This window comes from Pseudomonas sp. TMW22091 (assembly GCF_022496705.1).
Lineage (GTDB): Bacteria > Pseudomonadota > Gammaproteobacteria > Pseudomonadales > Pseudomonadaceae > Aquipseudomonas > Aquipseudomonas saxonica.
In genome coordinates this window covers 56788-413356 of the sequence record NZ_SCFI01000005.1, presented here as the reverse complement: position 1 = coordinate 413356, position 356569 = coordinate 56788, and the positions used below count along the sequence as shown (strand labels likewise).

289 protein-coding genes, 2 tRNA genes, 1 pseudogene and 1 riboswitch (1 of these 293 cut by a window edge) are annotated in these 356569 nt (G+C 57.4%); of the genes and pseudogenes, 155 read left to right on the top strand and 137 right to left on the bottom strand.

The window, feature by feature from the left end; genetic code table 11:
* Window positions 1-269: 269 nt before the first annotated feature.
* The gene (locus tag EQV93_RS12830; protein ID WP_122785250.1) at window positions 270-533 is read right to left on the bottom strand and encodes a DUF3077 domain-containing protein; all 264 of its coding nucleotides are present in this window, start codon (window positions 531-533) and stop codon (window positions 270-272) included.
* Between the two features lie 456 nt (window positions 534-989).
* Between EQV93_RS12830 and EQV93_RS12825 the strand changes: the two genes are divergently transcribed.
* Both EQV93_RS12825 and EQV93_RS12820 read left to right on the top strand, forming a co-directional pair.
* Window positions 990-1241, top strand: a complete 252-nt coding sequence (locus EQV93_RS12825; RefSeq protein WP_240891690.1) for a hypothetical protein — start codon at window positions 990-992, stop codon at window positions 1239-1241.
* Between the two features lie 3 nt (window positions 1242-1244).
* A complete protein-coding gene (locus tag EQV93_RS12820; RefSeq protein WP_240891689.1) occupies window positions 1245-1493 on the top strand; it encodes a colicin E3-like toxin immunity protein in 249 nt (82 codons plus the stop codon).
* A gap of 182 nt (window positions 1494-1675) precedes the next feature.
* On the opposite strand, the gene EQV93_RS12815 is transcribed toward EQV93_RS12820, so the two are convergent.
* The 4 genes from EQV93_RS12815 to EQV93_RS12800 all read right to left on the bottom strand — a co-directional run bounded on the left by EQV93_RS12815 (window position 1676) and on the right by EQV93_RS12800 (window position 6929).
* The gene (locus EQV93_RS12815) at window positions 1676-1996 is read right to left on the bottom strand and encodes a hypothetical protein (protein ID WP_240891688.1); all 321 of its coding nucleotides are present in this window, start codon (window positions 1994-1996) and stop codon (window positions 1676-1678) included.
* Window positions 1997-2446: 450 nt separating this feature from the next.
* The gene (gene gshA, locus EQV93_RS12810) at window positions 2447-4030 is read right to left on the bottom strand and encodes a glutamate--cysteine ligase (protein ID WP_240891687.1); all 1584 of its coding nucleotides are present in this window, start codon (window positions 4028-4030) and stop codon (window positions 2447-2449) included.
* A gap of 194 nt (window positions 4031-4224) precedes the next feature.
* Window positions 4225-4608, bottom strand: a complete 384-nt coding sequence (locus tag EQV93_RS12805; protein ID WP_122785246.1) for a PaaI family thioesterase — start codon at window positions 4606-4608, stop codon at window positions 4225-4227.
* Window positions 4608-6929: a Tex family protein gene (locus EQV93_RS12800; protein WP_122785245.1), complete on the bottom strand. Its 2322-nt coding sequence runs from the start codon at window positions 6927-6929 to the stop codon at window positions 4608-4610. Before EQV93_RS12800 ends, EQV93_RS12805 begins: the two co-directional genes overlap by 1 nt.
* Window positions 6930-7289: 360 nt before the next feature.
* On the opposite strand from EQV93_RS12800, the gene ompR reads away from it, so the two are divergent.
* Both ompR and EQV93_RS12790 read left to right on the top strand, forming a co-directional pair.
* Entirely contained in the window at window positions 7290-8030 is a 741-nt protein-coding gene (gene ompR, locus EQV93_RS12795; protein ID WP_122785244.1) for an osmolarity response regulator transcription factor OmpR, read from the top strand.
* Between the two features lie 106 nt (window positions 8031-8136).
* Window positions 8137-9450 carry an ATP-binding protein gene (locus EQV93_RS12790; RefSeq protein WP_122785243.1) on the top strand — a complete coding sequence of 438 codons (1314 nt, stop codon included), beginning with the start codon at window positions 8137-8139 and terminating at the stop codon, window positions 9448-9450.
* Window positions 9451-9610: 160 nt separating this feature from the next.
* On the opposite strand, the gene rimK is transcribed toward EQV93_RS12790, so the two are convergent.
* Together rimK and rimB are read right to left on the bottom strand one after the other, a co-directional pair.
* Window positions 9611-10516, bottom strand: a complete 906-nt coding sequence (gene rimK, locus EQV93_RS12785) for a 30S ribosomal protein S6--L-glutamate ligase (RefSeq protein ID WP_048364596.1) — start codon at window positions 10514-10516, stop codon at window positions 9611-9613.
* Window positions 10513-10995 (bottom strand): retropepsin-like aspartic endopeptidase RimB, encoded by a 483-nt coding sequence (gene rimB, locus EQV93_RS12780; protein WP_122785242.1) that lies wholly within the window; start codon window positions 10993-10995, stop codon window positions 10513-10515. Before rimB ends, rimK begins: the two co-directional genes overlap by 4 nt.
* A gap of 238 nt (window positions 10996-11233) precedes the next feature.
* Here rimB and EQV93_RS12775 point away from each other — a divergent pair, with 238 nt between their 5' ends.
* From EQV93_RS12775 to EQV93_RS12765, 3 genes are all read left to right on the top strand, one after another.
* A complete protein-coding gene (locus EQV93_RS12775) occupies window positions 11234-11641 on the top strand; it encodes an RNA-binding S4 domain-containing protein (protein WP_122785241.1) in 408 nt (135 codons plus the stop codon).
* A gap of 146 nt (window positions 11642-11787) precedes the next feature.
* Window positions 11788-12690 carry an Hsp33 family molecular chaperone HslO gene (gene hslO / locus EQV93_RS12770; RefSeq protein WP_122785240.1) on the top strand — a complete coding sequence of 301 codons (903 nt, stop codon included), beginning with the start codon at window positions 11788-11790 and terminating at the stop codon, window positions 12688-12690.
* A 179-nt stretch (window positions 12691-12869) separates the two neighbouring features.
* Window positions 12870-14411: a phosphoenolpyruvate carboxykinase gene (locus EQV93_RS12765; protein WP_122785238.1), complete on the top strand. Its 1542-nt coding sequence runs from the start codon at window positions 12870-12872 to the stop codon at window positions 14409-14411.
* A gap of 66 nt (window positions 14412-14477) precedes the next feature.
* On the opposite strand, the gene EQV93_RS12760 is transcribed toward EQV93_RS12765, so the two are convergent.
* The gene (locus EQV93_RS12760) at window positions 14478-14828 is read right to left on the bottom strand and encodes a DUF1493 family protein (protein WP_146384921.1); all 351 of its coding nucleotides are present in this window, start codon (window positions 14826-14828) and stop codon (window positions 14478-14480) included.
* Between the two features lie 201 nt (window positions 14829-15029).
* Here EQV93_RS12760 and EQV93_RS12755 point away from each other — a divergent pair, with 201 nt between their 5' ends.
* From EQV93_RS12755 to EQV93_RS12685, 15 genes and pseudogenes are all read left to right on the top strand, one after another.
* Window positions 15030-15299, top strand: coding sequence for a type II toxin-antitoxin system Phd/YefM family antitoxin (locus EQV93_RS12755; protein ID WP_199751012.1), 270 nt, complete (start codon window positions 15030-15032; stop codon window positions 15297-15299).
* Window positions 15268-15606, top strand: coding sequence for a type II toxin-antitoxin system RelE family toxin (locus EQV93_RS12750; protein WP_146384920.1), 339 nt, complete (start codon window positions 15268-15270; stop codon window positions 15604-15606). The genes EQV93_RS12755 and EQV93_RS12750 overlap by 32 nt, the downstream gene beginning before the upstream one ends.
* Before the next feature lie 114 nt (window positions 15607-15720).
* Window positions 15721-17655 (top strand): RecQ family ATP-dependent DNA helicase, encoded by a 1935-nt coding sequence (locus tag EQV93_RS12745; protein ID WP_240891686.1) that lies wholly within the window; start codon window positions 15721-15723, stop codon window positions 17653-17655.
* A gap of 220 nt (window positions 17656-17875) precedes the next feature.
* A complete protein-coding gene (gene hutC, locus EQV93_RS12740) occupies window positions 17876-18607 on the top strand; it encodes a histidine utilization repressor (protein WP_122785393.1) in 732 nt (243 codons plus the stop codon).
* Window positions 18608-18950: 343 nt separating this feature from the next.
* Window positions 18951-20648, top strand: a complete 1698-nt coding sequence (hutU, locus tag EQV93_RS12735) for a urocanate hydratase (protein ID WP_240891685.1) — start codon at window positions 18951-18953, stop codon at window positions 20646-20648.
* A 42-nt stretch (window positions 20649-20690) separates the two neighbouring features.
* A complete protein-coding gene (gene hutH, locus EQV93_RS12730) occupies window positions 20691-22223 on the top strand; it encodes a histidine ammonia-lyase (protein WP_442968884.1) in 1533 nt (510 codons plus the stop codon).
* A gap of 36 nt (window positions 22224-22259) precedes the next feature.
* Window positions 22260-23459, top strand: a complete 1200-nt coding sequence (hutI, locus tag EQV93_RS12725; protein ID WP_240891683.1) for an imidazolonepropionase — start codon at window positions 22260-22262, stop codon at window positions 23457-23459.
* Window positions 23460-23468: 9 nt separating this feature from the next.
* Window positions 23469-23547: pseudogene (locus EQV93_RS22460) on the top strand (N-formylglutamate deformylase); the annotation flags it as partial.
* Between the two features lie 353 nt (window positions 23548-23900).
* Window positions 23901-24872: a prolyl aminopeptidase gene (gene pip, locus EQV93_RS12715; protein WP_146384910.1), complete on the top strand. Its 972-nt coding sequence runs from the start codon at window positions 23901-23903 to the stop codon at window positions 24870-24872.
* Window positions 24869-25306 carry a D-aminoacyl-tRNA deacylase gene (dtd, locus tag EQV93_RS12710; RefSeq protein WP_240891682.1) on the top strand — a complete coding sequence of 146 codons (438 nt, stop codon included), beginning with the start codon at window positions 24869-24871 and terminating at the stop codon, window positions 25304-25306. Before pip ends, dtd begins: the two co-directional genes overlap by 4 nt.
* Before the next feature lie 229 nt (window positions 25307-25535).
* Window positions 25536-27260, top strand: coding sequence for a glucan biosynthesis protein G (locus EQV93_RS12705; protein ID WP_122785229.1), 1725 nt, complete (start codon window positions 25536-25538; stop codon window positions 27258-27260).
* The gene (mdoH, locus tag EQV93_RS12700) at window positions 27253-29805 is read left to right on the top strand and encodes a glucans biosynthesis glucosyltransferase MdoH (RefSeq protein ID WP_240891681.1); all 2553 of its coding nucleotides are present in this window, start codon (window positions 27253-27255) and stop codon (window positions 29803-29805) included. Before EQV93_RS12705 ends, mdoH begins: the two co-directional genes overlap by 8 nt.
* 344 nt (window positions 29806-30149) lie before the next feature.
* On the top strand, window positions 30150-30947 hold the full coding sequence (locus EQV93_RS12695) for a transporter substrate-binding domain-containing protein (protein WP_122785227.1): 798 nt from the start codon (window positions 30150-30152) through the stop codon (window positions 30945-30947).
* Window positions 30948-31093: 146 nt separating this feature from the next.
* The gene (locus EQV93_RS12690; protein ID WP_405585342.1) at window positions 31094-32053 is read left to right on the top strand and encodes an amino acid ABC transporter permease; all 960 of its coding nucleotides are present in this window, start codon (window positions 31094-31096) and stop codon (window positions 32051-32053) included.
* Window positions 32046-32780 (top strand): amino acid ABC transporter ATP-binding protein, encoded by a 735-nt coding sequence (locus EQV93_RS12685; RefSeq protein ID WP_240891680.1) that lies wholly within the window; start codon window positions 32046-32048, stop codon window positions 32778-32780. Before EQV93_RS12690 ends, EQV93_RS12685 begins: the two co-directional genes overlap by 8 nt.
* 156 nt (window positions 32781-32936) lie before the next feature.
* Here EQV93_RS12685 and EQV93_RS12680 read toward each other — a convergent pair whose 3' ends face one another.
* The 10 genes from EQV93_RS12680 to ubiE all read right to left on the bottom strand — a co-directional run bounded on the left by EQV93_RS12680 (window position 32937) and on the right by ubiE (window position 40692).
* Window positions 32937-34496, bottom strand: a complete 1560-nt coding sequence (locus EQV93_RS12680) for a methyl-accepting chemotaxis protein (protein WP_122785224.1) — start codon at window positions 34494-34496, stop codon at window positions 32937-32939.
* A 162-nt stretch (window positions 34497-34658) separates the two neighbouring features.
* Window positions 34659-35369, bottom strand: coding sequence for a 16S rRNA (uracil(1498)-N(3))-methyltransferase (locus EQV93_RS12675; RefSeq protein WP_240891679.1), 711 nt, complete (start codon window positions 35367-35369; stop codon window positions 34659-34661).
* A complete protein-coding gene (gene tatC / locus EQV93_RS12670) occupies window positions 35366-36166 on the bottom strand; it encodes a twin-arginine translocase subunit TatC (RefSeq protein WP_146384899.1) in 801 nt (266 codons plus the stop codon). The genes EQV93_RS12675 and tatC overlap by 4 nt, the downstream gene beginning before the upstream one ends.
* 4 nt (window positions 36167-36170) lie before the next feature.
* Window positions 36171-36578, bottom strand: a complete 408-nt coding sequence (gene tatB / locus EQV93_RS12665) for a Sec-independent protein translocase protein TatB (protein ID WP_240891678.1) — start codon at window positions 36576-36578, stop codon at window positions 36171-36173.
* A 10-nt stretch (window positions 36579-36588) separates the two neighbouring features.
* Entirely contained in the window at window positions 36589-36867 is a 279-nt protein-coding gene (locus tag EQV93_RS12660; RefSeq protein ID WP_019825245.1) for a twin-arginine translocase TatA/TatE family subunit, read from the bottom strand.
* A 24-nt stretch (window positions 36868-36891) separates the two neighbouring features.
* Window positions 36892-37224, bottom strand: coding sequence for a phosphoribosyl-ATP diphosphatase (locus EQV93_RS12655; protein ID WP_122785220.1), 333 nt, complete (start codon window positions 37222-37224; stop codon window positions 36892-36894).
* Window positions 37217-37618 (bottom strand): phosphoribosyl-AMP cyclohydrolase, encoded by a 402-nt coding sequence (gene hisI, locus EQV93_RS12650; RefSeq protein ID WP_122785219.1) that lies wholly within the window; start codon window positions 37616-37618, stop codon window positions 37217-37219. The genes EQV93_RS12655 and hisI overlap by 8 nt, the downstream gene beginning before the upstream one ends.
* Window positions 37619-37697: 79 nt before the next feature.
* The gene (gene ubiB, locus EQV93_RS12645) at window positions 37698-39302 is read right to left on the bottom strand and encodes a ubiquinone biosynthesis regulatory protein kinase UbiB (protein WP_240891677.1); all 1605 of its coding nucleotides are present in this window, start codon (window positions 39300-39302) and stop codon (window positions 37698-37700) included.
* The gene (locus EQV93_RS12640) at window positions 39299-39922 is read right to left on the bottom strand and encodes a ubiquinone biosynthesis accessory factor UbiJ (RefSeq protein WP_146384895.1); all 624 of its coding nucleotides are present in this window, start codon (window positions 39920-39922) and stop codon (window positions 39299-39301) included. The genes ubiB and EQV93_RS12640 overlap by 4 nt, the downstream gene beginning before the upstream one ends.
* A complete protein-coding gene (gene ubiE / locus EQV93_RS12635) occupies window positions 39922-40692 on the bottom strand; it encodes a bifunctional demethylmenaquinone methyltransferase/2-methoxy-6-polyprenyl-1,4-benzoquinol methylase UbiE (RefSeq protein ID WP_122785216.1) in 771 nt (256 codons plus the stop codon). Before ubiE ends, EQV93_RS12640 begins: the two co-directional genes overlap by 1 nt.
* Before the next feature lie 143 nt (window positions 40693-40835).
* Between ubiE and EQV93_RS12630 the strand changes: the two genes are divergently transcribed.
* From EQV93_RS12630 to EQV93_RS12615, 4 genes are all read left to right on the top strand, one after another.
* Window positions 40836-41111 (top strand): polyhydroxyalkanoic acid system family protein, encoded by a 276-nt coding sequence (locus EQV93_RS12630; RefSeq protein ID WP_122785215.1) that lies wholly within the window; start codon window positions 40836-40838, stop codon window positions 41109-41111.
* Between the two features lie 284 nt (window positions 41112-41395).
* On the top strand, window positions 41396-41713 hold the full coding sequence (locus tag EQV93_RS12625; protein WP_122785214.1) for a hypothetical protein: 318 nt from the start codon (window positions 41396-41398) through the stop codon (window positions 41711-41713).
* 157 nt (window positions 41714-41870) lie between these two features.
* Window positions 41871-42197 carry a hypothetical protein gene (locus EQV93_RS12620; RefSeq protein ID WP_122785213.1) on the top strand — a complete coding sequence of 109 codons (327 nt, stop codon included), beginning with the start codon at window positions 41871-41873 and terminating at the stop codon, window positions 42195-42197.
* 223 nt (window positions 42198-42420) lie between these two features.
* Window positions 42421-43161 (top strand): phasin family protein, encoded by a 741-nt coding sequence (locus EQV93_RS12615; RefSeq protein ID WP_240891676.1) that lies wholly within the window; start codon window positions 42421-42423, stop codon window positions 43159-43161.
* Window positions 43162-43210: 49 nt separating this feature from the next.
* Here the strand turns inward: EQV93_RS12615 and EQV93_RS12610 are convergent, their stop codons facing one another.
* From EQV93_RS12610 to EQV93_RS12585, 6 genes are all read right to left on the bottom strand, one after another.
* Window positions 43211-43588 (bottom strand): gamma-butyrobetaine hydroxylase-like domain-containing protein, encoded by a 378-nt coding sequence (locus tag EQV93_RS12610; RefSeq protein WP_122785211.1) that lies wholly within the window; start codon window positions 43586-43588, stop codon window positions 43211-43213.
* Between the two features lie 180 nt (window positions 43589-43768).
* Window positions 43769-45103 carry an ATP-dependent protease ATPase subunit HslU gene (gene hslU / locus EQV93_RS12605; protein ID WP_122785210.1) on the bottom strand — a complete coding sequence of 445 codons (1335 nt, stop codon included), beginning with the start codon at window positions 45101-45103 and terminating at the stop codon, window positions 43769-43771.
* 68 nt (window positions 45104-45171) lie between these two features.
* A complete protein-coding gene (gene hslV, locus EQV93_RS12600) occupies window positions 45172-45702 on the bottom strand; it encodes an ATP-dependent protease subunit HslV (RefSeq protein WP_122785209.1) in 531 nt (176 codons plus the stop codon).
* 186 nt (window positions 45703-45888) lie between these two features.
* Window positions 45889-46581: an SPOR domain-containing protein gene (locus EQV93_RS12595; protein WP_122785208.1), complete on the bottom strand. Its 693-nt coding sequence runs from the start codon at window positions 46579-46581 to the stop codon at window positions 45889-45891.
* A 1-nt stretch (window position 46582) separates the two neighbouring features.
* A complete protein-coding gene (gene argS, locus EQV93_RS12590; RefSeq protein WP_122785207.1) occupies window positions 46583-48319 on the bottom strand; it encodes an arginine--tRNA ligase in 1737 nt (578 codons plus the stop codon).
* 227 nt (window positions 48320-48546) lie between these two features.
* Entirely contained in the window at window positions 48547-50766 is a 2220-nt protein-coding gene (locus tag EQV93_RS12585) for a primosomal protein N' (RefSeq protein WP_146384891.1), read from the bottom strand.
* Window positions 50767-50985: 219 nt separating this feature from the next.
* Here EQV93_RS12585 and rpmE point away from each other — a divergent pair, with 219 nt between their 5' ends.
* The 10 genes from rpmE to EQV93_RS12535 all read left to right on the top strand — a co-directional run bounded on the left by rpmE (window position 50986) and on the right by EQV93_RS12535 (window position 61957).
* Complete coding sequence (gene rpmE, locus EQV93_RS12580; protein ID WP_019825265.1) at window positions 50986-51237, top strand: 50S ribosomal protein L31; 252 nt, start codon at window positions 50986-50988, stop codon at window positions 51235-51237.
* 5 nt (window positions 51238-51242) lie between these two features.
* Complete coding sequence (locus EQV93_RS12575; protein WP_240891675.1) at window positions 51243-52070, top strand: thermonuclease family protein; 828 nt, start codon at window positions 51243-51245, stop codon at window positions 52068-52070.
* 180 nt (window positions 52071-52250) lie between these two features.
* A complete protein-coding gene (locus EQV93_RS12570) occupies window positions 52251-53519 on the top strand; it encodes a malic enzyme-like NAD(P)-binding protein (protein ID WP_122785204.1) in 1269 nt (422 codons plus the stop codon).
* A gap of 193 nt (window positions 53520-53712) precedes the next feature.
* Window positions 53713-55779 carry a type VI secretion system tip protein TssI/VgrG gene (tssI, locus tag EQV93_RS12565; RefSeq protein ID WP_240891674.1) on the top strand — a complete coding sequence of 689 codons (2067 nt, stop codon included), beginning with the start codon at window positions 53713-53715 and terminating at the stop codon, window positions 55777-55779.
* On the top strand, window positions 55776-56630 hold the full coding sequence (locus EQV93_RS12560) for a DUF4123 domain-containing protein (RefSeq protein ID WP_240891673.1): 855 nt from the start codon (window positions 55776-55778) through the stop codon (window positions 56628-56630). Before tssI ends, EQV93_RS12560 begins: the two co-directional genes overlap by 4 nt.
* A complete protein-coding gene (locus tag EQV93_RS12555; RefSeq protein WP_240891672.1) occupies window positions 56627-57400 on the top strand; it encodes a hypothetical protein in 774 nt (257 codons plus the stop codon). Before EQV93_RS12560 ends, EQV93_RS12555 begins: the two co-directional genes overlap by 4 nt.
* A gap of 5 nt (window positions 57401-57405) precedes the next feature.
* Window positions 57406-58188 carry a hypothetical protein gene (locus EQV93_RS12550; protein ID WP_240891671.1) on the top strand — a complete coding sequence of 261 codons (783 nt, stop codon included), beginning with the start codon at window positions 57406-57408 and terminating at the stop codon, window positions 58186-58188.
* Window positions 58189-58193: 5 nt separating this feature from the next.
* A complete protein-coding gene (locus EQV93_RS12545) occupies window positions 58194-58976 on the top strand; it encodes a hypothetical protein (protein WP_240891670.1) in 783 nt (260 codons plus the stop codon).
* Window positions 58977-58981: 5 nt separating this feature from the next.
* Window positions 58982-59764 carry a hypothetical protein gene (locus EQV93_RS12540; RefSeq protein ID WP_240891669.1) on the top strand — a complete coding sequence of 261 codons (783 nt, stop codon included), beginning with the start codon at window positions 58982-58984 and terminating at the stop codon, window positions 59762-59764.
* Between the two features lie 12 nt (window positions 59765-59776).
* Complete coding sequence (locus EQV93_RS12535; RefSeq protein WP_240891668.1) at window positions 59777-61957, top strand: lipase family protein; 2181 nt, start codon at window positions 59777-59779, stop codon at window positions 61955-61957.
* A 47-nt stretch (window positions 61958-62004) separates the two neighbouring features.
* Here the strand turns inward: EQV93_RS12535 and EQV93_RS12530 are convergent, their stop codons facing one another.
* Window positions 62005-64428 carry a penicillin-binding protein 1A gene (locus EQV93_RS12530; RefSeq protein WP_442968885.1) on the bottom strand — a complete coding sequence of 808 codons (2424 nt, stop codon included), beginning with the start codon at window positions 64426-64428 and terminating at the stop codon, window positions 62005-62007.
* Between the two features lie 206 nt (window positions 64429-64634).
* Here EQV93_RS12530 and pilM point away from each other — a divergent pair, with 206 nt between their 5' ends.
* The 24 genes from pilM to gspM all read left to right on the top strand — a co-directional run bounded on the left by pilM (window position 64635) and on the right by gspM (window position 91584).
* Entirely contained in the window at window positions 64635-65579 is a 945-nt protein-coding gene (gene pilM, locus EQV93_RS12525) for a type IV pilus assembly protein PilM (protein WP_240891666.1), read from the top strand.
* A complete protein-coding gene (locus tag EQV93_RS12520; protein ID WP_122785195.1) occupies window positions 65579-66148 on the top strand; it encodes a PilN domain-containing protein in 570 nt (189 codons plus the stop codon). The genes pilM and EQV93_RS12520 overlap by 1 nt, the downstream gene beginning before the upstream one ends.
* Entirely contained in the window at window positions 66148-66768 is a 621-nt protein-coding gene (locus EQV93_RS12515) for a type 4a pilus biogenesis protein PilO (RefSeq protein ID WP_146384877.1), read from the top strand. The genes EQV93_RS12520 and EQV93_RS12515 overlap by 1 nt, the downstream gene beginning before the upstream one ends.
* Window positions 66765-67292 carry a pilus assembly protein PilP gene (locus tag EQV93_RS12510; protein ID WP_240891665.1) on the top strand — a complete coding sequence of 176 codons (528 nt, stop codon included), beginning with the start codon at window positions 66765-66767 and terminating at the stop codon, window positions 67290-67292. Before EQV93_RS12515 ends, EQV93_RS12510 begins: the two co-directional genes overlap by 4 nt.
* A gap of 12 nt (window positions 67293-67304) precedes the next feature.
* Complete coding sequence (locus tag EQV93_RS12505) at window positions 67305-68678, top strand: type IV pilus secretin PilQ (RefSeq protein ID WP_272492619.1); 1374 nt, start codon at window positions 67305-67307, stop codon at window positions 68676-68678.
* A 4-nt stretch (window positions 68679-68682) separates the two neighbouring features.
* Window positions 68683-69201, top strand: coding sequence for a shikimate kinase AroK (gene aroK, locus EQV93_RS12500; protein WP_122785191.1), 519 nt, complete (start codon window positions 68683-68685; stop codon window positions 69199-69201).
* 142 nt (window positions 69202-69343) lie between these two features.
* Window positions 69344-70444: a 3-dehydroquinate synthase gene (gene aroB / locus EQV93_RS12495; RefSeq protein ID WP_122785190.1), complete on the top strand. Its 1101-nt coding sequence runs from the start codon at window positions 69344-69346 to the stop codon at window positions 70442-70444.
* Window positions 70445-70454: 10 nt separating this feature from the next.
* Window positions 70455-72008 carry an AAA family ATPase gene (locus tag EQV93_RS12490; protein ID WP_240891664.1) on the top strand — a complete coding sequence of 518 codons (1554 nt, stop codon included), beginning with the start codon at window positions 70455-70457 and terminating at the stop codon, window positions 72006-72008.
* Window positions 72009-72339: 331 nt separating this feature from the next.
* Window positions 72340-76788, top strand: a complete 4449-nt coding sequence (gene gltB / locus EQV93_RS12485; protein ID WP_122785188.1) for a glutamate synthase large subunit — start codon at window positions 72340-72342, stop codon at window positions 76786-76788.
* Between the two features lie 122 nt (window positions 76789-76910).
* The gene (locus tag EQV93_RS12480; protein ID WP_122785187.1) at window positions 76911-78329 is read left to right on the top strand and encodes an FAD-dependent oxidoreductase; all 1419 of its coding nucleotides are present in this window, start codon (window positions 76911-76913) and stop codon (window positions 78327-78329) included.
* A 262-nt stretch (window positions 78330-78591) separates the two neighbouring features.
* A complete protein-coding gene (hemE, locus tag EQV93_RS12475) occupies window positions 78592-79662 on the top strand; it encodes a uroporphyrinogen decarboxylase (protein WP_122785186.1) in 1071 nt (356 codons plus the stop codon).
* Between the two features lie 556 nt (window positions 79663-80218).
* Complete coding sequence (locus tag EQV93_RS12470) at window positions 80219-81568, top strand: lytic polysaccharide monooxygenase (RefSeq protein ID WP_240891663.1); 1350 nt, start codon at window positions 80219-80221, stop codon at window positions 81566-81568.
* Window positions 81569-81652: 84 nt separating this feature from the next.
* On the top strand, window positions 81653-82144 hold the full coding sequence (locus EQV93_RS12465) for a cytochrome b (RefSeq protein WP_240891662.1): 492 nt from the start codon (window positions 81653-81655) through the stop codon (window positions 82142-82144).
* Window positions 82145-82195: 51 nt separating this feature from the next.
* Complete coding sequence (locus EQV93_RS12460) at window positions 82196-82729, top strand: type II secretion system protein N (protein WP_240891661.1); 534 nt, start codon at window positions 82196-82198, stop codon at window positions 82727-82729.
* Window positions 82730-82738: 9 nt separating this feature from the next.
* Window positions 82739-84664 (top strand): type II secretion system secretin GspD, encoded by a 1926-nt coding sequence (gene gspD / locus EQV93_RS12455; protein ID WP_240891660.1) that lies wholly within the window; start codon window positions 82739-82741, stop codon window positions 84662-84664.
* Window positions 84661-86133 carry a type II secretion system ATPase GspE gene (gene gspE, locus EQV93_RS12450; protein WP_158636740.1) on the top strand — a complete coding sequence of 491 codons (1473 nt, stop codon included), beginning with the start codon at window positions 84661-84663 and terminating at the stop codon, window positions 86131-86133. Before gspD ends, gspE begins: the two co-directional genes overlap by 4 nt.
* Before the next feature lie 2 nt (window positions 86134-86135).
* Window positions 86136-87347 carry a type II secretion system inner membrane protein GspF gene (gene gspF / locus EQV93_RS12445; RefSeq protein WP_146384864.1) on the top strand — a complete coding sequence of 404 codons (1212 nt, stop codon included), beginning with the start codon at window positions 86136-86138 and terminating at the stop codon, window positions 87345-87347.
* A gap of 3 nt (window positions 87348-87350) precedes the next feature.
* Window positions 87351-87788: a type II secretion system major pseudopilin GspG gene (gene gspG, locus EQV93_RS12440; RefSeq protein WP_122785182.1), complete on the top strand. Its 438-nt coding sequence runs from the start codon at window positions 87351-87353 to the stop codon at window positions 87786-87788.
* A gap of 6 nt (window positions 87789-87794) precedes the next feature.
* Window positions 87795-88283 carry a type II secretion system minor pseudopilin GspH gene (gspH, locus tag EQV93_RS12435; protein ID WP_122785181.1) on the top strand — a complete coding sequence of 163 codons (489 nt, stop codon included), beginning with the start codon at window positions 87795-87797 and terminating at the stop codon, window positions 88281-88283.
* Complete coding sequence (gene gspI / locus EQV93_RS12430; RefSeq protein ID WP_122785180.1) at window positions 88273-88641, top strand: type II secretion system minor pseudopilin GspI; 369 nt, start codon at window positions 88273-88275, stop codon at window positions 88639-88641. The genes gspH and gspI overlap by 11 nt, the downstream gene beginning before the upstream one ends.
* Window positions 88634-89194 carry a type II secretion system minor pseudopilin GspJ gene (gspJ, locus tag EQV93_RS12425; protein ID WP_240891659.1) on the top strand — a complete coding sequence of 187 codons (561 nt, stop codon included), beginning with the start codon at window positions 88634-88636 and terminating at the stop codon, window positions 89192-89194. The genes gspI and gspJ overlap by 8 nt, the downstream gene beginning before the upstream one ends.
* Complete coding sequence (locus EQV93_RS12420) at window positions 89194-90054, top strand: type II secretion system protein GspK (protein ID WP_240891658.1); 861 nt, start codon at window positions 89194-89196, stop codon at window positions 90052-90054. Before gspJ ends, EQV93_RS12420 begins: the two co-directional genes overlap by 1 nt.
* Entirely contained in the window at window positions 90047-91138 is a 1092-nt protein-coding gene (gene gspL, locus EQV93_RS12415; protein WP_240891657.1) for a type II secretion system protein GspL, read from the top strand. Before EQV93_RS12420 ends, gspL begins: the two co-directional genes overlap by 8 nt.
* A complete protein-coding gene (gspM, locus tag EQV93_RS12410) occupies window positions 91135-91584 on the top strand; it encodes a type II secretion system protein GspM (protein WP_240891656.1) in 450 nt (149 codons plus the stop codon). The genes gspL and gspM overlap by 4 nt, the downstream gene beginning before the upstream one ends.
* A 9-nt stretch (window positions 91585-91593) precedes the next feature.
* On the opposite strand, the gene EQV93_RS12405 is transcribed toward gspM, so the two are convergent.
* On the bottom strand, window positions 91594-92841 hold the full coding sequence (locus tag EQV93_RS12405; RefSeq protein WP_411736501.1) for an MFS transporter: 1248 nt from the start codon (window positions 92839-92841) through the stop codon (window positions 91594-91596).
* Between the two features lie 154 nt (window positions 92842-92995).
* On the opposite strand from EQV93_RS12405, the gene EQV93_RS12400 reads away from it, so the two are divergent.
* Complete coding sequence (locus EQV93_RS12400) at window positions 92996-93898, top strand: LysR family transcriptional regulator (protein WP_240891655.1); 903 nt, start codon at window positions 92996-92998, stop codon at window positions 93896-93898.
* Window positions 93899-94269: 371 nt separating this feature from the next.
* On the opposite strand, the gene EQV93_RS12395 is transcribed toward EQV93_RS12400, so the two are convergent.
* Window positions 94270-94452 carry a DUF6124 family protein gene (locus tag EQV93_RS12395; RefSeq protein WP_122770841.1) on the bottom strand — a complete coding sequence of 61 codons (183 nt, stop codon included), beginning with the start codon at window positions 94450-94452 and terminating at the stop codon, window positions 94270-94272.
* Window positions 94453-94866: 414 nt separating this feature from the next.
* Between EQV93_RS12395 and EQV93_RS12390 the strand changes: the two genes are divergently transcribed.
* Window positions 94867-95250 (top strand): type II toxin-antitoxin system PemK/MazF family toxin, encoded by a 384-nt coding sequence (locus tag EQV93_RS12390; protein WP_240891654.1) that lies wholly within the window; start codon window positions 94867-94869, stop codon window positions 95248-95250.
* A 218-nt stretch (window positions 95251-95468) separates the two neighbouring features.
* Here EQV93_RS12390 and EQV93_RS12385 read toward each other — a convergent pair whose 3' ends face one another.
* From EQV93_RS12385 to EQV93_RS12285, 21 genes are all read right to left on the bottom strand, one after another.
* On the bottom strand, window positions 95469-95915 hold the full coding sequence (locus tag EQV93_RS12385; RefSeq protein WP_122785171.1) for an excinuclease: 447 nt from the start codon (window positions 95913-95915) through the stop codon (window positions 95469-95471).
* Between the two features lie 53 nt (window positions 95916-95968).
* A complete protein-coding gene (locus EQV93_RS12380; RefSeq protein ID WP_240891653.1) occupies window positions 95969-97195 on the bottom strand; it encodes a beta-ketoacyl-ACP synthase in 1227 nt (408 codons plus the stop codon).
* Complete coding sequence (gene fabG, locus EQV93_RS12375; RefSeq protein WP_240891652.1) at window positions 97195-97923, bottom strand: 3-oxoacyl-ACP reductase FabG; 729 nt, start codon at window positions 97921-97923, stop codon at window positions 97195-97197. The genes EQV93_RS12380 and fabG overlap by 1 nt, the downstream gene beginning before the upstream one ends.
* Window positions 97916-98383, bottom strand: a complete 468-nt coding sequence (locus tag EQV93_RS12370) for an ApeP family dehydratase (RefSeq protein ID WP_146384848.1) — start codon at window positions 98381-98383, stop codon at window positions 97916-97918. Before EQV93_RS12370 ends, fabG begins: the two co-directional genes overlap by 8 nt.
* Window positions 98380-99567, bottom strand: a complete 1188-nt coding sequence (locus tag EQV93_RS12365; RefSeq protein WP_240891651.1) for a beta-ketoacyl-[acyl-carrier-protein] synthase family protein — start codon at window positions 99565-99567, stop codon at window positions 98380-98382. The genes EQV93_RS12370 and EQV93_RS12365 overlap by 4 nt, the downstream gene beginning before the upstream one ends.
* Window positions 99564-100025 carry a DUF3261 domain-containing protein gene (locus EQV93_RS12360; RefSeq protein WP_122785389.1) on the bottom strand — a complete coding sequence of 154 codons (462 nt, stop codon included), beginning with the start codon at window positions 100023-100025 and terminating at the stop codon, window positions 99564-99566. Before EQV93_RS12360 ends, EQV93_RS12365 begins: the two co-directional genes overlap by 4 nt.
* A 125-nt stretch (window positions 100026-100150) precedes the next feature.
* A complete protein-coding gene (locus EQV93_RS12355) occupies window positions 100151-100879 on the bottom strand; it encodes a class I SAM-dependent methyltransferase (RefSeq protein WP_122785166.1) in 729 nt (242 codons plus the stop codon).
* Entirely contained in the window at window positions 100876-102123 is a 1248-nt protein-coding gene (locus tag EQV93_RS12350; protein ID WP_240891650.1) for an NAD(P)/FAD-dependent oxidoreductase, read from the bottom strand. Before EQV93_RS12350 ends, EQV93_RS12355 begins: the two co-directional genes overlap by 4 nt.
* Window positions 102111-103274 carry a sodium:proton antiporter gene (locus EQV93_RS12345; RefSeq protein ID WP_240891649.1) on the bottom strand — a complete coding sequence of 388 codons (1164 nt, stop codon included), beginning with the start codon at window positions 103272-103274 and terminating at the stop codon, window positions 102111-102113. The genes EQV93_RS12350 and EQV93_RS12345 overlap by 13 nt, the downstream gene beginning before the upstream one ends.
* Window positions 103268-105583, bottom strand: a complete 2316-nt coding sequence (locus EQV93_RS12340) for an MMPL family transporter (RefSeq protein ID WP_240891648.1) — start codon at window positions 105581-105583, stop codon at window positions 103268-103270. The genes EQV93_RS12345 and EQV93_RS12340 overlap by 7 nt, the downstream gene beginning before the upstream one ends.
* A complete protein-coding gene (locus EQV93_RS12335) occupies window positions 105573-106268 on the bottom strand; it encodes an outer membrane lipoprotein carrier protein LolA (RefSeq protein ID WP_240891647.1) in 696 nt (231 codons plus the stop codon). The genes EQV93_RS12340 and EQV93_RS12335 overlap by 11 nt, the downstream gene beginning before the upstream one ends.
* Window positions 106265-106690, bottom strand: a complete 426-nt coding sequence (locus EQV93_RS12330) for an acyl-CoA thioesterase (RefSeq protein WP_122785162.1) — start codon at window positions 106688-106690, stop codon at window positions 106265-106267. The genes EQV93_RS12335 and EQV93_RS12330 overlap by 4 nt, the downstream gene beginning before the upstream one ends.
* On the bottom strand, window positions 106683-108227 hold the full coding sequence (locus EQV93_RS12325) for an HAL/PAL/TAL family ammonia-lyase (protein WP_146424731.1): 1545 nt from the start codon (window positions 108225-108227) through the stop codon (window positions 106683-106685). The genes EQV93_RS12330 and EQV93_RS12325 overlap by 8 nt, the downstream gene beginning before the upstream one ends.
* Window positions 108208-109146, bottom strand: a complete 939-nt coding sequence (locus EQV93_RS12320; RefSeq protein WP_122785160.1) for an LpxL/LpxP family acyltransferase — start codon at window positions 109144-109146, stop codon at window positions 108208-108210. The genes EQV93_RS12325 and EQV93_RS12320 overlap by 20 nt, the downstream gene beginning before the upstream one ends.
* Window positions 109143-109877, bottom strand: a complete 735-nt coding sequence (locus EQV93_RS12315; protein ID WP_240891646.1) for a glycosyltransferase family 2 protein — start codon at window positions 109875-109877, stop codon at window positions 109143-109145. Before EQV93_RS12315 ends, EQV93_RS12320 begins: the two co-directional genes overlap by 4 nt.
* A gap of 179 nt (window positions 109878-110056) precedes the next feature.
* Complete coding sequence (locus tag EQV93_RS12310; RefSeq protein WP_240891645.1) at window positions 110057-111727, bottom strand: AMP-binding protein; 1671 nt, start codon at window positions 111725-111727, stop codon at window positions 110057-110059.
* The gene (locus tag EQV93_RS12305) at window positions 111724-112269 is read right to left on the bottom strand and encodes a hypothetical protein (RefSeq protein WP_122785157.1); all 546 of its coding nucleotides are present in this window, start codon (window positions 112267-112269) and stop codon (window positions 111724-111726) included. The genes EQV93_RS12310 and EQV93_RS12305 overlap by 4 nt, the downstream gene beginning before the upstream one ends.
* Window positions 112266-112520: an acyl carrier protein gene (locus EQV93_RS12300; RefSeq protein WP_122785156.1), complete on the bottom strand. Its 255-nt coding sequence runs from the start codon at window positions 112518-112520 to the stop codon at window positions 112266-112268. Before EQV93_RS12300 ends, EQV93_RS12305 begins: the two co-directional genes overlap by 4 nt.
* A 9-nt stretch (window positions 112521-112529) precedes the next feature.
* The gene (locus EQV93_RS12295; protein ID WP_122785155.1) at window positions 112530-112790 is read right to left on the bottom strand and encodes a phosphopantetheine-binding protein; all 261 of its coding nucleotides are present in this window, start codon (window positions 112788-112790) and stop codon (window positions 112530-112532) included.
* The gene (locus EQV93_RS12290) at window positions 112750-113616 is read right to left on the bottom strand and encodes a lysophospholipid acyltransferase family protein (RefSeq protein WP_272492617.1); all 867 of its coding nucleotides are present in this window, start codon (window positions 113614-113616) and stop codon (window positions 112750-112752) included. The genes EQV93_RS12295 and EQV93_RS12290 overlap by 41 nt, the downstream gene beginning before the upstream one ends.
* A complete protein-coding gene (locus EQV93_RS12285) occupies window positions 113549-114271 on the bottom strand; it encodes a beta-ketoacyl synthase chain length factor (RefSeq protein ID WP_122785154.1) in 723 nt (240 codons plus the stop codon). Before EQV93_RS12285 ends, EQV93_RS12290 begins: the two co-directional genes overlap by 68 nt.
* 329 nt (window positions 114272-114600) lie before the next feature.
* On the opposite strand from EQV93_RS12285, the gene EQV93_RS12280 reads away from it, so the two are divergent.
* On the top strand, window positions 114601-115374 hold the full coding sequence (locus EQV93_RS12280) for a ParA family protein (protein WP_122785153.1): 774 nt from the start codon (window positions 114601-114603) through the stop codon (window positions 115372-115374).
* Here EQV93_RS12280 and trxC read toward each other — a convergent pair.
* Entirely contained in the window at window positions 115371-115811 is a 441-nt protein-coding gene (trxC, locus tag EQV93_RS12275; RefSeq protein ID WP_122785152.1) for a thioredoxin TrxC, read from the bottom strand. The two genes, EQV93_RS12280 and trxC, sit on opposite strands and share 4 nt — an antisense overlap.
* A 231-nt stretch (window positions 115812-116042) precedes the next feature.
* On the opposite strand from trxC, the gene EQV93_RS12270 reads away from it, so the two are divergent.
* Window positions 116043-116444 (top strand): helix-turn-helix domain-containing protein, encoded by a 402-nt coding sequence (locus EQV93_RS12270; protein ID WP_240891644.1) that lies wholly within the window; start codon window positions 116043-116045, stop codon window positions 116442-116444.
* On the opposite strand, the gene EQV93_RS12265 is transcribed toward EQV93_RS12270, so the two are convergent.
* Entirely contained in the window at window positions 116437-116703 is a 267-nt protein-coding gene (locus EQV93_RS12265; protein ID WP_122785150.1) for a DUF3077 domain-containing protein, read from the bottom strand. The two genes, EQV93_RS12270 and EQV93_RS12265, sit on opposite strands and share 8 nt — an antisense overlap.
* Window positions 116704-117711: 1008 nt before the next feature.
* On the opposite strand from EQV93_RS12265, the gene EQV93_RS12260 reads away from it, so the two are divergent.
* Entirely contained in the window at window positions 117712-118149 is a 438-nt protein-coding gene (locus EQV93_RS12260) for a hypothetical protein (RefSeq protein ID WP_240891643.1), read from the top strand.
* Between the two features lie 222 nt (window positions 118150-118371).
* Here EQV93_RS12260 and EQV93_RS12255 read toward each other — a convergent pair whose 3' ends face one another.
* The 4 genes from EQV93_RS12255 to EQV93_RS12240 form a co-directional block, all read right to left on the bottom strand.
* On the bottom strand, window positions 118372-119118 hold the full coding sequence (locus tag EQV93_RS12255; RefSeq protein WP_240891642.1) for a hypothetical protein: 747 nt from the start codon (window positions 119116-119118) through the stop codon (window positions 118372-118374).
* Window positions 119119-119356: 238 nt separating this feature from the next.
* Entirely contained in the window at window positions 119357-120820 is a 1464-nt protein-coding gene (selO, locus tag EQV93_RS12250; protein ID WP_122785147.1) for a protein adenylyltransferase SelO, read from the bottom strand.
* A 166-nt stretch (window positions 120821-120986) separates the two neighbouring features.
* Window positions 120987-124319, bottom strand: a complete 3333-nt coding sequence (gene mscK / locus EQV93_RS12245; protein WP_146384829.1) for a mechanosensitive channel MscK — start codon at window positions 124317-124319, stop codon at window positions 120987-120989.
* A gap of 35 nt (window positions 124320-124354) precedes the next feature.
* The gene (locus EQV93_RS12240; protein WP_122785145.1) at window positions 124355-126097 is read right to left on the bottom strand and encodes a potassium/proton antiporter; all 1743 of its coding nucleotides are present in this window, start codon (window positions 126095-126097) and stop codon (window positions 124355-124357) included.
* A gap of 291 nt (window positions 126098-126388) precedes the next feature.
* Here EQV93_RS12240 and EQV93_RS12235 point away from each other — a divergent pair, with 291 nt between their 5' ends.
* Window positions 126389-126970, top strand: coding sequence for a hypothetical protein (locus EQV93_RS12235; RefSeq protein WP_122785144.1), 582 nt, complete (start codon window positions 126389-126391; stop codon window positions 126968-126970).
* A gap of 71 nt (window positions 126971-127041) precedes the next feature.
* Here the strand turns inward: EQV93_RS12235 and putA are convergent, their stop codons facing one another.
* A complete protein-coding gene (gene putA, locus EQV93_RS12230) occupies window positions 127042-130986 on the bottom strand; it encodes a trifunctional transcriptional regulator/proline dehydrogenase/L-glutamate gamma-semialdehyde dehydrogenase (protein WP_240891641.1) in 3945 nt (1314 codons plus the stop codon).
* Window positions 130987-131434: 448 nt separating this feature from the next.
* On the opposite strand from putA, the gene putP reads away from it, so the two are divergent.
* From putP to EQV93_RS12215, 3 genes are all read left to right on the top strand, one after another.
* Window positions 131435-132922: a sodium/proline symporter PutP gene (putP, locus tag EQV93_RS12225; RefSeq protein ID WP_146384827.1), complete on the top strand. Its 1488-nt coding sequence runs from the start codon at window positions 131435-131437 to the stop codon at window positions 132920-132922.
* A 229-nt stretch (window positions 132923-133151) separates the two neighbouring features.
* Complete coding sequence (locus EQV93_RS12220) at window positions 133152-133493, top strand: hypothetical protein (RefSeq protein ID WP_122785141.1); 342 nt, start codon at window positions 133152-133154, stop codon at window positions 133491-133493.
* 89 nt (window positions 133494-133582) lie between these two features.
* The gene (locus EQV93_RS12215) at window positions 133583-134419 is read left to right on the top strand and encodes a 23S rRNA (adenine(2030)-N(6))-methyltransferase RlmJ (RefSeq protein ID WP_122785140.1); all 837 of its coding nucleotides are present in this window, start codon (window positions 133583-133585) and stop codon (window positions 134417-134419) included.
* 160 nt (window positions 134420-134579) lie between these two features.
* Here EQV93_RS12215 and msrA read toward each other — a convergent pair whose 3' ends face one another.
* The 4 genes from msrA to aceE form a co-directional block, all read right to left on the bottom strand.
* The gene (msrA, locus tag EQV93_RS12210) at window positions 134580-135230 is read right to left on the bottom strand and encodes a peptide-methionine (S)-S-oxide reductase MsrA (RefSeq protein ID WP_122785139.1); all 651 of its coding nucleotides are present in this window, start codon (window positions 135228-135230) and stop codon (window positions 134580-134582) included.
* A 70-nt stretch (window positions 135231-135300) separates the two neighbouring features.
* Window positions 135301-137982, bottom strand: coding sequence for a sensor domain-containing phosphodiesterase (locus EQV93_RS12205; RefSeq protein WP_122785138.1), 2682 nt, complete (start codon window positions 137980-137982; stop codon window positions 135301-135303).
* Window positions 137983-138375: 393 nt separating this feature from the next.
* Window positions 138376-140013 (bottom strand): dihydrolipoyllysine-residue acetyltransferase, encoded by a 1638-nt coding sequence (gene aceF / locus EQV93_RS12200; RefSeq protein WP_240891640.1) that lies wholly within the window; start codon window positions 140011-140013, stop codon window positions 138376-138378.
* Between the two features lie 11 nt (window positions 140014-140024).
* Window positions 140025-142670, bottom strand: coding sequence for a pyruvate dehydrogenase (acetyl-transferring), homodimeric type (aceE, locus tag EQV93_RS12195; RefSeq protein WP_146384824.1), 2646 nt, complete (start codon window positions 142668-142670; stop codon window positions 140025-140027).
* Between the two features lie 385 nt (window positions 142671-143055).
* Between aceE and glnE the strand changes: the two genes are divergently transcribed.
* From glnE to EQV93_RS12150, 9 genes are all read left to right on the top strand, one after another.
* Window positions 143056-145998 (top strand): bifunctional [glutamate--ammonia ligase]-adenylyl-L-tyrosine phosphorylase/[glutamate--ammonia-ligase] adenylyltransferase, encoded by a 2943-nt coding sequence (gene glnE, locus EQV93_RS12190; RefSeq protein WP_122785135.1) that lies wholly within the window; start codon window positions 143056-143058, stop codon window positions 145996-145998.
* A gap of 122 nt (window positions 145999-146120) precedes the next feature.
* Complete coding sequence (locus EQV93_RS12185; RefSeq protein ID WP_122785134.1) at window positions 146121-147044, top strand: branched-chain amino acid transaminase; 924 nt, start codon at window positions 146121-146123, stop codon at window positions 147042-147044.
* Window positions 147045-147102: 58 nt separating this feature from the next.
* The gene (waaF, locus tag EQV93_RS12180) at window positions 147103-148137 is read left to right on the top strand and encodes a lipopolysaccharide heptosyltransferase II (RefSeq protein ID WP_240891639.1); all 1035 of its coding nucleotides are present in this window, start codon (window positions 147103-147105) and stop codon (window positions 148135-148137) included.
* The gene (gene waaC, locus EQV93_RS12175) at window positions 148138-149199 is read left to right on the top strand and encodes a lipopolysaccharide heptosyltransferase I (RefSeq protein ID WP_122785132.1); all 1062 of its coding nucleotides are present in this window, start codon (window positions 148138-148140) and stop codon (window positions 149197-149199) included.
* Entirely contained in the window at window positions 149199-150320 is a 1122-nt protein-coding gene (locus EQV93_RS12170) for a glycosyltransferase family 4 protein (protein ID WP_240891638.1), read from the top strand. Before waaC ends, EQV93_RS12170 begins: the two co-directional genes overlap by 1 nt.
* Window positions 150320-151126: a lipopolysaccharide core heptose(I) kinase RfaP gene (rfaP, locus tag EQV93_RS12165; protein WP_122785130.1), complete on the top strand. Its 807-nt coding sequence runs from the start codon at window positions 150320-150322 to the stop codon at window positions 151124-151126. Before EQV93_RS12170 ends, rfaP begins: the two co-directional genes overlap by 1 nt.
* The gene (locus tag EQV93_RS12160) at window positions 151126-151860 is read left to right on the top strand and encodes a lipopolysaccharide kinase InaA family protein (protein WP_122785129.1); all 735 of its coding nucleotides are present in this window, start codon (window positions 151126-151128) and stop codon (window positions 151858-151860) included. The genes rfaP and EQV93_RS12160 overlap by 1 nt, the downstream gene beginning before the upstream one ends.
* Window positions 151857-152609, top strand: a complete 753-nt coding sequence (locus EQV93_RS12155) for a lipopolysaccharide kinase InaA family protein (RefSeq protein ID WP_240891637.1) — start codon at window positions 151857-151859, stop codon at window positions 152607-152609. The genes EQV93_RS12160 and EQV93_RS12155 overlap by 4 nt, the downstream gene beginning before the upstream one ends.
* A complete protein-coding gene (locus EQV93_RS12150; protein ID WP_240891636.1) occupies window positions 152609-154051 on the top strand; it encodes a lipopolysaccharide kinase InaA family protein in 1443 nt (480 codons plus the stop codon). Before EQV93_RS12155 ends, EQV93_RS12150 begins: the two co-directional genes overlap by 1 nt.
* 63 nt (window positions 154052-154114) lie before the next feature.
* Here the strand turns inward: EQV93_RS12150 and EQV93_RS12145 are convergent, their stop codons facing one another.
* Both EQV93_RS12145 and EQV93_RS12140 read right to left on the bottom strand, forming a co-directional pair.
* Window positions 154115-156217 carry a TonB-dependent receptor family protein gene (locus tag EQV93_RS12145; RefSeq protein WP_240891635.1) on the bottom strand — a complete coding sequence of 701 codons (2103 nt, stop codon included), beginning with the start codon at window positions 156215-156217 and terminating at the stop codon, window positions 154115-154117.
* Between the two features lie 166 nt (window positions 156218-156383).
* Window positions 156384-160691 (bottom strand): membrane-targeted effector domain-containing toxin, encoded by a 4308-nt coding sequence (locus EQV93_RS12140; RefSeq protein WP_240891634.1) that lies wholly within the window; start codon window positions 160689-160691, stop codon window positions 156384-156386.
* 301 nt (window positions 160692-160992) lie between these two features.
* Here EQV93_RS12140 and EQV93_RS12135 point away from each other — a divergent pair, with 301 nt between their 5' ends.
* From EQV93_RS12135 to EQV93_RS12110, 6 genes are all read left to right on the top strand, one after another.
* Complete coding sequence (locus EQV93_RS12135; protein WP_122785124.1) at window positions 160993-162750, top strand: carbamoyltransferase family protein; 1758 nt, start codon at window positions 160993-160995, stop codon at window positions 162748-162750.
* A complete protein-coding gene (locus tag EQV93_RS12130) occupies window positions 162734-163864 on the top strand; it encodes a glycosyltransferase (RefSeq protein ID WP_240891633.1) in 1131 nt (376 codons plus the stop codon). Before EQV93_RS12135 ends, EQV93_RS12130 begins: the two co-directional genes overlap by 17 nt.
* Entirely contained in the window at window positions 163864-164760 is an 897-nt protein-coding gene (locus EQV93_RS12125) for a GNAT family N-acetyltransferase (RefSeq protein WP_122785122.1), read from the top strand. The genes EQV93_RS12130 and EQV93_RS12125 overlap by 1 nt, the downstream gene beginning before the upstream one ends.
* A gap of 72 nt (window positions 164761-164832) precedes the next feature.
* On the top strand, window positions 164833-166269 hold the full coding sequence (locus tag EQV93_RS12120; RefSeq protein ID WP_240891632.1) for a PIG-L deacetylase family protein: 1437 nt from the start codon (window positions 164833-164835) through the stop codon (window positions 166267-166269).
* Window positions 166270-166271: 2 nt separating this feature from the next.
* Window positions 166272-167423, top strand: coding sequence for a glycosyltransferase (locus EQV93_RS12115; RefSeq protein ID WP_146384805.1), 1152 nt, complete (start codon window positions 166272-166274; stop codon window positions 167421-167423).
* Window positions 167420-168304 carry a glycosyltransferase gene (locus tag EQV93_RS12110; RefSeq protein ID WP_122785119.1) on the top strand — a complete coding sequence of 295 codons (885 nt, stop codon included), beginning with the start codon at window positions 167420-167422 and terminating at the stop codon, window positions 168302-168304. The genes EQV93_RS12115 and EQV93_RS12110 overlap by 4 nt, the downstream gene beginning before the upstream one ends.
* Window positions 168305-168348: 44 nt before the next feature.
* Here EQV93_RS12110 and EQV93_RS12105 read toward each other — a convergent pair whose 3' ends face one another.
* Both EQV93_RS12105 and EQV93_RS12100 read right to left on the bottom strand, forming a co-directional pair.
* Entirely contained in the window at window positions 168349-169557 is a 1209-nt protein-coding gene (locus EQV93_RS12105) for an acyltransferase family protein (RefSeq protein ID WP_442968883.1), read from the bottom strand.
* Window positions 169554-171422: a bifunctional O-antigen ligase/aminoglycoside phosphotransferase family protein gene (locus tag EQV93_RS12100; protein ID WP_146385074.1), complete on the bottom strand. Its 1869-nt coding sequence runs from the start codon at window positions 171420-171422 to the stop codon at window positions 169554-169556. Before EQV93_RS12100 ends, EQV93_RS12105 begins: the two co-directional genes overlap by 4 nt.
* Before the next feature lie 156 nt (window positions 171423-171578).
* On the opposite strand from EQV93_RS12100, the gene msbA reads away from it, so the two are divergent.
* A complete protein-coding gene (msbA, locus tag EQV93_RS12095) occupies window positions 171579-173387 on the top strand; it encodes a lipid A export permease/ATP-binding protein MsbA (RefSeq protein WP_122785116.1) in 1809 nt (602 codons plus the stop codon).
* 165 nt (window positions 173388-173552) lie between these two features.
* Window positions 173553-174974, top strand: a complete 1422-nt coding sequence (gene hldE / locus EQV93_RS12090) for a bifunctional D-glycero-beta-D-manno-heptose-7-phosphate kinase/D-glycero-beta-D-manno-heptose 1-phosphate adenylyltransferase HldE (RefSeq protein ID WP_122785115.1) — start codon at window positions 173553-173555, stop codon at window positions 174972-174974.
* Between the two features lie 284 nt (window positions 174975-175258).
* On the opposite strand, the gene EQV93_RS12085 is transcribed toward hldE, so the two are convergent.
* From EQV93_RS12085 to EQV93_RS12070, 4 genes are all read right to left on the bottom strand, one after another.
* Window positions 175259-176281: a metal ABC transporter ATPase gene (locus EQV93_RS12085; protein ID WP_240891631.1), complete on the bottom strand. Its 1023-nt coding sequence runs from the start codon at window positions 176279-176281 to the stop codon at window positions 175259-175261.
* A gap of 41 nt (window positions 176282-176322) precedes the next feature.
* Entirely contained in the window at window positions 176323-177135 is an 813-nt protein-coding gene (locus EQV93_RS12080; RefSeq protein ID WP_146424680.1) for an aldo/keto reductase, read from the bottom strand.
* Entirely contained in the window at window positions 177132-178307 is a 1176-nt protein-coding gene (locus EQV93_RS12075; protein WP_240891630.1) for an NAD(P)/FAD-dependent oxidoreductase, read from the bottom strand. The genes EQV93_RS12080 and EQV93_RS12075 overlap by 4 nt, the downstream gene beginning before the upstream one ends.
* An 87-nt stretch (window positions 178308-178394) precedes the next feature.
* Complete coding sequence (locus tag EQV93_RS12070; protein ID WP_095004291.1) at window positions 178395-178727, bottom strand: DMT family transporter; 333 nt, start codon at window positions 178725-178727, stop codon at window positions 178395-178397.
* A gap of 166 nt (window positions 178728-178893) precedes the next feature.
* Between EQV93_RS12070 and waaA the strand changes: the two genes are divergently transcribed.
* Entirely contained in the window at window positions 178894-180171 is a 1278-nt protein-coding gene (gene waaA / locus EQV93_RS12065) for a lipid IV(A) 3-deoxy-D-manno-octulosonic acid transferase (RefSeq protein WP_240891629.1), read from the top strand.
* A gap of 19 nt (window positions 180172-180190) precedes the next feature.
* Here the strand turns inward: waaA and EQV93_RS12060 are convergent, their stop codons facing one another.
* Both EQV93_RS12060 and EQV93_RS12055 read right to left on the bottom strand, forming a co-directional pair.
* The gene (locus EQV93_RS12060) at window positions 180191-184876 is read right to left on the bottom strand and encodes a dermonecrotic toxin domain-containing protein (protein WP_240891628.1); all 4686 of its coding nucleotides are present in this window, start codon (window positions 184874-184876) and stop codon (window positions 180191-180193) included.
* 125 nt (window positions 184877-185001) lie between these two features.
* Window positions 185002-186438: a TolC family outer membrane protein gene (locus EQV93_RS12055; RefSeq protein WP_122785109.1), complete on the bottom strand. Its 1437-nt coding sequence runs from the start codon at window positions 186436-186438 to the stop codon at window positions 185002-185004.
* Window positions 186439-186640: 202 nt separating this feature from the next.
* Window positions 186641-186746, top strand: a riboswitch (TPP riboswitch).
* A 154-nt stretch (window positions 186747-186900) separates the two neighbouring features.
* Here EQV93_RS12055 and thiC point away from each other — a divergent pair.
* Together thiC and cytX are read left to right on the top strand one after the other, a co-directional pair.
* The gene (thiC, locus tag EQV93_RS12050) at window positions 186901-188790 is read left to right on the top strand and encodes a phosphomethylpyrimidine synthase ThiC (RefSeq protein ID WP_122785108.1); all 1890 of its coding nucleotides are present in this window, start codon (window positions 186901-186903) and stop codon (window positions 188788-188790) included.
* 187 nt (window positions 188791-188977) lie between these two features.
* Window positions 188978-190240 (top strand): putative hydroxymethylpyrimidine transporter CytX, encoded by a 1263-nt coding sequence (gene cytX, locus EQV93_RS12045; RefSeq protein ID WP_240891627.1) that lies wholly within the window; start codon window positions 188978-188980, stop codon window positions 190238-190240.
* A 118-nt stretch (window positions 190241-190358) separates the two neighbouring features.
* On the opposite strand, the gene EQV93_RS12040 is transcribed toward cytX, so the two are convergent.
* Complete coding sequence (locus EQV93_RS12040; RefSeq protein WP_240891626.1) at window positions 190359-191096, bottom strand: RsiV family protein; 738 nt, start codon at window positions 191094-191096, stop codon at window positions 190359-190361.
* A gap of 222 nt (window positions 191097-191318) precedes the next feature.
* Here EQV93_RS12040 and EQV93_RS12035 point away from each other — a divergent pair, with 222 nt between their 5' ends.
* From EQV93_RS12035 to EQV93_RS11995, 9 genes are all read left to right on the top strand, one after another.
* Complete coding sequence (locus EQV93_RS12035) at window positions 191319-191936, top strand: NUDIX domain-containing protein (protein ID WP_122785105.1); 618 nt, start codon at window positions 191319-191321, stop codon at window positions 191934-191936.
* Window positions 191927-192379, top strand: coding sequence for a DUF1249 domain-containing protein (locus EQV93_RS12030; RefSeq protein WP_122785104.1), 453 nt, complete (start codon window positions 191927-191929; stop codon window positions 192377-192379). The genes EQV93_RS12035 and EQV93_RS12030 overlap by 10 nt, the downstream gene beginning before the upstream one ends.
* Before the next feature lie 53 nt (window positions 192380-192432).
* On the top strand, window positions 192433-193248 hold the full coding sequence (gene cpdA / locus EQV93_RS12025) for a 3',5'-cyclic-AMP phosphodiesterase (protein ID WP_146384792.1): 816 nt from the start codon (window positions 192433-192435) through the stop codon (window positions 193246-193248).
* Window positions 193249-193343: 95 nt separating this feature from the next.
* On the top strand, window positions 193344-193952 hold the full coding sequence (locus EQV93_RS12020; protein WP_122785102.1) for a YqiA/YcfP family alpha/beta fold hydrolase: 609 nt from the start codon (window positions 193344-193346) through the stop codon (window positions 193950-193952).
* 51 nt (window positions 193953-194003) lie between these two features.
* Complete coding sequence (gene parE, locus EQV93_RS12015) at window positions 194004-195908, top strand: DNA topoisomerase IV subunit B (protein ID WP_122785101.1); 1905 nt, start codon at window positions 194004-194006, stop codon at window positions 195906-195908.
* A complete protein-coding gene (locus EQV93_RS12010) occupies window positions 195908-196888 on the top strand; it encodes an esterase-like activity of phytase family protein (RefSeq protein WP_146424660.1) in 981 nt (326 codons plus the stop codon). Before parE ends, EQV93_RS12010 begins: the two co-directional genes overlap by 1 nt.
* On the top strand, window positions 196885-197406 hold the full coding sequence (locus EQV93_RS12005) for a retropepsin-like aspartic protease family protein (protein ID WP_146424658.1): 522 nt from the start codon (window positions 196885-196887) through the stop codon (window positions 197404-197406). Before EQV93_RS12010 ends, EQV93_RS12005 begins: the two co-directional genes overlap by 4 nt.
* Before the next feature lie 11 nt (window positions 197407-197417).
* Complete coding sequence (gene parC, locus EQV93_RS12000; protein ID WP_122785098.1) at window positions 197418-199682, top strand: DNA topoisomerase IV subunit A; 2265 nt, start codon at window positions 197418-197420, stop codon at window positions 199680-199682.
* Window positions 199683-199852: 170 nt separating this feature from the next.
* Window positions 199853-200560: a PqiC family protein gene (locus EQV93_RS11995; RefSeq protein WP_122785097.1), complete on the top strand. Its 708-nt coding sequence runs from the start codon at window positions 199853-199855 to the stop codon at window positions 200558-200560.
* 309 nt (window positions 200561-200869) lie between these two features.
* Here the strand turns inward: EQV93_RS11995 and EQV93_RS11990 are convergent, their stop codons facing one another.
* On the bottom strand, window positions 200870-202402 hold the full coding sequence (locus tag EQV93_RS11990) for an AhpA/YtjB family protein (RefSeq protein ID WP_240891625.1): 1533 nt from the start codon (window positions 202400-202402) through the stop codon (window positions 200870-200872).
* A 132-nt stretch (window positions 202403-202534) separates the two neighbouring features.
* Here EQV93_RS11990 and serB point away from each other — a divergent pair, with 132 nt between their 5' ends.
* Window positions 202535-203749 (top strand): phosphoserine phosphatase SerB, encoded by a 1215-nt coding sequence (serB, locus tag EQV93_RS11985; RefSeq protein ID WP_240891624.1) that lies wholly within the window; start codon window positions 202535-202537, stop codon window positions 203747-203749.
* A gap of 160 nt (window positions 203750-203909) precedes the next feature.
* Here the strand turns inward: serB and asd are convergent, their stop codons facing one another.
* Genes asd through EQV93_RS11970 form a run of 3 tightly spaced genes read right to left on the bottom strand, consistent with a single transcriptional unit; the run spans window position 203910 to window position 207194 of the window.
* Window positions 203910-204776 carry an archaetidylserine decarboxylase gene (gene asd, locus EQV93_RS11980; protein ID WP_122785094.1) on the bottom strand — a complete coding sequence of 289 codons (867 nt, stop codon included), beginning with the start codon at window positions 204774-204776 and terminating at the stop codon, window positions 203910-203912.
* A gap of 9 nt (window positions 204777-204785) precedes the next feature.
* A complete protein-coding gene (gene rhdA / locus EQV93_RS11975; protein WP_122785093.1) occupies window positions 204786-205613 on the bottom strand; it encodes a thiosulfate sulfurtransferase in 828 nt (275 codons plus the stop codon).
* Between the two features lie 42 nt (window positions 205614-205655).
* Window positions 205656-207194: an HDOD domain-containing protein gene (locus EQV93_RS11970; protein ID WP_240891623.1), complete on the bottom strand. Its 1539-nt coding sequence runs from the start codon at window positions 207192-207194 to the stop codon at window positions 205656-205658.
* Window positions 207195-207357: 163 nt separating this feature from the next.
* Between EQV93_RS11970 and motA the strand changes: the two genes are divergently transcribed.
* Window positions 207358-208209: a flagellar motor stator protein MotA gene (gene motA / locus EQV93_RS11965; RefSeq protein WP_122785091.1), complete on the top strand. Its 852-nt coding sequence runs from the start codon at window positions 207358-207360 to the stop codon at window positions 208207-208209.
* Window positions 208210-208212: 3 nt separating this feature from the next.
* Window positions 208213-209238 carry a flagellar motor protein MotB gene (gene motB, locus EQV93_RS11960; protein ID WP_122785090.1) on the top strand — a complete coding sequence of 342 codons (1026 nt, stop codon included), beginning with the start codon at window positions 208213-208215 and terminating at the stop codon, window positions 209236-209238.
* 208 nt (window positions 209239-209446) lie between these two features.
* Here the strand turns inward: motB and rsgA are convergent, their stop codons facing one another.
* A complete protein-coding gene (gene rsgA, locus EQV93_RS11955; protein ID WP_122785089.1) occupies window positions 209447-210478 on the bottom strand; it encodes a small ribosomal subunit biogenesis GTPase RsgA in 1032 nt (343 codons plus the stop codon).
* A gap of 106 nt (window positions 210479-210584) precedes the next feature.
* Between rsgA and orn the strand changes: the two genes are divergently transcribed.
* Both orn and EQV93_RS11945 read left to right on the top strand, forming a co-directional pair.
* The gene (gene orn, locus EQV93_RS11950; RefSeq protein WP_146424652.1) at window positions 210585-211127 is read left to right on the top strand and encodes an oligoribonuclease; all 543 of its coding nucleotides are present in this window, start codon (window positions 210585-210587) and stop codon (window positions 211125-211127) included.
* Window positions 211128-211206: 79 nt separating this feature from the next.
* Window positions 211207-211818 (top strand): trimeric intracellular cation channel family protein, encoded by a 612-nt coding sequence (locus EQV93_RS11945; protein WP_122785087.1) that lies wholly within the window; start codon window positions 211207-211209, stop codon window positions 211816-211818.
* Window positions 211819-211888: 70 nt separating this feature from the next.
* Here EQV93_RS11945 and queG read toward each other — a convergent pair whose 3' ends face one another.
* Complete coding sequence (gene queG / locus EQV93_RS11940; protein WP_122785086.1) at window positions 211889-212992, bottom strand: tRNA epoxyqueuosine(34) reductase QueG; 1104 nt, start codon at window positions 212990-212992, stop codon at window positions 211889-211891.
* A gap of 62 nt (window positions 212993-213054) precedes the next feature.
* Between queG and EQV93_RS11935 the strand changes: the two genes are divergently transcribed.
* From EQV93_RS11935 to EQV93_RS11880, 12 genes are all read left to right on the top strand, one after another.
* Complete coding sequence (locus tag EQV93_RS11935; protein ID WP_240891622.1) at window positions 213055-213915, top strand: NAD(P)H-hydrate dehydratase; 861 nt, start codon at window positions 213055-213057, stop codon at window positions 213913-213915.
* Window positions 213903-214373 (top strand): tRNA (adenosine(37)-N6)-threonylcarbamoyltransferase complex ATPase subunit type 1 TsaE, encoded by a 471-nt coding sequence (gene tsaE, locus EQV93_RS11930; RefSeq protein ID WP_122785084.1) that lies wholly within the window; start codon window positions 213903-213905, stop codon window positions 214371-214373. Before EQV93_RS11935 ends, tsaE begins: the two co-directional genes overlap by 13 nt.
* 2 nt (window positions 214374-214375) lie before the next feature.
* Window positions 214376-215797, top strand: a complete 1422-nt coding sequence (locus tag EQV93_RS11925; protein ID WP_208727509.1) for an N-acetylmuramoyl-L-alanine amidase — start codon at window positions 214376-214378, stop codon at window positions 215795-215797.
* Entirely contained in the window at window positions 215797-217710 is a 1914-nt protein-coding gene (mutL, locus tag EQV93_RS11920; protein WP_146384776.1) for a DNA mismatch repair endonuclease MutL, read from the top strand. Before EQV93_RS11925 ends, mutL begins: the two co-directional genes overlap by 1 nt.
* Window positions 217710-218690, top strand: a complete 981-nt coding sequence (gene miaA / locus EQV93_RS11915) for a tRNA (adenosine(37)-N6)-dimethylallyltransferase MiaA (protein WP_122785081.1) — start codon at window positions 217710-217712, stop codon at window positions 218688-218690. Before mutL ends, miaA begins: the two co-directional genes overlap by 1 nt.
* A 90-nt stretch (window positions 218691-218780) precedes the next feature.
* Window positions 218781-219041 carry an RNA chaperone Hfq gene (gene hfq, locus EQV93_RS11910; RefSeq protein WP_122785080.1) on the top strand — a complete coding sequence of 87 codons (261 nt, stop codon included), beginning with the start codon at window positions 218781-218783 and terminating at the stop codon, window positions 219039-219041.
* Window positions 219042-219062: 21 nt separating this feature from the next.
* Entirely contained in the window at window positions 219063-220394 is a 1332-nt protein-coding gene (hflX, locus tag EQV93_RS11905) for a ribosome rescue GTPase HflX (RefSeq protein ID WP_122785079.1), read from the top strand.
* A 66-nt stretch (window positions 220395-220460) separates the two neighbouring features.
* Window positions 220461-221642 (top strand): FtsH protease activity modulator HflK, encoded by a 1182-nt coding sequence (hflK, locus tag EQV93_RS11900; RefSeq protein ID WP_122785078.1) that lies wholly within the window; start codon window positions 220461-220463, stop codon window positions 221640-221642.
* Complete coding sequence (hflC, locus tag EQV93_RS11895) at window positions 221642-222520, top strand: protease modulator HflC (protein WP_122785077.1); 879 nt, start codon at window positions 221642-221644, stop codon at window positions 222518-222520. The genes hflK and hflC overlap by 1 nt, the downstream gene beginning before the upstream one ends.
* A gap of 325 nt (window positions 222521-222845) precedes the next feature.
* Entirely contained in the window at window positions 222846-224033 is a 1188-nt protein-coding gene (locus EQV93_RS11890; protein ID WP_122785076.1) for an ATP phosphoribosyltransferase regulatory subunit, read from the top strand.
* 54 nt (window positions 224034-224087) lie between these two features.
* Complete coding sequence (locus tag EQV93_RS11885) at window positions 224088-225383, top strand: adenylosuccinate synthase (RefSeq protein WP_122785075.1); 1296 nt, start codon at window positions 224088-224090, stop codon at window positions 225381-225383.
* Between the two features lie 135 nt (window positions 225384-225518).
* On the top strand, window positions 225519-227453 hold the full coding sequence (locus EQV93_RS11880; RefSeq protein ID WP_240891621.1) for a methyl-accepting chemotaxis protein: 1935 nt from the start codon (window positions 225519-225521) through the stop codon (window positions 227451-227453).
* 128 nt (window positions 227454-227581) lie between these two features.
* On the opposite strand, the gene EQV93_RS11875 is transcribed toward EQV93_RS11880, so the two are convergent.
* The 8 genes from EQV93_RS11875 to EQV93_RS11840 all read right to left on the bottom strand — a co-directional run bounded on the left by EQV93_RS11875 (window position 227582) and on the right by EQV93_RS11840 (window position 236328).
* On the bottom strand, window positions 227582-229135 hold the full coding sequence (locus EQV93_RS11875; protein WP_122785073.1) for an ABC transporter permease: 1554 nt from the start codon (window positions 229133-229135) through the stop codon (window positions 227582-227584).
* Window positions 229135-230160 (bottom strand): iron ABC transporter substrate-binding protein, encoded by a 1026-nt coding sequence (locus EQV93_RS11870; RefSeq protein WP_122785072.1) that lies wholly within the window; start codon window positions 230158-230160, stop codon window positions 229135-229137. Before EQV93_RS11870 ends, EQV93_RS11875 begins: the two co-directional genes overlap by 1 nt.
* A 121-nt stretch (window positions 230161-230281) precedes the next feature.
* The gene (locus EQV93_RS11865; RefSeq protein WP_146384767.1) at window positions 230282-231391 is read right to left on the bottom strand and encodes a cytochrome-c peroxidase; all 1110 of its coding nucleotides are present in this window, start codon (window positions 231389-231391) and stop codon (window positions 230282-230284) included.
* Window positions 231388-234165, bottom strand: coding sequence for a TonB-dependent receptor (locus tag EQV93_RS11860; RefSeq protein WP_122785070.1), 2778 nt, complete (start codon window positions 234163-234165; stop codon window positions 231388-231390). The genes EQV93_RS11865 and EQV93_RS11860 overlap by 4 nt, the downstream gene beginning before the upstream one ends.
* A 143-nt stretch (window positions 234166-234308) precedes the next feature.
* On the bottom strand, window positions 234309-235283 hold the full coding sequence (locus EQV93_RS11855) for a FecR family protein (RefSeq protein WP_146424638.1): 975 nt from the start codon (window positions 235281-235283) through the stop codon (window positions 234309-234311).
* The gene (locus EQV93_RS11850; protein ID WP_122785068.1) at window positions 235276-235782 is read right to left on the bottom strand and encodes a sigma-70 family RNA polymerase sigma factor; all 507 of its coding nucleotides are present in this window, start codon (window positions 235780-235782) and stop codon (window positions 235276-235278) included. Before EQV93_RS11850 ends, EQV93_RS11855 begins: the two co-directional genes overlap by 8 nt.
* 207 nt (window positions 235783-235989) lie before the next feature.
* A tRNA-Leu gene (locus EQV93_RS11845) sits at window positions 235990-236076 on the bottom strand.
* A 165-nt stretch (window positions 236077-236241) separates the two neighbouring features.
* Window positions 236242-236328, bottom strand: a tRNA-Leu gene (locus tag EQV93_RS11840).
* Window positions 236329-236552: 224 nt separating this feature from the next.
* On the opposite strand from EQV93_RS11840, the gene rnr reads away from it, so the two are divergent.
* The 7 genes from rnr (at window position 236553) to dnaB (ending at window position 243893) form a co-directional block, all read left to right on the top strand.
* On the top strand, window positions 236553-239222 hold the full coding sequence (gene rnr / locus EQV93_RS11835; RefSeq protein WP_122785067.1) for a ribonuclease R: 2670 nt from the start codon (window positions 236553-236555) through the stop codon (window positions 239220-239222).
* Window positions 239219-239986: a 23S rRNA (guanosine(2251)-2'-O)-methyltransferase RlmB gene (gene rlmB, locus EQV93_RS11830; protein ID WP_122785066.1), complete on the top strand. Its 768-nt coding sequence runs from the start codon at window positions 239219-239221 to the stop codon at window positions 239984-239986. The genes rnr and rlmB overlap by 4 nt, the downstream gene beginning before the upstream one ends.
* 297 nt (window positions 239987-240283) lie before the next feature.
* Entirely contained in the window at window positions 240284-240709 is a 426-nt protein-coding gene (rpsF, locus tag EQV93_RS11825; RefSeq protein ID WP_003439045.1) for a 30S ribosomal protein S6, read from the top strand.
* Window positions 240710-240737: 28 nt separating this feature from the next.
* Window positions 240738-240968 (top strand): 30S ribosomal protein S18, encoded by a 231-nt coding sequence (gene rpsR, locus EQV93_RS11820; protein WP_003171373.1) that lies wholly within the window; start codon window positions 240738-240740, stop codon window positions 240966-240968.
* A 36-nt stretch (window positions 240969-241004) separates the two neighbouring features.
* On the top strand, window positions 241005-241901 hold the full coding sequence (locus tag EQV93_RS11815) for a hypothetical protein (protein ID WP_122785065.1): 897 nt from the start codon (window positions 241005-241007) through the stop codon (window positions 241899-241901).
* Window positions 241902-241920: 19 nt separating this feature from the next.
* Window positions 241921-242367 (top strand): 50S ribosomal protein L9, encoded by a 447-nt coding sequence (gene rplI, locus EQV93_RS11810; protein WP_003439047.1) that lies wholly within the window; start codon window positions 241921-241923, stop codon window positions 242365-242367.
* Between the two features lie 131 nt (window positions 242368-242498).
* Window positions 242499-243893 (top strand): replicative DNA helicase, encoded by a 1395-nt coding sequence (dnaB, locus tag EQV93_RS11805; protein WP_016783319.1) that lies wholly within the window; start codon window positions 242499-242501, stop codon window positions 243891-243893.
* Here dnaB and EQV93_RS11800 read toward each other — a convergent pair.
* A complete protein-coding gene (locus EQV93_RS11800) occupies window positions 243890-248035 on the bottom strand; it encodes a dermonecrotic toxin domain-containing protein (protein ID WP_240891620.1) in 4146 nt (1381 codons plus the stop codon). The genes dnaB and EQV93_RS11800 overlap by 4 nt on opposite strands.
* A gap of 233 nt (window positions 248036-248268) precedes the next feature.
* Here EQV93_RS11800 and EQV93_RS11795 point away from each other — a divergent pair, with 233 nt between their 5' ends.
* Window positions 248269-250575 carry a YgiQ family radical SAM protein gene (locus tag EQV93_RS11795; RefSeq protein ID WP_122785063.1) on the top strand — a complete coding sequence of 769 codons (2307 nt, stop codon included), beginning with the start codon at window positions 248269-248271 and terminating at the stop codon, window positions 250573-250575.
* A gap of 361 nt (window positions 250576-250936) precedes the next feature.
* On the opposite strand, the gene EQV93_RS11790 is transcribed toward EQV93_RS11795, so the two are convergent.
* The gene (locus EQV93_RS11790; RefSeq protein ID WP_122785062.1) at window positions 250937-251143 is read right to left on the bottom strand and encodes a hypothetical protein; all 207 of its coding nucleotides are present in this window, start codon (window positions 251141-251143) and stop codon (window positions 250937-250939) included.
* 331 nt (window positions 251144-251474) lie between these two features.
* Here EQV93_RS11790 and azu point away from each other — a divergent pair, with 331 nt between their 5' ends.
* A complete protein-coding gene (gene azu, locus EQV93_RS11785; RefSeq protein ID WP_122785061.1) occupies window positions 251475-251921 on the top strand; it encodes an azurin in 447 nt (148 codons plus the stop codon).
* Window positions 251922-251985: 64 nt separating this feature from the next.
* On the opposite strand, the gene EQV93_RS11780 is transcribed toward azu, so the two are convergent.
* From EQV93_RS11780 to EQV93_RS11765, 4 genes are all read right to left on the bottom strand, one after another.
* Window positions 251986-253008 carry a DUF1338 domain-containing protein gene (locus EQV93_RS11780; protein ID WP_240891619.1) on the bottom strand — a complete coding sequence of 341 codons (1023 nt, stop codon included), beginning with the start codon at window positions 253006-253008 and terminating at the stop codon, window positions 251986-251988.
* A 235-nt stretch (window positions 253009-253243) separates the two neighbouring features.
* Window positions 253244-254071 (bottom strand): ammonia-dependent NAD(+) synthetase, encoded by an 828-nt coding sequence (gene nadE, locus EQV93_RS11775; protein WP_122785058.1) that lies wholly within the window; start codon window positions 254069-254071, stop codon window positions 253244-253246.
* A 3-nt stretch (window positions 254072-254074) separates the two neighbouring features.
* Complete coding sequence (gene pncB, locus EQV93_RS11770) at window positions 254075-255289, bottom strand: nicotinate phosphoribosyltransferase (protein WP_122785057.1); 1215 nt, start codon at window positions 255287-255289, stop codon at window positions 254075-254077.
* A 105-nt stretch (window positions 255290-255394) separates the two neighbouring features.
* Entirely contained in the window at window positions 255395-256297 is a 903-nt protein-coding gene (locus EQV93_RS11765) for a LysR substrate-binding domain-containing protein (protein ID WP_122785056.1), read from the bottom strand.
* Between the two features lie 140 nt (window positions 256298-256437).
* Between EQV93_RS11765 and amaB the strand changes: the two genes are divergently transcribed.
* The 9 genes from amaB to EQV93_RS11720 all read left to right on the top strand — a co-directional run bounded on the left by amaB (window position 256438) and on the right by EQV93_RS11720 (window position 267334).
* Window positions 256438-257928 (top strand): L-piperidine-6-carboxylate dehydrogenase, encoded by a 1491-nt coding sequence (gene amaB / locus EQV93_RS11760; protein WP_122785055.1) that lies wholly within the window; start codon window positions 256438-256440, stop codon window positions 257926-257928.
* A 221-nt stretch (window positions 257929-258149) separates the two neighbouring features.
* Window positions 258150-259433 carry an L-pipecolate oxidase gene (gene amaA, locus EQV93_RS11755; RefSeq protein ID WP_240891618.1) on the top strand — a complete coding sequence of 428 codons (1284 nt, stop codon included), beginning with the start codon at window positions 258150-258152 and terminating at the stop codon, window positions 259431-259433.
* Window positions 259434-259773: 340 nt separating this feature from the next.
* Window positions 259774-260910, top strand: coding sequence for a branched-chain amino acid ABC transporter substrate-binding protein (locus EQV93_RS11750; protein ID WP_122785053.1), 1137 nt, complete (start codon window positions 259774-259776; stop codon window positions 260908-260910).
* Between the two features lie 169 nt (window positions 260911-261079).
* Window positions 261080-261994, top strand: coding sequence for an ABC transporter permease subunit (locus tag EQV93_RS11745; protein WP_122785052.1), 915 nt, complete (start codon window positions 261080-261082; stop codon window positions 261992-261994).
* A 2-nt stretch (window positions 261995-261996) separates the two neighbouring features.
* On the top strand, window positions 261997-263280 hold the full coding sequence (gene livM, locus EQV93_RS11740) for a high-affinity branched-chain amino acid ABC transporter permease LivM (protein WP_122785051.1): 1284 nt from the start codon (window positions 261997-261999) through the stop codon (window positions 263278-263280).
* On the top strand, window positions 263277-264170 hold the full coding sequence (locus EQV93_RS11735) for an ABC transporter ATP-binding protein (protein ID WP_122785050.1): 894 nt from the start codon (window positions 263277-263279) through the stop codon (window positions 264168-264170). Before livM ends, EQV93_RS11735 begins: the two co-directional genes overlap by 4 nt.
* Window positions 264167-264883, top strand: a complete 717-nt coding sequence (locus tag EQV93_RS11730) for an ABC transporter ATP-binding protein (protein ID WP_146384751.1) — start codon at window positions 264167-264169, stop codon at window positions 264881-264883. The genes EQV93_RS11735 and EQV93_RS11730 overlap by 4 nt, the downstream gene beginning before the upstream one ends.
* 708 nt (window positions 264884-265591) lie before the next feature.
* Entirely contained in the window at window positions 265592-266359 is a 768-nt protein-coding gene (locus EQV93_RS11725; protein WP_122785386.1) for an SDR family oxidoreductase, read from the top strand.
* A gap of 69 nt (window positions 266360-266428) precedes the next feature.
* The gene (locus tag EQV93_RS11720; protein WP_122785048.1) at window positions 266429-267334 is read left to right on the top strand and encodes a cation diffusion facilitator family transporter; all 906 of its coding nucleotides are present in this window, start codon (window positions 266429-266431) and stop codon (window positions 267332-267334) included.
* Window positions 267335-267458: 124 nt separating this feature from the next.
* Here EQV93_RS11720 and EQV93_RS11715 read toward each other — a convergent pair whose 3' ends face one another.
* From EQV93_RS11715 to EQV93_RS11690, 6 genes are all read right to left on the bottom strand, one after another.
* Window positions 267459-268592 (bottom strand): AGE family epimerase/isomerase, encoded by a 1134-nt coding sequence (locus EQV93_RS11715; RefSeq protein ID WP_240891617.1) that lies wholly within the window; start codon window positions 268590-268592, stop codon window positions 267459-267461.
* A 163-nt stretch (window positions 268593-268755) separates the two neighbouring features.
* Complete coding sequence (gene ureG, locus EQV93_RS11710; protein WP_122785046.1) at window positions 268756-269364, bottom strand: urease accessory protein UreG; 609 nt, start codon at window positions 269362-269364, stop codon at window positions 268756-268758.
* A gap of 9 nt (window positions 269365-269373) precedes the next feature.
* The gene (locus EQV93_RS11705) at window positions 269374-270048 is read right to left on the bottom strand and encodes an urease accessory protein UreF (protein WP_240891616.1); all 675 of its coding nucleotides are present in this window, start codon (window positions 270046-270048) and stop codon (window positions 269374-269376) included.
* On the bottom strand, window positions 270045-270545 hold the full coding sequence (ureE, locus tag EQV93_RS11700) for an urease accessory protein UreE (protein ID WP_122785044.1): 501 nt from the start codon (window positions 270543-270545) through the stop codon (window positions 270045-270047). The genes EQV93_RS11705 and ureE overlap by 4 nt, the downstream gene beginning before the upstream one ends.
* A gap of 162 nt (window positions 270546-270707) precedes the next feature.
* A complete protein-coding gene (locus EQV93_RS11695) occupies window positions 270708-271340 on the bottom strand; it encodes a TetR family transcriptional regulator (protein ID WP_122785043.1) in 633 nt (210 codons plus the stop codon).
* A 106-nt stretch (window positions 271341-271446) separates the two neighbouring features.
* On the bottom strand, window positions 271447-271719 hold the full coding sequence (locus EQV93_RS11690; protein WP_122785042.1) for a hypothetical protein: 273 nt from the start codon (window positions 271717-271719) through the stop codon (window positions 271447-271449).
* A gap of 255 nt (window positions 271720-271974) precedes the next feature.
* Here EQV93_RS11690 and EQV93_RS11685 point away from each other — a divergent pair, with 255 nt between their 5' ends.
* Window positions 271975-274041, top strand: coding sequence for an AsmA family protein (locus tag EQV93_RS11685; protein ID WP_240891615.1), 2067 nt, complete (start codon window positions 271975-271977; stop codon window positions 274039-274041).
* Between the two features lie 185 nt (window positions 274042-274226).
* Here EQV93_RS11685 and EQV93_RS11680 read toward each other — a convergent pair whose 3' ends face one another.
* On the bottom strand, window positions 274227-274757 hold the full coding sequence (locus tag EQV93_RS11680; protein ID WP_122785040.1) for a ferritin-like domain-containing protein: 531 nt from the start codon (window positions 274755-274757) through the stop codon (window positions 274227-274229).
* Between the two features lie 169 nt (window positions 274758-274926).
* On the opposite strand from EQV93_RS11680, the gene EQV93_RS11675 reads away from it, so the two are divergent.
* Window positions 274927-275208 carry a PsiF family protein gene (locus EQV93_RS11675; RefSeq protein WP_122785039.1) on the top strand — a complete coding sequence of 94 codons (282 nt, stop codon included), beginning with the start codon at window positions 274927-274929 and terminating at the stop codon, window positions 275206-275208.
* Between the two features lie 107 nt (window positions 275209-275315).
* On the top strand, window positions 275316-276326 hold the full coding sequence (locus tag EQV93_RS11670) for an AI-2E family transporter (RefSeq protein WP_122785038.1): 1011 nt from the start codon (window positions 275316-275318) through the stop codon (window positions 276324-276326).
* A 185-nt stretch (window positions 276327-276511) separates the two neighbouring features.
* On the opposite strand, the gene EQV93_RS11665 is transcribed toward EQV93_RS11670, so the two are convergent.
* On the bottom strand, window positions 276512-277777 hold the full coding sequence (locus EQV93_RS11665; protein ID WP_122785385.1) for an Hsp70 family protein: 1266 nt from the start codon (window positions 277775-277777) through the stop codon (window positions 276512-276514).
* A 278-nt stretch (window positions 277778-278055) separates the two neighbouring features.
* Here EQV93_RS11665 and cbpA point away from each other — a divergent pair, with 278 nt between their 5' ends.
* Window positions 278056-278967, top strand: a complete 912-nt coding sequence (gene cbpA, locus EQV93_RS11660) for a curved DNA-binding protein (RefSeq protein WP_122785037.1) — start codon at window positions 278056-278058, stop codon at window positions 278965-278967.
* A gap of 2 nt (window positions 278968-278969) precedes the next feature.
* Window positions 278970-279287 carry a chaperone modulator CbpM gene (locus tag EQV93_RS11655; RefSeq protein ID WP_122785036.1) on the top strand — a complete coding sequence of 106 codons (318 nt, stop codon included), beginning with the start codon at window positions 278970-278972 and terminating at the stop codon, window positions 279285-279287.
* A gap of 76 nt (window positions 279288-279363) precedes the next feature.
* Here EQV93_RS11655 and EQV93_RS11650 read toward each other — a convergent pair whose 3' ends face one another.
* On the bottom strand, window positions 279364-280497 hold the full coding sequence (locus EQV93_RS11650; protein ID WP_240891614.1) for a sensor histidine kinase: 1134 nt from the start codon (window positions 280495-280497) through the stop codon (window positions 279364-279366).
* A gap of 178 nt (window positions 280498-280675) precedes the next feature.
* Here EQV93_RS11650 and EQV93_RS11645 point away from each other — a divergent pair, with 178 nt between their 5' ends.
* Window positions 280676-285892, top strand: a complete 5217-nt coding sequence (locus tag EQV93_RS11645) for an NEL-type E3 ubiquitin ligase domain-containing protein (RefSeq protein ID WP_240891613.1) — start codon at window positions 280676-280678, stop codon at window positions 285890-285892.
* A 133-nt stretch (window positions 285893-286025) separates the two neighbouring features.
* The gene (locus EQV93_RS11640) at window positions 286026-291251 is read left to right on the top strand and encodes an NEL-type E3 ubiquitin ligase domain-containing protein (protein ID WP_240891612.1); all 5226 of its coding nucleotides are present in this window, start codon (window positions 286026-286028) and stop codon (window positions 291249-291251) included.
* 25 nt (window positions 291252-291276) lie between these two features.
* Here EQV93_RS11640 and ureC read toward each other — a convergent pair whose 3' ends face one another.
* From ureC to urtA, 11 genes are all read right to left on the bottom strand, one after another.
* Entirely contained in the window at window positions 291277-292977 is a 1701-nt protein-coding gene (gene ureC / locus EQV93_RS11635) for an urease subunit alpha (protein WP_240891611.1), read from the bottom strand.
* A 140-nt stretch (window positions 292978-293117) separates the two neighbouring features.
* Window positions 293118-293426: an urease subunit beta gene (locus tag EQV93_RS11630; protein ID WP_122785031.1), complete on the bottom strand. Its 309-nt coding sequence runs from the start codon at window positions 293424-293426 to the stop codon at window positions 293118-293120.
* Window positions 293423-293956 (bottom strand): GNAT family N-acetyltransferase, encoded by a 534-nt coding sequence (locus EQV93_RS11625; protein WP_122785030.1) that lies wholly within the window; start codon window positions 293954-293956, stop codon window positions 293423-293425. The genes EQV93_RS11630 and EQV93_RS11625 overlap by 4 nt, the downstream gene beginning before the upstream one ends.
* Window positions 293953-294486: a GNAT family N-acetyltransferase gene (locus EQV93_RS11620; protein WP_122785029.1), complete on the bottom strand. Its 534-nt coding sequence runs from the start codon at window positions 294484-294486 to the stop codon at window positions 293953-293955. Before EQV93_RS11620 ends, EQV93_RS11625 begins: the two co-directional genes overlap by 4 nt.
* 9 nt (window positions 294487-294495) lie before the next feature.
* On the bottom strand, window positions 294496-294798 hold the full coding sequence (gene ureA / locus EQV93_RS11615; protein ID WP_240891610.1) for an urease subunit gamma: 303 nt from the start codon (window positions 294796-294798) through the stop codon (window positions 294496-294498).
* A 167-nt stretch (window positions 294799-294965) separates the two neighbouring features.
* Window positions 294966-295805, bottom strand: a complete 840-nt coding sequence (locus tag EQV93_RS11610) for an urease accessory protein UreD (RefSeq protein ID WP_240891609.1) — start codon at window positions 295803-295805, stop codon at window positions 294966-294968.
* Window positions 295806-295838: 33 nt separating this feature from the next.
* The gene (gene urtE, locus EQV93_RS11605; RefSeq protein WP_240891608.1) at window positions 295839-296537 is read right to left on the bottom strand and encodes an urea ABC transporter ATP-binding subunit UrtE; all 699 of its coding nucleotides are present in this window, start codon (window positions 296535-296537) and stop codon (window positions 295839-295841) included.
* A 35-nt stretch (window positions 296538-296572) separates the two neighbouring features.
* Entirely contained in the window at window positions 296573-297418 is an 846-nt protein-coding gene (urtD, locus tag EQV93_RS11600; RefSeq protein ID WP_240891607.1) for an urea ABC transporter ATP-binding protein UrtD, read from the bottom strand.
* Entirely contained in the window at window positions 297415-298494 is a 1080-nt protein-coding gene (gene urtC, locus EQV93_RS11595; RefSeq protein WP_240891606.1) for an urea ABC transporter permease subunit UrtC, read from the bottom strand. Before urtC ends, urtD begins: the two co-directional genes overlap by 4 nt.
* Complete coding sequence (gene urtB, locus EQV93_RS11590; protein WP_240891605.1) at window positions 298494-299996, bottom strand: urea ABC transporter permease subunit UrtB; 1503 nt, start codon at window positions 299994-299996, stop codon at window positions 298494-298496. The genes urtC and urtB overlap by 1 nt, the downstream gene beginning before the upstream one ends.
* Window positions 299997-300138: 142 nt before the next feature.
* Window positions 300139-301404, bottom strand: a complete 1266-nt coding sequence (gene urtA, locus EQV93_RS11585; RefSeq protein ID WP_122785023.1) for an urea ABC transporter substrate-binding protein — start codon at window positions 301402-301404, stop codon at window positions 300139-300141.
* A gap of 290 nt (window positions 301405-301694) precedes the next feature.
* On the opposite strand from urtA, the gene EQV93_RS11580 reads away from it, so the two are divergent.
* Together EQV93_RS11580 and EQV93_RS11575 are read left to right on the top strand one after the other, a co-directional pair.
* Window positions 301695-305111, top strand: coding sequence for a DUF4329 domain-containing protein (locus EQV93_RS11580; protein WP_240891604.1), 3417 nt, complete (start codon window positions 301695-301697; stop codon window positions 305109-305111).
* Window positions 305112-305465: 354 nt separating this feature from the next.
* Complete coding sequence (locus EQV93_RS11575) at window positions 305466-306407, top strand: hypothetical protein (RefSeq protein WP_240891603.1); 942 nt, start codon at window positions 305466-305468, stop codon at window positions 306405-306407.
* A gap of 124 nt (window positions 306408-306531) precedes the next feature.
* Here EQV93_RS11575 and EQV93_RS11570 read toward each other — a convergent pair whose 3' ends face one another.
* The 12 genes from EQV93_RS11570 to cbiE form a co-directional block, all read right to left on the bottom strand.
* Window positions 306532-307542 (bottom strand): FecCD family ABC transporter permease, encoded by a 1011-nt coding sequence (locus EQV93_RS11570; RefSeq protein ID WP_240891602.1) that lies wholly within the window; start codon window positions 307540-307542, stop codon window positions 306532-306534.
* Entirely contained in the window at window positions 307539-308489 is a 951-nt protein-coding gene (locus EQV93_RS11565) for an ABC transporter substrate-binding protein (RefSeq protein ID WP_146384734.1), read from the bottom strand. The genes EQV93_RS11570 and EQV93_RS11565 overlap by 4 nt, the downstream gene beginning before the upstream one ends.
* Entirely contained in the window at window positions 308486-309274 is a 789-nt protein-coding gene (locus EQV93_RS11560) for an ABC transporter ATP-binding protein (protein WP_240891601.1), read from the bottom strand. Before EQV93_RS11560 ends, EQV93_RS11565 begins: the two co-directional genes overlap by 4 nt.
* Before the next feature lie 146 nt (window positions 309275-309420).
* Window positions 309421-311538 carry a TonB-dependent receptor gene (locus EQV93_RS11555; protein ID WP_240891600.1) on the bottom strand — a complete coding sequence of 706 codons (2118 nt, stop codon included), beginning with the start codon at window positions 311536-311538 and terminating at the stop codon, window positions 309421-309423.
* 163 nt (window positions 311539-311701) lie between these two features.
* Window positions 311702-313078 (bottom strand): PepSY-associated TM helix domain-containing protein, encoded by a 1377-nt coding sequence (locus tag EQV93_RS11550; RefSeq protein ID WP_122785016.1) that lies wholly within the window; start codon window positions 313076-313078, stop codon window positions 311702-311704.
* Between the two features lie 218 nt (window positions 313079-313296).
* A complete protein-coding gene (locus EQV93_RS11545; protein WP_240891599.1) occupies window positions 313297-315375 on the bottom strand; it encodes a TonB-dependent copper receptor in 2079 nt (692 codons plus the stop codon).
* Between the two features lie 88 nt (window positions 315376-315463).
* Window positions 315464-315874, bottom strand: coding sequence for a DUF2946 domain-containing protein (locus EQV93_RS11540; protein ID WP_240891598.1), 411 nt, complete (start codon window positions 315872-315874; stop codon window positions 315464-315466).
* Between the two features lie 20 nt (window positions 315875-315894).
* Entirely contained in the window at window positions 315895-316389 is a 495-nt protein-coding gene (locus EQV93_RS11535; RefSeq protein ID WP_122785014.1) for a copper chaperone PCu(A)C, read from the bottom strand.
* 49 nt (window positions 316390-316438) lie between these two features.
* Window positions 316439-316840 carry a DUF2946 domain-containing protein gene (locus EQV93_RS11530; protein WP_146426532.1) on the bottom strand — a complete coding sequence of 134 codons (402 nt, stop codon included), beginning with the start codon at window positions 316838-316840 and terminating at the stop codon, window positions 316439-316441.
* Window positions 316841-316962: 122 nt separating this feature from the next.
* Window positions 316963-317682, bottom strand: coding sequence for a cobalt-precorrin-6A reductase (locus EQV93_RS11525; RefSeq protein ID WP_146384723.1), 720 nt, complete (start codon window positions 317680-317682; stop codon window positions 316963-316965).
* Window positions 317679-318776: a cobalt-precorrin-5B (C(1))-methyltransferase gene (locus EQV93_RS11520; protein ID WP_146426533.1), complete on the bottom strand. Its 1098-nt coding sequence runs from the start codon at window positions 318774-318776 to the stop codon at window positions 317679-317681. Before EQV93_RS11520 ends, EQV93_RS11525 begins: the two co-directional genes overlap by 4 nt.
* On the bottom strand, window positions 318769-319980 hold the full coding sequence (cbiE, locus tag EQV93_RS11515) for a precorrin-6y C5,15-methyltransferase (decarboxylating) subunit CbiE (protein WP_240891597.1): 1212 nt from the start codon (window positions 319978-319980) through the stop codon (window positions 318769-318771). The genes EQV93_RS11520 and cbiE overlap by 8 nt, the downstream gene beginning before the upstream one ends.
* Window positions 319981-320283: 303 nt before the next feature.
* Here cbiE and cobG point away from each other — a divergent pair, with 303 nt between their 5' ends.
* From cobG to EQV93_RS11480, 7 genes are all read left to right on the top strand, one after another.
* Window positions 320284-321624, top strand: a complete 1341-nt coding sequence (cobG, locus tag EQV93_RS11510; protein WP_336247125.1) for a precorrin-3B synthase — start codon at window positions 320284-320286, stop codon at window positions 321622-321624.
* Window positions 321617-322243 (top strand): precorrin-8X methylmutase, encoded by a 627-nt coding sequence (locus EQV93_RS11505; RefSeq protein ID WP_122785008.1) that lies wholly within the window; start codon window positions 321617-321619, stop codon window positions 322241-322243. Before cobG ends, EQV93_RS11505 begins: the two co-directional genes overlap by 8 nt.
* Window positions 322240-322974 carry a precorrin-2 C(20)-methyltransferase gene (locus tag EQV93_RS11500; RefSeq protein ID WP_411172336.1) on the top strand — a complete coding sequence of 245 codons (735 nt, stop codon included), beginning with the start codon at window positions 322240-322242 and terminating at the stop codon, window positions 322972-322974. Before EQV93_RS11505 ends, EQV93_RS11500 begins: the two co-directional genes overlap by 4 nt.
* Window positions 322971-324647: a precorrin-3B C(17)-methyltransferase gene (cobJ, locus tag EQV93_RS11495; RefSeq protein ID WP_240891596.1), complete on the top strand. Its 1677-nt coding sequence runs from the start codon at window positions 322971-322973 to the stop codon at window positions 324645-324647. Before EQV93_RS11500 ends, cobJ begins: the two co-directional genes overlap by 4 nt.
* Window positions 324648-325038: 391 nt before the next feature.
* Complete coding sequence (locus tag EQV93_RS11490; RefSeq protein WP_240891595.1) at window positions 325039-325833, top strand: hypothetical protein; 795 nt, start codon at window positions 325039-325041, stop codon at window positions 325831-325833.
* 24 nt (window positions 325834-325857) lie between these two features.
* On the top strand, window positions 325858-326589 hold the full coding sequence (locus EQV93_RS11485; protein ID WP_240891594.1) for a hypothetical protein: 732 nt from the start codon (window positions 325858-325860) through the stop codon (window positions 326587-326589).
* 26 nt (window positions 326590-326615) lie between these two features.
* Window positions 326616-327227 carry a hypothetical protein gene (locus EQV93_RS11480; RefSeq protein ID WP_240891593.1) on the top strand — a complete coding sequence of 204 codons (612 nt, stop codon included), beginning with the start codon at window positions 326616-326618 and terminating at the stop codon, window positions 327225-327227.
* Window positions 327228-327322: 95 nt separating this feature from the next.
* Here EQV93_RS11480 and EQV93_RS11475 read toward each other — a convergent pair whose 3' ends face one another.
* From EQV93_RS11475 to EQV93_RS11415, 13 genes are all read right to left on the bottom strand, one after another.
* Complete coding sequence (locus tag EQV93_RS11475; protein ID WP_122785003.1) at window positions 327323-327919, bottom strand: MarC family protein; 597 nt, start codon at window positions 327917-327919, stop codon at window positions 327323-327325.
* A 77-nt stretch (window positions 327920-327996) separates the two neighbouring features.
* The gene (locus EQV93_RS11470) at window positions 327997-330783 is read right to left on the bottom strand and encodes a hybrid sensor histidine kinase/response regulator (protein ID WP_240891592.1); all 2787 of its coding nucleotides are present in this window, start codon (window positions 330781-330783) and stop codon (window positions 327997-327999) included.
* Window positions 330784-330882: 99 nt separating this feature from the next.
* A complete protein-coding gene (gene purD, locus EQV93_RS11465; RefSeq protein ID WP_122785001.1) occupies window positions 330883-332181 on the bottom strand; it encodes a phosphoribosylamine--glycine ligase in 1299 nt (432 codons plus the stop codon).
* 189 nt (window positions 332182-332370) lie between these two features.
* Window positions 332371-333978: a bifunctional phosphoribosylaminoimidazolecarboxamide formyltransferase/IMP cyclohydrolase gene (gene purH / locus EQV93_RS11460; RefSeq protein ID WP_146426540.1), complete on the bottom strand. Its 1608-nt coding sequence runs from the start codon at window positions 333976-333978 to the stop codon at window positions 332371-332373.
* An 81-nt stretch (window positions 333979-334059) separates the two neighbouring features.
* Window positions 334060-334380, bottom strand: coding sequence for a DNA-binding transcriptional regulator Fis (fis, locus tag EQV93_RS11455; protein WP_003439210.1), 321 nt, complete (start codon window positions 334378-334380; stop codon window positions 334060-334062).
* Window positions 334377-335390, bottom strand: a complete 1014-nt coding sequence (gene dusB / locus EQV93_RS11450; RefSeq protein ID WP_122784999.1) for a tRNA dihydrouridine synthase DusB — start codon at window positions 335388-335390, stop codon at window positions 334377-334379. The genes fis and dusB overlap by 4 nt, the downstream gene beginning before the upstream one ends.
* A gap of 216 nt (window positions 335391-335606) precedes the next feature.
* Window positions 335607-336839 carry a DUF3426 domain-containing protein gene (locus EQV93_RS11445; RefSeq protein WP_240891591.1) on the bottom strand — a complete coding sequence of 411 codons (1233 nt, stop codon included), beginning with the start codon at window positions 336837-336839 and terminating at the stop codon, window positions 335607-335609.
* A gap of 30 nt (window positions 336840-336869) precedes the next feature.
* Window positions 336870-337748, bottom strand: coding sequence for a 50S ribosomal protein L11 methyltransferase (gene prmA / locus EQV93_RS11440; protein WP_122784997.1), 879 nt, complete (start codon window positions 337746-337748; stop codon window positions 336870-336872).
* Between the two features lie 280 nt (window positions 337749-338028).
* Window positions 338029-339387: an acetyl-CoA carboxylase biotin carboxylase subunit gene (gene accC, locus EQV93_RS11435; protein WP_122784996.1), complete on the bottom strand. Its 1359-nt coding sequence runs from the start codon at window positions 339385-339387 to the stop codon at window positions 338029-338031.
* Window positions 339388-339404: 17 nt separating this feature from the next.
* Window positions 339405-339866 carry an acetyl-CoA carboxylase biotin carboxyl carrier protein gene (gene accB, locus EQV93_RS11430; protein ID WP_122784995.1) on the bottom strand — a complete coding sequence of 154 codons (462 nt, stop codon included), beginning with the start codon at window positions 339864-339866 and terminating at the stop codon, window positions 339405-339407.
* A 25-nt stretch (window positions 339867-339891) separates the two neighbouring features.
* Window positions 339892-340347, bottom strand: a complete 456-nt coding sequence (aroQ, locus tag EQV93_RS11425; RefSeq protein ID WP_048360251.1) for a type II 3-dehydroquinate dehydratase — start codon at window positions 340345-340347, stop codon at window positions 339892-339894.
* Window positions 340348-340477: 130 nt separating this feature from the next.
* Entirely contained in the window at window positions 340478-342256 is a 1779-nt protein-coding gene (locus tag EQV93_RS11420) for a protein-disulfide reductase DsbD (RefSeq protein WP_240891590.1), read from the bottom strand.
* A gap of 97 nt (window positions 342257-342353) precedes the next feature.
* On the bottom strand, window positions 342354-342881 hold the full coding sequence (locus EQV93_RS11415) for a hypothetical protein (RefSeq protein WP_146426544.1): 528 nt from the start codon (window positions 342879-342881) through the stop codon (window positions 342354-342356).
* Window positions 342882-343154: 273 nt separating this feature from the next.
* On the opposite strand from EQV93_RS11415, the gene EQV93_RS11410 reads away from it, so the two are divergent.
* From EQV93_RS11410 to speA, 4 genes are all read left to right on the top strand, one after another.
* On the top strand, window positions 343155-344222 hold the full coding sequence (locus tag EQV93_RS11410; protein WP_122784992.1) for a DUF2333 family protein: 1068 nt from the start codon (window positions 343155-343157) through the stop codon (window positions 344220-344222).
* Window positions 344223-344225: 3 nt separating this feature from the next.
* Window positions 344226-344768 (top strand): NUDIX hydrolase, encoded by a 543-nt coding sequence (locus tag EQV93_RS11405; protein ID WP_240891589.1) that lies wholly within the window; start codon window positions 344226-344228, stop codon window positions 344766-344768.
* Window positions 344769-345066: 298 nt separating this feature from the next.
* On the top strand, window positions 345067-345438 hold the full coding sequence (locus tag EQV93_RS11400; protein WP_122784989.1) for a translation initiation factor Sui1: 372 nt from the start codon (window positions 345067-345069) through the stop codon (window positions 345436-345438).
* Between the two features lie 213 nt (window positions 345439-345651).
* Window positions 345652-347565, top strand: a complete 1914-nt coding sequence (speA, locus tag EQV93_RS11395; protein WP_122784988.1) for an arginine decarboxylase — start codon at window positions 345652-345654, stop codon at window positions 347563-347565.
* Between the two features lie 54 nt (window positions 347566-347619).
* Here speA and EQV93_RS11390 read toward each other — a convergent pair whose 3' ends face one another.
* Window positions 347620-348963 carry an MATE family efflux transporter gene (locus EQV93_RS11390; protein ID WP_122784987.1) on the bottom strand — a complete coding sequence of 448 codons (1344 nt, stop codon included), beginning with the start codon at window positions 348961-348963 and terminating at the stop codon, window positions 347620-347622.
* Window positions 348964-349354: 391 nt separating this feature from the next.
* Here EQV93_RS11390 and EQV93_RS11385 point away from each other — a divergent pair, with 391 nt between their 5' ends.
* Window positions 349355-354232, top strand: coding sequence for an alpha-2-macroglobulin family protein (locus EQV93_RS11385; RefSeq protein ID WP_240891588.1), 4878 nt, complete (start codon window positions 349355-349357; stop codon window positions 354230-354232).
* A gap of 166 nt (window positions 354233-354398) precedes the next feature.
* Here the strand turns inward: EQV93_RS11385 and EQV93_RS11380 are convergent, their stop codons facing one another.
* Entirely contained in the window at window positions 354399-354692 is a 294-nt protein-coding gene (locus EQV93_RS11380) for a hypothetical protein (RefSeq protein ID WP_122784985.1), read from the bottom strand.
* A gap of 119 nt (window positions 354693-354811) precedes the next feature.
* Between EQV93_RS11380 and pbpC the strand changes: the two genes are divergently transcribed.
* Window positions 354812-356569, top strand: partial view of a peptidoglycan glycosyltransferase PbpC gene (gene pbpC / locus EQV93_RS11375; protein WP_240891693.1) — the 5' portion only. 552 nt of this gene lie beyond the right edge of the window; 1758 of the gene's 2310 nt are visible here — the first part of the coding sequence; its start codon is at window positions 354812-354814; its stop codon lies off the right edge, out of view.

The window sequence follows — 356569 nt, the reverse complement described above, 5'->3', positions numbered from 1 at the left end:
TCCATGGCGGACACCTCTTTCCAGGACACATCACACCTCCTAAGGGTCAATGTGTCCTATTAAAAGTGTTCGCGATGTCTCCGAACATTGTGTTCGCTATGTCCCCGGTCCATACAGGGAGAGGGTTGGGGTGAGGGTCTTCAGCGCGAGCTATCAAAATTCCAGTAAACACACATCATCACAAGTCAAAAACAGATGTTCGCAACACCTCAGATCAGCTCCCTCTCCCTCTGGGAGAGGGTTGGGGTGAGGGTCATCAGCGCCAGCCATCAAAACTCCCGCAAGCACACATCATCAATGACGGCCTTGCCCATGTCGCACAAATAGTGCGAAGCCCAGGCATGCCGCTCGCTGTCTTTGCCGCGCGCGGCATCAAGAGCGAGCTTCTTGGCGCAATACAACAGCGCAGACACCTGCTCCAGCGCCTGACGCAAAGGCACATTGGGGTTAACGCGAAAGAGGTCGATATTGTCTTCGCCGCAAGGGCCAAAGGTCACGGCGCCGAGGGTGGTGATGGGGGGCGGTTTCATCATCAAGCGTGCTCCTAAAAGGATTAAGAGCTGCCACATTTGTGTTTAGGCAAAGGTGACAGCTGTACGCAGGCTGGAAACCGGGATAATTGAGCAAACCCGGCAGATCCGAAGATCTCCCGCGCACAGCCGTCATAACGCGAAGGCTAATGCATATAAAACGCCAACTATCTGAGTAATAGATGGCGCCAAGGTGCTCAATTGTTCTTCAGGTTTCCAGGCCCGGTCACTGTTTTTTTCAGCGACGGTGCACAGTACGCCCGCCCCTAAAATTCAGAAGTCGTCCATTGCCGCTATTCGCGTAGGAGGCTGCGCTTTTGTGTGCGCGTATCCCCATTCGCGCCTAATACAAATCACTCAACAAAAAATCCAGTGGCCTACAAAGACTCCGGACTCAGCTGATTTCGGCAAGATTTTTATGCCGATAACGTGCGGCGCTCTCCCCCAGGAAAGCGTCACATGGCCAGTCAGAAAGGAGTCACTCAAACACGTCGGCATTCAGGGGGCGACGCGGGGCAGGGTTATTGGTACTACGACGACATGACCCCCGCTGAGCTCAAAGAACGCGAAGTCCTGATAACCCAGTACGAGGCCATGCAGGCGCGACAAGAAGCTTACATGGAGCCCCGCCTAGCGGATTTCGCGGCGCACAAACGCCTTGATGCCGAGCGCCGGGGTTGTGTCTTCGCCAAGAAAATATCTTTGAGGTGAGTGATGGGATTAACAGTCGAGCTTTCGTGGTATGACAAAAAAACGGAATTTATTGTTGAAGATGAAACGTCTGAAGATTTTGGTAACGATTGCACTATCGTTGAGGCGCTAAACCTATCAATTAAAAAAAATGTCAATAACGGTTGCTTTGATGTGGGGCTTGAATGGCTCACAACGTTACAGCCCTTGTTTGTGCACCGCATAGACTTAAATGAATTCGACTACCAAGTTTCGTTTAACTATAAACGTTAGCGCTCAAGGCTGGGCACGGTCAACTGTAGGAGCGAGCACGCTCGCTCTTACAAATGTGTAAGTCCATGCGCTACGTCCTTCCAGCAAACGTTGGAGCTGTCGCAGAGAGCAGCAGGGGTGTTTTGAATCGCAGCGACCCCATCCATAAAGGGATGGATATTTGTTATTTAAAATAATGATCGTTAAATTCTAATGTCAGCCAGAAAGGTTTTTATTTTTTCATATTCTTCTAGCGTTACTTCGTAGGTCACCACTATTTTTTGGCCTGGGAGTGGCTTGGGTGCTAAGAATTTATGCGCGAAATTCCATAGTTGGATTAACAAAAACAAAGCACCCAAATAAGCAAAAAGATAGAAGCTGAAAACAAATATGAGTTGTGAGCTTTCTCTGAAATTTAAGAGCGATGAGGCATATATCAATGCGTTGGTGCAGGCTATAAATAAAAGAAGGGTAATCCATAGTAGTAAGTTGTGCATGCCGCCCTTTAAGCGTGTCTTGTTCATGTTATAAATACCTGAGCGTTGTGAATATTTTAGTTGGTGAGCGAGCGTGTGGAACTTGGCTCTACAGCCGTGTAATAGGCTCGCCCATTGGTCTGTGTCAGGCTATGTAATTTATAGGATGATGTTTTGTTGGTGGAGATAATGTTCGTAGGAAGATTCTGAAAGAATGCTACGCATTCTCCTGGACGTAAGTCTGCCCGGAGAATGGCATAAGCCTATAGTTATAGGATTCAACGAGGCGTTTAAAACGCACTGGATCACGTTCTTTGGAACGTCGCTATGTCTTCTATGTAAGGCGTGAGAGTCAACATTGTTATGTCACGGGAGCGCGCAGGCTTATCAATTAACGGCGCAAGAAAACTTCAATCGCCCGGAAGGTCTTCCAACTGAAGCTTTAGAGCAACTGAGAGCGAATCAGACGCTGGTAAAAACCAGCGCCTGACACACACCTCAGTTACTGATTGCCAAAATACTCGCCTGATACGAGGCCACAAACTGGTCGAAATCGCCCTGTTCGATTTGCTCGGTTTCGATTTGTTCTTGCAGTGACGTGCACGCCTTTTCTTCGAACGCCGCCTGCTCTTCTGCACTCAACGGCTCACTGCGAAAGTATTCGGCATGGGCCAGGCTTTGACGCATCGAGAACTGGGCGAAGCTTTCTTTATGCTCGGTCATGCTCGCCAATACCTTGGCGGACGGTGTCAGGGACACATCCTTGACCTTGGCCAATTGCTCGTCCAACGCTTTGCTATGGGCATCGCCGCCGTGGCTCTGGTCAAGCAAGGCCGCCAGTGGCGCAATCTGCTCCAGCAGTTCTGCTGCCCATTCCTTCATGTCGACCGCCTGGCCGTCACGTTGCAGTTGCAGGCCCGGACGGCGACCTTCTTTGACCACGCTCGCGAAGTTGGAGGTGCAACTGCTGCACTCAGCGTTATCAAACTGCGGGCTGTCATTGAATGCGCAGTACAGCAGAAACGCATCCAGAAAACGCGATTCGTGCAGATCGATGCCTACGGGCAGGAACGGGTTGATGTCCAGCAGGCGCACTTCTACGTACTGCACACCACGGGCCACCAACGCCTGAACCGGCCGCTCACCCGTGTAGGTCACGCGCTTGGGCCGTATGTTGGAGTAGTACTCGTTTTCGATTTGCAGAATGTTGGTGTTCAGTTGCACCCACTCGCCATCTTTATGCGTACCGATTTCGACGTAGGGCGGGTAGGGCGTTGCCACCGCCTTGCGCAGGCTGTCGGTGTAGCTGTCGAGGTTGTTGTAGCACGGCGTCAGTCCGGCCTGAGCATTGCTCTGGTAACCCAGGTCGCTCATGCGCAGGCTGGTGGCGTACGGCAGGTACAGCGTGTCGGCGTCAAATTGTTCCAGCTGGTGCGCACGGCCGCGCAAGAAGCCGGCGTCCAGCGCAGGCGAGGCGCCAAACAGGTACATCAACAGCCAGCTGTGACGGCGGAAGTTACGAATCAAGGCGATGTAGGCATCCGACTGATAGTCGCGGTCGGTGCCGACAAATCCTTCGGCCTCTTTAAGCACCGGCCACAGCGCTTCAGGCAGGCTGAAGTTGTAGTGAATGCCGGCAATGCACTGCATGGTTTTGCCGTAACGCAGGGCCAGGCCCTTGCGGTACACGTACTTGAGCTGGCCGATATTGGACGTGCCGTAGTAGGCAATCGGAATATCTTCTTCGGCCGGCAATGGGCACGGCATCGAAGGGCTCCACAGGAACTCGTTGCCGAGCTTGCTGTAGGCAAAACGGTGAATCTTGTCGAGGCTGGCCAGCGTCTCTGCCGGGTCAGGCAGGGCCGGGGTGATGAACTCCAGCAGCGACTCGGAATAGTCGGTGGTGATTTGGTCGTTGGTCAGGGCCGAGCCCAGTGCTTCAGGGTGTGGCGTTTGCGCCAAGCGGGCGTCGCCCGTTACGCGCAGGCATTCGCGCTCGATTCCGTGCAGGCACTGCTCAAGTAAAGAGAGGTTGGCGCGCTCACCGAGCAGAGCCAGGCGGCGGTTGAGAAGTTGGCTCAAGTTGGATTCCTTCACGCGTCAGTCGCCCCAATATGGGGGTGGTCAGGACGGTCTACAAGGGTGAAGTTGAAACTGGCGTGGTCGCCTGGTTTATGTCGGCAACGCTCAGTTCCGTTCCTGTTTCGGCTCGCGGCGCTCCAAGCGCATTTCGGCACTCTACAAGTGCCGAAATTAACTCAAATGGCAGGTGGCCGCTACAGCACTGCGAACGTGCCTTGCGCTTTTGCGACAAGTTTGTCGCCTTGCAGCACATCGGCTTCGACGACCAGCGTACGCCGGCCGGGGTGTATGACGGTGGCGATGCACACGACTTCGCCTTCAGACACCGCCCGGATGTAGTTGATCTTGCACTCAAGGGTCACGCTCTGCTGGTCAAAGCCATGGGCGCTGGAACAAGCCAGCCCCATGCTGATATCGACCAGACTGAACAACGCACCGCCATGCAGTTTGCCACCCCGGTTGCGCAGCTGTGGCTCAAGGCTCAGCGCCACGTGCGCGACACCGTCTTGCACAGACTGCACGCGGCAACCGATCAATTCGCTGAACGCGCTTTGGGTCATACCGTCCGGGAGGGCCATTAGCGTTTCTTCAGCTGTTTGGCGTTGGCAAACAACGAGGCCATCGCGTTATTGGCCGGGGCTGCAGCCACGGTTTCTTTACGCGGCGCGCTGTTTTGCTGACGCGGTGCAGAACCTGGGCGAGCACCCCGCGCGCCGTCGATTTTCTCGCCGGGCGTGTCGCTCATGCGCATCGACAGGCCAACGCGTTTGCGCGGGATGTCGACTTCCATCACTTTGACCTTGACCACGTCACCGGCTTTCACGGCTTCACGCGGGTCTTTGATGAATTTCTCGGACAAGGCCGAGATATGCACCAAACCATCCTGATGCACGCCAATATCGACGAAGGCACCGAAGTTGGTCACGTTGGTCACTACACCTTCCAGAATCATGCCCAGTTGCAGGTCTTTGAGGTCTTCGACGCCTTCCTGGAACTCGGCAGTCTTGAACTCTGGACGCGGGTCGCGACCTGGTTTTTCCAACTCCTGGAGGATGTCAGTGACGGTCGGCAGGCCGAAGGTTTCGTCGGTGAAGGTCTTGGGATCAAGGCGCTTGAGGAAGCTCGCGTCGCCAATCAGCGAGCGAATGTCGCGACCGGTGTCCGAGGCAATGCGTTTAACCAGCGGGTAGGCTTCAGGGTGAACCGCCGAGGCGTCCAACGGGTTGTCGCCATTCATGACGCGCAGGAAGCCGGCAGCCTGTTCGAAGGTCTTTTCGCCCAGACGGCTGACTTTTTTCAGCGCCGCACGGGTTTTGAAGGCACCGTTCTCATCGCGATGGCTAACGATATTTTGCGCCAGCGTGGCATTGAGGCCAGAAATACGGGCCAGCAAGGCCACCGAAGCAGTGTTCACGTCTACGCCCACGGCGTTTACGCAGTCTTCGACCACCGCATCCAGACCACGTGCCAGCTTGAGTTGGGACACGTCGTGTTGGTATTGGCCGACACCGATGGATTTAGGGTCGATTTTCACCAGCTCTGCGAGCGGGTCTTGCAGGCGACGGGCAATCGATACGGCGCCGCGAATCGATACGTCCAGATCCGGGAATTCCTTGGCCGCCAGTTCCGAAGCCGAATACACCGAGGCGCCCGCTTCGGACACCATGACTTTGGTGACTTTCAGGGCCGGGTATTTCTTCATCAGGTCGATCACCAGCTTGTCACTTTCGCGACTGGCGGTGCCGTTACCGATGGCGATCAGGTCAACCGAGTGCTTGGCGCACAGGGCCGCCATGATCGAAATGGTCTGGTCCCATTTGTTGTGCGGTACGTGCGGGTACACGGTTGCGTGTTCGAGCATCTTGCCGGTGGCGTCTACCACGGCGATCTTGCAGCCGGTACGCAGGCCCGGATCGAGGCCCAGGGTGGCGCGCGGGCCAGCAGGTGCGGCCAGCAGCAGGTCGTGCAGGTTGTGAGCGAAGACGTTGATGGCTTCGGTTTCAGCCCCATCGCGCAGCTCACCCAGCAGGTCGGTTTCGAGGTGGGTATAGAGCTTGACCTTCCAGGTCCAGCGCACCACTTCGCCCAGCCATTTGTCTGCGGGCCGGTTTTGATTTTCCAGGCCGAAGCGTTGGGCAATCATCATTTCGCCTGGGTGCATCGTGCCGGGCAGTTCTTCACCGACTTTGAGCGATGAGCTGAGAATGCCTTCATTGCGACCGCGGAAAATAGCCAGCGCGCGGTGCGAAGGCATGCTTTTGAGCGGCTCGTCGTGTTCGAAGTAGTCGCGGAACTTGGCGCCTTCTTCTTCTTTACCGGCGATGACGCGAGCACTGAGCACGGCTTCTTGCTTGAGGAAGCTGCGCAATTTGTCCAGCAGGCTGGCGTCCTCGGCGAAGCGCTCCATCAGGATGTATTTGGCACCATCGAGGGCAGCCTTGACGTCTGCCACGCCTTTTTCGGCATCGACAAAACGGGCCGCTTCGGTTTCCGGGTTCAGGGTCGGATCGTTGAACAGGCCATCGGCCAACTCGCCCAGGCCTGCTTCCAGGGCAATCTGGCCCTTGGTGCGACGCTTCTGCTTGTACGGCAAGTACAAGTCTTCGAGGCGTGTTTTGGTCTCGGCAAGTTTGATGTCGCGGGCAAGCTCGGGGGTCAGCTTGCCTTGTTCTTCGATGCTGGCAAGAATGCTGATGCGCCGTTCATCGAGTTCTCGCAGGTAGCGCAGGCGTTCTTCCAGATGACGTAACTGGGTGTCATCCAGGCTGCCGGTCACTTCCTTACGGTAGCGGGAGATGAAGGGTACGGTGGAGCCTTCATCCAGAAGAGCGACGGCCGCTTCGACCTGCTGCGGGCGCACGCCAAGTTCTTCGGCGATGCGGCTGTTGATGCTGTCCATAAAACCACCTGACAAATTGTGAAGCAGGCTCGCAGGCCCGGGCTTGAAGGCTTGCGAGGCTGGTTGAACGGCTTGAAGAGCGCCGCTACCTGGGCCAAAAGGGCAGCCTGTTGACCCGCGAAATCAGCACATTACGCCCGTACTTGAAAAAATAATGTCGGACGCAATCTTTGGAGAATCCAGGGTTGCCAGAGACAAAAGGCGGCGCATTATAACCAGCGTTCCCGGATTCAGGGCACTGCGCACTGTAGTCATACAGAGAGGCATACTGTTAGCAGAGGAAAAATCTGCTAACAATGCACACCATGCGTACGGCAGCAGCTAAGCCATAATGCGCGCCGAGATCACAGGAGCTACTAAATGAGCAGCATTGCACAGCCAGCTGAAGGCGAAAAAATTCTCATCGTTGATGACGATCCGGGGCTCAACAGCCTGCTGGAGCGTTTCTTCACCAGCAAAGGCTACCGCGCCCGCGCTGTGCCAAATACTGAGCAGATGGACCGTTTGCTGGCGCGTGAGGTCTTCAACCTGATCGTTCTGGACCTGATGCTGCCCGGTGAAGACGGGCTCACTGCCTGCCGCCGCTTGCGTGCCGCAAACAATCAGATCCCGATCATCATGCTGACGGCCAAAGGCGATGAGCTGAGCCGTATCAAAGGTCTGGAGCTGGGTGCGGACGACTATCTGGCCAAGCCTTTCAACCCCGATGAACTGATGGCGCGCGTCAAGGCTGTATTGCGTCGTCAGGCAGCGCCGGTCCCTGGCGCGCCGGGCAGCGAAGATGAAAGCGTAACCTTCGGCGATTACGAGTTGTCTTTGGCCACCCGCGAACTCAAGCGTGGCGATGAAGTGCATATGCTCACAACCGGTGAGTTTGCCGTGCTTAAAGCATTGGTCATGCATGCCCGCGAGCCGTTGACGCGCGACAAGCTGATGAACCTGGCCCGAGGTCGTGAGTGGGATGCGCTGGAGCGTTCAATCGACGTTCAAATCTCCCGCCTGCGCCGCATGATTGAACCTGACCCGTCCAAACCCCGCTATATCCAGACGGTCTGGGGTGTAGGTTATGTGTTTGTGCCGGATGGCAACGCAACCAAATAATCAATCATTTGTAGGAGCGAGCCTGGCAGAAATCTGAGTACTGCCAAGGCTCGCGATTTCAAACTGTGCGAGTCTTGGAACTCACTCCTGCAAAGTGTAAAGACGTATGAAAACCCCGCTGTGGTTCCCCCAAAGTTTTTTCTCCCGCACCCTCTGGCTGGTACTGATCGTCGTCCTGTTCTCCAAGGCGCTGACACTGGTTTATCTGTTGATGAACGAAGACATGCTGGTGGATCGTCAATACAGCCACGGGGTGGCTTTGACTCTGCGCGCCTACTGGGCGGCCGATGAGGAAAACCGCAGCAAAATTGCCGATGCTGCCGGGCTGATTCGTGTGGTCGGTGGCGGTGTGCCTGAAGGCGAGCAGCATTGGCCCTACAGTGAAATCTATGAGCGGCAGATGCAGGCAGAGCTGGGGGGCGATACTGAAGTTCGTTTGCGCATGCATGCCCCGCCAGCGCTGTGGGTGCGCGCCCCAAGTCTGGGCGACGGTTGGTTGAAAGTGCCGTTGTACCCGCACCCGTTACGCGGTCAGAAAATATGGAGTGTGTTGGGGTGGTTCCTGGCCATTGGTTTGCTGTCGACCGCTTCAGCCTGGATTTTCGTCAGTCAACTCAATCAGCCCCTCAAACGTCTGGTATATGCCGCCCGTCAACTTGGGCAGGGACGCAGTGTGCGATTACCGATCAGTGATACGCCGAGTGAAATGACCGAGGTGTACAGCGCGTTCAACCAGATGGCCGAAGACGTCGAACAGGCAGGGCGTGAGCGGGAGCTGATGTTGGCAGGCGTGTCTCATGACTTGCGCACACCGCTTACGCGCTTGCGCCTGTCGTTGGAGCTGATGGGTAATCACAGTGACCTGACTGACGATATGGTGCGCGATATTGAGGACATGGACGCCATCCTTGATCAGTTCCTGGCGTTTATTCGAGACGGGCGCGATGAGCCGGTGGAAGAAGTTGACCTGGGTGAATTGATCCGCGAAGTGGTGGCCCCCTATAACCAGAACGAAGAGCAAGTGCGTCTGCGCTTGCAGCCCATCCAGCCGTTTGCGTTGCGCCGGGTATCGATGAAGCGCTTGCTCAACAACTTGATCGGCAATGCGCTGCACCATGCGGGCGGCGACGTAGAAGTTGCAGCTTATGTCTCGGGCGACAACAGCGCGCCGTATGTGGTGTTAAGTGTGATGGACCGTGGGCCGGGCATAGACCCGTCCGAGCTTGAAGATATCTTCAACCCGTTTATTCGCGGTGATCGTGCGCGGGGCGGCAAAGGTACGGGCTTGGGCCTGGCGATCGTCAAGCGAATCGCCTCCATGCACGGCGGCAATGTTGAACTGCGCAACCGTGCCGGTGGTGGCCTTGAAGCCCGGGTGCGCTTGCCGCTGGGGCTGATGTTGCCAAGAGGGGCGGTTTAACGCTGGGAAGCCCCGTAGCAGCTGCCGTAGGAACAAGGCTGCGTTCGTCGACGAAGTCGACGTAAAACCAGAGTGCACAGTTTATCTATAAGACCGTACCTTCAGGTTTTACGACGGCTTTGCCGCCGGACGCTGCCTTCGGCAGCTGCTACAGGGACGATTAGCCTTTGCCTTTGGTGCGGGTCATATTCGGGCCGCTGTTTTTTTCCAGATGCTCAATGATGATTCCGGCCACATTCTTGCCCGTGGTGGTTTCAATACCTTCCAGCCCCGGCGATGAGTTGACCTCCAGCACCAAGGGGCCGTGGTTGGAGCGCAAGATGTCCACACCCGCCACGCTCAACCCCATGACCTTGGCTGCACGAATGGCCGTCATGCGCTCTTCCGGGGTGATCTTGATCAGGCTGGCGCTGCCCCCGCGGTGCAGGTTGGAACGAAACTCTCCCGGTTTGGCCTGACGCTTCATGGCTGCAATGACCTTGTCACCCACCACGAAGCAGCGAATGTCGGCGCCACCGGCTTCCTTGATGTATTCCTGCACCATGATGTTTTGTTTGAGGCCCATGAAGGCTTCAATGACCGACTCGGCTGCTGTCGCGGTTTCGCACAGCACAACGCCGATGCCTTGTGTGCCTTCCAGTACCTTGATCACCAGCGGTGCGCCGTTGACCATTTCGATCAGGTCGGGAATATCGTCTGGCGAGTGAGCAAAGCCGGTGACCGGCAAACCCAGCCCGCGTCGCGACAACAGTTGCAGCGAGCGCAGTTTGTCCCGCGAGCGGGCAATGGCCACCGACTCGTTGAGCGGGAAAACACCCATCATTTCAAACTGGCGCAGTACCGCGCAGCCATAGAACGTTACGGATGCGCCAATACGCGGGATAACGGCGTCGAAGCCTTCCAGCGGCTTGCCGCGGTAATGGATCTGCGGCTTATGACTGGCAATGTTCATATAGGCCCGCAGGGTATCGATCACTACCATTTCATGGCCTCGTTCAGTACCGGCTTCAACCAGACGACGAGTGGAATACAGACGCGGGTTACGCGACAGCACAGCGATCTTCATGCAACACCTGTGGCAGAGGTAGTAGTGACCGGGAATACCGGCTTGTCTTGTACATATTTAAGCGCCGGGTTGACGACGAGTGTGCCATCAATCAGTGCTTTGGAGCCTAGCAGCAGGCGGTAACGCATGGACTTGCGGCAGGCGAGGGTGAACTCGACGGGCCACACCCGATCGCCCAGCGCCAGGCCGGTGCGGATCACATAGCGAACCTGTGTATGACCGTTTGAGCTTTTAATGGTTTTAATCGCCACCAAAGGGGCTTCGCAACGGCGATGGCGCAGTTGCACCAGCGTGCCCAAATGGGCATTGAAACGTACCCACTCGACACCGTCGCGCACAAAGGGCTCGATTTCGGTGGCATGCAGGCTGGAGGTACTGGCACCGGTGTCGATTTTCGCCCGCAGGCCAACGACTCCCAGATCGGGAAGCGCCACCCACTCGCGCAGACCGACAACGGTCAGATGATCAAAAGTCTTCAATAGTAGTAACCGGCGATTAACGTATACAGGCCGCAGGAGAACCCTGAGGCAACGCTTAAAGAGCGTAGGGCGGTATTCACGCAGAATATTGAGCAAATGGCGAACGTTATCTGCGCGCTGCAGTGTGCTGCCTGAATATGTCAGTTTGAGCAGGCAGGCATTCTATAGAAGAGTCATGTTTATGGACTCTTCGAAAACGGTAGTACAGTTCTGATTATTTAAATGAAGAGGGGTTCAAATGGCGCAAAAACCTGAAGAGGACGACAAGGTTCGTCTAGACAAATGGCTATGGGCAGCCCGCTTCTTCAAGACCCGCGCCCTGGCCAAATCTGCGATTGAAAGCGGCAAGGTTCACTGCCGCGGTGAGCGTTGTAAACCGAGCAAAGAGCCACGCCTAGGCGACGAATTGCAGATTCGGATCGGTCTGGAAGAACGCACGGTAGAGGTTAAAGCTCTGAGTGTGGTGCGTCGTGGTGCCCCTGAAGCCCAAGCCCTGTATGCCGAAACCGAGCACAGTATTGCCAAGCGCGAAAACGCGGCGGCCCTTCGTAAATCAGGCGCGATGGGCATTATCAGCGATGGCAAGCCGACCAAAAAGCAGCGCCGTCAGTTGCATCAGTTTCATGAGTCTGGTGGTGATGATTAAACCGGTTTGGGAGGCAGGCCAAACGTTTTCGTGTGAACCGTATGTCGATTGCCAGCGCGTCATGCCTTGTAACTGCCTGTGTGTGATGCCATATAAATCCATTAGACTCGAACCCGTTTAGTCACCTTTTTTAGAACCTAATTCCTATGTCCATGTCTCCGAAAACCGATTTCACCCAGCGTTTCATCTTCGACAACAGCGATACCCGCGGTGAACTGGCTTCGCTGGATCACAGTTATGCGGAAGTGCTGGCCAAGCACGCTTACCCAGAGCCGGTGCAGCAACTGCTGGGTGAGCTGATGGCTGCCGCTGCGTTGCTGGTGGGCAGCCTGAAGTTTGATGGCCTGATGAGCCTGCAAGCCCGTTCAGAGGGCCCGGTGCCTTTGTTGATGATTGAATGTACCAGCGATCGCGAAATTCGCGGACTGGCCCGTTTCAATGCTGAGCAGATTACGCCTGACGCCACGCTGGCTGACCTGATGCCTAACGGTGTGTTGGCCATCACTATTGATCCGGCGGTTGGCAAGCGCTACCAGGGTATTGTCGATCTGGACGGTAAAACCCTGTCCGATTGCTTCACCAATTATTTCGTGATGTCTCACCAGGTGCCGACCCGTTTTTGGCTCGCCGCTAATGGTAAACGCGCCCGTGGCATGTTGTTGCAGCAACTGCCTGCCGAAGTGATCAAGGACGAAGACGACCGCGCTGAAAGCTGGCAGCGCCTGAACATACTGGGCGATACCCTCAAGGTTGAGGAGCTGCTGGGCCTGGACAACGAAAGCATTTTGGTTCGCCTGTTCCACGAAGAAGAACTGCGCGTATTCGCCGACGAACGTATCGAGTTCAAATGCAGTTGCTCTCGCGAGCGCTCGGGTAATGCGCTGACAAGTCTGGGCCGTGACGATGCGCTCAATCTGGTTGTCGAACACGATGGTCACATCGAAATCGACTGCCAGTTCTGCAACGAGCGGTATTTGTTTGATGCCGCCGACGTTGACCAACTGTTCGCTGGCGCCGGTGTTGAGTCACCCTCCGATACTCATCACTAAAACGTTTCAGCCAAGGTAAAACTCCTGTCAAACCCCGTTCGCACGCGGTTCTGACAGGTGGGCCCTACTATTTTTGGGCTTTTCTGGCATAATCCGCCCCACTTTTTTCGCGGTAGTAGTGCAAACTTTTCTACTACAAAACGTTTGGCGCAATCGGCCAATGGCCGACGGGGAACCTCATGACGCAAGCTAATAAAGCCGTGTACACCGATCTGAGCATCGACGATCTGGTCAAAGAAGCGCTGAACCGTGGTGAAGGCGAGCTTGCCGACAATGGCGCACTGGTTGTTGAAACGGGCCACCGTACCGGTCGTTCACCTGCTGACCGCTTCATCGTTGAAGAGCCGACCACTCAGGCCGCAATCGCCTGGGGCCCGATCAACCGCAAGTTCCCGGCCGACAAGTTTGATGCCCTGTGGGACCGCGTCGAGGCGTTCAACAACGCGCAAGAGCATTTCGTTTCCCATGTACATGTAGGTGCTTCCGAAGACCACTACCTGGCCGTGAAAATGACCACTCAGACTGCCTGGCAGAATCTGTTCGGTCGTTGCTTGTTCATCAACCCGGCCCAGTACAACCCGGCCGGTCGCGAAGAGTGGCAAGTGCTCAATGTGGCCAACTTTGAGTGCGTGCCTGAGCGTGATGGCACTAACTCTGACGGTTGCGTGATCATCAACTTCGCCCAGAAAAAAGTGCTGATCGCTGGCATGCGTTACGCCGGTGAAATGAAAAAAGCCATGTTCTCGGTACAGAACTTTCTGTTGCCTGCGGCTGACGTACTGCCGATGCACTGCGCTGCCAACATCGGCGAAGAAGGCGACGTGACCCTGTTCTTCGGTCTGTCCGGCACCGGTAAAACCACCCTGTCCGCTGATGAAAGCCGTTACCTGATTGGTGATGACGAACACGGTTGGGGCGAAGGTGTGGTGTTCAACATTGAAGGGGGTTGCTATGCCAAGTGCATCGACCTCTCCGAGAAGAACGAGCCGGTTATCTGGAAAGCCATCAAGCACGGCGCTGTGCTGGAAAACGTGGTTCTCGACGACGCCAAACACCCTGACTATGCCGATGTCAGCCTGACCCAGAACAGCCGTGCGGCGTACCCGCTGGAGCACGTTGCCAAGCGTTCCGAGAAGAACCTGGGCGGCGAGCCTAACGCGGTGATCTTCCTGACCTGCGACCTGACGGGCGTACTGCCACCTGTGTCGATCCTCAGCGAAGAACAAGCCGCTTACCACTTCCTGTCGGGTTACACCGCGTTGGTGGGTTCGACTGAAATGGGTTCGGGCAGCGGCATCAAGTCGACGTTCTCTACCTGCTTCGGCGCGCCATTCTTCCCGCGTCCGGCGGGCGAATACGCTGAGCTGCTGATCAAGCGTATCCGTGGTTTCGGCTCCAAGGTTTATCTGGTTAACACCGGCTGGACTGGCGGTGGCTACGGCGTGGGCAAGCGTTTCAACATCCCGACCACCCGTGCGGTGATTGCAGCGATCCAGAGCGGCGCGCTGATTGGCGCAGAAACCGAGCACCTGGACATCATCAACCTGGACGTGCCGAAGGCCGTGCCGGGTGTTGAGACCGTATTGCTCAACCCACGCAACACGTGGGAAGACAAAGCGGCCTACGACGAAGCGGCCAAAGCCTTGGCTGGCCTGTTTGTCGAGAACTTCAAGAAGTTCGACGTCAGCGACGCGATCAAGGCTGCTGGCCCTAAGGCTTAAACCTTAGGCCAATGGGTTGATCCATAAAGAAGCCGCCTGAAAAGGCGGCTTTTTTGTGCCTGCGATTCACTCTTCAAGTGCCTGGGTATCCCAAGTCCCAGCGTTGATGGCTTGATACAACATGCCAATGGTGAGCGGCACTTTACCCTCACGACCTTTGGCTTTGCGCTTGAGGTGCGGGTCGTTTCCCGCAGGCTGGAAATAGCGATACGCATCGTAATCCGCCAGCTCCAGGCCAAAGTGCTGTTCCAGCGTTTCCATCAGGTGCTGGGCATCGCTGCCGTTGCAGCCCAGGTCCAGGTTGATGGCTGTTTGCAGGCTGACGGTCTTGTGCTCAGGTAGACCGATTTCCTCATGCAGCACCTGCATGAGTTCGCGCAAGGTGAGGGTGTCAGGCAAGTTGGCGGCGAGTTTCATCAGGTTGTATTCCTGTCCATGTGTGGATGGTCAATGAGCTATAGATGATGGGTGTTTCAAATAGCGCCTTTAAAGGTGCTTTTAAGGGTGCTATTTTAACTGTCTGTTGACCCCTTTAGCGTGTACTGGTTCGCGTCTGTCGCCAAAACCTACACGCCTGACAGATCGGTCACCCCTTAGATAAAGGCATGAGGCCCTACCATGACATTCGCCATGCTCGCTAAAGTTGCAGCGTCGGTAACAGATTTAAAGAAAGACCCTATGGGAACCTATCGCGAAAGCGGCGGCGATCCGATGGTCATTCTCAACCGTAACGAACCCGCTTTTTATATCCTTTCTCCGGAGCGCTATGAATTGATGCTCGAAATAATTGATGACGTTGAACTGGCAAGGCTAGTCAATGAAAGGCGAGGCAACCCTACTGTCAAGGTCGACATAGATGAGCTTATCGCCGCCGCCGAAAAAAACTGAAGGGGATGCAGAGGGTATCAATACCTATTCCCTAGAGTTTGTCATTGAAGCAAAAAAGGAACTGACAAAGCTGGATAAGGCACTCCAAGTCCAGCTGTTGAAAAAACTCAAGTCGCGTCTTTCATCGCCGCGAGTACCCTCAGCCAAGCTGCGCAACATGCCTGACTGTTACAAGATCAAACTGCGAGCCAGCGGGGTGAGGCTGGTGTATGAAGTCGTTGATCAGCGCCTGGTCGTTCTGGTGTTGGGAGTCGGCAGGCGTGAAGATTGCGCCGTCTACCTGTTAGCCAGCAAGCGCCTTCAATAACCTTCCCCTCGGCCCTGTATCATCCCCCCTCACTATGCCCCGACCTTTTCTCGATCTGTTGCAAACCCCTGTGTTAGCACCCGGCGTTTTGTAGCAATCAACGGAGTGACAGCGATGTACAACACCCTGGAACAGGTTTTCGGCTTTACCCAATTTCGTGCCGGGCAAGAGGCCGTTGTCAGTGCCGTGCTGGCCGGGCGTTCGGCGGCGGCGATTTTTCCGACAGGTTCGGGCAAATCGTTGTGCTACCAGTTATCCGCCCTGATGTTGCCGCACCTGACGCTGGTGGTGTCGCCCCTGTTGGCGCTGATGCAGGATCAGCTGGCGTTTTTGCAGCGCCACGGCATTGCTGCGGCGAGTATCGATTCGGCGCAAAGCCGTGAAGATGCCAGTGCGGTCATGGCCAAGGCCAAAGCCGGCGAGTTGAAGATCTTGATGATTTCGGTCGAGCGGCTGAAGAACGAACGCTTCCGTAACTTTTTACAACAAGTGCCCATTTCATTGCTGGTGGTGGATGAAGCGCACTGTATTTCCGAGTGGGGCCATAATTTTCGCCCGGACTACCTCAAGCTTCCCGACTACCAGCGTCAGTTCAATATTCCGCAAGCGTTACTGCTGACCGCCACCGCAACCCCTAATGTCATTGCAGACATGCAGACCAAGTTCGCCATAGACGAAGCCGATGTCATTACCACCGGGTTCTATCGCGCCAACCTTAATCTGTGGGTCGAACCGGTTACCGGCGCGGCCAAGCGCGCGCGTCTGGTGCAGTGGATGGGTGAGCGCCGCGGTCAGCCGAGTATCGTGTACGTGACCCTGCAAAAAACCGCCGAGCAGATCGCCGAACACCTCAGCCAGCACGGTATCAGCGCGAACGCCTACCATGCCGGCATGCCCCACGATCAGCGTGAAAACATTCAACGCCAGTTTATGGAGGGGCGATTGAACTGCATCGTCGCCACTATCGCGTTCGGGATGGGCATCGATAAAAGTGATATTCGCAACGTGGTGCATTTCGACTTGCCCAAGTCGATTGAAAACTACAGTCAGGAAATCGGCCGCGCCGGGCGCGATGGTCAACCTTCGGATTGTCTGGTACTGGCCAACCGTGACAGCCTTAACGTGCTGGAAAATTTTGTGTACGGCGACACACCCGAGCTGCAAGGGATCCGCTACGTGCTTGACGAGTTGAGTGCGGCAATCCCCGAAGGGCAGTGGGAGTTCATGCTGCTGCCGCTTTCGGACAAGAGCAATATCCGTCAGCTACCGCTTAAAACCTTGTTGGTACAACTGGAACTGCGCGGGCTGATTGCCCCACGTTATGCCTACTTCGCTGAATACCGCTTCAAGTTTTTGATTGAGCCCGAGGCGTTGCTGGCTCGTTTTGAGGGTGAGCGTCAGCAGTTTGTGTCGGCCATCATCCAGACCTCCACACGCGCCCGTACCTGGGCCACGGTGAATTTCGACACGCTGTATAACCAGCATCAGGCCGACCGCAATCGAGTGGTCAAGGCGCTGGATTATTTCCAGGAGAAGGGCTGGATCGAGCTGGAAAGCAAGCAGATGACCGAGGTGTATAGCCTGCTGGTGTCGCAGTTTGATGCCGAGGCGCTGAGCCTGGAGCTTCATCAGTATTTCACCGCACATGAGCGCGGCGAGATTGTGCGAATTCACGCCATGCTGGCGCTGTTTTCCAGTGAAACGTGCCTCAGTTATCGACTGGCGCAGTACTTTGGCGACGAGCAGGCGCCGCAACAGTGTGGTCATTGCTCGGTGTGCGCCGGGGAGGTGGCGCAGTTGCCTGAGCCGCCACCGTTAACGCCGCTTGTGGATAAAAACTTCGAATCCCTGTGTGGCGCTTTTATCCACAGGCATCAGGAATACACGGCAAGTTATCCCCCGGCGGAACGCTTGACCCGGTTTCTATGCGGGATCAGCGTACCGATGTTCACCAAAATGAAAGCGCGTGCCATTGCGGGCTTCGCCTCACTGGAAAACTATCCCTATGCCGATGTTCGGCGGTGGGTCGAACAACACTCCAGGGGCTAATCCAACAACTCTCGCCGCACGCTTTTTTCATCGGCATTGGCCTCAACGTGCGTCAGGCGGCCATCGGTATTCACTGCGATTCGCACAAAGAAGACAGACATCGGCAGCTCCTTGCTTGTAATTTGTATATACATATACGCACGTTTGCCTGCCCGCTAAACTCCGGCAAGCTGCGTCCCTTATGTCTCAACAAGGATTGCCTGTGTCGACCTCGCCCGACATGCCACTGCTGGCTGCCCACATGGGCGATAGCCCTGCGCCCCTTTACGCCCGTGTAAAGCAGATGATCACTCAGCAGATCCAGAGTGGAAATTGGCCACCCCATTACCGTGTGCCCTCCGAAAGCGAGCTGGTCAGCCAGCTGGGTTTCAGCCGCATGACCATTAACCGGGCGCTGCGCGAAATGACCGCCGACGGTTTGCTGGTGCGCATGCAGGGCGTGGGCACCTTTGTGGCCGAGCCCAAAACCCAGTCCGCATTGTTTGAAGTGCACAACATCGCCGATGAAATTGCTGCACGTGGGCACCAGCACACCTGCAAGGTCATCAGCCTGGCTGAAGAAACTGCAGGCTCGCAGCGTGCTGCTGTGCTCGACATGCGCGAAGGGCAGAAAGTGTTTCATTCGCTGATCGTGCATTACGAAAACGGTATTGCTGTGCAAATCGAGGACCGTTTCGTCAACGCCCAAGTCGCGCCGGAGTACCTCAAGCAAGACTTCACCGTGCAAACCCCCTATGCCTATTTGTCTCAAGTCGCCCCCCTGACGGAAGGCGAGCATGTGGTCGAAGCCATTCTGGCTGACCCTGAAGAATGTGCATTGCTGCACATCGAGCCGGGGGAGCCCTGCTTGCTGATTCGTCGTCGTACCTGGTCAGGTCGTCAGCCGGTCACCGCCGCCCGCTTGATTCACCCCGGTTCTCGTCATCGTCTCGAAGGGCGCTTTAGCAAATAGGAGGAGGGCACACGAGCCGCTACAAGCGCGATGCCCTTCAAAATAGGCAGTCGCTGCCAAGGATTAGCGCCCTCCTGCACGCCCCAACGTGTTACCGAGTGCCCCAGAACACTACCAATCGCCCTCCAGTAACACCCGTTGTCTATGCCTCTCGCTTGCACCCGATCAATTTCAAGACGCTGATCCGCCTTTATTCAGGGGGCTTCACGCCCGGTCTGAATAATTTGTTGGAGCGTTCGCTGGCGTTGGTCATGTACTTGCATATGCTTGTATGTACAAGTTCATGACGGCGCGTTGAGACCTTTCCCGTTCAGCGCTTCTGCCTACCGCTGAGGAGTGACCTGTGACTTCAACGACCCCACAAGCGCCAGCCGATTTCACTCGTCGCCGTGAAGGTGAAATACGCGCCGCCCGCGGTACTCGGCTCACGGCCAAAAGCTGGATGACCGAAGCCCCGCTGCGCATGCTGATGAACAACCTCGACCCGCAGGTGGCAGAGAACCCTGCAGAATTGGTGGTGTATGGCGGTATTGGCCGGGCCGCACGTAATTGGGAGTGCTACGACAAAATCGTCGAAAGCCTGACTAACCTCAACGATGACGAGACGTTGCTGGTGCAGTCGGGCAAGCCGGTTGGCGTATTCAAAACCCATAGCAATGCGCCACGGGTCTTGATCGCCAACTCCAATCTGGTGCCGCATTGGGCCACGTGGGAGCACTTCAACGAACTCGACGCCAAAGGCCTGGCCATGTACGGCCAGATGACGGCGGGTAGCTGGATCTACATCGGCAGTCAGGGGATTGTGCAGGGCACGTACGAAACCTTCGTTGAGGCCGGTCGCCAGCATTACAACGGTAGCCTCCAAGGCAAGTGGGTGCTGACCGCTGGTTTAGGCGGCATGGGCGGTGCTCAGCCATTGGCGGCCTCCTTGGCTGGGGCCTGCTCTCTGACTATTGAGTGCCAGCAGAGTCGCATCGATTTTCGCCTGGCCACGCGTTATGTCGATGAGCAAGCCAGCGATCTGGATGACGCTCTGGCCCGTATCGCCCACTACACCGGCGACGGAAAAGCTATTTCTATTGCCCTGTGCGGTAACGCCGCAGAGTTGTTACCCGAAATGGTTCGCCGTGGCGTGCGCCCGGACATGGTTACCGACCAGACCAGCGCTCACGACCCGCTCAATGGTTACCTGCCCAAAGGCTGGACGTGGGAGCAGTACCGCGCCCGTGCCGTGACCGATCCGGCTGGGGTGGTCAAAGCCGCCAAAGCGTCGATGGGCGAACACGTCCAAGCCATGCTGGCTTTTCAGAAGGCCGGTATTGCGACCTTCGACTACGGCAACAATATTCGCCAGATGGCCAAAGACGTAGGCGTCGAAAAGGCCTTCGACTTCCCCGGGTTTGTGCCGGCCTATATCCGGCCCTTGTTCTGCCGGGGTGTCGGTCCTTTCCGTTGGGTGGCGTTGTCGGGTGATGCTCAAGACATCTACAACACCGACGCCAAGGTTAAAGAACTGATTCCTGACGATGCGCATCTGCACAATTGGCTGGACATGGCCCGCGAGCGCATCAGCTTCCAGGGTTTGCCGGCGCGTATCTGCTGGGTCGGGTTGGGTCAGCGGGCGAAGCTGGGGCTGGCCTTCAATGAAATGGTGCGCAGCGGCGAGTTGAAAGCGCCGATCGTGATTGGTCGCGACCATCTGGACTCCGGTTCGGTGGCCAGCCCCAACCGTGAGACTGAATCGATGCAAGACGGCTCCGATGCGGTGTCCGACTGGCCGTTGCTGAACGCCTTGCTCAATACCGCCAGCGGAGCAACCTGGGTGTCCTTGCACCACGGCGGCGGTGTAGGCATGGGGTTCTCGCAGCATTCCGGCATGGTCATCGTGTGCGATGGGACGGATGAGGCAGCACAACGTATTGCCCGCGTACTGCACAACGACCCGGCCACGGGGGTCATGCGCCACGCCGATGCGGGTTATGAGATGGCCATCGACTGCGCTAACGCACAGGGTTTGAACCTGCCGATGATTAACGGCTGATAACGCGTTGAAATTTCGTCCATGCACGCCAAGGAGTTCACCGTGTTTGAGTTAAACCTGATCCCCGGCCAACTGAGCCTTGCCCAACTGCGTGATATTTATCAGCGGCCCGTGATCCTGCGTCTTGACGACAGCGCCAGTGCGCCGATTGAGGCCAGTGTGGCGTGCGTTGAGCACATCCTTGCCGAGAACCGCACCACTTACGGTATCAACACCGGTTTTGGTTTATTGGCTTCAACCAAAATCGCCAGCCAAGACCTGGAAAACCTTCAGCGCTCACTGGTGCTTTCCCACGCGGCGGGTGTTGGCGAGCCCATCAGCGACGATTTGGTGCGCCTGATTATGGTGCTCAAGGTCAACAGCCTCAGCCGAGGCTTTTCAGGGATTCGTCGCCAGGTGATCGACGCCTTGATCGCCCTGATCAATGCCCAGGTCTACCCGCATATCCCGCTAAAAGGTTCGGTCGGTGCCTCGGGTGATCTGGCGCCGTTGGCGCATATGTCGCTGGTGCTGCTGGGCGAGGGCAAAGCGCGCTACAAGGGGCAGTGGCTGGACGCAGTCAGCGCCCTGAAACAAGCGGGTCTTGGGCCTCTGACGCTGGCCGCCAAAGAAGGGTTGGCCTTGCTCAATGGCACTCAGGTGTCCACCGCTTATGCCTTGCGCGGCCTGTTTGAAGGCGAAGACCTGTTTGCGGCCGCCATGACCTGCGGCAGCCTGACGGTTGAAGCCGTGCTGGGTTCGCGCTCACCGTTTGACTCGCGCATTCACGCCGCACGTGGCCAACGCGGGCAAATGGATGCGGCGGCTATTTACCGGGATTTGTTGGGCGAGAGCAGCGAGGTGTCCTTATCCCACAAAAATTGCGACAAGGTGCAAGACCCGTACTCCCTGCGCTGCCAGCCACAAGTGATGGGGGCGTGTCTGGCCCAACTGCGCCATGGCGCCGAAGTGCTGGGTATTGAAGCCAACGCCGTGTCAGATAACCCGCTGGTGTTCGCCGAGCAGGACGATGTGATCTCCGGCGGTAACTTCCACGCTGAACCCGTCGCCATGGCAGCTGACAATATGGCGCTGGCGATTGCCGAGATCGGAGCGCTGAGCGAGCGCCGCATCTCGTTGATGATGGACAAACACATGTCTCAATTGCCGCCGTTTCTGGTGGCCAATGGCGGCGTTAACTCCGGGTTTATGATTGCTCAGGTGACCGCGGCCGCGCTGGCCAGCGAGAACAAGGCGCTGGCGCATCCGCACAGCGTTGACAGCATTCCGACGTCGGCCAATCAGGAAGACCACGTCTCTATGGCGCCGTCTGCGGGCAAGCGCTTGTGGGAAATGGCTGAAAACGTACGCGGCGTATTGGCTATTGAATGGTTGGCAGCGTGTCAGGGACTGGATCTGCGCGTCGGCCTGAAAACCTCACCCAAGCTCGAAATTGCCCGCACCACCTTGCGCAGCAAAGTCGCGCACTACGACAAAGATCGTTTTTTCGCGCCGGATATCGAGCGTGCTCTGCAACTGCTGGCCACGCGCTGTCTGAACGATCTACTGCCGGTTGGCATTTTGCCTAGTCTGTAGCGTTAAAGGCTGGCGTCTCAAACAAGGAAGGCTTGAATGAAAACCCTTTGGCAGCACTGCAATGTCGCAACCATGGCCGATGGCACTTACTCGATTATCGAGGATGCGGCCATCGTGACGTACGAGGGGTTTATTGAGTGGATCGGCCCACGTGTGCACGTGCCGGAGGCCGAATACGCACAGACCCACGGGCTGGAAGGTGCTTGGGTGACGCCGGGGCTGATTGACTGCCACACCCACGCGGTATTTGGCGGCAACCGCAGTGACGAATTCGAGCAGCGTCTGCAAGGGAAGAGTTATGCCGACATTGCCGCCGCCGGTGGTGGTATTGCCAGCACCGTACGGGCCACCCGTGCAGCCAGCGAAGATGAGTTATTTGACAGTGCCCGTCAGCGCTTGAACGGTTTACTGCGCGATGGCGTGACCTGTGTCGAAATCAAATCCGGTTATGGTTTGTGCCTTGAGAGTGAGCGCAAAATGTTGCGCGTAATTCGTCGTTTAGGTGCGCAATTGCCGATCATCGTTCGCAGCACCTGCCTGGCGGCCCATGCGTTACCCCCGGAGTACAGAGGTCGCGCGGATGATTACATCGAGCACATCTGCACTGAAATGTTGCCTGCACTGGCGGCCGAAGGGCTGGTGGACGCGGTGGATGCGTTCTGCGAGCACCTGGCGTTTTCCCCTGCGCAGGTCGAACGCGTGTTCAAAGCGGCCCGGCAACTGGGCTTGCCGGTCAAACTGCATGCGGAGCAGTTGTCGTCGTTGCACGGATCCAGTTTGGCGGCGCGGTATAGCGCATTGTCGGCCGATCATTTGGAGTTTATGACCGAAGAAGACGCCATCGCCATGGCCCGCTCGGGCACCGTGGCGGTGCTGTTGCCGGGCGCTTTCTACTTTCTACGTGAAACCCGGCAGCCGCCGATCGAAGCCTTACGCAAGCACGGGGTGAAAATCGCCATCGCCAGTGACCTCAATCCGGGTACATCGCCTGCGTTGTCGTTACGCCTGATGCTGAACATGGCCTGCACCCTGTTTCACATGACGCCAGAAGAAGCTTTGGCGGGCGTCACCCAACATGCCGCCACGGCGCTAGGCATGGGCGAGACTCACGGCTCGCTGGAACCGGGCAAGGCGGCTGATTTCGTCGCCTGGAACATTGATCGCCCGGCCGACCTGGCCTATTGGCTGGGCGGTGAGTTGGACAAACGCGTTGTGCGCAATGGTATTGAGCAGTAGGAGAAGCGTGTGGACAAGGTTCTGACGTTTACGAGGCCGTGTGCCCTTGCTGATCAGCATGCCCCACGCTGGCTTGAAGTTGACGCCTGAGGCGTACAGCCAGGCTCAAGCAATTGCTGGCGCGGATGGTTGAGTGGGGTGCCAAGGTCAAAAGCCCCTCACCCTAACCCTCTCCCAGAGGGAGAGGGGACTGAACGGTGGTGGATGCTAGTTTTGTACCTATCAGCTCCACTTTCCTGAAGAAGGAGAGGGGACTGAATAGTGGAGGATTCAAATCTTGCATAAATCAGCCCCCTCTCCCTCTGGGAGAGGGTTGGGGTGAGGGCCGGCCTGTGAACCCGATCCAAAGCCCGTGCCCCCGACTAAGCGAATGCTCATTCCGACAATCGGGTTTATGATGCCAGACGGCAACATTTTCCAGCCTTCCCCATGGAGTGCGTAATGCAGACCTTGTTCCCGCAGATCAAACCTTACGCCCGGCATGAACTGGCTGTTGACGGGCCGCATGTGCTGTACGTTGACGAAAGCGGTACCCCCGATGGCTTGCCGGTTGTGTTTATCCACGGCGGGCCGGGGTCGGGCTGCGATGCCAATAGCCGCTGTTATTTCGATCCGGGCGTGTATCGCATCATTACCTTCGATCAGCGCGGGTGCGGACGCTCAACACCCCATGCCAGCCTCGATCGCAACACCACCTGGGACCTTGTCGCCGACATGGAGCGGATTCGTCTGTTCCTGAACATCGAAAAGTGGGTGTTGTTTGGCGGGTCTTGGGGTTCCACCTTGGCGCTGGCCTATGCACAAAGCCATGCGGAACGCGTTCATGGCCTGATTCTGCGCGGGATTTTTCTGGCCCGGCCGCAAGAAATCGAATGGTTTTATCAAGCGGGCGCCAGCCGGATTTTCCCGGATTATTGGCAAGATTACATTGCGCCTATCCCCGAAGACGAACGCCATGATTTGCTGACCGCCTTTCACAAACGCCTCACCGGCAACGACCAGATTGCCCAGATGCACACGGCTAAAGCTTGGTCGAGCTGGGAAGGGCGTGCCGCGACCTTGCGCCCCAATCCGCAAGTGGTTGAACGCTTCTGTGATCCGCATCGGGCGCTGTCCATCGCTCGCATCGAATGCCATTACTTTGTGAACAACGCCTTTCTGGAGCCCAATCAACTGTTGCGCGACATGCACAAGATTGCCCATCTTCCGGGTGTGATCGTACATGGCCGTTACGACATGATCTGCCCGCTGGACAACGCCTGGGCGCTGCATCAGGCGTGGCCGGGCAGCGAACTGCAAGTGATTCGCGAGGCCGGGCACGTGGCTTCAGAACCGGGCATTACCGATGCGTTGGTGCGCGCCACCGAGCAAATGGCCAGCAGCCTGCTCAACTTGCAGCCGGACGAAGCATGAAGGGATTATTGCAACGTGTTTCGGGTGCACGGGTAGAAGTCGCAGGAGAGGTTGTCGGGTCTATTGATCAGGGTTTGCTGGTGCTGGTTGCCGTCGAACCCGGTGACACACAAGCCAATGCCGACAAGCTGTTGCACAAGCTGCTCAATTATCGTGTGTTCAGTGATGCAGACGGCAAGATGAACCTTTCTTTAAGTGATGTTGCCGGAGGGCTGCTACTGGTATCGCAGTTTACGTTGGCGGCCGACACCCAAAGTGGCTTGCGGCCGAGCTTCTCAACGGCAGCCCCACCTGCACTGGCCGAAACGTTATTCAATCATCTGCTCAGTGAGGCCAAACGGCTTCATCCAGCGGTCGCATCAGGACGATTTGGGGCCGATATGCAGGTGCATTTGGTCAACGATGGGCCTGTTACATTTCTGTTACAAACTTAAAACGTTAAAAAACCCCGTTTTAACGTGAAAACAGTCGTTTTTCACGTGAAATACTTGCTGACAGTAGATGCGTTGTCACGCGGGCTGCTAGATAATCCCACGTTACATAGAGACTAATCCGACGCCCTAAAGGAATTATTTATTCCCTGAGGAGTCGGAACAGTGCTCGCCAACCCGGCTGTAGATCGCTGGCCGTTGGTTTCATCATCTGTTTTCGGCGAGGTTGCTCGTGATTGTTAGACCATTAAATGCACCAAAAATGTCTGCCAAGCGGTTACGCAACGCACTGGTGACGGGCTCAGCGCTTTTCTGCTTGCTCGGTGCGGGTCAACTGTGGGCCTTCAGTCTGGATGACGTGGCGGCTGAGGCGAAAAGCCTCGCTGAACAGAAGTACCAAGCACCGCGCAGCAATTTGCCCAAAGAATTCCGCGACATGAAGTTCGCGGACTACCAAAAAATTCAATTCAACCGAGAAAAGGCCCAATGGGCGGGCGATAAAACCCCGTTCAAACTGTCCTTCTATCACCAGGGCATGCACTTCGACACGCCGGTGAAAATCAATGAAGTGACCGCCACCAAGGTTGAAGAGATCAAGTACGACGCCAGTCGTTTCGATTTCGGCGACGTCAAATTTGACCCTAAAGCCACTGAAAACCTGGGCTGGGCGGGTTTCCGCGTGCTGTATCCGATCAACAAGGCGGATAAGCAGGACGAAATCATGACCATGCTCGGCGCGAGTTACTTCCGCGTTGTGGGCAAAGGTCAAACCTATGGCCTGTCGGCCCGTGGCATGGCAATCGACACCGCATTGCCGTCGGGTGAAGAGTTTCCGCGTTTTACCGAGTTCTGGATCGAGAAGCCAAAGCCGGAAGACAAGCATCTGGTGATTTTCGCTCTGCTGGACTCGCCTCGTGCGACCGGCGCTTACCGCTTTACCCTGCGCCCTGGCGTGGACACCGTGGTGGACGTGAAGGCGCAAATGTTCCTGCGTGACAAAGTGGGCACCCTGGGCATCGCTCCGTTGACCAGCATGTACCTGTTCGGCGCCAACCAGCCGTCCAAAGTCCTCAACTACCGTCGCGAACTGCACGATTCGTCGGGTCTGGCCATTCATGCCGGCAACGGCGAGTGGATCTGGCGCCCGCTGAACAACCCGAAACACTTGTCGGTCAGCAACTTTGCCGTCGAAAACCCGCGTGGTTTCGGCTTGCTGCAACGTGACCGTGACTTCAGCAATTACGAAGACCTTGATGACCGCTACGACAAGCGTCCAAGCGCGTGGATCGAGCCTCAAGGTGATTGGGGTAAAGGCTCTGTTGATCTGGTAGAAATCCCTACCGCTGACGAAACCAACGACAACATCGTTGCCTTCTGGAGCCCGGACACCCTGCCTGAGCCGCTCAAGCCTTTCGACTTCGCCTATCGCCTGCACTGGACGCTGGACGAAGCCGCTCTGCACCCGACTGACAGCTCTTGGGTCAAACAAACCCTGCGCTCTACCGGTGACGTCAAGCAATCCAACTTGATCCGCCAGCCGGATGGCAGCGTGGCTTACCTGATCGACTTTGAAGGCCCTTCGCTGAGCAAACTGCCTGAAGACGCTGCGGTACGCAGTCAAGTCAGTGTGGGTGACAACGCTGAACTGGTTGAAAACAACGTGCGTTACAACCCTGAAACCAAGGGCTGGCGCTTGACCCTGCGGTTGAAAATCAAAGACCCGAGCAAGGCCACGGAAATGCGTGCTGCGTTGGTTCAGGATGTCGAGCAGGCCCCTGCGGCCAAGCCGGCAGCCCCTGTCACCAAGGCTGAGAAAGCCGCAGCCAAGGCCCATGACAAGCATGCCAAGGACGCCAAAACCCCTGCGGCCGACGCAGCCCCTGCCACCCCGGAACCGGTGAAGACTGAAAAAGTCCTGACCGAGACCTGGAGCTACCAGTTGCCTGCCGATGAGTAATGTTCAAGCACGGCCAGACTCGCTTGCTGAGTACCTGGCACACTTGCCACTGAGCGAGGAGCAGCGCGCCGAACTGGCCGACTGCACCTCGTTCGATGAGCTGCATGCGCGTTTGTCGGCGCATACCGACGTGGAAACTGCCGAGGCCGCACAGGCCTCGGTGGGTTCGCGCCTTAAACTGACCTCGGCGGCTGAATTCGAAGAAGCAGAAATGCTAGTACTCGATGCCGGCGGCCGAGTGATGCTCAAGGCTACGCCTCCGATAAAACGCACCAAAGTGGTGCCCGAGCCGTGGCGTACCAATATTTTGGTACGCGGTTGGCGGCGGCTGACCGGGCGTAGCAATCCGCCCAAGCCGGCCATTGACGAGCGCGTTCTGCCCAAGGCTCGCTGGCGTACGGTGGGTTCAATCCGCCGTTATATCCTGCTGATCTTGATGCTGGGTCAAACCATCGTGGCCGGTTGGTACATGAAAGGCATCATGCCGTATCAAGGCTGGGCCTTCGTGGATCTGGACGAAGTGCTCCACCAGCCGTTGATGCAGACTGCGGTGCAAGTGCTGCCTTATGCCTTGCAGACCAGCATTTTGATCCTCTTCGGGATTCTCTTCTGCTGGGTGTCGGCGGGTTTCTGGACGGCCCTGATGGGCTTCCTTGAGTTGCTGACAGGGCACGACAAATACCGCATTTCTGGCGCCAGCGCTGGCAATGAGCCGATTCCTGAGCAGGCACGTACCGCGCTGGTCATGCCGATCTGTAATGAAGACGTGACCCGGGTTTTCGCCGGTTTACGGGCAACCTACGAATCGGTCGCGGCCTCGGGTGATCTGGATCGCTTCGACTTCTTCGTCCTCAGTGACAGTAACGACCCGGACATTTGTGTCGCCGAGCAACAGGCGTGGCTGGATGTTTGCCGCGAAACGGAAGGCTTCGGCCGGATCTTCTATCGCCGTCGTCGCCGTCGTGTGAAGCGTAAAAGTGGCAACCTGGACGACTTCTGCCGTCGCTGGGGCGGCGACTACAAGTACATGGTGGTGCTCGACGCGGACAGCGTGATGAGCGGTGAATGCTTGACCAGCCTGGTGCGCTTGATGGAAGCCACGCCAGATGCCGGCATCATTCAGACCGCACCACGTGCGTCGGGCATGGACACCTTGTATGCACGCATGCAGCAGTTTGCGACGCGGGTATACGGGCCGCTCTTTACCGCCGGTCTGCACTTTTGGCAGCTGGGTGAATCCCACTATTGGGGTCACAATGCCATTATCCGAATGAAGCCGTTTATCGAGCACTGCGCCTTGGCGCCGTTGCCAGGTAAAGGGGCTTTTGCGGGCGCGATCCTGTCCCACGACTTTGTTGAAGCAGCGCTGATGCGCCGTGCCGGTTGGGGTGTATGGATTGCCTATGACCTGCCGGGCAGCTACGAAGAATTGCCGCCAAACCTGCTGGACGAACTCAAGCGTGACCGCCGTTGGTGCCACGGTAACTTGATGAACTTCCGCCTGTTCCTGGTTAAAGGCATGCACCCGGTGCACCGTGCGGTATTCCTGACGGGCGTGATGTCGTACCTGTCAGCACCGTTATGGTTCTTCTTCCTGTTGCTGTCGACGGCCTTGTTGGCGGTCAACACGCTGATGGAACCGCAGTACTTTATGGAGCCGCGTCAGCTGTATCCGCTGTGGCCACAATGGCACCCGGAAAAAGCAGTTGCGCTGTTTTCGACCACTATCGTCCTGTTGTTCCTGCCCAAACTGCTCAGCATCATTTTGATCTGGGCCAAGGGCGCCAAGGAGTTTGGTGGCAAGTTCAAAGTCACGCTGTCGATGCTGCTTGAGATGCTCTTCTCGGTACTGCTGGCACCGGTGCGCATGATCTTCCACACCCGTTTTGTACTGGCCGCGTTCCTCGGCTGGGCAGCGACCTGGAACTCACCGCAACGTGACGACGACTCAACGCCGTGGAGCGAAGCGGTACGTCGGCATGGCCCGCAGACCCTGTTGGGTGCCGCGTGGGCTGCCTTGGTGCTGTGGTTGAACCCAAGCTTCCTGTGGTGGTTGGTGCCGATTGTCGGTTCGTTGATGCTGTCGATCCCGGTGTCTGTGATCTCCAGCCGGGTCAAGCTGGGCCTGAAGGCGCGTGACGAGAAACTGTTCCTGATTCCTGAGGAATACGCTCCGCCGCGTGAACTGTCGGCGACTGCTGAATACACCCACGAGAACCGCTACCACGCGTTGCTCGACGGTTTTGTTCGGGCCGTGGTTGACCCGCAACAGAACGCATTGGCCTGCGCTTTGGCGACCTCGCGTCACCGTGAAGCCGAGCCGATTGAGTGGCTGCGCACCGAGCGTGTTCGCCACGCGCTTAAGGTCGGCCCGACTGGGCTCAGCAACAACGAGCGCATGGCGTTGCTCAGCGACCCCGTAGCCTTGGCGCGTCTGCACGCGTTGGTGTGGAACGAAGCGCATGAAGGCTGGCTCAGTGCCTGGCGTGAGTCGGTGAATGGCGACGCTCACGCGCCTTTATTGCCGTTGCAACCCGCGGCTTGAGTGAAATTTCGCCCGCTCTGACCGGAGCGGGCGAAACACGCTCATTTTCGTAGCAGTGGCCGCAGGCGACGTCCGATGGCAAAGCCGTCGCAAAATCAGAGAGTGCGGTGTGTCAGTCAAATCGAGCGATGAGTCTTTACGATCGCTTCGCAATCGGACGCAGCCTTCGGCAGCTGCTACGGTGCTCCCCCCTACATCCCCCCGCTTGTCGCGCTTTTATCGCTCAAAACTCGTCTCGTTACCCTTCTGTGGGGTAGGATCCGTCTCCGAATAGGTGAGTGCCCGGTTTTGTGGCTTTTTGCCCAGGCCAACACCTTTAATTGAGTCGTGTGAGGGGAGTGAGGATGAAGGCGTTTCTATCGAAACTGTTGGTCGGGGTCACGGCTGTATTGGCGTTCAGTGCGGCCCATGCAGGCGCTATTGATGACGCCGTTAAACGCGGCACGCTCAAGGTGGGTATGGACCCGACTTACATGCCGTTCGAGATGACCAACAAACGCGGTCAGATCATTGGTTTCGAAGTCGACCTTCTCAAAGCCATGGCCAAGTCCATGGGCGTCAAGCTGGAACTGGTGTCCACCGGCTATGACGGCATCATCCCGGCGTTGATGACCAACAAGTTCGACATGATCGGCAGCGGCATGACCCTGACGCAGGAGCGTAACTTGCGCCTGAACTTCAGCGAACCCTTCATCGTTGTGGGTCAAACCCTGTTGGTGCGCAAGGAACTGGCTGACAAGATCAAGTCCTACAAAGACCTCAACGACCCGCAATACCGCCTGACCTCGAAAATCGGTACCACAGGCGAAATGGTTGCCCGCAAGCTGATGTCCAAAGCCCAGTACCACGGCTACGACAACGAGCCTGAAGGTGTGCTGGACGTGGTTAATGGCAAGGCCGATGCCTTTGTCTACGACGCGCCTTACAACGTAGTCGCCGTGAACAAGTTCGGTAATGACAAGCTGGTGTTTCTCGACAAGCCTTTCACCTACGAACCTTTGGCCTTTGGTCTGAAGAAAGGCGATTACGACAGCATCAACTTCATCAACAACTTCCTGCACCAGATTCACGAAGACGGCACCTACGATCGCATCCATGACAAGTGGTTCAAAGACACCACTTGGCTCAAAGACATGGAATAAGCGTGGTTCCCTGTAGCTGCCGCCGCAGGCTGCGATAAGGCCCGAACGGGCTTCAAGATTTCAGGGCTGCTCTGCAGCCATCGCAGCCTTCGGCAGCGCCTACAAAAAAAGCTGACCGCGCTGCCCTCTACGGAAATAGTTAAGTGATCAAACAGAAAAAAGCCCAATGGCCTTGGCACGTATTGACGGTGCTGGTGCTCATCGGCCTGGCCGGTGCGCTGTATTACGCCACCTCGCTGATGTCCTATGAATGGCGCTGGAACCGTGTTCCGCAATACTTCGCCTATCAGGCAGAAGAAGCCCAACGGGCTGCTGAAACCTCCACTGTTATCGAGTTGGTGCGCAAAGGCGATACCGCCGAAGTCGTGCTGCGCGGCGACGATGGAAAAGAACAACGGCTCACCGTTGCCGACAACAGCCTGCAACTGGCCGAAGGCGACGACGTAGAAGAAGGTGAGGTGGTCGGCGTGACCCGGCACTGGGCGGCCGGGCCGTTATTGTTGGGGTTGTGGACGACCGTCTGGTTGTCGCTGGTCTCAGGTGTATTGGGTTTGATTATCGGGCTGGCCACTGGGCTGTGCCGGCTGTCGAACAACCCGACCCTGCGTGACTTGTCGACGTTGTATGTCGAACTGGTACGCGGCACGCCGCTGCTGGTACAGATTTTTATCTTCTATTTCTTTATCGGCACGGTGCTCAACCTGTCCCGCGAATTTGCCGGGATTGCAGCCCTATCGCTGTTTACCGGGGCCTACGTGGCCGAGATTGTGCGTTCGGGCGTGCAGTCCATCGCCCGAGGGCAAAATGAAGCGGCGCGCTCGCTGGGGCTTAATGCCAGCCAGTCGATGCGTTACGTGGTGTTGCCGCAAGCCTTCAAGCGCGTGCTGCCGCCACTGGCCGGGCAATTTATCAGCCTGGTCAAAGACACCTCGCTGGTGTCAGTGATTGCCATTACCGAGCTGCTCAAAAGCGGTCGTGAAGTCATCACCACTTCGTTTTCGCCGTTCGAAATTCTGTTCTGCGTGGCGGGCCTGTACCTGTTGATTAACCTGCCGCTGTCGCATTTGGCCAGCCGGCTTGAGCGGAGGCTCGCGCAAAGTGATTGAAGTTCGCGAACTGGTAAAAATCTACGATACCCGCGGGCATATCGTTCGTGCGGTGGACAACGTCACGACCTCGGTCGCCAAAGGTGAAGTGCTGGTGGTGATCGGTCCGTCCGGCTCCGGTAAGTCGACCTTTCTGCGTTGCCTGAACGGGCTCGAGGAGTTTGACTCGGGTTCGGTCAGCATCGACGGCCTGGACCTGGCCAACCCGAAAACCGACGTCAACGCCTATCGACGTGAAGTCGGCATGGTGTTTCAGCATTTCAACCTGTTCCCGCACATGACCGTGCTGGAAAACCTCTGCCTGGCGCAAAAAGTCGTACGCAAGCGCGGCAAGGCCGAGCGTGAGGCCAAAGCCCGCGAGCTGCTGGAAAAGGTGGGTATCGGGCAAAAGGCCAATGAGTTCCCGTCACGGCTTTCGGGTGGGCAGCAGCAACGTGTGGCCATTGCCCGTGCGTTGGCAATGGATCCCAAAGTGATGTTGTTCGACGAGCCGACCTCGGCGCTGGACCCGGAAATGGTCGGCGAAGTGCTGGACGTGATGAAAACCCTGGCCCGCGAAGGCATGACCATGGTTTGTGTGACCCATGAAATGGGTTTTGCCCGAGAAGTGGCGAACCGCGTGTTGTTCTTTGACCACGGTAAATTGCTGGAAGATTCATCGCCGGAAGCGTTTTTCAACTCGCCCAAAGACCTGCGTGCTCAGGCGTTTTTGCGGCAGGTGCTTTAAAAACCCCTCACCCTAACCCTCTCCCAAAGGGAGAGGGGACTGCTTGAACTGTCTTTGCCTTTAGCCCCCTCTCCCTCCGGGAGAGGGGGGTCTGATCTGCTTTTGCTTTTAGCTCCCTCTCCCTCCGGGAGAGGGCTGGGGTGAGGGTCAGCTTTTTTAAACTTTAAACCGTCCCACCAACGTTTGCAGATGCGAGCCCAACCGCGCCAGCTCAACACTCGACGCGGCAGTCTCTTCACTCGCCGCGGCGGTCTGTTCCGACACATCTCGCACATTCAATACACTGCGGTTGATCTCTTCAGCCACGGCGCTTTGCTGTTCGGCGGCGGCAGCAATCTGCTGGTTCATCGCTTGAATGGCCGACACGGTACGGTTGATATTGCCCAACGACTCACCCGCACGGCGAGTCAATTCAACGCTGCTGTCCGTTAGTGTGCGGCTGTTATCCATGCTGCTGGATACTTGCAACGTACCGCTTTGCAACCCGGCAATCAGCTCTTCGATTTCTTCCGTGGATTTTTGTGTGCGCTGGGCAAGGCTGCGCACTTCGTCAGCGACCACTGCAAAACCACGACCTGCCTCACCCGCGCGCGCCGCTTCAATGGCCGCGTTGAGCGCCAGCAGGTTGGTTTGCTGGGCCACAGATTTGATCACATCGAGCACGCTGCCAATTTTGTCACTTTCGCGCTTGAGGTGGCCCATGGCCTCTGTCGAGTGACCCACTTCGATGGCCAGTTTTTCAATCTGAGCTATGGCTTCGCCCACCACCTTGTCGCCTTCGCGTGCCTGTTGATCAGCCGCCAAAGCCGCTTCCGAGGCTTCTTCAGCATTGCGCGCCACTTCTTGTACCGTCGCTGTCATCTCATGCATGGCGGTAGCGACCTGATCGGTTTCCACTTTCTGACTGTTGACCCCGGCACTGGTTTGCTCGGTCACGGCCGAAAGCTCTTCGGCCGCGCTGGCAATCTGAGTCACACCATCACTGATGCCTTCAACCAACGCCCGCAGCCCCTCGGTCATGCCTTGAACCGCTTGCTGTAGCTGCCCCAGTTCGTCGAGCCGGTCTGTCGGGGGCGCCTGGGTCAGATCACCGGCCGCCACGCGCTTGACGATCTTGAGGGTGTGTTGCAGCGGGATAACGATCTGCCGTGTGATGGCCCATGCGGCCAAGATGCCCACTACCAAAGCCAGCACTGTGCAAATGGTCAGCAGACGTTTGGCCTGGTTACTGTCTTGGTCGCGCTTGGCGGCTTGCAGTGTCGAGAGCTTTTCGCTCAACTCGATCAGCTTGGTGCCTTGCTGGTGCATGCGCTCAATAGCCTGTTCGCCATCTTGAGCAAGTCTGGACAACGCCTGTCGATAGTCGGTGACGGCTGCCAACTGTTGTTGCACCAGCGCGATGTCATCTGGGGCAACAAGTTGCATGCGCGACTTCTCGAGCGCGGCGTCCAGTGCATTCAATTGTTCATGGACGGCCTTGAGGTTCTGGTCGGTAGCGCGCAGCTCATAGTCGAGGCGGGCAATGCGCAAATCTTTGGTCAAGCCAATGATCTTTGACAGGTTGGCCAGCTTGTCACCCCGGTCAATCACTGAGACCAGTCCATTCCAGCCCGTGGCAGCTATCAGCAAGGTCAAAACAAGCACGAGGCCAAAGCTGACACTGAGTTTGCGGTTGACGCTGATATTGCCAAGAAGTTGAACCAGCCGACGGTACATGATGACGCTCCTTTGATTGACTCGACGCACTCGACGACAAGCCGTCCATTGCCTACAAAAGGCATCGGCTTGTTATGGAAGAACTGTAGGCAGTTGGATTTAAAGTGTGACGAGCATCACCCGTAACCGCTGCCGCAGGCTGCGATTACGGGAGAGGGGGGGTCAGAACAACCGGGCGAGCAGGGCGGTGACGGCGGTTTCGACCCGTAGAATGCGCGGGCCCAATTGCACTGGTTGCAGACCGGCCTTGGCCAGCAAGTCGATTTCGTAAGGGATCCAGCCGCCTTCCGGGCCAATGGCCAAGGTCACGGGCTGTTCCAGGCCCCGTGGGCACGCCGGGTAATCACCCGGATGGCCAACCAGACCCAGCGTACCCTCGACCAGCGCGGGCAGACGGTCTTCGACGAAGGGCTTGAAGCGTTTTTCGATGACGATCTTGGGCAGTACGCTGTCCCGGGACTGTTCCAGGCCCAGAATCAATTGTTCGCGAATGGCTTCGGGCTCCAGGAACGGCGTTTGCCAGAAGCTCTTTTCAACCCGGTAGCTGTTGACCAGCACCACGTGAGGGACGCCCATTGAAGCAATGGTTTGCAGTACCCGGCGCAGCATCTTCGGGCGTGGCAAGGCCAGTATCAAGGTCAGCGGCAGCTTTTCGGGCGGTGGCTGGTCAAGGCTGAGGATTTTCAGCTCGGCCTCTTTGGCCTCCAGCCTCAGCAACTGCGCATTGCCCATCAAACCGCCAATACGCCCGACTCGCAGGCTGTCGCCTACCTCGGCGCGGTGAACGTCCTGCATGTGCGTCAAACGGCGGTCGCGCAGGATGACGCGGTCGTCTGCAATGAAATCAGCCTCTTCGAGGAGCAGCAGGTTCACGCTTGCGGTGCTGGCGGTTGGGCGTTGTTATCGCGCTCGGACTGTTCGTCCGGGTGGTCGCCACGTGTGTTCTTGCTGACCAGGCTGCCAAACAGAATGCCGATCTCAAAGAGCATCCACATCGGAACCGCCAGCAGGGTCTGCGAGAAAATATCCGGCGGAGTCAGAATCATCCCGACTACAAAGCAGCCAATGATCACGTACGGGCGGATTTTGCGCAGGTATTTGACGTCGACAATGCCGATCCACACCAGCAGCACCACTGCCACGGGGATTTCAAAGGCCACACCAAAGGCAAAAAACAGGGTCATGACGAAATCAAGGTAGCTGCTGATGTCGGTCATCATGGCCACGCCCTCGGGGGTTGCGGCGGCGAAAAACTTGAACACCAGCGGGAACACCAGAAAGTAGGCGAAGGCCATGCCGGCGTAGAACAGAAAGATGCTGGAAACCAGCAGCGGCACGGCAATGCGCTTTTCATGCTTATACAGACCGGGCGCGATAAAGCCCCAGATCTGATGCAGGATCACCGGGATCGCAATAAACAGCGACACCATCATGGTCAGCTTGAGGGGCGTCAGGAAGGGCGAGGCCACGTCGGTGGCGATCATTGTGGCACCCACCGGCAGGTATTCACGCAGTGGCGTGGAAACCAGCGTGTAGATCTGCTGAGTGAAGGCGAACAAGCCGACGAAAATGATGAAAATCGCGGCAATGCAACGCAACAGACGGGTGCGCAGCTCAGTCAGGTGCGAGACCAGCGGCATTGGCTGGTCGTGTTCAGGCTTATCGCTCATGCGCTTAAGGGGCTCGCGGTGGCAGGGTTGGGTCGTGGGGCGCTGCCGGTTGAGGCGCTGTGTCGGATGGCGTCTTGTCCAGGCTGATCGGCGCATGGCTGGCCGTTTCGACAGGCGATGGCGACTCGGGTGTCTGGCTGGGCGTAAGCGGCTTAACGGCGTCCTGAAGAGGAGCCAATATCTTCTTGGCTTCCTCTTCCATCGACAGGATGTGTTCGTTGTGCAGCTGGCGACGAATTTCATCGGCGCCGATTTCACGCTCCACTTCTTGTTTGATCGCATTGAAACTGCGCTTCAAACGACCGATCCACAGGCCCGCCGTGCGTGCGGCACCTGGCAGGCGCTCGGGGCCAAGTACCAGCAAGGCTACCAGGCCAACGAGCAGCAGTTCACTGAAGCTGATACCAAACATTAGGGTCTGCTCACACGTCTTTGCGGGTCGGCTCTTCGACTTTTTGCGCCTGCACGTCAATGGTGTGCGGCTCGTTCAGCGTCGAAGTGGTGTGGGGTTGTGGCGCGGCAGTGGGCTGTGCAGGCGGAACCACGGGCTCAGCAGGCTTTTCGTCGTCGTTCATGGCTTTGCGAAAGCCCTTGATCGACTCACCCACATCAGTGCCGAGGTTTTTCAGTTTTTTGGTGCCGAAGACCAGTACCACGACTACCAGAATGACGATCCAGTGTTTCCAGTCAAAAATACCCATGATCTTTTCCTCTCCAAAACAAGGTTAGGCAGATGGCCGCGAGGCTTTTTCCACGTGGCCGGAAGTGCCGATACGACGCTCAAGTTCATCCAGTACAGCCTGAGGGTGCAGGCCCAGTTGGGCGAGCATGATCATGCTGTGGAACCATAGATCGGCAGTTTCGTAGATAACGTCGCTGTAATCGCCGCTGATGGCAGCATCTTTGGCGGCGATGATGGTTTCAACCGACTCTTCGCCGACTTTTTCCAGAATCTTGTTCAAGCCCTTGTGGTACAGGCTGGCGACATACGAGCTTTCTGGCGTGGCACCTTTGCGTGCTTCGAGCACTTGGGCTACTCGGCTCAGGGTGTCATTCATGGGAGTGTCCTGCGTGATAAATGGCATGCGGGTCTTTAAGCACCGGGTCGACGGTCTTCCATTCGGCGTTTTCGTACACCCGATAGAAGCAGCTCTGACGTCCGGTATGGCAGGCGATGTCGCCGATTTGCTCGACCATCAGGATGATCACATCAGCGTCACAGTCCAGGCGCATTTCATGCAGCTTTTGTACGTGACCTGATTCTTCACCCTTGCGCCACAGTTTGCCACGTGAACGTGACCAGTAAATGGCACGGTTTTCAGCAGCGGTCAGGCTCAGCGCTTCGCGGTTCATCCAGGCCATCATCAAGACGCGCCCGGTTTTGTGATCCTGGGCAATCGCCGGCACCAGGCCGTCGCTGTCCCATTTGATTTCGTCCAGCCACTCTTTCATGTTCGACTCCGACAACCGACCTTGACCCTCTGGTCAAGGCTCGGTGAATTCACAGTTTGCCAGCCTCGCCCGGAGCTGGCTATCGGCGCACGATCAGATACAAGCCGACTGCCAGCATGATCCCCGCAGGCCAGTAGCCCAAGGTGTGGAGCGGGCCAACACTGGCCAGTAACGCACCTGCGGCCAAGTGCCCGGCGCCGAGCAGGCGCAGGAACCAGCTGTCCCTCGGCTCGCTGATCACCAGCTTCTGATTTTTGGCATGGGGCTGCGACATACGCTCCAGCAAATCACGGGTCATGTCGGCCAAGTGCGGTATCTGCTCGACCTGGCTGTGCAGGTTGCGCAACAAGGTTTTGGGGCTGACGCGTTCACGCATCCAGCGTTCGAGGAACGGTTGGGCGGTGCTCCACAGGTCCAGATCCGGGTACAGCTGGCGGCCCAGCCCTTCGATGTTCAGCAAGGTTTTTTGCAGCAATACCAACTGCGGCTGGACTTCCATATTGAAGCGTCGCGCCGTCTGGAACAGGCGCATCAGCACTTGCCCAAAGGAAATCTCTTTCAGCGGTTTCTCGAAAATGGGTTCGCATACGGTACGGATCGCCGCTTCAAACTCATTGAGCTTGGTGTGTGCCGGCACCCATCCCGAATCAATGTGCAGTTGCGCCACTCGGCGGTAATCGCGTTTGAAGAAAGCAAACAGATTGCGCGCCAGATAATCCTGGTCTTCGGGGGTAAGGCTGCCGACGATGCCGCAGTCGATGGCGATGTACTGCGGGCTCCATGGGCTGACGGTGCTGACAAAGATGTTGCCGGGGTGCATGTCGGCATGGAAGAAACTGTCGCGGAACACTTGGGTAAAGAAAATCTCGACCCCGCGCTCGGCCAGCAGCTTCATGTCGGTGCGCTGATCGGCAAGGGTGGCCAGATCGGTGACCTGAACCCCGTAGATGCGCTCCATCACCAGCACTTTGGGGCGGCACCAGTCCCAGTAAATCTGCGGCACATACAGCAGCGGCGAACCTTCGAAATTACGCTTGAGCTGGCTGGCGTTGGCCGCTTCGCGCAACAGGTCAAGTTCATCGTAGATGGTCTTCTCGTAATCGCTGACTACGTCGACCGGGTGCAGGAGGCGGGCGTCTGCACTCAAGCGTTCGGCAATTTTGGCCAGAATAAACAGCCAGGCCAGATCTGAACCGATGATCGGTTTAAGACCGGGGCGTACGACCTTGACCACGACTTCTTCGCCAGTCTTGAGCTTGGCCGCGTGCACTTGTGCCACGGACGCGGATGCCAGCGGCTCAATGTCGAAACGGCTGAACACGTCGCTGATTTTGGCGCCGAGTTGTTCTTCGATCAGTTTGACCGCGACCTGCGGGTCGAACGGTGGCACGCGGTCTTGCAACAGCATCAACTCATCGGCAATGTCTTGTGGGAGCAAATCGCGACGAGTGGAGAGAATTTGCCCGAACTTGATAAAGATGGGGCCCAAATCCTGTAAGGCCAGACGCAACGCAGCGCCGCGGCTCAGCTCAAACTTTTTACGTGGGAACCAGCGCCACGGCAGCGCATAGCGCAGCGACAGCAACCACCACGGCAAGGGCAAGGCGAACAGCAGGTCATCCAGGCGGTAGCGAATGACAACGCGCTGGATACGAAACAAACGGCGTATGGCAAGCAACTTCATGCGTTATCGCTGGTATTGAGGGACCGGCAGAGGCGCTCGAAGCGGGCCTCAAGACGATCCAGGTCGAGTTTGAGTTGGTCGAGCTCATCAAAGCGCGCTTGCGCCTCACGTTCTCCGACCAAAGTGCGAGCTTCTTCACTCAGGTATTCAGCGAGATTCTGATTGAGGCTGGCAAAACCTTGCTGATACCAATGGGCGCGGCTGCGCACATGGCCACCGACCAAGGCAGTAGCAACGGGGCCGATCCAGCGCGAGAGTTCGTATTCCCAGTCCAACTCAAGATCTTGCAGAACCGCCGCCAGTGCCATCAACACATGGCTGTCGCCTTCAAGCTCGACTTCGGGGCTGTGCAAAATACGGGTTTTGTCTTTGCTCAAGACTAAACGCAGCAAGCTGGATACAGGGGCGCGCAAGGTGCAATCTGCATCGGCTGCCCAGTGGGTAGCCAACAGCAGGCCTTCATCGCTAGGCAGAATGAACAGGTGCAGTGCGGGGCTTGCGCACTCCACTGCAATCACCTTGCCGGTCAACGGCTGCAAGCGAGCCAGCGCGGTACTGTCCAATCGCAAGACACGATTGATGCCGGTTTCGACGCTGGCGAGAAGGCCCCTGAGCAACATCAGGGTTTAATACCGCGATGCAGTGCAACAATGCCGGACGTCATGTTGTGATAAGTCACACGGTCAAAACCGGCTTCGACCATCATCGACTTGAGTGTCTCTTGATTCGGGTGCATGCGGATCGACTCGGCCAGATAGCGATAGCTTTCCGGGTCATTGAGGATCAGCTTGCCGACCATTGGCATGAAGGCGAATGAGTAGGCGTCATAGACCTTGGACATCAGCGGGTTGGTCGGCTTGGAGAACTCGAGCACCAACAAACGGCCGCCTGGCTTGAGTACGCGCAACATGGAGCGCAGCGCGTCTTCTTTGTGGGTCACGTTACGCAGGCCGAAAGCGATGGTCACGCAATCGAAATAGTTGTCCGGAAACGGCAGCTTTTCAGCGTCAGCCTGAACGAACTCGATATTGCCCGCCACGCCTTTATCCAGCAGGCGGTCACGGCCAACCTTGAGCATGGAAGCGTTAATGTCGGCCAGCACCACTTGGCCGGTCGGGCCAACAAGGTGCGAGAACTTGCGCGCCAGATCGCCGGTGCCGCCCGCGATGTCCAGCACCTTGTTGCCCGGACGAACGCCAGACAACTCGATAGTGAAACGCTTCCACAGGCGGTGCATGCCACCTGACAGAACGTCGTTCATCAGGTCATATTTACCGGCCACGGAGTGGAAAACCTCGGCGACTTTTTCCGCTTTCTGGCTTTCTGGAACGTTTTTGAAGCCGAAGTGTGTGGTGGGTTCGGCATCGCTGCCTTTGCGCTGATCAGTCATATCGCTGTCACCAAAAGAGAATGCTGGCCATTCTAATCCTGCTTGCCGGCTTTGTCTTGGCCGGGCTCGCTGGCGTGTCATTGCGAGCCGCGCTGGGCGGGCAATGTCCGTATAGTGGCAGGCTTTTCTAGCAGGAGTGAGCAATGGCCCGCATCAACGTTGAACGTGCCCATAACCTTGGCCTTGAAGCCGCCCGCGAAAAAGCCCAGCCGTTGGTTGAAAAGCTGGCGGGGCAATACGGTCTGACCCCGACCTGGCAGGGCGATACTGTAAAACTTAAGCGCTCCGGCGTTAACGGCACGCTGGAAATCGGCGAAAAAACAGTCAAGGTCGATGTAGAGCTGGGCATGCTGATGTCCGCGATGAGCGGCATGATTCAGTCAGAAATTGAACGTTCATTGGACAAAGCGCTGGCTTGAGCCTGGCACCTGCCCGGCGGTCAACCTGCGACGTGTCGAAGGGCGATGTCAACGTTATGGCATCGCCTTCAATGCAGTTTGAGAGTCGCTTGGGAGTTTTGATCGGTAGGAAAGAGCGGGTGATGAAGTAAACTTATTTAAATCGTCAGGTGTGAAACAGCCAAGAGACTTTATCTAGCGCAGTTGTTGGTTTTTTTTAGTGCGTGTTGGCGAAGTTGGCAATTTTCAATGAGTGACTAATATGGGTATCGAAGGAACACAATAACCCAATTAGGAATTCAAAAATGTCGCTGTATTTAAACGCTGTTGTTCATAACCCAAAAAACATGTCCGCAACAGAAATCGCTGCAAAAGTTGAAGGTGTGCTTGAAGAGTTCGTGTCTTCGCGAGATTTGAAATGGGCACCTGTTGTTGAATTGAAGTCAGGTATTAGCTACGTGGTTCAAACTGAAGCTGGGGATATGACCGGTTTTGTCAGCATCAATGGCTTCCGCGTCGTCTTTCTGATGGCGGGTGCAGCCGCAGAGGATGACGCCTGGACTGCAGAAGGCGATGCCATTGAACTGATGGAGCGGGCATTCCCCAACTCTGTTGAAGTCTGAGTGCTCGACACAAGTCATGTCCAATCGTGATGTGGCGGCTGTTAGCGAAATGATCAACGGCTAACGGCTTATTGAAACGTCAATTAAAGTGGCGCCTTTTTATAAGGCCCACTTTTTATTGTGCGTGTTTGACTGTTTATTCTTTAGGGAGCGGAGAATGTCTCATTATATATTTACCGTTGCACGCACTTCTGACATTGGTCACGCCGTTGCACGGGAAAAAGCCGAGCGTGTTCTTCAATTATTTATCGCTGCGCACGCCGCACTTATGTACCGAGAAGAAGTAAAGGCAGAGGGGGTCGTGGAGTATTTAATTCATGACGCCGAGGGGGCCGAATTCGGCAAGGTTCTGGTCTATATGAACAGCGTTATATTTATGACCTACGGGCCATTGGCGGAAGCTGAAGCCTGGAGCTCTGAAAGTGAGATCACTGACTTGATGGACGGTGAGTTCGAAAATGGCAAGGTGAGTGCTTCTGCCTGAATTGTGCACTTCGCAGCGACCCTGTTTGGCCATTTGCGCGTTTGGTGGCGTCATCTTTTCTGATGTGTGCGGTGTTTTTTTGGCTCTTCACCGATAAACAGAGTTTCAAGCTTGAATCGCAGGCATTTTGCGTCTAAGCCTGATTGAGGTGAACACCGTGTTCATCTTGGTGAGTTGCTGCATTGGCTGATCGACGTCACCACTGGGCATAAAGGGGAACACGATGACTGCTAAAAAACCGACTGCGCAACAAAGCCCTTCATGGGTAGGTAAAGTTGAAAAGTATTCCCGAAAAATCTGGCTGGCGGGTTTGGGGGTCTATTCGAAAATCGATACAGACGGTAGCAGCCTGTTCGACAGTCTGGTCAAAGAGGGTGAAAAAGCAGAGAAGCTGACAAAGGCAGGCGAGCCTAAAACGGCAAAGTCATCAACACGCTCTAAAGTGGACGACGTTAAAGAGTTGGCATTGGGTAAGTGGAGCGAGTTGGAAGAGGCATTCGACAAGCGTCTGAACAGTGCCATTTCACGTTTGGGTGTACCCAGTAGCGAGGAAGTGAAAGCGCTGCACGCCAAGGTTGAGACGCTCACCCAGCATCTTGAAAAACTCACTGCCGCCGCGGCAAAAGTAGCGGCGAGCAAATCCCCTGCCGCGAGCAAGCCGGTACCTGTCAAGGCGGCTGCCAAACCTGCGGTCGCCAAGCCGGCGAGCCGTGCCACCGCCCCGGCTAAACCTGCTGCTGCAAAGTCTGCTGCTGCCAAGCCTGCGGTTAAGCCTGCCGCCAAGCCTGCCGCCAAGCCTGCGGTTAAACCGGCTGCCAAGGCACCTTCAGCCCCTGCCAAACCTGCCGCCAAACCCGCTGCTGCCAAAGTGGCTACGAAAAAGCCTGCTACTCGCAAAAAAACCACCCAACCCACCGCCACCCCGGCAGCGGCCACGCCGCCACTTGAAAAAACCTCAAGCTGACGAGCCCTGGCAGACCTGGCTGTGCCCGACGGCCCTTGGTAGCGGGTGCTTAGAGCATCAACTTCACAACGGAGACAGCTGGGTCTCGCGTTTTACCGGCTTTTTTCAGCTCTTCAAGGTAGTCCGCCCACAAAGCATCCTGGCGTTTACCCAGTTCATAAAGGTAGTCCCAGGTAAACAAGCCGCTGTCGTGGCCGTCATCGAAGGTGAGCTTTAGCGCGTATTGGCCCGCAGGTTCGACCTTGCTCAAGCCGACATCGATTTTGCCGTATTGCAGGATCGGCTTGCCGTGACCCTGCACTTCGGCAGAAGGCGAATGCACTCGCAAAAACTCGGCAGGCAAGGTGTAAACCTCGTCTGGCCCATAGGTGAGCGAGAGGGTTTTTGAGACTTTATGCAGTTTGATAGCTGTAGGAAGCTTGGTCATTGCCTTGGGTCCGTCAGAGTTAATGTGCCTTAAGCCCAGGCACAAACACAGTAGCCGCTGACGCAGGTCGCGATCGCCAATCGTATCGGCGCAGGATCCAGGGATCACTGAAGGCTTTTTAGCCTTATCGCAGCCCTCGCAGCGGCTACAAGTGCTGTGTACACCCTTGCGGGTAGAGGTTTACAAGATGTAGCGCGAGAGGTCTTCGTTCTCGGCCAATTCACCCAAGTGGCTGTTCACATACTCGGCATCGATGCGAATCGGTTCCTCTTGATGAGCGCTGGCGATATCACCGGCACTGAAAGACACCTCTTCAAGCAGCCGCTCAAGCAGCGTGTGCAGGCGGCGAGCACCGATGTTTTCGGTTTTCTCGTTAACCTGCCAGGCAATTTCTGCCAAGCGCTTGATGCCTTCTGGCATGAACTCGATGTTCAAACCTTCGGTCTTCAGTAGCTCGCGGTATTGCTCAGTCAAAGAAGCATGCGGCTCGCTGAGAATGCGCTCGAAGTCTTCAGGCGACAAAGCCTTGAGTTCAACGCGGATTGGCAGGCGGCCTTGCAGTTCGGGCACCAGATCGCTTGGTTTGCTCAGGTGGAAGGCACCCGATGCGATGAACAGGATGTGGTCGGTTTTGACCATGCCCAGCTTGGTGTTGACGGTGCAGCCCTCGATCAGCGGCAGCAGGTCGCGCTGCACACCTTCGCGAGATACATCGGCACCGCCGACATTGCCACGCTTGGCCACTTTGTCGATTTCATCGATAAACACAATGCCGTGTTGCTCTACGGCTTCCAGAGCTTTGGCTTTGAGTTCTTCATCGTTAACCAGGCGGCTGGCTTCTTCGTCACGCACCATTTTCAGGGCTTCTTTGACTTTCAGCTTGCGGTTTTTGCGCTTGCCTTTGCCCATGTTGGCAAACAGGTTCTGCAACTGGTTGGTCATTTCTTCCATGCCAGGCGGCGCAGAAATATCGACACCGGCGACGTCAGCCACTTCGATTTCGATTTCTTTGTCGTCCAGTTGACCTTCACGCAGGCGTTTGCGGAACAGTTGGCGCGTGTTGGAGTCCTGCGGCACTGCGGCTTCTTCGCCAAAGGTGCGAGGCGGTGGCAAGAGGGCATCGAGGATGCGCTCTTCGGCCGCTTCTTCAGCACGGTGGCGAACCTTGACGATTTCCTGTTCACGCAGCAGTTTGATGGCGGCATCTGCCAGATCACGAATGATCGACTCAACGTCGCGGCCGACATAACCGACTTCGGTGAACTTGGTGGCTTCCACTTTGATGAACGGTGCGTTGGCCAGCTTGGCCAGACGACGTGCGATCTCGGTTTTACCTACACCGGTCGGGCCGATCATCAGAATGTTTTTCGGTGTCACTTCAACGCGCAGTTCTTCGGGCAGTTGCATCCGGCGCCAGCGGTTACGCAGGGCGATGGCAACGGCGCGTTTGGCGTCGTCCTGGCCGATGATATGGCGATTGAGTTCGTGGACAATTTCGCGGGGAGTCATGGACATGGTAATTGGCGTTCCTCTAGCTAAAGTAAGGGTCACAAACGGGCAGGCATGCTGTCCCGGCAGGCGTCTTAATTAGCGAGGTCCTGCTCCTCGATAGTGATGTTGTGGTTAGTGAATACGCAGATGTCGCCAGCGATACCGAGTGCGGTTTCTGCGATTTCGCGGGCCGAAAGGTCGGTTTTCATCAGCAGGGCGCGGGCTGCAGCTTGGGCGAATGCACCGCCAGACCCCATTGCGATCAAGCCGTCTTCAGGCTCAACCACGTCACCGTTGCCGGTGATGATCAACGAAGCGTCTTTGTTGGCAACCGCCAACATGGCCTCCAGGCGGCTCAGCGAGCGGTCGGTACGCCATTCTTTGGCTAACTCGACAGCGGCACGAACCAGATGGCCTTGATGTTTCTCAAGCTGGCCTTCAAAGCGTTCGAACAAGGTAAATGCATCGGCGGTGGCACCGGCAAAACCGGCGATAACCTGACCGTGATAGAGGCGACGAACTTTTTTCGCGTTGCCTTTCATCACGGTATTGCCAAGGGAAACCTGGCCGTCGCCAGCCATGACGACTTTGCCGTGACGGCGTACTGAAACGATGGTGGTCAAGGGAGAGTCTCCACGCAGCGGGGCGAAAATGCCTGATGGAAATACATATGGGGGTTGTAGTCGGTTTTTCAACCGTGGGGAGGGAATGTCGATGAGTGGAGCAAGGCGGGGAGGGGATAAGCATCGCGAGCAAGCTCGCTTCTACAGCATCCATGCATCTCTGTAGAGGCGAGCTTGTGAGCGTTTTTAGCGGCGCTGTTGCAACAGCAAATTATTGAACCCGCTGCCGGCCAATTGCTTTTGAGCAACGGTCAGCTGGTCGCGGTTGGTGAACGGCCCGACCAGCACGCGGTACCAGGTTTCATCCTTGACCGTGCCGGCCTCAACGGTGGCGGTTTGCCCCAACAAGATGATTTGCGCACGTACCCGTTCAGCATCGGCCTGTTTGCGGAACGAGCCCGCTTGCAGGAAGAACTTGGTGACGGGTGCCGCTTTTATCACAGGCGGCGCCGGTGGTGGCGTGACGCCACTTAGCGCTGCCTGGGCGCGAGCCGTGTCGATTTTCGCGGCCTCTGCAGGCGTGACCGGTACCACGGGCGCCGCTTGTGGCGTTGGCGGGGTTTTTTCCGGCACGGCATCAGGTGGCACGATCACTTCTGACTCGGGCAGCAACGTGTAGAAGTCGTACTTGGGCTTGGCCGGCTGGGTCGGGCTAGGTGCCGTTTTATTGGCGTGCTCGACCTGTGAGGCTTTTTGCTGCTCTTGCTTGACCCGTTTTACGTCGTCGCCCTTGCCGGGTTCGAGTTTCATCAAGAACACAATAAAGGCGCCCACCGTGAGGCCAATAGCCATCCACAGCCAACCCGGAATGGGCTGTTTGGCGGGCGCCTGGTACCGACTGGCGCCTCGCTTGGGTGCAGGCTTCTTTTTAGCGGCCAACTTACATGCGCTCCAGAGTTTCCAGACCCAGCAATTCCAGGCCTTGCTTGAGGGTGCGGCCCGACAAGGCAGCCAAACGCAGGCGGCTTTGCTTCTGTGCTTCGTCTTCTGCGCTCAGGATCGGGCAGTTCTCGTAGAAACTGGAGAACAGGCCGGCCACTTCGTACAGGTACGTGCACAGCGTGTGCGGGGTGCCTTTTTCGGCGACGTGATTCAGTACTTCGCTGAACTGAGCCAATTTGGCCGCCAGTTCTTGTTCCTGTGGTGCCTGAAGAATGATGTGGCCTTCAACTTCATCGAAGTTCTTGCCCAGCTTACGGAACACGCCCGCAACACGGGTGTAGGCATACAGCAAGTAAGGTGCGGTATTGCCTTCAAAGTTCAACATCAGGTCGAAGTTGAAGCTGTAATCGCTGGTGCGGTGCTTGGACAAGTCGGCGTATTTCACCGCGCCAATACCCACCACTTTGGCAATGGCACGCAGTTCTTCTTCGGCCAGCTCCGGGTTTTTCTCTTTTACCAGCGCGTAAGCACGTTCTTTGGCTTCGTTGAGCAGGTCAATCAGTTTGACCGTGCCGCCGTCGCGGGTTTTGAACGGGCGGCCATCCGCGCCGTTCATGGTGCCGAAGCCCATGTGTTCCATTTCCATCGGGTGGGTAATGAAACCGGCTTTACGGGCGACGGCGAACACTTGCTGGAAGTGCAGGGCCTGACGCTGGTCGACAAAGTACAGGGCGCGATCGGCCTTCAGTACGCCGCTGCGGTAGCGAATGGCCGCAAGGTCGGTGGTGGCATACAGATAGCCGCCGTCCGCCTTGACGATGATCACCGGCAGGGGCTCGCCTTCAGCGTTTTTGAATTCGTCGAGGAACACGCACTGGGCGCCATTGCTCTCGACCAACATGCCTTTGGCCTTGAGGTCGTTGACAACGTTGATCAGGTCGTCGTTGTAGGCGCTTTCGCCCATCACATCGGCCATGGTCAATTTGACGTTCAACTGCTCGTAGATTTTCTGGCAGTGCGACAGCGAAATGTCTTTGAACTTGGTCCACAGCGCCAGGCACTCCGGATCGCCGGCTTGCAGCTTGACCACTAGGCTGCGGGCACGGTCGGCAAACTCGGGCGACTCGTCGAAGCGTTTTTTAGCGGCGCGGTAGAAGTTTTCGAGGTCAGACAGCTCGTCGCTGGTGATCGGGTTTTCTTCCAGATAGGCCATCAACATGCCGAACTGGGTGCCCCAGTCGCCAACGTGGTTTTGGCGAATTACATCGTCACCGAGAAATTCCAGTACCCGTGCCACGCCATCGCCAATGATGGTCGAGCGCAAGTGGCCCACGTGCATTTCTTTGGCCAGGTTAGGCGCGGACATGTCGACCACGGTGCGCATGGCGGGTGTCGACTTGCGCACGCCGATTTTCTCGTCGGCCAGTGCCGCATCGAGGCGCGAAGCCAGGGCTTGGGTGTTCTGGAAGAAGTTCAGGAAGCCCGGACCGGCGATCTCGGTCTTGCTGATCTGCTCATCGGCCGGCAGGGCGGCGATGATTTTTTCAGCCAGGTCGCGCGGCTTCATGCCGGCAGGCTTGGCCAGCATCATGGCAATGTTGCTGGCGAAGTCGCCGTGGGTTTTGTCACGGGCGTTTTCCACCTGAATCGCTGGCGTCAGGCCTTCAGGCAACACACCTTCTGTGACGAGTTGATCCAGGGCTTTTTGAATAAGCTGGCGAATGGTGTCTTTCATGGTCTTCTCTTTCAACCGCAAGCGCGGTAGCGCTTTAGTGCGCAGGTGGAAAAACTGGGCATTATCCGTTGCCGGGTCGGCCTTGCCAACCTTAGCAGCCGGGCTTTGTTAAATCTGTAGCCGCTGCCGCAGGCTGCGATGGGGCGCGTATCAAACCTGCTTTTGAATAAAAGCGAAGGTCCAGCGGCCCTTATCGCAGCCTTCGGCAGCGGCTACATGGACGCGTGTCAATAAAGATCGACCGGGTCCACGTCCAGCGACCAGCGTACTTGTCGACCGCTGGGCATTTGCTCCAGCACCAGCAGCCACTGGTTCAGCAGTCGATGCAGCGGTGCCCGGGCATTGGCCTGAAGCAACAGTTGGGCACGGTAGCGTCCGGCGCGGCGCTCCATCGGCGCTGGTACGGGGCCGAGCAGCTCGATACCGCTCAAGTTTAGCTCGCCCAGCAAACGCTCGGCCTCGCTGCACGCCTCGTCCAGAAAACCTTCAGCTTGCCCCGGCTTGTGAGCCTCGGCGCGCAACAGTGCCAGATGAGCAAAGGGCGGCAAGCCTGCGGCCCGACGCTCGCTCAAGGCTTGTTCGGCAAAGGCGAAGTAGCCTTGCTCCGTCAGCTGAATCAGCAGCGGATGGTCGGCCAGATGGGTCTGGATGATCACCTTGCCCGGCTCTTCGGCGCGCCCCGCACGGCCCGCGACTTGAACGATAAGCTGGGCCATGCGCTCGCTGGCGCGAAAGTCGCCCGAGAACAAACCGCCGTCGGCGTCCAGAATCGACACCAGCGTTACCCGGGGGAAGTGATGACCTTTGGCGAGCATTTGCGTGCCGATCAAAATGCACGGCTGGCCTTTTTGAATGGTGGCAAACAGCTGGTTCATCGCGTCTTTGCGCGAGGTGCTGTCGCGATCGACCCGGAGCACGGGGTAGTCAGGGAATAAAATCCCTAACCGTTCTTCCGCCCGCTCGGTGCCGGCACCTACCGGTCGCAAGTCAACTTTACCGCACTGCGGGCAGTTGCGCGGCACGCGTTCGACGTAGCCGCAGTGATGGCAGCGAAGCTCGCCCGAGCGCTGATGAACCGTCATGCGTGCATCGCAGCGTTGGCACTCCGACATCCAGCCGCAGTCATGGCACAACAAGGTCGGGGCAAAGCCGCGGCGGTTGAGAAACACCAGTACTTGCTGGCCCGCCGCCAGGGTTTGGCCGATGGCTTGTTGCATCGGGCCGGAAATACCGCTGTCCAGCGGGCGGCTTTTGACATCCAGCCGAAGGAAGCGTGGCTGCTTGGCACCGCCCGCCCGTTCATTCAAGCGCAGCAGGCCATAGCGGCCCGTGTAGGCGTTATGCAAACTTTCAAGTGAAGGGGTCGCGGAGCCGAGCACAATCGGTATGTTTTCTTGTCGGGCGCGCACCAGTGCCAGGTCGCGAGCGTGATAGCGCAAACCTTCCTGCTGCTTATACGAGCCGTCGTGCTCTTCGTCGATGATGATCAGGCCCGGGTTTTTCATCGGAGTGAACAGCGCCGAACGTGTGCCAATAATAATGTCGGCCTCGCCATCACGAGCGGCCAGCCAACTTTCCAGCCGCTCACGATCGTTGACCGCCGAATGCACCAGCGCGATGCGTGCATTAAAGCGTTGCTCGAAGCGGGCCAGGGTTTGCGGGCCGAGGTTGATCTCCGGGATCAATACCAGCGCTTGTTTGCCAGCCTGCAGCGTTTCGCGAATCAGCTGCAAATACACCTCGGTTTTGCCGCTGCCCGTGACGCCCGCCAATAAAAAGGCATGGAAGTGATCGAATCCTGCACGAATAGCCTCGTAGGCGGCCCGCTGTTCGGGGTTGAGCGGCAGCTCGGGCTGGGCCAGCCAGTGCTCATGGCGTTCACTTGGCGCATGGCGGCGTACCTCGACGGTCACCAGCCCCTTGGCCAGCAACAGGTCGAGGCTGTCTTTGCTCAGCATCAATTTGCTCAGCAGTTGATGCGCCACCCCATGGGGGTGTTGCGCCAGCGTGGCCAGAGCTTCTCGCTGACGCGGCGCGCGGGCCACACGCGGGTCGTCAAGCTGCGCGCCGGGGGCGATTTGCCAAAAGCGTTCCTGACGGGTCTCAGCCAGTTCGCCCTGGCGCAGTAAAACCGGCAGCGCCCAGCTCAGGGTGTCGCCCAGGCTGTGCTGGTAATACTGCGAGGTCCATAAGCACAGCTTAAATAAAGAAGCTGGCAGCGGTGGCGTCGCGTCAAGCAGGGCGATGGCGGGCTTGAGCTTGTCGGCTGGCACGTCGCTGTGATCAACCACTTCGACTAAAATGCCGATCATTTCGCGCCGCCCGAACGGCACCCGCAAGCGCATCCCGGGCTGCAATTGCTCACGTCGAACGCCCGCAGGCGCCCGGTAATCGAACAGGCGGCGCAGGGGGGAAGGCAGGGCAAGGCGCAATATGGCGTCGGGCACGCGGGGCTCTCAAGTGATGAACGGCAAAGATGGCCCGGAGCCTAGCAGACAACGGGGGCAGGGACTAAAACCCATGTCAGGCAAATACGAAAGAAATCAGGTGGAGCATGCTTGGCCGCTTGCGTCAATGCAAAGGTCTGGTATTATCGGCGCCCTAAATTTACGTGCGGTATTCAACAATGGTGTTGAGTGGCGGCACGCTAGCCTGAGGAATACCCCATGAAAGCCGATATCCATCCAGCGTACGAAACAATCCTGGTAACTTGCAGCTGCGGCAACAAGTTCGAAACTCGTTCGAACCTGTGCAAACCACTGGGCACTGACGTATGCAACGAGTGCCACCCGTTCTACACCGGTAAGCAAAAAACTCTGGACATTGGCGGTCGTGTTGATCGCTTCAAGACTCGTTTTGGTGCTTTCGGCGCTAAAGCAGCCGCTCCAGCAGCAGAAGCAGAAAAAGCAGCCGAGTAAGGCTGATGACCTTGGGCAGCCTTTCGAGTCTGGCCGGGTTATTGAAAAAGGCGTCCCTTGCGGGCGCCTTTTTTGTGCCCGCGATTTGGCTTTCGGTGGTGCAGGCGCAAGCGCTGTGCCCCGCACCTCAGCCGGTGTCGTACGCGCAGGTAGAGCGCGTGGTCGATGGCGACACCCTGCGCCTCAAGGATGGTCGCAGCGTGCGCATGATCGGCCTCAATGCACCCGAAACCGGCAAAAAGGGCCAGAGTGCCGAACCTTTTGCCGACGCCGCCCGCAAGCGTCTGCAAAGCTTGGTGGCGCTCAGTGACGGGCGCGTAGGGCTGTTGCCCGGCAAGCAGGCCAAGGACCGTTACGGGCGAACACTGGCCCATGTCTTTGGTGCCGACGGCAGTAATCTGGAGGCGCAGTTGTTGGCGGATGGCCTGGCCTATCAAGTCGCAATAGCACCCAATGTCGAGTTGCTGGATTGTCAGCAAGCCGCCGAACGCCGCGCCCGGACGAACGGTGTCGGGCTATGGCGGCAATCGCCGGTTGTCTCAGCCCAGAACATTAACCGCTCAGGTTTTGCCGTGGTCGGGGGTAAGGTCAGTAAGGTGCAACGCAATCGCGGCGGGCTTTGGATTGATCTGCAAGGCGGATTGGTCGCGCACATTGCACCCAATGACCTGGGTAATTTCGATCAGAAAACCTTCGGTAAGCTACAAGGCGCTCAGGTCGAGGTGCGTGGCTGGGTGCTGGATCGTTCGCGCCGCGGCGGATTGAAAACCGGACAAGCGCGCTGGATGTTGCCATTGACTCATCCGGGGATGCTCAAGATCATTTCCAAATAAAATTGTAGACAATTTTAAAGCGTAATTGTGGACACTACAGCCCTTGCGCAGCGCGGGTCTTGGTCCAAAGTAGTAGGGCAAAGCGCTTGACACTGCTGACCGGTCAGTCTTGTCGGGACTTTGCGACACGCGTATGCTCGGCGATCCGTCTGTCCAACAGCAAAAAAGCGGAACGCCCTTATGTCTGATTTGAAAACCGCTGCTCTCGAATACCATGCCCAGCCCCGCCCAGGGAAACTGAGTGTCGAGCTCACCAAGCCTACCGCTACTGCCCGCGATCTCGCGTTGGCCTATAGCCCGGGTGTAGCCGAACCAGTGCGTGAAATCGCCCGCGACCCTGAACTTGCCTACAAATACACTGGCAAGGGCAACCTGGTCGCCGTTATCTCTGATGGCACCGCCATTCTGGGTCTGGGTAACCTCGGCCCGTTGGCTTCCAAGCCTGTAATGGAAGGCAAGGGCGTCCTGTTCAAGCGCTTTGCCGGTATCGACGTATTCGACATTGAAGTTGACGCCGAAAGCCCGCAAGCCTTTATCGACACCGTTAAACGCATCTCCATCACCTTCGGCGGCATTAACCTCGAAGACATCAAGGCACCTGAGTGCTTTGAGATCGAGCGTGCACTGATCGAACAGTGCGACATCCCGGTGTTCCACGATGACCAGCACGGTACCGCCATCGTAACGGCAGCCGGCATGATCAACGCGCTGGAAATCGCTGGCAAAACCCTGTCCGACGCCAAAATCGTCTGCCTGGGTGCTGGCGCTGCGGCCATCTCCTGCATGAAGTTGCTGGTGAGCATGGGCGCCACGATCGAAAACATCTACATGATCGACCGTACCGGCGTGATCCATTCCGGCCGTGACGACCTGAACCAGTACAAGGCGGTCTTTGCTCACGCCACTGAAAAACGCACCCTGGCTGACGCCATGGACGGCGCAGACGTGTTTGTTGGCCTGTCGGGTCCAAACCTGCTGAGCGCTGAAGACCTGCTGCGCATGGCGCCTAACCCGATCGTGTTCGCTTGCTCGAACCCTGATCCGGAAATCTCGCCAGAGCTGGCTCACGCCACCCGTAGCGATGTGATCATGGCCACTGGCCGTTCGGACTACCCGAACCAGGTCAACAACGTACTGGGCTTCCCGTTCATCTTCCGTGGTGCACTGGATGTTCGCGCCAAGCGCATCAACGAAGAAATGAAAATTGCAGCGGCCAACGCACTGCGTGAACTGGCCAAACTGCCGGTACCACAAGAAGTGTGTGACGCCTACGGCGGCATCAAACTGGAATTCGGTCGTGAGTACATCATCCCGAAACCGATGGACGTGCGCTTGATCACCCTGATCTCGGATGCGGTAGCCAAAGCGGCCATCGAAACCGGCGTTGCGACCCTGCCGTACCCGAAAAACTACCCGCTCAAAAGCGTGGATGACGTGTTCAACGGCTAACCCCGTCTAGCGTCAAACCAAAGCCCCGGCACTGAAAAGTGTCGGGGCTTTTTGGTTTTTGCTCCCAGTTAGCCGCTGCTTAAATAAATCGCAGAACCGAACTAGCAACTTCTTTTAAAGTTTCAGAATCCCCCTACAACGTGACTACCGGTCTGTCCGTTAGTGTTCCTCCTTTATCGAGGGGGAATTCAGGATGTCAGCATTAGCCCGCCAGCACCGTTTCAGTTTGACAATCCCAGGCTCCCCGCATGAGCTTCGGGTATTAGCCTTTAAAGGCCATGAGGCCATCAGCAGGCCTTATTGCTTCGAGCTTGAACTGGTGAGCGAGCACCCGACTTTGGACGTCGAGATCTTGATGCACCACACCGCCTTTCTGGCGTTCGATGAGCGTCTCAACGGCATTCACGGGCAGATCCACAGCGTTAAACGCTACAGCCCTGATGCCCGGCTGACCCGCTACGACCTGACCCTGGTGCCCAGCCTGGCCTACCTGGAGCACCGCACCAATCACCGGATTTTCCAGAACCTCACTGTTCAGCAAATCATCGAACAGTTGTTAAGCGAGCACGGCATTCTCAGCGATACCTATACCTTCGCTGCCTTCTCCCCTTCACGCCCGCGCGAGTACTGCGTGCAGTACGGCGAGTCCGATTTGTATTTTCTTCAGCGTTTGTGTTTTGAAGAGGGTTTTCACTATTACTTCAAGCATTCGCCTGACGGCCACCTCTTGGTATTTGGCGATAAGCAGCAGGCGTTTACCCCGTTAAAAGAGGTCACGCCTTTCATCCATAACAACGGGATGGTGGCGGCAGGGCCGTCGATCAATCACTTTGCAGCGGGCGTGAGCAAGTGCATCAAGCGCACCGTACAGCGTGATTACGACTTCCAGACAGCCAGTCGCACACTCGAGGCTGACAGCAGTGGCCCACTCAATGGGCCCCCCTTTGAAAGCTACACCTACCCCGGTGGCTTTAAGGACAAGGCCCGGGGCGAGCATCTATGCCAGATCGCCCTTGAGCAGCACCAAACCGGTTACTACCGGGGCAGAGGCAGCAGCGATCAGCCGATCTTGAGCAGTGGGCACTTTTTGCAGATGAGTGAATACCCGCGCGTGGACTGGAACTGCCGCTGGCTGCTGACCCGGGTTCAGCATGAGGGCAGGCAGCCGCAGGTTCTGGAAGAGCAGAGCCGGGTTTCTCCGCCCAGCGAGCCGGGTGAATGGACGCAGGGCTATCGCAATACCTTTGAGGTGATTCCCGCGGACGTCACCTTCCGGTCGCAGGAAATTTACCCCAAGCCGCGCATAGGCACCCAAACGGCGCGCGTGACTGGGCCAGCGGGCGAAGAGATTCACTGCGATGAGTTCGGCAGGGTTCGGGTGAAATTTCACTGGGATCGCAGCGGCATTGAAAACGAGCAAAGCAGTTGCTGGGTGCGGGTGTCATCCAGTTGGGCGGGGGAATACTACGGGGTCGTGACGACCCCTCGAGTGGGCATGGAAGTACTGGTGAATCACATCGAAGGTGATCCAGATTTTCCGGTTATTTCGGCGTGCCTGGCCAATAGCATCAACCCGGTCCCGCTTGATCTGCCCGCCGAACAAAGCCAAAGCGTCTTTCGCAGCCGCAGCACCCCCGGCGGCCGGGGCCGCAACGAACTGCGCATCGATGACCGTCAAGGGCAAGAGCTGATCTATGTGCACGCCCAGCGCGATATGAAACAGCACATCAAGCACGACAGCCGGTTACACATCGAGGGTCAACAACAGGTCACGGTGGTCGGCGACAGCGTGACCGTGCTCCAGGCCGAGGATCACCTCACCATCACATGCGACCGCAGAGAGCACATCAAGGGCAGCGATCACCTGCAGGTCGCGGGCAGCAGCCATACCCGTGTAGGCAACGTAATGACAGTCGAGGCCGGGCAGCACGTGCATCTTCAGGCAGGCGCCCAGTTTGTGCTCGACGCCGGGGCCAATATCACCTTGATGGCGGGCGGTCAGCATCTCGTCATCGGCCCCAGCGGTATTTTTAGCAGCAGCCCCATCCAAGAAGGCGGCAAGCCAGTGCGGGGTGTACCTGCCATGCCCTTGTTGCCCGGCCAATTCGCCCATGACTTGCCCCCGCAGGCCCTGCCGCTGCACATCGCCCCCTCGCAACTGTCCCTGATGACGGCATCACATGCCCTTGGTGCCGATATTTGCCCGTTATGCGAGGCCTGTCGAAACGGCCTGTGTGTGCCTGAAGGAGCTGCGCAATGAAATTGCCGTCACCCGTTCAATGGATAGAAGTACAGCGTAAGCGGGGTCATGAACTGTGCTTGATGCTGGACACGTTCGATCAGAAACCGGTGCTTAAGGCGCTCTTGAATGGCCGCGCCCATGACCGTTACAGCAGCCTCTATAGCCAGACGCCTATCGCTGAACTGGCCAGCATCGGGCCTTTTCTGATTGTGCTCGACAGCGGCGACACCCAACCCCTCACCGAACTGTTAAACAGCCCTGAACGTCACTGGGGCTGGCTGGTGAGCATCGCCGCGCAGGATTTTGCCGCACTGGTACAGCATTGGCGCGAGCGCATCCTGGTGGGTCAGCGGCCTGATCAAGGCATCTATCGCTTTCACGACAACCGGGTACTGGGCAGGGCACTGCCGTTTTTGTCGCCAGAGGCGCTGCCGGCGTATATGGGGCCAGCCATTAGCCTGTGTTACTGGCAGGGCGAACACTGGCTCAGCGCCGATAACCCGACCCCGGGTCAGCACCCTTTGCCTGAGCAACCGCAATGGTTACAAGTGCCTTTGCCGCCCGAGCAACGGGCGCGCATACGAGAAACCAACGCCCATCGTTTTTTGCTGGCCCATCATCAGGTTGCCTACCTGCAATTGGCCGAGCATCGGGACCCTTTCGCCTGGCTACGCCAGCAGCGGGAAAAGGCCGAAGGCTGGGGATGGCATGCGCCCCGCCAGCTGGAATTGTTATTGGCCAGCAGCTTGAGCACCCCTGAATTCGAAATGCCCGTGCAATGGCATCCGCGTCCTTATGAAGAACCCAGTGAGCACTTTAAACGGGTGTACCAGGACGCGAAGTTATTACAAGGCAAAGGCGCAGCATGAAGCGCTGGTTAGTGGCTTGTGCAGGGATAGCAGGTATTGGGGCGGCAGCCTATGGGTACTTTAAAGAGCCCAACACCTTTACCTTCACCGTCGATATGCCGCCGGGGTTTAAATATAAGGCAGCGGTGTACTACGTGCCTGCGCCCGGCGAGACGTGCGAGGTGGCAACCAAGGATAATTTAGCCCCCGTTTTTAATTATTGGTGGCGCGAAGATTATAAACCTGACTCGGTAATAGAAATTCGCAGGACCCGCAAAGGGTGTCCGTTGGTTGTTTACAATATAAAGTTGGATATATTTGCGGTCTATGGAAAGGCGAGAGGCGATTTTAGTTCTACAACGGCTCAGGTAGTGATTAAAGAAGGGCTGGATCAGATAGATGTAGAAAGTTTTAGTGATGCTGGAGAAAGTGTATTTTTTGGGGAGTGCTCATGGAGTTTTAGAACCTCCGGAAAGACGCACGTGCTCCGAAAATTGCTCGACTGCAAGGATGTCAATATTGGGCGTCCTGCAACGCGTGGCAGGCCTGTGGCGGGTTACTTGCCTGAGCAGCTTCCGGGAAAGACTATTAAAATGAAAATAACAGTTGATAGAGAAGAGAAACCTTCTGTTGTCGAAAAGTGGGTAAAATTTCCCAGGGGGTGGAAGCGCTGTATGGGTAAAGGCATTGAAGATCCTTATGGATTTTGCAATGGGAATGATAAAGACTTCAGAAGTTTTGTTTTGCATGATGGAACGCCGTGCACTATTTATCCCGGTTGTACGGAGTGAGTGCAGTGGCCAAGTATAAAATTATCGCACTCAGTATTTTCGTTGTTTTGATTGGGCTTTTCAGTGCTTATTGGTATTTCAAGGAGCCCAACACCTTTACCTTCACGGTCGATATGCCGCCGGGGTTTAAATATTCGGCAGCGGTGTATTACGTGCCTGCGCCGGGTGAGACGTGCGAGGTGGCAACGAAGGATAATTTAGCGCCCACATTCAACTACAGGTGGTGGAAGTCTTATGAGCCAGACGCGGTTATAGAAATTCGTCGAACCCGTAAAGGCTGCCCGTTGGTGGTGTACAACATCAAGTTGGAGATTTATGCGGTTTATGGGCCTACATGGGCAGATTTCGGCTCGACTACTGCACAGGTCGTTATCAAGGAAGGATTGGATAAAATTGATATAGAAAGTTTCAGTGATGCCGGAGAAAGTACTTTTTTTGGGGAGTGTGATTGGAGATTTAGAACCTCCGGAAAAACCCGCGTGCTCCGAAAATTAGTCGACTGCAAGGATGTCAATGTCGAACGTCCTGCAACGCGTGGTAGGCCGGTGGCTGGGTATTTACCAGCTCAATTACCGGGAAAGACGGTGCGGTTGAAACTTGATTTGGCCAATAAAGAGCGTCCCTCAATAGGTGATACATGGGTTGAGTTTCCTAACGGTTGGAAGCGCTGCATGGGTAATGGATTTGAAGATCAATACGCATTTTGTAATGGCAATCAAGAAGATTTTAGTCATTTCATAATGCCTGATGGTAAACAGTGCACTATTTATCCGGGATGTACGGAGTGAGTGCCGTGGCCAAGTATAAAATTATCGCACTCAGTGTGTTCGTTGTTTTGATTGGGCTTTTCAGTGCCTATTGGTATTTCAAGGAGCCCAACACCTTTACCTTCACGGTCGATATGCATCCGGGGTTTAAATATTCGGCAGCGGTGTATTACGTGCCTGCGCCGGGTGAGACGTGCGAGGTGGCAACGAAGGATAATTTAGCGCCCACATTCAACTACCGGTGGTGGAAGTCTTATGAGCCAGACGCGGTTATAGAAATTCGTCGAACCCGTAAAGGCTGCCCTCTAGTGGTATATAACATCAGGTTGGATATCTATGCGGTATACGGCAATACATGGCGAGATTTTGGTACGACTACCGCACAAGTCGTTATTAAGGAAGGCTTGGATGAAGTAGATATTGAGAAATTTGATAAGGCAGGAGAAAGTGTATTTTTTGGTGAGTGTTCATGGAGTTTTAGAACCTCCGGAAAGACACGGGTGCTCCGAAAATTGCTCGACTGCAAGGATGTCAATATCGGGCGCCCTGCAGCGCGTGGCAGGCCGGTGGCGGGGTATTTACCTGATCAATTACCGGGAAAGACGGTGAGGTTAAAACTTGATCTGGCCAAAAAAGAGCGCCCCTATATGGGGGATAAATGGGTTGAGTTTCCTAATGGTTGGAAGCGTTGCATGGGAAAAGGGTTTGAAGATCAATACGCATTTTGTCGTGGTAACACACAGGATTTTAGTCATTTCATAATGGCTGACGGCAAACAGTGCACTATCTATCCGGGATGTACGGAGTGAGTGCCGTGGCCAAGTATAAAATTATCGCACCCAGTGTGTTCGTTGTTTTGATTGGGCTTTTCAGTGCCTATTGGTATTTCAAGGAGCCCAACACCTTTACCTTCACGGTCGATATGCCGCCGGGGTTTAAATATAAGGCAACGGTGTACTACGTGCCTGCGCCCGGCGAGACGTGCAGGGTCGCAACGAAGGATAATTTAGCACTCGTTTTTAATTATTGGTGGCGCGAAGATTATAATCCTGACTCGGTAATAGAAATTCGCAGGGCTCGCAAAGGATGTCCTTTGGTTGTTTACAATATCAAGCTTGAGATATTTGCGGCTTATGGCAGAGCGCGCGCAGATGTAGGTTCTGATGGGGCGCAAGTAGTTATTAAAGAGAAGATGGAAGATTCTGATGTAGGGTCTTTTAATACAGAAGGGGAAAGTTCTTTTTATGGCGAGTGTGGATGGATGTTTAAGACGTCAGGAGAGAAGAGGCGAATTGTTAAGCTTTTGAGGTGTAATGATGTAAATGTTGGCAAGGTTACAACGGGTGAGGGGCCTGTGGCGGGATATACATTAGATCAACTGCCGGGAAAAACAATAAAGATGAAGATATCAATACTTGACAAAGAAACGCCTGCTGTGGGTGATACATGGGTTGAGTTTTCTGGCGGTTGGAAGCGTTGTATGGGCGATAGCTTTGAAGATCAATATGCTTTCTGTAATGGCGACTATAAGCGATTTAGCAATTTTCTAATGCCTGACGGCAAACAATGCACCATCTATCCGGGTTGTACTGAGTAGGAGGGTTTTAGAATGATGGCTTTAGAAGAGGGTGTAGCTTTAAATGGGAGGATGCTCTCATGTCCTTTACAAACAAAAGAGTCGAGCTTTCAGTTGGTCGACGAATTTGGCTTTGGTAAGCCTTATGCAGGATTGGCTTATGCAGTAGTAGATTCGGAAGGCCTGAACTATAACGGGTTTTTAGATTCTTCCGGCATCGGTCGGGTCAGTAATCACTTTGCGGGTCCTATAGCCTTAATCTTGGATGAGTCATACGGTGGGATGGATAGGGCCTACAAGTTACTTCGGGAAAGGACTGACTACCCTTTAAAAATAACAGCACTTCAAGTCAGAGCAGAACAAACCCGTTACGTCAATGAAGATGGCAGCTGCCCCCGGGAACTGCCCACATCTCAGTTTTCAGACGCCGACTTTTGCCAAGTCGAAGTCCGCGACTTGGTCGAGCATGTGTCACATTTGCCGCCCGCGGTTGAGCGTCATTACCCGCCCAGTACGGGTGCCCGTCGATTGATGGGGGAGCACGGCCTGCGAGGCGTTTGCATCGCGGGTAATCGGCACACGGTTCTTCAAGTTCGGCCACTGCGGGCGTTGCGACCGATGCTTTCGACGGACCCGCAATTCTGTGCGCTGAACCTGTATCAGTTGTCGCTGATGTCGACGCTGAGTTATTGCTCGTTTGGTCAGGCCCCAGACAAACATCCCATACAGGTACCGGTTGTCTCTTTTGCCGAAGAGCCGAGTTCGGGCAACTGGTTTGCCGATTCGCTAGCCAAATTCAAGGAAGTATGGAAAGTCGATGCTGGCCAAACTCAGGCCTATTATCCGTTGTTTGAGGACGTGGCCTATTCCAGACGTTTTGAAGTTGTGCCCTTTGATCCTGGGTTATACCCCAAAAATAAACCGCAACGAGGCCCCGATCAGGAAAGTCCCATCAAAATCCATTTTCTGGATGATCGCGGCGATACAGTCGACACCGATACCCAAGCGTTTGCGACGCATAGCGATGAAATCATTTTGATCGTGATACGCGGCACCAGTGAGATCTGGCGCGATGGACTTCGAGACCTCGATGCGTTTCAGGTTCCCTTTGAGGAAGGTGTAGGGACAGTACATCGCGGGTTTTATGAGGCCGCCAAGCAGGCCTATGATTTCGCATTTAAGTACCTCGACAAATTCTACGCAGGCCAAAAGCTGATGATCTGCGGCCATAGCCTCGGCGGTGCCATCGCCCTGATTCTTTCGGAAATGCTTCGGCGCAGACGAAACTTTAATTACGACATCCTCCTCTACACCTACGGCGCCCCCCGCGCGGGGGATTCAACCTTTGTCGAAGCCGCCAAACCTCTCGTCCATCACCGTATGGTCAATCACAACGACCCGGTGCCCAGTGTGCCCGCGCCGTGGATGAAGTTTAAGCCTTCAGAATTTGATTACGGTGCTGCGATTCGCTTTAAGAATGTGCCCGCGGAGTTCATTGCGTATGTCGCCGGCATGATCAATATGGACGCCGATCCCTACGCCCACCACGGGAAGGTGCAGCATTTCATGCGGGTGAATTTTGGCGGAAATGAGGTTTCCCACATTCTCTGGATGCCTGGCTGCGACACATTGGCCGAGCACGCCGCCTGTTCAATGGCCCTTGATCAGTATGAAGGGCTGCCTGTTCGCGATGGTTTGGGGCGCCAGTTGCTGGATGCAGGTGATCATTCGATGGTGAGCAGCTACGTGCCTAATTGCTGGGCCACGCTACGCCGCTGGCAAGAAGCACAAGAGGGCGCTCGGCCACGGGTGACCAATCGTGAGGTGGAGTGGGTGCGGTTGATGCTGTCACGCGTCGAGGAGCAACTTAAACAGCGGGTCGGCCATCTCAAAGAGGCCAATGACCCCTTTCCGCGGATCACCCGGGCCACCGTTCAAGCCATGACTCGAGAGCTGTCAAAAATACAAATGACCGCCAAGCGCCTGTCTTCGTTGACCTACAGCGTGGTCTCGGCTCAAGACGTATACGGCACCCACGCGGCGCACCCAGAGCGTCTGGCGCAAGCACTCAAGCGTTGGCTGGGCCACGCCGACAACACTCGCACGGTGCAACTGGCCATGGCCCCCTTGGGCATGTCGATGGCCGAGTTTGATATGTCCATGGGGTTTGCCCGCAATACTGGGCCGTATTACGGCGATATTCTCGATCTTTAAGCGGGGCAAGCCGCACGCGCTTCAACGTGCGACTTGCTGCTCTGGGGTCAAAAGAGGTCGATAGGTGCCCCGTCATCAGCGGGCAACGGGCTGCCCGGTGCCGGGTTATTGCCCAGTTCGCTATTGGTCGGCGGCGTGTCTTCGCTTTTGAACAACTCAAAGTAGGCGCCCGGTGTACCCGGTGAGGCGATACGGCCGCTGGTTGGGTCAATGCGCAGGCTGAGGATGCCTTCAGGCTCAGCTTGGGTGTGCGCCGGCTTGTCTTTGAGGGCGCCCCCCATGTAGGTCATCCAGATCGGCAGGGCGACCGTACCGCCATATTCGCGGCGGCCCAGGCTTTCAGGCTGGTCGAAGCCGGTCCATACGGTGGTCACGTAGTCGGCGTTGTAGCCGGAGAACCAGGCGTCCTTGGATTCGTTGGTGGTACCGGTTTTACCCGCCAGGTCTGTGCGGCCTAGGGCCAATGCGCGGCGACCGGTGCCCAGCTTGATGACGTCTTGCAGCATGCTGGTCAGGATGTACGTGGTACGCCCGTCAACGATGCGTTCGGCAACGGCCTGGGTTTCGGTGGTCGGCAAGCCCGGTGCAGCGTTGATGGTGTCGATGGTCAGCGCTGCAGCTTCTGACGGCACATCTTTGCTGTCATGTTTAGGCACGCTGGGCGGGTTGGCGACAAACAGCGTCTCACCGTTGCGGCTTTCGATCTTGTCCACAAGGTACGGTGTGATTTTGTACCCGCCGTTGGCGAAGGTGCTCCAGCCGGTGGCGATTTCCATCGGCGTCAGCGTAGCTGTACCCAGCGCCAGCGACAGGTTGCGCGGCAAGTCTTGTTTGTTGAAACCGAACTTGCTGATGTAGTCGATGGTGCGGTCGACGCCCAGGCTCTGTAGCAAGCGGATCGACACCAGGTTACGCGACTTGTACAACGCCTCGCGCACACGGATAGGGCCCAGGAAGGTGTTGGTGTCGTTCTTCGGGCGCCAGACCTTGTCGAGGTATTCGTCGACAAACACGATGGGGGCGTCGTTGACCAGCGTGGCGGCGGTGTAGCCGTTGTCCAGCGCTGCGCTGTAGATAAACGGTTTGAAGCTTGAGCCGGGTTGGCGCTTGGCCTGCATCGCCCGGTTGTAGTTGCTTTGCTCAAACGCGAAACCACCGACCAGCGCACGAATGGCACCGTTGTTCGGATCAAGCGAGACCAACGCGCCTTGTACGTTCGGTACCTGGCTGAATTTCAAGCTGCCATCGGCTTGCGGTTGCACGCGGATCAGATCGCCCACTTGTGCCACATCGGAAGGCTGCTTGGGCATCGGGCCCATGCTGTTGGTGTTGAGGAACTTGCGTGCCCATTTCATGGTGTTCCATGACACACGGCCTTCGCCGTTACGGGTCAGCACGTGCAGGCCGTCTTTATCGACCTGGGTGACGATGGCCGGTTCCAGACCGCTGATGGGGCGCTGCTTGGCGAGTTCTTGAGTCCACACCGCCAGGGTTTTACCGGGGAAGCGGGATTCCGGGCCGCGGTAGCCATGACGCTGATCGTAGGTCATCAGCCCTTCGTGAACCGAGGTGTTGGCCAGCTCTTGCAGGTTGCTCGGCACGGTGGTGGTCACACGGTAGCCTTCGGTGTAAGCCTCGCTGCCATAGCGGCCGACCATCTCTGCGCGGGCCATTTCGGCGATGTACGGCGCGCTGACTTCCGGGGTTGGCACGTGATAACTGGCGTCGACCGGCTCTGCGATAGCTGCTTCATAGCTGGCCTGATCGATTTTGCCCAATTTGTACATGCGACCCAGAATCCAGTCGCGACGTTCTTTGCTGCGCACCGGGTTGGCCAGTGGGTTAAAGCGCGACGGGGCTTTGGGCAGGCCGGCAATCATGGCCATCTGCGCCAGGCTCAGGTCGCGGATCGACTTGCCGTAGTAAACCTGTGCGGCCGCTTCGATGCCGTAAGCCCGGTTGCCCAGGTAAATTTTGTTCACGTACAGCTCAAGGATTTCGTCCTTGGTCAGTTCGCGTTCAATTTCCAGGGCCAACAGAATTTCATTGGTTTTGCGGGAAAAGCTGCGCTCACTCGACAGGAAGTAGTTCTTCGCCACCTGCATCGTGATGGTGCTGCCCCCTGATTGAATGTGTCCGCTTTTTACCAGTTGGGTAGCGGCACGCATCAGGCTGCTCGGGTCGACCCCGTAGTGATTGGCGAAATTGTCATCTTCTGCCGAGAGCAGGGCATTGATGAAATTGGGCGGAATGTCGGCGAACTTGATGGGAGAGCGGCGCATTTCGCCAAACTCTGCGATTAATTTGCCGTCGCTGGTGTAGACCCGCAAAGGAATCTGCAACTGGATGCTTCTCAACGACTCTACGGACGGCAAGCCAGGACTAAGATAGAGAAACGCGCCGCTCAATACGAGCAACAGCCCGCAGAACACAGCAACGAAAGACCACCCGAAAAACTTCAGCAGACGAATCAAGGCTTTTGGATTTCCAGATTAAGAAATGGGTTTGCACGTCAGGGCAGTGCGCAGGTGCGACGGGTCGACAATGCGGAAAAAAACGCCCGGCATTATAAGCATTTTTCGCTCATAGGCGTCATGGACCGCATGTCAGAACGGGTTTTGAACGGATCTCAATTTTTACCCTCCGTAAGTCACGGAATGCATTAGGGAAAATAACAGTGCCAGGATTTTTGACCACTCGCCGCCACCGTTGTGTCGGCATTGATATCAGTGCCCACGCTGTCAATATTGTCGAATTAAGCCGTTTGAACACCAGATTCACGCTTCATGGCTATGCCATTGAACCCTTGCCCAGACAGTTGGCAGAGGATCAGACCCGCGCTCATCCGAAAAGTGTCGCTCAGGTACTGCTTCGGGTGTTGGGTGAGCAGGCAATGCTCGCTCGCGATGCGGTGGTGGCGGTTGCCGACGGCCAGTTGATCTGTAAAAACCTGGAGCTGGATGCAGGCCTTGCTGGTGATGAACTCGAGCTTAGCGTGCGCTTGGAGGCCGAACAGCACGTGCCTTATGCGCTGGAGAGCGCCGCACTGGATTTCGAGGTTCAAGGCGTTTCACCCTTGAACCCGCAGCTGATGAGCGTACTTGTGGTGGCGTGCCGCATGGAAACATTGGACTGGTATCAAGCAGTGTTGAGCCATGCGGGGCTCAAGGCCAAAGTTATTGAGGTGCAGTCCCATGCTCAAGTGCGAGGAATTGACGCCATGATGCCTTCGTCAGGTGCCGTGGCCGTGGTCGATTTCGCCACGCCTGCCACGCGGTTAAGCATTCTGCACCAAGGTAGGGTGATGGAGTCGCTTGAACTTCACTTCGGCGATGGCCAACAGGATCAGGACACTTTCAAAACCACCGCCCTGCAGCACATCAGGCACGGCCTTGAACAGGTAGCTGCCAGCCCGAGGGCCGAGTGGGTCATTTTGGCCGGTGCGGCTGCGGGCCAGCCGGGGTTGAGTGAGTGGCTCCAGGCGAAACTGGGTATGCCGACTCAACCGGCCAATCCGTTTGTGCACATGGACATTAATCCGTCACTTGTCCCTCAAGCCTTGTGCAGTCATGCCCCAATGTTGTTGACTGCCTGCGGCCTGGCCTTGAGGGGATTTGATTGATGGCGAGAATCAACTTGTTGCCCTGGCGGGCAATGATGCGTGAACAGCGTTACAGGCGTTTTTTGATGGTGTTGCTGGCGCTGGCTGTGCTCGTGGTAGCCGGGCTTCTTGCGCTTGACCAGCTCATCGACCGTGCCGTTGAGCGGCAATTGATGCGCAATGACTTGATCAGAAGTGCCACCGTGCAGCTGGACGGGCGAGCCGAGCAAATTGACCAGTTAAAAGTGCGCCGTGAGCAATTGCTTGAACGCATGCAAACGATCGAGACGCTGCAGGGCAGTCGCTCTGACAACGGGATCATTCTGGAGCAGTTGGCCCGCAGCTTGCCGCAAGGCGTGTATTTCACCGACGTGAAAATGAGCGATAGCATCATCGTGATAACCGGCACTGCCCAGTCTCCCAGTCTCGTGGCCGAGCTGATGCGCAATCTGGATGCCTCCCATTGGTTAGAGGCTCCAGTGCTGATTGATGTGAAAGCAGAAGCTGCCCCGGCTGGCGGGCAGGAGCGTTGGTTTCAGATGACCGTCGCTCAGACCCGCCATCCTGTTCCTGTGGGTGGGCACCTCTGATGGCGTCGCATTGGCTGGATCGTCTGCGCAGTGTTGAGTTACAGGACCTTGGGTTGAGGAATGCGGGAGTCTGGTCACCCAGGCATAAGGTGCTGGTGGCAATGGCCTGGGTGAGTGTGTTGCTGGGGCTTGGGTATTGGTTGCTGCTGGCGGGCTCGATGGCCCGGCTTGAACTGCAGCGCGAGGCTGAAGTGGCCATGAAAACAGAATTCGAGGCCAAGGCGAGGAGGTTGCCGGCCCTCGGGTCATACCGGTTGCACGTGCAGGCATTGGAAGAAGCCTATCAAGCGCTCATGACCCTATTGCCCCGACAAGCAGAAGTGCCCGGGCTGCTGGATGACCTGTCGCGCATGGGGCTGGCCAGCGGCCTGGTGATCGAACAGATTCAGTGGTCCCCGCCGGTGCGGCATAAGCTTTACATCGAGCAGCCGTTGCAACTGTCTCTGGTCGGGCGTTATCACGATGTTGGCCTGTTTCTGAGCACCCTTTCGAGCCTGCCACGCATTGTCACCTCACATGATTTTGCGTTGGTGCCTCTCAATTCCTCGGGCGATGGTCGGTTGCGCATGACCTTGCTTGCCAAAACCTACCATGCTCACACCTCGGGGCTGACCCCGTGAACCGGGCCGCCCGGCTGTGTGCGATGGGCTTGTGCGCAGGGCTTGCCGGGTGCGACAACCCACAGAGCACAGCGCAATTACAGGCATTTTTACAGGTAACCCAGCTTCACGAAGAGCCTGCCAGTGCTTCGGTTCCACCGCTCGTGCGCCCGCCTGTATTCGTCTATGGCGCGGCGAACCTGCGCAGTCCGTTTCAAGTGTTGCATGAGGGTGCCGCCGGGAGCTGGCAAGCAAGCCTGGTTGAAGATGGAGTGGATGACCGTCGTGCCAGGGCATTTCTGGAGGGCTTTGACCTAGAACAGTTTGAGCTGGTTGGCACGTTGTCCAACGACAGGGAAAGCAACGCCTTGCTGCGCGCCAAGGGGGTTGTACACCGCCTGAAGGTGGGCGATTACCTGGGGCGCAATAACGGTCAAATTGCCTGGATCGACAAGGCACACGTTGAAGTGTTTGAAGTGATTTCGGATGGTCAGGGCGGTTGGCTGGAAAGGTCCCTGACGATCCCTCTAAAACAGCAGTCTTAACGGAAGTACACCATGAAAAGGATTTTCCCGGTCTGTGGACTGGCGCTATGGAGTGCGCTGAATTCACAGCAGTTACTGGCGTTTGCGCCATTCAGTCCCGTTGCGCCCCCACCTATTGAAGCAGCGAAACCCTTGTACACCGGGGAGCCCATATCGCTTAACTTCCAGGACATTGAAGTGCGCACGGTGCTTCAGTTGCTGGCCGACTTCACCGAATTCAATCTGGTTGTCAGCGACACCGTGCAAGGCAACATGACTCTCAATTTGCAGCAAGTGCCATGGGATCAGGCCCTGGATGTGGTGCTCAAAAGCAAGGGTCTGGGCAAGCGCAAGGAGGGCAATGTATTGCTGGTTGCACCCTTTGACGAAATTGCCGCCCGCGAGGGGCAGGGCCATGAGATGTACGATCAACTGGCCGATCGGGTTCCGTTGCGTAGAGAGCTGGTGCAGGTCAATCATGCCAAGGCGGGCGACATCGCCAAATTATTCCAGTCGGTCACCGCTCACCCGGCAGGCGTCGAGGGGCGCGGTTCGATCACGGTGGATGAACGCACCAATCACATCATCGCGCTCCAGTCAGCCGAGCAACTGGAGGAGTTACGCCGCATCGTGGCGCAACTGGATGTGCCGATGCGCCAGGTGATGATTGAGGCCCGGATTGTTGAGGCGGGCGTGGACTTTGAGCGCAACCTCGGGGTGCGTTGGGGAGGCGCAGTCAATAAAGGCGGTAAATGGAGCGCTGGCGGCATGGGCGCACCGTCTTCTTCAACGGGGGAGGCGGGCCAGGTGAGCGCCCCGTTTGTCGATATGGGGGTCAAGGGCCAGGCCGCGGGGGTGGGGATCGCCTTTATCACCAACAATGTGTTGCTGGACCTTGAGCTGAGCGCCATGGAAAAAACCGGCAATGGCGAAATCATCTCTCAACCCAAAGTCGTCACTTCAGACAAGGAAACCGCCAAAATCCTCAAGGGCACTGAAATCCCGTACCAAGAGACCAGTGGCAGCGGCGCCACCTCGGTGTCGTTCAAGGAAGCCTCGCTGTCACTGCAGGTCACGCCGCAAATCACACCGGACAACAGCGTCATCATGGACGTCATCGTCACCAAGGACGAACCCGACTACCTCAACATGATCAACGATGTGCCGCCGATCAAAAAAAATGAGGTCAAGGCCAAGGTGTTGGTTAAAGATGGCGAAACCATTGTGATTGGGGGCGTTTTCTCAAATTCTCAAAGCAAAGTGGTAGATAAAGTGCCATTTTTGGGCGATGTGCCGTATGTTGGCCGGCTTTTCCGAAAAGATGCTGTGCTCGAAAAAAAATCCGAACTGCTGGTGTTCCTGACTCCGCGTATCATGAACAACCAGGCGATTGCTGTGAGCCATTGATTCTGTGCGAAATTTAATCCTTGTTGGGCCAATGGGGGCTGGAAAAAGCACCATCGGACGTTTACTTGCTAAAGAGTTGCACTTGCCATTCAAAGATTCCGATAAGGAAATTGAAGTGCGCACCGGTGCCAACATCCCGTGGATCTTTGATAAAGAAGGCGAGCCGGGGTTTCGTGAGCGTGAAACGGCAATGATTGCCGAGTTGTGCGAGGCTGATGGCGTGGTGCTTGCTACCGGTGGGGGCGCGGTCATGCGCCCGGAAAACCGGCAGGCGCTTCGTGCAGGCGGACGGGTAGTGTATTTGCATGCTTCCATCGAGCAGCAGGTGGCCCGAACCGCGCGCGACCGCAACAGGCCGTTATTGCGCAACGCCAACCCCGAGAAAATCCTGCGCGACTTGCTGGCCATTCGTGATCCGCTCTATCGGGAAATCGCCGACATCATCGTTGAAACCGACGAGCGGCCACCGCGCATGGTGGTGCTGGATATTCTCGAACGTCTGGCGCAACTGGCGCCGCGTTAACTCAGTCGCGGCTTCGCTTTACAAGCCATTAAAGTGCGATACGAAATGCGCTATTCTCGGCGCCGACCCTGCCTGTTCGCAGGGTCCCATCATTTGATAATTGCGAAACAGGGCGCCGGGCTCTGTTTCAACGCGGGGATTCATGCAGACACTGACGGTTGATCTAGGCGAGCGCAGCTACCCGATTCATATTGGCGAAGGTTTGTTGGATCAGCCGCAGTTGCTGGCCCCGCACATTGTCGGTCGCCAAGTGGCCATTGTGACCAATGAAACGGTCGCGCCTCTTTACCTTGAGCGTCTGACCCGCAGCCTTGCGTCGTATTCTGTGGTGCCGATTATCTTGCCCGACGGCGAAGCCTTCAAAAATTGGGAAACCCTGCAACTGATCTTCGATGGCCTGCTGACGGCACGTCATGACCGGCGCACCACGGTGATCGCTCTGGGCGGCGGTGTGGTGGGCGACATGGCCGGGTTTGCGGCCGCTTGCTACCAGCGTGGCGTCAACTTTATTCAGGTGCCGACCACCTTGCTTTCGCAAGTCGATTCGTCAGTGGGCGGCAAAACCGGCATCAATCACCCGTTGGGTAAAAACATGGTGGGTGCTTTCTATCAGCCCCAGCTGGTGCTGATCGATACCCAAACGCTGAACACGCTAGCGCCTCGCGAACTGTCTGCAGGCCTGGCTGAAGTCATCAAGTATGGGCTGATCTGCGACGCACCGTTCCTGACCTGGCTTGAAGACAACATGGACGCGCTGCGTGGGCTTGATCAGGTTGCACTGACGGCAGCCATTCATCGTTCCTGCGCGGCCAAGGCCGAAGTCGTCGGCGCTGATGAACGTGAGTCTGGCGTGCGCGCTACGCTTAACTTGGGCCACACCTTTGGTCATGCCATTGAAACCCACATGGGCTACGGCGTGTGGTTGCATGGCGAAGCCGTCGCTGCGGGCACGGTGATGGCGCTTGAAATGTCTTGCCGTTTGGGCTGGATCAGCGCACAAGAGCGTGATCGAGGCATTCGGCTGTTCCAGCGGGCCGGTTTGCCGGTCGTGCCGCCTGCTGAAATGAGCGTGTCCGACTTTATGCAACACATGGCAGTAGATAAGAAAGTGATCGACGGTCGTATGCGACTGGTTCTGCTGCGGCACATGGGCGAAGCCATTGTGACTGACGATTATCCACAAGAAGTTCTACAGGCCACGCTGGGTGCGGATTACCGTGCGCTGGCTCAGCTTAAAGGTTAATAAAATCCCGATGACAAGTTTGCATGCCGACGAGGCGTTTCTCGGTCACTTCCAGCTCAACCACGACCCCTTTGCGCCACGGGTGCCGGGTTTCAAGTTTTTCCCGGCCCAGCGCAAGCCCGTGCTTGGGCAGCTGCATCACCTGGCCCGCTACAGCCAGCTGCTGTTGGTGGTGACTGGCCCAGAGGGCAGCGGCAAGACCTTGCTGCGTCAGGCGCTGGTCGCCAGCACCAATAAACAGTCTGTGCAAAGTGTCGTCGTCTCGGCGCGGGGCGGGATGGATGCAGCGGGTATCTTGCGTCAGGTCGCGCAAACCCTGAATGCCGCCAGCGCTGATGTCGGGGCGATTCTGGCGCAAGTGGTGCAGTTGGCGCTGACCGGGCAGGAAGTCTACTTGCTGGTCGATGATGCCGAGCAGCTTGACGAATCCGCTCTGGAAGCCCTGTTGGCGCTGGCTGCCGGTGCTCCGGAAGGCCGTCCGCATGTGTTCCTGTTTGGCGAGCCGTCGATGATTGACGGGCTTGAGCACCTGAGCGCGGAGGAAGAACGCTTCCACGTGATCGAGTTGCAGCCTTACACCGAGGAAGAAACCCGCGAATATCTGGCCCAGCGCCTTGAAGGGGCGGGTCGCGGGATCGAACTCTTTAGCGCCCAGCAGATCTCAGATATACACGAGAGCTCCGAGGGTTGGCCTGGCATCATCAATCAGGTCGCCCGCGATGCAATGATCGAAGCCATGATAGCGAGCCGCTCAGCGGTCAAGCGTCCAAGTATGGGGTTCAACATGCCTAAGAAACACGTATTGGCCATTGGTGCCGTAGTCGTAGTGGCTGTGGCCGCCGCCTTCTTGATACCGGGCCGCAGTAAAACGCCGACTGCGCCGGGTACCGAGCAGACGCAATTGGGGCAGGCAGCTTCGGCTGACGGTGCTAACCCGTCCATCGACTTTGCCGGCAAATCGCAGCCTATGCCCTTGCCGCTGGTGGGGCAGTCACAACCTGTCGTGCGCGGCCCTCTGGCTGAAGAAGCCGGTGGCATCGCTGAAGGCGATGACGGCGGTGTGCCTGCCGTAGACGGTGGTGTGGCTCAGCCACCGACCGTGACCACCACAGCGCCACCTGTGGGTGTGCCAGCAGGCCCGGCAGCTGCGCCAGCACCCACGGTTGCTACCGCTAAACCAGCACCTGCTCCAGTGGCCAAGCCGGCGCCTGCGCCTGCTGCCAAGCCTGCGGTCAAACCAGCCGACAAGCCGGTGACATTGGCCAAAGCCGCCCCTGGTGGTAGCTGGTACAGCAGCCAGCCTGCCGGTAATTACGTGGTGCAGATTGTCGGCACCAGCTCCGAAGCCTCTGCGCAAAGCGTTGCGAAAGAGCTGGGCGGCGAAGCCCGTTATTTCAAAAAATCCCTCAACGGCAAACCCCTGTTCGTTGTGACTTACGGCAATTATCCGAACCATGCCGCAGCAACTGCGGCCATCAAGAACTTGCCAGCGAAGATCCAGACTGGTAAACCTTGGCCTCGCACTGTCGCCAGCGTCCAACAAGAGCTGGCAACCGCTCGCTGATGATCCGGCGACCTTACCCAGGTCGCCGTTCTACGCCATCAAAATTCCTGATTGTGCATGCGGCCTTTAAGCCGCATGCCTCTTGGTGTCTGTGCCGCGCAGCAGTCAACATCAAAAATGTTTTGACTAGCACGAGCAATCGCTTTAAACCTTTCATAAATGCGACACGAATTTATGGCAAAGCGCCGCTTAATTTGTGGGTCTTTATGACGGTGTGTAGAATGACCACCCTTTTGCCCCTGCCAAGCTGGCGTACGTTCAGCGCGGGAAGCAAGTGGTTGAATTAAAAGAAATTTGCCCTTTTATGGGGCAGCCTGGTGAGAAAGTGTCTATGAAAGCAGGTCTGTACCACCCCGATGAATTCAAGGATAACTGTGGTTTCGGCCTGATTGCCCACATGCAGGGCGAACCCAGTCATACCCTTCTGCAAACTGCCATTGAGGCCCTGACCTGCATGACCCACCGCGGTGGGATTAACGCAGACGGCAAGACCGGTGACGGTTGTGGTCTGCTGATTCAAAAGCCGGATCTGTTCTTGCGTGCAGTCGCCCAAGACCATTTCGGCATCGATTTGCCCAAGCAATATGCCGTGGGCATGGTGTTCTTTAATCAGGACCCAATCAAAGCCGAAGCGGCGCGCGCCAACATGAACCGCGAGATTCTCGCAGCCGGCCTGCAATTGGTTGGCTGGCGCAAAGTGCCGATTGATACCAGCGTGCTGGGTCGTCTGGCGCTGGAGCGTCTGCCCCAAATCGAACAAGTGTTCATTGGTGGGGACAGCCTGAGCGATCAGGACATGGCCATCAAACTGTTCAGCGCCCGTCGCCGCTCCTCGGTGTCCAACGCGGCTGACAGCGATCACTACATCTGTAGCTTTTCCCACAAGACCATCATTTATAAAGGCCTGATGATGCCGGCGGACCTGACCGCCTTCTATCCAGACCTGAGCGATGAGCGCCTGCAAACCGCAATCTGCGTGTTCCACCAGCGCTTTTCCACTAACACTTTGCCGAAATGGCCGCTGGCTCAGCCGTTCCGCTTTCTCGCCCACAACGGCGAAATCAATACCATCACCGGCAACCGCAACTGGGCGCAGGCCCGTCGCACCAAGTTCGCCAATGATTTGATCGGCGATCTCGACGAACTCGGGCCGTTGGTCAACCGCGTGGGTTCTGACTCCTCCAGCATGGACAACATGCTCGAGTTGATGGTCACCGGCGGCATCGACCTGTTCCGTGGCGTACGCATGCTGATTCCACCGGCGTGGCAGAACGTTGAGACCATGGACCCCGACCTGCGGGCGTTCTATGAGTACAACTCGATGCACATGGAGCCGTGGGACGGCCCTGCGGGCGTGGTCATGACCGACGGCCGCTACGCCGTCTGCCTGCTCGACCGTAATGGCCTGCGCCCGGCGCGCTGGGTCACGACCACCAATGGCTACATCACCATCGCCTCGGAAATCGGCGTATGGGACTACAAGCCGGAGGAGGTGATTGCCAAAGGCCGTGTCGGCCCGGGTCAGATTCTTTCGGTCGATACCGAAACCGGCCAGGTGCTGGACACCGACGCCATCGACAATCGCTTGAAGTCGCGCCACCCGTACAAGCAATGGCTGCGCAAGAATGCCCTGCGCATTCAGGCCACCTTTGACGACCACGACCACGGTTCGGCGTTTTATGACGTTGACCAGCTCAAGCAATACATGAAGATGTATCAGGTCACGTTTGAAGAACGCGACCAGGTGCTGCGCCCGCTGGGTGAGCAAGGCTACGAAGCGGTCGGCTCCATGGGCGATGACACCCCGATGGCGGTGCTGTCTCAGCGTGTGCGCACGCCGTATGACTACTTCCGTCAGCAGTTCGCGCAGGTCACCAACCCGCCGATTGACCCGCTGCGTGAAGCCATCGTCATGTCGTTGGAGATCTGCCTCGGTGCCGAGCGCAATATTTTCCAGGAATCGCCCGAGCATGCCTCGCGTGTGATCCTCAGCTCGCCCGTCATCTCGCCCGCTAAATGGCGTTCGTTGATGAACCTCGATCTGCCGGGTTTCGAGCGTCAGATCATCGACCTCAACTACGACGAGACCCTTGGCCTTGAAGCGGCTGTGCGCAACATCGCTGATCAGGCTGAAGAAGCGGCCCGCGCCGGGCGTACGCAAATTGTCCTGAGCGATCGTCATATCGCGCCTGGCAAGCTGCCGGTACATGCCTCGCTGGCGGTAGGTGCAGTTCACCACCGCTTGACCGAAAAAGGCCTGCGCTGCGACAGCAACATTCTGGTCGAAACCGCTACCTGTCGTGACCCGCATCACTTTGCCGTGTTGATCGGTTTCGGGGCTTCGGCGATCTATCCGTTCCTGGCGTACGAAGTGCTGGGCGACTTGATCCGCACCGGCGAAGTGCTGGGCGACCTTTATGAAGTGTTCAAGAACTACCGCAAAGGCATCACCAAAGGCCTGCTGAAAATTCTTTCGAAGATGGGCATTTCGACGATTGCTTCGTACCGTGGTGCGCAGCTGTTCGAAGCCATTGGCCTGTCCGAAGAAATTTGCGACCTGAGCTTCCGTGGCGTACCGAGCCGCTTGAAGGGCGCGCGTTTCGTCGACCTTGAAGCCGAGCAAAAACTGCTGGCCGCTGAAGCCTGGAGCGCGCGCAAGCCGATTCAGCAAGGCGGTCTGCTCAAGTACGTACACGGCGGCGAATACCACGCCTACAACCCGGACGTGGTCGCCACCCTGCAAGCCGCCGTACAGCAGGGCGACTACAGCAAGTTCAAGGAATACACCGCACTGGTCGACAAGCGTCCGGTGTCGATGATCCGCGACCTGTTGCAGGTCAAGACCCTCGATACGCCGCTGGCCATCGAAGAGATCGAACCGCTGGAGCTGATTCTCAAACGTTTCGACTCCGCAGGTATTTCATTGGGCGCCTTGTCGCCTGAGGCCCACGAAGCGCTGGCCGAAGCCATGAACCGCTTGGGCGCACGCTCAAACTCCGGCGAAGGCGGCGAAGACCCGGCGCGTTACGGCACCATCAAAAGCTCGAAAATCAAGCAAGTGGCCACGGGTCGTTTCGGTGTAACGCCGGAATACCTGGTCAACGCTGAGGTGCTGCAAATCAAGGTCGCTCAAGGCGCCAAGCCGGGCGAGGGCGGGCAACTGCCGGGCGGCAAGGTCAACGGCCTGATCGCTAAATTGCGCTACGCCGTTCCGGGCGTGACCCTGATTTCGCCACCGCCACACCACGACATCTATTCCATCGAAGACTTGTCGCAGCTGATTTTTGACTTGAAGCAAGTCAACCCCAAAGCCCTGGTATCGGTGAAGCTGGTGGCTGAAGCCGGCGTCGGTACTATCGCCGCGGGCGTGGCCAAGGCCTATGCCGATCTGATTACCATCTCCGGCTATGACGGCGGCACTGGCGCTTCGCCGCTGACCTCCATCAAGTACGCGGGCGCACCGTGGGAACTGGGTCTGGCTGAAACCCACCAGACACTGCGTGGTAACGACCTGCGTGGCAAAGTGCGTGTGCAGACAGACGGCGGTTTGAAAACCGGCCTGGACGTGATCAAAGCGGCGATTCTGGGCGCTGAAAGCTTCGGCTTCGGCACCGCACCGATGATCGCTCTGGGTTGCAAATACCTGCGTATTTGCCACCTCAACAACTGCGCCACAGGCGTGGCCACGCAGAACGAATCGTTGCGTAAAAACCACTACATCGGCACCGTCGACATGGTGGTCAACTTCTTCACCTACGTGGCTGAAGAAACCCGTGAGTGGCTGGCCAAGCTGGGCGTTCGCAGCCTTGAAGAGCTGATTGGCCGCACCGATTTGCTCGACATTCTGCCCGGCGAAACCGCCAAGCAGCAGCACCTCGACCTGACGCCGCTGCTGGGCAGCGACAACGTGCCGGCTGACAAGCCGCAGTTCTGCGAAGTGGATCGCAACCCGCCGTTCGACAAAGGCCTGCTGGCCGAGAAAATGGTCGACATGGCTACGGCTGCCATCAATGACATGAGCGGCGCAGAGTTCGAACTCGACATCTGCAACTGTGACCGTTCCATTGGTGCTCGAATCTCGGGTGAGATCGCCCGCGCATACGGCAATCAGGGCATGGCCAAAGCGCCCATCACCTTCCGCTTCAAAGGCACTGCCGGTCAGAGCTTTGGTGTGTGGAACGCCGGTGGTTTGAACATGTACCTGCAAGGCGATGCCAACGATTACGTCGGCAAGGGCATGACCGGCGGCAAGCTGGTGATCGTTCCGCCTACCGGCAGCGTGTACAAGACTCAAGACAGCGCAATTATCGGCAACACCTGTCTGTACGGCGCCACCGGCGGCAAGTTGTTTGCAGCGGGCACGGCGGGCGAGCGCTTTGCGGTGCGTAACTCCGGTGCTCACACCGTGGTTGAAGGCACGGGCGATCACTGCTGTGAATACATGACAGGTGGTTTCGTCTGTGTACTGGGCAAAACGGGTTACAACTTCGGCTCGGGCATGACTGGCGGTTTCGCCTACGTGCTGGATCAAGACAACACCTTCGTTGACCGGGTTAACCACGAGTTGGTGGAAATCCAGCGCATCAGCGGCGAAGCGATGGAGGCGTACCGCAACCATCTGCAGCACGTGCTGGACGAATACGTGCAAGAGACTGACAGCGAGTGGGGTCGCAACCTCTCGGAAAACCTCGATGATTACCTGCGCCGTTTCTGGCTGGTTAAACCTAAAGCGGCGACGTTGAAGTCTCTGCTTGCCAGTACTTTGGGCAGTCCGCAGTGACGCTGCAGCAATCGGCAAGCTTTGAGCGACCCGCTCAAAGCAGCGCGCGGTATGTCGGGTTTATACGATTTTTTTGCAGCTTGGAGCTTGTAGCTTGCAGCTGTTGTAAAGAGGTTTAGAAGATGGCCGAACGTCTCAGCAACGACTTCCAATTCATCGATGTCGGGCGCAAAGATCCGAAGAAGAAACTGTTACGGCAACGCAAAAAAGAGTTCGTGGAAATCTACGAACCCTTCAAGCCCCAGCAATCGGCCGAGCAGGCTCATCGCTGCCTGGGTTGCGGTAACCCGTACTGTGAATGGAAATGCCCTGTGCATAACTTCATTCCCAACTGGCTCAAGCTGGTGGCCGAGGGCAACATCCTCGCCGCCGCCGAGCTGTCACACCAGACCAACACCCTGCCTGAAGTGTGTGGCCGGGTGTGCCCGCAAGACCGTCTGTGCGAGGGTGCCTGCACCCTCAACGACGGCTTTGGGGCCGTCACTATCGGTTCGGTAGAGAAGTACATCACCGACACCGCGTTCGCCATGGGCTGGCGCCCGGACATGTCCAAGGTGGTGCCGACCGGCAAGCGCGTTGCCATCATCGGTGCGGGGCCTGCGGGTCTGGGCTGTGCCGATGTGCTGGTGCGCGGCGGTGTGACGCCGGTGGTGTTCGACAAGAACCCGGAAATCGGCGGCTTGCTGACCTTCGGCATTCCCGAGTTCAAGCTGGAAAAAACCGTACTGAGCCACCGTCGAGAAGTCTTCACCGGCATGGGTATCGAGTTCCGTCTCAATACCGAAATCGGCAAAGACATCAGCATGGAAGAACTGCTGGCCGAGTACGACGCGGTCTTTATGGGCATGGGCACCTACACCTACATGAAAGGCGGTTTTGCCGGTGAAGACCTGCCCGGTGTGCACGATGCGCTGGATTTTCTGATCGCCAACGTCAACCGCAACCTGGGTTTTGAAAAGTCGCCGGAAGACTTCGTCGACATGAAAGGCAAAAAGATTGTGGTGCTGGGCGGTGGCGACACGGCGATGGACTGCAACCGCACGTCGATTCGTCAGGGCGCTAAATCGGTGACCTGTGCCTATCGTCGTGACGAAGCCAACATGCCGGGCTCACGTAAAGAAGTGAAGAATGCGAAAGAAGAGGGCGTGAAATTCCTCTACAACCGCCAGCCGATTGCCATTGTTGGGGAAGGCAAGGTGCAGGGTGTGAAAGTGGTCGAGACGCGTCTCGGCGAGCCGGATGCCCGTGGTCGTCGCAGTCCTGAGCCGATTCCGGGTTCTGAAGAAATCATTGCGGCGGATGCCGTGATTATTGCCTTCGGTTTTCGCCCAAGCCCGGCCACGTGGTTTGACCAGTTCGAGATCCAGACTGACAGTCAGGGCCGCGTGATTGCGCCTGAGCAGTCGAAGTACAAGCACCAGACCAGCCATCCGAAGATTTTTGCGGGTGGTGACATGGTGCGCGGTTCTGACCTGGTGGTGACCGCGATCTTCGAAGGCCGTACGGCAGCAGAAGGGATCATGGATTACCTGGGCGTCTGAAAACCCCTCACCCTAACCCTCTCCCAGAGGGAGAGGGGACTGGTTTGAAGGTGTTCTTGAGCGTGCGTGCAGGGGACTGGTTTGAAGGTGTTCTTGAGTACGCGCGCGGTCAGCTCCCTCTCCCTCTGGGAGAGGGTTGGGGTGAGGGAAAAGCCTCACCCCGATGCGACTAATCGCCCCGATAGATAAAAGGCACGGCACTTGCCGTGCCTTTTGCGTCCGTCTCTGAGAAAATGCCCGCACTTTTCTTCCGGACGCTGACATGACTGATCTCAAGAATGATCGTTTCCTTCGCGCTTTGCTCAAGCAACCCGTTGATGTAACGCCTGTCTGGATGATGCGTCAGGCCGGTCGCTACCTGCCGGAATACCGTGCCAGCCGTGCCAAGGCCGGCGACTTCATGAGCCTGTGCAAGAACGCGGAATTCGCCTGCGAAGTCACGATGCAGCCTCTGGATCGCTTCCCGCAACTGGATGCGGCCATCTTGTTCTCCGACATCCTGACTATTCCCGATGCTATGGGCCAAGGCCTGTACTTCGAAACGGGTGAAGGCCCGCGCTTCAAGAAAGTGGTCAGCACCCTGGCTGACATCGAAGCACTGCCGATCCCTGATCCGCAAAAAGACCTCGGCTACGTGATGAACGCCGTCAGCACCATCCGCAAAGAGCTAAATGGCCGAGTGCCATTGATTGGCTTCTCCGGCAGCCCTTGGACGCTGGCCACCTACATGGTTGAAGGTGGCTCGTCCAAAGACTTCCGTAAAACCAAGGCCATGCTCTACGACACGCCACAGGCGATGCATCTTCTGCTCGACAAGCTTGCCCAGTCGGTCACCTCTTACCTGAACGGTCAGATTCTGGCCGGTGCCCAAGCGGTGCAAATATTCGATACCTGGGGCGGCAATCTGTCCTCTGCGGCTTACCAGGAATTTTCCCTGGCCTACATGCGCAAAATCGTCAGCGGCCTGATCCGTGAGCACGAAGGGCGTAAAGTGCCGGTGATTCTCTTCACCAAAAACGGCGGTCTGTGGCTTGAAAGCATTGCTGATGCAGGTGCCGACGCCTTGGGCCTGGATTGGACCTGCGATTTGGGTGAAGCCCGTCGTCGCGTGGGTAATAAAGTTGCGCTGCAAGGCAACATGGACCCTACCGTTCTGTATGCCAACCCGGAGGCGATCCGCACCGAGGTCAAACGCATTTTGGCCAGCTACGGCAAGGGGTCAGGTCATGTGTTCAATCTGGGTCATGGCATTACCCCTGAAGTGAAACCCGAGCATGCAGGCGCCTTTATTAGCGCGGTGCATGAGTTCTCAGGGCAGTATCACCAAGAGTAAGCACTATCTTTTTTTAAAAACCCGGCACTGCCGGGTTTTTTTATGCCTGTATAAAAGTCGGTAAGGAGTTGGCGAGAACTTTAAATGCTTAATTTATAGGGAGAAAGTCTTCGGGTGATTAAATAGTAACAAATATTTTCAGGCTTATAAGTTTTATTATTGGGAATAAAGCCACTTTGCTTAAAGATATTTCCTACATAAAGATTATTTCAGCTCTGTAAAATCCAACGGCGATTGAACCCATTTTGTGCGTAGTTTGTTAATACGGTGTAAGTGTTTTCTGAAGGTGGCTGATGTATGTGACCTGAGTTCAGGTTGTGAATGTCTGTTGTCATTGGAATGTGTAAGAGATGTCTGCGCAGATGCGCGAAATGTTTAGTCTGATCCAACTTAGTTGCTCTATAAAAAACGACCTAGTGTCGATTCAATAATGAACTGAAGGGTTTTATTTATGACAATTGCACTTTCAAAGTCTCGGGCTTTGATGGGGTGTGCATCCTCATTGACGTTAATGGCTGCCATGTTCGCGTCCCAGCAGGTAGCCGCGCACGGTTACATGAGCGAACCCCCTTCACGGTCCTATGCGTGCCGGATCAACCTCAATACTGGCTGTGGCCCTGCAACTGATGAGCCGCAATCCGTCGGTGAAGGCGCTAAGGGCTTTCCGGTATTGGGCCCTCCCGATGGCCAACTGGCCAGTGGTGGCTTGACACAGTTCGGCACCATTGATGCTCAGTCGGCGACTCGTTGGCACCAGAGTGACGTGACTGATCGCAATATCAAGTTTGCTTGGCAGTACACCGCTGCCCATAAAACCACCAAATGGGAATACTTCATCACCAAGGCGGGCTGGAATCCTAACCTGCCACTGAGCCGTGAAAGCTTTGACGCGGCACCGTTTTGCGCCGTCGATGGCGCGGGTGGTGTACCGGTTGACGGTGCTGAAGGCACTGGAGGCCCTGGCGCTCAAAAGCATGATTGCGTCATCCCTTCCGATCGCACCGGCCATCACATCATTTTGGGTGCCTGGACCATTGATAACACCGGCGCTGCTTTCTACAACGTAGTTGATGTCAATATCCTTGCAGCTGCGCCAGATCCAGACGGGTATGCCAACGTCGGTACGCTGACAGCCAACCAGTCCCTGCTGCCAGGCGACTCGGTCAAGGCTCGCGCTTTCACAGGCAGTGCTGAAAGTGCTGAGTACAGCTTCAGCGTGAATATCGATTCTGTGGAAGAGGGTCAACCTGAGAATTGGTCGTTCAAGCTGGCTGAAGCTGTAAACGCAGCCAATAAGCCTGTACGTGCCGGTATTCGCAATGAAGAGGGTGTGATCGAGCCAATCAAAGGCACCAATAGCTTCTTCGCCAAGGCAGAAAGCGGTGTCACCACCTACCAAATGCAGACCACGCTGGTTCCCGATCCGGAAGCCTATATGCATGTGCATGATGTGGCGGGCGAGTACGTGCTGGAAAAAGGCCAGGTCGATGTTGGCTTTACGCTGATGACCAATAAAAAAATTGACGTTGAAGCCACCGTTTTCGACGCAAATAACAAACAAGTTGGTGTCACAAAGCAAACCATCGACGCTACCACTGCTCCCGTTAGCGTGGCGGTACGAAGCGCGCCGGGTGCTCACTCCCTTAAGTTGATTGCCACCAGTGAAGACGGTCGTGAGAATTTCCAGGACCTTAAAGCACTCACTCTGACCGGTGAAGGCAGCAGTCATGAGTTCGACGCCATCTACCCGGATGATATTGCCAACTACAAGGTAGGCACCGCGGTCCTGCAACCACAAACCGACAAGGTTTATGTGTGCAAGATTGCCGGCTGGTGCTCACAGGCCCCTGCTTACTATGCGCCTGGTACAGGTTCGCATTGGTCTGATGCCTGGACCGAGAAGTAACCAACGTTAAAGCATCGGGCGGCTCGTTATGAGCAGCCCGATGCTCAATAGCAGGTGAGAGTACGTACCATCATGAAATATTCGATGTTGCAAAAAGTGCTGCACGGATTCTCGGCACTGACAATTATCTGGTTATTGATCTCGGGTTTTTATGTCGGATTAATAAGCGAAAATTTAGCCCTGAAAGTCTTTGTGGGTGAACTTAATGTGTCAGTGAGCTTATTACTGGCGCCTGTGTTTTTGTTGCGTCTATATGTCTCTTTTGGACGAGGATATGGTGCTTTAGCGGGTGAGAAGAGTCTGACGCCGTGGCTGGCATTTTTTGTTCACACAATGATGTATATGTCGGTAGTTGTTGTCCTCATTTCCGGTGTTTTAATGATGGACAGGCCGATAATTTTTTTTAACGTTGTTACGTTTACCCAGCCCTTTAACAGCATGGATGTGACTGGCCTATTTGGCCGCATTCATACACCTGCCTGCGTGTTGCTGGCAGCGCTGATAACCCTGCATGTGGCCGCAGTTATCAAGCATCAGCTATCAGGACAGTCGGTTATCAAACGAATGTTTTGTTAAAGCGCTCTTTATTTTTGGCAGAGGCGTTGCAGGTTCAGTGATGAAGCAGTTTTGAATATTTCGACAGTAGCGCTCAACCGCTATTGGGCGACAACAGTGGGTTGGATAGTGCTGGCATTGCCTCTGGGCTATGGCGGCTTTTTGGCGTGGCAAGAATGGGTATATAGCCAGTCCCTGAGTGCCGTGACGGTATCGGCTCCGCCCAGTGCGCCGACCCCGCCAGCCCCCCGGCAGTACACGCCCGAAGCCATTGCCACAGTGCTGGGCTTCGCGACTCAGAGCCCTTGGGTGCAGAGCGCTGAGCCGCTGCAACTGCGGGCCAGCTTTGTGTCCAGTCGCGGTGTCTCCCAGGCGTTGCTTGCGGGTGCACAAAGCACACGGTTCTACGCAGAGGGTGATCGGTTACCCAGTGGCAGTGTTTTACGCCGCGTTGAGGCGAGCCATGTCGTGCTGTGGCGCAATGGCCGCGAAGAACGGTTAACCCTCAAGCCCGCCAGTAAACACGTTTTACCCGTTTCGGGTACGCCCGGCGCAGCCTCGCCAGCGATCTCCCTTCATCTGCGGCCCGTTGCCGAACAACCTTAGAGAAACCCAATGAGCAAACCCAATGCGTTCAGCATCGGTCATCTTTTGACGTGTAGTGTCATCTGCTGTGCGCTGCTCTCACCCGTTTGGGCATCAGCAGAAGAACAGTTCTGGCAGCTGGCGATGAAGGATGCCGAGCTACGTGATGTGGTGCAGGAAATGTCATCTGTTTTGGGCACTACCGTGGTGCTGGATCCCAGGGTGCAAGGCCGCGTGACGGTTATTTCCGAGCAGGCGCTGGACCGCGAAGGCGTACGTCGGCTGTTCTACTCGGTACTCGATGCCCACGGCTTCACGATCATCGATCAAGGGGATCGGTTGTTGATTCTCCCGGCCGCCGATGCCAAAGCGCGGCCAACCCATTCGCTGGATCAGCCAGCCCCTGCCGAAGCCTTTGTCACTCAGGTCATAGAACTCAATGCCAGTGTGGCAGCCGATCTGGCGGGTTTATTACGCCCCTTGGTGTCCAGCAATGGTTACGTTGGCCCCTCTGCCTCGGCCAACGCGCTGATTATTACCGACACGGCGGCCAATACTCAGCGCATTGCTGACATCGTGCGTCAACTGGATGCCGGTACGCGTTATGGCCACTCTATGGTCGAGCTCAAGCATGGTCTGGCCAGTGACATTGCCAAGGTTATCGAGAAGTCGCTGGATAAAAAAACCACGGGGGCGAGCAGTCAGGTCATCGCTGATCTTTCGAGTAATCGTCTGGTGATCCTGGGCAGCGATGGCGCGCGCAAGCGTTTAAGCGCACTGGCTCGCTCGCTTGACACACCAGCCAGCGCTCAGCAAGAGAACTCACGGGTGCTGCGCCTGCGTCACAGCGATGCCAAGCAATTGGCCGAGGTGCTGGCTGCAGTCGGTCAAGGTATGAAACAAGAGACTGCGCTGGCGGGTGCGACGCAGAAAGCCAGCTCACGCGAGGTGATGGTTGCGGCGGATGAGAGCCAGAACGCCCTGGTCATCATGGCCGACCCGGCGCAGGTTCGTACGCTGGAAAATATCGTGCGTCAGCTCGACCAGCCACGTTCACAAGTGTTGATTCATGCGGCGATCGTTGAAATCTCCGGAGACATCGTTGAAACACTGGGCGTGCAATGGGGCGTCAACACAGGCGGCACACAAGGCGGGATAACCTTCCCGGGGACGGGCATCCAGATCGGCGCGATGCCCTCAAGCGATATAAAAATGCCTGAGGGGGCAGTACTGCAAGTCGGTACCGATCGCTTTAACGCCCTGATATCAGCGCTGGCCAGCGACACCAACAACAACGTGCTATCCACCCCCAGCCTGTTAACCCTGGACAACCAAGAGGCTGAAATTCTGGTGGGGCAGAACGTGCCTTTCAAAACCGGCTCCTACAGTGGCACGGGTAATAGCTCAGAAGGCCCCTTCACCACCGTCACGCGTCAGGACATTGGTATCAGCCTCAAGATCAAACCGCATATCAATGAAGGCAGTTCGCTGCGTCTGGAAGTCGCGCAGGAAAACTCTGAAATTGCGCCGTCACTGCAAGGTGTCGATTCAACGGACTTGATTACCAACAAGCGTGCCTTGAAAAGTACGATCCTGGCTGAAGACGGTGAAATTATCGTCATCGGCGGATTGATCAAGGACAGCGTGCGTACTCAGGTCAGCGGTGTGCCTTTGCTGCGTAGCATTCCCTATCTGGGCGCCTTGTTTCGCTGGAATAAAGACACTCATACGAAAACCAACTTGATGGTTTTTTTACGCCCGACCATTGTGCGCAGCCGTCACGATTCGCGCGAGATCAGCGAAAAACGCTACAACGCTTTGCGAAATCTCAGCAAGCCTGCTTCCCAAGACAGCAATTCGCTGTTGTTGCCGGTCGACCCGCATCAACTCTTCGAAGGCAACCTGCAAGACCCGCCAGCCGTGGACCTGCGCAAACCTGAAGCAGATCGCCCATGATGCCGACGGCCGCACGTTTACCTTTCAGCTTTGCCCGGCGTTTTGGCGTGTTGCTGGACACGTCTACAACCCCAGCGGCCTTGTTGATTCGCGCCGACACCCCGTTGACGGCACTGGCCGAAGCACGGCGGCTGGCCTGCGGCGAGGTGGCCGTTGAGGTCATCACCGACACGCAATTTGGCGAAGTGTTGGCCAGAAGCTACAGCACCGGCCAAAGTGCAGCTGAACAAGTTGCGCAAGGGCTGGACGACGAACTTGACCTGATGAGCCTGGCCGAGCAAGTGCCGCAAACGGCGGACTTGCTGGAGCAGGAGGGTGACGCCCCGATCATTCGTCTGATCAATGCGCTGCTGCGCGAAGCCATGCGCGAGAAAGCCTCGGACGTGCACCTGGAAACCTTCGAGCATTACCTGTCGGTACGCATGCGCATCGACGGCCAGTTACGCGAAGTGTTAAGGCCCAAGCGTGAGCTGGCCAACTTGCTGGTGTCGCGGATCAAAGTCATGGCCCGGCTGGATATTGCTGAAAAACGCGTGCCACAGGATGGTCGTATCAGCCTGCGGCTGGCCGGGCATGAAGTCGATGTGCGGGTGTCGACTTTGCCTTCTGCCCACGGTGAACGGGTTGTGATGCGCTTGCTCGACAAACAGGCCGGGCGTCTGGACCTCAAATGCCTCGGCATGCCGGCCGACACCCTGAGCCGATTTGAACACGTGTTGGCCCGCCCCCACGGCATCTTTCTGGTGACGGGGCCCACCGGTTCAGGCAAAACCACCAGTTTGTACGCCGCGCTCAGCCACCTGAATCACGAGACCCGCAATATTCTGACCGTCGAAGACCCGGTGGAATATCACTTGCCGGGCATCGGCCAAACGCCGGTCAACACCAAAGCCCAGATGACCTTTGCCCGTGGTTTGCGAGCCATTTTGCGTCAGGACCCGGACGTGGTCATGGTCGGTGAAATTCGTGACCAGGAAACCGCCGAAATCGCCGTGCAGGCCTCGTTGACCGGGCACCTCGTATTGTCGACCTTGCACACCAACAGCGCCATTGGCGCAGTCACCCGGCTGGTGGACATGGGCGTAGATGCTTATCTGCTGGCGTCCTCGTTGGTGGGCGTCTTGGCCCAGCGCCTGCTGCGCACCCTGTGTGCTGACTGCAAAACGGCGTACAGCGCCGATCCGGCCACCAGCGTTCGGCTTGGCCTCGCGCCTCAGGCCGCCCCCACTCTGTTCCGCGCCCAGGGTTGCAGCCACTGCCAGCAAGGCTACCGGGGGCGCACCGGTATCTATGAACTGATCGGCATCACCCCGACCTTGGCCGGTCTGATTCACCAGGGCGCCAGCGAACCGGATCTGGTCCTCGAAGCCCGGCAAGGCGCTCCCAGTTTGTTTCAGGACGGTCAGCGGTTGGTGCTCGAAGGGCTGACCAGCCTTGACGAACTGTTGCGTGTGACCCAAGAGGACTGAACATGCCAGCCTTTGAGTATCAGGCGCAGGACGCCAACGGGCGCAAATGCCGCGGGTCACAAGAAGCCGACAGTGCCCGCCATGCCCGTCAGCTTTTGCGAGAACGGGGTTTGCGCCTGACCCACCTGAGCGAGCCTAAAAAGGGCCGGGCCCAGGGCAGCCATGCCCAGTCGGGTACGCGGCTGGGCGTGACCGATCTGGCCTTGCTGACACGCCAGCTGTCGACCTTGATTCATGCCGGTTTACCGCTGGAAGAAGCATTGGGTGCCGTCGCAGCGCAAAGTGAAAAGCGCCGAGTCAGTCAATTATTAGCCGCCGTGCGCAGCCGGGTAATCGAAGGCCATGCATTGGCAACGTCACTGACGGCCTTTCCCAAAGCCTTCCCCGAACTCTTTCGTGCCACGGTCGCAGCCGGTGAGCGCAGTGGCCATTTGGGCCATGTGCTGGAGCAGTTGGCCGACTACACCGAGGCCCGGCATGCGTCGCGGCAAAAGATTCAACTGGCCCTGGTGTATCCGCTGATTCTGTTGGTGGCTTCGTTCTCGATTGTCGGTTTTTTGCTCGGGTACGTAGTGCCCGACGTGGTCAAAATATTTATCAACAGCGGCCAGCCTCTGCCTGCATTGACCCAGGCCATGATCGCCGTCAGCAGCGGCTTGCGCAGTTACGGCGGGTGGCTGCTGGTTCTGTTGTTCGCGGCCGTGTGGGCGGTGCGCTGGGGCTTGCGCCAGCCTCGTCTGAAGCTGCGCTGGCACGTACTGCTGCTGAACCTGCCACTGGTGGGCGGGGTGCTACGCGCGATGGAAGCCGCGCGGTTTGCCAGCACCCTGTCGATCCTCGGCAAAAGCGCCGTACCGCTGGTAGACGCGCTGGAAATCTCGGCCACGGTGATCGCGAATCTGGCCATTCGCCAACGCATGCTTGATGTCGCCCGTTCGGTACGCGAAGGCGGCACCCTGGCCCGAGGGCTGGAACGCAGCGGTGATATCCCGCCCATGATGCTGCACCTGATCGCCAGCGGCGAACGCGCCGGTGAGCTGGACAGCATGTTGGGGCGGGCGGCCGAACAACAGGAAAAAACCCTCGCAGCGCGCATCGCACTGGTGGTGAGTTTGTTTGAACCCATCATGTTGGTGCTGATGGGAGGCGTGGTGTTGTTGATCGTCATGGCCATCCTGCTGCCCATTCTTAGCCTCAATCAACTGGTGAATTGACCGATGAAAACCTCTGCAAAATACGCCCAACGCGGTTTTACGCTGATCGAAATCATGGTGGTCGTGGTGATTATTGGCGTCCTCGGCGCCATTGTTGTTCCGCAGTTCATGAGCCGCCCCGACCAAGCCAAAGTGACGGCGGCGAAGACTGATATTCAGGCCATCTCAACCGCCCTTGAGATGTACCGCCTCGACACCTTCAGCTACCCCTCGACCCAGCAGGGCCTCGAAGCGCTGATAAAGCAACCGTCGGGCACGCCGGTGGCTAAAAACTGGAACCCCCAGGGCTATCTCAAAAGCATGCCGAAAGACCCGTGGGGCATGCCTTATCAATACCTGAACCCTGGCACTCACTCCGCGAGCTATGACCTGTTTTCCTTGGGTTCCGATGGCGTACCCGGTGGCGAAGCACATGCCGCTGATATCGGTAACTGGGAGTAAAAGGGCATGCGGCAGGCATCGTCGGGTTTTACCTTGGTCGAACTGATGGTGGTCATTGTGCTGATCGGCGTACTGGCCTCGATGGTGCATATCAACCTGGGCGACAACAACGCCCGCAATGCCCGTCAAGAAGCGGATGTATTGCAGAGCTTGATGCACGGGCTGCGCGAGAAGGCCGTGCTTGATGGCCAGGAATATGGCCTGCGGCTAGAACCGGGGGCTTACCAATTGATGCGCTTTGAGCGCAATCGCTGGGAGGCGGTCGACACGCGAGTGCCACTGCCGTTCGGTCTGGTGCTGAACTTAACCCTGGACGGCCAGACCCAGCCTCTCGTGCCCTTGGCCGACATGCCGCAATTGTTGTGGTTGAGCAGTGATGAAAGCACCGCCTTCAGTCTGCACTTCGACAGCCCGCCCCGGCGCTGGCGCAGCATTGTCAGCGATGGCATCGGTGACCCTGAAATTGAAATACCTGAGCCAGCCAATGAAGGCTGAAAAGGGCTTTACCTTATTGGAAATCATGATTGCTCTGGCGATCTTTGCCACGCTGGCTGCGGCTGTCATGTCGGCCAGTCAGTATGTGCTGGGGCAAAGTGCGCGTGTTGAGGCCCGGCTATTGGCCGCATGGCTGGCCGACAATCATCTGGGTGAACTTGAGCTGCAGAGCGCGCCGTTGGTCACAGGGCAACGCACCCTTAATGTGACCTACGCGCAGCGTGACTGGCGCGTGCACCAGCGCATTGTGTCCGAGCCCGGTACCGGTTTGCTGCGGGTCGAGCTGGACGTCAGCCCGGCAGGCAGCGATGAGGCTTTGCAGTCTGTGACCCACTGGCTGGCCATCAAGCATGACTAAATCTCAGGCCGGTTTTACCTTGCTTGAACTGGTGATCGCCATTGCCATCTTCGCTTTGCTGGGCATCGGCTGTTGGCGCCTGTTTGACAGCGTGGTGCGCGCCGAGCGCAGCAGCACTGAGCATCAGCACGCCCTGCGAAGCGTGCAACGTGCCGTCGCGCTGATTGAGCGCGATGTGCTGCAGGTGCAAACCTCGGCCAAAAAACCGGGTTTGACCCTGTCTGCCAATCAACTCTCCCTGCGCCGGGCCAACTGGCGTAATCCGTTGGGCCAGCCACGCAGTGAATTGCAGGACGTCAGCTATCAATTGGAAAGCGGCGTGCTGTGGCGCCATAGCCGTGGGCTGGAAGGGGGAGCGCTGCAACAGCAAAAGCTGCTCAGCGATGTACGCAGTGTTCGCTGGCGGCTGTACGACAGTAAAAACGGCTGGCGCCAGCAGTGGCCGACCCGTAAAGACGCCTCCGTTGACGGGCCCAAAGCGCTTGAATTGCAGCTCTCGGTTGGACGCTTCGAGGGTATCCGCCGGGTGCTGTTACTGCCGGAGGGCGAGTAATGCGGCGCAACCAGCAAGGCATTGCCCTGATAACCGTATTACTGGTCATGAGCCTGGCCCTGCTGGTCACTGCGGGTATGTTGCGCAGCCACCGTCTGGCGCTGCACAGCAGTGCCCAGCAGATTCACCAGTTACAGCTTCGAAAGCTGGCGTTTGCCGGGGAAACCTGGGCGCTTGAGCACCTCAAGACGCAACTGCGCGACCCGGCGGCCAGCGTCGCGGCAGGACAAGTCTGGGCCAACGCTCAGCCTCAATTGAACATCGACAACGGCCGGATTGAGGTTGAAATCGAAGACCTGGCCGCCCGTTTCAACATCACCGCCTTACTCGCCAAAGGCCCGGCCGACAAAGTGCTGGCGCAACGCTGGAGGCGTCTGCAAGCACTGCTCAAGCTCTCAGAGGTTGAGGCCAGCGCATTACAAGGTTTGAACCTGAGCGACATCAGCCAATTGCGCCAAGTGCCCGGCATTGACGGCCCGTGGCTCAAGACTTTGCAGCCGTGGGTTGTGCTGTTGCCCAAGGAGGCGGCCCTCAATATCAACACCGCGTCTGCCACCGTGCTCGCCACGCTGGAAGGGGTCACGCCGCACGTGGCTAATCAATTATTCGCTGAGCGCCCCTTGCAAGGCCATGCCAGCGTTCAGGACTTCACCTTCACCCCGGCGCTGATCGGACTGGGCGTTCAGGCCACAGGCTTGGGCACCACCAGCCGCTGGTTTCGCATCACCACTCATGCGCGCCTGGGCCAAAGCCGCTTACGTCTTGAAAGCGATGTGGCCCGCGACCTCAAAACCGATAAGTGGCACCTCTTGCAGCGGCGCTTGTTGGCGCCCAAACACAGCGAATCCCTTGATGAATAGCTGGCTTTATCTCACCGCCCACTGCGTTGCCGAGGGGGCTGAAACAGACGTCGATACGGCTTGCGTATCTGTCTGGCACGACCCGGCAGCCATAGAAAGTACTTCGTTAAATGAAGCAGCAGCCCGATTGAAAGACCGTCAGGTCAACCTGATTCTGCCGATGGAACGGTGCAGCTGGTTGCTCACCGAGCCTTGGCCTAATAAGCGCCGGCCCGGCGCACAAGCGCTGGCCTTCGCTGTAGAAGACCAACTGGCTGACGATCTTGATGAATTGCATATTGCCGTAGGGCCAATGGATGCCCAGCGTCGGTATCCCTTGATGATTACTCACAAACAGCGCTTCAAGGAATTGCTGGAGCTGTTGCGTCAGCGCGGTTTCAACATCGTCAGTGTGCAAGTGGACGCTGACCTGCTGCCCGCAGAGGCTGCGTGCAAGGCCGAGTGGGGTGGGCGCTGGATTGTCGGCGGGGCCCTGGAAGCCCGCGTGGCGTTGTCGGGGCCAGCACTCGATCTCGTGGCGGCTCGCTTGCAGGCACCTCTGACTGAGCGTGCCATCGACTGGAACGTACCGCCCAAAGAGGCCATCAACCTGCTGCAGGGCGAGTTTGCACGGCGTTCTCAAGGTTGGCCGTGGCGACGATGCAGTGCGGCGTTACTGCTTACGTTTGCCTTCGCACTGGGGTTTACCCATCTGCGCAGCAGCGTGCTTGAAGACGAAGCCGCTCGTGTGTATGCCCTGAGTGAAGCGCGATTCAAAACCCTGTATCCGGAGCAAACCCGCATCGTCGACTTATCTGCGCAACTCAAGGCCTTGCAACAACAGGGCGCTCCTGCTCGCAACGGCCACATGGTTCGACTGCTGCAATTGACCGAACAGGTGCTGGGCGCCAGCTCTGTCGAAGTGCAACGCATGGAGTGGCGAGCGAATATCGGCTGGGTACTGAACATCACCGCCAGCAGCTTTGCCCAGCTCGAACAATTGCGTGAACGCGGTGTGCAAAGTGGCATACCGGTCACCGTGGGTAACGCCAGTCAGCAGGGCGGCCGTGTTCAGGCCATTGTCACCGTGAGGGATGAATCATGAAGGCTCGCCTGCGTGAACGCTGGCTGCAACTGCCACGACGTGACCGTCAATTGTGCGCAGTCCTGGCTGTTTTTTTGCTGATTGTCGTGAGTGTTTATGGGCTGTGGTTACCGGCACGGCAACGACTGGCAACGGCTGAGGCGCTCTACCTCAAACACCTTGCGCAAGCGGCTGACGTTCAGCAGGCCCGCCCGACGCTGGCGACCAAAGTGTTTGATCAACCGTTGAGCGCGCGCCTGAGTGAAAGTGCAGCCCGTTCGGGGTTGAACGTGCAGCAATTCGACGTCGATGCCGCAGGCATACGTATTGGCTTGAATGGCGATGCCACCACGGTGCTGGGCTGGTTGCATCGCATCGAACAAGAAGGGGCTCAATTTGAAAACCTGAGTCTGGAAAAACAAGACTCAGGCTTGCAGGCTCAACTGCTGATCAACAACCCGGAATAGTGCTTGGGGTCACGCTTTTTTGGCATTGCCCGGCAGTACCGGCAGCCGGGCCAAATGCAGCGACACCAGCAGCGCAATCACCAGCAACGCGCCAATAAACAGGCCGATGCCGTTCCAGCCGCCGATGTGCCAAAACACGCCGCCCAACGTGCCAGCAATGCTCGAGCCGGCGTAATAGCTGAACAGGTACAGCGACGATGCCTGTCCTTTGGCTTTGGTGGCTCGGCGCCCGATCCAGCTGCTGGCTACCGAGTGGGCGCCGAAGAAACCGAAGGTGAACAGCAGCATGCCGATGATCACAAATGGGATGGGCGTCAGCATCGTCAGGGCGACCCCGGCCAGCATCAGCACAATCACCGCCCACAGCACCCGGCGACGGCCCAGCTTGTCCGCCAGGGCACCGATTTTTGCCGAGCTGTAAATGCCTGACAGATAGACAATCGAGAGCATCCCCACCAAGGCTTGATTCATGTTGTATGGGTCAGCCAGCAGGCGATAACCGATGTAGTTGAACATCGTCACAAAGCTGCCCATCAGCAAGAACGCTTCAAGAAACAACCACGGCAGGCCAGCGTCGCGAAAGTGCATGGTGAAGCCATCAAGCAGGCTGCGCGGGTTCATGGCCCGTGGGCGAAAATTGCGCGACTCCGGCAGGATTTTCACAAACACCAGTGCGGCCGCCAGCGCCAGCCCGCCAATCACCAGCATTGCCGTGTGCCAGCTGACAAAGTCGATCAACACGCCGGTGATCAGGCGCCCGCTCATGCCGCCAATGGCGTTGCCGCCGATATACAGCCCCATCGCCAGCCCGATGTGTTGCGGGTGAATTTCTTCGCTCAAATAGGTCATGGCCACTGCCGCCAGCCCGCTCAGCGACAAGCCCACCAGCGCGCGAGTGATCAATACGCCTTCCCAGCTCGGCATCAGCGCACTCAATACCGTAAATAGACCGGCTGAAAACAGCGCAAAAACCATCACCGGCTTGCGCCCGAAAGCATCTGAAATAGGCCCTGTGATCAACAAACCAATGGCCAGCATGGCGGTGGCCACCGACAGGATCAGACTGCTCTGTGCCGCATTGATCCCGTACTCATGGGACAGCATCGGCATCATCGGTTGCACGCAGTACAGCAAAGCAAAGGTCGCAAACCCGCCCGAGAACAGCGCCAGCACCGTGCGCATAAACATCGGTGTGCCTTTCTCGATAAACACATCATTTAATTGAGCGACAACATCATCCAGCGGCGCAGGCGGGATTTCGTGGGCGAGTGGAGCAACAGCAGTTTTCACGGGGGACCTCTGGAAAAGCGGAAAGCCGAACGGCAATGACAAAAGAATATAGGCGGCTAACGATTCTTTCCAATATATTATTCGACATGTTTGATAGGTTTAACGACTTAATGAGGTGTGCATGGAACTGCGTCATTTACGCTACTTCATAGCGGTGGCCGAAGAATTGCACTTTGGCCGGGCTGCGCAGGTGCTGGGCATTTCCCAACCGCCGCTTAGTCAGCAAATACAGGCGCTGGAGCAGGAGTTGGGCGCGCGGTTGTTTGACCGCACCAACCGACGGGTGGCGCTCAGTGAAGCGGGGCGGCTGTTTCTGGAAGAAGCGCGTCAGGTGCTGGCTCAGGTCGACAAAGCCGCGGATGTGGCGCGACGGGCGCAGTTGGGGGAATTGGGCGAACTGAAGATTGGTTTCACCTCGTCGGCCCCCTTCAACTCCAGCATTCCCCAGGCCATCTTTGCGTTTCGTCAGGCCTTCCCGGCGGTGCACCTGAATCTCAAGGAAATGAGCAGCCGCGACGTGGCCGAAGGGTTGGTGGATGAGTCCATCGAAGTGGGCATCATGCGACCGTTGGCCTTGCCCGACTCGTTGGTGGCCGTGGAGTTGTTCCGTGAGCCATTGGTGGCGGTGATTCGGGCGGATCACCCGTTGGCTGAGGGCAGTGAGACGGGGTTGCAGTTGGCGGCGTTGGCGGACGAACCCTTTGTATTCTTCCCGCGCACCTACGGCAGCGGTTTGTACGCGCAATTACTCAGCCTGGCGCGGCAAGCGGGGTTCAGTCCGCATTTTTCACAGGAGGCGGGGGAGGCCATGACCATTATTGGTCTGGTGTCGGCGGGTTTGGGCGTGTCAGTGTTGCCGGCGTCTTTTCAGCACATGCGCATCAAAGGGGTGGTTTACCGGCCGTTGCTGGATGCAGATGCGAACACGGCCGTGTGGCAAGTGCAACGCAGAGGCTCCAGCTCACCGATGGCGAGTGCGTTTGCGCAGTTGTTGCGGCGCAAGACGTTGCAGCCCTCACCCTAACCCTCTCCCAGAGGGAGAGGGGACTTGATCGTGGTGTTGCGCACATTTGCTTGCACACAAAGAGGGTGGCAGCTGTACGCGGGTGTGCAAGACCGAGGATATAGAACTCAGCAGACTCGAAAGTCTCCCCCGCACAGCCGCCATAAGGCGGGCTGAGGTTGCTGCACTATATCGATCGAACTTGCACGTCCGGTCACCCATGAGGGATGACGCATCGAAGGCTAGTGATCGAAAGAGGCAGGCGCAAGGCCAAAGGATTCTCTAGGAATCGTCCTGCAAAGGAAAGGGACCGCGCCCGCAGGCATTGCCGCAGCGCCTCCGATCAAGTCCCCTCTCCCTTTGGGAGAGGGCTAGGGTGAGGGTCGTGCGGATCACCCGGTCATCAACTTATCCACAGACACTTTCACCTGAGCAATCAAATGCACGACAGCCAACGCCACGTCGCGGTTGAGTCCTTGTAGGTTATCGGCCGATGCATACGCGGTCGCGAGGGCGCACCGCAGCAGTTCATGGGTGTGTTCGAAGGTTTGATCGTAGTCGGGTGCGGGAGTCATGGTGCAGTTCCTTTCGTTAGTTAAGAGCTGACGCCATTTGCTTGCACACAAAGAGGGTGGCAGCTGTACGCGGGTGTGCAAGACCGGTCGAAAGGAACGCAATCCCGGCAGGCGCGAAGACCTCCCACGTACAGCCGCCATAAAGCTGGATATTTGGCGGTGATTTCCATGTTCCTGACTCGACTCGAACTTGCACGTCCGGTCACCCATGGGGGATGACGCATCGAAGGCTAGTGATCGAAAGAGGCAGGCGCAAGGCCAAAGGATTCTCTAGGAATCGTCCTGCAAAGGAAAGGGACCGCGCCCGCAGGCATTGTTACCGAGTGATAAAACAGGACATTTGCCGTCATACAACGGGCTTGGAATGTTGAAAGTAAAGCTGCGCAAAATCGCTTCTTTTTTCGGGTTCAGCCAATGTCCCTCCTCTATCAGCCGAAAGAAGGCAGTGTGCTTATTTGTGATTTCAGGGGCTACGAAGTGCCGGAAATGATCAAGGTTCGGCCCGTTGTGGTCGTGCGTAAACACCGCACCAATCGTCATTTGGTGACGGTCATTCCCTTAAGCACCACCGAGCCACAATACATGTTGGACCATCATCTTCAGTTGCAAAGTCATTTGCAGGGAGCGAGCCCTGTCTGCTGGGCAAAATGTGACATGGTGGCCACCGTTAGCTTGTCTCGACTGGACCGGATAAAAACGCGTGACAGGCAAGGTCGTCGTATTTATATGGTTTCACAACTTGAAACACATGAATTCATAGCCATCAAAGCCGCTGTACGGTGCGCATTGGGGTTGTGAGGCACCGGAAAAAACGATGAGCGGGTAAATAGGCGGTTGCCTAAAATTAGGCTCGGCGCGATACTCGCCTCGTTCCCGAAAGGGGCTTGTGAGACTCTGAGGATCCTGGGCAACCAGCCATCGCAGAGCCGGACAGACACAGTGCGATGACAAGCCAGTCTGTTTGTGAATGAGGCGCCGAAAGGCGCCTTTGTCGTTTCTGCACTAACAGGTTTTTCTCAATCCACCTTCGCCAGGTTACCTTTCAGTGCCACCCCGGCAATGACCGCGCCGGCATGACATTCGTAGGTTTTCGGATCTTTGCGTTCGTTCTTTTTGTAGTAACTGGCGATGTCAGTGACTGCATTTGCGCCGACGTTTTTCGCCGCTTGATGCAGTGTGATCAACGCTGACTGCAACGCCCAAGAGCAGGCTTGATAATCGGTTTTGTTAAAGGCATTGGTTTTTTTGTTGGTCACCACCCCCGGTGTGACGACGCTGGCTTTGCCCGCTGGCGTGTTGCCCGCCAAGTAAAATTTGACGCTGCCATCGATCTTGCCGGTGCTGATGGCTTCGGTCACAACCTGATCAAAAGGTAAAAATAGCGCCGTGTCGCGCGCCTGACTAATGGCAGGCAGGGTGCCCAGTAGCAATGCGGTGGCAGTTGCCAGTGTCTTGAATTGCATTGTTGTCTCCTTGACGTTGGGTAAGAACAGCGTTGTTAGGGTTAAACGGTCAATCACGACCAGCGACGGAAGATCAACGACGTGTTGACCCCGCCAAAGGCAAAGTTGTTGTTCATCACGTAATCGTTGTGCATCACCCGGAACTCGCCACGCAGGTAGTCCAGTTCGCCGCAGCGGGGATCGACCTCATCGAGGTTGAGGGTTGGCACGTAGCGGTCACGGTTCATCATTTCGATGCTGAACCACGACTCCAGCGCACCACAGGCCCCCAGCGTGTGGCCCAGAAAGCTTTTCTGCGAACTGATGGGCATGTCTTTGCCAAACAACTCGCTGGTGGCCAGTGTCTCGGCAATGTCGCCTTGTTCGGTCGCCGTACCGTGGCCGTTCACATAGCCGATGGCCTGCGGGCCAAGACCCGCGTCTTCCAGCGCCAACTCCATGGCCCGGCGCATGGTGCTGACCTCGGGGCGGGTGGTGTGCTGGCCGTCGGCGTTGCTGCCAAAGCCGACGATTTCAGCGTGGATGTGCGCTCCTCGGGCCAGTGCATGTTCCAGTTCTTCAAGCACTAACATGCCGCCGCCTTCACCAATCACCAGACCGTCACGGCCCAGGTCATAGGGGCGCGGGCTGGTGTGCGGGGCGTCGTTTTTCAGGCTGGTGGCGTAGAGCGCGTCAAACACCATCGCTTCGGTGGGGCACAGTTCTTCTGCACCACCGGCAAGCATCAGGGGCAAACGCCCGAATTTGATGGCTTCGTACGCGTAACCAATGCCCTGGCTGCCGCTGGTGCATGCGCTGGATGTAGGGATCAAACGCCCGGTCAGGCCAAAAAAGATGCTGATATTGGCGGCGGTGGTGTGCGGCATCATGCGCACGTAACTGTTGGCGTTAAGGCCATCGGCCACCGAGTTAAGCAGCATATTGCCAAAGGCTTTGATTTCGTCGGTGCTGCCCGTGGATGAGCCGCACGCTACACCCATGCGGCCATCGCGGATGATCGGGTTGCCGAGCAAGCCGGCATCCTGCAAGGCTTGCTCCGCGGCGCCCACGGCAAGCCTCGACACCCGGCCCATGCTGCGCAGTTGCTTGCGGGTCCAGTGTTTGGGCACGACGAAATCATCAATCGGGCCGGCCAGTCGCGTGTTGAGTTCGGTGAAGCGATCCCACTCGTCCATGCGCCGGATGCCGCTGCGCCCGGCCACAAAGTGCGCTTCGATGCTGGCCCAGTCACTGCCCAGCGAGGTAATGCCGGCCATGCCGGTGACGACAACGCGCTTCATCAACACAGCCCTCCGTTTACGGCCAGTACCTGACGGGTGATGTAGCCAGCTTCGGCAGACATTAAAAAGTTAACGGCCCCGGCGACTTCTTCCGGGGTGCCCATGCGTTGAGCCGGGATCATTTTCATCAGGTCGTCTATGGGAACGTTTTCGTCGAGCATCGCGGTGTCGATCAACCCCGGGGCGACGCAGTTGACGGTGATTTTGCGTTTGCCCAGTTCGATGGCCAAGGCTTTGGCTGCGCCGATCAAGCCCGCTTTGGAAGCGCTGTAGTTCACCTGGCCGCGATTACCGATCAGGCCCGAGACCGAGGTTATGCACACGATGCGCCCGGCGGCGCGACGCCGAATCATCGGCATCATCACCGGGTGCAGCACGTTGTAAAAGCCGTCGAGGTTGGTGCGCATCACCACGTCCCAGTCGTCTTCGCTCAGCGCCGGGAAAGCGCCGTCGCGGGTCAGTCCGGCATTGAGCACCACGCCGTAATAAGCACCGTGCTGTTCTACGTCGGCCTCAAGAATGGCTTTGCATTCTTCGCGCTGCGACACATCGAACTGCAAGACACGAACCTTGCGGCCCAAGGCATGAACCTCGGTCATGACCGCGTCGGCTTCGCGGCGGCCACTGCGGCAATGCAGCACCAGATCAAAACCGGCCTGTGCCAGGCGCAAAGCGATAGCGCGGCCAATGCCACGGCTTGAGCCTGTGACCAAAATGGACTCAGTCATGGCGGGTCTCCTCGGTTGTTTGAGTCAGGTACTGTTCAGGCTGAGGCGGTCGAAACACGTTCAGGCGGGCGCTGGCATGGATGCCGGGGCCGGTGAGGTGGCATTCGAACACGCCCATGCCGTTGTCGTCTTCGAGCGAGCGCTGCGCATGGATACGCAACTCGGCACCCAGCGGGAAGTGTTCGACGTTGCATTCAAATTTGCGGGTACCGAGCAAAAACCCCAGTACCACTTCATTGCCTTGCACGCGGGCATGGCAACCCGCAAAGGCGGCAACACTTTGTGCCATCAGTTCGACGCCCACCCAAGCGGGCAGACTGCCGTCTTCGCGGTTGAAGAGACCACCGCCCTGCACCGTGAGACGGGTTTCAATTTGTTCTTCATCAAACGCCAGCACCTGATCGATAAGGATCATGTCGCCAGCGTGGGGCAGCAGTTCGGCGAGCGGCCAATCCGTCATGGAGCGTCTCCAATAATCAGGCTGACGTTATTGCCGCCGAAGGCAAACGAGTTGCTCATCAGGCAGCGTTGTGGCGAGGCGGCGAGGGTTTGGCCGGGTATTACCCACTGCAACGCGGGCAAGGCCGGGTCGGGCTGGCCATCCCACAGGTGCGGTGCCAATGCATTGTCATGGGTCAGGCTCAGCCAGCAAAACGCCGCTTCCAGAGCACCGGCCGCACCCAGGGTGTGGCCGGTCATGGGCTTGGTCGATGAGCACGGCACGCCCAAAGGGAAGACCTGCGCGACCGCGTGGCTTTCCATCGCATCGTTGTGCTGGGTGGCGGTGCCATGCAGGTTCAGGTAGCCGATGTGTTCGGGCTGTAAACCGGCCCGTTTCAACGCTTTGTGCATGGCTTGAGCGGCGCCGCGTCCGCTGGGTTCAGGGGCGGAAATGTGGTGTGCATCGCTGCTGGCACCTGCCCCGAGCAGGGCGATGGTTTGAGTGCCCGCAGGGTGTTTGCTCATGATGAACAACGCCGCCGCTTCGCCAATGTTGATGCCCTGGCGGTTAACTGAAAACGGCTTGCAGCGTTCATCGCTCACCGCGTCCAGTGCGCTAAACCCGTTGAGCGTCAGCCCGCACAAGCTGTCGACGCCGCCGCACAGCACTGCGTCGCACAGGTTCAGGTCGAGCAGGCGTTGAGCGCTCATCAGTGCGCGGGCGCTGGAGGTGCAGGCGGTGGAAATGACATAGGCGGGGCCGCCAATGTTCAGCCAGTCCGCGAGAAAGGTGGCTGGGGCGCTGAGTTCTTGCTGTTGATAATCGTATTCGGCCGGGAACTGCTGTGCCTGCAAGTAATGGGCAATACCGCGGCTGGCTTCATCAATGCCCGAGGTGCTGGTGCCCAGGACAACGGCGATACGTTCACGGCCGTAGCGCTCAATGGCGTGGTCGATGTCGTCGCGTATCTGCAAGGCAGCTTCGAGCAGCAACTGATTATTGCGGCTTTTTTGTTGCTGGAGTTCAGCTGGAATAGCCGCCAAATTGCCTTTAACAGCGCCGACCGTGAGCGAGCGGTCGGGCACCCAGCCGCTTTCGCGCTGCATGCCCGAGCAGTCGCTGGCAAACAGAGTGCGCGCCACTTCGTCTGGGCCACGCCCGAGTGAGCAAATCACTCCCAAGGCATTTAGATAAGCGGTCATGGCGTCACCTCCAGGGGGCTGACGCGGTAGTGCAGGTCGCCTTTCATATCAATGCGAAACACCGACGGCTGCTGGTACTGCACCTGCCAGCGCTGCGCCAGAAACCGCAGGTCTGCTTCGGCGTTGGCCTGTGGATAATTCGCCTTCAGCTGTTCCTGCGGCGTCAGTGCAAACAACAACGCGGCAAACAACTCGCGGGCTTCGGGGTTGGGTGGCAACAGGCCGTCGGCGTGCCAGCGACCGTCTTGCAGCAGCTGACGCGCCAGCGGAATGCCCAGCGGGTCCATCAACGACCAGCGCAGTCCGGCGTCTTGTTGCTGAATCACCAGTAACCAGTCCTGGCGCTGTTCAGCCTGCTCGCGCAGGATATGCAATTGCATCGGTAACGCCAGTGTGGGCGTGTGCTTGGGCAAGGGCAGGCTGGTGCAGCCGCTGAACAAGGCAACTACAAAGAACACTAACAAAGCGCGAAATCTGTAGCCGCTGCCGCCAGGCTGCGATAAGGCCCGCAGGGCCTTCAGAACAACAGGCCTGCGGCGCACGCCAGCGCAGCCTGCGCCAGCGGCTACAGGAGTCGTATTCATCATTGCGGTAGGCCATTTAAAGGTTTGCGCGCCACGACGTTGACCAGCGTTTCTTCGCGCTGGCCGACCGGTTTTGGCTTGAACAGGCCTGTGCGTTCCAGCAGGCCGAAATCTTTGGAGCGACTCCACCACAGGTATGGGTAAGAGACGTTCTGCGCCTCAAATTCAAAGCCCTGATCACGGATCATTTCAAGGTACTGCGCTGCGCTTTTTTGCACGTGCATGGGGTGGCGGAACAACCAGCGAATCACCCAGGTGTCGATATAGGCTTCGGTGGATTCGGCAAACAGCAAATAGCCGCCCGGCTTGAGCACGCGATAGAACTCGGCCAGCGCCCTGTCCTGCTGCACCAAGTGGTGGAAGGTCTGGTGGCAGAACAGGAGGTCAACGCTGGCGTCCGGCACCTCCAGCTCGGCGCAATCGCTGCCGATCAGCTCGATGTCGATGCCCTGCCGCTCGGCCTCTTCACGACTCATTTGCAGGCTCAGCGGGTCGGCATCAAGACCGATCAAGCGCTGCGGGGCGAAGGTTTTTTGCAGGTACTGGAACGATTTTCCCTGACCACAACCCGCATCGAGAATCACCGGCGCGTTCGGCAGCGGCTGACTGAACAGGCTGCGCAGATCGTTGATGGCCACTCGCAGTACGTGGTGTTGCCAAGTGTGGCTACGTAAAAACCAAAAGCCGAAACGGGTTTCTTCAACGTAGGTGTCGCTCAGAGGTTTCATGCGGTCTCCGTGGCGCAGATGTCCGAGAGCATGCGCAGACGGCGCTTGGGTTCACTGACAAAGGGATTGTTTTGATCCCAGGCATACCCTGCCAGTATCGAACTGATCATGCGGCGAATCTGCGGCGAGCTGCCGGGGTGGTAAATCACGTCCTGAAAAGTGCCGGCGTACCAGCCTTCGACGTAACAGCGGAAAGTGTCGACCCCGCACTTGAGCGGGTCGGCGAACTCGGTTTGCCAGTTCACGGCCTCGCCTTGCAGTTGGCGGTGCAACACGCCAGCGGCCATGCTGGCCGAGCGCATGGCAATGGTCACACCCGAGGAAAACACGGGGTCGAGAAACTCGGCGGCATTGCCCAACAGGGCAAAACCGGGGCCGTGCAGGGTTTTGACGTTGGCCGAGTAGCCACCCATCGTGCGCGCAGGTGTGTCCCATACGGCATTGGCCAGTACCCGCTGCAAGCTGGGGGTCTCGTTGATAAAACTGCGCAGGCAGTCGTCGAGGTGCTCACTGCGCCCGGCAAAGTGTTCTGCCGCGGCCACCACGCCCACCGAGGTGCGCCCGTTGCTGAACGGGATGCTCCAGAACCAGATATCGCGTTGGGTCGGGTGAGTGGTGACGAGGATCTTGTTGCGATCAAAGCTCGGGCAGTCGATGCGGTCTTCGACGTGGGTGAACACCGCCTTGCGTAGCGGGAAGTTCGAGGGTGCTTCGAGGTCAAGCAGGCGCGGCAGCACACGCCCATAACCGCTGGCGTCGAGCATAAAGGTCGTTTCGATGCGATAGCGGCTGCCGTCTTCGCGTTCAATTTCCAGCAGGGGCCGGGCGCCATCAATGCAGGCGCTGATAACGCTTTCGCCGTAGCGGATTTCTACCCCTTGCAGGGCTGCCTGATCCGCCAGCAACTTATCGAACGTGGCGCGTTGCACTTGAAAGGTAGTGGGCTTGCCGTTGCTGAACGTGTCGCCAAAATCGAAGGCGCTGTACTGCTCGCCCCACGCGAAGGCTGCGCCGTTTTTCAGCTGGAAACCGGCGGCTTGCACGGCTGGCAGCATGCCGGCTTCTTCGACGAAATCGAGGCAATGGGACAACAGGCTCTCGCCAATGGAAAAACGCGGGAAGTGCTGGCGCTCAATGACCAGCACATCGTGGCCGTTGCGTTTAAGCAAGGCCGAAGCGATGGCGCCCGAGGGCCCTGCACCAATCACGACCACCTGACGACGTTCCATTTCTATTCCTGACACAGGCGCTCCTTGCCGGGTACTACGGCAGACTTCAAAGGGGGTTTACTCATGCCTGCCAGCGCCGGTAACAGCGTGGCTATCAGGCTCATCAGCATCAGCGCGACGTACAGCGCAGGGCTGATCAGGTGTTGTTGCAACAGCAGGTTGAGGAAGACGATCTCACTCAGCCCGCGAATGTTCAGTAACAGGCTTTCACGCCATTGGCTGGCGCCTTCAAACGAGGGGGTAGCCCAGTTCAAGCCCACCCAGTTGCCCAGCACCTTGCTGGCCATTGGCAGCAGCAACAGCGCCGCCAGTTGCAGCGGGCTGATCTGGTTCAGGGCGCTGTGCACATCGATTTGCACAATGCCGAAGGTCAGGATCAGCGGGATCGCCAGTGTGGTTTGCACACGTTCAAGCCACACACCCTTTAACGGCATCACCAGCGGCACCTTGAGCCATGCCATGCAGACCAGATAGCCGACACCGAAAATCAGCGCATTGAGGCGGTAGTGTTCGGCCACCACCAACAACGCGAAAAAACTCAGGCTGTAGCACAGCGGGTGGCGAATGCGCAGGGCGCGCATCAGCAGCGGCAGCATGGCCCCGGCCAGCGGCAGCAGCACGCTGCTGAGGTCAAGACTACCTTGGGCCAGGCCGAACAGGCTCCAGCAGGTCAGGTCGATCACAATCGCACTTTGCACCAGGCGCCGGGTGGCAGCCGGCGGGTAATCGATATGGTGCAGGTACAGGTACAGCACCGGGATGGCGGTAATCGCAAACACCAGCCCGACGGCCAGCGAGCTGAGCCAGGGTTGCTCTGGCAGCACCCAGACCGCGCAGGCCAGCCCGCAGGTGAAGGGCACGGCAAAACTGGGCAGGGCAATTTTCAGGCTTTGACGGTCCAGTTGAAGATCGATCACGTCGCTTAAAATGGTGCCCAACAGCAGGGCGAAACTCAGGCCGTACAGGCTTTTGAGCCAAACCGGCGCCACCAGTTGGGCGCCGTTGAGTTGCCAGTGCGGCTCGATCCAGAACAGCATCAACAACGGCAGCCCGATAGACGCCAGCAACAACTGGCTGACAATCGGGATCAGGCGAAAGCGCCGGCCCACGTGGGTTGCTACGGCAAACAGGGCCATGATCAGCAGCCAGAACACGACGGTCAGCATGCGGTGTGCGCCTGTTTACCGGCCCACGGGGCGAGGATAAAACTGAACGCCAGGCCCAGGCTCACTGACAGCCCGAAGTTGCTCACGGCGGGTGTGCTCGACACCGCCAGCAAGCCAAACGATAGCCATGTGGTCAACGCGGCCAGCAAGGTGCCCAGTAAACTGACGGCTGCGCCGCCGATTTGCTCGCGCATCAAGATCGCGTAATCGACGCTGATTGCCGTGACCAGCAACAACCCGAACAGGCTGAACAACGTCAGTGGCTGACCCAACCAACCCAGGCTGGCAAGGCTGCACAAGGCGGCCAGCAACGGTAGTGCCACGATACGCAACGCACCGCCGAAGCCGAATGGGGCAATCAACAGCACAACGATCAATGCGCACGACAACAGTTTCAACTCAGCGGCGCTGATTTGTGTGGCCGCAAAGACCTTGTTCAAGTCGCCCAGGCGATCCACCAGCGTAACGCCGGGCAAGTCCTGCGCCTGCGCGCGTAACAGGCTGGCGTCATTCAAGCCTTGCAGGCTGACCATTGCGGCCACGCCTTCGGGGTTTTTGCCCAGCCAAAGCGCTCGCCAGGGTTCGGCCAAGGGGCCTTTCAAAGCGTCGTCGATTGATTGATCGGGCAAGGCTAGCAATTGCGTCAGCTCGTTTTGCAAAGCGCTTTCAGGCACCCCCACGGCTAACAGCGGCTGCCAGTGTTGAGGCAGCGCGTTGAGTGCGGCGCGCAGTTGTTGTTGCTCGCCGGGCTGGCTGACCAACTGGTTCAGGGCCAAAAAGCCCTGCAACTTGCCTGTGCCGATTAACTGTTCAAGACGCTGGCTCAGGGCGCTTTGGCGCTCCAGCAACTGTTGCTCATTGTCGGCGCGCACCAGAAAGAACTGACTGGTGGGTTGATAGCCGGTGATGCGCGCAATGGCCTGCGCTTCGCTCATCAACTGCGGTGGTGCGCCGACCCATTGGCGGATGTCATTCTTGCTGGTGAGCTGCCACAGGCCGGCTGCGCAGAAGGCCAGCAGCATTAGCAGCAACACCGGTGTCGGGATTTTTCCGAGCAGGGCTGCGCGTACATCAAGCAAGCGTTGCGCAAAGCGAAGTGGCCATTGCGCCGGGCGCAATTCGACGTTTTTGAGCAGCGCTGGCAACAGGCACACGGCGCTTAAGTAAGCACCGATCAATCCTGCAGCGGAGAAAATGGCGATTTGGGTCAGGGCCGGAAACGGCGTGAAGGCCAGCGCCAGATAACCGATGCAGCTGGTGGCCAGGCTCAGACTCAACCCCGGCAAGGTCAGACGCAATGCCGGCCAACTGCGCCAAGGTTTCAGGCTCCAGCTTTTGGACAGGTAGTGCAGCGGGTAATCCACCGCGACGCCAATCAGGCTGGAACCCAGCACCAGCGTCATGACGTGCATGCGGCCAAACAACGCGACACAGGCGACAGCGCCAAACAGCATGCCCACCAGTACCGGAACAAAGGCCAGCAACACGCGCCAGCGGCGAAAGGCCAGCAGTAACAGCAGCAGAATGCCCACGGTGGCGCCGCCGCCCACCCAGGTGATTTCGCGGGTGGCTTGTTGCTGCCCGCTGGCGGCGTACAGCAGGCCGCTGGCGGCAAGTAACTGCACGTCGTTTTGAGCCACCTGCTCGCGGCTTTGCTCAAGCAGCTCGGCGACCCGCAGCGGCAGCTTCATATCGAACGCATTGCCTTGAGTGCGGGCGCGCAATAGCACCCAGTTTTTGCCATCCGCTTCAGCGATCAAGGCGCCGCTGCCAATGTCCAGTTGCACAGCGCCGCGTTGCGGCTGGCTGTTTTGAATGCGCCCGGTCAGGCCCAGCCAATCGTCCTGACTCGGCACCAGACTGAACCCGGTAAAGGGATCAAACAGGGCTTGCACCCGCTGCTGGATAAAGGCCTCGGGGTGTTCGATCAACTGTGTGCGATCGGCGCTCGAGAGCATTGCCAAGCGCCCGCGCAGCAATTGTTCGCGCAGGGCGGGCAAGTCGGCTTGCAGGTTCCACTGGACCTTTTCAAACAGGCCGCTGGCTTGCCATTGCTCGCCCAGTTGTTGAGCGGTGGCGATGGCCTGTTGACGATCCGCGCTGCCCACCAGTACCAGCATTTCGCGGTTCAGGGGTTCTTGCATGCGCTCTTCAGCGCTGAGCTCCAGCGCGTCAGGCGAGTCACCGGGCACCAGCTCCATCAAGTTGGCGGACAGTGGCGCACCGTGACGCCATTGCCAGCCGGCCAGCGCCAACACGGCCAGCAGCAGCATCAAAAAAGCCCGTGGCAGCCAGCGTTCACTGCGCAAAGTCGTGTTGCTCCGCGTCGCTCAAAGGCGTGTTGCTGACGCTGTTTTGCAGTTTGAGCAGCGTGCTGTCCCCTTGGGTTTCTTGCAGTTCGATGCGTTGAACCAGCTCACCGCCTTCGATGTTGATCTGGTTGAACACTTGCTTGAGCAGCAAGGACCGTGGGGTCAGGGTGAGCGTCCAACGGGTGGGTTCACCTTGCAGTTTCAGGTCGAAATCCCGTTGCAGGCCGCTGCTGTCGCCTTGTAGCACGGCGAGGAATAAACGGTTTTGTTCGGCCCCGGCGCTTTTGCCGGGGAGCATTTGCCACTGGGTGCCGTTGCGTCGGGCAATGCCTTGGGCAGTGATGCGGTAATCCTGTTGCAACGGGGTTTTCAGTTGCCAGAGCAGGCCGTGGTCTTTGGCCAGGACAAAGGTGCCGGTGCTGGTGAGCGGTTGAGGCAGGGCGCGCAGGTGTTTTTCCTGAACGAAATCGCCGTGGATGACCTGGGGTTTGGCCAGTTGTTCGCTGAGCTGTTGCAGGTCGAAGGCGTGGGCCAGAGGGGTGAACGCCAGCAGTGCGGTGAACAGGGCTGCGAGACGTGTGCGGGCTTTACCCTCAGGGGGCCGATGCGCGCCGCGCTCAGTCCCCTCTCCCTCTGGGAGAGGGCTAGGGTGAGGGGCTTTTGATCTAAAAAAGACACTCATGACAGCACCCGTTCAACAGCTTGAACAAAACACGCAGGCGAGACCAATTGCATCTCGCGGCTCTCAATTTCAACCGCCACCTGCACCGTTACCGCCCGAGTCAAACGCTCACCCGTGACCGCATCCGTAATCAGGTAATTAATCTTCAAGCGGTTCTCCCACTCCACCAGACTGGCACGCACGTTGATGCGCTGGCCAAAGGTGGCCCCACGTACATAGCGCAACTGCATGTCGATCACCGGCCACGCATAACCGGCTTCAAGCATGTGGGTGTAGTTGTGGCCGATGTGGTCGAGCAGCGCGCAACGCGCCACTTCGAGGTATTTGACGTAATGCCCGTGCCACACCACGTGCAGGGTGTCGATGTCGAAAAACGGCACCAACACCTCGGTATCAACGTGCATTACGCCTTTGCTACGCATGCAGCCTCCAGTGTTGTTGGGCGATGCGGCTCAAGCACAGGCGCAGTTCGGCTTCCAGCGCCCGGTCTTCCACCACGGGCGGGAAGTCTTTGGCCAGTTCAGCGTGCATCTGCGCCAGTGCAGGCGGCAGCGGGCGGGCATCTTCGGTGCGGCTGCGCAGCCACACGCCTTGGTTGGCGGCCAGCAAGGTCGCGGCGGCCACTTGTTCGGTCAACTCCAGTACGCGGATTGCATCACGGGCGGCGATGGTGCCCATGCTCACTTTGTCCTGGTTGTGGCACTCGGTAGAGCGCGAGAACACGCTGGCCGGCATGGTGTTTTTCAGTGCTTCGGCGGTCCAGGCGCTGGTGCCAATCTGCACGGCTTTAAACCCGTGGTTGAGCATCGCACGCTCGGCGCTGGCGCCCGACAGGTTACTCGGCAGGCCGTGGTTGTAACGCACGTCCACCAGCAGGGCGAGCTGGCGGTCCAGCAGGTCGGCGACGTTGGCCACCAGGGTCTTGAGGCTGTCCATCGCAAAGGCGATATGGCCTCCGTAGAAGTGCCCGCCATGCAGCACGCGCTCTTCTTCGGCGTCGATGATCGGGTTGTCGTTGGCGCTGTTGAGTTCGATCTCGATAAACCCGCGCAGCCAATTCAAGCTGTCAGCCAGCACGCCCAGTACGTGGGGGGCGCAGCGCAACGAGTAACGGTCTTGCAGCCGATGCAGCGGCGCCGTCGGGGCGTCGATGGCCAGATCTTGACGCAGCCAGGCGGCCACCTGCATTTGCCCCGGATGCGGCTTGGCCGCGAACAGGCGCTCGTCGAAATGTTCGGGGTTACCTTGCAGCGCCACGACGTTGAGCGCGGTGATGCGGGTGGCGAGTTTGAGCAGGTAGTCGGCGCGGGCGTACGCCAGGCAGGCGAGGCCGGTCATTACAGCGGTGCCGTTCATCAGCGCCAGCGCTTCCTTGGGCCTGAGTACCAGCGGCGTCCAGCCCAGTTCGCGGTGTACGTCTGCCGAGCTGCGGCGCTCACCGTTAAACAACACTTCACGCTCGCCAGCCAAGGTTGCGGCTACGTACGACAGCGGTGTCAGGTCGCCGCTGGCGCCGACCGAGCCCTCTTCGGGAATCAACGGCAGCACGTCATGGGCGATGAAGGCGTGCAGGCGCTCCAGCAACTCGATACGCACCCCCGACACACCGTGGCACAGCGACTGCAAGCGCGCGGCAAGCACGGCGCGGGTGGCTTGCGCGTCGAGCAACTTGCCCAGCCCGCAACCGTGGAACGTATACAGGTGACGCGGCAGGGCTTCGACGTGCTCCAAAGGCACCGCCACCACACACGAGTCGCCGTAACCCGTGGTCACGCCGTAGATCACGCCTTCTTTGTCCAGCAACGAGTCGAGAAAGCGCGCGCCCTTGGCAATGCGCTCGCGGTACTCGGCGTCGTCTTGCAGATGGGTCGGTGCTTGACGATTGGCCAGCGCCAGCACGTCTTCAATGCGCAGCGGGAGTTGGCCGAAGGTTACTGGCTCATGCGGATGCGTCGTCATCGGTCTTCCAGAAAGGGTAAAAGTTAAACCATTGTTGCGGCGCTTCAAGGCAGTAATGCCCGAGCCGTTCGGCGTAGCGGCCAGCCCAATGGGCAATGACCTGTTCGCGGTCGCTGCGCCGCCACACGACGGCCTCTGCGAAGGGTTCGAGGATGACTCGGTAACGACCTTCGCGTTTCAGACAAAACAACAGATTGACCGGGCACTTGAGTAGCCCGGCCAACAGCCACGGGCCTTGCGGAAAGGCGGCTGGCTGGCCGAGAAAATCGACTCGCACCTGACGCCCACCTTGCAGGGGCACGCGGTCACCGGCAATCGCCAGCCACTCGCCGTTTTCCAGGCGCTGGTTGAGTTGCAGCATGACGGCGGGGTTGAGCTCGCTGACTTGAATCAGGCGTAAATGGCTGGCCCCGGCTTCGCCCAGCAGGCGATTGAATTGTTCAGCGTGTTTGGTGTGAACCAGCACGTTCATGGTGACTTTTTCGCCCAGCTCGGCGAGGGCGCGGCACACCTCAAGATTGCCCAGATGAGCACCCACCAGCATCTGCCCGCGCTCAGCGCGTAAGTGATTGCGCAGCAGGGCCGGGTCGATGATGTCGATGTCTTCGATCTTGAGGCGGCCGTTCCACACGTCGAGCTTGTCGAGCAAGGCGTCGGCAAAGGCCATGAACTGGCTGAATACCCGGCGACGGGTCGGGCGCAGGGCGCTTTGCCCGCTCCAGTCGGCCAACCGTTGCTGATACTGCCCAATGCTGCGCCGGGCACGGCCACCGAAGACAAAGAAGTACAGCACGATGCCGTACAGCACCGGGCTAAGCAGGCGCCGTCCGAGTAATTTGACGCCGAATGCAGTGAGTTGCATCAGCCGCAAACTGCCGCGTTCCTTGTGATTGGCCCAATGTTGTCGAGGTTCGCTCATGCCTGCCAGCGCCTCCAGAGAATGGCGGGCAGACGCACCAACATGCCGAAGAACAGCTTGGTGTGCATGTTGCTGATCAGCGCGTTGTCATGCCACAGACGAAAATGCGAGAGGCCGTCCTGCGGGTAATGAACGCGGGTTGGCAGCCAGCGCATGGGCTGGTTGCGCCAGGTCAGTCGCACCAGAATTTCGGGGTCGAAATCCATGCGTTTGCCCAGCGTGACCGAGTTGATCAGCGCCAGCGTCGGTGCCAGCGGGTACACGCGAAAGCCGCACATGGAGTCGGGAATCTGCAACGACAGGCTGTTGATCCACACCCACACGTGGGTCAGGTAACGGGCATATAAACGACCTTTTGGCACGCTGGCGTCGTACTGCGGATAGCCGCACACCAGCGCCTCGGGGTGGTGCTGCGACACCTGGATAAAAGTGGCAACGTCGCGCAAGTCGTGTTGACCGTCGGCGTCCACTTGCAGTGCGTGGGTAAAGCCCAGGCGCGCGGCTTCGCGCAGCCCGGCCATGACCGCGCCGCCCTTGCCCTGATTGACGGCCAGACGGATGAGGTGGATGTTTTCGCCCTGAGCCAACTGTTCGAGGACCGCTGCGCAGGCGGGGCTGCTGGCGTCGTCCACCAACACGCAAGGCAAGCCCGCGGCGAGCAGGGCATCGACCACGGCCGGCACAGCCGTTTCATGGTTGTACACCGGGATGACAGCGCAAGGGTTATGCATGGGCAGAGCCCTTCAGGCTGTTACGAACGTTGCGTAGCAGCTGCCGAAGGCTGCGTTCGGGGGCGAAGCCGCCGTAAAGTCCGGCGCCTCGGTTTATCAGGGAAGTCGTGCAAGTCGGTACACGATTGCTTCGCAACCGGACGCAGCCTTCGGCAGCTGCTACGGGTAGGTGGTGAATGTCATCCACAGTGAGCCTCCAGCACGATACGGCCGCTGGCGCACGCCGCCGTGGCGTTGCGATAAGCGAAGTGCAACTTGCTGCGGTCGCGGTCAAAGCGCAGGGTCAGTTCAATGGCGTCGCCGGGACGTACCAATTGCTGAAACTTGAGCACTTCCATCCCGGCAAAACGCGGCGGCAGGTCGAGCAACTGTTGGCCCAGAGCCATTGCCCATTCCACTTGCACCACGCCCGGCAATACCGGGGTTTTGGGGAAGTGGCCACTGAAATAGGCCAGATCCGGCGGGATCGACAGGTTGAGCGTCCATTGGCCCTGGTCTTCACGCTGGCTCATCACTTCGGGCTGTTTGGGCCGTGGTGCGAGCAGTAAGGCATCGACCTGCGCCTGAGGCAGCTTGCCCTGGCTGTTAAGCGGCAAACAGCGCAGCAAGCGCCAGCGACGTGGCAGGGCCAAGGCTTCGCAGTGTTCGCTCAAATGCTGGCGCAAGGCTTGAGTCAGCGCCCGGCGGCCGTGCTCGCGCAGGGCAAACAGACCGCTGTCGCTGAGCACAAGCAGCGCGCCCAGCGAGGCACGGTTTTCATGAACAACGCCCAGTCGGGCCTCGGCCACCCATGGGTGGTTGGCCAGCGCGAGTTCCAGCATCGGCAGGGAGATGCGTTTTTCTTCCAGTTTGACGATACGGTCAAGGCGCCCGAGTAACTCGAAGCGCCCGTCAGCCTCAATACGGGCAGCATCTGCTGTGAGCTCAACATGACCGACAGGCAAATAGGCAGAGGCGATACGCAGGGCGCCGTCTTCGCTTTGGCTCAGCTGCACATCGGCAAAGGGCTGCCACAGGTTGTGCCCCTGGCGCCAGGCAATGCCACCGGTTTCGGAGCTGCCGAAAATTTCAGTCGGCCATTGCCCCAAACGGGTGTGTAAAGCCTGTGCCGCCTCGGGAGGCAACGCGCCGCCGGAGGAGAACACACGTTGCACGGCACTCAAGGCTGACCAGTCGAGGTTGTCAGCCATTCGCTTGAGCATGGCAGGGCTTGCGACCCACGCAAATGAATGGTGTTCACGGCTGACACGCTGCATGTCTTCTGGGAAGGCCAATTGGTTGCGCACAAAACTGCGGCCCGCACACAGCGGCCACAGCACGCGGAACAACAGCCCGTATATGTGCTGCGCCGCCACGCTGGCGATGATGCAGGCAGAACCCAGTTCAGCCCCCCACAGCTGTTCCAATGCTTGAACTTCATTGGCCATCTGACGCAGGGTTTTGTCGATGCGCTTGGGCTCGCCGCTGGAACCGGACGTACACAGGCTCAGGTGGCAGCTGTCCAGATCCAGCTCTGCGCCACACAGTGGCGCTTCGTACAGCGCCTCCAGTTCAACCGTTGACGTTATCCACAGGTCAACCTGCGCGTCCCAGCGTTGGCGGGTTTGTGCTTGCAGGTCGGCGGGCAATAGCACGCTGACACCGGCTCGCCAGGCGCCCAGCAAGGCAATCGCCAGCTCAGCGGCGTCATCCAGGTGGATGGCCACCTGTTGTATTTTGCGCCGATGCAGGCCGCCCGCCAGACACAGAGCCTGTTCGCACAGCTGACGGTGATCCAGTACCGGATCAAATGTCACTGGGCGGTCTGCGTGCCCTTTCAGCACCAGGTGCTCAAGTTTTATCCAATTCATGCCCGGCCTCTTACCTGTTGCCGTATCAGCCATTCAATGGCAAACAACAGCCCCATCAACCCGTAGGCGATCAGGCCGTTGTACAGCGTCCACCAACTCAGCGGTGCCCATAGGGTCAAGCTGGCCGCGACCAGCCCGTTGAGCAGGAAAAACAGGCACCAGACTTTGGTCACCTGCCGTGTATAAACAATCGCAATGTCGGGCAGCACCGGCTCGCGCAAGCGTGCCAGGCGCTCAATGATCGGCGGGCCTAAACGCAGGCTAAGGCCGAACAGACACAGCATGAAGCCGCTGATCAGCACCGGGTACCAACGCAGCAAAGCGGGGCTGTTGAACACTGCCAATAGCCCGCAAAACACCAGCGCGACCACCGCCATCCACAGGCCACCGGGACGTCGCTCGCCCGTCAGGGCGCGGGCCAGCCACAGGCCGCCGAGCAGCAGCGCGAACTGCCACGGCGCAAAATGGGCCATGCCGAAATACACCGCAAAGGGGTACAGCACGCCGGCCAATAACAGGCCAAGGCTGATCAGTCGGCTCATTCGACGGGATGAACCAGACGGTAGACCGCCTCCACCACATCATTGACGGTACGCACCGATTTGAATTCTTCAGCGGCGATTTTCTTGCCGGTTTTACGTTTGATATGGTCGATCAGGTCTACAGCGTCGATGCTGTCGATTTCCAGATCTTGATACAGGTTGGCGTCGAGGGTGACGCGCTCGGGTTCCAGCTCGAAGAGCTCGACCAGTGCGGTACGCAGGGTGTTGAAAATGTCGTCACGGGTTTGCATGGTTCGGTCTCAGGCTGCCTGTTTGGCCGTGACGAAAGCCGCAAGGCTGGCCACGTTGGAAAAGTGATTGCGGGTGTCTTTAGCGTCGGCGTCTATTTTGATGCCGTAGGTTTTCTGGATGGCCAGGCCCAACTCAAGCGCGTCGACCGAGTCCAGCCCCAAGCCTTCACCAAACAGGGTTTGCTGGTCGTCAATGTCATTGACGCTGATGTCTTCAAGGCCCAGGGCGTCAATGATCAGTTGTTTGATTTGCGTGTTCAGATCGCTCATCTGTGGCGAGTTCCTTAATAAAGTAGTCATGCACGAAGTCATTGAGCAGGCGCGAAGCTTTGGGCGGCGGGCCAAGCGCGGTAAAGGTGTTTGGATCTATATCGGCGCCGACCTGAAAACTGAAGTGCACGCGACGATCGGGAATGCGGTACCAGGGTTCGGCTTTGGTCAGCGTGGTAGGGCTGACCTTGATCACAACCGGGGTGAGAATCTTCGCACCGCGCAGAGCAATGGAGGCCGCGCCGCGATGAAAGGCAGGCGTTAGCCCCGGTTGCGTGCGGGTGCCTTCAGGGAAAATGATCAGCGTCTGGCCTTCGCGCAGGGCGCCAGCTGCGGTGTCGAGCATATCGACGCTGCCGTCATTGCTGATGTATTGCGTGGCACGCACGGGGCTGCGAGTGAACGGGTTTTGCCAAAGGCTTTGTTTGACCACGCAATTGGCGTTGCGCACCAGACCAATCAAAAACACCACATCGATCAGTGACGGGTGGTTGGCGATGATCATTTGACCGGGGCGCCCCAGGCGTTCAGCACCTTGTACCTCATAGGTGAGCACGCCCATGCGCGCCATGCTGCGAATAAATAGCCAGAACAAGCGACTGACCGTGGCTCTGGCCCGCTCGCGCCGGCGAACGGCGCCCCCCGGCAAGCACCCCAGCACCGGAAAAACGATGAGCCGCAGGCACAGTCCACCGAAGCCGAACAGCACAAAGCTCAGCCCGGTGGCGATCAGGCGCCAGTAGTAAGCGTCGCGGCGATTACTCACCACTGCGTTGCCAGTTCCAGACGCGGTGTTTCCAGGCGTGTTGAAAGCACGTTTGCTCATCGAGCAGATGACGCACCAACTGCAACGCGTGAGGCCATGGGGTTTTGGCCGCATCGCCCAAGCCTGTACTCAGTGACAGCTGCCACTGTGTGCCGGGCGTCAATAACAGGCCCACGGCGTAAGGGAAGGGCACATCATCGACCCAGCGGGCATACGCGTGAGGAGGCTGTTCTTCGGTGATCACCAGCAGCACAGCGGGCGCGCCCTCGTTGAGCAGGGCGCAGGCTTCGATCAGACCGTGTTCCAAGCCATCCCCCGCCGCAGCGAGGGCTGTCATTTCACTGGTTTCGCCGCGCATGATCGACCATAGGCCGATTACCGCGTTATGCACCGAAAGGCTGAATTGGGTGGGGGACAAAGGCTGATCGGCGGCCAGATCGCTGAGGATGTCGAACGTGCGCGGTGTTTCGCCGTGACGGGAAATAAACACCAGCGGCAACGCTTCACGGCCTTCTGCCAGCGGCCAGCCGACGCTAAACGCCATGCGCGCCAACCGGCTGAGGCGGCGGCGCTGCATCGCCGGTAAAAACGACACGTCCGGGGCGTTGTCACTGGCGGGGAGTAGGCGGGGTTGCTGGCTCCAGGCCTGCCAAGCGGCCACGCTTTCGAGGCCCGGAGCCCAGGCGCGCCATGCGGCAATATTAAAGGTAATCACTGGAGTGTTATCCCGCCCTTGCGGGCTTCCTTGATGTGGCGGTAGGCCGCGATCCAGGCACTGGACCCAGGGCGGCACCCTGAAAAGTGCCGGCATTATCCCGGTGCGGTTGGCTCGTAGCAAACATCTCGTTACCGTTTAATACTGATTTTTAAACGAGACTGAACGCAATAGCTGTCATTTTGCCAGTATTGGGCTACAGGGTAGCCTTTATGACTTCCAAAATGACGATATGTTCTCTAGAGCTGTAGTTCATTTCGGGGCAAGGTAGCGAAGCTTCACAAATGGCATCTACACTCGGGCACTCATTGATACACGGAGGTCTTGAAATGCGGCGCGTGGTGTTCAATCAAAAAGGCGGTGTGGGGAAGTCCAGCATCGCTTGCAATCTGGCTGCGGTCAGCGCCAGTGAGGGGTATCGAACCCTCTTGGTAGACCTGGACGCCCAGGCCAACTCCACCCAATACCTCACCGGCCTGACCGGCGACGAGATCCCGATGGGGATTGCCGATTTCTTTAAACACAGCCTGTCGGCGAGTGTGGGTTCCAAGAAGAATCGAGTCGATATTTACGAAACCCCCTACGAAAACTTACACATCATCACGGCCACCGCCGAGTTGGCGGACCTGCAGCCCAAACTTGAGGCCAAGCACAAGATCAACAAGCTGCGTAAGTTGCTGGATGAACTGGCTGAAGATTACGACCGGATTTACGTCGATACACCGCCCGCGCTGAACTTTTATGCGGTATCGGCGTTGATTGCCTGCGATCGTGTATTGATTCCCTTTGATTGCGACAGTTTCTCGCGCCAAGCGCTGTATGGCCTGCTGGCTGAAATCGAAGAGTTGAAAGAAGACCACAATGAAAACCTGGTGGTTGAGGGCATAGTGGTTAACCAGTTCCAGTCGCGGGCCAGCCTGCCGCAGCAAATGCTGGACGAACTGATCAACGAAGGGTTGCCGGTCTTGCCTGTGTACCTCAGCAGCTCGGTGAAAATGCGCGAGTCCCACCAAGCCAGCCAGCCGCTGGTGTATTTCGACCCGCGGCACAAGCTGACGCAACAATTTGTTGAGTTACACGACTACCTGGATCAGAACGCTTAAGCCCGCACCCCGTGGCTCTGCAGCCATGCCTTGAGTTGCTGCAACGGGAATGCGCCACTTTGGCGAGCGATCTCCTTGCCGTTTTTGAACAGAATCAAACTGGGGATTGAGCGAATCCCCAGTTGGGTTGCCAATTGCTGATTGGCTTCACTGTCCAGCTTGGCCAGCCGGCATTTGCCCAGTAACTGGCTGGCAGCTTGCTCAAACACCGGCGCAAACGCCTTGCACGGCCCGCACCACTCGGCCCACACGTCCAGCAACAACGGCAGGTCGCCCTTGATTTGACTGGCGTAGTCGGTTTGCCGCATATCAAACGGCTTGGCCAGCAACACCTCGTTTTTGCAGCGCCCGCACTTGGGGTGGTCGCCCACGCGCTCGGCAGGAATTCGGTTCAGGCCGTTGCAGTGGGGGCAGGGGATCAGCAGCGGGTCGGTCATGGCGCACTCCATCAAAGCGGTTTCTATATGGCGTGCAGTTCAGCAGATCATTACGCAACCTGCCACTGATGCGTGATGCATCTGTTCATACATGGCTGGCGCTTATGCCAAACGCCGTCGCTAGGCTGTTAAGCCAGAATTTAAAACACTTAGGTCAGAGGTAAATATCGCGAATTGCGATATCTAACCCTAGAGTCTAATCTACAAGGGGCAAATGGAAGGAATGACCCCATGAATGCACAAACTGAAAACGCTATACAGCACTGGCCATTTGTAGCGCCGCTGCTGCGCAAACCCAAAACCGAGGCGGATTACGACGCGCTGGTCGTCGTCCTTGATGAACTGACCGACCTGATAGGCGATGACGAAAGCCATCCATTAATGGGGCTGGTGGACATTATTGGCGACTGGGTTGAGGCCTATGACCTGGAGCATCATCCGATGCCCAAGGCCAGTGGTGTCGATGTACTGCGTTCAGTGATGCAAGAGCATGGCTTGACCCAAAGTGATCTGCCGGGTGTTGGCACTCAGTCTGTAGTGTCCGAAATTCTCAGCGGAAAACGCCAGCTCAACGTACGGCAAATTCGCTGGCTGGCCGATTACTTCAACGTACCTGTGGATATGTTTATTTAACGCTTTGAGCCTGCACCACGCTGTCCAGCATGGCATCGATCAACCCTTTACTCATTTCAACCAGCTGCAGGCTGGCGAAGGTCAAGCTGTGACTGGTTTGAGGGGAGGCGAGCTGGCTTTCTGCGCTCAATACCGCTGCGCTGCCGAGTAGTTGTGCGCTTAGCTCAAGCGCAAGCTTGATCGGGATACCGGGGTTTACGCTGAATAAGGGTTCGCCCGTAAAGCTTTGGCCGAAGGGGGTAGGGCTACTAATGCACATGGTGTCTCTCCTTTTTAGAATTGGAGTAGCCACCGATCGCCGTCAACCGAATGGGTGGCAACTGTGTGCGGGTTGACGGACCGGTTAAAAAGAAGAAACCCGGCGCACCCGAGAGTGCCCCACACACAGCTGCCATAACACGATCAAATCGAGCACAGGCAGGCGTGAACACAGCGACGAAATCGCTGATTCTTCTTTTAGGGGTCAGACCGTCAAATCCGGTCACGAATGTGTCGTGACGCTGGCGAGGATAGGGGCTGACTGCGTGAGGGTCAATCGGGCAGGAAGAGCGCGGGTCGTAGCTTTTTGAAAAACCCTCTTTATTTAACGAAAAAACTTACGCGTTGCTTGTTGTTTGTCTGACATTGCCATGACTTTATTGGCACTACTCTTTTCGCCACTTATTTTCGAAGTAGTCACTGGCCCTGCGGGTGTGTTCGCGTATGTACGAATATCTGAGAGTTCCTGCGGGGCGCAAAGTCTCGCCTCTCTTTAAGGAGGGGCACTTTAGGTGTGATTGCTGTGGGCGTGAACTCAGCATTAATTATGAGCACCTTGAGCGCTTAGAAAATCGTGACGTGCTCAAATGTATATTTTGCAGTTGCCCTCTTTTCATTGATGACAGTGACCGTGAACTGTTGTCTGCCTTGATCAGTCGATTAACTGTGCGCGATCAGTGTTTATGGGGGGTTGGCGGGCCTTGGCTAACCACTGCATCTGGTTATATGTTGACGGGTGATCCATCGGGGAAATGGATGTGGTTGTGCTTTTGGCTGGTCATGTTCTTTGTCACGCGAATGGAGGCCGAAAGACCGCCCTTGCAGATTGTGCTTAAACGGTTTGTGCCTGAAGTTAAAAAGCGTTACAGGCGTCAGTGGCGTATGGCGCAATAAACGTTCGAGATTTTATCAGGGTGCGCAAATTTTTGAATTGAATGGTGTCAGGTCGAGCCCATACAAAACCGTTGAGTAAGACAGCCCAGTTTAGTTATATCTCAAGGAGTGACCGATGAGTGATGTGAATGAAAAGAGCGAAGAACTGTTGGCGTCGAAGTGCACCTACGCAGCTTTTATATGTAGCGTGTGTGAAGCTGAGGTGGAAATAAGCCTTATGGATGTGCATTTATTGGCCGAGGGCAAATCCGTTGGGTGTCAACATTGCAAGGTGACACTCAATGCATCGGCCGATGATCAAGCAAGTCTGGCTGAGGTGCATAAAGATCAAGTTCGTGTTGGCAAATTTATGCTCCCCTTTAGTGTTGTGTGGTTCTTGGGGGCGGGTCTGGTAGCCATTTTCCTGGAGCCACAGTTTTCATTGATAATGATGCCAGTGGGTCTGGTGATAGGCTTCGCAATTAAAAATTCTTCTCGTGTTATTCATGATGCTATTTGCCTTGAACAGGTCACTGAGGTGGAGCGGGATATCCGTATAAGCACCAATCAATAGTTTCTGTCCTGTGCCGCTGACTCTAAAGGGGGGCGTATAAGCGAGCCGCACCTTTTCTACTCACGCCCAATGGCGATCATCATTCTATTCTGGGGCGCGTGCGGGTAGGTATAAGCCTCCAGGGTTTCGGCCTTAAAACAGCAAGGCCAACTCAATACAGGTATTGAGTTGGCGATTGATGAGATGCCTGAACAGGGGGCTCAATCAATGTTATTTAAATGCTTACAGGCAGACAATCATTTCGACGTTATCAAGCCCGAAGGCGTTAGACGCTTGGAACTTCAAGGTGATCTCATTGGTTGTGTGATCTGTGGGGATAACCCATGCAATTTCTTTTGTGCCAGCCGTTGTGAACGATGGGTACGATAAACTATGCAAGCTGACCGTCACGGCGCCATAGAGGTCCGAGATGGTGAAGATGAGTTTAACAATGTCGCCCTTCACCAGCGGTCGATCCAAAGTGACTTTCTGTTGAATGTGACCGATGTTGGCTACATTAGCTTTACCGTTAGACAATGAAATGTTGTTGCCCGTCCAGTATTTACCTGCTTCGGCAGGGTTTGAGAAGTCACCGTGTTGAATAACATCTTTTGGTGTGCACGCTTTATTTTCAAGCTCTAGCCATACGTTGTCTAACGTAAACGCGCTCGATGCCTGGAATTTTAATGTCAGTTCATTGGTTGACATGTCGCTGGTGAGTGTAATTGCAATGTCATACTCGCCTTCTTGTGTGATAGCTGGGTATGACCCGTTACTCACAGACACCGTTACGGCACTTCCGTACATGGCGCTAACTTTGAATTTTATTTGAACGGTGTCGCCTTTTTTAAGTGGGGCATCCAATGTGATTGTTTGTTTGATGTGGCCAATGTTGGAAACGTTTGCCGTACCGTTGTAAAAGTTGGTTGATTGATAAGTCCAGTGGTCGCCGTTGGAAGAGAAGTCGCCATTGAGTACTAAGTTTGCCATTGCTTTATTTCCTGTATGAGAGTGAGGTGCAAATATTGCTAAATGCTTCCTAATGAAAGTAAGCGTTACAGCAATGTGCGTCTACTGTCATTTCTAACAGGGTTCTACCGCAGGGGTATGTTTTATGGCGATAACTTAGTTATTACTAATAGCCTATGGGAATGGGTGGGCTTCAAAACATCTAAGTGAGCGCAGTAGAATCATCCACAGCGCTCACAGGTAATAAGCTGCAGTGAGGTTATGAAGAACAACTAATCTCCAGATGCTTGCCCCATTCAGGCGGGCGTTCGGCATAATTTTCCATTCCCGGTTGTTCGGTAAAGGGTCGGGTCAGCACATCATGCAAGCGTTGCACTTCGCTGTAGTCCCCTGCCTCAGCGGCATCAATGGCTTTTTGCGCCAGATAGTTGCGCAGGATGTACAGCGGGTTGACGGCGTGCATGCGCTCGCGTCGCAGGTTTTGGTCGCTGACCCCTTCGCGCTCCACGCGAGCAAGGTACTGCGCTGCCCACTCGTCAAACCCCTTGAGGTCAACGAATTCGTCACGCAATCGCGCCACGGCGGTGGCTGCGGGCTCATCACCCAGACGGCGGAAGAACAAGGTGTAGTCGATGCTGCTGCCTTGCATGCGTTGCAACAGGGTTTCGATCAACTGTTGATCACCGTCTTCGGCGGTGGTCAGGCCCAGCCGGCGGCGCATCAGGTCAAGGTAATGAGCCTGATACAGCGGCAGGAACAGGCCAAGGGTTTCTCGCAGGGCCTCTACGCTGATGAACGGAGTGAGTGCCTGGGCCAGTGCGCTGAGGTTCCATTGACCAATCGGGACTTGATTGCTGAAAGAATAGCGACCTTCGTGATCGGAGTGGTTGCAGACGAAGTTGGCATCGAAATCATCCAGAAAGGCGAACGGGCCGAAGTCGAAGGTGATGCCCAGAATCGACATATTGTCGGTGTTCATGACGCCGTGGCAAAAGCCATAGGCCTGCCATTTGGCGATCAGTTCAGCGTTGCGCTCGACCACTTCGCGAAACATCGCCAGATAGGGTTCCGGCTGTTCCAGGCATTCGGGAAAGTGCAGGGCCAATACGTGTTCGCCCAACTGCTTTTGCTGTTCAGGCTGTTTGGTGTAGTAGAAATATTCGAAATGCCCGAAGCGAATATGGCTCGGGGCCATACGCAACACCATGGCGGCGCGTTCTTGTTTTTCACGCCACACGGGGGTGTCTGAGCCGATCACGCATAAGGCGCGGCTGCTGGGGATGCCCAGCGCGTGCAAGGCTTCGGACGCCAGGAATTCGCGAATAGAAGAGCGCAATACCGCGCGGCCATCGCCCATGCGTGAGTAAGGGGTCATGCCGGCACCCTTGAGGTGCAAGTCCCAATGCTCGCCGGCGTCGTTGTAGACCTCGCCCAGCAACAAGCCTCGGCCATCACCCAGGCGCGGGTTGTAAGAGCCGAACTGATGGCCCGAATAGACCATGGCGCGGGGTTCGGCGTCGGCCCACAGGGTGTGGCCGCCAAACAGCTGAGCGAAGACGGGGTCTTGAGCCACGGCGGGGTCGAGATCGATCAGGCCCATGGCGGCGGTGCTGGCCACAACGACGCGCGGTGCTTCGATAGGTTCGGGCAGCACATGGGTCGAGAACGCGTCGCCCAAGCGGGCGAAGCGATTATCGAAGGTCAGTTCGTTCAGCGTTTTCAAGGTGTGGCTCCAGCATTGGGGGCAACAGGTTCCGTAGCAGCTGCCGAGGTACGAGGCTGCGTCCGGCGGCGCAGCCGTCGTAAATTCAGACACCCCCGTGAATCAGTTGAATTTGACACTCCGGGTTTACGATCGCTGCGCAATCGGACGTCGCCTTCGGCAACTGCTACGTCGGGTTGGGCTTATCCAGCGTCAGCTTTTGGGCCGGCGCTTGCGGGTCTATTGGCACCAGTTTGTATTCCTGGCCATGAAGGTTTTTAAGGTACACCTCCATCTGCTGGAACGAGATGTTGATGTTGTGGTTTTTGAATTCGCGGTTGATAAAGCGGTTGACCTCATCGATGACCGGGTTGCGGTCGCCCAGATCACGTACGTGCATGCGCAGTTCGTGGTCCAGTGTGCTTTGGCCGAAACTGAGGAAGTACACGTGCGGCTCAGGGTCTTTGAGGACGCGGGGGTTTTCTTGCGCGGCCTTGAGCAGCAGATCTTTGACCAAGTCCAGATCGGAACCATAATCGACACCCAGTTTCAGGGTGACGCGGGTAATGGTGTCGGTCAGCGACCAGTTGATCAGTTGCCCGGTAATGAACGTTTTATTCGGAACAATAATGTCTTTGCGGTCGAAGTCGGTAATGGTGGTCGCGCGGATGCGGATCTTGCTCACCGTGCCCGACAGGTTGCCGATGGTGATGGTGTCGCCAATACGCACCGGGCGCTCAAACAGGATCATGATGCCGGAGATAAAGTTGGCGAAGATCTCTTGCATGCCGAAGCCCAGCCCTACCGACAGCGCGGCCACCAGCCATTGCAACTTGTCCCAGCTCACGCCCAGTGTCGAGAGGGTGGACACAAAGCCTACGCCGATGATCACGTAGGTCAGCAGGGTCGTGGTGGCGTAGGCACTGCCCTGGCCCAGGTCGAGCCGTGACAGCACCAGTACTTCCAGCAGGCCAGGCAGGTTACGCGCCAGCGCAATGCTGATACCGATGATGACCAGCGCACCGATCACGTCGCCGATGCTGATGGGCACCATGCTCATGTTGGCGCCGGTGCCGCTGGTGTATTCGTAGAGGGTGATGTTATCCAGGTAGGAGAACACCGAGATCAAGTCAGACCATACCCAATACAACACGCCGATAAAGCCTGCGAGCAAGGCCAGACGAATCAGGCGCAGCGATTGCTGGTTGACCTGTTCGATGTCCAGCGTCGGTTCTTCAATGACGACGTCGTTGCCTTCGCCGGCTTCTTTGGCCGCCTGGCGTTTGGCCAGTGCACGCTGATAGGCCAGACGCCGTGCTGCAACCGCCAGGCCGCGTACGAAAGCTGCCTCGACCACCAGCCAGAACATCAGGAGGTAGAGGGTGTTGATCAACCGGTCGCTGAGTTTGAGCGCGGTGTAGTAATAGCCAAAACACACGGCCACAAACAAGGCGAGCGGTAGCAGGGCGAACAAAAAGCCCAGCGTTTTACGCACGCGAAAGGCTTTTTTGTCGGTCTGGTCGTTGATCAGCAGGCGAAACAGCAGCCAGCTCATGGCTGCGTAACAGCTCAGGACGACGAGGATGCCCAGCACGTCATCGGCCAGTGCCGCAGGCTGTTGTTCGGCAAACGCAACGACGGCCACCAGGGCGAGGACGACGAAGCCCAGTTTGCGGATCCAGTTTTGTAGAAACTCGACCAGCGGTTTTTCCCAGCGGAAATGCAGTTCGGCCACGCCACCCGGCGCCAGAATTCGGTAGACCGTATAGAACACCAGCCAGGCTTCAGCCATTTGAATCAAGGCCGCGCCGGTGTTGGCGTTCATGCCGCGGGCGTCAATTTGCAAGGCGTAGCCGCACAGCGCCAGCGCCAGTGCCACCGGCATGGCCAGCAGGATGTTGATCAAAATCGCCAGCGGTGTATGCCATTGGCTGTCACGCTTGAAGTGGCCAATGTCCTGATGGATTTCGTTCAATTTGCCGTACAGGTATTTGCGCTTCCACAGCAGGGCAACAATCAGCAGCACCAGCGGTAAAAACAACAGCGGGCGTTGGCGCAAACCATCGGCCAGCTCACTGAAACTGGAGGTCCAGGGCAGGGTGATGACTTGCAGCTCCAGCTGACGGGGCGCCCCTTCCAGCCACTCCAGATCCAGCGGTTTATTGCTGGGGATCCAGAACATTTGTTCATCGAGGGTGGCCCGCAGGTTTTGCGCGGTGCTGAGCAGTTGTTTCTGGTTGAGCTGCAGGGTGATCGATTCGTTGAGTAGTGAGCTTAACTCGCGGTTCAGACGGTCTAGCAGGTCGCTGCGGGTATTGACCAGATCGATCAGGGTTTTACGCAGTTGCGGGGTGACCTGATCGGCGGGTTGGGTTTTGAGCAGGTTGTCGACGTAGGTAGTCGGGTTGCTGATCAACTCGCGCTGCTGGTTGATTTCGAACTGATACAGGCGAATGTCTGCAATCTCGTCTGCCAGGTTTTTGTCCATTTTCTGCAAGCGCGGCAGGGCTTGCTTCTGTTTATAGAGAATCTTGGACAGCAGCAAACTGCCCTTCAGCACACTGATTTGCTCATCCAGCGCCTGATCACTCTGGGTCACGTTATCCAGTTGCTGCTTGGTTTCGAGATTTTGCTGCGTGACTTCGTTGAGGCGGTCGGTACTGCGCAACAGATAGTCAGAAAGCTTTAGGTTGATCGCGCTTTCAGTGGCCAGCAGGCTGCTGCTGCCTGATTTTTGTGCCTCGATGGATTGCTCGGTCACCGTTTGTTGCGATTGAGCCAGGCGCTTCTGGTTGATCAGGGTTTGCAGGTCCTGAATTTCTTGGTCCTGACGGGTGGTTTTTTCCAGCAGCAGGTCGTGTTGGCTGCCGCTCAAGTCTTGCAGTTGGCTGTTGCCTGCCAGCTCCTGACGGCGCAAGGCGATGAGGGCGTTAAGTGCGGCGATTTCGGCATTGAGCTGATTGCGTTGATCGGCGTTTATCAACTTGCCATTGTCGCGGCCAGTTTTGAGGATGTTGTTGATCTGCTGAATGCGTGTCTGACTGGTGCTGATTTCAGCCTGCGCCCGCTCTGGGCGAGTTTGGGCGGCAATGCTTTGGCTGTTGGCCGTGGCCAGGGCTTTTTGCAGCTCACCTTGTTGCGTCGTGCGATCAGCGAGCATTTGCTCCAGTTGCGCAACGGACAGGTCTTTATAACGTTGGGCGACTGGCACGGCCGGGCTGGCTTTAAGGCGGGCCAGTTCGCGCTGATTCTCTGCCGTCTGGTCAGGTGCCGTGGCCAGTAGCTGCTTGATATCGGTCAGGCGCTGTTCGTAGCCAGCTTTGTCGCTCAGAAAGGTGAGTGTCTGTTGCAACACTCCTTGCAAGGCTTTCTGGTCGGCTTCTGGCAGTTTTCGATCGGCAATTTTGTCGAGGCTTTGCTGTACCGACTCGGGCGACGGGGGCTCGGCGGCCTGGAGTGTGCCAACAGAAAGACTCAGGCCGAGCAGTGCGGTGACGAATAACGTGCGCAGTAGTGACATAGATACCGGTCAGACAAGCGTAGGAAAATTGGAGTTTAGAGGAACAACCCGGGACCCGGGGCACTTCCTTCGGGGAATCTGACGCCCACTTTGCCTATCTTGTTCCCGTCCATGACCGCGACGGTCCAGATGGTGTTGTTCCATTCCACCTGGTCGCCGACCACGGGAGCACCGCCCACTTTTTGTGCAATAAAACGGCTGAGCGGCAAATCGGGATCGATGCCGTCGAGCTGTAAGCCATACAAAGCCGCGACCGCGCCCAGCCGGGCGTCACCTTCAAGAACGAAGTCGCCGAAGAAGCGCAGATCGAGGCCGCGAGTAGGGGGCTGGCTGAACAGTTTGCCGAGGGCCGGCAAGTTGTGTTCGTGGCCGATAACACACAGCAAATCGCCGATGTCGAGGGTAGTACTACCCGACGGATGGAGCAGTTTTTGGTCGCGAAACAGGGCGGCGATGCGGGTGCCATCAGGCATTTTAAGTTCCCGCAGCGCAGCGCCGACGCACCAGTTTTGTGCATCCAGACGATAAACAAACAGTTCCCACTCACTGGTGGGGTGAACTTCGAGGGCTGCGCGAGACACCGGCGCCAAATCAGGTGGCACGGTGACTTTGAGCAACTTGGCCACCCACGGCAGGCTGGTGCCTTGCACCAGCAGGGACACCAGCACGATAAAGAACGCCAGATTGAAATACAGCTGCGCGTTGGGCAAGCCAGCCATTAGCGGGAATACCGCCAAAATGATAGGCACCGCACCGCGCAGCCCCACCCAGGAGATAAAGACCTTTTCGCGACCGTGGAAGGCTTTGAACGGCAGCAGGCCAACGAACACCGACAGGGGACGGGCGAACAGGATCATCCACAGCGCCAAGGCCAGGGCGGGGATAGCGATGGGTAGCAAGTCATGGGGGGTGACCAGCAGGCCCAAGACCAAAAACATGCCGATCTGGGCCAGCCAGGCCATGCCGTCAAGCATATGCAAAATGCCGTGGCGGCTGCGAATCGGACTGTTGCCGATCACCAGGCCGCACAGGTAGACCGCAAGGAAGCCGCTGCCGTGCAGGGCGTTGGTCAGGGCAAAGACCGCCAGCCCGCCAGCAATGACCAAAATCGGGTACAGACCGTTGGCCAGATGGATGCGGTTAACCATTTGCAGCAAGAGCCAGCCACCGGCCAGACCGACCGCGCCGCCGATACCGAACTCTCGCAGCAGGTTAAGCAGCAGGCTGGCGTGCAGGTTGGTTTCACCGCTGGCGAGCATGTCGATCAGCGTCACCGTGAGGAACACCGCCATCGGGTCGTTGCTGCCGGATTCGATCTCAAGGCTGGCCGACACCCGCTCGTTCAGGCCTTTGCCGCCCAATAGTGAGAACACCGCCGCGGCATCGGTGGAACCGACGATAGCGCCTATCAGCAGGCCTTGAATCAGGTTGAGGTTGAACAGCCAGGCGGCCATCAAGCCGGTCAGGCCCGTGGTAATCATGACCCCGACCGTGGCCAGCGATAACGCCGGCCATAACGCTACGCGAAAGCTCGACACCCGAGTGCGTAAGCCGCCGTCGAGCAAGATCACCGCCAGAGCGAGGTTGCCGACCAGGTACGCGGTGGGGTAGTTGTCGAAAATGATTCCGCCGCCATCGACGCCTGCGGCCATACCGACCGCCAGGATGATGACCAGGATCGGGATGCCCAGGCGTGAGGACAGTGAACTGACGAGAATGCTTGCACCTACCAGCAACGCGCCGATCAAGAACAGGCTGTTGATGGTCGTTGCATTCAAAGGCAGTACTCCAGAAGGCTTAAAAGACGAGGCGTAGACGACGTATGCAGTCTACGTGCCAGCGATTCTAACCTGCGCGATTGGCCAGCTGTCAAAAAGGTTTTCAGGATATGAACTTGCGTGCGCGCAGCCGTTTTTCACGCCCATTGAATGGGTTGCACCTACGGCATTGCAAAGTGATTGCAGTTAGGTCTGAGGCTTTTTCTTACAAGAGAGAGGGATTAAGACTGCATTTTTTTGGCCCGGCAAATTGTATCTCTATGTCACATTTCTAATGCCAATGGATGAGTCATGAAACCTACCCCTTTGACCAGTGATCCGGTGTCTGATGAAAATCGACTCTTGGGTCTGGGTCCAAGCGCGTTGTACGTCGTGTCTGTCACCAAGTTTGTTGTGATGTATTTACTCACGGGCGGTGGGTACATCGTCTATTGGTCATACCGCAACTGGGCGACCTATAAACAAAGAGTCGGGGCTGACATCTGCCCGCTTGTACGCGCTGTGTTGTGGCCGTTTTTTATTCTTGAGCTGTTCGACAAAATTCAGAACGGTCTGGAACTGGCCGGCCGGCCCTGCCGGTGGCACCCCGAACCCAGGGCGTTACTGATTATGTTAATGGTCATGATCTCGACCCTGTTTGCGATGTTTTTTGATAGCCCGGCAGACGCCGGTTTGGTTTTCATAGCCAATACCTTGCTGATCACGCTGAGTGTGTTCTTGTTTGTCGGCGCTCAACGCGCCATCAATCTTTTGGCCGATGACAGCCTGGGGTTCAGTAATTGCAATTTTAGTGTGAGCAATGTGTGCTGGACGTTAGTCGGGGCGGTGTCAGTAACACTTCTGGGGTTCTGCGTGTTGGTGCGCACCAGCTAATTACCCGGAGGTGGCGCACAAAAAAACCGGGCACTTTTCAGGTGCCCGGTTCTTGATGTTTCAGCCTGCTATCAGCCGATGGTCATCAAGCTTGCGTTGCCCCCCGCAGCAGCGGTGTTGACGCTCAGTGCGCGCTCGATCACCAGGCGTTCCAGGGCAATAGAGGTTTCGCCTTGAGACAGACCTTGCACACCGACAATGGCGCCTGCGCGTTTAGCCACTTTCTGGCAGACGTCACGCAGTTGATCGCAATCGCCGTGGTGCAGGACGGCGTCAAACATCACATCGTCTTTGGTCCAGTCTGCAACCCGCTTGATGCGTGCTTGCACGGCTTGAGGCAGGCGCGCTATCACGGTTTGGCTCAGCTCGTTGTCCGGCAGTACCGCCGAGCTGCCCACTGCCAGCACAGCAGCCAGTTGGGTGAGCAGGTCGCCTTCGACTTCGGCCAGGCACAACACATGTTCGCGCGGCAGGATGGCGTAGCTGTTGCGCTCGCCGGTAGGGCCATTGAGCAGGCGAGTGATGCCGCTTTGCGAGTGGGCGGCATACTCGTCGCACAACTCGGCCAGCGCCGCTTGCTGATGGCTGTTGGCCCAGTCTTGCAGAGCCTTCAGCGGTTTGCTTAGCGCTTCACGCGCTTGAGTATCAGGCACGGTGACGGCGTCGGTCTTGGCGAATGATTGCTCAATCGCGTTAGCGGGGCGGGTCGACAACAGGCGGAACAAGTACAGCGGGCCGCCGGCTTTAGGGCCTGTGCCCGACAAGCCTTCGCCGCCGAACGGCTGCACGCCGACCACGGCACCGACGATGTTGCGGTTAACGTAGACGTTACCGGCATTGACGTTGTTGACCACCTTGGCAATGGTTTCGTCAATGCGGGTGTGCACGCCCAGTGTCAGGCCGTAACCCGATGCGTTGATTTGCGCGATCAACTGGTCGATATCTTTGCGCTTGTAGCGCACCACGTGCAGCACCGGGCCGAAGATTTCGCGTTCCAGCTCGTCGAAGCTTTCCAGTTCAATCAGGGTCGGCATGACGAAGGTGCCGCGTTTGCACTCTTCAATGTCAGCGATGGCCATTTGGTAGACGCTACGGCCTTTGTTGCGCATGCCCTGAATGTGTTGCTCGATACCGGCCTTGGCTTCGGCGTCGATCACCGGGCCAATGTCCACGTTTAGACGCTCCGGATTGCCCATGCGCGATTCAGCCATGGCGCCTTTCAGCATTTCGATCACGCGATCTGCCGAATCTTCCTGCAGGCACAGTACACGCAAAGCCGAGCAACGCTGACCAGCGCTGTCGAACGCGGAAGACACGACGTCGATGACCACTTGCTCGGTCAGCGCCGAGGAGTCGACGATCATTGCGTTTTGGCCGCCGGTTTCTGCGATCAGCGGGATTGGGCGACCTTGTGCGTCCAGGCGGCCCGCGATATTGCGTTGCAGCAAGCGCGCAACTTCGGTGGAACCGGTGAACATCACACCTTTGACGCGATCATCACCCACCAGGCGTGCGCCCACGGTTTCGCCACGCCCCGGCAGCAGTTGCAGCACACCCTCAGGGATGCCGGCTTCGAGCAGGATGCGTACGGCTTGCGCAGCCACCAGCGGTGTTTGCTCCGCGGGTTTGGCCAATACCGGGTTACCGGCAGCGAGTGCGGCAGCGACTTGGCCGCTGAAAATTGCCAGCGGGAAGTTCCATGGGCTGATGCACACCACCGGGCCCAGTGGGCGGTGGGCGTCATTGGTCAGGTCGTTGCGCGCCTGCACTGCGTAGTAACGCAGGAAGTCGACGGCTTCTCGGACTTCCGCAATGGCGTTGGCGTAGGTCTTGCCCGCTTCACGTGCCAGCAGGCCCATGAGCGGCTGGATTTCGCCTTCCATCAGGTCAGCCGCGCGCTCCAGAATCGCGGCACGTTCGGCCGGTGGCGTGGCTTGCCAGATAGGGGCAACGTTCAGTGCGCACTGGATTGCGTTATCGGCATCTTCAACCGTGGCTTCTTGTACATGGCCAACGACGTCACGCAGGTCGGACGGGTTGAGTACCGGCGCAGGCGTTTCGCTGCTGGAAGCGCATCCCAGCATCGGTGCCGCTTTCCAGTTGTTGTGCGCGGTGGCCAGCAAGGCGCAGGACAACGACGCCAAGCGATGTTCGTTGGACATGTCGATGCCGCTGGAGTTGGCGCGTTCGCTGCCGTACAAATCACGGGGCAAGGCAATGCGCGGGTGCGGCAGGCCGAAACCGCCTTCTTGCGCCGCCATGTGTTCGATCTGCGAGATCGGGTCGGCAACCAACTCTTGAATCGAAATGGTGTGGTCGGCGATGCGGTTAACAAACGAGGTATTCGCGCCGTTTTCCAGCAAGCGACGCACCAGGTATGCCAGCAGGGTTTCGTGGGTGCCGACGGGTGCGTACACGCGGCACGGACGGTTCAGCTTGCCTTCGGCCAATTTTCCGACAACCTGCTCGTACAACGGCTCGCCCATGCCGTGCAGGCATTGGAATTCGTACTGGCCGGGGTAGTAGTTCTGACCGGCAATATGGTAAATCGCCGACAAGGTTTGGGCGTTGTGCGTGGCGAACTGCGGGTAAATCGCTTCAGGCACGGCCAGCAATTTTTTCGCGCAAGCAAGGTAAGACACGTCGGTGTACACCTTGCGGGTGTAAACCGGGTAACCCTCCAGGCCTTCGACTTGGGCGCGTTTGATTTCGCTGTCCCAGTACGCGCCTTTTACCAGACGGATCATCAGACGATGGCGGCTGCGGCGCGCGAGGTCGATGACGTAGTCGATCACGTACGGGCAACGCTTCTGATATGCCTGAATGACGAAGCCGATGCCGTTCCAGCCCGCCAGTTGCGGTTCGAAGCACAGGCGCTCAAGCAGATCGAGGGAGATTTCGAGGCGATCGGCTTCTTCGGCGTCAATGTTCAGGCCGATGTCATATTGCTTGGCCAGCACGGTGAGTGACAGCAGGCGCGGGTACAGCTCGTCCATCACGCGCTCGTACTGGGCGCGGCTGTAACGAGGGTGCAGGGCCGACAATTTGATCGAGATGCCCGGGCCTTCATAAATGCCACGGCCGTTGGACGCTTTGCCAATCGAGTGGATAGCTTGCTCGTAAGAGGCCAGGTATTTCTGTGCATCATGCTCGGTCAGTGCCGCTTCACCGAGCATGTCGTAGGAGTAACGAAAGCCCTTGGCTTCAAAGCGCGTGGCGTTGGCCAAGGCTTCGCCAATGGTTTCGCCGGTGACGAACTGTTCGCCCATGAGGCGCATGGCCATGTCGACGCCCTTGCGAATCATCGGCTCGCCGCTTTTACCGATGATGCGGCTCAGCGAAGAGGTCAGGCCCGCTTCGTTGTGGGTCGAGACCAGTTTGCCGGTCAGCAGCAGGCCCCAGGTCGCGGCGTTTACAAACAACGACGGGCTGTTGCCCAAGTGCGGGTGCCAGTTGCCGGTACTGATCTTGTCGCGGATCAGGGCATCACGGGTGCCTTTGTCCGGGATGCGCAGCAGTGCTTCGGCCAGGCACATCAGGGCCACGCCTTCCTGGGACGACAGGGAGAACTCTTGCAGCAAGCCTTGAACGATGCCTGCACGACCCCCCGCGCTCTTCTGATTGCGCAGTTTTTCGGCGATCGAGGCGGCGAGGGCCTGAGTGGCCGCAGCCATCGGCGCAGGCAGACGAGCCTGTTCGATGAGCATGGGCACGACTTCAGGTTCCGGACGGCGGTAGGCCGAGGTGATTGCCGCACGCAGGACGGACTGCGGCAAAATGCTTTCGGCAAATTCGAGGAAGCACTGATGGGTGTGATCGGTGGGGGCATCGTCGGCGTCGTCGCCAGGTACACCGCTTAACTCGGTCAGGGTTGCACCACCCTCGAGTTTTTCCAGGTAATTGAAAATTGCCTGTTTGATCAGCCAGTGAGGCGTGCGATCAATCGAGGTCGCGGCAGCTTTGAGGCGCTCGCGAGTTGGGTCATCAAGTTTGACCCCAAGGGTGGTGGTAGCCATATTTTTATCCTCATGGGTGCCGCAGTTGCGCGGCAGCAGCTGGCGGCAAGATTAGCGCTGCGCTGAGAGAGGTGCAACCTAGTGCAACCCGTTTTTTTCTGCGCTTCGTCAGGATTTTTCCTGGCGGAGGAGTTGCGTGCACATCCTTGGTGCTTCCAAGTCTGTCTTGCGGGTTTCTTGCTCCGAAAAGGCGCAAAACTCCTGAATTGAGACGAAAAGGCGACAAGGTGCAACTTGCCTGGAAAAAACTGGTTGCACCTTATTTGCTTTGTTGCATAGCATTCGCAGCCAAGGTGCAACCGCTTTAATGCCGGGGCACCAACTGATGGTTTTCCTGGGGGAACGTCAGTCATAAATGCAGGGCTTTGTTCATCGTCTCAAACAGGACGTTTGTGAGCGTTCAACCAGACCGCTGCTAAACATAAAAACAATGCCAGGGCTTAATGTAATGAGTGTGAGTAACCCAACCCTGATCACGTTTGTGATCTATATCGCGGCAATGGTCCTCATCGGCCTTATGGCCTATCGCTCCACCAACAATCTTTCTGACTACATTCTGGGTGGCCGCAGCCTGGGCAGCGTTGTGACGGCATTGTCTGCTGGCGCTTCCGACATGAGCGGCTGGTTGTTGATGGGGTTGCCCGGTGCAATCTACATGTCCGGCCTGTCCGAAAGCTGGATCGCCATCGGTCTGGTGGCCGGTGCCTACTTGAACTGGCTGTTCGTGGCCGGTCGTCTGCGGGTTCAAACCGAGCACAACGGCGACGCCTTGACGCTGCCAGACTATTTCTCCAGCCGTTTTGAAGACCACAGCGGTCTGCTGCGGATTATTTCGGCCATCGTGATTTTGGTGTTCTTCACCATTTACTGCGCCTCTGGCATCGTGGCCGGTGCCCGTCTGTTCGAAAGCACGTTCGGCATGCCGTACGAATCAGCTTTGTGGGCCGGTGCTGCGGCGACCATTGCTTACACCTTTATTGGCGGCTTCCTGGCTGTTAGCTGGACCGACACGGTTCAAGCCACGCTGATGATCTTTGCGCTGATCCTCACGCCGATCATCGTGCTGCTGGCAACGGGCGGTGTGGACACCACATTCCTGGCGATCGAAGCGCAAGACCCAAGCAACTTCGACATGCTTAAGGGCACCACCTTTATTGGCATCATCTCGTTGATGGGCTGGGGCTTGGGCTACTTCGGTCAGCCGCATATCCTGGCTCGCTTCATGGCGGCGGATTCGGTCAAGTCGATTGCCAAGGCGCGTCGCATTTCGATGACCTGGATGATCCTGTGTCTGGCCGGTACGGTTGGCGTAGGTTTCTTCGGTATTGCCTACTTCGCGACCCATCCGGAGCTGGCCGGCCCTGTGACTGAGAACCCTGAGCGGGTGTTCATCGAGCTGGCCAAGTTGCTGTTCAATCCGTGGATTGCCGGCGTGCTGTTGTCGGCTATTCTCGCGGCGGTGATGAGTACCTTGAGCTGCCAGTTGCTGGTGTGCTCCAGCGCCCTGACTGAAGACTTTTACAAAGCATTCCTGCGTAAAAATGCCTCCCAGGTCGAGTTGGTATGGGTCGGTCGGATCATGGTGCTGGTGGTTGCTCTGATCGCGATTGCATTGGCCGCTAACCCTGAGAACCGTGTGTTGGGTCTGGTGAGCTACGCGTGGGCAGGCTTCGGTGCTGCATTCGGCCCGGTGGTACTGATCTCGGTACTGTGGAAAGGCATGACCCGTCATGGCGCGCTGGCCGGTATTCTGGTCGGTGCAATCACCGTGATCGTGTGGAAACACTTTGCCTTGTTCGGCCTGTACGAAATTATTCCGGGCTTTATCTTCGCCAGCTTGGCCATTTGGTTGGTCAGCGCACTGGGCCAAGGCCCAAGCAAGAAGATGATCGAGCGTTTCGACGCTGCCGAGAAAGATTTCCAGCAGAACAGCTGATTGGCCTGAGCCTTGGCTCGCTAAACAGCGCATAAAAAACGGCCCGCTCCTGTATGGATGCGGGCCGTTTTTGTTTGGGTCTTGCCCAAAGCCGTAAGCTTTTTCAGTGCTCATTGCATGAACAGGCAGGGTGTTTGTGGAGAAAGGTCTGAGCGTGCTGACGAGCGTTAAAGTACGGCTAGCCTTGCGTCAGCGTCCGCTTTCGGACGCCTTATCAAGGAGTATTTCTATGGGCAGCAAAACTATAAAAGGAGAGATCTCGCTTCGTGAGATTCCTTTCCAGTTCCAGAGTCAATACGTCTGGACCATACAGCTCACTGGCGTGAAAGCAGACGGCAGCCGCAAGCAACTGGGCTTCATCAGTGAGCCCACCGAAATCAAAGAGCCGTGGGCCTTTATGTTTCATGTTGATGATCATCTGATGGCTCATGACCTCCACAGGTACGATCTTCGCGTTGAGGTGTTGGATGGTCAGGTCTTGATCGCGGATGCCGATCATCGTTTTCCGGTCGACAGTCAAGGCGACGCACCCACGGTGCAACAACTGGTCTTGCAGCCTCAGTACATTTGATCAAGACCGCCGTCTGGCGCCACCTCAGGCTTAACGCCTGACGCGGCTCGCTGCGCAGGGTAAACTTCGCCCCCTGCGCAGGAGCAACCATGAACTATCGTCACGCCTTCCACGCCGGCAACCACGCCGACGTGTTCAAACATATTGTCTTGACCCGACTGATCGCCTTAATGTCGCGTAAAGAGCAGCCATTTGCCTATCTGGATACCCATGCCGGGATTGGTTTGTATGACCTTAAAGGTGATCAGGCCAACCGTACCGGCGAGTACCTGGAAGGCATTGCCCGCTTGTGGGATCAAAAAAACCTGCCCGCTATCACCGCGGATTACATGCAGGTCTTGCACAAGATGAACCCGGACGGCGAGTTGCGTTATTACCCCGGTTCGCCTGAGTGGGCGCGGCGCCTGACCCGTTCTCAAGACCGTATTTTGTTGAACGAGAAACACCCCGAAGACGGTGTGATGCTCAAAGACAACATGAAAGGCGACCGTCGCGTGGCCGTGCATTTGGGTGAAGGCTGGCATGTACCGCGGGCGTTGCTGCCGGTGGCCGAAAAGCGCGCGCTGATGCTGATTGACCCGCCGTTTGAAAAGCTGGACGAGATGAAACGCTGCGCTGAATCGTTGAAAGATGCGATCAGCCGTATGCGTCAGACCGTGGTAGCAATTTGGTACCCGATCAAGGACAAGCGCCAGCTGCGTCGTTTTTATCAGGACCTGGCAGGTTCTGGCGCGCCGAAGCTGTTGCAGGTCGAATTGTTCGTGCACCCACTGGACACCCCCAACAGCCTCAATGGCTCTGGCTTGGCGATTGCCAATCCACCGTGGGGTCTGGAAGAAGAGCTGCGTGAGCTGATGCCGTGGCTGGCCAAGAAACTGGGGCAAACCCAGGGTGGCTGGCAGATGGAATGGTTGATCGCTGAGTAAGCTGCAATGGGCCTCGTAGCCGCTGGCGAAGGCTGCGTTCGGCGGCGCAGCCGTCGCAAAATCCGGAAGCACGGTGTTTCAGCACAACCGAGCTGTCTGATTTAACGATTGCTTCGCAACCGGACGCAGCCTGCGGCAGCGGCTACGCAGATCGTTTTCGTCAAATAGGGCAGGTCACGCCAGTGCCGCCAATGCCGCAATAACCCTGCGGGTTTTTCGCCAGGTATTGCTGGTGGTATGCCTCGGCGAAGTAGACCGTTGGCGCTTCATCGATTTCTGTTGTGATCTGGCCAAGGCCGGCTTTGTCCAGTTCTGCCTGATAAGCGTCTTTGCTGGCCTTTGCTTCTTCCAGTTGCTCTGGTGTGGTGCAGTAGATGACTGAACGGTATTGACTGCCGATGTCGTTGCCCTGACGCATGCCTTGGGTCGGGTTGTGCAATTCCCAGAACATTTTCAGCAGGTCGGCGTAGCTGACTTTGTCCTGATCGTAGACCACCAATACCACTTCGGTATGGCCGGTCAGCCCCGAGCACACTTCTTCGTAGGTTGGGTTAGGTGTGTAACCACCGGCGTAACCTACGACGGTGCTGACTACGCCTTCACGCTCCCAGAACTTGCGTTCAGCGCCCCAGAAGCAGCCCAGACCAAAAATGGCGAAGCCGACATTGTCCAGAAACGGCCCCAGCAAGGGTGTGTTTTTGAATACGTAGTGCTTCTCAGGCAGTTGCATGGGTGTTTCGCGGCCCGGCAGGGCTTGTTCTTGAGTAGGTAGCACGTTTTTATTCACCAAAATTTCCGAGCGCAAGACCATTGTTCATGTCCTCTCAGTCAGAGTGAGTGTGGAAGTCAGGCTAGCAGTGTGCCCGAGTGTTGCAATGCTGTCAGGCCGAAGGGCCGCGTGGATAGCGTTTGAGCTTTTCCATCAGGTCGTCGCCCGGGATCGGGCGGTCGAACAGGTAACCTTGGCCCACATCGCACCGGTGGCGACGCAGAAACGCAAGCTGTGCGGCGGTTTCGATCCCTTCGGCGACCACTTTGAGCTTGAGGTTGTGGGCCATGGCAATCACTGCGGAGGTGATTTCCATGTCGTTTTGGTTGTCGGGAATGTCTTTGACGAAGCTGCGGTCAATTTTGATGACGTCGATCGGGAATTTTTTCAGATAGCTCAGCGAGGAATAGCCGGTGCCGAAATCGTCCATCGCCAGGGTCAGGCCCATCTCTTTCAACTGATCGAGCTGCAAGCGGGTGTCGTCTGTGGCTTCCAGCAGCAGGCCTTCGGTCAGTTCGAGTTCCAGCAGGCAAGCAGGCAGTTGTTCTTCCTTGAGGATGCTGGCGATAGAGGCTACTAGATCGGGGTCGGAGAACTGCTTGGGTGACAGATTGATCGCCACTTGCAAATTGCCCAGCCCGTTGTCGCTCAGATGCTTGCTCATGCGGCAGGCCTGACGTGCCACCCATTTGCCAATCGGAATAATCAACCCGGTTTCTTCAGCCACGCTGATGAACTGGTCCGGGCGGATCATGCCTTTTTCAGGGTGGTTCCAGCGCAGCAGGGCTTCCATGCCGAGCAAGCGCCCGGAACGCAGGCATAGCTTGGGTTGGTAGAACACATCGAGTTCGTTTTGCGTGAGCGCGCGGCGCAGGTTGTTTTCGACGAAGAGTTTGTAGCTGGCTTCAGCGTTCAGGGCCTCGGTGAAAACTTGTACCTGATGTTTACCGTTGGCTTTGGCTTTGTGCAGGGCCAGCCCGGCATTGCGCATCAGCGTTTGCGGGTCGAGCCCGTGCACGGGTGCGCAGGCAACGCCGACAGAGCCGGTCACGCTGATGAGCTGGTTGTCGACAAACATGGGTTTGTCCAGGGTCATGAGCAGTTGGTTGGCGGTGTTCTGGCCCGCTTCTACACCGGTGTCATCAAGGAGCACGGCAAATTCGTTACTGGCGAACCGCGCCAGAATATCTGCGGGGCTAAGGGTATTGCGCAGGCGTCGGGCCAGACTGATCAGCAATTTGTCGCCGGTTTGATGGCCGAGGCTGTCATTGATGCGCTTGAAGTTGTCGATATCGACCAGTAGCAGGCAAATAGGGTCGGTACTGGTGCGGGCGAAGCGCTCGTCCAGGGTGCGGATGAAGGCTGGACGATTGCCCAGGCTGGTCAGGTTATCGGTATAGGCCAGACGTTCAATGCGCTGCTGCGCCAGCTTTGACTCGGTGATGTCTTCGTAAATGCCGATGTAGTGGGTCAGTTCCCGGTTGTCCCCGTACACCTTGGAGATCGACATTTGACCCCAGTACGGTTCGAGGTTTTTGCGTCGACTTTTGAACTCACCTTGCCAGCTGTTGCCTTTGCTCAGGCTCGAATGCGCATCGAACAACAGGTCGCTGAGGTTCTCCAGTGCGGGCAGCTCGCTCAACTTCTGGCCCTGAACTTCGTCGGAGCTGTACTGGGTAATGGCGGTAAAGCTGGGGTTGACGTATTCCACCACGCCTTCGCAGTTGACCAGCAAGAAGGCGTTGGCGCTTTGTTCGACAGCCCGCTGAAACAGGTGCAAGGCGCTGGTGGCAGTGCGCCGGTTGTGGTTGTTGATGACTTGCGCAAACTGGTCGGCCAGCTCCCCGGCAAAGGCTATTTCGTCCGATTGCCACACCCGGCTTTTACCGGTTTGCTCAAGGCACAGCACGCCCACGACCTGCCCGTCGATACGGATGCTGGCGTCCAGCATGGCATTGGTGTCGTGACGGCTCTGGGTGGCGATGAGTTCACGGGTGCGCGGGTCGCGGTTGGCGTTGTGCGCATCGATGGAGCGGCTGGTGTGCAGGGCTTCGAGGTAGTCCGGGAAGTTGCTGATGTCGAGGGTGTCGAGCGGCACAAAGCTCTGGCTTTCACGCTGGAAGGCAGAAACCGGGTGCAAGTAGTTCCCTTCGAGGTTCCACAGGCTCGCGGCATCAACTTGATACATGTCGCAAGCGCTGCGGGTGATCAGTTCAGCCGCCTCTTGCAGCGAGTTGTGCTGGCTGTAGCGGTGACGGGCGAGCAGCAGAATCAAATCCTGTTGGGCGCGTACGCGCTCCAGGTGCTGGAGTTGTTCTTGCTGGGCGCGTTGATTGAGCTCCAGTGCCATATGCAGTCGGCTGTTCTGGGATTCTGGCTCAGTCAGGGCTGAAGGCGGCGGGTTTTCAAGCACCAACAGGTAGCCACGTAGTAACTGGCGGTTGTGGTGTTTGTAGGTTTCGCCCGCTTCCATCACTTTCAGCAGGCCCTGCTGCGTGTGCAAGGTGTAATGCACGACGTAGTGAGGCTCGTTGGTGAGTTGCCGGGTAATGGACTCATGCAGGTGATGACGGGCTTTGGGCTCCATCAAACTGGCATAGGGCGACATGACCTGCGTGCACAGATCGTTCGCTGACGCGCCGAAATGGCGTTCGCAGTTAGGATCGAGATAAAGCAGTGCCCAACTGGCGTCATTAAGCCGCTCGAAACGCAGCATGCCGAGCCGAGAAGGCACGGGTAACTGGGTCACGACCTCGGATGCCATGCGCACGGCAGCATCGGGCTGGCTTTTCATTGAACACTCGCTTCACAAATGCGGATGGCGCACGGGCAGGTGCCCTGATCCTGTGGTATGCGGCAAGGTTGCATCAAGCTCGCTGCGCTGACAAGTCAGCAAGGAGGCTAAGTGCTATAGAAGGCTATCGGCAGGTGTTCAGCATTCTGGAGTTTCTTTATACCTTGGCCCTCACCCCAACCCTCTCCCGGAGGGAGAGGGGGCTGACCGCGTGCGGTCTTGAAGTTATCCCCAAATCAGTCCCCTCTCCCTCTGGGAGAGGGTTAGGGTGAGGGGCTTTCATAAATCGCAGGCAAAAAAAGCCCCGCCAAAAGAGCGGGGTTGAGGTACGAGCGTGGCGCTCGGAAAACAGTGCGCAGCCCCGGCCTTCGGTGAGGAAGGCCGGGACGTGGCTTACAGCAAGATAGTGCGGATGTCGCCCAGCAACTGGCTCAGACGCTGGGTGAAGCGTGCAGCCGCGGCGCCGTTGATCACACGGTGATCGTAGGACAGCGACAGAGGCAGCATCAGTTTCGGCTGGAAGGCTTTGCCATCCCAAACCGGCTGAATGGTTGCCTTGGAAACACCCAGAATCGCTACTTCCGGCGCGTTGACGATCGGCGTGAAGCCGGTACCGCCAATGTGGCCGAGGCTGGAAATAGTGAAGCAGGCGCCTTGCATGTCGTCTGCGGTGAGCTTTTTGTCACGGGCTTTGGCAGCCAGTGCCGCGGCTTCAGCTGCCAGTTGCAACAGGCTCTTCTGATCAACGTTCTTGATCACAGGTACCAGCAGGCCATCCGGGGTGTCTACGGCAAAGCCGATGTTGACGTACTTCTTGCGGATGATCGCTTTGCCGCTTGGCGCCAGCGAGCTGTTGAAGTCCGGCATTTCCTTGAGCAGGTGCGCGCAGGACTTGAGCAGCAGAGGCAGTACGGTCAGTTTCACACCGGCTTTTTCTGCGACGGCTTTCTGCGCAACGCGGAAGGCTTCCAGCTCAGTGATGTCAGCCTGGTCGAACTGAGTCACGTGCGGGATGTTCAGCCAGCTGCGATGCAGGCTCGACGCGCCAATTTGCATCAGGCGAGTCATGGCCACTTCTTCCACTTCGCCGAAACGGCTGAAGTCGACGGTCGGAATTGGCGGGATGCCCGCGCCACCGGTTGCACCGGCAGCCGGTGCTTCCTTGGCCTTCTGCATCATGGCTTTGACGTAAGCCTGTACGTCTTCTTTGATGACGCGCCCGTGCGGGCCGGTTGGCGGCACGGCGCTCAGTTCAACACCGAACTCGCGGGCCAGTTGACGCACGGCAGGGCCGGCGTGAACCTTGCCGCCTTTTGGCGCAGGCGCTGCGGCCGGAGCAGGAGCAGCCTCGGCTTTGGCGGCTGGCGCAGGTGCAGCAGCGGCAGGCGCTTCAGCTTTGGCAGCAGGTGCTGGCGCAGCTTGGGCCGGTGCAGCAGGCGCAGCAGCGCCCGCCACTTTAAGCTTGAGGATGAAGTCGCCAGTGCCGACTTCGTCGTCCAGCTTGACCGCAATGCTTTCCACCACACCGGCCGCCGGCGATGGAATCTCCATGCTGGCCTTGTCGGATTCGAGGGTGATCAGCGATTGATCAGCTTCAACGGTGTCGCCAGCCTTGACCAGAATCTCGATGATTTTGGCTTTGCCCGACGAGCCGATGTCCGGGACGTGAATGTCCTGAACTGTCGAGCTTGCAGGTGCAGCAGCCGGGGCCGCTGGGGCCTCGGCTACTGGTGCGGCAGCTGGCTTTTCAGCAGCGGCCGCTGGGGCAGCGGCTGGCGCTTGAGGTGCCGCAGCGTCGCCTTCGGCTTCCAGCTCCAGCAATTCATCGCCTTCTTTCAAGCGGTCGCCCAGCTTTACTTTCAGGCTTTTGACGATACCGGCTTTGGGAGCAGGGATTTCCATGCTCGCCTTGTCCGATTCCAGCGTCAGAATGCTCTGGTCCGCTTCTACACGGTCGCCGACTTTTACAAACAGTTCGATGACTTCACCGTCACCGCTGCCGATGTCAGGTACTCGAATGAGTTCGCTCACAAATATTCTCCTCAGCAGTCCAGTGGGTTGCGTTTTTCCGGGTTGATACCGAACTTCACGATGGCTTCTGCAACCACCTTGGGTTCGATGTCGCCACGGTCAGCCAATGCTTCCAGGGCTGCCAACACCACGAAGTGACGGTCTACTTCGAAGAAGTGACGCAGTTTTTTGCGGCTGTCGCTGCGGCCGAAACCGTCAGTGCCCAATACTTTGAATTCCTTGACCGGTACCCACTGGCGAATCTGTTCAGCGAACAGCTTCATGTAGTCAGTCGAAGCAATGACCGGACCTTTACGGCCTGTCAGGCATTCTTCAACGTAGCTCAGCTTAGGCTTCTGGCCCGGGTGCATGCGGTTGGTGCGTTCAACGGCCAGGCCGTCGCGACGCAGTTCGTTGAAGCTGGTCACGCTCCATACGTCTGCACCGATGTTGAATTCGTCACGCAGGATTTTCGCGGCTTCACGCACTTCACGCAGGATGGTGCCGGAGCCCATCAGTTGTACGTGGTGAGCAGCTTCCTTGGTGTCTTCTTCAAGCAGGTACATCCCTTTGACGATGCCTTCTTCAACACCGGCCGGCATGGCAGGCTGCTGGTAAGACTCGTTCATCACGGTGATGTAGTAGAAGACGTCCTGTTGCTCTTCGGTCATCTTCTTCATGCCGTCCTGAATGATCACCGCCAGCTCATAGCCGTAGGTCGGATCGAAGGTGCGGCAGTTCGGGATGGTCGAAGCCAGAATGTGGCTGTGACCGTCTTCGTGTTGCAGGCCTTCACCGTTGAGCGTAGTACGCCCGGCGGTGCCGCCGATCAGGAAGCCACGGGTGCGGCTGTCGCCAGCAGCCCAGGCCAGGTCGCCAATACGCTGGAAGCCGAACATCGAGTAGAAGATGTAGAACGGCAGCATCGGCTGGTTGTGGTTGGAGTACGAAGTACCGGCCGCGATGAAGGAGCTCATGGCGCCTGCTTCGTTGATGCCTTCTTCGAGAATCTGACCTTTTTTGTCTTCCTTGTAGAACATCACCTGGTCTTTATCGACTGGCTCGTAGAGCTGGCCAACGGACGAGTAGATGCCCAACTGACGGAACATGCCTTCCATACCGAAGGTACGGGCTTCGTCCGGGATGATCGGAACGATGCGTTGACCGATGTCCTTGTCTTTCACCAGCTGTGCCAGGATGCGCACAAAGGCCATGGTGGTGGAAATTTCACGGTCGCCGGAGCCGTCAAGGATGGCCTTGAGGGTGTCCAGTGGCGGGGTCGGAATGCTCAGGCTCTTGGCGCGACGCTGCGGCACGAAGCCACCCAGTGCTGTGCGACGCTCCATCAGGTAACGCGCTTCAGCGCTGCCTGCTTCTGGCTTGAAGAACGGCAGGTTTTCGATTTCGTCGTCTTTGACCGGAATGTCGAAGCGATCGCGGAACAGCTTCAGGCTTTCAACATCAACCTTCTTGGTGTTGTGCGCGGTGTTTTTCGCTTCGCCGGCGCCCGTGCCATAACCTTTGATGGTCTTGGCCAGAATGACGGTTGGCTGGTCTTTGTGATTGACCGCTTCGTGGTACGCCGCGTAGACCTTGTACGGGTCGTGGCCGCCACGGTTGAGTTTCCAGATTTCGTCGTCGGACAGATCAGCAACCATCGCCTTGAGTTCTGGCGTGTTGAAGAAGTGTTCACGCACGAATGCGCCATCTTTGGCTTTGTAGTTCTGGTACTCGCCGTCGATGACTTCGTCCATGCGGCGTTGCAGGATGCCGTCGACGTCTTTGGCCAGCAGCGGGTCCCAGAAACGGCCCCAGATGACTTTGGTCACGTTCCACTGAGCACCGCGGAACACGCCTTCGAGTTCCTGGATGATCTTGCCGTTGCCGCGAACCGGGCCGTCGAGGCGCTGCAGGTTGCAGTTGATGACGAAGATCAGGTTGTCGAGGTTTTCACGGCCAGCCAGGGAGATTGCGCCCAGGGATTCTGGCTCGTCGCACTCGCCGTCACCCAGGAAGCACCATACTTTTTGCTTGCCGGCTGGAATGTAGCCGCGTGCTTCCAGGTACTTCATGAAGCGTGCCTGGTAGATCGCCTGGATCGGGCCAAGGCCCATCGAGACGGTTGGGAACTGCCAGAAATCAGGCATCAGCCAAGGGTGCGGGTAAGACGACAAGCCGTGACCGTCGACTTCCTGGCGGAAGTTGTTCATCTGGTCTTCGGTGATGCGGCCTTCCATGAACGCACGGGCGTAAACGCCTGGAGAGGTATGGCCCTGGAAGTAGATGAGGTCGCCGCCGTGTTCTTCGGTCGGGGCCTGGAAGAAGTAGTTGAAGCCGATGTCATACAAGGTTGCGCTGGAGGCGAAGCTGGAGATGTGACCGCCCAGGTCAGAATCTTTCAGATTCGTGCGCATAACCATCGCCATTGCGTTCCAGCGTACCAGCGAGCGAATGCGGCGTTCCATGAACAGGTCGCCAGGCATGCGTGCTTCGTGGGTAACGGGGATTGTGTTGCGGTATGGCGTGGTGATGGCGTACGGCAATTGCGAACCGGTGCGGGTAGCGAGCTCACCCATACGGGTCATGAGGTAGTGAGCGCGTTCTTCGCCTTCTTTGTCGAGAACCGATTCGAGGGCGTCCAGCCATTCCTGGGTTTCGACGGGATCGAGGTCTTGCATGGCTTGCTCCAGGGCGGAAAGGCTTCCAGAATCGGTTGCCTGAGTTTGCGACTGGCCTTGTGGGCAGACGACATAAATTCTTGGATCGCCGAAAGCTTGTTTTCCGGCGTTGTGTAGTTTTACTACAAATCGTCGGCCATTTCAGCCTTTCGAGTGTTCAGGTCAGTAGTAAAACTACACGAAGTGCTCTGCTGGCGGTCCGTTGTGTTGTGCGGAAAATCGATAATGTTGGTTGGATATTGACTTGAAAGCGATTGGCGTACATGTTTGCTGCCAATAAAGATAAAAATTAAGCTATTTATAACCTTTGTTAGACAGTCGGGTTTGACCGCTGTTTCTTCCTGTCACGGTACCCGGCAACCCTATCGCCGATCAAGGATAGACCATGAGCCTTCCCTCGCTAGTCCCCATTCCAAGCCTTTTGTTGCCACTTGCCAGCCGCGCAGAGCACGCGTGGCGCGCAGCGGTCGCAGATCTTGCGGGCGGGCACGGGCTGGATGACTGGTCGTCGGATCGGTGGTCTGACTTTAATCGGGTCAGTGCTGCCAGTGACTTCTTTATTGAGCACGCCTTACGTGACCCTTTGATGTTTCTGGCGTTGGTGAGCTCCGGTGAGCTGGATCGCAGTTATGCCCCCGGTGAACTGTGCGGGCAGATTGGCGGTGCGGTTGAGCAGGCCAGCACTGATGACGAGTTGGGCCGTGAGCTGCGTCGTCAGCGTACTCGCCAGCAAATCCGGATTATTTGGCGTGATCTCACCCGTCAGGCCGATTTGATTGAAACCTGTCGCGATCTGTCGGACATGGCTGACGCCTCTATCGACCAGGCCTACCGTTGGTTGTATCAGCGCCATTGCCAACAATTCGGTACGCCTACGGGGCACCGCAGCGGCGAGCCGCAGCAGATGGTGATTCTGGGCATGGGCAAGCTCGGTGCGGTAGAGCTGAACCTGTCGTCCGACATCGACCTGATTTTTGCGTATCCCGAGGGCGGTGAGACGGTGGGTGCCAAACGCCCGCTGGATAACCAGGAGTTTTTTATCCGCCTGGGGCAGCGCCTGATCAAAGCACTGGACCCGATGACGGTCGACGGGTTTGTATTTCGCGTCGACATGCGCCTGCGCCCGTATGGTTCGTCGGGTGCGCTGGTGTTGAGCTTTAATGCGCTGGAACAGTATTACCAGGATCAAGGTCGCGACTGGGAGCGCTACGCCATGATCAAGGCCCGCGTGGTGGCCGGCGATCAGGTGATGGGCGCACAGTTGCTCGATTTGCTGCGGCCCTTCGTTTATCGGCGTTACCTCGACTTTTCGGCCATTGAAGCGCTGCGCACCATGAAGCAGCTGATTCAGCAGGAAGTGCGGCGCAAAGGCATGGCCGACAATATCAAGCTGGGGGCGGGCGGCATTCGTGAGGTCGAGTTCATTGCGCAGGCGTTTCAACTGATTCACGGCGGGCGCGACCTCAGCTTGCAGCAGCGTCCGCTGCTTAAAGTGCTGAAAATCCTCGAAGGGCAGGGCTATTTGCCAGCCGCTGTGGTGAGCGAGTTGCGCGAAGGCTACGAATTCTTGCGTTACACCGAGCACGCGATACAGGCCATTGCTGACCGCCAGACCCAGATGTTGCCGGACACTGAGCAGGATCAGGCGCGCATCGCTTTTATGATGGGCTTCGACAGTTGGGCTGCTTTCCATGAGCAACTGATGGTATGGCGAGGGCGTATCGACTGGCATTTCCGTCAGGTCATTGCCGACCCGGATGAGGATGAAGACATCGACGAAGGTGAGCTGATCGTTGGCGGTGAGTGGCTGCCCTTGTGGGAAGAGGTTCAAGACGATGCTGCCGCCTGCGCCCAACTTGAAGAAGCCGGATTTGTCGATGCCCCCAAAGCCTTGAAGCAACTGGCCGCCCTGCGTGCCAGCCCGCAATTGCGTGCGATGCAGCGTTTGGGGCGCGAGCGGCTCGATGCCTTTATCCCGCGGCTCTTGGCTCAGGCGGTGGAGCACGCCAATCCCGATCTGGTGCTGGAGCGGGTCTTGCCGCTGGTTGAAGCAGTGGCGCGACGTTCAGCTTATTTAGTGTTGCTCACAGAGAACCCCGATGCACTGCGCCGTTTGCTGACCCTGTGCGCGGCCAGCCCGTGGATTGCCGAGCAAATTACCCGCTTCCCGCTGTTGCTCGACGAATTGCTTAACGAGGGCCGATTGTTCAAGCCACCGTTGGCGCCTGAATTGGCTGCCGAGCTGCGCGAGCGTTTGACCCGCATTCCTGAAGACGACCTTGAACAGCAAATGGAAGCGCTGCGTAACTTCAAGCTGGCGCACCGTTTGCGGGTGGCGGCCTCGGAAATCGCGGGCAGCCTGCCCCTGATGAAAGTCAGTGATTACCTGACCTGGCTGGCTGAAGCCATTCTGGAGCAAGTGCTGGCACTGGCCTGGCGCCAGACGGTGGCCAAGTACGGTACGCCGCTGCGCAGCGACGGCAGCCTGTGCGACCCCGGCTTTATTATTGTCGGCTACGGCAAGGTCGGCGGGATCGAATTGGGGCATGGCTCGGATCTGGATCTGGTGTTTATTCACGACGGCGACCCCAATGCCGAAACCGATGGTGTCAAACCGATCGACGGGGCGCAGTTTTTCACCCGCCTGGGCCAACGAATCATTCATTTGCTGACTGCACAAACCAACTCCGGTCAGCTGTATGAAGTTGACATGCGCTTGCGTCCTTCAGGGGCTTCGGGCTTGTTGGTCAGCTCGCTGGGCGCCTTTGAGCGTTATCAGGAAAACGAAGCCTGGACCTGGGAGCATCAAGCGTTGGTGCGGGCGCGCGTGTTGGTGGGGTGTAAACAGGTCGGTGCGGCGTTCGAGAAGGTCCGCGCCCATGTGCTGGAGCGTGAGCGCGACCTGCCGACGCTGCGTCAGGAAGTCAGCGAGATGCGCGCCAAAATGCGTGACAACCTGGGCACTCGCATCACGGTTGCCGGTACGGCGCAAAATGCCTTCCAGCCCACGGTGCCCTTCGACCTCAAGCAGGACGCCGGAGGTATCGTCGATATTGAATTTATGGTGCAATACGCGGCCCTGGCGTGGTCCAGGGAACACCCGGCGTTACTGCGCTACACCGATAACATCCGCATTCTGGAAGGGCTGGAAGACGCCGGGCTGATGCCTGCTGCTGATGCCAGTCTGTTGCGCGAGGCTTACAAAGCCTTTCGCGCCGTCGCCCACCGGCAAGCCTTGCAGAAGGAGGCCGGGGTGGTCACGGGGGATCAATTTGTGGTCGAACGCCAACACGTACGGCGCATTTGGTCCGAGCTAGGATTGAGCTAACGAGTGAGTTGGCTCACACACAGAGTTAAAGCTGTAAGAACGTATCCGGCGGGTCCATAAGGCCCGTCCAATTTGCCTGATGCCGTGTGGTGCAGGTGCTGGATTCTTTGAGGAGCGTAATGATGTCGATGGCTGATCGTGATGGTGTGATCTGGTATGACGGCAAGCTGGTGCCGTGGCGCGATGCCACAACCCACGTGCTGACCCATACATTGCACTACGGCATGGGCGTGTTTGAAGGTGTGCGCGCTTACGAAACCCCGCAAGGCGCGGCGATTTTCCGTTTGCAGGCGCACACTGACCGCCTGTTCGATTCGGCCCACATCATGGGCATGAAGATCCCGTTCAGCAAAGACGAAATCAATGAAGCGACCCGCCTGGCGGTGCGTGAAAACAACCTCGACAGCGCTTACATCCGCCCGATGGTGTTCTACGGATCTGAAGCCATGGGCCTGCGCGCCACCGGTTTGAAGGTTCATGTGATCATTGCGCCGTGGAGCTGGGGTGCCTACATGGGCGCCGAAGCACTGGAAGTCGGGATCAAGGTGCGCACCAGCTCCTTCACCCGTCACCACGTGAACATTTCCATGACCCGCGCCAAGGCCAACGGTCACTACATCAACTCGATGCTGGCCTTGCAGGAAGCGATTTCCGGCGGTGCAGACGAAGCGCTGTTGCTGGACCCGGAAGGCTTTGTGGCCGAAGGTTCAGGCGAGAACGTGTTTTTGGTCAAAGACGGTGTGATTTACACCCCGGACGTGACGGCGTGCCTGAACGGCATCACGCGCAGCACGATCCTGACGCTGGCCACTGAGCACGGCTACAAGTTTGTTGAAAAACGTATTACACGCGACGAGGTGTACATCGCCGACGAAGCGTTCTTTACCGGCACCGCCGCTGAAGTAACGCCGATTCGCGAAGTGGACGGTCGTCAAATTGGTATCGGCCGTCGTGGCCCGATTACTGAAAAACTGCAAAAAGCCTACTTTGATCTAGTGACCGGTAAAACATCGAACCACCCAGAGTGGCGTACACTGGTCAAATAAAGCGATATGGCATCACAGCGGGGAGGCGAATGCCTCCCTTGCTTGTTTATGGAAACTTATGAATATTTTGATCGTTGGGCCCAGCTGGGTCGGTGACATGGTGATGGCGCAGACACTGTTCCAGTGCCTGAAACAGCGTCACCCAGAGTGTGCAATCGATGTGCTGGCCCCCGAGTGGAGCCGGCCCATCCTTGAGCGCATGCCTGAAGTGCGCCAGGCCTTGAGCTTTCCGCTCGGCCACGGCGCGCTGGAACTGGCTACGCGGCGCAAGATCGGCAAGTCCCTCAAGGGCCAGTACGATCAGGCGATCCTGCTGCCTAACTCGTTGAAATCGGCCCTGGTGCCGTTTTTCGCCGGCATCCCCAAACGTACGGGCTGGCGCGGCGAGTTCCGTTACGGCCTGCTCAACGATGTGCGCACGCTCGATAAAGCGCGTTACCCGCTGATGATCGAGCGCTTTATGGCGCTGGCGTATGAGCCGGGCGCAGACTTGCCCCGGCCATACCCGCGCCCTGATTTACAAATTGACCCGGTAAGCCGCGACGGCGCGCTGAACAAGTTTGGTCTGACGATGGACCGACCAGTGCTGGCGCTGTGCCCTGGCGCCGAGTTCGGTGAGTCCAAGCGCTGGCCGTCCGAGCACTACGCTGCAGTGGCCGAGCAAAAGATCCGCGAAGGCTGGCAAGTCTGGCTGTTTGGCTCCAAAAACGATCATGGCGTGGGTGAAGACATTCGCGCACGCTTGATTCCCGGCCTGCGTGAAGAGTCCGTCAACCTCAGTGGCGAGACGTCACTGGCTGAAGCCATCGACTTGCTGTCGTGCGCGGACGCCGTGGTGTCCAACGATTCCGGGCTGATGCACGTGGCTGCGGCGCTTAATCGCCCACTGGTGGCGGTGTACGGTTCGACCTCGCCGGGTTTCACTCCGCCCTTGGCCGACAAGGTCGAGATTGTGCGTCTGGGTCTCGAATGCAGCCCTTGTTTTGATCGCACCTGCCGTTTCGGGCACTACAACTGCCTGCGTGAACTGCTGCCTGCGCCTGTGCTTGAAGCCTTGCAGCGGTTGCAGGGTTCTGTGGTCGAGGTCAACTAGGTGCGCGTTCTGTTGGTGAAAACCTCATCCCTTGGGGATGTGATTCATGCGCTGCCGGCGTTGACCGATGCGGCGCGGGCGATTCCGGGCATTACCTTTGACTGGGTTGTGGAAGAAGGCTTTGCCGAGATCCCGACCTGGCACCCGGCGGTGGGTAAGGTGATCCCAGTGGCCATTCGTCGCTGGCGCAAAAATATCTGGCAAACCCTCAAGAGCGGTGAGTGGAAGCGGTTTAAACAAAGCCTGCGCGCCGAAAAATACGACCTCGTGATTGACGCCCAAGGGCTGGTAAAAAGCGCGTGGCTGACCCGTTACGTCAACGCACCGGTGGCCGGGCTGGACAAAAACTCGGCGCGGGAGCCCTTGGCCAGCCGTTTTTATCAGCGTCGCCTGGCCGTGGCTCGCGGGCAGCACGCGGTTGAGCGTTTGCGTCAGTTATTTGCCGTTGCGCTGGGTTACGACCTGCCCAAAGGGCTGGGTGATTACGGCCTCGACGTTGATCGCTTGGTTGAATTACCGCGCAAGAAACCCTACGTATTGTTTCTGCACGGCACCACGTGGGACACCAAGCACTGGCCGGAGGTGTATTGGCGCGATTTAACCATTCGCATGGGCCATCTGGGTGTCGAGGTGCGTTTGCCCTGGGGCAACCCGGCTGAAAAGGCCCGCGCCGAGCGCATTGCCAGCGGTCTGCCGCATGCCGTGGTGTTGCCCAAGTTGAACCTGGCGGGCGTTGCCAAAGTGTTGGCCAGTGCCAGCGCGTGTGTGGCAGTGGATACCGGGTTGGGGCATTTGGCGGCGGCACTGGATGTGCCCACCATTTCCCTGTTTGGCCCGACCAATCCCGGCTTGACCGGTGCTTATGGCAAGGCACAAATCCATTTGGCCAGCGATTTTCCGTGTGCGCCGTGCCTGCAAAAAAAATGCACCTACACTCCGACTGCACAGGACCAGCAGCGGTTTGATCTGAAAAACGAGTGGCCTTTGTGCTTCACCCGTTTGAACCCTGAGCGTGTCGCGAGTCGATTAAGCACGTTGTTACTGGCTGAGGAACTGCGCTGATGCAACTGGCTTTTGTACTGTACAAATATTTCCCGTTTGGCGGGCTGCAACGCGATTTCATGCGCATCGCGCTGGAATGCCAGCAGCGTGGCCATCAAATCCGTGTGTACACGATGATTTGGGAAGGTGACATTCCGCCCGGTTTTGAAGTGTTGGTCGCGCCGGTCAAGGCGTTCCACAATCACACCCGCAACGAGAAAATGCTCGCCTGGATGCAGGCCGATCTGGCCAAACGCCCGGTCGACCGCCTGATTGGCTTCAATAAAATGCCGGGGCTGGACGTGTACTACGCCGCCGATGGTTGTTTTGAAGACAAGGCGCAGAATCTGCGTCATTCGTTCTACCGCTATTTCAAGCGCTACAAGCATTTTGCCGAGTACGAGCGTGCGGTGTTCGACAAGGACGCCAAGACTGAAATCCTGATGATTTCCGAAGTCCAGCAACCGCTGTTCATCAAGCATTACCACACCCCGGTGGAGCGCTTTCACTTGCTGCCGCCGGGTATTGCGCTGGACCGTCGTGCGCCGCCCAATGCGGCCGAGATTCGTGCCGAGTTCCGCCGCGAATTCAAGCTGGCAGACGACGATCTGCTGCTGGTGCAGATCGGCTCGGGGTTCAAGACCAAGGGTGTCGACCGCAGCCTCAAGGCGCTGGCGGCGTTGCCGGCCGAGCTGAAAAAACGTACGCGTTTGTTTGTCATTGGTCAGGACGATCCCAAGGTTTTCCAATTGCAAAGCGCGACGCTGGGGCTGGGCGAGCATGTGCAGTTTCTCAAAGGGCGCAGCGATATTCCGCGCTTCCTGTTAGGTGCAGACTTGCTGATTCACCCGGCCTATAACGAGAACACCGGCACCGTACTCCTGGAAGCATTGGTGGCGGGCTTGCCTGTGTTGGTCAGCGCGGTGTGCGGCTATGCCCATTACATCGCCGATGCTGACGCAGGCCGCGTACTGGACGAGCCGTTCGAACAGTCGCAACTCAATGATTATTTGACTCACATGTTGTCCGATGATGCTGCGCGCGCAGCCTGGAGCCGTAACGGCCTGACCTACGCGCAGACGGCCGACCTCTATAGCATGCCGCAACATGCTGCGGATGTGATTCTGGCGGAGCAACACTGATGAAACTGATACTGGCTGAACCGTTCAAGAGCCTGTGGGCCGGGCGCGATGCCTTTGCCGAAGTCGAGCGCCTGGAGGGTGAGGTATACCGCGAGCTGGAAGGGCGTCGTACCTTGCGTACCGTCGTCGACGGGCGTGGTTATTTTGTAAAAATTCACCGTGGCATTGGCTGGGGTGAGGTGTTCAAAAACCTGCTGTCGGCCAAGCTGCCCGTGTTGGGTGCAGGCCAGGAATGGCGGGCAATCCAGCGCCTGACAGAAGTCGGCGTACCCACCATGACGGCTGTCGCGTATGGCGAAAAAGGTAGCAACCCGGCGACCCAGCATTCGTTCATTGTCACTGAAGAGCTGGCGCCGACTATCAGCCTGGAGGACTTCACCCTCAATTGGGTCAAGCAGCCGCCACAGCCGCCGCTCAAGCGCGCACTGATTGCTGAAGTGGCACGCATGACCGGCATGATGCACCGCGCAGGTGTGAACCATCGCGACTGTTACATCTGCCATTTTTTGCTGCACACCGACACACCGGTCACGGTGACTCAGCTACGCCTGTCGATCATTGATCTGCATCGCGCGCAGATCCACACGGTGCTCAGCAACCGCTGGCGCAATAAGGATCTGGCTGCGTTGTATTTCTCGGCACTGGACATTGGTCTGACGCAACGTGACAAGTTGCGCTTCCTGCGGGGTTATTTTCAGCAGCCGTTGCGTCAGATTCTGCGCGATGAAGCCAGACTGCTGACATGGCTGGAAAGCAAGGCGAGCAAACTTTACGCACGCAAACTGCGTCACGGAGATGCACTGTAATGGCGGGATGGAATCTGGACCCCGCTTACAGTGAGTTGGCCGCGGATTTTGGCAGCCTGGATGCGGTGTTTGCCTTACAGGGCGTGCACCTGACCCGTGACCCCTTGTCTGAAGTGATTCGTGTGGAGCGTGGCGGGGTCAATTACTACGTCAAACGCTACACCGGCGCAGGCAAAGGCTTGCGCCGCTATGTGGGGCGCCCGCGGGTGAAGTCGGAGTGGCAGAACCTCAAACGCTTCGCCAAGTGGGGTATTCCCACGGCTGAAGTGGTGGCGTGGGGTCTTGAGCGCAGTGGCTTTGCCTACTCCCGTGGCGCCATGATCACTCGCGAATTGCCCAACACCCGAGACCTGTCGGACTTGGCGGACAACTACGATCCGTTGCTCAAGGACCGTGCCTGGGTCGATTGCGTGAGTCGCCAATTGGCGCATTGCACCAAGACCATGCATGACCACCGCTTTACGCATAACGACTTGAAGTGGCGCAACCTGCTGATCGACGACCAGCCCAAGCTGTACCTGATCGATTGCCCGAATGGTGATTTCTGGCGCGGTTTTTGGCTCAAGTACCGCATTACCAAAGATTTGGCGTGCCTGGATAAAGTGGCTAAATACCACCTGTCTTACACTCAGCGTTTACGCTTTTATTTTCAATACACCGGGCGTACGACGCTCAACGCCGCAGACAAGGAACGAGTCCGCCATATCGTGCGTTTTTTTGAGGGCCGGGAATGACTGATTTTGTGGCGCCCGCTGACCGCGCCTTGCTAGAGCGCAATGGTCTGGCCAATTTTGATGCCTTGTGGAACGTGCAGCTTGATGCGGTGGACGAACCCAACACCAGTGGCGATGGCTGGAGCAGTGTGTTTCGACTGGATTGCGAAGGTCAGGGTTTCTATCTCAAGCGCCAGAGCAACTACTTGACCCGTACGTTACACAGCCCACTGGGCGAGCCCAGCTTTGCCCGCGAGTTTCGCAATATCCAGCGCTATCAGAAGTTAGGTATTCCTGCGCTCGAAGCGGTCTTTTTTGGTGAGCGAAAAGTGCCGGGTGAGCGTCGGGCCATTTTGATGACCCGTGCGCTGGATGGCTGGAACGACCTCGATTCGCTGTTGGCCCAATGGCCGCAACTGACCGAGCAACAGCAGCAGGCGATTGTATTGGCCTGCGGCCAACTGGCGCGCCAGCTGCACGGCTTGCGTCAGGTTCACGGGTGTTTCTATCCCAAGCATATTTTCTTGCAGCCCAACGGCGATGCCTACCGCGCGCAACTGATCGACCTGGAGAAAACCCGGCCATTGCTGCTGGGCCAGCGCGACCGTGTCAAAGACCTCGAACCGTTGCTGCGCCGCGCCCATGCCTGGGGCGAGGCTGAAGTGCGCGCGCTGTTGGCCGCCTATCTCGATCAGCCGCACGACAGCGCTCTGGTGAACACCTGGCTTGAACGTTTGAACGGTCGTCGCACACATAAGGAAACTCGCTGATGCGCTTATCCGAACTGCAACACGCCGGGCGTACGCCGGGCTTGCCGCTGAGCATTGAACTGGCAGACGCTGCGGGGCCTGCGCAGTTGCAGATGCTGACTTTGCTGCGTGTGCTGCCGGGTCAGCGTTATGTCGGTGCAGGCGTCTGGCGTGGGCGTACGGTGCTGGCCAAGTTGATGGTCGGCAGCAAAGCGGCGCGTGAGTTCGGGCGTGAGCTGGCCGGTGTGCAACTGCTGGCCGAGCAAGGTTTGACCACGCCTCAATTGCTGGCCGATGGCTTGTTGGAAGGTGAGGGCGGCTGGTTGTTGTTCGAGTTTCTGGACGGCGCGCAAAGCCTCGATGAGGCCTGGAAGGCGGTGCAGGATTTGCCGGTGCTGGCCGATGAACAGCAAGCGGTGCTGGGGCAAGCCTTGGCGGCGATTGGCCAGATGCACCTCAAAGGCGTATGGCAGGAAGATTTGCACCTGGACAACCTGCTGCGTCACAACGGTCAGTTGTATCTGATTGATGGCGCCGGTATTTGTGTCGAGCAGGCCGGCAAACCCCTGTCACGCGACAAAGTGCTGGAAAACCTCGGGGTGTTTTTTGCGCAACTGCCCAAATCCCTTGAGCCGTTTACCGAAGAGCTGCTGGTGCATTACCTGCTGAGCAACGGCGAAAACGCATTGCCACTTGAAGCCCTGCTTAAGCAGGTCGAAAAAGTGCGCAGTTGGCGCTTGAATGATTTTCTGAACAAGACGGGCCGTGATTGCACCCTGTTCAGCGTGCAACGCGGGGCGTTTGCCTTGCGCGCCGTGCGCCGCGAAGAGGAGGCGGCCATGTTGCCTGTACTGGTGCATGCCGATGCTTTGCTCGATAAAAGCCATCTGTACAAAACCGGTGGCACAGCCACGGTGGGCAAAATCGAAATGGCAGGGCGCCCGCTGGTGCTCAAACGTTACAACATCAAAGGCTTCACCCATTGGCTGAGCCGCTTTTGGCGGCCGAGCCGGGCCTGGCATTCGTGGCGTGAAGGCAATCGGCTGGCCTTCCTTGGCATCGCCACGCCCAAGCCGCTGGCACTGCTTGAAACCCGATTTTTGTGGTTGCGCGGCAAAGCGTTTCTGGTGACCGATTACCTGTCGGGCCCGGACATCATTGCGCGTTTTGCCCCCTATATTGAACACGGGAATGCACCAGAAGCCGAGTTACAGGCGCTGGATCAATTGTTTGCCAGTTTGATTCGAGAGCGCATCAGCCACGGTGACCTCAAGGGTCATAACGTGTTCTGGGATGATGGGCGTTGGGCGTTGATTGATCTGGATTCAATGTGCCAACACTCATCCCCAGGCAGCTTCGCGCCGGCCTATGCCCGTGACCGTGCGCGCTTTATGCGCAACTGGCCTGCGGACAGTGCGCTGCATCAAGTGATTGATGCGCGCCTGCCGAAAGACCTTGGCTGAAACGTAACCAATATTTTCTGTGGGAACGAGCCCGCTCACTCCCACAGGGGTGGTGTTATGGCTTCAAAAGCTGTACTGCGCCCCGGCTCCCGCATACCACGAACGCCCCGGCGCGGCTTCGTAGAAGCGGCTATTGCCGTCCGCCACAATCACCGAGCCCACATACTGACGGTCCAGCAAGTTGTCCAAGCGTAACGTCTGGTGGAAGGTCCAGTGCTCGACCTTCTGCTCAAACTTCGCCCGCCAGTTGAACACGCTATACGCTGGGGCCGCCTTGGCAGTGTTAGTGTCTTCGACATAGACTTTGCTGCGGTACATGCCCTCGATCGCCGTGCTGACCCAGTCGGCCGGTTTCCAGTTCACTTCAGCAAACAATGTAGTCTGCGGCACGCCCGGCAGGTAGTTGCCCTTGGCGACTTCTTTTCTTGAAGTTCCGCTACCGCTAACAAAATCGCTATCGTAGGTCGCTTGCAGGCGGGTGTAAGCCAGGGTAGTGGTCCAATGCTCGCTAAGCTGGCTTTCGATCCCCAGTTCAAAGCCACGACGCAGTGTGCGGCCAGCGTTTTGGTAGGTGGTGCGTCCAAACTTGTTGTCTAAAACCACCAGTTCATCTTCCGTGGTGATCTGGAACACCGCTGCATTGATTCGTGTGTTGTTAAGCTGGGCTTTCAACCCCATTTCGTATTGTGTGCTTTCAGACGGCTTAAGGCCGAAGTTAAAACCCTGTCCGCTTGGCGAGTACGCCAGCTCGGCCTGAGTCGGCGTTTCAAAGCCTTTACCTGCGCTGACATAACCATGTAGTTCAGGTGTGAAGGCATACATCACGCTTATCGACGGCGTGGCTTTTTCGTAGCGTTTAGTGCCGCTGTCGTCGCCATTGGTGGCCGTTATGAACTGATCATCGACATCCATTTCCATGGTGCTGTAGCGCAAGCCCGTCTGCACCGTCCAGTTGTCCAGCTCCCAGTTTGCCTGCACGTATGGGTCTAGGCTGCGGGCGGTATCGACTTCGTCACGAACCATTGCGCCTTTAACACCCAGTTGATCGCCAATGTAGTTGTTGTAGCCGTGGCGGCTATCCTGGCTTTGGTCGAAATCTAGGCCGCCGATCAAGGTAAGGTTACCCGGTACGCCATACACCGGCTGCATCCAGCGCAGGCTGCCGCCGTAGAATTTACGGTCGAATTGAACGACGCCCCCGCCTTGTTCATTACCCGGCGTTCCTTTGGGAATAGCCAAATACTGAATCACGCTTCGTGTGCCGGTGTACGCATTGACCTGTAACGTCGCATCGCCAATGTAGCGTTCGTAGTTCATGCCCACTTGCTGATGGTCGATGCTTTTGCGGGTGTTGTAGATCAGGGCGTAGGGCGTCACTGAGCGGGGGTCGGCTTTATAAGCGGCCCAGCTTTGGCCCAATGGGTCTTGTGTGCCGTTTTGCTCAAGGCTGCTGTAAATCAGGGCCAGCTTGCTGTCTTCGTCGGGCTTCAGATTGAGCTTGGCAAAGGTCTGATCGCGGCGGGCGGCGCTGTGGTCGCGATAGCCGTCGGTGTCCATGCGCGAAGCGTCGAGCACAAAGCCCACGTCATCAACCGCACCTTCGGCCGTCAGGTGGTTTTTGCTCATGCCGTCGCTGCCCACGAGGGTTTCAGCACCGATGCGTGGCGGGCCTTCGCCGTCGCGGGAGAACATTTGAATCACCCCGCCCGCATTACTGCCGTACAGCGTGGCAGCCGGGCCACGCAGCACTTCTATGCGCTCGGCGGTGTCGAGGTTAAAGGTGGCCGCCTGGCCCTGCCCATCCGGAGTGCTGGCCGGGATGCCGTCGGCAATCAGCTTGATCCCCCGCACCCCGAACGCTGAGCGAGCGCCAAAACCACGGGACGAAATTTGCAAGTCCTGTGCGTAGTTCTGACGGTTCTGCACAACCAGCCCTGGTACGCGGGTCAGCACCTCAGAGGCATTGATGCCCAGTTGGCCATCCTGGATTTGCGCCTGGCTGATGCTATCGACTGAGTACGGCAGATCAAAGCTTGGGCTGACGCTGCGTGAACCGGTAATCACGCTGGGGTCGAGCTCCAGCGGTGCGGGTTCAGCGTGGCTGTTTTGGGTGAGCACCAGGCACGGCAGAAGCAGGGCAAAGTGAGCGGGAACAAAAAAATTCATGAGGGATATCGGAGTTCCGTGGGACGCGACCCGTCTTGGGCGATGGGTATCAGGCTAGCAGAGAAGATGAAGTTTAACGGGTGAGGGTCTTATAGCCAGTAAAAGTAACAGGCAAGGACGACGTTCTGTCGTCCTTGCGAAGGTGTGAGTGACTGAGTTCTATAGGTTATTTGAGCTGGCGCAGACCGTATTCATACAAAGCTATGGTCAGTTCATTCATGTCTTTGTAGCGAACCAAATGAATACCCTGCCAGTTAGGGCGCTCTATAAAAAGCTCGCCATGAGCATCGGCTTGCAGTCGGGTACGGATGATTTGATTGTTGTTTGAACGGTGGATGAGCTGAGCACCATCGACTGGGTTATTTTCAACTATGTAAAGGCCGGGCTGGCTGAGTTTCTGCTCAATTTGCGCGGGCGACAGGGGCGCTTTTTGTGGTGTTGTCCCGGGGATTTCCATTTCCATCACGTAGTCGTTTTTCAAATAAAAGTAATCCGTTTTCGGGTATTGCGGCGCTATCACCTCGCTGAAATCTTTCTTTAATGTGGGGCTGCTGCCAGGGGGCGCATCCAGTACACGCAGCCCTATGGCGCCTTCCAGCTCTGCCAGTCCTGGAACCCCCAAGAACGTATTGGCGTGAGAGTTGCCCACAAGGGCGATCCATTTTTGGCCAGGGTTTTGTGCGGTATGCGCTCGAATGATCTGCGAAGCGGTATAGCTGAACATTTCGTAGCGCACCCGGGGTTGATGACCTTGCGCGAGGCCGTTCAGGTGGTAACTGGCCATGCAATCAAGGGCTTTGATTTTAATGCCGTGTTGCACGGCGCAGCGCACCAGGTTGCTGTAATTATGGGCGCTGGCGGTGTCAACTCCGTGGCCTGCATCTTGTTCTTTGAGAAATTTGTCCAGCCCGGCAGGTATTTTTTTACGTGCAGAAAAATCATCCAGGTAGCTTTGATGTGCATCTGTTTGCAGGTGTTCTAAAAATAGGGTGTCGACTTTGTTTCTGGCCAGATGGGCCATCTGTTCGATCAGTATTTTTTTGCCTGACTGACTGGCGTGTGCTTCCCCAATGATCACGCCTTGGGTGTTTTCATATAAACGGTCAAATATGACGCTCGCCTTTTCATTGGCCGCAAGATCAGGCTTTAAGGGGCGTGGTTTGGTGGGTGACGTGTTGAGGAACGCCTGTGCATCCGCTAGCAGGTTTGCCCGGTGCCTTTTGAAGAACGTAGCAGCGTCGTGAAGTTTGGGGTCGCTTGAAGTTACGCCATTGATCAGCAGTTTTCTGCTGTGTGTCAGCAAGTTTTGCACATCGGTGTTGTATTCAAGGGCTACGTCGTGCGGAGTGTGAAGTACGACAGCGGGCGCAGGGGGCAGCTGTACACCTTGACGTACCAGCAGTTCCCAGCGTTTTGTGGTGGGTGATAGGCGGTGTTTGATTTCCCAGTGATCGGATACACGCCGAACTTTATAGGAGGTCGTGTGGCTAGACCCTCCTGGTATGTGCAAGTACCAGTCGCGTCCTAACCAGCCACTGCGGACTTCAAACACCAAGCCACTTTGTTCGATATACCTCATGTTGGACAGACGATAGATACCTTGTTCATCAGGCGTTTTACCGGCCAGGTTGATGCCTGAAACCTGAGCGCTCTCGATGACTTCCTCTATCGCGATCCTTTGCCTGATCGCTGCCAATGTCTGGTTTAGATCCCAGTCTCCCGACGACAGTTGACTGACCGGCTGGCGATAAAACGCGCTGGGTTCACGGGCATCAATCACCCGCCAGGTCGCGTCCAGGTTGTCGTACTGGCAGCGGTAGTAGTTGTTACGGCTGTCTTTTAGGTAGTGCGTGCTCTGGGTTCGGCCATCGCTCACCCGTGTGAGCTCGTAGACGCCAGTGCCGTACTCCTCACCTGTGCGTAACGTGAGCCCGCTGCGGGGAGGTGGAGTGGCTGCGTTGGGGTTGAGGGCAGGTGCCGGCAGCCGGGCACGTTGGCGAATGGCTCGCCCAAACACCGCTGAGCCAGCGAAGTCTGAAGCACCATCTGTCAGGTGAGCGATGGACTCTATGAAGTTCAGAAATGCCTCGTGCTCTTCTCCGCGCGCGAGTGCATCCAGGCCGAGTCCAATCTGGTAAGCAAAACGCAACATCACGATGGGCAGCAACACTTTGGTGGGCAAGACAAAAGACACCACATCAATCGCTGTCAGAATTGTTTCCTTGGCCGTGTTGAGATTGCTTTCATAGGTTGAGGTCGATTGCTCGTCGGCCTCCCTGATGGCGTACATGGCCTCGGTGTCGTACGACGCTTCATAAAACTGCTGGTGCTCGACTATTTGAAAACGCAGGTCGGTATCAGTCAGGCCGTCATTGAGGAGCGTCTGAATATAGGGCCGTTGAGAGGCTGTCACGCGGTTCAAGAGGTAGGGGCGTAAAACCTGCGACGACAGCTTGCGCGCCAACTCATTTCGCGATGTGGCGACCACGAACCAGTTTCGGTCAGGTGCGTCCGGGAGGTAACACACCAGGCCACTCGAGCCTGTAGAGCTAAAGGCCAGTAACCCTGGCAAGGGTTTGTAGCGCAACATCGGCAGATGAACTTTTATTTTTGCGCCGTTGAACAGAGGTCGAGTGCTGTCGACGGGGTGCTCCATTGCCGTCCTGACCCATGCCGCCTGTTCATTGTTAAGGGTGCCGGATAATTGGGCTTCTATCAGGTCCAACTTCAATTGCGCGGTCTTGAGTGCGACGTAGCGTTCCTTGCGCCAGTGCGCATGCGGGGACCTGACTAGCAAGTTGTTGAGTTTGGTTTTGTAGCGTTCCCCCACATCGATCTTGCGGACTAAATTCTTGATGTAGCTGTGGGTGAGTATCGGGTGTGTATTGCCGTTGGCGTCAAGCACCTGTGCCGTCAGGGAAAAGGTGGTGTCGAGTTGCCCCACATTGAGGAGCGCCAGTTCGGTCAAGCGGTGACGCGTATTTTTATAGGTAATGGTTGGTCCGGTTCGATCAGTGCTGAACCCTGCGGCGAACGCGGAACCACCGAACGGGTTAACTACGGCGCCTGTCTGCAATGCTTCGGTGGTCGAGATGATAATGGTGTCGGGGTCGACCTCTATGTTGTGATCCGCTTTTATTGTTTGCTTGAGTTGCAGGCGGGCATAACCCAGCAGCGTATTTTTTTTCCCGCTTTCAGTGATGGACTGAGCCTGTGAGCTTTCCGAGGCCAGACGTTCGAAATTGAGGCGCTCAACGGCCAGCCGCCACTGAACTTTATCGGCATCGGAGGCGTTTTTAAGCCAGCTCGGCAATTGCGCCTCAATCAGACGGGTTTGGCGCGCCCGCAAGATGCGCTCGGGTTTGAGGGGCAGGCTTGAGTGCAGGGAGTGTTTGACGCACTCAAACAGTTGCTCAAGGCTGAGGTCTGCTTTATTTGTCCGCGCCTCTGCCCAGGCATGGCGCATATCGTGGTGTTGTTTATGGATCAGATCCTGACTGTAAAACGTCCCGGTATTCTGGGTGATCGTGCGGTACTCCACGACACCTTGTGTGACGGCGCGCGCTCGGTCCTGGGCTAACACACAGTCAAGCAAGGCCTCGCGTTGATGGACGTCACGCAGTCTTGCCTTTAACTCTTGCGTCAGGTCTTTGAGGGACTCGAAGGTTTCCAGTCCGTTGGCCGGGGTGAAAAGGACCACCGTGCGAGCAGTTGGATCATCTGCTGACTTTTCGTCAGAGGCATCGTCCATACCTGCGGCTCGTCTCGGGGGGTGTATCCCCGGAAGGTCTGCATCGCTGATGATAAAGACCCCGTTGAGCGGTGTGCCGATCTGCTGCTGATCGCTTTTCAAGGCCACGCTGTAGAGGCCGAGTGTGTCTTGAGGAGGGGTTGGTGGGAGCGTTATAGGTGGATCAAAGACCTGAATGATGGCGTCCAGAGCGGCCTTGCTCAGGGTTTTGTCCTGATGACGCAGGTGGCTTTCGGCGACGAGCAAATCGAGAAAAATCTGGTCCAGTTTGTTTTTCGCAGTGAGCCCATCGAAGTCTGCCTGTGGGGTTTCCCAAAAATCTTTCAGTGCATCAATTACACATCGCTCCAGGTATTTAGTCGCGTAATCGAGATACCGCTCGAGTTCGTGCGGGGTGATCCCCCGGGTGCGATGCCGCTCATCCAGCGTTAGCGCCTGATTGTAAATATGAACCGAGCCTTGCTCGAAAGTAGGCACCTGACCTGTGAGGTAACACTCTTCAATCATCGCGCCAAGCGTTTGGCTGACGATAACCGGGGCTTGTCCCGGGAGCGGTGGTTGTTCATGGGTGAGGTAAAGCAAATCGGTGTGCGCTTTTTCAGGCAGTCTCGGGAAGAACGCCCGCAGTCGGTGATTCAGTGAGAGGGTCAGGTCAGGGGTAGCGCTGTGCAGTTCGAGTAATTCGCGATGAGCGTTTTTGAATTGTTCCAGGTAAGTGGACATTGCGTGTTCCTGTTTTAGACGTGTGCAGATGCACGTGAGGATGTCCTCACAGGGAATCGCAAAGCTCGGGCGAACAGGGCCTATATACGTATTGTGCTCGCTCAATGTGCTCGCTGGGGGGTAGCCCCACGCTCGTGGGAACGTGCATACGATGGATGGGTTGGGCGTGGCAAATCGCGCTGGGTCATTCTTGGCGTCTTTACGCTATAATCCCGCCCTTTAGTTGTTTCTGCGCTTTGCGCGCAGTGCACCCTTTTTTCAGGCGCCTGCCGCCTGCCTGCACTCTAAAGAGGCTAACCCAGTGGCATTGACGATTCTTGGCCTGTCCGGCGCCCTCAGCCATGATCCCTCCGCAGCCCTCTATATCGACGGCAAGCTGGTAGCGGCGGCTGAGGAAGAGCGCTTCGTACGTGATAAGCATGCAAAGAACCGCATGCCCTACGAGTCTGCAAAATTTTGCCTTGAGCAAGCGGGTATCAAACCGTCTGACGTTGACGTGGTGGCGATTCCGTTCGCCCCGATCAGCTTGTTCGGCAAGGCACGCTGGCACTATGCCAAGCGTTACTGGTACGCCCCGGACCGCGCCCTTGACGCGATCCTGATGGGCAACCGTCGTTACAAGCGCTATCGCAACAAGATTGTGTTCTGCCTTGAGCAATTGGGTTTTGACCCGAAGAAAATCAAGATCGAACCGGTTGAGCACCACTTGGCCCACGCTTCCAGCGCTTACCACTGCTCGGGTTTCAAAGAGAAAACCGCGATTCTGGGCATCGATGGCAAGGGCGAATACGCCACGACCTTCTTCGGTTATGGCGAAAACGGCAAGATTACCAAGCTCAAGGAATTCTTCGATCCAGACTCCCTCGGCGGCCTGTATGGCGCGATTACCGAGTTCCTCGGTTTCGAGATGCTCGACGGCGAGTTCAAGGTCATGGGCATGGCGCCGTACGGCGACGCCAGCAAGTACGATTTCTCGCGTCTGGCCTCGTTTGAAAACGGCGAACTGGTGATCAACACCGAGTACGCCAACGTCATCGGCCTGCGCCGCTACAAAGAAAACGGCAAGGGGTTCTACTTCTCGCCAAAACTGATCGAGTGGCTGGGGCCAAAGCGCGAAGGCGATATCGCCGACGAGCCGTACATCCACTACGCGGCCAGCATGCAAGCGCTGTTTGAAAAGCTGTCGCTGCAAATGATTGATTATTATCTGGGCGACATTCTCAAAGAGACTGGCAAGCTGGCTTTTGCGGGTGGCTGCGCGTTGAACGTGAAGCTGAACCAGAAGATCATTGCCCGTCCTGACGTGAAAGAACTGTTCGTTCAGCCTGCATCCGGAGATGCCGGCACCGCGGTCGGCGCTGCGGCCTATGTGTCCCACGCACGTGGCGTGCCGGTCGAGAAGATGGAGCATGTCTACCTCGGCCCTGCGTACAGCAACGAAGACGTGATTGCCGCGTGTGCCCGTCATCCGGGCAACCCTGCATGGCGCAAAATCAACAACACGCCGGAGAACATCGCCAAGATCATGGTCGACGGCAATCCGGTGGCTTGGTTCCAGGGCCGTATGGAGTTCGGTCCTCGTGCGTTGGGCGGGCGTTCGATCATTGGCTGCCCAAGCAGCTCGGGCGTGGCTGACCGGATCAACGAGCAGATCAAGTTCCGCGAGCGCTGGAGGCCTTTCTGCCCGTCGATGCTCGACACCGTGGCCCCGCAGATGATCAAGGTCGATCACCCGGCGCCGTTCATGACCTTCACCTTTGAAGTGGCTGAAGAGTGGAAGACCCGCGTGCCCGAGGTTGTGCATGAGGACGGTACGTCCCGTGCCCAGGTGCTCAAACGCGAATATAATCCTCGTTACTACGACATGATGAAGGCGCTTGAAGTCCTGACCGGCAACGGTGTGTCGCTCAATACTTCGCTCAACCGTCGCGGTGAGCCGATGGTTTGCTCGCCGACCGATGCGTTGAACATGTTTTTCGGTTCCGATCTTCAGTACCTGATCATGGAAGACATTCTGGTCGTTAAAGAAGGTGCGCCGACTTATGAATCGCTCGACTGAGCGTCATGTGCTGCAGTTCTGTCACGGCTATGACGGGCCGTTTCTGGACTGCGCGCGCCAGTACGCCAGCCTGTTTGCCGGCAGCGGGTATCGGGTCACCACGGTCTTTTTGACCGGGGCGGCCGATCCCGAGGTGGCCGAGGGCTGCGCGTCTGACGAAGTGCTGTTTATGGAATTCAGCTCTCGGGACATTCGTGGCCTGAAGCTGGGTGCCATTGGCAAGCTGCGTAAAATCGCGGCCTCGCGTGATTTCAGCTTTTGCATCGCCCATCGCTTCAAGCCGGTTTATGTTGCCTTGTTGGCAACAAACCTGCCGGTGATTGGTGTGCATCACGCGTTTGGCGACTATCAGCGCCGCAGCCGCCGGCTGTTTGCCCACCTGTTCCGCAAACGCTTGAGCCTGCTCGGTGTGTCCAACGCTGTGCGCGATGACCTGCGTAAAAGCTTGCCAAAGTGGCCGAAAGGCCGCATCAGCACGCTCTATAACCGCATCGATATCGACGCCGTTCAGGACAGCCAACTGCCCCGCCTTGAGGCCCGAGAGGCCTTGGGCCTGCCTGCCGCTGCCTTTATCGTCGGTAACGTCGGGCGGCTGCATCCTGACAAGGATCAGGCCACGCTGATCAAGGGGTTTGCCAACGCTCTGGCGAACTTGCCTGCGGGCAGCCTATTGGCCATTTTGGGCAAAGGCCGTCTGGAGCAGGACCTTAAAGAACTGGCCAACGAGCTTGGCATTGGCGATCAGGTGAAATTCCTTGGCCAGGTTCCCGAGGCCCGTCGTTTTTTCCGTGCGTTCGACGTATTTGCTCTCAGCTCCGACCATGAACCGTTTGGCATGGTGCTGCTTGAAGCCATGGCGGCCGGTGTCCCCTTGCTGGCGACTGCCTGCGGCGGGGCAATCGAAGTGGTTGAAGGTGTGGGCATTTTGTTCCCGCTGGGCGATGCCGAGCGTTTGGCCCAAGGCCTGCAACATCTGGCAGTGCTCACCGAAGAGCAGCGAGAAGACTGCGCCGAGCGCATGCTGGGCCGCCTGCATGAGCGCTTCAGTGATGAAGCCGTTCGCGATGCGTTCTGGCGCTTGCCGCAAGTCACCGACCTGACTGCGGAGTCTTGATGCTCAATCGTTTTCAAGGCTGGCGCGAGCGTGGCTGGAGCGTGATTGACGCGCCAGCCTATGCCGATGCCTGGCAGCGTTTTGGCGGCAGCGTCGCGACCCATCCTATGGTGGTTGAGCGCTTGGCCCAGTTGGCCGGGATCCCGGTGCGCTATCTGGCGTGGGAGCAAGGCGGCGATCTGAAAGCGGCTATCCCGACCTGGGGGCGGGATTTGGCATTGTCCAAGGACGTGCTTAAGCGTCAGGGCAAAAAAGGCCTGTTTGACCTCGGCAACGCCGAGATTATCTTGCCTGCGGCGGCTGATGCGGCCGCGCCTTTACGTCATCGTGGCCGTTATTTGTCGCAGCTCAATGAAGGGCGCTTCAGTCATCTGGTGCTGCAAGCCGAGCAACTGGCGATGTCACGCACTCCGGAAGAACTGTCGAAGAAATTCCGTTACAACCAACGGCGTGAATTGCGATTGCTGGAAGAGGCCGGAGGCGTAATACGTCCTGTTAGCGAGCTGTCCAGCGTCGAACTGGCGACGATCTACTGCGATCTGTTTCTGCGCCGCTGGGGGTTTGTAGCGACCGGGGCCGAACGTATGGCCGAGGTGATCGAGCTTTTGCGTGAACTGCTGATCGGCTCGGTGATCTACCTCAACGATGCGCCCATAGCCATTCAGTTGGTGTATCGGGTCGAGTCGCCGCAGTGGATCAGCGTCGAATACGTCAACGGTGGTGTAGACCCCGAAACACGAGCCTTCAGCCCCGGTAGCGTGTTGAGCTTTCTCAACACCCAGTCCGCTTGGGAGCAGGCGCGCAACGTCGACAAACCTCTGCGTTTCTCCTTCGGTCGTGCTGACCGAGAGTACAAGGAGCGTTGGTGCAACCCGGTGCCTGTCTACCGAGTGTGAGTCGAGGCAACGTAAAACTGGCGGGCGCTGGCAGTCAGCGCCTGCTACGGGACACATTACAAGAGCCATTTCATGAGCCAACCTGTCAGTCGCAAGCAACAACTCCTCAAACGTCATCGGCGAAACAAACGGTTTGGCCTGCTGGTAGCCTTGTTGGTGTTAGCCGTCTGTGCCGTGCTGTTGCCCTGGTGGGTGAGCGTTCTGGTAGCGGTGCTGAGTTGGGTGGCTCATGAAGCCTGGTTTGCCGACCACCTGTTTTACTCGCCCAAGGATGATTACCAGTATCAGTTTGCGGCGCACAGCCAGGGCCCTGGGGTCCGGCTGGAGAACGGTCGCTTGCGTGCGGATCAGCCTCTGAGTCTGGAGGGTGATGAAACCCTTATCCTTGCGCTCACGGTTAAAAGTGGTTGGCTTGGACGTTTTCTCGACCCGTATGTGACGATTACGGGCGGCGAGACTTACGATCAGCAGACCTTCGAACGTGGGGTCAATGGCCTGCGTTATCTGAATTTGAGTGGCAGTGCTTCAGCGCTGAGCGCCGGGGAGCTGAGTCTTCGCGGGCATTTTTGTCGTTTTCAAACCCCGCAGCTTTGGATTTTTCGCGAGCCTGATTACCGTCAGCAGCGGGTGATGGTCATTGCGCCTCACGCCGACGATGCCGAGTTGGCTGCCTACGGGCTGTACAGCCAGGCTAAAGAGGCCTGGATCGTCACGCTGACGGCAGGCGAAATCGAAACTGAGCATTATCAGGACATGGGCCTGTGTCATGTCGAGGCTGCGCGTCTAAAAGGGCGTCTGCGCGCCTGGGACAGTTTGGCCGTGCCGCGTTGGGCGGGCGTACCCGAAACCCAGTGTGCGCAACTGGGCTACTTTTGCATGCAACTGCAAGCCATGCAGGCAGCGCCAGACGAAGCGATCGTTTCTCGCGAAGCGGACCTGTGCGATACGCGCCTGTTTCGCCAGTTCAACGCATTCCCGCTGCCCGGCGATGTGGACGGTGCACCCACCTGGAACAATCTGCTGGCGGACTTGCGTGCATTAATCCTGCAGGCTCGCCCTGAGGTGATCGTCTTGCCGCACCCGACTCTGGATCCGCACCCGGATCATGTCTGCGCACAGGCGGCCGTGCTCGAAGCGCTTCAAGGGCTTGAGTGGCAGCCATTGACTGTCCTGGGGTATGCCAACCACTTGCACGACAATGACCGCTGGCCGATGGGGAGTAGCGGGGAGGGGATCACCTTGCCCCCGGTTTTTGATCCTGAGCAGGTGCTACAGCCCTACAGCGTATCGCTGAACCTCGCACATCAACGCGACAAAGCCATGGCGCTGGGCATGATGCATGACCTGCAACCGCGCGCGCCGTTCAAACGGCGGCTTCGGCGTTTGTTACAAACGCTCTTCGCGGGCAGAAAGCCCTCGCCCTACGGCGAAAATGAATTCTTTCGTAAAGCAGTGCGGCGCCATGAGCTGTTTTGGGTTATCGATACCACCGGACTTCAGCAGGGATAGATATGAAGCGTTCCAAGGTTTTGCAGTTGCAACCTGACTACAACGTCAAATCCCATGACTTTGCCGATCTCGCTGAACAGATCGTGCGGGCGTTGCCCAGCGAGCGCTATGAAATCACGGCAGCCTTTTTGCGCGGCCGCCCCGGCCCCGGCGAGCCAGTGAGCAAAGCCGATCATTCGGTGTATTTCGAGTTCAGTGACAAATCGCTCAAGGGCATGCGCCTGCGCGCCATGTGGGCGTTGTACAAGTTTTGCCGCAAAGAGCAGTTTGATGTGGTGATTTGTAATCGCTTCAAGCCGGTGAACATGATGCTGCAACTCAATCGCTGGCTGAAAGTGCCGTTGTGCGTGGGTATATCTCACGGTTTCGGCGAATATGACCGCTTTTATCGTCGTAGTCAGGCCAAACGCCTGATTGATAAAGCCTGGCGCTTTGTGGGCGTGTCGCCTGCAGTCAAGCAGTACTTGCTCGACTGTAACTGCGGGTTCACCGAGCAAAATACCTTCGCAATCACCAATGCGATCGACATCGAGCAAGCCGAAGCCTTGCAGCTGCCTCGCCAGCAGGCCCGTGAAAAGCTTGGCCTGGATCAGAATGCGCGGATGATTGGAGCGTTGGGGCGTCTGGTGCCGATCAAAGGGCATCGTTTTTTATTGCAGGCCTTTGCAGCGCTCAAGGACAAATACCCGCAAGCACAGTTGGCGATTATTGGCGCGGGGCGTGAGCAAGCTCGTTTGCGTGAGCAAATCGAACAGCTCGGCCTCACTGGGCGTGCGCACTTGCTGGGGTTTCAAGAGAATGCATTGCAGTACGTCAGAGCGTTCGACATCTGGACCATGCCTTCACTGGCTGAAGGTCTTGGGCTGGCGCTGCTCGAAGGCATGAGCGGCCATCTGCCTGTGATTGCCACAGACGTGCCGGCCATGCTGCCCCTGATTGAAGGCGCCGGCGGTCTGGCCGTTAAGCCAAGCGATGTCGCGACACTGACGGCTGCACTGGATGAGTATCTGGGGTTGTCCGATGAAGCGTTACAGGCCAAGGGTGAGCAGGCTTACCGCTATTTGCAGGAACACCATGACATCGAAGTGTTCCGGCAGGCGTATTTGGATTTGATTGAGGATGGCCTGAGTCAGGCGCGTAAGGAGTTCCCATGACAGAGTCGCAACCGCTGGTTACGGTAATCATTGCTTCCTACAACCACGGGCCGTATATCGAACAGAGCATCCAGAGTGTTCTGAATCAGACGTACCCCAATATTGAGTTGCTGGTCATTGATGACGGCTCGACCGATGACAGTGTGGAACGCATTCAGCGCCTGCAAGCAGCCCACGGGTTTGATTTTCGGGTGCAACAGAATCAGGGGCTGACCAACACCCTTAACGGCGCGATAGCACGGGCCAAGGGCAGCCTGATTGTGCCGTTCGGTTCGGACGACATCATGCTGCCCGAGCGTATCGAGATACAGGTCAACTACCTGTACGACAAACCTGAAGTGGGGATTTGTGCGGGTAACATCGAGTTGATCGACGCTGAGGGCAACTTGTACCCAGAGAAGCGTCAGCGCCGTGATGTGCCGTTCCGCCGTCTTGACTTTGACGACATGTTTCTGGAGCGCAAGCCTTATCCACCGGCGACCACCTTGATGATCCGTCGCGAGGCGCTGGACAAGGTAGGCGGGTTTGACCCGAGCATTCGCCTGGAGGATTTGTATATCGAACTGAAGATCACCCATGCCGGGTACTTTATTGACGGCTTGAATGTGGTGATGGCGCAGTATCGCAAGCACGCGACCAATTCCTACAAGAACCACCGGTTCATGATCGACAGCATTCTGCGCATTTACGCGCAGTACAGCGATCACCCGTTGTACGACGAGGTGCGGTACAAATTTCTCAATTCCATGTTTTTGAAAACGGCCAATCGCGACCGTGCTTTAGCGCGGGAGTTGTTGGCACAGATCCCTTTCAAGCAATGGACAGGCAAAACCTGGCGCGGGCTGGGGCGGCTATTCTTTTCGCCGCTGGAAAAGAGCTAGCCCTCTCTGACAGGTGGGTGCAAGTGTGCCCGCGAGGGCAGCACCTACAAGACTTGCACTCTAGCCTGCATTTTTTGGCGCAACCAGTTCGCGGCCTTCTTGCCGGTCGCCATGCCGGGTTTTTCGATGTACAGGAAGGTCAGGGTGCTGATCACCATCAGCAGGCAGCTGCACAGTGCAGCCAGCAACACAAAAGTGAGCGGTTGCTTGCTATCGATCGGTAACAGCAGCGGCAAGCGCTGCATCATCAGCCAGAGCAGGAAGCCGTGCAGCAGATACGTGCTGTAGCTGATTTCTCCCATCCAGCGAATGCTACGCAGCGCCAATGCCCCAAACAACATGTTGCCCGAGGCGATGATCGAGAAGGGCAGGGTCAGCAATAGCAACGGGAAGAACGCAAAGCTTTTGCGGAACAGGGTCAACACTATCAGCAAGACCAGTAGCGCAATAACCCCTGCTTGACGGGTCTGACTCCAGGCCACCAGCGCCGGGCGCCGAACCCAATAGGCGGCCGCTACGCCACCGAGAAAGCTCATCAGGATGTGCTTTTTCAGCGAATGTTCCCAACCCACCAACTGATACAGCGCATAAATGCCAATCAGGCACAGCACCGTCTGTTGCCAGCCCTGGCGATACAAAAACACCATGGCGAACAGCGGCAACGTCATATAGAAGAACACTTCATAGCTCAGTGTCCAGGTGACATTGGCGATCATCCCGCCGGTTTGTGTGAATTGGTTGATGTCGGGCCGGTCGAAAACCAGCCAGGCTAAAACCTGACCCGCCACTTCAAGCACAGAGTCATGGAAGGTCCAGTCCTGCACATAAAAAACGCTGAAAATAACCAACAACAACAACGGCAGGTACAGCGGATAAAGGCGGAAAACACGGGATACCGCGAAACCCAGCCAGTCGAAATCGCGTCCTTTTTGGATCAGTCGGCTCCAAAACAGAAAAGCGGTGATCATAAAGAACAGCGCCACGCTGGCCAGCCCGATTTGCGCGTAAAACGGGTCTTTGGGCATATCAAACACGCCGGTGCGCACAAAGACCCAGATAATTGCCGAATGATGAATAAATACGCCGAATGCCAAATAACCGCGCAGGCCATCTACGCTGGTAAAACGGTTTTTGGAGGTGTGCTCAAGGTTACGTCTGACTACCGGGAAAAAGCGCAGCAACAGACTCGAGGTGGCAATCGCCAAGGCATAAGCCATTACGGCCCACAGGACGCTGTTGCTGCTCATGCTCATGAGGTGGCCACCTGCGCAGGCCGCAGGCGTGCAACTTGCAGGCGCAGACTCTCAACTTCAGCCCGCGAAGCCAGCGTAGCGTACCCCTTCAACAATTCTGGCAGTTGCTCTTCGAACAACCAGCGGCGGTCTTCAGGGTAGCGCTGCATGTGCCGCAGATTTCTTTGGCGCAGGGTAATTCTGAGCGGTGAAGGGAAGATTCGCATGTCGGCGATATCGATCAATGCGAATTCGCCATCGTCCATCAACAACACATTGCCCAGGTGCAAGGAGCGGAAGTACACCCCTTGTTTGTGGAGTTGGGCCAGAAATTTACCGAAGCGTTCCACCAGCGCCTGCCGTACGGAAGGCGATCCCATCGACTGCAAGACCTGACGCAGCGTTTGTCCGGGCAGTGGCTCGTAAAGCACTGCAGTGCTGCCCTCGGTCAGTAGGTACAGGTCGAGGATTTTCGGAGCAGGAATGCCCATGGCCTGTAGGCGCTCGCTGTTAACGGCAAAGCGCTCGGAATAGGGGTTGAAGTAACCGGAGGTGTAGAAGGGGCGCGCGCGGAATATCTTGAGGAAATGCCCATTTTCCAGGCGCAGCACTTTAGGTCCAAGGCCGTCCTCTTCTATCACCTGAGCGTGGGTCATCAGGCTGTTCAGCGCAGGCGCAGATAGCCGATTTACGGGGCGGTCGCGCAGGGTTTTGAGGCGTAGGTTGATGCTCAGGGCCGCGATCAGGGCCAGTGGAATCCAGAGTAAGTACCAGTGTTCTTTAGGTCTTGGCAGAATGCCACCGCCTTCGGTCAAGCCTGCCCCGATGCCGTACACCAGCCAGGCGGATGCCAGTATGAACAACGGTTGCACCCGATGTCGCCAGCTGCTGTATAGCGCCCACACCTGAATAAACAGCCAGGGCAGCAAACCGAAGATACCGACGTAATAGAGCACGCCCAAAGCGAAGTTATGGGGTTCACTCAGGGCTTCAGCGGCACCAGCCGGCATAAGGGACAAGTGCGCGTCAAAACCATGGCCGAGCAAGGGGTGCTGGCCAATGAGGTCAAGTGTCATGGCCCATATTTCAAAGCGAAAGGAGCTGCCACGGCTCAGAATTATGTCGCTGAAGAGGGTCATGGCCACAATGCCACCTGCGACCAAGGCGCCGATCAGTACGACCGAGCGACGGTTCCAGCACATAAAACTCAGCCAGCCCATGGCCAGAACGATTGCGACTAGCGGGGTTCTTGAGCCGGTGGCGACCAGTGCCGCGAACATGGCAATAAAGCCGGGGATCGCTATCAACAGAATGGGCGCACGCTTGCAGGTCATGATCAGCGTTAGCCAGTAAACACAAAAGAAGCCGAAGGCGTGTGAACTGAGCAGCGGATTGTCGAAGGCTCCCGCGCCGACCATGCGCATATGCGAGTTATAAATGGGAACAAACAGGTAAAGGTTATAAAAGGTGGCGATCAAGGCGATGACCGCCGCGGCGAACATGACTGGCTGGACGATTTCACCCCGGTACTTGAGCAGCAGTGAGCAGCCCAGAAACAGCATGAGCAGGTGCAGGGATGGACGCAATTGGCTCCAGAAACCGGCGTCGGTGTTGCTCCAGATCAGACTGAACATGGCCCAGACGCAAAAGATCAGAAAACCCAGGATTATGGGTTCACGCAAAAAGTCTTTCAGCTCGCGCGGACGCAAGACCAGTGCGATCAGGGTCGGAATGCTGAAAAAACCGTAATACAGTTTGTGATGCAGGCTACGGTTAGGCAGAAAATATAGGTCGGATAACAGCAACAAAAGGCCGATGGGCAGCAGCCACAGGCAAATAAAGTCAAACAGCCGATTTTTTGAATAGCTCAAGTCGCGGAATTGCATGCGGTAAAGTTCATTCCATAGTTTGACGGCCATACTAGCGTAGTGGCCTTTTAATATCGTTTTGGCTGCCCTACGGGGCGTCGTCCTAACCGGCACGCAGTACACCAGAGAAGCTGTGATAAAGTCAGCATCCTTTTTTCTTAACCGCCGCGTGATATGACCGAATCCAGCCCCAGCGAAAGCCAATCGAGCGTAAAAATATACCTGCGCCTTTTAGGTTATGTCCGGCCCTATATCGGCCTCTTCCTGCTGAGTATTGTCGGGTTTCTGATTTTCGCTTCGACGCAGCCAATGCTTGGCTACATCCTCAAGTATTTCGTCGACGGCCTGTCCAACCCCGATGCGGTGTTGTTCCCGACTATTCCCTACCTGCGTGATCTGCGCCTGTTACAGGCTGTGCCGATATTGATCGTCCTGATCGCAGCATGGCAAGGTTTTGGTTCGTTTCTGGGTAACTACTTCCTGGCCAAGGTGTCGTTGGGGTTGGTGCATGATCTGCGGGTTCAATTGTTCAATAACCTGCTGACATTGCCCAATCGCTATTTCGACAAGCACAACTCGGGTCATCTGATTTCGCGTATCACCTTCAACGTAACCATGGTCACCGGTGCTGCAACCGATGCTATCAAAGTGGTTATCCGTGAAGGCATGACGGTGATCTTCCTGTTCGCGTCCTTGCTGTGGATGAACTGGCGTCTCACGCTGGTGATGATCGCCATCTTGCCGCTGATTGCGGTCATGGTGAGCACGGCCAGCAAGAAATTTCGCAAGCAGAGCAAGAAAATTCAGGTCGCGATGGGCGATGTGACTCACGTGGCTTCTGAAACCATCCAGGGCTATCGCGTAGTACGCAGCTTTGGTGGCGAGACTTACGAAGAGAAGCGCTTCCTTCAGGCCAGCCTCAGCAACACCGAAAAGCAACTGCGCATGACGCGGACCGGAGCGATTTACACGCCCATGCTGCAATTGGTGATTTACATCGCCATGGGCATTCTGATGTTTCTGGTGCTGTACCTGCGCGGTGACGCCTCGGCGGGCGACATGATTGCCTACATCACCTTGGCCGGCTTACTGCCCAAGCCGATCCGCCAGTTGTCGGAGGTCAGCTCGACCATCCAGAAAGGGGTGGCAGGTGCAGAAAGCATTTTCGAACAATTAGACGAAGAACCTGAAGTCGACAAGGGCACCATCGAGCGTGACCAGGTGACTGGTCGTCTTGATGTGCGCAACCTGAGCTTCACCTACCCGGACACCGACCGTCAGGTACTCAAGGATGTAACGTTCTCGGTTGAGCCTGGGCAAATGGTGGCGTTGGTGGGTCGCTCTGGTAGTGGCAAATCGACATTGGCCAACCTGATCCCACGCTTTTATCACCACACTTCGGGTGAAATCCTGCTCGACGGCGTGGAAATCGAAGAGTATCGCTTGCTTAACCTGCGTCGCCATATTGCTCAGGTAACCCAGAACGTAACTCTGTTCAGTGACACGGTGGCCAACAACATCGCTTATGGTGACTTGGCTGGAGCGCCGCGCGAAGCGATCGAAAAAGCTGCGCGCGATGCCTATGCGATGGACTTTATCGAGCAACTGCCCCACGGCCTGGATACTCAGGTAGGTGAGAACGGTGTGCTGCTTTCCGGTGGTCAGCGCCAGCGTTTGGCGATTGCGCGAGCATTGCTTAAAAACGCCCCGTTGCTGATTCTCGATGAAGCCACCTCGGCTCTCGATACCGAGTCCGAGCGTCATATTCAGGCGGCCCTCGACCATGTCATGAAAGGTCGAACTACACTGGTGATTGCTCACCGCCTGACGACCATCGAAAAAGCCGATCTGATTCTGGTCATGGATCAGGGGCAGATCGTCGAGCGCGGCACCCATGCTGAATTGATGGAGCTGAGCGGATATTACGCACGGTTGCATTCGATGGGCCTTGATGCCCCGCAAACCTCGGGTGATATGACCTAGGATGTAAACCAGACCTGCGGGGGCTGACTCCCGCAGGTTTGATTAAGATTCGTCGGGCTGCCAGGCCCACCTCTGATTCTCATTCGCTGCGATTAACAGGTGAACTGACCTGTGTTCACCCTGTGTTAATATCGCGCCCCTGTTCATTTTGTATGTGGGTTCTCCATGAAGTTGTCCATGCCGCGATTCGATCAAGCCCCTGTCTTGGTGGTAGGCGATGTCATGCTCGACCGTTATTGGCATGGCGGGACCTCACGGATTTCCCCTGAGGCGCCGGTGCCGGTCGTCAAGGTCGAGCAAATCGAAGACCGCCCGGGCGGTGCTGCCAACGTTGCTTTGAACATCGCTGCCCTGGGTGCACCGGCTTCTCTGGTGGGTGTGACCGGCGACGATGAGGCGGCCAATAGCTTGGCCAATAGCCTTGAAGGCGCGGGGGTGCGTGCACTGTTTCAGCGCATTGCGCATCAGCCGACCATCGTTAAGCTGCGGGTCATGAGCCGTCACCAGCAACTGCTGCGTATCGACTTCGAAGAACCGTTCGCCACCGACGCGCTGGCGTTGGGGGCTGAAGTTGAAAACTTGCTTGAAGGCATCAAGGTACTGGTGCTTTCCGACTACGGCAAAGGCGCGTTAAAGAACCATCAGGTCCTTATCCAGGCCGCACGTGCCCGTGGCATTCCCGTGCTGGCAGACCCGAAAGGCAAAGATTTCTCGATTTATCGAGGGGCGAGCCTGATCACGCCTAACCTCAGCGAGTTCGAAGCCATCGTCGGTGGTTGTGTGGATGAAGGCGACTTGGTAGCCAAGGGCGCCAAGCTGATGGCAGAACTGGATCTGGGTGCTTTGCTGGTGACTCGCGGTGAATCAGGCATGACCTTGTTGCGCCCGGGTTTTCCGGCCATGCACTTGCCAGCTCGTGCCCGGGAAGTGTTTGACGTGACCGGTGCCGGTGACACGGTGATCTCTACCTTGGCCGCGGCCATTGCTGCCGGTGAAGAGCTGCCTCACGCGGTTGCGTTGGCCAATCTGGCGGCCGGCATTGTGGTGGGCAAGCTCGGTACGGCGGCCATCAGTGCTCCTGAGCTGCGTCGTGCGATTCAACGTTCAGAAGGTTCGGAGCGAGGCGTAGTGACCCTCGATCAATTGCTGTTGGCGATTGACGATGCTCGTGCTCACAACGAAAAGATCGTTTTCACCAACGGTTGCTTCGACATCTTGCACGCCGGGCATGTGACGTACCTGGAACAGGCGCGGGCCCAGGGCGATCGTTTGATCGTTGCGGTTAACGACGATGCGTCGGTAAGCCGTCTGAAAGGGCCGGGGCGTCCGATCAACAGTGTTGACCGTCGCATGGCGGTGCTGGCCGGTTTGGGTGCAGTGGATTGGGTGATCAGCTTTCCTGAAGGCACACCGGAAAACTTGCTGGCTCAGGTCAAGCCTGATGTCTTGGTCAAGGGCGGCGACTACGGTATTGACCAAGTGGTCGGTGCGGACATCGTGACGGCTTATGGCGGCACCGTGAAAGTGCTGGGGCTGGTTGAGAACAGCTCGACCACTGCTATTGTCGAGAAAATACGCGGTCAGTGAGGCTTGCCCTCACCCCAACCCTCTCCCAGAGGGAGAGGGGGCTGATTAGCGGTGATCTTGAATCTGCGTGCGGTCAGTCCCTCTCTCGTTGGTAGAGGGGGCTGATTAGCGGTGATCTTGAATCTGCGTGCGGTCAGTCCTCTCTCGTTGGTAGAGGGGGCTGATTAGCGGTGATCTTGAATCTACGTGCGGTCAGTCCTCTCTCGTTGGTAGAGGGGGCTGATTAGCGGTGATCTTGAATCTGCGTGCGGTCAGTCCCTCTCTCGTTGGTAGAGGGGGGCTGATTAGTGTTGATCTTGAATGCTCGTACGGTCAGTCCCCTCTCCCTCAGGGAGAGGGTTAGGGTGAGGGGCTTTGTGCTTCACCACCTTCCTGAATATCTGTCGGGCCTTGCCCGTCAGGCGCTTGAGTCCTGATTCTTTCTCAGGCGCATTCAAGCCCTGCTGCTTGAGCCAGTCTTTCCAGCGAATACGTTCATCGCTGACCACCCAGCCCACCTGCGGCGCAAAACTTTCAGCCAAATGTATCCCGCGCGTACTGACTGAGTGCAGCCTGTCCTTGTGCAGGGTGTAAAGCTCGGCGCAGGGCAATCCATCAGTCAACGGCATCAAGTAAAGATCTGGACGCTTGCGGTTGAGCCGCGCCACCAGTTGGTCGCCTTCCAGACGTTCATCGACATGCAGCAGGCTGAGCGATTTAGCCTCTTTGGGGACCTCCAGCCGCAAGTCGTAAATCAGTTGCAGCGAAGCTGTCGGCAAATGCACATACGCCCGTGGGCGCTCCAGCAACGTCTGGCTGCCACAACGAACCGCAAGCGCAGCGCCCGACAACGGAGTGAGTAAAAAGGGCAGGGCCTCGCGATAATGTAGCGCGCTGGCATAAGGTGCAGGCAGCCAGGTTTCCTTGAAGCGACCGCTGAGCCAACCTTCAGGGGTTTCGAGCAAGCACTCTTCAGCGACTTCCTGGATGGCGGTATGCAGCGGCAAGTTGATCTCGTGGGCCGGCACATAGCCAGAGATCAACTTGAGCACCACGTCGCCCCGGTCTTGACGGCGTTGGCGAACCAGCACCCAATAATCACGGCCCTGCCAGTTCAACGTCAGGCGTACCGATACCCCGAGATTGGCCAACTCCACACCAAAGCGCTGGGTGTCTGTCACGTTGACTTGACGGCGTTTATGCAAGGTCTGGGCAAAGTTGAGTGGCATGCCAATGCTTTGATAGCTCAAGCCTTCCGGCGTGGCCTCGACAAACAGGGACAGGGTTTTAAAGTCGTTGGGGTTCTTGCGGATGAGCGAACGCGGCATGTCGGCTCCTTCTTGCGTCGGGGTCGGCCGCGTCGGCGGCATCAAGGTTTACGCAGAATCTGCGCCACGGTGACTACGTTATGGGCCAGGTGCAACGGGTTGATGGTGCCGACAATAGCACTGGCAACACCCTGATGGCCAAATACCAGTTCAAAACTGGCGCGCACCGGATCAACCCCCGGACTTAGACAAACATGCCCGCTGGCCAGCGCTTTTTTGACAAGAATGGCTTTGCCATGGGCCGCGGCATAATCAATGACCGGCTTCTCGGCCTGCTCATTCAGGTTGTAGGTGACCATCGCACAGTCGCCCACTTCAAGCGCTTTGAGGCCACCTTCAACGGTTTTCCCCGAGAGGCCGAACCCGCGGATTTTGCCTTCGCGTTTAAGGGCCGCGAGGGTTTCATACACATCCTGTTGTTCAAGAATGGCCATATCATTGCCATCAGAATGCACGAGCACCATGTCGATGAAGTCTGTTTCAAGACGTTTCAGGCTGCGTTCAACCGACAGCCGGGTATGGGCGGCGCTGAAGTCATGACTGGACTCACCGTGGGTAAACTCTTCACCCACTTTACTGACAATGACCCAGTCCTTGCGTTGGCCGCGCAACAGAGGACCAAGGCGCTCTTCACTGCGGCCATAGGCCGGCGCAGTGTCGATCAGGTTGATGCCCATATCGCGGCTGAGCTTGAGCAGCCTGCGTGCTTCGTCGTCATCCGGGATCTGAAAGCCGCTGGGGTATTTCACGCCCTGATCGCGGCCCAGTTTGACGGTTCCCAGCCCTAGCGGTGAAACCACAAGGCCGGTGCTACCCAGTGGGCGATGGAAATCGTGCAGAGTGGGCTGACTCATGGCAACAATTGCTCCCAGGCCGTTTTCGCCAGAGGCGGGCGAGGCAATGGTGGCAAGGCAGGGGGATTGCCTGGCTGTATGCCATCTTGTTCAAGCGCCATCAGCACGCGATCCGAGAAGTCCGGCGCCAGTGCCAGTTTGGTCGGCCAGCCCACCAGTAAACGACCTTGGTCGGCGACAAAGGCGTTATCCGGACGTACCAGCCCCGATTGCGCCGGCTCGGCACGGTTGACCCGCAGCGTGGCCCATTGGGCTTGGCTCAGATCGATCCATGGCAGTAAATTGCCCAGTTCTTTGCGTGCCACCGCTATTTGCTCGGCCGGTTCGCGAGCGACACCCTCGGCTTCGGCAATGTCCCCACCCAGATACCATACCCACTCGCCATTGGCAGCGGGGTGGGTGGTCACCGTAATACGTGGCTTGGGGCCGCCACCCAGACAGTGGGCGTAGAGCGGCTTAAGCGTTGGGCCTTTGACCATCACCATATGCAGAGGGCGCAGCTGTTGCGCAGGCACGCTGATACCGGCACTGGCCAGCAGCTCGGCATTGCCAGCGCCCGCGCTGAACACGATGCGCTGAGCGTGAATTTCGCGGCCATCAATGCGCAGACCGATCATTTCACCGTCTTCAATCAGTGGCTCGATGGATTGCGCTGCCAATAAACCGTCTTGCGCGAGTTCGGCAAGACGCTCTATCAGGCTTGGCACATCGACCACCAGCTCGGCCAGTCGATAGACCTTACCCTTGAAACGGGGGTCTTGCAGCGCCGGGGGCAGTTCATCGCCTTTCACCTGATCAACCCGGCCGCGCACAGCCTTGCTGGCGAAGAAGCTGGTCAGATTGCCCGCCAGCGTGCCGGGCGACCATAGGTAATGAGCTTGGGAAAGGATGCGCACACCGCGCAGATCCAGTTCGCCTTCACCGGCCAGGGCTTCGCGCCAGCGGCGCGGCATATCGGCAATGGCTTCGGACGCGCCGGTTAGCGCGCCATGTAACGCGTATTTGGCACCGCCATGAATGATGCCCTGGGACTTCACACTCTGCCCGCCGCCCAGACTTTCGCGCTCGACCACAATTGTGGAGAAGCCTTGGCCACGCAGGCGGGCATTGAGCCAGAGGCCGGCAACACCAGCGCCGACAATCAGCACGTCGGTGGAAATAACGGATGGCATGGGCGACCTCAGTGTTAAAAGACAAGGTCGGGAGTATACAACGTGATCCAGAGTCTGACGTTCTGTCGGCGCCGCTGAGGGGCAGGCTTAGTGCCCCGCTGTTTTAGAGAACAACTGGATCACCACCACACCCAGCACGATCAAACCCATACCGAGCATGGCCGGAACATCGAGTTTCTGGCCGTAGATAAACAGTGCGGCGACGCTCACCATTACAATCCCCATGCCTGCCCAGACGGCATATGCCACACCGACCGGGATCGTGCGCACCACCAGCGTCAGCATCCAGAACGCGGTGGCGTAACCGGCAATCACCAGCACCAGTGGCAGTGGCGTGCTGAACCCCTTGATCGCTTTCATCGAAACGGTGGCAATCACTTCGGCGCAAATGGCGATAGCCAGATAGTAGTAAGCGTTCATGGAGAAGTCCTGAATGGGGGCGGGGCAATTTACCAGCAAGGCAGTCTAGTGGTTGTAAAAGTCTGTACGGGTTTTAATTGCGACCTGTTCAGGGGCCGTTCCGACAATACGACTGCCCATCAAGCGCCATCATCGTAACGCCCGTTTTCAAGTAAACTCTGCGCCCATGAATAGAACCCTCTACACCTTGCTGTTTCATCTGGGGCTGCCATTGGTGGCGATTCGGTTGTGGCTACGGGCGCGCAAGGCGCCAGCGTATGCCAAACGTATCGGTGAACGCTTCGCCCTCAATCTGCCGGTTATGCAGCCGGGCGGAATTTGGGTTCATGCGGTATCCGTGGGCGAAAGCATCGCCGCCGCGCCCATGATTCGTGCGCTGCTCAAGCGTTACCCGCAGTTGCCCATTACAGTGACCTGCATGACGCCCACTGGATCAGAACGCATTCGGGCCCTGTTTGCCGATGAGCCGCGAATCCAGCATTGCTACCTGCCGTATGACTTGCCTTGGGCGGCGGCGCGCTTTTTGGATCGCGTGCAGCCGATACTGGCCGTCATCATGGAAACCGAGTTGTGGCCCAATCATATTCACCAATGCGCAAAACGAGGCATTCCGGTGGCGCTGGCCAATGCGCGGCTGTCGGCCCGTTCGGCTAAAGGCTACGCACGGTTTGCCAAACTGACTCGCCCGATGCTTGAGGAAATGAGCCTCATCGCCGTGCAGACAGAAGCTGAAGCGCAACGATTCCTTGAGCTCGGCGCGCGTCTTGAGTGCGTTGAGGTGACAGGGTCCATCAAGTTCGATTTGAGTATTGATCCGCAGTTGGTGGTCAAGGCCCGGGCATTGCGCGAACACTGGCAGGCACAAGCCCGTCCTGTCTGGATCGCCGCCAGTACCCACGAAGGTGAAGACTCAATCGTGCTCGCGGCTCATCGGCAGTTACGGGTCAGTTACCCTGATGCGCTATTGATTCTGGTGCCGCGTCATCCCGAGCGGTTTAACGCGGTGTTTGAGCTGTGCCAGCGGGAAGGTTTTGCCACGGTGCGCCGCTCCAGTGGCGAGGCAGTGACCCCTCTAACGCAGGTTATGCTGGGCGACACCATGGGCGAGTTGCTGTTTCTCTATGCATTGGCAGACAGCGCCTTTGTCGGCGGCAGTCTGGTGCCCAACGGCGGGCACAACCTGCTGGAGCCCGCCGCCTTGGGCTTGCCTGTGTTGAGCGGACCGCATCTGTTCAATTTCCTCGACATCGCTGCGTTGTTACGCGATGCCGGTGCGTTGCTGGAAGTGGAAGATGCCCAAGGCTTGGCCTTGGCGGTGCAGCGCTTGTTTGAGCTGCCGCAAGACGCGCACCGAATGGCCGAGGCGGGCCTGAAGGTAATGCAGGCCAACCAAGGCGCACTTCAACGTTTACTGAATGCTTTGGGGCGCTTATTGCCACCTTGAGTCATCGAGTTAAACAGGGCTATTCATCACCCGCCAAAGGCAGAAACCAGCGTTCAGCCAGCTCCTTGCCGATCCGGCCATAGTGCACATCGACAACCGCTTGCTCGCTACGCGCGTCCGCCAATTGTGAGTAATAGCTCAATTTGCGCTGTTCCTTTGTTTTAAGGTGAGCGACTTCAAATTCGAGCTTTGGTGTTCGGGCTTCGGCGTAGTGAAAATGGGCATACCACAGCGTAAAACCTCCCCTGTCATTGACGGCGTATTCCTGGATAAAGTCTTGGCGTGGTCCTTGTAACTTGATGCGCTTCCCAAGACCTGCAATTTGTACAAGGTTCTCGCCAAGCAGATATTGAAGGTTGCTGTGGGTGGGTGGGAGTTCCCTGCTTAATTGAGTACGAAATGCCTTGCCCTCGCTGAAAAAGTTACGGGCTGCTGTGCGCATGTTGTCCACCAGTGACACATCATCGGCTCGGCGGGATTCGGCAGGGATACTCTGCATGGCGACGTCCATTTCAGTTGCCAGTTTGTCGAGTTTTTTGCCTTCGTTAGTGAACAGCTCTTCAATTTCTACCGGATACCGGCAGAGCTTTTGAAACTCTCGGGCTTTGAACAGATTTTCGTCATACAAGCGATAGAGTTTGCGGGCTTCACCCTTGATGAGGCTGAGTGCGCGTGAGGGGGCTGTGACAGGGCGCACCGCTTCTTTGATTTCTCGCCATTCGTCGCCATGTTGGGAGTAGGTCGACAGCAATTTATTTTCGAAACCATCGCGTATTTCTATGACCTCGATGGGCCAGTCCTTACCCGCGGGTTTGATTTCGCCAATCAATTTGCCTCTACCCTTTACGCTGATGACTTTCTTCTTGGGCGTACCCCCCGAGGAGGGACGGCTACGAGGTTTTTTTCGCGCTTTCGGCTCAGGTTTGATTTCGGCTGCCAGTAACGTTCTGGCGTCCTGGTAAAGCTCTGTCAGCAATTGCACGAGTTTATTGAAGTATTCTGGCTCCAGGTCCTCGGCGTTCACGATGCGGATGCCATGCAAAGCATCCAGCGCCTGACCGTAGTTTTCCACCAGGCTGTCCAGGACTTCGAGGCGTTTGTGGCTATCTAACGTCTGCACGTTGAGTTCATTGTGGGTTTGCACGTGTTCCTGAAGGGGGTCAATCGTATGGTCGAGGCTTTCTTCAACAGCGCTTTCTACCCGTATTTTGGTGCTGGCCAATTTGAGGCAACTCAGTTGAACCGCTTTGAGGCTCAACGGGGTAAGACCTTCTCTGGAAATTTCTTCGAGCAGGGGCGTGGCGGAGGTCACGCCGGATGGGCCTTGGTTATACAACTCATCCAGCAATGAGTTTCTTTTTTCAACACGCTCAATCGCGCGCCCGTTGAGGCTTATCATCTCGTGAAGGAACTGGTTGAAGCCTTGTGGGTCGTCCTCTCCCGCCCAGTCAAGCTCGGGACCGGGAGTGCTGAACTGTGGCCATTTGTCTGTTAGTGCTTTTCGCTCAAGTGATGACAGGTACAAGGCCACGACTCTGTTATTGAAGGCTTTCTCAAGCAGCGTGTTTAAGGAGGAGGTCGTAAAAGGAACATGTAGCCGGATGCGCTCCTCTGTGGTGTTGAGCATTTTTAAGTAAGCATTCAGTTGTTCCTGCAACGCTGTGTTGAGCCTTTCTCGCAGGGATGCAATCTGCGCCCGTGGGAAACGTAGGTCCGCTGAGGCAGATTGAAGCGCTTCGGAGGTGACTTTAACCTTTCTGAACAGCGATTCTTCTGCTGCATAAAAATCGTTCAGCTCACCCCTCAATTCAAGGATTCGTGCTTCATTTTCTCGCTGGCGGGAGGCGATCCGCCGGGGCGGCATACCACCTTGCAGGCGCAGTCGCAGATCCAACGACCATTTGCCTCGACCGTCTGGTTTTACACCGGGGCCGTACAGACTGATGTCCGAAGCGCTGACGATCACGGCTGCGCCACTAGGGTCCACGTCCACGGGGAAAAGGTCTTCCCCAATCAGTACGTGCCACTTGTCATCAAAGCGATAAAGCCCTTTGTGCAGACCACTGGCTTGTGCGGGCGGTAGAGGCTGAGCGGTAGTCACTTTAAAACCCGCCAGACGTTCCCGTTGGCTGGGTGTCAGCTGGTTGCGGGCACTGGCGAAGCTGAAGTCGACCGGGGTACTTTCGGTGTTGGGGAATACCCCCGGCAGCGCCACCAGCCCCGCATCGATCAGGGGTGGAGGGGAGGCGGGCCAGTTCTCTTTGAAGTGTGGGGGAGCAAAGGGCCGCATGATGCTGGACTTCAGGCCAGGCGGTAATTTTGTGAGGCGTGGCAGAGCATCCAGAATCGGGTGAAACAGCAGCAGGCTAAGGTTGATCAGAACATCTGCTGCCGCATTTTCGCGCACGGCCTTATCGGGACTGGCCAGTGCTGGAATGTTCCTGACGGCCAGTTCTGCCAAACTTTTGAGGCCGGCTGTAAGCATGAGGGGGCGGGGCAGTTCCGGGAGCAACAGCAAGCTGTTAAAAATCAGACTGGCACCTTCAAGGAGTACTGCCCAGCGACTTTCACTGTTGGAAACGGACTCTGCATTGGCTTGTTCCACCAGTCCTCTGGCATTGCTGCCATACAGAAACAGCATCAGTTGGCCGTTCGCCAGATATTGCATCAACTCATTGCTGGTGCCATTAGTCGCCAGCTGCGCAGGGGCTGGCGTATCAATCGGTGCGAACTCATCGCCGAGCGTGAAATGCACGATATGCGGTTCTTTGAAGCCGCCATAATCATAAACGGGACGTGCACGGTCGCTTAACCAGGTCAATACGCTCTTTTGCAACTCACCCGGTTGCGCAATAGCGTCCAGCAGTGCCGCGCGGGTGGGGTATTCCAGTAATGACTGGGCGTAAAAGGGGCGGTAAAGCAGGTGCGGTCCTTGCTCTACGTCCTGGGGCTCAATGATGAACATGTTAGCCACGACATCAGGCAACGCCTCGTGTTTACGCACCAGCGCCAGGTGGCGAATGACGATGATGTTTTCGTCGACGACCCTGTCACTGGTTCCCGGTTGTACCAATGCTGCGACATACCGCGCGCCCTGAGCGGTCACACCGTTTTCTTTTTTAAGGCTGTGTTCCAGTGCTTCCAGGGGCAGTTGCGCGCTCAGGTGTTCGGCGAATATCTTTTCACGCGTGCTTAGCGCCGAACTGCTGAGCAGTAGATCCTCCAGCCTCTCGGGATACGCTTTGCCAATATTCACCTGTTCAATCAGCCCATTTCGGCGCGTGATGTAGTCGGTTGTGAGCCAGTCAGGTAGCGTTAATCCATAGCGATGACGCAGTCTCACGCTGCCTTTGGGGCGTCCCTTCAGATTGTTCAACGCCAGTTCGGTCAGGCTCATGGCCGTTGACTCTATGATGCCCACTGCATCTGGCAAACCTGTTGCTGTGGTAAACGTCAGCTCAAGCGCCTCGGGGTCCAGTACGGCATCCGATACATGCTTGTCGGTGTTCAGTTCGAGTCGTAACTGGTCGGCTCGCATTTGCTCGCGAAGTACATCGACGGCATAGGTGTGCAGATCGGTAATGCCGTAGAGATAAGTCTGCCCTTTGTTGATTTTTTTGGTTGCGGACAGTGACAAACTGTATTGGCGATAGAGTGCCTGATCTCCGGGGGAGGCATTGGCCAGCCAGTCGGGCAGTTGAGTTTTGAGTGTTTCAAGTGTGTCGAGATCGGCTTGTGGTGAATCTTCGAACAGTGCTGCGGTGTCGGTGATATCCCTATACACATTGTCCAGCGCTTGCCATCCAATGCTGGCGGGCAGATTCAACAAGCCGATGCGTTCCAGTTGTTGGTTGAGGATGGCGGCGGCGCTGGCCTCAAATACATTGCCTTCAAGCTCAAAGCGTGTGAGCCGGATTTCTTCTGCGGCATAACGGCGCTTGACGCCTGCACTCCAGCTCTGGCTAAGGGCGTCAATGTCTTTATAGGTGCGGGTTCTGCCGTTGGGCTGGAACACAAAAACCCGATCCCGGGTAGCCAATGCAATGCGCGCACTTAACCCTGAACTCATGACGCCAGCGCTAATCAATGAAACCTTAATCCAGTAAGCCCTAACCGCATTGTCCTGATACAGGCGTATTCGATCCTCGCGCACCGGCGCGTTGATCACTTGGCTAATGGCTTGAAGTATCTCTTTATTCAGGTCGGGTTGTTGAAGTGCACGAATGGTTTGGGTGTCTTTAATAACATCACTTAGCCAGCTCCAGCGATTACCGCCAGCTCCGCAATCTTGCCCCCAGAACTCGTTCAGCGCGTCTTGCAGGCCAATGGGTAAACGCCAGGCGAGTTCTTTGACTAGCTTTTCAATGACCTTCATATCCAGTTCACCCTCTTGCAGGGTGAGCCATGCGTAGTGTTGATCGCTTAAATAGTAGGATTCGCCGTAAATCGGGCTGAAATCAAGGTCTGTTCCGCTGCCCAGGAACTGCTTGACCCTTGCCATAAACGGTTCAAGTGTCCATCCACCCATCGGTTGAGGGGTGGCAAGTCGGGTGTGATCGAGGTCAATCACAAGTGACGGGTATTGCTGGGCTATGGCATCGGCGAGCAGTTGTTGAGTGATGGATTCGAGTGTCGGCGAACCGCTGAATTGCGCACGCACGGCATTTTCCGGGGGCACAACTTGCTGTGAGGTTGAGGTAGGCATGAGTGTTCCTGTACTGAGTTCCAAGAGGTCAAACGACCGTGATGTCGTATTAACCTCTGGTGCTCTCAAGGAACGGTGGTAGCGGGTTATGGTGACTCTGCGCTTGCTGCGAAGAAATCAGCGCTTCAGTTGCCCGGCGAGCGAAAGTTGGCTTCAGCCGCTTTGGCAAGGTCGGGTGGCAGGAAGTCTTTGTCCGGGTTGTAGTCCGCTTTCAAATACTGAGCCAAGGCTTGCAGATCGCCGGGGTTCAACGTGCCTGCTGCCTGTTTGAGTCGCAGGTTGTCGAGGATGTAGTCATAGCGGCTGTTGTTATAGTCGCGCACCGAGTTGTACAACTGGCGCTGGGCGTCGAGTACGTCAACGATGTTGCGTGTACCGACCTGATAGCCAATTTCGGTGGCTTCCAGTGCGCTCTGGTTGGAGATGATCGACTGTTTGCGTGCCGAGACCTGCTCAACGTCGGTGTTGACCGCGCGGAAATAATTACGCGTGTTTTCGACCACTTGGCGGCGCAATTGCTCGCGCTGTTGCTCGGTCTGATCCAGGCGGGAATAAGACTCACGCACTTGTGAGCTGGTCAGCCCGCCGCTGTAGATCGGGATATTCAGTTGCACGCCAATGCTGCGTTGCGATACGTCACCCCCATAGCGCTGGTTGAGGGCATTGGGGTTGCTCAGACCAAAGGCATCGTTATCGCCGGTTTTATACTGCACCACGGCATCAAGCGTCGGCGCGTGGCCGGCCTTGCGCTGCTTGAGGGTTTCTTCTGCTGCATCTACCGCATAGTTGCTGGCAAGCAGTTGAAGGTTCTGCTGCCCGGCGGTGTCGACCCACAATTTGGCATTGTTGGGTGATGGCGGCAGAATCGGCAAGGTGTGGCGCATGCCTTCAATCGAGTTGTATTGGCGGTTGGTGAGCGTCACCAGTGCTTCAAAGGCATCTTCCACCTGACGCTGAGCCAGCATCCGGTTGGCGCGTGCGGTGTCGTAACTGGCCTGGGATTGCAGCACGTCGGTCTTGTCCGACAGGCCCACGTCAAAGCGTTCTCGAGACTGGTCCAGCTGGCGCTTGAAGGCTTCTTCTTCAGCCTTGGTGGCGGCGAGCGTGTCCTGGGCGCGCAATACCGAGTAATAGGCATTGGCCGATTGCAGAATCAAATTCTGTTCGGTCGCCGACAGTTGCAAAGCAGCCTGCTCATTGATCGATTCGGCGGCTTTCAACTGGAACCAGCGATCAATCCGGAACAGCGGCTGTGCCAACGTTGCCTGATACACCATCGCACTGCGGTTGGTGGTCAGCGAGGGCTGGTCAATGGCGGTGCGCACATTGCTGGACTCGGCGCCACCGGACAAGTTAGGCAGCAAACCGGCGCGGGCCTGTGGCACCACTTCCTTTTGTGCCGCGTAATCGGCGCGGGCAGCGGCCAGATCAGCGTTGTTGTCGACCGCTTCGTGGTAAACGCTGACCAGGCCGTTTTGGCTGGACAACGGGGCAATGGTGTCCAGAGCCATTGCGCTGGTCGCCCAAGACACGGCGATTGCCAGTGATAGTTTGCGCAGCATGAGCGATCCCTAGTTCAAGAGTGCGAAAAATGATGGCCCGAGTCCGACTCGCGGTTTCAAGACGTAGCGAGTGTAGTAGTTTTGTAGATAGAGGGCAGCTGCAAGTTGCGAGTTGCAAGCTACAAGTTGGATCAACATCTAAAGCTTGCCGCTTGTAGCTGGCAACGTGTAGCAAAATACTTACCACTCCCCTAGACTGGCCACGTTCTTGTCGGGGTGCCTTGCTATGAGGCTGAGATCGAATAATTTCGGATCCCGTTGAACCTGATCAGGTTAACGCCTGCGTAGGGAACAAGATTTCTCGTCTCCCGGCGAGTCCTCTTGAGTGCTGTCCGGGATCAGTTGATCAAAAAATGATCAGTTGTTCGAGGCCGCCACTCAGCACCCAGTCATGGGGTGCATCCGTGCTTTTTTCAGGTTCTTCCTCCGACAATCCGCCTGGATGCAGTCTGGAGAGCCGTGATGAGTACAAAACTAAAAAACGCAATCAACCTCAGTGATTCGGCCAAGGTCGATGAACAGTCGGTCAAGCCGTTTACCCGCTCGCAAAAAGTCTACGTACAAGGTTCGCGCCCTGACATTCTGGTGCCGATGCGTGAAGTCAGCCTGGATGTCACGCCCACCGATTTTGGGGGCGAAGTGAATGCCCCGGTATTGATCTACGACACCTCCGGCCCGTATACCGACCCGTCTGTGCAGATTGATGTGCGCAAAGGGCTGGGCGATGTGCGTTCAGCGTGGATTGATGACCGCAACGACACCGAGCGTTTGCCGGGCCTGAGTTCGAATTTTGGCCAAATGCGTCTTGAAGACGCTGAATTGACCAAACTGCGTTTCGCCCACGTGAAGAACCCGCGTCGGGCCAAGGCGGGCGCCAACGTCAGTCAGATGCACTACGCGCGTCAGGGCATCATCACGGCGGAAATGGAATACGTCGCTATCCGCGAAAACATGAAATTGCAGGAAGCCCGCGCAGCGGGTCTGCTCGACCAGCAGCACGCAGGCCACAGCTTCGGCGCCAATATCCCTAAAGAAATCACCGCCGAATTCGTGCGCGATGAAATCGCCCGTGGTCGTGCCATTATTCCGGCCAACATCAACCACGTTGAGCTGGAACCGATGATCATCGGCCGTAACTTTCTGGTGAAGATCAACGGCAATATCGGCAACAGCGCACTGGGTTCTTCCATCGAAGAGGAAGTGGCCAAACTGACCTGGGGCATTCGCTGGGGCTCGGACACGGTCATGGACTTGTCCACCGGCAAGCATATTCACGAAACCCGCGAATGGATCATCCGCAACTCTCCCGTACCGATCGGTACCGTGCCGATTTATCAGGCACTGGAAAAGGTCAATGGCGTGGCCGAAGACCTGACGTGGGAATTGTTCCGCGACACCCTGATCGAACAGGCCGAGCAGGGCGTTGACTACTTCACCATTCATGCCGGCGTCTTGCTGCGCTATGTGCCGCTGACCGCCAAGCGTGTGACCGGCATTGTTTCCCGTGGTGGCTCGATCATGGCCAAGTGGTGCCTGGCGCACCACAAAGAGAACTTCCTCTACACCCATTTCGATGACATCTGCGAAATCATGAAGGCCTACGATGTCAGTTTCTCGCTGGGTGACGGCTTGCGGCCCGGCTCGATCGCCGACGCCAATGACGCGGCGCAGTTCGGTGAACTGGAAACCCTCGGTGAACTGACCAAAATCGCCTGGAAGCACGACGTGCAATGCATGATCGAAGGCCCGGGCCATGTGCCAATGCAGTTGATCAAAGAGAACATGGACAAGCAGCTTGAGTGCTGCGACGAGGCGCCGTTCTACACCCTCGGCCCGCTGACCACCGACATTGCGCCGGGATACGACCACATCACTTCGGGCATTGGCGCGGCGATGATCGGTTGGTTTGGTTGCGCCATGCTCTGCTACGTGACGCCTAAAGAGCACTTGGGCTTGCCGAACAAAGATGACGTCAAGACCGGGATTATCACCTACAAGATTGCGGCCCACGCCGCCGACTTGGCCAAAGGCCATCCCGGTGCGCAAATCCGTGACAACGCCCTGAGCAAGGCGCGTTTCGAGTTTCGTTGGGAAGACCAGTTCAATCTGGGCCTTGATCCGGACACCGCGCGTTCGTACCACGACGAAACCTTGCCTAAAGACTCGGCCAAGGTCGCGCATTTCTGTTCCATGTGCGGGCCGAAATTCTGCTCGATGAAAATCACACAGGAAGTGCGTATTTACGCGGCCAACCAGCGTATCGAGGCCATCGACGTCGACGTGGCCAAAGGTTTGGCCGAGCAAGCAGAGCGCTTCAAGCAAGAAGGCAGCCAGCTCTACAAAAAAGTGTGATCTAAACCGCAAACTCCGTAGCAGCTGCCGAAGGCTGCGTTCGGCGGCGTAGCCGTCGTAAATTCAGAGATCGCGGAACATCTGTTAGACCGCATTTTCAGGTTTTACGATCGCTTCGCAATCGGACGCCGCCTTTGGCAGCTGCTACGAGATAAGTGTTTATCCTGCTCTCCTTGAGATTCATGCCTTGAACACACCCAATACTTACTCACCGGACGTCGCGGTACCTGCCAGTCAGCGGGTCCTCGGCGGTCGAGATCTGTTTTCTCTGTGGTTTTCCCTCGGCATTGGCTTGATGGTGTTGCAGACCGGCGCGCTACTGGCGCCAGGTCTGGGGCTATCGGGTTCATTGTTGGCAATCTTTCTCGGTACGCTTGTGGGCGTGTCGTTGCTGGCGTCGGTGGGCGTGGTCGGCAGCGACACCGGCCTGTCGTCCATGGCCGCGCTTAAACTCAGTCTGGGCAGCCGTGGTGCAATGCTCCCGGCATTGCTTAACGTACTGCAACTGATCGGTTGGGGTTCGTTTGAAATCATTGTCATGCGTGACGCCGCCAGCCTGTTGGGCGCGCGGGCATTCAGTGACACCAGCCTGTGGAGCCAGCCGTTGTTGTGGACGGTGTTCTTCGGTGCTCTGGCAACTTTGCTGGCAGTCAGTGGGCCGCTGACCTTTGTGCGTAAAATTCTGCGCAAATGGGGTATCTGGCTATTGTTGGGCGCGTGCCTGTGGCTGACCTGGAACCTCTTCAGCAAAGCTGACTTGCCTGCGCTGTGGGCGCATAAGGGTGATGGTTCGCTACCCTTTGCCGTGGGCTTTGATATTGCCATCGCCATGCCGCTGTCGTGGTTGCCCTTGATTGCCGACTATTCACGTTTCGGTAAGCGCGCCAAAAGTGTGTTTGGCGGCACCGCGCTGGGCTTTTTGATTGGCAACTTCTGGCTGATGAGTCTGGGTGTGGCCTACACCCTGGCATTCGCGCCGAGCGGTGAAGTCAATGCCCTATTGCTGGCGCTGGCCGGGGCCGGGTTGGGGATTCCGTTATTGCTGATTCTGCTGGACGAGTCTGAAAACGCCTTTGCCGATATTCACTCGGCGGCGGTCTCCAGTGGGTTGTTGCTGCGGTTGAAGGTTGAACACTTGGCGTTGATCATCGGTGTTATCTGTACTTTGATTGCCTGTTTCGCGCCGCTGGCGCAGTACCAGAACTTTCTGCTGTTGATTGGCTCAGTGTTTGCGCCGTTGTTTGGCGTGGTGCTGGTGGACCACTTTATCGTGCGTAAACGCAGTGTTCAGGTGGCGCCCACGTTATTTAGCGGTTCGGCGTTACTGGCCTGGTTGGGCGGGGTGGTGACGTATCACGTGCTGGCCAATCTGCTGCCGGATGTGGGCGCGACCTTGCCGGCCCTGTTACTGGCGGGGGCGTTGCAGTGGGTGTTGGGGCGTCAACGCTAAAAGCCCCTCACCACCTATCTCCCGGAGGGAGAGGGGACTGACCGAGCACGGCCTCAAGCACACTGCAAATCAGCCCCCTCTCCCTCTGGGAGAGGGTTGGGGTGAGGGTCGCTCAGGTTTAACCCTGCGCTGGAACCCACTCAGGCTTCAAAATTCCGCGCAGGCGCGAGTAAGGGATGCTCAGCTCAACATGCCCTTCGGAATACGGTGCAATGCTGTACACGTCGTATTTAAGCACCACGTTGTCTTTGAGCAGGGCCACGTTCGGCGTTTTCTGGAAAGGCCAGTTCTTCACGTATTCCGGGTCGCTGCCGTAGTGGGTTTTGATCAGCCAGTTGTTATGAGCCACTTTGGCCGCGCCCCAGAAGGCTTGCTCCTGCCCCGGCAGCAGCATGTCCTGCAAGGTCACTTCTTTCTGGGCGGTGCGCGAGTAGTTGATGAACCCGCGACCCGGCATGCCGTGTGCGCCGCCGGTGTCCAGGTAGCTGGACAGCTCGATCACCACCAGGTCGTCATGCTGTTCGCGTACTTTGGCCTGCAAGTAGGTGCTGTTGCGAGGCTGCGCGGTGCGCAGAAACTGCTCGCGGTAGGCATTCAGTGACGGCGCCAGTTTCTCGTCAGGCGAGTTCACGGTCATTTGCAGCAGGCGCTTTTCGATCAGAGCGTCGAGCTGCGGCGCATTGGCAAAGTGCAAAGTGTCAATATTCACCAGCGGGCAATCCTGGCCCTCGCAACCTGTCTTGACCTGCTCCGAAGCGTCCTGGGTGAATGCCATTGGCTTGGGCTGGAAAACACTCTGGCAAGCGCCCAGTGTCAGGGCTATACACGCCATGGAGGCAAATTTTAAAAGCGACATGGTCGTCCTTCATTAACGAATAAAAGGTGAAATTATGCGTGTTCGACTGCCAACAAAGGCGTCAGTTCGACACTAAGCTTAAGCCAGTCAATTAGAGAGGGTTTGCAGGCGATCCGTCTATCCCTGTGGCAAAAAAGAGGCTACATGCTGAACCTCAGGCGCGTTAGGATGCGCGATGCTTGGGGTTTGCCCCGGTAAGAATTCGCCAGCCAGAGGTTTGCAATGACTGATATCACCCGCGCCACGCCCAGCGCTGTCGAGGTCGTAAAACGCGAAGAATGCTTCAAAGGCTTCTACAAGCTCGATCGCGTACACCTGCGCCATGAATTGTTTGCCGGCGGCATGAGCCGTGAGATCAGTCGCGAAGTGTTTGTGCGCCACGATGCCGTGTGTGTGCTGCCCTATGACCCGCAACGCGATGAAGTGGTGCTGATCGAACAGTTCCGCGTCGGTGCGATGGGCAAGACCGATACCCCGTGGTTGATCGAACTGGTCGCCGGGCTGATCGACAAGGCTGAAGAGCCCGAAGAAGTGGCTCATCGCGAAGGCGAAGAAGAGGCGGGGCTGACGTTTACGTCGCTATGGCCCATCACGCGCTATTTCCCGTCGCCAGGCGGCAGCACCGAATTTGTCCATTTGTACCTGGGCCGTTGCAGCACTGAAGGCGTGGGCGGCTTGCATGGACTGGAAGAGGAGGCCGAAGATATTCGAGTGACGGTTTGGGCGTACGAAGATGCGCTTCAAGCAGTACGGGATGGACGTATTTCCAATGCAGCGAGCATTATTGCCCTGCAATGGCTGGCGCTTAATCGCGCTGAAGTGAGGGGGTTATGGCAGTAACGGCGCGACGTGATCGATACAGGGTCGATTTGATTGGCTTGCAGGCCGCCTGCGAGGCTAACTTTGCACGCTTGATGCGCTTGTTGCCCGATATGCGTGAACAGCCCAGCGCGCGGCGAATTGCGGTGACTCAGGGCGACCAGATGCTCGGCGTCCTGACCCTTGAAGTGATGCTCGACTGCCCGTACACCAGCACCCTGCGCGTGCGCCAGGAACACAGTTTGCCCTGGTTGCCCGTGCCGGAATTGCAGGTGCAGGTTTACCACGATGCGCGCATGGCCGAAGTGATCGGCGCAGAGCATGCGCGGCGTTTTCGCAGTATTTATCCTTACCCCAACGTGGCCATGCATCAGCCTGATGAAAAGGCCCAGCTCAATATCTTTTTGGGCGAGTGGCTCAGTCATTGCCTGACCTGCGGTCATGAATACGCGCAAGTCCGATAACGATTTATCGCATGTCTTCGCTCTTTTTATAAACGTGCTCCGGAGAAATCCTCTTGCCGAATGTCTCCACGCTGACCACAGACGATCCGGTGCTGCTGGTGCAACTGACAGACAGCCATTTGTTTGCCGACACAGACGGGTCGCTGCTGGGGCTTAAAACGGCTGAAAGCTTGCAACGGGTCATCGATCTTGTGCGCGTCGAACAACCCCGGATCGACCTGCTATTGGCTACGGGCGATCTGACTCAGGACTCAACCGTTGAGGCCTATCAGCGCTTTCGTCAGATGACTCAAGCGCTTGCAGCCTCTGCGCGCTGGCTGCCTGGCAATCACGATGACCTCGCCCCCATGGCCGAAGCCGCCGTGCAAAGCCGTTTGCTGGAACCTGTGGTCGATATTGGCAATTGGCGCATTACGCTGCTCAACTCGTCTGTTGCCGGCAAAGCTCACGGCTACCTGGAAGACGATCAACTGCAACTGCTCGCCCAAGCCCTGAGTGAGGCGCCCGAGCGTCATCATCTGGTTTGCCTGCACCACCACCCCGTGCCTATCGGCTGTGAGTGGATGAACGGGATCAGTTTGCACAATGCCACTGCGTTCTGGTCCGTCGTTGACCGCTTTCCGCAGGTGCGAGTGGTGCTGTGGGGGCATGTGCACCAAGCATTTGATCAGCAGCGCAACGATGTGAGGCTATTGGCCACCCCCTCAACCTGTCTTCAGTTCGAACCAGGCAGCACGGACTTCAAGGTCAGCAACCAGGCGCCGGGTTATCGTTGGTTGCGCCTGCTGCCGGATGGCGATGTGCAGACGGGTATCTCGCGGCTAGCAGATTTCACGTTCGAGCCCGATTACAGCGCCAATAATTACTGAGTGTTGCAGACCGGATATATCCAGATGCCGAGTCAGGCTAAACTGCGCGTCTTTGTTGATGTAGCGTTGGCTAACCTGTACTCGGGAGTGATTGCATGTCCGGTTCCATTTTGTATATCCACGGTTTCAACAGTGCGCCCGAGTCCACGAAAGCCAGCCAGCTTGCCTCGGTGATGCAACGCATCGGCCTCGGTCATCAATTGCATGTGCCGGCTTTGCACCACCATCCACGTGAGGCACTTGCCCAATTGCGGGCGGCAATCGATGAGCTTGGCAGGCCGCTGCTGGTCGGCAGCTCGCTCGGCGGCTACTATGCGACGTATCTGGCCGAACAGTTGGGCCTCAAGGCCTTGCTGATCAACCCGGCCGTCAGCCCGCATCGGATGTTCGACGGCTATCTGGGTACGCAAACCAATCATTACAGCGGCGAAACCTGGGAACTGACTCTCGACCACGTGGCGGCCCTCGCCGAGCTTGAAGTGCCAGCCCCTCAGGACCCGCAGCGTTATCACGTGTGGTTGCAAACAGGCGATGAAACCCTGGACTACCGCTACGCTGAGCAGTACTACAAGGCGTGCACCTTACGTATTCAGGCAGGCGGTGATCACAGCTACCAAGGTTTCGCCCAGCAACTGCCCGATCTCCTGACATTTGCCGGGATCAGTGCACACCGTTATCAAGCCATCGACTTTGCGGCCCTTTAGGCGCCCCGGTAATGGCCTTTATTCTTAATTTACGACTAACGACGAGACCTTATGGCCACTCCCAGCGCTAGCTCTTATAACGCCGACGCCATCGAAGTCCTCTCGGGCCTCGACCCGGTGCGCAAGCGCCCCGGCATGTACACCGACACCAGCCGGCCCAATCACCTGGCTCAGGAAGTCATCGACAACAGTGTCGACGAGGCCTTGGCCGGTCACGCCAAATCGGTGCAAGTCATTCTGCACGCGGACCACTCGCTGGAAGTCAGTGACGACGGGCGCGGCATGCCCGTGGACATTCACCCCGAAGAAGGTGTTTCAGGTGTCGAACTGATCCTGACCAAGCTTCACGCGGGCGGCAAGTTTTCCAACAAAAACTACCAGTTCTCCGGCGGCCTGCACGGCGTGGGGATTTCGGTGGTCAACGCGCTGTCGACGCAGGTCAGGGTCAAGGTCAAGCGTGACGGCAACGAATACCAGATGACCTTCGCCGATGGCTATAAAGCCACCGACCTGGAAATCGTCGGCACCGTTGGCAAACGCAACACCGGTACCAGCGTGTATTTTGCGCCGGACCCAAAATACTTTGATTCGCCCAAGTTCTCGGTCAGCCGCCTCAAGCATGTGCTCAAGGCCAAGGCCGTGTTGTGTCCGGGGCTGCTGGTCAGCTTTGAAGACAAAAACACTGGCGAAAAGATCGAGTGGCATTACGAAGACGGCTTGCGCTCCTACCTGGTGGACGCGGTCAGCGAGTTCGAACGCCTGCCCAATGAACCGTTCTGCGGCAGCTTGGCCGGAAACAAAGAAGCCATCGACTGGGCCTTGCTGTGGTTGCCCGAAGGCGGCGACAGCGTTCAGGAAAGCTACGTCAACCTGATCCCCACGGCCCAGGGCGGCACGCACGTCAACGGTTTGCGCCAGGGCTTGCTTGACGCCATGCGTGAATTTTGCGAATTCCGTAGCCTGCTGCCCCGTGGCGTCAAGCTGGCGCCCGAAGATGTCTGGGAACGCATTGCCTTCGTCGTCTCGATGAAAATGCAGGAACCGCAGTTCTCCGGTCAGACCAAGGAGCGCTTGTCATCGCGCGAAGCGGCGGCATTTGTGTCCGGCGTGGTCAAGGATGCATTCAGCCTCTGGCTCAATGCCAACCCTGAACTGGGCATGCAATTGGCGGAGCTGGCGATCAACAACGCCGGTCGTCGTCTCAAGGCCAGTAAAAAAGTCGAGCGCAAGCGCATCACCCAAGGCCCGGCCTTGCCGGGTAAGTTGGCTGATTGCGCCGGGCAGGACCCGATGCGATCCGAGCTGTTCTTGGTGGAGGGTGATTCCGCTGGCGGATCGGCCAAGCAGGCGCGGGACAAAGAGTTTCAGGCGATCCTGCCGTTGCGCGGCAAGATCCTCAATACCTGGGAAGTCGATGGCAGCGAAGTGCTGGCCAGCCAGGAAGTGCACAACATTGCCGTGGCCATTGGCGTCGATCCGGGCGCTGCTGACATTAGTCAGCTTCGCTACGGCAAAATCTGCATCCTCGCCGACGCCGACTCCGACGGCTTGCACATCGCCACCTTGCTCTGTGCCTTGTTCGTGCAGCATTTCCGCCCGTTGGTGGATGCCGGTCATGTCTACGTCGCGATGCCGCCGCTGTACCGTATCGATTTGGGCAAAGAGATCTACTACGCCCTCGATGAAGCCGAGCGCGACGGGATTCTTGATCGTCTGGTGGCCGAGAAAAAACGCGGCAAACCACAAGTCACTCGATTCAAGGGGCTGGGTGAGATGAACCCGCCGCAACTGCGTGAAACCACCATGGACCCGAACACTCGGCGTCTGGTGCAACTCACGCTGGAAGACTTCGCTGCCACCTCTGAAATGATGGACATGCTGCTTGCCAAAAAGCGCGCGGGTGACCGTAAAAGCTGGCTGGAGTCCAAAGGTAACCTGGCGCAGGTTCTGGCTTGATGGGCAGAGCGTTACTGCTGGGCCTGTGCTTGAGCGCTGCGCCGGTGATGGCCGATACATGGCCTGAGCTGGTGCTTCAAACTGAGCATCCTGTCGAAGGCATGCGCGGGGGCAATCTGTCCGGGCTGGCGCTCTGTGAAGGCGAGATGTGGACGGTGTCTGACCGTGATGATGATCAGATTTACCGTCTCGATACCCGTTATGCCGAATGGCAAGCCGAAGCGGTTAGTATCCAAGTGCCACCGCCTCCCGAAAGCGGTTTGCCGTGGGGCGTGCGCATGATGCACAAAGCCGTCAGCCCGTTGCGGGGCGGCAATCTGGATTTCGAAGGCATCAGTTGTGACGCGGCGGGCAACCGTTATGTTGTCAGCGAAACCCATGCGGCGGTACTGCAAGTGCCCCCCATCGGTGAGCCTTTGTGGCTCAAGATCGACCCGGCGTTGGTGCGTCAGGCGCGTGGCAGTGGCATGTTGCTGCATTTCAATGCGTTGTTTGAAGGCATTGCCGTCAACCCGCAAGGCACCCAACTGTGGCTGGCGGCCGAGCGTGAACGCCGTGGCTTGATGACCCTGCGCAAGCAACAAAGCGTATGGAACTGCGAAGGCGGATGTGTGGTGATGAGTGAGGGCGGGCTTGAACAGCCGCCTGCTCAATTAAAGGCCAAGGCGCAACAAAAGGACTTTGCCGATCTGGCGCTGTTCGATGGCAAGCTGTTTACCCTTGAGCGCATGGCCTACCGTATTTGCCGACGTACGCCAGCCACCGGTGAGGTAGAGCGTTGCTGGTCGTTTGCCAACGATGCATTGACCGAACCGCGGCGCTACAACTCCGGCTATGGCACCGCCGAGGCGCTGAGTCTGGACGCGAAAGGCGCGTGGGTCGGGGTGGACAATGGCAATCACATACGTGCCGATGGCGAAAAGCGCCCCATCGTCTGGCGTTTTACTGCCCCGCAAGGTGGCTGGAGCGCTAAGCCATGAGCCAGCAAGCACCGGGCAAAGGCATGGGGCGCGTGTTCATGATCGTCGCCTGGTGCGCCGGCCTGTATCTGGCGACACAATTTTTCGGGCGCTGGGAACAGCGTCAGGACAACCCCAACACTGAAGTCATCTCGCAACAAGGCGAGGGCTTCATCGAAGTCAAACTGCTCGCCAATGTGCAGGGGCACTTTGTTGCCAGTGGCCGTATCAATAACGTGCCAGTGGAATTTTTACTCGATACCGGAGCCACCGATGTGGCGGTTCCGCTGGATCTGGCAGAACAACTGGCGCTGCCCAAAGGCGCGCCTGTCACCTTGAGCACGGCCAATGGCCGCGCACAGGGCTATCGCACTCAAATCGACCGCCTGAAACTGGGGGCCATTGTGCTGCGCAACGTGCGTGCAGTGGCCGCTCCAGGGCTTGAAGGCGAACAAGTGCTCTTGGGCATGAGTGCGTTGAACAAACTCGAATTTACCCAGCGCGGTGGCACCATGCTGCTGCGCCAGACAACGAACTGAATGAGGTCCGCATGAGCGACTCCCTTGATCTCAGCCTGGACGGCGTAGAACGCCGGTCACTGGCCGACTTCACCGAACAGGCCTACCTCAACTATTCCATGTACGTGATCATGGATCGGGCCTTGCCGCACATCGGTGACGGTCTTAAACCTGTACAGCGGCGTATTGTTTACGCCATGAGCGAACTGGGGCTGGATGCAGACTCCAAGCACAAAAAATCGGCGCGTACCGTCGGTGACGTGCTCGGTAAATTTCACCCCCACGGCGACTCGGCCTGCTACGAAGCAATGGTGCTGATGGCGCAGCCGTTCAGCTACCGCTACACCTTGGTCGATGGTCAGGGCAACTGGGGTGCGCCGGACGACCCCAAGTCCTTCGCGGCCATGCGATACACCGAGGCGCGTTTGTCGCGTTACTCCGAAGTGCTGCTCAGCGAGCTGGGGCAGGGCACCGCAGACTGGGTACCGAACTTTGATGGCACGCTGGACGAGCCGGCTGTATTGCCGGCGCGCTTGCCCAACATCCTGCTCAATGGCACCACCGGCATTGCCGTGGGCATGGCCACCGACGTGCCGCCGCACAACCTGCGCGAAGTGGCGGCGGCGTGCGTGCGTTTGCTCGACGAGCCGAAAGCCACGGTCGAGCAACTGTGCGAACACATTCAAGGTCCTGACTACCCGACCGAAGCCGAAATCATCACACCGCGCGCTGATCTGCTGAAGATTTATCAGACGGGTCGTGGTTCGGTGCGCATGCGGGCGGTGTATCACGTTGAAGATGGCGATATTGTCGTCACCGCGTTGCCGCATCAAGTCTCGGGCGCCAAGGTGCTGGAGCAGATTGCTGCGCTGATGCAGGCCAAGCCGACCAAGTTGGCGATGGTGACTGACCTGCGTGACGAATCGGACCACGAAAACCCGTGCCGCATCGTGATCATCCCGCGCAACAATAAGGTGGATCTCGATGAGCTGATGCAGCACCTGTTTGCCGTGACCGAGCTGGAGTCCACCTTCCGTGTCAACGTCAACATCATCGGCCTGGACGGCAAGCCGCAGCTGAAAAACCTGCGAGCCCTGCTGGTTGAATGGCTTGAGTTTCGCATCAACACCGTGCGCCGCCGCCTGCAGTTCCGCCTCGATAAAGTCGAGCGTCGTCTGCACCTGTTGGACGGTTTGCTCACCGCCTACTTGAACCTCGACGAAGTGATCCACATTATTCGTACCGAGGAACACCCCAAGGCCGAGCTGATTGCGCGCTTTGGCCTGACTGAAACCCAGGCCGACTACATTCTCGATACGCGTTTGCGCCAGTTGGCTCGTCTTGAAGAGATGAAGCTGCGCGACGAACAAGATGCACTGCGTAAAGAACAAGCCAAGTTGCAAGCGTTGCTGGGCAGCGAAGCCAAGCTCAAAAAGCTGGTGCGCACTGAGCTGATTGAAGACGCGAAAACCTACGGTGATGATCGCCGCTCACCGATCGTTGCGCGGACTGAAGCCAAAGCTCTGTCGGAAAACGAGTTGGTACCCACCGAGCCGGTGACGGTTGTTTTGTCAGAAAAAGGTTGGGTTCGGTGTGGTAAAGGTCACGATCTGGACGCGACCGGGTTGTCCTATAAAGCGGGCGATGGCTATAAAACCGCTGCTGCGGGGCGTTCCAACCAATTTGCCGTGTTTATTGACTCCACCGGGCGCAGTTATTCGGTGGCGGCACATACGCTGCCATCTGCCCGTGGTCAGGGTGAGCCGCTAACCGGTCGCCTTACGCCACCGCCGGGCGCGACGTTCGAGTGCGTGTTGTTGCCTGAAGACGACGCGTTGTACGTGATTGCCTCCGACGCCGGTTACGGTTTTGTGGTCAAAGGTGAAGACCTGCAAGCCAAAAACAAGGCGGGTAAAGCGCTGCTTAGCCTGCCAAAGGGCGCGCACGTCATGCAGCCACGGCCTGTGGCAGACCGTGAGCACAATTGGCTGGCAGCGGTGACCACCGAAGGGCGCCTGCTGATCTTCAAAGTCAGCGACCTGCCGCAATTGGGCAAAGGCAAGGGCAATAAAATCATCGGTATTCCCGGCGATCGCGTGGCCAGCCGCGATGAATATGTGACTGACATTGCCGTATTGCCAGACAACGCCACATTGGTGTTACAGGCGGGTAAACGTACGTTGTCGCTCAAAGCTGACGACCTTGAACATTACAAAGGTGAGCGTGGTCGGCGTGGTAACAAGTTACCGCGAGGCTTCCAGCGTGTTGATGCTTTGCTGGTAGAAGTGCCCAATTAAGGTTGTTTAGAGCGCCCGGTCTGCGTTTTATCGCGTAGATCGGCGCAACAGCACTGGAGTCACGGTCGATATTCGCGGATGATATGCCGCGATTGTGAAACGACGTGTAAGAAACTTCCTATGAATTGGAATCACATTGAGGCGCGCCACATGGCGGCCACCTGGATGGAATGATGAACGTTCTACGTCTTCCTTTAATTGCGCTGCTGTCTGGCGTGCTTGGCTTGGTGGGGTGCAGCGTGCACCAGCCCGCGGCCTTGTACCAGCTGGACAGCGGCACCCCCGGCCAGCCCAAGCAAAGTGCGGGCATGTCGGTGGTACTTGGCCCGGTGACTGTGGCCGATTACCTGCAACGTGAAACCCTGCTGCAACGTCAGACCGATGGCAGCCTGAGTGCAGCACCGGACGGGCGTTGGGCGGGCAGCTTGTCGTCAGACATCGATCAGTTGCTGTTGCGTCAGCTGGCGTGGCGTCTGGACAGCCAGCGTGTAGTGCTGGCCCCTGCGCCTGCGGGTTTCAGCCCAGATGTGCAAGTGCTGTTGTCAATTACTCGGTTGGATTCGGGTAAAGACCAGCCAGCAATTCTGGATGCTCAATGGCGTTTGATTGACCGCCGTGGGCAGGTGCGTGACAACCGGATGGTTCACCTTGAAAAGCCGCATGCGGGGACTACTGCAGATCAGGTCAAGGCTCAGGGTGAGTTGTTGCAACAGTTGAGCGAGCAATTAGCCGTGGCGCTCAAGCCGCTGGCTAACCAGCCGCCACTGGTTGAACCCCGTGCACCGGAAAAGAAAGCGGCACCGAAGCAGGACAGCGAAAAACCGAAGATACCGATGGCGTCGCCGATTCGCACGGATATGGAAGTATTCAGGTTCTGAGTGTTTGGCGATAACAAAAAATCCCGCACGTGTGCGGGATTTTTTTTGGTCAGGGCAAAAGCCCCTCACCCTAGCCCTCTCCCGGAGGGAGAGGGAACCGGCCTATGTGTTTTCGAATTCACTGGTGATCAGTCAGGCTGCAGCAAACCTAAAGCATCCCCTCACCCTAGCCCTCTCCCGGAGGGAGAGGGAACCGAGCTATGTGTTTTCGAGTTCACCGGTAATCAGTCAGGCTGCAGCTAACCTAAAGCATCCCCCAATCAGTCCCCTCTCCCTCTGGGAGAGGGCTAGGGTGAGGGGCTGTGCGCCTTACCCACGATTCTCATGCATGCGCGCCAACTGGCGTTCTAGCATGGAAGGGTAAGGCTCCATCAGGCGCTCTACACAGCACGCCCCTTCAGGACTGGCAATCGGGCGGATGCGGGCGCGTTGGCGAATCAGCGGGTCGTCACTGATCTTGCGCTCTACCAGCAACAAGTTACGGCTGTGTTGCGACAGCGCCAGTGCATCCTGCGCCGTTTCAGTCAGCAACAAATCAATCTGGCTCAACCCGCTCAGGCCTTCGCCCAGCACCAGACCCAACTGCAATTGCAGCGTAATGCCGCTGTCAGCCACTTCGATCTGCAAGGCATGACCCAAGGCACGCAGCAACTCCCCACAGCAAATCGCATTGGTCAGGTAGTCCTCACCGCTGTCTTCGCTGTGGAACAGCATGAGCGTGCTGCCATCATTGAGCGTATGCAACTCGCTTTGATACAGCGACGCCGCCTGGTTCAGGCAGTCGCGATAACGCTCCAGCAGCTCCATCAAACGTGCGCGAGGCAAACGTCGCAGTTGCTCTTGCGCCCCCAGTTGCACGGCCAGTACCGCGCTTGGCTGCGGCGCAGTCGGCTCAGCTTTGACTTCGGCTTTTGGCACCACACTGGCGGCGCCGGTATCGCGCAAATCAGAAAACGGGTCTTCGTCGCCCTCGTCTTCTTCGGTACTGATCACTTGCCGAGGTGCCGCTTTGGGTGCTGGCACAGCCGGTTTTTCATCGAAGGTCGGGTCGCTCAGGTTGCGGACTTCGAAGGTAGGCTCATTGTCGTCAGCGTCTTCATACTCGCTGTCGTCGAAAGCTTCTTCGGGTTCCGGCTCAGGCTCTGGAGCAGGCGGCGCCAGGCGGGTGTGCAGTTGGCGGGCCAGATCACCGATTTCATCCTGACGGGTAATCGCCGGCGTGTAAGGATCCGGTTCGCGCAACCACACACGCAGTTGCAACAGGGGCGTCGTGATGTTGCGGCCCAGCCGCAGGCTCAGCGCCAAGGCAAGGGCCAGCAAAATAGCGCTAAGAATGCCCATGCTCTGCAAGCTGATGGTCATCGGCTGTTCGAACTGGTTCATGTCCAGGCTGATACGCAGGTGCCCGGCCGTCACATCCTGAAAGGTGATCTTGGTCTGGTACACGCCTTCGGTTTCACCCAGCAGGCTGTTTTTAGGGCGTTGCCCGGCCTCCGCGAGGATGCGGTTATCCACGCTATAAATAGCAGCGTGCGCCACCAGGGGATTTTTGGTCAGGTTGTTGAGCAGCACGTTGAGGCTGAGGATGTCGTTGGACACCAGCAACTCGGTCGCCGACGTGGCGGTCTGCGTGGTCAGGCTCTGCCCCAACGCATCGGCCTGCTCGTGCATGGCCTGCTTGAATTGCAGGCCCATGACCACGGCATAAATGACCAGCGCCAACGCGACCAGAATCACGTTGTGGGTGGCAATGCGCAGAGCTATCGGAACGCGACGATCGCGCAAGGCCCGGAAGATCAGCAGAAAGAAATTATCGTTTTTGACAGGCAATGGCCGGTTCACTGAGCGCGGCTCTTAGTCCGTTAAGTTGGAGCGCAGTATAGCGATCAGCCCTGAGGCGGCAAAGCCTTGGCGATGCCCGATGGTCACTGAATGGGGGTAGAATGCGTTTTTTTTAGCGAATGGGGGTGTGCCTTGCGCGAAATCGTCCTGATAAACATCACTGGTGAAGACCGTCCAGGTCTCACCGCTGCCATTACTGGCGTGCTGGCCAGCAATGGGGTGAATATTCTCGACATCGGTCAGGCCGCCATTCACGGCGTTTTGTCGTTGGGGTTCCTGGTAGACATTCCTCACGCCGATCAAGTGTCGGCTGTGCTGAAAGACCTTCAGCCCTTGATCGCTAAAGAAGGGCTGCAGCTGGTGTTTGACCCGATTACTGAAGAGCGCTATCAACAGTGGGTCAATGGGCAAAGTCAGAAACGCCATGTCGTGACCGTGATGGGCCGCCAAGTGACGGCCCTGCAATTGCAGCGCGTGACGTCGGTCATCAGTCAGCATGGGTTGAACATCGAACAAACAGATCGTCTGTCGGGTCGAGTGTCGTTGGACGCGCCCACTGCACTGAGCAAAAGCTGTATCGAGTTGCGCGTCTGCGGTGACGTGGCTGATATCGACGCTCTGCGAGCAGCGTTTTTTGATCTGGCCCAGGAACTCAGTGTCGATATCGCTCTGCAAGAAGACACGCTTTTCCGACGCAATCGCCGGCTGGCAGTGTTTGACATGGACTCCACCCTGATTGAAGCCGAAGTGATAGACGAGCTGGCGAAAGCGGCCGGCGTGGGTGATCAAGTGTCCGAAATCACCGAGCGCGCGATGGCCGGTGAGCTGGATTTCAAAGCCAGCTTCAAAGAACGTCTGGCGCTGCTTAAAGGTCTGGACGTGAGCGTACTGGACTCGATCGGCGCGTCACTGCGCTTGACCGAAGGCGCTGAAGTGCTGTTCGCCGAACTCAAGCGCTTGGGCTACAAAACAGCCATCTTGTCAGGCGGCTTCACTTACTTCGCCAAGCAATTGCAGGTCAAATTGGGGATCGATTACGTATTCGCCAATGAACTGGCCGTGGAAGATGGCAAAGTGACAGGCGTGGCAGTCGAGCCGATTGTCGATGCACAACGCAAGGCTGATTTGCTGCGCGAACTGGCGCAAAAGGAAGGCTTGAGTCTGGAACAGACCATTGCGGTGGGTGATGGTGCCAACGATTTGCCGATGCTGGCGATTGCGGGGCTGGGTGTCGCCTTCCGTGCCAAGCCGCTGGTTAAAAAATCGGCCAAACATGCCATTTCGACCTTGGGGCTGGATGGCGTGCTGTATTTGCTGGGCCAGCGTGACCGCAACAGCCAGGGCTAAATGATTTCGTAGCAGCGGTCCAAGGCCGCGTCCGATTGCGAAGCGATCGTGAAATCTGAATTCATGGTGTGTTTGGTTCACCGCGATTTTAGTTTCTACGACGGCTGCGCCGCCGAACGCCGCCTTCGGCAGCTGCTACGGAGTCAGTATGGATCGCAGGTTATTCGGCGTGAGCAGGGGCGCCAATGTTCTGCCCCATCATCACCGGCGAGCCTGCGCTCAGGCCTTCGGCCCATTTGACCTGCTCTGGGCCGAACAGCACGATGGCTGTCGATCCCAACTTGAAGCGACCCAGTTCGGCCCCTTTTTCCAAGTGAATCGGCGCACGCGCGGCTTCGTCGTAACGGAAGGTTTTCAGCTCGCGTTTAGGCGGCGTGACCAAACCGGCAAATACCGTCTCAATCGATGCCACGATCATGGCACCCACCAATACCACGGCCATCGGGCCGCGTTCGGTATCAAAAATGCACACGGCGCGTTCGTTGCGGGCAAACAGCTCCGGCACGTTTTCAGCGGTGGTCTGGTTAACCGAGAACAAGCGACCTGGCACGTAGATCATTTCTCGCAGAGTACCGGCCAGCGGCATGTGCACACGGTGGTAATCCTTGGGTGACAGGTAAATGGTGGCAAATTCGCCGCCCATGAACTGCGACGCAACGGCCGCATCGCCGCCCACCAGTTCCAGCACACTGTAGCTGTGGCCTTTAGCCTGGAATACACGACCGTGCTCAATGGCACCCAATTGGCTGACTGCACCATCGGCCGGGCTCAAGACGGCGCCGGGGGTTTGGTCCAGCGGGCGAGCGCCGTCTTTCAGGGCGCGTGTGAAGAAGGCGTTGAAGTGTTCGTACGCGGTGACGTCTTCAACCAGCGCTTGGGACATGTCCACGTTGTAGCGTTTGGCGAACCAGGTGGTGAACGCATTTTTAAACCAGCGCACACGGCACTCGGCAATGCAGCCGGCCAGACGCGACAGCAGGTGATGGGGCAGCAGGTACTGACTCAAGAGAAACAAACGCTTTTTCATTACAGGTCCTTAGTGTTTGACAGGCAGCTCGACGGGGGTGTCGGGGTGGTTGCCCCATTCGCCCCAGGAGCCGGCGTAGCCTTTGACACGCGGATAACCGAGTGCTTTGGCAACGAGATAGGTAAAGCCAGAACGGTGATGGGTCTGGCAATGAGTAATCACTTCTTTGTCCGGTGTGATCCCCAGATCCTTGAGGATCTGCGCCATATCGGTCCGAATGCGCAGGTCGCGGGTTTTATCCATGCCTGCTGTCCATTCAAAATTAATCGCGCCGGGGATGTGACCGCCTTTAGCAGCCAACACCTTTTCGCCCGAATATTCGGCGGGATTGCGCGCATCCCAGATTGCCAGGTCGTCTGCGCCCAGACGGCTTTGCAGGTACTCGCGGGTGGCGGTCGGTTCTTCATGCAGCGTCACCCGTACCGGGCCGCCGACAGGCGCAGGTACGTCGGTGGACAGCGGGCCACCTTCGGCAATCCAGGCGTGAAGGCCGCCATCAAGATAGTGATAGGCCTTGTGCCCGATCACATCGAGCAACCAGATAAAACGCCCGGCCCAGCCGCCGCCTTCGTCGTCATACACCACGTAGACCGCGTTGGGTGTGTGCCCCAGTTCACCGAACAAGGCTTCCAGCGACGTGTGTGTCGGCAGCAGGCCAGGTGCGGGAGGCTGACCCAGTTGCGTGCGTTTGGGGTCGACAAAACGAGCCCCCGGAATATGCCCGGCGCCGTAGCGTGCTGCGCTGGTCAGGTCGACCACAATCAAGTTGGGGGCATCGAGCCGTGCGAGCAGGTCGCCGGGTTCGATCACCAACGGCAAGCCAGAGAAGTCAGGCATGGGTTCTCCAGAGCGAAAAAAGAGGGGATTGTAGCGCAAGCGCTAACGCCCGCGGTTGGTAAAGCTGTGCAGGGCTTTTTCAATGCACTGCGCGGTTTTGCCAAACGCTTGCACGCTGGTCTCGTTGAGCGCGCCGCCGCCCTGGTCGGCCAGCACGAGCATGACCACGCGGCCATTATTGCTCAGCGAGCGTAGCAGCAGATGCTCACCGGGAAACAGGCCGCGCAGGTCGTCAGGCAGAGCTGCGCAGATCACCGCATTGTTATCGGGGGTCAGGCGCAGTTGTGCCGGTTGCGCCATCAAACGCTGCAGGCCGGCGCTCTCGCTTATGTTGAAAGTCAGATCGAACACTTCTTTGGGCAGTCCCCAGACCTGAAAAACCCGCAGATGGCTCGATGTCTTGTCAGCCATCAACACCATTAGCCTGCGCATACCGCAGGCGACCAAGGCTTCGCGGGCGCATGTGGTCAGGTGCATCGCATTGGCGAACGTGCTTGGCTCGGCCAAAAGCTGTGCACAGTGTTTGCGCCACAGGGCCAGTGCTTCGGCTGAAGGCGGCGCGGCGGGTTGATTGCCTTGCAGCGTGCGGCGTGCATTCCAGGGCAAGAGCAGTGCCTGCGCCGGGTGCCAAAGGTCTGGCAAAGAGTGGTATCGGCCGCTGCTGACGGCGTTTTGGTGAACAAGCTGTTGCACATCGTCCAGCGGCATTTGCAGGTACAGGCTGGTCAGAAGTTGCCAGCGCCGATTGTGCGGTATATCCCATGCGGCTTGGGCCGACAGTGCCAACCCATTGGCCAGCAGCACGCTGTTGGCCGGCTGGTTGAGCCAGCTGCGCAAGGCCGGATCGGCGTCCAGACGCTGTTGCTGGCGAAGCGGATGATGCCGGTCGCGAGCGATATGCAACACTCTGACCAGCGTAGGCTGTTGCTCAATGACCACGGTATAGCCGTGCAGTACCCAGGCAGGCAGCTGCCATAACTCGGCCAGCGCCCTGCAAATTTCAAACAGGCGTACGCCGAACAGCTTGAGCTCAACCTTGGCGGCGCACTCACCTCGGTGAAGCACTCGCAGCTCCCATTCTTCGAGCTGATCAGGGTGGGTCAGCGCCATGGCCCACAAGGGCGAGAGGAACAGCAAACTGCCCCAGTAAATCTCTTGCCAGAGCCGCGCCAGGCGATTGCCGAACAGGCCGATGGCTTGTTGCGCCGCATGCTGGCTGATGAGCTGGATTTGTCGGAAAGCCAGCGGCATATCCTCAGGTGCCAGAGCGGGCAAGCTCTCAAGCACTTCCAGAGTGCGCTTCAACCCCAGTCGGTTGAGGGCCACTTCCAGGCTTTCAGCCGGTTCACTCAGGCTGCTTTGCAGATGCTGGTTGGCTTCGCGAATCAGGCTTAACGCCAACGCCGGGCTGTCTTGCATGATCTCGGCAATATCGCGCAAAGAGCGGCGACTGTCGTTGATCGCCGCGCTCACATGCGCATGGCTGTATTGCGAGATGGGCAACTGCGCGTCGTTCAGGCGCTGAACCCAAGCGTCCAGAGTGGTCGGTACTGATGTCGATGCAGAGTTTTTATTAGCCATAAAAGGAGCGCGATCATCATAAAGGGAGGGCACGCCCGAACCGGGCTGAATGTTTTTCGCTTTTACGCGTTACAGTCTGGCGCAGATTTGCCGATAGGGAGAAGAAGAGTTTTAGTGACGCTGCAATCACCCCGAACCCGACTGAATAAGTACTTTTATATTTATGGCTAAAATTATCGGCATTATCGTCGTGATCGCGAGTGTACTCGGCGGCTACGTGCTCTCCCACGGCAAGATCGCGGCACTGATCCAGCCCTTTGAGGTCATGATCATTGGCGGCGCAGCGCTGGGTGCGTTCTTGCAGGCCAATCCGGGCTACATGACCTTGCACGTACTGAAAAAATCGCTGGGCATGTTCGGTTCGCGGTTCTCCCACGCTTTCTACCTTGAAGTGCTGGGCCTGGTTTACGAGATTCTGAATAAAAGCCGTCGCGAAGGCATGATGGCTATTGAGGCCGACATCGAAGATGCGGCTGCCAGCCCGATATTCGCCAAATACCCGACCATTCTTAAAGATGAGCGCATGACCGCATTTATTTGTGATTACTTGCGCATCATGTCCTCGGGCAACATGGCGCCCCACGAGCTGGAAGGCTTGTTCGACATGGAGTTGTTCAACCTCAAGGAAGAGCTTGAGCACCCGTCTCACGCCGTCAACGGTATCGCCGACGGCATGCCGGGTTTCGGTATCGTGGCGGCCGTTCTGGGTATTGTGGTGACGATGGCATCGCTGGGTGAAGGCGATCAAACTGCCATTGGCCAGCACGTAGGTGCTGCATTGGTGGGTACATTCTTCGGTATTCTGGCCGCTTATGGTTTCTTCGGCCCTTTGGCCACGTCGCTGGCTCACGATGCCAAAGAAGAAATCAACGTGTATGAAGCCATCAAAGCCTCGCTGGTCGCTTCTGCCTCGGGCATGCCGCCGTCGCTGGCAGTCGAGTTTGGCCGCAAAGTGCTGTACCCCAAGCACCGTCCAAGCTTTTCCGAGCTTGAGCAAGTGGTTCGCGGTCGCTGATTTATGGAAAACAATCAGCCGATCATCATCAAGCGCGTCAAGCGTTTTGCCGTTGGCCATCACGGCGGCGCCTGGAAAATTGCCTTTGCTGACTTTGCCACGGCGATGATGGCGTTCTTTCTGGTGCTGTGGCTGATGTCTGCGGCCACCCCGGCGCAGAAGCTTGCTATTAGCGGCTACTTCAAAGACCCGGTCGGCTTCACTGAAAGCGGTTCGCCGTACACCATCGATTTGGGCGGTACACCCGCCCTGGCACCGGACAACACGCTCAACCCAGAAGAAAAACTGCAACCCCAGGTCGACATGATCAACAAAGAGAAGATCGATCCTGATCAGGCCGAAAGTGTGGCTGAGCAAGTGGAGAAAGAGCGCCTGGAACTGCTGTTGCAAGAGTTGCAAAACAAGGTCGAAGAAAACCCTCAGTTACGCAAATTCAAAGACCAGTTATTGTTTGAAATCACGCCGGATGGCTTGCGCATTCAGATCATGGATGATGAAAACCGGCCGATGTTTGACGTTGGCAGCGCGCGGCTTAAGCAGTACGTCGAAGATATTCTGCTGGCCATGGCTGACACCATCAAAGCGGTACCGAACAAGGTCAGCATCAGCGGTCACACCGATGCCACGCAGTATTCGGGGAGCGGTGATTTTGGTAACTGGGAATTGTCTGCAAACCGTGCCAATGCGGCCCGTCGTGCGCTGGTTACGGGCAGTTACCCCGAAAGTCAGATCGCCAGGGTAGTGGGGTACGCTTCATCGGTGCCGTTCGACAAGACCAACCCGACGAGCCCGGTCAACCGCCGTATCGACATCGTGGTGCTGAACAAGCGTGCCCAGCAAGCGATTGAAGGAGGGCAGAGTGCGGAGCCGGTCAAGGCTAAGTCGCTGCCCAAAGCGCCGGTTGACCCGATCACCTTGCCGCCGGATCAACAGCCGCCGCCGATGCATGAGGAGCGCCAGAAGCTGAATTTGTTTGATGACCCGGCGCTGCCCTCACCCCAACCCTCTCCCGGAGGGAGAGGGAGCTAAAAGCCAAAGCAGATGTGCCATACGCCACAAATCAGTCCCCTCTCCCGGAGGGAGAGGGAGCTAAAAGCCAAAGCAGATGTGCCATACGCCGCAAATCAGTCCCCTCTCCCGGAGGGAGAGGAAGCTAAAAGCTAAAGCAGATGTGCCATACCCCACAAATCAGTCCCCTCTCCCTCTGGGAGAGGGCTAGGGTGAGGGGCTTTTGCCGTTAGTAGCTTGATTCAGGCAAGCTGGCAATAATCGAGCGGTAGCTGTTCATGCGTTGTTGCTGCACGCGGCCATCCTCGAGCGCCATCAGTAACGCGCACCCTGGCTCGCGGTCGTGCTTGCAGTCGCGGAAGCGGCAGCGGCCAATCAAGTCGTTGAACTCAATAAAGCCCGCTTCAACATCGGCCCGGCTGACATGGCCCAGACCAAATTCACGAATGCCCGGGGAGTCGATCAAGTCGCCGCCGCCCGGAAAGTGGAACAAGCGCGCTGTGGTCGTGGTGTGCGTGCCCTGGCCCGAGATTTCGGACAGCGGCCCCACCCGCAGGTTGACCTCTGGCAGCAAGCTGTTGACCAACGACGATTTACCCACGCCCGACTGACCCACAAACACGCTGATGTGGCCGTCAAGTTGCGCCTGCAACTGCTGCATGCCGTCGCCGTGATGCGCCGATACTTCCAGCACCGGGTAGCCGAGCTGGCGATAAACACCCAGCAAAGCGTTCAGTGCCGGGGCGTTTTGCTCGTCAATCAGGTCAGCCTTGTTGAGCAGCAGTAAAGGGCGAATCCCCGCGTGCTCAGCCGCGACCAAATAGCGGTCAATCAGGTTGGCGTGCGGCTCGGGCATGGGCGCGAATACAATCACGATCATGTCGACGTTGGCGGCGACTGGCTTGAGCTGGCCGCGGCTGTCCGGGCGGCACAGTTCGGTTTTACGCGGCAGTTGGGCGACGATAACGCCGATACCCTGGTTGCCAGCGCGCCACACCACCGTATCGCCTGTTACCAGTGCGGGCAGGTTGGCGCGCAAGTGGCAACGGAACATCTGGCCTTTAAGCTCACCTTCCTGCGCTTCGACTTCGACCTGCACACCAAAGTGCGCGATCACCAGGCCCAGCTGTTCAGCGCCTAAATCGCCGCCTTCGAGCGCTTCGACCGCACTGGATTCACGTTTAGCGGCGCGGGCAGCGCGCTCGCCCTGGATCTTTTCGATGCGCCAGTTTTGGCGACGGTTGAGCTGGCGTTTGGCCATGGGTGTTCCGTGTTGATAAAACGATAAGGAGGGTGAAACGCTGGCGAGTTTAGCACGTGGGCAACCTGCCTAAGCTAAACTGCGCGACTAAGCACTGGAGGCCATTATGCAAAACGCGCAGAACCTGATTTGGATCGACCTGGAAATGACCGGTCTGGATCCTGACAACGACGTCATTATTGAAATGGCCACCATCGTTACCGACAGCAACCTCAATACCTTGGCCGAAGGCCCGGTCATCGCCATCCATCACAGCGATGAAGTGCTGGCGCGCATGGACGAGTGGAACACCCGCACCCACGGTGGCAGCGGTTTGACCCAGCGTGTCAAGGACAGCACCACAACCATGGCCGAGGCCGAGGCACAGACCATCGCCTTTCTTGAGCAATGGGTGCCTAAAGGCAAATCACCGATCTGTGGCAACAGCATCTGTCAGGATCGGCGTTTTTTGTACACCTACATGAAAAACCTCGAAAGCTACTTCCACTATCGCAACCTCGACGTTTCCACGCTTAAAGAGCTGGTGGCGCGCTGGGCGCCTGAAGTGCGCGACAGTCTGGTCAAAAAAGGCACGCATCTGGCGCTGGACGATATTCGCGAGTCGATTGCCGAATTGCAGCACTACCGAAAGCACTTCATCAAGTTCTGAGGCGCGACCGTCCCTCTGCCCTCTGTTGGTGCATGCGGCAAATGAGTAGACTGCGCGCCTTATCGCAAGGATCGCCGACATGTTGCTGATGCTCTATTTAGTGGCCATTACGGCTGAAGCCATGACCGGTGCGCTATCTGCCGGTCGGCGCGGGATGGATTGGTTCGGGGTGGTGCTGATCGCCTGCGTCACCGCACTGGGCGGCGGTTCGGTGCGTGACATGTTGCTGGGGCATTACCCGCTTACGTGGGTCAAACATCCTGAATACCTGGTGCTCACCACCGTTGCCGCCCTGGTAACGATTTTTATCGCACCGCTGATGCGTCATCTGCGTTCACTGTTCTTGGTGCTGGATGCGCTAGGGCTGGTGGCCTTCACCCTGATCGGTTGCATGACCGCCCTGGAAATGGGGCAGGGCATGCTGGTGGCATCGGTCAGTGGTGTGATCACCGGCGTATTCGGCGGCATCTTGCGGGACATTTTCTGCAACGACATTCCGCTGATCTTCCGCCGCGAACTCTATGCCAGTGTCTCGTTTGCAGCGGCGTGGTGTTTCTTGCTGTGTACGTTCTTTGGGATGCCTGAGGATCAGGCGATTTTTGTCACCTTGTTCGGCGGGTTACTGCTGCGCTTGCTGGCGATACGCTTTAACTGGGAAATGCCCAAGTTCGTTTACAACGACGAGCATTAGTTAAAAGCACCCTAGCCCTCTCCCGGAGGGAGAGAGGACTAACCGCACGCGTACGCCAGATCACCGTAGATCAGCTCCCTGTCCCTTCGGGAGAGGGTTGGGGTGAGGGCAGGCGCTTAGCATGCTGCTCAAGCGCCCACTCCACATGTTCTTGCACCAGCTCTGACGGATAGTCACGCCGTGCTTTCAACGCTTCGAGCACGGGAATGGTGGAGGGCGCATTGCCCAGCCCCACCGCCAGGTTGCGTAACCAGCGTTCATACCCAGCGCGTCTCAAGGGCGAGCCCTCGGTGCTGCTCAAGAACTTATCTTCATCCCACATAAACAGTTCGGCCAAGCCCGCGTTGTCCAGATTATGCCGGGGCTTGAAGTCACCCTCGGCTGTCGTGCGGGCAAAACGGTTCCAGGGGCAGACAATCTGGCAGTCATCGCACCCAAACACCCGATTGCCGATCATCGAGCGCAACGCCACTGGAATCGCGGTTTTCAACTCAATGGTCAGGTACGAAATGCATTTGCGCGCATCCAGCACATAAGGTCCGACAAAGGCATTGGTGGGGCAAATATCCAGGCAGGCCGTGCATCGCCCGCAATGTTCAGTCTCGTGGGGCGCATCCACAGGCAGTGGCAAGTCGACGAACAATTCACTTAAAAAGAAGTAGCTGCCTGCCTTGCGATTGAGTACCAGGGTGTTTTTACCGATCCAGCCCAGCCCGGCTTTTTGGGCGATGGCTTTTTCCAGCACCGGGGCGCTGTCGACAAAGGCCCTGAAACCAAACGGTCCAATTTGAGCTTGAATACGGTCAGCCAATTGCTGCACGCGTTTGCGAATCAGCTTGTGATAATCGCGACCCAGGGCGTAGCGCGACACGTAGGCTTTTTCTGGCTGAGCCAGCAATTGCGCCATGTGCGTGTCACCAGGCAGGTAGTCCATGCGCAAGGAAACCACCCGTAAAGTGCCGGGCACCAATTCGTCGGGGTGTGAACGTTTGCTGCCGTGAGCGGCCATATAGTCCATGTCGCCGTGATAACCGGCGGCCAGCCAGCGCTCCAGATGCTGTTCGTGTTCGCCCAGATCGAGGCCGGCAATCGCGACTTGTTGAAAGCCCAACTCTCGACCCCATTCCTTGATGGACTGAGCGAGAGCGGGGAGGTCGGCAGTAATAGCAGGCATGAGGCAAGAGAAACCGGAGCTGAGATGCGTATAATTCTGCCAGACATCGGAGCACGACACGTATGCCGCAGACCAAACACCTGTTTTCTGAACCCCAGCCGCTCATGGCGCAGACCTTGCCAGCTCTGCCCGCTCGTCCGCTCAATGCTCATAAAGGCCAGTTTGGTCACGTGCTATTGATCGGTGGCGACCGCGGTTTTGGCGGTTCGATTACCCTGAGTGCCCAAGCTGCACTACGCTGTGGCGCGGGTCTGGTGTCGCTGGCAACCCGACCTGAACACATACCCGCCGCCTTGGCCCGCTTGCCGGAGGTGATGGCCGTGGGTGTGCTATCGGCCAATCAACTGATGGGCCTGCTGGCGCAAGCCTCTGTGTTGGTGGTTGGCCCGGGCTTGGGCCAGGCGCCTTGGGGGCGCAGCCTGTTGTCGGCCGCCGCTCAGGCAAAAATGCCGCAGGTGTGGGATGCCGATGCTCTCAATTTGTTGTCCAACACCGACTTGGCGTTGGCTCAAGGCTCCGTATTGACCCCGCACCCCGGCGAAGCCGCGCGTCTGCTGGGTATCAGCACAGAGCAGGTGCAGGCGGATCGCCCTGCGGCGGCCAGAGCGCTGGTTAAAAAATACTCAGTGGTATGCGTCCTCAAGGGGGCGGGTACATTGATTGCGGGACTGCAAGGCGAGTTGGCCCAGTGCAACCACGGCCATCCGGCCATGGCCACTGCGGGGCTGGGTGATGTGCTGGCCGGAGTGATCGGTGCATTGCTGGCGCAAGGCATGAACGCTTATGAGGCGGCTTGTCTGGGGGTGTGGTTGCATGCCCGTGCAGGCGAGCAGCAAGGACAATTGGGCCGTGGGCTGGCGGCCAGTGATTTGATTCCAGTCATTCGTCAGTTGTTGGAGGAACACGCACCGTGCAAGAAATAACACTGCAACTGGCCGATGAAGAGGCAATGACCGCTTTTGGAGCGCGTCTGGCAAAGGTTACTGAAGGTCATGGCCTGATCTTTCTGGATGGCAACTTGGGTATGGGTAAAACCACCTTGTCTCGTGGCCTGATTCGGGGGCTGGGCCATACAGGTGCGGTTAAGAGTCCGACATTTACACTGGTTGAGCCTTACGAGATCGGCGACATCCGAGCGTTTCACTTTGATCTGTATCGTTTGGTCGATCCCGAGGAGCTGGAATATCTCGGCATTCGCGATTACTTCGACGATGACGCTCTATGCTTGATTGAGTGGCCCGATAAAGGTGCAGGCTTTTTGCCAAAGCCCGACCTGACCATTACCATTAGGCCGCATAACACCGGGCGGGAGCTGACGCTGACGCCCCACGGTTCACGCGGTGAATCCTGGTGTGCCAAATTGGCATCGGAAAACAATTAATGATGGGGTTAGGTATGCGCTTTCGCGCGTTAGTGAGTGTCGTGGGTCTGTTGCTGAGTGTCATGGCCGTGAATGCGGTGGCGGCGACACAAGTAAAAAGCGTGCGTTTGTGGCGTGCCCCGGACAACACACGGCTGGTGTTTGACCTCACAGGCCCGGTGCAGCACAGCGTATTTACGCTGACCGCCCCTGATCGTCTGGTTATTGATATCAATGGGGCGACGCTGGCTGGCCCCTTGAATGTGCAGACCGCCAATACGCCGATCACCAGCATGCGTTCGGCGCAGCGCACCCCGACCGATTTACGTGTGGTCATCGACCTGAAAAAGGCCGTGACCCCCAAGAGCTTTATTCTGGCGCCGAACGCGCAGTACGGTAATCGCCTGGTGGTCGACTTGTACGATCAAGGCGCGGACCTCACGCCAAGTTTACCGGCCACCAACGTGGCGACGGTGCCCGTTGTGCCTGTGACCCCGACTCAACCGAGCGTGGCCTTGCCGCCCATTCCGAGCGGCAAGCGCAATGTGGTGGTGGTCATTGACGCCGGCCACGGCGGCGAAGATCCGGGGGCTTCTGGCTCCGCCGGGCAGCGCGAAAAAGACGTGGTGTTGGCCATTGCCAAAGAATTGCAGCGTCAGGTCAACGGCATGAAGGGCTTTAAAGCCGAATTGACCCGCACTGGCGACTACTTTATTCCGTTGCGCGGACGTACCGAAATTGCCCGTAAAAAGGGTGCAGACCTGTTTGTTTCGATCCACGCCGATGCGGCGCCGTCCAAGGCCGCTTTTGGTGCGTCAGTGTTCGCATTGTCTGAGCGCGGCGCGACCTCTGAAACCGCGCGCTGGCTGGCCGACAGTGAAAACCGTTCTGACTTGATCGGCGGGGCGGGCAACGTCAGCCTGGATGACAAGGATCGCATGCTGGCAGGCGTGTTGCTCGACCTGTCGATGACTGCTTCGCTGACCTCCAGTCTTAACGTCGGGCAGAAAGTGCTGAGCAACATTGGCCGCGTAACACCGCTGCACAAACAGCGTGTTGAGCAAGCAGGATTTATGGTGCTCAAGTCGCCGGACATCCCGTCAATCCTGGTTGAAACCGGCTTTATCTCGAACTCTAATGAAGCCTCGAAGTTGGCCTCCAGCAGCCACCAACAGGCGCTGGCTCGCTCGATCAGCAGCGGCGTGCGTCAGTTCTTCCAGCAAAATCCGCCACCGGGCACTTACATTGCCTGGCTGCGTGACACCGGCAAAATTGCCCAAGGTGCACGCGAGCACACGGTTCGCCCCGGCGAAACGCTGGCGATGATTGCTGTCCGCTACCAAGTGCCCGTGACGGCATTGCGCAGCACTAACAACTTGAAAACCGATGAATTGAAAATCGGCCAGGGCCTGCACATCCCGGCAACTACCTTGGCGGCTCAATAATGAGTGACGGGCCGTTGAACGACAGTGCACGCATTGAGCTGCTCAGCCCGCGACTGGCTAACCAGATTGCGGCAGGCGAGGTGGTTGAACGTCCTGCCTCGGTGATTAAAGAGTTGCTGGAAAACAGCCTCGACTCCGGCGCCAAGCGCATTGATGTGGATGTCGAGCAGGCGGGCATCAAACTCTTGCGCGTACGCGATGACGGTCGCGGCATCTCCAGCGACGACTTGCCGCTGGCGTTGGCGCGACATGCGACCAGTAAAATTCGCGACCTCGAAGACCTTGAACGGGTCATGAGCCTGGGCTTTCGCGGGGAAGCGCTGGCGTCCATCAGTTCGGTAGCACGCTTGACGCTGACCTCGCGCACCCGTGGTGCCGATCAGGCGTGGCAGGTCGAAACCGAAGGCCGCGACATGGCGCCCAGGGTTCAGCCAGCAGCCCACCCGGTGGGGACGTCGGTTGAAGTGCGCGACCTGTTTTTCAACACTCCGGCGCGGCGCAAGTTTCTTAAGACCGAGAAAACCGAGTTCGATCACCTGCAAGAAGTCATCAAACGCTTGGCGCTGGCGCGTTTTGATGTGGCCTTTAACCTGCGCCACAACGGCAAAGCCATTCTCAACCTGCATGAAGCCCGCGACGATACGGCCCGCGCCCGGCGTGTGGCGGCGGTGTGCGGCTCGGCGTTTCTGGAGCAGGCGCTGCCCATCGAAGTGGAGCGCAATGGCCTGCATTTGTGGGGCTGGGTTGGTTTGCCAACATTTTCGCGCAGCCAGGCCGACTTGCAGTATTTCTATGTGAATGGCCGTGCGGTGCGCGACAAGCTGGTGGCACACGCGGTGCGTCAGGCGTATCGCGACGTGCTGTTTAATGGCCGTCACCCTACCTTCGTGCTGTTTTTTGAGGTTGACCCCTCTGTGGTCGACGTCAACGTTCACCCTACCAAGCACGAAGTGCGTTTTCGTGATGGGCGCATGGTGCATGACTTCTTGTACGGCACCTTGCACCGCGCCCTTGGCGATGTAAGGCCCGAAGACCAACTGGCTGCGCCAGCGCCTGTGCCAGGGGCCGAGCGGCCAACGGGGCAGGACGCCGGTGAGTTCGGCCCGCAAGGTGAAATGCGTCTGGCAGCCAATGTGCTGGAACAGCCGCAGTCGGCGCCGACTCAACACGTCGCGGGCTCAGGTGCGGGGGCGGGTTATCAGTATCAATATCGCCCGCAGTCCTCAGCGCCTTCGGTGCCTGTGGCGGAAGCCAAAAATGCATATCGGGAGTTTTTCGCCCCTTTGCCTGAAGCCAATGCGGCGCCGTTGCCGGACGGGCAGGGCGATATCCCGCCGTTGGGTTTTGCACTGGCCCAGCTCAAGGGCATCTACATCCTTGCCGAAAACGCCCAAGGGCTGGTGCTGGTGGACATGCATGCGGCGCACGAGCGGATCATGTACGAGCGCCTCAAGATCGCTATGGCCAGCGAAGGCCTGAGCGGTCAGCCGTTGCTTGTGCCGGAGTCGATTGCCGTCAGCCAGCGTGAAGCCGATTGTGCCGAGGAACATGCCGAGTGGTTTCAGCGTCTGGGCTTTGAGCTGCAACGCCTTGGCCCGGAAACCCTGGCGATCCGTCAAATTCCGGCGCTGCTCAAACAGGCCGAGGCCCAGCGTTTGGTGCATGACGTGCTCGCCGATTTGATGGAGTACGGCACCAGCGACCGGATACAGGCCCACCTCAACGAATTGCTCGGCACTATGGCTTGCCACGGTGCCATTCGGGCGAATCGCCGTTTGGCGATCCCGGAAATGAACGGCTTGCTGCGTGACATGGAAAACACCGAGCGTAGCGGTCAATGCAATCATGGTCGCCCGACCTGGACCCAAATGGGCCTGGACGACCTGGATAAACTCTTTTTGCGCGGTCGCTGATGACAGGTTCCAACGCTTTACCCCCGGCCATCTTTTTGATGGGGCCGACGGCTGCCGGTAAAACCGATCTGGCAATTGAGCTGAGCAAGGTGCTGCCGTGCGAGCTGGTCAGCGTTGATTCGGCGCTGGTCTATCGCGGCATGGACATTGGTACTGCCAAACCGTCCAAAGACATTTTGGCCAAGCACCCGCATCAACTGATCGATATTCTTGATCCGGCGCAGAGCTATTCAGCGGCCGACTTTCGGGCCGATGCCCTGAAAGTCATGGCCGAAATCACTGCGCGCGGAAATACGCCGCTGCTGGTGGGTGGCACCATGTTGTATTACAAAGCATTGATCGACGGGCTGGCGGACATGCCGGCCGCCGACCCGCAGGTGCGTGCCCAGCTCGAAGAAGAAGCGCAACAGCTCGGCTGGCAAGCGTTGCATGACCAGTTGGCCGCCATTGATCCTGAGTCGGCTGCGCGCATTCACCCCAATGATCCACAGCGCTTGACGCGTGCGCTGGAGGTTTACCGGGTCAGTGGTCTCACCATGACGGCCCATCGACAAAAACAATCTGAACAATCTACTAAAGCAGCGGCTTCTGGGTGCAGCCAATTGCCCTATACTGTCGCGCATCTGGCCATCGCCCCGGCGAATCGTCAGGTGTTGCATGAACGAATTGCACAAAGATTCGGGCAAATGCTGGAACAGGGATTCATTGACGAGGTCGTAGCCTTGCGTAATAGAAGTGACCTGCATGCCGGGTTGCCGTCTATACGTGCAGTAGGTTATCGACAAGTCTGGGATTACCTGGACGGCAAACTGACGGCAGCCGAGATGCAGGAGCGCGGTATCATTGCTACGCGCCAATTGGCAAAGCGTCAGTTCACCTGGTTACGCAGCTGGGATGGTCTACATTGGCTGGACAGCCTCGACTGCGACAATCTGCCACGAGCCTTGAAATACCTGGAATCGGTCTCCATATTGACCTGAGTCTTAGGGAATGCCGTCTATCCTATGGATGTGGCGACATAAGCCATTTAATTTTTGTTTCTATTTTTTTTCCTTACAGGAGTGCGGCATATGTCAAAAGGGCATTCGCTACAAGACCCTTACTTGAATACATTGCGTAAAGAGAAGGTTGGCGTTTCCATTTATCTGGTCAACGGCATCAAGCTGCAGGGGACAATCGAGTCTTTCGACCAGTTCGTGATTCTGCTGAAAAACACCGTTAGCCAAATGGTTTACAAACACGCTATCTCTACAGTCGTACCTGTGCGTCCAATTCGCTTGCCTAGCGCAACCGAAGCAGAGCTCGCTGACGCGGAACCAGGTAACGCCTAATAAATAAGACAGGAGCTTCCTTTGTTCTTTGAGCGTCACGGTGGTGGTGAGCGGGCAATCCTCGTTCACTTGGAAGGACAGGACCCTGAGGCGCGCGAAGATCCGCAGGAGTTCCAGGAGTTAGCTAAATCGGCCGGTGCCGAGACCGTCGCGTTTTTTAACGTGCCGCGTCATCGGCCATCGGCCAAGTACCTGATTGGCACTGGCAAGGTCGAAGAGTTACGCGACCTGGTCAAGGCCGAGAAGGTCGACATTGTGATTTTCAATCACGTCCTCACGCCCAGTCAGGAGCGTAACCTTGAACGTGTGTTCGAGTGTCGCGTGCTTGACCGCACCGGGCTGATTCTCGACATTTTCGCTCAGCGCGCCCGTACCCATGAAGGCAAGTTGCAGGTCGAACTGGCCCAGCTTGATCACATGAGCACGCGGCTTGTTCGTGGCTGGACTCACCTTGAACGTCAAGGTGGGGGTATCGGCAGTCGTGGCCCGGGTGAAACCCAGCTCGAAACCGACCGACGCCTGTTGCGCGTTCGCATGAGCCAGATCAAGGCCCGTCTGAAAAAAGTCCGCAGTCAACGCGAGCAGTCCCGTAGAGGGCGCCAGCGCGCCGACATTCCTACGGTTTCGCTGGTGGGCTATACCAACGCAGGTAAATCCACGCTGTTCAATGCGGTCACCGGCTCAGACGTGTTTGCCGCTGACCAATTGTTCGCCACGCTCGACCCGACATTGCGTCGCCTTGATTTGGGTGACCTAGGGCCAATTGTGCTGGCGGATACCGTGGGCTTTATTCGTCACCTTCCGCACAAGCTAGTTGAAGCTTTCCGGTCTACGCTCGAAGAGTCGAGCAATTCCGATTTGCTGCTGCACGTGATTGATGCGCACGAACCTGAGCGCATGCAGCAGATTGAACAGGTGATGGTCGTTCTGGGCGAGATTGGCGCTCAGGACTTGCCGATCCTCGAGGTCTACAACAAAATCGATTTGCTTGAAGCGGTCGAACCGCAGATTCAGCGCGATGCCAACGGCAAGCCCCAGCGGGTCTGGTTGTCGGCACGCGATGGTTCGGGGCTGGAGTTGCTGGAGCAAGCCATTGCCGAGTTGCTGGGCAATGATTTGTTCGTAGGCACCTTGCGCCTTGAGCAGCGATTTGCTCGACTGCGGGCACAGTTCTTCGAGCTGGGTGTTGTGCAAAAAGAAGCGCATGACGATGAGGGGGCCAGTTTGTTGGACGTACGCCTGCCGCGAGCCGAGCTCAACCGCTTGGTCAGCCGCGAAGGGATGCAGCCGCTGGAATTCATCGAAGAACACACTTTGCAATACAAGCCTGACAAAGCGGCTGTGCCGCTGTGATAGGCATTCTGTAGCATTGGTCGGCGCGCCGTGGGCGCGTCTTTGCTTTATCAGATGGAGAGCGCTATGGCTTGGAATGAGCCGGGTGGCAACTCGAATAATCAAGATCCCTGGGGTGGCAAACGCCCTAAAAATGGCGACCGCAAGGGACCACCAGATCTCGACGAAGCCTTCCGAAAGCTGCAGGAAAGCCTGAATGGGTTGTTCGGTGGTGGAAAAAAACGCACGGGCGGCAGTGGTGGTGACAGTGGGTCGGGCGGCAAGGGTGCCGGTTTCGGACTGCTTGGCATTGGCCTGGTCGCATTGGCAGCCGTTTGGCTGTACAGCGCAGTCTATGTAGTCGATGAGCAGGAGCAAGCCGTAGTGCTGCGCCTGGGCAAGTACTACGACACTGTAGGGCCGGGCCTGAACATCTACTTCCCACCGTTCGATAAAAAGTACATGGAAAACGTGACGCGTGAGCGTGCGTATACCAAGCAGGGTCAAATGCTGACTGAAGACGAAAACATCGTCGAAGTGCCGCTGACCGTGCAGTACAAGATCAGCAACCTGCGCGATTTCGTGCTCAACGTTGATCAGCCGGAAGTCAGCCTGCAACAAGCCACCGACAGTGCCCTGCGCCATGTCGTAGGCTCTACCTCGATGGACCAGGTGCTGACCGAAGGTCGTGAGCAAATGGCTATCGAGATCAAGGAACGTTTGCAGCGCTTCCTCGATACCTACAAGACCGGTATCACCGTGACTCAGGTCAACGTACAGAACGCAGCCGCACCGCGTGAAGTACAAGAAGCCTTTGATGACGTGATTCGTGCCCGTGAAGACGAGCAGCGTGCCCGCAACCAGGCCGAAAGCTACGCCAATGGTGTAGTGCCGGAAGCCCGTGGTCAGGCGCAGCGCATTATCGAAGATGCCAACGGTTACCGCGACGAAGTGGTTTCTCGTGCCAAAGGTGAGGCAGACCGCTTTACCAAGCTGGTGGCCGAGTACCGCAAAGCTCCGGACGTGACGCGTGACCGTCTGTATCTGGACACCATGCAGGACGTCTTCAGCAACACCAGCAAAGTACTCGTGACCGGTAACAAGAACGGCCAGAGCAACCTGCTGTACTTGCCGTTGGACAAAATGATCGAAGGCCGTAATGGCAGCACCCCGGCAACGGGTTCGGCAGCTGCGTCGAGCACCAGTGATTCTGGCTCGCACACCAGCACGGATCTGCCGACACCACCGCGTACCAGGGAGAGTCGCTGATGAGCAATAAATCGCTGATCGCCCTTATTGTTGCCGTTGTCGTGGCGATCGTTGCCTGGAACAGCTTCTACATCGTCTCGCAAACTGAACGTGCCGTTCTGCTGCGCTTTGGCCGTGTGGTTCAGGCCGATGTTCAGCCGGGTCTTCACGTGAAGATTCCTTACGTCAACCAGGTGCGCAAGTTCGACGCCCGTCTGATGACGCTGGATGCGCCGACACAGCGTTTCCTGACGCTGGAAAAGAAAGCGGTCATGGTGGATGCCTTCGCCAAGTGGCGTGTGAAAGATGCCGAGCGCTTCTACACCGCTACCTCCGGTATGAAGCAGATTGCTGACGAGCGTCTGTCGCGTCGTCTGGAATCCGGCCTGCGTGACCAGTTCGGTAAGCGCACCCTGCACGAAGTGGTGTCGGGTGAGCGTGATGCATTGATGGCTGACATCACCGCATCGCTGAACAAAATGGCTGAAAAAGAGCTGGGCATCGAAGTGGTCGACGTTCGCGTCAAAGCCATCGACTTGCCAAAAGAAGTGAACCGCAGCGTTTTCGAACGTATGAGCACCGAGCGTGAGCGTGAAGCACGCGAGCATCGGGCCAAGGGTAACGAACTGGCTGAAGGCATTCGTGCTGACGCCGACCGTCAACGTCGTGTTCTGCTGGCTGAAGCGTATCGTCAGTCTGAAGAACTGCGCGGTGATGGCGATGCCCAGGCCTCTGCGATCTACTCCAAGGCTTACGGCCAGGATCAAGAGTTCTACCGGTTCTATCGCAGCTTGCGCGCTTACCGCGAAAGCTTTGCGAACAAGAGCGACGTGTTGGTATTGGACCCAAGCAGCGATTTCTTCCGCTACCTGGAAAAATCCAAGCCCGCGCAACAGTAAGGCGTCATGCCGTCCGATTGCCGGCCTCTGGCATCACAATCGGGCGCATGCATTCATTCCGCCGGGCGGGCAAATTGCCTGGCGGGGTGATCCTTTTAGAAAACGTGTGTATGATGCGGCAGCCGGGAAATTCCCGGCTTTTTTGCGTCTGCATGTTTGATTGACCGAACGGCTGATACAGCGTCGGCAGATTTTTTCGAGGAATGTGCTGTGTAAGCCTGTTGCTTCAGGCTTTTTTGCTGTGCGCGCTCAAGACGCAGCCACGTTCTGCTTTACTCAAGGCTCGCCTGCTGGCAAGCCGCCCGGATCATAGGGGAATGGCGTAATGGCAACAGTAGACCGCTGGCTTCTGCCAGATGGCATCGAAGAAGTACTTCCACCTGAAGCAGCCCGCATCGAAGTGGCGCGGCGTCAGGTGTTGGATCTGTTCCAGAGCTGGGGCTATGAGTTCGTCGTCACCCCGCATATCGAATACCTGGAGTCCTTGCTGACTGGGGCAGGCCAGGATCTCGACTTGCGCACCTTCAAGGTTATTGACCCGCAAACGGGTCGCCAGATGGGGTTTCGTGCCGACATCACGCCGCAAGTGGCGCGCATTGATGCGCATACCCTGCGTCGTGAAGGCCCGAGCCGTCTGTGCTATGCCGGCAGCGTGCTGCATGCAAAGCCGCGCGGCTTGTCTTCCTCGCGCAGCCCGATTCAGTTGGGTGCCGAGTTGTATGGCGATGCCAGCCCGAGCAGCGATGTCGAAGTCATCAGTCTGATGCTGGCGATGCTGCAACTGGCAGATGTGCCTGATGTCCACATGGACCTGGGGCATGTCGGTATTTACCGTGGGTTGGCCCGTGCGGCCAACCTGTCGGCGCAAGTGGAACAACAATTGTTCGACGCCCTGCAACGCAAGGCGATCGACGAAGTAACGGCCTTGACCGAAGGTTTGCCAGCTGATTTGGCGGGCATGCTCCAGGCATTGGTCGGTTTGTGTGGCGGTCACGAGGTTCTGGCTGCCGCGCGCGAGCGTTTGGCAAAGGCTCCGGCTCAAGTGCTGGCGGCGCTGGATGACCTGCAAGCGATTGCGCAAGGGTTGTCTGTGCGTTTCCCGCAGTTGCCGTTGTACTTTGACCTGGGCGAGTTGCGTGGGTATCACTACCACACAGGTGTAGTGTTTGCGGTATTTGTACCGGGCGTTGGGGATTCCATCGCTCAGGGCGGCCGTTATGACGACATCGGTGCTGTCTTCGGGCGTGCCCGGCCGGCAACCGGCTTTTCGACCGATTTGAAAACCCTGGTGACCCTGGGGCGTGCGCAAGTCGAGTTGCCGTCTGGTGGTATATGGATGCCCGACAGCACGGATGCGGCACTCTGGCAGCAGGTTTGCCAGCTTCGCAGTGAAGGTCAGCGTGTGGTTCAGGCATTGCCTGGGCAGCAGCAGGCCGGGGCCCAAGAGGCTGACTGCGACCGCCAATTGATTCAGCAGAATGGCCTGTGGCAAGTAGTGCCGCTGGTTTCTTGAGTTTTCCTGCCGGCAATTGCCGGCACCAAGTTTGCGCGAATGAGGACAAGTGTTATGGGTAAGAATGTCGTAGTCCTGGGCACCCAATGGGGTGATGAGGGCAAAGGCAAGATCGTTGATCTGCTGACCGAACATGCTGCCGCTGTAGTGCGTTACCAAGGTGGTCACAACGCTGGCCACACCTTGGTGATCGACGGCGAAAAAACCGTATTGCACCTGATTCCGTCGGGCGTGTTGCGCGAAGGCGTGCAATGCCTGATCGGCAACGGTGTCGTGGTCGCTCCCGACGCCCTGCTGCGTGAAATCATCAAGCTGGAAGAAAAAGGCGTACCGGTGCGTGAGCGCCTGCGTATCAGCCCGTCCTGCCCGCTGATCCTGTCGTTCCACGTTGCTCTGGACCAGGCCCGTGAAAAGGCCCGTGGCGAGCTGAAGATCGGCACGACCGGTCGCGGCATTGGCCCTGCGTATGAAGACAAAGTGGCACGTCGTGGCCTGCGTGTTGGCGATCTGCTGAACATGCCGCGCTTTGAAGCCAAGCTGCGTGAACTGGTGGAATACCACAACTTCATGTTGGTAGGTTTCTACAAAGAGCCAGCCATCGACTTCGACAAAACCCTGGCCGAGTGCAAGGAATACGCTGAGCTGCTCAAGCCGCTGATGCTGGACGTGACCGCTGAGCTGCACGGCCTGCGCCGCGCTGGCAAAGACATCATGTTTGAAGGCGCACAAGGTTCGCTGCTCGACATCGACCACGGCACCTACCCGTACGTAACCAGCTCCAACACCACCGCTGGTGGCGTTGCAACGGGTTCGGGCGTTGGCCCGATGTTCCTGGATTACATCCTGGGCATCACCAAGGCTTACACCACTCGCGTTGGTTCGGGCCCGTTCCCGACTGAGCTGTTTGACGACGTTGGCGCTCACCTGGCCAAACAGGGTCATGAGTTCGGCGCGACCACGGGCCGTGCCCGTCGTTGCGGCTGGTTCGATGCCGTTATCCTGCGTCGCGCTATCGACGTCAACAGCATCTCGGGCATTTGCCTGACCAAGCTGGACGTGCTCGACGGTCTGGAAACCATCAACATTTGCGTCGGTTACAAAGATGCTAACGGCACTGTGCTGGTTGATGCCCCGACCGATGCTGACAGCTACGAAGGCCTGCAACCGGTCTACGAAACTGTACCCGGCTGGACTGAGTCGACCGTGGGTGCAAAAACCCTGGAAGCCCTGCCAGCCAACGCACGTGCTTACATCAAGCGCGTAGAAGAGCTGATCGGTGCACCGATCGACATCATCTCGACTGGTCCGGACCGCAACGAAACCATCGTTCTGCGTCACCCGTTCGCTTAAGTCGTCTCGATGTAAAACAAAGGGCCCTTCGGGGCCCTTTGTTGTTTGCGTCGTATTAAACGGCACGACCCTTGCTGTGGAAACCGTCAATAAAAGTGCCATCAAAATAATGGCACGTATGTGGAGGGGTTACCTGTGTCTGCCGTTCTCTCACTGTTACGAAGCCGCTTGTTAAGACCCGTGTTCGTTACCTTGGGTATCGCTCTTTTGGTGCAAGTGTTGGTGGCGGTTGCACTGACTCGGAGCACAGTCACCGCATTGGAAGCCGATCTGGACACGCGTCTGGGAGCAGACAGTCAAAAGTTGACGGTTGAATTGCAGCAGGCCAGTGAGGAGGTCAAAAACAGCCTTGATGAGCTGTCTGCTCATACTCGTCAGCGTCTGACTGCGGGCTTGGCGCCGCGCTTGAAAGAAGAGCAGACGCAGCTGTGGGATTTGATGGAGAAAAATCTCAAGGACTCAGCCAATGACATGGCGCAGTTACTGGCGGCTGTGGCACCGCGGGCCATTTGGGACAACGACGTGCCAACCCTGTCTGAATTTGCCCGCCGCGCTCAACATAATCCCAATGTGTTGTTTGTTGTGTATGACGATGCGTCAGGTCAGCACCTGACGCGCTATCTCAACCGTGACAACCCGATCAACAAAGCCCTGTTGGAAAAGGGCCAGAGTGAGCGAGCGTTGGACAAGGTCTTGAGTGCGGCCCGCAACGACCCGGCGGTGTATTACCTCGAAGCGCCCATCAGCCCTAACGGTGTCGAAATCGGCAAAGTGTTGATGGGTGTTTCCACAGCGTCGTTAGAAGAGGATCTGGCGGCCCTTGATAAGCGTTTTGCGAAACTGATCGTCAACAGTGAGCAGTTGGTCGGCGAAAGCTTGCAGGGTGCTGCCAGCGACAGCGCGGCGGTGTTGGGCGCACGTTTGCAGTCGGCTCAGGCGGCCGCTGCGCAAATGCAAGCCAATACCTCGCAGACCGTGCGTGAGGCGGCGGATACGTTGCGCTGGCGGATTGGCCTGGGCTTGGCGATAGTCGGCTTGGGCGTACTGTTGCTTCTGGCCGTGGTACTGGGCCGGCGCGTAGTGAACAAATTGCTGTTGTTGATTAACGCGCTCAATGATCTGGCAGCAGGCGATGGCGATTTGACCAAGCGTGTCGGCCTTCACAGCAAGGATGAAATTGGCGACATGGCTGCGGCGGTCAACCGTTTTATCGACAAGCTCCAGCCCATCGTGCGCGAGGCCGGTGATGTGGCGCAGCGTACCGGGGTCGAGATTGGGGCGATGACCGTACGCAATGCCGGGGCCAATGCCGCCGCGCAATTGCAGCGAGATGAGGTTGCGCAAAGTCTGGCAGCGCTGTCGACCATGGCCGATGCGGCGCAGTCCGAGAGCCATGCGATGCAAGCGGCGCTTAAACAGGTGCTGGAGATTCGTCAGGCCACCGATGAAAACACTCGTACCTCGACGCAAGTCGGCGGTTTGATTGAAGCCTTGGCCGGACAAGTGGGCGAGGGTGCCAAGGTGATAGAGCGTCTGGCCCGTCAGAGCGAGCAAATTGAGGTGGTATTGACGGTGATTCACGGCATTGCAGAGCAAACCAACCTGCTGGCGTTGAATGCGGCCATTGAAGCGGCGCGTGCAGGGGAAACCGGACGTGGCTTTGCAGTGGTGGCCGATGAAGTGCGGGCGCTGGCAAGCAAGACGCAACGCTCAACGGGTGACATTCAGGCGCACATCGTGGCGTTGCAGCAGGGCGCGAAAGAGGCGGTGGCGGCGATTGGTTTGGCGGGGCGTCAGGCCAATGAGGGTTTGGTGGTGTTACGCGGCAGTGTGCAATTGCAAAAAACGGTGCAAGCCTCGGTTGAGCAAGTGCATGCCGCCATTGGAGATGCAACTAAAGCCGCTGCGCATCAGGCGCAGGGTGCTCATGCCGTGCGTGGGCGGGTTGAAGTGATCCATGCACAGTCCGAGCGGGCGGCGCAGGCGGTGAATGAAACCACGGCCAGTGGCAAGGTGCTGGATGGTTTGGCGGCGCAGCTCAAGGCGAGCTTGGGGCAGTTTCGGGCTTAAGATCAAAAGCCCCTCACCCTAGCCCTCTCCCGGAGGGAGAGGGGACTAAAGGCAAAAGCAGATTCACGAAACGCTTAGATCCAGCTCCCTCTCCCTCTGGGAGAGGGTTGGGGTGAGGGCAGGCGGACTCAGCGGCTCAAATACATCCGCGTCGTGAGCAAATACACCGGCAAACCCGACACCAAAATGAGCAGCGCCGCATAAGGAGCCGCCGCCGCAAACTCGATGTTCGAGGTGTGCGACCACACTTGCGTCGCCAAGGTATTCAGCCCTGTAGGACTCAGCAGCAACGTCGCTGTCAGTTCCTTCATCGCATCCAGAAATACCAGCGCGAACGCCGCCCCCAGTGCAGGAAAGATGATCGGCAACGTCACCCGGCAAAACGCCGAGAACGACGAAGCGCCCAAGGTTCGCGCCGCTTCTTCAAGCTGCGGGGCCGCCTTGTTCAGCGCCGTGCGGATTGGCGCCTGAGCCAGCGGCAAAAACAGCAGCGCATAAGCAATCAGCAACAACGCCGAGGTCTGGTACAGCACAGGCACGAAATGCAGCGAGAAATACACCAGCGCCAAGGCAATCACCAGCCCTGGCAGGGCATGCAGCAGGTACGGCAAGCGCTCAGCCCAGATCGCCAGTTGGCCTTTATAACGCACCACCAGCAGGCCGACCGGCACCGCCAGCACCAGACACAACGCAGCGCCGCCCAGCGACAGTGACAACGACGAGAGCAGCGCTTCGCCAATCTGAGCCATGGGAAAAGCCGCCGAGCTGCCCTTGACCAGCCAGTACACCAGCATGCCCAAAGGCACGCCGCTGCCGATCACTGCCAGCGCCAGGCAATACAGTTGGCCCAGCAGCGACCACTTGCCCAGCCGCACTTGCTCGGCACGCCGCGCCGCGCCCTGACCGATGCGAATGTGGCGGCCTTTACCGCGCACTTTCAGCTCCAGCCACAGCAGGCTCAGGCACATCACCAGCAACACCGCTGACAACATGGCAGCATTGGCGTTACTGAATTCCAGCTCAAATTGCTGATAGATCGCGGTGGTGAAGGTCTGCAAGCCAATAATCGACAGTGCGCCAAACTCCACCAGCATGTGCAGGGCAATCAGCAACGATCCCGCCAGTAGCGAAGGCCAGAGCAGCGGCAGGGTGATGGTGAAGAATACCCCCCAGCGATTCTGGCCCAGCGTGCGGGCAGACTCCTCAAGCGCCGGGTCGAGGTTGCGCAAGGTGGCCGCCACCGGCAGAAAAATGAGCGGATATTTGGACAGGCTCATCACCAGAATGGCGCCGCCCAACCCCTCAAAGCTGGCGCTGAGCGATACCCACGTGAAGCTGCTGACGAACGCCGGAACGGCAAACGGCAGACACAGGATCACGCCCCACAGCCGCCGGCCCGGCAAGTTGCTGCGTTCCAGCAACCAAGCCAGCGACAAGCCCACCAGTGCACAGGTGACGGTCACGCCGACCATCAACATCAAGGTGTTGCGCATCAGGCCAAATACAAACGGCCGCCACAACAGATGTACCGCTTGCGCCCAGCCGGCTTGCCAGGCCTTGGTGCCCACATACAGCAACGGCAACAGGCTCAGGCCCACCAGAAACAACACGGGCAACAACAGCCAGATTGATGGCCTTTTGCGTTTCAGGGTAAAGCGGGCAGGTTGGGCGGCAAGCAGCATCAGAGCAGGCCTACTTCTTGTTCGAGCTCCAGCGCTTCATCCGCGTTGCCCAAGTCGGCCGGGGTGATTTTCGGCGCTTGCAGTTCATCAAACGGCTTGAGGCCGCGTTCCGAGACCATGCCTTTGCGCATCGGGTATTCAGCGGTGGTGTTGGTGATTACCCGCTGACCTTCTTCGCTGGCCATGTAAGCCAGCAATTGCTGGGCTTCTTTAGGGTGCTTGGTGGCTTTGACCACGCCGGCACTGGACACGGTAATCAAGCCGCCCGCATCACCGTCGGTGAAATAGTGCAGTTTGGAGTCCAGCTTGCCTTTCTCGCGCTGCAAGGCAAACCAGTAGTAGTTGTTCACCAGTACCGCTGCCACTTCGCCATTCTCAACGGCTTTGAGCGCCACCATGTTGTTGGTGTAAGTCTTGCCGAAGGCGCGCAGGCCTGTCAGCCATTCTTCAGCGGCGTCGCGACCATGCATTTTGATAATGGCCACGGCCTGTTCCTGGAAAGCGCCGCTGGTCGGCACGAAGCCCACCTTGCCTTGCCATTCAGGGCCCGCGAAATCCAGAACTGATTTGGGCAGTTCTTCTTCCTTGATCTTGTTGGGGTTGAAGGCCACTACGCGGGTACGCGCCGTCACGCCGATCCAGGTGCCGTTAGCCGCCACGTATTCCTTGGGCAGCGCTTGCAGGGTGCTGTCGTCAGCCTTGGCCAGCAAGCCTTGCTCACCCAGGCTGTTGAGCGGTGGCGATTCTTCAGCGTAAAACACGTCGGCAGGCGAGCGGTCGCCTTCTTCGACGATCTGGCTGGCCAACTGGTTGCTGCTGCCTTTGCGCACATTGACGTGGATGCCGGTCTTGGCTTCAAAGGCGGCGGCAAGGTTGTCGCCAACCTCTTTGTGCTGGCCGTTATACAAGGTCAGGGTGACAGGGTCGGCAGCATAAGCGGCGGGAGCGAGCAGGGTCAGGCCAAGCGTTGCGATGGACAAACTGCGCAGTAGAAATGTTGCAAGCTGGGTATTTCGGAGCATCATTCGCTGGGTTCCTCGCTGGGGTACAACAAAACTTGAAACAATAATAAACGATATTGTTTCTCAAGTGCGCTTGACCCAGCGTCCAATTGTGCTCCTACGACGAACTGTGATGCGTCCTTCCTTAAAGTGTGTCGAGAAAACTGCGCAAAGCTCTCAGTTCGTCCTTGTCCATGTTCAATACTTTCAGGCGTTCACTGGTGGTTGGAAACAACGGGTCGTTGACCTGCTGCGCGTTGGGCCGCGGGCGTGGCATGCCCATGTTGTAGAAGGCCAGCGTGCCCTCCATGTTGACGAACAGGCCGTTGTGCATCCACGGCGCCGTTTTCATCACCAGGCGTAATGACGGGGTGCGGAAGGCGCCCACGTCTTCAGGCTTGCGCGTCACTTCATAGCGCCCCAGGTCCTCGTATTTAGCGCGTCCGTAATAGCTCAGGCCAACGTTATGGAACTGTTCGTCGCTCAGGGCTGGGCCGAAGTGGCAGTTCATGCAGCGGGCCTTGGTGCGGAACACATGCAGGCCGTAGAGTTGTTCGTCAGTCATGCGCTGCGGGCGTCCGCGCAGTAATTGCTCGAAAGGGGTGTTGCGAGTGCTTTTGACCAGCGTGCGCTGGAACGTGGCCAATGCTTGCCCGATTCGTTCGGTGGTAATCGGGCCATCGCCAAAAACCTGCGCAAATTGATCGTGGTAGGCCGCGTCGGTATTGAGCCGTTCAAGCAATTGCGGAATATCGAAGGCCATTTCCACCGGATCGACGATGGGGTGCATGGCTTGCTGCTCAAGACTGCCGCCTCGACCGTCCCAAAACAGCTGGGAGCTGTAGCCGCTCATCACCAGACTAGGCGCGTTTCGTCGTCCGTTCTGGCGATCATGGCCAAAGGACACTCGGCGACCATCGGCAAAGGCCATGTCGGCTTCATGACAGGATGCGCAGGCAATTTGCCCGGAGCGTGACAGCTTGGGGTCGTTAAACAGTTTTTTGCCCAGCTCGGCCTTGGCCTCGCTGAACGGGTTTTCGGGAGGCGCGGGCGCATGGTCGGGCAGGGCGGCCATTTCCTGCCAGGCCACGTCGGCATCAACCTGCGGAGCGGGCCACTGGGCGACAGGCTGGCGGTACAGCTGGGCTATGCAGGTGCTGTAATCGCTGGCCTTTTCATCGCAGGCCGACGCTGCGGTCGCACTCAGGCTGCTCAGCGCCACCCCCACGCTGAAGCAGAAAATCAGGCGGTTCAAAAGGTGTACCCCACTTCAAGCATGAATTGACGGCCGACTTCATAGGTCGGCAAGCCGCTGTTCTCGGTAGCGCCGACAATTTGTTTATCCAGCAGGTTGGTCACGTCAAGGTTAACGAACACGGCCTGGTCTTTCGCTGTGGGCACTTGCCAGGCAATGCGGGTATCCCAGGTCAAGGCGCCAGAAAACGGTGTTTCGGCCCACACATAAGCGTCCTTGCCTTCGTGCTGGACTTTTTTGCCAGTGGCTGCGATTCGGCGGTAACCGTCGCGGTAACGCAGGAAGTTACTCCAGGTCAGGTGCAGTGGCTCGATTTCGGTGATGGTGGTCAGGCGCGCGGTCCAGGGGCGGTTGTAATTGGTCGCGGGCATGTCGGAGTACTTCATGAACTTGCCGTCGTACTGGATCGTGGGGTCTTCGACGTAGGTTGCGCCGATGCTGGCACTGTAGTTCGACAGGCCGGTGTTATTGATTTTGCTCCAGTCCATCGCGAACTGGCCCGAGGTGCGGGTGCTGCCCAGCGTAAAGGCTTGCAGCGGGGTAATGGTCAGGGTGTAGATGTCGGCATCACTTTTGCCGCCGTTGTAATAGGTGTAGTAGTTGGCGGCCAGCGTACTGGTGTCTTCGGACGGCTCACCAATCTGCGAGCCCCACGCGCGGCTGACTTGCTCGCGGCCCATGCGCTTGACGTATTTGACGGCGAATTCGGTGTCCCATTGCACATGGCTCAGGCCCAGGGTCAGCTCATCGTCATAGGGCACTTTCAGCTGGTTGAACTTGCTGTCATTGGCGTTCTGCTTGCCTTTGACCCATTCAGAAGACTGGCTGGCACGGCTGTATTCGGTGCCCATGGCGGCGATACCGTCGCGCAGGCGATAGGCGTACAGGTTGCGGCCGTAGTAGCGGTTGGCGCCGCCGGTGATACGGGTCTTGTTGTCGCCGAACACGTCCAGCTCGATGGCCAGGCGCGGCGCGATAGTGGTCTGGCTCATGTAGTCATCGCCGTCGATCCGTACGCCGGGTCTTACGGTTAGGCGTCCATAGCGCATTTCGTCTTGCAGGTATAACGCCCAAGAGCGCGTGTCAAAGGCAACTTTGCCTTGGCTGACGGTCATCTTGTTGGCGTATTGCCCGGGCCACCCCTCTTTGGTGGTGCCAATCGAGCAGTAAGGATCGCTGCCCACACATGTGCCGGTGGACGCCACGGTGTAACTGCTGTGGGGTTTGCTGCGTTCATAGCTGGCCGAGTTCTGTGACAGTTCAAGGCCGGTTTGTACGGAGTGATCAAGCCCCAGCCAATTGAAACTGTTCCAGTCGGCCTTGAGCTTGTAAGCCAGCGTTTTCTGGGTTTCTTCGATGTCGCCAAAGCCGCCTTCGGAGGCAACTGCTGAAGTGCTCCAGTCTTTGGTCGTGGAGGAGCGCCAGAAAATCAGGTAGTCACTGTCTGAGTAACGTGACGTGTTCAGTTCGCTCCAGCTGAGGTTTTGTTCGACGCGGGCCATTGGTGCATTCCATACCAGGCGGGCGCTAATGCTCTCGCCGCCGGCTTCCATGTCTCGGGCGGAGTAGACCGAGTTAGGGCCAAAGGTTTTGGCGGTTTCCGGGGCGTGGGTCAGGCTGACATCGAGTTTCCAATCTTCATTGACCTGCCAGACGGCTTTAAGGAAGTAGTTGTCGATGCGCCGCGTCTGTGTTTCGGCAACATTGGCCGTTTCGGTCTGGTTGGAAACGGCAAATACTCGGGTCGGAATAGTGGAGTCTTTGCGTGAAAAACTGCCCATCAGACCGAAGTTATCGGTTAAGTACCCTTCGAGAGTGGCGCGAGTGATGATCTTCTTGAACTCGGGCTGACTGTCGTTTCCGAAGCCGGCTTCAAAGTTCTCGAGATCCGGGTCATCTTCGTTGAGGTGATAGCGGGTCCACTCCGAACGCGACATTTGCACCGACACCTTGCCGTGAAAGTCCTTTTTGGGGTCGCGGGTGTTGGCCTCGACCACGCCGCCGTTAAATCCGCCAAATTCTACGGGCACGTTACTGTCATAGACTTTGATGTCTTCGAGCAGGTCGGTGTCGAGCGCCATGCCCTGACTGCGCCCTGAAATCTCTGCGAAGCTGTCATTGCTGTTGCCCGGGTCGAGGTCGTTGTTCATGGTCATGCCATCGACCACAAACAGATTTTGCCAAGGTCGTGCGCCGTTGATACTGATGTCGGCAGGAGCAATTTCGCCCGGCGTCTTGCTGCTTAGCTGATTGTTATCGAATTGCACGTTGGGGTTGGTACGCAGCAAGCTGGTGATGTCGCCATTACCTGAAGGCAGGCTCTCGATCATTTGCCGATCAATCACCTGTTCTCCCTGGAAAACTGAATCCATCGCCGTAATCGGTGTGCTTTTGATCTGTAGGACATCGCTCTCTGCGGGCGGCAGGATGGAGGCGCTCTCGGGCGAGGTTACTTCCCACTGCAGGCCGCAGTCGCGCAACAGGCGAGCCAGTGCGTTTTCGGGGCTCGTCGTCGCGTTCACCGGCGCGCTATTGAGGCCGGTCAGCAGCGTACTTTCTGCGCTGACCTGCCAGCCTGACTGCTGCGAAAAAGCAATGAGCGCCGTGGCCAGTGGTTGGGCCGGAATCTGGAAATGCTGTTGTTGCTCATGCTGGCTCTGCGGGCTCGATCCAGGGCTGGCGGCGAGGGTCAGTGCGGGCATGCCAAGCAGCACGGCCAAAGACAACGAACGGTAACCAGAGAGGCTGACGCAACGCAAACGCGGAGAAGGCATGAGAAGACCTACGAAATTAAACGCTCTTGTCACTAATGCGAATCTTTATCAGTGACGTTCGTAAGTAAAGACTCTCGGCGGTGTGGGATTTCCATAAATAAATGAAAATATTTTTAGGCGGCTGAAAACGACGTCTCAACGCTCTACCGTTTTGCCGACACAACCAGGGTATACGGCACGCCGTCTTGCACGTTCCCGCCCAGCGGGGCGATGACGGTTTGCAGTGCGCGTTTGGGGTCGCGCATGTTCAGCGCTGCGGTGACACGGCGCTGGCCCAATGCTTTATCGGTCAGCAGAATCAGACCCGGCTGGTAGCGGCGCAGTTGCTTGATCACGTCATCGACTGATTGGTCTACAACCACCAATTGCCAGCGGCGCCAAGGGGCGACGTATCCGATAGGCAGTTGTTCCAGACGGGTTTTCCGAGCCGTTGCGTCATAGCTCAGATGGTCGCCGTAATGCAGGGTGGAAGACGCAGAAGACGAGGGGGTTTTGACGGCAACCGTGCCGCTCTCAACGCTGACATGCACATCATCGTTGTCCACGCTGACCGCAAAGGCGGTACCTGTGACACGAACACGAACCTGACCGGCATTAACGTAAAAAGCGCGGTCTGGCTCGGAGGTGACCGAGAAAAACGCCTGCCCGCGCAGCAGGGTGACTTGCCGCTGTTGGGGGTCGAACTGCACATCGGCCACGCTGTTGCTGTCGAGCAGCATGTGGCTGCCGTCTTTCAGGGTAATGTCCCGGTGTTCCGCGGTAGGGCTATGGTAGTCAGCCCGCAGGGCCTGCCAGTCGGGCAGCAGCATAAACACGGCACAGGCTGCAGCAGCGGCACCTATCAATGAACGTCTGCGCCGGCTGAAGCGATGGGGCGCAGACGTGGGCGGGGTGACGTGTACCGTGCCGCACGTCGCTTCGTTCGGCAGGCTCAGTGCTTCCCCGCTCAGGCTCCAGACCTTCTGCGCCTTGCGCCACGCGGCCTCATGCTCGGGTGCGCTGTTACGCCATTGATTGAGGCGCTGGGTCAGATCAGGGTCGCCCGGTTTTTCCTGAATCAGCAGCAGCCAGTCCAGTGCGGTTTCCCAGATGAGGTTCGGGGGCGGTTTATCAGTCATCACTCAGTTGTTCCGCGCAGTAGGTCAGGGCGTCGCGGACCAATTGGTGGGCCAGGCTCACAGAGATACCCAGTTGGGCACCTATTTGTTGAAACGTCAGGCCTTGCAGTCGATGCAGGACAAATGCCTGTCGAGTGCGTTCCGGCAGGCGCGACAGAGCATGTTGCAATTTGCGCAGCTCGTCCAGATGCAGGGCTTCTTGTTCAGGAGATGGCGCGTTGGAAGCGTGCTCGTCCAGTAGCTCATCACGAGAGGTGTGGCGATTTTCCAAGGTGACGCGGCGATTGAGGTCAAAGGCCAGGTTGCGCACGATTCGATAAAGGTAACCCACCGGTTGCGTGAGCGGCATGAGGTTGTCGGCGCCCTGACTGAAACGTAGCCAGGCGTCTTGCACCACATCTTCGGCTTTGGACCGGCAGCCGACGATAGGTGCGGCATAGTCCACCAGAGCATGTCGATGCATGAGGTAGAGCTGTAGTCTTTCGTTGTTGTCGGACACTCGAATCCAGGAAGACGCATAGGCGATCTGAAGGTGGCCGGATATTAGTGCGAGTGAGATGGATTATCAAATGCAACGTTGGTGTACTGATGAAAGGCATCAGGCCAAGAGAGAAGGGGGGTGTGGGACGTCAAATCGCGGACACTAAAAAGCCCGCTTTCGCGGGCTTTTAGAGTGGTCAGTCACCTGTTGGTGAGTAACCTGAATTGGTGCCCAGAAGAAGACTCGAACTTCCACGACCTTGCGGTCACCAGCACCTGAAGCTGGCGTGTCTACCAATTTCACCATCTGGGCAGTATCAGCAACGTTGCCGCTGTTGATGTGGCGCACTATACGGACAGGTTTTAAATCTGTAAACCCCTGTTTTAGTTTTATTAAATCAGCGGCTTAGAACGCAAAAACCCGCTTTCGCGGGTTTTTGTGTGAGTGTGAAGATTGTACTAATCTACAACTCTAAATTGGTGCCCAGAAGAAGACTCGAACTTCCACGACCTTGCGATCACCAGCACCTGAAGCTGGCGTGTCTACCAATTTCACCATCTGGGCAGCATCTTCAACGTTGCCGTTGTCGATGGCGCGCACTATACGGATGACCCTTTGACCTGTAAAGCGTTGTGATTAAAAATATTGAAAATATTTCGCGAACGGTGGGGCGGCAGTGTCAAAGCGTGTCAGAAAGGACTATTAAGGCTCTGAGTGAGTCCGAAATTTCCCGTTTCAATACGCGTATGCCAAACTAACCCGCATATAGACAAGGTGAAAACTATCTAATGGCCGATTGGCAGACCCTCGATCCCGAGGCCGCACGTGAAGCGGAAAAATACGAAAACCCTATCCCTAGCCGCGAACTGATCCTTCAGCATCTGGCCGAGCGTGGCTCGCCTGCTGCTCGTGAACAGTTGGTGGAAGAGTTTGGTCTGACGACTGAAGACCAAATTGAGGCCCTGCGCCGTCGCCTGCGTGCGATGGAGCGTGATGCCCAACTTATTTACACCCGCCGCGGCACTTATGCGCCGGTCGACAAGCTCGACTTGATCCTGGGCCGCATCAGCGGTCACCGCGATGGCTTCGGCTTCCTGATCCCAGACGACGGCAGTGACGACCTGTTTATGAGCCCGTCGCAAATGCGTCTGGTGTTCGATGGCGACCGTGCTTTGGCCCGTGTTTCGGGGCTTGATCGCCGTGGTCGTCGTGAAGGCGTGATCGTTGAAGTGGTTTCGCGTGCTCACGAAACCATCGTGGGTCGTTACTTTGAAGAAGGCGGCATCGGTTTTGTCGTGGCCGACAACCCGAAGATTCAGCAAGAAGTGCTGGTCACGCCGGGTCGCAATGCCGGCGCCAAGATTGGCCAGTTTGTTGAAGTGAAGATTACTCACTGGCCGACGCCGCGCTTTCAGCCGCAAGGTGATGTGCTTGAAGTCGTGGGCAACTACATGGCGCCGGGCATGGAGATCGACATCGCTCTGCGTACCTACGACATTCCGCACGTTTGGCCAGAAGCCGTGGTCAAGGAAGCGCGTCGCCTGAAGCCTGAAGTCGAAGAAAAAGACAAAGAGAAACGCATCGACCTGCGTCACCTTCCGTTCGTCACCATTGACGGCGAAGATGCGCGCGACTTCGATGATGCGGTGTTCTGTGAAGCCAAACCGGGCAAGCTGCGCTTGTTCTCCGGTGGCTGGAAGCTCTATGTGGCAATTGCCGACGTGTCCAGCTACGTGAAAATCGGTTCGGCGCTGGATACCGAAGCGCAAGTGCGTGGCAACTCGGTGTATTTCCCTGAGCGCGTGATTCCGATGCTGCCCGAGGAACTGTCCAACGGGCTGTGCTCGCTGAACCCGCACGTTGACCGTTTGGCCATGGTTTGCGAGATGACAATCTCCAAAACCGGCGAAATGACCGACTACCAGTTTTATGAGGCGGTGATTCACTCCCAGGCGCGTCTGACCTACAACAAGGTCAGCACCATTCTGGAGCAGCCAAAAACTGCTGAAGCCAAGCAACTGCGCAGCGAATACGCTGATGTGGTGCCGCATCTCAAGCAGCTTTACTCGCTGTACAAGGTGTTGCTGGCGGCTCGTCACACCCGTGGCGCGATTGATTTTGAAACTCAGGAAACCCGAATCATCTTCGGCTCCGATCGCAAAATCGCCGAAATTCGTCCAACCACTCGTAACGATGCGCACAAGCTGATCGAGGAATGCATGCTGGCGGCCAACGTGGCCACCGCCGAGTTCCTCAAGAAGCACGAAATTCCTGCGCTGTACCGTGTTCACGATGGTCCGCCACCTGAGCGTTTGGAGAAACTCCGCGCCTTCCTCGGTGAGCTGGGTCTGAGCCTGCACAAAGGCAAGGACGGCCCGTCGCCGAAGGATTACCAGGCGTTGCTGGCCAGCATCAAGGACCGTCCGGACTTCCACCTGATCCAGACCGTGATGCTGCGTTCGTTGAGCCAGGCTGTGTACAGTGCTGATAACCAGGGCCACTTCGGCCTGAACTATGAAGCCTATACCCACTTCACTTCGCCGATTCGTCGCTATCCGGACTTGCTCACACACCGGGCGATTCGCAGTGTTATCCATTCCAAAATGGATACCCCGCACGTTCGCCGTGCTGGCGCGATGACCATTCCGAAAGCGCGCATCTATCCGTATGACGAAGCTGCGTTGGAGCAGCTCGGCGAGCAGTGCTCCATGAGCGAGCGCCGTGCCGACGAAGCCACGCGTGACGTGACCAACTGGCTCAAGTGCGAGTTTATGAAGGACCGCGTTGGCGAGTCGTTCCCGGGTGTTGTGACCGCAGTTACCGGTTTTGGCTTGTTTGTAGAGCTGACCGACATTTATGTCGAAGGTCTGGTGCACGTCACCGCCTTGCCGGGTGACTACTACCACTTCGACCCTGTGCATCACCGCCTTGCGGGTGAGCGTACCGGCCGTAGCTTCCGTTTGGGCGATACCGTTGAAGTGCGTGTGATGCGTGTCGATCTCGACGAGCGCAAAATCGACTTCGAAATGGCTGAGAAAACCCTCAGCGCACCGATTGGTCGCAAGAATCGTGGCACTGACAAACCGGCAGCCAAGACCAAACCGGCAGGCAAGCCAAGCGGTTATGACACTGAAAAGCCGGCTGAGCCAGCAAAAACCAGTCGTCGTAGTGCGCCGGCCAAAAAGCCTGCAAAAAATACGGACGAGACCTATCGCCCGGGCGATGCAGCGGCAAAAAATGCCGAGCTGCGCAAAAGTCGTGAATTGAAACAGGCGCTGCTGGCCGAATCGAAAAGCGGCGGTCGGACATCGGAGCCGGGAAAGTCGGGTAGGGCGGCACCTGCTAAAGATGCAGGCAAGCCTTCCAAGCCGAGCAAACATCGTAAAGGCCCGCCAAAAACGGGCGCCGCGCCTGCTGCCAAAAGCAGCGGGTCGCGCAAACCTAAGGCCAAGTCATGAGTCAGTTGGAAAAAATCTACGGCATTCACGCCGTAGAAGCGTTGCTTCGTCATCACCCCAAGCGCGTGAAGCAAGTGTGGTTGGCTGAGGGTCGTAGCGATCCTCGCGTTCAAACCCTGATCGCGCTGGCCGATGAAAGCCGTGTGCCGGTGGGCAATGCCGAGCGTCGTGAGATGGACGTCTGGGTTGAAGGCGTTCACCAAGGTGTTGTGGCGGATGTAAGCCCAAGCCAGGTGTGGGGCGAGGCGATGCTCAATGAGCTGCTGGATCGCACCGAAGGCGCGCCGTTGATTCTGGTGCTGGATGGCGTGACCGACCCGCATAACCTGGGTGCTTGCCTGCGTACTGCCGATGCGGCCGGTGCGTTGGCGGTCATCGTGCCGAAGGACAAGTCAGCGACCTTGACTCCGACTGTACGAAAAGTAGCCTGCGGCGCGGCGGAAGTGATTCCTTTGGTGGCGGTGACTAACCTCGCTGCGACCTTGAAAAAACTGCAGCAGCGCGGTCTATGGGTTGTCGGTACTGCCGGCGAAGCCGAGCAGGAGTTGTACGAGCAAGACCTGACCGGCCCGACCATCTTGATCATGGGTGCCGAAGGCAAAGGCATGCGTCGTCTGACGCGTGAGCATTGCGATTACCTGGTGCGCCTGCCTATGGCCGGTAGCGTCAGCAGCCTGAACGTATCGGTGGCGACGGGCGTCTGCCTGTTCGAAGCCCTGCGCCAGCGCAGCGTGAAAGCCAAGGCCCCAGCCAAGAAGAAGTAATCATCTAGCCGCTGCCCAAGGCTGCGTTAAGGCCGCAGGCCTTCAAGCTTGAACCGTCAAGCCGAGCGTTGCATGCTCGATCGCAGCCCGCGGCAGCGGCTACAGATAACCGTACGGCAAGATTGTTCAAATAATCACCAATTGCCTTGCGCCTCTCTTGTGCCTTCTCTACAATTGCGCCCCTTGCCGTCATGGCGGGCGCATATGTGCCTCTCTAGGCAAGACACACAAGTGTCATTCACTCCTTGTCTGACCGCTTTTTAGTTAGCGGCAGGCTACAACCCGTAAGGAGCATTCATGCGTCATTACGAAATCATCTTTTTGGTCCACCCGGATCAAAGCGAACAAGTCGGCGGCATGGTAGAGCGTTACACCAAGCTGATCGAAGAAGACGGCGGCAAAATCCACCGTCTGGAAGATTGGGGCCGTCGTCAACTGGCCTACGCAATCAACAATGTTCACAAGGCTCACTACGTGATGCTGAACGTTGAGTGCACTGGCAAAGCCCTGGCTGAGCTGGAAGACAACTTCCGTTACAACGATGCTGTGATCCGTAACCTGGTCATCCGTCGCGACGAAGCCGTAACTGGCCAGTCCGAGATGCTCAAGGCTGAAGAGAACCGCAGTGAGCGCCGTGAGCGTCGTGACCGTCCTGAGCATTCTGACAGCGCCGATGGCGATGACAGCGATAACAGCGACGCCAGCGATAACGCTGACGAGTAATCCACGGACCTTTTGAGGAGCCAATTACATGGCACGTTTCTTCCGTCGTCGTAAATTCTGCCGCTTCACAGCAGAAGAAGTGAAAGAGATCGATTACAAAGATCTCAACACTCTGAAAGCCTACGTATCCGAAACCGGCAAAATTGTTCCAAGCCGTATCACCGGTACTAAAGCTCGTTATCAGCGTCAGCTGGCCACCGCTATCAAGCGCGCCCGCTTCCTGGCCCTGCTGGCCTACACCGACAGCCACGGCCGCTGAGACCGGGCAGTCGACAGGTAGTAAAGGATTGAAAGTATGCGCGCCTTAGCTGAGTTCATCATGCGAGGCCGTGTACAGGCCACGTTAATCGTGGCCGGATGTGCGGCATTGCCGTTTTTGTTCTGGTTGAGTGCTGCTGCAGGGTGCCTTGTGCTTCTGCGGCGCGGTCCGAGAGATGCCTTGAGCATCCTCTCATGGGCTTTACTGCCGGCCTTGGTCTGGTGGTTTATCGGAGAGCCTCGCACCTTGATGGTGCTGCTGGGTACTCTGGGATTGGCGATGCTTTTGCGCGCCGGTCAGCCCTGGTATCGCGTGCTGCTGGTCAGCGTAGCGTTGGGTGTGGTGTATGGCGTGATCCTGGGTACGGTTTTCCGCGAACCCATTGGTGCGATGGCGCAGGAGTTGGAAAAACTTCTGCCGCAGGTCCTCAATGGTCTCTACGACAAGTTATCTGACGTAGAGCGAGCGCGCCTTGGAGCACTGATTGCACCCGTCCTTACCGGTTTGATTGCAGCTTTGATGCAGGTCGTCAGCGTGCTGAGCCTGATACTTGGGCGTTACTGGCAAGCGCTGTTGTACAACCCGGGCGGTTTTGCCAGCGAATTTCGCAGCATCCGCCTACCGCTGGGTCCAGCGTTACTGTTGCTGGCGTGCATGCTTGTTGGGCCGAACTTCGGTCCTCAAATGGCCATGCTCACGCCGTTGTGCAGCGTAGCGTTGTTCTTCGCCGGGCTGGCCCTGATTCATGGGCTGGTGGCGCGAAAGCGACTGTCCAAGTTTTGGCTGGTGGGGATGTACGTCACGCTCTTGCTGTTTATGCAGCTGATCTATCCGTTGCTCGTGGTTTTGGCCATTGTCGACAGCCTGATTGATTTTCGCGGACGTCTGGCGCCGAAAGACGCTGATAAAGGCTCTGCGGACGGTGAAGGTTAAAAGTTAAGAGGATTTTCACATGCAACTGATCCTTCTGGAAAAAGTCGCAAACCTGGGCAACCTGGGCGACAAAGTAAATGTTAAGGCCGGTTACGGTCGTAACTACCTGCTGCCATACGGCAAAGCTACCGCTGCAACCGCTGCCAACCTGGCTGCGTTTGAAGAGCGTCGTGCTGAGCTGGAACAAGCAGCAGCTGACAAGAAAGCTTCGGCTGAAACACGCGCTGCCCAACTGGCTGAGCTGGAAGTGACTATCACTGCCACTGCTGGTGACGAAGGCAAGCTGTTCGGTTCGATCGGCACTCACGACATCGCTGATGCACTGACCGCCTCTGGCGTTGAAGTTGCTAAAAGCGAAGTTCGTCTGCCGAACGGCACTATCCGCAACGTTGGCGAATTCGACGTGGCTGTGCACCTGCACGCCGAAGTTGAAGCAACCGTACGCGTTGTTGTGGTAGCTGCTTAAGCAGTCTTAACTGACTGGCACCTTGTGTGCTGGACGGTTAACATCGGGCACGATCCTGTTTACAGGTCGTGCCCTTTGTCTTTCTGCTGATCCTGATTTTCAAACCCCTGCTTTTTCAAATTCAAGTGGCCATGAACGATATCTCCGCTCCTGAGCAATACGATCTACAAACCGCAGCCCTGAAGGTGCCTCCGCATTCCATCGAGGCCGAACAGGCTGTGCTTGGTGGTTTGATGCTGGACAACAACGCCTGGGAACGCGTGCTGGATCAGGTCTCGGACGGTGATTTCTATCGACATGACCACCGGCTGATCTTCCGCGCCATCGCCAAACTGGCTGACCAGAACTCCCCGATTGACGTCGTGACCCTTGCCGAGCAATTGGACAAGGAAGGTCAGACTTCCCAAGTGGGTGGCCTGGGTTACCTGGGCGAACTGGCGAAAAATACACCGTCGGTCGCCAACATCAAGGCTTACGCCCAGATCGTGCGCCAGCGTGCGACGTTGCGTCAGCTCATCGGCATCAGCACCGAGATTGCCGACAGCGCGTTCAACCCCGAAGGGCGTAGCGCGGAAGAGATTCTCGATGAGGCTGAACGGCAGATCTTTGCGATTGCCGAGGCCCGGCCAAAAACCGGCGGCCCGGTCAGCGTCAATGACCTGCTGACCAAAGCCATCGACCGCATCGACACCCTGTTCAACACCGACAACGCCATCACGGGCCTGTCCACCGGCTACACCGACCTGGATGGCATGACCAGCGGCTTGCAGCCTGCGGACTTGATCATCGTCGCCGGTCGTCCATCCATGGGTAAAACCACCTTTGCGATGAACCTGGTAGAAAACGCCGTGTTACGCAGTGAGAAGGCTGTACTGGTTTACTCCCTCGAGATGCCAGGTGAATCGCTGATCATGCGTATGTTGTCGTCACTCGGGCGTATTGATCAGACCAAAGTCCGTGCCGGTCGCCTTGAAGACGACGATTGGCCGCGCCTGACCTCGGCGGTCAACCTGCTCAACGACCGCAAGCTGTTCATCGATGACACCGCAGGCATCAGCCCTTCGGAAATGCGCGCCCGTACCCGACGCCTGGTGCGTGAGCACGGTGACATCGGCCTGATCATGATCGACTACCTGCAATTGATGCAGATCCCGGGTTCCGGCGGTGATAACCGTACCAATGAAATTTCCGAGATCTCGCGTTCCTTGAAAGCCCTGGCCAAGGAATTCAATTGCCCGGTAGTGGCACTCTCGCAGCTCAACCGTTCTCTTGAGCAGCGCCCGAACAAACGCCCGATCAACTCCGACTTGCGTGAATCCGGAGCCATCGAGCAGGACGCCGACGTCATCATGTTCGTGTACCGGGACGAGGTGTATCACCCCGAGACCGAGCACAAGGGCATTGCCGAAATCATCATCGGCAAGCAGCGTAACGGGCCTATCGGCACGACGCGCCTGGCGTTTATCGGAAAATACACACGCTTTGAAAACCTGGCGCCGGGCAGTTACAACTTCGATGATGACTAAGGCTTCGGCACGCTGGATACACTGCTTGCAGCAGGTGCTCCGAACAGCTTTCTGACGCTCGGTTCCGTGTAGCAGTAATTCCAGCGCAATTCTGCCCCTGCTTCAATCTGCTCACTGGCAAACAAGACACACAGACTCATTCGTTTCCAGGGGGCAGTGCCTTTCTGCACGTCTACGTCAAAAGGTGCAGTCTCGACGTTATACCCTGACGTAGCTTGTCTGACAGGTCGCCCGTCTTCGTATTCAAAAATCGTATTGATACGTGAAGTAATGTTGTCGCCAGATAACATCACTTCTCGGGTCATCATTGTGGGCTGCCCAGGTGCGTCCTCTTTGGGCAGGTTTTTTGCCATTACATCCATCAAATAAGGGTCATTACGATAGGTCGCAACGGGGGTTGGCAGCAACTCGCCACCATAGACGCCCAGAACCTCGCCTTTTTGAATGACTCTTCGGCTAATGACAGTGAATTCTCCAATCAAGCTCGACTCTTGAGGAAACTTTTGATGTTCTGCTGAGAAAGGCACCACTTCCAGCTTTTCGTCGTACAAGCGCGCGACTTCTTCGTAACCTTCCCATTTGATATACGGCAATACGAGATCTTTATGAATGGTTGTTTCTGAGGTGTAAGACTTGGCCACCGCTTGAATAAACCTGATACGTAATGATTGACCGTCTACATCTCGTAATGGGTAACGGCCATTGTTAGCGCGATCATATTGGCGCTGATAATTGCGGCTGTGTTGATAGCTCGAACTGGAGTGCATGTGTTCAAGCTCCTGCTGTGTGTAAGGAGCTGGGTGCGTGGCCTCTTCGCCCGTATGGTAAGAGCTTTCAGAAGGAATTAAGCCAAGGGACTCTTCGGCAGAGACCATCGATGTTAAACCCGCTCCTGAACTGTGTTCCGAAGGACTTGCTTGAGCCTGTGCCGGCGAATGTTGCGAATCAAAGTGAGTGTCGACACTCGTGCGCCTGGGCGGTGAGTTGTTCATTCCGCCAAAAAGTGCCCCTGTATTTGGATCAATGCCCCATTCGCCCTGTGCGTTTTTGCCCACATAGGGTTTGTATGCCCTGAAGGGGCTGCGAGCATCGATCAGCTGCCATCCCACCGGGTTTCTTTTGACTTGATAGTAACGGGCGTTTTGCAGCACGTAGTAACGGTTTTCTCTACCGCTTGACGGCGCGCTTTCATAAATACCGTCGTTACGCAGTGTCTTCATCACCGGGTGCATGTTTTCTGCAAAAAGAGGATCAAAGGGCTGGAAGGGTCTGGGCGGGATTTTGATCTCTGCAGGTTTACCCCTGGCGGTTGGGGCTGGGTTTGCGAGTAACTCCATGCTGAGTTTACGTGCAGCTTGCTTCAGTGACGCCGTTTCGGTGCGCAAGGTAATTGCTTGGCGTTGGGTGCTGGAGAGCGTGTGTTCAACGGTGCTGAATAGGTCAGCCGGTTCTTTCAGGCGTACACCTGCCGAAGAAAATAGACCGTATAGCTCACCTTCACGCGTCAGCACATGCAGAGTGCCAGTATTCGCCGGCCCTGCACGGCCAAGAAGATTTCCATCAAACCTCTGGTCACGGATTTCTATGCGGTGAGAGGCCGGCCAGCCGGGAAGTTGTTCAAGTGTAAACAGCAACATGCACAAGCTTTCAGGCGTGCTGACCGAATCCAGGTAAAGGCCCTCGCGAATCCGCAACGTCTCGGATTGCCGAACATATTGGTCGACTTCCCAGCGTTGTTCTGCAGTCAGACTTTTTTCCCGTAACACTCGACTCTGTTCAAGCTCACCGAGCACGGCAGATATCTCTTCCAACTGGTTCTTGGTGAGCAGTGGAATAATCTCGCTGAGTTGTTTTTCGATAGGCGTGACCGGTTTTTCGCTGTATTCACATAGCCAGGTGAATATCCGTTGTTTGTGTTGCGCTGCCTCTTCACTTAATCGAGACGCCAATCTTGAGACGGGAGTGAAGTATGGCTTGGCTTCGTCAGGTATTGAGTCTGTATGGGCTAACGCCTCAAATACATTCGCAGGCAGTTTCTGTTCAAGTACCTGCAATAGCTCGCCTTTCCTCAGTTGTTCTTCGCTAATTGAAATCTCCGTGCCCTGCGCCCCGAAGCTCATAATTGTGTTTTGTTTGGGGTCGAGAATTTTCAATACAGTAGTCGCGGGCCATTCGGGCAGTGAACCCAGCAGGTGGAGTTGGATCAGCGGTGAGTGCGCAGAGACTGTTATGCCTTCAGCGCGGGCCATAGTGAATTGATTGATTTCTTGTTCAAAGTTGAAATGTTTTAACGTGTCTCGCAGTCGAGGTGGGGGGCGAACCATGTCCTGATGAACGTGACGCAGTTGTTCGATGTTCACCTCGCTTACTTGAAGAATCGGTTCAAATGCAGGTTGATCAATATGTAAGGCATCGGGCCCCACTCGGGTCAGGAGTGTTAAGTCATCCCAGTTTTTGACAGCCTCGTGCGCGTGCCGCCACGTCCCCACGCCATTGGTTAGCAAAGCTGGGGTGTATGCGGCCTCACTGAGCGGATGCTCTACATGCCACTGTTGTGTTTGCGGATCGCGTTTGACCTGATGGAGTACATCCTTGCCCAGCTTCAGATAGTGCCGTTGGTTGTGCTCATAGAGCCCTTGCGCGTTTGCAGCCAAGCCTTCGGGCAATTCATGAGGGCTACGGTAAGGTGTCAAATCTGGACTCCATAACCGCCAGGATCGATTCTTGAGCTGCACTTTCACCAATGTGGCCGTGAAGCCTGCGGTCTTTATGGCCCCTGCTGTGGCTAGCCCCAAAGCGACAGTGTCCATCACATCCAGCAATTCATTCAGGGCTTGATCGCTATCGCCTCGGCTCCAGGCAGCAAAGCCGTGGTAGACACTGCTAATCAGCTGTAGCCCAGTCACAGTGAACAGTACTTCGCCCACAACCGGAATGAACGATGCAGCGAAAAACAGTATGGAAGCTCCCAATTCTTTAAAGCGTTGCAGACGTGCCTCGCGACCTCGCAAGTTTGCATCTGCAGTAGGTACAACCAACACACGAGCATCGCTTCTGATTTGGCTAATACGGTGTTCAGCGATGGAGTGGAAAATATTGCCTGTGATAGGCGTTCGGCTGATTGCTTGATCGACTCTGGCGGGTACACGTGTGGTGGGGCGCCCTCCAGGCAGTGAATCAATGCGTGGGGGGGTAATGGAGATCAGGTGACCGCGATAACGCAGGGGTACAAGTCGGTTAAAAAACTCGAGGTAGCGAGCGCTGAGCAAGCGCACGGCCAGATCAGCTTCAAGTTGGTGCATTGAGGGGTATCTGCGAAACATCGCCACTGGATCATGAGGGGTGTAAAGAATCTGACTTTTGTCGAAGTGACGGTCCCGGATCACCAGAATTCCGGGCAGCGTCACGTTGTTAATGGTCAGATGATTACAGATTAAATCCGGGTGCTGTCCATCGATCTGAAGGGTGAATAATTGCTGGTACAGCTCATTGCTGATTTCGCCTTTGAGGAGTGCCAAGTGCAAGGCGCTTTCAAAGCTGCTTTGTTCATATGCGCGTATAACCTGACGCGGGTTGGGTACAGTCTGTAAGGCGTCCGATAGGGGAGGCGGATTGAAAAATTCATTGAGATGTCGCTGGTAGTGGCTGCCTAAATCAAGATGGCGGCAAAATTGAGCAAAAATAATGGGCGGGGTATGGGCTCGCACTCGCCCGGTAGCCGTCTGCAGAAACAGCCCGGACCCCTCCTCAATGCCACCACTTTCTGCTTCCGAAGGCTCAAAATTTTGCAGTGCCGCTTCAAACAATGAGTGTTCAGATGTTCGGTCATGAGTGCTGTACACCCCGAGCAGGTGCTCATTGCGCCATTCACGTACAAAAAGAGTTTTGTCTGGGTCAAGCCCTGTTAAATATCTTCTTAGGGCTTGTCTGAATAGCGGGCGGACGAACATTTCAGGATTTTGCACCTGACCCAATAATTCATTGAGGTCATGCCGCGATTGGTTATTTCTGATCAGGCTACTACGCAGCTCTGCAAGTACGATCGGGCTGGCACTTGCTGCCCAGCTGGGCAAGCGTTCCTTTATAAAATCGGCGTGAATGGATCCAGGGGGCCGACTGGATGGTGAGCGAGAATGGGACATGACTTTAGCCTTGGGTAATGTGTTGCAGTGACGTTACCCACGTTTTTTCTGATTAGCGTTTAGCTATGCATGGCCCATTAGATTGGCTAATCGTGTATATGCAGCCCTGAGCAGGGGCTCGAATAAAGCCGACCATCGCCGTCGGAATTGGTTATTTTTTGTGCTATATTCCGCGACCGCGAATTTCTTAAGAAATGACGCGCTCCTTTTTGCACTCAACACCGGTCACCGACATGCAAGCAGCCAAGCCTTTATTTGACTATCCGAAGTACTGGGCCGAATGTTTCGGTCCAGCACCATTCCTGCCGATGAGCAGGGAGGAGATGGATCAGCTTGGCTGGGATTCATGCGACATCATCATCGTCACCGGTGATGCGTATGTCGATCACCCGTCGTTCGGCATGGCCATCATCGGTCGTTTGCTGGAGTCTCAGGGCTTCCGTGTGGGCATCATTGCCCAGCCGAACTGGCAGTCCAAAGACGATTTCATGAAGCTGGGCGAGCCGAACCTGTTCTTCGGTGTCGCGGCCGGCAACATGGATTCGATGATCAACCGTTACACCGCCGACAAAAAGATCCGTTCCGATGACGCCTACACCCCAGGTGGCATGGCTGGCAAACGTCCGGATCGCGCGAGCCTGGTGTACAGCCAACGTTGTAAAGAAGCCTACAAACACGTGCCAATCGTGCTCGGTGGGATTGAAGCGTCCCTGCGCCGTATCGCGCATTACGACTACTGGCAGGACCGTGTCCGCAACTCGATCCTGATCGACGCCTGCGCCGACATCCTGCTGTATGGCAACGCCGAGCGTGCCATTGTCGAAGTTGCCCAGCGCTTGTCGTACGGCCACAAGATTGAAGACATTACCGATGTGCGCGGCACCGCGTTCATTCGTCGCGATACGCCAAAAGACTGGTACGAAGTCGACTCCACACGTATCGACCGTCCGGGCAAGATCGACAAGATCATCAACCCGTACGTGAACACCCAGGACACTCAAGCCTGCGCCATTGAGCAGGAAAAAGGCCCGGTTGAAGACCCGAACGAAGCCCAAGTGGTGCAAATTCTGGCCAGCCCGCGCATGACCCGCGACAAGACGGTAATCCGTCTGCCGTCGGTTGAGAAAGTGCGTGGCGACTCCGTTCTCTACGCTCACGCCAACCGCGTGCTTCACCTCGAAACCAACCCGGGTAATGCCCGTGCGTTGGTGCAGAAGCATGGCGAAGTGGATGTATGGTTCAACCCGCCTCCGATCCCAATGACCACCGAAGAAATGGACTACGTGTTTGGCATGCCCTACGCACGTGTTCCACACCCTGCGTACGGCAAGGAAAAAATCCCGGCCTACGACATGATCCGCTTCTCGGTGAACATCATGCGTGGCTGCTTCGGTGGCTGCACCTTCTGCTCCATTACCGAGCACGAAGGCCGGATCATCCAGAACCGTTCCGAAGAGTCGATCATTCGAGAAATCGAAGAAATTCGCGACAAAGTGCCTGGTTTTACTGGCGTTATTTCCGACCTCGGCGGCCCGACCGCGAATATGTACCGTATTGCCTGCAAAACGCCGGAAATCGAATCTGCGTGCCGTAAGCCGTCCTGCGTATTCCCTGGTATTTGTCCAAACCTGAACACTGACCACTCGTCGCTGATTCAGTTGTACCGCAGTGCCCGTGCCCTGCCGGGTGTGAAGAAGATTCTGATTGCTTCCGGCTTGCGTTATGACCTTGCGGTCGAGTCGCCGGAATACGTGAAAGAGCTGGTGACCCACCACGTTGGTGGTTACCTCAAGATCGCCCCGGAACACACCGAGGAAGGTCCGCTCAACCAAATGATGAAGCCGGGCATTGGCAGCTATGACAAGTTCAAGCGCATGTTCGAGAAGTACACCAAGGAAGCGGGCAAAGAGCAGTACCTGATTCCTTACTTCATCGCCGCTCACCCCGGCACCAAAGATGAAGACATGATGAACCTGGCGCTGTGGCTCAAGGGCAACGGCTTCCGGGCGGATCAGGTGCAAGCGTTCTATCCCTCGCCAATGGCTACCGCTACGGCGATGTACCATTCGGGCAAGAACCCGCTGCGCAAGGTCACGTACAAGAGCGATTCGGTCACCATCGTCAAGAGCGAAGAGCAGCGCCGTCTGCACAAGGCGTTCTTGCGCTACCACGACCCGAAAGGCTGGCCGATGCTGCGTGAAGCGCTGACCCGCATGGGCCGGGCTGATCTGATCGGCTCGGGTAAAGATCAGTTGATTCCCCTGCATCAGCCGGCGACTGACAGCTACCAGAGTGCGCGTCGCAAAAACTCGACGCCTGCTGGCAGCCATAAAGTGGCTGGAGAAAAGACCACTAAAATCCTGACCCAGCACACTGGCTTGCCGCCACGTGCCAGCGACGGTGGTAATCCGTGGGATAAACGCGAGCAGGCTAAAGCTGCGGCATTCGCCCGTAACAAACAGGCAGCCAAAGAGCGACATGAAGCGGCCAAGGGTGGCAAAGGTCAAAAGCCAACCCGCAAACCGGCTGTACCGCGCTAAGACCTAATTCGTAGCAGCTGCCGAAGGCAGCGTCCGATTGCGCAGCGATCGTAAAACCAGTAATCGCGATTTTACAGTCGCACTGTGATTTCTGAATTTACGACGACGCTGTCGTCGGACGCAGCCTGCGGCAGCTGCTACGGAGGAAAGTGATCAACGCCAGCCTTAGGGCTGGCGTTGTGGTTTCTGGGCGCTGAGAAGCCTGCCACGAACTTGTAGGCTGTTGGCTGAGGCTGAGTAAGGGGAGTGGCTCTTAAGGCGTCTGAAAGACGCTCAGGCTATCTGCGAGGATCAGCAGGCGCGCTGCTGATCCTGATCACAGATCCTGTGGGCCGGGTTGTGGATAACCGGGCCGTGGGGGTTACGCGTTTGGAGCTTTTTCTTCAGGGGTGTCGGTAGTTTCAGCGACAACATCACCTTGCTCATCGACGTCGGTGTCGGTTTCAGTGCCCGGCTCTACAGTGCCTTCTTCAGCTGCGGCTTTCTTGCGCGCGAGCTTTTCCTCTTTCTTCTGCTCTTTAGCCAAGTCTCTTTGACGCTTAGCGAAGTTATAGTTTGGTTTGGCCATGGGCGATCCTCTGGGGCTCGAAGGGAAGTTGAGCGGCGCGTATTCTGCCCTGTATTAGTGCTTAGCCGTTAGCTGGGTTTTTGCAAGGCTATCTTTTGCGCGGCTTTCACGACTTTACACCGCTCAAAAAGCGCGAGGTGGATTAATTCCGCGGTCTGTTGAGCCTTATCGCTCGGTGATGGCCTAAGGTTGAGCGTTTACGGTTCGTCTAGAGGGATCATAGTGCCGTTTATACACATCGAGCATGACGTGGGTCATTGGCAATGCGACCATTTTCGTGCAACCTGTATACAAGTTATGGATTTTTTGTACCCTGCCTTGGAGAGAAACCATGTTCGCTAAAGCTGTTGCGGTATCCCTGTTGACCCTGGCCAGCGGCCATTTGCTGGCAGCTGAGTGTGCAGTGACGGTCGACTCGACTGATCAAATGTCATTCAACACCAAAGAAATCGTGATCGACAAGTCGTGCAAAACCTTCACCGTTAACCTGGAGCACTCCGGCAACTTGCCTAAAAACGTGATGGGGCATAACTGGGTGCTGAGCAAAAAAGCCGACATGCAGGCTGTTTCCACTGACGGGATTGCGGCCGGTCTGGACAAGAACTACCTCAAGGACGGCGACGAGCGCGTGATTGCCCACACCAAAGTGATTGGCGCTGGCGAGAAAGATTCCGTGACCTTCGATGTATCGAAGCTCAAGGCGGGTGAAGACTATGAGTTCTTCTGCACCTTCCCGGGCCACAACTCGATGATGAAAGGTGCTGTGATTCTTAAATAAGAATCCGGTTCGCTCTCAAAAGCCCTGACGTGCCATAGGCCGTCGGGGCTTTTTGCATTACGGGTCAGACTTTTGAGTCGGTCATTTTGAAAATGCCTTGAGCATTGCTGCTGTCAAAATTCAAGTCGATATGCCCCGTTTCCGGGTCGACCTTGCGTTGGATGAACTCGACAAACGAGCCGGGCACTGAGTGTTCGCGAAGCTGCCCGCCAGCATCGATCAGGCCGCGGGTAACGGTGCAGGCACGATAAGCCGTTTGCATGACCCGTCCTGACGCAGACACCTCGATGCTGTCTTTCATCGGGCGCTGCAATTCGCGTTGTTGGGCGACGCAGGCTTGAAGGTCTGACACGCGGTCAGTGAGGTGGTTGAAGCTGTTGCCTTCGGTGGCAATCCAGGCCATTTCAGCGCTTTCGCTGAGCAGGCATTGATAGTCGGCTTCCAAAACGATGCCATGTTGACGCTCGAACGCCCGGTAGAGCGCGGGTAACAAGGTGGTGGCTTCTTGCAGACTGCAATGGCGGGTGAGTTGCAAGCGCTCAAGGATGTGCTGGTGTTCATCGTGCAGGGGGTCAAGGCTGGACGCGACCACGCGGCTAACGGCTTGTTGAAATGCCTCGCTGAAACGTCCTGGATGTAGTTCCGAGACAAAAAATTGCGCGATGTCTTCGGGCAGATCCATGTGCCGGTAGCCCCAGCCAGTCATATTCAGTTTGGTCAGTGGGTAAGTGCGTACATCGGTAAAGCCTAGCGGCTCCAGCAATCGGGAAAATGCCTGACGGCCACGGGGTAGCTGGCCGTTGAGTGGCCAGTCCACGGTACGAATAGCGCCGTGGTCGAATACGATTTTGCGACCTTGTTGCGCTTGTTCCTCGACGTAGCGCAGACCGTTGGGCACGGCATTTACCAGTTTGTGCAGTAAACACAGGTTCAGGGCTTCGGCCAGCCAGGCCCGATGCACGGCCTGGGTGCTCCAGTTGAAGCGCTGCAAGGCTTGGGGAACCTCGACATGGGCGCGCAGCCAGTGGGCCGCGGGTTGGCCAAGTGCAGATTCGACGAGGGTGAACAAACCATCAAAGGCAGGCATGGGGCAGGGCTCTGGTGACGGGACAGGCGTCTATCAAAGCGTTTGGAGGCGGGGGCGACAAGCGAAAAAAAGCGTGGGGGTCATTCCGTTTTTTCGGGCTGGACGAAGAGCCCCTCACCCTAGCCCTCTCCCGGAGGGAGAGGGGACTGGCCTGGTGCGGATTCAAAATCACCACCCATCAGCTCCCTCTCCTTCCGGGAGAGGGTTGGGGTGAGGGCAAGCGATGTACGCAGGCTTAAGGCGCGAACGGCATCTCACGCTTGTGCTGAGTTTTTTCGTACGTCTTGCAGATGATGTTGAAGGCTTCTTCGCTCACCGGCTCGCCATGCAAGAAAGCATCAATCTCGGCATAGGTCACACCGTGAGACGCCTCGTCAGGCTTGCCCGGCGCCAAGTCCTCAAGATCCGCTGTCGGGACTTTCTCGACCAGGTACTCAGGAGCTTTGAAAAAGCGTGCAATCGAGCGCACTTGATTCTTCACCAGCCCACTCAAGGGCGCGAGGTCGCAAGAGCCGTCGCCAAACTTGGTAAAGAAGCCCATCACCGCCTCGGCCGCGTGGTCGGTGCCAATCACCAGACCGCCCGTTGCGCCCGCAATCGTGTATTGCGCCACCATGCGCATCCGCGCCTTGGTATTGCCCAGTACAAAATCTACGGTGGCAGGTGACTTGCCTTCAAATGCGGTGACTTCTGCAGACAGCGCCTTGACGGCCGGGCCGATATTCACCGTTTGGCGCTCATCAGGGTTGATGAAATTGACGCAAGCGGTCGCATCAGCTTCATCCTGCTGCACGCCATAGGGCAGGCGCACGGCAATAAAACGATAGGCCTGATCGCCTGACTGTTCACGCAGTTGCTTGACGGCTTTCTGGGCCATCAACCCTGCGGTCAGCGAATCGACCCCGCCGCTGATGCCCAGCACCAGCGTCTTGAGCCCGGAATTGACCAGGCAGCACTGAATAAAGGTGATACGGCGGGCGACTTCAGCCTCCAGCGCGTCCTGGTTTTTAAACGGCGGCTGGACCTTGAGGTCTTCAGCAATCTGACGCTGTACGGCCTGCATGATTCACTCCTTGGGGGACTGTTCGGGAACTTGGAAAACGTGTCGCAAGTAGGCGGCGAAATTAGGGTCGGAGCAATGAGTCTTGCCCGGCTCATCAGAAATCTTCGCAACCGGCGAGCCATTGCAACCCGTCATTTTAAGCACGATGCTCATCGGCTCCACACCCGGAATGTCGCAGGTCAGATTGGTGCCAATGCCGAAGCTGACGTTGATCCTGCCGCGCAACGCCCGGAAGATCTCCAGCGAACGGGGCAAGGTCAAACTGTCGGAGAACACCAGCGTCTTGCTCATCGGGTCAATGCCGAGCTTGTGATAATGGGCGATGCATTTTTCGGCCCAGACCACAGGGTCGCCCGAGTCATGGCGCAAGCCGTCAAACAGCTTGGCAAAGTACAGGTCAAAGTCCTTCAGGAAGGCGTCAGTGGTGATGCAGTCGGTCAGGGCAATCCCCAGCAGGCCGCGATACTCCCGTACCCAGCAATCCAGCGCGGCGCTCTGGCTGTCGATCAGCCGGGGGCCGAGTTGCTGATGAGCCATGATCCATTCGTGGGCCATAGTGCCCAGCGGTTTCATGTCCAGCTCGCGGGACAGGTGAACGTTGCTGGTGCCGACGAAGCGTCCGGGGAAATCGTGCTTGAGCACGCTGACCACTTCTTCTTGTACGCGGTACGAAAATCGACGGCGCGTTCCGAAATCAGCGACTTGAAGCTCGGACAATTCTTCAGCGCTGGCATTTGCCTGAAGCCAGTCGAACTTGCGGTACAACTGCTCGCGCGCCTGAGACAGCACGGTGTCGGCATAACGTGAGCGGTTGCGCACTTCGCTGACAATCGCCAGTAACGGCACTTCAAACAGGATGACGTGCAGCCACGGCCCGCGCAGGCGGATAAACAGCTCGCCGTTCTCGATGCCGGTGTGCACGTAACGCAGGTTGAAGCGAAACAGCCCGAGAAACCGAATGAAATCCGGCTTCATAAAGGTAATACGCTCCAGAAAACCGAGCTGGTCCTGGGTCATGCTCAACTCACCCAGACGATCAATCTGATGGCGAATCTCATTCAGGTACGGGCGCAAATCCTCACTGTTGCGGCAGCGGAATTCCCATTCGACTTCGACGTTGGGGTAGTTGTGCAGCACCGCCTGCATCATGGTCAATTTGTAGAAGTCGGTGTCGAGCAGGTTCTGCACGATGCGATCGGCAAATACACTCTCGCTCATAACGGCAATCTCCATGCTGGCCGTGCCTGATTGCCACGACGTTCAGCTTTTTCAATGAATGGTGCTAGTGGCGCATATCCGCAGGCAGTATTGCCAGCGGTTTTTTCAACCCGGTGCATCATCCAGCTGCTCCATCATCCAGCTGACAAAGGCTCTGACCTTAGGCACACATGCTGAATGCTCAGGGTAAGTCAGGTAATACGCGTCCTGACTGGGCTGCGTGTGTGGCCAGGCAATCACCAGTTTGCCGTCGTTTAATTCTTCTTCGATCAGAAATCGCGGCAGCAGGGCGACGCCACAGCCGACTTGAGCGGCCCGAGTGCTCATATAAAACGTATCGAAGCGCGGGCCATGGTAGCTGTGGTCAGTGTGATAGCCCTGGTTTTCAAACCATTCATGCCAGGCTTGAGGGCGTGAAGCATTTTGCAGCAGTACCAGATCGGTCAATTGCGTGGGATCAGTGAACGGCGAGGCGGGCAGGTTACCTGGCGCGCAGACCGCCACCATTTCTTCGCCAAACAGTTTCAGGCATTCACTGCCCGGTCGTGCGCACTGACCAAAGTAAAAGGCCAGGTCGCAGCCGCCCTGCAACAACTCCTCGGCTACAGCCTCATTGCACAGGTCCAGATGAATGTGTGGATGACGTAACCGCCAGCCTTTTAACCGGGGTACCAGCCATCGGGCGCCGAAGGTTGAGGGTGTGGCTACCCGCAATACCTCAGTTTCGCCGCCATAGGAGCGCAGCGTATGGGTCGACATTTCGACTTGGGTCAGGATTTTTCGGACTTCTACCAGATACAGCTCGCCAGCAGGGGTCAGTTGTAAACGCCGCCTTACCCGGCGGAACAGCAGGTGCTGTAGCAGATCTTCCAACTGGGCCACTTGTTTGCTGACTGCACTTTGCGTGAGGTTCAGCTCTTCTGCTGCGCGGGTAAAGCTCAAGTGACGGGTCACGGCTTCGAAGCACTGCAATGCGGCGATCGACGGCAGATAACGTTTATTGAGCATCGGGCGGCCCTTTTGGGTAGATGACTAGCGCAGCATGAATTTTCGGAATGATATCTCGCTTAAAGGTCGTTTGTTGCGGCGATGTGAGCCAGCTACAACTAATGGCCAGAGTTTCCGTTTATTGAGTTGAGGAGTGACCCATGGTTGCTGCATTGCTGGATCGTTTAGGAGTCAACCCTGCGTTGTACCAACAGGGCAAACAACCCGTGCATTCGCCCATCGATGGCAGCCAGATAGGCGTCGTGCAGTGGGAGGGTGCGGCCGAAGCCGAGCAGCATGTTACCCGTGCCGAGCATGCCTTTGATCTGTGGCGCAAGGTGCCGGCCCCGCGCCGTGGCGAGCTGGTGCGTCAGTTTGGTGATTTGCTGCGTGAATACAAGGCCGACCTCGGCGAGCTGGTGTCGTGGGAGGCGGGCAAAATCACTCAGGAGGGGCTGGGTGAAGTGCAGGAAATGATCGACATCTGCGACTTCGCGGTCGGCCTGTCGCGCCAGCTTTATGGGTTGACCATCGCTTCGGAGCGTCCGGGCCACCATATGCGTGAAACCTGGCACCCGCTGGGCGTGGTCGGGGTGATCAGCGCGTTTAACTTTCCGGTGGCGGTCTGGGCGTGGAACACCACGCTGGCGCTGGTGTGCGGCAACGCCGTGGTCTGGAAACCGTCCGAGAAGACTCCGCTGACCGCGCTGGCCTGTCAGGCGTTGTTTGATCGTGTGTTAAACACCTTTGAAGGTGCGCCTGCGTACTTGAGCCAAGTGATTATTGGCGGTCGCGACGCCGGTGAAGCCTTGGTCGATGACCCGCGTGTAGCCCTGATCAGTGCGACGGGCAGCACTCGGATGGGGCGCGAAGTGGCACCCAAAATCGCTGCCCGTTTTGCTCGCAGCATTCTGGAGTTGGGTGGCAACAACGCGATGATTCTGGCGCCGAGTGCCGATCTGGATATGGCTGTACGCGCCATTCTGTTCAGCGCCGTGGGCACGGCGGGTCAACGCTGCACCAGCTTGCGCCGTTTGATCGCCCATGAGTCGGTCAAAGAAGAAATCGTCACCCGGCTCAAGGCTGCGTATTCCAAAATCCGTATTGGTCATCCGCTGGAAGGCAATCTGGTGGGGCCGCTGATCGACAAGAGCAGCTTTGAAAACATGCGCGATGCGTTGGAACAAGCGTTGAGCGAAGGTGGGCGGGTATTTGGCGGTGAGCGCCAGCTGGCTGATCAGTACCCGAATGCTTACTACGTGGCCCCGGCGATAGTGGAAATGCCGGAGCAGAGCGAAGTGGTGTGCAGTGAGACATTTGCGCCCATTTTGTATGTTGTCGGCTACAGCGATTTTTCCGAGGCGGTGCGTCTGAATAACGCCGTGCCGCAGGGCTTGTCGTCGTGCATCTTCACCACCGATGTGCGTGAGGCCGAGCAATTTATGTCGGCTACGGGCAGTGACTGCGGGATTGCCAACGTCAACATTGGGCCGAGCGGTGCTGAAATTGGCGGTGCGTTTGGGGGCGAAAAAGAAACGGGAGGCGGTCGCGAATCTGGGTCGGATGCGTGGCGCGGGTATATGCGGCGTCAGACCAATACCGTCAATTACTCGCTTGAACTGCCGCTGGCGCAGGGGATTACGTTCGATTGAGGTGATGCCTTGCCCTCACCCCAACCCTCTCCCGGAGGGAGAGGGGGCTGACCGCACGCGGTTTCAAGAACACCGCCAATCAGTCCCCTCTCCCGGAGGGAGAGGGAGCTGACCGCACGCGGTTTCAAGAACACCGTAAATCAGTCCCCTCTCCCTCTGGGAGAGGGCTAGGGTGAGGGGCTTTTGATCTCGTGGTTGGGTTTCATTTCTGGAGCTTGGCAATGTCTTTACGCGAACAATGTCTGTGGGAAACACTCACGCCACAACGACCTCAAGCCACCGCCTTCAAAGGCGAACTCAAGGTCGATGTCTGTGTCATTGGTGCCGGAATTACCGGCCTGTCAGCCGCCATTCATTTGCTCGAACAAGGCAAGACGGTGTGCGTCCTCGAGGCCCATCGCACTGGCCATGGCGGTTCGGGACGCAATGTAGGACTGGTCAACGCCGGTATGTGGATCGCACCCGATGACATCGAAGCCGGCTTTGGGAAGGCGGTCGGCAGCCAGCTCAATCGCATGCTCGGCGCCGCCCCGGCGCTGGTGTTCAGCCTGATCGACAAGTACGCCATCGACTGTCAGCTGCGACGCGAAGGCACCTTGCACATGGCCCACAATGCCAAGGGTGAAGCAGACTTGCGCTGTCGGGAACAGCAATGGAAACGTCGCGGCGCACCCGTTGAATTACTCACAGGGGCCGCCTGCGAAGCGGCCACCGGCACGCCGAAAATAGCCGCCGCCTTGCTGGACCGTCGCGCCGGTACGCTCAATCCCATGGCCTACACCTCGGGGCTGGCCAAGGCCGCCAGTGATCTGGGCGGCCGCCTGTTCGATCACTCCCCCGTCACCGGGCTGGAACGTCAGGGCCAGCGCTGGTCTGTTCAAACCGCGCGCGGTGCGGTGAATGCCGAACAGGTGGTATTGGCCTCCAATGCCTACACCGAAGGCGAATGGACCGATCTGCGGCGTCATTTCTTCCCCGGGTATTACTACCAGGTCGCCTCAAAACCACTGACCGATGACTGTGCCAAGCGCATTCTGCCGGGTGGGCAAGGTTCCTGGGACACCCGTCAGGTACTCAGCAGTATTCGCCGCGATGCCGAAGGGCGTTTATTGCTGGGCAGTCTGGGCAATGGCAATCAAAAACCCACGTGCTTTCTCAAAGCTTGGGCCGACCGCGTTCAGCAGCACTATTTCCCTTACTTGAAAGGCGTGGAGTGGGAATGTACCTGGACGGGCTGTATCGCGTTCACGCCTGATCACCTGATGCGTTTATTCGAGCCCGCGCCCGGTTTAGTGGCAGTCACCGGTTACAACGGGCGCGGCGTGACCACCGGCAGTGTGGTCGGCAAAGCCTTTGCCGACTATCTGTGCCATGGCGATGCGAGCATGCTGCCGATTCCCTTCACACCCATGCGGCCACTGTCTGGCACGGCCCTGCGCAGCTGTTTGTACGAAGTCGGGTTTTCGCTGTATCACGCGGGTCAGTGTTTACGGATTGTGATTTGAGACTGATTGTTCGTTTAACCACTCACTTAAAAAGGTGCGCCTTGTAGCAGTGTCGCACCGAGAGTGTGCAGTTCGGTGACGCCGTCGGTTACGACCTCGCAGCACAGTGCAGTCCGGATGGGGTGAAACCCGTGATGTGGCGGGTTTGACCGATCATCAATGCGTGGTTTTAGCTTCCCCGGTTTAGACGGTTGCACGCCTGATGAACGGGCACCAAGGGCGCCTGCACCCCCCTGAAACAAACGCTTTTTTGAGAATAAAAAACCAATGGCACGCGGCTTGCTCTGCGCTTTACGTGAAGTCGATGTGCCATCTAACAAAACCTCAGGAGCACCACCTCATGTCGCAGATGTTCTACAAAAAAGGTTTTCTAGCCCTCGCAGTGGCTGCTGCGCTGGGCGTTTCTTCGTTTGTTCAGGCTGATGTGAAAATCGGTGTGGCAGGTCCCATGACCGGCGCCAACGCAGCATTTGGTGAGCAGTACATGAAGGGTGCGCAGGCGGCGGCAGATGCCATTAACGCCAAGGGCGGGGTTAACGGTGAAAAAATTGTGCTGGTCGCAGGCGACGATGCCTGTGAGCCAAAGCAAGCTGTGGCGGTGGCAAACCGTCTGGTCGATCAGGACAAGGTGATTGGCGTTGTCGGCCATTTCTGCTCGTCGAACACCATCCCGGCATCCGAGGTGTATGACGAGGCGGGTGTGATTGCAATTACACCGGGCTCAACCAACCCGCAAGTTACCGAGCGCGGTTTGAACGCCATGTTCCGCATGTGTGGGCGCGATGATCAGCAGGGCGTCGTGGCCGGGGATTACATCGTCGACGTGCTCAAAGGCAAGAAAGTAGCTGTGATCAATGACAAGGACACCTACGGCAAAGGCTTGGCCGATGCCACCAGTGCACAACTGACCAAGCGTGGCGTGAAGCCCATTCTTGAAGAAGGCCTGACCCGGGGCGAAAAAGACTTCAGCGCTCTGGTGACCAAGATCCGCTCCAAAGACGCTGATGTCGTGTACTTCGGGGGCCTTCACCCGGAGGCTGGCCCGTTGGTGCGTCAACTGCGAGAAGCGGGCCTCAAAGACGTGAAGTTCATGTCCGATGATGGTGTGGTAACCGATGAATTGGTAGCCACCGCTGGCGGCCCTCAATACGTTGACGGTGTGTACATGACCTTCGGTGCAGACCCGCGCAAGCTGCCAGAGAGTAAAGAAGTGGTGGATGCGTTCCGTAAAGCCGGCACTGAACCTGAAGGCTACACCCTGTATGCCTACGCGTCGGTTCAAGCATTGGCAGACGCCTTCAATGGCGCCAAGTCCAACAAGGGCGAGGATGCTGCCAAATGGCTCAAAGCCAACCCGGTAAAAACGGTGATGGGTGAAAAAGCCTGGGACAGCAAAGGCGACCTGAAAGTCTCTGACTACGTGGTGTACCAGTGGGACAAAGACGGCAAGTATCACCAGTTGGAAAAACAGAAGTGAGATGAGTCCCTCGACTGATCGGTACCTGGCTACCGATCAGTCTCAGGGTTCATCGGCCTCACCTGTCATCTTTTCCAAGAGTCGCGCTTGTTCCAACCTGCCAACACTGTCTGCGGACGGTGTGGCAGGTCTGGGTTTGCGCAAAGGCTCACCTGTGTGAGATTGCGTTATGGACGGTATCTTCCTGCAGCAACTGCTGAACGGTCTGACCCTCGGGTCTGTCTACGGCCTGATCGCCATCGGCTACACAATGGTCTACGGCATCATTGGCATGATCAACTTCGCCCATGGCGAGGTGTACATGATTTCTGCTTATCTGGCGGCAATCAGTCTGGCTCTGCTGGCATATTTCGGTATCGAATCCTTCCCGCTGCTGATGTTGGGCACCTTGATTTTCACGGTTGTGGTCACCGGCGTATATGGCTGGGTGATTGAGCGCGTGGCCTACAAACCGCTGCGAAACTCCACCCGACTGGCACCGCTGATCAGTGCCATCGGTATTTCGTTGATCTTGCAAAACTACGTACAAATTGCCCAAGGCTCACGCCAGCAAGGCGTTCCGACCTTGCTCAGCGGCGCATGGCGCGTCGATATTGGTACGGGTTTTGTGCAACTGACCTACACCAAAGTCTTCATTCTGGTTGCAGCCTTCGTCGGCATGGGGTTGCTGACCTACATCATCAAGAACACCAAGCTGGGCCGCATGTGCCGCGCCACGCAGCAAGACCGCAAAATGGCCTCCATTCTCGGGATCAACACGGACCGGGTGATTTCCTACGTGTTCGTGATCGGTGCTGCCATGGCGGCATTGGCCGGTGTGCTGATTACCATGAACTATGGCACCTTCGATTTTTATGCGGGTTTTATCATCGGTATCAAAGCCTTCACCGCCGCGGTACTGGGCGGCATCGGTTCTCTGCCCGGCGCCATGTTAGGCGGCATCATTCTGGGGGTGTCCGAGTCGCTGTTTGCCGGCCTGGTCAACTCTGACTACAAAGACGTGTTCAGTTTCTCACTGCTGGTGCTGATTCTGATTTTCCGTCCCCAAGGCCTGCTGGGTCGTCCTCTTGTGGCGAAGGTGTGAGTATGTCTGCAGCCATTAATAAACCGGTTGATATCAAAAAAAGCGTTGTCGATTCGATCCTTGCCGGGTTGATCTCCTTGATTCTGTTCGGGCCTATCGTGGGGGTGGTGCTCGACGGTTACAGCTTCAACTTGCAACCGGCACGGGTCGGTTGGCTGGTAGCGATTGTGATGGTAGGGCGTTTCCTTTTAAGCCTGTTTTTGCAGACACCCAAGGGGCTGAAAGTTCTTCAAGGTTTTGAGTCCAGCGGCTCGGGTGTGCATGTGCTGCCGCCAGACTACAAATCGCGGCTGCGCTGGATCATTCCGTTGTTGATCGTGATTGCGATCGTCTTTCCGTTTTTTGCCAACAAATACATTTTGACCGTGGTGATTCTGGGGCTGATCTACGTGTTGCTCGGCCTTGGGTTGAACATCGTGGTCGGTTTGGCCGGCTTGCTCGACTTGGGCTACGTGGCGTTCTATGCAATCGGTGCCTACGGTCTGGCTTTGGGCTATCAATATCTGGGGCTGGGGTTTTGGTCGGTGCTGCCACTGGCGGCGATTGCGGCGGCGATGGCGGGGTGCATTCTCGGGTTTCCGGTGTTGCGAATGCACGGCGACTACCTAGCCATCGTGACCCTGGGCTTCGGCGAAATTATCCGTCTGGTGCTCAACAACTGGCTGTCGTTTACCGGTGGGCCTAACGGTATGCCTGTGCCCTCACCAACGTTCTTCGGCCTGGAGTTTGGTCGGCGTGCCAAGGAAGGCGGCGTGCCGTTCCATGAGTTCTTCGGCCTGGACTACAACCCCAATATCAAATTCCTGTTTATCTACATCGTGCTGTTTCTGGTGGTGCTGCTGGTGCTTTACATCAAGCATCGGTTGACCCGCATGCCGATCGGCCGGGCCTGGGAAGCGCTGCGCGAAGACGAAATTGCCTGCCGCTCGATGGGCTTGAACCACGTGCTGGTCAAGCTATCGGCCTTCACCCTCGGTGCCTCCACAGCGGGACTGGCAGGTGTGTTTTTCGCCAGCTATCAAGGCTTCGTCAACCCGTCCTCGTTCACCTTTTTCGAGTCGGCGTTGATCCTCGCGATCGTTGTGCTCGGCGGCATGGGCTCGACGGTGGGCGTAGTGATCGCGGCCTTTGTGCTCACCGTTGCGCCAGAGTTGCTGCGCAGCTTTGCCGAGTACCGGGTGCTGCTGTTTGGTGTGCTGATGGTGTTAATGATGATTTGGCGACCGCGGGGCCTGATTCGCATCAGCCGTGTCGGGGTTAAACCACGCAAAGGAGTTGCGCCATGACCACACTCGCCAAAACCACTGATGAGGTCGTACTGCGCGTTGACAAACTGATGATGCACTTCGGAGGCATCAAGGCCCTCAGTGATGTAAGCCTTCAGGTCAAACGTAACTCGATCTTTGCCCTGATCGGCCCGAACGGAGCCGGTAAGACCACCGTTTTCAACTGCCTGACCGGGTTCTACAAAGCCAGCGGCGGTAGGATTGAAGTCAATGCCCGGGGTGCCTGCACCAACGTGATCAAGTTGCTGGGGGAACCGTTCAGGCTGACTGACTTCATTTCGCCCAAAGCCTTTGCCAGCCGGCTGTATTACAAAATGTTCGGCGGCACGCATCTGGTTAATCGGGCGGGGCTGGCGCGAACGTTCCAGAACATTCGTTTGTTCAAGGAAATGTCGGTGCTGGAAAACCTGCTGGTGGCGCAGCACATGTGGGTCAACCGCAACATGCTGGCGGGCATTCTTAACACCAAAGGCTATCGCAAGGCCGAAAGCGATGCGCTCGACCATGCCTTCTACTGGCTGGAGGTGGTGGACCTGGTGGACTGTGCCAACCGCCTGGCCGGTGAACTGTCTTACGGCCAGCAACGGCGGCTTGAGATCGCGCGGGCCATGTGCACGCGCCCGCAGATCATCTGTCTGGACGAACCGGCTGCGGGTCTCAACCCACAAGAGACTGAAGCCCTGAGCGGGATGATTCGCCTGTTGCGGGATGAGCATGACATTACCGTTGTGCTGATTGAGCACGATATGGGCATGGTCATGAGCATTTCTGACCATATCGTCGTACTCGACCACGGCAACGTGATCGCCGAGGGCGGACCAGACGCCATTCGCAACGACCCTAAAGTGATCGCCGCCTACTTGGGCGCAGACGAAGAGGAGCTGATATGACGGGCAAGATCCTCGAACTCAAGGAACTGGACGTTCACTACGGGCCGATTCAGGCCCTGAAAAAAGTCTCGATGCACATCGAGGAGGGCGAAACGGTAAGCCTGATCGGCTCCAACGGTGCGGGTAAGTCCACGCTGCTGATGTCGATCTTTGGCCAACCTCGTGCCAGCGGCGGGCAGATTCTCTACCAGGGCGTGGACATCACTCAGAAGTCTTCGCATTACATTGCCTCTCACGGTATTGCTCAATCGCCGGAAGGACGCCGGGTGTTCCCGGACATGACCGTTGAAGAAAACCTGTTGATGGGCACCATCCCCATTGGCGACAAATACGCCGCTGAAGACATGCAGCGTATGTTCGAGCTGTTTCCCAGGTTGAAAGAGCGGCGTGCCCAGCGGGCCATGACCATGTCGGGTGGTGAGCAGCAAATGCTCGCCATCGCCCGTGCATTGATGAGCCGGCCCAAGTTGTTACTGCTCGATGAACCCAGTCTGGGTTTGGCACCGATTGTGGTGAAACAGATCTTTGGCACCCTGCGGGAGTTGGCGAAAACCGGTATGACGATTTTTCTGGTTGAGCAAAATGCCAACCATGCCTTGCGCCTTTCAGACCGTGCCTACGTGATGGTCAACGGCGAGATTCGCTTGACCGGCACCGGTAAGGAACTGTTGAGCAATGATGAAGTGCGTAACGCCTATTTGGGCGGGCATTAACGACAGGTAGACAAGCCCCTTCAGAGGGGCTTTTTTTTCGCGCCTGAAATTGTGGAAAACAATATTGCAACCCTACTAAAGCGCGACATAAAGCCGCTGTAAATTGCTGTTTTGTCATCGTTTTGACTTGTCCCCGTTTGCTGTGGAGGTGCCTGTGGGTAACGTGGGAGTAGTTGGCTGCAGGCCTTTATTTATGTGGCGTTCAGAGGTGTGGCTGTTTTTTGTACAGTGACTTTTGTCAAGCCGCCGGGATTATTTGTCAACAGGTTTATTCAGTTATATAGCCCGTCATAAATGTTCCCAAGGCCTGTGGATAAGTCTGTGGTTAAACTCTGGAAAGAATGCGCTAGACGGTGTAATTGCTGGCTTCTGGCTATCTCATAAGGGTTGGACGGCCGCACCTTTTTGGGGCGCCTGCATAATCGTCGCATCAAGGTCAAGTCATAACCCCGGTAAAATTCTCTGCACCCCGTGTAAACAGAAGCTTGCAGCCTGTTGAGTTGCCCCCAAAGACTGTGGACGGGCCTGTGGATAAGGTGAGTGCACAGTGCTCCAGCCTATATAGAACGTGGGTTCGAAGGTCTTGGTTATTTTTTGTACAGTTTGGGGGCGTTTAGTGCGGCCGGGTTGCTGCCGGAACGCAGTCGGGGCATGCTGCTCAGTGTCCATTTCAACGGCGGCCAAAGCCCGCCAGCCAAGGAGAACACGATGACTTCCACCCTGTTTATTACGGGCGCGACTTCCGGATTTGGAGAGGCGTGTGCACGCAAGTTTGCGCAGGCAGGCTGGAAACTGGTGCTGACGGGGCGACGCGAAGAGCGTCTTAAGGCGTTGTGTGAAGAACTGTCCAAACAGACCGAAGTGCACGGTCTGGTGCTGGATGTGCGCGACCGGGCGGCGATGGAGGCTGCGATTGCGAATTTGCCACCCTCGTTCAGCAAATTGCGTGGGCTGATCAACAATGCCGGGCTGGCATTGGGTACTGACCCTGCGCCCAAGTGCGATCTGGACGACTGGGAAACCATGGTCGACACCAATATCAAAGGCTTGATTTTCACGACTCGTCTGTTGCTGCCACGGTTGATTGCCTATGGCCGGGGTGCCGGGATCATCAATTTGGGTTCAGTGGCCGGCAACTATCCGTACCCGGGCAGCCATGTGTATGGCGGCACCAAGGCGTTCGTTAAGCAGTTTTCCCTGAACCTGCGTTGCGACTTGCAGGGCACGGGCGTGCGGGTCAGCAACATTGAGCCGGGTCTGTGTGAAAGCGAGTTCTCGATGGTGCGTTTTGGCGGCGACAAGGCGCGCTACGATGCCACCTATCAAGGGGCAGAGCCGATCCAGCCGCAAGATATTGCAGAGACCATTTTCTGGGTGCTCAACACCCCGGCGCATATCAACATCAACCGACTTGAACTGATGCCTGTCACCCAGTCCTGGGGCGGTTTTGCCATCGAACGTCACGCCAAGGAGTAAACTCGCGCCTGGCAGCCCACTCGCGGCCTCCTGAGGGGGTCGCATTCAACCGGGTTGAAAGGAGTTTGTGTGAGTAACCGTGGTGAGCAGAAATTGCTCAAGCAATCGACTGTTTTAATGTTTGCGGTGGCCGTTGCCGGCATCGTGACGGGTTTTATGTCGGGGTCAGAATCCATCCTGTTTGATGGATTCTTCTCGCTGATCGCGACCTTTATCAAAGTGCTGATGTTGATTACGGCGCAATTGATCGCCAAAGAAAGCAATCAGCGTTTTCAGTTCGGCTTCTGGCACCTTGAGCCGATGGTGCTGTTGATCGAAGGCAGCTTCCTGTTATTGATTGCGATCTATGCCTTTCTCAATGGTGTGTTCGGCATCCTCAATGGCGGACGTGATATTGAACTGGGGTTGGTCATCGCCTACGCGGCGGTGTTTACCGTGATCGAATTTGGCTACTACTTCTGGGTACGGCGCAAAAACATCAAGCTCAAATCAACTCTGATTCAGTTCGACAACATCAGTTGGCTGGTGGACGCCATGTTGTCGGTGGGCCTGTTGATAAGTTTTGTCACGGCCCTGGTATTGAAACAGCAAGGTTATGCACAGTGGGCGGCGTACGTTGACCCTGCGATTCTGATCTTGCTGGCGCTGAGCATGTTGGCACCAGCGTTTAAAATCCTTAAGCCGGCCTTGCGTGACGTGCTGGGCATTGCCCCGGACAGGCTCGATGACAAGGTGCGTGAAGTGCTGGAAGAAATGTCAGCGCGCCACGGGTTCGAGGGTTACAAAACCTATGTGCAGAAGCATGGGCGGGCGCGGTTTATCGAAATCCACATTGTGTTGCCAAGGGGTTATGCCCTGACCAGCATCAACACCCTGGATGCGCTGCGCGAAGAGATTTCTGCGCTGTTGGGGCCGGGGGACAGTGCCCGCTGGCTGACCATCAGCTTTACCGGGGATCGCAAGTGGATTACTTGAGACGGTAAGCCCCTCACCCTAGCCCTCTCCCGGAGGGAGAGGGGACTAAAGCAAAAGCAGATAGGTGTTACGGCGCAAATCAGCTCCCTCTCCCTCTGGGAGAGGGTTGGGGTGAGGGTTTGCCTTACCCGAAAAACTGCGCCAAGCCGCTGTAACACGTCGCCAAGTGATAAGGCGTAGTCGACGGCATGTCTTCGCGGCTGACGTTACCCTCGGCATCTCGGCACTCGTACCAGCCCCCAGCATGCAAAAACTGCTGCTGCAGTGCCTGCAACTGACGTTGCAAACGCGTCAGGTTGTCCGGCCGCAACGTTAGGGCGCGCAAATACTCGGCTTGAGCCCAGATGCGTTGCGTGCCATCGCGCAGCGTGCCATCCGGCGCCAGCATCCCGCACACAGCGCCGCTTTCAAGATCGACACCTACCTGCTCGGCAAAGTCGAACGCACGATCCAGAGACGCGTGCAAAGCCCCTGAACACAGCAATGGCGACGATTCCAGTAAATACAGCCACTCGAACTGATGCCCCGGCTCAAACCAGTTATCCACAGCCCCACAGGGTTTTTCGAGCATCACGTTATGCACAGGCTCAATAAAGCGCTGCTGCATCCCGTCGGCCAGTGCCAACAAAGCGGCCTTCACGGTTTCATCCTCACGCACTGACAAGGTGGCAAGAAAGGCTTCGGCCAAGTGCATCAGCGGGTTTTGCAGCGGCCCGGTGTTCAGCGAGGTCCAATCCTGATTAAGGTTGGCTTCGTACAAGCCCTTGCCGTCACTGAACCGCTCTGCAACCACTTGTAACGCGGCATTGAGGGCTGACGCCACAATCGAGTCGTCTACTTTGGCCCAGTAATGGGCGCAGGCGAAGATGATGAAGGCGTGGGTGTAGAGGTCTTTGCGTGTATCGAGCGGCGCCCCTTGAGGATCGATGCTGTAGAACCAGCCACCGTGCTCGGCGTCGTGAAAGTGGCGTTGCAGCGAGCGAAACAAATCGGCCGCGCGCTCGGCAGCGGCGGGGAAGGCCGGGTCGCCGATGAGGCTGGAAAACACATAGAGCTGACGGGCGCAGGCCATAGCCCGATAGCGCTGGGGCGGCAGCGGCCGATGCTCGGGGCTGAGCGCCTCGTAAGGTAATGCCAGTTCGGCATTCCAGCCGGGGCCTTGCCAGAGCGGCACAATGACCTGACGGAAATGCTGTTGCACGGCCGCAAAGGTGGCGGTCAATTCAGGCGCAAAGGTGGTGCTGGCTACATCGGGCATTGGCGGGCGTCGTCACGGCTGGGGCGTTTGCGCAACATGATACACGCAAAACTTGTAGCCGCTGTCGCAGGCTGCGACGGGTTGCGCAGCGACCCTGCTTTTAAATAAAAGTGAAGGTCTCTGGGCCCTATCGCAGCCTGCGGCAGCAGCCACAGGTTCGCAATTAAACCAACAAACCCTGACGCTCAATAAACGCCACGATGGTCTCCAGCCCGTGACCGGTTTTTTGATTGCTGAACACAAAGGGTTTTTCACCGCGCATGCGTTTCGTGTCGCTGTCCATTAGCTCAAGCGAAGCACCGACCAGTGGCGCCAGGTCAATCTTGTTGATGACCAGCAAATCCGATTTACAGATTCCCGGCCCACCCTTGCGCGGCAGCTTGTCGCCGGCCGACACGTCAATCACGTAAATGGTCAGGTCCGACAGCTCCGGGCTAAAGGTCGCGGACAAGTTATCCCCACCCGATTCCACCAAGATTAGATCCAGACCTGGAAAACGCCGATTCAGTTGGTCAACCGCTTCAAGGTTGATTGACGCATCTTCACGAATGGCGGTGTGTGGGCAGCCGCCGGTTTCTACGCCGATGATGCGCTCCGGTGCGAGCGCCTCGTTGCGCACCAGAAAATCAGCATCTTCACGGGTGTAGATGTCGTTCGTTACGACGGCCAGGTTGTACTTGTCGCGCAAGGCCAGACACAGGGCCAGGGTCAGGGCCGTTTTGCCGGAGCCTACCGGGCCGCCGATGCCGACGCGTAAAGGTTGTGTGTTCATGACATTCTCCTAGGAACGAAACAGACGGCTGTACTGGCGCTCATGGGCCATGCTCGCCAATGACAGGCCAAATGCGGCGCTGCCCATGTGGGTCATATCGAGACGGCTGGCGTGTTGTTGAGCCAGCTGCAATGCGGGAGACAGCTCGCTGGTCATGCGCTGGGCTGCTTGTTGGCCCAGTGGCAAGGTTTTCATCAGCACTGCCAATTGGTTTTCCAGCCAGCTCCACAGCCAGGCTGCCAGTGCATCTTGTGGGTTGATACCCCAAGCGCGCGCCGCCAAGGCCCAACCGAGGGCCAGATGTGGCTCGCATTGTTGGTTGAGAAACAGTCGGGCGGGGTCGTCCAGTTCGGGCAGTCCCGTGAGCAGTTGCTGCAAGGAATAGCCCATTTGTCGACTTTCCTGATGCAGCTCCCGGGTTTCGCGGCTGGCACGGTGTTCGTCGCAAAAGCGCTGCAAGCGCTCCCAGTCCTCGTCCGCCGCTGCCTGGCAATGCGCAAGCAACAGTGGCGCTTCAAAGCGCGCCAGATTGAGCAGCAATTGATCGCTGATCCAGCGGCTGGCCGTAACCGGGTCGACTACTCGGCCATTGTCGACGGCCATTTCCAACCCTTGGGAATAGCTATAACCGCCAATCGGCAACTGGGGACTGGCCAATCGCAGCAGCGCCCAGGCCGGATTCACAAACGCACACCAAACTGGTGCAGGCGCGGCGCATAGTTGAAGTCTTCTTCACCGGCTCTTGAATGATGATGGCCGCCGCCATACGCGCCATGCTCCGGTTGAAACGGGGCGTCGATGGTTTCGGTGTGGGCGCCCAACTGATCAAGCATGGCCTTGAGCACATAGTCATCAAGCAAGCGCAGCCAACCATCCCCCACTTGCAACGCGACATGGCGGTTGCCCAGGTGATAAGCGGCGCGTGTCAGTTCAAAGGCATTGCGGCACGTGACGTGCAGCAGTTTTTCGGGGCTGGCGCAAACGCGCACGATACGCCCGTCCTGAGCTTGAAGAAATTCGCCGTCCTGCAAAGGCGATTGACCGCGCTCAAGAAACAGGCCGACATCTTCGCCGTCGCTGCTGAAACAGCGCAGGCGGCTTTTGCTGCGGGCTTCGAAGTGCAGGTGTAACTCGGCGCTCCACACGGGGTGGGGTTGGACTCTGCGATGAATCACCAACATCGGAAGGCTTCCTGCGAATGACAATGCCTTGAACAGAGCAAAGGCCGCGCCAACCCGGTGGTGTGCCGTAAATGTGTAGGAAAAAAGCCTCAGAAGGGTGCGACAAGGTCAAATCTGGTGCGTAATTAGCGCGCTCGCGCACCAGCAAGGTGCGCCGTGGGGTTATTCGGTGCTTCCTAGACCTTGCCAATGTTTGAGCCCGATAAAGATAAACCGCAGTTGCTGACTGATTTTGGCCTGAGGCTGCAAGTAATCGGGCAACGTCTCACCGGTCGGGTCGATGACATCGGGCAGGGCCGCGAACACACTTTTAACCACCAGATCGGCAATCACGGTCAGGCCAGCATGATTCAGATGCCGCAATTTGGGTTTTGAGCCCAAGTCAGTGGCCAAATCCAGCGTAATGTCTTCGCGCAGGGCGCCAATGGCCTGGCGAACTGGCTGTGAGCCACCGTATTGCTCGCGGGCCAGAAACAGAAACTGAGAGCGGTTGGCTTCAACCACATCGAGAAAAATACGCACCGAGGCGTTGATCACTCCGCCCATGAACAGCTCGTTGTGGCGCACCAGGCGAATGGTTTCGCGAAAGGTCTGACCGACCTCGCTGACCAGTGCCAGGCCCAGCTGGTCCATGTCGCTGAAATGGCGATAAAAACCGGTGGGTACAATGCCAGCCGTTTTGGCGACTTCACGCAGGCTCAGGCTGCCAAAGCCGCGTCCCGATTCCATCAAGTGGCGGGCAGCGTCCATCAGTGCAAGGCGGGTTTGTTGCTTCTGTTCGGCGCGGGGCAGCATCGGGGCTGGTATTCCAGACAAGTACAGCGGCGCACTCTAGCAAATCGGCTTTGATGACGTCGAACGCTGTGTTGCTCAATAAGCCTGGTGGCCGCTGGCGTCGGTATTAACTCGCACGTTGATTTCTTTCAGCAAGACGATCAGCGCCACCCTCAGCCACGAAGGTGCTGCCTTTGGTGCGGTCGTAGCCATCTTCGGCGACACGGTTTTGCTGATCCAGCGTGCGTTGGGCGCCGTCTTCGGCAATTGGGTTCAGAGGCTGGCTCAAGGTGCTGGAGGCAGGCTGTACCATGGGAGTGGGTTCGTCTTCGGCTGGCATGGCAAAGGCGTTAAAGGCAAGCAGTGACAGGCTCAGGCCAAACAATACTGGGCGTTTCATGATGAGGGTACTCCGTAGCAGTTCAATCAAGTAGGTAGGGTGCCAATGCTACGCTTGCCTCCTCAAGATCAAAGTTCATACGGCCAATGGTGATAATCAACAAAATTGATTGTCCAGGCTCAACCGCTCTACTGCGCCGCTTTTGGAAGTTTTTTTACGAAAGTTAAGCTCGGGTTAAACCTTGAGCCCGGTTTGTCAGTCGTACCTTAATAGCGTCTTAATAAGGACGTTCAGTTGTATGAAAGGAGTCGTGATATGACGCGCACCCGTAAAACCCTTGCTTGGGTTGTCGGTATTTTCTTCCTGTTGGTGGCCGTGCTGGTGGTGATCCTGGCGACCTTCGACTGGAACCGTATCAAGCCCACCCTCAACACCAAAGTGTCCGACATTCTCCATCGCCCCTTTGCCATCAATGGCAACCTGGCCGTGCGCTGGCAGCGCGAAGAGGGTGAGGGAGGCTGGCGGGCGTGGGTGCCGTGGCCCCATGTGATCGCTGAGGACATCACCCTGGGCAATCCCGAGTGGTCGAAAAACCCGCAAATGGCCAGCCTCAAGAAAGTTGAGGCACGCGTGTCACCGCTGGCGTTATTGACCGAGACGGTGGCCATCCCGCGCATCGACCTGACAGAACCCAGTGCCAACCTTGAACGGTTGGCTGATGGAAGGGCCAACTGGACCTTTACCTTCGACCCTAAAGATCCCGATGCCAAACCTTCAGACTGGACGGTGGATATTGGGGCGATTGGCTTCGATAAAGGCCACGTAACCTTAAACGATCAAACCTTGAAGGCCCGGTTGGATGTGGTCATCGATCCTCTGGGCAAGCCGATCCCGTTTAGTGACATCGTCGGCGAAAAGGAAGCGAAAAAAGCTCAGGAACAGGGTGCTGTGCCGCAAGACTATGCCTTTGCCTTAAAGGTGAACGGCGAATACCACGGCCAGAAACTCAATGGCACTGGCAAAATTGGCGGTTTGCTGGCGTTACAGGACGCGTCCAGACCGTTCCCGCTGCAAGCGCAGGTCAGCATTGCGGACACCAAGGTGGCCTTGGCCGGTACGCTGACTGACCCGCTCAATCTGGGCGCTCTGGACTTACGCCTCAAGCTGGCAGGCAGCAGCTTGAGCAACCTTTATCCGCTGACGGGTGTGACCTTGCCCGATTCGCCACCTTATTCCACTGATGGGCATCTGATCGCCAAGTTGCATGAACCGGGTGGTGCCGTGTTCACCTATGAAAACTTCAACGGCAAGATTGGCAGCAGCGATATTCATGGTGACCTGAAATACGCGGCCAGACAGCCACGGCCAAAGCTGTCCGGCAAGTTGGTGTCCAACCAATTGTTGATGGCTGACTTGGCTCCGCTGATTGGCGCCGATAGCAACGCAAAGCAAAAAGCCCGAGGCGGAGCGAGTAAACAGCCTGCGGGCAAAGTGTTACCTGTCGAGGAGTTCCGCACTGAGCGCTGGCGCGACATGGACGCCGATGTGGAGTTTACCGGCAAGCGTATCGTGCAGAGTGCCGACTTGCCGTTTACCGATCTTTTCACCCATGTAGTGCTGAACAACGGTGAGTTGAGCCTTGAGCCCCTTCGTTTCGGCGTGGCGGGTGGCAAGCTGGATGCGCAAATCCGCCTCAATGGCCGCAGTACTCCGCTGGAAGGGCGGGCCAAGCTGACAGCGCGTAACTTCAAGCTCAAGCAGTTGTTCCCGACGTTTGAACCGATGAAAACCAGCTTTGGCGAGCTCAATGGCGATGCTCATCTTTCTGGGCGCGGCAACTCAGTGGCCAAATTGCTGGGCACGGCCAATGGTGGCTTGAAGATGATCATCAACGACGGTGCCATCAGCCGCAGCCTGATGGAAATCGCCGGGTTGAACGTGGGCAACTACGTGGTGGGCAAGATCTTTGGTGACGAAGACGTGAAGATCAACTGCGCAGCCGCGGATTTCGGCATCAAGGACGGCCTGGCGACTACCCAGTTGTTTGTGTTCGATACAGAGAACGCGATTATTTACATCGATGGCACAGCCAACTTTGCGACAGAGCAATTGGATCTGAAGATCACACCTGAATCGAAGGGGTTCAGGGTGTTTTCGCTGCGCTCGCCCTTGTATGTGCGCGGCACATTCGGCAACCCGTCCGCTGGCGTCCAAGCGGTGCCTTTGCTGTTGCGTGGTGCGGGGATGGTGGCGTTGGGTGTGATAGCCGGGCCTGCGGCGGGTTTGTTGGCGTTGATTGCGCCGAGTGGCGGGGAGCCTAACCAGTGCGCGCCACTGTTGCAGCAAATGCAGCAGGGTAAAGTGCCGAAGACGGTGAAGTAAGCCGCCCCTCACCCCAGCCCTCTCCCGGAGGGAGAGGGGGCTAAAAGGCAAAGGCAGAGCTGCGTGACGGCAAAAATTAACCCCCTCTCCCAAGGGGAGAGGGGGTTAAAGGCAAAAGCAGATATTCACTACACCACAAGCCTGTCCCCTCTCCCTCTGGGAGAGGGTTAGGGTGAGGGTGGCGTTTATAGACCTTTCAACAGATCAGCCATGTCGTCAGCATGCTCTTCTTCTTGAGCCAGGATTTCTTCGAAGATGCGACGCGTGGTGGGGTCTTTGTCGCCGATGTACTGGATGATTTCGCGGTAGCTGTCGACCGCAATGCGTTCGGCGACCAGGTCTTCATACACCATTTCTTTCAAGTTCTTGCCCGCGACGTACTGTGCATGGGAGTTTTTGGAGAGCAGGTCAGGATTGAATTCCGGCTCGCCGCCCAATTGCACGATGCGCTCAGCCAGCTTGTCGGCATGCTCCATTTCCTGATTGGCGTGTTCCAAAAACTCTTGCGCCGCCACGTGGGCTTTGATTCCGTCTGCCATAAAGTAATGACGCTTGTAACGCAGCACGCACACCCACTCGGTAGCCAGCGATTCGTTAAGCAAGCGAATGATTTCTTCGCGGTCAGCGCTGTAGCCAGGGGTCACGGCACCTTCTTCGACGTTCTTGCGGGCACGATCGCGCAGGGTTTGTTTATCGGACAGTTTTATGTCGGTCATTTCAATCTCCTCACTCATCAGGTTGCCGCATCGCTCTGTAGGCAACGTCGGTTCATAGGGTGTGAGTTCAGCGCGAGCAGAAAGTTTTATCGAAGTGGCAAGTAACAGAGTTTGTCTACACTGCTGTTAAGTCCGCGGCCATTCGGTGCGGCCCTAAGGAGAAAACTCCATGAAGATGTTGCGTGTTCCTTTTCTGCTGATGGGTTTGGTGCTGTGCTCCCACAGTTTTGCCGACACCTCCCAACAAAACAAAATGACTTCGTGCAACGCTGACGCCAGCGCTAAAACCCTCAAGGGCGATGAGCGCAAAGCGTTTATGAGTGCCTGCCTGAAAGCCAAGCCGAGCACGCCGCAAGAAAGAATGAAAACCTGCAATGCCACTGCCACCACTCAGGCGCTCAAAGGTGATGCACGTAAAACGTTCATGAGTGAGTGTCTGAAGAAAAAATAACCGTGAGTGGCTGCGGGGGGCTGCTCGCCAACCGTCACATTGTGTAGTGCTGCCGGACGAAGGCTGGCAGACTGCCCATCCTTTCGCGCTGCCCGTTTTGAGGCTGTATGCCATCGTTTTCCCAGCGTCACATCCTGTTGGCCAGTTACATCATTATTGCTATCGGCTTATTGCTGGTTTTTCCATTAAGGCTATTGCCCAGCTTGCTGGCCGGTTTGCTGGTTTACGAGCTGGTCAACATGCTCACGCCGCAACTCCAGCGCCTGATTGCCGGGCGCCGGGCGCGCTGGTTGGCCGTGGCCCTGCTGGGCACACTGGTGGTCAGCGTGTTGGCGTTGATCTTTGCGGGAGCGATCAGCTTTTTACTGCATGAGGCAGAAAACCCGGGGGCCTCACTGAACAAGTTCATGGCCGTGGTCGACCGGGCGCGGGGGCAACTGCCGCCGTTTCTGGACAGCTATTTGCCGGCCAGTGCCGCCGAGTTCCGTATCGCCATTGGGGCATGGGCCAACAAGCATTTGAGTGACTTGCAACTGGTCGGCAAAGATGCGGCGCACATGTTTGTGACGTTGCTGATCGGCATGGTGCTGGGAGCCATCATTGCGTTGCAGCGCATCCCTGATATCAGTCGACGCAAGCCGCTGGCGGCCGCGATGTTTGATCGCCTTCACCTGTTGGTGCAAGCGTTCCGCAATATTGTGTTTGCGCAGATCAAGATCGCCTTGCTCAACACCGTGTTCACCGGAATTTTCCTGGCCGTGGTGCTCCCGCTGTTCGGTGTGCACTTGCCGCTGACCAAGACGCTGATCATGTTGACCTTTTTGCTGGGGTTACTGCCTGTGATCGGCAACCTGATTTCCAACACCCTGATCACTATCGTCGGCCTGTCGTTGTCGATCTGGGTGGCGGTGGCGGCATTGGGGTATCTGATTGTTATCCACAAGCTGGAGTACTTCCTGAACGCCAAAATCGTTGGCGGCCAGATCAGTGCCAAGTCGTGGGAATTGCTGTTGGCCATGCTGGTGTTTGAAGCAGCCTTCGGCCTGCCGGGCGTGGTGGCTGGGCCGATCTACTACGCGTATTTGAAGAGTGAGTTGAAGCAGTTGGAGTTGGTGTAACGCCTTGCCCTCACCCTAGCCCTCTCCCGGAGGGAGAGGGGACTCAAGGCTAAAAGCAGATTTGCAACACACACAAATCGAGCGCCCTCTCCCTGAGGGAGGGGGACTTAAGGCTAAAAGCAGATTTGTAACACACACAAATCGAGCTCCCTCTCCCTTTGGGAGAGGGCTGGGGTGAGGGGCTTTTAGCCGTAACGCTTTTTAGCTTCAATCGCCAAGCCGCTACCAATGCTGCCGAAGATGTTGCCTTCAACATGGCGGGCGTTTGGCAGCATGGCCGACACGCTCTGGCGCAACGCCGGAATACCGCTCGAACCCCCGGTGAAGAACACGGTGTCGACTTGCTCGACACCCACACCGGCGCTGCTCAGCAACTGGGTCACGCTGTTACGGATGCGCTCCAGTTGGTTGTCGATGGCGGCTTCAAACATCACACGGCTCAAATCAACGCTCAACCCGGCCTCTACCCGATCCAGCGGTAAATGGCGGTTGTCGTTGTGGGTCAGTTCGATTTTGGTTTCTTCAATTTCCATCGCCAACCAGTGACCGGCACGCTGTTCTATCAATTTGAACAGGCGGTCGATCCCGCTGGTGTCTTCGATGTCGTAGCGCATGCTGCCCAGTGCCAACTGGGATTTTTGCGAGTACACCGAGTTGATGGTGTGCCATGTCGCCAGGTTCATATGGTGGCTGGTGGGCATGTAAGCACCGCTTTTCATGCGGCTGCCGTAGCCAAACAGCGGCATCACGCCTTGCAGGCTGAGTTGTTTGTCGAAGTCGGTACCGCCAACGTGCACACCGCCGGTGGCGAGGATGTCGTCCTGACGGTTGTCCATGCCGCGACGCTCAGGAGACAGGCGTACCAGCGAGAAGTCGGACGTACCACCGCCGATGTCGACAATCAGTACCAGCTCTTCACGCTCGATGGTCGACTCATAGTCGAAAGCGGCGGCGATCGGTTCGTACTGGAAGGACACTTCCTTGAAACCGATGGCACGGGCCACGTCGGTCAGGGTGTTTTCGGCTTCCTGGTCGGCCAGAGGATCGTCATCGACGAAAAATACCGGGCGGCCCAATACCACTTCTTCAAAATCACGACCGGCGGTGGCTTCGGCGCGTTGTTTCAACTGGCCGATAAACAGGCCCAACAGGTCCTTGAACGGCATGGCCGTGCCCAGAACGCTGGTGTCGTGTTTGATCAGCTTGGAGCCCAACAAGCTCTTGAGCGAGCGCATCAGGCGGCCTTCGTAGCCTTCCAGGTACTCATGCAGCGCCAGACGGCCATACACCGGGCGACGTTCTTCAATGTTGAAGAACACCACGGAGGGCAGGGTGATCTTGTCGTCTTCCAGCGCGATAAGGGTTTCCACGCCTGGACGGAGCCAGCCGACGGTGGAGTTGGACGTGCCAAAGTCGATGCCGCAGGCACGTGCTGGAGTGGCGCTTTTCATGTCGATCATGTTCCGGTTAAAAAAACGGCCGCGCAGTGTATGTCAGACGCTCACAGAACCGAAGTGCGAACATTCGCTAATTCGCAGGTTTTAATCCTCTTGAAAGACTATCCTTTGTCCCCAAACTTCCAGACATTGGCGTGGTAGCTTCAGGGCTATCGAACATTTTCGCAGCGCTGCACGGTCACAGGGTTGAGGTCGGTCAATGTACAGACCAGTCAAACCGAGCATTCTGGGCGCTGAGCGGCGCGTTTTTGATAACGGATGGTGATCCTTACATGGACTTCAAAGACTATTACAAGATCCTGGGTGTCGAGCCCACGGCGGACGACAAGGCGATCAAGACCGCCTATCGCAAGCTCGCACGCAAATACCACCCTGATGTGAGCAAAGAAAAAGACGCCGAAGAGAAGTTCAAGGACGTCAACGAGGCGTATGAAGCGCTGAAAAGCCCCGAAAAACGGGCTGAGTACGACGAAATTCGCAAATATGGCCAGCATGGTCAGCCATTTCAGGGCCCGCCTGGTTGGCAGGGGCACTCCAGCAGTGGCTTCGAAGACGCTGGCGATTTTTCAGACTTTTTCAGCTCGATCTTCGGGTCGCGCGGAGGCGGTTTTGGTGGCCAGTCTGGCCGTAGTGCAGGCCGACGCGGTCAGGATGTTGAGATGGAATTGCCGATTTTCCTTGAAGAAACCCTGTCGGGTGAGTCGAAGCCGATCAGCTTCCAGATTGGCGGTGTCAGCAAAACCCTGAACGTGAAGATCCCGGCCGGTGTTACAGATGGTGAGCGCATCCGTCTCAAAGGCCAGGGCGGACCGGGTGCAGGCGGCGCAGCCAATGGTGATCTATACCTGATCATTCGTTTCGCGCCGCATCCGAAGTTTGATGTGGAAGGTCACGATTTGATCATCACAGTCCCGGTCGCACCGTGGGAAGCCGCGCTAGGTACCAAAGTGCCTGTGCCGACTCTGACCAGCAAAGTGATGATGACCGTGCGCCCTGACAGCCAGACAGGTCATCGTTTGCGCATCAAGGGTCATGGCCTGGTGGACAAGAAAGGCCAGCGCGGTGATTTGTATGCCCAATTGAAAGTGGTCATGCCCAAAGAAAGCGACGAGGCCACCAAAGCCTTGTGGCAAGAACTCGCCGACAAAGCGGCATTTGATCCGAGAGCCCAATGGAGTAACTGATCATGAGCAACACCCTGATCGTTCAGCTGGACATGGAAAGGTTCTGCGAAGAGGCCAATATCCCGGCCACTTACGTGATAGAGATTGTCGAACACGGAATTATCGAACCTCAGGGCCACGCTCCGGATGCGTGGCGTTTTGAAGACTATGAGCTGCTCATCGCAAAACGTGCGGCCAAGCTGCATAAAGACCTGGAACTTGAGTGGGAAGGCGTCGCCCTGGCGCTGGACCTGATCGAGGAGGTGCAGCAGTTACGCGCCGAGAACCAGCGTCTCAAACAACGACTGGGGCGGTTTGTAGGCAACGCCACGCGTGACTGACATGGAGTCGCTGCCGCAGGCTGGGAGCTGTTAGCCACTATCAACAGCCCCCAGCTTGCAGCAGCGACTACATGTATCAAGGCCTTTTCGGCAACACCACGGTAAAGGTCGTGCCATCGGTGGCGGTGGACGTGACATCGATCTTGCCGCCGTGAGCATCAACCACTTCTTTGATGATAAATAATCCCAACCCCAGGCTGGTCGAGGTACCCGGTTGCTCGATGTCTTCGCTGGGACTGCGCACCAGTGGGTCGAACAATGTCGCCAATGCATCTTGGGCGATGGGCAGGCCCACATTGTGAACGCGCAGGGTCACTTCATGTGCCGTGCCGTTCAAACTCAGCTTCACTTCTCCCTTGCGGGCTCCATGTTGCAGTGCGTTGCCGATAAGGTTTTGCAGCAACTGACCCATACGACGCGGGTCCCATTGCCCTACGACGTCCCCCTCAACATGCAAAGTAACGGCGCAGTGAGGTTGTCCGGCAGTGGCTTCTTCCAGCGCTATCTGACACGCCTGCGACAGATCCATGGGTACGGTCTCGATTGGCATCTTGCTGCCAAGCCGGCTGCGCACGAACTCCAGCAGGTCACTGACCATTGACCCCATGTGGCGAGTGCCGTTTTTGATGGCCAACACATACGCCAGCGCATGTGTGTCCAGTGTGGCTTTGCGTTCCAGCATCTCGGTAGACATGCTCACTGCCTGCAAGGGCGCACGCAGATCGTGTCCCAAAATGGCCAGGAAGATGTCCCGCGAGCGATTGACCTGTTCGGCATAGGCTGCTGTGGACTCAGCCAACGCTTCATCAATCGCCTCGTTGAAGCGAATCATGTCTTGCAGGTGAGTATGGGCGGGGCTGTCGACGCTATTTACCCACAGGCGAATCACGCAGGCGCGCAAATGGCGGAACTCCGAGGTCATCTGCACCAGATCAAAACCGACTGCATGGCGCAGCTCACCATGATTGGCAGAGGCGCGGTCCAGGCTTGGGGTTTTCTCCAGGTTTTCACCCTCAGCCTTGGCCTGCTGCTCGCTGGCCGTTTGCGCGGTGTCCATGTCTCGTGAGGCCGCAATCAAAATAGCTTTGGCATGGTCGCGTAACTCGATGCTGTCCATTTTTTCGGCAGCGGGTGCGATCGTTGCGGCGAATTGCTCCCACTCATCGACGATGCGATCAACGTTTTGCACGATGAATTCTGACAGGCGCATAGCCAATTTCCTGGGTAAAAGAGTTGATATAAAGCGGGTGGCGTATCTTAGCCGTTAATGTAGCTTTGCAATACCGCCACGGATCTGATGCCAGACGGACACGGGATATATAGATACCTCTTGAGTGATTCACCTCCTCGATAACCTGATGCCTTCATCATTTATCAAGGAGTTTTCCATGCCTGCGACGATAGCGCGTGCCATGCCCCCCGGCGCAACGCCCATTACCGAATCACGCCATTATGAGTTTTTAAAAACCTCTATCCCGCCGTACCTCGCGGCGGCCAAGCCTGAGCATCGTGCTGGGCTTAAAAGTACCGAAAAAACCATGCCAAGCTGGTATGCCGCATTGTCACCGGCTCGTAAGGCAGATCTAAAGTCGTTACTGGAGGCGCGATTCACTTCGCAAAATCGTCTGGATCAGCACTGGGCCAAAATGCTGTCGCTTGAGGCGTTTGCGCAGCCATTATTGGACGCTGCCCTCAAGACAGCAGGGTTTCCCTTGCCCGTGAAGGACGTCTATTTGCGGTTATATGCGCCTGCGGTGGATGCTTTTGGCGTGTCCACTGGGGGCTACAGTGTGCGTACGTTGACATTGCTGAACGCGGCGCTGCACAACTTCGAAGAGCCCGAAACGCGCGCTAACTTCTTTGCTGATGGATCAGGCTTTATAACGCCGCCCGATGAGCTGGGGCGATTTAAACCCTATGCCACCGCACTGAAAATCGAGACCTTCACCCAGCTGTGCCGCGACCTTGATATTGGCGCTAAATACCAGGAATACATCAAACCGTTTCTGGATTCCCAAGAACCGGTTCCCCAAGGCATCCAGGAGCACCGTTACTTCTCCCAGCAAAAGGCCATGCTCGAACTGGACGCGCAAATTGCGTCGTACAAAGGGGATATAACCCGCAGTGAGCATGATCTGATACAGCGAGTGATCAACGGTGAGCGTCGCATCAAGGTGGGCGATAAGCAACTGTGGTACTGGACCCCCTGTGTCATGAAAATCTTGTTGCATGGCTGCGTGGTGTTCGCGCCGAGCGTGAAATATAAATATGCCGAGGGCTTTATTGTCTGGATTCCAGGTGATCCCGAGCACCCCCTGAAGTCGTATGCCACGTTCGATGAGTTTCGCGACGAACTGGTGCGTAAGCTAACCGCTCCCAGTACGGGATTAAGGCAGGTCGGTCTTACGCCGTATCAGGCATTCCTCAGCCGGTTTATCCAGCAAAGTGATCGACCTCGCTACTACCAGCACTTAACCGAACTGGTTAATGATGCGCCGGATCAACCTTGGGGCCTGGAGTGGTTCCGCTCCGAAAGTACCCAGTTATGGGTTCGTGCATTGGCGCCGATAGTGTCGTTGCCGGTAGTCGTACCCCCCAACCCCGACACCCATAAGACCCGTGTTCAGCTCGCACACCCCTCGATCCGCGTAACGGCCACCACCCTGGACGGAGGCAGCGACTGGGCAGACATAGATCTATGGAGCACGCTGCTCAACAACATGCGCACCCAAGCTTTTGCCAATGCGCAAGGTATGGCGATACCCACTGCACTCGCTGACGCCAACAATCGTTCATTGCGCTATTCGCACTACCTGAACATTGGGTTGTTTGCAGTCAACCTGGTGGCGATGGTCGTACCGCCCTTGGGCGAGGTCATGATGGTGGTGATGGCCGGGCAATTGCTCTACGAAACATTCGAAGGTTTTATCGAGTGGGGCGAGGATGACAAGCAGGCTGCGTGGGCTCATATCAGTGACGTGCTGGAAAACATAGCGACACTGGCGATAGGCGCTGGAGTCTTTCACGTTGCGGCACCTGTGATTGAAAAACTCAAAGTGGTTTTCATGCCCGATGGTTCAAGTCGGCTGTGGAACGAAGATCTGAGCCCCTACGCCCGCTCAATTGAAATCCCTCCCACTTCCCAACCGGATGATACGGGGCTGCACACCATAAAAGGGCAGGCCGTGCTGTTACTCGAAGGCAAAACCTACACCCTGCAGTTTGATCCCATTTCCGGCGAGTACCGTGCGGGCCATCCTTATGCACCGTATGCCTATAAACCCTTATTCAAGCACAAAGGGCAGGGTGTTTGGGTGCATGAGGGAGAGCGTCCGCTGACGTGGGATCTGCCCACGCTTAAGCGCCGTCTGGGTACCTTGAGCGCAGACTTTAGCGACACCGAATTCGACCACATCCTCAAGGTCAGTGATGTACATGAAGATGATCTGCGACGTGTTTTTGTCGAGGACGAGCCATTACCTGGGGTGCTGATCGATAATCTGCGTCAGTTCAGGGCCTACAACAGGGCCATGAAGGCTGTCGCAGAAGTACGGGCCGGGCCTCTTTCCAGAGATCTGAGTGCGTATAGCGCCATCTTTACCACCGAGCTTGCGAGGTGGCCGCAGACCCTGGCCTTTGATGTGTACGATGAGCCTTTGCCGCAGTTAAAACCCAAGCGCTATGGCAGTGAGGAGGCAACGGGCAGCAACGTAATCAGAATCAGCCAGGAAGAGTTGATGAAGGGGAAGTTGCCGGAACGAGTGCTCGAAGCGCTGAGTGAGTCGCAAATAGGCGGGTTGCTGGGTGAACGGGTTCCCGTTGAGACTGAAGAGCGAGTGCGGGTGTTCAAAGAGCGACTGGCCATGCAAATGGAAAAAAACATCCATCGGCTGTACACCAGTTTGTCGAGTGAACCCGTGTTGGAAACAGACCCGGCCAAAGCGTCCATTAAACTCGTCCAGCGTCTGTTCCCCAAACTGTCGACTAACCTGGCGCGTGAGCTAGTGGCTGACGTCAGCACAGCAGAAAGCCTGCAGCTTGAGAGCGGCAAATTACCGGCGCGTCTGCACAGGATCGCGCGCCGATGGCAGCGCCAAACGCGCTTGTCTGCCGCTTATTTAGGTGGGTATTTGGACGGTTTGATTACGGCCGATACCGAAACCTTGATATTGAATACCCTTGGAAATCTGCCGGGCTGGAAAAACGACCTGCGTATTGAAATACGTAACGACCATTTTAGTGGCGAGATAACGGCCAGTTTTGGCGAGAGTGACGCGAGCGATCGCAAGGTATTAGTCCGAATCTCGGACGGCCGATATAAGCCGTTCGACCGCGAAGGCAATGATCTGCACGGCACTGATGATCTTTACAGCAGCCTGCAACATGCCCTGCCTGATGCGTATCGCAAGGCAATTGGCTTGCCCCATGTAGGCCAAGGGGGGGAGTTAAAACTCAAGCTCCAGCAGCACGCATTACCGCAATCATCCTTGCGCGAGCTGTTAGGGATGCAAGCTGATAATTCCCCCTTTTTCCTGCCTCCTGAGCGTTTGCTTGATGGTCGACTGGGCTATCCCCTCAGCGGCCGAGGCGCAACTGGCGCTGCCCCTAACAGCAATGAAATCTTGAAGTCGCGGTTGCGCAACCTCTATCCCTCGTTAAGTGAAGCGGGGGTGTTGGAATACCTGACTACGTATGGGGAGAATACGGCGGCTCGTGTAAAGGCACTGGAAGATGAATTTGCCCAGTTGGACCGCACGCTCAATCAATGGATTATTTCGAATATTGACGGTCAATCGATAGATAACATTTTGTCTAACAGGCAGCGCAGAATACTTAAGCTGCGACATTGGGTGCGTTATCGTTTAAAGGAAGCCTGGAGTCGAGTGGGCCCCCGGCATATTTTCAACGAGACCCATGTTGGCCATATGCTGGTATTCGATAAGCCTGGGTTGGGCCCTATTCTTGAGTCCATGCCGCCCCTTCCGGCGGACTTTGGTCATATCAGCCGTGTAGTCATGGACCGTATTGGCACAACTGATGGCATCGATGGCTTTCTGTCTAACTTCAGTAAGCTGCGTTCGCTCGATATCACGGATAGCTATCTAACGCGATTACCTGCGTCGGTTGGCCGTATGAAGCATTTGGGCCAGTTGGACTTGTCGCTTAATCATATAGAGCTGACGCCTGAGTCTGTGAACCAGCTAAGCCGATTGAGCCAAATGCAGTTGATGTCCTTCGAATTCAACCCGATCGGTTTGCCTCCCGATATCAGTCACATGCCTAAACTGAGAGGTTTGAATCTGAGGCATTGTGAAGTCGAGCAATGGCCAGAAGGTCTTTTGGCTGTCCCACGGCCTCGAGAATTTCAGATGTTCCTTGATCACAACCCCCTTTCAAGCATTCCTGATTTAGAGCCAGGTTCTGAGGGGGCTAATACGTTGGCCCGAGCAATAGTGACTTACGATGACGTGTCAACGGAGGTGCTCACAAAGTTGAAAAGTTACAGGAGGGCCCTGGGGCTTGATCCTGAACGCCAATTCCCTCCTGCGCTGGAAGAGGGCAGTAAAAGTTGGTTGGAGGGTTTAACCGCCGAAGTGGTCGTGAGTAACCAAGCATTATGGAATCGCATAGAGCAGGAGCATGGTTCAGAACCCTTCTTTAGAATTTTTCAACAGCAGGTTTGGTCGTTCAAGGATCGTCCAGCGGATGCGATCCTGGACATGCAAAATAAAATATGGCGGATGCTGGGGGCGATGGACGAAAGCCCTCAGCTTCGCGAGAAAATGTTTCTGATGGCATCTGCACCTGCGGCTTGTGTGGATGCCGGGGCACAGATTTTCAATGCATTGGGCATTGAGGTGATGTTGTATGACGCCTACCTGTCGCCACGGGAGTGGCTGGTCAAACTGGAGGTCTTTGACTTGTCCAAAGGTAAGGCGCGTCTCAATCAATTAGGGAAGATTGCGCGTGCGCGGGTGGATGAACTGCTTGCCGAGGGGCGTCGTTTTCCGCAATTCGACGAGGCGGGTGATGTTGTGCCTTATCGGCGAGACGGCGTTCTGCAGAGGTCCATCGATGAGGTCGAAATCTACCTCAAATACACCTCCGAGCTTAAAAACCGGCTCGACCTCCCTTGGCAAATAGACCACATGGTTTTTCGTGAAGATGATGTCACCCCTGAAATGATCGAAAACGCAGCCATCCACGTGAGAGCTCTGGAAGAGGGCACAGGGCTGCGGGATCAACTTCTTGAACTGCCGATGTGGACTGAATACCTTGAGCGCGCTAACCCTGAAGCATTCGACGCGATAAAAAATAAAATAGATGCACTAAGCGACTTGATTCAAGCGCAAGAAGAATTAGCAGAAAAGGGTGCCACGTTGTCCGAGGTGCAAAAGGAGGTATTGCGCAAGGACATCCAGCAGGCGGCTGACACCGCCGCCATAAAGGTTGTGCCAGGGCAAGTACTCAGTGATGAGGCGTATTACGCGCAACTGGAGGTTTTTAATCAAGAGAAGACGGCCTTGCTGCAATCCTTGACGAATGAGGAGTTGAATATAGAGGCCGATGCAGATGAACCGAAAACAGGCAGAGCTGACTCCTGACTGGCCGTATAAGTAGATACAGCGCGGCGTGTAAGACGTCGCGTCTGCCTAAGTGCGCGGCACTACATAGATAACTCTTGCTGGCGGTGCCCCTCGATAAGCTGATGACTCAGACATTTATCGAGGGTCAACCATGCTTGATTCCAGCACTCCAGGGTCTTCCCTGATTATTCAACCGGCACGGCAAGGGCGTCATGATGCCTTCCTTAAGCGTTCATTTCCCCGGTGGCTGGTCGACACCAGCGTTGAACGCAAGACCGAACTCAAGAACATCCGACCTCATATCCCAGACTGGTACGCCGCCGCGACCCACGGGCAAAGAGAACAGCTTAAATCGTTGTTTGAAGCTCGATTCACTTCACAAAATCGCCTGGATACCCACCTGCGAGCCTTAAAGACGGCGCAGGCTTTCGCGCAGCCGTTGTTAGAAACCGCCCTCAACTCTGCGGGCTTCACACTGCCCGTGAATGAAGTGCATCTGCGACTTTACTCGCCGACGGTGGATGCCTTTGGGGTCAGGTCCGGGGCGCACAGCGTGCGTACGTTGTCATTGCTGCAAGCGGCGCTACACAACTTTGAACAGCCCGAAACGCAAGCCAATTACTTTGCTGAAGGGTCCGGCTTTATTACACAACCCGATGAGTTGGGGCGTTTCCAGCCGTATAAAACCGCACTGAAAATAGAGACCTTCACCCGACTGTGCCGCGACCTTGATATTGGCGCTCAGTATCAGGAGCACCTACAGACGTACTTGAACTCCCAGAGCCAGGTGTACCAAGGCGTACTGGAGCACCGTCATGCCACTCAGCAAAAAGCCATGCTCAAGCTGGATGCGGAAATTGCCTTGCTCAAAGGGGATATTGACCCCAGCAGCCATGCATTGATGCAGCGCGTGATTCAGGGCGAGCGCAACATCCGAGTGGGCGAGCAGCAACTGTGGTACTGGACCCCTTCTGTGATGGGGCTTCTGCTGCAAGGCTGTGTGATCTTCGCCCTCGGCGTTAAATACCGATATGCCGACCAGTTCATTGTCTGGATTGCGGGCGATCCGGAGCATCCCCTTAAGCGGTATGCCACGTTTGCACATTTTCGTGATGAGCTGGTGCGCAAGCTAACGGCTCGCAGTACCAGATTGAGGCAAAACGGTTTAACACCCTATCAGGAGTTTCTAAGCCGGTTTATCAAACAAGCCGATCGTCCTTACTACTACAAGCGTTTAACCCAGCTCGTTAAGGATGCGCCTGATCAGCCTTGGGGGCTGAAGTGGTTTCGCTCCGAAACCACCCAGTTCTGGGTTCGTGCCTTGGCGCCGCAAGCGTCGCTGGCGCTGGTTGTAAAGCCCAACCCTGAAACCCATCAACGCCGTGTTCAGGCCAATCACCCGTCGATCCGCGTCAGTGCCATAACGTTGGGTGACGAAGCCTATTGGGCAGAGCTGGATCCATGGAGCACCTTGTTCAAGGAGATGCGTACCCTGGCTTTTGCCAATGCGAAAGTCATGGCGTTACCCACCGCGATGGCCGATGCCAATAATCGCTCATTGCGCACTTCGCACTACCTGAACATCGGGCTATTTTCGGCCAACCTGGTCGCGATGGTCATACCGCCTTTGGGCGAAGTCATGATGGTGGTCATGGCGGGGCAGCTGCTTTATGAAACCATCGAGGGCATTCATGAATGGTCTGACGGCGATATGGAAGCGGCTTGGGCCCACATCAGTGACGTGCTGGAAAATGTGGCGACATTGGCGGTAGGTGCTGGCGCCGTCGTCGCGGCGTCACCCATTATCGATGGACTCAAAAAAATCACCCTGCGCAATGGCACTCAGCGGCTGTGGAACGTTGACCTGCGCCCCTATGAACGCCTGATTGAAATGTCTCCAGAGACCAAGGTGAATGAGCAGGGGCTTTACCTGATCGATGGGCAGAAAGTGTTGTCGCACGAGGGTAAAAACTATGTGCTGGAATCAGACCCCATACTCGGGCAGTACCGCGCCATTCACTCCACAGACTCAACGGCCTATAGGCCCGAGTTCAAGAACAATGGTTATGGGGTCTGGGTGGATGAAGCCGATCAGCCTCATACCTGGAATCGCAGAATGCTCAAGCGTCGCTTGGGGCCCTTGGTCAAAGGTCTGCGGGATTTAGACATAGAACTCATGCTTAAGGTGTGTGACGTACAAGAGGGTGACCTGCGACGTATGTATGCCGAAGGCGAGCCGATACCGATGTTACTGCAGGAAAACTTGCGCCAACTGGAGGCCTACTCCAAGGCCAGGCGTATTGTCACTGAAGTACGAGCCGGTCGTATTTCCGAAGAGTTGTGTAGCTATGTGGCCGCGTTCACGGTTGATATGCCCGGCTGGCCTGCGGCAAAAGCGATTGAAGTGGCAGATTCAAAAGCACTCCACGCCAACAGCATCAGTTATGGCAACCCCAAGGCAACCCAAGGGGATGTGATCAAAATCAGTCGGGCTGATTTGATGGCAGGCAAGCTGCCAGGTCATGTGGCGGACGGTTTGAGCATGCCGCAACTTGAAGTCCTGTTGGGCAGTCGAGTGCCCTTTGATCGGGCAGATTGTCTGGATATGCTCAAAGAGCGGTTGAGTGCCTATATGGAAAATAATACCCGGCGCCTGTTCGACAGCTTGCGTGAGGAGCCTCTGGCCAAAGCAGACCCCGCGTATCGACCCGTTGAGTTGATTAAGCAGATGTTTCCAAAATTGCCCAGCTCAATGGCTCGGCGATTGGTCGCGCAGGCGGGGCCGGATGACATCAAACAGCTCGCCACGGGCAAAGTCCCTTTACGTTTGATGGAGTCGGCTCGCACGTTGCAGCGCAATACGCGGCTTTCGACCGCGTACCTGGGGTTGTATATGGACGGCTTGGTCACGATAGATACCGAGGTCCTGGCCCTCAATACGCTCAAGATGCTGCCCGGCTGGAAAAGCGACCTGCTCCTTGAGGTGCGCGATAAGTATTTCTCAGGCCGGCTCAGGGCCAGCATTGGCGAGCAGGATGATCTCTATCGAAAAGTACTGGTGAGAACCTCCGAAGGGAAATACCAGGCTTTTGACGCCGAGGGCAATCAACTGCACGGCATTGATGACCTTTACAGCAGCTTGCAACACGCCTTGCCGGATGATTATCGAAAAGCACTTGGGGTGCCTCATGTTGGGCAAGGTTTGAAGTTAAAGCGTGGCTTGCAGCGCCGGGCGTTATCGCGCGAGCAACTGCAAAAGCTGCTGAATTTGAAAGCCGACAGCCGTCCCTATTTTCTGCCGCCTCAACGATTGGTTGATGGCCGGTTGGGTTATGTACTCAGCGGCAGGGCCGGGCTGGTAGAGGATGACGCTCAGTGGGTGGCGATGAAGATTCGGCTGGGACGGCTTTATCCAACGTTCACGTCCGACGAGCTAAATGCTTTTTTTAAACATAAAGATGCCCTCTCGAAACTCCGCCTCCATGCGTTGGAGGATGAATTCGATGCGTTCTCCACGGTACTGGGGGACTGGAATTACCAGCCCATCGACGGCAAAGCTGTGAGCGCCACCCCCACCCCCCATGAACAACGCATTCTCAGGCTCAAGCACCAAGTGCGTGAGCGTCTGGATAAAGCCTGGCGCCGATCCGGACAGCCTCACTTTGACCGAGCGGGGCAATATCAGGGTCAACAGTTGAGCTTTCCACTGGAGGGCGTGGGGCCAATTTTAGAGAGCCTGCCGGCGCTGGGTGTTGACCTGATTCACGTCAGCAAGCTCAATTTGTCAGGGATCGGGATCACGGACGGGATTAACACATTTCTCACCAGCTTCAAGAACCTGCAGGAACTGCACATTACGGGTGAGTCGCTGACTCATGTGCTCCCCGCCATCGCTGACATGCCTTTTTTAGAAGTACTCAATCTCAAAGGCAACGCTATTGTGCTGACCCCGCAGGGGGTGGCCCGGTTACGAGCTTTGGTCCACCTGCAAGAGTTGAATTTTGAGGGGTGCCCGCTGGGCTTGCCTCCGGATATCAGCCGCATGCCTTACCTGTCGAAATTGACGCTGACCCAATGCGCGCTTGATCGTTGGCCGACGGGGCTCTTTGCGCACCCCCGGGCACGGGCATTCAAGCTGCTGCTTGACCAGAACCCGCTTCGTCACATTCCCGAGGTGGTGCCGGGTTCGGATAAGGCCGCCACCGTTGCACGCACCTCGTTGACCCTGAGTGAGGTCTCCACCGAGGTGGCCGAACGCTACAACCTGTATCTCGAGTCGGTGGGTATGGAGCCGTTGCAACGCATTGCTTCGAAGTTGCAGCCCGATAGCCTTGACTGGATGAGTGGTTTGTCGCCCGAACAAGTGGGTCTTAACCAGGCGCTGTGGAATTCTGTTGAAGCGCATGCGGGTTCTGAACCTTTTTTCAATGTCATCCGCGATCAGGCTCGCCACTTAAACCTTCGTAGTCAGGCGTTCAAGCTGGACATGAGCGACAAGGTTTGGCGCATGTTGCAAGGCATCTCGGACAGCTCTGTACTGCGCGAGAAGTTATTCGAGATGGCCGCCGCTCCTTATTCCTGCGTGGATGCAGGAGTGCAGCTGTTCAATGCAATGGGGATTGAAGTCAGGCTGCACGAAATCTACCAGGGCTCGCGGTTATTCGTCGGTGCAGAAGTTTATGAATTGGCTAGAGGTAAGGTGCGCCTGGATGAGCTGGGCGCCATTGCTCGGGCACGAGTGCGTGCGCTTGAAGCTGAAGGGCGATTGCACCCGGAGTACGATGCGAACGGTCAGCGAGTGCCACACCTTGACAGCAGTGGCAGGCCGATCCGCGACATTGATGAGGTTGAAATCTACCTGGCCTATACCACTGAACTGGCGCAAAGGCTGCATTTACCCTGGCAGTCACCCGAGATGATGTTCCCCGAGACTGATGTGACCCCGGCAATGATAGAGCGAGCTTATCAACGAGTTCATGAGCTGGAGCAAGGTGGAGGCCTGTCCGATCATCTCCTGGATCAGCCCATCTGGACCGAGTATTTGCGGGGCGCTTATGCGGAATGGTTCAAGCCAATAAGGGAAAAAATGATCGCCTTGACCGATTTGCAAGTAGGGCTGCGCGAGTGGGTCGAAGAGCCCGCCTTAACGGAGCAACAGCGGGCTGAGTTACGCACAACCATCGACACAGCCGCTGGGGTGCTGGGCAAGTCGGCTGACGAGGTCGCCCTCGGCAGATTGATGTCCAACACGGCCTATGATGCGCAAATGCGTGCACTTGACGACGAGGAGCGTGAACTCATGCGTACCTTGACAGCTCAATTCTCCTGGTCGCCCCTGGACTCCCTGCTGAGCGATTCAGACTCCGACTTTGAATAAGAGCCGGAGCGCTGAATGGGATGCTTCAAAATAAAAAGTAACGCTGGGCCATGGGCAGTACGTCTGCCGGTTCGCACCACAGTAATACGCCATCTGCCTTGACCTGATAGGTCTGCGGATCAACTTCAATAGTGGGCAAATAACCGTTGTGGATCAGGTTGGTTTTTTGCACATCCCGACAGCCTTTGACCACGGCGATTTGTTTTTTGAGCCCGAGGGATTCTGGCACCCCTGCATCAAATGCTGCCTGGCTGATAAACGTCAGGCAGGTGGCGTGCCGAGAGCCGCCATAGCTGGCGAACATGGGGCGATAGTGAACCGGCTGGGGAGTAGGAATCGAGGCGTTGGCATCGCCCATCAAGCTTGATGCAATCGCCCCGCCCTTGAGAATCAACGTCGGTTTAACCCCGAAAAACGCCGGGCGCCACAGCACCAGATCGGCCCACTTCCCCACTTCAATCGAGCCCACTTCATGGCTCACACCGTGGGTGATCGCCGGGTTGATGGTGTACTTGGCGATGTAACGTTTGGCGCGGAAGTTGTCGTTGCCGGGCGCGTCTTCAGGCAGGGGGCCGCGTTGTTTCTTCATCTTGTCGGCGGTTTGCCAGGTGCGGGTGATCACCTCACCCACACGGCCCATCGCCTGACTGTCGGAGCTGATCATCGAGAACGCGCCAAGGTCATGCAGGATGTCTTCGGCGGCAATGGTTTCGCGGCGGATGCGGCTTTCGGCGAACGCCACGTCTTCGGCAATGCTCGGGTCCAGGTGATGGCAGACCATCAGCATGTCGAGGTGTTCGTCGATGGTGTTGCGGGTGAATGGCCGGGTCGGGTTGGTGGAGCTGGGCAGCACGTTGGTCAGGCCGCAGGCCTTGATGATGTCCGGGGCATGCCCGCCGCCCGCGCCTTCGGTGTGGTAGGTGTGGATGGTGCGACCCTTGAACGCCGCCAGGGTGGTTTCGACAAAGCCCGACTCATTGAGTGTGTCGCTGTGAATTGCCACCTGTACGTCATACAGGTCGGCCACGTTCAGGCAGTTGTCGATAGAGGCGGGCGTGGTGCCCCAGTCCTCATGCAGCTTGAGGCCAATGGCGCCGGCCTCGACCTGCTCAATCAGCGGCTGTGGCAGGCTGGCGTTGCCTTTACCGGTAAAGCCCATGTTCATCGGGAACGAGTCGGCGGCTTGCAGCATGCGCGCCATGTGCCACGGGCCGGAGGTGCACGTCGTGGCGTTGGTGCCTGTCGCGGGGCCGGTGCCGCCGCCGATCATGGTGGTCACGCCGCTGTTGAGCGCTTCCTCGATCTGCTGGGGGCAGATGAAGTGAATGTGCGTGTCGATGCCGCCTGCGGTGAGGATCATGCCTTCACCGGCGATGACTTCCGTGCTGGCGCCAATGGCGATGGTCACGTTGGGCTGGATGTCCGGGTTACCGGCTTTGCCGATGGCGTGGATGCGACCGTTCTTGAGGCCCACATCGGCTTTGACAATGCCCCAGTGATCGATGATCAACGCATTGGTGATCAGCGTGTCGACCACCTCGGCGGCGAGCAACTGGCTCTGGCCCATGCCGTCACGAATGACCTTGCCGCCGCCAAACTTTACTTCTTCACCGTAGGTGGTGAGGTCTTGCTCGACCTCGATCCATAGCTCGGTGTCGGCCAAACGAACCTTGTCACCTACAGTCGGGCCGAACATATCGGCGTAAGCCTGGCGGGAGATTTTCATGGTGTGTTCCTAAGCGTTGAGTCGAGCCCTGTAGCCGCTGCCGAAGGCTGCGATAAGGGCCCAAGGACCTTCGTTCACGTTGAAATGCCGGTGCCGCTGCGCAACCCTTCGCAGCCTTCGGCAGCGGCTACAAGTTCGGGTTAATCCAGATCACCCATGATCCGTCCGGCAAAGCCGAACACGCGGCGCAGACCGGCCAGTTCCACCAGTTCCACTTCGCGGGTCTGGCCCGGCTCAAAACGTACCGCCGTACCCGCCGGGATATTCAGGCGCATACCGCGGCTGTCGGCACGGTCAAACATCAGGGCGTCGTTGGTTTCGAAAAAGTGATAGTGCGAGCCCACCTGAATCGGCCGGTCGCCGCGATTGGAGACGCTGAGCGTGTGGGTGCGACGACCGACGTTGAGTTCGATCTCACCCGCTTCAATTCGGTATTCGCCTGGAATCATTGCGGCTCACTCAAGGTTTTGTAGTAGATGGCCGTAGGGCTGTAATGGCCGTTTGGGCTTTGGCAGTAGTTGGGCAGTTCGCCGACACGGGTGTAGCCCAGAGCGCTGTAGAAATTTTCGGCCGGTGAGCCGGCTTCGGTATCGAGGTGCAGCAGGCCGCGCTTTTGCTCGCGTGCCCCTTGCTCCAAGGCATGGATCAGCACCTGGCCCAAGCCTCGGCGGCGGACTTCGTTGAGTACCAGCAGCTTTTGCACTTCGGCGCGGTTCAGGCCATTGGTCTTTTGGCACAACGCCAATTGCACACTGGCCAGCACGCGTTGCTCTTCAACCAGCACCCACAACAGCAGGTTGCCCTGATCCAGTTGCGCATGAACTTCATCGAAATAGCGATTGGCCTGTGGTAGATCCAGATCGTCCATAAAACCGACGGACGCGCCATGCTTCACGGCATCGAGCAGCAGTACGATCAAGTCTTCACGGAACTGGCCAATGGTGGCGGCCGTGACTTGAATGACGTGTTCGGCGTTCATTGGCCGCACTCCTGAGGTGGCAGTGCGCCGGGGTTGAGCATGAGTTGCATAAAGGTCAGGTCGAGCCAGCGGCCGAATTTGATACCGACCTGCGGCATGCGCCCGCTGGTGACGAAGCCCAGCTGCTTATGCACGTGAATCGATGCTGCATTGCCGCCTTCGATGGCCGCAACCATCACGTGTTTGTCGCACGCTCGGGCGCGCTTGATCAGCTCGGCCAGCAACTGTGGACCGAGGCGCTTGCCGCGCTGCTCGGGGTGCACGTACACCGAGTGTTCGACCGTGTGACGAAAACCTTCAAAGGGCCGCCAGTCACCAAACGAGGCGTAACCCAAGGGGATATTGGCGTCGTCGACAATCACCAAAATCGGATAACCCTGCGCCTGACGGGCGTTGAACCATTGCTGACGGTTATCGAGGTCGACGGTTTGCTCGTTCCAGATGGCCAGGGTATTGAGCACCGCATCGTTATAGATCTCTCGAATCGCCGGTAAGTCAGCCGGGACGGCATCACGAATGACATAAGACATGGCGCAGCCTCAGGCGATGGGTTGGTGGACAGTGACCAGCTTGGTGCCGTCCGGGAAGGTGGCTTCGACCTGGATGTCTGGGATCATTTCCGGGATGCCTTCCATCACGTGTTCACGCGAGAGCAGGGTGGTGCCGTAGTGCATCAATTCAGCCACTGTGCGGCCATCGCGGGCGCCTTCAAGCAGGGCGGCGGATATGTAGGCGATGGTTTCCGGGTAATTGAGTTTCACGCCGCGGGCCAATCGACGCTCAGCCAACAGGCCGGCGGTGAAGATCAGCATCTTGTCTTTTTCGCGTGGAGTCAGGTCCATGGTGGAGTCCGTGTTCGGCAGTTAAAAGTTGTGTGGGTTGCTCAAAATCAAAAGCCCCTCACCCTAGCCCTCTCCCGGAGGGAGAGGGGACTAAAAGCAAAGCAGATCTGTGTAACACCTCAAATCAGCCCCCTCTCCCTCTGGGAGAGGGTTGGGGTGAGGGCGCTTCAGGTGCTCCAAATTCTCGGCGCTACCGCCTCGCGCCCCAGCAATGCCGGGCGCAGCAAGCGCCACAAATCAATCAGCCAGCCACGTGCCTGCAAGGCTTCACCCGCCAGGCAGCGAGCCACCAGCAAACCCGGCAATTGGGTCAAGTCCCCGCGCACCGGGTTCGGCAAACTGCGACAGGTTTCCAGCAACTCAGCGCTGATTTCACCCGTCACCAACAACGTTGCAAACACCGGATTGCCGTCCAGCCCGATGGGCGAGTCCAGCAGTCCGTCGTCACCGACAATGCGCTGGCGCTCATGCCAGAGCAATTGGCCGTCGCGGCGAATATCCAGTCCAGACTGAAAGTGCCCGCGCTCAAAACGCTCGCCGCTGGCCAGCCGTCCCAACGCCACCATGTCCCAATAAAACAATTTGGCATCGCCTTCCAGCTCAATGCGGGTGCTGAGCTCGGCCTGGGCCGCACTGAAGACGATGGTTTCTTGTGGTAGCCATTCCAGGGTCGCGCCGGCCGCTACGTTGAGCTCGACAGTTTGATAGGCCGGGCCCGCCGCGCGATACCACTTGGCCGCGCCGGGGCTGGTGAGCTGCGCCCAGGCATCGGGGCCGACACTGGCGCGGATGTCCAGACGGTCACCGCCCGCAATCCCGCCGGGCGGGTGCACGATGATGTGCTGGCACACTTCAGGGCCTTCGGCGTACAGGTGCTTTTGCACCCGCAACGGGCCGACGTGGCGGCGCAGAGTCGGGCGCGTGCTGTCACTGAAACGGCCATAGCCCAGCTCCAGCTCGGCATGCCAGCTAGGGGTGAATAAGGCGGTGTTGGCAGGCAGGTTCATATGTAGGACTTTTTACCCGGAAAGAGTGACAGATTAAATCGTCACCAGGCCGCGCACACCCTCTGTTTGCATATTTTCACCACGGCCTTGCTGCACGATTTCTCCACGCGACATCACCAGGTATTGATCAGCCAATTCTTCGGCGAAGTCGTAGAACTGCTCCACCAGCAAAATGGCCATATCGCCGCGTGCCGCCAGCATTTTGATCACCGCGCCGATCTCCTTGATCACCGAGGGTTGAATGCCTTCGGTGGGCTCGTCGAGGATCAGCAAGCGCGGGCGGCTGGCCAATGCACGCCCAATGGCCAGTTGTTGTTGCTGACCACCGGACAAGTCGCCGCCCCGGCGATGCTTCATTTGCAACAACACCGGGAACAGTTCGTAGATAAACGCGGGCACTTCGCGGGCTTCGGAGCCGGGAAAGCGCGACAGGCCCATGAGCAGGTTTTCTTCTACCGTAAGGCGCCCGAAAATCTCGCGGCCCTGAGGGACGTAGGCGATGCCGGCGTGTACCCGTTGGTGAGGTTTGAGCGCAGTAATGGTTATACCTTCCCATTGCACCGTGCCTTCTTTGACCGGCAGCAAACCCATCAGGCATTTGAGTAGCGTGGTTTTGCCTACACCATTGCGGCCCAGCAGGCATGTCACTTCACCCACTTTGACCTCAAATGACAGGCCGCGAAGAATGTGGCTACCGCCGTAGAACTGATGAAGCTTTTCGACTTGAAGCATGCATGTATTCCTTTTGACCTGCTGCTACGGGTTCGCTACCTACCCAGGTAAACCTCAATCACTCGCTCATCCGCCTGCACCTGTTCCAGCGAACCTTCGGCCAAAACGCTACCTTGATGCAGCACCGTTACGTGGTCGGCAATCGAGCCCACAAAGCCCATGTCGTGTTCCACCACCATCAGCGAATGTTTGCCGGCGAGGCTTTTAAACAGTTCTGCGGTGAACTCGGTTTCGGCGTCGGTCATGCCCGCCACCGGCTCGTCCAGCAACAACAGTTGCGGGTCTTGAACCAGCAGCATGCCGATCTCCAGAAACTGTTTCTGGCCGTGGGACAACAACCCCGCCGGGCGCTGCGCCGAGCCGGTCAGGCGGATCGTGTTGAGTACTTCGCCGATGCGATCTTTTTGCTCGCCGGTGAGTTTGGCGCGCAGGCTGGCCCACACCGATTTGTCGGTTTTCTGCGCCAGTTCAAGGTTTTCAAACACACTCAAGGCTTCAAAAACAGTGGGCTTTTGAAACTTGCGGCCAATCCCGGCCTGGGCGATTTTCACTTCGCTCATCTGCCGCAGATCCAGGGTTTCCCCAAACCAGGCCTGGCCTTCGCTGGGCCGGGTTTTGCCGGTGATGACATCCATCATCGTGGTTTTACCGGCGCCGTTAGGGCCGATGATGCAGCGCAATTCACCCACGCCGATGTACAGGTTGAGGTTATTCAGTGCCTTGAAACCATCGAAGCTGACGCTGATGTCTTCCAGCGTCAGGATGGTGCCGTGGCGGGTGTTGAGGCCCGGTTCAGCGCGCTGGCCAAAGCTGATGGCGTCGCGGCTGCTGCCGGCGTCCTTGTTCGGGTCGAGGATAGGTTCGAGCATGACATTCCTCATTGTTCGCCCTTTTTCTTCAGCAGGCCGATCACGCCTTTGGGCAGGTACAGGGTCACGATGATGAACAGCGCGCCCAGGAAGAACAGCCAGTATTCAGGGAAGGCCACGGTAAACCAGCTCTTCATGCCGTTGACCACGCCTGCGCCGAGCAAAGGCCCAATCAAGGTGCCGCGTCCGCCCAAGGCCACCCACACGGCCGCTTCGATGGAGTTGGTCGGTGACATTTCGCCGGGGTTGATGATGCCCACTTGCGGCACATACAACGCACCGGCCAAGCCGCACAGCACCGCGCTCAACACCCAGACAAACAACTTGAAACCGCGTGGGTCGTAGCCGCAGAACATCAGGCGGTTTTCGGCGTCACGCAACGCGGTCAGCACGCGGCCAAACTTGCTGCGCGCCAAGCGCCAACCCAGAAACAGGCTGCTCACCAGCAACACCACGGTGGCGAAGAACAGCACTGCGCGGGTGCCGGGTTCGGTGATGCCAAACCCCAGAATGCTGCGGAAGTTGGTAAAGCCGTTGTTGCCGCCAAAGCCGGTTTCGTTGCGGAAAAACAGCAGCATCCCGGCGAAGGTCAGGGCTTGGGTCATGATCGAGAAATACACGCCCTTGATCCGCGAGCGGAAAGCGAAGAAGCCGAACACCAACGCGAGCAAGCCGGGAGCCAGCACCACCAGGCACATGGCCCACCAGAAATGTTCGGTCCCGACCCAGTACCACGGCAGCTCGGTCCACGACAAAAAGGTCATGAACGCAGGCAACTCATCGCCCGAGGCCTGGCGCATCAGGTACATGCCCATGGCATAGCCGCCCAGCGCGAAGAACAAACCGTGGCCCAGCGACAGCAACCCGGCGTAGCCCCAGACCAGATCCAGCGCCAGAGCGACGATGGCGTAACAGAGAATCTTGCCCACCAAGGTCAGGGTGTAAGCCGAGACCTGAAACGGGCTGTCGGCGGGTAATAACGAGAGCAGCGGCATGGCCAGCAGCACCAGCAACACAAGCCCGCCCACCAGCGCGGTGAGTTTGGGGCCGGCTTTTTGCGTGGCCGTCAACATAAGAGGCTGATTCATCAGTCGATCACCCGTCCTTTAAGCGCGAAGAGACCTTGCGGGCGCTTCTGGATAAACAGAATGATCAGCCCCAGGATCAGGATTTTGCCGAGCACGGCGCCAATCTGTGGTTCAAGAATCTTGTTCGCGATGCCCAGCCCGAAGGCCGCGTACACGGTGCCTGCCAGTTGGCCGACGCCGCCCAGTACCACCACCAGAAACGAGTCGATGATGTAGCCCTGACCCAAGTCCGGGCCGACGTTGCCGATCTGGCTCAAGGCCACACCGCCGAGCCCGGCAATGCCCGAGCCAAGACCAAACGCGAGCATGTCCACGCGTCCTGTAGGTACGCCGCAGCAGGCGGCCATGTTGCGGTTCTGGGTGACCGCGCGCACGTTGAGGCCCAGACGTGTCTTGTTCAGCAGCAGCCAGGTCAGCACCACCACCGCCAGGGCGAAGACGATGATCACCAGCCGGTTGTACGGCAGCACCAGGTTGGGCAGCACTTGCAGCCCGCCCGAGAGCCAGGCCGGGTTGGCCACCTCAACGTTCTGTGCGCCGAACAGCACGCGTACAAGCTGGATCAGAATCAGGCTGATGCCCCATGTGGCGAGCAGGGTTTCAAGCGGTCGGCCGTAGAGGTGCCGAATGATGGTGCGTTCCAGCACCATGCCCACGGCGGCGGTGACGAAGAACGCCACTGGCAATGCCAGCAACGGGTAGAACTCGATGGCGCCGGGGGCGAAGCGCTGAAACAGCACTTGCACGCAATAGGTGGAGTAGGCGCCCAGCATCAACATCTCGCCGTGGGCCATGTTGATCACCCCCAGCAGGCCGAAGGTGATGGCCAGCCCGAGTGCCGCGAGCAGCAGAATCGAACCCAGTGACAGGCCGCTGAAGGCTTGGCCCAATACGTCGCCGATCAGCAATTTGCGGTTGACTTGCGCCAGGCTGGTTTCGGCGGCGGTGCGCACGGAAGCGTCGGTTTCGACGTCGGGTTGCAGCAGGCTTTCAAGGCGGGTACGCGCTAGCGGTTCGCCGGTTTCGCCGAGCAGGCGTACAGCGGCCAGGCGGACTGCCGGGTCGGGGTCGGCCAGTTGCAGATTGGCCAGCGCCAGGCTGAGTGCCGAGTGCACATCGCTGTCGGTCTCGGCTGCCAGTTGCTGGTCGAGGAACTTGAGCTGCGCCGGTTTGGCAGATTTTTGCAACTGTTGCGCCGCGACCAGGCGCAGTTTCGGGTCGGCGGCCAGCAGTTGATGGCTGGCCACGGCGGTATCGATCAGACCACGCAGGCGGTTGTTCAGGCGTAACTTCTGAGGGGCGCCGTCGACGGTGAGCAGACCTTGTTGCAGGCTGTTGATTAGCTCAACTCGCGCGGGGGTGGGGTGTGCAGCCCAGTTTTCGAGGAGTTGGGCTTGCTCTGAATTATTGGCCGCTGCGAAGTCGCTCGCGTCATCGGCGTGGGCGGCCCATGGCAGCAACAGCAGGCAGCTGAGGATCAGGCGGTAAAGGGCAGTGGGCATAGCGTGTGTCCCTGTTGGGCAGGTGGTCGATCTTCAGGTCCTCTCCCAGAGGGAGAGGGGACTAAAGCAAATCTGTGCAACGCCACTGATCAGTCCCCTCTCCCTCTGGGAGAGGGTTAGGGGGAGGGGGCTTTTGATGTGCTTAGTTACTCTTCACCGCGTGATCCGGCTTCTTATCGTTACCCTGAATGTACGGGCTCCACGGCTGGGCGCGGATCGGCTCTTTGGTCTGCCACACCACGTTGAATTGACCGTCGTCCTGAATCTCGCCAATCATCACGGGTTTGTGCAGGTGATGGTTGGTCTTGTCCATGGTCAGTGTGTAACCCGATGGCGCGGCGAAGGTTTGGCCTGCCATGGCTTCGCGCACTTTATCCACATCAGTCGATTTGGCTTTTTCAGCGGCCTGCGCCCACATGTGGATACCCACATAGGTGGCTTCCATCGGGTCGTTGGTCACCGCTTTATCGGCCCCCGGCAGGTTGTGGGCCTTGGCGTAGGCTTTCCAGTCATCGACAAACTTTTTGTTCACCGGGTTCTCTACTGACTGGAAGTAGTTCCAGGCCGCCAGGTTGCCCACCAGCGGTTTGGTGTCGATGCCACGCAGTTCTTCTTCGCCTACCGAGAAGGCAATCACCGGCACGTCGGTGGCTTTCAGGCCTTGGTTGGCCAGCTCTTTATAGAACGGTACGTTGGAGTCGCCATTGACGGTGGAGATCACAGCCGTTTTGCCGCCGGCCGAAAACTTTTTGATGTTGGACACGATGGTCTGGTAATCGCTGTGACCAAACGGGGTGTAGACCTCTTCGATGTCTTTGTCGGCCACGCCTTTGGAATGCAGGAACGCGCGCAGGATTTTGTTGGTAGTGCGTGGGTACACATAGTCGGTGCCCAGCAGCACGAAACGCTTGGCACTGCCGCCGTCTTCGCTCATCAAGTACTCAACTGCCGGGATCGCCTGCTGATTCGGCGCGGCGCCGGTGTAAAACACGTTAGGCGACATCTCTTCGCCTTCGTATTGCACCGGGTAGAACAACAGACCGTTGAGTTCTTCAAACACCGGCAACACGGACTTGCGCGACACGGATGTCCAGCAACCAAACACCACGGCGACCTTGTCCTGTGTCAGCAACTGGCGACCCTTTTCGGCAAACAGCGGCCAGTTGGACGCCGGATCCACTACCACGGGTTCGAGCATCTTGCCGTTCACCCCGCCCTTGGCGTTGATCTCGTCGATGGTCATCAGCGCCATGTCTTTAAGCGACGTTTCGGAGATCGCCATGGTCCCGGACAAGGAATGCAGAATCCCGACCTTGATCGTTTCGGCTGCTTGCAGGGTCCAGGACATGCCCATGGCTGCAATGGATGCCGTGAGGGTAAACGCTTTGATCAAGTTACGACGCTTCATGGTGCGGTCTCCAGGAACGTGATTTTTATCAGTTGCAGATACGGACGATGCACAGGCTTTTGCAAAGGCTGTGCCGGGATTGAGCCAAGGCTCTAGCGTGGGTATTTGCGCGAATAGTGGGCGTGGCTTTGCACTGATTCGGCGCTTGCGTGGTCGCGTGGTGCGGGTGGGTGCGCCGCTTTGGTGCTTGGCGTGGTGAGTGGCTAATTAACTACCACCTCGTGGCCGTCCATAAGGCCAAGGATTGCGGTGAACCGGCACCTGCTGTCACCACATCATCAAGGAGATGAATGTCTATGGAACCTGTCTATGAAATTCCGCAAATAGGGGTAACGCCCAATAAAACGGTGAACCTGCCGGGCTTGAGCCCGAGCTTTGTGAACCCCGACGATGCAGCACGTTTTGCCCATGAGTTGATCGGGGGCAAGCGTGATGCCGGGTATGGGGGGCTCATTCTGAAAGATGCTTTAGGGCGATTCGTAGCTTCGCGGCCGGTCAAGCTGGCGGGTGGCGAGTTTAGCCCGCAGCAGTTTTTATCGAGCGATGCCAAAGGCTTGCTAAAGCATCCAGAGGGCTACACGTGTCACGCCTTCTATCATTCGCGGGCGCACCAACTCGCCGAGACGCAACGGGTGCCGCCTGGGGGATCGCGGGAAGAAGTGCTGACCTTGGTCAACTTTTATTTGCCTGCAGACATACACACCCTGCTGGGGTTCTCCAGTTTTGTAAGGACTCACTATTTGTCGGGGTTCAATGGCTCTTTGCTCAAGGCTAAAACCAGTCCGACCAATAATTCGAAGGAGCTGTTTGCCTACTTGTCATTGGCTATTGAAGACAGCTCGCTGCTTAACGAATTGATTGATTTCGTCAAACAGGTGGTGGAAACGCTGGAAGTGAGCGTTATCCAGAGCACCGAAGTCTGGCGCGGAAAAGTAGGGAAACTGGAGCCGGATTTCTTCTTTTTCTCACCTGGCAATCAAGCGGTTAACGACAGTGTGGTTATCCAGCGTCCGGCGTATGGCCCGCTGCTGGACAGCGAAAATTTGGCCTTGGAGTACATCCGGTCACGCTCCGATCACACTACCGATCAGCATTACGGGTTTATCCTCAAAAACACCTCGACGAATGAATTTATCGTCTGCGAACCCGTGACAGGGGCGTTGGATTTCGCTTTTGCCCGGGCTTTCGCCGTCGGCAGTGATGGCGAGCCTCAGTTGCCGGCGGGCTTTGCAATCGTTGCAGTGTACGGCGCTGATGCAGAATATCGTGACCCGGCACTGATCCCGGCCGCTCAGCCGTCGGTGTACAAAAACTTTCTGCACATCGATGCGCTGGAAAAAGGCATTTTGAAAGCCCGGGAACTGGCTGCACCTAACAGTATTACGGCGTTGCCGCTGTATATCCTGGCCCGAGACGGGGCGCTGTTGAAGTACGTGTCCAAGTCTTCGCCGGTTGAGCAAACCCTTTTTGCCAGGTTGCCCGAGCGTGAAGGTGGCGGTATCGCCTTGCTGCGCAATGTGCTGACGGGGGAAGAGAAGATCGAATCGTTGATTCACGCCCTGGCCCACACCGGTGAAATGAGGGTGGTGCGAGGCAGTGAAGTCTGGGGGATAGAAGGTCAGGTAGGGTCTGGCTGGCAGCCCTTCGATGGCTTTATGAGGCGCACGTTGAGCCCTGTCTTTATTGAGATGGACGATGCCGTTCGCTATGCCCATGAGCAAATTGCCCGGCGCGTGGATTACACCTACGGTGGGTTGATCCTCAAGCGGCAGGACAATCTATTCGTGGTCACCGAGCCGATTGCCGTACGCACAGAAACCTTTGATCCGACGGTGGTATTTCCACCCGAACAGTCATCGTTTATCCCCTATGGCTGCGTGGTGGCCGGCAGCTACCACACCCGTCGCATCACGCCTTTGCAGCTGTGGCGCCCGGCCATTGAAGATCAGCTGAGCCGCACACTGTTTGCGCCCCATGAGCTGCGCAGCGCAATTTTGGATCGCCGAGGCAAGGTTCGCTACTTTTCGGCGCAAGACGGTGCACTGCTCAAGTACATACCCAGCGGTTCTGACTTTGAAACGCGATTCTTGGTGCGTCTCTCGCCTCCCGCCGCTCACCCCGAGCAGGCGCGCAACAATCTTAGCCAGACCAAGCTGCGCGACAATTCGCTCATGCCGAGTCAATTCATTACCCAGGTGGCGCGGGCAGGGGAGTTGCACGTTGTGGTGGCCAGTCGCTTATGGGGGGAACGAGGCAAGGTCACGTCGCAATGGCAGCCTGCTCAAGCTCCCGTCGAGAGGGGCAGGCTCACCCTGCAACCGGCCTTTAGCCCGGTGTTCAGCCAGGCCATTGATGCTGTGCGCTATGTTCATGGCCGCATGGGCTCGCGTGGACATACGCAGTTTGGGGTCATCCTCAAAAGCCAGAACGCTGAGCAGTACATCGCCACAGAACCTCTGCGCACCCGTACCGCACTGCTCAGCAATGTATTCCCGCGGCCTTTGGGCGCTCAGATGTACAGCCTGCCTGCCGGTTTTACGTGCGATTCGGTGTATGTGGCTACGCCTAAAGTCCCCGCTGAACGGCAGTCCGATGATGTGTTTGGTGATTTTATTGCCCCTGCCGACTTGGTGAACCTTGCGGTGCTTTCAAGCTCGGTGCGTGACCTGTCTGCAGGGCGGCTTGATTATCCGACGATATTTATATCAACCCGCAATGGGGCGCTGCTGAGTTACAAGGCCGTTAACCTGAACACGGTGCTGAATTTGGAAAGTGGGTTTGGGCCGAACGAGCCCATACTTGCCATGTTGAACAGCAATAAGCTGCGCACCCCGGATTACGTGCGCAAGGTGGCCGGCAGCGGTTATCTGGAGGTGCTGCTGGCCAGTTCCATGTGGGCGACGCCGGGGCCTGTCACCTCCGGCTGGCGGCCTTTCGCCATGGACGTGGACATTACCGGTCGCCCTGCCGCCACTGTGCCGGCGCTGGGCCCCGCGTTCAGCCATATCGATGATGCAGCGCTCTACAGCAACCGCAAACTGCGGCGCCCGCATGCGCATCATGTGGTGGGCGCGGTATTTTTTTCATCCGCGCAGACCCTCTATGTACCGCAGGAGCCTGAAACCAATGGCGCTCCGGCTAATGCTCAAGACACCATTTTCCTCAATCCGCTGTTTGAACGAACTTCAGGCCGGTCGCGACCGTTACCCGCTTTGCCGTCGGGTTACGGTCCTGTCGCTGTTTATTATGCGCATCAACCTGTGAGGCCCAGTGTGCTCAGACCCGGCCAGAGCAACTGGGTCGATAACGCGTTCTGGCCGGTGGACATTTGCTTTATGACCAAGAGCCTCCCGCGGCTGGAGTTTTCACTCAACATTGCCTATGCGGCGGGTAATGATGGATCGCTGTTGAAATACGTGCGTCGTCGCGGCAAAGCTGAAGATGACTTGTGCCAATTGGTCCTGGGGTATGACTACTGGGAAAACCAATACCTGGATCAAGAGTGGGTAGATAAAGGCCTCGAAACGGAAAGCCAGTACATCGCCAAATTACTCAAAGCGGGGGAGTTGGTCGTGGTTAACCCCAGCGAAAACTGGTCGCGAGTGGGGTGGGTGACCGCGGACTGGAAGACCACTGAACCTGCAAAGGTCAGCCCCGAGCTGCCGTGGGCGCGCTCGCCGACGGCAGGTAACAAAGACGAGCTTTGAATCAGGGCTGGTAGCGAGATCACACGCAGGTTGAGCTTTTTAAAGGGGCAGACGTTGCCGCTCGTGGGTATGAACTGACGAGAGCTCGACGAGATGAGCAGCGCCGAGGCGCAATTCTAAATTGGGAATACGCCAGCACTCTTCGATGCCACCCTTTTGGTTAATGATTTACTCCTTGAATGGGTACTTATATATGACCCTGCTGCAGGCGGACGTACATAAAATGGTGCGTGCCAAGGCGGTAGTGTTTGCCGCACACATAATAAGTTTGATGGGTGGTGTAGTGTCGCTTGAATAATTTCCAGCTGCAGGTAAAAAGTTGCCTCTGGCTATCTATTTTAAAAGGAATTAAAAATGTCTGAAGATCATCATTCGCAGCCTCATGATCCCTCGTCGCCCCCTGTTCGATGGGTGTTTCCGTGGGAACTTGTCACACCGATTGAAGATACCGGAATTTGTAGCGGTATTTCGGTAGTCGAGTTTAATAATAAAATATATGCGTTTTTTATGGTTGAAAATTTTCCGGGTCATTTAGGGCTGAGCTATCTTGTGCTCGGTAATAATGCGGAGAACAAACTGGTGGAGCAGAAGCAGGAGTACCTGGATGCTATCCACCCTGCGCGTGGTCGACCGGCGGTAACAGTGCATGAGGGGCATTTATTCTGCTTTTACACAACCCATGAACAAACGGTTCTTTATCATGTTTTTTCAGGTGAACATTGGACGCATGCCCAAGAAGTGCCGGGCGTACTGACCCAACATGCACCTTCGGTGTCCAGCACGAATGGCCAACTGTACCTGGGCGTGCAGGGTACTTCTAACGGTGAGTTTTACCATAAGATTTTTGAAAATTACGAATGGGGTAATACTATAAAAGCGAGTGGTATCAGGTTCAAAGGAACGCCTTCCCTGGCGGGTAATGGCAGCCGGATGTACGCTGCACTGACAGGGGCAGATGATAGTGTGGGGCTGTATGCGTTCCACAGTAATAGCTGGGAGTTACTGTACAGGTCTAATTTTTACAAAGTGCAGGGTTCTCCAACACTTTATGCCGGTGGCAGTATGCTTATATGCATCTCGGTCAATGCTCATGATCAGCGTGCTGTGACAGAAGTCCTTGGTGCACAAGGACTCGGTCCAACGCATCCGCAATTCCCATATCATTTGAGTGTGACGAATGGCAAATACCTGTCTGAGCCGAGCCTTGTTTATGTCGGGGAGGCATTGTATTTAATCGGCCGCCGACCATGTAATGATGTGGGGATCTCTTTGTTTAAACCGCCCATTAGTGGATAACACAACCGCTTGAACCAAGGGCTGTTTAATTCGGGCTTGGGAGTGGTGTGCCAGCCTGATGTGCAAAGGCCTTTGCACTCCCGTCAGAGGCCAGGTCGACTACCAGACCTTTGCACAGTGAGTGTTAACGCTTGCGCATCAGGCCAATAAAAAACAACCCGCCAATCGCCGCCGTGGCCACCCCAATCGGCAAGTCTTCGGGGGCGATCAGGGTGCGGGCGGCCACGTCGACCCACACCAGAAACACGCTGCCGAGCAGGGCGGACACGGGCAACAAGCGCCGGTGTTCCGCACCGACCAAGCGGCGGGCGATGTGAGGGATCATCAAGCCGACAAAGCCGATTGAACCGCTGATGGCTACCAGCACGCCGGTCATCAGTGAGGCGATCAAAAAGACTTTAAGTCGAACATTGCGCGCGTTTAGTCCAAGCGTGACGGCGGTTTGTTCACCGGCCATCAAGGCATTTAGCGGGCGCGCCATGCCCAGCAGCAACACCAGCCCCAGCAGCACGCTGGCGCTGGGAATGGCCAGCAGTTCCCAGCGTGCCAACCCTAACCCGCCCAGCATCCAGAACAACACAGCGGAGCTGGCACGGTGGTCGCCCAAAAACAGCAAGGTGTTCGCTACGGCCATCATCACAAATGACACCGCGACGCCGCACAGTAGCAGCCGGTCGCTGTCCAGGCGGCCTTGTCGGCTGGCGATTGCCAGTACCAGCACCATGCTCAGCAGGGCGCCGATAAAGGCGGCAATCGGCAAGGTCAGCAGACCGACAATCTCCCCCACGTGCAGCACCACAATCACCGCGCCCAAGGTCGCTCCGCTGGTCACACCCAGCAAATGCGGGTCGGCCAGCGGGTTGCGGGTCACGGCTTGCAACACCGCACCAATCAACGCCAGCCCTGCACCGACCAAGGCGCCGAGCAACATGCGAGGCACGCGAATCAACCACACGATATGTTCCTGGCCTGCGCTCCAGCTTCCCTCTGCGAGGCCAAACACCTTGTGCAGCAAAATGTGCCACACCACGTCCACCGGCACCCGCGCCGGGCCAAAGCCCAGCGACACTACGCACGACACCAGCAGCAGTATGCCAAGGGCAAGCAAGAGTAACGCGTAGCGGCGAGCCATCATTGTGGGTGGAACCCTTTGGCCAGGGTTTCGATGGCCAGCACGTTGTCGATACCCGGCGTGGCTTGCACGTACGGGATGACGATAAAGCGTTTATTGCGGATGGCACTCACGGATTGCAGGGCGGGGTTGGTTTCAAGAAAGCGCTGCTTTTGCTCGGCGGTGACTTCGCTGTAGTCCACGATCACGATGACCTCAGGGTTGCGTTCGACCACGGTTTCCCAGTTGACGCGGGTCCAGCTGGCGTCGATGTCGCTCAAGATGTCGTCGCCGCCTGCGGCTTCGATCAGCGCGTGAGGTATACCCAGTTTGCCCGAGGTCATGGCGCGGTCTTCGCCGCTGTCATACAAAAATACGCGGGGTTTTGCCGCGGGTAGCGTCTTTTGCACGTCGGCAATTTTATGCTGCATCTGGGCGATCAGCGCATTGGCGCGGTCTTGCACGTCGAAGATTTTGCCCAGGTTGCGCAGGTCGTTGTAGGTGTCTTCCATGCTCGCGGGTGGGCGCTTCATCACAAACGCACATGACTCCGTCAGCTCATACACGTTGATGCCCAGCGGTGTCAGGGTTTGCGGCGTGAGGTCGCCGCCCACACGCATGCCGTAATCCCAGCCGGCGAAGAAGAAATCGACGTTGGCGTTGAGCAGGGTTTCAACCGACGGGTACTTGCTGGCCAGCTCTGGCAGGCCGTCGAGAATGGCCTTCATCTCAGGCGTTACCGACTTCCAGCCAGTGATGCCGCTGTAACCCGCCATGCTCGGCTTGAGGCCGAGGGCGAGCATCATTTGCGTCATGTTGATGTCGTGGCTGACCGCGTGTTTGGGCGCTTCATTGAAGGTGACATCGCGGTTGCAGCTTTTGATCGTCAGCGGGTATTTCGTCGCTTCGGCATGGGCAAGCTGTGCACCCAGTACAACGCTCAGGCAGAGAGCGATGCGGATCAGCGTCATGGTTGAGTTATCCAGGTAATTCGTGGGTAGCCAGAGAGTGGATGGTCGTCCACCAGCGCGTCAACGCCGAACACATCGCGCAATAGTTCGACGGTCAGTACTTCTCGCGGGGTGCCGCTGGCGATGATCTTGCCGTGATTGATGACGTACAGGCGGTCGCAGAACGCGGCGGCGAGGTTAAGGTCGTGAATGCTGGCCAGGGTGCCGATATTGAGGCGCTTGACCAATTGCAGCAGCTCCAGCTGATAGCGCGGATCGAGGTGATTGGTCGGCTCATCGAGGATCAGCAGTTCAGGTTGCTGGGTCAAGGCGCGGGCAAGGATGACGCGTTGTTTTTCGCCGCCCGACAAGGTGGCGAAAGCGTGATCTTCAAAGCCCTGCAGGCCGACGGATTCGAGTGCTTTTTTAGCGAGTTCGCGGTCCGCTTCGGTGTCGCCGTCGAACAGCCCTTTGTGCGGGGTGCGGCCCATGGCGACCACTTCTTCTACGGTCAGGCCAAAGGCATCGGGAAATTCTTGAAGTACCACGGCAATGCGCTGTGCGCACCAACGCGGTGATTGTTGCCAGAGGTTGTGGTGGTCGAGGTGCACTTCACCGGACTCAGGTTTGCTGAAACGGTAGGCGCAGCGCAGCAGGCTGGTTTTGCCGCTGCCGTTGGGCCCGATCAGCCCCACGAACTCGCCGGCAGCCACGTGCAGGTTGGCATCGCGCAGGTGGAACTGGTGATGGCAATGACCGTGGCCTAAAGGCGTCCAGGCGAGTTGGGTGAGGGTGAGGTGAGTCATGGACATCCGGTTGTTAGTTAAAGTCAAAAGCCCCTCACCCTAACCCTCTCCCGGAGGGAGAGGGGACTAAGAGCAAGAGCCGATGTTCGCAACACCGCTCCTCAGCGCCCTCTCCCTATGGGAGAGGGTTGGGGTGAGGGCCGGTCTTAAAAAGCGTAATCCGCCGTCACGAAGAACGAGCGCGGCTCGCCCATGATCCATTGCTGGCCGCGATTGTATTGCGTTACGGCGTATTGGCGATTGAATACATTATTCAGACGCAACCCCAACGTGGTTTTAGGCAGTGCCTTCCAGTTCACCGTCGCATCCACCACGGTGTAGCTCGGCAACTGCACGGTGTTGGCAATATCCGCATAGCGCGAGTCAACATAGCGCACGCCGGCTCCGGCATTGACGTCATCGGTGATGGCTTTGCTCAACCACAGGTTGGCGGTACGGCGTGGCACATCGGTAGGGCGGTTGCCTTTACGCGACACGCCTTCGTCATCGAATTTGTCGTATTGCGCTCGCACCACCGCAGCATTGGCTTGCAACTGCCAGCGATGGGGCAGTTGCAGATCAAGGCTGGCCTCCAGGCCGTTGGAGGACTGCTCACCGACTTGCAGTGAGTTGCCGGGCACCATCGGGTCGGGTGTCAGCAAATCCTTTTTAACGATGTGATACGCAGCCAGTGTCCATTCGCCGCGTTGGTCCCAGAACATCTGTTTGAAGCCAATTTCGGTCTGCCGTGCGTGGGCCAGATCAAACCCTTGCTCGGACGGATATAAACTGATCAGCCCGGCCACGCCATCGACGCTGGTGGCTTGTTGAGCATATACCGACATGTCGGGTGTCAGCTCATAGACCAACCCTACTTTCCAGCTGTTGGCTGACAGGCTGCGGTCACTGCGTGTGCCATCGATCAAGTCGTCGCGATCAAGGTGCACGATGTCTCGGCGCACGCCCGTCACCAGCGACAGTTGGTCCGTCAGCTCAGTGCGGTTTTCGGCAAACAATGACACTTGCTGCGTCGTGGTTTTGAACTGGTCGCGGTAGGGTGAAGCACTTTCAAACTCGCCACGATCCGGGTGGTACATATTGATCGGCTGGCCGTCTGGATTGACGTCGTCATACGGCGCGTTGCTGTGCAGGTTGAAGTGAATCCGGTTGTAGTCTGCACCGACCAGGGTTTTGCTGCTCAGACCAAATACGTCATGGTTGAGGGTAAAGGTTTGGCGGTCGCCGACCTGTTCCTGCTCATGCTTGATGCTGAAATAGCCACTGCGCAATAACGTTTGCTGGTCTTCATTCCAGGCATGGCGTTCGGCGTTCTGCCAACGGCGCTGGGCCTTGAGGTAATACAGTTCGTTGTTGGCGCTGAGGTTGTCGCTGATCTGCCATTGCGTGTTCAGGCGTGTCCACTGATCGTTGTAATGCAGCTTGGCGTCGCGCACGTTGTAATTCTTGTCGCGCAGGCTCTTGTGATAATGACCATTGATCAGCGGGACGCCGAAGTCATTCTGGGGCTCCTGGTCGCCGTAGTCGTGGCTCAGGGTAAACGCCAAATCGTCGGTCGCCTGCCAGCGTAAGGCCGCACTGATAAAGGTATTTTCCGAGTCGCCGTGGTCGATCCAGCCATTGCTTTGGGTATGGTTGATATTCAACCGGTAGCTGAGGGTGTCGGTCAGTGAGCCACCGCTGTCCAATGCTTGTTGCTGAGTGTCGTAGGAGCCATAGCCGACGCGCAGGTGATTTTCGATCTCGCCACTGAAAGGCTTTTTGGGGATGACGTTGATCACAGCACCGGTTGCGCCTTCGCCATACAGCACTGAGGCCGGGCCACGCAGCACGTCGATACGTTCGACCGACCAGTCGTCCACTGGGAAGGTTACGGTGCCGGCCCCGCTGTACATGCGAATGCCGTCATACAGTTGCATCACCGACCCTTCGCCGACGAATCCCCGCGCCGAGTAGGCGGAGCCGCCATTGCCCGGCGTGCCGTTGTTGCTGATGCCGGTGGTGCGGGTTACGGCGCTCTGCACACTGCGGTCACCGCGTGCGCGGATTTGTGCGCCGGTCAGGCTTTCAACGCTGGCCGGTGTTTCGAGGCTGTTGAGGTTCAGGCGTGAACCGGCACTGGTGGCGGTTTTGAGGCCGATCTGTTCGGCATCGATTTCAGGGGCGGTAATGGTTGCGGCAGGCAACATCAAGGAGGGTGCGGTGTCATCCGCCTGCGCGCTGTTAATCGTCAGCAGGCAGAGGCTGGAAAGCAGGTACTTGTTCATCTGGGCAGTGAGTCGCTTATATCAAGAGGTGTCCCCGCTGCCTCCTGGCGGCGGGGATAGAGCTTAAATAGTTTGTTCTATAGTAACAGCTACGTATTGTCTGATACTGGCGCGCCAGTATAGACAAGGCTCTAGAATGCACCTCTCGGATGGCTAATCTTTATTATGAATGGGCCTCATGTGGCTGTTTTGCCCGAACAAGCAACAGCAAGCGATCGAGTAACCAAACGGCGATCAGTGAGGCACCCACTAGCGGAAAGGCAATGGCCAGCGCAAGGATGATGAAGATGCCCGTTTTCCAGGTGGGCAAATCATGGCGCAGAGGCGGCACGCCCAGGCGCCCTTGAGGGCGACGTTTCCACCACATCACCAACCCGCTGACCGAACTCAGCAGAATCATCAGGCATACCAGCAAAATCGCAATTTGGTTTGGCGAGCCGAACAGTTTGCCCTCGTGCAGCATGACGCTCATTTCGGTGGCCCGGGCGACGTTGCCATAATGCTGCCAGCGCACATCAGTCAGTACTTCACCGGTGTATTGATCGACATGCAAGGTGGCGTCGTTGCGCGGGTCGTCGGCAAATACAGCGATGGTGAAAACACCTTCAGCCGTGGTCGGCAACGTGATGCTGTAGCCGGGTTCGACCTTGCGTGCGGTGGCGGTTTCATACACCTCTTGCAAGCTCACACCGGGTGCGGCCGGGCCGCTTGAGTGAGCGCCGTGGCCCATGTGTTCGGCGTGGGCGCCAGAGACCGGCATCGGCGTATTTTCCATGGCCCAGGGGACGGTCTGGCGGGCGGCCGAGTTGAGGCTGCGGGCTTCGAGATCGGACGCGGGCACGTTGTTCCACATGGCCGCCGGGAACTGGTTCCACAAGTCGGCGTACTGCTTGCCCCAGAAGCCGGTCCAGGTCATGCCGCTGATCAGCATGAACAGCAGCAGGGCGCCTCCCCAAAAGCCGGTGACAGCGTGAAGGTCACGCCACAACACCCGGCCTCGGCGGCTAAACCTGGGCCATAAAACCCCGGCGGCTGATTGCCCGCGTGGCCACCACAGGTACATGCCCGACACCACCAGCACGATCCCCCAGCCGGCGGCGAGTTCTATGAGGCGGTCGCCGAGGGTGCCGATCATCAACTCGCCATGCAGCGCACGAGCCACGGCCTGCAGGTTGAGCTTGGCATCCTGCTGGCCGAGTACGGCGCCGCTGTAGGGATTGATGAACACATTCAGTTCGCGGCCATTGTTGTGCAGCACGAACTGGGCGCTACGTTCGGGGTTGATCGGTGGCAGGTATTGGCTGATGTGGGCTTGTGGATAACTGGCCTGCACGAGGGTGAGCTGTTTGTCAGCGCTTAAGGTGTGATGACCAGGCTGGACGTTGATCAGGTGGTCGTACATCAAGGGGTCGAGCTGAGGTTTGAACAGGTAAATGATGCCGGTGAGGGCCAGCAGGATCATAAAGGGGGCGACAAACAGCCCGGCATAGAAATGCCAGCGCCAGGCCAGGTTGTAGAAAGACGGTGTGGGTTGGCTCATGTGAGCGGCTCCGCGAGTGAATACCTAGTGGTTTTTGAGACCCTCACCCTAGCCCTCTCCCAGAGGGAGAGGGGACTGATCGTGCGCAGTCTGTAGAACAGCGCCAATCAGCTCCTTCTCCCCAAAGGGAGAGAGGTTGATCGTGCGCGGTATCTAGACCATCGCCAATCAGCTCCCTCTCCCTCCGGGAGAGGGTTGGGGTGAGGGCAAGCGGTGGATCAGAAGCTCACATCAACCTTGGTCCATAGCGTACGACCCGGTTCGTTGATGGGCGTCGGGTCGTTGGCCGGGTAGCCGTAACCAGCGTTGCCCGCCATGTTCAAATGCTCGCTGTAATTCTTGTCCAGCAAGTTGTCCACACCAGCACTGACCTTGAGGTTCTTGTTGATGCGGTAAGCCCCGTTCAACGAAAACACGCCAAAACCTGCGCTTTTGTCGAAATCCTTACCCACCACGTTGCCCGCGTTGCGGTCGATTCGGTCCTGTTGTGCCACTACGCGCCACAGCGCGCCCGCACTCCAGTTGTCTTCGCTGTAGGTAAGGCCCAGGCGGGTATCCAGCGGGGGCATTTGCGGCAGTGCTTTGCCGTCCGTGGTGTTCTTGCCCCACGCATAAGCCAACGTTGCGTCTGCCTTCCAGTTGGAGGTCAGGGCGTAGGCCGCACCGAACTCACCGCCCATGATCCGCGCGTTGATGTTTTGCGCTTGAGAATAACCGGGGGCATAGTCGAACAATATGTAGTCATGGACTACGCCAATGTAGGCCGATGCCCAAGCTTCCAGGTCGCGGGTTTTGTATTGCAGGCCCATGTCCAGCTGGGTGGTTTTCTCGGGTTTTATGGCATCGAATGCATTCACCGAACCCGCAGGCCCCGCGGTCGGTGAAAACAACTCCCAGTAATCCGGGAAGCGCTCGGCATGACCCAAGCCTGCATACACCGTGGTCGGGCTGTCGGCCATGTCGTGTTCGTATCGCACAAAGCCGCTGGGCAGTGTGTCGGCACGGGTTTTGTCGAGGGTCGGGTTGGGTTTGCTCATCATCCCCGAGCCGATCCGGGCGCGGTAATCCTTGGCCGATGCACGGTCCAGACGCGCACCCGTGATCACGCGGTCATGCTCGGCGGCATACCAGGTCAGCTCGCCAAAGGCCCCGTAGTTGTGGAAATCAGCGTCCTTGCTCCAGTTTTGTTCCTTGTACGTGTCGATACCCATGCCTGAGCGTTTACGGTGCTCATTGGTCTGGGCATCAATCCCGCTGATCAACTGGTAATCGGCCCAACGCCAGGTGGCCTTGATGCGGGCACCCAGCGTGCGGCGATCTACGTTGCTGGCCATCGGCCCCGCCATCATGCCGGTGCCCGACGGGGTGCGCAGGGTGTAGTTATCCATCACGTGGTCGGCGTAGTTGTAGTAGACCTGCGCTTCGAGGGTGTCGAGGACCTCGCCAATATTGGATTTTTCAAAGCGCAGGCCCAAGCTTTCACGCTTGTACTGGCTGCCATCCATGCCACGACCCGCCGAGCGTGCTTCGCCGTCGCCCTTGCCCGCGGTGAGTTCAAGCAACGTGTCAGCGTCCGGCGTCCGGCCGAGTGCAACATCTCCGTTCCATTTGTCATACCGCGACGGCACGGTGTTGCCGTGGCCGTCTTTGTAATCGTCGGAGTGGGCCGTGTTGCCAATCACCCGTACATAGCCCAGCGGCCCTCCGGCAGCAGCATCAATGGTCTTGTCAAAGCGGCCATTGGAGCCGGCCAGCAGGCTGGCATTGACCCGGGTGCCCAACTCGCCAAAGTGCTCCGGTTCCCGCTCGAACAGGATGGTGCCAGCCGATGCGCCGGGGCCCCATAGCACTGTTTGCGGGCCCTTGATGACGGTGAGCTTGTCGTAGGTTTCGGGCGAAATATAGGACGTGGGTGCGTCCATGCGCCCCGGGCAGGCACCGAGCATCATGCCGCCATTGGTGAGGATATTCAGGCGAGAGCCAAACATGCCACGCAACACCGGATCGCCGTTGGTGCCGCCATTACGGATCAGGGCGAAGCCCGGAATCGTCTTCAAATAGTCACCGCCATCGCTTGCGGGCACCGGTTGGCGCGGGTCTTTGGGGTTGGTGACGATGGTCAGGGGGGAACTGGGGGCAATGGCCGTAATCACGGTCGGGCTCAGTTCATTGGCATGGCCTGCGTGTTCATCAGCCAGCGCAACCGGCGCCAGCAGCCCGCAACACAGGGCGCTCAAGGTAAAAGGCAGCACCGATTGCGCGCGAGGCAAACGGTGGGCAGCAGTAAAACGGGACATAAACATTCCACTTTTCAAGCGAATACAACTCGACCAAGCATCGGCAGATACTTACCAATGGGCCAGAGAGCGTTAGTTGTGTTGGTGCTTAGTGCAATGTGGGGGGCGCCCGGGAACGCGCGCCGAGAAACACAGGTTGTCGGGCATGGCCCAAGCGTGGGTTGGCCGCCAGGTAGCGGCTCAGCTTTGGTGAGCTGTGCAGCGACAGGTTTGGGCTGCCGGGCAGGGCCGGGCAACTGAACAGCAGCGTGCAATAGCCGCATTTTTCCCAAAGGGCATGATGCTCAGTCGCGGGCTGTTGATGCTTTGCATGCTCTGCATGCTCGGCATGCGCCGGCATGGACATACCCATCGGCATGTCCATCTTCATGGACGCGTGATGAACCATCGGCACCGCTTGGGAAATCAGCGGGCCGATAAAAATCATCAGCATGGCAAACAGACCCAACCAGCGGCCACGAAGGGCCGGTCGGGTGTGCCTGGCGCGATGGGAGCGCATCGGCGTCAAACGCTTTGCGGTCAGTGCGTGTGGGCGTGCTCTGAAGCGTTAGCAGGTGGTTGCTTCTGCACCTTGACCTCAACGTTCAAGTCGCCTGCTTTTTCAAAGTGCAGGGTCATCGGGAAGCGTTCACCGTCTTTGAGCAGGCTGCGATCTTTGAGGCCGACCAGCATCACGTGGTAGGCCATTGGGGCAAATGTTACGGAGCCTCCAGGTACCACTTCAACGCTCGGTACCGGCTGCATCTTCATCAGATCGCCTTGCATGACGTGCTGATGCAACTCGGCCTTTTCGGCTATGGGCGTATCGACGCCCAGCAGACGGTCTGCCGTGTTGCCGGTATTACGAATCACGAAATACGCCGCCACCGTGGGGGCGTTGGGCGGAAGCTCTTGAGACCACGGGTGGGTGATTTCGAGGTCGCCAGCCTTGTATTGATGGGCATTGGCGAAACAGGCAGGCATCAGCAAAGCCGCCGCGATAGCAGCGTGCTTGAACATCGACAGGTTCAACATGGTCATTCTCCGGAACGATTCAAAACGCAAAAAAGGTTGCGAGGAGGAATCAGACCAGAGGCGAAGCGCGGGGGTTGAGGCTCGGCCATTGCTGGCGCGGAGTAGGGCGTTTGAGGTGATCAGGGATCTGGCTATGGCCATGCTCTATGGCCGCAAAATACAGCTTGGGAATATGCGCAGGCAACGCCACCACAGGGGCCGAGCCCGAACAGCACCAGCAGTGCTGCATGGTCGAGTGATGGTCATCTTGTGTGTCGCTGGCCTCGAAAGTCCCGAGCGACACGGCGACCATTTTGGTGCCCATCGATGTGCAGAAGCTGCTCATCATAAATTGTTCGACCGGGCCTTCACGGGTTTGCGCCATCGAGCCGTTCATTATCGACATGGCAAGCATGTTGAACAGCACTGCAAAGCAGGCGATCCAGGCAAATGCAAACCGTTGTCGAGGCATGACGAATTCCGTGAGTGGAGCGATCAAGCGCGCTATTTAGCCTGAATGATCGGTGTAAGTAAAAAGCCCATTTGTGTGGCGAAATGTCGCGTAAGTATAGTCGATGGTTTTTTCTGAAACCGTTATGGGGTGCTCAGTGCACTGATCAGCGCGTGTGTCGTGTAAAACTCCCGGGCAACCTTGGGCAGTTCAGGTCGTTTAAGCACCAGTACCGGAATGCCCCGCTCGCGGGCAACTTGCAGTTTAGGCTCTGTGGCACTGCTGCCGCTGTTTTTGCTGATCAGTACATCGATGCTGCGATGCTCGAAGAGACGGCGTTCGTCCTCAAGCACAAAGGGCCCCCGTGCGCCGATCACCTCACAGCGGGCATTGCCGGGGTAGACGTCCAATGCGCGAAGAGTCCAGAACTGGCTGTCGGGAATTTCATGGACATGGGCCAGCGGCTCCCGGCCCAGCGTAAACAGGGGGCGGTGAAAGGGCTTCAGTGCCTCGACAAGTTCAGCCCAGTCGGCCACTTCTCGCCAGTCATCACAGGGCTGGGGTTGCCATGCCGGACGGCGCAACGCCCAGCACGGGATGGCGCTGAGCTGCGCCGCACGGGCAGCGTTCTGGCTGATTTGTGCGGCGTAGGGGTGGGTCGCATCCACCAGCAGGTCAATGCCCTGCTCATCAATGTACTGCGCCAACCCTTCGGCTCCGCCATAGCCACCCACCCGCACCTCACAGCGCAGATCAGTCGGCACACGGCCCACTCCGGCCAAGCTGTACACATGTTGCGGGCCCAAGGTGCGGGCGATGGCCAGCGCTTCGGTCACGCCGCCGAGCAATAAAATGCGCTTCATTCAAACACTCCGGCATGGCCGACAATCCCGCCTTGGCGGTCGATGGCAAAGACTTCCACCTGCACTGAGGCGGGCACCACGCTGCGAGCGAAATTCAATGCGTGTTGGCACACGGCATCGCCCAGTGCGATGCCTTGGGCGCTGGCCATCGCCAAGGCCTGCTGGCTTGTGTTGGCCTGGCGGATGGCGTCTTGCAGTTCGGCACTTGCACCAATGGCGGCCGCCCACTCGGCCAATTGGGGCAAGTCGATGCTGGAATGGCGGCTGTGCAAATCCATATGGCCAGCGGCCAGTTTGCTGATTTTGCCGAACCCCCCGCACAGGCTTAACTTATCCACAGGCACTTTGCGCAGGTGTTTGAGCACTGCGCCGACGAAGTCGCCCATTTCGATCAGGGCAATTTCCGGCAGGTTATAGACCCGGCGCATCGTGTCCTCACTGGCATTGCCGGTGCAGGCGGCGATATGCAAATACCCGTTGGTCTTGGCGACGTCGATGCCCTGATGGATCGAGGCGATGTAAGCCGCGCAGGAAAAAGGCCGAACGATGCCACTGGTGCCCAGAATCGACAGGCCGCCCAAAATACCCAGGCGCGGGTTCATGGTTTTCAATGCCAGTGCTTCACCATCCTGCACATTGACCGTGACTTCAAACCCGCCGGGGTAATTGTGTTCGTCGGCCAGTTGCAGCAAGTGTTCGGTGATCATTTTACGGGGCACCGGATTGATCGCCGGCTCGCCCACGGCCAGCACCAGTCCCGGCCGGGTGACTGTGCCCACGCCTTGGCCCGCGACAAATCCGATGCCGGGTTCGGCGCGCAATTGCACATGAGAAAACAGCAATGCACCGTGGGTGACATCCGGGTCGTCGCCTGCGTCCTTGATTGTCCCGGCCTCGGCACCGGTTGCGTGCAGGCGGCAGAACTCCAGGCGCATCTGGACTTTTTTGCCTTTGGGCAGCGTGATTTCAACGGCGTCATGGCACACACCACTGAGTAACAGGCGCGCCGCCGCCAGGCTGGTGGCCGTGGCGCAGCTGCCAGTGGTCAGGCCGCTGCGAAGGGGCGCGGGTTGTTCAGCGGTTTCTTCACGCATCGAGGGGTTTGATCACGTCTAAAAGGGTAATTGGCAACGCCTGACGCCAGGTGTCGAACTCGCCCAACGGCTGAGCCTGAGCAATATGAATGCGCGTGAGCTCGCCGCCGTGGCGCTCACGCCAGCTCATCAGCAGCATTTCACTTTGCAGGGTCACGGCATTGGCCACCAAGCGCCCGCCGGGCTTGAGTTGTTGCCAGCACGTCTCAAGCACGCCTTCGCGGGTTACGCCGCCGCCGATAAAAATCGCATCCGGGCGTTCCAGCCCTTGCAAGGCTTCAGGCGCTTTACCGCGAATCAGGTGCAGGCCTGGTACGCCCAAGGCATCGCGGTTGTGCTCAATCAGTTGCTGACGACCAGGATCTGCTTCAATCGCCAACGTGCGGCAGCTCGGGAACGTGCGCATCCATTCGATACCGATCGAACCGCAGCCTGCGCCAACGTCCCACAACAGTTGGCCGGGCAAGGGGGCGAGGCGGGCGAGGGTGATGGCGCGCACATCACGTTTGGTCAATTGGCCGTCATGGTGGAATGCGCTGTCCGGCAGGCCGCCGATGCGCGACAAGGGGTGGGCCGTGGCGTCGGCGCGACAGTCGATGGCCACGAGGTTGAGGTCGGCCACGCAGACGTCGTCCCAGTCAGTGGCGCTGCTTTGGAGTTGACGCTCGCCAGGGCCTCCCAAGTGTTCCAGTACCGTCATGTGGCTCGGGCCAAAGCCGCGCTCACGCAGCAGGGCCGCGATGCTTGCCGGGCTGCTGGCGTCATTGCTCAACACCAGCAGGCGTACGCCACTGAACAAATGGGCATTGAGTGCCGCTATTGGCCGCGCCACTACAGACAGCGTGGTGACCTCCTGCAAGGCCCAACCCAGCCGCGCAGCGGCCAGGGAAAAGGACGAGGGGGAGGGCAAGACATGCATCTCGTCACGGGCCACGACGCGGGCCAAACTGGCGCCCACGCCGAACAGCATCGGGTCACCACTGGCCAGCACGCAGACCGGCTGGCCGCGTAACGCCAGCACGGGGGCCAGCGAAAAGGGGCTTGGCCAGGTCATACGCTCGGCGCGAATGCAGGGCGCCAACAGATCGAGCTGGCGCGAGCCGCCAAACACCGTCGTCGCGCTCAATAATGCCCGACGGGCGTTTTTACCCAGACCGCTGAAACCGTCTTCACCGATGCCTACAACTGTTAGCCAGGGTGACATGCCAATCCTCATGCTGAACCTAAAATCATTTGCCCGCGCTTACAGGCAAAAACAGCGCGCATGATAGCGCGCCTGAGGGGTATCAGCGGATGCCTGTCATCACTCTGTAGCCCCTTCAGCCGGCCGCTGAGTAGCCAGCCTGTTCATGCCTCCATCGTGCAGGCCATGAACAGGCTTGGGCCGGTATGGTCACAACTGATCCTCAAGGCAGTGTCATTCCGTCCGGCAAGCTTTTCATGCAGTCGTGCAAAGCAGGCATAATGCGCGACCTGCAATAGCTCATTGCCTGCTTTGGATCGACTTTTGACCTTGCCATTTGAAACTCCTGTCACGACGCCTGTGCGTCCCTCGGCTTGCCCGGGGTTATTGCGCATCGTGCAGGCAATGGACGGCGGGATATGTCGGGTCAAACTGGCAGGTGGCTCAATCACCGTCGCGCAAGCCCACGCCGTGGCTGACGTCGCGTTGCGCTATGGCAGCGGTGTGATCGAGGCGACCAACCGGAGCAACCTGCAAATTCGCGGCATCCGTGGCGCCGCATCTGAGCATGCGGCGATGATCGCACCCTTGCTGGCGGCCGGGCTTGGCCCGGCCAACGCGGCCAGTGACGATGTGCGCAACCTGATGCTCAGTCCCTCTGCCGGCATTGATCGCGATCACTTGATCGACACGTGGCCACTGGCCCGTCAGTTGCTTGCCAGCCTTGAAGGCATTCCGCGTTTTAGCGAGTTGTCGGCCAAGTTCGCACTGCAACTGGATGGTGGGGAAGCCTTGGCGATGCTGGAGCATCATCACGATCTGTGGCTGTCTGCCATCCAGCACGATGGGCAATTGCAGTGGGCCTTTGGTCTCGCTGGTTCACCAGCGCGAGGTCCGGCATTAGGCGCTGTGCCCATTGAGCATGGGCATGAGCTGGCCCTGGCGGTATTGCTGCTGTTTCTTGATCTGGCGCGTCCCGAAGACATCCGCATGCGTCATCTTCTCCAAACCGTGCCCGTGGAGACGTTTGTCGAACAGCTGGCACTGCGTTTGAGCGTAGCGATTACGCCCGTCCCACGATGGCGTCGCCCTGCCAACCCACTGGCGTTGCCTATGGGAACTTATCCACAGCGTGAGGCGGGCCTGACATCTGTCGGTGCAGTTGCACCTTTGGGGCGGTTGAGCGCAGCGATGCTCAGGGGGCTTGCGCAGATCGCCCACGATTACGGCGATGGCACCTTGCGTTTTACCCCGTGGCAAAGTGTGTTGTTGCCAAGCATACGGGCTGAGAATGCGCCTGGGGTAACTCGCCACCTGCAGACCTTGGGTTTGCTCTGTGATGCGCAGAACCCGCTGGCACACCTGATCGCTTGCACGGGCTCCAGCGCCTGTGCCAAGGGCATGGCGGACACCAAACAGGATGCACGCCAGCTCGCGACCCTCTTGTCGCAACCCCTCGGTGTTCATCTGACTGGCTGCCCGCGTTCTTGTGCCGCAGCCCATGTGGCGCCGGTCACGTTGCTGGCCGTAGCGCCCGGTCACTACGACCTTTATTTATGCACCCCAGGACAGTCCGGTTTCGGCGTTCTGTGTGAGCGCAACCTTACTATTGAAGCGGCGGGCGCCTGGCTTGAGGCTCGCCAACGGAGCAACACCGATGATTGATTACATCCGCGATGGTCAAGAGATCTATCGCAACTCGTTCGCCATTATTCGTGCCGAAGCGAACCTTCAGAGCATTCCGGCCGACCTTGAAAAGCTCGCGGTGCGAGTGATTCACGCGTGCGGCATGGTGGACGCTATTGAAGACCTGCGTTTTTCGCCGGGCGCAGGCAAGGCGGGGCGTGATGCACTGGCGGCGGGTGCTGCCATCTTGTGCGATGCGCGGATGGTGAGCGAAGGTGTCACCCGCACACGCTTGCCGGCCAATAACCCGGTGATTTGTACCTTGCGTGAAGAGGGTGTGCCGCAGTTGGCACTGGAGAAGGGCAATACCCGCTCGGCGGTGGCGCTTGAGCTGTGGCGTCCGTATCTGGAAGGCAGTGTCGTGGTGATTGGCAATGCGCCAACGGCCTTGTTCTACCTGCTGGAAATGATCGACGCCGGAGCGCCGAAGCCAGCCTTGATTCTCGGGTTCCCGGTAGGTTTTGTGGGGGCTGCCGAATCCAAGGCGATGCTGGCGGCGGATAGCCGAGGCGTACCGTTTGTGATCATGCAAGGCCGACGTGGCGGCAGTGCCATGGCCGCGGCCGCAGTCAATGCCTTGGCCACGGAGATCGAATGATGACTGCGCCTGGACGTTTGATTGGCCTGGGCGTCGGCCCGGGCGACCCGGAATTGATTACCGTTAAAGCCTTGCGCCTGCTGCGAGAGTCGCCCGTGGTGGCGTATTTCGTCGCCAAAGGCAAAAAAGGTAACGCTTTTGGCATCATCGAAGCGCATCTGCAAGACGCACAAAACTTGATGCCACTGGTGTATCCGGTGACCACAGAAGTGCTGCCCGAACCCCTGTCATACGAACAAGTCATTAGCGACTTTTACGATCAAGCGGCTGAAGACGTGGCGGCGCATCTGCACGCCGGACGCGATGTGGCGGTGATTTGTGAGGGCGACCCGTTCTTTTACGGCTCTTACATGTACTTGCACGACCGTCTGGCGCATCGCTTTGAAGCGCAGGTAGTGCCCGGCGTGTGCTCTATGCTGGGCGGCGCCTCAGTGCTGGGCGTGCCCTTGGTATACCGCAACCAGAGCTTGTCTGTGCTATCGGGTGTTTTGCCACACGATGAGCTCAAACGCCGTCTGGCCGATGCCGACGCGGCGGTGATCATGAAGTTGGGCCGCAATTTTCACAAAGTGCGGGAGGTGTTGACCGAGCTAGGTCTGGCCGAGCGCGCGTTGTATGTGGAACGCGCCACCATGAGCAATCAAAAAATCGTCCCGTTCAACGAGGTTGATCCCATGTCATCGCCGTATTTCTCGTTGATTATCGTGCCCGGCGAACGGTGGCAAGGATGAGTCGTGCAGCGCCGGCCATTGTCATTCTGGGCAATGGCAGCCTGATCACTGCTCAGCGTATTCAGCAGCGTTACCCTGACGCGTTGATCTATGGGCTTGAGCACCGTGTTGAGGGGGCTGACAGAACGTACAGCGATTTTGGTGCCACGTTGCGTCAGTTGTATCAGCAAGACACACCGATAATTGCCTTGTGTGCGGCCGGTATTGTGATCCGTACACTGGCGCCTTTGCTGCTCGAAAAGGGTGTCGAACCGCCGGTTCTGGCGGTGGCTGAGGACGCCAGCGCGGTGGTGCCGTTGCTCGGCGGTCTGGGCGGGGTCAATGATCTGGCCCGCGAAATTGCCGCAGCACTGGGCGTTACGCCAGCGATCACGACCAGCGGTGAGTTGCGCTTTGGCACCTGTTTACTTAATCCTCCCAGCGGTTATGCCCTCGGCGATCTGGAGGGGGGCAAGCGTTTTGTTTCAGACCTGCTGGCCGGTGAGTCGGTACGCATTGAAGGCGATGCCCCTTGGCTGGCTCGGGCACAGTTGCCTGAAAACCCGCAGGCGCGTTTGGCCATTCATGTCGGCCATGCGGAACGTGAACCCGCTGCCCATGAGCTGATGATCTATCCGCGTACAGTTGTGGTGAAGGTCAAGCACGCTGTCGGGGCGCAGGTGATTCGTGAGGCCTTGCATCAAGCAACACTGGCTTGGCAGTCGTTGTCGTGCATCATTGCAGCCGAAACGCTGATGGCCAGCCCGCAGTTGCACGAAGCGGCGGTCGAGTTGAGTGTGCCATTGCGTTTTGTTCCTGCCGATGAGCAGCCCGTCGGCCCGCATTCTCTGGTCTGGCAGGAACAGGGCGAACACCTTGCAATCGGTATTGCACCCGCGCCGCTAGACGTCTCACAGATTGGCCGCGCGCGAGGCCGTTTGGCCGTGATTGGTCTGGGGCCAGGTGCTGCAGAGCTGATGGTTCCGGCAGTCAAGGCAGAACTTGCCAGAGCCAATGACATCCTTGGCTACGAAACCTATGTGCGCATGGCTGGCCCGTTTCGTGATGATCAGGTGATGCATTGCACGGACAACCGCGAAGAAATGCAACGGGCGCGACATGCCTTCGAACTGGCCGCTCAGGGGCGCTCAGTGGTGGTGGTATCGTCGGGCGATCCGGGGGTTTTCGCTATGGCGGCGGCCGTGCTGGAAGCCTTGCACGAATCCGACAACCCGCATTGGCACAGTGTTGATCTGGAAATGCTGCCGGGCGTCTCTGCTTCACTGGCGACGGCGGCTCTGGCGGGTGCGCCGCTGGGGCATGACTTCTGTGTCATGTCGCTTTCCGACAACCTGAAGCCCTGGAGCATCATCGAAAAACGCCTGGATCTGGCCGCAGAAGCGGATCTGGCGTTAGCGTTCTACAACCCGATCTCTCGCTCGCGTCCTTGGCAACTGGGGGTTGCGCTGGAAATCGTCGCACGTCATCGCACGCCGTCCACGCCAGTGGTACTGGGGCGTGATGTGGGTCGCCCAGCCCAGACGCTGCGTATCACCACACTCGGCGAATTGACTCCGGATCAGGTCGACATGCGCACGATGGTGTTGATTGGCTCATCCACGACCTGCACCTTCCCGCGTGCCGATGGCGCTGACTGGGTTTACACGCCACGTTGGTACGGTGAAAAACCCTAGCTGAAAGAATGGCTCCGCAATGGGGCCATTTCGCTGCATCCTTATTGATATTCCGTCAGATAAATCTCCCCTGTATTTAGAAAAGTAATTTTTTCAATGGGGTTGAGCGGTAATGTTTGGCATGAATAGGTATTTATCTGCTCTATATACATTTGGTTTTATTTTTAAAGGCGATGCGCTCTTGTCGGCGCTTGATTGATAAATAACCTGTTTTTTTGAAATGTATTTCCGCTGTTTTGGTTTATCTAATATTAACTGTAACTTTATATGGTTGTCAGGCGTTGGGAAGGGCGGTGGAAGGTTGCGGGCTGATTATCTAGTGTTTCTGTTACTTGCCTCCAGCAGGTGGCGAGGGAGGCTGATATTAATCCGTAAACTTTGGAGTTGTGATATGGCTATTGAAATGACGGGCACCGACCTAAGTAATGAAGCACGCATTGCGGCAATCGAAAATCTTGAACTGAACGATGCGACTTCCAGTACGCAATGGCGGATTCAGCCGGCAAGAAGTACAGCAGACATTCATGGGAGCGGGACAGACCAGAGCGCATTGGTAACGGGTAACAGTGTGCTTTCCTTTGTGGGTGGCTTGACGCCTCAGCAGAAGCAGGACGTACAGGATTGCGTGTTATTTGCACAAATGGCAACGGACAAGGCCTTTCCAGATAAAAAGTTATACAGGCAAGAGCGGTTTGACTTTCACAGTGACGTGCTGGCTTTGTGTGGGTGGGGAACGACCAATGAATCCTTGAAGAAGATCACCGGGTTGAAACAAAAGTTCACCATGGATCAAGTGGCACTGGATATTATCTCCAGCGTTATCGGCGTCAATAAAGTCTTGCTTGATATTGTCACGGTGGTCTTCAAGGCGTTGCAAAAAAACCCTAAAGCGCTGGCCTTGTTCGAAAACGAGGCGGGAGGTAACGAGAGTGGCGATTTTCAAATATTGCCGTGTATTGGTACGGCGGATGGCGAAGTATTAATGATCAAGTCGTCCTTTCACTTCACCTCGCCAAAACGCGTGACCAAGGTGCTTTTTTGGGAGTGGAGTCATAACAGTGTCGATTTATATGCCGGGGCCAGCAACACCACGCTTAACCAAAAAGTCTATGCAGGCGTTCGCCAGACCATCAGCGAAAAGTTAGCCTTCACGACCAAGAAGCGTATCGAAAAAATCGAAATTTAATTCGGCCTTCCAAGGAGCTCCTGCATGACTATTGCTCTTGGAAACATGAGTGTGAATGCCGGAATAATAATGACACCGTTACTCGACGTGCCGATTTCGTTGCAGAGGCACGCTGACGTCGTCAGTTCGTTGTTGTTGGCGCAATTGAGTGCCCAGTTCAAGTTTCCCTTGGCGTCGCAATACGCTGAGCGAGAGAGCGCTTATCAGTCAGTCCTGGCAGATTTGTCATGGACGACACTCCATCAACCGTACAGCGAGCAGCAGGGGGCTCAGAGCTTAGATGTCGTCAATGTGTTGATGACTGAAAGTGCCCGACTGTTTGAATTCCGGATTGGCGTGGCATTTTCAAATCTGGTTTCAAACCTTCAACTCTCTGCGCCAACAGACCTCGCCCGTAAGGTATGGCGTGAGCATGTGGTACGCCGTATTCAGCCGGTGCAGGAGCCAACACCCGACTGCACCGGGGTTGATGAGTCGGTGGTGTGTATCAAGTTGGCGCTGATCGACTCGGACCTGCTGTTGCATACTTTGATGTTGCGCTTTGTTACCCACACCGTGTTGGCAGAGGACTTCCTGAGTCAGAGTGTTCTCACCGCGCCTGACAGTAGCATAGGGGTGCACGGCTACACCTATAGCCTCAATGAGCGTATGTACAGCCAATTGCGGGAGACAATAGACGAGAAGCTCATGCTGAAACGGACGAACCTGGTCATGCCGTGGGGTTCTTCCTCTTCCCCTTCAGTGTCTGTGGGTTAGTTAACCTTTAACGAGTGGAACATCGCATGGACGCAATAAAAGTCGGAGGCACCTGGGTCTCATTCGTCGAAGGCCTGTCGCGCGTAGATAAACAAGATGTTCAGGACTGCCTGCTCTATGCCGAGTTACGTGCCAATAGTGAAGGGATTGAAGGGTTCGTATGGCTTTCGCACTATCAAAGTACGTTACTGACCCTTGGGTTTAACCTGCAATCCTATATTGTTGACCGGCCCATACTGGTTTTGGATATTCGTCAGGTCGACGAATACGCCGTTGAAGTTTCAGGCGTGCAGAGTACGCAACGCCTCGCACAGTCACTGGGGGACGTTTTTGATGCAATGCCCATCAGGCAGGACGCGCTGAGCTATCTTCGTCATCCGGTAGATAACGCGCAGACGCGTCATTATCAATGTGTGCCTTGTGAGAAGACACAAGAAGGGCATGTGATCGTGTTTGTGTGTGGCTTGGCTCTGAGCTGTCAGAGAGCGCGGGCAAGAGGGCGTACGCATGATGTGTACTTGAACGCTAAAGGCGGCGCTTTTGTGTTGAACAGAACGATCTATGCCAGGCACCGAGCGCAGGTACAGGAGGCGGTGCGTCAGGCGGCTGCACACATGGTCAGCGTTATCGAAATTTAAATGTACTGGTTTAACAATGGCCCTTGCGGGCCATTTTTTATGGCTAATGGCTGTGCGTGTTGACGATGTGCCGACTCAACAGCGCAAGGCGCGGGTCAAGGCACCATATAGCCCCTGATCCCGGTGAAAATAATTTGTGCCGCCAGGGCGCACACAAACAGGCCCATCAAGCGGCTGACAATTTGCAAGCCTTGCTCACCCAGAATGCGCTCAATACGGTTGGACAGGTAAAGCACTACACCTACCGTCAGGCTAGCGAGGGCAATGCTGCTAATCGCCATCAGTTTATCGTCCCAGTGTGGCTGGCTAATGCCCATCACCAGAAGTGCACCAATGGTCCCCGGGCCAACGGTCAGCGGGATCGTCAGCGGGACAATAGTGACGTCTTGATTGACGTTGTCGGTTTGTACCGCCGATTTACCTTGGGCCATGCCCAGCGCTGAAATGAACAACACACTGCCAGCGCCAATTCGAAAGGCGTCCACGGTGATGCCAAATACGTTGAAAATCACGCGTCCGAACAGATAGAGCAATACGCTGGAGATCAACGTTGCCAGCGCTACTTTCCATGCCAGATGCCGGCGCTCTTTACGCGAGTAGCCTCTGGTCAGGCTGATAAAACATGAAAGCACGAAGAATGGGCTGTAAAGCACGAGCATCTTCAAGTACACACTGAACAACACATGGAGCATGGTTTGAGCTCACATTGAAGGAGGGCGACGAAAGTCTATCAGGCCAAATGAACTCTGTCGGCCTGATGACAGGCTCTCTACAGTCCCTGGGAAGGCGAATCCCGGTGTTGACGCTGCTCACGTTGGGCCACCCAATACTCAACCAGCTCACGCAATTGCGACAGCTCCACCGGCTTGGACATGTGTCCATCCATGCCTGCCTGGCGAGCCCGTTCCTTATGTTCGGCCAGAATGTGAGCCGTCAGCGCGACCACGGGGGTACGAATCCGTTGATGGCTGACTTCCCAGGCACGCATTTGTTCAGTGGCCGAAAAGCCGTCCAGCACGGGCATTTCACAGTCCATCAAGACCAGATCGTAACGTTTGGCTTTCATGGCCCTCAGGGCTTCTTCGCCATTGCTGGCAGTATCGGGTTGCAGGTTTAGCTTGCCCAGCATGCCGCGGATGACTTTGGTTGAAATACTATTGTCTTCGGCCACTAAAATCCGGAAGTCATCAGGGACCGTAACCGGAGCAGCGGGGCTGTTGGCTACGGGTTGTGCCGCTGGATTGCCCTTGTTGCGTTGAGTCAACTCATCGGCAAGGGTGGTCTTTAGCGTGTAGCCCGCGACTGGCTTTGCCAGGATTCGCTTGATGCCGCAATTGCGCGCAATGATCTTGCTGGGTGCATTGCTGATACCGGTCAGCATGATCAGCAAGATATCGTGATTCAGGCTCGGGTCTTCCTTGATCTTGGCGGCCAGTTGCATGCCGGTCATACCGGGCATGTTTTGATCCAGCAGCACAATGTCAAAGTAATCTCGCAGGTGGGCTTTAGTGCGTAACAAGGCCAAGGCCTCTTTGCCCGATGCAGCCGCGTTAACATTCAGACCCCATGCAGTGCATTGTTGTACCAGCACTTTACGGCAGGTGTCGTTGTCGTCCACCACCAGTACTCTGGCGCCCTTGAGTGGACTGTCCAAATCTGAAGTCGGATGTTCCAGGTGCTGTGGGTCTAACGGCAACGTCAGCCACAGATTGGTGCCTTTGGTCTGGCCGGTCTTAATGCCGAACTCGCCCCCCATCAGCATGATCAACTGACGGGCAATGACCAGCCCCAAGTGGCCGCCAAGACGGGTAGCGGCCAGAAAGTTCTTGCTGTGCAATTCAGCATTCAGCAGGGCCTCGCGCTCTTGCTCATCAATCGGCTGGCCTGAGTCCTGTATCGCGATGCGCAGTCGAGGGGCCCCGGAGCGTTCCTCCAGAGCTACGACGATCAATATTTCGCCATCTTCGGTCTTCTTCAGTGCGCTTTCGAGCAAGCTGAGCAGTGTCTGACGCAAGCGCGTAGGGTCACCGCTAATGACACGAGGCACTTGGGGCTGAATGAAACTGATGAGTTCGATGTTCTGCTGTTCTGCTTTAGTGCGGAAAATACTCAAGCAGTCTTCGATCAGAGCGTTGAGATCGAACTGCACATCGTCTAATTCGATTTGCCCTGATTCCAGTTTTGAAATGTCGAGGATCTCGTTGATCAGGGTCAGGAGCTCATTGCCAGCACTGTGGATAGTTTGGACGTAGTCGCGTTGTTTAACGGACAGGGGGGTGCCCAGCAGGAGCTCGGTCATTCCGAGCACCCCGTTCATGGGGGTGCGGATTTCGTGGCTGATCTTGGCCAGAAATTCCGCCTTGGCGTTCACTTCAGCATTACTGGCGGCCAGGTCGCGGCTAATGCTGAATTGATCTTCAGCGATGCTCTGATTGCGTTCGCTTAACGCGATGCTCATCAACAGGCCACTGATGCACACGATCACCAGCAGCACCAGAATCAGTTCCTGCGGGGCAATCAAGGTCAGGCCCAGCAATGCGGGCAGAATCATCAGGGTGCCAATGTTGAATATAACCATGGCCACTACGAACAGGCGCGCAGGGCGGTAACCTTGATGCCAGTGATAGGCCGCTACCAGCAGAATGCTCAAGCTGGTGAGGGCGACCATGCTGTAGGTCACGATATTCAAGGGCAGGCTGTCGATGAACAGTAAAAGCAGCGAGCCGAGGCTGACGATCAAAATGTCCAACAGCAACAGTTTGTGCAGCGCATGTGGGCTCTTGGCCGAGAAAAAGCTGAAGGTGTACATCAGCCCGCACGGCGCAGTCAGTATCAGCGCCAGGTAAGCGCCAGACGGTTGGGTGCTTAGCCATTCCGGAGCCCAAGGGCCCAGAACGTTCAAAAATAAGGTGCAGCTGATCAGTAGCAAGGCCTCGCAGAGGGCGAGCCATAGGCTGCACATCGAGCGACTGAACGCAAAGCGAATGAGGTTATGCAGCACCAGCATTGCCAGGCAGCCCAGCAACATTCCGTAGAGCAGGGGCATACCCTGATTGGCTGCAAGCTCGACAGCAGTATTGAGGGTAATGTGCGGACGCAATTGGTGGTCAGAGATCAAGCGCAGGTAAACATCCAAAGGTTTAGTGCTTTGCGGCAAAGGCAGCAGGTAGTCGCTGCTGGACAGCGGTTTTGCGGACGAGGGCAAGGTGTTGCCGGTATTAATCTGGCTGATTATCTTTTGATCATCCAGAACGTACAGGTCGAGATGCGAAAGATCAGGTGCAAACACGCTCAGGACTTGCTCGTGTTTGTCGGGCGGGAGTTTGAACCTTAGCCATAGGGCCTCGCCAGGTTGGGCGGCCGTAAGGTGTTCGAGCTCAATGGGGCTGAACTGGTTGGCAAAGCGTGCTGAGCGAACGTCGCTTAGCTGCAGATCGCCCGTCGCGTCCGAGAAGAGTGCCCAACTGCTGGCTTGTGCAGCCTGCATGGGCATCAAATAAAGCAAAACAGTCAGAAGACTGACGATTAAACCTATGGCGATCCTTAGCCAGCGCACGGTGAAATCCCTTCGTATATTGAGGCTTGGCAGGCACTATGCGCGGCGCTGGAATACTTAGGCAAGGGCTGATAGCCCTTGCCTATCCATATGAGTGGCTTACTTCTCAGCTTCGCCACGTTCGCGTGCAATGGCCCGGTAGCCAATGTCATTTCGGTAGAAGCAACCATTCCAGGAGATGGCTTTGGCAAGGTCGTAGGCCTTTTCTTGAGCAGCTTCGACCGTATCGCCCATCGCGGTCGCGCACAAGACACGGCCACCCGCAGTTACAACTTGGCCTGCCGAGTTGAGCGCGGTGCCCGCATGAAACACTTTACCTTCCAGCTTGGCTGCAGTGTCCAGACCGTGGATGACATCGCCTTTGGCGTAGTCAGCAGGATAGCCGCCCGCTGCCAGAACGATACCGAGGCTAGGGCGTGGATCCCATTGTGCTTCGACCTTGTCCAGCGCTTGAGCCAGAGCGGCCTCAATCAGCAACACCAGGCTCGATTGCAGACGCAGCATGACCGGTTGGGTTTCTGGATCGCCGAAACGGCAGTTGAACTCGATCACTTTCGGGTTGCCGGCTTTGTCGATCATCAGGCCTGCGTACAGGAAGCCCGTATAGACGTTGCCTTCTTCAGCCATGCCGCGCACGGTTGGCCAAATCACCAGGTCCATTACGCGCTGGTGCACCTCGGCGGTGACCACGGGAGCAGGGGAGTAGGCGCCCATGCCACCGGTGTTCGGGCCGGTATCGCCGTCGCCAACACGTTTGTGGTCTTGGCTGGTGGCCATTGGCAGAACGTTCTTGCCGTCGACCATCACAATAAAGCTGGCTTCTTCACCGTCGAGGAACTCTTCGATGACAACACGCGAACCGGCTTCGCCAAAGGCGTTGCCAGCGAGCATGTCGCGCACGGCATCTTCGGCTTCTGCCAGGGTCATGGCGACGATCACGCCTTTACCGGCTGCCAGGCCATCAGCCTTGATCACGATAGGTGCGCCGACTTTCTGCAAGTAAGCCAGTGCCGGTTCAATCTCGGTGAAGTTCTGATAGTCAGCGGTCGGGATCTTGTGGCGCGCCAGAAAATCCTTGGTGAAGGCTTTGGAGCCTTCCAGCTGGGCTGCGCCAGCGGTAGGGCCGAAGCAATCCAGGCCGCGTGAGCGGAACAGATCAACCACGCCGGCAACCAGTGGCACTTCCGGACCAACGATGGTCAGTGAAACGTTCTTTTCGGCAAAGTCTGCAAGCTGCTCAAGGGCCAAAACGTCGATGGCGACGTTTTCGCACTTGGCTTCAGTGGCCGTACCGGCGTTGCCAGGCGCCACGAATACTTTAGCGACACGCGGGTCTTGGGCTACTTTCCAGGCCAGTGCGTGTTCACGGCCACCGCTGCCAATGATCAAAACATTCATTTCAAAAACCTCGGATGACGCTGAATTCGGTTTAAAGCCTAAAGCGCTTCACGCTTCAGGAGGTCGTAATGAAGTCGGTAGCTGCAAGGCGGAGTCGACCTTGATGAGCGGAGTTGCCTTTTGGCAATGAGCATCATCGAGGTCGGCTCCAACGCAGCAGATGCCGGGTTCAGTACGGCCGTCGTCTAGTTAGTGACGGAAATGACGCATCCCGGTGAACACCATCGCAATACCGGCTTCGTCAGCGGCAGCAATCACTTCGTTGTCACGCATCGAGCCGCCTGGCTGGATCACCGCGGTGATCCCGGCCTTGGCGGCGTTGTCGATGCCGTCACGGAACGGGAAGAATGCGTCCGATGCCATCACCGCGCCTTGTACTTGCAGACCAGCGTGTTCAGCTTTGATGGCGGCAATACGGGCGGAGTTTACGCGGCTCATCTGACCGGCGCCGACGCCGATGGTCTGGCGACCTTTGGCGTAGACGATGGCGTTGGACTTCACGTACTTGGCCACTTTCCAGGCAAAGATCAGGTCGTTGATTTCTTGCTCGGTCGGTGCGCGCTTGGTCACGACTTTGAGGTCTTCGCTGCCGATCATCTCGATGTCACGGCTTTGAACCAGCAACCCGCCATTAACGCGTTTGAAGTCCCAGGCCGGGGTGCGCTCTGCGCTCCACTCGCCACAGGCCAGCAGGCGCACATTGGCTTTGGCGGCCACGATAGCGCGGGCTTCTTCACTGACCGATGGGGCAATGATCACTTCAACAAATTGACGCTCAACAATGGCTTTGGCAGTTTCAGCGTCCAACTCACGGTTGAAGGCGATGATGCCGCCAAATGCCGACTCGGTGTCAGTGGCATAAGCCAGTTCGTAAGCCTGGCGAATGCCGCCTTCGGCGTCCGGGCTGACGGCAACGCCGCACGGGTTGGCATGCTTGACGATCACGCACGCGGGCTTGACGAAGCTCTTCACGCACTCCAGTGCGGCGTCTGTGTCGGCCACGTTGTTGAACGACAGTTCTTTGCCTTGCAACTGGGTGGCGGTAGCAATACTGACTTCGGCAGGTTTGGCTTCAACGTAGAACGCCGCTTTTTGATGCGGGTTCTCGCCGTAGCGCATTTCTTGAGCCTTGATGAACTGGCTGTTGAAGGTGCGCGGGAACTGGCTGCGATCTTCGGTGCTGAGTGTTTCAGCGGCCTGATTCACGGTGCCCAGGTAGTTGGCAATCATGCCGTCATAGGCTGCGGTGTGTTCGAAGGCCTTGAGCATCAGGTCGAAACGCTGTGCGTAGGTCAGGCCGCCGGCCTTGAGGTTTTCCAGCACGTTGGCGTAATCGCTGGCATTCACCACGATGGCCACGTCTTTGTGGTTTTTAGCCGCAGAACGGACCATGGTCGGGCCGCCGATATCGATGTTTTCGATGGCAGTCGGCAGGTCGCAGCCTGGCTTGCTGATGGTTGCTTCAAATGGGTAGAGGTTAACCGCTACCAGGTCGATTGGCTTGATGCCGTGCTCGTTCATGATGTCGTCGTCGATGCCGCGACGGCCCAGGATGCCGCCGTGAATTTTCGGGTGCAGGGTTTTAACCCGACCGTCCATCATTTCAGCAAAGCCTGTGTAATCCGCGACTTCAACTGCGGCTACGCCGTTGTCTTGCAGCAGCTTGAACGTACCGCCAGTGGAGAGGATCTCGACGCCGAGGGCTTCCAGTTCACGGGCGAACTCAAGGATTCCGGTTTTGTCGGAAACGCTGATTAAAGCGCGGCGGATCGGCAGGCGGGTAGTCTGATCGGTCATCTCGATTTCCATCAAAAGCAAAGGAGTCAGCAAAAAAGGCGGCCCGTTTTACCAGGACGCCTTTCAGGTTTGATTGAATGCTTACAGCAGATCGTACTGTTTGAGTTTTTTTCGCAAGGTGCCGCGATTAAGCCCCAGTAGCTCCGAGGCCTTGGTCTGGTTGCCCTTGACGTAGTTCATGACACATTCGAGCAGGGGAGCCTCGACTTCAGAAAGTACCAGGTTGTACACGTCCGTGACTTCTGCGCCCTCCAGGTGGGCGAAATAATTGTGCAGCGCCTTTTCGACACTCCCGCGAAGGGTTTGGCCTTCTTCGCTAGGCGTATTGAGGTGCTGTTTCAAGTTGACGTTGTCGCTCACGGGCGTTGTTCCACTCACTAATGTCTCGGTCATCATCGTCATGCGGCCACCCATCCTTCGTCCCCTGTCCCCAGGCTCTTGTGTCGTTCGGCGAAAAACGCCTGAACGTTGGCGCATTGTGCTTCCGTGTCTTCTAAACGATTGAAGTGGGCGCGAAACTCCTTGGCGCCCGGCAAGGTTGCGAGATACCAGCCGACATGCTTGCGGGCAATGCGAACGCCCAATACCTCTCCATAGAAGGTATGCAATGCAGTCAGATGCTCTAGCAGAATACGTTCCACTTCGGTCATTTCCGGTGCCGGTAACAATTGCCCGGTACGCAGAAAGTGATCAACTTCGCGGAAAATCCAGGGCCGCCCTTGGGCAGCCCTGCCAATCAATAGTCCGTCAGCCCCGGTTGCGTTCAACACGTGCAGGGCTTTGTGGGGTGAATCGATGTCGCCATTGGCGAAGACTGGTATCGACACGGCCTGCTTGATCGCGGCGATGGTGTCGTACTCAGCTTCCCCGGTGTACAGGTCAGCGCGGGTTCTGCCGTGCACGGCCAGCGCTTGAATCCCGGCTTGCTCGGCAATTTTTGCCACCGTCAGACCATTTTTGTTGTCGCGGTCCCAACCCGTACGGATCTTCAGGGTGACCGGTACATCAACTGCAGCCACCACGGCTTGCAGGATTTCGTTCACCAATGCTTCGTCTTTCAGCAACGCGGAGCCGGCAGCCTTGTTGCAGACTTTTTTCGCCGGGCAACCCATGTTGATATCAATAATCTGTGCACCCAGTTCCACATTGGCCCTGGCGGCGTCTGCCAGCATTTGCGCATCACCGCCGGCGATCTGTACCGAGCGTGGCTCGGGATCACCGTCGTGAATCATGCGCAGGCGCGATTTACGGCTGTTCCAGAGACTCATGTCGCTGGTGACCATTTCCGAAACAACCAAACCCGCGCCCATCCGTCGGCAAAGCTGACGAAAGGGCTGGTCGGTGACACCTGCCATAGGGGCGAGGATCAATCCGTTATGCAATGTATATGGGCCGATGCGTACCGCCGACATAGGACTTCCCTGTTGTGGGGCCGAATCTGGAGAGTTCGAAAAAGGGTTGGCATGATACCCGCTCTCGATGACTGGATAAAGGCTGGGTTGGATGTTTTTTGAACAATGGGGCCTAAACCCGGCTACAAGCCTCAAGCGCCAAGCGGCCAGGCACCCCTGGCGTGCGCGTGGTCTCTCAATAGCCGCTTGAGGCGTGATGCTAAAAGTGCAGCATGCTCACTCGGGGGAGTGAAAGCTCAGGCTGTAATTGACGGCTTTAGGGCCCGGGTCGAGGATGTCCAGCGCTATATGAATAGGCGTTTGCGGGGGCATTTCGGTCTTGGCCATGTCGCCGGTCAAGTATTCACCGGGTTTGAAGCGGCGGCTCGCAATCATCTTGCCGTTAAGGTCAGCAAAGCGCAGCTCCAGCAACGGGAAAGGCTGGGAGAAAGGCGCGCGGTTGTAGAGGATCGCATCCACCACCAATGCCCCGGCGAATTCCGGATGGCTGCGTACCACCAGATTGCTGCTTTTAATGCGGTCAATATCGACCTTGGACGGCACTGTGCAGCCGAGCAGAGGGCACAGTTGCTCAAAAGTCGGTCGGTACTGATCCTGTCTGGCCAATTCTTCAAAGTGGCTGGCAATGTACTGCCCGGCCAAAGCAGCGCCCGCCAGCAGAATCAGCACTATCCAAAGCAGTCGTTTGCCCCACGGAGAGCGGCGTTTTTGCCATTCCAGTTGCAATGGATCGTCGGCCAGGTCCAGCAGCATTTCGTCGCGTACGCCAGGTTCGTTGCGTTTGCGCCTGTTTTTGCTGGACGGTGCAGGTTTAAGAGGCTCGTCGTCTTCGTCATCAATCGCAGACAGGTGTTCGCCGGTCCGCTCATCATCATCAACAGACAGCTTGAGGGGCGGCGTGTCGTCGGGCTCCTCAATGTCCAGTGACAATGAGGGTTCTGAACGACCGGTACGAGCGGGTTCGGCGTCACTGTCATCGGCGCTTGTGGCCAGTGCTGACGATTGAGCGCGTTCAGCGGCTGAGTCACTGAACAGGCTGTCAGACCATTCGCTTTCTTCGGCATCCGGCGTGTCGCGACGTGCGCTTAGCGAACTGTCCTTCGATTTTTTTGGCTGACCGAAGGTTTTGCTTGGCTGGATTTCAAGTTCTTCAAGTTTGGCCAGCTCTTCGTCCAGATCCAGATGGTCGAGGTCCATCTCTTCGGTTTGCCAGGCCACCGGGTTTGCGCTGACGGGCGGCTCGATAACCTCGGGTTGTGCCACATTAGGGGCCGTCACGGCAGGTTGCTGTTCAGTTTCAGTGCGTTTATTCAGCAGTTGCTGTGCGGCATTGAACACTTGCAGGCAGGAGCCACAGCGCACCACCCCGCGTGCCATGCCCAATTGAGCATGGTTTACGCGGAAACTGGTTTGGCAGTGCGGGCACTGGGTAACGAAGCTATCGCTCATGTGGCCATCCGGATTGGGCAGGCGTGCATTCTAGCGCCGACGGCCACTGATGCGCACCCAGCCATCGCGAGTGGCGATCGGGTCGAGGTCAAAGTCCTTGGCGTAGGCTGCGGCCACTTCTTCGCCTTGCTCGGCGAGGATGCCGGACAGTGCCAGGCGACCGCCGGGTTTAACCAGACCCGACAATTGCGGCGCCAGAGACACCAGTGGGCCGGCGAGGATGTTGGCGACCACGACATCGGCCTGCACCTGTGGCATGTCTTCAGGCAGGTACAGCGGGAACAGGGCCGGGTCGATACCGTTGCGGTTGGCGTTATCGCGCGAAGCTTCCAGCGCTTGCACATCGATATCGGTGCCGACGGCTTCCTTGGCGCCCAGCAGCAGGGCGGCAATGGCCAGAATGCCCGAGCCGCAGCCAAAATCCAGAACGTTGCAGTCCTTGAGATCCTGGCCGTCCAGCCATTCGAGGCACAGTGCTGTGGTCGGGTGGGTGCCGGTGCCGAACGCCAGGCCCGGGTCGAGCAGCAGATTGACTGCGTCAGGTTCGGGTGCCGCGTGCCAGCTCGGTACGATCCACAGGCGCTGACCGAAGCGCATCGGGTGGAAGTTATCCATCCAGCTGCGTTCCCAGTCTTGATCTTCGATCACTTCGGCGTGATGTTCTGGCAGTGGCGAGCCGGTGAGCAGCTCCAGATGGGACAGCACGAGGTCGGCTTCGGTGCCGTCTTCGAACAGGGCCAGCAAATGGGTGTGTGACCACAACGGGGTGGTGTTGAGTTCAGGTTCGAAAATCGGTTGATCTTCGGCATCCATGAACGTAACCGATACGGCGCCGACTTCGAGGAACGCGTCTTCGTAGGTTTCAGCTTGTTCTGGGCTGATGGCGAGGCGTACTTGCAGCCAAGGCATGGCGGGCACCTTTGAAAAATAAGAGTGTGCAGCCAGTAGGGCTGCGAGAAACGCGCCAGTTTACGCGAGCGCAGGCATGGGGGGTAATCAAAAAACGATGAAAAGTGATCGCTGTTGTGGCCGCTGACGAGGCATGAGGCTGCGATGTGGGCCGCAGGATCACCGCTTGGGGCCGCTGCGCATCCCATCGCAGCCTCGTGCCTCGACAGCGGCTACAGATGTTGCAATCGCTGAAACAACAAAGCCGCTCGAAAGCGGCTTTGTTGACGGGATTACAAACTTATTTGTTAGCCAGTTTGTGTTCCAGGTAGTGAATGTTGACGCCGCCTTCGCAGAAGCCTTCGTCATTCACCAGATCGCGGTGCAGCGGGATGTTGGTTTTGATCCCGTCGACCACGATTTCGTCCAGGGCATTGCGCATGCGCGCCATGGCTTCGTCGCGGGTCGAGCCCCAAGTGATCAGCTTGCCGATCAAGGAGTCGTAGTTGGACGGAACCTTGTAGCCGCTGTACAGGTGCGAATCGACGCGAACGCCGTTACCGCCCGGAGCGTGGAAGTGCTTGACCAGACCTGGGCTAGGCATGAACGTGGCCGGGTCTTCTGCGTTGATCCGGCACTCAAGCGAGTGGCCGTGGATCTTCACATCATCCTGGGTAAAGGACAGCGTGTTGCCTGCCGCAATGCTCAGCATCTCTTTCAAGATGTCGATGCCGGTGACCATCTCGGAAACCGGGTGCTCTACTTGCACACGAGTGTTCATCTCGATGAAGTAGAAACGACCATTTTCGTACAGGAACTCAAAAGTGCCCGCGCCGCGGTAATTGATGTCGATACAGGCTTTCACGCAGCGCGCCAGAACTTCCTGGCGGGCCGTTTCATCGATACCCGGTGCTGGCGCTTCTTCCAGAACCTTTTGGTGACGACGTTGCAGCGAGCAGTCGCGGTCGCCCAAGTGGATGGCGTGACCCTGACCATCGGAAAGTACCTGAACTTCCACGTGACGCGGGTTGGTCAGGTATTTTTCGAGGTAGACCATCGGGTTGCTGAACCAGGCGCCGGCTTCTTCACGGGTCTGCTTGGCTGCTTCGATCAGGTCTTCTTCGCGGTTTACAACACGCATGCCACGACCACCACCGCCGCCAGCGGCTTTGATGATCACTGGGTAGCCAACTTCACGGCCAATGCGCAGTGCGGCTTCAGGGTCTTCCGGCAGTGGGCCGTCAGAGCCTGGAACAGTCGGAACGCCCGCCGCGATCATGGCGTGCTTGGCCGAAACCTTGTCGCCCATCAGGCGGATGGTGTCAGCTTTAGGACCGATGAAGGCAAAGCCGGATTTCTCGACTTGCTCGGCGAAGTCGGCGTTTTCAGCCAAAAAGCCGTAGCCAGGGTGAATCGCCGTAGCGCCTGTCACTTCAGCGGCCGCGATGATGGCCGGAATGTGCAGGTAAGACAGGTTGGCCGGTGCCGGGCCGATGCAGACGGTTTCGTCTGCCAGACCCAGGTGCATCAGTTCCTTGTCGGCAGTGGAGTACACCGCGACGGTCTTGATGCCCAGTTCCTTACAGGCCCGCAGGATGCGCAAGGCGATCTCGCCGCGGTTTGCGATTAGAACTTTTTCCAGCTTTTTAGGCTTCAGCATCGTGGGTTCCCCGTGGTTCAAACGATGGTGAACAGCGGTTGGTCGAACTCAACCGGCTGACCGTTTTCTACCAGGATGGACTCGATAACACCGGCTTTTTCAGCGGTGATGTGGTTCATCATTTTCATCGCTTCAACGATGCAAATGGTGTCGCCGACTTTTACGCTCTGGCCGACTTCAACGAAGGCAGGCGAGGTAGGCGAAGGCGTGCGGTAGAACGTACCGACCATTGGCGACTTAACCACAAAACCGTTCAGTTTTGGTGCAGCAGGCGCTTCGGTCACGGTGGCAACCGGGGCCACAGCCACTGGAGCGGCAGCCGGAGCTTGTTGCATTGGCGCGGGTGCGTAGAACTGCTGAGCTGGAGTCTTGCTGTGACGGCTGATGCGTACGGACTCTTCGCCTTCTTTAATTTCCAGTTCGTCGATGCCGGACTCTTCCAGCAGTTCGATCAGTTTCTTAACTTTACGGATATCCATGAATCGTCAACTCCCAATGGGTCGGTCAGGGGCGTTTAGCTTGTAGTTCAAGCTGTTCCAGGGCGGCCTCCAAGGCCAGTCGATAACCGCTGGCGCCAAGGCCGCAGATCACACCTACTGCAACGTCGGAGAAGTAGGAGTGATGGCGGAAAGGTTCGCGTTTGTGCACGTTAGATAAATGCACTTCGATGAATGGGATGCTCACCGCCAGCAGCGCGTCACGTAATGCCACGCTGGTGTGGGTAAAAGCAGCCGGGTTGATCAGGATAAAGTCCACGCCTTCGTTGCGCGCAGCATGTACCCGGTCAATCAATTCATACTCGGCATTGCTTTGCAGGTAGAGCAAATGGTGACCGGCATCGCGGGCTCGCTGCTCCAGATCCTGATTGATTTGCGCCAGGGTGGTAGCGCCGTAGACCCCCGGTTCGCGGGTGCCTAGCAGGTTCAGGTTGGGGCCGTGCAGAACCAGAAAAGTCGCCATCTGCTGTTCCTTGTTATGTGTGTGCAGTTAACAGTGACGGGCGACTATGCCGAAAAGTCGATTGGCTGTCCAGTTAACTGCAATAGCCAGCACGATGACCGATGTTCGCGAAAAGTTTATGACTGAGGCTCTAAGTCTGGTCATTCGCTTTGCCGACACGTTCGGCGAAGTCTTGTGCATTGATCTCGCCAATGACCCGTTGGTCACTTTTTTCTTCGCCGTTTTTGTCGAAGAACATCAGTGCCGGAGGACCGAACAGTGCGTAGCGATCCAGTAAAGCGCGCTGCTCGGCATTGCTGGCGGTCATGTCAAAACGCACGAGCTGATAGCCCTTGAGCAACGCGAGGACATTGGGGGCGTTGAGGACTTCGTGTTCGATCACTTTGCAGCTGATGCACCAGTCGGCGTACCAGTCCAGTAGCACCGGTTTGCCTGCGTTTTTAGCCGCAGCCAGTGCGCTGTCCAGTTCATCCGGGGTGCTCACGGTCAACCATTGGCCGTCGGGCTGCGCAGTGTTGGGCGTGGCTACAGTGGACGTTTGGGCATGGCCGACAGGATTGAACGGGTCACTTTGACCGCTGAACGCGCCAAACCAGCACGCCAGGGCGTAAACCAGCAAGAACAGACCGAGCAACTGCGCCAGGCGCTGGCGTGGTGCTTTGTAGATGAATTCGAGCGTGCCCAGAAACAGGCTCACTCCGGCCGCCAGCGAACCGATCAACAGCAGCGTGACGGGCCCGGGTAAAACGCGGCTGAGCAAGCCGATAGCCAGCCCAAGCAATAGCACGCCAATGGCATTTTTTACGCTGACCAGCCAAGGGCCGCTTTTGGGCAGCCATGCCGCACCGCCCGTTGCGACCAACAGCAGCGGAGCGCCCATGCCCAGGCCGAGGGCGAACAGCTTGAGCCCACCTCCCACGGCATCGCCACTGGCGCTGATATACAGCAATGCACCGGCCAGCGGCGCGGAGACGCAAGGCGAAACCAGCAGGCTGGACACTACGCCCAGCACGGCCGCACCCCAGAGTGAGCCGCCCTGTGTTCGATTTGCGACACGGTCAAGGCGATTGCTGAGGGCCTGCGGCAACTTCAGTTCGAAGACTCCAAACATAGCCAGCGCGAAAATGCCAAAGAACAGCGCAAACGGCACCAGCACCCACACCGATTGCAGCCGTGCTTGCAGATTGAGTTGAGCGCCGAACATCCCCATCAGCGCACCCAGCAGCGCGAAGCAGGCCGCCATGGGCAATACGTAGGCCAGCGACAGGCTGAAACCGCGCAGGCCACCCACTTGGCCGCGCAGCACCACGCCGGACAAAATCGGCAGCATCGGCAATACGCAGGGGGTAAATGTAAGGCCAAGCCCTGCGAGGAAAAACAACGCCAGTTCGCGCCAATTCCACGACATTTCATCGCCGGGGGCCATCTCTGCGGATACTGTCGCGCCGGTTGCACCGATGCTCAGGCGCTCTGTCTCGGGAGGGTAACACAGCCCTTTGTCTGCACAGCCTTGATAGGTGGCGACCAGGGTAAAGGGGCGCGTATCGTTGGCCGGGCGCGGGATGTCGACATCGACAATGCCGTGGTAGACCTCTACATCGCCGAAGTATTCGTCATGCTTTTGCTCGCCGGCGGGCAAATTTACAGTGCCCAGGGCGATATCGGCGGGCTCTGTTTTAAAGGCGAAGCGGTGCCGGTACAGGTAATACCCTTCGGTCGGTACAAAGCGCAGTTTGATCGATGTGGGTGTGCTTTCGATCAGGTTGAGCTTGAAGGCTTCTCGCACCGGCAAGAAGTCGCGGCTGTTATTGATTGCACCCAGCGTCGAGCTGGGGCGGTTGTCCAGCAACCCGGTTGCCATGGCTGGCAGGGTGCAAAGCATGAACAGAAGGCAGATCAAGCGGCGCATAGGACCCTCGCAAATCAAACGTGGGCGCATGATAACGGAGTGGCCTGAGCTGTGCTGATACCCGATGCCCGGAAGCGCGCGTGCACGCGTCGTATTGTTATGGATTGGAGCGATACGGGTTTTTGAGGGGGGGAAGGTCATAGAGGATCAACTTCAAGTTGATGTCGTTACGTTTATAGACCCATGTCACACGCTGATCGTTGGCGACATTGCACGTAACATCAGCAATGCCTTCCAGTACGAGCCGAATACCGATCCCTTCATTTGTCGGGGTGTGGCACGTCAGTTGTTCATATCTCAACGGGCCGCTGGGTCGATACGTATAGCTGGCGACACTTTTGAACGGGTGTTTATTAAGCGCGTCATGGGTAGCGTCCAGTTGGGCGGGCATCGAAACAATAAACAGCCTCTCGTTTGCGACTTCATCGTCCACCAGCTCATAAGCAAAGTGGGCTTGCGGAGGCACCAAGCACGGGTTGACTGTTTCGGGGGGGTGTAAACAGGGATAGCCGCCCGTGTTTTGAATAATGACGGCGAGGTATCTGGAGTTGTTTTCTATATGCAAGGTTGCGCTGTTGCCGGGCGGGACGAAGAGCAGAAGCACAATGAAAATGACGATTCTCATGGCAGTGCCGCCTGTGAAATACAGGGTTTCAATCGTTTAAAACGCGGGTCAAGTAAAACGCCTCTGAGCCAGAACGGCTACTGTCATAAGTATCAGGTGGAGGGCGGGTGGCAGCCTAAGTACTCTTCTATAGGGTGTCAGTCGAATGACGGGACAAGGCCATTCTGAAAAAGAGATGCATTAAGCCTTGATTTAAAAACGTGCACCTACAGGCAGCACGATGGGTTAGGGTTGTGGTCGAATTGTTGAACCTGATATTGAAAGGATATGGCCATGCTGGACTGGAAGAAACGTGAGGGCAGTGCCCGCGAGTCGGTCAAGGAAAGCCACGCGCAGCCGCGTGGCTATTTCAAAAGTATTCTGCTTAGCCGCTCCATTGCCGTTTTGCTCGGCATTTACGTGGTGGTATGCCTGGGTCTGGGATGGTATTGGAGCCAGGAGCCTGACTTGTTCCCGGTTCAGCAAAATGCGCAAATGGCCGCCGAAAAAGAAGGCAAGCAAATGGTGCCGGGCTTCACCACCGTCGAAACCCTTAAAACGGTAGCCGGTACATTGCTGAATAAGCCTGGGGGGTATTTGTCCAATGACCGTCTGCCGCCGGGTGTGCTGCTCGACAACATTCCCAGCTGGGAATATGGCGTGCTGGTGCAGGTGCGTGACCTGACCCGCGCCTTGCGTAAAGACTTTGCCCGTTCGCAATCACAGTCGGCTGAAGATGCTGATCTGGCCAAGGCCGAACCGCGCTTCAACTTTGATAACAAGAGCTGGATGCTGCCGTCCAGCGAATCCGAATATCAGGAAGGCATCAATTCTCTGAGCCGTTATCAGGCGCGACTGTCTGATCCGAGTCAGAAAAACGCGCTGTTTTATGCACGAGCCGACAACCTGAACAACTGGTTGGGCGATGTGGGTACCCGTTTGGGCTCGCTGTCGCAGCGTCTGTCGGCGAGCGTGGGGCGTGTGAAGCTCAATAGCGCGCTGAAAACCGAGAGCTTGCAACCGGGGCAAGTCCCGGTGGTTGACGAAGAAATTGTCGAAACACCGTGGATGCAGATTGATAACGTGTTCTATGAAGCGCGTGGCCAAGCGTGGGCGTTGTCGCACTTGCTGCGGGCCATTGAGGTCGACTTTGCCGATGTACTGGCCAAGAAGAACGCCACGGTGAGCGTGCGTCAGATCATTCGTGAACTGGAAGCTGCGCAAGAGCCGGTATGGAGCCCGATGATTCTCAATGGTAGTGGCTATGGTGTCTTGGCCAACCACTCGCTGGTCATGGCCAACTATATTTCCCGCGCCAACGCGGCGGTCATGGACTTGCGTCAACTGCTGTCACAAGGCTAAGGCATGTCTATATCAGTCAATGAGGCCGCGCACCGTGCGGCCTCGGATGTTGAACAAGTGGTCTGGGTCGACCGTGATGACCGCGTGCTCGGTGCCAAACCGCGTCATGAACTGCGCGAGCAAGGGTTGATCGGGCGCGGCACGTTCATTCTTTTGTTCAACTCGTCGGGCGAATTGTGCGTACATCAGCGCACCTTGAGCAAAGCGTTGTACCCGGGGTTTTGGGATGTGGCGGCAGGCGGCATGGTGGGCGTGAATGAAAGCTACGCCGAGTCGGCCGCCCGCGAGTTGGATGAAGAACTGGGCGTCAGAAATGTGCCGCTGACGGCCCATGAGCGTTTCTATTTTGAGGGCCCGCAAAACCATCTGTGGTGCGGCGTGTTTTCGGCGGTTTGGGATGGCCCGTTGCGGGTTCAACCTGAAGAGGTTCAGCAGGCGTTATTTATGCCGGTAGCCGAAGCGTTGCATTTGAGTGAACAGCAGAATTTCTGCCCCGACTCACTGGATGCCCTGAAACGGTATCTTGCTCAAAGCCAAACCCTGTAGCCGCTGCCGAAGGCTGCGATGGGGTGCATAGCGGCCCCGAAATTCTCAAGGCCCGATAGCCCTTGTCGCAGCCTGCGGCAGCGGCTACCGGTTAAGGCGCAGGATTTGTAAATTGGCGCCAATTGGCTCTTGGGCCACGGCGAAATTGTCGTTACACTGCGCGACCTTTTTCAGGCTCGGGCGGTTTTCCCGCCCGAGTTGCGCTGCCCCTGCCAGAGTGGGGCTTCGCGGTCGGTATAGCGTGGCGCTCCCGCGTCCTGCACCGGCCAATTCTTTGTCCTCCATATGAGGATTGCCGGTGGCCAAAAAAGCCGCATCCTTCGCCGCCCTTGGTGGCCTGGTATTTTCCACCGACGCAGGTCGTCACTGTCCGGACTGTCGTCAGCCGGTGGACGCCTGTACCTGCAAACAAACCCAGATCCCTGCCGGTGATGGCATTGCTCGCGTGCGCCGCGAAAGCAAGGGCCGTGGTGGCAAGACGGTTACGACAATAACCGGCGTGCCACTGGCTGAAGATGCCCTCAAAGAGCTGGCCACAACGTTGAAAAAACGCTGTGGTACAGGCGGTGCATTGAAAGACGGCATTATCGAGATCCAGGGTGATCACGTCGAACTGCTGCTTGGCGAGTTGATCAAGCACGGGTTCAAAGCCAAGAAGTCTGGCGGTTAGCAGCTTCTGTGAAGACCACCGTAGAGCTGTGCTGCTGTCCTTAAGGGCTTCAGGCACTGCTGGCCATGGTTTTCACAGAACCTGTTCTGACGGGTTTCTAAACTCCGAGCTGTTGCAGCGGTCTACCCTGCACAGACGAATCGTCACTTTCACGCTTTAGACTGCGCCAGCCTGCGATCAGGTTGGGCTTTTTGACTTATATAGGGGACTTCGATGTCCGTACGACGCACACGCAAAGACGATGGCAGCCAATGGACAGTTGCGGACAGCCGCAGTGTTTATGGGATTCGCCATTGGGGGGCCGGGTATTTCGCGATCAATGAAGCCGGTCGCGTAGAAGTCCGTCCGAACGGCCCGAACAGTTCGCCCATCGATCTGTACGAGCAAGTCGACGAACTGCGCAAAAGTGGCTTGTCCTTGCCATTGCTGGTGCGTTTTCCCGATATTTTGCAAGACCGTGTACGCCAGCTGACCGGCGCTTTCGATGCCAATATCGAGCGTCTGGAATACCAGAGTCAGTACACCGCGCTGTACCCGATCAAGGTTAACCAGCAAGAAGCGGTGATCGAAAACATCATCGCCACCAAGGACGTGTCGATTGGCCTTGAAGCCGGTTCCAAGCCTGAGTTGCTGGCCGTGCTGGCGCTGGCCCCCAAAGGCGGCACCATTGTTTGCAACGGCTACAAGGACCGTGAGTTCATTCGTCTGGCGCTGATGGGCCAAAAGCTGGGTCACAACGTATTTATCGTGATCGAGAAAGAATCCGAAGTTGATCTGGTGATCGAAGAAGCGGCCTCGCTCAAGGTCAAGCCACAGGTTGGCCTGCGCGTGCGCCTGTCGTCGTTGGCGTCGAGCAAGTGGGCGGACACCGGCGGTGAGAAGTCCAAGTTCGGTCTGTCTGCTGCACAGTTGCTGTCGGTGGTTGAGCGCTTCCGCGCCGCGGGCCTGGATCAAGGCATCCGCCTGCTGCACTTCCATATGGGCTCGCAGATCGCCAACCTGGCGGACTACCAGCACGGTTTCAAGGAAGCGATTCGTTACTACGGCGAGCTGCGTAACCTCGGCCTGCCGGTTGACCATATCGACGTGGGCGGTGGCCTGGGTGTTGACTACGACGGCACGCACTCGCGCAATGCCAGCTCGATCAACTACGACATGGACGACTACGCTGGCGTAGTGGTCGGCATGCTGAAAGAGTTCTGCGATGCGCAAAGCCTGCCGCACCCGCACATTTTCTCTGAAAGCGGCCGTTCGCTGACTGCCCACCACGCCATGCTGGTGGTGCAAGTGACCGACGTCGAGAAGCACAACGACGACGTGCCCGAGATCCAGAACAAGGAAAGCCTGCCGGAAACCGTGCAATGGCTGGTTGACCTGCTAGGCCCGACCGACATTGAGATGGTCACCGAAACCTACTGGCGTGCCACGCACTACATGAGCGACATCGCGGCCCAGTACGCAGACGGCAAGATCAACCTGGCTGAAAAAGCCCTGGCCGAGCAGTGCTACTTTGCGGTGTGCCGTCGCCTGCACAACTCGTTGAAAGCGCGTCAGCGTTCGCACCGTCAGGTGCTGGACGAACTCAACGACAAGCTGGCCGACAAGTACATCTGCAACTTCTCGGTCTTCCAGAGCCTGCCGGACACGTGGGCGATTGGCCAGGTGTTGCCGATTCTGCCGTTGCACCGCCTGAACGAAGAGCCGCTGCGTCGCGCCGTGCTGCAAGATCTGACCTGCGACTCTGACGGCAAGATCAAGCAATACGTTGACGAGCAAAGCATCGAAACCAGCCTGCCGGTGCATGGTCTGAACGAAGGCGAAGACTATCTGCTGGGCATCTTCCTGGTTGGCGCCTATCAGGAAATTCTGGGTGACATGCACAACCTGTTTGGTGATACCGACTCGGTGAACATCTACCAGAACCCGGATGGCAGCGTGTACCACGCCGGTATCGAGACCCACGACACCATCGAAGACATGCTGCGTTACGTGCACTTGTCGCCGGAGGAGTTGATGACTCACTACCGCGACAAAGTGGCCAGCGCCAACATCAGCGTCAAAGAGCGCACCCAATATCTGGACGCGCTGCGTCTGGGCCTGACGCGTTCCTCGTACCTGTCTTCGTAAGTTTCGCGAAGCTGTAAAAAAACGCCGCTTCCCGTACTGGGGGGCGGCGTTTTTTTATGAGTTGAACCATTGATCCCGACGCTGCATGCGCCACGCATAGACACCCAGTGTGGCGCTGCGCAGCACCATAAACAGCAAGAAACTTATCCACAGGCCGTGATTGCCATAGCCGTGCAGCGCCCAGGCCACAGGGAAGGCGATCACGGCACTGATGAGCATGGCATTGCGCATTTCGCGGGCGCGGGTCGCGCCGATAAACAAGCCGTCCAGCAAGTAACTCCACACGGCAATCAACGGCAGCACCGCAAGGTATGGCAAGTACTGGAAGGCAGTTTCTCGCACGCTGGCGATATCGGTTTGCATCTGCACAAACAAATGCCCGCCCAACAGAAACAGCAGCGTAAAGGCCAGACTGGCCAGCAGTGACCAGCCGCACGCAACCACCATCGAGCGTCGCAGCGCCTCGCGGTCACGAGCGCCGATGGCGTGCCCGCACAAGGCTTCAACCGCGTGGGCCAGACCATCCAGCGCATGGGCGGTCAGCAACAGGCCGTTAAGCAGCAGCGCATTGGCCGCCACGGTGGCGTCACCCAGGCGGGCGCCTTGCAAAGTGATGGAAAAGAACACGGATTGCAGCACCAGGCTGCGTATGAAAATGTCGCGGTTAACCCCCAGCAATGGCTGCCAGTTGCGCCACACGCGCAATGCGGCCCACAGCACCTTGCCCGGATACACGCGCAATGCCCCGCGTGTCAGGTACAGGCCGAGCAGGGCACCGCTCCACTCGGCAATCACCGATGCCCGGGCCGAACCGGCGACTCCCCAGTCCAGTCCGAGCACAAACCAGAGGTTAAGCGCGATATTCACCAGATTGGTCGTCAGCAGAATGGCCAGCGGCGCACGGGCGTTCTGCGTGCCCAGAAACCAGCCGACCAGCGCATAGCTGGCCAGCGCGGCGGGCAAACCCCAGAGCCGGATGTGGAAGAACTCCAGCGTCAGCTCATGCAGCTCGGCTGAGGGTTGCATCAGGCTCAGGGCCACGCCGCTGAACGGGATTGCAATAGCGCCCAGCAGCAGGGAAAGCCCTGCGGCGAGTAACAGGCCTTGCAGCAAGATTTGCCGTAATGCGTTGCCATCGCCACGCCCGGCGGCCTGCGCGGCAAAGCCGGTGGTGCCCATGCGCAGAAAGCCCATCATCCAGGCCAGGAAGATATACAGGCTGGCACCGACGGCCACTGCGCCCAGTTGGTGAGCGTGGGGCAAATGACCAATGACGGTGCTGTCGACCAGAGCGACCAGCGGCACTGAGATATTCGACAGAATCATGGGCGCCGCCAGCGCCCACACTCGGCGATGGGTGGGGCGGTCGCGCCAGTCAGCTAAGAGGGAAGAGGACATGCAGGCTCCTTGAGGGAGCGCGATTGTAGCCCAAGCCAGCCCTCACCCTAACCCTCTCCCGGAGGGAGAGGGGACTAAAGGCAAAGGCAGCCCTCACCCTAACCCTCTCCCAGAGGGAGAGGGGACTAAAGGCAAAGGCAGCCCTCACCCCAACCCTCTCCCGGAGGGAGAGGGGACTAAAGGCAAAGGCAGCCCTCACCCTAACCCTCTCCCGGAGGGAGAGGGGACTAAAGGCAAAGGTAGCCCTCACCCCAACCCTCTCCCGGAGGGAGAGGGGGACTCAAAGCAGGTCAGCTCCCTCTCCCACGGGAGAGGGTTGGGGTGAGGGGCTGCCGTTCACCACGGGCTGTTATATAGTCGACCCCTTAACTGCCCAGTCAATGAGTACCCCATGCTGAACAAAGGATTGTTTCTGGCTTGCGCGTTAGCGCTGCTGAGCGCTTGCGACTCTTCATCCTCGGGAACGTCCGATACACCAACGGCCAAAGCCCAACCGGTTGCGGACGTCAAGGTGCTGGCCGAGCGCTATGCCGGGCGCGAGTTAAGTGTGGTGGACGTCTCCGAGGTACAGTTGGACGGTGCCAGTACGTTGTCTGTCAGCTTCTCGGTGCCGCTGGACCCGCAGCAAAACTTTACCGACAAATTGCACCTGGTGGACGCCAAAACCGGTAAGGTCGATGGCGCCTGGGAGCTTTCCAATAACCTGATGGAACTGCGCCTGCGCCATCTCGAACCACACCGCAAGTTGATCCTGACGGTTGATCCCGGTTTGCGCGCGGTGAACGGCGCCACACTGGCCGCCGAGTACACCGCCCGCCTGGAAACCCGCGACCTGCAACCCACTGTAGGGTTTGCCAGCCGAGGCAGTGTGCTGCCCACGCGGCTGGCAGAAGGCTTGCCGGTCATTGCGCTGAATGTCGATAAAGTCGATGTTGATTTCTTCCGGGTCAAACCCGAGTCATTGCCGGCCTTTCTGACCCAGTGGGGGCGCAACAGTAGCCTGCAAAGCTACGAAGCCAAGGACCTGCTGAGCATGGCGGATCTGGTTTACGGTGGCCGTTTTGATCTGAACCCGGCGCGTAACACGCGCGAAACCCTCATCCTGCCCACCTCCGGGATCAAAGCGTTACAGCAACCCGGCGTCTATATGGCGGTGATGAAAGCCTCAGGCAGTTATAACTATTCGACCCCCGCCACGCTGTTCACCCTCAGTGATATAGGCCTGTCCGTACACCGTTATCAGAAACGCCTGGACGTGTTCACTCAGGCCCTGGAAGGCGGCAAGGTATTGGCCGATGTGGAGCTGGAACTGCTCGACGGCAAAGGCAAGCGACTGGCGCAAGGCAAAACGGATAAGGCTGGCCATGCGCAACTCGCGCTGGCACCCAAGGCTGAAGTTCTGCTTGCCCGCCAAGGCGACCAGACCAGCCTGTTGCGTCTGAATACCGCGGCGCTGGATCTGGCCGAATTCGACATTGGCGGCCCGACCGCGCACCCATTGCAGTTCTTTGTGTTCGGCCCGCGCGATCTCTATCGCCCCGGTGAAACCGTGTTGCTCAATGCCTTGTTGCGTGACCGCGATGGCAAGCCGGTCACGCCGCAACCGGTCACGGTTGAGGTGCGCCGCCCCGACGAGCAAGTCAGTCGCAAGTTTGTCTGGTCGCCGGATGCCTCGGGTTTTTATCAATACCCGCTGCAACTGGCTGGCGAGGCGCCGACCGGGCGCTGGCAGTTGGTCTTCGACCTGGGGGACGGCAAGCCGCAGCTCTATGAGTTTTTGGTCGAAGACTTCTTGCCCGAGCGCATGGCCCTAGAGCTAAAGGGAAGCGATACGCCGTTGAGCCCCGATCAAACCGCTGACATTGAAGTGACAGGTCGTTATCTGTACGGCGCACCGGCAGCCGGTAATCGGCTCAGTGGGCAAGTCTATGTGCGCCCGTTGCGTGAGGCCGTCAGCAGTTTGCCGGGCTATCAATTTGGTTCGGTGACCGAGAGCGAGCTGACTCAGGATCTGGAACTGGACGAGAGCGTTCTGGATGCCGAAGGTAAACAAACCCTTCACCTGCAAAGCCAGTGGAGCCAGGCCAAGTCACCGCTGCAACTGATTGTTCAGGCCAGCTTGCAAGAGTCGGGCGGGCGTCCGATCACCCGCCGACTGGTACAACCGGTGTGGCCCGCCGAGCGAGTACCCGGTGTTCGCGGTCTGTTTGAAGGCACTGAAACCGACGGCGATGGTCCGGTTGAGTTTGAACTGCTGGTAGCAGACAAGGACGGCCATAAGCTGGCGGCTGAAAACCTCAAGGTTCGACTGGTGCGCGAGCGCCGCGATTACTACTGGAACTACTCCGACAGCGATGGCTGGAGCTATCACTACAACGAGAAGTTTCTCAACCTGAACGAAGAAACCGTCAACCTGAAAGTTGGAGAAACCGCCAAGGTCAGCTTCCCGGTGGAGTGGGGCCCTTACCGGGTTGAAGTTGAGGACCCGAGTACCGGTCTGGTCAGCAGCATGAGGTTCTGGGCCGGTTATCGTGCGCAAGACAACGCCGAAGGCGGTGCCGTACGGCCGGATCAGGTCAAACTGGCACTGGATAAAGCCGCGTATGCAGAGGGCGAAACCGCCCTGGTCACGGTCACGCCGCCGGCACCGGGTAAAGGCTATCTGCTGGTTGAAGGCAGCGATGGCCCTCTGTGGTGGGAAGAAATCGAGGTGCCCGCCGAGGGCAAGACCTTTGACGTCAAACTCGACCCGAGCTGGGCGCGCCACGATTTGTACATCAGCGCGCTGGTAATTCGTCCCGGCGAACGCAAAACCAATGTCACGCCCAAGCGAGCGGTCGGGGTATTGCACTTGCCGCTGGATCGCAGTCAGCGCAAGTTGTCGTTGACCCTGGATGCCCCCGAGAAAATGCGTCCCAAGCAGCCGTTGACCGTTAAGTTTAAAGTCAAAAATGCAGACGGCAGCATCCCTGAAAGCGCTCATGTGTTGCTCGCCGCCGTAGATGCCGGCGTGCTGAATATCACCGACTATCCGACTCCCGATCCGTACGCCAGCCTGTTTGGGCGCAAGGCGTATGGCGCGGATCAGTTAGACATTTATGGGCAATTGATCGAAGCCGGGCAGGGGCGTTTGGCCAGTCTGGCTTTCGGCGGTGATGCGGCGCTGGCCAAAGGCGGTAAACGGCCTGCGACCAGCGTGAACATCGTGGCACTGCAAAGCGCACCGGTGACGCTGAACGAGCACGGCGAAGGCGAGGTCAGCGTGAATATCCCCGACTTCAATGGCGAGTTGCGGCTGATGGCCCAGGCCTGGACGGACGACCGCTACGGCATGGCGCAGGCCAAAACCGTAGTGGCAGCGCCCCTGGTGGCGGAGCTGGCTGCGCCGCGCTTTTTGGCGGGGGGTGACCAGACCCGTCTGGCGTTGGACCTGTCCAACCTGACCGACATCCCGCAAACACTGAAGGTGCAACTCGAAGCCGAGGGGCAGCTCAGTCTGCTCGGCAATGCACAGCAGAGTGTCACCCTCAGCCCCGGCGAGCGCAGCACATTGCAGATCCCGGTCAAGGCCCAGGGCGGCTACGGCAGTGGTGTGGTCAAGTTGACGGTCAACGGCCTCAACCTGCCGGGTGAAACCCTGGCGCCGTTCAGCCGCGAGTGGACCCTGGGTGTGCGCCCGGCGTATCCGGCCATGCTCAAGCACTACCGCGCTGTGCTCAAGGATCAGCCGTGGACTTTGCCTGAGGGTGAGTTGCAAGCCTTTGAGCCCGAGGGGCGAGAGGCATTGTTGAGCTTGTCGAACCGCCCGCCGTTGAACCTGGGCGAGCAAATACGTGCGCTTAAAGCCTATCCGTATGGTTGCTCCGAACAAACCACCAGTGGCCTGTACCCGGCGCTGTATGCCGATGCGGCGTTGCTCAAACGGCTGGGGCTTGAAGGTGAACCGGACGCCGAGCGCACACGAAAAATCGAGTTGGGTATCGAGCGTCTTTTAGGCATGCAGCGCTATAACGGCAGCTTTGGCCTGTGGGGCGCGGACGGTCAGGAGGAGTACTGGCTGACCGCATACATCACTGACTTCCTGTTGCGCGCGCGGGATCAAGGCTATGCAGTGCCACGCCAGGCGCTGCAACAGGCCAGCCAACGCCTGATGCGCTATGTGCAAGAACGTAATCTGATTGAGGCCGATTACAGCGACAATCTCAATCACACCCGTTTTGCCGTTCAAGCGTATGCCGCATTGGTGTTGGCTCGCAGCCAGCAGGCGCCACTGGGCGCATTGCGCAGCATTTTTGAGCGACGCAGCGATGCCTTGTCCGGTCTGCCGCTGGTGCAACTGTCGATTGCCTTGCAGAAGATGGGCGACCAGCCGCGTGCCGATCAGGCGTTGGTGGCGGGCTTGGCCGTAACCCGCAAAGGCGATCAATGGTTGGGCGATTACGGCAGCCCGCTACGCGATCAGGCATTGATTCTGGCGTTGCTGGAAGAGAACGACTTGATGACTGCGCAGCGTGAACAGCGTCTGTTTGAATTGTCAGACCAGCTGGCGGCGAGTGCTTGGCTATCGACCCAAGAACGCAATTCGCTGTTCCTAGCGGGGCGTGATCTGTTGAGCAAGCCAGAAGTTGACTGGTCAGCTCAACTCAACAGTGGCGGTCAAATCCGCGAGCTGAACAATCGCCAGTCGGGCGTGAAGCTCGACGGGCCGCTGCTGGGTACACCGCTGAGCGTGCGTAACGAAGGTCTCGACACGGTGTATCAGCAGCTGACGATTTCGGGTTATCCACAGCAGGCTCCGGTGGCGGGGGGTGAAAACATGAGCATTCGCCGTGAGTATCTGGGCATGAATGGCGAGCCGCTTGATCTCAACGCTTTGAAAAGTGGTGATCTGGTGCTGGTTCATATCGCGGTCACGGCCAAACAGTCGGTGCCGGATGCCTTGGTGGTGGATTTACTGCCCGCAGGTCTTGAGCTGGAAAACCAGAACCTGGGGCAAAGTGCTGCCAGCCTTGAGAATGCCAGCACTGAGGTCAAGCAATGGCGCGAGGCCATGCAAAACGCCAATGTGGAGCATCAGGAATACCGCGATGATCGTTATGTGGCTGCGTTGAAACTGGAGGGCAGCGGCACTGCGCACCTGCTGTATCTGGCCCGGGCAGTCACGCCGGGCACTTACCGGGTACCCCCGCCGCAGGTGGAGTCCATGTACCGTCCGAACTGGCAAGCCGTGGGCGAAACACCGGGGGAGATGGTGATAAAAGGCCGGTAAAAGACTTGCTCGTAGCAGCTGCCGAAGGAACGAGGCTGCGTCCGGCGGCGCAGCCGTCGTAAAGCCTGACACGCGGTGTACCCTGGAAGACCGCATCTTTAGGCTTTGCGACGGCTACGCCGCCGAACGTCGCCTTCGGCAACTGCTACGTTAAGAGCGCCAGGGGTTAGCTGATCACCCAGCTCAAGATCCACAAACCCAACAGCAGCCAGATCACGCCACCGATGATCGAGGCGCGCATAAAGGCGCGCACGGCGTTGTACAAAAACAACAAGCCGATCACCAGTACCGCGATGCTGACAATTGAAGTGTCCATGCCCAAGGCACGGGCCATGCCGTCAATGAAGTTGCCGCCGGCCTGGGTAATGGCCGTGAACAGACCACTTAAGGATTCAACAATAAAGTGCACAATCTGGCCAAGCCAGAGGCCAAGGTTTCCAGCGAAGCTTTCTACGTACATGGATATATTCCGTTCAATAAGATGGCCACTGTGCCAGAGATGGCCATTGGGCAACCAGTCATGGCTTAAAGTTGCGTTACGAGTGAGTGTGAGTGAGTTCTCGTCTTAAAAACATCGTCTTGTGGAGTGCGGGCAGCCTGCTGGCGGGATGCGTACTGCTGTGGCTGGCGGATCGACTTTGGCCATTGCCCTTGCCGCAGGACGATATGGCCCGTGTGGTACTGGCTGAAGATGGCACACCGCTATGGCGTTTTGCTGATGCCCAGGGGGTGTGGCGCTATCCCGTGCACCTCAATGAGGTGTCGCCGTATTACCTTGAAGCGTTGCTGACCTATGAAGACCGCTGGTTTTATCAACACCGCGGGGTAAACCCGTTGGCGCTGGGGCGTGCCACCTGGCAGAACTTGACCGGGGGGCGGGTGTTGTCCGGCGGCAGCACGCTGTCGATGCAAGTCGCGCGCTTGCTCGATCCGCATGAGCGCACGTTGACCGGCAAATTGCGCCAGTTGTGGCGCACGGCACAGCTGGAATGGCATTTAAACAAAGAGCAAATCCTTACGCTGTACCTCAATCGCGCACCGTTTGGCGGCACGCTGCAAGGCGTCGCTGCCGCCAGTTGGGCGTATCTGGGCAAGTCACCGCTGCACCTCACTCGCTCTGAAGCCGCGTTATTGGCGGTGCTGCCGCAAGCGCCCAGCCGCCTGCGGCCTGACCGTTACCCGGCGCGCGCGCAAGTGGCGCGGGACAAAGTGCTGCGTCGCCTTGTCGAGTATCAGGTGTGGCCGCAGGGTGCGGTGGCTGAGGCGCTGCAAGAGCCTTTGCTGCTGGCGCCGCGTCTGGAGCCCAGTCTGGCGCCCTTGCTGGCGCGCCGATTAAACCGTCCTCATAGTCCGCCTTTGATTCGCACCACCCTTGACGCTGGCTTGCAGCGTCGCCTTGAAGATTTATTGCTGGGCTGGCGAGCTCGTTTACCCGATCGCACCTCGGCGGCCATTGTGGTGGTGGAAACCGAGACTATGGCCGTTCGGGCTTATTTAGGCTCGGTGGATATCAATGATGCGCGACGTTTTGGCCATGTCGACATGATCCATGCCCTGCGCTCGCCCGGCTCTACGCTGAAACCGTTTTTATACGGGCTGGCCATGGACGCAGGACTGATTCACTCCGAATCGCTCCTGCAGGACGTGCCGCGTCGTTATGGTGATTACCGGCCGGGCAACTTTTCGATGGGCTTCAGTGGCCCGGTGTCCGCCAGCTCGGCATTGGCGCTGTCGCTCAACTTGCCGGCGGTGCAACTGCTCGAAGCGTATGGGCCCAAGCGGTTTGCCGCTGAGCTGCGCAATGGTGGTGTGCCGCTCAGCCTGCCCGCGTTGGCCGAGCCTAATCTGGCATTGATCCTGGGAGGGGCGGGCAGCCGTCTGGAGGACGTGGTCAGTGGTTACAGCGCGTTGGCGCGGGGCGGCAAAAGTGCGGCCCTGCGTTTACAGCCACAGGACGAACTGCGCGAGCGGCGTCTGCTGTCGCCGGGTTCGGCATGGATCATCCGGCGCATTCTCAGTGGGCAAGCCCGCCCCGACCGCGATCCAAAGGCCGAACTGGCTCAGCGTCCGGCGCTGGCCTGGAAGACCGGCACCAGCTATGGCTTTCGCGATGCGCTGGCGATTGGTGTAGGGCCGCGTTATTTGATCGGCGTGTGGATCGGCCGGCCCGATGGCACACCCGTGCCGGGGCAATTTGGTCTGGCGTCGGCTGCGCCGCTGATGTTGCAAGTGCACGATGTGCTGAGTAATCGCGACAGCCAGCGCGGCATTGTCAGCCCGGTGCCACCGGTACCCGATACGGTAGGCGTCGCGGCAATCTGCTGGCCGTTGGGGCAA

What these genes read in the sequence shown, in the direction of transcription:
- EQV93_RS12830 (WP_122785250.1), bottom strand. Translation starts at nt 533, where the DNA reads ATGATGAAACCGCCCCCCATCACCACCCTCGGCGCCGTGACCTTTGGC.
- EQV93_RS12825 (WP_240891690.1), top strand. Translation starts at nt 990, where the DNA reads ATGGCCAGTCAGAAAGGAGTCACTCAAACACGTCGGCATTCAGGGGGC.
- EQV93_RS12820 (WP_240891689.1), top strand. Translation starts at nt 1,245, where the DNA reads ATGGGATTAACAGTCGAGCTTTCGTGGTATGACAAAAAAACGGAATTT.
- EQV93_RS12815 (WP_240891688.1), bottom strand. Translation starts at nt 1,996, where the DNA reads ATGAACAAGACACGCTTAAAGGGCGGCATGCACAACTTACTACTATGG.
- EQV93_RS12805 (WP_122785246.1), bottom strand. Translation starts at nt 4,608, where the DNA reads ATGGCCCTCCCGGACGGTATGACCCAAAGCGCGTTCAGCGAATTGATC.
- EQV93_RS12800 (WP_122785245.1), bottom strand. Translation starts at nt 6,929, where the DNA reads ATGGACAGCATCAACAGCCGCATCGCCGAAGAACTTGGCGTGCGCCCG.
- ompR (WP_122785244.1), top strand. Translation starts at nt 7,290, where the DNA reads ATGAGCAGCATTGCACAGCCAGCTGAAGGCGAAAAAATTCTCATCGTT.
- EQV93_RS12790 (WP_122785243.1), top strand. Translation starts at nt 8,137, where the DNA reads ATGAAAACCCCGCTGTGGTTCCCCCAAAGTTTTTTCTCCCGCACCCTC.
- rimK (WP_048364596.1), bottom strand. Translation starts at nt 10,516, where the DNA reads ATGAAGATCGCTGTGCTGTCGCGTAACCCGCGTCTGTATTCCACTCGT.
- EQV93_RS12775 (WP_122785241.1), top strand. Translation starts at nt 11,234, where the DNA reads ATGGCGCAAAAACCTGAAGAGGACGACAAGGTTCGTCTAGACAAATGG.
- hslO (WP_122785240.1), top strand. Translation starts at nt 11,788, where the DNA reads ATGTCCATGTCTCCGAAAACCGATTTCACCCAGCGTTTCATCTTCGAC.
- EQV93_RS12765 (WP_122785238.1), top strand. Translation starts at nt 12,870, where the DNA reads ATGACGCAAGCTAATAAAGCCGTGTACACCGATCTGAGCATCGACGAT.
- EQV93_RS12760 (WP_146384921.1), bottom strand. Translation starts at nt 14,828, where the DNA reads ATGAAACTCGCCGCCAACTTGCCTGACACCCTCACCTTGCGCGAACTC.
- EQV93_RS12755 (WP_199751012.1), top strand. Translation starts at nt 15,030, where the DNA reads ATGACATTCGCCATGCTCGCTAAAGTTGCAGCGTCGGTAACAGATTTA.
- EQV93_RS12750 (WP_146384920.1), top strand. Translation starts at nt 15,268, where the DNA reads ATGAGCTTATCGCCGCCGCCGAAAAAAACTGAAGGGGATGCAGAGGGT.
- EQV93_RS12745 (WP_240891686.1), top strand. Translation starts at nt 15,721, where the DNA reads ATGTACAACACCCTGGAACAGGTTTTCGGCTTTACCCAATTTCGTGCC.
- hutC (WP_122785393.1), top strand. Translation starts at nt 17,876, where the DNA reads ATGCCACTGCTGGCTGCCCACATGGGCGATAGCCCTGCGCCCCTTTAC.
- hutI (WP_240891683.1), top strand. Translation starts at nt 22,260, where the DNA reads ATGAAAACCCTTTGGCAGCACTGCAATGTCGCAACCATGGCCGATGGC.
- pip (WP_146384910.1), top strand. Translation starts at nt 23,901, where the DNA reads ATGCAGACCTTGTTCCCGCAGATCAAACCTTACGCCCGGCATGAACTG.
- dtd (WP_240891682.1), top strand. Translation starts at nt 24,869, where the DNA reads ATGAAGGGATTATTGCAACGTGTTTCGGGTGCACGGGTAGAAGTCGCA.
- mdoH (WP_240891681.1), top strand. Translation starts at nt 27,253, where the DNA reads ATGAGTAATGTTCAAGCACGGCCAGACTCGCTTGCTGAGTACCTGGCA.
- EQV93_RS12695 (WP_122785227.1), top strand. Translation starts at nt 30,150, where the DNA reads ATGAAGGCGTTTCTATCGAAACTGTTGGTCGGGGTCACGGCTGTATTG.
- EQV93_RS12680 (WP_122785224.1), bottom strand. Translation starts at nt 34,496, where the DNA reads ATGTACCGTCGGCTGGTTCAACTTCTTGGCAATATCAGCGTCAACCGC.
- tatC (WP_146384899.1), bottom strand. Translation starts at nt 36,166, where the DNA reads ATGAGCGATAAGCCTGAACACGACCAGCCAATGCCGCTGGTCTCGCAC.
- tatB (WP_240891678.1), bottom strand. Translation starts at nt 36,578, where the DNA reads ATGTTTGGTATCAGCTTCAGTGAACTGCTGCTCGTTGGCCTGGTAGCC.
- EQV93_RS12660 (WP_019825245.1), bottom strand. Translation starts at nt 36,867, where the DNA reads ATGGGTATTTTTGACTGGAAACACTGGATCGTCATTCTGGTAGTCGTG.
- EQV93_RS12655 (WP_122785220.1), bottom strand. Translation starts at nt 37,224, where the DNA reads ATGAATGACACCCTGAGCCGAGTAGCCCAAGTGCTCGAAGCACGCAAA.
- hisI (WP_122785219.1), bottom strand. Translation starts at nt 37,618, where the DNA reads ATGAAAGAGTGGCTGGACGAAATCAAATGGGACAGCGACGGCCTGGTG.
- ubiB (WP_240891677.1), bottom strand. Translation starts at nt 39,302, where the DNA reads ATGAAGTTGCTTGCCATACGCCGTTTGTTTCGTATCCAGCGCGTTGTC.
- EQV93_RS12640 (WP_146384895.1), bottom strand. Translation starts at nt 39,922, where the DNA reads ATGTTGCTCAGGGGCCTTCTCGCCAGCGTCGAAACCGGCATCAATCGT.
- ubiE (WP_122785216.1), bottom strand. Translation starts at nt 40,692, where the DNA reads ATGACTGATCAGCGCAAAGGCAGCGATGCCGAACCCACCACACACTTC.
- EQV93_RS12630 (WP_122785215.1), top strand. Translation starts at nt 40,836, where the DNA reads ATGGCCCGCATCAACGTTGAACGTGCCCATAACCTTGGCCTTGAAGCC.
- EQV93_RS12625 (WP_122785214.1), top strand. Translation starts at nt 41,396, where the DNA reads ATGTCGCTGTATTTAAACGCTGTTGTTCATAACCCAAAAAACATGTCC.
- EQV93_RS12620 (WP_122785213.1), top strand. Translation starts at nt 41,871, where the DNA reads ATGTCTCATTATATATTTACCGTTGCACGCACTTCTGACATTGGTCAC.
- EQV93_RS12615 (WP_240891676.1), top strand. Translation starts at nt 42,421, where the DNA reads ATGACTGCTAAAAAACCGACTGCGCAACAAAGCCCTTCATGGGTAGGT.
- EQV93_RS12610 (WP_122785211.1), bottom strand. Translation starts at nt 43,588, where the DNA reads ATGACCAAGCTTCCTACAGCTATCAAACTGCATAAAGTCTCAAAAACC.
- hslU (WP_122785210.1), bottom strand. Translation starts at nt 45,103, where the DNA reads ATGTCCATGACTCCCCGCGAAATTGTCCACGAACTCAATCGCCATATC.
- argS (WP_122785207.1), bottom strand. Translation starts at nt 48,319, where the DNA reads ATGAAAGACACCATTCGCCAGCTTATTCAAAAAGCCCTGGATCAACTC.
- rpmE (WP_019825265.1), top strand. Translation starts at nt 50,986, where the DNA reads ATGAAAGCCGATATCCATCCAGCGTACGAAACAATCCTGGTAACTTGC.
- EQV93_RS12575 (WP_240891675.1), top strand. Translation starts at nt 51,243, where the DNA reads ATGACCTTGGGCAGCCTTTCGAGTCTGGCCGGGTTATTGAAAAAGGCG.
- EQV93_RS12570 (WP_122785204.1), top strand. Translation starts at nt 52,251, where the DNA reads ATGTCTGATTTGAAAACCGCTGCTCTCGAATACCATGCCCAGCCCCGC.
- tssI (WP_240891674.1), top strand. Translation starts at nt 53,713, where the DNA reads ATGTCAGCATTAGCCCGCCAGCACCGTTTCAGTTTGACAATCCCAGGC.
- EQV93_RS12560 (WP_240891673.1), top strand. Translation starts at nt 55,776, where the DNA reads ATGAAATTGCCGTCACCCGTTCAATGGATAGAAGTACAGCGTAAGCGG.
- EQV93_RS12555 (WP_240891672.1), top strand. Translation starts at nt 56,627, where the DNA reads ATGAAGCGCTGGTTAGTGGCTTGTGCAGGGATAGCAGGTATTGGGGCG.
- EQV93_RS12535 (WP_240891668.1), top strand. Translation starts at nt 59,777, where the DNA reads ATGATGGCTTTAGAAGAGGGTGTAGCTTTAAATGGGAGGATGCTCTCA.
- EQV93_RS12520 (WP_122785195.1), top strand. Translation starts at nt 65,579, where the DNA reads ATGGCGAGAATCAACTTGTTGCCCTGGCGGGCAATGATGCGTGAACAG.
- EQV93_RS12515 (WP_146384877.1), top strand. Translation starts at nt 66,148, where the DNA reads ATGGCGTCGCATTGGCTGGATCGTCTGCGCAGTGTTGAGTTACAGGAC.
- EQV93_RS12505 (WP_272492619.1), top strand. Translation starts at nt 67,305, where the DNA reads ATGAAAAGGATTTTCCCGGTCTGTGGACTGGCGCTATGGAGTGCGCTG.
- aroB (WP_122785190.1), top strand. Translation starts at nt 69,344, where the DNA reads ATGCAGACACTGACGGTTGATCTAGGCGAGCGCAGCTACCCGATTCAT.
- EQV93_RS12490 (WP_240891664.1), top strand. Translation starts at nt 70,455, where the DNA reads ATGACAAGTTTGCATGCCGACGAGGCGTTTCTCGGTCACTTCCAGCTC.
- gltB (WP_122785188.1), top strand. Translation starts at nt 72,340, where the DNA reads ATGAAAGCAGGTCTGTACCACCCCGATGAATTCAAGGATAACTGTGGT.
- EQV93_RS12480 (WP_122785187.1), top strand. Translation starts at nt 76,911, where the DNA reads ATGGCCGAACGTCTCAGCAACGACTTCCAATTCATCGATGTCGGGCGC.
- hemE (WP_122785186.1), top strand. Translation starts at nt 78,592, where the DNA reads ATGACTGATCTCAAGAATGATCGTTTCCTTCGCGCTTTGCTCAAGCAA.
- EQV93_RS12470 (WP_240891663.1), top strand. Translation starts at nt 80,219, where the DNA reads ATGAGCGAACCCCCTTCACGGTCCTATGCGTGCCGGATCAACCTCAAT.
- EQV93_RS12465 (WP_240891662.1), top strand. Translation starts at nt 81,653, where the DNA reads ATGTTGCAAAAAGTGCTGCACGGATTCTCGGCACTGACAATTATCTGG.
- gspD (WP_240891660.1), top strand. Translation starts at nt 82,739, where the DNA reads ATGAGCAAACCCAATGCGTTCAGCATCGGTCATCTTTTGACGTGTAGT.
- gspE (WP_158636740.1), top strand. Translation starts at nt 84,661, where the DNA reads ATGATGCCGACGGCCGCACGTTTACCTTTCAGCTTTGCCCGGCGTTTT.
- gspF (WP_146384864.1), top strand. Translation starts at nt 86,136, where the DNA reads ATGCCAGCCTTTGAGTATCAGGCGCAGGACGCCAACGGGCGCAAATGC.
- gspG (WP_122785182.1), top strand. Translation starts at nt 87,351, where the DNA reads ATGAAAACCTCTGCAAAATACGCCCAACGCGGTTTTACGCTGATCGAA.
- gspH (WP_122785181.1), top strand. Translation starts at nt 87,795, where the DNA reads ATGCGGCAGGCATCGTCGGGTTTTACCTTGGTCGAACTGATGGTGGTC.
- gspI (WP_122785180.1), top strand. Translation starts at nt 88,273, where the DNA reads ATGAAGGCTGAAAAGGGCTTTACCTTATTGGAAATCATGATTGCTCTG.
- gspJ (WP_240891659.1), top strand. Translation starts at nt 88,634, where the DNA reads ATGACTAAATCTCAGGCCGGTTTTACCTTGCTTGAACTGGTGATCGCC.
- EQV93_RS12420 (WP_240891658.1), top strand. Translation starts at nt 89,194, where the DNA reads ATGCGGCGCAACCAGCAAGGCATTGCCCTGATAACCGTATTACTGGTC.
- gspL (WP_240891657.1), top strand. Translation starts at nt 90,047, where the DNA reads ATGAATAGCTGGCTTTATCTCACCGCCCACTGCGTTGCCGAGGGGGCT.
- gspM (WP_240891656.1), top strand. Translation starts at nt 91,135, where the DNA reads ATGAAGGCTCGCCTGCGTGAACGCTGGCTGCAACTGCCACGACGTGAC.
- EQV93_RS12400 (WP_240891655.1), top strand. Translation starts at nt 92,996, where the DNA reads ATGGAACTGCGTCATTTACGCTACTTCATAGCGGTGGCCGAAGAATTG.
- EQV93_RS12395 (WP_122770841.1), bottom strand. Translation starts at nt 94,452, where the DNA reads ATGACTCCCGCACCCGACTACGATCAAACCTTCGAACACACCCATGAA.
- EQV93_RS12390 (WP_240891654.1), top strand. Translation starts at nt 94,867, where the DNA reads ATGTCCCTCCTCTATCAGCCGAAAGAAGGCAGTGTGCTTATTTGTGAT.
- EQV93_RS12385 (WP_122785171.1), bottom strand. Translation starts at nt 95,915, where the DNA reads ATGCAATTCAAGACACTGGCAACTGCCACCGCATTGCTACTGGGCACC.
- EQV93_RS12380 (WP_240891653.1), bottom strand. Translation starts at nt 97,195, where the DNA reads ATGAAGCGCGTTGTCGTCACCGGCATGGCCGGCATTACCTCGCTGGGC.
- fabG (WP_240891652.1), bottom strand. Translation starts at nt 97,923, where the DNA reads ATGACTGAGTCCATTTTGGTCACAGGCTCAAGCCGTGGCATTGGCCGC.
- EQV93_RS12370 (WP_146384848.1), bottom strand. Translation starts at nt 98,383, where the DNA reads ATGACGGATTGGCCGCTCGCCGAACTGCTGCCCCACGCTGGCGACATG.
- EQV93_RS12365 (WP_240891651.1), bottom strand. Translation starts at nt 99,567, where the DNA reads ATGACCGCTTATCTAAATGCCTTGGGAGTGATTTGCTCACTCGGGCGT.
- EQV93_RS12355 (WP_122785166.1), bottom strand. Translation starts at nt 100,879, where the DNA reads ATGAAACCTCTGAGCGACACCTACGTTGAAGAAACCCGTTTCGGCTTT.
- EQV93_RS12345 (WP_240891649.1), bottom strand. Translation starts at nt 103,274, where the DNA reads ATGCTGACCGTCGTGTTCTGGCTGCTGATCATGGCCCTGTTTGCCGTA.
- EQV93_RS12335 (WP_240891647.1), bottom strand. Translation starts at nt 106,268, where the DNA reads ATGAGTGTCTTTTTTAGATCAAAAGCCCCTCACCCTAGCCCTCTCCCA.
- EQV93_RS12330 (WP_122785162.1), bottom strand. Translation starts at nt 106,690, where the DNA reads ATGCGTAGCAAAGGCGTAATGCACGTTGATACCGAGGTGTTGGTGCCG.
- EQV93_RS12325 (WP_146424731.1), bottom strand. Translation starts at nt 108,227, where the DNA reads ATGACGACGCATCCGCATGAGCCAGTAACCTTCGGCCAACTCCCGCTG.
- EQV93_RS12320 (WP_122785160.1), bottom strand. Translation starts at nt 109,146, where the DNA reads ATGAGCGAACCTCGACAACATTGGGCCAATCACAAGGAACGCGGCAGT.
- EQV93_RS12315 (WP_240891646.1), bottom strand. Translation starts at nt 109,877, where the DNA reads ATGCATAACCCTTGCGCTGTCATCCCGGTGTACAACCATGAAACGGCT.
- EQV93_RS12310 (WP_240891645.1), bottom strand. Translation starts at nt 111,727, where the DNA reads ATGAATTGGATAAAACTTGAGCACCTGGTGCTGAAAGGGCACGCAGAC.
- EQV93_RS12305 (WP_122785157.1), bottom strand. Translation starts at nt 112,269, where the DNA reads ATGAGCCGACTGATCAGCCTTGGCCTGTTATTGGCCGGCGTGCTGTAC.
- EQV93_RS12300 (WP_122785156.1), bottom strand. Translation starts at nt 112,520, where the DNA reads ATGCAAACCCGTGACGACATTTTCAACACCCTGCGTACCGCACTGGTC.
- EQV93_RS12295 (WP_122785155.1), bottom strand. Translation starts at nt 112,790, where the DNA reads ATGAGCGATCTGAACACGCAAATCAAACAACTGATCATTGACGCCCTG.
- EQV93_RS12290 (WP_272492617.1), bottom strand. Translation starts at nt 113,616, where the DNA reads ATGAGCAAACGTGCTTTCAACACGCCTGGAAACACCGCGTCTGGAACT.
- EQV93_RS12280 (WP_122785153.1), top strand. Translation starts at nt 114,601, where the DNA reads ATGCGGCGCGTGGTGTTCAATCAAAAAGGCGGTGTGGGGAAGTCCAGC.
- trxC (WP_122785152.1), bottom strand. Translation starts at nt 115,811, where the DNA reads ATGACCGACCCGCTGCTGATCCCCTGCCCCCACTGCAACGGCCTGAAC.
- EQV93_RS12270 (WP_240891644.1), top strand. Translation starts at nt 116,043, where the DNA reads ATGAATGCACAAACTGAAAACGCTATACAGCACTGGCCATTTGTAGCG.
- EQV93_RS12265 (WP_122785150.1), bottom strand. Translation starts at nt 116,703, where the DNA reads ATGTGCATTAGTAGCCCTACCCCCTTCGGCCAAAGCTTTACGGGCGAA.
- EQV93_RS12260 (WP_240891643.1), top strand. Translation starts at nt 117,712, where the DNA reads ATGAGTGATGTGAATGAAAAGAGCGAAGAACTGTTGGCGTCGAAGTGC.
- EQV93_RS12255 (WP_240891642.1), bottom strand. Translation starts at nt 119,118, where the DNA reads ATGGCAAACTTAGTACTCAATGGCGACTTCTCTTCCAACGGCGACCAC.
- mscK (WP_146384829.1), bottom strand. Translation starts at nt 124,319, where the DNA reads ATGTCACTACTGCGCACGTTATTCGTCACCGCACTGCTCGGCCTGAGT.
- EQV93_RS12235 (WP_122785144.1), top strand. Translation starts at nt 126,389, where the DNA reads ATGAAACCTACCCCTTTGACCAGTGATCCGGTGTCTGATGAAAATCGA.
- putA (WP_240891641.1), bottom strand. Translation starts at nt 130,986, where the DNA reads ATGGCTACCACCACCCTTGGGGTCAAACTTGATGACCCAACTCGCGAG.
- putP (WP_146384827.1), top strand. Translation starts at nt 131,435, where the DNA reads ATGAGTGTGAGTAACCCAACCCTGATCACGTTTGTGATCTATATCGCG.
- EQV93_RS12220 (WP_122785141.1), top strand. Translation starts at nt 133,152, where the DNA reads ATGGGCAGCAAAACTATAAAAGGAGAGATCTCGCTTCGTGAGATTCCT.
- EQV93_RS12215 (WP_122785140.1), top strand. Translation starts at nt 133,583, where the DNA reads ATGAACTATCGTCACGCCTTCCACGCCGGCAACCACGCCGACGTGTTC.
- msrA (WP_122785139.1), bottom strand. Translation starts at nt 135,230, where the DNA reads ATGGTCTTGCGCTCGGAAATTTTGGTGAATAAAAACGTGCTACCTACT.
- EQV93_RS12205 (WP_122785138.1), bottom strand. Translation starts at nt 137,982, where the DNA reads ATGAAAAGCCAGCCCGATGCTGCCGTGCGCATGGCATCCGAGGTCGTG.
- aceE (WP_146384824.1), bottom strand. Translation starts at nt 142,670, where the DNA reads ATGCAAGACCTCGATCCCGTCGAAACCCAGGAATGGCTGGACGCCCTC.
- glnE (WP_122785135.1), top strand. Translation starts at nt 143,056, where the DNA reads ATGAGCCTTCCCTCGCTAGTCCCCATTCCAAGCCTTTTGTTGCCACTT.
- EQV93_RS12185 (WP_122785134.1), top strand. Translation starts at nt 146,121, where the DNA reads ATGTCGATGGCTGATCGTGATGGTGTGATCTGGTATGACGGCAAGCTG.
- waaF (WP_240891639.1), top strand. Translation starts at nt 147,103, where the DNA reads ATGAATATTTTGATCGTTGGGCCCAGCTGGGTCGGTGACATGGTGATG.
- EQV93_RS12170 (WP_240891638.1), top strand. Translation starts at nt 149,199, where the DNA reads ATGCAACTGGCTTTTGTACTGTACAAATATTTCCCGTTTGGCGGGCTG.
- rfaP (WP_122785130.1), top strand. Translation starts at nt 150,320, where the DNA reads ATGAAACTGATACTGGCTGAACCGTTCAAGAGCCTGTGGGCCGGGCGC.
- EQV93_RS12160 (WP_122785129.1), top strand. Translation starts at nt 151,126, where the DNA reads ATGGCGGGATGGAATCTGGACCCCGCTTACAGTGAGTTGGCCGCGGAT.
- EQV93_RS12155 (WP_240891637.1), top strand. Translation starts at nt 151,857, where the DNA reads ATGACTGATTTTGTGGCGCCCGCTGACCGCGCCTTGCTAGAGCGCAAT.
- EQV93_RS12150 (WP_240891636.1), top strand. Translation starts at nt 152,609, where the DNA reads ATGCGCTTATCCGAACTGCAACACGCCGGGCGTACGCCGGGCTTGCCG.
- EQV93_RS12145 (WP_240891635.1), bottom strand. Translation starts at nt 156,217, where the DNA reads ATGAATTTTTTTGTTCCCGCTCACTTTGCCCTGCTTCTGCCGTGCCTG.
- EQV93_RS12140 (WP_240891634.1), bottom strand. Translation starts at nt 160,691, where the DNA reads ATGTCCACTTACCTGGAACAATTCAAAAACGCTCATCGCGAATTACTC.
- EQV93_RS12130 (WP_240891633.1), top strand. Translation starts at nt 162,734, where the DNA reads ATGAATCGCTCGACTGAGCGTCATGTGCTGCAGTTCTGTCACGGCTAT.
- EQV93_RS12125 (WP_122785122.1), top strand. Translation starts at nt 163,864, where the DNA reads ATGCTCAATCGTTTTCAAGGCTGGCGCGAGCGTGGCTGGAGCGTGATT.
- EQV93_RS12120 (WP_240891632.1), top strand. Translation starts at nt 164,833, where the DNA reads ATGAGCCAACCTGTCAGTCGCAAGCAACAACTCCTCAAACGTCATCGG.
- EQV93_RS12115 (WP_146384805.1), top strand. Translation starts at nt 166,272, where the DNA reads ATGAAGCGTTCCAAGGTTTTGCAGTTGCAACCTGACTACAACGTCAAA.
- EQV93_RS12110 (WP_122785119.1), top strand. Translation starts at nt 167,420, where the DNA reads ATGACAGAGTCGCAACCGCTGGTTACGGTAATCATTGCTTCCTACAAC.
- EQV93_RS12105 (WP_442968883.1), bottom strand. Translation starts at nt 169,557, where the DNA reads ATGAGCATGAGCAGCAACAGCGTCCTGTGGGCCGTAATGGCTTATGCC.
- EQV93_RS12100 (WP_146385074.1), bottom strand. Translation starts at nt 171,422, where the DNA reads ATGCAATTCCGCGACTTGAGCTATTCAAAAAATCGGCTGTTTGACTTT.
- msbA (WP_122785116.1), top strand. Translation starts at nt 171,579, where the DNA reads ATGACCGAATCCAGCCCCAGCGAAAGCCAATCGAGCGTAAAAATATAC.
- hldE (WP_122785115.1), top strand. Translation starts at nt 173,553, where the DNA reads ATGAAGTTGTCCATGCCGCGATTCGATCAAGCCCCTGTCTTGGTGGTA.
- EQV93_RS12085 (WP_240891631.1), bottom strand. Translation starts at nt 176,281, where the DNA reads ATGCCGCGTTCGCTCATCCGCAAGAACCCCAACGACTTTAAAACCCTG.
- EQV93_RS12080 (WP_146424680.1), bottom strand. Translation starts at nt 177,135, where the DNA reads ATGAGTCAGCCCACTCTGCACGATTTCCATCGCCCACTGGGTAGCACC.
- EQV93_RS12075 (WP_240891630.1), bottom strand. Translation starts at nt 178,307, where the DNA reads ATGCCATCCGTTATTTCCACCGACGTGCTGATTGTCGGCGCTGGTGTT.
- EQV93_RS12070 (WP_095004291.1), bottom strand. Translation starts at nt 178,727, where the DNA reads ATGAACGCTTACTACTATCTGGCTATCGCCATTTGCGCCGAAGTGATT.
- waaA (WP_240891629.1), top strand. Translation starts at nt 178,894, where the DNA reads ATGAATAGAACCCTCTACACCTTGCTGTTTCATCTGGGGCTGCCATTG.
- EQV93_RS12060 (WP_240891628.1), bottom strand. Translation starts at nt 184,876, where the DNA reads ATGCCTACCTCAACCTCACAGCAAGTTGTGCCCCCGGAAAATGCCGTG.
- EQV93_RS12055 (WP_122785109.1), bottom strand. Translation starts at nt 186,438, where the DNA reads ATGCTGCGCAAACTATCACTGGCAATCGCCGTGTCTTGGGCGACCAGC.
- thiC (WP_122785108.1), top strand. Translation starts at nt 186,901, where the DNA reads ATGAGTACAAAACTAAAAAACGCAATCAACCTCAGTGATTCGGCCAAG.
- EQV93_RS12040 (WP_240891626.1), bottom strand. Translation starts at nt 191,096, where the DNA reads ATGTCGCTTTTAAAATTTGCCTCCATGGCGTGTATAGCCCTGACACTG.
- EQV93_RS12035 (WP_122785105.1), top strand. Translation starts at nt 191,319, where the DNA reads ATGACTGATATCACCCGCGCCACGCCCAGCGCTGTCGAGGTCGTAAAA.
- EQV93_RS12030 (WP_122785104.1), top strand. Translation starts at nt 191,927, where the DNA reads ATGGCAGTAACGGCGCGACGTGATCGATACAGGGTCGATTTGATTGGC.
- EQV93_RS12020 (WP_122785102.1), top strand. Translation starts at nt 193,344, where the DNA reads ATGTCCGGTTCCATTTTGTATATCCACGGTTTCAACAGTGCGCCCGAG.
- parE (WP_122785101.1), top strand. Translation starts at nt 194,004, where the DNA reads ATGGCCACTCCCAGCGCTAGCTCTTATAACGCCGACGCCATCGAAGTC.
- EQV93_RS12010 (WP_146424660.1), top strand. Translation starts at nt 195,908, where the DNA reads ATGGGCAGAGCGTTACTGCTGGGCCTGTGCTTGAGCGCTGCGCCGGTG.
- EQV93_RS12005 (WP_146424658.1), top strand. Translation starts at nt 196,885, where the DNA reads ATGAGCCAGCAAGCACCGGGCAAAGGCATGGGGCGCGTGTTCATGATC.
- parC (WP_122785098.1), top strand. Translation starts at nt 197,418, where the DNA reads ATGAGCGACTCCCTTGATCTCAGCCTGGACGGCGTAGAACGCCGGTCA.
- EQV93_RS11995 (WP_122785097.1), top strand. Translation starts at nt 199,853, where the DNA reads ATGATGAACGTTCTACGTCTTCCTTTAATTGCGCTGCTGTCTGGCGTG.
- asd (WP_122785094.1), bottom strand. Translation starts at nt 204,776, where the DNA reads ATGAAAAAGCGTTTGTTTCTCTTGAGTCAGTACCTGCTGCCCCATCAC.
- rhdA (WP_122785093.1), bottom strand. Translation starts at nt 205,613, where the DNA reads ATGCCTGACTTCTCTGGCTTGCCGTTGGTGATCGAACCCGGCGACCTG.
- EQV93_RS11970 (WP_240891623.1), bottom strand. Translation starts at nt 207,194, where the DNA reads ATGGCTAATAAAAACTCTGCATCGACATCAGTACCGACCACTCTGGAC.
- motA (WP_122785091.1), top strand. Translation starts at nt 207,358, where the DNA reads ATGGCTAAAATTATCGGCATTATCGTCGTGATCGCGAGTGTACTCGGC.
- motB (WP_122785090.1), top strand. Translation starts at nt 208,213, where the DNA reads ATGGAAAACAATCAGCCGATCATCATCAAGCGCGTCAAGCGTTTTGCC.
- rsgA (WP_122785089.1), bottom strand. Translation starts at nt 210,478, where the DNA reads ATGGCCAAACGCCAGCTCAACCGTCGCCAAAACTGGCGCATCGAAAAG.
- orn (WP_146424652.1), top strand. Translation starts at nt 210,585, where the DNA reads ATGCAAAACGCGCAGAACCTGATTTGGATCGACCTGGAAATGACCGGT.
- EQV93_RS11945 (WP_122785087.1), top strand. Translation starts at nt 211,207, where the DNA reads ATGTTGCTGATGCTCTATTTAGTGGCCATTACGGCTGAAGCCATGACC.
- queG (WP_122785086.1), bottom strand. Translation starts at nt 212,992, where the DNA reads ATGCCTGCTATTACTGCCGACCTCCCCGCTCTCGCTCAGTCCATCAAG.
- EQV93_RS11935 (WP_240891622.1), top strand. Translation starts at nt 213,055, where the DNA reads ATGCCGCAGACCAAACACCTGTTTTCTGAACCCCAGCCGCTCATGGCG.
- EQV93_RS11925 (WP_208727509.1), top strand. Translation starts at nt 214,376, where the DNA reads ATGGGGTTAGGTATGCGCTTTCGCGCGTTAGTGAGTGTCGTGGGTCTG.
- mutL (WP_146384776.1), top strand. Translation starts at nt 215,797, where the DNA reads ATGAGTGACGGGCCGTTGAACGACAGTGCACGCATTGAGCTGCTCAGC.
- miaA (WP_122785081.1), top strand. Translation starts at nt 217,710, where the DNA reads ATGACAGGTTCCAACGCTTTACCCCCGGCCATCTTTTTGATGGGGCCG.
- hfq (WP_122785080.1), top strand. Translation starts at nt 218,781, where the DNA reads ATGTCAAAAGGGCATTCGCTACAAGACCCTTACTTGAATACATTGCGT.
- hflK (WP_122785078.1), top strand. Translation starts at nt 220,461, where the DNA reads ATGGCTTGGAATGAGCCGGGTGGCAACTCGAATAATCAAGATCCCTGG.
- hflC (WP_122785077.1), top strand. Translation starts at nt 221,642, where the DNA reads ATGAGCAATAAATCGCTGATCGCCCTTATTGTTGCCGTTGTCGTGGCG.
- EQV93_RS11890 (WP_122785076.1), top strand. Translation starts at nt 222,846, where the DNA reads ATGGCAACAGTAGACCGCTGGCTTCTGCCAGATGGCATCGAAGAAGTA.
- EQV93_RS11885 (WP_122785075.1), top strand. Translation starts at nt 224,088, where the DNA reads ATGGGTAAGAATGTCGTAGTCCTGGGCACCCAATGGGGTGATGAGGGC.
- EQV93_RS11875 (WP_122785073.1), bottom strand. Translation starts at nt 229,135, where the DNA reads ATGCTGCTTGCCGCCCAACCTGCCCGCTTTACCCTGAAACGCAAAAGG.
- EQV93_RS11870 (WP_122785072.1), bottom strand. Translation starts at nt 230,160, where the DNA reads ATGATGCTCCGAAATACCCAGCTTGCAACATTTCTACTGCGCAGTTTG.
- EQV93_RS11860 (WP_122785070.1), bottom strand. Translation starts at nt 234,165, where the DNA reads ATGCCTTCTCCGCGTTTGCGTTGCGTCAGCCTCTCTGGTTACCGTTCG.
- EQV93_RS11855 (WP_146424638.1), bottom strand. Translation starts at nt 235,283, where the DNA reads ATGACTGATAAACCGCCCCCGAACCTCATCTGGGAAACCGCACTGGAC.
- rnr (WP_122785067.1), top strand. Translation starts at nt 236,553, where the DNA reads ATGGCCGATTGGCAGACCCTCGATCCCGAGGCCGCACGTGAAGCGGAA.
- rlmB (WP_122785066.1), top strand. Translation starts at nt 239,219, where the DNA reads ATGAGTCAGTTGGAAAAAATCTACGGCATTCACGCCGTAGAAGCGTTG.
- rpsF (WP_003439045.1), top strand. Translation starts at nt 240,284, where the DNA reads ATGCGTCATTACGAAATCATCTTTTTGGTCCACCCGGATCAAAGCGAA.
- rpsR (WP_003171373.1), top strand. Translation starts at nt 240,738, where the DNA reads ATGGCACGTTTCTTCCGTCGTCGTAAATTCTGCCGCTTCACAGCAGAA.
- EQV93_RS11815 (WP_122785065.1), top strand. Translation starts at nt 241,005, where the DNA reads ATGCGCGCCTTAGCTGAGTTCATCATGCGAGGCCGTGTACAGGCCACG.
- rplI (WP_003439047.1), top strand. Translation starts at nt 241,921, where the DNA reads ATGCAACTGATCCTTCTGGAAAAAGTCGCAAACCTGGGCAACCTGGGC.
- dnaB (WP_016783319.1), top strand. Translation starts at nt 242,499, where the DNA reads ATGAACGATATCTCCGCTCCTGAGCAATACGATCTACAAACCGCAGCC.
- EQV93_RS11800 (WP_240891620.1), bottom strand. Translation starts at nt 248,035, where the DNA reads ATGTCCCATTCTCGCTCACCATCCAGTCGGCCCCCTGGATCCATTCAC.
- EQV93_RS11795 (WP_122785063.1), top strand. Translation starts at nt 248,269, where the DNA reads ATGCAAGCAGCCAAGCCTTTATTTGACTATCCGAAGTACTGGGCCGAA.
- EQV93_RS11790 (WP_122785062.1), bottom strand. Translation starts at nt 251,143, where the DNA reads ATGGCCAAACCAAACTATAACTTCGCTAAGCGTCAAAGAGACTTGGCT.
- azu (WP_122785061.1), top strand. Translation starts at nt 251,475, where the DNA reads ATGTTCGCTAAAGCTGTTGCGGTATCCCTGTTGACCCTGGCCAGCGGC.
- EQV93_RS11780 (WP_240891619.1), bottom strand. Translation starts at nt 253,008, where the DNA reads ATGCCTGCCTTTGATGGTTTGTTCACCCTCGTCGAATCTGCACTTGGC.
- nadE (WP_122785058.1), bottom strand. Translation starts at nt 254,071, where the DNA reads ATGCAGGCCGTACAGCGTCAGATTGCTGAAGACCTCAAGGTCCAGCCG.
- pncB (WP_122785057.1), bottom strand. Translation starts at nt 255,289, where the DNA reads ATGAGCGAGAGTGTATTTGCCGATCGCATCGTGCAGAACCTGCTCGAC.
- EQV93_RS11765 (WP_122785056.1), bottom strand. Translation starts at nt 256,297, where the DNA reads ATGCTCAATAAACGTTATCTGCCGTCGATCGCCGCATTGCAGTGCTTC.
- amaB (WP_122785055.1), top strand. Translation starts at nt 256,438, where the DNA reads ATGGTTGCTGCATTGCTGGATCGTTTAGGAGTCAACCCTGCGTTGTAC.
- amaA (WP_240891618.1), top strand. Translation starts at nt 258,150, where the DNA reads ATGTCTTTACGCGAACAATGTCTGTGGGAAACACTCACGCCACAACGA.
- EQV93_RS11750 (WP_122785053.1), top strand. Translation starts at nt 259,774, where the DNA reads ATGTCGCAGATGTTCTACAAAAAAGGTTTTCTAGCCCTCGCAGTGGCT.
- EQV93_RS11745 (WP_122785052.1), top strand. Translation starts at nt 261,080, where the DNA reads ATGGACGGTATCTTCCTGCAGCAACTGCTGAACGGTCTGACCCTCGGG.
- livM (WP_122785051.1), top strand. Translation starts at nt 261,997, where the DNA reads ATGTCTGCAGCCATTAATAAACCGGTTGATATCAAAAAAAGCGTTGTC.
- EQV93_RS11735 (WP_122785050.1), top strand. Translation starts at nt 263,277, where the DNA reads ATGACCACACTCGCCAAAACCACTGATGAGGTCGTACTGCGCGTTGAC.
- EQV93_RS11730 (WP_146384751.1), top strand. Translation starts at nt 264,167, where the DNA reads ATGACGGGCAAGATCCTCGAACTCAAGGAACTGGACGTTCACTACGGG.
- EQV93_RS11725 (WP_122785386.1), top strand. Translation starts at nt 265,592, where the DNA reads ATGACTTCCACCCTGTTTATTACGGGCGCGACTTCCGGATTTGGAGAG.
- EQV93_RS11715 (WP_240891617.1), bottom strand. Translation starts at nt 268,592, where the DNA reads ATGCCCGATGTAGCCAGCACCACCTTTGCGCCTGAATTGACCGCCACC.
- ureG (WP_122785046.1), bottom strand. Translation starts at nt 269,364, where the DNA reads ATGAACACACAACCTTTACGCGTCGGCATCGGCGGCCCGGTAGGCTCC.
- ureE (WP_122785044.1), bottom strand. Translation starts at nt 270,545, where the DNA reads ATGTTGGTGATTCATCGCAGAGTCCAACCCCACCCCGTGTGGAGCGCC.
- EQV93_RS11695 (WP_122785043.1), bottom strand. Translation starts at nt 271,340, where the DNA reads ATGCTGCCCCGCGCCGAACAGAAGCAACAAACCCGCCTTGCACTGATG.
- EQV93_RS11690 (WP_122785042.1), bottom strand. Translation starts at nt 271,719, where the DNA reads ATGAAACGCCCAGTATTGTTTGGCCTGAGCCTGTCACTGCTTGCCTTT.
- EQV93_RS11685 (WP_240891615.1), top strand. Translation starts at nt 271,975, where the DNA reads ATGACGCGCACCCGTAAAACCCTTGCTTGGGTTGTCGGTATTTTCTTC.
- EQV93_RS11680 (WP_122785040.1), bottom strand. Translation starts at nt 274,757, where the DNA reads ATGACCGACATAAAACTGTCCGATAAACAAACCCTGCGCGATCGTGCC.
- EQV93_RS11675 (WP_122785039.1), top strand. Translation starts at nt 274,927, where the DNA reads ATGAAGATGTTGCGTGTTCCTTTTCTGCTGATGGGTTTGGTGCTGTGC.
- EQV93_RS11670 (WP_122785038.1), top strand. Translation starts at nt 275,316, where the DNA reads ATGCCATCGTTTTCCCAGCGTCACATCCTGTTGGCCAGTTACATCATT.
- EQV93_RS11665 (WP_122785385.1), bottom strand. Translation starts at nt 277,777, where the DNA reads ATGAAAAGCGCCACTCCAGCACGTGCCTGCGGCATCGACTTTGGCACG.
- cbpA (WP_122785037.1), top strand. Translation starts at nt 278,056, where the DNA reads ATGGACTTCAAAGACTATTACAAGATCCTGGGTGTCGAGCCCACGGCG.
- EQV93_RS11655 (WP_122785036.1), top strand. Translation starts at nt 278,970, where the DNA reads ATGAGCAACACCCTGATCGTTCAGCTGGACATGGAAAGGTTCTGCGAA.
- EQV93_RS11650 (WP_240891614.1), bottom strand. Translation starts at nt 280,497, where the DNA reads ATGCGCCTGTCAGAATTCATCGTGCAAAACGTTGATCGCATCGTCGAT.
- EQV93_RS11645 (WP_240891613.1), top strand. Translation starts at nt 280,676, where the DNA reads ATGCCTGCGACGATAGCGCGTGCCATGCCCCCCGGCGCAACGCCCATT.
- EQV93_RS11640 (WP_240891612.1), top strand. Translation starts at nt 286,026, where the DNA reads ATGCTTGATTCCAGCACTCCAGGGTCTTCCCTGATTATTCAACCGGCA.
- ureC (WP_240891611.1), bottom strand. Translation starts at nt 292,977, where the DNA reads ATGAAAATCTCCCGCCAGGCTTACGCCGATATGTTCGGCCCGACTGTA.
- EQV93_RS11630 (WP_122785031.1), bottom strand. Translation starts at nt 293,426, where the DNA reads ATGATTCCAGGCGAATACCGAATTGAAGCGGGTGAGATCGAACTCAAC.
- EQV93_RS11625 (WP_122785030.1), bottom strand. Translation starts at nt 293,956, where the DNA reads ATGAACGCCGAACACGTCATTCAAGTCACGGCCGCCACCATTGGCCAG.
- EQV93_RS11620 (WP_122785029.1), bottom strand. Translation starts at nt 294,486, where the DNA reads ATGTCTTATGTCATTCGTGATGCCGTCCCGGCTGACTTACCGGCGATT.
- ureA (WP_240891610.1), bottom strand. Translation starts at nt 294,798, where the DNA reads ATGGACCTGACTCCACGCGAAAAAGACAAGATGCTGATCTTCACCGCC.
- EQV93_RS11610 (WP_240891609.1), bottom strand. Translation starts at nt 295,805, where the DNA reads ATGAACCTGCCTGCCAACACCGCCTTATTCACCCCTAGCTGGCATGCC.
- urtE (WP_240891608.1), bottom strand. Translation starts at nt 296,537, where the DNA reads ATGCTTCAAGTCGAAAAGCTTCATCAGTTCTACGGCGGTAGCCACATT.
- urtD (WP_240891607.1), bottom strand. Translation starts at nt 297,418, where the DNA reads ATGAGGAATGTCATGCTCGAACCTATCCTCGACCCGAACAAGGACGCC.
- urtC (WP_240891606.1), bottom strand. Translation starts at nt 298,494, where the DNA reads ATGAATCAGCCTCTTATGTTGACGGCCACGCAAAAAGCCGGCCCCAAA.
- urtB (WP_240891605.1), bottom strand. Translation starts at nt 299,996, where the DNA reads ATGCCCACTGCCCTTTACCGCCTGATCCTCAGCTGCCTGCTGTTGCTG.
- urtA (WP_122785023.1), bottom strand. Translation starts at nt 301,404, where the DNA reads ATGAAGCGTCGTAACTTGATCAAAGCGTTTACCCTCACGGCATCCATT.
- EQV93_RS11580 (WP_240891604.1), top strand. Translation starts at nt 301,695, where the DNA reads ATGTCTATGGAACCTGTCTATGAAATTCCGCAAATAGGGGTAACGCCC.
- EQV93_RS11575 (WP_240891603.1), top strand. Translation starts at nt 305,466, where the DNA reads ATGTCTGAAGATCATCATTCGCAGCCTCATGATCCCTCGTCGCCCCCT.
- EQV93_RS11570 (WP_240891602.1), bottom strand. Translation starts at nt 307,542, where the DNA reads ATGATGGCTCGCCGCTACGCGTTACTCTTGCTTGCCCTTGGCATACTG.
- EQV93_RS11565 (WP_146384734.1), bottom strand. Translation starts at nt 308,489, where the DNA reads ATGACGCTGATCCGCATCGCTCTCTGCCTGAGCGTTGTACTGGGTGCA.
- EQV93_RS11560 (WP_240891601.1), bottom strand. Translation starts at nt 309,274, where the DNA reads ATGACTCACCTCACCCTCACCCAACTCGCCTGGACGCCTTTAGGCCAC.
- EQV93_RS11555 (WP_240891600.1), bottom strand. Translation starts at nt 311,538, where the DNA reads ATGAACAAGTACCTGCTTTCCAGCCTCTGCCTGCTGACGATTAACAGC.
- EQV93_RS11550 (WP_122785016.1), bottom strand. Translation starts at nt 313,078, where the DNA reads ATGAGCCAACCCACACCGTCTTTCTACAACCTGGCCTGGCGCTGGCAT.
- EQV93_RS11545 (WP_240891599.1), bottom strand. Translation starts at nt 315,375, where the DNA reads ATGTCCCGTTTTACTGCTGCCCACCGTTTGCCTCGCGCGCAATCGGTG.
- EQV93_RS11540 (WP_240891598.1), bottom strand. Translation starts at nt 315,874, where the DNA reads ATGCGCTCCCATCGCGCCAGGCACACCCGACCGGCCCTTCGTGGCCGC.
- EQV93_RS11535 (WP_122785014.1), bottom strand. Translation starts at nt 316,389, where the DNA reads ATGTTGAACCTGTCGATGTTCAAGCACGCTGCTATCGCGGCGGCTTTG.
- EQV93_RS11530 (WP_146426532.1), bottom strand. Translation starts at nt 316,840, where the DNA reads ATGCCTCGACAACGGTTTGCATTTGCCTGGATCGCCTGCTTTGCAGTG.
- EQV93_RS11525 (WP_146384723.1), bottom strand. Translation starts at nt 317,682, where the DNA reads ATGAAGCGCATTTTATTGCTCGGCGGCGTGACCGAAGCGCTGGCCATC.
- EQV93_RS11520 (WP_146426533.1), bottom strand. Translation starts at nt 318,776, where the DNA reads ATGCGTGAAGAAACCGCTGAACAACCCGCGCCCCTTCGCAGCGGCCTG.
- cbiE (WP_240891597.1), bottom strand. Translation starts at nt 319,980, where the DNA reads ATGTCACCCTGGCTAACAGTTGTAGGCATCGGTGAAGACGGTTTCAGC.
- EQV93_RS11505 (WP_122785008.1), top strand. Translation starts at nt 321,617, where the DNA reads ATGATTGATTACATCCGCGATGGTCAAGAGATCTATCGCAACTCGTTC.
- EQV93_RS11500 (WP_411172336.1), top strand. Translation starts at nt 322,240, where the DNA reads ATGATGACTGCGCCTGGACGTTTGATTGGCCTGGGCGTCGGCCCGGGC.
- cobJ (WP_240891596.1), top strand. Translation starts at nt 322,971, where the DNA reads ATGAGTCGTGCAGCGCCGGCCATTGTCATTCTGGGCAATGGCAGCCTG.
- EQV93_RS11490 (WP_240891595.1), top strand. Translation starts at nt 325,039, where the DNA reads ATGGCTATTGAAATGACGGGCACCGACCTAAGTAATGAAGCACGCATT.
- EQV93_RS11485 (WP_240891594.1), top strand. Translation starts at nt 325,858, where the DNA reads ATGACTATTGCTCTTGGAAACATGAGTGTGAATGCCGGAATAATAATG.
- EQV93_RS11480 (WP_240891593.1), top strand. Translation starts at nt 326,616, where the DNA reads ATGGACGCAATAAAAGTCGGAGGCACCTGGGTCTCATTCGTCGAAGGC.
- EQV93_RS11475 (WP_122785003.1), bottom strand. Translation starts at nt 327,919, where the DNA reads ATGCTCCATGTGTTGTTCAGTGTGTACTTGAAGATGCTCGTGCTTTAC.
- purD (WP_122785001.1), bottom strand. Translation starts at nt 332,181, where the DNA reads ATGAATGTTTTGATCATTGGCAGCGGTGGCCGTGAACACGCACTGGCC.
- purH (WP_146426540.1), bottom strand. Translation starts at nt 333,978, where the DNA reads ATGACCGATCAGACTACCCGCCTGCCGATCCGCCGCGCTTTAATCAGC.
- fis (WP_003439210.1), bottom strand. Translation starts at nt 334,380, where the DNA reads ATGACGATGATGACCGAGACATTAGTGAGTGGAACAACGCCCGTGAGC.
- dusB (WP_122784999.1), bottom strand. Translation starts at nt 335,390, where the DNA reads ATGTCGGCGGTACGCATCGGCCCATATACATTGCATAACGGATTGATC.
- EQV93_RS11445 (WP_240891591.1), bottom strand. Translation starts at nt 336,839, where the DNA reads ATGAGCGATAGCTTCGTTACCCAGTGCCCGCACTGCCAAACCAGTTTC.
- prmA (WP_122784997.1), bottom strand. Translation starts at nt 337,748, where the DNA reads ATGCCTTGGCTGCAAGTACGCCTCGCCATCAGCCCAGAACAAGCTGAA.
- accC (WP_122784996.1), bottom strand. Translation starts at nt 339,387, where the DNA reads ATGCTGAAGCCTAAAAAGCTGGAAAAAGTTCTAATCGCAAACCGCGGC.
- accB (WP_122784995.1), bottom strand. Translation starts at nt 339,866, where the DNA reads ATGGATATCCGTAAAGTTAAGAAACTGATCGAACTGCTGGAAGAGTCC.
- aroQ (WP_048360251.1), bottom strand. Translation starts at nt 340,347, where the DNA reads ATGGCGACTTTTCTGGTTCTGCACGGCCCCAACCTGAACCTGCTAGGC.
- EQV93_RS11420 (WP_240891590.1), bottom strand. Translation starts at nt 342,256, where the DNA reads ATGCGCCGCTTGATCTGCCTTCTGTTCATGCTTTGCACCCTGCCAGCC.
- EQV93_RS11415 (WP_146426544.1), bottom strand. Translation starts at nt 342,881, where the DNA reads ATGAGAATCGTCATTTTCATTGTGCTTCTGCTCTTCGTCCCGCCCGGC.
- EQV93_RS11410 (WP_122784992.1), top strand. Translation starts at nt 343,155, where the DNA reads ATGCTGGACTGGAAGAAACGTGAGGGCAGTGCCCGCGAGTCGGTCAAG.
- EQV93_RS11405 (WP_240891589.1), top strand. Translation starts at nt 344,226, where the DNA reads ATGTCTATATCAGTCAATGAGGCCGCGCACCGTGCGGCCTCGGATGTT.
- speA (WP_122784988.1), top strand. Translation starts at nt 345,652, where the DNA reads ATGTCCGTACGACGCACACGCAAAGACGATGGCAGCCAATGGACAGTT.
- EQV93_RS11390 (WP_122784987.1), bottom strand. Translation starts at nt 348,963, where the DNA reads ATGTCCTCTTCCCTCTTAGCTGACTGGCGCGACCGCCCCACCCATCGC.
- EQV93_RS11385 (WP_240891588.1), top strand. Translation starts at nt 349,355, where the DNA reads ATGCTGAACAAAGGATTGTTTCTGGCTTGCGCGTTAGCGCTGCTGAGC.
- EQV93_RS11380 (WP_122784985.1), bottom strand. Translation starts at nt 354,692, where the DNA reads ATGTACGTAGAAAGCTTCGCTGGAAACCTTGGCCTCTGGCTTGGCCAG.